The sequence below is a fragment of the Streptomyces himalayensis subsp. himalayensis genome (genome assembly GCF_013778455.1).
Classification (GTDB): domain Bacteria; phylum Actinomycetota; class Actinomycetes; order Streptomycetales; family Streptomycetaceae; genus Streptomyces; species Streptomyces himalayensis.
Genome location: NZ_JACEHE010000001.1, coordinates 1 through 461,373, shown reverse-complemented (window position 1 = coordinate 461,373; position 461,373 = coordinate 1). Strand labels below are relative to the sequence as shown.

Annotated in this window: 405 protein-coding genes, 3 tRNA genes, 10 pseudogenes and 1 riboswitch (1 of these 419 only partly in view); of the genes and pseudogenes, 190 read left to right on the top strand and 228 right to left on the bottom strand. The window is 70.2% G+C overall.

The features are described 5' to 3' along the window. From treS to glgB, 3 genes are all read left to right on the top strand, one after another. Positions 1-947, top strand: partial view of a maltose alpha-D-glucosyltransferase gene (gene treS / locus H1D24_RS02070; protein ID WP_181655575.1) — the 3' portion only. It extends 757 nt beyond the left edge of the window; only the last 947 of its 1,704 coding nucleotides appear in the window; its start codon lies beyond the left edge, outside the window; it ends in the stop codon at positions 945-947. A gap of 213 nt (positions 948-1,160) precedes the next feature. Continuing rightward, the gene (locus H1D24_RS02065) at positions 1,161-2,618 is read left to right on the top strand and encodes a maltokinase N-terminal cap-like domain-containing protein (protein ID WP_181655574.1); all 1,458 of its coding nucleotides are present in this window, start codon (positions 1,161-1,163) and stop codon (positions 2,616-2,618) included. A 1,087-nt stretch (positions 2,619-3,705) separates the two neighbouring features. Next, positions 3,706-6,252, top strand: a complete 2,547-nt coding sequence (gene glgB, locus H1D24_RS02060) for a 1,4-alpha-glucan branching enzyme (protein WP_181655889.1) — start codon at positions 3,706-3,708, stop codon at positions 6,250-6,252. 98 nt (positions 6,253-6,350) lie between these two features. On the opposite strand, the gene H1D24_RS02055 is transcribed toward glgB, so the two are convergent. From H1D24_RS02055 to H1D24_RS02040, 4 genes are all read right to left on the bottom strand, one after another. Then, the gene (locus H1D24_RS02055) at positions 6,351-8,651 is read right to left on the bottom strand and encodes a HelD family protein (protein ID WP_181655888.1); all 2,301 of its coding nucleotides are present in this window, start codon (positions 8,649-8,651) and stop codon (positions 6,351-6,353) included. A gap of 130 nt (positions 8,652-8,781) precedes the next feature. After that, on the bottom strand, positions 8,782-9,114 hold the full coding sequence (trxA, locus tag H1D24_RS02050) for a thioredoxin (RefSeq protein ID WP_220136230.1): 333 nt from the start codon (positions 9,112-9,114) through the stop codon (positions 8,782-8,784). Positions 9,115-9,118: 4 nt separating this feature from the next. Next, positions 9,119-9,538, bottom strand: coding sequence for a MerR family transcriptional regulator (locus H1D24_RS02045; protein ID WP_181655573.1), 420 nt, complete (start codon positions 9,536-9,538; stop codon positions 9,119-9,121). A 179-nt stretch (positions 9,539-9,717) separates the two neighbouring features. Continuing rightward, on the bottom strand, positions 9,718-11,097 hold the full coding sequence (locus tag H1D24_RS02040; RefSeq protein ID WP_181655572.1) for a cation:dicarboxylate symporter family transporter: 1,380 nt from the start codon (positions 11,095-11,097) through the stop codon (positions 9,718-9,720). 188 nt (positions 11,098-11,285) lie between these two features. Here H1D24_RS02040 and H1D24_RS02035 point away from each other — a divergent pair, with 188 nt between their 5' ends. Continuing rightward, on the top strand, positions 11,286-12,986 hold the full coding sequence (locus tag H1D24_RS02035) for a sensor histidine kinase (protein ID WP_181655571.1): 1,701 nt from the start codon (positions 11,286-11,288) through the stop codon (positions 12,984-12,986). Continuing rightward, positions 12,983-13,672, top strand: coding sequence for a response regulator (locus H1D24_RS02030; protein ID WP_181655570.1), 690 nt, complete (start codon positions 12,983-12,985; stop codon positions 13,670-13,672). The genes H1D24_RS02035 and H1D24_RS02030 overlap by 4 nt, the downstream gene beginning before the upstream one ends. Before the next feature lie 87 nt (positions 13,673-13,759). On the opposite strand, the gene H1D24_RS02025 is transcribed toward H1D24_RS02030, so the two are convergent. Continuing rightward, positions 13,760-14,785 carry a 6-phosphofructokinase gene (locus H1D24_RS02025; protein ID WP_181655569.1) on the bottom strand — a complete coding sequence of 342 codons (1,026 nt, stop codon included), beginning with the start codon at positions 14,783-14,785 and terminating at the stop codon, positions 13,760-13,762. A 371-nt stretch (positions 14,786-15,156) separates the two neighbouring features. Between H1D24_RS02025 and pta the strand changes: the two genes are divergently transcribed. The 3 genes from pta (at position 15,157) to pyk (ending at position 20,074) form a co-directional block, all read left to right on the top strand. Beyond that, a complete protein-coding gene (gene pta / locus H1D24_RS02020) occupies positions 15,157-17,235 on the top strand; it encodes a phosphate acetyltransferase (protein ID WP_181655568.1) in 2,079 nt (692 codons plus the stop codon). A gap of 65 nt (positions 17,236-17,300) precedes the next feature. Beyond that, on the top strand, positions 17,301-18,569 hold the full coding sequence (locus tag H1D24_RS02015; protein WP_181655567.1) for an acetate kinase: 1,269 nt from the start codon (positions 17,301-17,303) through the stop codon (positions 18,567-18,569). Between the two features lie 74 nt (positions 18,570-18,643). Further along, positions 18,644-20,074, top strand: a complete 1,431-nt coding sequence (gene pyk / locus H1D24_RS02010; protein WP_181655566.1) for a pyruvate kinase — start codon at positions 18,644-18,646, stop codon at positions 20,072-20,074. A gap of 225 nt (positions 20,075-20,299) precedes the next feature. Here the strand turns inward: pyk and H1D24_RS02005 are convergent, their stop codons facing one another. From H1D24_RS02005 to H1D24_RS01990, 4 genes are all read right to left on the bottom strand, one after another. After that, positions 20,300-21,583, bottom strand: a complete 1,284-nt coding sequence (locus tag H1D24_RS02005; protein WP_181655565.1) for a hypothetical protein — start codon at positions 21,581-21,583, stop codon at positions 20,300-20,302. Then, entirely contained in the window at positions 21,573-22,112 is a 540-nt protein-coding gene (locus H1D24_RS02000; protein ID WP_181655564.1) for a DUF6114 domain-containing protein, read from the bottom strand. Before H1D24_RS02000 ends, H1D24_RS02005 begins: the two co-directional genes overlap by 11 nt. 131 nt (positions 22,113-22,243) lie before the next feature. Continuing rightward, positions 22,244-22,888 (bottom strand): DUF6230 family protein, encoded by a 645-nt coding sequence (locus H1D24_RS01995; protein ID WP_181655563.1) that lies wholly within the window; start codon positions 22,886-22,888, stop codon positions 22,244-22,246. Positions 22,889-23,554: 666 nt separating this feature from the next. Beyond that, entirely contained in the window at positions 23,555-24,529 is a 975-nt protein-coding gene (locus H1D24_RS01990; protein WP_181655562.1) for a tetratricopeptide repeat protein, read from the bottom strand. A 251-nt stretch (positions 24,530-24,780) separates the two neighbouring features. On the opposite strand from H1D24_RS01990, the gene H1D24_RS01985 reads away from it, so the two are divergent. Then, positions 24,781-25,398, top strand: a complete 618-nt coding sequence (locus H1D24_RS01985; protein WP_181655561.1) for a TetR/AcrR family transcriptional regulator — start codon at positions 24,781-24,783, stop codon at positions 25,396-25,398. Between the two features lie 9 nt (positions 25,399-25,407). On the opposite strand, the gene icmA is transcribed toward H1D24_RS01985, so the two are convergent. The 6 genes from icmA to H1D24_RS01955 all read right to left on the bottom strand — a co-directional run bounded on the left by icmA (position 25,408) and on the right by H1D24_RS01955 (position 31,124). Next, positions 25,408-27,108, bottom strand: a complete 1,701-nt coding sequence (gene icmA, locus H1D24_RS01980; protein ID WP_181655560.1) for a coenzyme B12-dependent isobutyryl-CoA mutase large subunit — start codon at positions 27,106-27,108, stop codon at positions 25,408-25,410. A 358-nt stretch (positions 27,109-27,466) separates the two neighbouring features. Then, positions 27,467-27,805, bottom strand: coding sequence for a DUF3817 domain-containing protein (locus H1D24_RS01975; protein WP_181655559.1), 339 nt, complete (start codon positions 27,803-27,805; stop codon positions 27,467-27,469). A gap of 51 nt (positions 27,806-27,856) precedes the next feature. Then, a complete protein-coding gene (locus H1D24_RS01970) occupies positions 27,857-28,363 on the bottom strand; it encodes a MarR family winged helix-turn-helix transcriptional regulator (protein WP_181655558.1) in 507 nt (168 codons plus the stop codon). Between the two features lie 270 nt (positions 28,364-28,633). Next, a complete protein-coding gene (locus H1D24_RS01965) occupies positions 28,634-30,268 on the bottom strand; it encodes a transposase (protein WP_181655557.1) in 1,635 nt (544 codons plus the stop codon). Between the two features lie 221 nt (positions 30,269-30,489). Then, entirely contained in the window at positions 30,490-30,783 is a 294-nt protein-coding gene (locus tag H1D24_RS01960; RefSeq protein ID WP_181655556.1) for an MTH1187 family thiamine-binding protein, read from the bottom strand. Next, positions 30,780-31,124, bottom strand: coding sequence for a DUF3817 domain-containing protein (locus H1D24_RS01955; RefSeq protein ID WP_181655555.1), 345 nt, complete (start codon positions 31,122-31,124; stop codon positions 30,780-30,782). Before H1D24_RS01955 ends, H1D24_RS01960 begins: the two co-directional genes overlap by 4 nt. Positions 31,125-31,313: 189 nt before the next feature. Between H1D24_RS01955 and H1D24_RS01950 the strand changes: the two genes are divergently transcribed. The 4 genes from H1D24_RS01950 (at position 31,314) to H1D24_RS01935 (ending at position 33,977) form a co-directional block, all read left to right on the top strand. After that, the gene (locus H1D24_RS01950) at positions 31,314-31,952 is read left to right on the top strand and encodes an AIM24 family protein (RefSeq protein ID WP_181655554.1); all 639 of its coding nucleotides are present in this window, start codon (positions 31,314-31,316) and stop codon (positions 31,950-31,952) included. A gap of 1 nt (position 31,953) precedes the next feature. Beyond that, on the top strand, positions 31,954-32,604 hold the full coding sequence (locus H1D24_RS01945; protein WP_181655553.1) for an AIM24 family protein: 651 nt from the start codon (positions 31,954-31,956) through the stop codon (positions 32,602-32,604). Continuing rightward, a complete protein-coding gene (locus tag H1D24_RS01940) occupies positions 32,601-33,407 on the top strand; it encodes an AIM24 family protein (protein ID WP_181655552.1) in 807 nt (268 codons plus the stop codon). Before H1D24_RS01945 ends, H1D24_RS01940 begins: the two co-directional genes overlap by 4 nt. A 93-nt stretch (positions 33,408-33,500) precedes the next feature. Further along, positions 33,501-33,977: a MarR family winged helix-turn-helix transcriptional regulator gene (locus tag H1D24_RS01935; protein WP_181655551.1), complete on the top strand. Its 477-nt coding sequence runs from the start codon at positions 33,501-33,503 to the stop codon at positions 33,975-33,977. Between the two features lie 118 nt (positions 33,978-34,095). On the opposite strand, the gene H1D24_RS01930 is transcribed toward H1D24_RS01935, so the two are convergent. Together H1D24_RS01930 and H1D24_RS01925 are read right to left on the bottom strand one after the other, a co-directional pair. Then, positions 34,096-35,502 carry a sensor histidine kinase gene (locus H1D24_RS01930; protein ID WP_181655550.1) on the bottom strand — a complete coding sequence of 469 codons (1,407 nt, stop codon included), beginning with the start codon at positions 35,500-35,502 and terminating at the stop codon, positions 34,096-34,098. Further along, positions 35,499-36,164 (bottom strand): response regulator transcription factor, encoded by a 666-nt coding sequence (locus H1D24_RS01925; protein WP_181655549.1) that lies wholly within the window; start codon positions 36,162-36,164, stop codon positions 35,499-35,501. The genes H1D24_RS01930 and H1D24_RS01925 overlap by 4 nt, the downstream gene beginning before the upstream one ends. Positions 36,165-36,294: 130 nt before the next feature. Here H1D24_RS01925 and H1D24_RS01920 point away from each other — a divergent pair, with 130 nt between their 5' ends. Further along, on the top strand, positions 36,295-36,921 hold the full coding sequence (locus tag H1D24_RS01920) for a PepSY domain-containing protein (RefSeq protein WP_181655548.1): 627 nt from the start codon (positions 36,295-36,297) through the stop codon (positions 36,919-36,921). 202 nt (positions 36,922-37,123) lie between these two features. On the opposite strand, the gene meaB is transcribed toward H1D24_RS01920, so the two are convergent. Further along, entirely contained in the window at positions 37,124-38,080 is a 957-nt protein-coding gene (gene meaB / locus H1D24_RS01915; RefSeq protein WP_181655547.1) for a methylmalonyl Co-A mutase-associated GTPase MeaB, read from the bottom strand. A 52-nt stretch (positions 38,081-38,132) separates the two neighbouring features. Next, positions 38,133-39,335 (bottom strand): acetyl-CoA C-acetyltransferase, encoded by a 1,203-nt coding sequence (locus tag H1D24_RS01910; protein ID WP_181655546.1) that lies wholly within the window; start codon positions 39,333-39,335, stop codon positions 38,133-38,135. Positions 39,336-39,479: 144 nt separating this feature from the next. Here H1D24_RS01910 and mce point away from each other — a divergent pair, with 144 nt between their 5' ends. The 7 genes from mce to H1D24_RS01875 all read left to right on the top strand — a co-directional run bounded on the left by mce (position 39,480) and on the right by H1D24_RS01875 (position 49,534). Further along, a complete protein-coding gene (mce, locus tag H1D24_RS01905; protein WP_181655545.1) occupies positions 39,480-39,920 on the top strand; it encodes a methylmalonyl-CoA epimerase in 441 nt (146 codons plus the stop codon). Positions 39,921-40,195: 275 nt separating this feature from the next. Further along, the gene (gene scy, locus H1D24_RS01900) at positions 40,196-44,068 is read left to right on the top strand and encodes a polarized growth protein Scy (protein WP_181655544.1); all 3,873 of its coding nucleotides are present in this window, start codon (positions 40,196-40,198) and stop codon (positions 44,066-44,068) included. 184 nt (positions 44,069-44,252) lie between these two features. Next, positions 44,253-45,188, top strand: a complete 936-nt coding sequence (locus H1D24_RS01895) for a coiled-coil domain-containing protein (protein ID WP_181655543.1) — start codon at positions 44,253-44,255, stop codon at positions 45,186-45,188. Between the two features lie 353 nt (positions 45,189-45,541). Then, positions 45,542-46,534 carry an ABC transporter ATP-binding protein gene (locus H1D24_RS01890; protein ID WP_181655542.1) on the top strand — a complete coding sequence of 331 codons (993 nt, stop codon included), beginning with the start codon at positions 45,542-45,544 and terminating at the stop codon, positions 46,532-46,534. Positions 46,535-46,536: 2 nt separating this feature from the next. Continuing rightward, positions 46,537-47,307 carry an ABC transporter permease gene (locus tag H1D24_RS01885; protein WP_181655541.1) on the top strand — a complete coding sequence of 257 codons (771 nt, stop codon included), beginning with the start codon at positions 46,537-46,539 and terminating at the stop codon, positions 47,305-47,307. A gap of 125 nt (positions 47,308-47,432) precedes the next feature. After that, positions 47,433-48,653: an ABC transporter ATP-binding protein gene (locus H1D24_RS01880; RefSeq protein ID WP_181655540.1), complete on the top strand. Its 1,221-nt coding sequence runs from the start codon at positions 47,433-47,435 to the stop codon at positions 48,651-48,653. Further along, positions 48,650-49,534, top strand: a complete 885-nt coding sequence (locus H1D24_RS01875) for an ABC transporter permease (RefSeq protein ID WP_181655539.1) — start codon at positions 48,650-48,652, stop codon at positions 49,532-49,534. The genes H1D24_RS01880 and H1D24_RS01875 overlap by 4 nt, the downstream gene beginning before the upstream one ends. 80 nt (positions 49,535-49,614) lie before the next feature. On the opposite strand, the gene H1D24_RS01870 is transcribed toward H1D24_RS01875, so the two are convergent. Further along, the gene (locus tag H1D24_RS01870) at positions 49,615-49,956 is read right to left on the bottom strand and encodes an Rv1322 family protein (RefSeq protein WP_181655538.1); all 342 of its coding nucleotides are present in this window, start codon (positions 49,954-49,956) and stop codon (positions 49,615-49,617) included. A gap of 212 nt (positions 49,957-50,168) precedes the next feature. Between H1D24_RS01870 and H1D24_RS01865 the strand changes: the two genes are divergently transcribed. Further along, complete coding sequence (locus H1D24_RS01865) at positions 50,169-51,197, top strand: LLM class flavin-dependent oxidoreductase (RefSeq protein WP_181655537.1); 1,029 nt, start codon at positions 50,169-50,171, stop codon at positions 51,195-51,197. A 96-nt stretch (positions 51,198-51,293) separates the two neighbouring features. On the opposite strand, the gene H1D24_RS01860 is transcribed toward H1D24_RS01865, so the two are convergent. Next, the gene (locus H1D24_RS01860; RefSeq protein WP_181655536.1) at positions 51,294-51,686 is read right to left on the bottom strand and encodes an SCO5389 family protein; all 393 of its coding nucleotides are present in this window, start codon (positions 51,684-51,686) and stop codon (positions 51,294-51,296) included. Between the two features lie 265 nt (positions 51,687-51,951). On the opposite strand from H1D24_RS01860, the gene nucS reads away from it, so the two are divergent. Next, the gene (gene nucS, locus H1D24_RS01855) at positions 51,952-52,623 is read left to right on the top strand and encodes an endonuclease NucS (protein ID WP_181655535.1); all 672 of its coding nucleotides are present in this window, start codon (positions 51,952-51,954) and stop codon (positions 52,621-52,623) included. 116 nt (positions 52,624-52,739) lie between these two features. On the opposite strand, the gene H1D24_RS01850 is transcribed toward nucS, so the two are convergent. The 3 genes from H1D24_RS01850 to H1D24_RS01840 form a co-directional block, all read right to left on the bottom strand. Continuing rightward, on the bottom strand, positions 52,740-55,319 hold the full coding sequence (locus H1D24_RS01850) for an ATP-binding protein (RefSeq protein ID WP_181655534.1): 2,580 nt from the start codon (positions 55,317-55,319) through the stop codon (positions 52,740-52,742). Between the two features lie 288 nt (positions 55,320-55,607). Further along, positions 55,608-55,931 (bottom strand): STAS domain-containing protein, encoded by a 324-nt coding sequence (locus tag H1D24_RS01845; protein ID WP_181655533.1) that lies wholly within the window; start codon positions 55,929-55,931, stop codon positions 55,608-55,610. A 171-nt stretch (positions 55,932-56,102) separates the two neighbouring features. Further along, positions 56,103-56,951, bottom strand: coding sequence for a 3-hydroxyacyl-CoA dehydrogenase family protein (locus tag H1D24_RS01840; RefSeq protein WP_181655532.1), 849 nt, complete (start codon positions 56,949-56,951; stop codon positions 56,103-56,105). A gap of 376 nt (positions 56,952-57,327) precedes the next feature. On the opposite strand from H1D24_RS01840, the gene H1D24_RS01835 reads away from it, so the two are divergent. Next, positions 57,328-57,900 carry a cob(I)yrinic acid a,c-diamide adenosyltransferase gene (locus H1D24_RS01835; protein WP_181655531.1) on the top strand — a complete coding sequence of 191 codons (573 nt, stop codon included), beginning with the start codon at positions 57,328-57,330 and terminating at the stop codon, positions 57,898-57,900. Positions 57,901-58,265: 365 nt separating this feature from the next. Beyond that, positions 58,266-59,411 (top strand): annotated as a pseudogene (locus H1D24_RS01830) (glycoside hydrolase family 18 protein); the annotation flags it as partial. Positions 59,412-59,505: 94 nt separating this feature from the next. Here the strand turns inward: H1D24_RS01830 and H1D24_RS01825 are convergent. From H1D24_RS01825 to H1D24_RS01700, 26 genes are all read right to left on the bottom strand, one after another. Then, positions 59,506-59,997, bottom strand: coding sequence for a DUF2550 domain-containing protein (locus H1D24_RS01825; RefSeq protein WP_181655529.1), 492 nt, complete (start codon positions 59,995-59,997; stop codon positions 59,506-59,508). Between the two features lie 130 nt (positions 59,998-60,127). Further along, positions 60,128-60,502, bottom strand: coding sequence for a F0F1 ATP synthase subunit epsilon (locus H1D24_RS01820; RefSeq protein ID WP_181655528.1), 375 nt, complete (start codon positions 60,500-60,502; stop codon positions 60,128-60,130). A 349-nt stretch (positions 60,503-60,851) separates the two neighbouring features. Continuing rightward, entirely contained in the window at positions 60,852-62,288 is a 1,437-nt protein-coding gene (gene atpD, locus H1D24_RS01815) for a F0F1 ATP synthase subunit beta (RefSeq protein WP_181655527.1), read from the bottom strand. Beyond that, complete coding sequence (locus H1D24_RS01810) at positions 62,288-63,214, bottom strand: F0F1 ATP synthase subunit gamma (RefSeq protein WP_181655526.1); 927 nt, start codon at positions 63,212-63,214, stop codon at positions 62,288-62,290. Before H1D24_RS01810 ends, atpD begins: the two co-directional genes overlap by 1 nt. 20 nt (positions 63,215-63,234) lie before the next feature. Continuing rightward, positions 63,235-64,827, bottom strand: coding sequence for a F0F1 ATP synthase subunit alpha (gene atpA / locus H1D24_RS01805; protein WP_181655525.1), 1,593 nt, complete (start codon positions 64,825-64,827; stop codon positions 63,235-63,237). Between the two features lie 134 nt (positions 64,828-64,961). Then, on the bottom strand, positions 64,962-65,783 hold the full coding sequence (locus H1D24_RS01800) for a F0F1 ATP synthase subunit delta (protein ID WP_181655524.1): 822 nt from the start codon (positions 65,781-65,783) through the stop codon (positions 64,962-64,964). Further along, positions 65,780-66,325 (bottom strand): F0F1 ATP synthase subunit B, encoded by a 546-nt coding sequence (locus tag H1D24_RS01795; RefSeq protein ID WP_181655523.1) that lies wholly within the window; start codon positions 66,323-66,325, stop codon positions 65,780-65,782. The genes H1D24_RS01800 and H1D24_RS01795 overlap by 4 nt, the downstream gene beginning before the upstream one ends. A gap of 42 nt (positions 66,326-66,367) precedes the next feature. Beyond that, positions 66,368-66,604 carry an ATP synthase subunit C-like protein gene (locus tag H1D24_RS01790; protein ID WP_043683105.1) on the bottom strand — a complete coding sequence of 79 codons (237 nt, stop codon included), beginning with the start codon at positions 66,602-66,604 and terminating at the stop codon, positions 66,368-66,370. A gap of 78 nt (positions 66,605-66,682) precedes the next feature. Beyond that, entirely contained in the window at positions 66,683-67,504 is an 822-nt protein-coding gene (atpB, locus tag H1D24_RS01785) for a F0F1 ATP synthase subunit A (protein ID WP_181655522.1), read from the bottom strand. A gap of 225 nt (positions 67,505-67,729) precedes the next feature. Beyond that, complete coding sequence (locus tag H1D24_RS01780) at positions 67,730-68,167, bottom strand: Cg1360 family ATP-synthase-associated protein (RefSeq protein WP_181655521.1); 438 nt, start codon at positions 68,165-68,167, stop codon at positions 67,730-67,732. Positions 68,168-68,441: 274 nt separating this feature from the next. Continuing rightward, positions 68,442-69,884, bottom strand: coding sequence for an MraY family glycosyltransferase (locus H1D24_RS01775; RefSeq protein ID WP_181655520.1), 1,443 nt, complete (start codon positions 69,882-69,884; stop codon positions 68,442-68,444). 128 nt (positions 69,885-70,012) lie between these two features. Continuing rightward, a complete protein-coding gene (gene glyA / locus H1D24_RS01770; RefSeq protein WP_181655519.1) occupies positions 70,013-71,281 on the bottom strand; it encodes a serine hydroxymethyltransferase in 1,269 nt (422 codons plus the stop codon). A 227-nt stretch (positions 71,282-71,508) separates the two neighbouring features. Beyond that, the gene (locus tag H1D24_RS01765; RefSeq protein WP_181655518.1) at positions 71,509-72,162 is read right to left on the bottom strand and encodes an arsenate reductase/protein-tyrosine-phosphatase family protein; all 654 of its coding nucleotides are present in this window, start codon (positions 72,160-72,162) and stop codon (positions 71,509-71,511) included. Continuing rightward, positions 72,159-72,806, bottom strand: a complete 648-nt coding sequence (locus H1D24_RS01760) for an L-threonylcarbamoyladenylate synthase (RefSeq protein WP_181655517.1) — start codon at positions 72,804-72,806, stop codon at positions 72,159-72,161. The genes H1D24_RS01765 and H1D24_RS01760 overlap by 4 nt, the downstream gene beginning before the upstream one ends. Positions 72,807-72,871: 65 nt before the next feature. After that, positions 72,872-73,741 carry a peptide chain release factor N(5)-glutamine methyltransferase gene (gene prmC / locus H1D24_RS01755; RefSeq protein WP_181655516.1) on the bottom strand — a complete coding sequence of 290 codons (870 nt, stop codon included), beginning with the start codon at positions 73,739-73,741 and terminating at the stop codon, positions 72,872-72,874. A 126-nt stretch (positions 73,742-73,867) separates the two neighbouring features. Further along, positions 73,868-74,944 (bottom strand): peptide chain release factor 1, encoded by a 1,077-nt coding sequence (prfA, locus tag H1D24_RS01750; protein ID WP_181655515.1) that lies wholly within the window; start codon positions 74,942-74,944, stop codon positions 73,868-73,870. 142 nt (positions 74,945-75,086) lie between these two features. Next, positions 75,087-75,311 (bottom strand): 50S ribosomal protein L31, encoded by a 225-nt coding sequence (gene rpmE / locus H1D24_RS01745; protein WP_181655514.1) that lies wholly within the window; start codon positions 75,309-75,311, stop codon positions 75,087-75,089. Positions 75,312-75,482: 171 nt separating this feature from the next. Then, entirely contained in the window at positions 75,483-76,604 is a 1,122-nt protein-coding gene (locus H1D24_RS01740; protein WP_258563748.1) for an LCP family protein, read from the bottom strand. 181 nt (positions 76,605-76,785) lie between these two features. Further along, entirely contained in the window at positions 76,786-78,600 is a 1,815-nt protein-coding gene (locus H1D24_RS01735; RefSeq protein ID WP_181655885.1) for a trypsin-like serine protease, read from the bottom strand. A gap of 230 nt (positions 78,601-78,830) precedes the next feature. Then, a complete protein-coding gene (gene rho / locus H1D24_RS01730; protein WP_181655513.1) occupies positions 78,831-80,846 on the bottom strand; it encodes a transcription termination factor Rho in 2,016 nt (671 codons plus the stop codon). 424 nt (positions 80,847-81,270) lie between these two features. Next, positions 81,271-82,188: a homoserine kinase gene (thrB, locus tag H1D24_RS01725; protein WP_181655512.1), complete on the bottom strand. Its 918-nt coding sequence runs from the start codon at positions 82,186-82,188 to the stop codon at positions 81,271-81,273. Positions 82,189-82,491: 303 nt separating this feature from the next. Further along, the gene (gene thrC / locus H1D24_RS01720; protein WP_181655511.1) at positions 82,492-83,550 is read right to left on the bottom strand and encodes a threonine synthase; all 1,059 of its coding nucleotides are present in this window, start codon (positions 83,548-83,550) and stop codon (positions 82,492-82,494) included. Between the two features lie 6 nt (positions 83,551-83,556). Continuing rightward, the gene (locus tag H1D24_RS01715; RefSeq protein ID WP_181655510.1) at positions 83,557-84,849 is read right to left on the bottom strand and encodes a homoserine dehydrogenase; all 1,293 of its coding nucleotides are present in this window, start codon (positions 84,847-84,849) and stop codon (positions 83,557-83,559) included. A gap of 308 nt (positions 84,850-85,157) precedes the next feature. Continuing rightward, positions 85,158-86,549: a diaminopimelate decarboxylase gene (gene lysA, locus H1D24_RS01710; RefSeq protein WP_181655509.1), complete on the bottom strand. Its 1,392-nt coding sequence runs from the start codon at positions 86,547-86,549 to the stop codon at positions 85,158-85,160. A gap of 48 nt (positions 86,550-86,597) precedes the next feature. Beyond that, on the bottom strand, positions 86,598-87,827 hold the full coding sequence (gene nrtL, locus H1D24_RS01705) for an ArgS-related anticodon-binding protein NrtL (protein ID WP_181655508.1): 1,230 nt from the start codon (positions 87,825-87,827) through the stop codon (positions 86,598-86,600). 197 nt (positions 87,828-88,024) lie between these two features. Then, positions 88,025-88,495 carry a response regulator gene (locus H1D24_RS01700; protein ID WP_374064046.1) on the bottom strand — a complete coding sequence of 157 codons (471 nt, stop codon included), beginning with the start codon at positions 88,493-88,495 and terminating at the stop codon, positions 88,025-88,027. Positions 88,496-88,823: 328 nt separating this feature from the next. Here H1D24_RS01700 and H1D24_RS01695 point away from each other — a divergent pair. Then, positions 88,824-88,895 (top strand) — tRNA-Arg (locus H1D24_RS01695). A gap of 521 nt (positions 88,896-89,416) precedes the next feature. Next, the gene (locus tag H1D24_RS01690; RefSeq protein WP_181655507.1) at positions 89,417-90,499 is read left to right on the top strand and encodes a PspC domain-containing protein; all 1,083 of its coding nucleotides are present in this window, start codon (positions 89,417-89,419) and stop codon (positions 90,497-90,499) included. A gap of 170 nt (positions 90,500-90,669) precedes the next feature. Here H1D24_RS01690 and H1D24_RS42015 read toward each other — a convergent pair. From H1D24_RS42015 to H1D24_RS01680, 3 genes and pseudogenes are all read right to left on the bottom strand, one after another. Continuing rightward, a pseudogene (locus H1D24_RS42015) lies at positions 90,670-90,984 on the bottom strand (tyrosine-type recombinase/integrase); the annotation flags it as partial. Positions 90,985-91,040: 56 nt separating this feature from the next. Then, positions 91,041-91,214: pseudogene (locus tag H1D24_RS42010) on the bottom strand (bifunctional DNA primase/polymerase); the annotation flags it as partial. A 125-nt stretch (positions 91,215-91,339) separates the two neighbouring features. Continuing rightward, on the bottom strand, positions 91,340-92,773 hold the full coding sequence (locus H1D24_RS01680; RefSeq protein WP_181655506.1) for an ATP-binding protein: 1,434 nt from the start codon (positions 92,771-92,773) through the stop codon (positions 91,340-91,342). A 644-nt stretch (positions 92,774-93,417) separates the two neighbouring features. Here H1D24_RS01680 and H1D24_RS01675 point away from each other — a divergent pair. From H1D24_RS01675 to H1D24_RS01665, 3 genes are all read left to right on the top strand, one after another. After that, positions 93,418-93,681, top strand: coding sequence for a CopG family transcriptional regulator (locus H1D24_RS01675; protein ID WP_181655505.1), 264 nt, complete (start codon positions 93,418-93,420; stop codon positions 93,679-93,681). Then, positions 93,678-94,091: a type II toxin-antitoxin system VapC family toxin gene (locus H1D24_RS01670; protein ID WP_181655504.1), complete on the top strand. Its 414-nt coding sequence runs from the start codon at positions 93,678-93,680 to the stop codon at positions 94,089-94,091. Before H1D24_RS01675 ends, H1D24_RS01670 begins: the two co-directional genes overlap by 4 nt. Before the next feature lie 170 nt (positions 94,092-94,261). Beyond that, positions 94,262-94,879 carry a TOPRIM nucleotidyl transferase/hydrolase domain-containing protein gene (locus tag H1D24_RS01665; RefSeq protein ID WP_181655503.1) on the top strand — a complete coding sequence of 206 codons (618 nt, stop codon included), beginning with the start codon at positions 94,262-94,264 and terminating at the stop codon, positions 94,877-94,879. A gap of 53 nt (positions 94,880-94,932) precedes the next feature. Here H1D24_RS01665 and H1D24_RS01660 read toward each other — a convergent pair whose 3' ends face one another. Together H1D24_RS01660 and H1D24_RS41655 are read right to left on the bottom strand one after the other, a co-directional pair. Continuing rightward, on the bottom strand, positions 94,933-95,127 hold the full coding sequence (locus tag H1D24_RS01660) for a DUF397 domain-containing protein (RefSeq protein WP_181655502.1): 195 nt from the start codon (positions 95,125-95,127) through the stop codon (positions 94,933-94,935). Continuing rightward, positions 95,124-95,324, bottom strand: a pseudogene (locus tag H1D24_RS41655) (Scr1 family TA system antitoxin-like transcriptional regulator); the annotation flags it as partial. The pseudogene H1D24_RS41655 and the gene H1D24_RS01660, both read right to left, overlap by 4 nt. Before the next feature lie 589 nt (positions 95,325-95,913). Here H1D24_RS41655 and H1D24_RS01655 point away from each other — a divergent pair. Then, positions 95,914-96,327, top strand: coding sequence for a hypothetical protein (locus H1D24_RS01655; RefSeq protein ID WP_309484172.1), 414 nt, complete (start codon positions 95,914-95,916; stop codon positions 96,325-96,327). A gap of 248 nt (positions 96,328-96,575) precedes the next feature. Here H1D24_RS01655 and H1D24_RS01650 read toward each other — a convergent pair whose 3' ends face one another. Further along, a complete protein-coding gene (locus tag H1D24_RS01650; protein ID WP_181655500.1) occupies positions 96,576-97,733 on the bottom strand; it encodes an NAD-dependent formate dehydrogenase in 1,158 nt (385 codons plus the stop codon). A gap of 265 nt (positions 97,734-97,998) precedes the next feature. Here H1D24_RS01650 and H1D24_RS43915 point away from each other — a divergent pair, with 265 nt between their 5' ends. The 4 genes from H1D24_RS43915 (at position 97,999) to H1D24_RS01630 (ending at position 101,653) form a co-directional block, all read left to right on the top strand. Further along, positions 97,999-98,529: an FmdB family zinc ribbon protein gene (locus H1D24_RS43915; protein WP_374064044.1), complete on the top strand. Its 531-nt coding sequence runs from the start codon at positions 97,999-98,001 to the stop codon at positions 98,527-98,529. Positions 98,530-98,934: 405 nt separating this feature from the next. Continuing rightward, the gene (locus tag H1D24_RS01640) at positions 98,935-99,591 is read left to right on the top strand and encodes an AmiS/UreI family transporter (protein ID WP_181655498.1); all 657 of its coding nucleotides are present in this window, start codon (positions 98,935-98,937) and stop codon (positions 99,589-99,591) included. 155 nt (positions 99,592-99,746) lie between these two features. Continuing rightward, positions 99,747-100,994, top strand: a complete 1,248-nt coding sequence (fmdA, locus tag H1D24_RS01635; protein WP_181655497.1) for a formamidase — start codon at positions 99,747-99,749, stop codon at positions 100,992-100,994. A gap of 239 nt (positions 100,995-101,233) precedes the next feature. Then, positions 101,234-101,653, top strand: a complete 420-nt coding sequence (locus tag H1D24_RS01630) for a VOC family protein (protein WP_181655496.1) — start codon at positions 101,234-101,236, stop codon at positions 101,651-101,653. A gap of 135 nt (positions 101,654-101,788) precedes the next feature. Here H1D24_RS01630 and H1D24_RS01625 read toward each other — a convergent pair whose 3' ends face one another. The 5 genes from H1D24_RS01625 to H1D24_RS01605 form a co-directional block, all read right to left on the bottom strand. Continuing rightward, positions 101,789-102,520 carry an alpha/beta fold hydrolase gene (locus tag H1D24_RS01625; RefSeq protein WP_181655495.1) on the bottom strand — a complete coding sequence of 244 codons (732 nt, stop codon included), beginning with the start codon at positions 102,518-102,520 and terminating at the stop codon, positions 101,789-101,791. 91 nt (positions 102,521-102,611) lie between these two features. Then, complete coding sequence (locus H1D24_RS01620) at positions 102,612-104,291, bottom strand: (2,3-dihydroxybenzoyl)adenylate synthase (RefSeq protein WP_181655494.1); 1,680 nt, start codon at positions 104,289-104,291, stop codon at positions 102,612-102,614. Next, positions 104,278-106,557, bottom strand: coding sequence for an acetate--CoA ligase family protein (locus tag H1D24_RS01615; protein WP_309484171.1), 2,280 nt, complete (start codon positions 106,555-106,557; stop codon positions 104,278-104,280). Before H1D24_RS01615 ends, H1D24_RS01620 begins: the two co-directional genes overlap by 14 nt. Next, positions 106,554-108,182: an FAD-dependent monooxygenase gene (locus H1D24_RS01610; RefSeq protein WP_309484170.1), complete on the bottom strand. Its 1,629-nt coding sequence runs from the start codon at positions 108,180-108,182 to the stop codon at positions 106,554-106,556. Before H1D24_RS01610 ends, H1D24_RS01615 begins: the two co-directional genes overlap by 4 nt. A 113-nt stretch (positions 108,183-108,295) precedes the next feature. Continuing rightward, positions 108,296-109,678: an MFS transporter gene (locus H1D24_RS01605; protein ID WP_181655492.1), complete on the bottom strand. Its 1,383-nt coding sequence runs from the start codon at positions 109,676-109,678 to the stop codon at positions 108,296-108,298. Between the two features lie 170 nt (positions 109,679-109,848). Here H1D24_RS01605 and H1D24_RS43455 point away from each other — a divergent pair, with 170 nt between their 5' ends. Together H1D24_RS43455 and H1D24_RS01595 are read left to right on the top strand one after the other, a co-directional pair. Then, complete coding sequence (locus tag H1D24_RS43455) at positions 109,849-110,661, top strand: PaaX family transcriptional regulator (RefSeq protein ID WP_181655491.1); 813 nt, start codon at positions 109,849-109,851, stop codon at positions 110,659-110,661. Between the two features lie 184 nt (positions 110,662-110,845). Next, positions 110,846-112,342, top strand: a complete 1,497-nt coding sequence (locus H1D24_RS01595; RefSeq protein WP_181655882.1) for an alginate lyase family protein — start codon at positions 110,846-110,848, stop codon at positions 112,340-112,342. Positions 112,343-112,442: 100 nt separating this feature from the next. On the opposite strand, the gene H1D24_RS01590 is transcribed toward H1D24_RS01595, so the two are convergent. The 3 genes from H1D24_RS01590 to H1D24_RS01580 form a co-directional block, all read right to left on the bottom strand. Then, positions 112,443-113,639 (bottom strand): helix-turn-helix domain-containing protein, encoded by a 1,197-nt coding sequence (locus tag H1D24_RS01590; protein ID WP_309484169.1) that lies wholly within the window; start codon positions 113,637-113,639, stop codon positions 112,443-112,445. A 609-nt stretch (positions 113,640-114,248) separates the two neighbouring features. Further along, positions 114,249-115,292 (bottom strand): alpha/beta hydrolase, encoded by a 1,044-nt coding sequence (locus tag H1D24_RS01585; protein ID WP_181655489.1) that lies wholly within the window; start codon positions 115,290-115,292, stop codon positions 114,249-114,251. A gap of 409 nt (positions 115,293-115,701) precedes the next feature. Beyond that, a complete protein-coding gene (locus H1D24_RS01580; RefSeq protein ID WP_181655488.1) occupies positions 115,702-116,934 on the bottom strand; it encodes an FAD-dependent oxidoreductase in 1,233 nt (410 codons plus the stop codon). A 247-nt stretch (positions 116,935-117,181) separates the two neighbouring features. On the opposite strand from H1D24_RS01580, the gene H1D24_RS01575 reads away from it, so the two are divergent. The 9 genes from H1D24_RS01575 to H1D24_RS01535 all read left to right on the top strand — a co-directional run bounded on the left by H1D24_RS01575 (position 117,182) and on the right by H1D24_RS01535 (position 126,808). Then, positions 117,182-118,450: a cytochrome P450 family protein gene (locus H1D24_RS01575; protein ID WP_181655881.1), complete on the top strand. Its 1,269-nt coding sequence runs from the start codon at positions 117,182-117,184 to the stop codon at positions 118,448-118,450. 81 nt (positions 118,451-118,531) lie between these two features. Next, complete coding sequence (locus tag H1D24_RS01570; RefSeq protein ID WP_181655487.1) at positions 118,532-119,431, top strand: glycosyltransferase; 900 nt, start codon at positions 118,532-118,534, stop codon at positions 119,429-119,431. After that, the gene (locus tag H1D24_RS01565; RefSeq protein WP_181655486.1) at positions 119,428-120,414 is read left to right on the top strand and encodes a glycosyltransferase family 2 protein; all 987 of its coding nucleotides are present in this window, start codon (positions 119,428-119,430) and stop codon (positions 120,412-120,414) included. Before H1D24_RS01570 ends, H1D24_RS01565 begins: the two co-directional genes overlap by 4 nt. Before the next feature lie 89 nt (positions 120,415-120,503). After that, positions 120,504-120,680 (top strand): hypothetical protein, encoded by a 177-nt coding sequence (locus H1D24_RS01560; RefSeq protein WP_181655485.1) that lies wholly within the window; start codon positions 120,504-120,506, stop codon positions 120,678-120,680. A gap of 407 nt (positions 120,681-121,087) precedes the next feature. Next, positions 121,088-121,930: a helix-turn-helix domain-containing protein gene (locus H1D24_RS01555; RefSeq protein WP_181655484.1), complete on the top strand. Its 843-nt coding sequence runs from the start codon at positions 121,088-121,090 to the stop codon at positions 121,928-121,930. Between the two features lie 341 nt (positions 121,931-122,271). Further along, a complete protein-coding gene (locus H1D24_RS01550; protein ID WP_181655483.1) occupies positions 122,272-123,753 on the top strand; it encodes a S1 family peptidase in 1,482 nt (493 codons plus the stop codon). Between the two features lie 198 nt (positions 123,754-123,951). Beyond that, positions 123,952-124,698 carry a MerR family transcriptional regulator gene (locus tag H1D24_RS01545; protein ID WP_181655482.1) on the top strand — a complete coding sequence of 249 codons (747 nt, stop codon included), beginning with the start codon at positions 123,952-123,954 and terminating at the stop codon, positions 124,696-124,698. A gap of 432 nt (positions 124,699-125,130) precedes the next feature. Then, positions 125,131-126,177, top strand: coding sequence for a sensor histidine kinase (locus H1D24_RS01540; RefSeq protein WP_181655481.1), 1,047 nt, complete (start codon positions 125,131-125,133; stop codon positions 126,175-126,177). Further along, on the top strand, positions 126,140-126,808 hold the full coding sequence (locus H1D24_RS01535; protein ID WP_181655480.1) for a response regulator: 669 nt from the start codon (positions 126,140-126,142) through the stop codon (positions 126,806-126,808). Before H1D24_RS01540 ends, H1D24_RS01535 begins: the two co-directional genes overlap by 38 nt. A 124-nt stretch (positions 126,809-126,932) precedes the next feature. Here H1D24_RS01535 and H1D24_RS01530 read toward each other — a convergent pair whose 3' ends face one another. Beyond that, positions 126,933-128,015, bottom strand: a complete 1,083-nt coding sequence (locus H1D24_RS01530) for an IS630 family transposase (RefSeq protein ID WP_258563747.1) — start codon at positions 128,013-128,015, stop codon at positions 126,933-126,935. Between the two features lie 253 nt (positions 128,016-128,268). Here H1D24_RS01530 and H1D24_RS01525 point away from each other — a divergent pair, with 253 nt between their 5' ends. From H1D24_RS01525 to H1D24_RS01515, 3 genes are all read left to right on the top strand, one after another. Continuing rightward, the gene (locus H1D24_RS01525; protein WP_181655479.1) at positions 128,269-129,093 is read left to right on the top strand and encodes a UbiA family prenyltransferase; all 825 of its coding nucleotides are present in this window, start codon (positions 128,269-128,271) and stop codon (positions 129,091-129,093) included. 20 nt (positions 129,094-129,113) lie between these two features. Beyond that, positions 129,114-130,007 carry an AfsR/SARP family transcriptional regulator gene (locus tag H1D24_RS01520; protein WP_181655478.1) on the top strand — a complete coding sequence of 298 codons (894 nt, stop codon included), beginning with the start codon at positions 129,114-129,116 and terminating at the stop codon, positions 130,005-130,007. Positions 130,008-130,348: 341 nt separating this feature from the next. After that, positions 130,349-130,993 carry a 4'-phosphopantetheinyl transferase family protein gene (locus H1D24_RS01515; protein ID WP_181655477.1) on the top strand — a complete coding sequence of 215 codons (645 nt, stop codon included), beginning with the start codon at positions 130,349-130,351 and terminating at the stop codon, positions 130,991-130,993. Positions 130,994-131,067: 74 nt separating this feature from the next. Here H1D24_RS01515 and H1D24_RS01510 read toward each other — a convergent pair whose 3' ends face one another. The 4 genes from H1D24_RS01510 to H1D24_RS01495 form a co-directional block, all read right to left on the bottom strand. Further along, positions 131,068-132,303: a lactonase family protein gene (locus H1D24_RS01510; RefSeq protein ID WP_181655476.1), complete on the bottom strand. Its 1,236-nt coding sequence runs from the start codon at positions 132,301-132,303 to the stop codon at positions 131,068-131,070. Further along, the gene (locus H1D24_RS01505; RefSeq protein ID WP_181655475.1) at positions 132,300-133,649 is read right to left on the bottom strand and encodes a hypothetical protein; all 1,350 of its coding nucleotides are present in this window, start codon (positions 133,647-133,649) and stop codon (positions 132,300-132,302) included. Before H1D24_RS01505 ends, H1D24_RS01510 begins: the two co-directional genes overlap by 4 nt. Further along, complete coding sequence (locus H1D24_RS01500; RefSeq protein WP_181655474.1) at positions 133,646-135,847, bottom strand: MMPL family transporter; 2,202 nt, start codon at positions 135,845-135,847, stop codon at positions 133,646-133,648. The genes H1D24_RS01505 and H1D24_RS01500 overlap by 4 nt, the downstream gene beginning before the upstream one ends. Before the next feature lie 198 nt (positions 135,848-136,045). Further along, the gene (locus H1D24_RS01495) at positions 136,046-136,816 is read right to left on the bottom strand and encodes a DedA family protein (RefSeq protein WP_181655473.1); all 771 of its coding nucleotides are present in this window, start codon (positions 136,814-136,816) and stop codon (positions 136,046-136,048) included. A gap of 326 nt (positions 136,817-137,142) precedes the next feature. Here H1D24_RS01495 and H1D24_RS01490 point away from each other — a divergent pair, with 326 nt between their 5' ends. Further along, positions 137,143-137,775: a class I SAM-dependent methyltransferase gene (locus H1D24_RS01490; protein WP_220136226.1), complete on the top strand. Its 633-nt coding sequence runs from the start codon at positions 137,143-137,145 to the stop codon at positions 137,773-137,775. A gap of 41 nt (positions 137,776-137,816) precedes the next feature. Here H1D24_RS01490 and H1D24_RS01485 read toward each other — a convergent pair whose 3' ends face one another. Further along, the gene (locus tag H1D24_RS01485) at positions 137,817-138,458 is read right to left on the bottom strand and encodes a MerR family transcriptional regulator (RefSeq protein WP_181655472.1); all 642 of its coding nucleotides are present in this window, start codon (positions 138,456-138,458) and stop codon (positions 137,817-137,819) included. Positions 138,459-138,671: 213 nt separating this feature from the next. Here H1D24_RS01485 and H1D24_RS01480 point away from each other — a divergent pair, with 213 nt between their 5' ends. The 5 genes from H1D24_RS01480 (at position 138,672) to H1D24_RS01460 (ending at position 143,167) form a co-directional block, all read left to right on the top strand. Then, complete coding sequence (locus H1D24_RS01480; RefSeq protein ID WP_181655471.1) at positions 138,672-139,664, top strand: AfsA-related hotdog domain-containing protein; 993 nt, start codon at positions 138,672-138,674, stop codon at positions 139,662-139,664. Beyond that, positions 139,661-140,353, top strand: a complete 693-nt coding sequence (locus H1D24_RS01475; protein ID WP_309484168.1) for an HAD-IA family hydrolase — start codon at positions 139,661-139,663, stop codon at positions 140,351-140,353. Before H1D24_RS01480 ends, H1D24_RS01475 begins: the two co-directional genes overlap by 4 nt. Before the next feature lie 4 nt (positions 140,354-140,357). Next, the gene (gene fabG, locus H1D24_RS01470) at positions 140,358-141,062 is read left to right on the top strand and encodes a 3-oxoacyl-ACP reductase FabG (RefSeq protein WP_181655470.1); all 705 of its coding nucleotides are present in this window, start codon (positions 140,358-140,360) and stop codon (positions 141,060-141,062) included. 49 nt (positions 141,063-141,111) lie between these two features. Beyond that, on the top strand, positions 141,112-141,555 hold the full coding sequence (locus H1D24_RS01465) for an ester cyclase (protein WP_220136224.1): 444 nt from the start codon (positions 141,112-141,114) through the stop codon (positions 141,553-141,555). A 169-nt stretch (positions 141,556-141,724) separates the two neighbouring features. After that, complete coding sequence (locus H1D24_RS01460) at positions 141,725-143,167, top strand: MFS transporter (RefSeq protein WP_220136223.1); 1,443 nt, start codon at positions 141,725-141,727, stop codon at positions 143,165-143,167. On the opposite strand, the gene H1D24_RS01455 is transcribed toward H1D24_RS01460, so the two are convergent. From H1D24_RS01455 to H1D24_RS01435, 5 genes are all read right to left on the bottom strand, one after another. Beyond that, complete coding sequence (locus tag H1D24_RS01455; RefSeq protein WP_220136222.1) at positions 143,070-143,483, bottom strand: MaoC/PaaZ C-terminal domain-containing protein; 414 nt, start codon at positions 143,481-143,483, stop codon at positions 143,070-143,072. The two genes, H1D24_RS01460 and H1D24_RS01455, sit on opposite strands and share 98 nt — an antisense overlap. Next, positions 143,483-143,896 carry an FAS1-like dehydratase domain-containing protein gene (locus H1D24_RS01450; RefSeq protein WP_181655469.1) on the bottom strand — a complete coding sequence of 138 codons (414 nt, stop codon included), beginning with the start codon at positions 143,894-143,896 and terminating at the stop codon, positions 143,483-143,485. The genes H1D24_RS01455 and H1D24_RS01450 overlap by 1 nt, the downstream gene beginning before the upstream one ends. A gap of 108 nt (positions 143,897-144,004) precedes the next feature. Beyond that, on the bottom strand, positions 144,005-145,153 hold the full coding sequence (locus H1D24_RS01445; RefSeq protein ID WP_181655468.1) for a beta-ketoacyl synthase N-terminal-like domain-containing protein: 1,149 nt from the start codon (positions 145,151-145,153) through the stop codon (positions 144,005-144,007). Beyond that, complete coding sequence (locus tag H1D24_RS01440; protein ID WP_181655467.1) at positions 145,150-146,397, bottom strand: beta-ketoacyl-[acyl-carrier-protein] synthase family protein; 1,248 nt, start codon at positions 146,395-146,397, stop codon at positions 145,150-145,152. The genes H1D24_RS01445 and H1D24_RS01440 overlap by 4 nt, the downstream gene beginning before the upstream one ends. Then, positions 146,390-146,665 (bottom strand): acyl carrier protein, encoded by a 276-nt coding sequence (locus H1D24_RS01435; protein WP_181655466.1) that lies wholly within the window; start codon positions 146,663-146,665, stop codon positions 146,390-146,392. The genes H1D24_RS01440 and H1D24_RS01435 overlap by 8 nt, the downstream gene beginning before the upstream one ends. Positions 146,666-146,920: 255 nt before the next feature. On the opposite strand from H1D24_RS01435, the gene H1D24_RS01430 reads away from it, so the two are divergent. From H1D24_RS01430 to H1D24_RS01420, 3 genes are read left to right on the top strand one after another with little or no spacing between them, the layout of a single operon-like run. Next, positions 146,921-147,865, top strand: a complete 945-nt coding sequence (locus H1D24_RS01430; protein ID WP_258563745.1) for an ACP S-malonyltransferase — start codon at positions 146,921-146,923, stop codon at positions 147,863-147,865. Then, on the top strand, positions 147,862-149,526 hold the full coding sequence (locus H1D24_RS01425) for a phytoene desaturase family protein (RefSeq protein WP_181655464.1): 1,665 nt from the start codon (positions 147,862-147,864) through the stop codon (positions 149,524-149,526). Before H1D24_RS01430 ends, H1D24_RS01425 begins: the two co-directional genes overlap by 4 nt. Before the next feature lie 36 nt (positions 149,527-149,562). Next, the gene (locus H1D24_RS01420; protein WP_258563743.1) at positions 149,563-150,060 is read left to right on the top strand and encodes a TetR/AcrR family transcriptional regulator; all 498 of its coding nucleotides are present in this window, start codon (positions 149,563-149,565) and stop codon (positions 150,058-150,060) included. A gap of 146 nt (positions 150,061-150,206) precedes the next feature. Here the strand turns inward: H1D24_RS01420 and ku are convergent, their stop codons facing one another. Further along, complete coding sequence (gene ku, locus H1D24_RS01415; RefSeq protein WP_309484167.1) at positions 150,207-151,295, bottom strand: non-homologous end joining protein Ku; 1,089 nt, start codon at positions 151,293-151,295, stop codon at positions 150,207-150,209. A gap of 51 nt (positions 151,296-151,346) precedes the next feature. Between ku and ligD the strand changes: the two genes are divergently transcribed. Both ligD and H1D24_RS01405 read left to right on the top strand, forming a co-directional pair. Continuing rightward, positions 151,347-152,228, top strand: coding sequence for a non-homologous end-joining DNA ligase (gene ligD, locus H1D24_RS01410; RefSeq protein WP_181655462.1), 882 nt, complete (start codon positions 151,347-151,349; stop codon positions 152,226-152,228). Between the two features lie 35 nt (positions 152,229-152,263). Further along, on the top strand, positions 152,264-153,148 hold the full coding sequence (locus H1D24_RS01405) for an ATP-dependent DNA ligase (RefSeq protein ID WP_309484166.1): 885 nt from the start codon (positions 152,264-152,266) through the stop codon (positions 153,146-153,148). 199 nt (positions 153,149-153,347) lie between these two features. Here the strand turns inward: H1D24_RS01405 and H1D24_RS01400 are convergent, their stop codons facing one another. Continuing rightward, the gene (locus H1D24_RS01400; RefSeq protein WP_181655460.1) at positions 153,348-154,151 is read right to left on the bottom strand and encodes a nuclease-related domain-containing protein; all 804 of its coding nucleotides are present in this window, start codon (positions 154,149-154,151) and stop codon (positions 153,348-153,350) included. A 251-nt stretch (positions 154,152-154,402) separates the two neighbouring features. On the opposite strand from H1D24_RS01400, the gene H1D24_RS01395 reads away from it, so the two are divergent. The 3 genes from H1D24_RS01395 (at position 154,403) to H1D24_RS01385 (ending at position 157,820) form a co-directional block, all read left to right on the top strand. Further along, a complete protein-coding gene (locus tag H1D24_RS01395) occupies positions 154,403-154,762 on the top strand; it encodes an SH3 domain-containing protein (RefSeq protein WP_181655459.1) in 360 nt (119 codons plus the stop codon). Positions 154,763-154,914: 152 nt separating this feature from the next. Continuing rightward, positions 154,915-156,273, top strand: coding sequence for an FtsW/RodA/SpoVE family cell cycle protein (locus H1D24_RS01390; RefSeq protein WP_181655458.1), 1,359 nt, complete (start codon positions 154,915-154,917; stop codon positions 156,271-156,273). Further along, entirely contained in the window at positions 156,270-157,820 is a 1,551-nt protein-coding gene (locus tag H1D24_RS01385; RefSeq protein ID WP_181655457.1) for a penicillin-binding transpeptidase domain-containing protein, read from the top strand. The genes H1D24_RS01390 and H1D24_RS01385 overlap by 4 nt, the downstream gene beginning before the upstream one ends. A 206-nt stretch (positions 157,821-158,026) precedes the next feature. Here H1D24_RS01385 and H1D24_RS01380 read toward each other — a convergent pair whose 3' ends face one another. Next, positions 158,027-160,165: a sensor histidine kinase gene (locus H1D24_RS01380; RefSeq protein WP_181655456.1), complete on the bottom strand. Its 2,139-nt coding sequence runs from the start codon at positions 160,163-160,165 to the stop codon at positions 158,027-158,029. A 211-nt stretch (positions 160,166-160,376) separates the two neighbouring features. On the opposite strand from H1D24_RS01380, the gene H1D24_RS01375 reads away from it, so the two are divergent. After that, positions 160,377-160,880, top strand: coding sequence for a DUF3291 domain-containing protein (locus H1D24_RS01375; protein WP_181655455.1), 504 nt, complete (start codon positions 160,377-160,379; stop codon positions 160,878-160,880). Positions 160,881-160,952: 72 nt separating this feature from the next. Here the strand turns inward: H1D24_RS01375 and H1D24_RS01370 are convergent, their stop codons facing one another. Next, complete coding sequence (locus tag H1D24_RS01370) at positions 160,953-161,588, bottom strand: Uma2 family endonuclease (protein ID WP_181655454.1); 636 nt, start codon at positions 161,586-161,588, stop codon at positions 160,953-160,955. Between the two features lie 81 nt (positions 161,589-161,669). Then, positions 161,670-162,782 carry a ferritin-like domain-containing protein gene (locus H1D24_RS01365; protein ID WP_181655453.1) on the bottom strand — a complete coding sequence of 371 codons (1,113 nt, stop codon included), beginning with the start codon at positions 162,780-162,782 and terminating at the stop codon, positions 161,670-161,672. Between the two features lie 169 nt (positions 162,783-162,951). On the opposite strand from H1D24_RS01365, the gene H1D24_RS01360 reads away from it, so the two are divergent. The 4 genes from H1D24_RS01360 to H1D24_RS01345 all read left to right on the top strand — a co-directional run bounded on the left by H1D24_RS01360 (position 162,952) and on the right by H1D24_RS01345 (position 166,368). Continuing rightward, the gene (locus tag H1D24_RS01360) at positions 162,952-163,881 is read left to right on the top strand and encodes an AurF N-oxygenase family protein (protein ID WP_181655452.1); all 930 of its coding nucleotides are present in this window, start codon (positions 162,952-162,954) and stop codon (positions 163,879-163,881) included. A gap of 101 nt (positions 163,882-163,982) precedes the next feature. Continuing rightward, complete coding sequence (locus tag H1D24_RS01355) at positions 163,983-164,657, top strand: TetR/AcrR family transcriptional regulator (RefSeq protein ID WP_181655451.1); 675 nt, start codon at positions 163,983-163,985, stop codon at positions 164,655-164,657. Between the two features lie 10 nt (positions 164,658-164,667). Continuing rightward, positions 164,668-164,943 (top strand): DUF8847 domain-containing protein, encoded by a 276-nt coding sequence (locus tag H1D24_RS01350; protein WP_181655450.1) that lies wholly within the window; start codon positions 164,668-164,670, stop codon positions 164,941-164,943. A 246-nt stretch (positions 164,944-165,189) separates the two neighbouring features. Beyond that, complete coding sequence (locus tag H1D24_RS01345) at positions 165,190-166,368, top strand: C40 family peptidase (protein ID WP_181655449.1); 1,179 nt, start codon at positions 165,190-165,192, stop codon at positions 166,366-166,368. Positions 166,369-166,498: 130 nt separating this feature from the next. Here the strand turns inward: H1D24_RS01345 and H1D24_RS01340 are convergent, their stop codons facing one another. From H1D24_RS01340 to H1D24_RS01320, 5 genes are all read right to left on the bottom strand, one after another. Next, positions 166,499-167,752 carry a styrene monooxygenase/indole monooxygenase family protein gene (locus H1D24_RS01340; RefSeq protein WP_181655448.1) on the bottom strand — a complete coding sequence of 418 codons (1,254 nt, stop codon included), beginning with the start codon at positions 167,750-167,752 and terminating at the stop codon, positions 166,499-166,501. Positions 167,753-167,955: 203 nt separating this feature from the next. After that, positions 167,956-168,591, bottom strand: coding sequence for a GTP-binding protein (locus H1D24_RS01335; protein ID WP_181655447.1), 636 nt, complete (start codon positions 168,589-168,591; stop codon positions 167,956-167,958). After that, positions 168,572-168,979, bottom strand: coding sequence for a DUF742 domain-containing protein (locus tag H1D24_RS01330; RefSeq protein ID WP_181655446.1), 408 nt, complete (start codon positions 168,977-168,979; stop codon positions 168,572-168,574). Before H1D24_RS01330 ends, H1D24_RS01335 begins: the two co-directional genes overlap by 20 nt. After that, positions 168,976-169,461, bottom strand: coding sequence for a roadblock/LC7 domain-containing protein (locus H1D24_RS01325; RefSeq protein WP_258563788.1), 486 nt, complete (start codon positions 169,459-169,461; stop codon positions 168,976-168,978). The genes H1D24_RS01330 and H1D24_RS01325 overlap by 4 nt, the downstream gene beginning before the upstream one ends. A gap of 77 nt (positions 169,462-169,538) precedes the next feature. After that, positions 169,539-172,568: a sensor histidine kinase gene (locus tag H1D24_RS01320; RefSeq protein ID WP_309484189.1), complete on the bottom strand. Its 3,030-nt coding sequence runs from the start codon at positions 172,566-172,568 to the stop codon at positions 169,539-169,541. Positions 172,569-173,586: 1,018 nt separating this feature from the next. Between H1D24_RS01320 and H1D24_RS01315 the strand changes: the two genes are divergently transcribed. Then, positions 173,587-174,372 (top strand): protein phosphatase 2C domain-containing protein, encoded by a 786-nt coding sequence (locus tag H1D24_RS01315; RefSeq protein WP_181655444.1) that lies wholly within the window; start codon positions 173,587-173,589, stop codon positions 174,370-174,372. 142 nt (positions 174,373-174,514) lie between these two features. On the opposite strand, the gene H1D24_RS01310 is transcribed toward H1D24_RS01315, so the two are convergent. Beyond that, positions 174,515-175,018, bottom strand: coding sequence for a MarR family winged helix-turn-helix transcriptional regulator (locus H1D24_RS01310; RefSeq protein WP_374064117.1), 504 nt, complete (start codon positions 175,016-175,018; stop codon positions 174,515-174,517). A 307-nt stretch (positions 175,019-175,325) separates the two neighbouring features. On the opposite strand from H1D24_RS01310, the gene H1D24_RS01305 reads away from it, so the two are divergent. Then, complete coding sequence (locus H1D24_RS01305) at positions 175,326-176,186, top strand: lysozyme (protein WP_181655442.1); 861 nt, start codon at positions 175,326-175,328, stop codon at positions 176,184-176,186. A 171-nt stretch (positions 176,187-176,357) separates the two neighbouring features. Here the strand turns inward: H1D24_RS01305 and lon are convergent, their stop codons facing one another. Continuing rightward, on the bottom strand, positions 176,358-178,775 hold the full coding sequence (gene lon / locus H1D24_RS01300; protein ID WP_181655441.1) for an endopeptidase La: 2,418 nt from the start codon (positions 178,773-178,775) through the stop codon (positions 176,358-176,360). A 189-nt stretch (positions 178,776-178,964) separates the two neighbouring features. On the opposite strand from lon, the gene H1D24_RS01295 reads away from it, so the two are divergent. The 8 genes from H1D24_RS01295 to H1D24_RS01260 all read left to right on the top strand — a co-directional run bounded on the left by H1D24_RS01295 (position 178,965) and on the right by H1D24_RS01260 (position 189,017). Next, on the top strand, positions 178,965-179,561 hold the full coding sequence (locus tag H1D24_RS01295) for a GNAT family N-acetyltransferase (protein ID WP_309484164.1): 597 nt from the start codon (positions 178,965-178,967) through the stop codon (positions 179,559-179,561). A gap of 268 nt (positions 179,562-179,829) precedes the next feature. Continuing rightward, positions 179,830-180,579, top strand: coding sequence for an SAM-dependent methyltransferase (locus tag H1D24_RS01290; RefSeq protein ID WP_181655440.1), 750 nt, complete (start codon positions 179,830-179,832; stop codon positions 180,577-180,579). Further along, positions 180,576-181,760, top strand: coding sequence for a DUF3626 domain-containing protein (locus H1D24_RS01285; RefSeq protein ID WP_258563742.1), 1,185 nt, complete (start codon positions 180,576-180,578; stop codon positions 181,758-181,760). The genes H1D24_RS01290 and H1D24_RS01285 overlap by 4 nt, the downstream gene beginning before the upstream one ends. Positions 181,761-181,829: 69 nt before the next feature. After that, positions 181,830-182,522, top strand: coding sequence for a spermine/spermidine synthase domain-containing protein (locus H1D24_RS01280; RefSeq protein ID WP_181655439.1), 693 nt, complete (start codon positions 181,830-181,832; stop codon positions 182,520-182,522). Between the two features lie 114 nt (positions 182,523-182,636). Continuing rightward, positions 182,637-183,380 carry a response regulator transcription factor gene (locus H1D24_RS01275; RefSeq protein WP_181655438.1) on the top strand — a complete coding sequence of 248 codons (744 nt, stop codon included), beginning with the start codon at positions 182,637-182,639 and terminating at the stop codon, positions 183,378-183,380. Further along, positions 183,377-184,606 (top strand): HAMP domain-containing sensor histidine kinase, encoded by a 1,230-nt coding sequence (locus H1D24_RS01270; RefSeq protein WP_258563741.1) that lies wholly within the window; start codon positions 183,377-183,379, stop codon positions 184,604-184,606. Before H1D24_RS01275 ends, H1D24_RS01270 begins: the two co-directional genes overlap by 4 nt. A 258-nt stretch (positions 184,607-184,864) precedes the next feature. Then, positions 184,865-188,698, top strand: a complete 3,834-nt coding sequence (locus H1D24_RS01265) for a multifunctional oxoglutarate decarboxylase/oxoglutarate dehydrogenase thiamine pyrophosphate-binding subunit/dihydrolipoyllysine-residue succinyltransferase subunit (RefSeq protein WP_181655437.1) — start codon at positions 184,865-184,867, stop codon at positions 188,696-188,698. Positions 188,699-188,837: 139 nt separating this feature from the next. Next, a complete protein-coding gene (locus tag H1D24_RS01260; protein WP_028420339.1) occupies positions 188,838-189,017 on the top strand; it encodes a DUF6104 family protein in 180 nt (59 codons plus the stop codon). A 30-nt stretch (positions 189,018-189,047) separates the two neighbouring features. On the opposite strand, the gene H1D24_RS01255 is transcribed toward H1D24_RS01260, so the two are convergent. Next, complete coding sequence (locus H1D24_RS01255) at positions 189,048-189,893, bottom strand: hypothetical protein (RefSeq protein WP_181655436.1); 846 nt, start codon at positions 189,891-189,893, stop codon at positions 189,048-189,050. A 223-nt stretch (positions 189,894-190,116) separates the two neighbouring features. On the opposite strand from H1D24_RS01255, the gene H1D24_RS01250 reads away from it, so the two are divergent. Together H1D24_RS01250 and H1D24_RS01245 are read left to right on the top strand one after the other, a co-directional pair. After that, positions 190,117-191,085: a DUF4097 family beta strand repeat-containing protein gene (locus tag H1D24_RS01250; RefSeq protein WP_181655435.1), complete on the top strand. Its 969-nt coding sequence runs from the start codon at positions 190,117-190,119 to the stop codon at positions 191,083-191,085. A gap of 1 nt (position 191,086) precedes the next feature. After that, entirely contained in the window at positions 191,087-192,163 is a 1,077-nt protein-coding gene (locus tag H1D24_RS01245; protein ID WP_181655434.1) for a PadR family transcriptional regulator, read from the top strand. A gap of 171 nt (positions 192,164-192,334) precedes the next feature. Here H1D24_RS01245 and H1D24_RS01240 read toward each other — a convergent pair whose 3' ends face one another. The 4 genes from H1D24_RS01240 to H1D24_RS01225 all read right to left on the bottom strand — a co-directional run bounded on the left by H1D24_RS01240 (position 192,335) and on the right by H1D24_RS01225 (position 195,790). Beyond that, positions 192,335-192,904, bottom strand: coding sequence for a Clp protease N-terminal domain-containing protein (locus tag H1D24_RS01240; RefSeq protein ID WP_181655433.1), 570 nt, complete (start codon positions 192,902-192,904; stop codon positions 192,335-192,337). Next, the gene (locus tag H1D24_RS01235; RefSeq protein WP_003997975.1) at positions 192,904-193,113 is read right to left on the bottom strand and encodes a helix-turn-helix domain-containing protein; all 210 of its coding nucleotides are present in this window, start codon (positions 193,111-193,113) and stop codon (positions 192,904-192,906) included. The genes H1D24_RS01240 and H1D24_RS01235 overlap by 1 nt, the downstream gene beginning before the upstream one ends. Before the next feature lie 103 nt (positions 193,114-193,216). Further along, a complete protein-coding gene (locus H1D24_RS01230; RefSeq protein ID WP_181655432.1) occupies positions 193,217-194,179 on the bottom strand; it encodes a zinc-binding dehydrogenase in 963 nt (320 codons plus the stop codon). A gap of 387 nt (positions 194,180-194,566) precedes the next feature. Then, on the bottom strand, positions 194,567-195,790 hold the full coding sequence (locus tag H1D24_RS01225; protein ID WP_181655431.1) for an NAD(P)-dependent malic enzyme: 1,224 nt from the start codon (positions 195,788-195,790) through the stop codon (positions 194,567-194,569). A gap of 527 nt (positions 195,791-196,317) precedes the next feature. Between H1D24_RS01225 and H1D24_RS01220 the strand changes: the two genes are divergently transcribed. The 4 genes from H1D24_RS01220 (at position 196,318) to H1D24_RS01205 (ending at position 199,927) form a co-directional block, all read left to right on the top strand. After that, positions 196,318-197,286: an ABC transporter substrate-binding protein gene (locus tag H1D24_RS01220; protein ID WP_181655430.1), complete on the top strand. Its 969-nt coding sequence runs from the start codon at positions 196,318-196,320 to the stop codon at positions 197,284-197,286. A 39-nt stretch (positions 197,287-197,325) separates the two neighbouring features. Beyond that, on the top strand, positions 197,326-198,267 hold the full coding sequence (locus H1D24_RS01215) for an amino acid ABC transporter permease (protein WP_181655429.1): 942 nt from the start codon (positions 197,326-197,328) through the stop codon (positions 198,265-198,267). A gap of 17 nt (positions 198,268-198,284) precedes the next feature. Continuing rightward, on the top strand, positions 198,285-199,037 hold the full coding sequence (locus H1D24_RS01210; RefSeq protein ID WP_181655870.1) for an amino acid ABC transporter ATP-binding protein: 753 nt from the start codon (positions 198,285-198,287) through the stop codon (positions 199,035-199,037). 242 nt (positions 199,038-199,279) lie between these two features. Then, entirely contained in the window at positions 199,280-199,927 is a 648-nt protein-coding gene (locus tag H1D24_RS01205; protein ID WP_181655428.1) for a CGNR zinc finger domain-containing protein, read from the top strand. Here the strand turns inward: H1D24_RS01205 and sodX are convergent. Beyond that, on the bottom strand, positions 199,831-200,274 hold the full coding sequence (gene sodX / locus H1D24_RS01200; RefSeq protein ID WP_181655427.1) for a nickel-type superoxide dismutase maturation protease: 444 nt from the start codon (positions 200,272-200,274) through the stop codon (positions 199,831-199,833). The genes H1D24_RS01205 and sodX overlap by 97 nt on opposite strands. Before the next feature lie 178 nt (positions 200,275-200,452). Here sodX and sodN point away from each other — a divergent pair, with 178 nt between their 5' ends. Beyond that, positions 200,453-200,848 carry a superoxide dismutase, Ni gene (gene sodN, locus H1D24_RS01195; RefSeq protein ID WP_181655426.1) on the top strand — a complete coding sequence of 132 codons (396 nt, stop codon included), beginning with the start codon at positions 200,453-200,455 and terminating at the stop codon, positions 200,846-200,848. Positions 200,849-200,855: 7 nt separating this feature from the next. Here sodN and H1D24_RS43910 read toward each other — a convergent pair whose 3' ends face one another. After that, positions 200,856-201,134 carry a hypothetical protein gene (locus H1D24_RS43910; protein ID WP_258563740.1) on the bottom strand — a complete coding sequence of 93 codons (279 nt, stop codon included), beginning with the start codon at positions 201,132-201,134 and terminating at the stop codon, positions 200,856-200,858. 146 nt (positions 201,135-201,280) lie between these two features. On the opposite strand from H1D24_RS43910, the gene H1D24_RS01185 reads away from it, so the two are divergent. Beyond that, the gene (locus tag H1D24_RS01185; RefSeq protein ID WP_181655425.1) at positions 201,281-202,039 is read left to right on the top strand and encodes a VOC family protein; all 759 of its coding nucleotides are present in this window, start codon (positions 201,281-201,283) and stop codon (positions 202,037-202,039) included. Between the two features lie 28 nt (positions 202,040-202,067). Here H1D24_RS01185 and H1D24_RS01180 read toward each other — a convergent pair whose 3' ends face one another. Both H1D24_RS01180 and H1D24_RS01175 read right to left on the bottom strand, forming a co-directional pair. Continuing rightward, on the bottom strand, positions 202,068-202,409 hold the full coding sequence (locus H1D24_RS01180) for a DUF952 domain-containing protein (RefSeq protein WP_181655424.1): 342 nt from the start codon (positions 202,407-202,409) through the stop codon (positions 202,068-202,070). 273 nt (positions 202,410-202,682) lie between these two features. Then, the gene (locus H1D24_RS01175) at positions 202,683-202,892 is read right to left on the bottom strand and encodes a hypothetical protein (protein ID WP_181655423.1); all 210 of its coding nucleotides are present in this window, start codon (positions 202,890-202,892) and stop codon (positions 202,683-202,685) included. 610 nt (positions 202,893-203,502) lie between these two features. Here H1D24_RS01175 and H1D24_RS43905 point away from each other — a divergent pair. After that, positions 203,503-203,683 (top strand): annotated as a pseudogene (locus tag H1D24_RS43905) (hypothetical protein); the annotation flags it as partial. Here the strand turns inward: H1D24_RS43905 and H1D24_RS01170 are convergent. Together H1D24_RS01170 and H1D24_RS01165 are read right to left on the bottom strand one after the other, a co-directional pair. Further along, positions 203,654-204,295 carry a GNAT family N-acetyltransferase gene (locus H1D24_RS01170; RefSeq protein ID WP_181655422.1) on the bottom strand — a complete coding sequence of 214 codons (642 nt, stop codon included), beginning with the start codon at positions 204,293-204,295 and terminating at the stop codon, positions 203,654-203,656. The pseudogene H1D24_RS43905 and the gene H1D24_RS01170 sit on opposite strands and share 30 nt — an antisense overlap. 184 nt (positions 204,296-204,479) lie before the next feature. After that, positions 204,480-205,919 (bottom strand): annotated as a pseudogene (locus H1D24_RS01165) (family 2B encapsulin nanocompartment shell protein). A 190-nt stretch (positions 205,920-206,109) separates the two neighbouring features. On the opposite strand from H1D24_RS01165, the gene H1D24_RS01160 reads away from it, so the two are divergent. From H1D24_RS01160 to H1D24_RS01145, 4 genes are all read left to right on the top strand, one after another. After that, positions 206,110-206,700, top strand: a complete 591-nt coding sequence (locus tag H1D24_RS01160) for an N-acetylmuramoyl-L-alanine amidase (protein WP_181655421.1) — start codon at positions 206,110-206,112, stop codon at positions 206,698-206,700. Positions 206,701-206,806: 106 nt separating this feature from the next. Next, positions 206,807-207,748: a 1-aminocyclopropane-1-carboxylate deaminase/D-cysteine desulfhydrase gene (locus H1D24_RS01155; protein WP_181655420.1), complete on the top strand. Its 942-nt coding sequence runs from the start codon at positions 206,807-206,809 to the stop codon at positions 207,746-207,748. 541 nt (positions 207,749-208,289) lie between these two features. Then, entirely contained in the window at positions 208,290-208,703 is a 414-nt protein-coding gene (locus tag H1D24_RS01150; RefSeq protein WP_067277722.1) for an ATP-binding protein, read from the top strand. Then, the gene (locus H1D24_RS01145) at positions 208,700-209,863 is read left to right on the top strand and encodes an RNA polymerase sigma factor SigF (protein WP_181655419.1); all 1,164 of its coding nucleotides are present in this window, start codon (positions 208,700-208,702) and stop codon (positions 209,861-209,863) included. The genes H1D24_RS01150 and H1D24_RS01145 overlap by 4 nt, the downstream gene beginning before the upstream one ends. A gap of 122 nt (positions 209,864-209,985) precedes the next feature. Here H1D24_RS01145 and H1D24_RS01140 read toward each other — a convergent pair whose 3' ends face one another. Further along, positions 209,986-210,456, bottom strand: a complete 471-nt coding sequence (locus tag H1D24_RS01140) for a hypothetical protein (RefSeq protein ID WP_181655418.1) — start codon at positions 210,454-210,456, stop codon at positions 209,986-209,988. Positions 210,457-210,549: 93 nt separating this feature from the next. Here H1D24_RS01140 and H1D24_RS01135 point away from each other — a divergent pair, with 93 nt between their 5' ends. Both H1D24_RS01135 and H1D24_RS01130 read left to right on the top strand, forming a co-directional pair. Then, positions 210,550-211,518 carry a diacylglycerol/lipid kinase family protein gene (locus H1D24_RS01135; RefSeq protein ID WP_181655417.1) on the top strand — a complete coding sequence of 323 codons (969 nt, stop codon included), beginning with the start codon at positions 210,550-210,552 and terminating at the stop codon, positions 211,516-211,518. 316 nt (positions 211,519-211,834) lie between these two features. Beyond that, positions 211,835-212,092: a WhiB family transcriptional regulator gene (locus H1D24_RS01130; protein ID WP_040248489.1), complete on the top strand. Its 258-nt coding sequence runs from the start codon at positions 211,835-211,837 to the stop codon at positions 212,090-212,092. Positions 212,093-212,312: 220 nt separating this feature from the next. Here H1D24_RS01130 and H1D24_RS01125 read toward each other — a convergent pair whose 3' ends face one another. From H1D24_RS01125 to H1D24_RS01100, 6 genes are all read right to left on the bottom strand, one after another. Continuing rightward, positions 212,313-213,818, bottom strand: a complete 1,506-nt coding sequence (locus H1D24_RS01125) for a sensor histidine kinase (protein WP_181655869.1) — start codon at positions 213,816-213,818, stop codon at positions 212,313-212,315. Positions 213,819-214,233: 415 nt separating this feature from the next. Then, positions 214,234-215,304 (bottom strand): SIS domain-containing protein, encoded by a 1,071-nt coding sequence (locus H1D24_RS01120; protein WP_181655416.1) that lies wholly within the window; start codon positions 215,302-215,304, stop codon positions 214,234-214,236. A gap of 299 nt (positions 215,305-215,603) precedes the next feature. Further along, positions 215,604-217,073: a glycoside hydrolase family 3 protein gene (locus H1D24_RS01115; protein ID WP_181655415.1), complete on the bottom strand. Its 1,470-nt coding sequence runs from the start codon at positions 217,071-217,073 to the stop codon at positions 215,604-215,606. A 7-nt stretch (positions 217,074-217,080) separates the two neighbouring features. Further along, positions 217,081-217,959, bottom strand: coding sequence for a carbohydrate ABC transporter permease (locus H1D24_RS01110; RefSeq protein ID WP_181655414.1), 879 nt, complete (start codon positions 217,957-217,959; stop codon positions 217,081-217,083). After that, positions 217,956-218,984, bottom strand: coding sequence for a carbohydrate ABC transporter permease (locus H1D24_RS01105; protein ID WP_181655413.1), 1,029 nt, complete (start codon positions 218,982-218,984; stop codon positions 217,956-217,958). The genes H1D24_RS01110 and H1D24_RS01105 overlap by 4 nt, the downstream gene beginning before the upstream one ends. A gap of 125 nt (positions 218,985-219,109) precedes the next feature. Continuing rightward, complete coding sequence (locus H1D24_RS01100) at positions 219,110-220,411, bottom strand: sugar ABC transporter substrate-binding protein (RefSeq protein WP_181655412.1); 1,302 nt, start codon at positions 220,409-220,411, stop codon at positions 219,110-219,112. 325 nt (positions 220,412-220,736) lie between these two features. Between H1D24_RS01100 and H1D24_RS01095 the strand changes: the two genes are divergently transcribed. The 5 genes from H1D24_RS01095 to mctP all read left to right on the top strand — a co-directional run bounded on the left by H1D24_RS01095 (position 220,737) and on the right by mctP (position 226,188). Then, positions 220,737-221,525, top strand: coding sequence for a GntR family transcriptional regulator (locus tag H1D24_RS01095; RefSeq protein ID WP_181655411.1), 789 nt, complete (start codon positions 220,737-220,739; stop codon positions 221,523-221,525). Positions 221,526-221,770: 245 nt separating this feature from the next. Further along, positions 221,771-223,942: a carbon starvation CstA family protein gene (locus H1D24_RS01090; protein WP_181655410.1), complete on the top strand. Its 2,172-nt coding sequence runs from the start codon at positions 221,771-221,773 to the stop codon at positions 223,940-223,942. Then, entirely contained in the window at positions 223,939-224,136 is a 198-nt protein-coding gene (locus tag H1D24_RS01085) for a YbdD/YjiX family protein (protein WP_181655409.1), read from the top strand. Before H1D24_RS01090 ends, H1D24_RS01085 begins: the two co-directional genes overlap by 4 nt. A 160-nt stretch (positions 224,137-224,296) precedes the next feature. Beyond that, complete coding sequence (locus H1D24_RS01080) at positions 224,297-224,563, top strand: DUF3311 domain-containing protein (RefSeq protein ID WP_181655408.1); 267 nt, start codon at positions 224,297-224,299, stop codon at positions 224,561-224,563. Then, positions 224,560-226,188 (top strand): monocarboxylate uptake permease MctP, encoded by a 1,629-nt coding sequence (gene mctP, locus H1D24_RS01075; RefSeq protein ID WP_181655407.1) that lies wholly within the window; start codon positions 224,560-224,562, stop codon positions 226,186-226,188. The genes H1D24_RS01080 and mctP overlap by 4 nt, the downstream gene beginning before the upstream one ends. A gap of 73 nt (positions 226,189-226,261) precedes the next feature. On the opposite strand, the gene H1D24_RS01070 is transcribed toward mctP, so the two are convergent. Then, complete coding sequence (locus H1D24_RS01070; protein ID WP_181655406.1) at positions 226,262-226,867, bottom strand: Uma2 family endonuclease; 606 nt, start codon at positions 226,865-226,867, stop codon at positions 226,262-226,264. A gap of 114 nt (positions 226,868-226,981) precedes the next feature. Further along, positions 226,982-227,104: riboswitch (cobalamin riboswitch) on the top strand. A 132-nt stretch (positions 227,105-227,236) separates the two neighbouring features. Here H1D24_RS01070 and H1D24_RS01065 point away from each other — a divergent pair. Both H1D24_RS01065 and H1D24_RS01060 read left to right on the top strand, forming a co-directional pair. Continuing rightward, positions 227,237-229,618, top strand: a complete 2,382-nt coding sequence (locus H1D24_RS01065) for a ribonucleoside-diphosphate reductase subunit alpha (protein WP_181655405.1) — start codon at positions 227,237-227,239, stop codon at positions 229,616-229,618. Beyond that, a complete protein-coding gene (locus H1D24_RS01060) occupies positions 229,618-230,655 on the top strand; it encodes a ribonucleotide-diphosphate reductase subunit beta (RefSeq protein ID WP_181655404.1) in 1,038 nt (345 codons plus the stop codon). Before H1D24_RS01065 ends, H1D24_RS01060 begins: the two co-directional genes overlap by 1 nt. 93 nt (positions 230,656-230,748) lie before the next feature. Here the strand turns inward: H1D24_RS01060 and H1D24_RS01055 are convergent, their stop codons facing one another. Continuing rightward, a complete protein-coding gene (locus tag H1D24_RS01055) occupies positions 230,749-230,946 on the bottom strand; it encodes a hypothetical protein (protein ID WP_181655919.1) in 198 nt (65 codons plus the stop codon). A gap of 187 nt (positions 230,947-231,133) precedes the next feature. On the opposite strand from H1D24_RS01055, the gene H1D24_RS01050 reads away from it, so the two are divergent. Beyond that, positions 231,134-232,096: a helix-turn-helix domain-containing protein gene (locus H1D24_RS01050; protein ID WP_181655403.1), complete on the top strand. Its 963-nt coding sequence runs from the start codon at positions 231,134-231,136 to the stop codon at positions 232,094-232,096. Positions 232,097-232,158: 62 nt separating this feature from the next. Here the strand turns inward: H1D24_RS01050 and H1D24_RS01045 are convergent, their stop codons facing one another. From H1D24_RS01045 to H1D24_RS01005, 9 genes are all read right to left on the bottom strand, one after another. After that, positions 232,159-233,214 carry a terpene synthase family protein gene (locus H1D24_RS01045; protein ID WP_181655402.1) on the bottom strand — a complete coding sequence of 352 codons (1,056 nt, stop codon included), beginning with the start codon at positions 233,212-233,214 and terminating at the stop codon, positions 232,159-232,161. A 732-nt stretch (positions 233,215-233,946) separates the two neighbouring features. Then, the gene (gene def / locus H1D24_RS01040; protein ID WP_181655401.1) at positions 233,947-234,606 is read right to left on the bottom strand and encodes a peptide deformylase; all 660 of its coding nucleotides are present in this window, start codon (positions 234,604-234,606) and stop codon (positions 233,947-233,949) included. An 86-nt stretch (positions 234,607-234,692) separates the two neighbouring features. Then, positions 234,693-235,673, bottom strand: coding sequence for a tetratricopeptide repeat protein (locus H1D24_RS01035; protein WP_181655400.1), 981 nt, complete (start codon positions 235,671-235,673; stop codon positions 234,693-234,695). Positions 235,674-235,795: 122 nt separating this feature from the next. After that, on the bottom strand, positions 235,796-237,037 hold the full coding sequence (locus tag H1D24_RS01030; RefSeq protein ID WP_181655868.1) for an HD-GYP domain-containing protein: 1,242 nt from the start codon (positions 237,035-237,037) through the stop codon (positions 235,796-235,798). Between the two features lie 653 nt (positions 237,038-237,690). Further along, a complete protein-coding gene (locus H1D24_RS01025; RefSeq protein WP_181655399.1) occupies positions 237,691-239,061 on the bottom strand; it encodes an HD-GYP domain-containing protein in 1,371 nt (456 codons plus the stop codon). A gap of 237 nt (positions 239,062-239,298) precedes the next feature. Then, a complete protein-coding gene (gene rsrA, locus H1D24_RS01020) occupies positions 239,299-239,616 on the bottom strand; it encodes a mycothiol system anti-sigma-R factor (RefSeq protein WP_181655398.1) in 318 nt (105 codons plus the stop codon). Further along, positions 239,613-240,284 (bottom strand): sigma-70 family RNA polymerase sigma factor, encoded by a 672-nt coding sequence (locus H1D24_RS01015; RefSeq protein WP_309484188.1) that lies wholly within the window; start codon positions 240,282-240,284, stop codon positions 239,613-239,615. Before H1D24_RS01015 ends, rsrA begins: the two co-directional genes overlap by 4 nt. A gap of 279 nt (positions 240,285-240,563) precedes the next feature. Continuing rightward, complete coding sequence (locus tag H1D24_RS01010; RefSeq protein WP_181655396.1) at positions 240,564-241,199, bottom strand: alpha/beta hydrolase family protein; 636 nt, start codon at positions 241,197-241,199, stop codon at positions 240,564-240,566. An 86-nt stretch (positions 241,200-241,285) separates the two neighbouring features. Beyond that, positions 241,286-242,101 (bottom strand): SOS response-associated peptidase, encoded by an 816-nt coding sequence (locus H1D24_RS01005; protein WP_181655395.1) that lies wholly within the window; start codon positions 242,099-242,101, stop codon positions 241,286-241,288. An 82-nt stretch (positions 242,102-242,183) separates the two neighbouring features. Between H1D24_RS01005 and H1D24_RS01000 the strand changes: the two genes are divergently transcribed. From H1D24_RS01000 to H1D24_RS00985, 4 genes are all read left to right on the top strand, one after another. Further along, the gene (locus tag H1D24_RS01000; RefSeq protein WP_181655394.1) at positions 242,184-242,915 is read left to right on the top strand and encodes a M50 family metallopeptidase; all 732 of its coding nucleotides are present in this window, start codon (positions 242,184-242,186) and stop codon (positions 242,913-242,915) included. A 167-nt stretch (positions 242,916-243,082) separates the two neighbouring features. Then, positions 243,083-244,423 (top strand): 3-phosphoshikimate 1-carboxyvinyltransferase, encoded by a 1,341-nt coding sequence (aroA, locus tag H1D24_RS00995; protein WP_181655393.1) that lies wholly within the window; start codon positions 243,083-243,085, stop codon positions 244,421-244,423. Between the two features lie 18 nt (positions 244,424-244,441). Further along, entirely contained in the window at positions 244,442-245,467 is a 1,026-nt protein-coding gene (gene rsgA, locus H1D24_RS00990; protein WP_181655392.1) for a ribosome small subunit-dependent GTPase A, read from the top strand. Positions 245,468-245,631: 164 nt separating this feature from the next. Then, a complete protein-coding gene (locus tag H1D24_RS00985) occupies positions 245,632-245,955 on the top strand; it encodes a DMT family transporter (protein WP_181655867.1) in 324 nt (107 codons plus the stop codon). A 149-nt stretch (positions 245,956-246,104) separates the two neighbouring features. Here the strand turns inward: H1D24_RS00985 and H1D24_RS00980 are convergent, their stop codons facing one another. Next, positions 246,105-246,719: a TetR/AcrR family transcriptional regulator gene (locus H1D24_RS00980; protein WP_181655391.1), complete on the bottom strand. Its 615-nt coding sequence runs from the start codon at positions 246,717-246,719 to the stop codon at positions 246,105-246,107. Positions 246,720-246,877: 158 nt separating this feature from the next. On the opposite strand from H1D24_RS00980, the gene hisN reads away from it, so the two are divergent. Together hisN and H1D24_RS00970 are read left to right on the top strand one after the other, a co-directional pair. Beyond that, positions 246,878-247,678 carry a histidinol-phosphatase gene (gene hisN / locus H1D24_RS00975; protein WP_181655390.1) on the top strand — a complete coding sequence of 267 codons (801 nt, stop codon included), beginning with the start codon at positions 246,878-246,880 and terminating at the stop codon, positions 247,676-247,678. A gap of 198 nt (positions 247,679-247,876) precedes the next feature. Beyond that, the gene (locus H1D24_RS00970; RefSeq protein WP_181655389.1) at positions 247,877-248,284 is read left to right on the top strand and encodes a CBS domain-containing protein; all 408 of its coding nucleotides are present in this window, start codon (positions 247,877-247,879) and stop codon (positions 248,282-248,284) included. 89 nt (positions 248,285-248,373) lie between these two features. Here H1D24_RS00970 and katG read toward each other — a convergent pair whose 3' ends face one another. After that, complete coding sequence (gene katG, locus H1D24_RS00965) at positions 248,374-250,590, bottom strand: catalase/peroxidase HPI (protein WP_181655388.1); 2,217 nt, start codon at positions 250,588-250,590, stop codon at positions 248,374-248,376. A gap of 48 nt (positions 250,591-250,638) precedes the next feature. Then, a pseudogene (locus H1D24_RS00960) lies at positions 250,639-250,800 on the bottom strand (transcriptional repressor); the annotation flags it as partial. Positions 250,801-250,940: 140 nt separating this feature from the next. Between H1D24_RS00960 and H1D24_RS00955 the strand changes: the two are divergent. From H1D24_RS00955 to H1D24_RS00940, 4 genes are all read left to right on the top strand, one after another. Next, positions 250,941-251,357, top strand: a complete 417-nt coding sequence (locus H1D24_RS00955; protein ID WP_181655387.1) for a Fur family transcriptional regulator — start codon at positions 250,941-250,943, stop codon at positions 251,355-251,357. 159 nt (positions 251,358-251,516) lie between these two features. Then, a complete protein-coding gene (locus H1D24_RS00950; protein WP_181655386.1) occupies positions 251,517-252,320 on the top strand; it encodes an ABC transporter ATP-binding protein in 804 nt (267 codons plus the stop codon). After that, positions 252,317-253,204: an ABC transporter permease gene (locus H1D24_RS00945; protein ID WP_181655385.1), complete on the top strand. Its 888-nt coding sequence runs from the start codon at positions 252,317-252,319 to the stop codon at positions 253,202-253,204. Before H1D24_RS00950 ends, H1D24_RS00945 begins: the two co-directional genes overlap by 4 nt. Positions 253,205-253,242: 38 nt before the next feature. After that, entirely contained in the window at positions 253,243-254,379 is a 1,137-nt protein-coding gene (locus H1D24_RS00940; RefSeq protein WP_181655384.1) for an ABC transporter substrate-binding protein, read from the top strand. 83 nt (positions 254,380-254,462) lie between these two features. Here H1D24_RS00940 and H1D24_RS00935 read toward each other — a convergent pair. From H1D24_RS00935 to H1D24_RS00920, 4 genes are all read right to left on the bottom strand, one after another. Next, positions 254,463-254,536: transfer RNA gene (locus H1D24_RS00935), tRNA-Met, on the bottom strand. Between the two features lie 105 nt (positions 254,537-254,641). Then, positions 254,642-256,672: a tetratricopeptide repeat protein gene (locus tag H1D24_RS00930; protein ID WP_181655383.1), complete on the bottom strand. Its 2,031-nt coding sequence runs from the start codon at positions 256,670-256,672 to the stop codon at positions 254,642-254,644. A gap of 294 nt (positions 256,673-256,966) precedes the next feature. After that, positions 256,967-257,040: transfer RNA gene (locus H1D24_RS00925), tRNA-Met, on the bottom strand. A 45-nt stretch (positions 257,041-257,085) separates the two neighbouring features. Then, positions 257,086-260,058, bottom strand: a complete 2,973-nt coding sequence (locus H1D24_RS00920) for a UPF0182 family membrane protein (RefSeq protein WP_181655866.1) — start codon at positions 260,056-260,058, stop codon at positions 257,086-257,088. 134 nt (positions 260,059-260,192) lie between these two features. Here H1D24_RS00920 and H1D24_RS00915 point away from each other — a divergent pair, with 134 nt between their 5' ends. After that, entirely contained in the window at positions 260,193-260,750 is a 558-nt protein-coding gene (locus H1D24_RS00915; protein WP_181655382.1) for a PPA1309 family protein, read from the top strand. A 33-nt stretch (positions 260,751-260,783) separates the two neighbouring features. On the opposite strand, the gene H1D24_RS00910 is transcribed toward H1D24_RS00915, so the two are convergent. The 4 genes from H1D24_RS00910 to H1D24_RS00895 all read right to left on the bottom strand — a co-directional run bounded on the left by H1D24_RS00910 (position 260,784) and on the right by H1D24_RS00895 (position 264,146). Beyond that, positions 260,784-261,875: a YlbL family protein gene (locus tag H1D24_RS00910; protein ID WP_181655381.1), complete on the bottom strand. Its 1,092-nt coding sequence runs from the start codon at positions 261,873-261,875 to the stop codon at positions 260,784-260,786. Positions 261,876-261,990: 115 nt separating this feature from the next. Beyond that, positions 261,991-262,140 carry a hypothetical protein gene (locus H1D24_RS00905; protein ID WP_181655918.1) on the bottom strand — a complete coding sequence of 50 codons (150 nt, stop codon included), beginning with the start codon at positions 262,138-262,140 and terminating at the stop codon, positions 261,991-261,993. Between the two features lie 179 nt (positions 262,141-262,319). Further along, positions 262,320-262,778, bottom strand: a complete 459-nt coding sequence (locus H1D24_RS00900; RefSeq protein ID WP_181655380.1) for a molybdenum cofactor biosynthesis protein MoaE — start codon at positions 262,776-262,778, stop codon at positions 262,320-262,322. Positions 262,779-262,982: 204 nt separating this feature from the next. Continuing rightward, positions 262,983-264,146 carry an SDR family oxidoreductase gene (locus H1D24_RS00895; protein ID WP_181655379.1) on the bottom strand — a complete coding sequence of 388 codons (1,164 nt, stop codon included), beginning with the start codon at positions 264,144-264,146 and terminating at the stop codon, positions 262,983-262,985. 192 nt (positions 264,147-264,338) lie between these two features. On the opposite strand from H1D24_RS00895, the gene H1D24_RS00890 reads away from it, so the two are divergent. Both H1D24_RS00890 and H1D24_RS00885 read left to right on the top strand, forming a co-directional pair. Then, positions 264,339-265,817, top strand: coding sequence for a zinc-dependent metalloprotease (locus tag H1D24_RS00890; RefSeq protein WP_181655378.1), 1,479 nt, complete (start codon positions 264,339-264,341; stop codon positions 265,815-265,817). Continuing rightward, positions 265,814-266,338: an NUDIX hydrolase gene (locus H1D24_RS00885; RefSeq protein ID WP_181655377.1), complete on the top strand. Its 525-nt coding sequence runs from the start codon at positions 265,814-265,816 to the stop codon at positions 266,336-266,338. Before H1D24_RS00890 ends, H1D24_RS00885 begins: the two co-directional genes overlap by 4 nt. A 96-nt stretch (positions 266,339-266,434) precedes the next feature. Here the strand turns inward: H1D24_RS00885 and H1D24_RS00880 are convergent, their stop codons facing one another. The 4 genes from H1D24_RS00880 to H1D24_RS00865 all read right to left on the bottom strand — a co-directional run bounded on the left by H1D24_RS00880 (position 266,435) and on the right by H1D24_RS00865 (position 270,240). Beyond that, a complete protein-coding gene (locus H1D24_RS00880; protein WP_181655376.1) occupies positions 266,435-267,187 on the bottom strand; it encodes an AIM24 family protein in 753 nt (250 codons plus the stop codon). 11 nt (positions 267,188-267,198) lie between these two features. Continuing rightward, a complete protein-coding gene (locus tag H1D24_RS00875; RefSeq protein WP_181655375.1) occupies positions 267,199-267,876 on the bottom strand; it encodes an AIM24 family protein in 678 nt (225 codons plus the stop codon). An 8-nt stretch (positions 267,877-267,884) separates the two neighbouring features. Further along, positions 267,885-269,429 (bottom strand): TerD family protein, encoded by a 1,545-nt coding sequence (locus H1D24_RS00870; RefSeq protein ID WP_181655374.1) that lies wholly within the window; start codon positions 269,427-269,429, stop codon positions 267,885-267,887. A 214-nt stretch (positions 269,430-269,643) separates the two neighbouring features. Beyond that, positions 269,644-270,240 carry a M48 metallopeptidase family protein gene (locus H1D24_RS00865; RefSeq protein WP_181655373.1) on the bottom strand — a complete coding sequence of 199 codons (597 nt, stop codon included), beginning with the start codon at positions 270,238-270,240 and terminating at the stop codon, positions 269,644-269,646. A 257-nt stretch (positions 270,241-270,497) separates the two neighbouring features. Between H1D24_RS00865 and H1D24_RS00860 the strand changes: the two genes are divergently transcribed. Further along, positions 270,498-271,640 (top strand): TOMM precursor leader peptide-binding protein, encoded by a 1,143-nt coding sequence (locus H1D24_RS00860; RefSeq protein ID WP_181655372.1) that lies wholly within the window; start codon positions 270,498-270,500, stop codon positions 271,638-271,640. A gap of 41 nt (positions 271,641-271,681) precedes the next feature. Continuing rightward, positions 271,682-273,082, top strand: coding sequence for an ABC1 kinase family protein (locus H1D24_RS00855; protein WP_181655371.1), 1,401 nt, complete (start codon positions 271,682-271,684; stop codon positions 273,080-273,082). A 494-nt stretch (positions 273,083-273,576) separates the two neighbouring features. Here H1D24_RS00855 and H1D24_RS00850 read toward each other — a convergent pair whose 3' ends face one another. The 4 genes from H1D24_RS00850 to H1D24_RS00835 all read right to left on the bottom strand — a co-directional run bounded on the left by H1D24_RS00850 (position 273,577) and on the right by H1D24_RS00835 (position 277,196). After that, entirely contained in the window at positions 273,577-273,900 is a 324-nt protein-coding gene (locus H1D24_RS00850; RefSeq protein ID WP_181655370.1) for a putative WhiB-interacting protein, read from the bottom strand. Further along, on the bottom strand, positions 273,897-274,265 hold the full coding sequence (locus H1D24_RS00845; protein WP_181655369.1) for a WhiB family transcriptional regulator: 369 nt from the start codon (positions 274,263-274,265) through the stop codon (positions 273,897-273,899). Before H1D24_RS00845 ends, H1D24_RS00850 begins: the two co-directional genes overlap by 4 nt. Positions 274,266-274,439: 174 nt before the next feature. Further along, positions 274,440-274,763: a hypothetical protein gene (locus tag H1D24_RS00840; RefSeq protein WP_181655368.1), complete on the bottom strand. Its 324-nt coding sequence runs from the start codon at positions 274,761-274,763 to the stop codon at positions 274,440-274,442. Between the two features lie 171 nt (positions 274,764-274,934). Beyond that, positions 274,935-277,196: an ATP-dependent DNA helicase UvrD2 gene (locus H1D24_RS00835; RefSeq protein ID WP_181655865.1), complete on the bottom strand. Its 2,262-nt coding sequence runs from the start codon at positions 277,194-277,196 to the stop codon at positions 274,935-274,937. Between the two features lie 117 nt (positions 277,197-277,313). Here H1D24_RS00835 and H1D24_RS00830 point away from each other — a divergent pair, with 117 nt between their 5' ends. Continuing rightward, positions 277,314-277,571, top strand: a complete 258-nt coding sequence (locus H1D24_RS00830; protein ID WP_181655367.1) for a mycoredoxin — start codon at positions 277,314-277,316, stop codon at positions 277,569-277,571. Between the two features lie 68 nt (positions 277,572-277,639). On the opposite strand, the gene nudC is transcribed toward H1D24_RS00830, so the two are convergent. The 5 genes from nudC to H1D24_RS00805 form a co-directional block, all read right to left on the bottom strand. Then, positions 277,640-278,590, bottom strand: coding sequence for an NAD(+) diphosphatase (nudC, locus tag H1D24_RS00825; RefSeq protein WP_181655366.1), 951 nt, complete (start codon positions 278,588-278,590; stop codon positions 277,640-277,642). A 180-nt stretch (positions 278,591-278,770) separates the two neighbouring features. Further along, positions 278,771-280,183, bottom strand: a complete 1,413-nt coding sequence (locus H1D24_RS00820; protein WP_181655365.1) for a dipeptidase — start codon at positions 280,181-280,183, stop codon at positions 278,771-278,773. Positions 280,184-280,193: 10 nt separating this feature from the next. Next, entirely contained in the window at positions 280,194-284,117 is a 3,924-nt protein-coding gene (locus H1D24_RS00815; RefSeq protein WP_374064013.1) for a UvrD-helicase domain-containing protein, read from the bottom strand. Positions 284,118-284,311: 194 nt separating this feature from the next. Beyond that, positions 284,312-288,187 carry a UvrD-helicase domain-containing protein gene (locus H1D24_RS00810; protein ID WP_181655364.1) on the bottom strand — a complete coding sequence of 1,292 codons (3,876 nt, stop codon included), beginning with the start codon at positions 288,185-288,187 and terminating at the stop codon, positions 284,312-284,314. Between the two features lie 336 nt (positions 288,188-288,523). Then, a complete protein-coding gene (locus H1D24_RS00805) occupies positions 288,524-288,931 on the bottom strand; it encodes an MGMT family protein (protein ID WP_309484163.1) in 408 nt (135 codons plus the stop codon). 173 nt (positions 288,932-289,104) lie between these two features. Between H1D24_RS00805 and H1D24_RS00800 the strand changes: the two genes are divergently transcribed. The 3 genes from H1D24_RS00800 (at position 289,105) to H1D24_RS00790 (ending at position 295,378) form a co-directional block, all read left to right on the top strand. Continuing rightward, positions 289,105-292,014 carry a lysylphosphatidylglycerol synthase domain-containing protein gene (locus H1D24_RS00800; protein WP_309484162.1) on the top strand — a complete coding sequence of 970 codons (2,910 nt, stop codon included), beginning with the start codon at positions 289,105-289,107 and terminating at the stop codon, positions 292,012-292,014. Between the two features lie 88 nt (positions 292,015-292,102). Further along, positions 292,103-293,650: an alpha/beta hydrolase gene (locus H1D24_RS00795; RefSeq protein WP_181655361.1), complete on the top strand. Its 1,548-nt coding sequence runs from the start codon at positions 292,103-292,105 to the stop codon at positions 293,648-293,650. Positions 293,651-293,839: 189 nt separating this feature from the next. Then, a complete protein-coding gene (locus tag H1D24_RS00790) occupies positions 293,840-295,378 on the top strand; it encodes an alpha/beta hydrolase (RefSeq protein WP_181655360.1) in 1,539 nt (512 codons plus the stop codon). A 152-nt stretch (positions 295,379-295,530) separates the two neighbouring features. Here H1D24_RS00790 and moeZ read toward each other — a convergent pair whose 3' ends face one another. The 7 genes from moeZ to H1D24_RS00755 all read right to left on the bottom strand — a co-directional run bounded on the left by moeZ (position 295,531) and on the right by H1D24_RS00755 (position 305,759). Beyond that, a complete protein-coding gene (gene moeZ / locus H1D24_RS00785) occupies positions 295,531-296,709 on the bottom strand; it encodes an adenylyltransferase/sulfurtransferase MoeZ (RefSeq protein ID WP_181655359.1) in 1,179 nt (392 codons plus the stop codon). 62 nt (positions 296,710-296,771) lie between these two features. Continuing rightward, entirely contained in the window at positions 296,772-297,572 is an 801-nt protein-coding gene (locus H1D24_RS00780) for a spherulation-specific family 4 protein (protein WP_181655358.1), read from the bottom strand. Further along, on the bottom strand, positions 297,560-298,525 hold the full coding sequence (locus H1D24_RS00775) for an NAD-dependent epimerase/dehydratase family protein (RefSeq protein WP_181655357.1): 966 nt from the start codon (positions 298,523-298,525) through the stop codon (positions 297,560-297,562). Before H1D24_RS00775 ends, H1D24_RS00780 begins: the two co-directional genes overlap by 13 nt. Before the next feature lie 184 nt (positions 298,526-298,709). After that, entirely contained in the window at positions 298,710-300,128 is a 1,419-nt protein-coding gene (locus tag H1D24_RS00770; protein ID WP_309484161.1) for a hypothetical protein, read from the bottom strand. Positions 300,129-300,655: 527 nt separating this feature from the next. Continuing rightward, positions 300,656-302,536: a glycosyltransferase gene (locus H1D24_RS00765; RefSeq protein WP_374064007.1), complete on the bottom strand. Its 1,881-nt coding sequence runs from the start codon at positions 302,534-302,536 to the stop codon at positions 300,656-300,658. 281 nt (positions 302,537-302,817) lie between these two features. Next, the gene (locus H1D24_RS00760; RefSeq protein WP_445194914.1) at positions 302,818-304,299 is read right to left on the bottom strand and encodes a DUF3152 domain-containing protein; all 1,482 of its coding nucleotides are present in this window, start codon (positions 304,297-304,299) and stop codon (positions 302,818-302,820) included. 479 nt (positions 304,300-304,778) lie between these two features. Continuing rightward, positions 304,779-305,759 carry an alpha/beta fold hydrolase gene (locus tag H1D24_RS00755; RefSeq protein WP_181655354.1) on the bottom strand — a complete coding sequence of 327 codons (981 nt, stop codon included), beginning with the start codon at positions 305,757-305,759 and terminating at the stop codon, positions 304,779-304,781. A 343-nt stretch (positions 305,760-306,102) separates the two neighbouring features. Between H1D24_RS00755 and H1D24_RS00750 the strand changes: the two genes are divergently transcribed. The 4 genes from H1D24_RS00750 to H1D24_RS00735 all read left to right on the top strand — a co-directional run bounded on the left by H1D24_RS00750 (position 306,103) and on the right by H1D24_RS00735 (position 308,331). Further along, on the top strand, positions 306,103-306,324 hold the full coding sequence (locus tag H1D24_RS00750) for an Rv3202a family protein (RefSeq protein ID WP_181655353.1): 222 nt from the start codon (positions 306,103-306,105) through the stop codon (positions 306,322-306,324). 326 nt (positions 306,325-306,650) lie between these two features. Then, entirely contained in the window at positions 306,651-307,292 is a 642-nt protein-coding gene (locus H1D24_RS00745) for a TetR/AcrR family transcriptional regulator (RefSeq protein ID WP_181655352.1), read from the top strand. Positions 307,293-307,533: 241 nt separating this feature from the next. Then, positions 307,534-307,761, top strand: a complete 228-nt coding sequence (locus H1D24_RS00740; RefSeq protein ID WP_181655351.1) for a DUF3107 domain-containing protein — start codon at positions 307,534-307,536, stop codon at positions 307,759-307,761. A 306-nt stretch (positions 307,762-308,067) separates the two neighbouring features. Next, entirely contained in the window at positions 308,068-308,331 is a 264-nt protein-coding gene (locus H1D24_RS00735) for a hypothetical protein (protein ID WP_181655350.1), read from the top strand. Between the two features lie 180 nt (positions 308,332-308,511). Here H1D24_RS00735 and H1D24_RS00730 read toward each other — a convergent pair whose 3' ends face one another. Continuing rightward, on the bottom strand, positions 308,512-309,261 hold the full coding sequence (locus H1D24_RS00730) for a ferritin-like fold-containing protein (RefSeq protein WP_181655349.1): 750 nt from the start codon (positions 309,259-309,261) through the stop codon (positions 308,512-308,514). 501 nt (positions 309,262-309,762) lie between these two features. Here H1D24_RS00730 and H1D24_RS00725 point away from each other — a divergent pair. Further along, a complete protein-coding gene (locus H1D24_RS00725) occupies positions 309,763-311,928 on the top strand; it encodes a DEAD/DEAH box helicase (protein WP_374064003.1) in 2,166 nt (721 codons plus the stop codon). Between the two features lie 303 nt (positions 311,929-312,231). Beyond that, the gene (locus H1D24_RS00720) at positions 312,232-313,119 is read left to right on the top strand and encodes an alpha/beta fold hydrolase (protein ID WP_181655347.1); all 888 of its coding nucleotides are present in this window, start codon (positions 312,232-312,234) and stop codon (positions 313,117-313,119) included. 167 nt (positions 313,120-313,286) lie between these two features. Here the strand turns inward: H1D24_RS00720 and H1D24_RS00715 are convergent, their stop codons facing one another. After that, positions 313,287-314,201, bottom strand: coding sequence for an NYN domain-containing protein (locus tag H1D24_RS00715; protein ID WP_181655346.1), 915 nt, complete (start codon positions 314,199-314,201; stop codon positions 313,287-313,289). 265 nt (positions 314,202-314,466) lie between these two features. Here H1D24_RS00715 and H1D24_RS00710 point away from each other — a divergent pair, with 265 nt between their 5' ends. Then, positions 314,467-314,619, top strand: coding sequence for a DUF8834 family protein (locus H1D24_RS00710; protein ID WP_181655345.1), 153 nt, complete (start codon positions 314,467-314,469; stop codon positions 314,617-314,619). Positions 314,620-314,797: 178 nt separating this feature from the next. Here the strand turns inward: H1D24_RS00710 and H1D24_RS00705 are convergent, their stop codons facing one another. From H1D24_RS00705 to H1D24_RS00690, 4 genes are all read right to left on the bottom strand, one after another. Next, entirely contained in the window at positions 314,798-315,403 is a 606-nt protein-coding gene (locus tag H1D24_RS00705; RefSeq protein ID WP_181655344.1) for a MarC family protein, read from the bottom strand. A 200-nt stretch (positions 315,404-315,603) separates the two neighbouring features. After that, positions 315,604-316,464 (bottom strand): PHP domain-containing protein, encoded by an 861-nt coding sequence (locus H1D24_RS00700; protein ID WP_181655343.1) that lies wholly within the window; start codon positions 316,462-316,464, stop codon positions 315,604-315,606. A gap of 127 nt (positions 316,465-316,591) precedes the next feature. Further along, complete coding sequence (locus H1D24_RS00695) at positions 316,592-317,233, bottom strand: DUF6758 family protein (RefSeq protein WP_181655342.1); 642 nt, start codon at positions 317,231-317,233, stop codon at positions 316,592-316,594. Positions 317,234-317,342: 109 nt separating this feature from the next. Next, positions 317,343-317,927, bottom strand: a complete 585-nt coding sequence (locus H1D24_RS00690; protein ID WP_181655341.1) for a suppressor of fused domain protein — start codon at positions 317,925-317,927, stop codon at positions 317,343-317,345. A 513-nt stretch (positions 317,928-318,440) separates the two neighbouring features. On the opposite strand from H1D24_RS00690, the gene H1D24_RS00685 reads away from it, so the two are divergent. From H1D24_RS00685 to H1D24_RS00675, 3 genes are all read left to right on the top strand, one after another. Beyond that, complete coding sequence (locus H1D24_RS00685; RefSeq protein WP_181655340.1) at positions 318,441-319,598, top strand: magnesium and cobalt transport protein CorA; 1,158 nt, start codon at positions 318,441-318,443, stop codon at positions 319,596-319,598. Positions 319,599-319,930: 332 nt separating this feature from the next. Then, on the top strand, positions 319,931-320,437 hold the full coding sequence (locus tag H1D24_RS00680) for a hypothetical protein (RefSeq protein ID WP_181655339.1): 507 nt from the start codon (positions 319,931-319,933) through the stop codon (positions 320,435-320,437). A gap of 174 nt (positions 320,438-320,611) precedes the next feature. Next, entirely contained in the window at positions 320,612-321,262 is a 651-nt protein-coding gene (locus H1D24_RS00675; protein ID WP_181655338.1) for a DUF4230 domain-containing protein, read from the top strand. Between the two features lie 147 nt (positions 321,263-321,409). Here H1D24_RS00675 and H1D24_RS00670 read toward each other — a convergent pair whose 3' ends face one another. Continuing rightward, positions 321,410-322,162 (bottom strand): hypothetical protein, encoded by a 753-nt coding sequence (locus H1D24_RS00670; protein ID WP_181655337.1) that lies wholly within the window; start codon positions 322,160-322,162, stop codon positions 321,410-321,412. Positions 322,163-322,373: 211 nt separating this feature from the next. Here H1D24_RS00670 and H1D24_RS00665 point away from each other — a divergent pair, with 211 nt between their 5' ends. From H1D24_RS00665 to H1D24_RS00655, 3 genes are all read left to right on the top strand, one after another. Then, positions 322,374-323,696: a magnesium transporter MgtE N-terminal domain-containing protein gene (locus H1D24_RS00665; RefSeq protein ID WP_181655336.1), complete on the top strand. Its 1,323-nt coding sequence runs from the start codon at positions 322,374-322,376 to the stop codon at positions 323,694-323,696. After that, complete coding sequence (locus H1D24_RS00660) at positions 323,686-324,246, top strand: DUF1003 domain-containing protein (protein ID WP_181655335.1); 561 nt, start codon at positions 323,686-323,688, stop codon at positions 324,244-324,246. The genes H1D24_RS00665 and H1D24_RS00660 overlap by 11 nt, the downstream gene beginning before the upstream one ends. 66 nt (positions 324,247-324,312) lie before the next feature. Further along, complete coding sequence (locus H1D24_RS00655) at positions 324,313-325,446, top strand: Mrp/NBP35 family ATP-binding protein (RefSeq protein WP_181655334.1); 1,134 nt, start codon at positions 324,313-324,315, stop codon at positions 325,444-325,446. A 232-nt stretch (positions 325,447-325,678) separates the two neighbouring features. Here H1D24_RS00655 and H1D24_RS00650 read toward each other — a convergent pair whose 3' ends face one another. From H1D24_RS00650 to sigE, 5 genes are all read right to left on the bottom strand, one after another. Next, positions 325,679-326,335: a hypothetical protein gene (locus H1D24_RS00650; RefSeq protein WP_181655333.1), complete on the bottom strand. Its 657-nt coding sequence runs from the start codon at positions 326,333-326,335 to the stop codon at positions 325,679-325,681. A 221-nt stretch (positions 326,336-326,556) separates the two neighbouring features. After that, positions 326,557-327,003 (bottom strand): sec-independent translocase, encoded by a 447-nt coding sequence (locus tag H1D24_RS00645; RefSeq protein ID WP_181655332.1) that lies wholly within the window; start codon positions 327,001-327,003, stop codon positions 326,557-326,559. 243 nt (positions 327,004-327,246) lie between these two features. After that, positions 327,247-329,196: a trypsin-like peptidase domain-containing protein gene (locus H1D24_RS00640; protein WP_181655331.1), complete on the bottom strand. Its 1,950-nt coding sequence runs from the start codon at positions 329,194-329,196 to the stop codon at positions 327,247-327,249. 198 nt (positions 329,197-329,394) lie between these two features. Next, positions 329,395-330,342: an anti-sigma factor family protein gene (locus H1D24_RS00635; RefSeq protein WP_181655330.1), complete on the bottom strand. Its 948-nt coding sequence runs from the start codon at positions 330,340-330,342 to the stop codon at positions 329,395-329,397. Further along, positions 330,339-331,145, bottom strand: coding sequence for an RNA polymerase sigma factor SigE (sigE, locus tag H1D24_RS00630; RefSeq protein WP_181655329.1), 807 nt, complete (start codon positions 331,143-331,145; stop codon positions 330,339-330,341). The genes H1D24_RS00635 and sigE overlap by 4 nt, the downstream gene beginning before the upstream one ends. A 142-nt stretch (positions 331,146-331,287) precedes the next feature. Between sigE and H1D24_RS00625 the strand changes: the two genes are divergently transcribed. After that, a complete protein-coding gene (locus tag H1D24_RS00625; protein ID WP_181655863.1) occupies positions 331,288-331,986 on the top strand; it encodes an O-methyltransferase in 699 nt (232 codons plus the stop codon). A 93-nt stretch (positions 331,987-332,079) separates the two neighbouring features. Here the strand turns inward: H1D24_RS00625 and H1D24_RS00620 are convergent, their stop codons facing one another. Beyond that, on the bottom strand, positions 332,080-332,247 hold the full coding sequence (locus H1D24_RS00620; RefSeq protein WP_003966491.1) for a DUF3117 domain-containing protein: 168 nt from the start codon (positions 332,245-332,247) through the stop codon (positions 332,080-332,082). A 320-nt stretch (positions 332,248-332,567) separates the two neighbouring features. On the opposite strand from H1D24_RS00620, the gene chcB reads away from it, so the two are divergent. Beyond that, positions 332,568-333,371, top strand: coding sequence for a 2-cyclohexenylcarbonyl CoA isomerase (gene chcB / locus H1D24_RS00615; RefSeq protein ID WP_181655328.1), 804 nt, complete (start codon positions 332,568-332,570; stop codon positions 333,369-333,371). Between the two features lie 140 nt (positions 333,372-333,511). Here chcB and H1D24_RS00610 read toward each other — a convergent pair whose 3' ends face one another. Then, positions 333,512-334,090: a DNA-3-methyladenine glycosylase I gene (locus H1D24_RS00610; RefSeq protein ID WP_181655327.1), complete on the bottom strand. Its 579-nt coding sequence runs from the start codon at positions 334,088-334,090 to the stop codon at positions 333,512-333,514. Between the two features lie 227 nt (positions 334,091-334,317). Beyond that, positions 334,318-334,629: pseudogene (locus tag H1D24_RS43900) on the bottom strand (DivIVA domain-containing protein); the annotation flags it as partial. A 258-nt stretch (positions 334,630-334,887) separates the two neighbouring features. Between H1D24_RS43900 and folP the strand changes: the two are divergent. Beyond that, positions 334,888-335,748, top strand: coding sequence for a dihydropteroate synthase (gene folP / locus H1D24_RS00600; protein WP_181655325.1), 861 nt, complete (start codon positions 334,888-334,890; stop codon positions 335,746-335,748). Between the two features lie 2 nt (positions 335,749-335,750). On the opposite strand, the gene H1D24_RS00595 is transcribed toward folP, so the two are convergent. Further along, on the bottom strand, positions 335,751-336,503 hold the full coding sequence (locus tag H1D24_RS00595; RefSeq protein ID WP_181655324.1) for an LOG family protein: 753 nt from the start codon (positions 336,501-336,503) through the stop codon (positions 335,751-335,753). A gap of 260 nt (positions 336,504-336,763) precedes the next feature. Next, complete coding sequence (dapE, locus tag H1D24_RS00590; protein WP_181655323.1) at positions 336,764-337,843, bottom strand: succinyl-diaminopimelate desuccinylase; 1,080 nt, start codon at positions 337,841-337,843, stop codon at positions 336,764-336,766. A gap of 103 nt (positions 337,844-337,946) precedes the next feature. On the opposite strand from dapE, the gene H1D24_RS00585 reads away from it, so the two are divergent. Then, positions 337,947-338,957: a VldE C-terminal domain-containing protein gene (locus H1D24_RS00585; RefSeq protein WP_445194913.1), complete on the top strand. Its 1,011-nt coding sequence runs from the start codon at positions 337,947-337,949 to the stop codon at positions 338,955-338,957. Positions 338,958-339,272: 315 nt separating this feature from the next. Then, entirely contained in the window at positions 339,273-339,629 is a 357-nt protein-coding gene (locus tag H1D24_RS00580) for an ATP-binding protein (RefSeq protein WP_181655322.1), read from the top strand. Between the two features lie 88 nt (positions 339,630-339,717). On the opposite strand, the gene H1D24_RS00575 is transcribed toward H1D24_RS00580, so the two are convergent. Further along, positions 339,718-340,812, bottom strand: coding sequence for a bifunctional succinyldiaminopimelate transaminase/glutamate-prephenate aminotransferase (locus H1D24_RS00575; protein WP_181655321.1), 1,095 nt, complete (start codon positions 340,810-340,812; stop codon positions 339,718-339,720). Between the two features lie 174 nt (positions 340,813-340,986). Further along, positions 340,987-341,307: a ferredoxin gene (fdxA, locus tag H1D24_RS00570; RefSeq protein WP_018089397.1), complete on the bottom strand. Its 321-nt coding sequence runs from the start codon at positions 341,305-341,307 to the stop codon at positions 340,987-340,989. Between the two features lie 140 nt (positions 341,308-341,447). Between fdxA and H1D24_RS00565 the strand changes: the two genes are divergently transcribed. Then, a complete protein-coding gene (locus H1D24_RS00565; protein WP_181655861.1) occupies positions 341,448-342,470 on the top strand; it encodes a GNAT family N-acetyltransferase in 1,023 nt (340 codons plus the stop codon). Between the two features lie 63 nt (positions 342,471-342,533). Next, positions 342,534-343,367, top strand: a complete 834-nt coding sequence (locus H1D24_RS00560; protein WP_181655320.1) for a transglutaminase family protein — start codon at positions 342,534-342,536, stop codon at positions 343,365-343,367. Between the two features lie 43 nt (positions 343,368-343,410). Here H1D24_RS00560 and H1D24_RS00555 read toward each other — a convergent pair whose 3' ends face one another. The 4 genes from H1D24_RS00555 to H1D24_RS00540 all read right to left on the bottom strand — a co-directional run bounded on the left by H1D24_RS00555 (position 343,411) and on the right by H1D24_RS00540 (position 347,840). Next, positions 343,411-345,747, bottom strand: a complete 2,337-nt coding sequence (locus H1D24_RS00555; protein ID WP_181655319.1) for a hypothetical protein — start codon at positions 345,745-345,747, stop codon at positions 343,411-343,413. Positions 345,748-345,906: 159 nt separating this feature from the next. After that, a complete protein-coding gene (locus H1D24_RS41985) occupies positions 345,907-346,317 on the bottom strand; it encodes a DUF6113 family protein (protein ID WP_181655860.1) in 411 nt (136 codons plus the stop codon). A 281-nt stretch (positions 346,318-346,598) separates the two neighbouring features. Next, entirely contained in the window at positions 346,599-347,573 is a 975-nt protein-coding gene (mshB, locus tag H1D24_RS00545; RefSeq protein WP_181655318.1) for an N-acetyl-1-D-myo-inositol-2-amino-2-deoxy-alpha-D-glucopyranoside deacetylase, read from the bottom strand. A gap of 72 nt (positions 347,574-347,645) precedes the next feature. Next, the gene (locus H1D24_RS00540; protein ID WP_181655317.1) at positions 347,646-347,840 is read right to left on the bottom strand and encodes a hypothetical protein; all 195 of its coding nucleotides are present in this window, start codon (positions 347,838-347,840) and stop codon (positions 347,646-347,648) included. Between the two features lie 200 nt (positions 347,841-348,040). Between H1D24_RS00540 and H1D24_RS00535 the strand changes: the two genes are divergently transcribed. After that, complete coding sequence (locus tag H1D24_RS00535) at positions 348,041-350,176, top strand: S9 family peptidase (RefSeq protein WP_181655316.1); 2,136 nt, start codon at positions 348,041-348,043, stop codon at positions 350,174-350,176. A 209-nt stretch (positions 350,177-350,385) separates the two neighbouring features. Here the strand turns inward: H1D24_RS00535 and H1D24_RS00530 are convergent, their stop codons facing one another. From H1D24_RS00530 to H1D24_RS00510, 5 genes are read right to left on the bottom strand one after another with little or no spacing between them, the layout of a single operon-like run. Continuing rightward, positions 350,386-351,513 (bottom strand): ABC transporter ATP-binding protein, encoded by a 1,128-nt coding sequence (locus H1D24_RS00530; protein WP_181655315.1) that lies wholly within the window; start codon positions 351,511-351,513, stop codon positions 350,386-350,388. After that, a complete protein-coding gene (locus H1D24_RS00525) occupies positions 351,506-352,480 on the bottom strand; it encodes an ABC transporter ATP-binding protein (RefSeq protein WP_181655314.1) in 975 nt (324 codons plus the stop codon). The genes H1D24_RS00530 and H1D24_RS00525 overlap by 8 nt, the downstream gene beginning before the upstream one ends. 9 nt (positions 352,481-352,489) lie before the next feature. Continuing rightward, positions 352,490-353,518, bottom strand: a complete 1,029-nt coding sequence (locus tag H1D24_RS00520; RefSeq protein WP_181655313.1) for an ABC transporter permease — start codon at positions 353,516-353,518, stop codon at positions 352,490-352,492. After that, the gene (locus H1D24_RS00515; protein ID WP_181655312.1) at positions 353,511-354,434 is read right to left on the bottom strand and encodes an ABC transporter permease; all 924 of its coding nucleotides are present in this window, start codon (positions 354,432-354,434) and stop codon (positions 353,511-353,513) included. Before H1D24_RS00515 ends, H1D24_RS00520 begins: the two co-directional genes overlap by 8 nt. Before the next feature lie 30 nt (positions 354,435-354,464). Next, on the bottom strand, positions 354,465-356,099 hold the full coding sequence (locus tag H1D24_RS00510; RefSeq protein WP_181655311.1) for a peptide ABC transporter substrate-binding protein: 1,635 nt from the start codon (positions 356,097-356,099) through the stop codon (positions 354,465-354,467). Between the two features lie 451 nt (positions 356,100-356,550). Here H1D24_RS00510 and H1D24_RS00505 point away from each other — a divergent pair, with 451 nt between their 5' ends. From H1D24_RS00505 to H1D24_RS00485, 5 genes are all read left to right on the top strand, one after another. After that, positions 356,551-357,579, top strand: coding sequence for an ABC transporter permease (locus H1D24_RS00505; RefSeq protein ID WP_181655310.1), 1,029 nt, complete (start codon positions 356,551-356,553; stop codon positions 357,577-357,579). A gap of 82 nt (positions 357,580-357,661) precedes the next feature. Next, positions 357,662-359,443, top strand: a complete 1,782-nt coding sequence (locus H1D24_RS00500) for an ABC transporter substrate-binding protein (protein ID WP_181655309.1) — start codon at positions 357,662-357,664, stop codon at positions 359,441-359,443. A 178-nt stretch (positions 359,444-359,621) separates the two neighbouring features. After that, positions 359,622-360,602 (top strand): ABC transporter permease, encoded by a 981-nt coding sequence (locus tag H1D24_RS00495; protein WP_181655308.1) that lies wholly within the window; start codon positions 359,622-359,624, stop codon positions 360,600-360,602. A gap of 29 nt (positions 360,603-360,631) precedes the next feature. Then, positions 360,632-361,669: an ABC transporter ATP-binding protein gene (locus H1D24_RS00490; RefSeq protein ID WP_181655307.1), complete on the top strand. Its 1,038-nt coding sequence runs from the start codon at positions 360,632-360,634 to the stop codon at positions 361,667-361,669. A gap of 143 nt (positions 361,670-361,812) precedes the next feature. Next, a complete protein-coding gene (locus tag H1D24_RS00485; protein WP_374064115.1) occupies positions 361,813-362,838 on the top strand; it encodes an ABC transporter ATP-binding protein in 1,026 nt (341 codons plus the stop codon). Between the two features lie 183 nt (positions 362,839-363,021). On the opposite strand, the gene H1D24_RS00480 is transcribed toward H1D24_RS00485, so the two are convergent. The 6 genes from H1D24_RS00480 to H1D24_RS00455 form a co-directional block, all read right to left on the bottom strand. Further along, the gene (locus tag H1D24_RS00480; protein WP_181655305.1) at positions 363,022-363,696 is read right to left on the bottom strand and encodes a hypothetical protein; all 675 of its coding nucleotides are present in this window, start codon (positions 363,694-363,696) and stop codon (positions 363,022-363,024) included. Further along, the gene (locus H1D24_RS00475) at positions 363,689-364,282 is read right to left on the bottom strand and encodes a SigE family RNA polymerase sigma factor (RefSeq protein WP_181655304.1); all 594 of its coding nucleotides are present in this window, start codon (positions 364,280-364,282) and stop codon (positions 363,689-363,691) included. The genes H1D24_RS00480 and H1D24_RS00475 overlap by 8 nt, the downstream gene beginning before the upstream one ends. Before the next feature lie 184 nt (positions 364,283-364,466). Then, positions 364,467-365,393 carry a PDDEXK family nuclease gene (locus tag H1D24_RS00470; RefSeq protein ID WP_181655303.1) on the bottom strand — a complete coding sequence of 309 codons (927 nt, stop codon included), beginning with the start codon at positions 365,391-365,393 and terminating at the stop codon, positions 364,467-364,469. Between the two features lie 73 nt (positions 365,394-365,466). Further along, the gene (locus H1D24_RS00465) at positions 365,467-365,856 is read right to left on the bottom strand and encodes a VOC family protein (RefSeq protein ID WP_181655302.1); all 390 of its coding nucleotides are present in this window, start codon (positions 365,854-365,856) and stop codon (positions 365,467-365,469) included. Further along, positions 365,853-366,080: a DUF397 domain-containing protein gene (locus tag H1D24_RS00460; RefSeq protein WP_181655301.1), complete on the bottom strand. Its 228-nt coding sequence runs from the start codon at positions 366,078-366,080 to the stop codon at positions 365,853-365,855. The genes H1D24_RS00465 and H1D24_RS00460 overlap by 4 nt, the downstream gene beginning before the upstream one ends. 10 nt (positions 366,081-366,090) lie before the next feature. Continuing rightward, positions 366,091-366,975, bottom strand: a complete 885-nt coding sequence (locus H1D24_RS00455; protein ID WP_181655300.1) for a helix-turn-helix domain-containing protein — start codon at positions 366,973-366,975, stop codon at positions 366,091-366,093. A 254-nt stretch (positions 366,976-367,229) separates the two neighbouring features. Here H1D24_RS00455 and H1D24_RS41980 point away from each other — a divergent pair, with 254 nt between their 5' ends. From H1D24_RS41980 to H1D24_RS00435, 4 genes are all read left to right on the top strand, one after another. Continuing rightward, complete coding sequence (locus H1D24_RS41980) at positions 367,230-367,478, top strand: ATP-binding protein (RefSeq protein WP_309484159.1); 249 nt, start codon at positions 367,230-367,232, stop codon at positions 367,476-367,478. Between the two features lie 129 nt (positions 367,479-367,607). After that, complete coding sequence (locus H1D24_RS00445; protein WP_181655299.1) at positions 367,608-367,895, top strand: hypothetical protein; 288 nt, start codon at positions 367,608-367,610, stop codon at positions 367,893-367,895. Continuing rightward, complete coding sequence (locus H1D24_RS00440; protein ID WP_181655298.1) at positions 367,892-368,137, top strand: hypothetical protein; 246 nt, start codon at positions 367,892-367,894, stop codon at positions 368,135-368,137. Before H1D24_RS00445 ends, H1D24_RS00440 begins: the two co-directional genes overlap by 4 nt. 17 nt (positions 368,138-368,154) lie before the next feature. Continuing rightward, entirely contained in the window at positions 368,155-368,535 is a 381-nt protein-coding gene (locus H1D24_RS00435; protein WP_181655297.1) for a DUF6247 family protein, read from the top strand. 60 nt (positions 368,536-368,595) lie between these two features. On the opposite strand, the gene H1D24_RS00430 is transcribed toward H1D24_RS00435, so the two are convergent. From H1D24_RS00430 to H1D24_RS43895, 3 genes are read right to left on the bottom strand one after another with little or no spacing between them, the layout of a single operon-like run. After that, positions 368,596-368,931, bottom strand: coding sequence for a VOC family protein (locus tag H1D24_RS00430; protein ID WP_181655296.1), 336 nt, complete (start codon positions 368,929-368,931; stop codon positions 368,596-368,598). 9 nt (positions 368,932-368,940) lie between these two features. After that, on the bottom strand, positions 368,941-370,173 hold the full coding sequence (locus H1D24_RS00425) for an MFS transporter (protein ID WP_181655295.1): 1,233 nt from the start codon (positions 370,171-370,173) through the stop codon (positions 368,941-368,943). Positions 370,174-370,225: 52 nt separating this feature from the next. Then, the gene (locus H1D24_RS43895) at positions 370,226-370,393 is read right to left on the bottom strand and encodes a DUF397 domain-containing protein (RefSeq protein WP_181655294.1); all 168 of its coding nucleotides are present in this window, start codon (positions 370,391-370,393) and stop codon (positions 370,226-370,228) included. Between the two features lie 77 nt (positions 370,394-370,470). Here H1D24_RS43895 and H1D24_RS00415 point away from each other — a divergent pair, with 77 nt between their 5' ends. The 3 genes from H1D24_RS00415 (at position 370,471) to H1D24_RS00405 (ending at position 371,897) form a co-directional block, all read left to right on the top strand. Continuing rightward, a complete protein-coding gene (locus H1D24_RS00415; protein ID WP_309484158.1) occupies positions 370,471-370,833 on the top strand; it encodes an ATP-binding protein in 363 nt (120 codons plus the stop codon). Positions 370,834-370,895: 62 nt separating this feature from the next. After that, positions 370,896-371,243 carry a hypothetical protein gene (locus H1D24_RS00410; protein WP_181655293.1) on the top strand — a complete coding sequence of 116 codons (348 nt, stop codon included), beginning with the start codon at positions 370,896-370,898 and terminating at the stop codon, positions 371,241-371,243. Between the two features lie 327 nt (positions 371,244-371,570). Then, entirely contained in the window at positions 371,571-371,897 is a 327-nt protein-coding gene (locus H1D24_RS00405; RefSeq protein WP_220136211.1) for a nucleotidyl transferase AbiEii/AbiGii toxin family protein, read from the top strand. A 178-nt stretch (positions 371,898-372,075) separates the two neighbouring features. Here H1D24_RS00405 and H1D24_RS00400 read toward each other — a convergent pair whose 3' ends face one another. From H1D24_RS00400 to H1D24_RS00370, 7 genes are all read right to left on the bottom strand, one after another. After that, the gene (locus H1D24_RS00400) at positions 372,076-373,233 is read right to left on the bottom strand and encodes an ABC transporter ATP-binding protein (protein WP_181655292.1); all 1,158 of its coding nucleotides are present in this window, start codon (positions 373,231-373,233) and stop codon (positions 372,076-372,078) included. After that, complete coding sequence (locus H1D24_RS00395; protein WP_181655291.1) at positions 373,226-374,284, bottom strand: ABC transporter ATP-binding protein; 1,059 nt, start codon at positions 374,282-374,284, stop codon at positions 373,226-373,228. Before H1D24_RS00395 ends, H1D24_RS00400 begins: the two co-directional genes overlap by 8 nt. Positions 374,285-374,295: 11 nt before the next feature. Continuing rightward, positions 374,296-375,258 carry an ABC transporter permease gene (locus H1D24_RS00390; protein ID WP_181655290.1) on the bottom strand — a complete coding sequence of 321 codons (963 nt, stop codon included), beginning with the start codon at positions 375,256-375,258 and terminating at the stop codon, positions 374,296-374,298. After that, positions 375,251-376,180, bottom strand: a complete 930-nt coding sequence (locus tag H1D24_RS00385) for an ABC transporter permease (RefSeq protein WP_181655289.1) — start codon at positions 376,178-376,180, stop codon at positions 375,251-375,253. The genes H1D24_RS00390 and H1D24_RS00385 overlap by 8 nt, the downstream gene beginning before the upstream one ends. 130 nt (positions 376,181-376,310) lie before the next feature. Next, positions 376,311-377,924 (bottom strand): peptide ABC transporter substrate-binding protein, encoded by a 1,614-nt coding sequence (locus tag H1D24_RS00380; RefSeq protein ID WP_181655288.1) that lies wholly within the window; start codon positions 377,922-377,924, stop codon positions 376,311-376,313. A 943-nt stretch (positions 377,925-378,867) separates the two neighbouring features. Further along, entirely contained in the window at positions 378,868-380,775 is a 1,908-nt protein-coding gene (gene typA / locus H1D24_RS00375) for a translational GTPase TypA (protein WP_181655287.1), read from the bottom strand. Positions 380,776-380,932: 157 nt separating this feature from the next. Next, on the bottom strand, positions 380,933-383,350 hold the full coding sequence (locus tag H1D24_RS00370) for an ABC transporter family substrate-binding protein (protein ID WP_181655286.1): 2,418 nt from the start codon (positions 383,348-383,350) through the stop codon (positions 380,933-380,935). A 416-nt stretch (positions 383,351-383,766) separates the two neighbouring features. Here H1D24_RS00370 and H1D24_RS00365 point away from each other — a divergent pair, with 416 nt between their 5' ends. The 6 genes from H1D24_RS00365 (at position 383,767) to H1D24_RS00340 (ending at position 390,794) form a co-directional block, all read left to right on the top strand. Beyond that, positions 383,767-384,054: an Rv0250c family protein gene (locus tag H1D24_RS00365; RefSeq protein ID WP_181655285.1), complete on the top strand. Its 288-nt coding sequence runs from the start codon at positions 383,767-383,769 to the stop codon at positions 384,052-384,054. A 69-nt stretch (positions 384,055-384,123) separates the two neighbouring features. Continuing rightward, positions 384,124-384,945: a succinate dehydrogenase subunit SdhC gene (sdhC, locus tag H1D24_RS00360; protein ID WP_181655284.1), complete on the top strand. Its 822-nt coding sequence runs from the start codon at positions 384,124-384,126 to the stop codon at positions 384,943-384,945. Between the two features lie 15 nt (positions 384,946-384,960). Next, complete coding sequence (locus H1D24_RS00355; protein WP_181655283.1) at positions 384,961-386,898, top strand: fumarate reductase/succinate dehydrogenase flavoprotein subunit; 1,938 nt, start codon at positions 384,961-384,963, stop codon at positions 386,896-386,898. Then, positions 386,895-387,665 carry a succinate dehydrogenase/fumarate reductase iron-sulfur subunit gene (locus tag H1D24_RS00350; protein ID WP_181655282.1) on the top strand — a complete coding sequence of 257 codons (771 nt, stop codon included), beginning with the start codon at positions 386,895-386,897 and terminating at the stop codon, positions 387,663-387,665. The genes H1D24_RS00355 and H1D24_RS00350 overlap by 4 nt, the downstream gene beginning before the upstream one ends. A 205-nt stretch (positions 387,666-387,870) precedes the next feature. After that, positions 387,871-390,027 (top strand): TPM domain-containing protein, encoded by a 2,157-nt coding sequence (locus tag H1D24_RS00345; RefSeq protein WP_181655857.1) that lies wholly within the window; start codon positions 387,871-387,873, stop codon positions 390,025-390,027. Between the two features lie 53 nt (positions 390,028-390,080). After that, entirely contained in the window at positions 390,081-390,794 is a 714-nt protein-coding gene (locus H1D24_RS00340; RefSeq protein WP_181655281.1) for a PspA/IM30 family protein, read from the top strand. A 60-nt stretch (positions 390,795-390,854) separates the two neighbouring features. Here the strand turns inward: H1D24_RS00340 and H1D24_RS00335 are convergent, their stop codons facing one another. The 6 genes from H1D24_RS00335 to H1D24_RS00310 all read right to left on the bottom strand — a co-directional run bounded on the left by H1D24_RS00335 (position 390,855) and on the right by H1D24_RS00310 (position 397,683). Then, positions 390,855-393,536 carry a SpoIIE family protein phosphatase gene (locus H1D24_RS00335; RefSeq protein ID WP_374063978.1) on the bottom strand — a complete coding sequence of 894 codons (2,682 nt, stop codon included), beginning with the start codon at positions 393,534-393,536 and terminating at the stop codon, positions 390,855-390,857. Between the two features lie 237 nt (positions 393,537-393,773). Beyond that, the gene (locus tag H1D24_RS00330) at positions 393,774-394,238 is read right to left on the bottom strand and encodes an ATP-binding protein (protein ID WP_181655279.1); all 465 of its coding nucleotides are present in this window, start codon (positions 394,236-394,238) and stop codon (positions 393,774-393,776) included. A gap of 196 nt (positions 394,239-394,434) precedes the next feature. Then, the gene (locus H1D24_RS00325) at positions 394,435-394,848 is read right to left on the bottom strand and encodes a (deoxy)nucleoside triphosphate pyrophosphohydrolase (RefSeq protein ID WP_181655278.1); all 414 of its coding nucleotides are present in this window, start codon (positions 394,846-394,848) and stop codon (positions 394,435-394,437) included. A 98-nt stretch (positions 394,849-394,946) separates the two neighbouring features. Next, a complete protein-coding gene (locus H1D24_RS00320) occupies positions 394,947-395,153 on the bottom strand; it encodes an SPOR domain-containing protein (protein WP_181655277.1) in 207 nt (68 codons plus the stop codon). A 255-nt stretch (positions 395,154-395,408) separates the two neighbouring features. Further along, entirely contained in the window at positions 395,409-396,161 is a 753-nt protein-coding gene (locus H1D24_RS00315; protein WP_181655276.1) for a GntR family transcriptional regulator, read from the bottom strand. A gap of 172 nt (positions 396,162-396,333) precedes the next feature. After that, entirely contained in the window at positions 396,334-397,683 is a 1,350-nt protein-coding gene (locus H1D24_RS00310; protein ID WP_309484157.1) for a DUF4190 domain-containing protein, read from the bottom strand. A gap of 216 nt (positions 397,684-397,899) precedes the next feature. On the opposite strand from H1D24_RS00310, the gene H1D24_RS00305 reads away from it, so the two are divergent. From H1D24_RS00305 to H1D24_RS00280, 6 genes and pseudogenes are all read left to right on the top strand, one after another. Further along, complete coding sequence (locus tag H1D24_RS00305; protein WP_181655275.1) at positions 397,900-399,015, top strand: pyridoxal-phosphate dependent enzyme; 1,116 nt, start codon at positions 397,900-397,902, stop codon at positions 399,013-399,015. 95 nt (positions 399,016-399,110) lie between these two features. Beyond that, positions 399,111-401,723 carry a glycosyl hydrolase family 65 domain-containing protein gene (locus H1D24_RS00300; RefSeq protein ID WP_181655274.1) on the top strand — a complete coding sequence of 871 codons (2,613 nt, stop codon included), beginning with the start codon at positions 399,111-399,113 and terminating at the stop codon, positions 401,721-401,723. A gap of 188 nt (positions 401,724-401,911) precedes the next feature. Continuing rightward, positions 401,912-402,126: pseudogene (locus H1D24_RS00295) on the top strand (cytidylyltransferase domain-containing protein); the annotation flags it as partial. 336 nt (positions 402,127-402,462) lie between these two features. Continuing rightward, positions 402,463-403,431, top strand: a complete 969-nt coding sequence (locus H1D24_RS41975; protein WP_181655273.1) for a glycosyltransferase family 2 protein — start codon at positions 402,463-402,465, stop codon at positions 403,429-403,431. Then, positions 403,428-404,831, top strand: a complete 1,404-nt coding sequence (locus tag H1D24_RS00285; protein ID WP_181655272.1) for a polysialyltransferase family glycosyltransferase — start codon at positions 403,428-403,430, stop codon at positions 404,829-404,831. The genes H1D24_RS41975 and H1D24_RS00285 overlap by 4 nt, the downstream gene beginning before the upstream one ends. Next, positions 404,828-406,792, top strand: a complete 1,965-nt coding sequence (locus H1D24_RS00280) for an arabinofuranosyltransferase (protein ID WP_181655271.1) — start codon at positions 404,828-404,830, stop codon at positions 406,790-406,792. The genes H1D24_RS00285 and H1D24_RS00280 overlap by 4 nt, the downstream gene beginning before the upstream one ends. 263 nt (positions 406,793-407,055) lie before the next feature. Here H1D24_RS00280 and H1D24_RS00275 read toward each other — a convergent pair whose 3' ends face one another. Then, positions 407,056-407,400: a hypothetical protein gene (locus H1D24_RS00275; protein WP_220136210.1), complete on the bottom strand. Its 345-nt coding sequence runs from the start codon at positions 407,398-407,400 to the stop codon at positions 407,056-407,058. A gap of 210 nt (positions 407,401-407,610) precedes the next feature. After that, positions 407,611-408,699 carry a redox-regulated ATPase YchF gene (gene ychF, locus H1D24_RS00270; RefSeq protein ID WP_181655269.1) on the bottom strand — a complete coding sequence of 363 codons (1,089 nt, stop codon included), beginning with the start codon at positions 408,697-408,699 and terminating at the stop codon, positions 407,611-407,613. A 466-nt stretch (positions 408,700-409,165) separates the two neighbouring features. Here ychF and H1D24_RS00265 point away from each other — a divergent pair, with 466 nt between their 5' ends. Further along, positions 409,166-409,621, top strand: a complete 456-nt coding sequence (locus H1D24_RS00265) for a DUF6542 domain-containing protein (protein WP_374063976.1) — start codon at positions 409,166-409,168, stop codon at positions 409,619-409,621. Positions 409,622-409,849: 228 nt separating this feature from the next. Here H1D24_RS00265 and ppgK read toward each other — a convergent pair whose 3' ends face one another. Continuing rightward, positions 409,850-410,596 (bottom strand): polyphosphate--glucose phosphotransferase, encoded by a 747-nt coding sequence (gene ppgK, locus H1D24_RS00260; RefSeq protein WP_181655267.1) that lies wholly within the window; start codon positions 410,594-410,596, stop codon positions 409,850-409,852. A gap of 64 nt (positions 410,597-410,660) precedes the next feature. Further along, positions 410,661-411,665, bottom strand: a complete 1,005-nt coding sequence (locus H1D24_RS00255; protein WP_181655266.1) for a 4-hydroxy-3-methylbut-2-enyl diphosphate reductase — start codon at positions 411,663-411,665, stop codon at positions 410,661-410,663. Between the two features lie 192 nt (positions 411,666-411,857). Between H1D24_RS00255 and xseA the strand changes: the two genes are divergently transcribed. The 3 genes from xseA to H1D24_RS00240 all read left to right on the top strand — a co-directional run bounded on the left by xseA (position 411,858) and on the right by H1D24_RS00240 (position 414,390). Beyond that, positions 411,858-413,105, top strand: coding sequence for an exodeoxyribonuclease VII large subunit (xseA, locus tag H1D24_RS00250; RefSeq protein ID WP_181655265.1), 1,248 nt, complete (start codon positions 411,858-411,860; stop codon positions 413,103-413,105). Beyond that, on the top strand, positions 413,102-413,386 hold the full coding sequence (locus H1D24_RS00245) for an exodeoxyribonuclease VII small subunit (RefSeq protein WP_181655264.1): 285 nt from the start codon (positions 413,102-413,104) through the stop codon (positions 413,384-413,386). The genes xseA and H1D24_RS00245 overlap by 4 nt, the downstream gene beginning before the upstream one ends. A gap of 413 nt (positions 413,387-413,799) precedes the next feature. Beyond that, entirely contained in the window at positions 413,800-414,390 is a 591-nt protein-coding gene (locus H1D24_RS00240; RefSeq protein WP_181655263.1) for a malonic semialdehyde reductase, read from the top strand. 150 nt (positions 414,391-414,540) lie between these two features. Here H1D24_RS00240 and H1D24_RS00235 read toward each other — a convergent pair whose 3' ends face one another. Next, positions 414,541-415,059, bottom strand: a complete 519-nt coding sequence (locus tag H1D24_RS00235) for a DUF4245 domain-containing protein (protein ID WP_181655262.1) — start codon at positions 415,057-415,059, stop codon at positions 414,541-414,543. A gap of 246 nt (positions 415,060-415,305) precedes the next feature. Here H1D24_RS00235 and glpX point away from each other — a divergent pair, with 246 nt between their 5' ends. Then, positions 415,306-416,337 (top strand): class II fructose-bisphosphatase, encoded by a 1,032-nt coding sequence (glpX, locus tag H1D24_RS00230; RefSeq protein ID WP_181655261.1) that lies wholly within the window; start codon positions 415,306-415,308, stop codon positions 416,335-416,337. 143 nt (positions 416,338-416,480) lie between these two features. Here glpX and H1D24_RS00225 read toward each other — a convergent pair whose 3' ends face one another. Both H1D24_RS00225 and H1D24_RS00220 read right to left on the bottom strand, forming a co-directional pair. Beyond that, positions 416,481-416,858 (bottom strand): WhiB family transcriptional regulator, encoded by a 378-nt coding sequence (locus tag H1D24_RS00225; protein ID WP_181655260.1) that lies wholly within the window; start codon positions 416,856-416,858, stop codon positions 416,481-416,483. A gap of 182 nt (positions 416,859-417,040) precedes the next feature. Beyond that, complete coding sequence (locus H1D24_RS00220; protein WP_374063972.1) at positions 417,041-417,841, bottom strand: DUF1707 SHOCT-like domain-containing protein; 801 nt, start codon at positions 417,839-417,841, stop codon at positions 417,041-417,043. A gap of 200 nt (positions 417,842-418,041) precedes the next feature. Between H1D24_RS00220 and H1D24_RS00215 the strand changes: the two genes are divergently transcribed. The 3 genes from H1D24_RS00215 to H1D24_RS00205 all read left to right on the top strand — a co-directional run bounded on the left by H1D24_RS00215 (position 418,042) and on the right by H1D24_RS00205 (position 420,663). Next, positions 418,042-419,709: a fumarate hydratase gene (locus tag H1D24_RS00215; protein WP_181655259.1), complete on the top strand. Its 1,668-nt coding sequence runs from the start codon at positions 418,042-418,044 to the stop codon at positions 419,707-419,709. Between the two features lie 118 nt (positions 419,710-419,827). Next, complete coding sequence (locus tag H1D24_RS00210; RefSeq protein ID WP_181655258.1) at positions 419,828-420,307, top strand: DUF6247 family protein; 480 nt, start codon at positions 419,828-419,830, stop codon at positions 420,305-420,307. Continuing rightward, complete coding sequence (locus H1D24_RS00205) at positions 420,304-420,663, top strand: hypothetical protein (protein WP_181655257.1); 360 nt, start codon at positions 420,304-420,306, stop codon at positions 420,661-420,663. The genes H1D24_RS00210 and H1D24_RS00205 overlap by 4 nt, the downstream gene beginning before the upstream one ends. Before the next feature lie 162 nt (positions 420,664-420,825). Here the strand turns inward: H1D24_RS00205 and H1D24_RS00200 are convergent, their stop codons facing one another. Both H1D24_RS00200 and H1D24_RS00195 read right to left on the bottom strand, forming a co-directional pair. After that, positions 420,826-421,218: an ADP-ribosylglycohydrolase family protein gene (locus H1D24_RS00200; protein ID WP_181655256.1), complete on the bottom strand. Its 393-nt coding sequence runs from the start codon at positions 421,216-421,218 to the stop codon at positions 420,826-420,828. Positions 421,219-421,249: 31 nt separating this feature from the next. Further along, positions 421,250-422,184, bottom strand: a pseudogene (locus H1D24_RS00195) (IS982 family transposase). 70 nt (positions 422,185-422,254) lie between these two features. Between H1D24_RS00195 and H1D24_RS00190 the strand changes: the two are divergent. After that, a complete protein-coding gene (locus H1D24_RS00190; protein WP_181655255.1) occupies positions 422,255-422,644 on the top strand; it encodes a hypothetical protein in 390 nt (129 codons plus the stop codon). A gap of 150 nt (positions 422,645-422,794) precedes the next feature. Here the strand turns inward: H1D24_RS00190 and H1D24_RS00185 are convergent, their stop codons facing one another. Next, a complete protein-coding gene (locus H1D24_RS00185; RefSeq protein WP_181655254.1) occupies positions 422,795-423,265 on the bottom strand; it encodes an ATP-binding protein in 471 nt (156 codons plus the stop codon). Between the two features lie 245 nt (positions 423,266-423,510). On the opposite strand from H1D24_RS00185, the gene H1D24_RS00180 reads away from it, so the two are divergent. Together H1D24_RS00180 and H1D24_RS00175 are read left to right on the top strand one after the other, a co-directional pair. Beyond that, positions 423,511-424,362 (top strand): helix-turn-helix domain-containing protein, encoded by an 852-nt coding sequence (locus H1D24_RS00180; RefSeq protein WP_181655253.1) that lies wholly within the window; start codon positions 423,511-423,513, stop codon positions 424,360-424,362. A gap of 4 nt (positions 424,363-424,366) precedes the next feature. Next, the gene (locus tag H1D24_RS00175; protein WP_309484156.1) at positions 424,367-424,570 is read left to right on the top strand and encodes a DUF397 domain-containing protein; all 204 of its coding nucleotides are present in this window, start codon (positions 424,367-424,369) and stop codon (positions 424,568-424,570) included. Between the two features lie 99 nt (positions 424,571-424,669). Here the strand turns inward: H1D24_RS00175 and H1D24_RS00170 are convergent, their stop codons facing one another. After that, the gene (locus H1D24_RS00170) at positions 424,670-425,245 is read right to left on the bottom strand and encodes a hypothetical protein (RefSeq protein WP_181655252.1); all 576 of its coding nucleotides are present in this window, start codon (positions 425,243-425,245) and stop codon (positions 424,670-424,672) included. A 186-nt stretch (positions 425,246-425,431) separates the two neighbouring features. Between H1D24_RS00170 and H1D24_RS00165 the strand changes: the two genes are divergently transcribed. Then, a complete protein-coding gene (locus H1D24_RS00165; protein ID WP_309484155.1) occupies positions 425,432-425,782 on the top strand; it encodes a hypothetical protein in 351 nt (116 codons plus the stop codon). Between the two features lie 128 nt (positions 425,783-425,910). Here H1D24_RS00165 and H1D24_RS41970 read toward each other — a convergent pair whose 3' ends face one another. The 5 genes from H1D24_RS41970 to H1D24_RS00145 form a co-directional block, all read right to left on the bottom strand. Continuing rightward, entirely contained in the window at positions 425,911-426,042 is a 132-nt protein-coding gene (locus H1D24_RS41970) for a hypothetical protein (protein WP_258563735.1), read from the bottom strand. Positions 426,043-426,217: 175 nt separating this feature from the next. Continuing rightward, the gene (locus H1D24_RS00160) at positions 426,218-427,252 is read right to left on the bottom strand and encodes a terminase large subunit domain-containing protein (protein WP_309484154.1); all 1,035 of its coding nucleotides are present in this window, start codon (positions 427,250-427,252) and stop codon (positions 426,218-426,220) included. Positions 427,253-427,846: 594 nt separating this feature from the next. Further along, positions 427,847-428,122 carry a DUF6207 family protein gene (locus tag H1D24_RS00155; RefSeq protein WP_181655250.1) on the bottom strand — a complete coding sequence of 92 codons (276 nt, stop codon included), beginning with the start codon at positions 428,120-428,122 and terminating at the stop codon, positions 427,847-427,849. A 1,474-nt stretch (positions 428,123-429,596) separates the two neighbouring features. Next, positions 429,597-429,974, bottom strand: coding sequence for a hypothetical protein (locus tag H1D24_RS00150; RefSeq protein ID WP_181655249.1), 378 nt, complete (start codon positions 429,972-429,974; stop codon positions 429,597-429,599). A 110-nt stretch (positions 429,975-430,084) separates the two neighbouring features. Then, positions 430,085-430,831 carry a serine hydrolase gene (locus H1D24_RS00145; RefSeq protein WP_258563734.1) on the bottom strand — a complete coding sequence of 249 codons (747 nt, stop codon included), beginning with the start codon at positions 430,829-430,831 and terminating at the stop codon, positions 430,085-430,087. A gap of 178 nt (positions 430,832-431,009) precedes the next feature. Here H1D24_RS00145 and H1D24_RS00140 point away from each other — a divergent pair, with 178 nt between their 5' ends. The 4 genes from H1D24_RS00140 to H1D24_RS00125 all read left to right on the top strand — a co-directional run bounded on the left by H1D24_RS00140 (position 431,010) and on the right by H1D24_RS00125 (position 437,754). Beyond that, positions 431,010-432,419: a class II fumarate hydratase gene (locus H1D24_RS00140; RefSeq protein ID WP_181655248.1), complete on the top strand. Its 1,410-nt coding sequence runs from the start codon at positions 431,010-431,012 to the stop codon at positions 432,417-432,419. 140 nt (positions 432,420-432,559) lie between these two features. Next, positions 432,560-433,246 carry a cytidylyl-2-hydroxypropylphosphonate hydrolase gene (fomD, locus tag H1D24_RS00135; RefSeq protein WP_246460906.1) on the top strand — a complete coding sequence of 229 codons (687 nt, stop codon included), beginning with the start codon at positions 432,560-432,562 and terminating at the stop codon, positions 433,244-433,246. Between the two features lie 940 nt (positions 433,247-434,186). Beyond that, positions 434,187-436,130 carry a SpoIIE family protein phosphatase gene (locus H1D24_RS00130; protein ID WP_445194912.1) on the top strand — a complete coding sequence of 648 codons (1,944 nt, stop codon included), beginning with the start codon at positions 434,187-434,189 and terminating at the stop codon, positions 436,128-436,130. Between the two features lie 160 nt (positions 436,131-436,290). Then, complete coding sequence (locus tag H1D24_RS00125; protein ID WP_181655246.1) at positions 436,291-437,754, top strand: catalase; 1,464 nt, start codon at positions 436,291-436,293, stop codon at positions 437,752-437,754. A gap of 86 nt (positions 437,755-437,840) precedes the next feature. Here H1D24_RS00125 and H1D24_RS00120 read toward each other — a convergent pair whose 3' ends face one another. Next, positions 437,841-440,135, bottom strand: a complete 2,295-nt coding sequence (locus H1D24_RS00120; protein WP_181655245.1) for a transglycosylase domain-containing protein — start codon at positions 440,133-440,135, stop codon at positions 437,841-437,843. 288 nt (positions 440,136-440,423) lie between these two features. Then, positions 440,424-441,380, bottom strand: a complete 957-nt coding sequence (locus tag H1D24_RS00115) for a LysR substrate-binding domain-containing protein (RefSeq protein WP_181655244.1) — start codon at positions 441,378-441,380, stop codon at positions 440,424-440,426. Between the two features lie 217 nt (positions 441,381-441,597). On the opposite strand from H1D24_RS00115, the gene H1D24_RS00110 reads away from it, so the two are divergent. Together H1D24_RS00110 and H1D24_RS00105 are read left to right on the top strand one after the other, a co-directional pair. After that, entirely contained in the window at positions 441,598-442,152 is a 555-nt protein-coding gene (locus H1D24_RS00110) for a peroxiredoxin (RefSeq protein WP_181655243.1), read from the top strand. A gap of 16 nt (positions 442,153-442,168) precedes the next feature. Continuing rightward, positions 442,169-442,702 carry an alkyl hydroperoxide reductase gene (locus H1D24_RS00105; protein ID WP_181655242.1) on the top strand — a complete coding sequence of 178 codons (534 nt, stop codon included), beginning with the start codon at positions 442,169-442,171 and terminating at the stop codon, positions 442,700-442,702. A 110-nt stretch (positions 442,703-442,812) separates the two neighbouring features. Here the strand turns inward: H1D24_RS00105 and H1D24_RS00100 are convergent, their stop codons facing one another. The 6 genes from H1D24_RS00100 to H1D24_RS00075 form a co-directional block, all read right to left on the bottom strand. Next, on the bottom strand, positions 442,813-444,198 hold the full coding sequence (locus tag H1D24_RS00100; RefSeq protein ID WP_181655241.1) for an AI-2E family transporter: 1,386 nt from the start codon (positions 444,196-444,198) through the stop codon (positions 442,813-442,815). A gap of 136 nt (positions 444,199-444,334) precedes the next feature. After that, positions 444,335-445,033: an aggregation-promoting factor C-terminal-like domain-containing protein gene (locus H1D24_RS00095; protein WP_374063966.1), complete on the bottom strand. Its 699-nt coding sequence runs from the start codon at positions 445,031-445,033 to the stop codon at positions 444,335-444,337. 427 nt (positions 445,034-445,460) lie between these two features. After that, entirely contained in the window at positions 445,461-446,783 is a 1,323-nt protein-coding gene (phoH2, locus tag H1D24_RS00090) for an RNA 5'-3' helicase PhoH2 (protein ID WP_181655239.1), read from the bottom strand. Positions 446,784-447,087: 304 nt separating this feature from the next. Beyond that, positions 447,088-447,849, bottom strand: coding sequence for an isoprenyl transferase (locus H1D24_RS00085; RefSeq protein ID WP_181655238.1), 762 nt, complete (start codon positions 447,847-447,849; stop codon positions 447,088-447,090). Between the two features lie 326 nt (positions 447,850-448,175). Beyond that, positions 448,176-448,940 (bottom strand): class I SAM-dependent methyltransferase, encoded by a 765-nt coding sequence (locus tag H1D24_RS00080; protein ID WP_181655237.1) that lies wholly within the window; start codon positions 448,938-448,940, stop codon positions 448,176-448,178. Positions 448,941-449,038: 98 nt separating this feature from the next. Next, positions 449,039-449,773 (bottom strand): prepilin peptidase, encoded by a 735-nt coding sequence (locus H1D24_RS00075; RefSeq protein ID WP_181655236.1) that lies wholly within the window; start codon positions 449,771-449,773, stop codon positions 449,039-449,041. A 155-nt stretch (positions 449,774-449,928) separates the two neighbouring features. Here H1D24_RS00075 and H1D24_RS00070 point away from each other — a divergent pair, with 155 nt between their 5' ends. Then, entirely contained in the window at positions 449,929-450,318 is a 390-nt protein-coding gene (locus tag H1D24_RS00070; protein WP_181655235.1) for a DUF192 domain-containing protein, read from the top strand. Between the two features lie 54 nt (positions 450,319-450,372). Here H1D24_RS00070 and H1D24_RS00065 read toward each other — a convergent pair whose 3' ends face one another. Beyond that, positions 450,373-451,578 carry a peptidoglycan recognition protein family protein gene (locus tag H1D24_RS00065; protein WP_181655234.1) on the bottom strand — a complete coding sequence of 402 codons (1,206 nt, stop codon included), beginning with the start codon at positions 451,576-451,578 and terminating at the stop codon, positions 450,373-450,375. 339 nt (positions 451,579-451,917) lie between these two features. Here H1D24_RS00065 and H1D24_RS00060 point away from each other — a divergent pair, with 339 nt between their 5' ends. Next, entirely contained in the window at positions 451,918-453,351 is a 1,434-nt protein-coding gene (locus H1D24_RS00060) for an FAD-binding oxidoreductase (RefSeq protein ID WP_220136206.1), read from the top strand. Between the two features lie 134 nt (positions 453,352-453,485). On the opposite strand, the gene H1D24_RS00055 is transcribed toward H1D24_RS00060, so the two are convergent. The 3 genes from H1D24_RS00055 to H1D24_RS00045 are packed head-to-tail and all read right to left on the bottom strand — an operon-like array spanning position 453,486 to position 457,240. Then, positions 453,486-453,929: a hypothetical protein gene (locus H1D24_RS00055; protein ID WP_181655233.1), complete on the bottom strand. Its 444-nt coding sequence runs from the start codon at positions 453,927-453,929 to the stop codon at positions 453,486-453,488. Positions 453,930-453,940: 11 nt separating this feature from the next. Further along, complete coding sequence (locus H1D24_RS00050; RefSeq protein WP_181655232.1) at positions 453,941-454,672, bottom strand: hypothetical protein; 732 nt, start codon at positions 454,670-454,672, stop codon at positions 453,941-453,943. 18 nt (positions 454,673-454,690) lie between these two features. Continuing rightward, positions 454,691-457,240, bottom strand: coding sequence for a Tox-REase-5 domain-containing protein (locus H1D24_RS00045; protein WP_181655231.1), 2,550 nt, complete (start codon positions 457,238-457,240; stop codon positions 454,691-454,693). A gap of 368 nt (positions 457,241-457,608) precedes the next feature. On the opposite strand from H1D24_RS00045, the gene H1D24_RS00040 reads away from it, so the two are divergent. Then, a complete protein-coding gene (locus H1D24_RS00040; RefSeq protein WP_181655230.1) occupies positions 457,609-457,944 on the top strand; it encodes a hypothetical protein in 336 nt (111 codons plus the stop codon). Next, complete coding sequence (locus H1D24_RS00035) at positions 457,920-458,336, top strand: PIN domain-containing protein (RefSeq protein WP_181655229.1); 417 nt, start codon at positions 457,920-457,922, stop codon at positions 458,334-458,336. Before H1D24_RS00040 ends, H1D24_RS00035 begins: the two co-directional genes overlap by 25 nt. 121 nt (positions 458,337-458,457) lie before the next feature. Here H1D24_RS00035 and H1D24_RS00030 read toward each other — a convergent pair whose 3' ends face one another. The 3 genes from H1D24_RS00030 to H1D24_RS00020 all read right to left on the bottom strand — a co-directional run bounded on the left by H1D24_RS00030 (position 458,458) and on the right by H1D24_RS00020 (position 459,729). Further along, entirely contained in the window at positions 458,458-458,766 is a 309-nt protein-coding gene (locus H1D24_RS00030) for a helix-turn-helix domain-containing protein (protein WP_181655228.1), read from the bottom strand. Beyond that, on the bottom strand, positions 458,766-459,137 hold the full coding sequence (locus tag H1D24_RS00025) for a type II toxin-antitoxin system RelE/ParE family toxin (RefSeq protein WP_181655227.1): 372 nt from the start codon (positions 459,135-459,137) through the stop codon (positions 458,766-458,768). The genes H1D24_RS00030 and H1D24_RS00025 overlap by 1 nt, the downstream gene beginning before the upstream one ends. Positions 459,138-459,216: 79 nt before the next feature. Continuing rightward, entirely contained in the window at positions 459,217-459,729 is a 513-nt protein-coding gene (locus tag H1D24_RS00020; protein WP_309484152.1) for an ATP-binding protein, read from the bottom strand. Between the two features lie 360 nt (positions 459,730-460,089). Here H1D24_RS00020 and H1D24_RS00015 point away from each other — a divergent pair, with 360 nt between their 5' ends. From H1D24_RS00015 to H1D24_RS00005, 3 genes are all read left to right on the top strand, one after another. Then, complete coding sequence (locus tag H1D24_RS00015; protein ID WP_309484151.1) at positions 460,090-460,881, top strand: helix-turn-helix domain-containing protein; 792 nt, start codon at positions 460,090-460,092, stop codon at positions 460,879-460,881. 8 nt (positions 460,882-460,889) lie between these two features. Beyond that, the gene (locus H1D24_RS00010; RefSeq protein ID WP_181655225.1) at positions 460,890-461,081 is read left to right on the top strand and encodes a hypothetical protein; all 192 of its coding nucleotides are present in this window, start codon (positions 460,890-460,892) and stop codon (positions 461,079-461,081) included. Between the two features lie 127 nt (positions 461,082-461,208). Then, on the top strand, positions 461,209-461,373 hold a 165-nt coding region (locus H1D24_RS00005), incomplete at its 3' end, for an ATP-binding cassette domain-containing protein (RefSeq protein WP_181655224.1).

Genomic DNA, 461,373 nt, shown 5'->3' with positions numbered 1-461,373 from the left:
CGGACACGGTCCTGCTGGCCGAGGCCAACCAGTGGCCCGAGGACGTCGTCGACTATTTCGGCGACTACGCGACCGGCGGCGACGAGTGCCACATGGCGTTCCACTTCCCGGTGATGCCGCGCATCTTCATGGCGGTCCGCAGGGAGTCGCGCTACCCCGTATCGGAGATCCTGGCCAAGACGCCGGCGATCCCCACCAAGTGCCAGTGGGGCATCTTCCTGCGCAACCACGACGAGCTCACGCTCGAGATGGTCACGGACGAAGAGCGCGACTACATGTACGCGGAGTACGCCAAGGACCCGCGTATGCGCGCCAACATCGGCATCCGCCGCCGACTGGCGCCGCTGCTCGACAACGACCGCAACCAGATCGAGCTGTTCACGGCCCTGCTGCTGTCGCTGCCCGGCTCGCCGATCCTGTACTACGGCGACGAGATCGGCATGGGCGACAACATCTGGCTCGGCGACCGGGACGCGGTGCGCACACCGATGCAGTGGACACCCGACCGCAACGCGGGCTTCTCGTCCTGCGACCCCGGCCGGCTGTTCCTGCCGACGATCATGGACCCGGTCTACGGGTACCAGGTCACCAACGTCGAGGCGTCGATGTCGTCCCCGTCCTCGCTGCTGCACTGGACGCGCCGGATGATCGAGATCCGCAAGCAGAACATGGCGTTCGGGCTCGGCTCGTTCACCGAGCTGCCCTCGTCGAACCCCGCCGTGCTGGCCTTCCTGCGCGAGTACAAGGACGACCTCGTCCTCTGCGTGAACAACTTCTCGCGCTTCGCGCAGCCGACGGAGCTCGATCTGCAGGCGTTCGACGGACGGCATCCGGTGGAGCTGATCGGCGGGGTGCGGTTCCCGGCCATCGGTGAGCTGCCCTATCTGCTGACGCTCGCCGGTCACGGGTTTTACTGGTTCCGCCTGCGAAAGGACGGCTCTGCGTAGTTCCGGGCGGCGGGGCGGTTTCCACCGTCCCGCCCTGGGAACTGTGACCATCACCGAATCCGTACGGTGTCGCACCGGTCTGGTCGGTTGCTCCGGTCGAGTCCGTACGGACCATCCTCACCCGACACGTCCCGTACAGCCGCACAGCATGTGACGCATTCCGGGACACTTGACGCGCATTTCTGTGGGTGCCCGGGGAAAGGACGCGACGCCATGTCGGAAGCCGCCACCCGCAGGGGTACGACCTCCATCGCGCCTCCCGACCTGCTCGCGTCCCTCGATCCCCTGTTGCGGGAGTGGCTGCCGCGGCAGCGCTGGTTCGCCGGCAAAGGGAGGCCGGTCACCGGCTTCGCCCTGGTCTCCGCGACCGAGCTGCTGGAGCCGCCACTGGCATCCCCCGGTGTCATCCACCTCCTCGTCCAGGCGGAGCAGCACCATCAGCCCATACACATCGCCGGCACACCGGGACACAGCAGCGCGCCGCATGCCGACGACTGCTACCAGCTGCTGATCGGCGTCCGGAAGGCGCTGCCGCCGCATCTCGCACCCGCGCTGATCGGGCACGTGACGCACGGTCCGCTGGCCGGGCAGACCGTGTACGAGGGCCTGCACGATCCGGGCATCGCCGAGCTGCTGCTCGAGCGGCTGCGGCTGCCGGGGCGGCTCGGGGAGCTGCGGTTCGGGCGCGACACACGCGTGGACATCCCGTTCGGCCTGGTACCGCGTGCGCTGGGCGCGGAGCAGTCCAACACCTCACTGGTATACGGAGATACGTTCATCCTGAAACTTTTCCGTCGCGTGGTGCCGGGGGTGAACCCGGACCTGGAGCTGCCGCGGGCCCTGGCCCGGCAGGGCTGCGGGCGGGTACCCGCGCCGGTCGCCTGGTTCGAGTCGCACCAGCCCGGCGCGGCGGCCGAACCGCTCGTACTCGGCGTGCTGCAGCCCTACCTCAAGGGGTCCGCGGACGGCTGGGAGCTGGCTCTGCGCATGCTCGCCGAAGGCGCGGACTTCAGCGGCGAGGCGCGGGCGCTCGGCCGTGCGACCGCCGAGGTGCACCTCGCGCTCAGCCGCGCGCTGCCCACCGCGACGCTCGGCCACACCCAGGTGGAACAGATCGCCAAGGGGATGACCGAGCGCCTCGAAGCGGCGGCCCAGGCGGTGCCCGCCCTGCGCCCGTACGCCCCCGGGCTGCGCTCCGCCTTCGACGCGCTGGCGCAGCTGGGCGCCGAGGGCCGGACCTGGACCGCCCAGCGCGTCCACGGCGATCTGCACCTGGGGCAGTGTCTGCGCGCGCCCTCCGGCGGCTGGTCGATCATCGACTTCGAGGGCGAGCCGGCACGTCCGCTCGGCGAGCGGCGGATGCCGCAGCCGACGGTGCGGGACGTCGCCGGCATGCTCCGCTCCTTCGACTACGCCGCTCGTTCCCACCAGCCGTGGGCGCCCGACTGGGCCGACACCTGCCGGGCCGCGTACTGCAGGGGGTACGCGGAGGCGTCGGGCAGCGACCCGCGTACCGAGCCCGTGATACTGCGCGCCTACGAGACGGACAAGGCGGTGTACGAGGTCCTCTACGAGGCGCGGCACCGCCCCGACTGGCTGCCGGTTCCGCTGGCCGCGGTCCGCCGGCTCGCCGCCCCCGACCCAGCCCGTGACCCCGGCTCCGGCCTCTGACCCCCCACTCACCGACGGCCCCGATCGTCCACGATCGCCCGCGACCGACCCGATGCCTTCCGAGGAGGCCTCCCCCGTGACCCGCCCACCGTCCCGCAAGCCGTCCGACGAGTCCGACGCGCCGCCTGTGCCGCCCGCGCCGCGCTCAGCGGAACCGATCTCCGAGGCCGCGGGCGCCGGTTCCGGTGCCGCCGCGAAGGAGACGAAGAAGACTTCGGCGAAGCCGGCCGACCGCTCCTCGAAGAGCCCGTCGCAGAAGAGCACGTCGCAGAAGAGCACGTCCGGCAAGAGCTCTTCGGCGAGGGAGACCAAGGCGCAGCCGCGTCAGGCAGAGCCGGAAGCGGCAAGCCGGGGTAAGGCGGGTCCGGGCGAGGGGGCCTCGAAGAGGGCGGTGCCGGGAGCGGCGGCAACGAAGAAGGACGGTAAGAGCGAGACGGCAACGGGCAAGGCAGTGACAGGCAAGGCAGTGACGAGCAAGGCTGTTACGGGCAAGGCGGCTTCGGAGAAGACAGTGACTGGGAAGGCCGCGTCAGGCAAGGAACTCAAGGAACAGCAACGTCCCGAGACCGCTCTCAGCGAGGCGGCCCGGGAGTCAGCCGCCACTGGTTCGGCGGCCCGAGCGACAGCCGCATCCGGGGCGACAGCCCCCGCCGCGGCCGCTTCCGACGCGGCGGCCCTGGGGACGGCCGCCTCCGGGGCAGTGGCCCCAGGGACGGCCGCCTCGGGCGAAGCGGGCCGCGGGACAACCGCCTCCGCCGGGGCGATTCGGGCAACATCCGCCTCGCGCAAGGCGGCCCAGGAGAAGACCCCCACAGGCGCGGCCGGCGCCGGGAACCCCTCATCCGGCGAAGCGCCCCGGGAAACAGCAGTTCCTGGAGCGGCAGGCCGGGCCACGGCCGCCGCCAGCGGCGCAGCCCGCACGACACCCGCCTCGGGCAAGGCAGCAGCCCCAGGGAACCCCGCATCCGGCGAGGCTGCAGCCCGGGAGACAGCCACCGGCGCAGCGCCCCGGGCCACGGCCGCCGCCAGCGGCGCAGCCCACACGACACCCGCCTCGGGCACGGCGGCCCCGGAGACCGCCACCGGCATGGCGGCCCACCGGAACTCCGCATCCGGTGAGGCTGCCCGCGGAGTTGCCGCTTCCGCTTCTCACGAAGCGGCTTCAGGGGCCGGCTCCTCCGGCCAGGCAGGACGGGTGACCGGCGCCTCCAGCGCGGCGGCCGGGGCGACACCCCCCTCGGGCAACTCAGCCGAGGAGAGGGCCGTATCGGGCAGGGCGAACCCCGGGACACCCGCCTCCGGCGACCCGGCACAAGGCAACGCTGCCCCGGACGGCTCGGCCCGGGAAAACGCCGAATCCGGCAGGACCTCTGCCCAGAACGGCGCGTCCGGCAAGGGGGCCGGTTCCGGGAACAGGAACTCTCCTCCGGGCCGCCCCGGCGTGCGGCCTGCCGATCCCGTGCCGGCCGACGACCGGGAGCGGCTGCTGAACGGCACGCACCACGCCCCCCACTCGGTGCTCGGCGCCCACCCCGTGCGCGCCGGCGTCGTGTTCCGTGCGCTGCGGCCGTACGCGCAGTCGGTCTCCGTCGTCGCCAAGGGGCTGCGGGCGGAGCTGCACGACGACGGGGACGGCTTCTTCTCCGGTGTTCTGCCGCTGCGGGACGTTCCGGACTACAGGCTGCTCGTGGCGTACGAAGGCACAGAGGCCGAGACCCACGACCCGTACCGCTTCCTGCCCGCGCTCGGCGAGCTCGATCTGCATCTGATCGGTGAGGGCCGGCACGAGCAGCTGTGGAACGCGCTGGGTGCGCAGCCCATGGTGCACCAGGGCGTGACCGGCACCCGCTTCACGGTGTGGGCGCCGAACGCGCGCGGTGCCCGGGTGGTCGGAAACTTCAACTACTGGGACGGCACCGGTTTCCCGATGCGCTCGCTGGGCTCGTCCGGCGTATGGGAGCTGTTCGTGCCGTCGCTCGGCGAGGGGGAGCTGTACAAGTACGAGATCACCCGGCCTGACGGGTCGAAGACGATGCGCGCGGACCCGGTGGCCCGCCGCACAGAGGTGCCGCCCGCCAACGCCTCGGTGATCGACGAGTCGCACCACATCTGGCGGGACGACGAGTGGATGGCAAAGCGCGGCGCCCGGCCGGTGCACGAGTCGCCGTTCTCCGTGTACGAGGTGCATCTGCCGTCCTGGCGGCCGGGGCTCACCTACCGCCAGCTGGCCGAGCAACTCCCGGCGTACGTCAACGAACTGGGCTTCACGCACGTCGAGCTGATGCCCGTCGCCGAACACCCCTTCGGCGGCTCCTGGGGCTACCAGGTCACCGGGTTCTACGCCCCGACGGCCCGGATGGGCACCCCCGACGACTTCAAGTACCTGGTCGACGCGCTGCACCGGGCGGGCATCGGCGTGCTCATGGACTGGGTGCCGGCGCACTTCCCGCGCGACGACTGGGCGCTGGCCGAGTTCGACGGGCGTCCGCTGTACGAGCACGCTGACCCGTTGCGGGCCGCGCACCCCGACTGGGGCACGCTGGAGTTCGACTACGGCCGCAACGAGGTCCGCAACTTCCTGGTCGCGAACGCGGTGTACTGGTGCGAGGAGTTCCACATCGACGGGCTGCGGGTCGACGCCGTCGCCTCGATGCTCTACCTCGACTACTCGCGCGAGTACGGCCAGTGGACCCCGAACGAGTACGGCGGCCGGGAGAACCTGGACGCGGTGGCGTTCCTGCAGGAGATGAACGCGACGGTGTACCGGCGGGTGCCGGGAGTCGTCACCATCGCCGAGGAGTCCACGGCCTGGGACGGCGTCACCCGCGCCACGCACCACATCGGCCCCGGCGGCTTCGGCGGTCTCGGCTTCGGCCTGAAGTGGAACATGGGCTGGATGCACGACTCGCTGGGCTACATGTCCCATGAGCCCGTGCACCGCAAGTACCACCACAACGAGATGACGTTCTCGATGGTGTACGCCTACAGCGAGAACTACGTGCTGCCGATCTCGCACGACGAGGTGGTCCACGGCAAGGGCTCGCTGGTGTCGAAGATGCCGGGCGACTGGTGGCAGCAGCGCGCCAACCACCGCGCGTATCTGGGCTTCATGTGGGCCCACCCCGGCAAGCAACTCCTTTTCATGGGACAGGAGTTCGCGCAGGGCGCCGAGTGGTCGGAGAGCCGCGGCCCGGACTGGTGGCTGCTCGACCCGGCCTATGCGGCGGAGCCCGACCATCGCGGCGTACGGGACCTGGTGCGCGATCTCAACACCGTGTACGTGCGCGAGCCCGCCCTGTGGGAGCGGGACACCGACCCGGCCGGGTTCGCCTGGATCGAGGGCAACGCGGCGGAGGACAACGTGTTCGCGTTCCTGCGTCATGACGCGCAGGGCTCCCCGCTTCTTGTCGTCTCCAACTTCTCGCCCGTGGTGCGCCATGAGTACCGGGTGGGTGTTCCCGACGACGTTCCCGCGTGGCATGAGGTTCTCAACACGGATGCCGCGCGATATGGGGGCAGTGATGTGCGGAATCCGGATCCGGTCAAGCCGGAGCCGCAGGGGGCCCATGGGCGCCCTGCGAGCATCCGGCTGGCCCTGCCGCCGCTTGCCACGGTGTGGCTGCGGCCGGCCTGAGTTCGCCCCCTCCGCCCCTACCCGTCCCGTACCTGGGGGGCTTCGCCCCCCGGCCCACCCTTTTTCGGCCTGACGGCCTCGTCCTCAAACTCCCCCAGCTAACGCTGGGAGGTGCCCCCAGACGGGCTGAGTTCAAGCCCCTCTGGCAGCGGGGTGCTGTGAATGACCCCCAAGGCCTGGGTTGCCCTGGTCAGCGCCACGTACAGATCGCTCGTGCCGTAGCGCGACGGCTCGACGACCAGGACCGTGTCGAACTCCAGGCCCTTCGACTGGCGCGGGTCGAGCAGCACCACCGACCGGGTGAGGTCCGGTTCGGCTCCGGCCGTGATGCCGGGCAGGTGTGCGGCGAGTTCGCGGTGCAGGTCGCGGGGCGCGATGACCGCGAGGCGGCCCTCCGCGGGGGTCGTCTCGGCGACCGCCTTCGCGACCGTGCCTGCCAGATCGGCTCGCGTGGCGGCGCGCGCCCAGGGGCGGTTGCCCGTCGACCGCACCGAGCTCGGCGGTTCGAAGCCGGGGTGCTCGGCCCGGAGCACGGCGGCGGCCATGTCCATGATCTCCGAAGGCGTGCGGTAGTTCACGCCGAGCCGGTTGTGCTCCCAGCGGTCCTCGACGTAGGGCTCGAGGATCTTCTCCCACGAGCCGACGCCGGCCTCCTCCGCCGTCTGGGCAGGGTCGCCGACCAGCGTCATCGAGCGCGTCGGGCAGCGGCGCATCAGCAGCCGCCACGCCATGGGCGACAGCTCCTGCGCCTCGTCCACGATGATGTGGCCGAACGCCCAGGTGCGGTCGGCGGCGGCCCGCTCGGCGGCGCTGCGGTGGTCGGCCTCCTCGTGCCGCTCGGCCATCCGTTCGGCGTCGATGATGTCGTGCGCCGACAGCACCTCCGAGGCGTCGGGGTCACTGTCCTCCTTGTCCTCGAACTCGTACGTCCGCGAGGCGTACGAGACGTCCAGGACGCCCTGCGCGAAGGCGATCTGCTCGCGCCGCTCCCGATCCGCCGCGGCCTTCGCCACCCGGTCGTCCTCGCCGAGGAGTTCGGCGGCCTCGTCGAGGAGGGGCACGTCTGCGGGGGTCCACGCGCGCGTGGAACGCCGTCGGATCACCGCCGCGTCCTCGTCCGACAGATGCGTGGGGTCGGCCAGGAAGTCGGCGACGAGCTGCTGCGGGGTCAGCCGCGGCCACAGCTCGTCGATGGCCGCCCACACCTCGGGGTTCTCGGCGAGCTCGTCGCGGATCTGGGTGATGTCGCTCGCGTCGAGCAGGTTCGAGCCGTCGTACGGGTCGGTGCCGATGCGCTCGGCGACCATGTCGGTGAGCGTGTTGAGGATGTGGCCCTCGAAGTGCTCGCGGGCCACGTTGTGCGGCAGTCCGGTCTCGCGGGTGCGGTCGTGGGCCACCCGTACCAGGCCGTCGTCGAGCAGCAGGACGTCACGGTCGTGCTCGATGGCGCGCACCGGGTCGGGCAGTGCCTGCCGGTCCCGTACGACGGCGGCCAGGACGTCCACCATCTCCGCGCGGCCCTTGACCGCGGCCGCCTTCGGGGTGTCGGTGCCGGTGGCCCGTACGCCGGGATACAGCTCGCCCATCGTCGCGAGCAGCACGCCCGTCTCGCCGAGCGACGGCAGGACCTCGCCGATGTAGCCGAGGAACGCGGGGTTGGGGCCCACGATCAGCACGGCGCGCTTGGCGAGCAGTTCGCGGTGCTCGTAGAGGAGATACGCGGCCCTGTGCAGCGCCACCGCCGTCTTGCCGGTGCCGGGGCCGCCCTCGACGACGAGGACGCCGCGGTGCGGGGCGCGGATGATGCGGTCCTGTTCGGCCTGGATGGTCTGCACGATGTCGCCCATACGGCCGGTGCGCGCCGAGTTCAGGGCGGCGAGGAGCACCGCGTCACCGGTCGGGTCCTCGTGGCCGGTGCGCTCCTGGTCGTCGAGGTCGAGGATCTCGTCGTGCAGTTCGGTGACCGTCCGGCCCTTCGTGGTGATGTGCCGGCGGCGGCGCAGGCCCATCGGCGTATGGCCGGTGGCGAGATAAAAGGGCCGGGCGACCGGGGCGCGCCAGTCAATCAGAACCGGGGTGCGCTCGGCATTGTCCTCGCGGATTCCGACACGTCCGATGTGGTGGCTCGTTCCCTCGGTGAGATCGATGCGGCCGAAACAGAGCGAACCGTCCACCGCGTTGAGCGCGGCGAGCAGACCGGAGCGTTCGGCGACCAGCACATCCCGTTCGAGCCGCGCCTGCAGGCCGTTGCCGACCGGGGCCAGAGCGCCCGCCAGTTCGGCCTCGGTGCCGCCGCGCAGCGCGTCCACGCGCGCATAGAGGCCGTCGATGAATTCCTGCTCGCGCTGCAATTCCTCGTCTGTAAATCGCGCGTTTGACAATTCCGCTCCCGCCCGGATATACTGCCCTCAGTGAACTTCTCCGTGACTCAACTTCCGTGAAGTCACGAAGGATTGAATATACGTAAAGAAATGCCCCGACGCAATTGCGCCGGGGCATTTGTGTCGTTCGGCCATGGGCCGTCCGGGCTCAGAGGACGTCGGCCAGCTCCTCCAGAAGCCGCCTCTTCGGGCGCGCGCCCACCATCGACTTCACGGGCTCCCCGTCTCGGAAGAGCATGAGCGTCGGCGTCGACAGCACGCCGTACGCGATCGTCGTCCGAGGGTTCGCGTCCACGTCCAGCTGCACGATCTTCAGCCGGTCGCTCTCCTCGCGGGCGATGTCACTCAGCACCGGCGCGAGTTGCCGGCACGGGCCGCACCAGTCCGCCGTGAACTTGACCAGGACCGGTACGCCGGACCCGATCACCTCCGACTCGAAGTCCGCGTCGGTCACTTCGGCCACGCCTGTCGCCTTGATCATTCCGTCACCCTCCCAGCTCGCAGTGCGGCTCCGGACCGCCCGGAGCCTCCGCCTCGGCCGCCAGCTCGTCGCGCGCCCTCTCGGCCCGCTCGAGCTGCGCGCGGACCCTGTCCCGTACCGCCGCCAGTTCGCCGATCAACGCGTCCAGCTCGGCAAGCTTGCGGCGGTAGACGACGAGCGACGCCGGGCAGGAGTCGCCGGCCGGATGGCCTGCCCGCAGACACTCCACGAACGGCCTGGTCTCCTCCAGGTCGAACCCGAAGTCCTGCAGGGTCTTGATCTGCTGGAGCAGCCGCAGATCCCGCTCGTCGTACGTGCGGTACCCGTTGCCGCCTCGCCGCGCGGGCAGCAGCCCCCGTGACTCGTAGTAGCGCAGCGCCCGCGTGGTCGTCCCGGCCCGGGCTGCCAGTTCGCCGATTCGCATGCCGCGACCGTAGTCCTTGACGCCGACGTCAAGGCAACGGCCGCCATGCTCGACGTCGCGATGGGCGGCGCCTTCCCGGACGGGTCGCGAGACAGGAAAGCGCCGGGCGGGCTGGAGATTCCAGCCCGCCCGGCGCGTACTCAGCCCGTACGGCGACAGTTCAAAGCCCCTAGACGGAGCTACGCCTTGACCGGCTCCTGCGCCGCCTCGTTCCGCGGCGAGGGCACCTCGTCGCCGGACGCGTCGGCAGCCGACTCGTCCAGCAGCGTGCGCTCGTCGAACGGCAGCTCCCCCGCCAGCACCTGACCGACCCGATCCTTGTCGATCTCCTTGGTCCAGGTGCCGATCAGCACCGTGGCGACCGCGTTGCCCGCGAAGTTCGTCAGGGCGCGCGCCTCGCTCATGAAGCGGTCGATGCCGACGATCAGGCCGACGCCGTCCACCAGCGCGGGCTTGTGCGACTGCAGACCACCGGCCAGCGTGGCAAGCCCGGCCCCGCTGACACCCGCCGCGCCCTTCGAGGCGACGAGGAGGAAGAGCAGGAGCGGGATCTGCTCGCCGATCGACATCGGGGTGCCCAGGGCGTCGGCGATGTAGAGCGAGGCCATGGTCATGTAGATCATGGTGCCGTCGAGGTTGAAGGAGTAGCCGGTCGGGACGGTGATACCGACCACCGGCTTGCTGACGCCCATGTGCTCCATCTTCGCGATGAGCCGCGGGAGAGCGGACTCGGAGGACGAGGTGGACAGGATCAGCAGGAACTCACGGCCCAGGTACTTGAAGAACGTGAGGATGTTGAGGCCCGCGACGGCGCGCAGCAGCGCGGCGAGCACGATGAAGACGAAGAGGAAGCAGGTGACGTAGAAGCCCAGCATCAGCACGGCGAGGCTCTTGAGCGCGTCCAGTCCGGCCGACCCGGTGACAGCCGCGATCGCGCCGAAGGCACCGACCGGGGCTGCCCACATCACCATGGCGAGGATGCGGAAGACGAGCCGCTGGATGTGCTCGACACCGCGCAGGATCGGCTCGCCGACGGAACCCATCGCCTGCAGCGCGAAGCCGGCGAGCAGGGCGACGAGGAGGGTCTGCAGGACCTGGCCCTCGGTGAACGCGGAGACCATCGTGGTCGGAATGATCGAGAGCACGAACTCGACCGGCGGCAGGGCCTCGGCGGACACCTGCTCCTTCCCGGCCTCCTTGACCGCGTCGGTCACCGCCAGGCCCGTACCGGGGTCCAGGATGTTGCCGACGACCAGGCCGATGGCGAGGGCGACCAACGACATGACCAGGAAGTAGCCGAGCGCGTAACCGCCGACCTTGCCGACCTTGGCGGCCTTCCGCACCGAGCCGATGCCCAGCACGATCGTGCAGAAGATGATCGGCGAGATCATCATCTTGATCAGATTCACGAAGCCGGTGCCGATCGGCTTCAGCTCGACCGCGAAGTCGGGTGCGATCAGGCCCACGGCGATGCCGAGCGCCACCGCGATGATCACCGCGATGTAGAGATAGTGGGTGCGGTCCCGTCGGGTGGCGGGCTTCACCGGTGTTTCGGACACGGGTGCCTCCTTGACGACATTGTCGGCGTGCGTGGGTACGGCAATACATGCGGTACTCGGCGCGTTACGCGCAGTCCGTGCGGCTCACGTCCTGGCCTGATCGATGCGGTGACTATCTCCCAGGCTGTGAGAGCGGTCACCCTTACGTTCATTTAGTTCACGCACGGACCGGAGGCAGACTGACTGGCATGCGCTTCCCCCGCCCCCGCAGCCTGGCCGGCCAGCTCTTCGCGATGCAGGTCGTGCTCGTCGCCGTCGTGGTGGCCGGGTGCGCGCTGTTCACGTACATCAGCGACGGACGTCAGGCCGAGCAGGCCGCGCAACGCCAGGCGGGCGCGGCGGCGCGCGCGGTCGCGGTGGCGCCGTCCGTGCGGGAGGCGGTGGACGATCACGATCCGTCGAAGGTCCTCCAGCCTTACGCGACGGAGGTGCAGCGCAGCACCGGCGTCGACTTCGTCACGATCATGGACACGCACGGCATCCGCTGGACGCACCCCGACAAGGCCCAGATAGGACAGCACTTTCTCGGCCATATCGAGCCGGCGTTGCGCGGCAAGACCTTCTACGAGACCTACACGGGCACCCTGGGCCCGTCGGTGCGCGTGGTCACCCCGATTCACAAGGGCGAGCGGATCGTCGGGCTGGTCAGCGCGGGCATCACCGTCGACGAGATCAGCGCCCGGGTGCGCAGCCAGCTCACCGCGCTGTTCGGCGTCGCGGTGGGTGCTCTGGTGCTGGGCGGCATCGGCACGTATGTGGTCAACGCCCGGCTGCGGCGGCACACCCATGGCATGAACGCGACCGAACTCAGCCGTATGCACGCCTACCACGAGGCCGCTCTGCACGCCGTCCGCGAGGGGCTGCTGATGCTGGACGGGCAGCGGCGGATCGCGCTGATCAACGACGGCGGACGGGAGCTGCTCGGTGTGTCCGACGAGGACCACGTGATCGGCAGGAACGTCGCCGAGCTCGGCCTGCCCAGCCCGCTGACCGGCGCGCTGCTGGCCACCGAGCCGCGCGTGGACGAGGTGCATCTGACCGCGGACCGGGTCGTCGTCGTCAACACATCGCCGGTCTCCGGCGGGGAACGCCGCGGTACGGTCGTGACGCTCCGCGACCACACCGAGCTGCAGGCCGTGATGGGCGAGCTGGACTCCGAGCGGGGCTTCACTCAGGCCCTGCGCTCCCAGGCGCACGAGGCGGCGAACCGCCTGCACACCGTGGTTTCGCTGATCGAGCTGGGCCGGGCCGACGAGGCCGTCGAGTTCGCCACGGCCGAGCTGGAGCTGGCGCAGGCGCTCACCGACCAGGTCGTCGCCGCGGTCGGCGAGCCCGTGCTGGCGGCGCTCCTGCTCGGCAAGGCGGCCCAGGCGAACGAGCGGGGCGTCGAGTTGCTGGTGTCCGACGACAGCAGCATCGACGACGGCCTCCTCCCGGAGTCCCTGCCCGCCCGCGACCTGGTCACGATCCTCGGCAACCTCATCGACAACGCCGTCGACGCGGCCCAGGGCACCCTGCACGCGCGCGTGACCGTCACGGCGCGCGCGTGTGAAGCCGGCCTGATCCTGCGCGTATCGGACACCGGCCCAGGAGTGGATCCGGCCCACGCCGAAGCGGTGTTCCAACGCGGCTGGTCCACCAAGCCCGCGGGCCCGGGCGGCCGCGGCCTGGGCCTGGCGCTGGTCCGCCAGACGGTGCTACGAAACGGGGGCACGCTGACGGTGACGGAGTCGGCCGAGGGCGGCGCGGAATTCACGGCGAACCTGCCGCTGCCCACTGTTGCGGACAGCGGTTCAGCCGTTGTGCCCGCGATTCCCGCTCCCCTGGGTGAGACGGAAACCAGCTCAAGAGAAGCCGCAAACGGCGCGGCCCCCGGAGGAACAGAGTGAGCACTCCGCAGGAGGAGATCCGCGTACTGGTCGTCGAGGACGACCCCGTCGCGGCAGACGCCCACCGCCTCTACGTGGAGCGAGTCCCCGGCTTCACCGTGGCCGGAGTCGTCCACAGCGCTGCCGAGGCCCGCCGCGCCCTCGACCGCATGCACGTCGACCTGCTCCTGCTGGACCTCCACCTCCCGGACGGCCACGGTCTGCAGCTCGCCCGTACCCTGCGCGCGGCGGGCCATCACACCGACGTGATCGCGGTGACGTCGGCGCGGGATCTCGCGGTGGTGCGCGAGGGCGTCTCGCTGGGCGTCGTCCAGTACGTCCTGAAGCCGTTCACTTTCGCAACGCTGCGCGACCGGCTCGTACGCTACGCGGAGTTCCGTACGACGGCCGGCGAGGCCACCGGTCAGGACGAGGTGGACCGGGCGCTGGCGACCCTGCGGGCCCCCGGTCCTGCCGCCCTCCCCAAGGGCCTCAGCGGCCCGACACTGGAGCGGGTCTCCCGCACCCTGCGCGACTGCCCCGACGGTCTGACGGCCACGGCGGCGGCCGAGTCCGTGGGCATTTCCCGGATCACGGCACGCCGTTACCTGGAGCACCTGGTCACGACGGGGCAGGCGGCCAGGAGGCCGCTGTACGGTCAGGTCGGCCGACCGGAGTTCAACTACTGCTGGGTGAGCCAGGACTGACCTGGCATCAGGCACGACATCAGCTGTGTATGCGCGTTGTGCAGGGGGGCCCGGCGAGGACGCGTACAGAACAGGGGCGCCAGCCCCTTAGAAGACCGACTCCGCCTCATCCATCCGGTCCTTCGGCACCGTCTTCAGCTCGGTGACGGCCTCGGCGAGCGGCACCATGGCGATGTCCGTGCCGCGCAGCGCCGTCATATGGCCGAAGTCGCCGCTGTGCGCCGCCTCCACGGCGTGCCAGCCGAAGCGGGTGGCGAGGACCCTGTCGTACGCGGTGGGGACGCCGCCGCGCTGCACATGGCCGAGGATGACCGGCTTGGCCTCCTTGCCGAGGCGCCTCTCCAGCTCGAACGCGAGGGCGGTGCCGATGCCCTGGAAGCGCTCGTGGCCGTACTGGTCGATCGCGCCCTTGCCGTAGTCCATCGTGCCCCCGGCGGGGTGGGCGCCCTCGGCGACGCAGATCACGGCGAACCTCTTGCCGCGCGCGAAGCGTTCCTCGACCATCTTGACCAGGTCGGCGGGGTCGAAGGGCCGCTCGGGCAGGCAGATGCCGTGCGCGCCGCCCGCCATTCCGGACTCCAGCGCGATCCAGCCGGCGTGGCGGCCCATGACCTCGACGACCATGACGCGCTGGTGCGACTCGGCGGTGGTCTTGAGGCGGTCTATCGCCTCCGTGGCGACGCCGACCGCGGTGTCGAAGCCGAAGGTGCGGTCCGTGGAGGAGATGTCGTTGTCGATGGTCTTCGGCACGCCGACCACGGGGAGACCCGCGTCCGAGAGCATCCGGGCGGCGGTCAGCGTGCCTTCGCCGCCGATCGGGATGAGGGCGTCGATGCCGAACTCGCGGGCCATGTCGCGGGCGTTCTCGCAGGCCTCGCGGAGCCGGTCGCGCTCCAGGCGCGAGGAGCCGAGGATGGTGCCGCCGCGGGCCAGGATGCCGCTGACCGCGTTGAGGTCGAGAGTCCGGTAGCGCCCGTCGAGCAGGCCCGAGTAGCCGTCCTCGAAGCCGATGACCTCGTCTCCGTGGTGGGTGACGGCCCGGTGCACAATCGACCGGATCACTGCGTTCAGCCCCGGGCAGTCGCCGCCTGCGGTGAGAACTCCGATACGCATCGTGCTGTGTCTCCTGCTCGCCGGTGATACTTGTGAGCCATTTCGATTGTTCCACGCCCCCCGGCGCTCCGCGTCTTCCGCCGGTCGGCCCCCGTACCGGCCCCCGGACTCGGTCCGGAGGACCGTCTCCCGCCCCCATCAGGCCCTTCTCCCGGCGGGCGTCCTACCCACCCCCAAGGGTATTGTCAAGAGGGAACCGCCCACGACAGCGGGTATTTTCTGTCTGACTGGTCACGATCCGAGCGTCCCCCTCCGATGTGCACCACGAGTGCAGATGTGCACCACGAGTGCATACGAGTGCTTCCAGGGCGGCCACCAGCAGACAGCGACGAACACGACAAGTGACGACAGCGACGAAACGGAGAGCACACGTGACGCGCAGCGTGTACGTGACCGGGATCGACCGGGGCGACGGGCGCCAGGTCATCGAGCTGGGAGTCATGGAGCTCCTGACCCGCCAGGTCGACCGGGTCGGCGTCTTCCGGCCACTCGTCCACGACGGCCCGGACCGCCTCTTCGAACTGCTCCGCTCCCGCTACCGCCTGGCGCAGGATCCGGCGTCCGTCTACGGCCTCTCGTACGCGGAGGCCTCGGCGATCCAGGCCGAGCAGGGCACCGACGAGCTGGTCTCCCGGCTCGTCGACCGGTTCCACCGGGTCGCCCGGGACTTCGAGGTCGTCCTCGTCCTCGGCACCGACTTCGCCGACACCCAGCTCCCCGACGAGCTGGCCCTGAACGCCCGCCTGGCCAACGAGTTCGGCGCGTCCGTGCTGCCGGTCGTGGGCGGCAGGAAGCAGGCCGCGGAGTCGGTGCTCGCCGAGATCCGCAATGCCCACCGCGCGTACGAGGGCCTGGGCTGCGACGTCATCGCCATGATCGCCAACCGTGTGGCGCCGGAGGACCGCGAGGTCATCCAGCGGGGTGTGGACACGCGGCTGCCGGTGCCGTGCTACGTCCTGCCGGACGACGCCGCGCTGTCCGCCCCGACGGTCGCGCAGATCACCCACGCGCTGGGCGGCAAGGTGCTCCTGGGCGACGGCGCGGGCCTGTCCCGCGACGCGCTCGACTTCGTCTTCGGCGGCGCCATGCTGCCGAACTTCCTGAGCGCGCTGACGCCCGGCTGCATGGTCGTCACGCCCGGCGACCGCGCCGACCTCGTCGTGGGCGCGCTGGCCTCGCACAGCGCGGGAACGCCGCCGATCGCGGGCCTGCTGCTCACCCTGGGCGAGGAGCCCACACCGGAGGTCCTGGCCCTCGCCGACCGGCTGGCGCCCGGCACGCCGGTGATCTCGGTGACCGGAAACAGCTTCCCCACCGCGGCGGAACTGTTCTCGCTGGAAGGCAAGTTGAACGCCGCGACGCCCCGCAAGGCGGAGACGGCGCTCGGCCTCTTCGAGCGGTACGTGGACACGAGCGACCTGGTCAAGCGGGTCTCGGCGCCCAGCAGCAGCCGCGTCACGCCCATGATGTTCGAGCACAAGCTGCTGGAGCGGGCCCGCTCGGACCGGCGTCGCGTCGTACTGCCGGAGGGTACGGAGGAGCGTGTCCTGCACGCGGCCGAGGTGCTGCTGCGCCGCGGCGTCTGCGACCTGACGCTGCTCGGACCCGACGACATCATCCGCAAGAAGGCCGCCGACCTCGGCATCGACCTCTCCGGCGCGCAGATCCTCGACCCTCAGACCTCCGAGCTGCGCGAGCAGTTCGCCGCGGAGTACGCGGCGCTGCGCGCCCACAAGGGCGTCACCGTCGAGCTCGCGAGCGACGTCGTGGCGGACGTGAACTACTTCGGCACGCTGATGGTCCAGCAGGGCCTGGCCGACGGCATGGTGTCCGGTTCGGTGCACTCCACCGCGGCGACCATCCGCCCCGCCTTCGAGATCATCAAGACCAAGCCGGACGCCTCGATCGTGTCCTCGGTCTTCTTCATGTGCCTCGCCGACAAGGTCCTCGTCTACGGCGACTGCGCCGTGAACCCGGACCCGAACGCCGAGCAGCTCGCCGACATCGCCGTCCAGTCGGCCGCCACCGCCGCCCAGTTCGGTGTGGAGCCGCGGATCGCGATGCTGTCGTACTCGACCGGCACGTCGGGCTCGGGCGCGGACGTCGACAAGGTGCGCGAGGCCACCGAGCTGGTGCGCTCCCGCCGCCCCGACCTGATGATCGAGGGGCCCATCCAGTACGACGCGGCGGTCGAGCCTTCCGTGGCCGCCACCAAGCTGCCGGGTTCGGAGGTCGCGGGCCAGGCCAGCGTGCTGATCTTCCCGGACCTGAACACCGGCAACAACACCTACAAGGCCGTGCAGCGTTCGGCCGGCGCGATCGCCGTCGGCCCGGTGCTGCAGGGCCTGCGCAAGCCCGTGAACGACCTGTCCCGGGGGGCACTCGTCCAGGACATCGTGAACACGGTCGCCATCACGGCGATCCAGGCCCAGGGCCCCGGCAAGGCATGACCGGGAAAGGCCCGTCCCGGCACAGCGACAGCACGCCCTCCTCCGCACAAGAAAGCACCTCATCCGTGTCCGAGAACCGCGCGGCGACTCGCGTACTCGTCCTCAACTCCGGCTCCTCGTCGGTGAAGTACCAGCTCCTCGACATGAGCGACAGCTCACGGCTCGCCGTGGGCCTGGTCGAGCGGATCGGCGAGGAGACCTCGCGCCTGGTGCACACTCCCCCAGCTAACGCTGGGAGGGGCCCCCAGCTCACCGACGGCGGCGAGAAGCGCGAGCGCACCGCCCCGATCGCCGACCACGACGCGGCGCTCAAGGCGGTCGCCGAGGAGCTGGCGGCCGACGGGCTCGGTCTGGACTCCCCCGAGCTGGCCGTGATCGGTCACCGGGTGGTGCACGGCGGCAGGCACTTCACCGAGCCGACCGTGATCGACGACGCGGTGCTCGCCGAGATCGAGCGGCTGATCCCGGTGGCCCCGCTGCACAACCCGGCGAACCTCACCGGCATCCGCACCGCCCAGGCCCTGCGCCCGGACCTGCCGCAGGTCGCGGTCTTCGACACCGCCTTCCACACGACGATGCCGGAGTCCGCATCGCGCTATGCCATCGATGTGAAGACCGCCGACGAGCACCGCATCCGCCGCTACGGCTTCCACGGCACGTCGCACGCGTACGTCTCCCGCGAGACCGCGAAGCTCCTTGGCAAGGACCCGTCCGAGGTCAACGTGATCGTGCTGCACCTGGGCAACGGTGCGTCCGCGTCCGCGGTGCGCGGCGGGCGGTGCGTGGACACCTCCATGGGCCTGACGCCTTTGGAGGGGCTTGTGATGGGTACGCGCTCCGGTGACCTGGACCCGGCCGTCATCTTCCATCTGATGCGGGTCGGCGGAATGTCGGCCGACGAGATCGACGCACTGCTGAACAAGAAGAGCGGCCTGATCGGGCTGTGCGGCGACAATGACATGCGGGAGATCCGCCGCCGGGTCGACGAGGGCGACGAGCAGGCGCGGCTCGCCTTCGACATCTACATCCACCGGCTGAAGAAGTACATCGGCGCCTACTACGCGGTACTGGGCAGAGTGGACGCGGTGGCGTTCACCGCGGGTGTGGGCGAGAACGCGGCCCCCGTGCGGGAAGCCGCTGTCACGGGCCTGGAAGAGCTGGGCCTGGCGGTCGACAGTGAGCTGAACGCCACCAGGGCCGACGGGCCGCGGCTGATCTCGCCCGAGTACGCGCGCGTGGCGGTCGCCGTGGTGCCGACCGACGAGGAGCTGGAGATCGCACGCCAGAGCTACGCACTTGTCACACCCGCGAGGACTGAGAATGGCAACGCCTGAGCGCACATCCGCCCATTTGTATCTTCCGCCAGATGGAATATTCCGAAGCGAAACAAACCGATAGGATCGCCCCCATGCGCCGTTCGAAAATCGTCTGCACGCTGGGCCCCGCCGTCGACTCCCACGACAAACTCGTCGCGCTGATCGAAGCCGGCATGAACGTGGCCCGCTTCAACTTCAGCCACGGCTCGCACGCCGAGCACCAGGGGCGGTACGACCGCGTCCGCGCCGCCGCCAAGGAGACCGGCAAGGCCATCGGCGTCCTCGCCGACCTCCAAGGCCCCAAGATCCGCCTGGAGACCTTCGCCGAGGGCCCCGTCGAGCTGGTGCGCGGTGACGAGTTCACCATCACCACCGAGGACGTCCCGGGCGACAAGTCGATCTGCGGCACGACCTACAAGGGGCTGCCCGGCGACGTCTCCAAGGGCGACCCGATCCTGATCAACGACGGCAACGTCGAGCTCAAGGTCGTCGAGGTCGAGGGCGCCCGCGTCCGGACGGTCGTCATCGAGGGCGGCGTCATCTCCGACCACAAGGGCATCAACCTGCCCGGCGCCCACGTGAACGTCCCGGCGCTGTCCGAGAAGGACATCGACGACCTCCGCTTCGCGCTGCGCATGGGCTGCGACATGGTCGCGCTCTCCTTCGTCCGCGACGCCAACGACGTCAAGGACGTGCACCGGGTGATGGACGAGGAGGGCCGCCGGGTCCCCGTCATCGCCAAGGTGGAGAAGCCGCAGGCGGTCGAGAACATGGAAGACGTCGTGATGGCGTTCGACGCCGTGATGGTCGCCCGCGGCGACCTGGCCGTCGAGTACCCGCTCGAGAAGGTCCCCATGGTGCAGAAGCGCCTCATCGAGCTGTGCCGCCGCAACGCCAAGCCGGTGATCGTCGCGACCCAGATGATGGAGTCGATGATCACCAACTCCCGCCCCACGCGCGCCGAGGCGTCCGACGTCGCCAACGCGATCCTGGACGGCACGGACGCGGTCATGCTGTCGGCCGAGTCGTCGGTCGGCGCGTTCCCGATCGAGACCGTGAAGACGATGTCGAAGATCGTCGTAGCGGCCGAGCAGGAGCTGCTCTCGAAGGGCCTGCAGCCGCTGGTGCCCGGCAAGAAGCCGCGTACGCAGGGTGGTTCGGTGGCCCGCGCCGCGTGCGAGATCGCGGACTTCCTGGGCGGCAAGGCGCTGGTCGCCTTCACCAAGTCCGGTGACACCGCCCGCAGGCTGTGCCGCTACCGCGCCTCCCAGCCGATCATGGCCTTCACCACGGAGGAGTCCACCCGCAACCAGCTCGCGCTGAGCTGGGGCGTGGAGTCGTACGTCGTCCCGCACGTGGCCAACACGGACGCGATGGTCGACCTCGTCGACGCCGAGCTGCTCAAGCTCCAGCGCTACAACGAGGGCGACATCATGGTCATGACCGCCGGCTCGCCCCCCGGCGTCCCCGGCACCACCAACATGGTCCGGGTCCACCACCTGGGCAGCGGCACACGGACCTGATCCCGCACCGCACACCGCTGAGGGCGCCCCCTGTGGCAGGGGGCGCCCTCAGCTGTGTGCGGCTCCCGGACGGGTTCTGTTTATACGAGCTCGATTCGCCTCCGGAGCGCCATAGCCGGTGTCGAGCAGACGACCGTGCTCAGCCCTCCTTCGTCGGGCCTCCGCGCGGTCGCCTTCTCGACACCGTCGCGCTCCTTCGGCGCGACGGCTGCGGCCGGTGTCCGGTCAGTTCAGTTCGGTCGTGTACTGATGCAGTCCCGGTACGTGCAGGGTGCCGCCGAACTGGCCGGCCTGCACGACCTTCACCTTGGTGAAGTAGATCAGCGGGATGTTCAGCGGCGGCGGGTTCTCCGGGCTGAACGTGATCGGCACCAGGCCGAACAGGTTCCCAGAAATGCTCTCCGTGTACATGACCGTCTTGCCATCGCGGATCGTGGACGTCGAGCCCTTGGCCGCCTGCACGTGATAGGTCCTGCCGGCCCGGTCATCCTTGACCGTCTGGTGCAGGTCGCCGATGTCCGTGCCGTCGGAGATGACGTACTTCAGGACCTCCTTGACCGTGCCGTTGGCGGTCTTCACCTTGACGATGCCCTGGTAGTCGGCGCCCTTGAGCAGCAGCGAGCTGGCGTCCAGGTACCAGGGGTCGTCCGGCAGGGCCACGATCTTCTCGACGCCGCCCTCCTCGTCGGTGGCGGCCGGGCAGTCCTCCGCGTCCGTGGTGGGGCTGGGCGACGCGGTGGCCGCCTCCGTGACCTTCTCCGTGGTGTCCTCGGCCGCCTTGGACGCCGCGTCGGTCGTGTCCTTGACGGTGTCCTCGACCGTCCCGGTGACCTTGTCGACGGTGTCCTTGACGGTGTCGGACGCGTCGTCGCCGGACGTGTCCTGGCCCGCGGAGGCCGAAGGGGTCGGCGTGGGCGAGGCGCTCGCCGAGGGGTCGCTGCCGCCCTCGAAGACGTCCTTGATCGCGTCGCCGATGGAGTCCAGCAGATTGTCGCCGCTCGCGGACGCCGAGGGGGCCGGCGCAGCCGTGGACGTACCGCTGTCCGACGACTGGTCCGACGTGCTGGCGGAGGACGAGGACGCGGACGGCGCGGGCTCGGCCTCCTCGTCGGAACCTGAATCCGACGAAGAGGACCCCTCCTTGGACGCCGACGGCGTCGGCTCCGCCTTGTCATCGGACTCGGTGGCGCTCTCCGATGCGGAGGCGGAGGGCGACGGCGTGGCCGACGCGTCCTTGCCGTCCGCGGAGTCTTCCAGCGCCTCGACACAGCTCTGGTACTCGTCGACCGTCAGGTTCTTCGTCGACGGCTGGTCGTCAGCGCGGGCGAGCGTCGGCGTGAACCCCATGCCCATGAGGACAGCCGTCGGCATCGCCGCCATGGCTATCGCCTTGCCGGCCGGCATGTGGAACCTGGTGAACAGCGGCTTCTTGGGTGCCGCGTGGCGCGGCCCGGTTCTCACACGGGACTCGTCCACCTCAGTCCCGTGGGTCACCTCGTCAGCCGGCACTGTGCCTCCCGTTCGCCCCGGTGGCCGGGATCGTTCCTGACACGTCGTTCGACTTGCTCATGTCCAGGGCCGTGCTGTCCGGCACCCCGCCCTCCGGCGCGATCGTCGGCTCGACCCCCTGCCCGGAGGCGGGCGGCGCGCCCGGCGCCCAGGCGATGGCCATGGCACCGCCGATCAGCGCGAACAGGAACCCGATCACGAAGCCGCCGAGGTTGGACACCGGGATCGACACCAACGCCAGCAGAATCGCCGCGACACCCGCGAAGACCCGGACGTGCTTCTGGAACCACAGGCTTATGCCGAGCACGATCAGCAGCACACCGATGATCAGGGAGCCCGCACCCGCGGTGGTGGCCATCGCCAGCGTCACATGACCGAGCTGGAGGTTCGCGTACGGGAAGTAGGCGATGGGGAATCCACCGAACAGGATGAACAGGCCGGCCCAGAACGGTCGATCGCCACGCCAGGCGCGGAACCGCAGCCGCCAGTCGGTGAATCGGCCGCGCGTGGCCGGAGTGTCGGCGCTCATGGAAAACAGCTCCCTGGAACGGCGTTGCTGTGGGAAGTGAAGGCTGGATTAAGGGGTGTTGCCGCGCGTGAGGGCAGGCCCGAGCGGACGGGCGGGACAGCCGCAGACTCCCCCGCCCGCCACCGGAGTGCCTAGTAGCACTCCTTGACGCCCGTGGACAGCGACATCTTGAGACCGCTGAGCTTGAAGGTTCCGGCAGTGGTGGCCCACGCCGTCTGCTTCACGTCCTCCAGCACGACCTCGTCGGCCTGCTGGGCGAATCCGAAGGGGTTCGTCTTCTGCTGCTCGACTTCCCCCTTGGCTATGCCCGGGCCCTTGGTGGCGTCCTTGGCGGCGACACCGATGTCGATGTTCTTGAACGTCGCGTCGGCCTCGAGCTCGGCGACGTCGATGTACAGGTTCTGCGCCTTGACCGGCGTGCCGCCGTCACCGGCCGTCAGCTTCAGGCTGACGGAACCGAGCACCGGCACGTTCGGGGTGACCACGGACTGGCACATGCCAGTGATCGTCGCGGTCTTGAAGCCGGACACCGCAACCGGGTGCTTCACCTTCTCGCCCTTGAGCGTGTAGCCGTCCTCAAGGGCGCCGTACTGGGAGAAGCCCTCACCCACGAGCCGGTCGGTCGTCACCTTGAACGACTGGCCGGAGACGCTGAACGACGCTGCGAGCGCGCCCTGCGCCAGGCCGACACCTATGCACGCGGTGGCGGCCACGCTGGGCACCATCACCACCGCGAACCGCTTCCATCTGGTCCCGCCACGCACCTGGGACTCCATATTTCCTCCTTCTCGGACGTACATCTCCGGCCGTGCGCCAGGGCCCGACCTGGGATGGGAGAAGTGCTACGTCCTCGGGAAGGAGAGCGCCGCTTCGAGGCACTGTCGGCACCCGAATCACCGGCGATCACCCCCGAGCGACAACCACTGGTCGCGCCTGAACTCATCACGCACAACCTGCCGGACAGGCTCCGCCGGACGACGGAGACCCCCCTGTCCCGAGCCGGCGCCACTGCGCCGGCTGCTCGGTGGGGACCCAGAAAACCCTTTGCGCGACTGGCTGTCGGGCTGAAGGCAATGGACCGAGCGTGGCCGATCGTGGTGCATTCTCGGCGCCCGCACAAGGGGGTTCGTTACTCACTAGTAACGGAGGTATAACCGAACCAGTACCGGCGGGTATCGAATGGCGACAGAGGGTGCCACGTAAGGCGTTGACACTTCGGTGGATCATCGGGCAGAACCGGACAGAAACCGGGCCCCGACTTACTCGGAGTAACAGCGGCCGCGTTTACCAAGTTTTGGTAAAACGCGGCCACTCTGATCACACGTCAGCAAGTTCTTCGCTGGGACATCGCGGCCCCAGCGCTCAGTGGGGTCCCCACTGCTCTCGCGGTACCTCCCAGACCCTCAAGGCGCTGGGGGCGAAGCCGAGAGCTCGGGGGAAGGTCAGAACAACGCCCGCGCCAGCGCCCGCCGGGCCGTCGCCACGCGAGGATCGTCCGAACCGACGACCTCAAAGAGCTCGAGGAGCCGCAGCCGCACCGCGTCCCGGTCGTCACCCGCCGTGCGCTGCACCGTGTCGATGAGCCGGCCGAAGGCGTCCTCCACATGACCGCCGACCAGATCCAGGTCCGCCGCGGCGATCTGCGCCGTCACGTCGCCGGGCTTGTCGGCCGCGTCCTTGCGCACCTGCTGGGGATCCAGGTCCTGCACGCGCTTCAGCAGTTCGGCCTGGGCCAGGCCGAGCTTGGCCTCCGTGTTGCCCGGGTCGTCGGCGAGGACGTTCTTGTACGCCTGGACGGCACCGCCGAGGTCGCCCGCGTCCAGTGCCTGCACCGCGGCCTCGAGCAGTGCGTCGTACGGGCCCGCAGGCACCGGGGGCGCCGCCGCGGCCTCGCCGCCCTGCGCGTCCGCGTCGACCGTGAGACCGGTCAGACCGAAGCGCTCCTCGGAGACCTGGATCAGCTGGTCCAGGGTCCCCCGGATCTGCTCCTCGGGGGCCGCCCCCTGGAAGAGCGGCAGGGCCTGGCCGGCCACCACCGCGAAGACCGCCGGGATGCCCTGGATCCCGAACTGCTGCATAAGCATCTGGTTGGCGTCGACATCGACCTTGGCCAGCACGAAACGCCCGTTGTACTCCAGCGCCAGCCGCTCGAGGAGCGGACCGAGCTGCTTGCACGGCTGGCACCACTCGGCCCAGAAGTCGATGACGACCGGGACCTCGGTGGAGCGCTGCAGTACGTCGCGCTCGAAACCCGCCTCGTCGACATCGATGACGAGGCTCGCGGGGGACACGGCTCCGCCCCCGCCGTGCCGGACCGCTTCGGCGCGCGCCTGCTCCGCCTTCGCCTTGGCCTCCTGGGCCGCCTTCACCGCGGCGAGGTCGACGACGCCGCTCATGGACATGTTCCTAGGCTGCATGGCTACATCCTCCCCCTTTCGCGCGCGACTGTGAAAAGCGTTGGTGTTCTGCACTGCGCCGGGTCCCCACCTGGCGCGGGTGGTTGTCACTCTTTCGGTGCGAGATGCGCCGCGAGCGTCCTCGCGACGGATTTCGATACGAGTCGTAGCGTAACTGGGTGGCGAGGCGCCTGGGCGATGCCGCGGGGATCTCGTCCGGTGATCTGTCTCACTGCGCCGCGCGCACAGACGCGGCGGGTAGGGTCGCCCGCATGCCGAGCCGTACGCCCTCCGCTCCCCGCGCGGGCCGCCCGCGCAGCGCCGCGGCGGATGCCGCGATCCTGGAGGCGACGCGGGCCGCGCTGGTCGAACTGGGCTGGTCCAAGCTCACGTTGGGCGATGTCGCAAGCCGGGCGGGGGTTGCGAAGACGACGCTGTACCGGCGGTGGGCCGGCAAGAACGAGCTGGTCGTGGACGCGGTGGCGGTCCTCTTCGACGAGCTCGAACTGCCGGACCGCGGCAGCCTCGCCGCGGACATCGAGGGCGTGGTGCTCCAGTTCGCGGCCCTCCTGGACCGCCCCGAGGCGAAGACCGCGCTCATGGCGGTGGTGGCCGAGTCCACTCGCGACGAACCGCTGCGCGAACGCATCCGCACGTCGATCGTGGAGCGCCAGAAGCGCCTCGTACTGGAGGGCCGCAGCCGCGCCCAGGCACGCGGCGAACTCCCCCTCGAGCAGGACCCCGCAGCCGCCGCCCGCACGGCGGACCTCATCTTCGACGTGGTCGCGGGCGCGGTGGTCCACCGCACCCTGGTCAGCGCGGAGCCGGTGGACGAGGAATGGGCGACCAGGTTCACGCGCCTGCTGATCGGGGGGCTGGCGGGCGACTGACGACCGTCGTCAGAACCCAGGCGGCTCCGTGTACACGCCCCACTCGTCCCGAAGGGCGTCACAGATCTCCCCGAGCGTGGCCTCGGCCCGCACCGCCGCCAGCATGGGCTCAATCATGTTCTCCCCGCCTCGCGCGGCCGCGAGCATCGCTTCTAGCGAGGCCCGCACCCGCGCCTCGTCCCGCGCACCCTTGCGCCCCGCAAGAACCCGCACCTGCTCCCGCTCCACCTCGTGACTGACCCGCAGAATCTCCAGATCCCCGGTCACGGACCCCTCGTGGACGTTGACGCCGACGACCCTCTTGTCGCCCTTCTCCAGTGCCTGCTGGTACCGGAACGCGGACTCGGCGATCTCGCCGGTGAACCAGCCGTCCTCGATGCCGCGCAGGATGCCGGAGGTGACCGGACCGATGGGGTGCTGCCCATCGGGGTGGGCCAGCCGCCCCTTCTCCTTGATCTGCTCGAAGATCCGCTCGGCGTCCGCCTCGATACGGTCGGTGAGCTGCTCGACGTACCAGGAACCGCCCAGCGGGTCGGCCACGTTGGCGACGCCGGTCTCCTCCATGAGCACCTGCTGTGTGCGCAGCGCGATCTCCGCCGCCTGCTCGCTCGGCAGGGCGAGGGTCTCGTCGAGGGCGTTGGTGTGCAGGGAGTTGGTGCCGCCGAGGACCGCCGCGAGTGCCTCGACGGCCGTCCGCACGACGTTGTTGTACGGCTGCTGGGCGGTCAGCGAGACGCCCGCGGTCTGGGTGTGGAACCGCAGCCACTGCGCCTTCTCGGTCTTCGCCCCGTACACCTCCTTCAACCAGCGCGCCCAGATCCGGCGTGCCGCGCGGAACTTGGCGATCTCCTCGAAGAAGTCCACGTGCGCGTCGAAGAAGAAGGACAGGCCGGGCGCGAAGACGTCCACGTCCAGACCGCGGCTGAGCCCCAGCTCGACGTACCCGAAGCCGTCCGCAAGTGTGTACGCCAGCTCCTGCGCGGCCGTCGAGCCCGCCTCGCGGATGTGGTAGCCGGAGACGGAGAGCGGCTTGTACGCGGGGATGTTCCGCGCGCAGTACTCCATCAGGTCGCCGATCAGACGCAGATGCGGCTCCGGCTGGAAGAGCCACTCCTTCTGCGCGATGTACTCCTTGAAGATGTCCGTCTGGAGCGTGCCGTTGAGGACACCTGGGTCGACGCCCTGGCGCTCGGCGGCGACGAGGTACATGCAGAAGACGGGCACCGCGGGCCCGCTGATCGTCATCGACGTCGTCACATCGCCCAGCGGGATGTCCTTGAACAGGACCTCCATGTCGGCCGCCGAGTCGATCGCCACGCCGCAGTGGCCGACCTCGCCCAGGGAACGCGGATCGTCGGAGTCGCGGCCCATGAGGGTCGGCATGTCGAAGGCGACGGAGAGTCCGCCGCCGCCGTTCGCCAGGATCATCTTGTAGCGCTCGTTGGTCTGCTCGGCGTTGCCGAAGCCCGCGAACTGGCGGATCGTCCAGGTGCGGCCCCGGTAGCCGGTCGCATACAGGCCGCGAGTGAAGGGGTATTCACCGGGCCAGCCGATCCGCTCGAAGCCGTCGTACGTGTCCCCGGGCCGCGGCCCGTACACCGGCTCCACCGGGTCCCCGGAGAGCGTGGAGAAGTCGGCCTCGCGCTTGCGCGCGGCGTCGTAGCGGGCCTGCCAGCGGCGGCGGCCGTCCTCGATGGCGTCAGCGTCCATGCTACGAATTTACTAGGACGTCCTAGTAAATGTCGACGGCCCAGCCCCAGCCGATCCGACGGGGAACGCATCGGTGCAGGTCAGGCGCGCAAAGCCGCGAGATGTTCGGTGCGGACGTCAGCCGTCTGGCCCTGCACCACCAGGAAGAGTGCCCTCGCGCGACAGTCGCTGAGCCGGGCTGCTCAGCGCGACGGGGCGGCCACCGACCGCGACGATCGCCGCGGCGCGCCTCAGGTCGTACGCGTGGGTCTTCACCCGCCGCCGGGGCGGTCGCTCGACACCGCCACGCCCCGGTAGGGGCATATTGGTACAGCGGCGCCCCGGAGGCGAACCGAGCTCGAAAAAGGTGCCCGGCCGGTCAGGCCTTGGCGACCGCCGCGCCGTCCTCGGAGACCATCGCCTCCAGCTCGCGGGAGACCTTGCGCTCCACGAAGAAGGCGGCGGTCGGGATGGTGCCGGCGAGGAGCACCCACAGCTGCTTGGCGACCGGCCACTTGGCCTTGGACCCGAGGTCGAAGGCGAAGACGAGATAGACGACGTACAGCCAGCCGTGCGCGATGCCCACGACCTTGGTGAAGTCCGCGGCCCCGTCCATGTCCAGCACGTACTTGCCGATGGTGCCGAGGGTGAGGAGGACCAGCAGGACACCGGTGACGTAGGCCATGACGCGGTAGCGGGTCAGCACGCTTCGTTTCATGGACACGAGCGTAACCGGGCGCATGGGACGATCTTGCGGCGGCCTGCTCGTCTAGTCCTCGAAGTCGTGTGCCGCGACCCTGAGCGGCCGCAGCATGGCGAAGATCTCCGCGCACTCCTCCGCGTCGTACACGCCGAGGCCGAAGTCCATCTCCATCAGGTCGCGCGTGGCCGCTTCGACGACCTCACGGCCCTTGTCCGTGATGGAGGCGAGCGTGCCGCGGCCGTCGTTGGGGTTGGGCCGCTTGTCGACGAGACCGGACTTCACGAGGCGGTCCACGGTGTTGGTGACGGAGGTCGGGTGCACCATGAGGCGCTCGCCGATCTTCGACATCGGCAGCTCGCCGGACTTGGAGAAGGTGAGCAGCACCAGCGCCTCGTACCGCGCGAAGGTCAGGCCGTACGGCTTGACGACCGCGTCCACCTCGGCGAGCAGGATCTGGTGCGCGCGCATGATCGAGGTGATCGCGACCATGGACGGCACGGAACCCCACCGCTGCTTCCAGAGTTCGTCGGCGCGGGCGATGGGGTCAAAGGCAAGGCTGAGCGGCTTGGGCACGTACTTGACCTTACCGGCCGGTCATAACCCGGTCAGCCCTGTCTCGCGCTTCGGTAAGCACTGCGGCGGCGGCAGCCCCGCCGCACCGTTGCCGCCAGCCGCGCCGCTCGGCGCTGTCTCAGTTGCCCTTCATCGTCGATCTCAAGAGCCCCGACCAGAACGGTCAAACGGATCGAGAGCCGCCCGAACCCACCTGGGTCGCCCCTTCCGCAGCCCGGAGCGCACACCATTCAAGCGTTCATCGGTGTATTCGGCGGTGAACGACCGTTCCTAGACACTGAGTGGGACTGAGCCCTGTTGCCAGGACTGCTGCTCAGTGGCGCTGCCCCGAACGGTGTTGGGCAGGCTGGTTGCCCGCTTTCGCATCCCGCTCGGCGACGGCACTGTGGGTGCGCGGTCCGTTGCAGGCGGGCGGGGTTCCTCACGCCATCGGATGCCCGGTCGGGCCTGGACGGTCCGATGCCCGCACCCATCGCTCTGGTGGGTACGGGGCGGTGCCGTCCGTCGCCGGATCGGATGCCCTAGGGCGCGTCGCCCGATCGCGATGCTCGCGGCATCGTGCCGGGTCGTTTCACGGTGTGGGGTGGCCAGCGGTTTCTGCCAGTGCTGGGCACCCCACCTGCTGGTGTAGGCCGGGTCGACCGCGACGATGGCCACGTCCTGCTCGGCGGCCATGGACGCCAGCCGGGCCGTGAGCTTCGCGGTCGGGAAGCGGGAGATCAGGCGGCGGAACCGCTTGTTGCGGCCGTGCTTCTCCCTGGTCTTGTCCGCCGTGAAGTCGAGGTCCTCGACGGCGATCGCGGCCACACCGCAGCGACGGGCGTAGTGCAGCAGGCGGGTCAGCGCATGCCGGATCTGCGCGTCCCGGTGCGCGGCACCGCCCGACAGGTCGTAGAAGAAGCGCCGCGGCTCGCCGACCGGGTTGCCGTGGATGTCGAGGTGCCAGGCGGCCAGGTGGTCGTCGTTCATGTCGACCCCGACCGTGCCCCGGGCCAGGGCAGTCTGAAGGGGCAGGACGGGGACGGTGGCGCGCTGCCAGCTCGCGGTCACATACCAGCGTCCCCGTACTGGGTCGTGGTGGATGCGGTAGGCCACGGCGCGGTTGGCCGCGATCCGGTCGAGCCACTCCTCGCCCCGATGCTTGAACTGGACCACCGCGTCCAGCACGTACCGGCCGTGCGCCGCGTTCGCCAAGTTGGCGAGTTCTGCTGGGAGTTTGATGGAGAGCTGTCCGGTGCCGGTGATGCGGATGGTCTCGTTACCGAACCGCTTGCCGGACTCGCCGTCCGCGGCCAGGAATATCCGGGCCGCTTCCCACTGCGCCCGCCACGCCTCCCTGCTCAGCTCGGCGTCGTCCAGGTGGTGGCGGGTGTTGGCGAGTCGGCGGCCGCCGCGCACTACGCGCACCCGGCCCGCGTTCCAATCCGCCTCGACCGCCGCCAGCCGGTCTGTAAGTGCGTGGAGGCGGCGGGACTTGGCGTGCCATTCACCGCGCGACGCATAGCCGCGCAGCAGGCCCTCGCGCTTGCTGGCCTTGGCGCCCAGCGGCCGGGCCAGACGGGCCTCGATCTGCGCGATCTGCCCGCGCAGCCAGGCGATATATGCGGCCTGTCCGCGCCGGGCCAGCGCCCACTGGTCATGGGTTGCCTTGGTTATGCTGCCCGCCCAGCGCGATGACGACCAACTGGTCAGCTCCCGCTTGCGTACCGCCCACGATGCGGCGTCGTACTCCAGGCCCTGCCGACAGCGATCCGCGAGATCTCCTGCGGCCAGCGAGCCGAGGAAAGCGCCGACCTCACGCAGCACGGCCGCGTCCCTGTCCGTCACGCGCAGCCGGTCCCGGATGGCGACTCCCGTGGGCCCCGGCACCACAAACGACGCCGCCAACTCCCGCAAGCCGCCCACCCGTCTCCTCCACCCGCGGCCGAAGATCCCGTCACGGCACTCAACGAGCTGCTTACACAAAGGTCACCCGTTCGGCCCAGGAACGTCCGTTCCCTCACAGAAAAGGCCCCAGGACACGCACTGCGGCCGGAAAGACAGCCCCGATGCGCAGGCGATCGCTCAACCACGGGGCAGGAAGGCCCCCGCCTGGCACGGCCGGGGCTTCCGAGCAGCAGGAGCCGTCAGGCGGAAAGATGCCGCTCCACCGTCGCCACCTTGGAGGTGAGACCGTCCGTCACGCCGGGCCGGATGTCCGCCTTGAGGACGAGCGACACGCGCGGCGCACGCGCCTCGACCGCGGCGACGGCGCGTTTGACGACGTCCATGACCTCGTCCCACTCGCCCTCAATGGAGGTGAACATGGCGTCGGTGCGGTTCGGGAGCCCGGACTCGCGGACGACGCGCACGGCGTCGGCGACGTACTCCCCCACATCCTCGCCGACCCCGAGCGGGGTCACGGAGAAGGCGACGATCATGCGTTGACGATCCCTTCCTTGCGGGCGCGAGAGGCGATCACCGCGCTCTCGGCGGCCCGCTTCAGCTTGCGGTCGGCGAAGAAGCCACCGGTCGGCAGGACCGAGAGGACGAAGTACAGCGCGGCCGTGCCGAGACCCCACTTGGTGCGGTTCCAGGCGTCCAGCCAGAAGATCACGTAGAGGATGAACAGCACGCCGTGGATCATGCCCATCACCGGGACGGCGTTGAAGTCCGTGGTCCGCTTGAGCACCGAGCAGACGAGCAGCAGCAGAAACGAGACGGCCTCCGGTGCGGAGACCAGTCGGAGGCGGCGGAGTGCGGATGCGGTCTTGATGTCCACGGAGGTCACCTTCGGTGGGATGCGACGAGGGGCGTGAGCGCCCGGGCATGATGCCTTGACGTTGATCTTGTGAACGGAAGCACAAGCGGGCCCATTGTGGCATCCGGCAGGTACTAGGGGTCGCATCAGGGTGCGGATCGTCCGGTGGGCCCTGTCCGCGCCGGGCTTTATCCGGATACCGTCCCTCTCGTGGCAACGTTTCGACTCCAGGGCAGCAAGGTGCTCGCCGTCGACATGTCCGGCGACGCCGTCAAGGCGAAGAACGGCTCGATGGTCGCCTACGACGGCCAGATGGCGTTCAAGAAGATGACCGGAGGCGGCGAGGGCATCCGAGGCATGGTGACCCGTCGCCTGACGGGTGAGCAGATGACCGTGATGGAGGTGAAGGGCCACGGCACCTGCTGGTTCGCCGATCGCGCATCCGAGATCAATCTCGTCAGCCTGCAGGGCGACAAGCTCTACGTCGAGTCCAGCAACCTCCTGTGCACCGACGGCGGCCTGCGCACCGGCACCTCGTTCACCGGGCTGCGCGGCGCGTCCCAGGGCAACGGCCTTTTCACGACCACGGTCGAGGGCCACGGCCAGGCGGCGATCATGTCCGACGGCCCGGCGGTGGTGCTGCGTGTGAGCCCGCAGTACCCGCTCTCCGTCGACCCCGGCGCGTACATCGCGCACCAGGGGAACGTACGCCAGAGCTTCCAGTCGGGCGTGACCTTCCGCACCGTCATGGGTGAGGGAGGCGGCGAGGCCTTCCAGATCCGTTTCGAGGGCGACGGGCTCGTCTACGTACAGCCCAGTGAGCGCAACACGATCGCAGGGGACGTCTGACATGCCCTTTCGTGAGATCAACTCGAAGATGGTCGAGGCGACGGTCATGCCCGGCCAGCGGATGTTCAGCCAGCGCGGCGCGATGCTCGCCTACAAGGGCGACGTCTCCTTCACCCCGAACATCCAGGGCGGTCAGGGCGGCCTGATGTCGATGATCGGCCGGCGCGTCGCGAACGAGGCGACTCCGCTGATGACGGTCGAGGGCAGCGGCACCGTGCTGTTCGGTCATGGCGGCCACCACATCCAGGTGATCAATCTGACCGGCGACAGCCTGTACGTGGAGGCGGACCGGCTGCTCGCCTTCGACGGGACGCTCCAGCAGGGCACGATGTTCATGGGCTCCCAGGGCGGGGTCATGGGCATGGTGCGCGGCCAGGTGACGGGCCAGGGGCTCTTCACCACCACCCTCAAGGGCCACGGCGCGGTCGCCGTCATGGCGCACGGCGGCGTCATCGAGGTGCCGATCACACCCCAACGGCCGGTCCACGTGGACCCGCAGGCATACGTGGCCCACCATGGCGACGTGCGCAACAAGCTGTCCACGGCGCTCGGCTGGCGCGACATGGTGGGGCGCGGTTCCGGGGAGGCGTTCCAGCTGGAGCTCTCCGGCAGCGGCGCGGTGTACGTACAGGCCTCGGAGGAGAAGCTGTGAGCGCTTACGGGGCCCCGGGCCCGGTGATCCACGACCCCATGACGCTGCCGTCCGACGACAACGTCAACGCGTACACCTTCTGCGTGGAGCTCAAGGGCAGCCAGTGGTTCCTGCAGAAGGGCAAGATGATCGCCTACTACGGGTCGATCGACTTCAACGGCATCGGGCACGGCCGCCTGGACCGTCTCGTCCGTACGTCCTTCCACTCGCCGCTGCACGCGAGCGACTGGGTCGTCGCCGAGGGCCAGGGCAAGATGCTGCTCGCCGACCGGGCCTTCGACGTCAATTCGTACGACCTGGAAAACGGCAACCTGACCATTCGCTCAGGCAACCTCCTCGCTTTTCAGCCAACTCTCGCACTGAAGCAATCCATCGTGCCCGGCTTTCTGACACTGATCGGAACGGGCAAGTTCGTGGCCGCGTCCAACGGTCCCGTGGTGTTCATGGAGCCGCCCATCCGGGTCGACCCGCAGGCACTCGTCGGCTGGGCCGACTGCCCGTCGCCGTGTCACCACTACGACCACGGGTACATGACAGGCCTGATGGGCGGCCTACGTGCACTGACGGGGGTCGGTGGCGCCTCCGGCGAGGAGCACCAGTTCGAGTTCGTGGGGGCGGGCACGGTCCTGCTGCAGTCGACGGAAACCCTGATGGCGGATCAGGCGACGGGTGCCGTCCCGCACGAGGCAGGTGTGCCCGGCGGCCATGGGGTATCCGGTCACCAGGGACAGCACGGCCAGCAGCCAGGCGTACCGCGCCTTCCCGGACAGCTGGGCGATCTCCAGCGCCGCTTCGGCCTGTGAGCGGTACTCTGCGGAGTGTGACCTCGAACGCTTGCGCGCTGTCACACCCTCATAGTTCGTTCACTCTTCAACTTCCTTAGGTAGAATCGACTCATGGAGACCGAGACGGCCACGCGCTGGCTGACAGATGCCGAGCAGTGCACCTGGCGAACTCACCTGGAGGTCAACAGGCTGTTGACCTACCAGCTGGAGCGGGACCTGCAGCCGTTCGGCCTGACGATGAACGACTACGAGATCCTCGTCAATCTGTCGGAGTCCGAGGACCACCGCATGCGGATGAGCGACCTCGCCGCCGCGACCCTCCAGTCCAAGAGCCGCCTGTCGCACCAGATCACACGCATGGAGAACGCGCAGCTCGTGCGCCGCGAGAACTGCGAGTCCGACCGTCGCGGGCTGTACGCGGTGCTGACCGACCAGGGCATGGAGACCATGCGACGGGTGGCACCGCACCATGTCGCGTCGGTGCGCCGGCACTTCATCGATCTGCTGTCACCTGAGGCGCTCGAGGAGCTGCACAAGTCGCTGAGGCCGATTGCGGAACATTTGCGGGTGCAGCGGGGGAAGCCGTAGGCCCACGGCGTCGCCCTGGCCTGGGCAGCACGCGCGGATCCGTGCGTCGTGGGGTTGTGCCCGCCCTCCCCACTGCCTGAAGAGCGCGTGGGAGGTGCCCACGGTAGGGCGCGCTGCACTACTCGGCGGGTAGCCGGAGTTCGAAGAGTGCGCCTCCGCCAGGGGCGGCCCGAACCGTCAGCGCGCCGCCATGGCGTACCGCCACATCCCGGGCGATGGCCAGTCCCAGGCCCGCCCCGCCGTCGTCCCGGGACCGCGCGTCGTCAAGGCGTACGAATCGCTCGAAGATCCGCTCCCGCTCCGGCTCCGGCACCCCGTCCCCGTCGTCGGCGACCTCGACCACGGCCCAGCGGCCCCGCGCCCGCACGGTGACGCTGACCCCCGAGCGCGCGTGCCGCTGGGCGTTGTCGAGCAGATTTCCCAGCACGCGGGTCAGCTGGCCGCGCGACCCGGCCACCTCCACTGGCTCCAGGTCCGCCTCCGCACGAACACGGTCGGCCGTCCGCTGCGAGAGCTCCTCGCGTACCAGCGCAGCCAGGTCCAGCCGGGTCCCGCCGGGCCGCTCCCCGGCGTCCAGTCGGGCGAGCAGCAGCAGGTCGGCGGCGAGCTGCTGCAGGCGTACGGTGTCCGCGACCGCGCCGTCGACGTCCAGCAGCTCGGGGTGGGCGGCGCCGACTTCGAGCTGGGTCCGGAGTGAGGCGATGGGGCTGCGCAGTTCGTGCGAGGCGTCCGCGACGAACCGGCGCTGACGCTCCACTGAGGCCTCCAGCGCGGTGAGCGTCTCGTTGGTGGTCCGCGCCAGCCGTGCGATCTCGTCGTGCGTGTCCGGCTGCGGCACCCGCCGCGCAAGGTCCTCCGAGGCCGTGATGGCGGCCATCTCCCGGCGTATGTCCTCCACGGGCCGCAGGGCGCGCCGGGTCACCAGCCATGTCACGGCGGCCACGACGGCGAGCAGCAGCGGGAAGCCGATGAGCATGGCGGTCAACGCGGTGCGGACGGCGCTCTGCTCGGCGGAGAGGGGCGCGCCGGCGTACACGGTGAGGGTGCCCAGCCCGTCGACGTCCACCTGGACCGCGGCGAACCTGTAGTCCTCGGTCTCGCCGTCGACCGTCGCGGAGCCGTCGGTGAAGGTGGCCTCCTCGGAGATCTCACCGGCTTCGAGGGAGTCCTCGTCACCCTCTTCCTCGTCATCGTCCGAGGCCGCCACCGACTCCGGCCGCACGGCGCCGTGGCCCGTACCGCTGATGCGCTCCAGGTCCTCGCTGACGGCGCGCAGCCGCCCGTCCCGGTCGAAGACCTGCACGGGGTTGTCCCCCTCCAGGTCCAGCCGGTCGAACGGGGTGCGCCCGGCCAGATCGGCGGCGACCCTGCGCGCCGCCGACTCGGCCTCGCCGCCCGCCTGACCGGTCAGATTCGCGCGCAGCGAGAGCACGACGGCGGCCCCCGCGGCGACGAGGGCGGCGGCGACGACCAGCGTCGCACCGAGCGTGGCCCGCGCCCGTACGGACCCCAGGAGCCGCCTCACTGTGCGGCCTCCAGCCGGTATCCGGCGCCGCGCACGGTCCGGATGAGCCCGGCCCCCAGCTTGCGCCGCAGCGCGCTCACATACACCTCGACGATGTTCGGGTCGCCTTCGTACGCGAAGTCCCAGACGTGCTCGAGAATCTCGGCCTTGGACACGACCTCGCCCGCGCGCACCACCAGATGCTCCAGTACGGCGAACTCCTTTGCGGTGAGCGGAACTTCGTCGTCGCCGCGGAGCACGCGGCGGGCCGCCGTGTCGACCCGCAGCTCACCCAGCCGATGCACGGGCGAGCCGCCCGCCCGGCCGCGCCTGCGCAGCAGCGCCTTGATCCGGGCGACCAGCACGACGTACGAGAACGGCTTGGCGAGGTAGTCGTCGGCGCCGGTGTCGAGCCCCTCCGCTTCGTCGTACTCGCCGTCCTTCGCGGTCAGCATCAGGATCGGCACGTCGTGCCCGGCGGCGCGCAGGGCCGCGCACACGCGGTAGCCGTTCATGCCGGGCAGCATGATGTCGAGGACGACGAGGTCGTACGCGCCCTCGCCGGCCCTGTGCAGTCCCTCGAGCCCGTCGTGGACGACGTCCACGGCGTATCCCTCGGCGGTCAGGCCCTTGGCGAGCGACAGGGCCAGCCGCCGCTCGTCCTCAACGATCAGCAGCCTCATGGACACAGCCTCGCAAAGTGAACCTGAAGGCTCCTTCAGGTTCCTTCAGCGGGGCTTCAGCATCGCTCCGCCAGATTGGTCCTCGTCGCAACGAACGGCACGAAGCCGTACGACATCGGGAGGAACCATTATGAAGCGCACCATCGTCATCGCCGGCGCCGCCGCGGCCCTCATCGCGGGCGGCACGGTGACGGCCTTCGCCATCACGGGCGACGACGAGGCGCCGGCAGCTCGGTCGAGCGTGCAGATCAACGACGACGAGCGGGACGACGCCTCGGAGGATGCCGCGGACGACGGCACCGAGGCGAAGGCCGCGCGGGTGAGCGCCGTCGAGGCCATCGCCGCGGCGCTCGCGCACACGCCGGGTACAGCGGTCTCCGCCGACCTCGAGGACGAGGACAGGGCCCTGGTCTGGGACGTGGACGTGCTCACCAAGGGGAACGAGTGGCGCAGCGTCCAGGTCGACCCGGGTACCGCCAAGGTTCTCGGCTCGCATGTCGAGCACGAGGACGACGATGACGCTGCGCGGGTGCGGGCGGCGTTGAACGGGGCCTCGGTTTCTGCGGCGGAGGCCGCGGAGGCCCTTGCCGGGCGGGGGGTCGTCACATCCGTCGATGTGGACGACGACGGTACGGCGCGGGGGTGGGAGGTGGAGACGGTCGCCTCCGGCGGCGAGCGGGACTGGAATGTGGACCTGCGGTCCGGCGCGGTCACCGCGGACCGTCCGCAGGCGGACGACGACAGCGACGACGACTGACCGTCGCCGCCGAAGCTGCGCTGAGGCCGTACTCGACGCACCGTACGTCGTGGGTTGTGCCACGCGTGCCCACAACGGTCTACCCTGCGGCCGCCATCCGGCCGAAGGGGACGATGGGGTGCCCCCATGCCGCGAGAGGCCACCTTGTGGGGCACCCCCACAAAGAAGGGCGCCCAATAACCGCGAAGGGCGCCGTCAGGCCTTACGCCTCCGTAAGCCCCGCCACCAGCTCATCCGCAGCCGCGTACGGATCCAGCTCCCCCGCCACGATCCGCTCCGCCAGCGCGCTCAGGCGGCGGTCGCCGTGCAGGTCGCCGATGCGCTCCCGGAGTGCCGTGACCGCGATCGTCTCGACCTCCCCGGCGGCCCGGGCCAGCCGCCGCTCGGCCAGGACCCCCCGCTCCTCCATCCACGCCCGGTGCTTCTCGAGTGCCTCGACGACCTCTTCGATGCCCTCCCCGCGCGCCGCCACCGTCTTCACGATGGGCGGGCGCCAGTCACCGGGCGCTCGGGACTCCCCGAGCCCCAGCATGTGGTTCAGCTCGCGGGCGGTCGCGTCGGCCCCGTCCCGGTCGGCCTTGTTGACCACGTACACATCGCCGATCTCGAGGATGCCGGCCTTGGCGGCCTGGATCCCGTCGCCCATCCCGGGCGCGAGCAGCACCACCGACGTGTCCGCCTGCGAGGCGATCTCCACCTCCGACTGGCCGACCCCCACCGTCTCCACGAGGATCACGTCGCACCCGGCGGCGTCGAGCACCCGGATCGCCTGCGGTGCGGCCCACGCGAGCCCGCCCAGATGGCCGCGCGTGGCCATGGACCTGATGTAGACGCCGGGATCCGAGGCGTGCTCGGACATCCGCACCCGGTCGCCGAGCAGCGCGCCGCCGGAGAACGGGGACGACGGGTCGACGGCCAGCACGCCGACCCGCTTCCCGGCCTTGCGGTACGCGGTCACGAGCGCGGACGTGGAGGTGGACTTGCCGACGCCCGGCGACCCGGTGAGCCCCACGACGTATGCATGTCCCGTCAGCGGCGCCAGCGTCTCCATGACCTCCCTCAGCTGCGGGGACGCCCCCTCCACCAGGGAGATCAGCCGGGCCACGGCCCGCGGCCGCCCTTCCCTGGCCTGGGCCACCAGCGAGGCGACGTCCTGCATCACAGCTCCGTTCCGGGTCGTACCGACGAGACGAGACGTGTTCGAAGAGGGATCAGCTCTTGGGCACGCGCACGATCAGCGCGTCTCCCTGCCCGCCGCCACCGCACAGTGCGGCCGCACCCATGCCGCCGCCGCGCCGCTTCAGTTCGAGCGCGAGGTGGAGGACGAGACGGGCGCCGGACATCCCGATCGGGTGACCCAGGGCAATCGCGCCGCCGTTGACATTCACCTTTTCGGTAGACACCCCGAGGTCCTTCATTGACTGCACGGCGACGGCGGCGAAGGCCTCGTTGATCTCGATCAGGTCGAGGTCCTCGACCTCGAGGCCCTCCTTCTTCAGCGCGTGCTGAATGGCGTTCGAGGGCTGCGACTGCAGCGAGTTGTCAGGACCGGCCACGTTCCCGTGGGCGCCGATCTCGGCGATCCACTCCAGGCCCAGCTCCTCGGCCCTGGCCTTGCTCATCACCACGACCGCGGCCGCGCCGTCCGAGATCTGCGAGGCCGAGCCGGCCGTGATGGTGCCGTCCTTGGCGAACGCCGGGCGCAGCTTGGCCAGCGACTCGGCGGTCGTCTCGCCGCGGATCCCCTCGTCCTTGCTGAAGACGACGGGCTCGCCCTTGCGCTGCGGGATCTCCACGGGCGTGATCTCCGCCTCGAAGATGCCGTTCTTCTGGGCGGCGGCCGCACGCTGGTGCGACAGGGCGGAGAACTCGTCCTGCTCCGGGCGGGCGATACCCAGCCGGGTGTTGTGCTTCTCCGTGGACGCGCCCATGGCGATGCCCTCGAAGGAGTCGGTCAGACCGTCGTACGCCATCGCGTCGATCATCTCGACCGCGCCGTACTTGAAGCCCTCCCGGGACTTCGGCAGCAGATGCGGCGCGTTGGTCATGGACTCCTGGCCGCCCGCGACGATCACGTCGAACTCACCCGCACGAATGAGCTGGTCGGCGAGGGCGATGGCGTCGAGCCCGGAGAGACAGACCTTGTTGATCGTGAGCGCCGGGACGTTCATGGGGATGCCGGCCTTGACCGCGGCCTGGCGTGCCGGGATCTGCCCTGCCCCGGCCTGGAGCACCTGGCCCATGATCACGTACTGCACCTGGTCACCGCCGATGCCGGCCCGGTCCAGCGCGGCCTTGATGGCGAAGCCGCCCAGCTCCGCACCCGAGAAGGACTTCAGCGAGCCAAGGAGCCGCCCCATGGGCGTGCGCGCGCCCGCGACGATCACTGAGGTGGTGCCGTTCGTTCCAGACATGAGACAGATCCCCTTCCGGCAGCAGTGCCGAGGAGTGAACGAGGGTTTACTTGAATGTACTGACCAGTACCCACCCCGTCATCCGGCAGACGGTGTGATCGCGCGCACGTTGCGTAACCAACGCCTTAGCGCTGCACTGAATCCATGCTGACGCGAATCGACCACATCGGGATCGCCTGTTTCGACCTCGACAAGACTGTTGAGTTCTACCGTGCCACGTACGGCTTCGAGGTGTTCCACTCGGAGATCAACGAGGAGCAGGGCGTACGGGAGGCCATGCTCAAGATCAACGAGACCTCCGACGGCGGCGCCTCGTACCTCCAGCTCCTCGAGCCCACCCGCGAGGACTCCACGGTCGCCAAGTGGCTGGCCAAGAACGGCGAGGGCGTGCACCACATCGCCTTCGGCACCGCGGATGTCGACGCGGACGCCGCCGACATCAAGGACAAGGGCGTACGGGTCCTCTACGACGAGCCCCGCCGCGGCTCGATGGGCTCCCGCATCACGTTCCTGCACCCCAAGGACTGCCATGGAGTGCTCACCGAGCTGGTCACGTCCGCGGCCGCTGAGTCATCCGGGCACTGATCTCCGTACTGCATGTTCCGGGGGCGGCCCCCGGCCCCCCAACCAGAAAAAAGCAGCTCGGCCCGGCCAAGCGGATGAGCTGGGCCGGTAGGGTTGGAGCGGCTCCCCGCTCGCCGGGGGGTCGCGGGCCGGGGTCCAGGTTTCGGGGGGCGAGCGTCGGGGCAGCAGCCCATGCTCCGCCGTTGATCTGACACCATTCCCCGGGGGCCCCGTTCGGCGGGATGGACGGTGCTCGTTGGAGAGACTTGCGACCAGGGGACGGATGGGACCGCGCAGTGCGGGGCTACGAAAGCCAGGAGAGCGGGCGACGGCCTGAGGCCGATCATCTCTCTCGGTTCGAGGCCGAGATGGAGCGGCTGAAGACCGAGCGTGAGAAGGCCGTCCAGCACGCCGAGGATCTCGGCTACCAGGTGGAGGTGTTGCGCGCCAAGCTCCACGAGGCGCGCCGGAACCTGGCATCCCGTCCTGCCTACGACGCCGCCGACATCGGCTACCAGGCCGAGCAGCTCCTGCGTAACGCCCAGGTCCAGGCCGACCAGCTGCGTGCGGAGGCCGAGACCGCGCTGCGCGAGGCCCGCGCCCAGAACCAGCGCATCCTCCAGGAGCACGCCGAGCAGGCGGCCCGCCTCCAGGCGGAGCTGCACGCCGAGGCCGTGTCCCGCCGCCAGCAGCTCGACCAGGAGCTCGCCGAGCGCCGCGCGACCGTCGAGTCGCACGTCAACGAGAACGTGGCCTGGGCCGAGCAGCTGCGGGCCCGCACCGAGCAGCAGGCCCGCCGGCTGCTCGAGGAGTCGCGCGCCGAGGCCGAGCAGGCGCTCGCCGCCGCCCGCGCCGAGGCCCAGCGCCTCACCGAAGAGGCACGTCAGCGGCTGGGTAACGAGGCGGAATCCGCCCGTGCCGAAGCCGAAGCGATCCTGCGCCGCGCGCGTACCGACGCCGAGCGGCTGCTGAACGCGGCGTCGACGCAGGCCCAGGAGGCCACCGACCACGCGGAGCAGCTGCGCAGCTCCTCCGCGACCGAGTCCGAGGCGGCACGCCGCCAGGCGACGGAGCTGAGCCGCACCGCCGAGCAGCGCATGGCCGAGGCCGAGACCGCGCTGCGCGAGGCCCGCGGCGAGGCCGAGAAGGTCCTCGCGGAGGCGAAGGACGCCGCGGCCAAGGCCCTGACGAACGCCGAGTCGACGAACGAGCAGCGCACCCGCACCGCCAAGGAGCAGGTCGCCCGTCTGGTGAGCGAGGCCACGAAGGAGGCCGAGAGCACCAAGGCCGAGGCCGAGCAGGTCGTGGCGGACGCCAAGGCCGAGGCCGAGAAGCTGCTCGCCGAGGCCGCCGAGAAGGCCCGTTCGATCACGGCGGAGGAGACCGCGTCGCAGCTGTCCAAGGCCGCGCGTACGGCCGAGGACGTACTGAACAAGGCGTCCGAGGACGCCAAGGCGACCACGAAGGCCGCGACCGAGGAGGCCGAGCGGATCCGCCGCGAGGCGGAGGCCGAGTCGGACCGGCTGCGCGCCGAGGCGCACGACATCGCCGAGGAGCTCAAGGGCGCGGCGAAGGACGACACCAAGGAGTACCGCGCCAAGACGGTCGAGCTGCAGGAGGAGGCGCGCCGGCTGCGCGGCGAGGCCGAGCAGCTGCGCGCCGAGGCGGTCGCGGAGGGCGAGCGGATCCGCAGTGAGGCGCGGCGCGAGGCCATCCAGCAGATCGAGGAGGCCGCGAAGAGCGCCGAGGAGCTGCTGGCGAAGGCGAAGGCCGACGCCGACGAGCTGCGCAGCGCGGCGACGACCGACAGCGAGCGGGTGCGCACCGAGGCCATCGAGCGCGCCACCAGCTTGCGCCGGCAGGCCGAGGAGACCCTGGAGCGCACCCGTGCCGAGGCCGATCGGCACCGCGCGGAGGCCGCCGAGCAGGCCGAGGCCACCGCGGCCGAGGCGGAGCGGGCCGCGGGGGTTCTGCGCGAGGAGGCCGAGCGGGCCGTCGAGGCCCGGCGGGCCGAGGCGGCCGAGGAGCTGACCCGGCTGCACACGGAGGCCGAGGAGCGGCTCGCCGCAGCCGAACAGGCGCTCAGCGACGCGCGCGCGGATGCGGAGCGCATCCGCCGCGAGGCTGCCGAGGAGACGGACCGGCTGCGCACCGAGTCCGCCGAGCGCATCCGGACGCTCCAGGCGCAGGCCGAGACGGAGGCCGAGCGGCTCCGTAACGAGGCCGCCGCGGACGCCTCGCAATCCCGTGCCGAGGGCGAGGCCGTGGCGGTACGGCTGCGCAGCGAGGCCGCCGCCGAGGCGGAGCGGCTGAAGACGGAGGCCCAGGAGACGGCCGACCGCGTACGGGCGGAGGCCGCTGCCGCCGCAGAGCGCGTCGGCGCGGAGGCCGCCGAGGCGCTGGCCGCCGCTCAGGAGGAGGCCGCCCGGCGCCGCCGCGAGGCCGACGAGACCCTCGGCTCGGCCCGTCAGGAGGCCGACCAGGAGCGCGAGCGGGCCCGCGAGCAGAGCGAGGAGCTGCTGGCCTCCGCGCGCGCCCGTATCGAGGAGGCGCAGGCCGAGGCGGTCCGCCTCGTCGAAGAGGCCGACCGGCGGGCGACCGAGATGGTCGCGAACGCCGAGCAGACCGCCCAGCAGGTACGCGACTCCGTGGCCGGGCTGCACGAGCAGGCCCAGGAGGAGATCTCGGGCCTGCGCAGCGCCGCCGAGCACGCGGCGGAGCGCACACGTACGGAGGCGCAGGAGGAGGCGGACCGCGTCCGCGCCGACGCCTACGCCGAGCGGGAGCGCGCCGCCGAGGACGCCGCCCGGCTGCGGCGCGAGGCCGCGGACGAGACCGAGGCCGCCAAGTCCCTGGCCGAGCGCACCGTTTCGGAGGCGATCGCCGAGTCGGAGCGGCTGCGGTCCGAGGCCTCCGAGCACGCCCAGCGTCTTCGTACGGAGGCCTCCGAGACCATCGCGTCCGCCGAGCAGGACGCGGCGCGCGCCCGGGGCGAGGCCCGCGAGGACGCCAACCGCATCCGGTCCGACGCGGCGACGCAGGCGGACACGCTGATCGGCGAGGCCGTCAGCGAGGCGGAACGGCTGGCAACCGAGACGGCCGCGGAGGCCGAGCGGGTCCGCTCCGAGTCCGTCGCCAAGGCCGAGAAGCTCATGTCCGACGCGACCGGCGACGCCGAGCGGCTGCGTGCCGAAGCCGCCGAGACCGTGGCGTCCGCGCAGCAGCACGCCGAGCGGATGCGCAGCGAGGCGGCGCGCGTCAAGGCCGAGGCCGAGGCGGAGGCCGAGCGGGTCACGTCCGCCGCCCGGGACGAGGCCGAGCGGACCCTCGACGAGGCCCGCGGGGAAGCCAACAAGCGGCGCTCCGAGGCGGCCGAACAGGTCGACAAGCTCATCACGGAGGCCTCGGCGGAGGCCGAGAAGCTGACCGCGGAGGCGCAGCAGAACGCGCACAAGGCCACCGCGGACGCCGAGGCGCAGGCCGACACCATGGTCGGTGCCGCCCGCAACGAGGCCGAGCGGCTGGTCGCCGAGGCCACCATCGAGGGCAACACGCTGGTGGAGCAGGCCCGTACGGACGCGGACGAACTGCTCGTCGGGGCGCGCCGGGACGCGACCGCGATCCGGGAGCGCGCCGAGGAGCTGCGCGACCGCATCACCACGGAGATCGAGGAGCTGCACGAGCGCGCACGGCGTGAGTCCGCCGAGGCGATGAAGTCCGCCGGCGAGCGGTGCGACGCCCTGGTGAAGGCCGCCGAGGACCAGCTGGCCGAGGCCGAGGCCAAGGCCAAGGACCTGATGTCGGAGGCCAGTTCCGAGGCGAGCAAGGTACGGATCGCCGCGGTCAAGAAGGCCGAGGCGCTGCTCAAGGAGGCCGAGCAGAAGAAGGCCGAGCTGACGCGGGAGGCCGAGCGCATCAAGAGCGAGGCCGAGGCCGAGGCCGAGCGGATGGTCGAGGAGGGCAAGCGAGAGCTGGAGGTGCTGGTCCGCCGCCGCGAGGACATCAACGCCGAGATCTCCCGTGTCCAGGACGTCCTAGAGGCGTTGGAGTCCTTCGAGACCCCGTCGGCCGGCAGGGCCGGGGCGAACGGCGGCCCGGGCGCGGGTGGTGTCAAAGCGGGCGCTACGGTTGGGGCGCCACGATCGGGTGGTAAGCCGTCCGAGGGCTAGCCAGAACGGCACGTTCCATGCTTTGTAGGGAGCTTCGGTGCTCTTGCTGTGCAAGTGCTCCGGCCGTTAGCCACTCAAAAGGGGTGTCATTCTCCAGATCAAACGGGCATCTGCTCGATGACACGCCGTTTGGGCCCCTAGGATTCTCCCTATCACCTCACCGGTCTCATTCGACAGGAACCCCATGAGCGACACTTCCCCCTACGGCTTCGAGCTTGTGCGGCGTGGATACGACCGCGCTCAGGTGGACGAACGCATTTCCAAGCTCGTCTCCGACCGTGACAGTGCTCTGGCACGTATCACCGCCCTGGAGAAGCGCATCGAGGAACTCCACCTCGAGACGCAGAACGCCCAGGCGCAGGTGAACGACGCCGAGCCGTCGTACGCGGGTCTCGGCGCGCGCGTCGAGAAGATCCTGCGCCTCGCCGAGGAAGAGGCCAAGGATCTGCGCGAGGAGGCCAGGCGAGCGGCCGAGCAGCACCGCGAGCTCGCCGAGTCGGCGGCCCAGCAGGTGCGCAACGACGCAGAATCGTTCGCCGCGGACCGCAAGGCCAAGGCCGAGGACGAGGGCGTTCGGATCGTCGAGAAGGCCAAGGGCGAGGCGGCCACGCTGCGCGCCGAGGCGCAGAAGGACGCGCAGTCCAAGCGCGAGGAGGCGGACGCTCTCTTCGAGGAGACCCGTGCCAAGGCCGCGCAGGCGGCTGCCGACTTCGAGACGAACCTGGCGAAGCGTCGCGAGCAGTCCGAGCGCGACCTCGCGTCGCGTCAGGCGAAGGCGGAGAAGCGGCTCGCGGAGATCGAGCACCGTGCGGAGCAGCTGCGGCTCGAGGCCGAGAAGCTGCGGACGGACGCGGAGCGCCGTGCGCGGCAGACCGTGGAGACGGCGCAGCGCCAGGCCGAGGACATCGTCGCGGACGCGAACGCCAAGGCGGACCGGATCCGCTCGGAATCCGAGCGCGAGCTGGCGGCGCTCACGAACCGCCGCGACTCCATCAACGCGCAGCTGACGAACGTCCGCGAGATGCTCGCGACGCTGACGGGCGCGGCGGTGGCCGCGGCGGGCACGCCGACGGAGGACGAGCCGATCTCGCGGGGCGTCCCGGCCCAGCAGACCCGCTAGTTCCGCCGGCGCGGCTTCCGCTGACGCGGAGGTCCCGGATTTGGTACGTGCCCCGCACCGCAGTCAGCGGTGCGGGGCACGGTTGCGTTCGGTACGGTTTCGACGCGCCGTACGTCGTGGGTTGTGCCCACCCTCCCCCGAGCTCTCGGCTAAGACCGACCGGCAAATGGGGGGTGGGAGAAGGAGCGGGGCTGGGTGCGTGCAGCTGCAAGGCGGAGGAGGGAGGCAACGCGGAGCGTTGTTGACTGACGAGACCGCCGCAGATGTGCGTGCCCAGCCCCGCGACGCCGCCCCCCATTTGCCGGTCGGTCTAAAACAGGCGCCGCAAAGGCCAGCGCCATAGCGTTGTCGACATGATTGAGCTCGCCGGACTCACCAAGCGCTACGGCGAAAAGCTGGCCGTCAACAACCTCACCTTCACCGTGCGCCCAGGCATGGTCACCGGCTTTCTCGGACCGAACGGCGCCGGCAAGTCCACCACCATGCGCATGGTGCTCGGGCTCGACCGCCCCACCGCGGGCGACGTCCGCATCGACGGCATCCACTACGACCAGCTGAAGGACCCGCTGAAGTACATCGGCGCGCTGCTCGACGCGAATGCCGTGCACGGCGGCCGCAGCGCCTACAACCATCTGCTCTGTCTCGCGCAGAGCAACGGCATTCCCCGCAGCCGGGTGCGCGAGGTCCTCGACACCGTGGGCCTCACCGCCGTCGCGAGGAAGAAGGCCAAGGGGTTCTCGATGGGCATGGGCCAGCGCCTCGGCATCGCCGGCGCGCTGCTCGGCGACCCGCGGATCCTGATGTTCGACGAGCCGGTCAACGGCCTCGATCCCGAGGGCATCCACTGGATCCGCAACCTCATGAAGTCCCTGGCGGCCCAGGGCCGTACGGTCTTCGTCTCCTCGCACCTGATGAGCGAGATGGCGCTGACCGCGGACCACCTGGTCGTCATCGGTCAGGGCCGGCTCCTCGCGGACACCTCTATGGCCGACTTCATCCAACGGAATTCCCGCTCGTACGTACGACTCCGCTCGCCCCAGCGCGAGAGGCTGCTCGACGTGCTGAGCGGAGCCGGTATCAGCGCCATCGAGGTCGGCAACGGCGCGCTCGAGGTGGACGGCGGCAAACCCGAGCTGCTGGGTGAACTGGCCGCCCGGCACGGAATCGTCCTCCATGAGCTCAGCCCCCAGCAGGCCTCGCTCGAGGCGGCGTTCATGCGGCTCACCGCCGAGGCAGTGGAGTACCACGCGCATCCCGGGACGGGCGGTACGACGCCGTCACCACCGGAGCAGCAGCCCGGGCAGCCCGGATGGGGTGCCGGATGGCAGTCGCGGAAGGGGGGTTGACCATGGCCGGGATCCAGGTCCTGAGGTCGGAGTGGACCAAGATCCGGTCCGTGTCGTCCACGGTGTGGACACTCGGTCTCGCCGCCGTCGTCACGATCGCTCTGGGCGTGCTGATCAGCGCGCTGTCCAGGCGTGAGTTCGAGGGGCTGGGCGCCCGGGACCAGATCGCCTTCGATCCGACGTTCGTCAGCTTCGCCGGGATGAGCCTCGGTCAGCTGGCGATGATCGTCTTCGGCGTCCTCGTCGTCTCCAGCGAGTACAGCACCGGCATGATCCGTACGTCGCTCGCCGCCGTCCCCCAGCGCGGCACCTTCCTCTTCGGCAAGGTCGCCGTCGCCACGCTCCTGGCCTTCGTCGTCGGACTGGCCACCAGCTTCGTCGCCTTCTCCCTCGGGCAGGCGATGCTGGGCGAGCACGCGGCGTCGATCGGTGACCCGGGCGTCCTGCGGGCGGTCATCGGCGGCGGCCTCTACATGACGCTGATCGCGATGTTCTCGATGGGCGTCGCGGCGATGCTGCGGGGCCCGCTGCTGTCACTCGGCATTCTGATGCCGTTCTTCTTTCTGATCTCCAACATCCTGGGCAATGTCTCGGCGACGGAGAAAATCGGCCGGTATCTGCCGGACCAGGCGGGCAGCAAGATCATGCAGGTGGTCACGCCGTTCGGCGACGACACCCCCTACGGACCCTGGGGCGGGCTCGGGATCATGGTGCTGTGGGTGGGGGCGGCGCTGGCCGGCGGCTATGCGGTGATCAAGAAGAGGGACGCCTGACCGACTCCCCGTCCCCACCCGCCCTTTGCCGGTCACGTGGGTGGAACCGTCAGCGTCCCGTTATCCTCCTAACCCTTACGGGGGCGCGCGCCCCGATGTCGTGAACCTCTCGATGGGTGCGGAGAATGATCGAGGCAGTCGGCCTGACGAAGCGCTACGGCGACAAGACGGCCGTGCACAACCTTTCCTTCCAGGTGCGGCCAGGTGCCGTCACCGGCTTTCTCGGCCCCAACGGCTCGGGCAAGTCGACGACGATGCGGATGATCCTCGGTCTGGACGAGCCCACGTCGGGCCAGGTCACGATCGGCGGCTATCCGTACCGCAAACTCCCGAACGCCCCGCGTCAGGTCGGCGCGCTGCTCGACGCCAAGGCCGTGCACGGCGGCCGGAGCGCCCGCAACCATCTGCTGTGCCTGGCCCAGCTGTCGGGCATCCCGGACCGGCGGGTCGACGAGGTGCTGGGCGTCGTCGGTCTGCAGGACGTGGCGAAGAAGCGGTCGAAGGGCTTCTCGCTCGGTATGGGCCAGCGCCTCGGCATCGCGGCCGCACTGCTCGGCGACCCCCAGGTGCTGCTCTTCGACGAGCCCGTCAATGGTCTGGACCCCGAGGGCATCCTCTGGGTGCGCAATCTGATGAAGTCCCTGGCCGGCGAAGGCCGTACGGTGTTCGTCTCCTCGCATCTGATGAGCGAAATGGCGCTGACCGCCGACCACTTGATCGTGATCGGCCGTGGACAGCTGCTCGCCGACATGAGCGTCAAGGACTTCATCTCGCACAACTCCGCCGACTTCGCACGGGTGCGGACGCCCGACACCGAGCCGCAGCAGCGCGAGAAGCTGACGGCCGCGCTGACCGAGGCGGGCGGCCAGGTGCTGCCCGAGCAGGACGGCGCGCTGCGCGTGACCGGTCTGCCGCTGCCGCGCATCAGTGACCTGGCGCACGACGCGGACGTACGCCTGTGGGAACTCTCACCGCACCAGGCCTCGCTGGAGGAGGCGTACATGCGGATGACGCAGGGCGCCGTCGACTACCGCTCGACGATCGACCAGCGGGCCGGGCTGCAGCAGCAGCTGCCGCCGGGCGCGATGCCGCCGCCGCAGGCGATGCCCGTGCCGGGCCAGGGGCAGCCAGGCTGGTACGCACCGCCGCCGCCCCAGCAGGGCGGTCATCCCTTCGCCATGCCGCAGACACCGGCCGGTGCGCCGTACGCGTCCGGGCAGCCCGGTGGGCCGTACGCCGCCGGGCCGGCAGCCGGAACGAACCCGTACGCACAGCCGCCGGCACCCGCGGCCCCCGCCCCCGCCACCCCCGACACGACCCAGCGCGACAGCGAGGACCTCCGATGACGACGCCGCACCCGCAGCAGGCGAACCAGCAGGCGTACGCCCCCGCCCCGCCGGCACCGGGCGCCGCCCCGGCCGCCGACTGGCAGGGGGCACCGGGCGGTTCGTACACCTCGCCGATCCCCATCAAGGGCACGCATCTCGGCCATGCGATCAGCTCCGAGTGGACGAAGATCAAGTCTGTGCGCTCCACGATGTGGACGCTGGGTGTCTTCCTCTGCCTGGTCATCGGCATCGGACTGCTCGTCGCCTGGCAGACGAACGACATCGACTTCGTGGACGTGCCGTACACCCTCCCCGCCTTCTTCGGCCTGGTCCTCGGCCAGATCTGCCTGATCACGCTGGGTGTGCTGGCGATCTCCTCCGAGTACGGCACCGGCATGATCCGCACCACCTTCACGGCGTCGCCGCAGCGCCACCGGGTGCTGGCCGCGAAGATCCTGATCTACTTCGCGGTCGCCTTCGTCGTCTCCGCGGCGGCGATCGGGCTGGTGGGTCTGGTGACGGCGGCCATGCACGGCGGGCCTGAGGCGTCGCCCACGGATTCGGGCGGCACCGTCCTCAAGGGCGCCCTGTACGTGTCGCTGCTGGGCGTTCTGGCGCTCGCTGTCGGCTCGATGCTGCGCCACTCGGCGGGTGCGATCACCGCGATGCTGGGCCTCGTCCTGGTGCCCGCGATCCTGCCGGCGTTCCTCATGATCTCCCAGAGCACCCGCAAGATCGGCGAGAAGATGATGGACTACAACGCCCCCAACTCGCTGGCCAAGATCTTCCACCTCGACAGCGAGAGCGGTCACGGCAACGCGCAGCTGTGGCTGCTCGTCGGTGTCACGGCGGCCGCGCTCGTGGGCGCCTTCGCGCTGCTGGAGAAGCGCGACGTGTGACCGTGTGACCTGGGGCACCACACCTCCCAGGCCCTTAGACCGACCGGCACTGGGGGAGCCTCACGCCGGCCCTCAGCCCCTCAGAACCGGGGCGCGTTCCGGGACCGCTGCACCCGCGTGGTGCGGCGGTCCTTCGCGTTCCAGCAGGCCTTGTGCCAGTGGCGCCGGTCGTCCACGCCCGCGTAACCGGGCCAGGCCACGACATGCGGCATCCCCGAGGCGATCTCCTGGTCGCAGCCGGGGCAGCGGTACGTCTTCCCGGCCGCGCTCGCGCCGGCGACATGGCGCACGCACCACTCCTCGCCCTGCCAGCTCTCCGTGCTCTGGAAGCCGCCGTAGCGGCCGCTGCGGTCCTCGTCCACACCACCGCCGCCGGAGCCTCCACCCCTGCGGGACGACGCACGGTTTCGACGCGGGGACACGGGCACACCTCACGGGCTATACAGGGAACACGGGCCGTGTCCAGCCTACGCGTCACGCCCATGGGTAGGCGCATGCCACCAACTACCCCAAAGCCCCTCACATTCCACCGACAATCGGCCAATCTCCCTACGTGCCCGTGCCTTTGGCACGTGTCATACGTTGTTGCCGGTAAGGGGGATCGCCGCGTCGGCGCCAAGGAGGCATGAGTGCGATGCGCGTAGGAAGCTTTGTCCTGGCCGCCCAGTTCCCCGGCCAGGGCCAGGGAGAGGCGCTCCACCGAGCGGTGCGGACGGCAGAGGTGGCCGACGAGGCCGGCCTGGACTCGGTGTGGATCGCCGAGCACCACTTCGTGCCGTACGGGACGTGCCCCTCGGCGGTGACGCTCGCCGCCCTGCTGCTCGGCCGCACCCGCCGCATCCGCGTCGGCACGGCCGTGAGCGTGCTGCCCACGGCACATCCGGTGGCGCTCGGCGAACAGGCCGCGCTCCTGCATGTGACGTCGGGCGGCCGGTTCTCGCTGGGCGTGGGCCGCGGCGGACCCTGGGTCGACCTGGAGGTCTTCGGCGCGGGCCTGGAGGCGTACGAGAAGGGGTTCCCGGAGTCCCTCGATCTGCTGCTGCGCTGGCTGAGCGAGCCGCGCGTCGCAGGCACGGGCGAGCGGTTCTCCTTCCGTGAAGTCCCCGTCGTACCGCGGCCGGACGAGGCGATGACAGGATCTGCGCGGCCCGAGGTGCTCGTCGCCTGTACCTCCCCGGCGAGCGTGCGGCTCGCCGCCGAGCGCGGTCTGCCGATGCTCCTCGGCATGCACTGCGGCGACGAGGAAAAGGCCGAGATGGTCACCCTGTGGCGCTCGGCGGCACGCGACGCGGGCCGCACCCCGGAGGAGATCTCCGAAGCGGGCCATGTCTCGGCCGGGGTCGTCCAGATCGCGGACGGCCGGGCGGAGGCGGAGGAGGCGCTCCTGAAAGCGATGCCCGGATGGCTGCGGCAGGGCCTCGCCGCCCATGTCACGGTGGACGACCGCGTACGCAGCATGAGGGACCCCTTCGCGTACACGGAGCTGCTCTGCGGGCTGCACCCCGTGGGCACGCCACGGCAGTGCGCCGACGCCCTCGCGGCGAGCTCGGAGCGCACCGGCATCACGCGCTTCGCTCTGCTCGTGGAGGGCACGGGCGATCTGGCGGCGACAGAGGAGAACGTACGGAGGCTGGGGGCGGAGGTACTGCCCCAGGTGGCGTGACGCCGGAAGCCGGGGCGGGCACCCGGCCCGATGTGCGGGGAGCTGCCGCTCCGGTACCGCTTACACCTCCCGCGTACGGAGCGGCAGCAAGGAGCTTTAGCAGTCCCGCAGTTCGGGCGACTGGTTCAGCAACTGGGCCCGCACCGAAGTGAACCGGGCCAGCCTCTCGTCCACCTCGGGATCCAGTGGGAACACCGCCACACGGTGGCAGTTCTGGAACGCCAGGCGGACACCGAAGTGCCGCTGCAGTGCGCCGCGTATCGCGTCACTCGCGAGCGCACGCAGAAGCTGCCCACGTGCCTGCTCGTCCGGCGGAGGCGTCTGGTTGTCGGCGAACGCACCGCCGTCGACCTTCAGCTGGGCCACCAGGGAGCTGATCATGTCCCATGCGTAGGGCAGGGAGGTCCGGACGCAGTCGACGAAGGCGGCTTCGTCGACCTCGCCTCGCTCGGCCTGTTCAAGTAGGGCCGGTGAGACGTCGAGCGACATGGGTTCTCCTCTCGGACCCCCGGGAAGCGGGGGCTGACGGACAGGGCAGGAGTCCGCGATATCGAACACGCTGCGTGCCCGCCCCGCGACCTCCCGCTTCCACGGTAAACATCGGATCCTGACCGCACCAGGAGAATGCACGCACAACCGGCCATCGAAGAACAGGGTCAAAAGGGGCGACCGGGAGGGTCTTGACCGAGGGCCGCAGTGCACGAAAGGGACGAGAATCGCGTGGACCGCACCGCGTCGAGTAGCGTTGCCGACCATGCGTCTCGTCATTGCCCGCTGCTCCGTGGACTACGCGGGCCGGCTCACCGCCCATCTGCCGTCCGCTCCCCGCCTCATCCTGGTGAAGGCTGACGGCAGCGTCTCGATCCATGCGGACGACCGGGCCTACAAACCCCTCAACTGGATGTCGCCGCCCTGCACCCTGAAGGAGGGTTCCGGGGACGACGAGGGGACCTGGACCGTCGTGAACAAGGGCGGCGAGAAGCTCATCATCACGATGGAGGAGATACTCCACGACTCCTCGCACGAGCTGGGCGTGGACCCGGGGCTCATCAAGGACGGCGTGGAAGCACACCTCCAGGAGCTGCTCGCCGACCGGATAGAGACCCTCGGCGAGGGCTACACGCTCATCCGCCGCGAGTACCCGACGGCCATCGGCCCGGTCGACATCCTGTGCCGGGACGCCGACGGCGGCACGGTCGCGGTGGAGATCAAGCGGCGCGGCGAGATCGACGGTGTGGAACAGCTCACCCGTTATCTGGAGCTGCTCAACCGCGACCCGCATCTCGCGCCGGTCAAGGGCGTCTTCGCGGCGCAGGAGATCAAGCCGCAGGCGCGCGTGCTGGCCACCGACCGCGGCATCAGCTGCACCGTCCTCGACTACGACGCACTGCGCGGCATCGAGGACGACAAGCTGCGCCTGTTCTGACACACGGCGGTGTACGGCAAGGGGGCCGGGTCCGTTCGGGACCCGGCCCCCTTGCCGTACACCTGTCTACGTCGTTGTGCGTGGTCCGTACGACGGTGTTCGCCGCCGTACGCGCCTCAGATGACCGACGATGCGCTGCTCGTCCCCGACTCGCTCTCGGGCGGCGACGCCGGCTCACTGCTGACCACCGGGCTGCTCTCCGAGCTGCTCTCCTCGGGACTGCTCTCCACCGGGCTGCTCGGCGCGGGGCCACTGGCCGAGTCCGAGGTGTCCGGCGAGCTAGGGCCTGTGGTCGGAGGCTCGGACGACTCCGGAGGCGCAGAGGACTCGGGCGGCTCTGACGACTCGGGAGGCTGGGAGGACTCGGGCGGATCCGACGTCTCCGAAGGCGTCTTGCTCGGCGTCTTCGAGGGCGACTTCGACGGGGACTTGCTCGGCTCGTCCGGGTCCTTGGAGCCCGTCGGGTCGTCAGACGGCTCCGCACTCGAGGTCGGCGTCGGATCGTCCTCCGTGCCGACGATGCCGTCCTCGCCCGGGTCGACAGGACGCTTCGTCGAGTCGGTGTCGCCGCCGTCGTCCCCTTCCTCCGCCTCGTCGGCGCCGATGCCGCCGCCGTCCGAACCCTCGCTCACCGACGGGTTCACGCCGACCTTCTCGGAGGGCAGCTCTTCGTTGCCCGACGTGGCGCCGAGCGTCACCACGGTGCCGAGCACGGCGACGAGGAGAGCCCCCGCGCCCGCCGCCACCAGGTTGCGCCGGGCGCCGCTGAGAAGGGTGCGCCGGGCACCGGCGGGCTCGGCTCCGGCGCCGGGACGGGCGGAGTCGCGATGCGTGACGAGCGCGGTCTCTGCCGCCGGTTCGGCGAACGAGTACGCGGCCGGCACACCGCCGGGCGGCGACGCGGACTCCTCGTACCGCGCGTCGGGCACCTCTTCGCCCGCCGCCGTGCGCCCGCCGGGCGGCGTGGCGCCCGAGCGGTCGGCTACCAGCGCCAGGGCCCTGCGGCCCGCGACCGTGCCGCGCTTGTCGGCGAGCGCCCCGCGCAGCCCTATGGAGGCCTCCAGCTCGGCGCGGGCACGGTCCAGCCGGCCGCCGCAGAGCGCGAGAATCCCCAACTCGTGGTGGAAATAGGCCTGTTCGGCGACCTCTCCGGCGATCCTGGCCGCCTCGGAGCCGGACCGCAGCGCCCGCTCCCAGGCGCTCCAGTCGAGCCCGGCGGCGAACGCGGGCGCGGCGGCGCGGGCGAGCTGCACGGCCTCGCTCTGCTCCTCGGCGTCCGGGTCGGTGGCCGTCGTGAGAGGCACGAGCAGGCTCAGTGCCGCCAGTACGGCGTCAGCCTCGGCGCAGACCCGCTCCGGGGTGACCGAGGGGTGGCCGGCCCACCATGCGTAGTGCCGGGCGGCGGTGAGGACACGGTCGTCGGCGTCGGCGGTGTATCCGGCGCCCTCCAGCTGAGCGAGCACACCGGCCGCCAGCCGGTAGCGGGAACCGACCGGGGTGACGAGAGCGCACTCCACCAGCTCGGTGAGGGCCGCGTCGGCGTGGGTGTCGCCCACCAGTGCGGGCAGATGCGCCTGGTGCGGCACTTCGCCGCCGAGCGCGACGGCGAACCGCAGCGTGCCGCGGGCCGACTTGCTCAGCCGGGACGCGAGCAGCGCGGCGGGCGCGGCGCCTTCGGCGAGCGAGGGCAGCGGTACGTCGTGTCCGTCCTCGGCATCGAAGGGCGCGTCGACCGGCGCGTCGGCGTAGTAGCCGAACGCGTCGAAGGCGTTCGGGTCGGCGCGCAACACGTCGCGCTGGCGCAGCAGGGCCCCCGCCTGGACGAAGCGCAGCGGCAGGCCCTCGGACTCGAACCACAGGTCGCCGGCCCAGTTCGCCTCGTCCTCGGTGAGGACCCGGCCGACCGCGCGCTCCAGCAGTTGCAGGCCACCGCTGCGGCTCAGTCCGCCGAGGAACACCTCTTCGAGATGCGAGTGCGCCGAGGGTGAGGCGACATCGGGTGTGGCCGAGATGAGGAAGGCGCACTCGGGGGTCGCGTCGAGCAACTCGTCGAGCGCGCTGCCGCCGAATTCCAGGTCGTCCAGGACGACGACCGCGCCGATCTCCCGAACGTGTTCGAGGAGTTGGGCCTGCTCGGGCCGGTGGAGCGGCGCGCTGTAGACGGCCGCGAACAGGTCGCGCAGCAGGTCGCCCGCCGTGCGTCCGTAGCCGGAGAGCCGGACGACACCGTCCGGGGCGAGGTCCGCGCAGTCCTCGGCGACGGCCTCCAGCAGGGCCGTACGCCCCGATCCTGCGGGTCCGGTCAGCCGCACGGACCGGCCGCGCTCAAGGAGCCCGGTGAGCCGCTCGCGCTCCTCCTGGCGCTCGAGCAGCGGCAGTCTGGGCAGCGCGGGCCCGGGCGGCTCCGGCGGCAGGCTCGCGCGGCGCACCTCGGCGCGCTCGGCGGTCGTGAACTTCACGGGCCGCGGTGGCCGTTCTCCCGGCGGGCAGGGTTCGATCTCGCTGCCGTCGACGGGATTGACGGTGAGCAGGAAGTCGCCCGAGACGAGCTGCACGGTGCGGGCGAGCGCGGGTGCGTGCTGCCCGAAGTCGGGCGTCAGCGGATCGCGCGGCGGGCGCTTCGGCGCGGCACCTTCGCCGGTGCGGCCGTCCTGCCCGTGATCCTCGTCGGGTCCTTGGTTGTTCGTCGGGTCCATGGTCAAGCCCCCCAAAAGCGTCGTGTGCCGAGCCCCTCCCGGCCTTGTGCACACTGCGCTGTCGCTTCTGGTCCGGTGCCCGTCGGTGGGATCCGTGGTTCAGAACGGGCGACCGCACCCTAGACCTTCGCACAGTATGTACGAACAGCCGGGGTACTGCGCCGTCCGAGACGTCACAGTCTCGTGAGGATTGTGCGCGGCGCGCATGTCGCTGCATGTCACGTTCGCGCTGTTGGTGTCACCCGGTGAACTGGGGCATCACGGGCCGCCCTACCCCCATGGCCCCCGTCAGACGCGGGGCAGGGACTCGACCCCGATGCCGCCCTCGATGGCGAGGATGCGGTGCAGCCGGGTGGCCACGAGCAGCCGCTGCATCTGGGGCGGCACACCGCGGAGCACGAGCCGTCGCCCGCAGCGCCCGGCCCGCCGGTGCACGCCCATGATGACCCCGAGCCCGGTGGCATCCCAGGAATCCAGCTCTGACAGGTCCAGCACCAGATCGCCGACGCCGTCGTCGACTGCCGTGTGCAGGACCGTTCGGGCGTCCGCCGCGCTGCGGACGTCGAGGCGGCCCCCGACGACCAGCTCGGCGTGGTCGCCCCTGATGTGCATATGCGCTCCCCGGGAATCCTGAGTAGGTGATCTTGTGTGCGTTTGTCACTTGTCACTGCAACTGACTGCCGGTCGGGCAGAAGCGTTGCTGCTTGTAAGCGAACCGATACCGAATTCACTCGATGGGGCGACCCCGGAGGTGAGGGAACGTCAGCCCGTACGCGTGCGCCGTCAGTACCTGTAGAAGCCCTGCCCGCTCTTGCGGCCGATGTCACCGGCGTCAACCATCCGGCGCATCAGCTCCGGCGGAGCGAACTTCTCGTCCTGGGACTCGGTGTAGATGTTGCTCGTGGCGTGCAGCAGGATGTCGACGCCCGTCAGGTCGGCCGTCGCGAGCGGTCCCATGGCGTGGCCGAAGCCCAACTTGCAGGCAAGGTCGATGTCCTCCGCGGTCGCGACGCCCGATTCGTACAGCTTGGCCGCCTCGACGACGAGCGCCGAGATGAGGCGGGTGGTGACGAAGCCGGCGACGTCGCGGTTGACGACGATGCAGGTCTTGCCGACCGACTCGGCGAACTCCCGTGCGGTGGCGAGGGTTTCGTCGCTGGTCTTGTAGCCGCGGACGAGCTCGCAGAGCTGCATCATCGGCACCGGCGAGAAGAAGTGCGTGCCGACGACGCGCTCCGGGCGCTCGGTGACCGCCGCGATCTTGGTGATCGGGATGGCCGAGGTGTTCGAGGCCAGCACCGTGCGCTCACCCACGAGCTTGTCGAGGGTGCGGAAGATCTCGTGCTTGACCTCGAGCTTCTCGAAGACGGCCTCGACGACGATGTCGGCGTCCGCGGCCGCGTCCAGATCGGTGGTCGTGGTGATGCGGGCAAGCGCGGCCTCGGCGTCCTCGGCGGTCAGCCTGCCCTTGGCGACGAACTTGTCGTACGAGGCCTTGATGCCGTCCGTGCCACGGGTCAACGCCTCGTCGGTCACATCGCGCAGAACGACGTCCCAACCCGCCTGGGCTGAGACCTGGGCGATACCGGACCCCATGAGTCCGGCCCCGATGACGGCAAGCTTCCGTGCCACTGTGACGACTCCCCTGAACGGCTTACACACTGCTTATCTTCGACCCTTCGGCGGACATTAGCGCCCGTGGCGGCCCCTGTGGCGGTGAAGAGATGCGCGTCACGTCTCACATGACGGACATCACACCGGTACGGCTCATTCCTGGGCCCGTAGCGCACAGTTGAGGCCCTTCCGGCTCAGCAGCGCCTCTGTTTCGCCGAGCAGCAGGAGCACCTCGCGCGCCCACGCTTACCCCCGTCACGTCATGCCCTCCCCGGGGCAGACCCAGGCGGCAGCTGCCCCTGCCGCGGGTCGGGGCATGACCGTGGGCTCCACGGTGGTCACCGTGAGCATCGGCACATATGTCTGGAGGCCGGAGCGTCACTAGGCTGGCCACATGGTCAACCTGACACGCATCTACACGAGGACCGGCGACAAGGGCACGACGGCCCTCGGCGACATGAGCCGCACCGCCAAGACGGACCTGCGGATCGCGGCGTACGCGGACGCCAACGAGGCGAACGCCGTCATCGGCACGGCGATCGCCCTGGGCGGGCTCGAAGAGGAGATCGTCAAGGTCCTCGTCCGTGTACAGAACGACCTGTTCGACGTGGGCGCGGATCTGTCCACGCCGGTGGTGGAGGACCCCAAGTTCCCGCCGCTGCGGGTCGAGCAGTTCTACGTCGACCGTCTCGAGGCGGACTGTGACCGCTTCAACGAGCAGCTGGAGAAGCTGCGCAGCTTCATCCTCCCGGGGGGTACGCCGGGCGCGGCGCTGCTGCACCAGGCCTGCACGGTGGTCCGGCGGGCCGAGCGCTCCACGTGGGCGGCGCTGGAGGCACACGGCGAGACGATGAACCCGCTCACGGCGACCTACCTGAACCGGCTGTCGGATCTGCTGTTCATCCTGGCCCGGACGGCGAACAAGGAGGTCGGCGACGTGCTGTGGGTGCCGGGGGGCGAACGCTAGGGAGCCGGTCCGGGGCAGGGCGGGGAGCGTGCCGATCGGTCCAGGCGGCCGGGACGGGCGCCGCAAATGGTCCAGACCCTTGACCAATGGTCCAGACCTTTCTATTCTCGCCGCACTGCGGTGAGCGTGTCATTTCCGACAAGTCCTCGGTCCGCACGTGTCCCTGACCGTGCGCGCCGTCGATCACGCGCGCTCACGGGCGTCGCAGGCCTGGTTTCACCCTCCCCTTACGACCGGACCGCACCCCGAGGAGGCGCTGAATGCGCTTCAAGCACAGAGCCATGGCAGGCTTCGCAACCCTGCTGCTCCCGCTCGCCGCCCTCGCAGGACTGGCGAGCCCCACCGCGGCCGCCAACGACACGAAGGCCGAGGACACCGCCGCGATCGCAGGCCCCGCCGCCAAGGTCAAGCTTGGCTACTTCATCGAGTGGGGCGTCTACGGCCGCGACTACCACGTGAAGAACCTGGTCACCTCCGGCTCCGCCGGCAAGATCACGCACATCAACTACGCGTTCGGCAACGTCGTGGACGGCAAGTGCGCCATCGGCGACTCCTGGGCCGACTACGAGAAGCCCTACTCCGCCGAGCAGTCCGTGGACGGCGTCGCGGACTCCGAGGACCAGCCGCTCCGCGGCAACTTCAACCAGCTCCGCAAGCTCAAGGCCAAGTACCCGAACATCAAGGTGCTCTGGTCCTTCGGCGGCTGGACCTGGTCCGGCGGCTTCACCGAGGCAGCCAAGGACCCGGCCGCGTTCGCCGACTCCTGTTACGACCTGGTCGAGGACCCGCGCTGGGCCGATGTCTTCGACGGCATCGACATCGACTGGGAGTACCCGAACGCCTGCGGCCTGACCTGCGACACCAGTGGCGCGGCAGGGTACGGGAACGTGATGTCCGCGCTGCGTGCGAAGTTCGGCTCGAAGTACCTCGTCACGTCTGCCATCACCGCGGACGCCTCGGACGGCGGCAAGATCGACGCCGTCGACTACGGGGCCGCCTCACGGTACGTCAACTGGTACAACGTGATGACGTACGACTTCTTCGGCGCCTGGGCGGCGAACGGCCCGACGGCCCCGCACTCCCCGCTCACGTCGTACCCGGGCATCCCCGCCGAGGGCTTCAACTCGGCCGCAGCCATCGCCAAGTTGAAGGCCCAGGGCGTCCCGGCCTCCAAGCTGCTGCTCGGTATCGGCTTCTACGGCCGCGGCTGGACGGGCGTCACGCAGTCGGAGCCGGGCGGCACGGCGACCGGTCCCGCCGCGGGCACCTACGAGGCCGGCTTCGAGGACTACAAGGTCCTCAAGACCATCTGCCCGGCGACCGGCAGGGTCGGCGGCACGTCCTACGGGCACTGCGGCACGGACTGGTGGAGCTACGACACCCCGACCACCATCCGCTCCAAGATGGGCTGGGCCAAGGACCAGGGCCTCGGCGGCGCGTTCTTCTGGGAGTTCAGCGGCGACACCGCCAACGGCGAGCTGGTGGCCGCCATCAACAACGGCCTGAAGTAGTCACACAGCTCGGCGGACCGCCCACACAAACGAAGCCGGGGAGACAGGAACGCCCCCTGTCTCCCCGGCTTCTTCACGTGATTCGTTCCCGTGGTCAGGCCACGTTCACTCTCTGGCCCGGTGGCGCCGCCTCCAGCCATGCCAGGAAACCGGTGAGTGCGTCCTCGCTCATCGCCAGCTCGAGCCGCGTGCCGCGGTGCGTACAGGCCAGGACGATCGCGTCGGAGAGCAGCGCGAGCTCCTCCTCGCCCTCGGGGGCGCGGCGGCCGACCACCTCGATCGCCGAGCGCTCGAGGATACGGCGCGGGCGGGGAGCGTACGAGAAGATCCGGAACCACTCGACGCGGTCGCCGTTGTACCGGGCGATGCCGTATCCCCAGCCCTTGCCGGTGGGGGTCCCGCCGGCGGAGCCGGGGACGGTGTCGGCGCCGCCCGGGGCGCCTGTTTCCGGGGTGTTCCAGCGCAGGCTGCAGTCGAAGGTGCCACCGGAGCGCTGGATGAGCCGTCGGCGCAGCCCGAAGGCAAAGAGCCCCACCAACACCAGCGCCACGATCACGAGACCGCACACAACCAGAGCGAGGATCATCAGCACCGACCTCCTCGCCCCATCAGTAACGGCTCAACCAGATTGCACCCGCATTGCCTCAGCCGCGGCCCGGTCCGGAGTAGCTCTCCGGTCCCGGCCGCGGCTGAGTCACGTAACTCCGCGCGCCTGCTCAGCGCGCCGCCGCCGCACGAAGTCGGACCTCCGCGCGCCGCTCGGCGGAGGCGTTCGCCTCCGTCTGCGCACGCTCGAGCGCCCGCTCCGCGCGCTGGACGTCGATCTCGTCGGAGAGCTCGGCGATCTCGGCCAGCAGCGACAGCTTGTTGTCCGCGAACGAGATGAATCCGCCGTGCACCGCCGCCACGACGGTCCCGCCGTCGCTCGTACGGATCGTCACCGGGCCCGACTCCAGCACACCGAGCAGCGGCTGGTGACCGGGCATGACGCCGATGTCGCCGGACGTGGTGCGCGCGACGACCAGAGTGGCCTCGCCGGACCAGACCTGGCGGTCGGCAGCGACCAGCTCGACGTGCAGCTCAGCAGCCAAGGGTGGCTCCTCGGGTCACCACCCGGCGGTTCTGCCGGGTGTTGGGTCATAAGTCTAGTAGGGCTCCGGCCGTCAAGACGTCGGGGCCCGCCCCAGCCTCTCGGCCGGGGGTCCGGGGGTTGGCCCCCGGGCTATGCAGCGTAGGGCTCCGGCCGTCAAGACGTCGGGGCCCGCCCCAGCCTCTCGGCCGGGGGTCCGGGGTTGGCCCCCGGAGGGTGTAGCTGTGGGCGTGGCGAGGGGGACGGGACGCTGCCCGTCCCCCTCAGCGAGTCACACGACTCTGCCGAGTCACACCACTCTGCCGAGTCCTACGACTCGCTCGAGTGAGCGGACTCTCGAGTGAGCGGACTCAGGAGACGCCGAGCTCCTTCGCGTTCTTCTTGAGGTCCTCGATGCCACCGCACATGAAGAACGCCTGCTCCGGGAAGTGGTCGAACTCGCCGTCGCAGATCGCGTTGAACGCGGTGATCGACTCGTCGAGCGACACGTCCGAACCGTCGACGCCGGTGAACTGCTTGGCGACGTGCGTGTTCTGGGACAGGAAGCGCTCCACGCGACGGGCACGGTGGACAACGAGCTTGTCCTCCTCGCCCAGCTCGTCGATACCGAGGATCGCGATGATGTCCTGGAGGTCCTTGTACTTCTGCAGGATCGTCTTGACGCGCATGGCGGCGTCGTAGTGATCCTGCGCGATGTAGCGCGGGTCCAGGATGCGGGACGTGGAGTCCAGCGGGTCCACGGCCGGGTAGATGCCCTTCTCCGAGATCGGACGGGAGAGAACCGTCGTCGCGTCGAGGTGGGCGAAGGTGGTGGCCGGGGCCGGGTCGGTCAGGTCGTCCGCGGGGACGTAGATCGCCTGCATCGAGGTGATCGAGTGACCACGGGTCGAGGTGATGCGCTCCTGGAGGAGACCCATCTCGTCGGCCAGGTTCGGCTGGTAGCCCACCGCGGAGGGCATACGGCCGAGCAGGGTCGACACCTCGGAACCGGCCTGCGTGAAGCGGAAGATGTTGTCGATGAAGAACAGCACGTCCTGCTTCTGCACATCGCGGAAGTACTCCGCCATGGTCAGACCGGCGAGGGCCACGCGCAGACGGGTGCCCGGGGGCTCGTCCATCTGGCCGAAGACCAGCGCGGTTTTGTCGATGACGCCGGAGTCCGACATCTCCTCGATGAGGTCGTTGCCCTCACGGGTGCGCTCACCGACGCCCGCGAACACCGACACACCGTCGTGGTTGTTGGCGACGCGGTAGATCATCTCCTGGATCAGCACGGTCTTGCCGACACCGGCACCACCGAACAGACCGATCTTTCCACCCTTGACGTACGGGGTGAGCAGGTCGATGACCTTGACACCGGTCTCGAACATCTCGGTCTTGGACTCGAGCTGGTCGAAGGCCGGCGCCTTGCGGTGGATGGACCAGCGCTCGCCGTCGTAGGTCTCGTCGACGTTCAGGACCTCACCGATGGTGTTGAACACCTTGCCCTTGGTGAAGTCGCCGACCGGGACGCTGATGCCCGTGCCGGTGTCCACGACCGAGGCCTGGCGGACCAGACCGTCGGTGGGCTGCATCGAGATCGTGCGGACCAGGCCGTCACCGAGGTGCTGCGCGACCTCGAGCGTCAGGGTCTTCTTCTCGCCGGCGTTGGCCGGGTCGGCGACCTCGACGTGCAGCGCGTTGTAGATCTCCGGCATCGCGTCGACGGGGAACTCCACGTCGACGACCGGGCCGATGACCCGGGCGACGCGGCCCGTAGCCGTGGCCGTCTCAACAGTGGTCGTCATTACTTGTCACTCCCCGCGGTCGCGTCGGCCAGGGCTCCTGCGCCACCGACGATCTCGCTGATTTCCTGGGTGATTTCGGCCTGGCGGGCCGCGTTGGCAAGTCGGGAGAGCGTGTTGATGAGCTCACCCGCGTTGTCGGTGGCCGACTTCATCGCGCGCCGCGTGGCGGCGTGCTTGGAGGCGGCCGACTGCAGCAGCGCGTTGTAGATGCGGCTCTCGACGTACCGCGGCAGCAGGGCGTCGAGGACGTCCTCCGCCGACGGCTCGAACTCGAAGAGCGGGAGGATCTCGTGCTTGGCGGCGAGCTCCTCCTTGCCCTCCTCGAGGTTCTCGAGGCTGAGCGGCAGCAGGCGGTTGTCCACCGGCGTCTGCGTCAGCATCGAGACGAACTCGGTGAAGACGATGTGGAGCTCGTCCACGCCGCCGTCGGCCGTCTCCTGCTGGATCGCCTCGATCAGCGGGGCCGCGACCTTCTTGGCGTCCGCGTACGAGGGCTCGTCGGTGAAGCCGGTCCACGAGTCCGTGACCGGACGCTCACGGAACCCGTAGTAGGCGACACCCTTGCGGCCGACGATGTAGGTGTCGACCTCCTTGCCCTCGCCGCGCAGCCGCCCGGTGAGCTGCTCCGCCGCCTTGATGGCGTTGGAGTTGTAGCCGCCGGCCAGACCACGGTCGCTCGTGACGAGCAGGACCGCGGCACGCGTCGGCGTCTCGGCCTCGGTCGTCAGCGGGTGGTTGGTGTTCGACCCGGTCGCCACCGCCGTGACCGCGCGGGTGAGCTCGGTCGCGTACGGCGCGGAGGCCGCCACCTTGCGCTGCGCCTTGACGATGCGCGAGGCGGCGATCATCTCCATCGCCTTGGTGATCTTCTTGGTCGCGGTGACGGACCGGATGCGACGCTTGTAGACCCGGAGCTGCGCTCCCATGAGTCAGGTCCCTTCCGTCGTCACTTGGCGGCAGCGGCGGACGTGTCTTCGCCGAGCAGCTTGCCGTCCGAGGTCTCGAACTGCTTCTTGAACTCCGCGATCGCCTCGGCCACGGCCTGCAGGGTGTCGTCCGACATCTTGCCGCCCTCCTTGATGGAGGTCATGAGGCCCTGCTCCTTGCGGTGCAGGTAGTCGAGCATCTCGCGCTCGAAGCGGCGGATGTCCTCGACCGGCACGTCGTCCATCTTGCCGGTGGTGCCGGCCCAGACGGAGACGACCTGGTCCTCGGTGGCCATCGGCTGGTACTGCGCCTGCTTCAGCAGCTCGACCATGCGCTGACCACGGCCCAGCTGGGCCTTGGACGCGGCGTCCAGGTCGGAACCGAAGGCGGCGAACGCCTCCAGCTCACGGAACTGGGCGAGGTCCACGCGGAGACGGCCGGAGACCTGCTTCATAGCCTTGTGCTGGGCGGAGCCACCGACACGGGAGACCGAGATACCGACGTTCAGGGCCGGACGCTGACCGGCGTTGAACAGGTCGGACTCCAGGAAGCACTGGCCGTCGGTGATGGAGATGACGTTGGTCGGGATGAACGCCGACACGTCGTTCGCCTTGGTCTCGACGATCGGCAGACCGGTCATCGAGCCGGCGCCCATGTCGTCCGACAGCTTCGCGCAGCGCTCCAGCAGACGGGAGTGCAGGTAGAAGACGTCGCCCGGGTAGGCCTCACGGCCCGGCGGACGGCGCAGCAGGAGGGACACGGCGCGGTAGGCGTCGGCCTGCTTCGACAGGTCGTCGAAGATGATCAGGACGTGCTTGCCCTCGTACATCCACTGCTGGCCGATGGCCGAGCCGGTGTAGGGGGCGAGGTACTTGAAGCCGGCCGGGTCGGACGCCGGGGCCGCGACGATCGTCGTGTACTCGAGGGCACCGGCCTCCTCCAGCGCGCCGCGCACGGACGCGATGGTGGAGCCCTTCTGGCCGATGGCGACGTAGACGCAGCGGACCTGCTTCTTCGGGTCGCCCGAGCGCCAGTTGTCGCGCTGGTTGATGATCGTGTCGACGGCCAGGGCGGTCTTGCCGGTCTGGCGGTCGCCGATGATCAGCTGACGCTGGCCACGGCCGATCGGGGTCATTGCGTCGACGGCCTTGTAGCCGGTCTCCATCGGCTCGTGCACCGACTTGCGCTGCATGACCGTGGGGGCCTGCAGCTCGAGGGCGCGGCGGCCGGTGGTCTCGATCTCGCCGAGGCCGTCGATCGGGTTGCCGAGCGGGTCGACGACGCGGCCGAGGTAGCCCTCGCCGACGGCGACGGACAGGACCTCGCCGGTACGCGTGACCTGCTGACCCTCCTCGATGCCGCTGAACTCACCGAGGACGATGGCACCGATCTCGCGCTCCTCGAGGTTGAGGGCGAGGCCGAGGGTGCCGTCCTCGAACTTCAGCAGTTCGTTGGCCATGGCCGAGGGCAGGCCCTCGACCTTCGCGATGCCGTCGCCGGCAAGGGTGACCGTACCGACCTCCTCGCGCGAGGCCGCGTCCGGCTTGTACGACTGGACAAAGTTCTCCAGCGCGTCCCGGATCTCCTCCGGCCGGATCGTGAGCTCCGCCATCTGGGTTCCCTGCTCTCCTTGTTGGGCCCGAAGTTTCTTTGGGGGGCTCTGGGGGCTCCCCCCAGAAACTCTGCATTCTCTGCACGGCCCAACTCGGGCCGTAAAACACTGCTTGTTGAGTTGGTGGCGGCCGGTCAGCCGGCCATCCGGCGCTTCGCGTCTTCGAGACGGTCCGCGATGCTGCCGTTGATGATCTCGTCGCCCACCTGCACCTGGATCCCGCCGAGGACCTCCGGGTCCACGTCGAGGTTGAGATGCATCTGCCGGCCGTAGAGCTTCGCCAGGGCTGCGCCCAGACGCTGCTTCTGCCGGTCCGACAGCGGCACAGCCGAGGTGACGACGGCGACCAGGCGGTCCCGACGCGCCGCGGCGAGCTTGGAGAGGGACTCGAGTCCCGCTTCCAGGCTACGTCCCCGCGGCTTCGTCACAAGACGCTCGACCAACCGCTCGGTCACAGCCTCGGCACGGCCGCCCAGCAGGCTGCGCAGCAGCTCGCTCTTGGCGGTGGCGGTCGCGGCGCGATCCGTCAGCGCGGCGCGCAGCTCGGTGTTCGAGGAGACGATCCGGCCGAACCGGAACAGCTCGTCCTCGACGTTGTCGAGCGTGCCCGCCTTCTGCGCGGCGGTGAGGTCGGCGATGCTCGCCAGCTCCTCGAGCACGTCCACCAGGTCGCGCGACTGCGACCAGCGGGAGCGCACCATTCCGGACACCAGGTCGATGGTCTCGCCGCCGACCTGAGAACCCAGCAGGCGCCCCGCCAGCTCCGCCTTGGCGTCGCCGGGCTGCGCCGGGTCGGTGAGGACCCGACGCAGCGACACCTCGCGGTGGAGCAGCGCGGTGACCGCGGCCAGCTCGTCGGCCAGCCGGGCCGCGTCGACGGACGTGCTGTCCGTCAGCGCGTCGAGACGCTCACGTGCGGCGGCCAGGGCTTCGCGGCTCGCTCCGTGCGCAGTCATCGACTTGCCTCGGCCTTCTCCTCGAGCTCGTCGAGGAAGCGGTCGATGGTGCGGCTCTGCCGTGCGTGGTCGTCGAGGGACTCACCGACGAGCTTGCCGGCCAGGTCGGTGGCCAGTCGGCCGACGTCCTGGCGCAGCGTGAGCGCGGCGGCCTTGCGGTCGGCCTCGATCTGCGCGTGACCGGCGGCGATGATCTCCTCACGCTGCCGCTGACCCTCCGCGCGCATCTCGGCGATGAGCGTGGCGCCCTGCTCCTGTGCCTCCTGGCGCAGGCGCGCGGCCTCGTGCCGTGCCTCGGCGAGCTGAGCCTTGTACTGCTCGAGCACGCTCTGGGCCTCGGTCTGAGCGGCCTCGGCCTTCTCGATACCGCCCTCGATCGACTCGCGGCGCTCTTCCAGAACCTTGTTGATGTTCGGGAGGAGCTTCCAGGCGAGCAGACCGAAGACGATGACGAAGGCGATCAGGCCGATGACGAGCTCGGGAAGCGGCGGGACGAGGGGGTTCTGCGTCTCCTCAGCCGCGATATTGAGCAGTGGGCTCATCAGAGTGCCTTTCGTCTAGTGGTCTGGTCGTTGATCAGACGATCAGGTGCCGTAGACGAACGGCATGACCAGGCCGATGAGGGCGAGCGCCTCACAGAAGGCGAAGCCGAGAATCTGGTTCGCACGGATCAGACCGGCGGCCTCGGGCTGACGGGCCAGGGCCTGGGTGCCGTTACCGAAGATGATGCCGACGCCCACGCCGGGGCCGATCGCGGCGAGGCCGTAGCCGATGGAGCCGAGGGAGCCGGAGACGGCGGCGAGGGTCTCAGTGGCAGCCATGCTGATTCTTCCTTCTCTGTACGGACCGGCGGGGGTTGGCCACCGGACGATCTGGGGGGTTGTGCAGGGGCGGTTGGCTCAGTGGTGCTCGGCGAGCGCGCCCTGAATGAAGGTGCAGGTCAGGAGCACGAAGACGTACGCCTGCAGCGCCTGGATGAAGAGCTCGAAGGCCGTCATCACGATGACCATGATGAAAGACACACCGGCGTAGGCGATGCCGATGCCGTTCAGCAGGTACCAGCTGGCGATCGTGAAGAGCAGCAGCAGCGTGTGGCCCGCGAACATGTTCGCGAAGAGTCGGACGGCGTGCGTGAAGGGCCGGACGATCAGGTTCGAGAGGAACTCGATGAACATGGCCAGCGGGAGGACCGGGCCGAGCGACTTGTCGTAGCCGGTGAAGTTCTTGAAGGCGCCGACGAAGCCGTGCCGCTTGAAGGTCAGCGAGACCCACAGGACATAGACGATCAGGGCGAGAACCATCGGGTACGCGATGATCGACGTCACCGGGAACTGGGCGACCGGAATGATCGACCAGAGGTTCATCATCCAGATGAAGAAGAACAGCGAGACGACCAGCGGGACGTACTTCTCGCCTTCCTTCTTGCCGATGGTCTCGTAGACGACGCCGCGCCGGATGAAGTCGTAGCCGGCCTCGGCGACCATCTGAAGCTTGCCCGGGACAACCTTCGGCTTGCGGAACGCGGCCCAGAAGAAGCCGACGACGATGATCGAGCCGAGCAGCGCCAGCAGCATGGGCTTGTTGAAGTACAGGTTGCTGTCCGGGTTGCCCCACAGGGGCTCGAACAGGAACGAGTGCAGGCCGGGAGCCGGGAATCCACAACCGTCGAAGATGTGGCAGTCGGTCTCGAAGGCGAGCACCTGCGTCGGGTCAGCACTCACCGCGGGCTCCTTCAGCGTGGCGCATAGGTACGGCAACCTCGTTGTGTCGGCGCGGCGCGCAGCCGCGGTTCGGCACTGGACTGGTGTTACGGATGTGGGGGCGGCGGTCCGGCATCGAGCCTCGCGCTAGAGCAGGCGTCAGCTCAGATGCCCGCGCCCGCAGTGCCGCAGTTGGAACCGGACGATAGCAGGCTCTCAACCGCGTATTTATCCCGGCCCTACCCTTCACGACGACGGCCCCGTCTTTTCGGGCTTGCTGCCCGTCGAGGAGTCCGGTTCGACGTAGAGGATCTTGGACTTCATGTGCGCACGCGTCTGCGCCGCGATCCACACGAGGGTGGCCGCGAGGAGCGTGAAAGCGAAGGCCTTGGGGTGGAACAGGGTGGTGTTCTTGAACATCGCCAGGAAGACGAACAGCAGCAGGATCTGCGTCGCGTAGAGCAGGAGTCCCATCGCCTGGAACAGGTGCGGAAGCGATTTGGCAGTGCGCTGCAGAACGACCATCCCGATGCCCATGAACAGGATCACGACCAGCGTCGCGACGATCGCCCCGATGGCACCCTTCCCGCCGGCGACCACACCGCTGACGACGGCGGCAACAGCACCGACGGCAGCTGTGGGCACAACGGCCTGAAGAAGGATCCGGGCGTCATTGGACGGCATGGAGGCGACTCCGCTCGCGGGTGGGGGCAGGTGTCGTCATGGACGAGCTTAGGGGTCCCGGGCAAAGGGTGACTCTTGGGCCAATGGACCGTCGCACTACGGTCCTTCGGCTCTGTCCCCGGGTCTCGTGAACGGTATCACAATCTATTTGATGAGGTCTTTACCTTGGAAGTGTGCGGACCATCACACATGAGTGGGATCCCGCGCGTCTGTGCAGAAAGCCGAGTTGCTTGTCTGGTATTGAGCTGCTTTAGGGCGTGTACTGCGTCCCAGGTCAGCGCGACGTTTCCGCCTTGTGCCGGTCCAGGAAGCGGGAACGGGCGCCGATGGCCGTCGCTCCGTTGACCCCGTTGACCCCTGCGGCCACAGGCGTTCGCTGCTCCCCCGCGGCCCTGGCACCGGAGACTGCTTCGCCCTCAGCGGAATCCACGGCGACCCTCCCCGCTGTCACCGGCTGGCGGGCCGCTGTCTCGCCGGCTGCGGCTTCCGCTTCCGCGGCCGCTGCCAGGGCGTACGTGACAGAGGGCTCGGCGGCTGCCTGGGCCACGGCCGACCGGCGGTAGCGCGGAGGCACGAAGCGCTCAGCCCAGCGCGGGGCGCGCGGCGTGAAGCGGGGCAGCAGCAGGAGCACCAGGCCGACCGCGCTGAGTACCACTATGGTGAGCACGATCCACATGGACGCGGAGTTGACGGAGTAGGCCAGGGCGCCGAAGGCGATCAGTGCGGACCAGAAGTACATGATCAGGACGGCACGGCTGTGGGAGTGGCCGATCTCCAGGAGCCGGTGGTGCAGGTGGCCCCGGTCGGCCGCGAACGGCGACTGGCCGCGCCAAGTCCGTCGCACGATCGCCAGCACCAGGTCGGCGGCCGGGATCGCGATGATCGTCAGCGGCATCAGCAGCGGGATGTAGACCGGCACCGTCTGGTGCACGGCCGCCTTCTCGGATCCGGCGAACAGCGCCATCGCGTCCGGGTCCACCTGACCCGTGATGGAGATGGCGCCCGCGGCCAGCACGAGTCCGATGAGCATCGAGCCGGAGTCGCCCATGAAGATCCGGGCCGGATGCATGTTGTGCGGCAGGAAGCCGAGGCACATGCCCATGAGGATCGCGGCGAACAGCGTCGCGGGGGCGGCGGCCTCGAGGCCGTAGCCGTACCAGATGCGGTACGCGTACATGAAGAACGCCGCGGCCGCGATGCAGACCATGCCGGAGGCGAGGCCGTCGAGGCCGTCCACGAAGTTCACGGCGTTGATGGTGACGACGACCAGAGCGACGGTCAGCAGGGTGCCCTGCCACTGGGTCAGCGAGACGGAGCCGACGCCCGGGACGGGCAGCCACAGGATCGTCAGGCCCTGCATGACCATGACGCCCGCGGCGATCATCTGGCCGCCGAGCTTGATCAGCGCGTCGATCTCGAACTTGTCGTCGAGCACGCCGATGATCCAGATCAGCGCGGCGCCGGAGAGCAGCGCCCGTGGCTCGTTGGAGTTCTCGAAGACCGTGCTGAGGTTCGTCAGATGGCTGGCGACCAGCAGACCTGCGCAGAGCCCGAAGAACATCGCGATCCCGCCGAGCCGCGGCGTCGGTTCGCGGTGCACGTCACGGGCGCGGATCTCCGGCATCGCACCGGCCACGATGGCGAACTTTCGCACCGGGCCGGTCAGCAGGTAGGTCACCGCAGCCGTGATACAGAGCGTCAGCAGGTATTCACGCACAGGCTTCCCCACAGGTATCGCTGGCCATCACAGCCTCACACCCTAGCCTCGACGGCATATGGGGGAGGACCTTCGGGTAGCGAGAATGGTTGCATGAGTGACGGGGCACACGTGGCGCCTACCCGTCTTCAGCTCCGGTACGGCGGAAAAGCCTGCGTCAGTTCGCGCACCTCCTCGCGCGCCCGCCGGCTGTCGATCTCCTCCCGCAGCACCGCCGCGAGCAGCGCCCCTATCCGCACCATCTCCGCCTCGCCCATGCCCTGTGTGGTGACGGCGGCGGTGCCCAGGCGCAGCCCGCGGGCGTCGCCGTGGGGCAGCGCGCAGGTGTCCAGCACGATCCCGGCCGCAGCGAGGCGACCCCGCGCGGCGCGCCCCTCCAACCCGAGGGGGGCCGGATCCGCGCAGATGAGATGGGTGTCCGTACCGCCCGTGGTGACCGCGAGCCCCTCGGCCTCCAGCCCGTCGGCGAGCACGCGCGCGTTGGCGACGACCTGACGGGCGTACGCGGCGAACGCCGGGGTGGCCGCCTCGCCGAACGCGACGGCCTTCGCCGCAATGGTGTGCATCTGCGCGCCGCCCTGTGTGAAGGGGAACACGGCCCGGTCGATACGTTCCGCCAGCCCGGCTCCGCACAGGACCATGCCGCCGCGCGGGCCGCGCAGCACCTTGTGCGTGGTCGCGCAGACGACGTCCGCGTACGGCACGGGGCTGGGTGCGGCTCCCCCGGCCACGAGTCCCATGGGGTGGGCGGAATCGGCGATCAGAAAGGCCCCGACCTCGTCGGCGATGTCACGGAAGGCCGCGTAGTCGATGTGCCGCGGATACGAGATGGAGCCGCAGACGAGGGCCTTGGGCCGGTGCTTCCGGGCCAGCGCGTCCACCTGCTCGTAGTCGATGAGCCCCGATTCGGGATCGACGCCGTAGCCGACGAAGTCGAACCAGCGTCCGGAGAAGTTGGCGGGCGATCCGTGCGTGAGGTGTCCGCCGTACGGGAGGCCGAGGGCCAGTACGGTGTCGCCCGGCCGCAGCAGGGCCGCGTACGCGGCGAGCACCGCCGAGGAACCGGAGTGCGACTGGACGTTGGCGTGTTCGGCGCCGAAGAGCGCTGTCGCCCGCTCGATGGCGAGGCGCTCCGCGACGTCGACGAACTCGCAGCCGCCGTGGTGGCGGGCGCCGGGGTACCCCTCGGCGTACTTGTTGGCGAGCGGGGAGCCGAGCGCCGCGAGGACGGCGGGCGAGGTGAAGTTCTCGGCGGCGATGAGCTGGAGCGCCGAGCACTGGCGTGCCTGCTCCCCCAGGAGCACCTCGGCGAGCTCCGGGTCCTGACGCCGCAGCGCGTCGAAGTCGGGCCCCACGGGCCGCACGACGCCTGACACCCCTGATTCGGTCACCGACATGGCACGCTCCGGACCTGGACGGTGGGCTACGTCCAATGTAGGGCCGGGGACCTTGCCCCGCCCGCCCGTTCACCCGGGCGCGACGAGGGACGCGCCGCCACCGTTGCCGCCAACCACTGTGGGCAGGCGTTCCGCTGGGCTGGGGGCACCTCCCAGCGGTAGCTGGGGGAGGGTGGGCACAGCGGGGGGCGGCGTACGCCCACAGCGGGCGGAGGCGGCGGGCAGCGCTACATGCGGGCCGGCACGCCCGTCAGGGCGGTCACCACCGGCTCCAGCGCCTCATGGATCTCGTCCCCGATGGACCGGAAGAACGGCAACGGCGCCCCGTACGGGTCGTACACCTCGTCGGCCTCGACGCTCGGCGCCAGAAGCCACCCGCGTAGAGCCGCCGCAGCCCGCACCAGCGCCCGCGCACGCGCGACCACGCCCTCGTCCGGGTCGGGCAGCGTCGCGGGGTCTATGGCCTGCACGAGCCGCGTGAACTCCTTGAGCGTGAAGGTGCGCAGACCCGCCGAGTGCCCCATCGAGATGACCTGCGCCCGGTGGTCGCGGGTCGCGGTCAGCACGAGGTCGGCACGGATGACGTGGTCATCGAGGAGCTCGCGCCCCACGAACCCGCTGGCGTCCGCGCCGAACTCGGCGAGGACGGCCTCCGCGTTGGTCTCCATCGGGGCGCCCTCGTGGCCCCACGTGCCCGCGCTCTCCACGATCAGGCCGCCGATCAACCGGTCACCGAGCCGGTCCGCCAGGGCATGGCGGGTCAGCCGCTCGGTGATCGGCGAGCGGCACACGTTGCCGGTGCTGACGTGGAGGATGCGGAATGTGTCCCCGTCCCCGAAGACCCCCGTGCCTATGCCACGCCCCGCGTCAGGGGCTGTCAATTGGCCACCTCGAGGTCGGGTACGACCTTGCGGAGCTCGTCGGCGTCCAGCGCACCCGCACGCAGCAGCAACGGCACCTTGCCCGTCACGTCGACGATCGACGACGGCACGTTGCCGGGCGTCGGCCCGCCGTCCAGGTACACGGAGACGGAGTCGCCGAGCATCTCCTGCGCGGCGTCGCAGTCCTCGGGGGCGGGGTGACCGGTGAGGTTCGCCGACGACACGGCCATCGGGCCGACCTCCGTCAGCAGCTCGATGGCGACCGGGTGCAGCGGCATGCGCACGGCGACGGTGCCACGGGTGTCCCCCAGGTCCCACTGGAGCGACGGCTGGTGCTTGGCGACCAGCGTCAGCGCGCCCGGCCAGAAGGCGTCGACGAGCTCCCACGCCTGCTCGGAGAAGTCGGTGACGAGCCCGTGCAGCGTGTTCGGGGAGCCGATGAGAACGGGCGTGGGCATGTTGCGCCCGCGCCCCTTGGCCGCCAGCAGATCGGCGACCGCCTCGGAGCTGAACGCGTCGGCCCCGATGCCGTACACGGTGTCGGTGGGCAGCACGACCAGGTCGCCACGGCGGACGGCGGACGCGGCCTCACGCAGACCGGTGGTGCGGTCCGTAGCGTCGTTGGTGTCGTATCGCCGTGCCATTTAGCGAGCCTCCTCGTACACGAAGTACACGTACTGGATCTTGACCTGGATCAAAGCTGCGGCGCTCATGGCAGCGCCTTACGTGCGGTCGCAAAGCGCGGCCGGTTGTTGAGGTCGGGATGGTCGGCCGCGTCGGCCCAGCCCGCCTCCTCGTTGAAGATCCACGGCACCTGGCCACCCTGGGTGTCGGCGTGCTCGACGACGACGACGCCGCCGGGACGCAGCAGCCGGTGGGCGGTGCGCTCGAGACCGCGGATGGTGTCGAGCCCGTCCTCGCCGGAGAAGAGGGCGAGTTCGGGGTCGTGGTCACGGGCCTCGGGGGCGACGTACTCCCACTCCGTGAGCGGGATGTACGGCGGGTTGGAGATGACGAGGTCGACCTGGCCGTTGAGCTCGGGCAGCGCGGCGAGCGCGTCGCCCTGGTGGACGGTGACCCGGGAGCCCGCGGCGTTCTTACGGGTCCACACGAGGGCGTCATCGGAGAGCTCCACGGCGTGCACCCGGGACCGCGGCACCTCCTGCGCCATGGCGAGGGCGATCGCCCCGGAACCCGCGCACAGGTCCACGATCAGCGGCTCCACGACGTCCATCGCACGCACGGCGTCTATCGCCCAGCCGACGACGGACTCGGTCTCCGGCCGCGGCACGAAGACGCCGGGCCCCACCTGAAGCTCCAGATAGCGGAAGTACGCCCGCCCGGTGATGTGCTGGAGCGGCTCGCGGGCCTCCCGGCGCGCGATGGCCTCCCAGTAGCGGGCGTCGAAGTCCGCGTCCTTGACCGTGTGCAGCTCGCCCCGCTTCACGCCGTGCACAAAGGCGGCGAGCTCCTCCGCGTCGTTGCGCGGCGACGGCACGCCGGCGTCGGCCAGCCGCCGGGTGGCCTGGGCCACCTCCGCGAGCAGCACGCCGCGGGGGTTCGGGGGTCGCCCCCCCATGTGTTGCTGCACGCTGGTCCTCCGGGGCAGAGCGGTTGTCGAGTCTGGTCTACGAGTTGCGGTACGAGGGACGGCTTACGGGTTGCGTTGCACGGTCTGGGCTTACAGGGCCGGGCTGACGACGGTCTACGACGTGGCAGCGAGCTTCGCGGCCGAGTCCGCGTCGACGCAAGCCTGGATCACGGCGTCGAGTTCGCCGTCGAGCACCTGGTCCAAGTTGTACGCCTTGAAGCCGACGCGGTGGTCCGAGATGCGGTTCTCCGGGAAGTTGTACGTACGGATCTTCTCGGAGCGGTCGACGGTACGGACCTGGCTGCGACGGGCGTCCGCGGCCTCCTTCTCCGCCTCCTCCTGAGCCGCGGCGAGCAGCCTGGAGCGCAGGATACGCATGGCCTGCTCCTTGTTCTGCAGCTGACTCTTCTCGTTCTGGCAGGAGGCGACGACACCGGTCGGGATGTGGGTGATGCGGACCGCGGAGTCGGTCGTGTTCACGGACTGACCGCCAGGACCCGACGACCGGTAGACGTCGATGCGCAGGTCGTTCGGGTTGATCTCGACGTCGATCTCCTCCGCCTCGGGGGTCACGAGGACACCGGCCGCGGAGGTGTGGATACGGCCCTGCGACTCGGTCGCGGGCACGCGCTGCACGCGGTGCACCCCGCCCTCGTACTTGAGCCGGGCCCAGACGCCCTGGCCGGGCTCGGGCGTGGCGTTGCCCTTGGTCTTCACGGCGACCTGGACGTCCTTGTAGCCGCCGAGCTCGGACTCGGTGGCATCGATGATCTCGGTCTTCCAGCCGACGCGCTCGGCGTACCGCAGATACATGCGCAGCAGGTCACCGGCGAACAGCGCCGACTCGTCGCCGCCCGCGCCCGCCTTGATCTCGAGGATGACGTCCTTGTCGTCGCTGGGGTCGCGCGGGATCAGCAGCAGCCGCAGCTTCTCGGTGAGCTCCTCGCGCTGCTGCTCCAGGTCCTTGACCTCGGCGGCGAAGTCGGGGTCGTCGGCGACGAACTCGCGGGCGGTCTCGATGTCGTCGCCGGTCTGCTTCCAGGAGCGGTACGCGGCGACGATCGGGGTCAGCTCGGCGTAGCGCTTGTTGAGCTTGCGCGCGTTGGCCTGGTCGGCGTGGACCGACGGGTCGGCGAGCTGCTTCTCCAGATCGGCGTGTTCGCCGATGAGTTCCTCGACCGCCTCGAACATCTCCGGGCTCCTGATGTACGTACGAAAATGGGGTTGTCGCTGTCCCGGGAGAGACCCCGGACCAACCACCGAACGGACCGACCAAAAACGCCGGTCCCGGCGCGCCCCGAGAGGCGCGCCGAGGACCGGCGCAGGTGGCTCGCTACTTCTTGGAGCCGGCAGCCTTCTTGCCGAAGCGGGCCTCGAAGCGGGCCACACGGCCACCGGTGTCGAGGATCTTCTGCTTGCCCGTGTAGAACGGGTGGCACTCGGAGCAGACCTCGGCGCGGATGGTGCCGCTGCCGATCGTGCTACGGGTGGTGAACGACGCGCCACAGGTGCAGCTGACCTGCGTCTCGACGTACTCGGGGTGGATGTCGCGCTTCAAGGTGTCTCCTAGGTATCGGGAGGGCGCCGGGTCGCAGCCGCGGAATGCGGAAGCGTGAACCGGAGCCGACGTACCAGTCTGCCAGGACTGGCCGCATCCCCCAAAACCGGGGTGGGGCCGCATCTATTCCGGATCTGTTCCGAGGGCTTCCCGGGGCTTGTGTGCCGGCGCTCAGCCGCTGCTCACCACGGAGCCGGCCGAGCCCTTGTCGCCCGCGGAGTCCTTGACGGCGGAGGCCGGGATGGGCTTGTCCGCCTCGAGCGCGGCCCACACCTTCCGGTCCTGCTTCTCGAGCGGCAGGACGCGGTTGAGGTTCGCGGGGTCGTACTGGACGGGCAGCGTGATCATCTTCATGTCGCCGGCGCCGATGTTCTTCAGGCCGCTCGCGAACCCGGCGAGGCTCTTGACCGAGTCCAGGTCGGAGTCGGTGGTGACGGCGCTGGTGGCGGTGTCCGCGAGGTCGTAGAGCTTCTTCGGGCTGCTGAAGACACCGACCTCCTTGACCTGCCTGATCAGCGCCTTGATGAAGGCCTGCTGCAGCTGGATGCGGCCGAGGTCGCTGCCGTCGCCGACGCCGTGCCGGGTGCGGACGAGGCCGAGGGCCTGCTCACCGGTCAGGGTGTGCTTGCCGGCCTTCAGATGCAGATGGCTCTTGTCGTCGTCGATGGCCTGCTTGGTGGTGATGTCGACGCCGCCGAGCGTGTCGATGAGCTTCTTGAAGCCCGTGAAGTCGACCTCGATGTAGTGGTCCATACGGATGCCGGACATCGACTCGACGGTCTTGACGGCGCAGGCGGGGCCGCCGACCTGGTACGCCGTGTTGAACATCAGCTCCCGGCCGCCCGGGACCTTGTCACCCTTGCTGTCGGTGCAGGTGGGCCGGGTGACGAGGGTGTCGCGGGGTATGGAGACGACGCTCGCCTTCTTGTGGCCCTCGTAGACGTGCACGACCATCGCCGTGTCGGAGCGGGCGGTGCCCTCGTCCTTGCCGTACCGGGAGTTCTTGCCGGAGCGCGAGTCGGAGCCGAGGACGAGGATGTCCATCGAGCCGTTGTCGACGTTCTGCGGCCGCTCGGTGCCGAGCGCGGCGTTGATGTCGACGCCCTGGATGTTGCCGTTGAGCTTGACGTACACGTACCCGAGGCCGGTGCCGCCGAGGACCACCAGGCCCGCCGCCGCCCAGGCGGCGATGACGACAGCCCTGCTCCGCCCGGAGCGCGGCTTGCGCCGCCGCCCCTTCGCTCGGCGGCTTCGTGTCGGCTGCTGGGTGGCCGGCGTCATCTGGTCGGGCATGTGCTCCTCAGTCCTCGTTGGGTCGGATACCCCCCGCTTTCGGCGTCAGGCCCTGGCTCGTTCGGTTTGTCAGACGGGGAAACCGCATGCAGGGTTGCACAACGCACTGTGCCCACCGCGTACGGCGGTGGGCACAGTGCGTAGTCGGCGACGCCGGGTTGTCCGGCGTTCACCTGCGGTTTCAGCCGAAGATGTCGTACCGCTGGAAGCCGGTGCCGACGTTGATCCTTGTGGCGAAGATCTCGCTGGTGGCCTTGCCGGTGCCCGGGTAGAGGTACAGCGTTCCGCCGGGCGTACGGGCCAGGAAGTCGGCCTTGCCGTCGCCTGTCACGTCGCCCGGGGCGTCGAAGGCGTTGTAGCCGCTCCAGGTGCGCACCTTGATGCGGCTGGAGAACGCTCCGGTGCCGGCCTTGCCGGTGCCCTTGTACAGGTAGACGTACGAGTTGCTCTTGGAGCGCGCGATCAGGTCGGCCTTGCCGTCACCGGTGAAGTCGCCGTGGCCGCGCAGGGAGTTGTACTGGTTCCAGCCGGAGCCGACCTTGACGCGGGTCGAGAAGGTGCCGTTGCCCTTGCCCGGGTAGATCCACAGGTAGCCGCCGGAGTCGACCGACAGCAGGTCGGGCAGGGCGTCACCGGTGACGTCGCCGGGTGCCACGACGCGGGTGCGGGTCTTCCAGTTGTCGAAGATCCGGTTGGTGCCCCAGTTACCGGTGGACGGGATGTAGTGCGACCAGAACATGGCGCCGTCGGCGCTGCGCCGCATCACGAGGTCCTGGTACCCGTCCCGGTTGAGGTCGGTCTGCAGGACCAGGTTGACGCCGCTCCAGTTGCCCCAGGAGATGCGCGCGCCGAACGAGGTGCCCTTGGAGTCCTTCTCGAAGCCCTCGTCGTTGGAGTCCTGGCGCAGCCAGAGGTCGGCCCGGTGGTCACCGTTCAGGTTGGTGTCGTCGATGCGCGGGTAGGTGGCGCCGACATAGGTGCTCACCTTGCTGAACACGCTGTACGCGCCCTCGGCCACGCAGTCCTCGACGCCCCAGGACACCACACCGACGATGCGGTTGTTGACCACGAGCGGGCCGCCGGAGTCGCCGTTGCACGCCGATACGGTGCCCTCGTCGCTGCCGGTCGCGGGCTCGCCCGCGCACACCATGTGGCCCTTGACGAAGTGACTGCCGAAGGCGCCGGTGCAGGTGGTGTCGGACTGGACCGGCAGCGTGGCCGACTTCAGCGTCTCGGAGATGTCCTGGCTGGTGGAGCTGGTGCGGCCCCAGCCGTAGACCTTGGCCTGGGTGCCGGCGGCGTACGACGCGGTGTCACCCGACGTCGTGATCCGGATCGGCTTGGCCGTGATCGGGTTCGGCAGCGTCAGGACGGCGATGTCGTTGTCGATGGTCGTCGCGTTGTACGACGAGTGGTTCCACTGCCGCCATACGCCGGAGACGGTGCCGCCGTGCAGGTCGGTGTTGCCCGCGTCGTCCGTGGTCGGCAGCTGCGCCGTGTTGGTGACGATCGCGCCGTGGGCCTTCCAGTTGTAGCCCTTGACGCAGTGCGCGGCGGTGAGGATCTTCGTCGGCGCGACGACGGCGCCGCCGCAGAAGAAGCCGAGGTCGTCGCTCTCGTCGGCGGTGCCCTGGTCGTCGTAGTACCAGAGCTGGGCCATCCAGGGCGCCGTGGTGATGCTGGTGTCGGTGCCGCCGATGACCTTCGCGTCGACGGTTCCGGTGCTCGTACCCGAGCTGCTCGTGGTGCTCGAGCTGTACGACGACTGCGACGTCTTGCCGGCCGTGTCGTCACCGGCCACCGCGCCCGCGACCCGCTTCTCGAGCTCGCTGAGCGTCGGCGACGTCGTGGCGGGCTTGACGGTCGGCTGAGGCAGCGGCGTGGCCGCGTCGGCGGGCGACATCAGTACCGCGGCGGCGACAGCGGCGGCCAGCGCGGCGGCTGCTGTGGGTATCGCTATGCGTATGCGGCGTCTGTGCCGACCGCCCCCGGACATGCGGGTGTCCACTCAAGTCCCCCCTCAAAGGCATGAGTTCAGAGGCCGAAGCGCCCGAGACCGATGGCGGGCGGAGCGTGGAGATGCTTCGGCGAAGTGTGAGAGTGGCGTGATCGTACACCGGTTCCCACGCACAACAGAGGGCCGCCACCATCACATACGTAACGGTGGCGGCCCTTTTGCCCCTGCTTTAGCTGCGCGTCATCGGCCTAGCACGCGCGTTGCCGACGTCAGTCGTTGTTGCCCGGCGCCGGCGTCGTCTTCTGGATCTGCAGCAGGAACTCGGCGTTCGACTTCGTCTGCTTCATCTTGTCGAGCAGCAGCTCGATCGCCTGCTGCTGGTCGAGCGCGTGCAGCACCCGGCGCAGCTTCCAGACGATGTTGAGCTCCTCGCCGCTGAGCAGGATCTCTTCCTTACGGGTACCGGACGCGTCCACGTCCACCGCCGGGAAGATGCGCTTGTCGGCGAGCTTCCGGTCGAGCTTGAGCTCCATGTTGCCGGTGCCCTTGAACTCCTCGAAGATCACCTCGTCCATGCGCGAGCCGGTGTCGACCAGCGCGGTGGCCAGGATGGTCAGCGAGCCGCCGTCCTCGATGTTGCGCGCGGCACCGAAGAAGCGCTTCGGCGGGTACAGCGCGGTCGAGTCGACACCACCGGACAGGATGCGGCCGGAGGCCGGGGCGGCGAGGTTGTACGCACGGCCCAGACGCGTGATCGAGTCGAGCAGTACGACGACGTCGTGACCCAGCTCCACCAGGCGCTTCGCGCGCTCGATGGCGAGCTCGGCGACCGTGGTGTGGTCCTCGGCCGGGCGGTCGAAGGTCGAGGAGATGACCTCGCCCTTGACCGACCGCTGCATGTCGGTGACCTCTTCCGGACGCTCGTCGACGAGGACGACCATCAGGTGGCACTCGGGGTTGTTGTGCGTGATCGCGTTCGCGATCGCCTGCATGATCATGGTCTTGCCGGCCTTCGGCGGCGAGACGATCAGACCACGCTGGCCCTTGCCGATCGGCGCGACGAGGTCGACGATCCGGGTGGTCAGCACGCCCGGGTCGGTCTCCAGACGGAGCCGGTCCTGCGGGTACAGCGGCGTCAGCTTGTTGAACTCCGGCCGCCCGCGCCCGGATTCGGGCGCCATGCCGTTGACGGAGTCCAGGCGGACCAGCGCGTTGAACTTCTCACGGCGCTCGCCTTCCTTGGGCTGGCGCACGGCACCGGTGACGTGGTCACCCTTGCGCAGACCGTTCTTGCGGACCTGGGCGAGGGACACGTACACGTCGTTGGGACCCGGGAGGTAGCCCGACGTCCGGATGAACGCGTAGTTGTCGAGGATGTCCAGGATGCCCGCGACGGGGATCAGGACGTCGTCCTCGCCGATCTGCGGCTCCTGGACGTCGTCGCGGCCGCGACGGCCCCGGCGGTCGCGGTAGCGGCCGCGGCGGCCACGGCCGCGACCGTCGAAGTCGTCGTCGTCCTGCTGCTGCCGGTCCTGGCGGCCGCCGCCCGGCTGCTGGCGCTGCTGGCCACCGCCGCCCTGCTGCTCATCGCCCTTGCCCCGGCGGTCGCGGTCCCTGCCGCGCCCACGGTCACGGTCGCGGTCACGGCGGTCACGGCGGCCCTCCGCGCCGCCGTCCGCGGAACCGTCGCCCTGGCCGTCGCCCTTGGCGGTCTCGGTCTTGGGCTCGGTCTTCGGCTCGGCCACGGCAACGGCGGCCTGGGCCTCGGGGGCCCCGGCCTCGGCGGTGGCGCGACGCCGGCGGCGCTCCCCGGCGGGGGCGTCGTCGCTGGCGGGCTGGCCCGGGATCTCGATCTGCTGCTGGGCCACGGCCTTCGCGGCGGCCTTGTCGCCCTCGCCCTGTACGGCCTTCTCGGCCTTGTCACCGGCCGCGGACTCGTCGCCGGTACGGGCCTTGGAGGTGGCGCGGCGCTTCGGCTTGGTCTCGGTCGAGGCGGCAGCGCTCTTGGCGGGGGCGTCCGAAGCGGCCTGGGACCCACCCCCGGCCTGCGCCTCCTTGATGACCTCGATCAGCTGGCTCTTGCGCATACGCGCAGTGCCCCTGATGCCGAGGCCGGATGCGACCTGCTGCAGCTCGGCCAGCACCATGCCCTCAAGGCCGGTACCGCGGCGCCGCCGGGAGCCGGCACCGGAGGCAGGCGCAGCAGATGCGTCCGTGGCGGGCGCAGCAGCGGTTTCGACCGTGCTGTCGGCACTCACGCCCATCAGATCGGTGGTGTCGCTCACGAAGGGTCCTTCCCTGGAGCGGACGTCGGCCTGTCTGGCTCGGCGACCGGTTGTGCTGTCCGGCAGATGGTCCGTGCTTGGTGGACCGTACCGGGGCGGTTGTCCGCCTACGCGGCGGAGAGATATCTGGTGATTGGCGATGCCCGAAGCCGTCACGCGGCTCGGTCACGCCGGTTCCGGAGCGCCCCCAGCTGACTCCCCCGGCTGGCGCCGGAGGTGTCCCCAGGAGGTCCCCCGCTCTGCAGGCCGCTCAATGCACGGCACTCGGTGCCTGTGCATGAAACTGCTTGGGAGCCTCGCGGAGGAGTGTCTGTCCCGGACGGGGACACAAGGCACCTCGCCATGGTGGGGTCGGGTGCAGACTTGAGGTTAACACTACCGGATCCAACAATCATTCCCCCTCTCGCAATCCGGCAACCGTGTGTCAGGGCGCAAGCGGCAGCACACTCGCGCCGGCGGCGTCGAGGGCCAGCCGGTTGGCCGCCCAGCCCTCCCCCGCCAGTCGGGCGACCTTGTCGGCCGTCGCGCCGTCCGCCAGCGCCAGGACCGTGGGGCCGGCGCCGGAGATCACTGCGGGCACCCCGTCGGCCCGCAGCCGCTCCACCAGGGCGGCGCTCTCCGGCATGGCGGGGGCGCGGTACTCCTGGTGCAGCCGGTCCTCGGTGGCGGGCAGCAGCAGCTCGGGGCGCCTGGTCAGGGCCTCGACGAGCAGGGCCGCCCGGCCCGCGTTGGCCGCGGCGTCCACATGCGGGACGGTGCGCGGCAGCAGTCCGCGTGCGGTCTCGGTGAGCACCGGCTTTCCCGGTACGAAAACCACCGGAACGATGGAATCTGCGGGGTCCATTCTGATCGCGCGGGCCGCGCCGCCCTCCATCCAGGAGAGTGTGAACCCGCCGAGCAGGCACGCTGCGACGTTGTCGGGGTGCCCCTCGATCTCGGTGGCGAGCTCCAGCAGTGCGGCGTCGTCGAGCTTGGTGTCGCCGCCTATCGTCACGGCGCGCGCGGCGACGATGCCTGCGCAGATGGCGGCCGACGAGGAGCCGAGGCCGCGGCCGTGCGGGATGCGGTTGGCGCAGACGACCTCGAGGCCGCGCGGCTGTCCGCCCAGCAGGTCGAAGGCGGTACGCAGCGAGCGGACGAGCAGATGGCTCTCGTCGCGTGGGAGCGTCTCGCTGCCCTCACCTGCGATGTCGATGTTCAGGCCGGAATCGGCCACCCGGAGGACGACGTCGTCGAACAGCCCCAGCGACAGGCCGAAGGCGTCGAAGCCCGGACCGAGATTGGCGCTGGTGGCGGGGACGCGCACCCGGACGGCGGCGGCGCGGAACGCGGGACCGGCCATCGCTCGATGACTCTCCTTGAACTGCGGGGTTTGGCGAGATTTCGATGCACTGCAAGACGAACCGAACACCCGACGGCCGCGGAAGGCGGCGGCTCCGCGGCATGCGCGGCAGGGTGGGTTCGGTACAGCCTATCGAAGGAAGGTTCAGTGGCGACATAGGGCGCACAGGAGGCGCACGATGCGTGTCGAAAGCCCCCTGTGCACCCCCCGTGGGCAAATGCCCGGGTCGGAGGGGGTCCGGGTCCGGCCGCTGCCGGACCCGGCTGCGTCCCGCGGAGCCTGCCGCCCGGCTCCTGCAGGGTCCTACGCGAGGCCCAGGCGCTCCGCCGCAGCGGCCGCGTCGACCGGGACCGTGACCGGCTGCGGTGCGCCCGCGACGGCCCAGTCCGGGTCCTTGAGGCCGTTGCCGGTGACCGTGCAGACGATCGTCTGGCCCGGGTCGACCTTGCCCTGCTCGGCGGCCTTCAGCAGACCGGCGACGGACGCTGCCGACGCGGGCTCGACGAAGACGCCTTCCTGGGAGGCCAACAGCCGGTAGGCGCGCAGAATCTCACGGTCCGTCACCTCGTCGATGAGACCGCCCGATTCGTCCCGCGCGGCCAGCGCGAACTTCCAGGACGCGGGGTTGCCGATGCGAATCGCGGTCGCGATGGTCGACGGGTCCTTGACGACCTCGCCGCGCACGATCGGAGCGGAGCCGGAGGCCTGGAAACCCCACATTCGGGGGGTCTGCGAGGCGACCTTGTCCGCGGCGTATTCGGTGTAGCCCTTCCAGTACGCGGTGATGTTGCCCGCGTTGCCCACCGGCAGGACGTGTATGTCCGGCGCGTCGCCGAGCATGTCCACGATCTCGAACGCCGCGGTCTTCTGACCCTCGATACGCACCGGGTTGACCGAGTTGACCAGCGCCACCGGGTAGTTCTCGGACAGTCCGCGGGCCAGCGTCAGACAGTCGTCGAAGTTGCCGTCGACCTGCAGGATCTTCGCGCCGTGCACCAGCGCCTGGCCCATCTTGCCGAGCGCGATCTTGCCCTGCGGCACGAGGACGGCGCTGACCATGCCCGCGCGTACGGCATAGGCGGCGGCCGACGCCGACGTGTTGCCGGTGGAGGCGCAGATGACAGCCTGCGCGCCCTCCTCCTTGGCCTTGCTGATCGCCATGGTCATGCCGCGGTCCTTGAAGGACCCGGTCGGGTTCGCACCCTCGACCTTGAGGTGGACCTCGCAGCCCGTGCGCTCGGAGAGCACCTGCGCGGGCACGAGCGGCGTACCGCCCTCGCGGAGCGTCACGACCGGCGTGCTGTCGGAGACCGGCAGCCTGTCCCGGTACTCCTCGATGATTCCGCGCCACTGGTGGGTCATTGCTGGTTACTCTCCTTCAACCCGCATGATGCTGGCGACACCCCGCACGGTGTCGAGGTTGCGCAGCGCCTCGACGGTCCCGCTGAGGGAGGCGTCGGACGCACGGTGGGTGACGACGACGAGCGATGCCTCGCCGTCCTTGCCCTGCTGGCGCACCGTGTCGATGGATACGCCGTGCTCGGCGAAGACCGTCGCGACCTGGGCGAGTACGCCCGGCTTGTCGGCCACGTCGAGGCTGATGTGGTAGCGCGTGACGACGTCGCCCATGGGCGAGACCGGCAGCTGCGCGTACGCGGACTCGCCGGGCCCGGTCGACTCGGCGAGCTTGTTGCGGCAGACGGCGACGAGGTCGCCCAGCACCGCGGAGGCAGTCGGGGAACCACCGGCGCCAGGCCCGTAGAACATCAGCTGACCTGCGGCGTCGGCCTCGACGAAGACGGCGTTGTAGGCGCCGCGGACGGAGGCGAGGGGGTGGCTGAGCGGGATCATCGCGGGGTGCACGCGGGCGGTGACGGACTCGCCGTCGGCGGCCCGCTCGCAGATGGCGAGCAGCTTGATGGTGCAGCCCATCTGTTTCGCGGAGGCGAAGTCGGCGGCGGTGACCTCGGTCATGCCCTCGCGGTACACGTCGTCGAGGCGTACGCGCGAGTGGAAGGCGATGCCGGCGAGGATCGCGGCCTTCGCGGCGGCGTCGAAGCCCTCGACGTCGGCGGTCGGGTCGGCCTCCGCGTATCCGAGAGCCGTGGCCTCGTCGAGCGCCTCCTGATACCCGGCGCCGGTCGTGTCCATCTTGTCGAGGATGAAGTTGGTGGTGCCGTTGACGATGCCCATGACCCGGTTGATCTTGTCGCCGGCAAGGGACTCGCGCAGCGGCCGGATCAGGGGGATCGCGCCGGCGACTGCGGCTTCGTAGTAGAGGTCACGCCCGTGCTCCTCGGCCGCCGCGTGGAGAGCCGCCCCGTCCTGGGCGAGCAGCGCCTTGTTCGCGGAGACGACGGACGCGCCGTGCTCGAAGGCCGTGGTGATGAGGGAGCGTGCGGGCTCGATACCGCCGATGACCTCGACGACGACGTCGATGTCGCCCCGTTTGACGAGGGCGGTGGCGTCGGTCGTGATCAGGGACGGATCGATGCCCTCGCGGACCTTGGAGGGCCGGCGGACCGCCACGCCCGCCAGCTCCACGGGGGCCCCGACCCGCGCGGCGAGGTCCTCCGCGTGCGTCGTCATGATGCGTGCCACCTCTGAGCCGACAACCCCACAGCCCAGCAGCGCCACCTTCAGCGGACGCGTACGCATCATCCGACCTCGCTTCTCATACATCTACGGTTGGACCAGTCTCACCCAACGGACCGGATTTTCTGCCCCTCGTCCGGATCGTGAGACGTTTATTTCATTTTCCCGGGCCCGGAAATCAGGAGATCTTTCTCCGGCACTGGGCATGTCTGCGGCGTTCTGCCGCGCCCGGCGGGCGGCTGGCGGAAGGTATGCCGACCGGCGGGCGGCTGACGGGCGGCTGGCAGAAGGTGTTCCGACCGCTGGCCGCCCGGCGGGCAGCCGGGCGGAAGACAACGTTCCGACCGCTGGCCGCCCGGCGGTCACCCGGCCGCTCATCCGACGTCGAGCCGCAGCAGATCCTCCTCCGTCTCCCGGCGGACGATCACCCTGGCCTCGCCGTCGCGCACGGCGACGACGGGCGGGCGAAGTGCGTGGTTGTAGTTGCTCGCCATGGAACGGCAGTACGCACCGGTCGCCGGGACGGCGATCAGGTCGCCGGGCGCCAGGTCGGACGGCAGGAAGGCGTCGCGTACGACGATGTCACCGCTCTCGCAGTGCTTGCCGACGACGCGGACGAGCATGGGCTCGGCGTCAGAGGTCCTGGAGGCGAGGGAGACGCTGTACTCGGCGTCGTACAACGCGGTGCGGATGTTGTCCGACATGCCGCCGTCCACGGAGACGTACGTACGCAGCCCGTCGAGCGGCTTGATGGTGCCGACCTCGTAGAGCGTGAACGCGGTGGGTCCGACGATGGCGCGCCCGGGCTCGACTGAGATACGAGGAGTCCGGAGCCCGGCGGCCTCACACTCCCGGGTGACGATCTCACCGAGCGCCTTGGCGATCTCGTGCGGCTCGCGCGGGTCGTCGTCGGAGGTGTACGCGATGCCGAGGCCGCCGCCGAGGTCGATCTCGGGGAGCTCGACGCCGTGCTCGTCACGGATCTCCGCGAGAAGGGACACGACGCGCCGGGCGGCGACCTCGAACCCGGCCATGTCGAAGATCTGCGACCCGATGTGCGAGTGGATGCCGACGAGCTCGAGCCCGTCGAGCTTGAGGGCACGCCGCACGGCCTCGGCGGCCTGCCCGTCGGCGAGCGCGATACCGAACTTCTGGTCCTCGTGGGCGGTGGCGATGAACTCGTGCGTGTGCGCCTCGACCCCGACAGTCACCCGGATCAGCACGCGCTGCCGCTTGCCCAGCTGCTCGGCGATGTGCGCGACGCGCACGATCTCCTGGAAGGAGTCCAGGACGATGTGCCCGACACCGACGGAGACGGCCTTCTCGATCTCCGCGGCGGACTTGTTGTTGCCGTGGAAGGCGATGCGCTCGGCGGGCATCCCGGCGGAGAGGGCGGTGGCGAGCTCGCCGCCGGAGCAGACGTCGAGGTTGAGGCCCTCTTCGTGCAGCCAGCGCACGATGGCGCGGGAGAGGAACGCCTTGCCCGCGTAGAAGACGTCGGCACCCTCCCCGAAGGCGGTACGCCAGGCCTGGGCCCGCGCCCGGAAGTCGTCCTCGTCGATGAAGTACGCGGGCGTACCGAACTCCTCGGCGAGCCGCGTCACGTCGATGCCGCCGACGCTGACGGCGCCCTCGGGGGTCCGGGTGACGGTCCGGGACCACACCTTGGGGTCGAGGGCGTTGATGTCGGCGGGCGGCGCGGTGTAGTGCCCCTCGGGCAGAACGTCGGCGTGGCGGGGGCCGGCGGGGTGTGCGGAACGGCTCATGTCTGTTCTTGCGCTCTCTCGTACGTCACGTGGTCGTGTCCCACGTGGTCAGACGTGTTCGGGTGCATCGATGCCGAGCAGGGACAGGCCGCCGGCCAGCACCGTCCCGGCGGCTTCGGCGAGCGCGAGCCGGGCGCGGTGGGCGGCCGAGGGTTTCTCGTCACCGACCGGCAGCACGCGCGTGGCGTCGTGAAACCGGAAGAAGGCGTCGGCGGTGGCGACGAGGTGCCGCGCGAGCCGGTCGGGGGCGCGGTGCCGGGCGGCGGTGACGAGGACTATGGGGTGGTCGGCGAGGGCGGTGAGGAGGTCCTGGGCTTCCGAGGACTCGCCGACTTCCGGGGACTCGCCGACTTCCGGGGACTGGCGGACTTCCGGGGACTGGCGGACTTCCGGGGACTGGCGGACTTCCGGGGACTGGCGGACTTCCGGGGACTGGCGGACTTCTGCGGACTCGCCCAGGTGACCGGGCTCGGGATGGAAGCCGAGCTGGTCGGCACCGCGTACGAGGGCCCGGGCGCGGGAGTGCGCGTACTGGACCCGGAAGAAGGGGTTGCTCTCGCGCTGGACGAGGTGGTCGGGGGTGAGGCGGGGGCGGTCGTGGGGGGCGGGGTGGAGGAGGGCCCAGCGGGTGGGGTCGGCGCCGAGGGGGATGGTGGGCGGTGGGGGTGCGGGGACGGGGCGGAGATTTACGGTGCCGTCCGCTCCGGTGCCGTCCGCTCCGCCGGGCGCGTCTTCGGTTCGGCCGGTCGGGTCTTCGGTTCGGCCGGTCGGGTCTTCGGTTCGGCCGGGCGGGTCTTCGGTTCGGCCGGGCGGAATGTGGACGGTCTCGGTGTGTCCGCCGAGGGCGGCGACGATGCGGGAGACGGCATCGGCGACGACTTCGGCCCGCGGCTCGTGCGCCGGGATACGCAGTTCGATCCGCTCGCCGTCGAGGGCGAGGCTGTGCCCGTACCGGAGCCCTTGCGCAAGAACATCACGTACGAGCGCGGCGTCGGCCCCGTCGAGGGTGAAGTTGAGGAACCCGGGCCCGGTGATCGCGACGTCGGCGATGCCGGGCGCGCTGTGCAGCCGGGCCCGCAAAACCTCGGCGACGTGCCGGGGCGGCGCGCCGGCGTCACGGGCGAGCTGCAGGGCGACGTTGCTGGCGTAGTCCCCGCTACCGCCCGGCTTGGGCCGCTCGATCACGACCCGTGCGGGCACGACCACGCTTAGCTCCCCGTCATCCACAGCACAGCGCACGGCGCGCAGCACGGTACGGGAGAGCTCGACGGGGGTCACGGGGACAAGCGTATGGGAGGAGGGGGGTGGGTAGGCGAGTCGGTTTCGGGGGTTCCGGAATGTGGACCGGCAGTCAGAGATCCGAATCAGGAGGGACCCGAGTGAGGAGGGATCCCGAATGAGGAGGGATCAGGCGCCGGCGTGCCCTACACGGCCCAACACGCTAGGCGCCGACCTGCCCAACACGGCCCAACACGCTAGGCGCCGGTGCGCCCCGCACGCTCTGTCGCAACACCGGAACCGGCCCCGGCCTCGCCCTCCGCGTCAGGGTCCCCACCACCCCCGACCTCGGCCTCTCCACCATCCCCACGCCGCTCGCGCTCGATCAACTGCCGAACGGTCTGAACGAGTTCGGCGGGCTCGAAGGGCTTGGCGAGGAAGGCGTCCACGCCGATGTCGAGCCCGTTCTCGACCTCGTACTGCGTACAGGCGCTGACGATCACAAGGGGCAGATCCCGCGTACGAGGCTCGGAACGCAGCCGGGCGGCGGTGCGGAGCCCATCGAGGCGGGGCATGACGACGTCGAGCGTGACGACGTCGGGGCGGACCTGCTGAACGACGTCAAGGCACTCGGCACCATCTGCCGCGGTCACGACCTCGAAGCCCTCCAGCTCGAGGTTGACCCTGATCAGCTGCCGGATGACCTTGTTGTCATCGACAACAAGCACCCGACCGGACACGCCTGGCACACATCGAGGGTAGGTCCGCCCAGGCGGCCGCGTCCGGGTTTTCCCTACTTCCGCCCCTTGCGGGGTAAGGCCGTACGTGTGGCCGAGACAACGCTCCGTGACGCAACAGCGGGGTATGGCCTCTGCAGAGATGTGTGGCCGCACTGATTTCTGAGGTGCTGATGGGACAAAGGTGACTCCTGAGCCCGCCGCCCGCGCCAGGCCGTCAAGCCCGCGGCTTCGAAGAAACCCCGCCGAAATACCTGTTCATGAGGAGCCCCCAAGAGCTGGTAGGGTTCTACCCGTCGCCGCCACACGCGACCGACACGCCCCCGTAGCTCAGGGGATAGAGCAACGGCCTCCGGAGCCGTGTGCGCAGGTTCGAATCCTGCCGGGGGCACTCGCCAGTCAGCCAGCAAGAATCAAGCTCTGACCAGGGCGAATGCCGACATGACAGAGCGGGAGTCAGTCTTACTGACTCTCGCTCTCTCTCGTTGCCTCTCGGGGTTCACGACACACCTCCGACACACGGAAGGTTGCCTCCACGGCATCAGGCCGAGCGGTCCCCGGGCGAGGCCGTCATCTGCCGGCAGGGGTAGGCCCACCCGGCGACAGGTAAGGCTGGGGGCAGGATCGTTCCACGGCCTCGCCGCTTTCCGCCGTTCACTGATGCGCGCCAGCTCCCGTCTCTCCGCCAAGGATTTCGACCCCACGGAACACATACGGCCCTGGGGTGATCGAATCCGCGGAGCTGAGGTTGCCGGAGAAATTCGACGCTTCCACTGCCATGGCGCCTCACGTACCTTGGGGACATCGATGAAAATGATGTCCGGGGGGTCGAGCGGCTTCCGACGTAGCCCCTAGATCCCGCGGTATCACCGCTATAGAGGGCAATGCGCCACCGCAGCGAGGAATACCGAAATGACTTCCCGTCAAAGTCAACCCGGATGGTCGTCCAGATCGGGGCCGAAAAATCGCCCGCAGCAGTCTCACATACTAGAGAGCCGGCAGAATCGCGAGGACGTGCGCGGCTTTCGGAGAAGAAATGCTTTCTGGCGGGCCCGTCACGGCCGGATCATATCCGGCACACTTGCCGGAATTGCCCGTAGGCTTGCTGTTCCCGCTTGGGGATTGCGGGTGGCTTATGTATTCATCACCGTCTGGTTCATGACCCTTCGCTGGCAGCTGCTGTTCGTCTTTGTTGTCGTCTACGCGGCGCTGGCCGTAGCACTGCCGGAAGTTCCGAAGGCCAAGGAGTTCGAAGATCCTTCCCCGGCCGCTCGGCCGAATCTCGCGGCTGCGGGCAAACCACTAGGCAGGGCAGACGCAGACCTCAAGGCATTCGTGCACTTCCTGTGGGAGCCGATGCTCACACCTATGCCCCTACTGCGTCGCCAGTGCCATGGATTCGTTTGCAGTGAACTCCGTTTTGACTTCAGACCGAGGATGAAAAGCGATATCCACTACTCCACACGCATGCCGTTCGGCCGCCTGCTGGTCTATCCCGACTGGCTGGTCTTCCTTACCGACTGGCGCACACCGCCACAGCGCGTTCCTCCGGCCGTGGGGCAGGGGGCTGGCCTACCTTGGCTCTACTACTTGCGGGACTACTGGCGTTGGATCATAGGCATGTCAATCATCGGGGAACTGGTGGTGCGCTGTGTCAGACAGGAGCGCGACCGCTATCGCCAGGCCTTTACCTGTCCCAACTCGATCGTCCTCCCTCTCGGTCGAGTCACCGGTGTACGGACGAAACGGACAAAACGCTGGCTGACCCAGCAGGTGATCATCCTGCAGACGGGCGAGGGAGAAGTCATGCTCGCCCCGTCCATCCTCGGCCTGGGACTCTCCTACCCCCGAATGTTGCGCAGTTGGTTCGGAGCGAACTGGGATCCCAAGCTGCTCCACGTGCTGCAAGAAGCCGCCGCCTGGAATGCAGGCCGGAAGTCCGGTTCTCCGCAGGTTCGGCCGCAGGACCCGAGGAACGCATCCCACGAACGATGATTCCCACATTCCGGAACTTCCCCAGCAGCGAGAGGTGACGCGTACCGCCCTCCCGTCGGCGAAGAAGGGGAAGCTCCGGGCGGAAGGGGGGCCGCGCCAATCAATAGTGAGTAGTACGCGCTGGGGCCGGGCAATGCCCGGCCCCAGCGCGTAGGCGGCCATTTGAGCCGCTAGGCGATGTCGCCTTCTTCCTCCAGTGCCTTTGTAATCTTCGCGTTGGCAGCTTCCTCGTGGCCGTCAATACAGCCGTGATACCGGCGATGAATCACCTCCGGGGAGTTGCCGACTCGGCGGGCCACTTCAGCGATTGGCACCCCAGCGTTCAGCCACCGTGTGATACACGCATGCCGCAGGTCGTACGGGCGTCCGGCCAACGGCGAGTCGATGCGCTCCGGCGGGAGCGCGTACTCCCGCGCTTCCTCCCACACCCGCCAGTAGGTGGATGAGCCGACCACTCCCCCGCGCTCGTTGCCGAAGACGCGTCCTTGGGCTGGCCGTGGCGCTCGCAGAGCACGGCGAGCACGTCGGCGCCGTCGGTGACGCCGTGCTCGGCCCAAGCGGCCGGCGGGGTGTCGGCGGCATGCTTGGGCCGGTCCAGGTCGATGACGACCAGACCGGAGGGGCCGGTGGCGATGCCGACGTTGAAGGCGGCGACGGACCACGCGGCGGTGATGCGGTCCGGGTCGGTGGTGGCGCGCGGCTCCCAGTCGGAGATGGCCGTGGCGATCGGCCTCCTCGACCTACCGCTGCCCGAACCCGCGCCTGAGGGGTGGGCCTGGGTGGAGGCCTACCGGCACTGGGTATCCCGAGCCACGTACCCCATGCCTCATCGTCTCTCCGCTACTGCCAGACGCGGACCAGATCTTCAGGCCCCCAGTGGGCCGCAAGCGGCAGACTGCCGACGACACCGCTACGGGACACCGCGACCAGCGGGGTGTCCCGCCCGGCACCGGGCACCGCGAGTACGTCCCGAGCCAGGGCGTCGTATTCGCGCCGGCCGAACGGCTGGGACTCCAGCCACTTGATGGAGCCGACGAAGTGCACCGCGCCCGCGACGGGTTCACGGTCGGTGCCGACCAGGTCGATCTCGGGGTTGTTCTGCCGGTTCCACCAGCCGCCGACCGCTTCAGTCTCCGGCCATCGCTCGTCGGGCAACAGCCGCAGGAGCGACTCGCGGATGAGCGGCTCGACCGCGCGCCCCCGCCAGGTGTTCCAGGACCGCTCGATGCGCTCCAGGGCAAGATCGCCCCGGCCGCGCTCGATGAGCGGGATACCCCGCTGCAGGAAGGCCAGCCAGAAACGGAGATACGGATCGGCGATGCGGTAGCGCTTGTTCTTGGTGTCGGCCCTTGCGGACAGCGGCAGGTCGGCCGCCAGAACCCGCTTGGCCTGCAGGGTGTTCAGCAGCGGGGACAGCGTGCCCGATGGCAGGGCACCTGTTCCCCCGGCCTGTGCAGCGATGGTGGAGAAGGTCCGCTCGCCGCTGCCCACCGCCTCCAGCACCGCCCGCGAGTGTGACGCCTCGGGGAACTCCCCCAGCAGCGACAGCTCGCCCGCCACCAGGAGCGGAGACAGCGGATTCGCCACGGCCTCGCGCAGGAAGTCCGCCCGGCCCATCCCGGGCCGCCACGACTGGACGATTTCCGGAAAGCCTCCCGTGATCAGCAGCGCGTCCACCGCGTCCGCTGCATCCAGCCCGGTCATGGTCTGCACATCGCCCAGGTGCAGTGGCCGTACAGTCATCTTCGCCGCCCGCCCGAAGAACGGGCGGCCATACAACTGCAGCGCCTCCATCACCGACATGTCGCTGCCGACCAGGATGAGCAGGACTGGCTTGGCGGACAGGTGACGGTCCCAGACGGTCTGCAGAGCCCCCTCGAACTCCGCGTCCTGCTCAACCAGCCACGGCACCTCGTCGATCACCGCGATGCTCGGGGCGTCGTCCGGAACCGCGACGGCCAGTGAGCGCAGCGCCTGATTCCAATCCGCGGCCTGCAGCCCGGCCACCAGCTCCGCTCCCGGCAGGGCGGACTGGGCGAGCGCCCCAGTGAAGTCCGCCCGCTCGGCCACGGCGTTGCGGCCCCGGGTCGCCTGGAAGACCACGTACGGAACCCGGGACCGGTCACAGAACTCCTGGACCAGGCGAGACTTCCCCACCCGGCGCCGCCCGGTCATGATCACTGCCTGCCCACGGGTGGCACCCGCGCCCTCGATCACCAGGCCCAGCTGTCGAGCCAGCAGATCCAGGTCAGCCACCCTCCCCTTGAATTCCATAGGCAGCCCCTCACAGCAGAACACAGTTTCGATATTACGTAGACTGAATCTTACTTAGATGGTAGTTCGCTTCCTGTGCCCCGCATGAAACCGTTGAACCCGTCGGGGGTATGGACAGGCGCGTCACACGATTCGGGGCCTTGGGCAGATGCGCCGACATCGGTCCAACCAGAGGATCCCGCAGGTCACAGGCGGTTCCGGCACGGCCAGCCCTTGCTTGCGGCTCCTGGCGGGACCCGAATCTGCGGTCTGTCGCCGCTGGCCTACCGATTCAGCCGGACAACCGTCTCGATCACCAGCTGCCCGCTCCCGCCCAGCGGTCCTCCCTCTGCCCATGCTCCGAGCGCCCCGCCGGGGGCACTCCGAATCAAGGCTCTGGACTGCAGAAATGCGGATCAGCGCCTTTCTCGTGCATGCCAAAACTGCGACGGCCACCTGCCTGATCGACCGACGCCTGGATGTGTCCGCGATACCGGATTCCTCATGGCATCCACTACCTCTCGGACCAGGTGAATGCATCAGGACCAGGTCGCAATGGCGCCCTCGGAGATCCTGCCGTGCAAGCAAGCAAGCGAGTGAGAGGGCGGTCTCTCTGCGGAGCTGACCCCAGCACGGGTTGGAGGATGAAGGGTAGGATGAGTAGCATGAGTGAGCCTACCGGCAAGTACTCGATCACTATGCCGCGCGACATCGCTGAGGCCGCCAAGGCCCGCAGCGGCCCCTCGGGGTTGTCTGCCTACGTGGCCGCCGCAGTGGCCCGCCAGATCGAGCGCGACAACCTCAACGAACTCATCCAGGTCGCCGAGGCTGAGCACGGCCCCGTCACGGACGAGGAGATCCAGGCTCTGCGCGACCAGCTCCACCAGGCCCGGCAGCAGCAGACACAAGGTGGGGCGAACGCCGCGTGACCCGCTCCCCCGCCGCCCCGGGCGGCACCCTTGTCCTCGCCAGGGAAGGGCTGGCCAAGGCCGTCCTGCGCGATCGCACCGTCACCGGCTGGCTCGCCCTCGCTCGCGCCGACGACCTGCGGGTGATCGCCTCCGCGGCCACCCTCGTGGAAGTGGTCCACCCGCGAATCAACCGTCCGGCCCTGGAGTGGACCCTCTCCCGCCTTGTTGTCGAACCGGTCAGCGAGCCCATCGCCCGGCACGCATCTGCCCTCCTCGCAGACGCCGGGCTGCACGGCCACAAGTACGCCATCGACGCCATGGTCAGCGCGACCGCTCTCGCCTCACCGGGCCCTGTCACGATCCTCACCTCCGACCCTGAAGACCTCACCACCCTGTGCGGTGGACGCGCCACCGTCGTCAAGGTTTGACCCCCAACACTTTTTCGCGGCGCGAGTCAGGGCCGGCGGTTGGCGCCCGCACCCGGCGCGCCGCCCGTCCAGCAGACCGGCGGCGGCCGGCACGAACGCGCCCGTGCGCACCCGAGGCCGCGTTCGAATATTCCGTGCCGTGCCGGTCGGTGGACGTGCAGACTCGCTCCATGGTGAACATGGGGGCGTTCCGGGATGCGGTCAGCGGCTGGGCGGCCGGCGGTCCCGGCGGAGCGGCGAGTGATCTGGCTGTGCGACTGGGGCTGCGTACTGCCGTGCTGCTGGAAGGACTGAGCGATCTCGCGGCCTTCGAGGCGCTGGCCGCACGGCGTGGCCCGGACCTGGCCGCCGAAGGGGTGTGCGTCGTGCCGATGGGCGGCGCGATGAGCGTCGGTCGTTACGCCAGTCTTCTCGGGCCGCCAGGTCTTGGCCTGCGCCTGAGGGGACTGTGCGACGAGGGCGAGCAGCGCTTCTACGACCGCGGCTGGGAGTGGGCCGGCGCGGGCCATCGGGGTTTCTTCGTGTGCGTGGCGGACCTGGAGGACGAGCTCATCCGCGCGCTCGGCACGGCGCGGGTCGAGGAGATCATCCAGGCCGAGGGCGACCTGCGTGCCTGGCAGACCTTCCTGCGCCAGCCCGCACACCATGGTCGGCCCCGGCAGCAGCAGTTGCGGCGCTTCCTCGGCACGAAGAAGGGCCGCAAGATCCGCTATGGCCGTCTCCTGGTGGAAGCCCTCGACCACGAACAGGTACCGGCCCCGATCGACGACCTCTTCGCGAGCCTGTAACGACGCACAAAAGCGAGGGCTACGGCCTCTTGTCCGTAGTCCCTCGCTGCACGTCAGCGTCCGGCCGTGAAGTGCACGAACGCAGGCCACTCCGAACGGGGGAAAGCGAGTTGGGCGTGGGCGGGGGCCTTGGAGTCTCGGACGTGGACGGTACCGGGCGCGACGGAGACCTCGACGCACTCGCCGCCCTCGTTGCCGCTGTAGCTGCTCTTGAACCAGGCGAGTCGCGCGGGTTCCGCAGTACTCATAGCTCTCCCAGCATCCTTTTGATCATGGCGAGGGACTCCGGCATCGTAAGGGCCTGCGCCCTGATGCTGCCGTACTGTGCGGCCAGGATACGAACGTCTTCCGGGTCCGTAACCAGTCGGCTGGAGTTCTGTGCCTCGGTGTATCCGAGCTGGGGTTTTCCCTTGGGTGTCAGCAGGATGAAGGAACCGCGCACGGGCGCGTGCCAGGCGCGGGTTCCGGCTCAGCCTTACCGCCGAGGCCTCGGACACGCTCCGTATCGAAGTGGCGGACCCGCGAGGCGACCGCCGGCCCCTGGCCCGTCGTACCGCCAGTCTCACGGACGAGACGGGCCGCGGGCTGATCCTCGTCGATTCGCTCGCCGCCCAATGGGGAAGTGCGCCATGGCCGCCTTCCGGCAAGGTCGTGTGGGCGGAGATCGCCCTCCGGGGAGGGTGAGGACGACCGTGGTCGCGCTGCGGCTTACTTCCAAGCGTCGGGCGTCGGCATCGCACAACAGAGACACGCCGCTTGTGAGGCAATTCACTAATAGTTGACTGGACTGGTGCGCATCGCGCACTTTAGTTTCCTTAGAGAACATACGAGCCTTATAGGCGTTTTTCGGAGCGCGGCGGATCGGTCGCGGAACAGGAACGGGTCAACCAGTGACCTGACGGACAGCAGCCCGTTCCAGACACGTCAGGGCCCATGAGGAAGGTGCGGCGTACTTCCGAGCGTCGGCATCGCCAGAGGGCGACTCGAGCCCGGAAGGTGGAAAAGTGAGCGAAGACGCCGTTTGGGTCAGAGGCGTGACCGGTATCCAACTGCACCACGTCACCGATCTCCAGGACGCTCGACGGTTTCTGGGCAACGCCGTCATGGCACTGCGCGCCGCCCATGTGAGAACCGGCGACACCGCGTTCTCCGGTCTCGCCGAGCAGCTCAAAGCCATGGTCGCCGAAACGCGCGACCTCGAGGGCAAGGCCCGGGAGAGCATGCATCAGCTGCACTCCACGGATCCCGAGCGGTTCGTGCGCTGCCGCGAGGGCGAAGAGCCTTGGCCGGACGAGTTGCAGGCGGGCTTTATCCCGCGCCACACCTGCCGGGACGAGTGCCTCTACCACGACCATGAGGTGCTGGACGGCATCCTGCAGTGCACCTGCGGCCGGCCCCCGTGCCGCGCGTGCGCGATCGCGGGCGCCCCAGGCACGGACGCTCCCTGACACGTACGTCGGAAACACTCTGACACGTACGTCGGGGGCACGCCCTGACGCGTACGTCGGGTCACGCCCTGACACGTACGCCGGATCGCGCTCTGACACGTGCGCCGGATCCCATTGGTCGCATCATCCGGACCAAGGTCGGCGGGGTCGTTGCCGCCCGGGCGGCGACGGCCCCGTCGGCCGGCTCCTGTCCCTGTCCGTCGGGGCTCCCACCCCGCTCCGTCAGACCGTGCTCCCAACCCGCTCCGTCAGACCGTGTACGAGCGGGCCCCGGTCCCGGCCAGCCGGCCGCCCTCCACGATGAGGTACTCCTGACGGATCGGGCGGTTGTCGAACCAGCACTCCAGGATCTCCCGGACGCCTGCCGCGTACCTGGCCTGCGCGGAGAGCGTCGAACCGGCTACGTGTGGGGTCATGCCCTCGTGCGGCATGGTGCGCCACGGGTGGTCATCCTCCGGCGGCTCCGGGTACCAGACGTCACCGGCGTAGCCCGCCAGATCGCCTCGCTCCAGAGCGCGTACCACGGCGTCCCGGTCGACGATCAGCGCGCGGGCCGTGTTGACGATGTAGGAGCCGCGCTTCATGGTCGCCAGCATCTCGTCGTTGAAGAGGTTCACCGTCTTTGCGTGCAGCGGCGCGTGGATGGAGAGCACGTCGACGGCGGCCGCCAGGGAGTGGACATCCTCATGCCAGGTCAGCCCTAGCTCCTTCTCGAGGTCCTGTGGCAACCTGTGCACGTCGTTGTAGTGCAGCTTCACGTCGAACGGCTTGAGCCGGCGGAGCACCGCCAGGCCGATGCGTCCGGCACCGAATACGCCGACGTCCATGCCCTCCACGTCGTAGTTCCGCGAGACGCTGTCGGCGACGTTCCACCCTCTTCGGGTGGTGACCCACTCGTGGGCGGGGAGGTAGTTGTGGATAAGGGCGAGAATGTACATGACTGCGTGCTCGGACACGCTGATGCTGTTGCTGTAGGTGATCTCCGCAACGGTGATGTCGTGCTCGATAGCACTTGGCAGGTCCACGTGGTCCGAACCGATCCCGGCTGTGATCGACAGCTTCAGGCGCTCCGCGCGCCGGATCCGGTCAGGGGTGAGATAGGCGGGCCAGAACGGCTGCGAGATCACCACGTCTGCGTCGGGGAGTTCGCGCTCCAGCACGGAGTCGGGTCCCTCCTTGTCGGAGGTGACGACCAGCGTATGGCCCCGGCTCTCCAGGAACGGGCGCAGACCGAGTTCGCCGGAGACGCAGCCGACCAATTCGCCCGGCTTGAAGTCGAGGCCCTGGGGCGTAGGCGTCGTCTGCCCGCCGGGATAGCTGCTGATGACGGGAATCTCGTCACGGGCATACCTGGGCGGGTAGCCGTCGACGGGGTCCGGATAAAGTACCGTGAGGATCTTTGCCATGGCCGTCCTCCATCGCCGAAGGCCGGCACGCAGCCGACAGTCCGGTAGCCGTGCATGCGCTCCGGCCGGCCTTCCTGTCGAGAGCCAAGTGCCCGGCTCGTCGCGCATCAAACGCGCCCTGGACCGGCTGAATCACCGCGCCGGAGCGGGTGAATCACCGCCCGGACCGGCCGAATTACCGCGCCGGAGCGGCTGAATAACCGCGTCGGCAACGCCCCGACCGCGCGGGGGAATTGAACGCACACGGTAAGCCTGGAAACGATCAATGTGCCCGTCGTGCACCACCTCTGCGCGGCACGCGGTGCACCATTCGCGTCCGCGGCGCCCGGTGGTGTCCACGTCGCACCCCGCCCATTTCGTACGGCGGCCCAGGGCGGCGCCCGGAGCACTTTCAACTCGCCTTGACACGCCGTCGTCTGAGGCGTTGCCTGGAATGAGAGGTTCTGCGGTATTCGTCGGCTCGACCAGATCCGCGCCCATGGCCGTGGGCCGCGGCGCGGCGGGGCGGAGACCACTCATGGCGACGTACGAATATTCTTGCAAACACTGCGGATCATTCGACGTAAAACTGCCGATGGGCACTGCACCCAGCGAGCAGGTCTGCCCGCGGTGTGCGAATTCGGCACGGCGTGTGTATTCGTCACCCGCGATCGCCTTCACGTCACCTGCCGTCGCGGGCCTGCGAGAGCTGGAGGAAAAGTCTCGGGAGAATCCCGCGGTGGTCACGCGGGTGCCTCCCAAGGATGCTGCGCCGAGGCCGGTCCATCCGGCGGTTGCCCGGCTCCCCCGGCCCTGAGCGGGGAGGCTCCCCGGCCCTGAGTGGGAAGTTCCCTGGCCCTTTTCAGCAGGAAACTCCCTGCCCGGCCCCGGACATGAGAGGGAAGTCGCGCAGGGCCGAATCGGCCGGATCTCGGTCGATACACCGGCCGGATCGGTCGGATCTGTCGGCACACCGGCGGGATCGGTCTGTGCCGGTCGGTCCGCCCTTCTGCGAAGGGCGTCGCGAAGGGCGTCGCGAAGGGCGTCGCGAAGGGCGTCGCGAAGGGCGTCGGAAAGGACATCGGGCGGCCTCAAACAGTCGCCTCCGGGCATGGCGCGGAATCGCGGATAACAGCTTTATCGAGCACAACAGCTTTCGGTCGCAGTGACCGGCCGGCGGGCGTATCGCTCGCGAGAGCGGAATAACGGGAGGTGTATCCCCTTGGCCAACGTCGGACTTCTCTTCGTTGGCGCGGTGCTGTTCCTGAACGGGTTGATGCTGCTGGGGAAGGTGGACAGCCGGTCAGCTGCCATATTCAACCTGTTCGTGGGCGGGCTTCAGGTCCTGACGCCCATATATCTCATCATCGCCGCGAATCAGGATCCCAGAAGAATTCTGCTGGCGTCGGGCATTTTCCTCTTCGGCTTCACATATCTGTATGTGGGAATCGGACTGCTCATGGGGCTCGACACGACAGGCGTGGGGTATTACTCACTGTTCGTGTCCATCGTGGCTCTGGGTTATTCCTTCGTCAGTTTCCGCTTGTTCGACGATGCGCCCTTCGGAGTCATATGGCTCTACTGGTCGTTCCTCTGGTTCCTCTTCTTCCTGGCGCTGGGACTGAAACGGGAGGCCCTGACGCCCTACGTCGGCTGGGTGACCGCAATCGAAGGCTGGGTGACCGGCGTCATACCGGCATTCCTGCTGCTGTCCGGTTACTGGGTCGCGGAGAACTACTACGAGATCGCGATCGCGCTGGGCGCGTTCGCCGTGCTGACCTTCGGCTCGCTGTGGTTCGTACTCCGCCGGAGGGGGCCGGGCAAGCCCGCGGAGGCGCAGTACGGCGCCCCTGGCTACCCGGCCGGCAGCCCCGGCTAGCGGCGTCGATTCAGAGCGCGGGAGGTGGTTGACGAGACGCAAGGAGGCGGCATGAGGGGACACCCGGGGTACCCCGAGTGCCACCCGGGGTACCCCGAGTGCCATGCCGCACCGCACCCGCTCACCGGTACAGAACACCTGAGGAATGAGTTCACATGCCTGAAGTAATCTTCAGCGTCGACCAGTCCAAGTCGATGCGCGACCAGGATGTACCTGGACACAACAGGTGGCACCCAGACGTCCCGGTCGTCGCGATGGTCCGCCCCGGGGACGAGTTCCGAGTCGAATGCCGGGAATGGACCGACGCGCAGATCGGCAACAACGACTCCGCCAACGACGTGCGCGATGTCGAACTGGATGCCACACACATGCTCAGCGGGCCCATAGGCGTCGAAGGCGCGGAGCCGGGCGACCTGCTTGTCGTAGACATTCTCGACCTCGGACCGGTACCGCAACAGGTCGGAGACGCACCGGGCCAGGGCTGGGGATATACGGGCGTCTTCGCCAAGGCCAACGGTGGAGGCTTCCTGACGGACTACTTCCCGGACGCCTACAAGGCGATATGGGACTTCCACGGGCAGGTGGCGACGTCCAGGCACCTACCCGGTGTCCGCTTCACCGGCATCACCCACCCCGGTCTCTTCGGCACCGCGCCCTCAGCGGAACTGCTGGAGAGGTGGAACAGGCGCGAGCAGGCCCTGATCGACACCGACCCCGACCGGGTCCCGGCTCTCGGACTCGCGCCCACCGCCAATGCCGCTCTCGTCGGCAAGGCGACCGGATCGGAGGCCGAAGCCATCGCCCGGGATGGAGCTCGCACCGTTCCCGCACGGGAGAACGGCGGCAACCACGACATCAAGAACTTCACTCGGGGATCCCGCGTCTTCTACCCCGTGCACGTCAAGGACGCCAAGCTGTCGGGCGGTGATCTGCACTTCAGCCAGGGAGACGGTGAGATCACCTTCTGCGGCGCCATCGAGATGGGCGGCTACATCGACTTCCACGTCGATCTGATCAAGGGCGGCATGGAGAAGTACGGCGTCAGCACCAACCCCATGTTCATGCCGGGAAACGTCGAGCCGCGGTACTCGGAGTTCCTCACCTTCATCGGGGTCTCCGTGGACCACGACACCGACACCAACTACTACCTGGACGCGACGGTCGCCTATCGCCGCGCCTGCCTCAACGGCGTCGAGTACCTGAAGAGGTTCGGCTACACGGGAGAGCAGGCCTACCTGCTCCTCGGCGCGGCCCCCATCGAGGGACGCATCAGCGGGATCGTCGACATCCCCAACGCCTGCTGCTCCCTCTACCTGCCCACCAGTATCTTCGACTTCGACCTCCGCCCCACCACGGAGGGACCCAAGACCGCGGACCGCGGTCAGTGCGCGGTGACCACCTGAGTCCGACCGGTGACCACCTGAGTGCGACCGGTGACCACCTGAGTCCGACCGGTCCTTTGGTCACTCGTCCCATGTTCCGTGTCCCCACCGGGGCACTTCGGATCAAGCTCCTGTACTGAGCCGGCCCAGATATGCGCTCCGCGCACTGGGCCGGCCTCCTTCTGTCTGCAGGCCGTTGTCAGTGGGCCGCGCTAGTCTGCGCGCAGATCCGACCGCTTACCCCGTTTCAGGAGGTATTCATGGCCTCGCGACTCAACCCGTACCTGATCTTCGCCGGAGACGCCCGGCAGGCGCTGGAGTTCTACAAGGAGGTCTTCGGCGGCACCCTGGCGCTCACCGCCTACGGACAGTTCGGCCAGCCGGACGCCCCGGACGCCCCGGACGCCGACAAGATCATGCACGGCATGCTGGAGACCCCGAGCGGCTTCACCCTGATGGGCGCCGACACCCCCGAGGGCGAGCACACGCCGGGCAACAACTTCTCGGTGAGCCTCAGCGGCGACGACGACGCCGAGCTGAGCGGCTACTGGGAGAAGCTGTCCGCCGACGGCACCGTGTCCGTCCCGCTGGAGAAGCAGATGTGGGGCGACACCTTCGGGATGTGCATCGACCGCTTCGGCGTCTCCTGGATGGTCAACATCGTCCAGCCGCCCAGTTGACCGGACCCACCTGACCGGACCCACCCGCGGGTGGCCCCGGCCAGATCCCACATTCCCGGTCCCGCCTACCTGACGCCGACACGTCGGCGGGACCGTTCGAGCCTTGCCGGGGCAACCTACAGGAGGGCCCACGCCTTAACGCGACGCGCAGGCCCTGATGAAGGCGTCGGCCAGTTCGGTGGGGCGGGTGAAGCAGCCCTCGTGGCTTCCGGGGGCCTCGATGACCAGCGGGTTCTTCAGGCGCTGCGGGAAGCGTTCGGCCCAGGCCCATTCACCCGGCAGTGAGACGTCCTCCGTGGACAGGACGTAACTGGTGGGTATGCCGAGCGCCTGAAACGCGGCCGTGTCCGGCTTCTCGGTGAACGTGCCGAGCGGTTGCGGAACGAGCAGGGAGTGGACCGTCCGCTGGGCCTCCTCTCCTGCGTCCTGCATGAAGGCCTGCTGCCAGACCTCCAGCGGCAGCAGCACGGTGTCGTTGCCGGAGGCGGCGGCAAGCGCGTGGAACATCTCCCCGTAGTGCGGCGGGCACGCGTCGATCAGCGACTCGCCGTCCTCCGGGACGAACGCGCTCCAGAAGACCAGCCGCCGCAGCCGGGACGCGAGCCGGGGCGCGGCGCCGGTCAGCACGTAGCCGCCCCAGCTGTGGCCGACCAGGGTGACGTCGGTCAGGCCCGCGTGCTCGACGTACTCGACGAGCCCGTTCACGGTGTCGGTGAGGGTCACGCCGCGCGGGTCGTCGTCGGGGCCGAGGCCTACCAGGGTGGGGGTGTGCACCTGGTGCCCGGCGGCCCGGAGCGCGGTGGCGACCGGGCGCCAGGCCCATCCGCCGTGCCAGGCTCCCGTGACGAGCACGAAGGTCTCACTCATGTCGATCTCCTTTGATCGCGTGCCTTGTAGCGCCGCTTGACCTTGCGGGCGAGCTTGCGCCGTTCGGCGCGGCCCGGCACCAAGCGGTGTGTCAAGCGGTGTGTTCGGAGCCGAGTCGGCGCGAGATGTCGGCGCGCAGCGCCTTCTTGTCGATCTTTCCGACCTTGGTGGCGACCAGTTCGGGGACCACCACCAACCGGTCCGGGAACTTGAAGCGCGCGACGCCCACGCGCTCCATCACCTCGTGCACGTCGGCGAGGGTCACGGTGCAGCCGGGTTCCGGTACGACGTACAGGCAGACACGCTCGCCCAGTTGGGCGTCCGGCATCGCCACCGCGGCCGCGCGGGCGACCCCGGGCGTCTGGTACGCGAGGTTCTCGATCTCCTCGGCAGAGATGTTCTCGCCGCCGCGGATGATCATGTCCTTGTCGCGGCCCTCGACGACGAGGTTGCCGTCGGGCCGCAGCCGCACGATGTCGCCGGTGCGGTACCAGCCGTCCTCGGTGAACGCGCGGGCGTTCTGCTCCTCGGCGCGGTAGTAGCCGCGCGGGGTGTACGGACCGCGGGTGAGCAGCACGCCTGGTGTCCCGTCGGGTACCGGCTCGCCGAGTTCGTCGACGACGAGGAGTTCGTCGTCCTCGCACATGGGGCGCCCCTGCGTCGTACAGATGACGTCCTCGGGGTCGTCCAGGCGCGTGTAGTTGAGCAGCCCCTCCGCCATGCCGAACACCTGCTGGAGCGTGCAGCCGAGTTCCGGGCGCACGCGGCGGGCGACATGGTCGGCCAGTCGCGAGCCGCCGACCTGCAGGACGCGCAGCGAGCCGAGATCGGCGCCGGGGTGGTCCTGCCGGTGCTCCAGCCAGCGCTGGGCGATGGCCGGGACCACGGCGGTCGCGGTGACGCCTTCGCGTTCGATGAGGGCGAACGCCTTGTCGGGGCTCGGGGAGCCGAGGACGGTACGGCCGCCGCACAGGAGCGCGCCGAGCAGACCCGGGCAGGCGAGCGGGAAGTTGTGCCCGAGGGGCAGCGCGGCGAAATACACCGTGTCCGGGCCGAAGCCGCAGACCTCGGCGCTGCGGCGGGCGTTGTAGAGGTAGTCGTCGTGGGTACGGGCGATCAGCTTGGGCAGCCCGGTGGTGCCGCCGGAGAGCAGGAAGACCGCGATCGAGCGGCTGTCGGGCCGGTACGCGTCCACGGCGGCCCTCGCTGCCTCGGCCTCTGCCGCTCCCTCCTCTGGTGGCGCGCACAGCTCCCGCAGGTCGACGGCCCCTTCGCCGATCTTGTCGCCGAGGACGAGGAGATGGCGGACGGTAGGCGACTCGTCGGCGACGGCGGCCGCCATCCCCTGGTGGTCGAAGTCCTTCAGGACGTCCGGGACCGCGATCCCCACCGCTTCGGAGTGCCCGACGAGATGGGAGATCTCGTGCCGGCGGTGACCGGGCAGGGCCATCACCGGGATGACGCCGAGCCTCAGACATGCGTACGTCAGGACCACGAACTCGAGGGTGCTGGGGAGCTGCACCACGAGCCGGTCGTCGGGGCGCAGTCCCAGTTCGGCGAGGCGGAGCGCGGTGGAGTCGGCTCGCTCGGCGAGTTGACGGTGTGTCAGCGTGCGGTCGCCGTCGACGAGGGCGACCGCATCGGGCGTGGCGTCCGCGACCGCCAGCAGCGCGTCGCCGAGGGTCTGCCCGGTCCAGTAGCCCTTGTCGGTGTAGAGCTCGGCGTACGCGTCGGGCCAGGGCACAGCGCCGTTGCTGCTAGGCCTGGGCATGATCGGTCTCCTTGTCGGTCTCCTGGCCGGGCTCCTCGCCGGCGGGCGCGGTGACGGCGCCGGCGGGCGCGGTGACGGCGCCGGCGGGCGCGGTGACGGCGCCGGCGGGCGCGGTGATGGCACCGGTGTGCTCGATGCCGGCACCGGTGTGCTCGATACCAGCACCGGTGCCGTGCACGGTGGCCGCGCCGGTGTGCACGATGACGGCGTCCAGTGCGATCAGGCCGTCGGCGGTGAGACGCAGCGGGTTGATCTCGATCTCGGCCACGTCCGGCGGACTCGCCGCGAGGGCGTCGGCGAGCGCGGCGGCGACCCGTCCGAACTCGGCGCGGTCGAGCACCGGTCCGCCCCGCCAGCCGTCGAGCAGCGCACGGGCGGCGAGCTCGTCCGGCATGGCCGCGGCCTCGGCCGGGGACAGCGGTGCGAGCCGGATCGCCACGTCGGCGAGCGCCTCGGCTGCGGTTCCGCCGAGCCCGGCCAGTACGACGGGCCCGAAGACGGGGTCGTGGCGGGCGCCGAGCACCAGGTCGACGCCGGTCGGGGCCATGGCCTCGACGAGGTAGCGACGGCCGCCCGGGGCGGTGGAGCCCGTCCCGTCGATGGCGTCGATCGCGTCCAGGGCCGCGTCCAGTTCCGCAGGGGTGCGGATCCCGAGCCGGACCCCGCCGATCTCCGTCTTGTGGAGGATCGCCGCGTCGAGCACCTTCACGGCGACCGACTGCCCGCCGACTGCCAGCCGTTCGAATGCGCGGTGTGCTTCCTCGCGGGTGTCGCACGCGACGCGTTCGGGGGTACGGATGCCGAGGGTGCCCAGGAACGTTTTGGCACCGTCCTCGTCGAGAGGGCTCCCGGGCACGCCCGTGGTCCCGGGATCGGTGGCCACTCTCGCCACGGCCACCCGCGCCCGCTGCCGCGCGTCGGTGACCAGGGCCCGTACCGCGTTGGCGGCCGACGTCGGTCCCGTGAGCGCGGGGATTCCCGCCTTGTGCAGCCGCGCCCGCTGCTCGGCGACATCCTCATGCGGGCCGCCGACGACGACCACCGCGGGCGAGTCGGCGCCGAGGCCCGCGTCCTGCGCGGCGGACGCCACGTCGACGCTGTCGGGCTCGGTCAGCGCGTAGACGGCCAGCAGATCCACCGCGGGGTCGGCCGCCGTCACGCCGAGCACCCTGGCGAAGGTCTCGCCGGGCCGACCCGTGTCGACCGGGTTGCGCTGATACGTCAGCGGTGGCAGCAGCCCACCGAGCGCGTCCTGGGTGGCCTCGGTCAGCTCCGGCATCCGGATGCCGTCCGCCGCCGACCGGTCCGCGAGCAGCAGGCCAGGACCGGCCTGGGCGGTCACGATGCCGAGTCCCGGGTCGGCGTGCGCGGGCAGTCGTACACGTGACAGGGCGGTGATCGCGTCGACCAGTTCCCGCTCGTCGTCGACGACCACGGCCCCTGCCTGCCGCAGCGCGGCCCGTGCCGTACGCCATGAGGTGGCCAGCGCACCCGTGTGCGACCGCGCGAAGTCACCGACGTCCGACCGCCCGACGACCAGCGCCACCACCGGCTTGGCGGCGACGAGCCGTCGTACGGCGGCCACCAGACGCGGCCCGTCCGGCACCGTCTCCAGGTGCAGGGCCACCGCGGCCGTACCCGCGTCCGCGATCAGGTGTTCCAGCACGTCGGCGGCGGTCACATCGAGCCCCGCGCCGATGCCCACACCCAGGCTGATGCCGTTCCCGGCATCCGCAAGGTCGAAGGCGAGCGCGTGATTGACGCCGCCGCTGGCCGCGACCACCGCGATGTCCCCGGCGGGAAGGTGCGCCGCGGCCGGGACGAAACTGGCCGTCAGTCCACGCTGAGGGGCGAAGAACCCCGAGGTGTTGGGCCCTAGGAGCCGGATTCCGGTCCGGTCGGCGACCTGGCGCAGGGCGTCCGCGTACTGCTCGCCCTCCGGGCCCGCCTCGCCGAAGCCGCCCGCGCAGACCAGCGCGGCCCGGCAACCGGCGGCGGCCGCCTCGGCCAGGGCGTCGGCGCAGCCGGCGGCGGGTACGCACAGGATGGCCAGGTCAAGCCGCCCGTCGGTGTGCGCGGCGGCCTCGGTGACCGAGGCGTAGACACCCTCGGCCGGTTCCGGGCGGCGCGCGTTGACCAGGGCGCGGGAGCCGGGGAAGGCGGCCAGCGAACGGGCCATGGCGGCGCCGAGCTTGCCGCTCTGGCGCGATGCGCCGATCACGACGACGCCCGAGGGCGCGAACATCGGTGTCAGATTCGTGGTCACGCCCGCGCCTCCCCTTCGCCCAGCGCGCCGGCTTCTTTGAGAGAGCGGGAGTCGCTCGGCGAACCGGATTCGCCCAGCGAACCGACATCACCCAGCGAACCGACATCACTCAGCGAACCGACCAGATCGGCACGGCCCGACAGCAGCAGCGTCTCTGCGCGGTCGTCGTCCATGCCGTCCTCCACGATCAGCGCGGGTATCCCGTGCACCAGCCGGGCCTGCTCCGCGAGCAGGGACCGGGTGAGCGGTGTGCCGCCGTGCACGGCGGCCAGCGCCGACGCGCCCTGATCCGCGACGGTCGCGACGGCTTCGGCCAGTCGCCCGTACGCCGCAGGCAGCTCCGCCTCCCCGTCCGGCGCGGCGAGCCACACACAGCCCGAATCCGCGGCCCTGAGCTCCTCGATGTCCGCCGTGCTCAACCGCCGCCCGGCGAACTCCCGCTCGCCCAGCCGCAGCGGCGTCTCGAGCGGGTCGCGGTCCTCGTGCCCGGCGCGCCAGTCGCGCTCCACCTGCCCGATGAACTCCGGGTCGCGGCGGGCGATCCGCTCCTTGCCGATGCTGCGCGACATGAAGTGGAAGGCGAACTGCGTCGGCTCGAACGCGTCGTGGTAGCGGCCGAAGTGCTCCCACCACGACAGGCTCGGGCGGGCGGAGCCCTGGATCTTCTCCACCGAGGGCCGCCGTGCCGCCTCGTACGCCTCCAGCGCGGACGGCAGGTCGTCGCGGTGTTCCAGCAGGCTGCCGGCGAGCGCGACGGCGTCCTCCATGGCCATCTTCGTCCCGGAGCCGACCGAGAAGTGCGCGGTGTGCGCGGCGTCGCCGAGCAGGGCGACGTTGCCGCTGGTCCAGCGGCGGGTGCGCCAGGTACGGAAGTTGCCCCAGCGGGAGTTGTTGACCAGCAGCTCGTGTCCGTCGATCTGCTCGGCGAACAGCTTCTCCAGATACCGCCTGCTCTTCTCGTCGCTCGGGCCCGGCGGCTGCGCGGTGTCGAACTCGTCGAGACCGGCGGACCGCCACGACTCCTCGTCCGTCTCCACGATGAAGGTGCTGACGTCGTCGCTGATCGGATAGCCGTGCACGGCGAACGTTCCGTGCGGGCCGTGTTCGTGGACGAAGGTCAGGCCGTCGAAGAGGTAGCTGGTTCCGAACCAGATGAACTTGGCGGTGGCGACCTCGACCTCGGGCACCAGTACGTCGGCGAGGCGGCCCCGGAAGGCGGAGTTCGCCCCGTCGGCGGCGACGATGAGGTCGTAGTCGGCCAACTGCCCGGGGTCGGACGGCACCTCGGAGCTGAACCGCAGGTCGACCCCGACCTCCGCCGCGCGCCGGTGCAGCAGCTGGAGCAGCGTCTTACGGGTGATGGCCGCCATGCCGTTGCCACCGCAGCGGATCCGCCGGCCCTTCAGCCGGATCTCGATGTCGTCCCAGTGCCGGCCGTGGTCCGCGAGGCCGGTCCGCAGCACCGGATCGGCCTCGTGGATTCCGGCCAGCGTCGCGTCGGAGAACACCACACCGAAGCCGAAGGTGTCCTCTGCCCGGTTCCGCTCGAAGACGGTGACTTCGACCGACGGATCGGCCTGCTTGATGAGCGTCGCGAAGAACAGCCCGCCGGGGCCGCCTCCCACGCAAGCGATCCGAGAAACCATGATGTACTGCCTCCGCGTCGAGTACAGCTCCGGACGCGTTTCCAGCGACCGCCACCCGGAGCTCAATTGTGTGTCGTATTGACTTACGCTCGTCAATGATTTGTTGCGGAAAGATTCCGCTCCTGCCCCGGGAGTCCCCGCTCCACGAGTGCCCGCCCCGGGAGCAGCAGCACCAGCGCGGTGGCGAGGGCGGCGGGCACGGCGAAGGCGTAGAAGTTCCACGCCGTGCTGACTCCGGCATCCAGCAGGAAGCCGCCGAACAGCGGACCGGTGATCGCGCCGAGCCGCCCCAGTCCCAGCGTGCACCCGAGGGCGGTGGCCCGGACCTCCACGGGGAAGTGCTGGGCCACATAGCCCAGGACCATGATCTGCGCGCCGATGGTGCCGAAGCCCGCCACCGCGACCAAGGCGTACATCAGAGGCGCGGCCGTCGCGAAAGCGAGCAGCGTGATGGAGACGGCGGCGGCCAGGAAGACGGCCATCGTCACCGGCTTCATGCCGAACCGGTCGCCCAGCGGGGAGATGAGGAGTGAGCCGACGACCGCGCCGAGGTTCATCACCAGCAGGAACAGCAGGGAGCCGGAGAGCGGGTAGCCGGCCGCGCGCATGATCTGCGGGAGCCAGGTGTTCAGGCCGTACACCAGCAGCAGTCCGAAGAAGCTGACCGCCGCGAAGAGGAGCGCGGGCCCGAGGTACTCCCGGCCGGCCAGCTGCATGAGCCCGGCCCGCTTCCGCTGCCCGAGGGCTTCGCCGTCCGGAGCAGGTCTGTCGTCCGATGCGGCACCGGGCGCCGGCACCTCGATGCCGAGCTTCGCCGCCGTCCTGGCCGCCTCCTCGTGCCGCCCCTTCGCCGTCAGGAAGGCCAGCGACTCCGGTACGTAGCGGGCCAGCAGCGGTACGAGCAGCAGCGGGGCAGCCCCCATGGCGTACATGAACCGGAATCCGAGCGCGGGCATGAGGGTCATGGCGAGCACGGCCGCGATGATCCCGCCGACCGCGTAACCGGAGAACATCATCGCGTTGTTGAGGCTGCGCCGCTTGGGGTCCGCGTACTCGGCGGTCAGCGCGACAGCGGTCGGCATGACCCCGCCGAGACCGATCCCGCCCAGCAACCGGAAGATCCCGAACCAGGTCGCGTCCGGCGCCAGCGCACAGCCGATCATCGTGGCGGAGAACCAGGCGACTCCGGTCAGCAGCACCCTGCGCCGCCCGACCGTGTCGGTGACGGCGCCCGCGATCAGCGCGCCGATCAGCATGCCGATGAGCGCGTAGCTGCCGATGGCGCCTGCCATGGCGGGCGTCAGGTTCCAGCTGTCGTACTGCAGCAGCGCCGGGACGGTGGCGCCGTAGACGATCAGGTCGTATCCGTCGAAGACGATCACCGCGAAGCACAGGCCGGTGACCAGGAACTCGGGACGGCGCCGGCGTGCGGCGCGCTCGGGGCGAACAGCGGGTTGAACAGTCTCTGGCGTCATTGCCGACTCCTGCAGCCTCGGCCGGCCTGGATGGCCGGAACGTCGGCAGTATGTGTCGTCTGAAACGCGACCGTCAATGAGATGACACCCAATTTTTCCAGTGCTGGCATGGTCATCCGGCACATCCGTCTCTTCCTCGCGACGGTCGGTCGTATGACATAGTCGTGTTCGTGAAGCCTCGCTCGATCGTCTTCGACCTGTTCGGCGACTACGTCCGCTACCGCGGCGGCGCCGCCCGGCTGCGCACCCTCAGCACGCTCATGGGCTGCTTCGGCGTCGGCGAGAGCACCGTGCGCGTGGTGCTCGCCCGGCTGCGCAAGGAGGGCTGGTTCGACGCGCGGCGTGAAGGCCGCGAGACCCTCTACGCGCTCAACGCCCGCAGCCTCCAGCTGCTCGACGAGGGCCGGTCACGCATCTTCGAGCCGGTACGGACCGACTGGGACCGCCACTGGTACATGGTCATCTACTCGGTGCCCGAGACCGAGCGCGGCGTGCGCGACCGCATCCGCAAGGAACTGGCGTGGCTGGGCTTCGGCCCGCTCGCGCCCTCCACCTATGTGTCCCCGCACGACCGGCTCCAGCAGGTCCGGGAGAAGTTCGCCGACGAGCCCGCCGTACGCCTCGACACCCTGCGCTGCCAGTCCGCCGGGCTGCCCGTCGACCGCGAGATGGCGGCCCGCAGCTGGGATCTGGACGCGCTCAACGACGACTACCGCGAGCTGCTGCGCACCTACCGCGTCCGGATGCCGTCCTACCGGGCCGGGCATCTGACACCCGAGGAAGCGCTGACAGAACGCATGCGGCTCACGTACGACTACCGCAAGTTCCCCTTCCGGGACCCCGATCTGCCGACCGAGCTGCTCCCGGCGGGCTGGGTGGGGCGCGACGCCCACGAGATGTTCATCGAGGCCCACGAACTCCTCGGTCCTCCGGCGAACGCGTTCTACGACGAGGTGGCGGGGGCCCGGCCTGCGGCTCGCTGAGCCGAGGCGGCCCTCCTGCCGGTCGGTCTCGGTAGCCCAACTCGGCCCAACTCGGCCTGCACGACCCACTTTTCTGTTATCGGCCGGGCTCGCTCGCGTCTCCTGTGCGTACGCGTCCGTAGTCACCGACCGTTAAGGAACCAAGCAAGTGACAGCCGTGACAGCACAGATCAGTCGCCGAGGCATGCTGAAGATCGCCGGTGCGGCCGCGGGTGCCGCCGGGATCGGGGTGGCCGCCGTGACGGCGGCAGTACCGGCATCGGCGGCCGGCGGAACGTTCGCGCACCCCGGGCTGCTGCACACCCAGGCCGACCTCGACCGTATGGCGGCCAAGGTGAAGGCAGGCGCCCGGCCCTACACCGTCGGCTTCGCGCGGCTCACCGCCAACCGGCACGCGCAGAGCGGCTGGCAGGCCAACCCCCAGGCGACCGTCTACCGCGGCGTGGGCTCGCCCCAGAACTACGCCACGCTCTACAACGACATCCACGCCGCGTACCAGAACGCCCTGCGCTGGCACGTCACCGGCGACACCGCGTACGCCGACACCGCCCGCGACATCCTCAACGCCTGGTCGGCCAAGCTGACCTCGCTCGAGGGCAGCGCCGACCGGTTCCTGGCCGCAGGTCTCTACGGCTACCAGTTCGCCAACGCCGCCGAGCTCGTACGCGACCACGACGGCTTCGAACTGGCCCGCTTCCAGAAGATGATGCTCGACGTCTTCCACCCGCTGAGCGACGACTTCCTCACGAACCACAACGGCGCCGTCATCTCCAACTACTGGGCCAACTGGGACCTGACGGCCATCGCCTGCGTCCTCGCCACCGGCATCCTGTGCGACGACCGCGCCATAGTCGACCGCGCCGTCGACTACTTCAAGCACGGCGAGGGCATGGGCTCGATTCTGAACGCCATCCCGGTGGTCCATGACGACGGCCTCGCCGAGTGGGCCGAGGCCGGCCGCGACCAGGGCCACGCCCTGCTGGGCGTCGGCCTGATGGGCACCATCTGCGAGATGGCCTGGAACCAGGGCATCGACCTGTACGGCTACGACGACAGCCGCTTCCTCAAGGGCGCCCAGTACGTGGCGAAGTGGAGCATGGGCGGGGAGGTGCCCTTCACCCCGTTCACCCGGAAGAAGGGCGCGATCAACGGCTGGTCGGGAACGGAGACCACGTCCGGGGTGGCGGCCGCCGACCCGGCCATGGTCCGGCCGATCTGGGCCATGATCGCCAACCACTACACCAAGCGCCGCCGGCTCTCCGCGACGTACCTGACCCGTATCGCCGCGCAGGCGGCCCCCGAGGGCGGCGGCGGTGACTACGGGCCCAACAGCGGCGGCTACGACCAGCTCGGCTTCGGCACGCTGGCCTTCACCCGGCCCAAGGCGGCCGCGGGCGAGACGACCGCATCCCCCTCGGCGTCCTCCTCGGCCTCCCCCTCGCCATCGTCGTCAGCCTCCACCGCCGTGTCCGGCTCGGGAGCCGGTTCCGCCACACCGACCTCCGGCGCCACCCCGCTCGGCGGGCGTGGCGACCTGGCCTCCACCGGCTCCTCCGACCTCGTGGCCTGGACAGCCGCCACCGGCGTCACCGCGCTCGCAGGTGGGCTGCTCCTGCTCCGGCGCCGGGGGCAGGCGCGCCGTGCCGCTGCCCCGGGAACGACGGGCGCTGACGGGACGTGACCGGGGTCATCGACAGTGACGGCTGACGCCAGGCGTGAGCCGTCACTCCCTGGACCGTCACGCCCTGGACCCACGCCCTGGACCGTCACTCCCTGGACCGTCACGCCGGGGTCGTCGCCTGCCCCGCTCCGGTGTCTCCGGTACGTGCACCCGGAAGCGCGGGCGCGTTTCGCTGCAACTTCCTTACCGCCAGGGCCAGTTGCAGGCGCAGCCGACCCTGAGGAGAGTGCACCTCCCAGCCGAGGATGTGCTCGGCCTGCGCCAGGCGCTCCTGCAGTGTCGAGTGGTGCACCGTCAGTTCACCCGCGGCGGCCCGCAGGCTCGGTGAGGAGGCCACGGCGTGGAGCGTCGCGGCGGCCCAGGGCGCCTCCGCGACCGCGCGTTCCACGGCGAGTACGTCGGGGATCGGCGGAGTGTCCGGGCCCACCGCGGCCGCGAGCAGGGTGAGAGCACCCAGTTCCTCGGCGTACACCGTGCGCGGCCCGGGATCCTGTGCCGTGCCCTCGGCGGTGAACCGGAGCGCGGTCCGGGCGGCCGCCCACGACTGCGGCAGCTCGGCCGGCTCCACGGCCGGTCCCACACCGGCCCTCCGCACCTCGGGCAGGGGCTGTCCGGCGGGTACGACCTCCGCACCACCCCCGTGGAGGACGACCGCTCGTACGGACTGCCCCTGCCTGAGCCCCAGTCGAGCCGCGGCATGCGTGCGTGCGGACAGCGGCGCGGACGCGTCCAGCACCACCTCGACCAGAGCGGGGTCGTGAGCGGGTACGGCAAGGGGTGCCCATCCGCGCGTCCGGTCCATGACCGCCCGTACGGCGTGTGCGGCCCGCTCCAGGATCATGGCGTGCACGCCGTCGGCCGGGCCGGGCCGCTCCAGCCAGAGAGCGGCCGAGGCCTTCGGGGGCGTGGCGGTGGTGGCGGTGGCGGGAGCGGTGGCGGGAGTGGTGGGGATGGTGGCGGCAGTGTCAGCAGTGCCCGTCGCTGGGGAGTCGCCGGAGTCTCCGGATCCGGAGCCGCTGGAGCCGAGGGAGCCGACCGTGTCCAGCGGTACCCATGGCCAGGCAGGGTCGACGGGCCCGACGGAGGTGTCACGCCGCCCGTCCTGATCGACCCGGACCCGTACGCCACGCCGCTCGTCGACCAGCCGCGCGGGGCAACCGGACAGGACGGCAGCCCCGCGCACGAGGGCCTCAAGGCCGACCCGGCCCTCCATCAGGCGGTCGAAGTACGTGATGACCTGCAACGCGGCACCCGCGTCCGGGTCGAGCGCCGCGAGCCGGCCTGCCAGCTCTTTCACGCACACCATCCTGCGACCGCGAAACCGCCCTGCCAAGCGCCGGGGTTCGAAGACACCGGGCCGGTCCGGGACCCGGGTCGGCGTCCGACGCCGACCCGGCACCCGGCGCGGAGCTGGACCGGCCGGTCCGGCCGGTCCCGCCGGGCCATCGCATCCCGCCGACGGCCCGGCGGCTCTGCTCAGGCGGACTGGCAGTCAGCCGGCCCCAGCGGTCGATCGAACGGGGTCGTGAGCGGCATGGGTACGCCGACCAGCTCCAGCGGTCGACCACCCAGTCGTCAGGCCGCACGCGCACGCTGGCCAGCCCAAGCCGTCGACCACCGGGTCGTCGGGCCGCACGGGCAGGCCAGCCAACCCCAGCCGCCAGGCCGCACCGGACGGTTCGGGTCGCCGGCGGCATGCGTACGCCGACCCGCCCCAGCGGTCGACCACCCAGTCGTCAGGCCGCACGCGCACGCAGGCCGACCCCAGCCGTCGACCACCCAGTCGTCAGGCCGCACGCGCACGCAGGCCGACCCCAGCCGTCGACCACCCAGTCGTCAGGCCGCACGCGCACGCAGGCCGACCCCAGCCGCCAGGCCGCGCAGGGCGGCCTCGCGGCCCAGCCGGTCACGCGCCCAGCAGTCGCCGCAGCCAGCGCAGTCGGGTGGCCCGGCACTCCTGGGACAGCGGTGCCTGGGGGGCGAAGCCGTCGAAGCCGTGGAAGCCGCCCGGCCAGACGTGGAGTTCTGCGCGGGCGCCCGCCTGCCACAGGCGGCCCGCGTACGCGATGTCCTCGTCGCGGAACGTCTCCGCCGAGCCCACGTCGATGAAGGCCGGGGGCAGCCCGGACAGGTCGGTCGCGCGGGCGGGGGCGGCGTACTGCGAGACGTCCGGTCCGCCGCGCGCCTCGCCGAGCAGTGCGCCCCAGCCCGACTCGTTGGCCGTGCGGTCCCAGACACCGCGCCCGGCCATCTGGCGGGCGGACACCGAGTCGTTGCGGTCGTCCAGCATCGGGCACATCAGCATCTGCCCGATCAGCTCCGGCCCGCCGCGGTCCCGGGCCAGCAGGGCGACGGCCGCGGAGAGTCCCCCACCGGCGCTGCCGCCCGCGACCAGCATGCGTTCGGGGTCGATGCCGAGCTCCTTGGCGTTCTCGGCCGTCCACACCAGGCCCGCGTAGCAGTCCTCGACGCCTGCCGGATACGGGTTCTCCGGCGCGAGCCGGTACTCCACCGACACCACGACCAGGCCCAGCTCCTCGGCCCAGTCGAGCGCCTCGGTCACACCCAGCCGGTTGTCGCCGAGGATCATGCCGCCGCCGTGGATGTGGTACACGGCCGGGAGCGGTCCGCTCGCGCCCGTCGGCCTGCAGATCAGCAGCGAGATGTCCGGCGCCCCCTCGGGTCCGGGCACCGCCCGCTCCTCGATCTGGAAGGCTCCGTTCCTGGTCAGCTCCTCGTCCGGGACCTGGAACGCGGACGAGCCCTCCCGCATCGAGGGGATCATCTCGGGTGCGAAACCCGGCGGAATCTGCCCACCGAGCACTTCCAGCGCGGCCGCCAGCTCCGGGTCGAAGGGCGGCGGCGGGTACACCGGCTCGGTGTCTGCGGGTGATGCGTCCACCGGTGTTGCGGCTACCGGTGACGCGGAGGCCGTCGGCTCAGCGGTCATGGGAACTCCTCGCGTCACGGCCACGGCGGTGGCCAGGGCGTTCATGATGCACGGCGAGGGAACGGCCTGCGTACGCGCCGTTCGGCGGGAATCACCCGCCGAACGGCGGGGCAGTCCGCATCGCAGGTGCCACAGCGCCGCATCGCAGGTGCCACAGCGCCGCATCGCAGGTGCCACAGCCCCGCCTCGCAGGTGGCACAGCCCCGCATCGCAGGTGCCACAGCCCCGCCTCGCAGATTCCACAGCGCCGCATCGCAGGTGGCACAGCGCCGCATCGCTTGTGCCGCGTCACCGGTGCCGCACTGCCGGCGGTGCGCTCCTGGCGCCCTGCAGGCGGCACGAGGGGCCGCAACGCGGGCGGCGGCCAGAACCACGCCGCCAGGCCGCACAAGGCCCCGACCGCCACCGCTCACCGCACCGCCGCAGCCGGCGGCCTCTCCCGTACGGCACCGTAGGCGAGGAAGTACGCCGGCACCCTGTTCAGCCACCGCGAGGTGGTGAGTAGCTCGGTCAGCCGCTGGGCCCGCCTGGGGTTGCCGAAGGGCGGGCGGCCCGCGAGCAGCGGTTCGATGACCCGGGCGTGGGCGGTCCGCTGCAGGGCCTGCGTCGCGGCCGTGGTCGGCCAGCGGCGGCGCTGCACGGCCCGTACGTCATGCAGGCCGACCGTACCCGCGTGCAGCGGCTCGACGAGATACCGCGCGGCGGCCACGGCGTCCTCGACGGCGAGGTTGATGCCGATGCCGAAGACCGGTGACATCGCGTGTGCCGCGTCGCCGATGCACAGCAGCCCCGGCCGGTGCCAGCGCCTGAGGCGGTCGAGGCGTACGTCGAGGAGCTTCACGTCGTCCCAGGACCGCAGCGCGTGCACGCGGTCCGCGAGCCAGGGGACGGCGGCCGTGAACTCGGCCATGAACGTCTCGAGGCCGGCCGCGCGCCGCAGGCCGTCGGTTCCCTTGGGGATCAGCACGGCGCACTGCCAGTAGTCCCCGCGGTCGATCATGGCGGTGAGGAACCGGTCGCCGACGCCTCCCACGAGCCCGTGCGGGTCGTCGTCCCGCCGCGGCAGCCGGAGCCACCAGGCGTCCATCGGGCAGGTGAACTGCCGCAGGCCCAGTTCGGGCAGCGAGCGGGCCAGCGAGCCCCGGCCGTCGCAGGCGACCGTGAGGGCAGCGCGCACCTCGCCGGTACGGCCGTCGGACGTGCGATACCGCACCCCCGTGACCCGGCCGCCCTCCACCATGAAGTCCGTCGCCTCGGTGCTCATCCGTACGGAGAAGGACGGCTCGCGGCGGGCCTCGTCCACAAGAAGGTCGAGGAGGTCCCACTGCGGCACCATCGCGATGTAGTTGTACTTGCCCCGCAGCGCGCCGATGTTCCCGACGGTGACCAGGGACCGGTCCTGGCCGATCGGCAGCTGGACGGTGGTGACGCGCCGCTGCGGCAGCCGCGCGAACCGTTCGGCCAGGCCCAGGTCGTCCAGCAGGGCCAGCGTCGACGGGTGCACGGTGTCGCCGCGGAAGTCGCGCAGGAAGTCGCCGTGCTTCTCCAGGACGGTGACCTCCACGCCGGTCCGGGCCAGCAGCAGGCCGAGGACCATCCCGGCGGGCCCGCCGCCCACCACGCAGCACGCGGTCCGTTCCATCGCGCCCCTCCCTTCCCTTTGGGCGAGAATCGCAGAGGCGACCACATTGGGGCATATACCCCCAAGATCTGCCAGGATCCGCTGATCCGCCACGTGGTCGCGACTGTCGCGACGCGACTCCGGGAGGCCACATGAGCAGCATGACTCCGGGAGGCCACATGAGCAGCATGACTCCGGGAGGCCACATGAGCAGCATGACTCCGGGAGGCCACATGAGCAGTACGAGGAGGCCACGATGAGCAGCACGATGAGCCGGCAGCCGGTCCTTCTGCCCTATGCCGACCCGGCCTTCGTGGCCGACCCCTTCCCGCTGTACCGCCAGCTGCAGGAGGAGGGACCGGTGCGGCGCGCGGTCATCGCCGGCGGCCTGGAGGCCTGGCTCGTCACGCGCTACGAGGACGGCCTCGCCGCCCTGTCCGACCCGCGGCTGAGCAGCGATGCCCGCGACGCGTCCGACCCCCGGCTCCTGCAGCAGCTGCCCGCGTCGCAGCGCGAGTCCATGATGCGCACCATGCTCCGCGCCGACCCGCCCGACCACACCCGCCTGCGCCGCCTGGTCTCGAAGGCGTTCACGGCGCGCAGGGTGGCCGAGCTGCGACCCCGTATCCAGGACATCGCGGACCGGCTGCTCGACGCCGTCGTGCCGTCCGGCCGCGCCGACCTCGTCGCGGACTTCGCGCTGCCGCTCCCGGTCACCGTGATCAGCGAGCTGCTCGGTGTGCCGGTGACGGACCGGTACGACTTCCAGCGGTGGACCGACGACATGATCCTCAGGGGCGCCGAGCCGCCGGACCCGGCTGTCGTGGACGCGGCGTGGCAGAAGATGCGCGCGTATCTGACGAAGCTTCTGGAGGCCAAGCGAGCCGAGCCCGGGGACGATCTGCTCAGCGCGCTGATCACCGCCCGGGACGAGGAGCAGCGGCTCGACGAGGACGAGCTGATCGCCATGGCGTTCCTGCTGCTGGTGGCCGGATACATCACCACGGTCAACCTGATCAGCGGCGGCATCGCCGCACTGCTCGCCCACCCCGACCAGCTGCAGATGCTGCGGGAAGACCCGGGACTGCTGCCGGACGCCATCGAGGAGTTCCTCCGCTACGACGGGCCGGTCAACCCCGGCATCGCCCGCTTCGCGCGCGAGGACGTCGAGATCTCGGGCGTGACGATTCCGCGCGGCGCGACCGTGCTCATCGCCACCGCCATCGCCGACCGCGACCCGGCGCGCTTCCCCGACCCCGACCGTCTGGACATCACCCGGCAGGACAACGCGCACCTGGCCTTCGGACACGGCATCCACTACTGCCTGGGGGCGCCGCTGGCCCGGTTGGAGGGCCAGATCGCCATCGGCACCGCCCTGCGCAGGCTCCCCGGCCTCGCCCTGGCCGTACCGCCGGGCGAGCTGCGGTGGAAGCCCAGCGGCCTGCGCGGGCCCGAGCGTCTTCCCGTCACCTTCACGCCCGGGCCGGCCCCGGGCTCCACCCCGGACGGTCCGGAAGAACCCGCCGCTCCGGCCTGATGCATGGGCCCCGCGACGTGGGGAACTCTCTGACGGCACCGCGAGGACGGAACCGACGAGCCATCCGGAGGTGTCGCTGCCGTGACCGCCCGGTCCCGTACCACCGTCGTCGTGATCACCCGCAACCGGCGGGACCAGCTGCTGCACACCCTCGACCGGCTGGCCGGGCTGCCGGAGCGGCCGCCGGTGATCGTGACGGACAACGCGTCGACCGACGGCACCGCCGACGCCGTGGCCCGGCTCCACCCCGATGTGACCGTTCTGCGCCCGGAGCGGAACCTCGGCGCGCTGGGGCGCAACGTCGGTGTACGCCACGCCCGGACGCCGTACGTGGCGTTCAGCGACGACGACTCCTGGTGGGAGCCCGGTGCGCTGACGGCGGCCGAGCGGCTGCTGGACTCCCATCCCCGGCTCGGGCTGATCGCGGCCCGTGTCCGGGTGGGTCCCGAAGGCGAGTCCGACCCACTGAACGAGATGCTGGCCGGGTCCCCGCTGGGCCGTGCCGCCGATCTGCCGGGGACGCAGGTGCTGGGGTTCCTTGCGTGCGCGGCGGTCGCGCGGCGCGAAGCGTTCCTGGATGCGGGCGGCTACCACCCGGTGCTGTTCTTCGCCGGTGAGGAGACGTGCCTCGCATACGACCTGGCCGCGTGCGGGTGGGGGGTGTGCCACTGCCCCGACGTGGTGGCCGTGCACCGGCCGATCGGCGGGGTGCGGGCCGGGCGGCCGGCCGTTCAGCGCCGCAACGCCGTGCTCACCGCGTGGTTGCGCCGTCCCCTGCCCGTCGCCCTGCGCCACACGCGCCTGCTCGCCGCCGAGGCGCGGACGGATCCGGAGGCCCGGAAGGCGCTGCGGGAGATGTTCGCGCGGCTCCCGGCCGCGCTGCGCGCCCGCCGACCGCTGCCTGCCCCGGTGGAGGCCGCGGCCTGCCGCCTCGAAGGCCCCGGCCCGACAGCTCCCGGCCTGCAAGGAGCCGTACGGTGACCGATCCGCGCGTCACGACCGATCCCCGCGTCACGGCCGATCCCCGTGTCACGGCCGATCCCAGCGTCACGGCGGATCCTCATGTCACGGCCGATCCTCGCGTCACCGTCGTGGTGATCACCCACAACCGCCGCGACGAGCTCCTGCGGACCCTGGACGAGCTGGCGCGGCTGCCGGAGCGGCCGCCCGTGATCGTGACCGACAACGCGTCGACGGACGGCACCGCCGACGCCGTGGCCCGGCTCCACCCGGGGGTCACGCTCTTGACGCCGGGCCGGAACCTGGGAGCCGCGGGCCGCAATCCGGCGGTTCGGCGGGCCCGTACGCCCTACGTGGCCTTCTGCGACGACGACTCCTGGTGGGAGTCGGGCTCGCTCGCCCACGCCGCGGATCTGCTCGACCGGCACGAGCGCCTTGCCGCCGTCACGGCACGGATCGTCGTCGAGCCCGGGGGCAGGGAGGACCCGATCGTCGCCGAGCTGCGGGACTCTCCGATCGAGGGCCCGGCGTGGCTGCCCGGCCCCGCACTGGGGTCGTTCCTGGCGGCGGCGACCGTCCTGCGCAAGGACGCGTTCCTGTCCGCGGGCGGCTTCAGTGAACGGCTGTGGCTGGGCGGCGAGGAGGAACTCCTCGCCACGGATCTGGCGGCGCAGGGCTGGTGGCTGGCCTACGTGCCGGAGCTGACCGCCCATCACGCGCCCTCCCGTGCCAGGGACTCCACGCTGCGCCGCATCCACGGCCTCCGCAACACGCTGTGGTTCTGCTGGCTGCGCCGGCCAGCCCGCCCCGCACTGCGCAGGACCCTGTTCCTGGCCCGCACCGTCCCGCACGACCGGGCGTCGCTGCGCGCCTTCGCCGAGGCGCTCGCGGGACTGCCCTGGGTCCTGCGGGAGCGCCGCGTGGTACCGGCCGCGGTGGAGGCCCGTCTGAAACTGCTGGACCAGACCCAGCGCCGCTCCACGGCGCGGCGGTATGTGGGCTGACGCGGGGCGCCGCGACCGCACCTACGGCTCGTCTCGCCGCGGCGGGTGAAAGGTTGGAGCATGGGGGTGAACGAGCGAAGGAGGCCGTCATGAAGTCCGGAGCCTCGGAGTACGACCCCTGGCTGTACTCGCACACCCCGTCCCAGGCCGAGGGCGAGCGCGACGAACCGTCCGAGCGCGGTGCCATGGAGCAGCACCCGGACGTGCCCAGGACCGAGCCGTCCCAGGCGGAGGGCGAGCGAGGGAACGAAACCCCGGCCAAGTGACCGGCAAGCCGGGGGCACGGCCGCCCCGGCGGGCGCCGGGCCACCGCCCCGGCGGCGGTTGGCAGAGAGGACGCGGACGGCCGTGCCCGTCCGCGTCCTCTGCGCGGAGAGTTCCGGGGTTCCGGACGTCCGGGCCTTAGCGGACCGGACGTCCGGGGCTTCGCGGAGTTCCGTTCCGCGAACGTCCTCCGTTACTCAGCGTAAGCGTTACTCAATGTAAGCGCCGCCGGGGGCGGGGGCGCCGCAGACCCGTACCACGTCCTGACGGTGTGCCGGTAGCCCGATCGAGCGAAACCCCTACAAGCGGCGAAACCGCCGGTACCTCGCGGATCATCATCGGAAGTCAGCGGATCCACATGCGTGGCCGCCGTGCGCCGACCGACCCCCACGCCCCGCGGGAGGCACCGATGCAGCAGAGCGACGACGTACGCCGCCGCAACCTCAGCCGCCTGTTGATCAAACAGCGGTCCCTGCTCACGCCTCAGGACGTCGGGCTGCCACAGCAGGCAACGCGTCACCGCAGGGGCCTCGAGCAGGAGCAGGTGGCGTTCCTGTCGGGGACCACGCTCCGCTGGTACAGCGCGCTCGAGAACGGCGAGCTGAGCGAGGTCGACCCCGGGCTCCTGTCCGACGTCGCGACCGCCCTGCGCCTCAGCCCGGAGGAGCGCACCGATCTGTTCTGCCTGGCCGCGCGCGTGGTGCCCCCGAGCCTCAGCCACCGCAGGCCCGTACCCGACGCCTGCCATCTCGCCGCGCTCGAAGCCGCCGAACCCAACCCGGCGGTCCTGACCGACCACGCCTGGAACGTCCTTGCGGCCAACGAGGCCGTGGCCGACTGGTTCCAGGACCCGGGCACGATCGAGCCGGACGACCGCAACGCCCTGCTCTGGCTGTTCACCGGCACGGCCGCCGCGCGCATCGCGGACATCGCCGACGCCCGCCGTCTCGCCATCGCCCGGCTGCAGATCGTCTACACGATGTGCCGCGGTGAGGCCGCGCTGGACGCCCTCGTCTCGCGCGTCGTGCGGCATCCGGTCGCGGAACGGCTCTGGCGCGACGAACGGGCCAGCCTGGGCCCGGGTTTCTCGCTGCGCAGGGTCCGCCACCCCGAGCACGGGGAGAGCCCCGTCCTCATCACCTCCACGGATCTGCCGGGCGGTCTGCGGCTCATCGTCTGCCTGCCGCGGCGCCAACCGCGCCCGGCGACCCCCGCCCCGACCGTCCCCGCCCCCCTCGACGCCGGGATCTGATCAGCCGACGCCCGGATCCGACGCCGGGTCGGACGCCCGACTTCGACACCGGGACGACCCCCGCGTCCGACGCCCGGCCCGGCTCCCGCGTCCGACGCCCGACCCCCGGGGTCCGACGCCCGCCCGACCCCCCGGTCCGACGCCCGGGCCCGACGCCCGGGTCCGACGCCCGGACGTGTCCCCCGGCTCCGGTTCACCGCGGCCGCCGCACACGTCCCGGCGGCCGCGGTGAACCGGATCGGCGGCCGGCACGTACTGGAGGCGGGTCGTACTCACGTGGCCCCCGCGCGGTTGACGCCGTGTCGGACGACTGACGACGGACGACGACTTGGGGGCCGCGGATGAGGCACGTACGGCGGAGGGTCCACCGGATCGCGCGGGTGGCGGCCGCCTGCGGGCTGGTCTGCGGTGGCGTGATGGTGTCGACCGCCATGGCGGGCGAGAGCTCCGGGCGGACGACGGCCGCGCCGGGTGGCGCCTCCGAGGCCCGGCCGGGGCCCTCCGACGGCTCCCGGGCGTCGGACGCCCCAGGGCTGTCCGACGCCTCCGCGCTGGGCGCCCGTATGGTCTCGCGGCTCGGCACGTCCCGTACCGCGGGCAGTTGGATCGGTTCCGACGGGCGGCCGGTCGTGGCCGTGACCGACGCGGAGGCGGCGGCCGAGGTGCGGCGGGCGGGAGCGCGCGCCAAGGTCGTGCACCACAGCATGAACCGGCTTCGCTCGGCGACCGAGACGCTGAGCGCGACGCCCAGGGTGCCCGGCACCGCGTGGTCCGTCGACTACGCGTCCAACAAGGTCGTGGTGCACGCCGACAGGACCGTCTCGGCGGACGACTGGTCCCGTCTGTCCGGTGTCGCGGAGGGCATCGGCGGCTTCGTGGAAATGGAACGGACCGGCGGCGCCTTCACCACCAGGGTGAACGGTGCCGCGCCGATCTTCGCCGGGAACGGCCGCTGCTCCGCGGGCTTCAACGTGACGGACGGCCCGGACGACTTCATCCTCACGGCCGGGCACTGCGGCCCCGTGGGCACCACCTGGTTCCAGGACAGCCAGGGCAGCACGCAGGTCGGTACGACCGTCGCCGGCAGCTTTCCCGGCAGCGACTTCTCGCTCGTGCGGTACGAGAACGGCGGGAGCGGCACCAGCGGCGGGGCCGGTGTCGTGGACATCGGCGGAGGCCAGGGGGTACGTATCGTCGGCGCGGCCGATCCCGTCGTCGGCCAGCAGGTGTTCCGCAGCGGCAGCACGACGGGGCTGCACTCCGGGACGGTGACCGCGCTGAACGCGACCGTGAACTACCCCGAGGGCACGGTCACCGGTCTCATCGAGACCGACGTCTGCGCCGAGCCAGGGGACAGCGGCGGCCCGCTGATCGCACAGGGTCTCGCGCTCGGCGTGACGTCCGGAGGCAACGGCGACTGCAGCGCCGGGGGCACCACCTTCTTCCAGCCCGCCCTCAAGGCGCTGGACGCGCTCGGGGTGCGGCTGGCCGACCCCCGGACCGGTAGCCCAGGCGACGGCTCGGCGGCCGCCCGCGAGGACGGAGGGAACAGCGGTACGGGTTCCGAGGTGGCCGTCCCCGCACCCCCCACCCCGTCGTCGGAAGGCATCACAGGGGTGCCGCCTGCCGTGCCGGGCTCACCGGGGGCACAGGGAGCGGCAAGCGGAATGAGCACGCTGAGCCAGATCGTGAACTTCCGGACACTGGCACCCGGGTTGACGGTCATCGTGGTCAGCCTGCTCGGGCTGGTGGTCACTCACTGGACCCGCAGCCGCCAAGATCGCCGTCGCCTGCGCGCCTACTACTCCGGGAGCTGGGGCTGAGCCACCGCGGAGGTCCCGGCATACCTCCTCCGCGACGTCACGGCGGTTCCGCGGGAAACACGCCGGCTACGCCCTTCGACGCATCAGCGCCCGGGATACCCGGCAGCGCCTTGTGCGGCCGTTCTCACGCTGCGTAAAGTCCCGGCAGCCTCCGAAAGTCCCGGAATTCCCCTCAACTGGCCCGAAGGTGAGTGAGACGTGCAGCAGCTCTCCGAACTGAGCCGCCGGACCGGTGTCCCCGTCCGCACGCTGCGGTCCTATCTGCGGATGGAGTTCCTGCCGGCTCTGCCGGAGTACGACGAGTCGCATGTGCGCAGGGTCGCCCTGGTAAGGACACTGCTGGACGTCGGCGGGCTGTCGTACGCGGCGATCCGTCAGATCGTGCAGCTCATCGACACCTCGCGGCCGCCGCTGCACGAACTGCTCGGCGCCGTCCAGTACGCCCTGCCGGCGCGCGGTTCCGTCTCGCACGACCAGGAGTGGGAGCGGGCCAGGGACCGGGCGTCGCGGCTCGCCGAGCAGCGCGGCTGGCGGGTGAACCCGGAGAACCCGGCCTGGCACACGCTCACCCAGGTGCTGGTGGCATGCGAGTGGCTTGAACAACAGGATCTGCTGCGGCTGTTGGAGAGCTACGCGGAGGCCCTGGAGCGCGTCGTCGCGGTCGAGGTGCAACTGCTGCGCGACCAGCCCGACGCGGAGAGCGCCGCAACGAGCATGGTGTCGGGGACGGTTCTCGGAGATGTCGCGCTGTCCGCGCTGCGGCGACTTCTTCACGAACATTTCTCGGGCACCCATGAGGATTTCCCCGACGCCCGTGAACGCTTTTCCGTCACCCAGGGACACCGCTCCTCCCCGGCGCAGCCCGCACCGGTCCTGTCCACCGCGGAACCATCACGCGTTTGCGTGGACGGCGAGCGCCCCCACAACAGGCGCCCCGGCGGCTGACTTTCCGTCAACAGGCGGGAATGCCCCTCCGACGCAGGCGACCGGAGAGGGCTGGCGAGCAGCGGAGAACACGCGCACTTTCAGACAACACCGACCTGGCCTTCCACCGCCCTCACGAGAGCTTCACAGTGACACCTGTCACGCACCCGGAATGAACAAGTCGGCTGGAATACCTTTTAGTTGAAGCCGAGACCAAGCAGCGCCATGGGCAACGTGTCGCGGCTTGACACCCCGTTGGGCACAAGGCATGCTCAACCCGATCTCGGGAGCCCCTTCCTCTTGACAGCGCGGTCTGGATACGGAAGGAGCGGCTGAGGCACCGACGGGGGGTTAGGAAACGTGCACCAGGCATTGCCGCAGGAACCAGAGGGAATAGGTCTGGATTCTGAGGGCGCGCAGCTGGCTGCGGAATTTCTGGCGCTGGAAGCCGAAATGCTCGACGCATATCAGCGAATCCTCGCCGAGCGAAAGAACCCCTTGGGCGTGAATCCGACCGCCTGGGTCACCTGTCGCGAACAAGCCCGGCACATCATCGCGGAATGCGCACACACCCTGCGGCACGGAACCGAGGCCCCGCTCAATCCGCAGCTCACCAGGAAAACCCGCAGACTCGGCGGAGCACGGCTCTCCCAGGGAATCCCCCCGGTCTACTCGGTCCGCGCCGGATCCCTGTTCTTCCAGATCGCCATGGACCACCTGGGCCGCGTCTTCGCGGACCGTCCCGGCTCCGAGCAGTACCTGATGAAGGTGCTGCCGACGCTCCAGACGGCGATCACGCGGCGCCTGGAGGAAGGTTCCAGCGGCTATGACCTCTTTCTGCTCGACGTCGTGCGCGACGCGGCGCAGCAGGGCCGGCACGGAATGGCCCGGGAGATCCACGACCGCATCGGCAGCGCGGCCAGTCTCGCCCTGCGCCAGCTCGAACTCTTCGAACTCACCCAGAACGTCTCGTCGTCGACGGACGCCCGGCTCGGCAGCCTGAAGCAGGCGATCCTGGAGACCCTCTACACCACGCGCGACATCGTTACGGAGCTGCGGACCAGGGCGGACACCACCGGCTCCCTCCAGGTGGCGCTCTCCGCGTTCGTCACGGCCATGGCGATCGACGAGCCCGAGGTCGAGATCCACGTGGAGGACCCGGACGACCTGCTGCCGCGCACCGTCAGCGACGACCTCTTCATCATTCTCCGCGAGTGTCTGCGGAACGCCCTCGCCCACGCCTCCGCCTCCCGCGTCACCCTCGACGTCCGGGTCGGCCCCGGGTGCGTACGGGCATCCGTGCGGGACGACGGCGTCGGCTTCTCACCCGGGCACCGGCGGGGCAACGGCATCGCCTCACTGACCGAACGCACCCAGCTGCTGGGCGGCAGCCTCACCATCGACAGCGCACCCGGGAGGGGCACCGCCGTCGAGTTGACCGTCCCGATCGACGAGGAGGAGCATGCAGACGACGGACGAGGCCCGGCCGGGGACGGATGAGCCGATCCGCATCATCGCCGTGGACGATCACTCGCTGCTGCGCAGCGCCCTGTGCCAGCTGATCGACGCGGAAGAGGACCTGCGGGTCGTGGCCGACGTGGACACGTCCGAGGGCCTGGGCGACCTGGTGGAGCGGACCGGCGCCCATGTCGTGCTGCTGGACGTGGAGATGCCGGACCATCATGCGCCGAGCGTCGTGAGCGAGTTGGCCGAGCGTTTCCCGCAGCTGCACGTGCTGATGCTGACGATGTACAACGACCCTGCCCTCGTGACGGAGCTCCTGGCCCGCGGCGCCCGCGGCTATCTCCACAAGAGCATTCCGCGCGAGTCACTGCTGTCCGCGATCCGCAACACCACGGGACGCGATCCGCACGTCACCATCGCGGTGCCGCGCAGTGGAATTCCGGAGTCCGGCTTCGCCGAACCGCAGCAGACACTCTCACCCCGTGAGCGGGAGGTGCTCACACATGCCGCCGCGGCCCTGAGCAATCGCCAGATCGCCACTCGGCTGCGTATTACCGAAGGAACAGTGAAGCGGCATCTGCGGAACATATTCGAGAAACTCGGCGCGGTCTCCCGTATCGACGCGGTCAACAAGGCAGTCGACGCACAGCTGATCAGAAGACCGTAGGCGGCGGCCGCGCGGCCCGTGTTCGCAATATCGGGCCGGGACGGGGTCGTGTTGCGGTTGCATGCCACGCATACACCTTAGGGAGCATACGGCCTGCCCCTAGTGTCTCGTGATCCTGTTTGCGTCAGTTCGCGTTGTTGTTGACGAGTTTCTTCACGTTGGTCTGGACGAGCCGAACCTTGGCGAGAACCTCGTCGGCGGTCGCGGTCCAGGTGAAGGGTTTTGCCTTCTGGTTCCAGGAGTTGATGTAGTCGCGGATCTGCTTGACCAGGACGTTGACGCTGGAGAACGTCCCGCGACGGATCGACTGCCTCGTCAGGATGCCGAACCAGATCTCGATTTGGTTCAACCAGGAGGAGCCGACGGGAGTGAAGTGGAAGTGGATATGCGGGTTCTTCGACAGCCACGCCTTCACCTCCGGCGTGGTGTGCGTGGACAGGTTGTCCAAGACGACGTGAATCTCCTTGCCCGCGTGTGGTTTTACAGCCTTCTTCAAGAAGGCGAGGAAGGTCGCGCCGTTCCGGTTCGGCTTGCACTCGCCGATGACTTCCCCGGTGCCGACGTCGAGGGCGGCGAACAGGTTCGTCGTGCCATGCCGCACATAGTCGTGGGTGCGCTTCTCGGTGGCCGCGAACGCCAAGGGCAGCACCGGCTGGGTCCGGTCCAGCGCCTGCACCTGCGTCTTCTCATCGATCGACAGCACCACCGCGCCGCCTGGCGGGTCGAGGTAGAGACCGATCACGTCGGCGACCTTCTCCGCGAACCCCGGGTCCTTCGAAAGCTTGAAGGTGCCCGACCGGTGCGGCTTGAGATTCTCCTCCCGCCAGATCCGCGCAATGTAGTGCCAGGACACGGTGACGCCCTCGGTCCGCTTCAGGTACTTGGCCAACTCGCGTGTGGACCAGTGCGAAAGACCAGTGCCCTCCGGCGGCGTCATACGCGTCAGCGCAATCACCCGGGCCCGTACCCGTGCCGGCACTTGTTCCCGGGCCCCGCCAGGCCGGTCGCCTTCCAGCCCGGCCAGGCCGTGCTCGGCATAACGGCGCTTCCAGCGGTCTACCGTCGGCAGCGACACTCCAAGCAGCTCGGCAATGTCCTTGCGTCGACGCCCCTCACCCGACCACAGCACGATCCGGCCCCGCGTGGCTATATCCGCAGGCACGTCCCGACTGCTCACCAACTCCCGCAGCTCGGCGGCCTGTTCCATAGAGAGCTCCATACCAAGAGAACGAGACACACAAGATCAAGTAACGCTGACAGGATCACGAGACACTAGGTGAGTCTGTCACGCCGGAGATATGCGAATTAGATTCGACGGTATGCCGACTCTGACGCCTGCGAATCCTGCGAGAACCGCACCATCCGCACCGTCCGCGACACCCTCCAGACCCGCGAAGACCTCCGTAATCCGGGGGAACCTGCGCCTTCTGGCGCTGTGCGTTCAGGAATCGCGGTATGCCGTGCAGGTCGTTTTCCTGCTGCGCTTCCTGGTGGGCGGAACGGTCGGCGCGACGTCGTATCCTTCAATTCCGCCGACCCTTTTTCTCGGTGCCGCCGTATGGTTCTGCGCCGTCGCGTTCACCTATCTCTACAACGGTGTCACGGACATCCGGGAGGACCGCGCAAACGGCTCCGGGCGCCCCATCGCCCGCGGCGCCCTGCCCGTCCCGTTCGCGCGCCGTACCGCCTGGGTGCTGGCCGCGCTCGCCCTGGCCGGCGGTGCCGCCCTCGGGCCCGTGATGCTCATGGTCACGCTGTGCATGCTGCTGCTCGGTCATGCCTATTCCGCGCCCAGGTTCTCCCTCAAGAGCCGTACCCCCGACACGATCGTGGTGGTCGTCGCGAGCGGCGCCCTCACCTACGCCGGAGGGGCCCTCTGCGGTGATGCCGTCCTCACCTCCGAGCTGCTCGCCTTCTCCGCCGCCATGTGCCTGTGGATGGGCATGGTCGGCGCGGTCGCCAAGGACTTCTCGGACGCCGCCGGCGACGCCAGGCACGGCCGCCGCAACTGGACGGTGCTGTTCGGCCGCGCCGTCACCGCCTGCATCGTCTCGCTGAGCGCCGTCAGCATCGGCGCCGCGCTGCTCGCGAGCGCCGTCGTGCTCGCCGCGCCCGGGCTCCTGGCTCCCGCCGCCGTGGTCCTCTGCGGGGCGCTGGCGCTGTCCGCCGCGGCACTCACCGCTCGGCGCGACGACTCCCGGTCCCGTCGCAGGCTGCCGTACCGGATCTTCATGATCACGCAGTACACGGCGCACGCCGTCACCTTCGCTCAGCCGATCGCTTGAACAGAAACGGGGGACTCACGATGAGCGACACCCGGACGCAGTTCCGAATACCGGGCGCCACCGGCTCGTCGAGCCGGCAGCCGCACGCATCCGCCGCGCCCGCGGCACCGGCACCCGCCGCGCCCTCGACACCGTGGGCCGGCGCCGAGACCGTCGGCTTCCGGATCCTCGGCCCGCTCGAGGCCGTCGGCGCCGGCACGACGCACCGGCCGCGCGGACCCAAGGTGCGCAAACTGCTCGCCCTGCTGGCCGTGCGGGCGCACGACATCGTCGAAGTGGACACACTCGTCGACGAGTTGTGGGACGGCGATCCCCCGTCCACCGCCGTCAGCACCGTCCGTACGCACATCTACCACCTGCGCCAGGAGCTGGAGCGGGAGCTGGGCGCGGGCGCCGTCCGGGACGTCATCACCACGGAGGCCACCGGCTACTCGCTGCGCACCGCGCCCGGCCGGCTGGACCTGGAGAACTTCACCCGGCTGTACGGCCAGGGGCGCGCCGAACTGCGGGCCGGGCGCCATGAGGCGGCACTGGAGGTGCTGGACGCCGCGCTGGGTCTGTGGCGCGGCCGCACCCTCGCGGACGTCGCCCAGGGGCGGGTGCTGGCCGGGCACGCGGCCCGCATCGAGGAACTGCGGGTACGGACACAGGAGTTGCGCATCGAGGCCGCGATGGGCCTCGGCCGGCACCGTGAACTCGTGCCCGAGCTGCGCCGCCTGGTCGCCGTCGACCCGCTGAACGAATGGCTCCACGCGCGCCTCATCGACGCCCTGCACCGGAGCGGGCGCCGGGGCGACGCGCTGCGCGCCTTCCATGACGTACGGGCCGTGCTGGCCGAGGAGCTGGGCCTGGAGCCCTCCGAGGACCTGCGGCAGCTTCAGCACCACATCCTGGCGGGCGGGTCGGCGGCGTGAGCAGCACGTGGAGCGGCGCATCGGGCGCCAACTGGAGCAGCGCGTCGGGCTCCGCCTTGAGCAGCGCGTCGGGCTCCGCCAGGAGCAGCGCGTCGGGCTCCGCCAGGAGCAGCGCGTCGGGCTCCGCCTGGAGCAGCGCGTCGGGTTCCACCCGGAGCAGCGCTCCGAGCAGCGCATCGGGCAGCGCTTTGAGCAGGGGTTCGAGCGGGGCTTCGAGCAGCGCTGCGGCGGCCGTTCGGGGCGCTGCTCCGGCGGCCGTTCGGGGCGCTGCTCCGGGCTTCGGGCCGCAGCAGGGCCGGGAGCGGGCCCCGGCCGGAACCGTACGCATCCGGATCTGGACGGTGCCGATCGCGGCCGCGGCCTCCGCGGTGCCCTACGAGGAGGCGTACGCCGTCCTGGACTCAGTCGAGCGCGAGCGGCTGGCCCGCTTGCGGCGGGCCGGGGACCGGCTGCGCTATCTGGCGGTCCACCACGTGTACCGGGGCGTGCTCGGGCAGCGGCTCGGGGTCGCTCCGGCCGATGTGGGGTTTCGCCGGTACTGCGCGCGGTGCGGCGACGAGGGGCACGGCAAGCCGGTGCCCTTCGCCCCTGACGGGGCCTCGCTCTCGGCGAGCCTGTCGCACTCGGGGGCGTATGCGCTCATCGCCGTCTGCGACTCGTCGGCGGTGCCCGTCGGTGTGGATATCGAGCGTGTGCGGCCGCACATGGACTGGAGCCGTATCCCGTGCGTCGAGGGCGGCCGCAACACCCATGGGTTCGAACAGTGGACGCGGGCAGAGGCGCTGGTGAAGGCGGCGGGGACCGGGCTGAGCCGTCATCCGCCGCGGTACACCGGCCATGTCTTCGGCACCTGGCGCGCGGCGCGGGTGCCGGGCTCCGGGCACGAGTGGTTCGTGCGCAGCGTGCGGTCGCCCGAGGGGTACGCGGCGTCGGTCGCGAGCGGGAGTGCGGACGCGCGGGTGACGGTGGTGGGGTGGCGGCCGTAGCTCCGGAGCGAGCACAGAGGGGCGGTCCCGGAAAGCTGTTCCGGGACCGCCCCTCTTCCTCGTCCTGCCCGGCCCTACCGGAGGAGTACGCAGCTGGGGCTGGCCACGTGGAGCGGCGGGGCCGCGGGGGTCAGCCGGCCCGTGGCCGGATCGAGGCGGAAGGCGCTGACCGACTGGCCCGCCTGGTTCGCGGTGTACACGAACCGGTCCGAGGCGTCGAGCGCGACGTCGCGGGGCCATCGGGTTCCGGGGGCCTTCGCGGTGACCGGCTGCGACTCGAGCAGGGTCAGCGTACGGCCGGCGTTCTCCACGCGGAACGACTCGACGGTGTCGAGGCCGCGGTCGGCGGTGATCAGGAGTCCGCCGTCGCGCGTGAGATGGACGGCGGAGGGGGCGTTGCGCGGGTCGATGCCGGGCGGCGCGACGGAGGCGTGCGAGACGGGCCTCACGCGGCCCGTCACCGGGTCGTACGTCAGGACGGTGACCGTGTGACCGAGCTCGTTGGTGACGTACGCGAGGCGGCCGCTCGGGTGGAACACCAGATGGCGGGGCCCGATGCCCTCGCCGAGCCTGGTCCGGCTGCTCGGGGTCAGCCGTCCGGTGCGGGTGTCGAAGTCGTAGACGTGGATGTGGTCGTCGCCCTTGTCCGGGACGAGGACGCGGCGGCCCGCGGGGTCGAACGCGATCATGTGCGGGTGAGGGCCGCGCTGTTCGTCCGGGTGGGGGCCGTGCCCCCGGTGGCGCAGGACCTGGACAGCGTCGTCCAGCGAGCCGTCCGGGTGCACGGGCAGGACGGCGACGTGGCCCGAGTCGTAGTTCGTGGTGAGCAGGAAGCGGCCGCCGGGGTGCACCGCGAGGTGCACGGGCGCGGCGCCGTGGCTGGAGCGGGGTCGGCCGAGGGGGTGCAGCTCGTCGCCGTCGATCCGGTAGGCGTGGATCGCGCCGGTGGCTCCCTCGGGCAGCTGGCTGACGGCGTAGAGGCGGCGGCGGTCGGGCGAGAGGGTGAGGAAGGAGGGGTTCTCGATCCCCCTTCTCCACCCGCTGACTTCGAGCTCTCCCCCGTTCCCGACACGCGCGATCCCGATGCCGGCCAGCCCCGGCAGACCGTACTCACCGATCGTGAACCCCCCGATATAGGCGCGCCGCGCCCGCGGCCGCGGTGCATCACCGGCGACGGCGGTGGCCCCGGCCCATCCGGTCCCGGCGAGGGCGGCGGCGCCCGCGAGGGCGAGAACGCGGCGGCGGGTGGGGGCGGCGGGACCGGTGCTGGGGCCGAGGGCCCAGCGGGCCGTTGCGCTACGGGAGTTCATACGTCGGCTCCGAAGACGAGACCGGGGGCGAGGGCGACGGTGGCGGCTGCTGCCGCCAGGGCGAGCAGGATCTGCCAGACGGTGCGCAGGGTCCTGATGCGGTGGCTGCGGCGGGCCGTGGCGAGTAGCGCGGTCGCGGCCGCCCAGGCGGGAAGGGCCAGACGCAGGGTCACCTCGCCGGTGAACAGGAGTCCGGCGCGCGGGCTGATGCACTCCGAGGCCGAGCACACGGCGGGCTGCGCGGACGTGGACCATGCCGTGGCCGCGCTGAGGACGGCCAGGGGGACGACGGCGGCCAAGGCCGTCAGCCAGACGTACGGAGAGAGTCCGGTACGGCGCCGGGCGCGCCGCCGGGTCACGGCGAGCGCCGCTAGCGCGGGCACCCAGCCGACCGTGACGCCGAACAGCCCGGCGTGTGACGCCTCGGCGAGCGCGGCCCACGCCGTGTCCGCCCCGACGGGACGCCTGAGCAGCGCCAACACGCCCGTGGCGGTGGCGAGTCCGGCCGCCGTATGCGCCCAGGTCCGAGCGAAGGAAGGGGCACCCGCCCATGCGACGAACACACCGGCCAGCGAGACCAGCACCACGGGCGGACCCGCGGTCACCCCCCAGGACAGCGGGAAACCGGGCACCCCTCCACCGAGGGGCGCCGACCAGCCGCCCCAGTCCCCGAAAAGCGCGACAAACACCGCGGTGACTCCGGCGGCGACGACACCGGCGAGAGCGAGACGGCCGGGGTCGGGGGCGTCGGCGTGACGGCCGGGGTCGGGGGCATCGGGCCGGCCGTCGGGGTTTGGCGCATCGAGCCGGCGGCCGGGGTCCGGGGCACCGGGCCGGCGGCCGGGGTCCGGGGCACCGGGCCGGCCGCCGGGGTCCGAGACACCGGACCGACCGCCGGGATCCGAGACACCGGACCGACCGCCGGGATCCGAGACACCGGACCGACCGCCGGGATCCGAGACACCAGGCCGGCTGCCGGGGCCCGAGGCACCAGGCCGGCCGTCGCGGTCGGCCTCGCCGAGCCGGTCGGCCTCGCCGAGCCGGTCGGCTTCGGCGAGCCGGGCATGACCGTGGTGCGCCGCGCCCCGGATTGCCGTCGGCGGGGGGGTGACGGGTCCGGGGCGCGGCGCGTCCGGGGGGACGGCCGGGCGGGAGGGCTCGGCCGTCCCGGCCTTGCGGGCAGTGGGGCCCGCCCCGTCCGCGGCGGAATCCGGATCCTGGGCTGCCGGACGGCCGTCAGCGGAGGTCCGCAGCGGGCTCCGGGCCCCGGGTCCGGGCTCCGGAGTCCCCTCCGGGGAGCCGGAGCGCCCGCTGAGGGGCGCTCCGGCGGGGCGGGCCGTGGTCATCGGACGGCCTCGGCCCGGGGGGTGGCGGGCTCCGGGGCCGGCGGCGGAGGCGGCGTCTCGGAGGACTCGCGGAAGCCGTACCTCGCCCACCAGCGGGCCAGCGGCGCCGGCGCCCACCAGGCCCGCTCGCCGAGCAGCGCCATGGTCGCGGGCACGAGCAGCCCTCGTACGATCGTCGCGTCGACGAGCACCGCGATGACCAGACCGACACCGATCATCTTCATGAAGAGGATGGACGAGGTCATGAAGCCGCCGACCACGACCACCAGAAGAAGCGCGGCACTGGTGATGATCTTCGCGGTGCGCTGGACGCCGAGGGCCACCGACTCGACCGGGTCACCGCTCGCCTCCCACTCCTCGCGGACGCGCGAGAGCAGGAACACCTCGTAGTCCATGGCGAGGCCGAACGCGATCGCGACCACGAGCACGGGGAAGTTGGCGTCCACCGCACCGATCGGCTCGAAGCCGAGCAGCCCCGAGAGATGACCGTCCTGGAAGATCCACTTGATCGCGCCGAAGGCGGCGAGCAGGGACAGCAGGTTCAGCACCACCGACTTCAGCGGCAGCAGCAGCGAACCGAACGCCAGGAACAGCACCAGGAAGGAGACGACCGCCACGAACAGCGCCATCCACGGCAGCCGTTCGCCGATCATGCCGACGATGTCCACGCGGGACGCGGGCATGCCGGTGACCAGCGTCTCGGCTCCCTGGGGCGGCGACGTGGCGCGGACCTCGCCGACCATGTCCTCCGCCGCGCTCGACATGGGGTCGGGCGTGTAGCGGAGGGTGACGCGCGCGGCGTCGCCCGCGAAGCCCGTCGGCGTCGCCGACGCGATGCCGTCGACGTCTGCCAGCCGCTCGGCGTACGAGGCCACTTCGGCACGGTCGGCCGGACCGTCGAAGCGGACGACGGACGTCATGATCTGGCCGGGGTTGGTGTCGAAGTCGGACGCCAGGGTCTTGCTGACGACCTTGGCGTCGGCGTCCGAGGGCAGCACCCACTCGCCGGGCCGCGCCCAGTTGACGCCGAGCAGCGGCGCGCCGAGGCCGACCAGAACGGCGACGATCGCCAACGACGACACCAGCGGCTTGCGCATGACCGCGTGCGCGGTGCGGTACCAGCGGCCCTCGGTCTCGGGCCTGGCGGCGCGCCGCCTGCCGCGCGGCAGCGGGATCCGCCACTTGTCGATGCGGTGCCCGGTGTAGCGCAGCAGCGCGGGCAGCAGCGTCAGCGAGCCGACGACCGCGAAGGCGACGACCGCCACGGCCGCGTACCCCATGGACGACAGGAAGCGGGACGGGAAGAAGACCAGGCCCGCGAAGGAGATCGCCACGGCGAGCCCGGAGAACGCGACCGTACGGCCCGCCGTCGCCGTCGCGCGGTGCACCGCGGTGTCCACGTCCGCGCCCGCGTGGAGCTCCTCGCGGAAGCGGTTGACCAGGAACAGCGCGTAGTCGATGGCCAGTCCGAGGCCGAGGATCGTGATGACGTTGATGACCGTGCTGGAGATCTCGGTGACCATCGTCAGGACCCGCAGCACCACGAACGAGCCGAGGGCCACGAACGTGCCCACGGCGAGCGGCAGCAGCGCGGCGATCGCGCTGCGGAAGATCAGCACCAGGAGCACGAGCAGGACCGGCACCGAGAGCATCTCGGCGCGAGCGATGTCCGATCCGGTCAGGGAGTTGACCTGCTCCGTCATCGCGGCGACACCGCCGTAGCGCACGGTGACGCCGTCGGCCGCGAAGTCGTCCTTGATCTTCGCCAGCGCCTCGACCTGCTCCTGGTCGTTGTCGCTGGTGAACTGCACGGTGGCGTACGTCTGCTGGCGGTCCTTCGACACGTATGCGCTCTTGTCCTGCGGGCCGGGGTGCCAGTAGGAGTCGAGCCGTTCGATGCCGGCGCGCGGGACGCCGTCGAGGACGGTGCGGACCGCGTCGCCGAACTCGTCGACGGTGCGGCCCTTTTCCTTCGACTCGTACAGGACGATCAGGTCGTTGGACTCGCGCCCCAGCGGGCCGTCGAGGACCTTGTCGGCCCTGACGGATTCGCTGGCTGGGTCGTCGAAGCCCGCACCGCCGGTGAACGAGCCGAAGACCCCGGTGCCCCAGACGCCGGCGAACAGCGTGAACACGACCGCTGCGATGACGACCCATTTCCGGCGCCGCGCGGTGATTTTTCCGATAGCGGCAAACACTTATGTCTCCCTGGCTGATGTGGCTTGCTGTGCGTGCTGTGGCTTTCCGGCCGCGCGGGATTTCCCGCGGGCTCAACGGCTCTACGGCATTGCGGCGTTACGGCATTGCTGCCTCACGGCTTTACGGCAAGGCTTTCAGAGCGCGGAACGCGGCGATATCCGCGCTTGGAGGGATGCGCCATACCTCTTTCGGGACATTTACTCCGCCCCGGATTTCGCGGCCCGCGCCCGGACGCCCGCGCAAGCGGCGGCCCCGGATGTCGCAGTGGACGCGGCGGCCCCGGACGTGGCAGCGGACACGTCGGCACCAGACGCGGCAGCGGACAAGTCCGCTCCGGACGCGGCGGCGGACACAGCGACCGCGGACCTGGCGGTACGGCGCTGCGCCACCGCCGCGACACCCGCCACCGCGACGGACAGCGCGAGCCCGATCGCGACGGAGTACACCGGGTCGTCGCTGACGGCTCCGCCGAAGTAGCCGACGCCCACCGAGTACGCGGCCCAGACCGTCTCGGCGAGCGCGGCTCCGATCGCGAACCTGCCGGCGGGGTAGCGCGCCGCACCGGCCGCGAGGCCGCCAAGCAGCCGCCCGCTGGGCAGGAAACGGACCCCGACGACGAACGGGATGCCGCCGCGCTGCACCCGGGCGGCGGCCCACTCGAACAGCTCGCCCTGGCGTCCCCGCCCGGCGATCCGGCGCCGCACGCGGCCGCCTGCGGACCAGCCGAAGCGATGGATCATCACATCGCCGAGAAGGGCGCTGCCGGCCACCGACAGCAGCACCAGGGTGATCGACATCTCGCCGCGTGCGGCGAGCATGCCGCCGGTGACGAGCAGCACGGCGTTGGGCAGCAGCGGCGGCAGCGTCGTGATCGCGAGGATCGCGTACGCCCAGCAGGCCGTACCTGCGAGATGGGTCGACAGTCCCGAGGTGATGTCGACCCATGACATGAGCCTGGCTATGTCCACGGTCTTCTCCCGGTCCTTCAGGCGCCTTCCGTACCAGTGCCAGGCGGAAGGGCTCTCGGTCAGTCGGCCACTCGTCTGTCGAGGGGCTCTCGGTCAGTCGGCCCACTCGCCTGTCGAGGGGCTCAACGGTCGGTCCGTCCATGCCTCTTTGGAGACATCCGTCGGGTCGTTGGTGAGTCGTGATCCCAGGTCAGAGGCCCACTAGCGTCGCCAGGGCGACGGGCGTCCGGCCCCTGCACTCTCACAGTAACCTACGCTATCGATAGTTTCACTATCACTATGGAGGCAGCGCGCCGCCGCTGCAGGACCGACGACGCAGGTGGGCCATGACCGATGTGACGCTGTTCTTCCGTGAGTTCGCCCGGACCCGCCGGGACACGGGCGCCATCGCGCCCAGCAGCCCGCTGCTGGCGAGAGCGCTGACCCGCTATGTGATCCCCAGCCCGGGCCACTCACGGGCGGTGCTCGAGGTCGGCCCCGGCACCGGCGCCGTCACCCGCCACATCCGGGCCTCGCTGGGACCGCTGGACACCCTCGACCTCGTCGAGGCGAACCCCCGGTTCGCCGCGCTGCTGCACCGCGACTACGGCGACGACCCGCGCATACGGCTGCTGACGGGGCTGGTCCAGGAGCACGAACTCGGCGCCTACGACACGATCGTGTGCGGACTGCCGTTCGCGAACTTCGATGCCGCGACGGTCGAGGACATCTTCGGACGGCTGCTCGGCGCGCTGCGGCCGGGCGGCACGCTGTCGTTCTTCGCGTACGCCGGAGTGCCGCCGCTGCGCAGGGCGTTCACGACGGGCGCGGCGCGCGAGCAGACCCTCGCGGTGCAGGCCGTACTGGGCCGCGCACTGGAGCGGCACCGCTTCCGCAGCGAGACGGTGCTGGGCAATCTGCCGCCGGCCCGCGTGCACCATCTGGCGCCGGTGGCACCGCTGTTGGCGTACGCGGGGTGAGGGGTGCTCACCAAATGGGGCACCAAATGGGCGCCCGCGGGCTACGCCGAGTGCGGCCTCTTCTGAACACGGCCGGAGACGTCCTCCTGGGCGATCCGGCGCAGCGCGGACATCGCCGCGTCCCCCAGCACGGTGCCGAGGACGACACCTTCGACCTTGCCGTCGGTGCTGGGCACATCGGCGAGCGCGCCCAGCTCCGCGATCGCCAGCTTCCCCGCCGCATCCGCGTAGGTGTCGAGCAGCGCCAGCAGGTCATCCCGCTGGAGGTCGCGGTAGGTCACCACGATCTGGACCAGCGCCTTCCAGCCCGGGTTCTCCGGCTTGGCCGCCCAGCCGTGGCGGCGCACCAGTTCGCGCACCTCGTGCTCGGCGCGCTCCCAGTCCTCCTCGGTGCCGCGTTCGACCGCGGACTTGGTGACCGCGGACTGGGCGACGCCGAGCATTCCGTGGACCGTGCGGCGGGGCGAGTCGACCTCGGCGAGCACCTCCCGGGCGGCGGCGATGGACAGCCCGCCGACCTCCAGCATGGCGCGGATCAGCTTGAGCCTGCGGACGTGCGACTCCGCGTACCGCACCTGGTTCGGGCTGGTGCGCTCGCCCGGGGGCAACAGGCCCTCGCGCGTGTAGTACTTGATCGTAGGAACCGGAACTCCGGTACGCCGCGCCAGCTCTCCGATACGCATTCCAAGATGATACTGCGTTTCCCCTGGCGGGAGACCCGGCCATCCACCCCGCGGCAAATCGGACTCGGTGGCCCCGGAAATCCCGGCGGCTTTTATCGCGATTGAATCCCCGCACGATCGGGCTTCCATACACGACTGCGACGCTGATTCTGCACCGAAAACCCTCCTCTTCACCAGAAGCCTTCGAGGGGAAACCTGCCAAAGGAAACAGGTATGACCACACAAGTGGCTCCGGAGATTCCTTCGGCGCCTGCTGAACTCAAGTTCGGGCGCACCGTCGACCGCTCCCTGGTCCACCGGGCCGCGGTCTCGGAGGTCTTCGTCACCGACATCCAGCCGCTGGCCGCGAAGAAGGTCCGCACGGCGGTCCAACTCCCGCTCACCCACGGCTACTACAGCGACCATGTGCAGCGGCCTGCCGTCTATGACGCGCTGCTGCTGCTGGAGTCGGGCCGGCAGGCCGCGATCGCCGGGTCGCACGCGCACATCGGGCTGTCCCAGGGCACCACGATGATCGTCGACACCTTCCGGCTGGACCTGCACGGTCTGAAGGAGCTCATGATCGGCCCGGAGCCCGGGCGGCTGCGCATCGACACCGACTACATCGGCAACCCCACCCGCCGCGGCCGCTACCGCAAGGGGAAGGTCGCCCAGCGCTACTTCATCGAGGACACGCATGTCGGGGAGCACGAGATGGACGTGCTCTTCCTCAACGAGCACGAGAACGACGTGCTGCGGCATGCCCAGCGCGGCACCCCGGCCCCGCTGACCTCGGACTTCTCCGACCACGGCCCCGGCGCCGACGCCGGCCGGCAGGTCGCGCCCGAGCTGGTGGGACGCGGCAACCCCCTGAACGTCGTCCTGTCCCGCGCCGGCACCACGGACCGGTCGGTGACCGCCGATGTCACCCCGCGGTTCGACAACCGCGCGCTGTTCGACCACGTCTACGACCATCTGCCGGCGATGACGCTCGTCGAGGCGGCCCGGCAGCTGTCCCTGCTCGCGGTCGGCGAACCGGGCACCACGTACGCCCTCGGCTTCGAGGCCCGCTTCTCGCGGTTCGCGGAGCTCGACGAGGTCGTACGCGCCGAGGCGCCCCTGGTGCGGCCGGGAGGCGGCCGGGGCGAGATACCGGTGCGCTTTCTGCAGGGCGACGCGGAGATCGCGCAGGTGACCGTCACCGTGGTCTCGGGGAGCGAGCTGTGAGCCCGCGGACCGGCCACCGGCCGGCGATCTGGACCGACTTCGGCGGTGTGCTGACCCCGCCCATCTCGCACACGATGGGCACCTTCTGCGCGGCACAGGGCCTCGATCCGCAGGTGCTCCAGCAGGCCCTGGTGAAGGTCACGGCCCGCTATGGCACGACCGACATCATGGAGCCGATCGACACTCCCCTCGTCAGCGAGGAGGAGTGGCTCGGGCAGGTCTCCGACGTGCTCGCGGCCGACCACAAAGTCACCGGCGTCCGGCTGACGACGCTCGCGGACGCGTGGTTCGACGGCCGCGAGACCAACCACGCCTGGGTCGCGGCGCTGCGCGGGGCCCGGGAACGCGGCGCGTTCGTCGGGATGCTCTCCAACATGGTGCCGACGTGGGACGCGCACTGGCGCCGCATGGTCGATCCTGCGGAGCTGTTCGAGGACATCCTGCTCTCCTTCGAGGTGGGCCACCGCAAGCCCTCGCCCGGAATGTTCGCGCTCGCCGCGGAACGGGCCGGGGTGCCCGCGAGCAGCTGTGTGCTCGTCGACGACCTCGCACACAACTGCGAGGGCGCCGAGGCCGCCGGCTGGCGGGCCGTCCACTTCACCGACACCACCGCGGCGGCAGAGCAGCTCGATGCGCTCCTGTCGGCCGACCTCCACGTCACTGTCCCCGTCACCGTCCCAAGGAGCTGAGTCCGTGAGCCGATCCGTGCTCGTCACCGGCGGAAACCGGGGCATCGGCCTCGCGACCGCCCGCGCCCTCGCCGAACAGGGCGACAAGGTCGCCGTCACCTATCGCACCGGCGAGCCGCCCGAGGGGCTGTTCGGGGTGCAGTGCGATGTGACGGACCCCGAGTCCGTGCGCCGCGCGGTCGAGGAGGCCCGCATCCAGCACGGCCCCATCCAGGTGCTGGTCTCCAACGCGGGCATCACGCGTGACCAGTTGCTGGTCGGCATGGAGGACGACGACTTCCGAACCGTCATCGAGACGAACCTGCTGTCCGCGGTGACGGTCGCCCGGGAGGTCGTGCCCGACATGCTCAAGGCCCGCTGGGGACGGGTCGTCTTCATGTCCTCGATGAGCGCGATGGCGGGCGCCCCGGGCCAGACCAACTACGCCGCGTCCAAGGCCGGTCTCATCGGCTTCGGCCGCTCGCTGGCCCGTGAGGTGGGCAAGCGCAACGTCACGGTCAACATCGTCTCGCCGGGCCTGATCGAGACCGACATGGTCAAGGACGTCACGGACGCACGGCGCGAGCACGTGCTCAGCCAGACATCGCTCTTCCGGGCCGGCCGGCCGGAGGAGGTCGCGAGCGTCGTGAAGTTCCTGGTGAGCGAGGAGGCCTCGTACGTGACCGCCGGGATCATCCCGGTCACGGGCGGCCTCGGCGTGGGCCACTGACCGGCCCCTCACCGGCCCCCTTCCCACCCCTTCGTACGAAAGGAAACGCATGTCCAACGACACCGTGCTGGAGATCGCCCACCAGATGGGCAAGATCTTCAACGACCTCGACGAGAAGGTCGCCCTGGAGCTGGTGGCCCCCGACTTCGTCGACTACGAGGCCCCGCCCGGCACCCCCGGTGGCCCCCACGGCTACCTGGGCACCGCCCGCTGGATGAACTCCGTGTTCTCGGAGGCCGGCTGGGACCACATCGACTCGTTCGCGGACGGCGACAAGGCCGTGATCCGGGTGCGCTTCACCGGCATCCACACCGGGAACTTCCTCGGCTTCGAGGGCACCGGCAACAAGGTCGACGTCGAGCACATCCACATCTACCGCGTCGGTGACGACGGCCTCGTCCACGAGCACTGGGCGTGCCGCCAGGACCTGTTCCTGCTGGCGCAGATCGGTGCCGTCGAGCTGAAGCTGCCGCCCACGGGCACGCAGGCGTAACACGCGCTCCCTGGCAGGCCGCCGGACCCCGACCGGGTCCGGCGGCCATGTCCGTATGCCCGTTTGCAGGTCCGCATGTCCGTGTGCAGGCGGTCCGTGTGCAGGCATGTCCGTATGCAGGCATGTCCGTATGCAGGCATGTCCGTATGCAGGAAGGAAGCAAGGAACGATGCTGCATCCATCCGGGGAAGAGCCCCGGGACCGCCCCCGGCCGAAGGGCACCGCCTGGGCGCTGATCGCGACCTCGCTGCCCATGTTCATGGTGGCCGTGGACAACCTGGTGGTGACCAATGCGCTCACCGTCATCGCCGACGACCTGAACACCCGGCAGTCCGGCCTGCAATGGGTGGTCAACGGCTACATCCTGGCCTTCGCAGGGCTGCTGCTCGCCGGGGCCGCGCTGGGCGACCGGATCGGCCGGCGGCGCGTGTTCGTCTGGGGCATCGGCCTGTTCACGGTCGCCTCCGCGGCGTGCGCCCTCGCGGACTCGGCGGGCGCGCTGGTGGCCGCCCGGGTCGTGCAGGGCGCCGGGGCCGCGGCGGTGCTGCCCGTGTCACTGACCCTCGCCGTCGCCTCCGTGGACGCCGGGCGCCGGCCCCTCGCGGTCGGCGTGTGGGGCGGCGTCAACGGCCTCGGCATCGCGCTCGGCCCGATGGCCGGCGGCCTCGTCACCCAGGGCCTGGACTGGCACTGGATCTTCTGGATCAACGTGCCCGTCGGCATCGTCGCGCTGCCGCTCGCGCTGTGGGCGATCCGCGAGTCCAAGGGGGCGCCGCGGCCGCTCGACATACCGGGCATCGTGCTCGTGACCGGGGCGGTCGTCGCCGCGGTGTGGGGCATCGTGCAGGCGGCCGACGGCGGCTGGGCGGCGGCTCGGCCCCTGGCCGGACTGGCGGCCTCGGCGGCGCTGTTCGCGGCGTTCGCCGTCTGGCAGCGCCGCACCCCGACGCCGCTCGCCCCGCTTCATCTGTACCGCGTGCGTCCGTTCATGCTCAGCAACGCGCTGGCCCTGGCCATGTACTTCGGCGTGTTCGGGTCGATCTTCTTCCTCGCCCAGTTCATGCAGGGGCCGATGGGCTACTCGCCGTTCGAGGCCGGGCTGCGCACGCTGCCGTGGACGGCGGCGCCCATGGTGGTCGTACCGCTGGCCAGCGCGCTGACGGGCCGGGTCGGCGGCGGTCTGCTCCAGGCGACCGGCTGCCTGCTGCAGGCGGTCGCGCTGGTCTGGCTGGCGCTGATCTCCCGGCCCGGACTGGCCTACGGGGAGATGGTCGGGGCGATGGTCCTGGCCGGTGTCGGCATGGGCCTCGTCTTCGCGGCCAATCCGGCGACGGTGATCGGCTCGGTCGCCGGGCACGAGCACAATCTCGCGTCCGGCGTGAACAACACGGTCCGCGAGTTCGGCGGTGCGCTCGGCATCGCCGTGCTCACGGCCGTGTACAGCCACGGCGGCCTCCGCAGCGCGGTGCTGACGGGGGCCGCCGTGGTCTTCGCGGGTACGTTCGCGGGGCTCGCTATCGACCGGGCGCCAGCACGGCCCGGGTCCGTGCCAGCACCTTCTGCGTCCCGCAGCGCACCGTCAGATCGACCCGAACCGTCCCGTCTTCCCTGACCTCGCCCACGACACCGTCGACGGTCAGCTCCACGCCGTCGGCGGTGTCGGGCACCAGGACGGGGCGGGTGAAGCGGGTCCCGTACTCGATGACGGCGGCCCGCTCGCCCGCCCAGTCGGAGACGGCGGTCGAGGCCAGCCCCATGCTGAGCATCCCGTGCGCGATGACGCCGGGCAGCCCCACCTCGGCGGCCTGCCGGTCGGACCAGTGGATGGGGTTGTGGTCGCCGGACGCGGCCGCATAACGCACGAGATCGGCTCGGGTGATACGGAACGTGCGCGTCGGCATCGCCGCGCCGACGTCGAGCTGCGCCATCACTGTGTGTTCTCCTTCCGGGAGACGAGGGTGGATGTCGTCGTGCACACGAGGGCACCGCCGTCGGCCTCACGGATGTGCCCGCGCAGGGTCACGACGTCGTTGCCGTCGACGCTGTCGGCGGCCACGACCTCGACGGTCACGGTCAGCCGGTCGCCGACGCGTATCGGGCGGCGCGCCTCGAACCGCTGGTCCCGGTGCACGACCCGCGAGAAGTCGAACCCGAAATCGGGATCGTCGACCACCTGCTTCTCAGCATGCATGGACAGCACGATGGGAAAGGTGGGCGGCGCGACATCCCCGCCTCCGGCAGGCGCCCGAACGGCACCGGCGAATTCCCGAACTTTCTCGCGCCCGACTTCGTAAGGCGCGGTAGGCGGATAAGTACGGCCGGTGTAGGCCGGATTGAGCATGAGGACTCCTTCGGAAAGCGTTGCACCAATGCGGGCCCAAAAAAGGGCAGCGGCACCCGCGGGGAGACTCGCGGGCGCCGCTGCGACAGAGGGGCGGACGTCAGGACGTCACCGAGGCCGACGCACCACCAACGCCGCCGCATTCCCGTCCCGCCCGACGGACGTGACAAGCGCCGTCCGGGGGCCGACGGCCTCCTCGGCCTCCCAGAGGCCGAGAAGGGCGGCGAGCTGCATGGCCCCGCTCGCGCTGTACGTCTCACCGAGCACATCGGCGACCCGCACGGCCCGAGGCAGCCCGCCGCCCAGCGCGGCCCGCACGCCGCGCTCCTCGATCCGCTCCAGACCACGGTGGTGGACGGCGCCGAGGGAAACGTCGTCCACCTCCTCCGGGCGGACTCCACTGCGGTCCAGAGCGCGCGAAACGGCGTCGGCCAGCCCGTCGGCGTACTGCCGCGGGTCCGGCGTGAAACGCACCTCGCACGCGAGGATCTCGGCCAGCACTCCCCCGGCAGGCGCCTCCTTCTGCACGGTGAACACCGCGGCGCCCTCACCGAGCGCCGCGCCCTCGCGCAGTACGCCGGTACGGTGCCAGGCCCACGCCGCCGGGGCGCTCAGCTCCTCCGCACCGCCGACCAGCAGCCGCTCGGCACGGCCCAGCGAGAGCGCGAGCCGGGCGTGCCGGAAGGCCAGCAGCGAGGCGGTCTGCCCGCCGGCGACGGTCGCGTTCAGGCCGCGCAGCCCGTTGCGGATGGCGATCTGGCCGGAGGTGCTGTTCATGACGGTGTTCGGGAACCGGCCCGGGTTCACCAGATACGGCTTCTCGAGCGTCAGCGTGTCGTACAGCAGGGTGCTGTGCGTCGAAACGGAGCCGGTGTTGGTGGCCAGCACCACTCCGGTACGGCCGCCTTCGCGCTCCGTACCCTCCAGCCCTTCGAGCACCTCCTTGCAGGCCACCAGGCCGAAGGACGTGAGCCGGTCCAGGTACTTGGTGCCCTTGCGGCCCAGATGGTCCTGGACCCTGAAGCCCTGCACGGCGCGGACCGGGCGCGGCGGGTACGCGTCCGCGTCGTCGCCGACCGGATCGCCGTAGGACTCGCCGACCGGATCGCCGTAGGAGACGGCCGACTTGCTCCGCAGGGCTTCGGCGAGCGGGGCCAGGCCGTGGCCTGCGGAGGAGACGACGCCCGCCCCGGTGACGTACAGCGGTTCGACCGTGGCCGTGGTGGCGGCGGCCGGGGCGGCGGTAGCGGTCGTCACGAGACCCTCCCCAGGATGGTGATGACGTTGTTCCCGCCGAACGCGAAGCCATGGTTCTGCACGATGTCCAGGCGTGCCGCGCGGCCGGTGCCCGGCACGCAGTCGACGCCCTCGCCGAGTTCCGGGTCGGGCTCGGTGACATTGGCGGTGGGCGGCAGGAAGTCCTGCTCCAGCGCCTTGCAGCAGGCGATCGCGCCGAAGCCGGATGCCGCGCCCATGGTGTGGCCGAGCATCGACTTGATGGAGCTGATCGGCGGGATCCGGTCGCCGAAGACCTCGCGGGCGGCGGCGACCTCGGTGGAGTCGTTGGTGGGTGTGCCGGTGCCGTGCGCGCAGATGTAGTCGATCTGCGACGGGTCGACGCCGGCCGCCTCGTGCGCGGCCCGGATGCACGCGGCGATGCTGGCGGCATCGGGGTGCACCATGTGGGCGGCGTCGCAGTTGGCCGCGTATCCGAGGATCTCGGCATAGATACGGGCGCCGCGCTCCCGTGCGCTGTCGTAGGTCTCCAGGACCAGCACCGCGCCGCCCTCTCCGGTGACGATGCCGGAGCGGTCGGCTGCGAAGGGCCGCGGCACGTCCTCGGCCATGGCACCGAGCGCGTAGAAACCGGCGTGCGTGAGCCGGTTCACGGCGTCGGCGCCACCCGCCAGCATCACGTCGGCCTCGCCGCTGCGCACCAGGTCGTAGGCGTAGCCGAGTGCGTAGTTGGAGGCGGAGCAGGCGGTTGGGATGGTCTGCGTCTCGCCGGTGAGGCGCAGTTCCGCGCTGACCGCGTTGGCGATACGTGACGCCGGGGTCTGTCCGGCGAGCTCGCCGTCGAGCGACTCGAGGCCGCCTGCCACCCACTGCTCGGCCAGGGCCTGGACGACCGCGGACTCACCGCTGGTGGTGCCCATGATCGCGCCGGCCTGCGCGGTCTCGAGGCGGCCTTCGTCGATGCCGGCGTCCGCGACGGCGAGCCGGGCGGCCGCTGCCGCCAGCAGACCGCTGCGGCCCCACTGCCCGGGGTCCAGCCGCTTGAGGTGGTCGGTGGGCTCGAAGTCCAGGACCTCGCCTGCCTTGCGGCGCGGGAAGCCGCTCGCGTCGAAGCTCTCGATCGGCGCGGTGCCGCTCGCGCCCGCCCGTACGGCGGACGCGAACACGTCGGCTCCGATGCCGACGGGCGACACCGCCCCCAGGCCGGTGATGACGACGCGGCGGCCGGCCGCCGCGTCGTTCACGGACTGCACGGGCTCAGCCATGCGCACTCTCCCCGGCGTGCTGCACGACGGCGTCGACCAGCAGACGCAGGTTCACCAGCTCGCCGAGCTCGGTCTTCGGAATGGTCACGCCCAATTCCTTCTCTATTCGGGAGACGACCGTGATGAGCGAGAGCGAGTCGCTGTCGTAGTCGTCGATGAAATGCCCGTTGTCGGTCAGCTCACCGTCCTCCAGCTCGAGTTCCTCGACGACGATCCGGCCCACCTGCTCGTGGTAGTCGGCCGCCGTTGCCACGGTCTGCTGAGTCATGCGTTTTCCTCTCATCGCCTTCTGGCCGGACGAAAGGAACGTAGGGGGCCGGGAGTTGGCCCGACAAGGGACGACCCACCAAAGAGACAGCGCATTCCCCGAAAGTGACAGAAGACCCCGATGCTGCCGCGCAACGAAAATCGATCGGCCTTTTATCTGCCCTCTACGGAGTTTCCAAACACCCCTGCCAGCATCGCTGTTGCTCGAATTCACGGGAGACAGAAGAGGTCGATGGCCGATATGAGCGGACCGCGATTGGCATTGGTATTCCCCGGGCAGGGCGCGCAGCAGCCCGGAATGGGGCGGCCCTGGGCCGGGCGTCCCGGCTGGTTCCTGGCCGAGCGTGCGAGCGAGGTGTCCGGGCGCGACGTGGTGGAGCTGCTGCTGCGCGCCGATGAGGAGTATCTGCGTCGCACCGACAACGCCCAGCTGGCGACGTTCGTACTCGAGATGGTGATCCTGACCGAGCTGCGCCAGGCGCTGCCGGCCGCGGGCCGTCCCGCCGTGTGCGCGGGTCACAGCCTCGGCGAGTACGCGGCCCTGGTGGCCGCCGGGGTCATCGGGTTCGACGACGGCGTACGGCTGGTCGCGGCGCGCGGCGAGGCGATGCGGAAGGCGTGCGCGGCCGAGCCGGGCACCATGGCGGTCGTGCTCGGGCTGTCCGCCGGGGAGCTGGAGCGGGCCGCGGCCGGAGTACGCGAGGAGGGCGGCCGGGTCTGGGTGGCGAACCTCAACTCGCCCCAGCAGACCGTTGTTTCGGGCGATTCGGAGTCCGTGGCGCGTTGCTCGGCCGCGGCCGAGGAGCTGGGCGCGACCCGTGTCGTGTCCATCCCTGTGGGCGGCGCCTTCCACACCCCGCTGATGGCTCCCGCGGCCGCGTCCTTCGCGAAGACTCTGAAGAAGGCCGAGTTCCTGCACGGCTTCGCGCCGGTCGTGGCGAACGTCGACGCCCGCGCCCACCGGGGCTCGGACGACTGGGCGACGCTGCTCGAGCGCCAGCTGACCGGCCCGGTGCGCTGGACGGACTCGGTGCGCACGATGGCCGAGACGCTGCACTGCGACATGTTCGTGGAGATCGGTCCTGGCCGGACGCTCACCGGCCTCGCCCGCAAGATCGCCCCTCAGGTCACCCGGCTGACGGTGAGCGAGCCGGGCCAGCTGCCCGCGGTGCCGGCCACCCTCACGCGGAGCGTGGCATGAGCGGGGCGAACGGCCGTCAGAACGACGAGTGGGACGCGGTCGTCATCGGCTCGGGCATCGGCGGCCTGGTCTGCGCCGCGTATCTCGCGGTGGGCGGCAAGCGGGTGCTGGTCGTGGAGCAGGCGGGCATCGCGGGCGGCAACAGCCATGTGTTCCGCAGGCGCCGCGCCTACGAGTTCGACGTCGGAGTCCACTATCTCGGCGACTGCGGCCCCGGCGGGCTGCTCCCCGCCATCCTGGACGGCCTCGGCCTCGCCGGACGGCTGACGTACCGGGAGATGGACCGGGACGGCTTCGACCGGATCGTGATCCCCGGCGCCACGCTCGACATGCCGGCGGACTGGGCGGCGTACCGCAAGCGTCTGCAGGAGGCGTGCCCCGAGGACGCCGCCGGGATCGACACGTTCCTCGACGTCGTGGCCGGGCTCGGCGCCGAGCGGCGCGACGCGATCATCGCCGCCGAGGACGTGCCGATGCCCGAACTCCCGCGCCACGCCCCGCAGTCGGTGGCCTGGGGCCGCCGCACTCTGAAGGAGCTGTTCGACCACTGCGGACTCTCCGCCCGTGCCCGGACGCTGCTCGCCGCCCAGTCGCCCAACTACGGCATGGCCCCGGACGAGGCGACGGTCGCCCTGCACGCCACGGTGACCGACCACTACGTCCGGGGCGCCTACTACCCGGAGGGCGGCGGCCAGATGCTCGCGGCCGGCCTGCTCGAGGTGGTACGCGCGTACGGGGGTGCCCTGCGGACATACAGCAGGGTGACCCGGATCCTGGTCGACGGCGGCCGTACACAGGGCGTCGAGTTCTCCGACGGCAGCCGGGCCACGGCGCCCGTCGTGGTCTCCAACGCCGACTACCGGCGCACCATGCTCGGCCTGGTCGGCGCGGAGAAGCTGCCGCGGCGCCTGGCCGCCAAGACCCGGGACGCGCGCATGGCGCTGCCCTGGGCGGCGGTGTACGTCGCCCTGGACCGGGACATCGGGCACCACGCCAACCTGTGGTGGTACCGGGGCGACGACATCGAGCGGTTCTACGACGGACTGCGCGCCGGCACCACGAGGGGCGGCGGCGACTTCCTCTTCGCGTCCTTCGCCTCCGGCAAGGACCCGGTCACCCGCCGCATCTGCCCGCCCGGCCACTCCAACTTCCAGCTGATGACGCTCTGCCCGCCCGGATTCGAGAGCTGGGGGGTGAGTACGGGTCCCGCCGACGGTGAGAAGTACCGCCGCGACGCTTCGTACCAGCAGGAGAAGGCGCGGCTGACCGAGGCCGTGCTCGATACGGCCGAGGAGGCGCTCGGCCCGTTCCGGGACCACATCACGCATCTGGAGACGGCGACCCCGCTCACCCACGAGCGGTACACGCTGTCCAGCGGCGGCACGCCCTTCGGCATGGCGCACTGGGGCGCCGCCGGGGCCCGGCCCGACACGGCGACGTTCGTCGAGGGCCTGTACATCGCCGGTGCCGACACCCGTTACGGCAACGGCATCACGGGCTCGGCGGTCAGCGGCATCGCCTGCGCGGGCCGGATCCTCGACCGGCGCCTGATGCACGAGGTGCACACCGGGGCGGTCCTCGGCGATCCGTCACTGCTGCCGGAACGCCACACGGACTGGGATCCGCTGGCCGTGTCGCGCGGAGACGACCTCCGGCTCTGATCCGGAAGAGGAGACACGCATGGGAGCAGGACCGGTATGCGGCTGAGTGCGGCCGAGCGGCGGGAGAGCGTGGTGCTGGCAGCCGTGGCGGAGTTTGCGCGGGGCGGTTTCCACGGCACGTCGACGGAGGCGATCGCCCGCCGGGTCGGCGTCTCGCAGCCGTATCTGTTCCGGCTGTTCCCCACCAAGCACGCCCTGTTCGAAGCGGCCGCCGAGCGATCGTTCCGCCGGATGGCTGAGGCGTTCGCGCATGCCGCCGAAGGTCTGAGCGGTGCGGAGGCGCTGACGGCGATGGCGGACGCGCGCGCACGGTTGCTGCACGACCCGGACATCCCGCTGATGCAGCTCCAGGCCATCGCCGCGGCGGCGTCCACGGACCGTCCCGCCTTCACGGAGCGGGTCCGCCGCGACTGGCTGGACCTCTGGGACCTGGTACGCGCCCGCACCGGCGCCACGCCCGAAGAGCTCACGGCGTTCTTCGCCTGCGGCGTGCTGACCGACACGAGGGTGGCCCTCGGGGTCGCGCCGCCATGAGGGCGCCGGCGCACCGCCGTGCGGGGTGCGCCCCAACCGGGGCACAGGCCATACGCGACGCACCCGCCGTCGTGCGTTGTGCCCACCCGTTCGGCGCGGCCCCGACGCACCCACCGGCAGGTGGCGCCCCCCACCGGCCGGAGGCATCACGCAGACGTGCGCCGACGTGAAGCCGTCTTCTTGGCCGACGCCCCGGCGCCTGCTCCGGCCTTGGCCTTGGTTCCCGACTTCGAGGCGGCGGCGCTCTTCTTCGTCGCCGACGAACTCGACGCCGTCGTCTTCGAGGTGCTCGCCTTCTTCGCCGCCGTCTTCTTCCCCGCCGCGGCCTTCTTCGTGGCCGTCGACTTCTTGCCGCCGACCTCCTTGGGGGCGGCAGGCACGGATCGCCGCGCCCTGCGGGCGGGCAGCGGCTTCACCTCGGCCTCGCCCTCTCCGCCGCCTCCGGCGGCCTCCTCACCACGCGCGGCCTGGGCGGCGCGGACGGAGTTCTCCAGGGCCGCCATGAGGTCGATGACCTTGCCCGCCCGCTCCTCCGCCACGGGCACATGCTCGAGCGGGGCGCCGGAGATCTTGGAGGCGATGAGCTCCTCGACGGCCTCGCGGTAGTCGTCGTGCAGCGTGTCCAGGTCGACCTCGCCCAGCGTGTCCATGAGCGCGTCGGCGAGGTCCAGCTCCGCGTCGCGCACCGTCACATGCGTGGTGGGTGCGGCGTCGTCGGCGGCGCGGATCTCGTCCGGCCACAGCAGCCCGTGCATGGCGATCGCGTCGCCGACGACGCGCAGCATGCCGAGCCGCTCCCGGCCTCTGAGCGCGAACTTGGCGATGGCGACTCTCTGGCTGCGCTTGAGCGCCTCGCGCAGCAGCGTGTACGGCTTGGCCGCGGGCACGCCGTTCGCGACGAGGTAGTACGCCGCGTCCATCTGGAGGGGGTCGATGCGCTCGGCCGGGATGAAGGCGACGATCTCGATCGTCTTGGCCGTCGGGATCGGCAGCGAGGCGAGGTCCTCCTCGGTGATCGGGATGATCGTCCCATCCGCATCCTCGTACCCCTTGCCGATCTCGCCCTGGGTCACCTCCTTGTCCTCCAGTTCGCACACCTTGCGGTAGCGGATCCGTCCGCCGTCCTCGGTGTGGATCTGGCGGAAGGCGACGGAGTGGCTCTCGGTGGCGTTCACGAGCTTGATCGGAATGCTGACCAGCCCGAAGGAGATGGCTCCGTTCCAAATCGATCGCACGTTAAGCACCCTTTGAGTCGGTTTCATTGCATTTCATGCGATTCTCATCGTATGACGCCCATCACGGAGGTGGAGGGGCGGCGCCTGGCGCTCAGCAACCTGGACAAGGTCCTGTATCCGTCGAGCGGCTTCACCAAGGGCGAGCTGCTGCACTACTACGCGACCACGGCCCACGCCATGCTCGGCCATCTCGTCAACCGGCCGCTGTCGTTCCTGCGGTTCCCCGACGGACCCGACGGCCAGCAGTTCTTCGCCAAGAACGTGCCACCGGGTACGCCCGACTGGGTCAGGACCGCCGATGTGCCCCACACGGACGGCACCGCGCGGCAGATCGTGGTCCAGGACCTGGCCACGCTGATGTGGGCGGCGAACCTCGTCACCGAGTTCCACACCCCGCAGTGGCAGTGCGACGCGCCGGGCGTCGCCGACCGTCTCGTGCTCGATCTCGACCCAGGGGAGCCCGCGACCGTCGTGGAGTGCTGCCGGGTCGCGCTCTGGCTGCGCGAGCGCCTGGCCGCCGACGGGATCGAGGCGTACGCGAAGACGTCCGGGGCCAAGGGGCTGCATCTGCTCGCGCACCTGGAGCCGACGCCGTCCGAGCAGGTCACGGCGTACGCGAAGCAGCTCGCCGTACAGGCCGAGCGGGAGTTTCCGGAGCTGGTCACGCACCGCATGAAGCGGAGTCTGCGGCCCGGCAAGGTCTTCGTCGACTTCAGCCAGAACGCGGCCGCGAAGACCACCGCGACGCCGTACACCCTGCGGGCCCGGGCCGAACCGACCGTGTCCGCGCCCGTCACCTGGGACGAGGTCGCGGACTGCACGGATCCCGCGCAGCTCGTGTACCTGGCCACGGACATCGCCCCGCGCCTGGAGCGGTACGGGGATCTGCTGGACCCGCTGCTCGACCTCGACCACGCGAGGCCGCTGCCGTGACGCCCCGCACGACGCCCAGGTCGCGTTCGGCCGCCGTGACCCCGCCGGTTCGGGTGGCACTTGCCGAGTCGGTCACGGCGCTGCCGGAGGGCGCGGGGTGGGCGTACGAACCGAAGTTCGACGGCCACCGACTCGTCGTCTTCCGCACCGGTGGCGGGGTGACCCTCCAGGCACGCTCCGGGCGCATCGTCACCAGCGCGTTCCCTGATCTGGTGGAGGCGGCGGAGCGGCTGCCGGCGGGCACGGTGCTGGACGGGGAAGTGGTGGTCTGGTCGGAGGGCTGCGTCGACTTCGCGGCGGTCCAGCGGCGGGCGGCCGCCACACGCGCGCGTGCCGCCGTGCTGGCGCGCACGCAGCCCGCCTCGTACGCGGCCTTCGACCTCCTGGCCGAGGGCGCCGACGACCTGCGCCCGGCACCGTACGCACGGCGGCGCGAGCGGCTCGTACGGATACTGGAGCCGCTGGGGCCGCCCCTGCAGCCCGTACCGGTGACGACGGACCGGGCGACGGCGCTCACCTGGTACGAGTCGCTGGTGGACTGCGGCGTGGAGGGGCTGGTGATCAAGCGGCTCGACCAGGGCTACCGGGGCGGCACGCGCGCGTGGCTGAAACTGCGGCACAGCGATACGCGCGATGCGGTGGTCGTCGGGTTCACCGGGCCCCGGACGCGCCCGGGGGCACTGGTCCTGGCACTGCCCGGGGACGGGGTGCCGGTCGTCTCGTCGCCGCTGTCGGCGGGGGTGAGGAACGCTGCGGCGGCCGCCCTGCCGGAGCCGGTGGGCGAGGGCACGGCGGCGGCGACGGGGATCGGCGATGTGACGTACCGGGCGCTGCCGGCGGAGCCGCAGGTGACGGTGGAGGTGCGGCAGGAGACGACGCGGCATGCGGTGGCGGTGGTGGCGGTGGAACGGTTCCGCTGACGGCGCGGGGCCGCGGGTGGGCTCGTCCTCAAGCGCCGGACGGGCTGACATTTCAGCCCGTCCGGCGCCTGAGGACGAGGCGGCGGAGCCGCCGACAGCGGGGTCCGGGGCGGCAGCCCCGGCGGGGTCCAGGGGCCGGCCCCTGCCACGCGGCGGAGCCGCAAATCGATACAGCGGGAAGGGGCGGGGTGGGGGGAACTCACACACGAACCCACGTGTGCCGGTCCCGAGCCACCGCATGCAGCGCCTCCACATCCGCAGGCTTCAGAACCCCACCCGTGCGCCCCAGCCCGGCCAAATCCGTGTCCTGCAGAACACGAACCTCCCGCGGCACCCCCGCGATCTCGATATCCGCCGGCCCGGCCACCGCCAGAACGGCCCGCACCTCGGCGGCGAGCGCGAACGAGGCGCGACTCGCATCGCTGCGCGCCAGCCGCAGCAGCGGCCGCGGCTCCCCCCGCCCCACCACGACCACGGGATCGGCGACCCGCAGCCGCTGCTTGCGCGCGTACACCGTGTGCAGCGCGAAGATTCCGCCGGGCCCGATCACCAGGTGGTGGATGCGGTCCCCGCCGGGCAGCGGAATCGAGTGGAGGGTGCGCCAGCCCGCACCCTCGAGGCCGTCCAGCACCTCCCCCACGGCCTCTTCCGCGGCAAGCGCCCGGCGCCGCGGATCGGGGCGCAGCCGCCGCGCGGGCGCGGGATCGCGGTCGAGGGATATCAGCAGGGCCTCGCCGGGGCGGTTCGGGGCGAGGTCGTCGTCCGGGTGGAGGGTGAGGCGGGCGAGGTCGGCGGACGTCGGCAGGGGCGGCGGACCGACGCTGACCGGGCCGGTCAGAAAGGGGCCGAGTACGCCGAGCACGTCGTCCCTCCGGTCCTCGCTCAGCAGGGTGACCCGGGCCGCCTCACGGTCGTACCAGGCGATGTTCCTGCCGTCCGGGAGAAGGACGTGGAGCCGCTCCCGGCCGTGCGCCCGGATCGGTACGACGCGCAGTCCGCTCATGGCCATCACCCCATGACCATGGGAACAGGCGGGGCGCTCCAGGGGCAAGAAGCCGGAGCAGGGGCCGGAGTGCGGTGCGTGCCCGACTCGCCCCCGCCGAGCGGCGCCGACGATCTGCCGGACGACGGCCGGGACCCCGATGGCGCAGCGTGACCTGCGCGGATGAAGGGCCGCTCCTACTGTGGCGATTGATCGGCGATGACGGGCGACCGATGATCTCTGCCCCGATTCCCCCTACCCCTGGAGGCCCCATGTCCCCGCGGTCCACCGCCGCCCGGCTCGCCGTAGTCGCCGCCGCAGCAGCACTCTCAGCCCTCGCCGTCGGCACGCCCGCCCACGCCGCAAACGGCGACAACGACGCGGACGAGGCATACGGGACGTACCAGGGCCGGGTCACCGCCCGCACCGGGCTCCTGCTCCGCGACTCCCCGACCCGAGGCGGCCGCGTCCTGCGCAGCGAGCCCTACGGGGCGATCGTCTCGATCTTCTGCAAGACGGCGGGCGACCGGGTCGACGGCAACAACCGCTGGTACCTCCTCACCGACGGGACCTGGGCGTGGGGCTCGGCCCGCTACATCGACAACATCGGGAAGGCTCCACGCTGGTGCTGAGACGGCACACCGCACACGACACCCGCCGGAAGAACCGGCACACGGCAGCCTCCCGCCAGGGAACCAGAAGCCTCCCGCCAATGAACCACCGGAACAGCCCGATTATCACGACATAACGGGACATCAGGCGCACCGCTTGCTACGTTCCCGCCATGACCGGACCGACAGCGGACACCGCCGCCCCCACCGCGGTTCCCGCTGTCCGCCTCCCCCGGCGCCGCGGCACCGAACTCGCCCTGCTCGGCCTCGCCGTCCTGCTGCCCGTGTACGGCTACTGCGCCGTCGGGCTCGCCAAGAGCGGTTCCGTCCCCCCCGGCGCCGTCGGTTACGGCGCCGGGCTCGGTGCGCTCGCGCTCCTCGCCCATCTCGCGGTCCGCTTCCGGGCCCCGTACGCCGATCCGCTGCTGCTGCCGATCGCCGTCCTGCTCAACGGCATCGGCCTGGTCCTGATCTACCGCCTCGACCTGGAGACCCCGGCCGACCGGGCCGCCCCGACCCAACTGGTCTGGTCGACGCTGGGCGTGGGCCTGTTCATCGGGGTCGTGGTCGTTCTGCGTGACCACAGGGTGCTGCAGCGCTATGCGTATCTGTCGGTGGCCGGCGCGCTGGTCCTGCTGATGGCGCCGATCTTCTTCCCCGCGGTGAACGGAGCGAAGATCTGGATCCGGCTCGGCGGGTTCTCCATCCAGCCGGGCGAGTTCGCGAAGGTCCTGCTCGCCGTGTTCTTCGCCAGCTATCTGGCCGCCAACCGCAACGCCCTCGCGTACACGGGCCGCCGTATCTGGAAGCTGCAGCTGCCCACCGGGCGAGTGCTCGGACCGATCGTCGCGATCTGGCTGTTCAGCGTCGGAGTGCTCGTCCTGGAGCGGGACTTGGGCACCTCGCTGCTGTTCTTCGGGCTCTTCGTGATCCTGCTGTACGTCGCCACGGGCCGCACCGGCTGGGTCGCGGTGGGTCTGCTGCTCGCGGCGCTCGGCGCGTTCGCCGTGGGCAGTCTCGAACCGCATGTGCACAGCCGGATCGAGGACTGGCTGCATCCCTTCGCCTCCATCGACGCCGGCCAGGGCCCCGGCCAGCTCGCGCAGTCGCTGTTCGCGTTCTCCGCGGGCGGGATGCTCGGCACCGGTCTCGGGCTCGGCCACTCGATCCTGATCGGTTTCGCCGCGAAGTCGGACTTCATCCTGGCCACGGCGGGCGAGGAGCTGGGGCTCACCGGCCTGTCCGCGATCATCCTGCTCTACGGGCTGCTGGTGGAGCGCGGCTTCCGGGCAGGGCTCGCCCTGCGCGAGCCCTTCGGCCGGCTGCTGTCCATGGGCCTCGCCTCGATCGTGGCGCTCCAGGTGTTCGTGATCGCGGGCGGTGTGACGGGGCTGATCCCGCTCACCGGTATGGCCATGCCGTTCCTGGCACAGGGCGGCTCGTCGCTCGTCACCAACTGGATCATCGTGGCGCTGCTCATCCGTATCAGCGACTCGGCACGCAGTCAGTACGACGGGACGGCACCGCCGTGACGAGCTGCATCCGCCGTGCGGCGATCGTGTGTGCCCTGCTGCTGGTCGCGCTGCTGGTGAACGCCACCCGCATCCAGGTCTTCCAAGCCGGGTCCTACGACGACAATCCCGCCAACCGCCGCCAGGCGATCGCCCGTTACTCCCAGGCGCGCGGCGACATCCTCGTCGGCGGGGCACCCGTCACGTCGTCCGAGGACACCGGCGAGCAGCTCCGCTTCGAACGCCGGTACCGAGACGGCCCGTTGTACGCACCGGTGACCGGCTTCGCCTCGCAGGCGTACGGCACGTCGCTCCTTGAGAACACCGAGGACGAGATCCTCGCCGGCACCGATCCGCTGCTCGGACCGGTCCCGGGGTGGAACGACCTCACGCGCGACCGCAGTCCGGGCGGCCGGGTCGTCACGACGATCAACGCGGCGGCCCAGCAGGCCGCGTTCCAGGGGCTCGGCACCAGGAAGGGCGCGGTCGCAGCGATCGAGCCGGCCACCGGGCGGATCCTGGCGCTGGTGTCGACGCCGTCGTACGACCCGGGCCGGCTCTCGGGCAATGACGCCTCGGTCAAGGAGGCCTGGACGCAGCTGAACGCCGACCCGGAGAAGCCGCTGCTGAACCGGGCCATCCACCAGACCTATCCGCCCGGCTCGACGTTCAAGGTGGTCACCGCGGCGGCGGCACTGGAGGAGGGCGCGGTGGGGGATGTGGACAGGCCGACCGACTCCCCCGATCCGTACAGGCTGCCGGGCAGCGAGGCGCAGCTGAGCAACGAGGTGAACGGCTGCGAGGACGCGTCGGTGCGGTACGCCTTCGAGTGGTCGTGCAACACGGTCTTCGCCAAGCTCGGGGTGGAGACCGGGCTCGACGCCATGGCGGGAATGGCGCAGCGGCTGGGCTTCAACGAAGGCCGGCTGACGATCCCACTCCCGGTCTCGGCGAGCAACTTCGACACGAGGATGGACGACGCGCAGCTGGCCCTGTCCTCCGTCGGCCAGTTCGACACGCGGGCGACGCCGCTGCAGATGGCGATGGTGGCGGCGGCGGTCGCGAACGGCGGCTCCGTCAAGTCGCCCCGCCTGGTGGACAGGACGACCACCGACGGCGGCGCCACGGTGCGGACGGCGGGTGTGCGGACCCTGCGTCAGGCGATGTCGCAGTCCACCGCGATGCGGCTGCGCGAGCTCATGACGGGCGCGGTCGAGGAGGGCACGGGCAAGAACGCGGCGATCCCGGGCGCAACGGTCGGCGGTAAGACAGGCACCGCCCAGCACGGCGTCGGCAACACCGGGACCCCGTACGCCTGGTTCATCTCCTGGGCGCAGGCCGACGGTGCCCTGGAGCCCGCCGTGGCGGTCGCCGTCGTCGTCGAGGACGCGGCGGCCGACAGGGCGGACATCAGCGGCGGCGGAAGCGCGGCACCGATCGCGAAGGCGGTGATGAAGGCGGCCCTGAACCTTCCGGCGGCGCCGCGCTCGGACCCCCGTCGCGACGCATCGGCAAAGCCCTCGCCGGCCAGCCCACCAGGCAACCGCTGGCCGGCCCGCCGCCAATGAGGGCTGAGGCCGCGAACGCTGGTTCCTCGCTCGCCCCTGGACCCGATCCTCAAGCGCCGGACGGGCTGGATTTCCAGCCCGTCCGGCGCTTGAGGACGAGCCCGTCAGGGCGATCGGGGGGTCTGGGGGCGAAGCCCCCAGTTCGGGAAGGGGCGGGGTGGGGAAAAGTCAGCTGGACCGACCAGCGCCGTGCAGACGCCAGGCGCTTACCCCGGCGCCGGCGCCGAAGCGGCCGGCTGCTGGTCCGGGCGCTGGACGATAGCGGCAGGCAACGCGACGTACGCCGTCGTGCCCGGCCCCTGGGAGCGGCGGAGCTCGACCTGGGCGCCGAGGCGGGCGGCGAGTCGGCCGACGACGTAGTGGCCGAGGGTGCCGCCTGCCCGGGCGGCGGAGCCCGCGGGCGTGATCAGGAACGACTCGCGGCCGGACAGCCGCGCGTTCGCGCGGGCCAGCTGCTCGTCGCTCATGCCGATGCCGTGGTCGACGATCGCCAGGCAGTACTCGCCCGTGTCCCGCCAGCCGTAGATCTCCACGGGCTGCGCGGGCGGGCTGAACACCAGGGCGTTCTCGACGAGTTCGGCAAGCAGGTGGGAGACCTCGGCGACGGCGTGGCCGCGGACGCGGGACTGCTCCAGGTCCGGGACCTGCACCCGCTGGTACTGCTCGACCTCGGCGACCGCCGACTGCACCACCTCCGTCATGGTGACCGTGCCCGGCCAGGACCGGGGCGGGGTCTCCGCGCCGGCCAGTACGAGCAGCGACTCGGCGTTGCGGCGCATACGGGTGGCGAGATGGTCGAGCTCGAAGAGCTCGGCGAGCGCGTCGGGGTCCAGTTCCTGGCTCTCCAGGGTGGTGATCAGGCCGAGCTGGCGGCCGAGCAGCGCCTGGTTGCGGCGGCCGAGGCTGGCCAGCGACTCGGTGGTGTTGCGGCGCAGCACGGCCTGCTCGCCCGCCAGACCCACCGCCGTGCGCTCGACGTTGCGCAGGGCGGCCGCGAGCCGGGTGATCTCGCGTGCGCTCCCGGGCGCCTCGTCGCCGCCCTCCTTCGGCTCAGGGGCGACCGGCTCATCGAGATCGCCGGTGTCGTCGGGGCCGGCCTCCTGGATCCGCCGCACGGCCGCGGGCAGCCGGCTGCGGGCGACCGCGTCGGCCTGGTCGGCGAGGGCGCTCAGGGGACGGGTGATGGAGCGGGCAGCCAGGACGGCGAGGGCGGTGGCCACGGCGAGGATCAGCGCGCCGAGCGCGAGGAACCCACCGAGCTGCTGTGTGGCGGTGGACCCGGCGTCGGCGGCGTGGGCGCGTACGTCCTCGCCGACCTTCCGCTGTACGCCGTGCAGATCGTCGACGAGGGTCGTCATCGTGCTCCACCACACGGACGGGTCGACGGAAAGCGTCGAGCCGTCGGCGCCGCCTTCGGCCCGCTTCTCGTAGGCCGTCGCGCGGCGCGCGGCCGCCGTGTCGAACGCGGCATCGAGCTCGGATTCCTGGGCGGGCGTGGCGAGTCCGGCGTACTGGTCCAGGGCCGCGAGGCGGGTCGCGCGAATCTCGGTGAAGGCGAGGTATTCGCCGGCACGGAAGCGTCCGGCGGCGAAGACGCCGTTGAGGGAACCGCGTTCGAGGGCGACGGCCTCGGTGGCGCGGGCCAGCGCCTGGAGCGCCTGGATGCCGTCGGTGATGCGGTGGTCGCCCGCGGGCATGCGCGTGGACTGGGCGCCGATGAGCGCGGTGACCGCCTCGGTGTAGAAGGCGAGGGTGCGGGTGCGGTCTGCGGAACCGGCGTCGACCTCGTCACGCGTGATGCCGAGGCTGTCCAGCGGCGTCAGGGCGTCCTCGAGGGCGGTGGTGGCCGCGCTGGGGCGATCACCGCTCTGCTCGTGGAGCACCGCTTCCACTTCGGTGAGGACGTCGTCGGTACGCGCGCGCTGCACGTCGACGTCGTCGCGGTACTTCCCGGCCCCGCCCAAAAGACCGTTGGTGAGGCCGCGTTCGCGCTGCAGCTCGCGCACCAGGTCCTGGGCCCGCACCAGCAGACCGACCTGGTCGACGGTGTCACGGGCGGCGGACCAGTCGGCCGCCCGGTCGGCGACGCCGAGCCCCGTGAGGGAGAGCAGCAGACAGGTCGGCACGGCGAGTACGACGGCGACGCGGCCGCGGATGCTGCGCCAGCCCGGGAGCTGACGGAGCCGACGGCCGGGGCCCGCGCCGGAGCCGGAACGGGCGCCGGATGGACTGCCGACGCCCGGGCCTTTTTCCGCGCCGGCGAGGGAGGGTGCGAGTCGGAGGAGCCGGGCGGTGGTCGTCCGCCCGGCGGGCATCTGCCTGTGGTGGGATGTGTTCCCCGTCATGCCGCGCGACGCTAGGGCCTGCCCGGCGAGGGTGCGGTTTCCCGGCCGTAAGACGTCCGTGCACAAGTGCTCACCCGTGACCGGGAGTTGAGGTGAGAAGACGCTCGACCGAGGTGTGGTCATCCGAACGGCGGCCGTGGAGCGACTGCGGGACGGTCACCCTCTTGAAAACCGCTCGCGGAATCCTCCGCTCGGTGCTTGGCTGAGGGCTATGGCCCTGACGTTCGCGTACGAACTCGCCCAGGTGAACATCGCCAGGCTCAAGGCACCTCTGGATTCCCCCCAGTTGAAGGACTTCGTCGACGCTCTCGACCCGGTCAACGCGGTGGCCGAGGCCTCGGACGGTTTCGTCTGGCGGCTGCAGAGCGATTCGGGCAACGCCACGGACATCCCCTTCTTCGGCGACGAGTGGCTGATCGTCAACATGACCGTGTGGCGGGACACGAACGCCCTGACCGCCTTCATGTACCAGGGACAGCACCGCGAACTGATGAGCCGCCGCCGAGAGTTCTTCGAGCGGCTCCAGGAGGCGGTCACCGCGCTGTGGTGGGTCCCGGCAGGTCACCGCCCGACGGTCGCGGAAGCCGAGGAACGCCTGCTGCATCTGCGGGAGCACGGCCCTACGGCGTACTCCTTCACTCTGCGGACGTCTTTCCCACCGCAAGGGGCAGCGGCGATTCCGCCGAAGGAGATGAAGGAGACAACGGCGAGCTGAGCCGTCGCGAGGGCGGCAAGGTCGACGAGCGGTGCCCTGCGGCCTAGGGGCCGTGTATGCCGGGGTGGCTGTTCAGACCTGCGGCTCCTGGGGCTCAGGACGTGTGCCCGGCGGTCGGCGGTTGATAGCGGTGAGGTCGATGTCGATGGGGAACGGGACGGCCAGCCTGAGCTTGTCGTGATGGATGCCCGTGGGCACGTACGCCCTGGCGGCGGGATCAAGCTCGTAGACGTAGACCACGGGAAGCCCGCCGTTCTCCTCGACTCGCCAGAAGTGTGGGATGCCTGCGGCGGCGTACTTGCGCGGCTTGGTCTCGCGGTCACGCGCCACCGAGTCCTCGGACACGACTTCGACGGCGAGGATGACATCCTCGGGAAGGAGCCGTGTGTCCTTGGGCCCGGTGTCAGCCTCGGCGCGGACCACCAGGACGTCCGGCTCCGGACGGTTGTGGCGGTCGAGTGTGACGGTGAACTCCCGGAAGACATCGAACTCGTCCGGCACCTGGTCGAGCAGAGCGCTGTCCAGCATCCGAATCGTGCGCATGTGGAACGAGGTCTGCGGACTCACGAAGACAAGACTCCCGTCGATCAACTCCGTGTGCGGAGGAAGGTTGGGAAGCTCGTCGAGGTCGTCCGCCGCCCAGCCACCCTGCGGCGGACGGACCCACTCGTAGTCCTCGTCCACTCCGTAGTCGCGTGCGGCGCTCATGATCGCTCCCATGTGCCGGAGTCTGCCTGGCACAGCCAGCGTACCCACGGGAATGCGCCGATTCGCCCGTCGATCGAGTGATCAACCGCTGATGCGTTGACCCTCCTCGATCGCCTCTGTGACCTCCGTGACCCGCTCCCGCTCCTCCGCCGCGAAGCGCTCCGCGTCCAGTTTCTCCGCGATCTCCTCGTCCTGCGCCATCAGCAGATCGAGGTTCGAGTCGCCCATCTCGAACACGCCCATGTCGACGTAGGCCTCCTGCAGGCGCTTGCCCCACAGACCGATGTCCTTGACGCACGGGACGATGCGGCTGAAGAGCAGCTTGCGGAAGAGATGCAGGAACTCCGACTGCTCGCTGTAGCTCTCCGCCTCCGCCTTGGGGATGCCGAAGTTCTCCAGGACCTCCACCCCGCGCAGCCGGTCGCGCATCAGGTAGCAGCCCTCGATGACGAACTCCTCGCGTTCGCGCAGTTCGGCGTCGGTGAGCTGCTTGTAGTAGTCGCGCAGCGCCATCCGCCCGAAGGCCACGTGCCGGGCCTCGTCCTGCATGACGTAGGCGAGGATCTGCTTGGGCAGCGGCTTGTCGGTGGTGTCGCGGATCATGCCGAACGCGGCCAGCGCGAGTCCCTCGATCAGCACCTGCATGCCGAGGTACGGCATGTCCCAGCGGGAGTCGCGCAGCGTGTCGCCGAGCAGCGCCTGCAGGTTGTCGTTGATCGGGTAGAGCATGCCGATCTTCTCGTGCAGGAACCGGCCGTAGATCTCGGCGTGCCGGGCCTCGTCCATGGTCTGCGTCGCGGAGTAGAACTTCGCGTCCATGTCGGGGGCGGACTCGACGATGCGGGCGGCGCAGACCATGGCGCCCTGCTCGCCGTGCAGGAACTGGCTGAAGTTCCACGACGCGTAGTGCCGGCGCAGCTCGCCCTTGTCCTTGTCGGTCATCTTCGCCCAGTGGGAGGTCCCGTAGAGGGTCATCGCCTCGTCGGGGGTGCCCAGCGGGTCGTGCGGGTCGACCTCCAGGTCCCAGTCGATCCGCTTCTGGCCGTCCCACTGCTTGTCCTTGCCCTTCTGGTAGAGGGCGAGCAGCCGGTCGCGTCCGTCGTCGTACTCCCAGCTGAGGCGGGCGGAACCGGTGGACGGGATCTCCCAGTGCGGCTTGCCGGGATCGCTGGTGTAGAGCGGATGCGTCGACATAGACAGCAGGCTCACACCTCGCTGTGACCCGGTCAACAAGTAGACGCCCAGTCAACAAGTCGTGCACAAGGGATTGACGACGTTGCTGACAGCCAGTCTCATAAGACGCGACCGCCGGTAACAGCCGCGCCCCAGCGCGGAAAACCCTTACGACGAGGTGAGGACAGCCATGACGACGGCGACGGAGGCCGATGCGCTGCGCGACGCGCTCGGCATGCTCAAGGACCGGGAGCAGGTGGCGAAGCGGCTGCTCGAGTCGTCCGCCAAGCACTCCTTCGACCCGGACAAGGAGCTCGACTGGGACGCGCCCTTCGAGGAGGGCAAGTGGTTCTGGCCGCCGGAGCTGGTGTCGCTGTACGACACTCCGCTGTGGAAGCGGATGAGCGAGGAGCAGCGGATCCTGCTCTCCCAGCACGAGGCCGCGGCGCTCGCCTCGCTCGGCATCTGGTTCGAGATCATCCTGATGCAGCTGCTCGTACGGCACATCTACGACAAGGCGGCGACGAGCGCGCACGTGCGGTACGCCCTCACCGAGATCGAGGACGAGTGCCGGCACTCGAAGATGTTCGCGCGCCTGATCAGCCGCGGCGGCACCCCCCACTACCCGGTGAGCCGCGTGCACAACAACCTCGGCCGGGTGTTCAAGACCATCTCGACCACCCCCGGTTCCTTCACGGCCACCCTGCTCGGCGAGGAGATCCTCGACTGGATGCAGCGGCTGACCTTCCCCGACGAGCGCATCCAGCCGCTGATCCGCGGGGTCACGCGCATCCACGTCGTGGAGGAGGCGCGCCATGTGCGTTACGCACGCGAAGAGTTGCGCCGCCAGATGATGACGGCGCGGGGATGGTCGAAGGAGTTCACCCGGCTCACCTCGGGTGAGTTCGCACGCGTCTTCTCGGTCGCCTTCATCAACCCCGAGGTGTACACCAACGTCGGCCTCGACAAGCGCCAGGCCGTGGCCCAGGTCAGGGCCAGCGGGCACCGGCGCGAGGTGATGCAGACCGGAGCCAGGCGACTCACGGACTTCCTGGACGACATCGGGGTGCTGCGGGGCGTAGGGCGGCAGCTGTGGAAGTCCTCGGGGCTGCTGGCCTGAGCCCCGGCCACGACACGGGGCGCGGGACGCGCGCTGTGGCGGTCGTCGGGGCTGCTGGGCTGACCGTTGGCCGGCCACCGGCGGACGTTAGGCTTCCCGCCATGACCTCGCCAGCCGGCACCCGTGCGTATCGACGGCTCAGCGTGGAGGAGCGGCGCAGCCAGCTTATCGACGCCGCGCTGTCCCTCTTCGCGCACCGCGCGCCCGAGGACGTCTCGCTCGACGACGTCGCGGAGGCGGCCGGGGTGTCGCGCCCGCTCGTCTACCGCTACTTCCCCGGCGGCAAACAGCAGTTGTACGAGGCGGCGCTGCGGTCGGCCGCGGACGCCCTCGAGCAGTGTTTCGACGAGCCTCCGGAGGGACCGCTGGCGGAGCGGCTGTGCCGCGCGCTGGACCGCTATCTCGCCTTCGTCAACGAGCACGACGCCGGGTTCAGCGCCCTGCTGCAGGGCGGCAGCGTCGTGGAGACCTCGCGTACGACCGCCATCGTCGACGGCGTGCGCAGGGCCGCCGCCGAACAGGTCCTGTCCCACCTCGGGGCGGCCGAGCCGGGCCCGCGGCTGCGGATGACCGTACGGGTGTGGATCACCGCCGTCGAGGCGGCCTCGCTGATCTGGCTGGACGAAAACAAGCAGCCGCCGCTGGAGGAGCTTCGAGACTGGCTCGTCGAACACTTCATCGCGGTGCTCACGGTGACCGCGGGGCGGGACCCGGGGACCGCCGAGGTGCTGCGGTACGTGGTGGCGCGGGAGGCCGCGGACGGCCCGGGTTTGTGACACTGGTGCCGTGAAGAGCGAGAACACCCCCTTCGTGGGCGGGCCGCTGGACGGCCGCGTCCTGCCGGTGCTGCTCGGGATCACCGGCCATCCCCCGAAGGTGTACCGGGTGCCGGTGCCGGACGCCGCCGGCGGCCCGCCGACCGTGCTCGTCTACCGCCGGGTCCCGGTGGCCCCCGCCGGCCGCGCACTGTCGCTGCACCGCGGGTGGCGGTACGAGTTCGACCCGGAGGGGAAGGCCGGCCGGGGGCTTCGGTGGCCCTGGACGAAGTCCGGTCGGGACTGAGGGGCGGCTGAAGGGCCGGTTGCTGCGGGACCTGTTGGAGCAACGAGGTTCAACGGAGGTGAACCGCCCGGCCCGCCCCAGCACGTTTTCGTCCTGCGGGAAAGCACGCTCACGGGGCCCCTCTGGACGAGGACCGAAGGGGTGACCGATTTGATCCGTATTGCTCAGTTGTAGGGTATTTCCTTCTTCGCCTGGTTGCATGCTCACCGTGGGTGGACGTCCCACCCGGCAAGCGGAGGTGATGACGTGTCAGGCGAACTTCTGCGGCTGGTCTGCACCGGGGCGACGACGGCGGCGCTGGTGCTCGGGAGCAGCGGCGCGGGGACCGGTTTCGCCGGTCCCGCCGCCGCTTCTTCGGCGGTCACCTCACCCGGGCCCGGCGAGCGTTCCGTCTCCCAGCTGCTGAAAGGCCTTCAGCGTCTCTACCACGACGCCGAGAAGGCCACGGAGACGTACAACGCGACCGAGGAGAAACTGAAACGGCAGCGTGCCGAGTTCACCAGGCTGAGCACCCAGCTGGCCAGGGCACGTCTCGACCTCTACGACAGCCGCGAGGCCGCAGGACGGCTGGCCCGGCAGCAGTACCAGGGCAGCAGCGACATCTCCCCGTACGTACAGCTGCTCCTCGCCCGCGATCCGCAGCACGCGCTCGACCAGGGACATGTGATCCAGAGGGTGGCGAAGGAACGTGCCGCCACCGTGGACCGGCTGGTCAGCGGCGAGAAACAGGCCGACGCACTGGCGACCCGGGCGCGCGGCGCGCTGGACCGGCAACTCACGCTCGCCGAGCAGCAGAAGAAGGACCGCGACTCGGTACGGAAGCGGCTCAAGGCGGTCGAGAAGCTGATCGCCTCGCTGAAGGCCGAGCAGCTCGCCCGGTTGCGGCGGGCCGAGGAGGCCGAGGCGGCCAGGGCTCAGCAGCAGTTCCTCGCGGCCGGGGCGCTGAGTGGTTCGCGGACGCCGTCCAAGGGCGGGGACGCGGCGCTGCGGTACGCCGTACGGCAGATCGGGAAGCCGTATCAGTGGGGGGCGGAGGGGCCCTCGTCGTTCGACTGCTCGGGGCTGACCTCGCAGGCGTGGGCCCACGCGGGGCGGACCATCCCGCGGACCAGCCAGGAGCAGTGGGCCCAGTTGCCGCGGGTGCCCCTGCGGAGCCTCCGGCCCGGGGACCTCGTGATCTACTTCCGCGAGGCCACCCATGTGGCGATCTACCTCGGCAACGGCCTGGTCGTCCAGGCCCCGCGCCCCGGCGCGAAGGTGAAGGTCTCCCCGATCGCGGCGAACCCCGTACTGGGGGCCGTCCGGCCGGACCCGGGTGGGAAGGCGCTGGCCCGGACGTCGTACGTGCAGCCGGCGCTGCCGCGGGGGGCTACGGCGGGGGCGGACACCGGGTATGGGGCGGCGGGGGCGCCGGGGCGGGGGTGAGGCCCGCGCTCCGGCGGGCCTCCGACGCGGTGACGTCCTCCGCCCTCGCGTACGGCCTCAGCGCACCTGCCAGTGGGCCAGCCCGGTACCCGGGAAGGCACACCCCGGGTACTGGAAGAACCCGCGCAGGCTAGGCCCGCGCCACCTCCGCGAGGTACGCCTCCGTCTTCGCCGGCTCGTAGAAGAAGTTCTCGAAGTCCGCCGGGTCGTTGAACCCGTTGGCGAACCGATCAGCCACCGGCTGAAGCTGACCGGCGGCACCGAGAAGGTTCAGCACATGCTCCGGCGGCACGCCCAGCATGGCGTTCGTCCACTTCGTCACGTGCTGCGCAGTCTCCCAGTACCGGTCGAACGCCCCCTGCATCCACTCCTCGTCGAACGGCTTGTCCCCGTGCTCGAGGATCGAGGCGAGATACGACGCCGCACACTTGGACGCGGAGTTGGAGCCCTGACCCGTGATCGGGTCGTTGGCAACGACGACGTCGGCCACACCCAGGACCGCCCCGCCGCCCGGCAGGCGGCCGATGGGGTTGCGCACGGTCGGCACGTACCGCCCGGACAGCGTGCCGCCCGCATCCGTCAGCTCGACCTTGGTGGCCCGCGCGTACTCCCAGGGCGTGAACTTCTCCATGAGCTCCAGCGTCAGCGACAGGTGCTCGGACGGGTCCTTGACGCCCTGGAAGACGTCCAGCGGGCCGCCGGGGATGCCCTCCCAGAAGAGGATGTCGGCGCGGCCGGACGTGGTGAGGGTCGGCATGACGAAGAGCTCGCCGACACCCGGCACCAGGTTGCAGCGGACCGCGTCGAACTCCGGGTGCTCCGGGCGCGGGCCGAGCCCGTGGACGTAGGCGACGGCGAGGGCGCGCTGCGGCTCGGCGTACGGGGAGCGCGAGGCGTCCCGGCCGAACATGGACACGACCTCGCCCTTGCCCGCCGAGACGAGCACGAGGTCGTACGTGCGGGAGAAGTAGTCCAGGTCGGACACGGCCGCGCCGTGGATGACGAGCTGGCCGCCGCGCTGCGCGAACGTCTCCATCCAGCCGGCCATCTTCACGCGCTGGTCGACGGACTGGGCGTACCCGTCGAGCTTGCCGACCCAGTCGATGGCGCGCTGCGACGGGCCCGGGTCGAAGGAGCCGGGGGCGGCGACGGAGACGCCGAGGCCCTCGATCTTCGGGGCCTGCGGCTCCCAGAAGTTCAGCTGCAGGTCGCGCTCGTGCTGGAGCGCGGTGTGGAACATGCACTGCGTGGACATGACCCGGCCGGACCGGATCTCGTCCGCCGTACGGTTGGACATCAGGGTGACCTCGTACCCGTGCGACTGGAGTCCGAGGGCGATCTGGAGCCCGGACTGGCCGGCTCCGACGACGAGTATCTTCCGCATGGCGGGGGTTCTTCTTCCTACTGGTGTGAACTGGCCGGTTCGTAGCGGCGTGAACTGGCCGGACCTGCCGGGGACAGGGTGGGAGTCAGGGTCCTGCAGGTGGTGGTCCTGCGGGAGGCTGCTGGTGGTGGTCCTGCGGGTGGCTGCTGGTGGTGGTCCTGCGAGTGATGGCGCTCCCGGCGGCTCGGCTCGGGGGCCGAGGTTCATTCGGGTGTGACGTCCAGCGCGTGGCCGACCAGCGCCAGCAGCGTCTCGACCACGGATATCCGCTGTCTCGCGTCCATGATCAGAACCGGTATGTGCGGCGGCACCGTCAGGGCCTCTCGTACGTCCTCGGGCTCGAACTTCTCGGTGCCGTCGAAGTGGTTGACGGCCACGATGTACGGCAGTCCGCAGCTCTCGAAGTAGTCGAGGGCCGGGAAGCAGTCCGGCAGGCGCCGGGTGTCGGCGAGGACCACCGCGCCGATCGCCCCGCGCACCAGGTCGTCCCACATGAACCAGAAGCGCTGCTGGCCCGGCGTACCGAAGAGGTAGAGCACGAGGTCGTCGTCGAGCGTGATGCGGCCGAAGTCCATGGCGACCGTGGTCGTGGTCTTCTCCGGGGTCGCGACCAGGTCGTCGGTCCCCTCGCTGGCCTGCGTCATCAGCGCCTCCGTCTGGAGGGGCTGGATCTCCGAGACGGCGGTGACCAGCGTGGTCTTGCCGACGCCGAAGCCACCCGCGACCACGATCTTCGTGGCGATGGGGGCGCGCGTCCGGTCGGTCTGCCAGGCCTGCAGTCGCTCCTCGGGGTCCTCCAGTCTTGCGGAGGGGAGCAGTTCAGAGACGGCGGAGTCCACCCAGCACCCTTTCCAGCAGCGCGCGGTTCGGCTGTCCCGGACCGTGGCCGGTTCCGTACACGCGGATCTTTCCCTGGTCCGCGAGGTCGCTCAGGAGTACGCGGACCACGCCGAGCGGCATCTTCAGCAGCGCGGCTATCTCGGCCACCGTGCGCATCCGGCGGCAGAGCTCGACGATGGCCCGCATCTCCGGCATGACGCGCGTGGACAACGAGCCGTTGGTCAGCTCAAGGCGCTCCTCGGGCGCCTCGAGCGCGGCCACGAACGTCTCGACGAGCAGCACGTGCCCGAAGCGTGTGCGGCCACCGGTGAGCGAGTACGGGCGTACTCGGGCCGGTTTGCGGTCGCCGCCCCTGGTCGGCAGCTTCGACGGTTTCGACGTGGTCACTTGGCGCTCTCCATCGGCTTGCTCCCTATCGGCTCGCTCTGCATCGACCGGCGCAGCTCACTGCGGAGTTCGGGGGTGAGCACATGCCCGGCACGGCCGACGAAGAGCGCCATGTGGTACGCGACGACGCTCATGTCGCAGTCCGGGTTGGCGTGTACGCCGAGCAGGGACCCGTCGCTGATGGACATGACGAAGAGGCTGCCCTCGTCCATCGCGACCATGGTCTGCTTGACGTTGCCGAAGCCCATGACCTTGGCCGCGCCGATGGTGAGGCTGCCGACCCCGGACACGATGGCGGCGAGGTCCGCGCCGGCCCCCCGGGGTCCCTCCGGCCTGGCGACCGGCTGCTCGGCATGGCGTCCGGGATCGGAGGAGAGCAGCAGCAGCCCGTCGGAGGACACGACGGCGACGGACAGCAGGCCGGGCACCTCCTCGACGAGGTTGGTGAGCAGCCAGTGCAGATTGCGTGCCTCGCGGCTCAGCCCCTGCCGGCTCGGGGCTCCGTCCGTACGGTCACTGGTGGGCGTGTTGGGAGTACTGGGCGTATGCGTGGGCGCAGTCAACTGCTTGCCTCCTCGACTGTCTCCCCCTTGGCTTCGTCGGTACGTGCGATGGATCCCGGCTGCGCCACCTCGGGCGCCGGATGCGCCGCCTGGGGCGCCTCGGCCGTCGGCCCGGGCGACCAGGCCGCGCGCTCGGGCGACCGGGCCGCCCGCTCCAGCGACTCGGCCGCCGGTTCCGGCTGCCAGACCGCCCGCTCCCGCGGCTCGGCCATCGGCTCCGGCAACTCGGCCGCCGACTCCGACGACCAGGCCGTCTGCTCCCGCAACTCGGTCAGCCGTTCCCGGGAGTCAGCCGTCCACGCGGGCGCGTCCGACGTCCGCTCCCTCGACTCGGCCGTCGGCGCTGGTGACTCGGCCATCGGCTCCGGCTGCCAGACCGTCCGTTCCGGCGACTCAGCTGTCCCTGTCGGTGCCTCCGGCGAACGGCCCCTCGCCTTCGGCGACTGGGCCCCCTCGCCGGCGATCTCGGCCTCGACGTCGCGCCTGCCGGCCCGCGATCCCTGCTGGAAGCCGCCGAGCCGGCGGCGCAGCGCTTCGGCGTCCACGGAGCCCGTGCGTGGCTTGGGCACGGACGGGGCCTGCGCGACCCTGGGCGTCCGCTTGGGCAACCCCTTGTCGGTGACCCGGTCCCAGGTGGGCGGCTGGAGGCCGGCCCGCGGCCCGTCCTCGGGCGACACGTGGGCGGCCCCCGGCTGGTCCGCGGGCGGCTGGCCGCCGTCACCCGGCTCCTCGCCTTCGTCGGCGGCCCGCTCGTGCGTGTCAGGGTCGTCGACGGCACGCTCGTAGGCGTCGTCGGCGCCGGCGGCCCGTCCGTATGCGTCGGCGTCGTCACCTTCGCCGCGGCCCCGCTCTGCCGTTTCCCCGGCCTCGCGCAACGACTGCTCCGCGGCGGAGATGAGCGGATCCCGCCCCGCGCGCCCCAGCAGCACGTTCGAGTTGGCCTCGGCCTCCGAGCCGGGCAGCGCCACGGAGGGCGCGCCCCCGACCACGGGGGCGGCAGCGGGCGTCGAGATCCCGGGCGCGGCGGCGAGCAGGGGCTTGGGCAGCACGACGACCGCCGTGATGCCTCCGTGCTTCTGCTCCCGCAGCTGCACCCGCAGCCCGTGCCGCGCGGCCAGCCGTGCCACCACGTAGAGGCCGAGCCCGAGCTCGTCCTCGCTCTCCTGGTCGTGGCCGCCATCCGGGTCGAACGTGGACAGCCGGGCGTTGACCTCCTGCAGCCGTTCACCGGTCATGCCGATGCCCTCGTCCTGGACGGAGAGCATCACCTCGCCGTTCTCCAGGAGCCAGCCGGAGACCTCGACGGAGGCGTCGGGCGGCGAGAACGACGTGGCGTTCTCGAGCAGTTCGGCGATGAGGTGGCTGAGATCGTCCGCGGCGAAGCCGGCCACATGGGCGTGCGGCGGAAGAGAGGAGATGCGGACGCGCTCGTACCGCTCGATCTCGCTGACCGCGGCGCGCACGACGTCGACGAGCGGCACAGGCCCCATGTTGTGGTGACCGTGCTCGGCGCCCGCGAGGACCAGCAGGTTCTCGCTGTGGCGGCGCATGACGGTCGCCAGGTGGTCCAGCTTGAAGAGCGTGGAGAGCCGCTCGGGGTCCTGCTCCCGCTCCTCCAGCCGCTCGATGATCCCGAGCTGCCGTTCTACGAGCCCGAGCGTGCGCAGCGACAGATTGACGAAGGTCGAGTGGACGCTGTGCCGCATCCGCTCCAGGCCCGCCTTGGCGTCGGCGAGCTGGGCGCGCAGGGCCTCACGCTCGTCGGCCATGGTCGCGCGCTGGCCGACGAGGTGCTTGCGGTCGGCCTCGAACGTGGCGAGGCGCTCGTGGAGGCCTACCGCGTGTGTGTGCAGCGCGTTGACGGAGCGTACGACCTGCGCGAACTCGTCGTTCCGGCCCGTGAACCGGATCGGTTGCTCCGCGGCCGGGTCACCCGCGACGCGGGCCGAGCCGATACGTAGGACGGCGAGCGGGCGGGTGAGCGTACGGGCCATGGCCATGGAGACGCCGACCGCGACCAGCAGGCAGACGCCGACCAGCGCGATACGGATCTCCAGCGCGGTCACGTCGTCGTCACGGAGCTGAGCCAGGTCCTTGGTGCGCTGGGCGTTCAGGGACGCCTCGACGCCGCGCATGAGGTCGATACGGGCGGAGATGGCCGCGTCGAGTTTCCTGCTGCTGTAGCGGAGGTCCCCGGCGGACAGCTTCGGCTGGTCGGTGAGACGGGCCAGGTATTTCTCCGCGGCGGTGACATCGGGTCCGGTGACCGTGGAGTCGTACGAGGTGCGGTCGGCGGCCGGGGCGGAGTCCTGAAAGTCGGCGAGGGCGGCCTGCTCCCGGACGCGGGCCTGCTGGGCTGCCGCGCTGAGCTCGCCCCGGGCCTTGGTGGCGGCGGCCGGCTCGCGGGTGACGGTGGTGGGCAGTCCGGTGGCCGGGTCGATCGTGGTGGTGGTCGTGGCCGTGCGGGGCACGGCGTAGGCGGCGAGCAGCAGACCGCGGGCGGCTGCCGCCTGCTCCACGGCGTTGTCCAGATAGACCAGGGCGTGCGATCCGGCGCCCGCGCGAGGCGGCAGCTGATCGGCGAGGTCCTCGGCGAGCGCGTGCAGTTCGGCGATGACCTCGGAGTACGCCACATGGGCTTCGAGCGCGGTGCTCGTGCCGGTGAGCGCCGCTCTCCGTACGGCCGCGATGTCCTTGATGTCGCGGAGCAGCGCGGCGGGGGCGTCGGTGCGCAGTTCGTCGGCCTGCCGGTCGACGCGGGCACTGCGCTGCTCGGAGAGGCCCTTGCCCTTCGGGCGGCCGCCGGCGATGTAGGAGATGACCTCGTCGCGCTCGTCGGCCAGGGAGTGGGCGAGGGTGAGCGCCTGCTGGGTGCGTTCGGCGTCCGTCACGAGTCGCTGCGAGTCCTGCAGCTGCCCGGAGGCCGCGATGACGGCGGGCGCGCCCGCTCCGGCGATCGCGGCGGCGACGACGGCGACGGCGACGATGAGGCGGTTACGCACGCGGGCGGGGCGGCGGCGGTCCACCGCAGCCGTGACGGGCGCGCCGGAGGCGCTGGGCGTTCCCGCGGGCCCGGACCCACCACGGCTCGGCCCGCCGGGGGAGCCGGCGGCGCCGCCCCCCGGGGCCTGCGCGGCGGAGACGCCCGACGCTGCTGCCACGGCCTCCGTGTTCACCGCGTTCACCGCGCCAGGTGCACCGAGAGGGGTACCGGGCGTGCGGGCGGCCCCGGGCGTACCGGCGGCAGCACCGGCAGCGCCAGGGGCACCGGCAGCGCCTGGTGTACCGACGGCAGTGCCGCTCGCGACCGCATCACCGGTAGCGGTCGCAGAGCCGGGCGCGACGGCGGCACCACCGAACGCGTCGGCACCGGCCCCCGCTGCGCCGGGCCCGCCCGCGGCGTACGACGTGCGAAGGGCATCAGCCGTGATGCCGGCGCCAGTTGTGTCTGTGGTTTCCGGCGCTGCCGGCGCCGGGTCGGCGGAGCCACGCGCAGCGCCAAGCGCACCGGGCGTCCCCGCCACGGCCGGCGTCGCCGCCACGGCCGGCGTACCCGCGCCCGGGGCGCCCTCCACCGTGCCCGGCCCGGTCGCCGCGCCGGGCACGGAGGCCCCGGAGGCACCCCCGTCGAACGCCGTCTGCCCGCCCTTGCGTCGCCGAGGCCGCATCTTCTGCACCGGTGCTCGCATTCCTGACTCGTCCAACCCTGGGCCCGGGTGACGGTCCGTCAACGCGAGCGCCTCCTCGTACGGCTCCAGACCATCCCAGCGCCGATGAGCAGCGACCGCCCATCGCCTTGCCCGCCACCCGAAGGAGTGAACATCGGCGGGGAGTTGGTGGGCAAGTTCCGACGGCACGCGCACAACCCGTGCACGCAGCCAGGGGTGGACGTCTTCTCCGGCCTTTGGCAGGATGCCCCGCCACAGCCAAGGCGGAGTGGACCATTCCGGCCGAAATCAGGCGGCTGAGCTGGTAGAACGCGGCATGTTCCGGACGTTCACCGGGAGTTGTGGATCCTGTGAAGGCCTCGTGCAGACTGGCCGGATGCGTATCGAACTCGCAACGGCCCCAGGTACCCCTGCCCGACCCAATGAGGACTATGCATCGGTGGCGGTTCCGGCCTCAGGGCAGGGTGGTTCGCTCGTCCTGCTCGACGGCGTGACACCCCCGCCGGATGGGACGGGCTGCGTGCACTCCGTTCCCTGGTTCACGGCGCGACTCGGCGGTGCACTTAGCGAACTGTCCGTTTCGCGAAGAGATTTTGCGCTGCAGGAGATACTTTCCGAGGCAATCCGGCGCACCGCCGGAGCCCACCGGGAAACCTGTGACCTTTCTCACCCGCGGACGCCGCAGGCGACCGTTGTGGTGGCGCGCTGGGACGCCGAGCAGTTCGAGTACCTGGTGCTCTCCGACTCCGCCCTGCTCATCGAAGGCCGGGACGGCACGGTCCGCGCCGTCCTGGACGACCGCCTGTCGCGGCTGCCGCGCTCCTCGCTCGCCTCGGCCGCGGTCGCCGACGCGACGGTACGCAACAAGGAGGGCGGCTTCTTCACCGCGGCCGCCGACCCTTCCGTATCCGCACATGCGGTGACCGGAGCGCTGCCGCGGTCGCGGGTACGAGCGGTGGCCGCGCTCACGGACGGGGCCACGCGCTGGGTGGAGAAGTTCCGGGAGGGCGACTGGAACGACTGCTTCGCGTTCGTCCGCAAGGAGGGCCCTCAGGCGCTCATCGACCGGGTCCGCGCCCTGGAGACGGCGGACACGGAGCGGCGGTTCCTGGGCCGCGGCAAGAGACACGACGACGCGGCGGTGGTGTACGCCGAGCTGTGAGCCCCGTGGGGCGGGGGTCCGCGGACGCCAGGTGCGCCCGTATGGATGATCGCTAGTGCCCCGGCAGGCACGTTTGCCCGTCAAGGAGCGGCGTCCGGTGCGTGCCGGGCGTCGCGACGGAGCGAACGTTGCCTGTTGGACACTAGCCCTCGGCGCCCGCGTTCAGCTGGTGGAGGAGGCGGGCCAGCTCCGCCACCTCCTTGCGGTCCCAGTTCGCGAGCTGGCGGACGTAGCGGGCGCGGCGGGCGTCCCGGACCGTGCGGAAGCGGACGCGGCCCTCGTCGGTGAGGTGCACGAGCCAGGCGCGCCCGTCGGCGGGGTCGGGCTCGCGGGCGACGAGCCCGAGTTCCTCGAGCGCGCGCAGCTGCCGGCTCATGGTGGCCTTTCCGACGCCGATGTACGCGGCGAGTTCAGTGGCCCGCTGCTGCCCGCATTCCTCAAGCCGTACGAGGAGGCCGTACGCGGCGGGTTCGAGCTCCGGGTGGACCTCGCGGGCCATCTCGCCGGACGATGCCCGGGCGCGGCGCAGAAAGAGCGTCAACTCGCGTTCCAGCGAGAGGAATTCGCGGTCCACGCCTTTTTCCGGCGCTTCGGATTCGGTCGCGCGTGCCGCGTCCTTTCCGGCGTCGTTCCCGTCCTCGTGCACGTCAGCACCCATGCCCCGGTTTCCCCGACTCTGAAAGTTTCCGTCTGTGCGCGGCCATTGCCGCAGCTCGGCCAGTATTTCGCAGGATTAGACCAACGGCAGACGCCAGGCCCTCTTCCCTCGCCGATGTCTACGTGCGTAGAGTCCCTTCCCGTCACGCAATCTGGCATGTGCACGCCATCGCCGAGTCGACGAGGCCTTGGGCGAGGACGGGCGGGGCTCTGTCGCCCTGACGGCGTGCAGGCACAGCGGCACCTTCCCCCACCTTTGAGCTCCACCGAGCTCACCGAGGCCTTCGGAGGCACGTATGCCCGTGCACAGATCCACGCACCGCCCCCACCCCTCGCGCCGCCCGGGCCTCTCGGCGGCCGGAATCCTGCTCGCGGCACTCTCCTTGCTGCTCACGCTGCCGTTCGCGGCGCAGGCGGCCGGCACCGGTGGCACCGCCGCCGCGGACGTCCCGGCGCGGGGCTCGGCCTACATGGGCATGGGCGTCGTCGAGCACGACGGCCAGGGCGGGCTGCCCCCGGACACCCGCGCCGTCCAGACGGAGGGCGTCGATGTCAGCAGCCACCAGGGCAACGTCGCCTGGTCGACACTCTGGAGCAGCGGTGTGAAGTGGGCCTACGTCAAGGCCACGGAAGGCACGTACTACAAGAACACCTACTTCACGCAGCAGTACAACGGCTCGTACAACGTCGGGATGATCCGCGGTTCGTACCACTTCGCGACCCCCGACACGACGAGCGGCGCCACCCAGGCCAACTACTTCGTGGACAACGGCGGCGGCTGGTCCAGGGACGGCAAGACGCTCCCGGGCGCGCTGGACATCGAGTGGAACCCTTACGGGGCGGACTGCTACGGCAAGACGCAGAGCGGCATGGTCAGCTGGATCAAGAGCTTCCTGGACCAGTACAAGGCGCGCACGGGGCGGGACGCGGTGATCTACACCTCCACGAGCTGGTGGACGCTGTGCACGGGCAACTACAGCGGTTTCGCGTCGACCAACCCGCTGTGGATCGCCCGCTACAACACGACGGTCGGCACACTGCCTGCCGGGTGGAGCTACTACACGATGTGGCAGTACACGTCGACGGGCCCGACGGTCGGCGACCACAACAAGTTCAACGGGGCCCTTGACCGGGTGCAGGCACTGGCCAACGGCTGATCTGTACGTACGCGGGCTGATCGCTGCGTAAGCCGAGTGCGTACGCGCGTGCCCGGGACCCACGGGGGGTCCCGGGCCTTTGCCTTCCGGTCACGTCCGTCACTCCGCGACCGAAACCTTGTTCATCCGGACTTGCCGGACTGCCGGGTCACGCGGCGACCGGAAACTCCGTCAGGCCGCGAGCGGCACCTCCGCCGGCGAGCCGTTCGTCGCCGGCGACAGCACCAGCTCCAGCACCTGGCGGACGTCCGTGACCGCGTGGACCTCGAGCTTCTCCAGGACCTCGGCCGGTACGTCGTCCAGGTCGGGCTCGTTCCGCTTCGGGATGACGACCGTCGTGATCCCGGCCCGGTGGGCGGCCAGCAGCTTCTGCTTTACGCCGCCGATGGGCAGGACCCGTCCGGTCAGCGACACCTCGCCGGTCATCGCCACGTCCGTACGGACCAGGCGGCCGCTGAGCAGCGACGCGAGGGCCGTCGTCATGGTGATGCCCGCGCTCGGGCCGTCCTTCGGCACCGCGCCCGCCGGGAAGTGGATGTGCACGCCCCGGTCCTTCAGATCGCCGACCGGCAGTTCCAGTTCGGCGCCGTGCGAGCGGAGGAAGGAGAGCGCGATCTGCGCGGACTCCTTCATGACGTCACCGAGCTGGCCGGTGAGGGTCAGTCCGGCCGCGCCCGTCTCCGGGTCGGCGAGGGACGCCTCGACGTAGAGCACGTCGCCGCCCGCACCCGTGACCGCAAGCCCGGTGGCGACACCGGGGACGGCCGTGCGCCGCTCGGCCGGGTCCTGCGCGGACTCGGGCACGTGGTGAGGCCGCCCGATCAGCCCGCGGAGGTCGTCCTCCGTGACCGTGAACGGCAGCTCACGCTCCCCGAGTTCGTGCTGGGCCGCGACCTTCCGCAGCAGCCGGGCGATGGAGCGCTCGAGGTTCCGGACGCCCGCCTCGCGCGTGTACTCACCGGCGAGCTTGCGCAGCGCGCCCTCATCGATGGTGACCTCGTCCTCGCTGAGCCCGCCCCGCTCCAGCTGGCGCGGCAGCAGGTGGTCACGGGCGATGACGACCTTCTCGTCCTCGGTGTAGCCGTCGAGCCGGACGAGCTCCATACGGTCGAGCAGCGCCTCCGGGATTGCCTCCAGGACGTTGGCGGTGGCGAGGAAGACGACGTCGCTCAGGTCGAGCTCCACCTCCAGGTAGTGGTCCCGGAAGGTGTGGTTCTGCGCCGGGTCCAGGACTTCGAGCAGGGCGGCCGCGGGATCGCCCCGGAAGTCGGAGCCGACCTTGTCGATCTCATCGAGCAGGACGACCGGGTTCACGGACCCGGCCTCCTTGATGGCGCGGACGATACGGCCGGGCAGGGCGCCCACGTACGTACGCCGGTGACCGCGGATCTCGGCCTCGTCGCGTACGCCGCCGAGCGCGACCCGCACGAACTTCCGCCCCATCGCGTGGGCGACGCTTTCACCGAGGCTGGTCTTTCCGACACCGGGCGGGCCGACGAGCGCGAGAACGGCACCCCCGCGCCGCCCGCCGACCACGCCCAGGCCCCGGTCGGCGCGCCGCTTTCGCACCGCCAGGTATTCGGTGATCCGCTCCTTGACGTCCTCCAGGCCCGCGTGCTCGGCGTCGAGCACGGCCTTGGCGCCCTGGATGTCGTACTGGTCCTCGGTCCGCTCGTGCCACGGGAGTTCCAGGACGGTGTCGAGCCAGGTGCGGATCCAGGAGCCCTCGGGCGACTGGTCGCTCGACCGCTCGAGCTTGTCGACCTCCTTGAGCGCGGCCTCGCGGACCTTCTCGGGGAGGTCGGCGGCCTCGACGCGGGAACGGTAGTCGTCCGATTCGTCATCCCCCTCCCCGCCGTTGAGCTCGCGCAGCTCCTTGCGTACGGCCTCGAGCTGGCGTCGCAGCAGGAACTCGCGCTGCTGCTTGTCGACGCCCTCCTGGACGTCCTTGGCGATGGACTCGGCCACGTCCTGCTCGGCGAGGTGCTCGCGCAGCTGCTCGGTGGCGAGCTTCAGGCGCGCGACCGGGTCGGTGGTCTCCAGGAGCTCCACCTTCTGGGCGGTGGTCAGGAACGGCGAGTAGCCGGAGTTGTCCGCGGGCGCCGACACGTCGTCGATCTGCGTCACGCGGTCCACGATCTGCCACGCGCCACGCTTGTTCAGCCAGCTCGTGGCGAGCGCCTTGTACTCCTTCACGAGCTCGGAGACCGCGCCGGGCAGCGGGTCCGGCACGGTCTCGTCGACCTGCAGGCCCTCGACCCACAGCGCCGCACCCGGCCCGGTCGTCCCGGCGCCGATCTGCACGCGTCCGCGACCGCGGATCAGCGCACCCGGATCACCGCCGGAGAGCCGCCCGACCTGCTCGACGGTGCCGAGCACACCGGTCGCGGCGTACGTCCCGTCGATGCGTGGAACAAGCAGCACCTTCGGCTTGCTGTCACCACTGGACCGCGCGGCCGCCTGAGCGGCCTCCACCGCGGCTCGTACGTCGGCATCGGTGAGGTCCAGAGGAACCACCATCCCGGGCAGCACGACCTCGTCGTCGAGCGGCAGAACGGGCAGGGTGAGCGGTGTGGACGTCGAAGCCATGATCTCCCCTTCGGCAGTCAAGTTGAGCTGTACAGGCTCAATGCACGTGAGCCCGGAGATGTTCCCGGCACACTGTTCGCTGTGAGCGATCAACGAGGCCGCCCTGGTCACGGGCGTATGTAAGGTGCGGACTGATTTGCGCTCGTTACGCGATGACGGGTGCCGTCGCTACGCGCACGGGGAGGAACGATGGACATCGTCCAGGCATGGGTCGACGGGTGGGTCGTCTCACGGGGAGCGGCGGAGCCGGTGGAACAGCCATGGGGCTGGACGATCGACGTCGGACTGCGGCACCAGGCGACCCGCCACGTCCTGCCGGCCGCAGACGAGCCCACCGTCCGCAAACTCACCGAGGAGGTGGGCGCCCCGGGCGTCTGGCTGAAGCTCTTCGAGGCACCGGAGACGGTCGCGCCCTGGCTCGCGCCCGGCTGGACCGTCGACGCCCCGGCCTTCCTCATGACCGGCCGCCTGCGCCCGGCCACCGCACCGGTCCCGGACGGCTACCGGCTGCGGACCTGGAACCGCGGCGGCGTCAGCCAGGTCCTCGTCGTGACGGACGACGGCGGTTTCGCGGCCCGCGGCCAGATCGCCCCGACCGGCCAGACGGCGGTCCTCGACCGCATCGAGACGGACCCGACCCACCGCCGCCGGGGACTCGGCCGCCTGGTGATGCGTACGCTCACGAACATCGCGGTGGTCCAGGGCGCCACGACCGGGGTTCTGGGGGCGACGGTGGAGGGACGGTGCTGTACGAGTCACTGGGGTGGCGGGTGCACGCGCCGCTGACGGGAGTCTTCTTCAGCCCTGCCGGCTGAGGTCAACACGGACCGCCGTAGCCACGACACCGTTCTTGCAACTCCAAGAGCCCCACACAACAGACGCCGGCTTCCGGGTTGCCGGTGACAGGAGGGCAGGCTCCTCATGACGTCGCCATCGCGGCACGACGCTGAACGCGCCGCCACGACCGTGCGCGGGCATCGCCTCTCCTACCTCGACTTCGGCGGTCCAGTTAATTCCCGAGACATGCAGGGCCGGTCACCGTCACGATGCCCGGATGGACCGGCAGACGATCAGCGCACTCGCCCACGGCGACCATCCGATAGCGGCACCCCTGAGCGATGCCTCCGTGGCACGGCTTCTGGAACGGGCGCTCCCGCGCGCGGCCGGGCGTCTGCTCGACCTCGGCTGCGGCTCAGGCGAGTGGCTGCTGCGGGCCCTTGACGGGCGGCCCGGGCTGCGGGCAGACGGTGTCGATCTCGCCGCCGCGTCCCTGGAGAGCGCCCGGGCGGCCGCCGAGCGGGACGGCATCGGTGACCGGCTCACCCTCCACCGCCAGGACGCGACGGAGTTCACCGCCTCCCACGCGTACGACCTGGTCCTCAGCGTCGGCGCCGCCCACGCCTTCGGCGGACTGGTGCCCACCCTCCGGGCCGCCCGCGGACATCTCGCCCCGGGCGGCAGCGTCCTCGTCGGGGACGGCTTCTGGGAGCGGGAGCCGGACCGGGCGACGCTCGACGCCGGTTTCGCCGCCGACGAGTTCGCCGACCTCGCCACAACCGTCGACCGAGTCGTGGCGGACGGCTGGCTCCCGGTGTACGGGCACGTCAGCACCCTCGAGGAGTGGGACGACTACGAGTGGTCCTGGACCGGGACCCTTACCCGCTGGGCCCTGGACCACCCCGACGACCCCGGTCACGACGACGCTCTGAAGGCCGCGAACACCCACCGCGAGGCATGGTTGCGCGGCTACCGCGGCACCCTCGGCTTCGTGACGCTCGTGCTGCGCAGGGCCGCGGACGCATGAGGCCGCTGGCGACGGCTCAGGCGGCGGCCCTGCACCACGTACGGGTCGCGGCCCGCGCACGCCACGCGAACGCGGTGGCGCGGATCGCCGCCGCCACCGGTATGGCAGCAACCATCCCCTCCGCCATGCCCTCCGTCATGGAAGCAACCACCGCCTCAGCCGCCGCAGTCCACACCGACTCACGCATCACCTCCGCCACCGTGGGCACCGCCACCCACCTCGAGCACCACGTCGAGGAACTCACCTCCCTCGTACGTGACCACGCGCGCGTGACGCTCAATTTCCACCCCGACCGGCTGCTCGCAGACGGCCGCACCGTGGCCGAGTCGCTCTGTTCGGACGGGCGTTACCGCAGCCAGTACGAGACGGGCCTGTCCAACGGCAGCCGCACCGCGTATCCCGGCGGGGACCGGGACGGATGGGAGGAGCGGCTGTTCGGCGGGGCGTATCACGCGCCGGGCGTCACCGCCGGCGACCGGCCCAGGTACGGCGGGCTCAACCTGATGAAGCACCCCGATGGTGCGTGCCCGCGCTACGGCTCCTGCCATGTGCGACTCCGCTCCGCCGTGCACAGCCGCGCCACCTACTGCTTCGGCGACAGCCACGTCGGCCCGGACGACATCGGCACCATCGACGCCTTCGCACCGGTACTCGCCGGGCTGTGCGAGACGGCACGGGACACCGGCCGGATCCTGGGTGTCACCGGCGCCGACCCGGTGGCGGTCCTGCACGAACTGCCGGGCCCTGACCGCCCCGTACGGAACGGTCGGGCGCTGGACGAGTACATCGAGGTGCAGGTCCACGGCCCCGTCGACCTGCACCTCGATGCGGAAGCCCTGGTTCTGGATCCTTCCTTCCGCGGTACACGGACCGGGGCGCTGCTGTTGGAGGCCGCGGCGCACCACAGGATCGCGGTCGAGTGGCACGAGGGCTTCCGTCTGCGGGCGGAGGACCTGGACGACGAGTTCCGCGGACCGGTCATGCGCCCGCTCGCCCTCCGCGTCTGCACCGAGTTCGCAGGTCCGGACGGACTGCTGGACGCACAGGTCCTGGGACGCGCCGCGGCCTCCGTCGTCACCACGCCGCGGAAATGGGCGGAGTGGGGCACACAGGACGAAGTGCTGCAGTACGTCAAGCAGCTGTGGCACTGCCTGGTGTGGTTCGGCGAGCCCGACCGGTGACCCACACCGCCGGGTGGACGGGTCGCAAAGAAGTGGCCGTCCAGGGGCGGCCCGACCAGGATGGGAACCATGCCCACGTCGTACAACACCTCTGTCACGGAAGGCCCCGTGGTCCTGGACCGACGGTCCGGACCCCACGGCGAGGTGGTCCTCCGTCGCCACGGTGACCTGCTGCAGATCATCGCCAACGGCTGCTTTCTCATGGACACATCGGACGGCCGCTCCGAGCGCCGCCTCGTGGACGCGGCGCTGAACGCGTTGCACGGCCGCCCCGCGCCGACCGTCCTCATCGGCGGCCTCGGCGTCGGCTTCTCGCTCGCCCATGCGGCACAGAACCCGCGCTGGAAGCGCATCGTGGTCGTCGAGCGGGAGCAGGCGGTCATCGACTGGCACCGCGCGGGCCCTCTGTCGCAGGTCTCCGCCGAGGCACTGGCCGATCCCCGTACGGAGATCGTGCATGCCGACCTCGTCACATTCGTACACGAGTCGGAAGAGACGTACGACGCACTGTGCCTGGACATCGACAACGGCCCCGGCTGGACCGTGACCGAGGACAACGAGGGCCTCTACTCCCCTGCCGGGCTGGCGGCATGCCGCGAGCGGCTCACGCCGGGCGGCGTGCTTGCGGTGTGGTCCGCCCAGCCGTCGTCACTTTTCGAAGAATCCTTGCGGAATGCCCAGTTCCAAGGGGTCCGTACCGAAGAGGTCCCTGTTGCCCGGGGCGTTCCGGACGTAGTCCATCTTGCAACCAGGGCTGAATAGCCGAGGCACGGTCACTGCCCGTACGCTGCTGACCGACGTGCAGATCATTCACGCGTCAACCGCAGTAATGGGATCACCCCACGGATTCCGGAAAGCACAGTCAGGGGCGGGGCGATGGAGCAGACGACACAGACCTCCCACAACGGCACCGCGGCGGCCACGCCGGGTGCCCAGCGCCGGGTGCTGGTGGTCGAGGACGACCCGACGATCGTCGAAGCCATCTCCGCGCGGCTGCGAGCCGAGGGATTCCTCGTGCAAACAGCGGGCGACGGACCGGCCGCCGTCGACACGGCCGAGGCATGGCAGCCCGATCTGCTGATTCTCGACGTCATGCTGCCCGGCTTCGACGGCCTCGAGGTGTGCCGCCGGGTGCAGGCACAGCGGCCGGTCCCGGTGCTGATGCTGACCGCTCGTGACGACGAGACCGACATGCTGGTCGGGCTCGGCGTCGGCGCGGACGACTACATGACCAAGCCGTTCTCGATGCGCGAGCTGGCCGCCCGGGTGCACGTCCTGCTGCGCCGCGTGGAGCGGGCCGCGCTCGCCGCGACCACCCCGCGCAGCGGCATACTGCGCCTCGGCGAGCTGGAGATCGACCACGCCCAGCGCAGGGTGCGGGTGCGCAGCGAGGACGTCCATCTGACGCCCACCGAGTTCGACCTTCTGGTGTGCCTCGCGAACACACCGCGTGCCGTGCTCTCCCGCGAGCAGCTGCTGGCGGAGGTGTGGGACTGGGCGGACGCCTCCGGCACCCGGACCGTCGACAGCCACATCAAGGCGCTGCGGCGCAAGATCGGCGCCGAGCGGATCCGCACGGTCCACGGCGTCGGGTACGCACTGGAGACGCCCACGCCATGAGCGCGTCGGCGGGGCTGCCGGGGGCGGGCCGGGGCGCGGGCAGGGACCCGGACCGGCCCGGAGAATCCTCGCGCCCGTACGAGGAGCCCTCGCACCCGCACGCGGAGCCCTGGCGCCGGCCGGCTCGACCAGCGCGCCGTGGCGCAGACCCCGGGGGCTCGCTGCGGCCGTTCTCGATCAAGACGAAGCTCGGCACCCTGGTCGTCGTCTCGGTCTTCATCACCACCGGCCTGCTGATGGTCGCGCTGCGCACGAAGACGGAGTTCCGCTTCATCACGGTCTTCTCGGTGATAGCGACCCTGCTGATCACCCAGTTCGTGGCGCACTCCCTCACCGCCCCGCTCGACGAGATGAACACCGTGGCCCGGGCCATCTCGCACGGCGACTACACACGGCGCGTGAGCGGCGCCGACCGGCGTGACGAGCTCGGCGACCTGGCCTCGACGATCAACCGCATGGCCGACGACCTGGAGGCCCAGGACCAGCAGCGCAAGGAGCTCGTCGCCAACGTCTCGCACGAACTGCGCACCCCCATCGCGGCCCTGCGCGCGGTCCTGGAGAACGTCGTCGACGGCGTATCGGCCGCCGACCCCGAGACGATGCGCACGGCCCTGAAGCAGACCGAGCGCCTGGGCCGCCTCGTCGAGACGCTGCTGGACCTGTCGCGGCTGGACAACGGCGTCGTACCGCTGAAGGCGCGCCGCTTCGAGGTGTGGCCTTACCTGTCGGGTGTGCTGAAGGAGGCCAACATGATCGCCTCGCAGCGCGCGGGCATCGCCTCCGGCTCCGGCAGCCATTCCCGTACGGACGTCCATCTGCACCTGGACGTGTCGCCGCCCGAGCTGACGGCGCACGCGGACCCGGAGCGGATCCACCAGGTCGTGGCCAACCTGATCGACAACGCGGTCAAGCACAGCCCGCCGCACGGCCGGGTGACACTGCGGGCGCGGCGCGGCCCGTATCCGGAGTCGCTGGACCTGGAGGTGCTGGACGAGGGTCCGGGCATCCCGCGGTCGGAGTGGCACCGGGTCTTCGAGCGGTTCAACCGCGGCAGGTACTCCCACGCGGCCTCGAAGGGGCCGGGCAGCGACGGCGGTACGGGCCTGGGCCTGGCGATCGCCCGCTGGGCCGTGGACCTGCACGGGGGCTCGATCGGCGTGGCCGAATCCACGCGCGGCTGCCGGATCCAGGTCACACTTCCGGGTCTGCCCCATCCGCAAAGTTGACGTAAAGTTCGAGTAGGCGGGGTCCCGAGGGGGCTCGACCGTGTGTCGGCGTACCCGCATAGGGGCACGTCCGTACGTCGGCGTACCCGCACACAGCGAAACCACGCTTGTTTCCCGCCATTTCAAGCGCCGAAACACGGTTTTCGATGTGACTTACACGACGGATCACCGGCCCGGCCTGCACCTCTCGGCGATGGAGGCGTAGCCTTTATTCCCGCTGTCCATCACCTTGTGAAGCGGAAGAGGGCGGTTGCCGCCGTGTCGCCACAGTCCCCCAGTAACTCGAGCATCTCCACCGAGACCGACCAAGCCGGGAAGAACCCAGCTGCCGCGTTCGGTGCCAACGAGTGGCTCGTCGACGAGATCTATCAGCAGTACCTCCAGGACCCGAATTCGGTAGACCGCGCCTGGTGGGACTTCTTCGCCGACTACAAGCCGGGTGGCGGCGCCGCCACCACGGCGAAGCCGGACGGTGCTGCTGTCGCGGGGGCCCCGGGCATCACCGCCGAGGCCCCTGCCGCGCCGAGCGCTCCCGCAGCCGCTCCGGCGCCCGCGGCCCCGGCAGCTCCGAGCGCCGCCGCACCGGCCGCCGCTCCCGCGGCGCCCAAGCCCGCTGCCGCTCCGGCCCCGGCCCCGGCCCCCGCGGCGAAGCCCGCCGCCGCTCCCGCTGCCAAGCCGGCGGCGGCGAAGCCCGCCGCCAAGGCCGCGCCCGCCGAGGCGCCCGCAGCTGCCGAGTACGTGACGCTGCGCGGCCCCTCCGCCGCCGTCGCGAAGAACATGAACGCGTCACTGGAGCTGCCGACGGCCACGTCCGTCCGCGCGGTCCCGGTGAAGCTGCTCTTCGACAACCGCATCGTCATCAACAACCACCTCAAGCGCGCCCGGGGCGGGAAGATCTCCTTCACCCACCTCATCGGGTACGCCATGGTGCAGGCCATCAAGGCCATGCCGTCGATGAACTGGCACTACGCGGAGAAGGACGGCAAGCCGACCCTCGTCAAGCCGCCGCACGTCAACTTCGGCCTCGCCATCGACCTGGTGAAGCCCAACGGCGACCGCCAGCTGGTCGTCGCGGGCATCAAGAAGGCCGAGACGCTGAACTTCTTCGAGTTCTGGCAGGCCTACGAGGACATCGTCCGCCGCGCCCGTGACGGCAAGCTGACGATGGACGACTTCACCGGCGTCACGGTCTCCCTGACCAACCCGGGCGGCCTCGGCACCGTGCACTCGGTCCCGCGTCTGATGCCGGGCCAGTCGGTGATCATGGGCGTCGGCTCGATGGACTACCCGGCCGAGTTCCAGGGCACGTCCCAGGACACGCTCAACAAGCTGGGCATCTCCAAGGTCATGACCCTGACCTCGACGTACGACCACCGCGTCATCCAGGGTGCGGCCTCCGGCGAGTTCCTGCGGATCGTCGCCAACTTCCTCCTCGGTGAGAACGGCTTCTACGACGAGATCTTCGAGGCGCTGCGCATCCCCTACGAGCCGGTCCGCTGGTTCAAGGACATCGACGCATCCCACGACGACGACGTCACGAAGGCCGCCCGCGTCTTCGAGCTGATCCACTCCTACCGGGTCCGCGGCCACCTCATGGCCGACACCGACCCGCTGGAGTACCGCCAGCGCAAGCACCCCGACCTGGACATCACCGAGCACGGGCTCACCCTGTGGGACCTGGAGCGCGAGTTCGCCGTCGGAGGCTTCGCCGGCAAGGCGATGATGACGCTGCGCGACGTCCTCGGCGTCCTGCGCGACTCGTACTGCCGCACCACCGGCATCGAGTACATGCACATCCAGGACCCCAAGCAGCGCAAGTGGATCCAGGACCGCGTGGAGCGCGGCCACACCAAGCCGGAGCGCGAGGAGCAGCTGCGCATCCTGCGACGGCTGAACGCCGCCGAGGCGTTCGAGACCTTCCTGCAGACGAAGTACGTCGGCCAGAAGCGCTTCTCGCTCGAGGGCGGCGAGTCGGTCATCCCGCTGCTCGACGCGGTCATCGACAGCGCTGCGGAGTCGCGTCTCGACGAGGTCGTCATCGGCATGGCCCACCGCGGCCGCCTGAACGTCCTGGCGAACATCGTCGGCAAGTCGTACGCGCAGATCTTCCGCGAGTTCGAGGGCAACCTCGACCCGAAGTCGATGCACGGCTCCGGCGACGTGAAGTACCACCTGGGCGCCGAGGGCACCTTCACCGGCCTGGACGGCGAGCAGATCAAGGTCTCGCTGACCGCCAACCCCTCGCACCTCGAGGCGGTCGACCCTGTCGTCGAGGGTGTCGCGCGCGCCAAGCAGGACATCATCGGCAAGGGCGGCTCGGACTTCACGGTCCTGCCGGTCGCCCTGCACGGTGACGCGGCCTTCGCGGGCCAGGGCGTCGTGGCCGAGACCCTGAACATGTCGCAGCTGCGCGGCTACCGCACCGGCGGCACGGTCCACATCGTCATCAACAACCAGGTCGGCTTCACGGCCGCGCCGGAGTCCTCGCGCTCGTCGATGTACTCCACCGACGTGGCCCGCATGATCGAGGCGCCGATCTTCCACGTGAACGGCGACGACCCGGAGGCCGTGGTCCGCGTGGCCCGTCTGGCCTTCGAGTTCCGCCAGGCGTTCAACAAGGACGTCGTCATCGACCTCATCTGCTACCGCCGCCGCGGTCACAACGAGGCCGACAACCCGTCCTTCACGCAGCCGCTGATGTACGACCTGATCGACAAGAAGCGCTCGGTGCGCAAGCTCTACACCGAGTCCCTCATCGGTCGCGGCGACATCACGCTGGAAGAGGCCGAGCAGGCGCTGCAGGACTACCAGGGCCAGCTGGAGAAGGTCTTCACGGAGGTCCGCGAGGCCACCTCGCAGCCCGCCGAGGCCCAGGTCCCGGACGCGAGGGCCGAGTTCCCGGTGGCCGTGACCACCGCGATCTCCCAGGAGATCGTGAAGCGGATCGCCGAGTCCCAGGTCAACATCCCCGAGCGGATCACCGTCCACCCGCGTCTGATGCCGCAGCTGCAGCGTCGCGCGACCATGGTCGAGGACGGCACGATCGACTGGGCGATGGGCGAGACCCTGGCGTTCGGCTCGCTGCTGCTCGAGGGCACCCCGGTCCGGCTGTCCGGCCAGGACTCCCGCCGCGGCACGTTCGGCCAGCGCCACGCGGTGCTGGTGGACCGCGAGACGGGCGAGGACTACACCCCGCTGCTGTACCTCTCGGACGACCAGGCGCGCTTCAACGTCTACGACTCGCTCCTGTCCGAGTACGCGGCGATGGGCTTCGAGTACGGCTACTCGCTGGCCCGCCCCGAGGCGCTCGTCCTCTGGGAGGCGCAGTTCGGTGACTTCGTCAACGGCGCGCAGACGGTCGTGGACGAGTTCATCTCGTCGGCCGAGCAGAAGTGGGGCCAGACGTCCGGCGTCACCCTGCTCCTGCCCCACGGCTACGAGGGCCAGGGCCCGGACCACTCCTCGGCCCGCCCGGAGCGCTTCCTGCAGCTCTGCGCCCAGAACAACATGACGGTCGCGATGCCGACCCTCCCGTCGAACTACTTCCACCTCCTGCGGTGGCAGGTGCACAACCCGCACCACAAGCCGCTGGTCGTCTTCACGCCGAAGTCGATGCTGCGCCTCAAGGCGGCGGCCTCGAAGACGGAGGAGTTCACCACGGGCGGCTTCCGTCCCGTCATCGCCGACGCGACGGTCGACCCGACCGCGGTCCGCAAGGTCGTCTTCTGCGCCGGCAAGGTCTACTACGACCTGGAGGCGGCGCGCGCCAAGCGCGGCGCCACGGACACGGCGATCATCCGCCTCGAGCGCCTGTACCCGCTGCCGGGTGCCGAGCTCCAGGCCGAGATCGCCAAGTACCCGAACGCCGAGAAGTACCTGTGGGCCCAGGAGGAGCCGGCCAACCAGGGTGCCTGGCCGTTCATCGCGCTCAACCTGATCGACCACCTGGACCTGGCGGTCGGCGAGGACATCCCGGCCCGCGAGCGCCTGCGCCGCATCTCGCGCCCGCACGGGTCGTCGCCGGCAGTGGGCTCCGCCAAGCGGCACCAGGCCGAGCAGGAGCAGCTGGTGCAGGAGGTCTTCGAGGCCTGAGCCTCGGAGCCTTCTCATAGGTGACCGACCGGAGGGCCCGGCCCCGAGTTCCTGGACTCGGTGCCGGGCCCTCCGGCGTCTGGACACAGGCGCACCCCATACCCTGTGAGAGAGAACCCATCCGCATCAGGAGCACGACTTGTACTTCACCGACCGCGGCATCGAGGAACTGGAGAAGCGGCGCGGCGAGGAGGAGATCACCTTCGAGTGGCTCGCCGAGCAGCTGCGTACGTTCGTCGATCTGAACCCCGACTTCGAGGTCCCGGTCGAGCGGCTGGCCACGTGGCTGGCGCGGCTGGACGACGAGGACGACGAGTAGCTTCCGCTTGCTGCGGGCGTCGGCAGGTGCTCAGTCCCGCGCGGCCATCCGGTCGTACGCGAGTCCGAGCGCCCCGTTGATGAGGAGCAGCGACCCCGCGACGACCCACCCCGCGCTGCGGTGGCGTACGCCCCAGAGGGCGAGTGGCAGGCCCGTCGCCAGCTGGGCCGCGGAGAGTGCGCGGGCATTCGGGCCGCGGAGCCAGGGGCCCAGGCGGGTGCCGGCCACCACGTCGAACTCGTCGCGGACGGCGTCGCGCCACCCTGGCCATTCGATGTGCTGGACGTCCGGCCGGCTGCGGGCGACCTCTCTCAGGCGGTGGGCAGGCTCGCCGGGGACGAGTCCGGCGGGAAGCGTCAGCCCCGCGCGCGTGAGGACCGTGATCAGGCCGAGCATGCGGGCGCGCGCGTCGGCGTCCGTGTCCGTCCTGGTCAGTTCGACCAGGGACTGCACGTCCAGCACCGGGTCCAGGCCGAGCCGGGCCGCGAAGGTGCGCATCGCCTCGTCCTGGCCGAGCGGCGTGCCGTTCGCCAGCCATTCGTAGCCGACCGTGCGGCGGAATCCCGAGGCGAGGGTGTAGCCGCTGCGGTCGTCGTCCCACCACAGGGCGAGTGCCGGCCAGGGCGCCCCTACGGCGAGCGCTGCGGCCCAGCCGCCGAGTACCCGGTCGACCGGCTCCCCGCCGTGAAGCCATGGTGTGCCCTCCGGAACGAGCACGCTCCACTCCGGCCCCGCATGGGCGAGCAGCATCCGCTCCCGCAGCAGCTGCGCTCCCGGCGCCACCGCGTCGGGTACGGCCCGGCACAGCAGCAGCGCCCCGGCGGCGCCGGCGTGCGCGAGTTCGCTGTCGGAGGCGGCGGAGGTGTCGTGCGACATACCCCCACGCTAGGGCACATAACGACCAATCGGCGTACAGGAACGTGCCGGGCCCAGGCCGCGGAAGAGTGGGTTCGCCAGAACGGGTGTCTTGTGTCTTGACTTCCCGTAGCCGCGATATATCGTGTGTGTGAGAAGACGCGATATGGCGCGTCGTCCCCTACGTCAGCCCACGGCGCCTCGGCCGCGGGGCGGCGTCGCTCCGCCCGAGGAGGCCGGTCCCATGCCCGAGTGGTCCGTCGCAGAGCCCAAGAAGCTCACGTTCAACGCCCCGGTGACGGCACTGCACGTGCGCATCGTCAACGGCACGGTGAACGTGGTGGGCACCGACGAAGCCGTACTGAACCGCGAGGGGGGCACACGGCTCGAGGTGTCCGAGATAGAGGGCCCTCCCCTGGTCGTCACCCAGGCCGACGGCACGCTCACCGTGGCGTACGAGGACCTGCCGTGGAAGGGCTTCCTCAAGTGGCTCGACCGCAAGGGCTGGCGGCGCAGCGCGGTGGTGTCGCTGGCCGTTCCGACGGGGACGCGCGTCGAGGTGGGCGTCGTCGGAGCCGGAGCGGTCGTCTCCGGAATCGAAGGGTGCACGGAGGTCAAGGGCGTCACCGGTGACACCACACTGCTCGGGCTCGCGGGGAGCACCCGGGCGGACACCGTCTCGGGCAGCGTCGAAGCCCAGGCCGTCAGGGGCGATCTCCGCTTCAACTCCGTGTCCGGCGACCTGACGGTCGTCGAGGGCGCGGGTTCGTGCGTACGAGCCGACTCTGTGAGCGGTTCCATGATCGTGGACCTCGACCCCACCGACCAGCCCACGGATGTCAGCCTCACGAGCGTGTCCGGCGAGATCGCGATCCGCCTGCCGCATCCGGCGGACGCGGAGGTGGAGGCGAACACGGCGAGCGGGACGGTGTCGAACGCCTTCGAGGACCTGCGGGTCAGCGGCCAGTGGGGCGCCAAGAGGATCACCGGCCGGCTGGGCGCGGGCAACGGAAAGCTGAAGGCGACGACGGTGTCGGGCTCGATCGCGTTGCTGCGCAGGCCACCTGCCGAGGACGAACCGGCCGAGGGGCCCCTGGACGCCCCACCCTCTGACGCCCCGTCCCCTGAGGGGCCGTCCCCGACCGTTGACGGCCCGTCCGGCGGCTTCGCCGACAGCTCCACCGACGTCCCGACCGACAAGAAGGTGCTCTGACATGCCTCCCGTCTTCGCCCACGGGCGACTGCGCCTGTATCTGCTGAAGCTGCTGGACGAGGCACCTCGGCACGGCTATGAGGTGATCCGCCTCCTGGAGGAGCGCTTCCAGGGTCTGTACGCGCCTTCGGCGGGCACGGTGTACCCGCGCCTGGCGAAGCTGGAGGCCGAAGGCCTGGTCACGCACACCACGGAGGGCGGCCGGAAGGTCTACGCGATTACGGACGCGGGACGGGACGAACTGGCCGACCGCAGCGGCGAGCTGGCCGATCTGGAGCTGGAGATCCGCGAATCGGTGGCGGAGCTCGCCGCCGAGATCCGCGCCGATGTGAGCGGGGCGGCGGGCGACTTGCGACGCGACATACGGGCGGCGGCGCAGGAGGCCCGCAGCAAGTCACGTGCCGGCGCAGGTGGCAAGGGGTTCCCGGAGGCGTCGGACTTCTTCGACGGGGCCTGGGGCGACACGGAGGCGTGGCGCCAGGCCAAGGAGGAGTTCAAGCGCGCCAAGCAGGAGTGGAAGGAGCAGGCTCGGCGCGCGAAGGACGAGAGTCGCCGGGCCCGCGAGGAGGCTCAGCGGGCACGCCGCCAGGCCAAGGAGGCCCAGGAGAAGGCGCACGCCCAGGCGACGGAGGAGTTCCAGCGCGTCGCCCAGCGCATCCAGGACCAGGTGCAGGACCACTTCGCGCGGGGTGACTGGCCGACAGGGGTGCGGGAGAGTCTCGCCGAACTGGCCAAGGAGTTCGGCGACTTCGGCAAGTACGTCGGGAAGGAGTCCGGCAAGGGCTTCGGCGCCGCGGGCCGCGCAGGCGCCTCGGAGTCACGGCCGGGAGTTCCGGAGCCCGACTTCCTGGGCGAGCAGGAGGGCTTCCCCGCCGACTTCGAGCCGGGCTGGGCCCATGAGGCCTCGACCGGCAATCCGGCACGCGACCTGGACCGCATCCTGGACCGCTTCCGCGACGACATCCGCGACGCGGCCCGGGACCACGGCGTGACGGAGGAGCAACTCCGCGAGGCCCGCCGTCACTTGTCGACGGCGGCGGCACATATCGGAGCGGTGCTGCGGACGCCGCGGATGTGACATGACGGCCGGCCACTCCTCGGGGGAGTTGCCGGCCGCCTCACCTCATGCCGCCGCAGGCCCGGCGGGCAGCAGCCGGTATCCGGGCCGACATCGGCCCACGCCTCAGCCGGTATCCGGGCCGACATCGGCCGCCCGCACGCCGGTATCCGGGCCGACTTCGGTCCGGCCTCAGCCCGCCTTCGCCTCTCCCCCTCCGCCCAGCACCCGCTCCACCGCCCCGTAGGTCACCCCATGTTCGGCGAGCACCTCGGCGGCGATGCCGGGACGGGCGGTCAGGGCGAGCAGGATGTGTTCGTCACCGATGGAGCGGTCGCCGCGGCCGAGCGCGATGCGCAGGGACTTCTCCAGCGTGCTCTTGGCCTCCGGGCCGAAGGGGCGGCGGCCCGTCCGCCGGCCCCGGCCCCTCCGGCTCGTGTCGTCGTCCAGCGCACCCACCCCGTGGACTTCCTCCACCCGGGACACGATCTCGGTCACGTCGATGCCCAGCCCTGCAAGCGCGTCCGTGTCGGCCTGCGACAACCCGCCGCGCCGTCGCGCCTCGGCCAGCGAACGCTCGACGGACTCCCGGCGACCGGTGACACCCAACGAGGCGAGCGCGAACGACGCACGGCTCCCCTCGCGGTCGAGCAGGGCGAGCAACATGTGCTCCTCGCCGACGGAGCCCGCATCCAGCCGCTCGGCATGCTCAACCGCGCCGGTCACCACAGCGCGGGCATGCTTCGTAAACCGCTCGAACATCAGCGCCTCCCGTACTTCTTGTGCACGGCCTGCCTGCTTACGCCGAGCTCCGCGGCGATCTCCTGCCACGACCAGCCCTGATTGCGCGCGCTGCGCACCTGAACCGCTTCGAGCTGCTCCAGCAGCCGCCGCAACGCGGCGACGGCCCGCAGCCCGACGCGCGGATCGCGATCACCTGCACGCTCGGCGAGATCCGTTGCTTCGGTCATGCCGTCAACTTACGTTGACAAGCCCTTCCTGTCAACCATCATTGACAGGAAGGGCTGAGCACCGGGCTGAGCACCGCCCCAAGAAACGAGAGAAACCAGCCGCTCACACAGTGAGGACGATCTTCCCGAACTGCCCGCCGGACTCCATCCGCTCGAAGCCCTCCCTCGCCCGGTCCAGCGGCAGCACCTCGTCGATCACGGGCCGCACCCCCGTCGCCGCGCAGAACGCGAGCAGATCCTCCAGCTCGTCCTTGGTGCCCATCGTGGAGCCGACGACCTTGAGTTCCAGGAAGAAGATGCGGGTGAGTTCCGCGTGCGAGGGGCGGTCGCCGCTCGTTGCGCCGGAGATGACCAGTGTGCCGCCCGGCCGCAGCGACTTGACGGAGTGCGACCAGGTGGCCGCTCCCACCGTCTCGATGACGGCGTCCACCCGCTCCGGCAGCCGCGCACCCGACTCGACCGCCTCCACGGCCCCCAGCTCCAGGGCGCGCTTGCGCTTGGCCTCGTCCCGGCTGGTGGCGAAGACCCGCAGCCCCGCAGCCTTGCCGAGCACGATCGCCGCCGTGGCGACCCCGCCGCCGGCGCCCTGCACGAGGACCGAGTCCCCGGGGCGTACACCGGCGTTGGTGAAGAGCATCCGGTACGCGGTGAGCCATGCGGTCGGCAGACAGGCGGCCTCCTCGAAGGAGAGCTCCTTCGGCTTCGGAAGCACGTTCCACGTGGGCACCGTGACCTGTTCGGCGAAGGTGCCCTGGTACTTCTCGGTGAGGATGGTCCGGGGCTCCTTCGGCCCGACTCCGTGGCCCGTCTGGCCGATGACGGAGTGCAGGACGACCTCGTTCCCGTCCTCGTCGATCCCGGCGGCATCGCAGCCGAGGATCATCGGCAGCTTGTCCTCACTCAGACCCACCCCGCGCAGCGACCACAGGTCGTGGTGGTTGAGGGAGGCGGCCTTGACGTTCACGGTGGTCCAGCCGGGCCGGGCCTCGGGAGCGGGGCGCTCCCCCAACTCAAGGCCGGTGAGAGGCTGGTCACGGTCAATACGGGCGGCGTAGGCAGCGAACATGACCTTGACGATAGGGGGGAGCAGGGCGGGGCGAAACGGCATGCGGGTGTGACACACCGCGCACCGAGCGCCTGCGGCGGGCCTCTGGCATCTGCACAGGCCGTTTTGACGCACCGTGCGTCGTGGGTTGTGCCCACCCTCCCCCAAGCTCTCGGCTTCTCCCCCAGCTAACGCTGGGAGGTGCCCCCCAGAGCAGGGGGGACCCCCATCGCCCCAGGCGGACGCATGCCCACAACGGTCATCCCCCCACGCCCGAAGGCGCGGACGGGCAGCCGGAATGCCCAACCGCACGGGTGGGTGGACGGGAAAACAAACCGGCCCCGCCCGGGGAAGGCCGAAGGCCGACCCGGGCGGAGCCGCAATTCACGCTCAGCGCAGAGCACTCGCCTAGCGGCGAGCAACACCTTCAGCCCGAGCTGCCGCGGCCACCGCCGCAGTCACCGCCGGAGCAACCCGCTCATCGAACGGCGACGGAATCACGTAGTCCGCCGCGAGGTCGTCCCCGACGACCCCCGCCAGCGCCTCCGCGGCCGCGATCTTCATGCCCTCGGTGATCCGGGAGGCCCGCACCTGCAGGGCGCCCGCGAAGATGCCCGGGAACGCGAGCACGTTGTTGATCTGATTCGGGAAGTCGGACCGTCCGGTCGCGACCACGGCCGCGTACTTGTGGGCGATGTCCGGGTGCACCTCTGGGTTCGGGTTCGCCATGGCGAACACGAATGCGCCCTCGGCCATCGACGCCACCGCCGGCTCCGGCACCGTACCGCCGGAGACGCCGATGAAGACGTCGGCGCCGGACAGGGCGGCCTCGAGGGAACCGCTGATCCCCGCCTTGTTGGTGATCTCGGCGAGCTCCCGCTTGACCGGCGTGAGGTCGTCGCGGTCGGCGCTGACGATGCCCTTGCGGTCGGCGACCGCGACATCCCCGATACCGGCCTCCAGCAGCATCTTCGCGATGGCGACGCCCGCCGCCCCCGCACCCGAGATCACCGCACGCAGATCACCCAGCGTCCGGCCGGTCAGCTTCGCCGCGTTCCGCAGGGCTGCGAGCGTGACGACGGCCGTGCCGTGCTGGTCGTCATGGAAGACCGGAATGTCGAGCCGCTCCTGGAGCCTGTGCTCGATCTCGAAGCAGCGCGGCGCCGAGATGTCCTCCAGATTGACGCCGCCGAACGAGGGGGCGAGCCGCACCACGGTGTCGACGATCTCGTCCGTGTCCGTCGTCGCCAGAGCGATCGGCACCGCGTCCACGCCGCCGAACTGCTTGAAAAGGATCGCCTTGCCCTCCATCACCGGAAGGGAGGCCTCCGGGCCGATGTCTCCGAGCCCGAGCACGGCCGTCCCGTCCGTCACGACGGCGACGACGTTCGACTTCCACGTGTAGTCGTGGACGAGGTCCGGCTGCTCGGCGATGGCGCTGCACACCTTGGCGACGCCGGGCGTGTACGCGAGGGACAGGTCGTCCTTGTCACGGACCGGCACCGTGGCCTGCACGGCCATCTTGCCGCCGCGGTGCAGCGCGAACGCCGGGTCGAACGAATCGAGGGGCTCACCCTCGCCCTCCTGACCCGTACTGCTGTCGCTGCGAGGATTGACGATCTCCGCTGCCACTTTGTTTTACCCCTTAAGGCTTCATTGGTTGAGGGTGTCCACTCCTGATTGAGGGGTGGGCGGGCACCACGTACGCCCCGATTTGACCGATACGTACGGGGTACATACGCGACGGGCGCGCCGCACACGCGCCCTGGGCCCCGGATGAGGGGTGTAAAGAACCTTCTTACCCGACGGACCCCACCGCCGACGAGTCCATATCGTTGCGGTGACATGACTCATAGCCGGTTTTCTGGACAAGTCGGTGACAGCTCCGTGTACGGCACAGGCGCGTCGTCGGGAATCGCTCACATGCTGAGATGTGCCGAAGATCCTCCGGCCGGAGGGAGGCAATCCCGTAGAAGGTCCGGCCGTGATGTGCCGACCTGACGGGATTCGGGGGTCACCCGTTATCCGATTTTGACATGGCCGACGTCCTGAAGGGGCTAGTCCGAATGGCAAGATGCCGTAATCACACGTGGTCGCGACACTCGATGGTGTGTGCCCGTCGACCGATCGGCATCGCCCTCACCCGGAGGAAACCAACCATGACCGCAAGCTTCACCCGCCGTACGACCGCCGCGAGCTCCGCGAAGTCCCGGATCGCCGCGGTCGGCGCAGTCGCGGTCGCCGGTGCGCTGCTGCTCACAGGCTGTGGTGACCAGACCAAGGACGACGGCCCGAGCACCAACGAGACGACCAGCGCCCCGCTGGCCGACAAGCTCCCCAAGGAGATCCGGGACAAGGGCGAAATCAAGGTCGGCTCGGACATCGCGTACGCGCCGGTCGAGTTCAAGGACGACTCCGGCAAGACGGTCGGCATCGACCCGGACATCGCTGCCGCGATGGGCAAGCAGCTCGGCGTGACGTTCAAGTTCGAGAACGGCACCTTCGACACCCTCATCGGCGGCCTCGCCTCGAAGCGCTACGACATCGCCATGTCGGCCATGACCGACACCAAGGACCGCCAGGAGGGCGTCGACGCCGACACCGGCAAGAAGGTCGGCGCCGGCGTCGACTTCGTCGACTACTTCACCGCGGGTGTCTCGCTCTACACCAACAAGGGCGACGACCAGGGAATCAAGACCTGGGACGACCTGTGCGGCAAGACGATGGCCGTGCAGCGCAACACCTTCTCCCACGACCTCGCCAAGGACCAGGCGAAGAAGTGTGAGAAGGACGGCGAGAAGACCCTGAAGATCGAGGACTTCGCCACCAACCCCGAGGCCGAGACCCGCATGCGCTCCAAGGGCGCCGACGTCGTCTCCGCCGACTTCCCGATCGCCGCGTACTCCGTGAAGAACGCCGGCGGCGGCAAGTACTTCGAGATCGTCGGCGACCAGGTCGAGGCGGGCCCGTACGGCATCGCCGTCGCCAAGGACAACACCGAGCTGCGCGACGCGCTGCAGGCCGCACTCAACGCGATCATCGAGAACGGCGAGTACAAGAAGATCATCGAGAAGTGGGGCGTCGAGGACGGCGCGGTCACCGAGGCCAAGATCAACGGTGGCTCCTGACCCCCGGTCCGGTCCACTCGGCTCTGAAAGGCTCCACCCGTGACTGTTGACGTCAACAAGACGGACGGTCCCGCCGACGCGACACCCCCTGCCGGGCCGGAGGCCATCAAGGCCATTCCGGTCCGGCACTTCGGGCGCTACGTGTCCGCGGCCATCGCACTCGCCCTCTTCGGCTCGATCGTCTACGCCTTCGCGCAAGGCAAGATCAACTGGGGCGCGATCCCCGACTACTTCTTCGACGACCGCATCATCGACGGCGTCGTGAACACCCTCCTGCTCACCGTGCTGTCCATGGTGATCGGCATCGCGGGCGGCATCCTGCTCGCCGTGATGCGTCTGTCGAAGAACCCGGTGACCTCGTCGATCGCGTGGTTCTACATCTGGTTCTTCCGCGGCACGCCGGTCCTGGTCCAGCTCTTCGTCTGGTTCAACCTCGGCCTGGTCTTCGAGTACATCAACCTCGGCCCTGTCTACAAGGACTACTGGTCCTCGTTCATGACGCCGCTGTTGACGGCGCTGCTCGGCCTGGGACTCAACGAGGCCGCGTACATGGCCGAGATCTGCCGCGCCGGTCTGCTCTCCGTGGACGAGGGCCAGACAGAGGCCTCGCACGCGCTGGGCATGAGCCACCCCAAGACGCTGCGCCGGATCGTGATCCCGCAGGCGATGCGCGTGATCGTGCCGCCGACGGGCAACGAGGTCATCAACATGCTGAAGACGACCTCGCTCGTCTCGGCGGTGCAGTTCCTCGACCTGTTCAAGGCGGCCCAGGACATCGGTCAGAACGCGGGCTCCACGGTGGAGATGTACTTCCTCGCCGCCGCCTGGTACCTGATCATGACGTCGCTCCTGAGCGTCGGGCAGTACTACATCGAGCGGTACTACGCCCGCGGTTCGAGCCGTACCCTGCCCCCGACGCCGCTCCAGCGCCTCAAGGCCGCCGTCCTGCCCGCGCGCCGCCCGAAGGGAGTCACGGCATGAAGCAGTCCTCCCACGCCATGGTGAAGGCCGAGGGCGTCCACAAGTCCTTCGGTCACGTCGAGGTCCTCAAGGGCATCGACCTCGAGGTGAAGACCGGCGAGGTGTTCTGCCTCATCGGCCCGTCCGGCTCCGGCAAGTCGACGTTCCTGAGGTGCATCAACCACCTGGAGAAGATCAACGCCGGCCGGCTCTACGTCGACGGCGACCTGGTCGGCTACCGCCAGCAGGGCGACAAGCTCTACGAGCTGCGCGACCGCGAGGTCGCCATGAAGCGCCGGAACATCGGCATGGTCTTCCAGCGCTTCAACCTGTTCCCGCACATGACGGCCGTGGAGAACGTCATGGAGGCGCCGGTCCAGGTCAAGGGCACGAGCAAGGCTCAGGCCAAGGAGCAGGCGATGCAGCTCCTGGACCGCGTCGGCCTCGCCGACAAGGCCGGAAACTACCCGTCGCAGCTCTCCGGCGGCCAGCAGCAGCGCGTGGCCATCGCCCGCGCGCTGGCCATGGACCCGAAGCTGATGCTCTTCGACGAGCCCACGTCGGCGCTCGACCCGGAGCTCGTCGGCGACGTCCTCGACGTCATGCGCGACCTCGCCGAGTCCGGCATGACGATGGTCGTCGTCACGCACGAGATGGGCTTCGCGCGCGAGGTCGGCGACAGCCTCGTCTTCATGGACGGCGGCGTGGTCGTCGAGTCCGGCAACCCGCGCGACGTCCTGACGAACCCGCAGCACGAGCGGACGCAGTCGTTCCTGTCCAAGGTGCTGTAACGGTACGTACGACAAGGGGCGGTACGGGATCCTCGTACCGCCCCTTTCGCGTATCGGGGGCTACGGCAGCGACTCACGCAGAAGAGGCGGTACGAATTTTCGTACCGCCTCAACTGGGGTTGCCGCGTCGGCACCGGCCGTGGTCTCCGTCATCCGAGCCCCTCCCCGGCGTAATACCCTCGAATCGTGCGCAGCCGTTACTCGTGCCCGCCTGAAGACAGACCGCGCCCGTAAGGACTCAAGTGGAACTCGCCTATTACTCGGACTACGCCGTGCGCCTGGTCAACAGCGAGGAGCCCGGTCGCAACAAGGACTCGCTGACCTCTGTGGAGGCCGTCCGGGCCCTCTTCGGCGTCAATGCGTCCGCGGCCCGGCGCGCCACGGACGCCGATGTGACGCGCTTCCGCTCCGTACGGGCCCGGCTGCGGGCGGTCTTCGAGGCGGCGGACAGCGGCGACGAGACGCTGGCCGTCGACCTGCTGAACTCGCTGCTGCTCGAGTTCCCGGTCAGCCCGCAGATCTCGGGGCACACTGCGTCTGATGAAAGGAGGGGCCGGGACGACGACGGCCGCCCCCTGTGGCACATGCACCTCGCGGACCATCCGTCCAACGCGACCGCCGGCTATGCGGCGATCGCCGCGATGGGGCTCGCCTTCCACCTCACGTCGTACGGCGTCGACCGCCTCGGCCTGTGCGAGGCAGCGCCGTGCCGCAACGCCTATCTCGACACGTCCACGAACCGCTCACGGCGGTACTGCTCGGACCGCTGCGCGACCCGGGCCAATGTGGCGGCCTACCGCGCCCGCAAGCGCTTGGAGGCGGACCGGTCCGAGAGCACCGGCCGCAGTGCGGAGAAAGCCCACGAGATCAGCGCGGGGACGGACCGCTGACCCTCGCCCTCGTCCCGGCTGCGCGGCCGGAAGCGCGCCCGCACCGTCGCGAGGACGAGCTCGTCGGGCACGGCCCCATAGACCGTGCTGTCCCCGCCCGGCGAGTACGGGTTGTCGCCGAGCACCCACCAGCCGTCGTCGCTGCGCTCGACCACGCGCTTGACGACCAGCAGGTCCTGCTGGAACGGGTGCCGCAGGATCACCACGGCGCCCGGCCGGACCCGGGCGCCGTACCGGACCAGCATCCAGTCCCCCGGGTTGAGTGTGGGCACCATCGACGGCCCGTCCACCTCGATCAGTTGGAACGGCACGCGTGCCTCCCGCCCCTCCGCTGCCGTCTCAGGCATCAGAAAACCTCCGGTTCCGCTCGGCCTACGTTCCGGTTGCGTTCCGGTTCCATCCTTCACCAGTCCCAGTCTGGCCCCGGACTTTTGTCCTAAGCCCATGGGGGCACTCGCGAAAACCCGTCTTCCACGGAGTAATGTCCCACCTGAGAAGACGATCACCTTAGGAAGGACAGCATCCATGCTTTCCCGCCTGTTTGCCCCCAAGCTGAAGGCCAGTGCGCACTGCGACCTGCCCTGCGGTGTGTACGACCCGGCCCAGGCCCGCATCGAGGCGGAGTCGGTCAAGGCCGTCCAGGAGAAGATGGCGGCCAACGACGACCCGCATTTCCAGGCCCGCGCCACCGTCATCAAGGAGCAGCGCGCCGAGCTCGCCAAGCACCACGTCTCGGTGCTGTGGAGCGACTACTTCAAGCCCCCGCACTTCGAGAAGTACCCGGAGCTGCACCAGCTGGTCAACGACGCCCTGAAGGCCCTCTCGGCCGCCAAGGCGTCGACGGACCCGGCCACCGGGCAGAAGGCGCTCGACTACATCGCCCAGATCGACAAGATCTTCTGGGAGACCAAGAAGGCCTGATCTTCGATCATGCTGCTTGACCTGCGATTTCTTTGGTCGCCTGGTCTTTCTGCCCGCACCCGGTCCGCAGGCCGCCGAGCATGGCGTCCATGACGGTCCGGGTGCGGTCTTCTTCGCCCGGCCACAGGGCGGCGTAGATCCGCAACGTGATGACTGCGGACGCGGACGCGTGTTCGGGGGCAGCTTGACCTGCTTGACGCTCGCTCAGCAACTCGCCTGTGGACAAGCCTGATCCGGGCAGCGTGACGATCGCCGCGCGGATATCCGGCGGCATCACGCCCGCCATGGCGCTGCCGGTCCTGGCTGCCCGCCGAGCCGACCGCCTGACCGCCCTGAGCGCCGAACTGGATCCGCATGGACGGCACCCGGCACCGCGGCGGAGCCGGGTACTGTCGGCGTTCACGCCGCCGCGCCGGAACACGTTGAGGAACCATGCCGAACAGCCAAGTGATCCGCTGGACCTATGCCTTCATCGACCGGCCCGCTGAGCGGTTCGGCCCGGCCTGTGCGTTCTGGACCGCCGTCACCGGCACGCGTCTGTCCGAATTCCGCGGTGAGCGCGACGAGTTCGTGACTCTCCTGGCGGACGGCGCCGACGCGTGCCTGAAGGCGCAGGGGGTCGATGAGGGGCCCGGCGGTGCGCATCTCGATCTGGTCGTCGAGGACGTCGCGGGCCTGGTGAAGGACGCGGTGCGCCTCGGTGCCTCGGTGGTCGCCGAGCACGAGGGCTGGGCGGTGCTGCGGTCTCCCGGCGGTCAGTTGTTCTGCGCGGTTCTGTTCCACGGCGAGCGCGTGCGGCCGCCCGTGGTCGCCGGTCCCGACGGGTCGTACAGCCGTCTCGACCAGGTGTGCATCGACCTGGCGCCGAGCGCGTACGACGCCGAGGTGGCGTTCTGGGCCGCTCTCACCGGATGGGAGTCGCGCCCGGGCTCCCTGCCGGAGTTCCACGTGGTCAGACCGGGCCCGGAACTGCCCGTCCGCATCCTGCTGCAGCGACTCGGCTCCGACCGGCCGGCCTCCGCGCATCTCGACCTCGCCTGCTCCGACATCGAGGCGACCCGCGCCTGGCACGAGGAGAACGGTGCCACGCTCGTGGGCCAGGGCACGCACTGGACCGTGATGCGGGATCCGGCCGGCGGGATCTACTGCCTGACGGGGCGTGCCCCGGAGACCGGCGGCCTGCCCGGATAGGGTCCCGGCCTACGCGCGGTCCGCGGCCTCACGCGTCCTGCGCGTCGGCCGTCCACGGCTCGACCCTGACGACGGCGTCCACCGGGACAGGGCCGTAGATGTGCGGAAACTCCTCGGCGCCGGGCTCTGGGGCCTCGTAGCGCACGGGTGCCGTGAGGCGGTCGCTGTCGATGACCAGGAGGACGAGTTCGTCGGGGCCGGTGTACGCCCCGTACAGGAAGGAAGCCACACTCGGGAGCTGGTGGCGCAGCGAGCAGTGGATGAAGCCCTCTTCGCCGAGCGTGCGGCCGCGCGTGGAGATTTCGTACGCGCCGGTCCGCTGGGCGGCGTCCCACAGGGCGCGTTCGGTGAGGTGCACGAGTTCGGGCATGGCAGCACGCTAGAGCAGCCGGGCTGCCCGGGCCAGCAGATATCGCGTCTCCAGGATGGCCGTCTCCAGGAGCGCCTGGCAGGTGGCCGCCGGGATGGTCAGCGCCCTGCTCGCCGCCGTCGCGTCCCGCCGCGGGGGCGCGCGGGGCTGGGGCTAACCCTGTCGGCCGTCCGGGGGACTGTCCTTGCGGACGGCCTGGCAGGTGGCCGCCGGGATGGTCAGCGCCCTGCTCGCCGCCGTCGCGTCCCGCCGCGGGGGCGCGCGGGGCTGGGGCTATCCCTGTCGGCCGTCCGGGGGACTGTCCTTCCGGACGTCCTGGTCGCCGCGCGGGCCGACACGGCCACCCCGCATGCCGCCGCCCGCGGCTCCGGCCTGGTCGTCCAGGCCCTCCATGTCGGGCCGGCCCCGGTCCTCTGTACGGCCCGCCGCGTCCGTACTACGGCCTTCCGCTGCCGCCCTGCCCGCTGCCGGGCGCGCGCCCACGGCCGTAATGCTGCCCGTGGCTGGGGGCCAGGCCGTTCGCGGGTGCTCCCGGTACGACCGCCGGGCCCCTGCGCCGTGGGCCGCATCCACTGGCTCCTCGTAGGCCGAGCAGTCGGGATTGCGGCACGGTCCCGGACCCCACACGGGGACGAACGCGCCCAGAATCTTGCGCCTGTGAATGACCGTGCCGACGGGCTGTCCGCAGACGGGGCAGACGTACTCCTCGCTCCGCGGGCGGCGGCCGGACCGGCGCCCTTCGATGCCCATGCCTCCACCATAGGGCGGTCCGCGCGGCCCGGCCCCCGGGAAGCAGTCACAGCTTTCTGCTGCACGTCCGTACGAGTGCGCCGTTGTCGAAAACCCGCACCGAGTCGAGGCCGAACTCGTCCACGGCGAGCCCGCAAGGGTCGCGCCCCCGCACAGCAAGATGCCGAACCCGCTGTCCTCCCGATTCAGCTCATGGATCTTGCCCACCACGTCGTCCGCCACGATCTGCACGCTCGGATGCGGCGACCGGGTGAGGGTGGGTGAGGCGACGTACTCGCGCATGTGCCCGTACGGGCTGGTGATCTTGGCGTCCAGAGCGAGGCCGTAGCCGGCCCGGCCCTGAATGACGGTGTCGAAGCAACCCGGCGACCGTCGGCGAAGACCGCGGAGGGCGGCACTCGTGGACGCCGCCGTGGAGGTACTGGCGCGCGAGGGTGCGCGGGCTCACCTTCCTCGCAGTGAGCAGCGAGCCGGGAGTGCCCACGGGCACCGCCTCAGCTCACCGCAGGCGTCGTCCCCGGCTCGCGCCACATCGGCCACATCTGCGGGCCGTCCGGCAGGTCGACCTGGCGCCCGGTGAAGGCGAAGCCCAGCCGCTCGTACAGGCGGCGGCTGCGCGCGCTGCTCGCCTCCAGATAGGCGGGGAGCCCCTCGCGGTCGCAGCGGTCGAGCACGGACTCGATGAGCGCCGTGCCGAGCCCTTCACCCTGGCGCTCGGGCGTCACGGCTATCAGCAGCAAGTACTCGTGGGCCCGTCCGGTCGGGTGGACGGCTCCGGTCAGCCTGCCGACCAGCTCGACCCGTTCGTTGTCCGGGTCGACGGCCTCCCGCATCTGCGCGGGACCGTCATCCTCGGCCTCGTGATCCCCGGATACGCCACCCTCGTGATCCCCGGGTTCGCCGGCGGGCACGGAGAGCCACAGCGCGGCGGCCTGGCCGTCCTCCGTGAGGTCCACGCGCCCCTCGCTCAGCACGAGGTCGAGAAAGGCTCCCATCAGCTTGTGGTGGGTGCGGCGGCGGTGGTCCGCGTCGGGAAAGACCCATCTGCTGACCGGGTCGTCCTGGAACGCCTCGTCCAACAGCCGGGTGACGGCCTCACGGTCGCTTTCGACGGCCCTCCGGATCGCCACGCCCATGCCCCTGCCCGCCCTTCGTCTCGTCCCCACGCGAGTCACTCCGGCCCATCGGAGCAACCCTCAACCCGCCTCTGCACAACGGCGGTTGCAGCCTAGGCGATGACGTTCGTACGCATGGACGGGACCCGCACACCGGCCGGATCACACTCCGGAGCCCGTACACAGGGCCTGCCGACGCGGGACGTCACCGCCAGCGGCCGATCTCCACGTTCTCCAGGACCCCCAGGGCGTCGGGCACCAGCACGGCCGCCGAGTAGTACGTCGTGACCAGGTAGGAGATGATCGCCTGCTCGCTGATGCCCATGAACCGCACGGAGAGGCTGGGCTCGATCTCGTCCGGGATGCCCGGCTGGTGCAGGCCGATGACGCCCTGCTCGGCCTCTCCCGTACGCATGCAGATGATCGAGGTGGTCCTGGCCTCGGTCACCGGGATCTTGTTGCAGGGGAAGATCGGCACACCGCGCCAGGTGGGGATCCGGTTGCCGCCGATGTCGATGCTCTCGGGCACCAGGCCGCGCTTGTTGCACTCGCGGCCGAACGCCGCGATCGCGCGCGGGTGGGCGAGGAACAGCTTGGATCCGCGCCTGCGGCTGAGCAGTTCGTCCATGTCGTCCGGGCTGGGCACGCCGTCGTGCGGCTGCAGCCGCTGGTCGTACTCGCAGTTGTGCAGCAGCCCGAACTCCCGGTGGTTGACGAGCTCGTGCTCCTGGCGCTCCTTCAGCGCCTCGACGGTGAGCCGCAACTGCTGTTCCGTCTGGTTCATCGGCTGGTTGTAGAGGTCGGCCACGCGCGTGTGGATGCGCAGAACGGTCTGGGCGACGCTCAGTTCGTACTCCCGAGGCGCCGGCTCGTAGTCGACATACGTGCCGGGCAGCACCGCCTCGCCCACATGTCCGGCGGAGAGGTCGATGGGCGCCTCTCCATGGGGGCACCTCCCAGGTTCTTAAGGCACTGGGGGATTGTTGGTGCGCTGCCGCGGCAGCGAGCGGAGCCGCCGCAGGTGCTCGCGCAACGACTCGGTGCGCTCGGCGACCTGCTCGAGGTCCTGGTGCGACAGGGTGAGCACGGTGCAGGCCGTCACCGCGCGGGCGGTGTACTCCCACATCGCGTCGGCGTCGATGAGCGCCTGCTCCCCGAAGTACGCCCCGTCGGCGAGGACTCCGAGGACGGCGTCATCGCCCTAGGGGCCGGTGCCGATCTTCTCGATCCTGCCGTGTGCCAGCAGGAACACTTCGTCGGCCTGGCTGCCGAACGACGCGAGCACCTCTCCCGGGGCGAACTCCCGCTGCCGGCAGCGCCGGGCGAGCTCGGCGAGGCCCTCCTGGTCCTCGTACGCCCGCAGGACGGGCAGTTCGCCGAGCTCGGCGGGGATGACCTGCACGCTGTCACCGGTCTTCACGAACGTCACCCGGCCGTCGCCGACGGAATAGCTCAGGCGGCGGTTCACGCGGTACGTACCGCCCTGCACATTCACCCACGGCAGCATGCGCAGCAGCCAGCGTGAGCTGATCTCCTGCATCTGAGGCGCGGACTTGGTGGTGGTGGCCAGGTTCCGCGCGGCCGCCGCGCCGAGACTCTGCTGCGACCTGCTCTGCTCCCCGCGGACCTCTTCGCCTACCGACATGACTGTGCCCTCCCGATGGTGCGCCGACCTGCACTGCCTGCACACACGAGACTTTCATCACGCAGCGTATCGATACCAATACACAAAAGAGCGGGAATGGATCATCGTGAACGCGGGCACATCACCCGCACACGCAGGGCCCCTCAGCGCCTCAGGGGCCGGGAGGTACCCCCACCGCAAAGGAGGCGGCATGGCCCCACCCATGCCCGCGAGCACGTTTCTGGACGCCCTCAGAGACGAGGGCCTGACCGTCGTCGAGGTCGGCGACTGGCGTGACCACAACCGCAACCACAAGGGCCCCTGGGGACCGGTGCACGGCGTGATGATCCACCACACCGTCACCTCGGGCAGCGAGCGCACCGTCCGCATCTGCCGCGAGGGCTACGCCGGTCTGCCGGGTCCGCTGTGCCACGGCGTCATCACCAAGGACGGCCGGATCCACCTCGTCGGCTACGGACGTGCCAACCACGCGGGACTGGGCGACGACGACGTACTGCGCGCCGTCATCGCCGAGAAGACCCTCCCGTCGGACAACGAGGCGAACACCGACGGCAACCGGCACTTCTACGGTTTCGAGTGCGAGAACCTCGGCGACGGCGAGGACCCGTGGCCCGAGGCGCAGCTGGAAGCCATCGAGAAGGCGGCGGCCGCGATCTGCCGCCACCACGGCTGGACGGAGCGCTCGGTCATCGGCCACCTCGAATGGCAGCCGGGCAAGTCGGATCCGCGCGGCTTCACGATGAACGCGATGCGGGAGCGCATCCGCGACCGCCTGAAGTGACCCCTACGGGCGAGCGGCCGCCGGCGGGCACAGCGCCTCGGGCGGCCGCGCGACGGACGCCCGGGCCCCGACGCGCTCTTCGCGGCGACCGACCGACAATGGACCGGTGACCAGCCCTGACAGCGCCGCAGCACTCGGCCCCGCAACAGGCAGCCCGGCCGCAGTCGGCCCCGCCGCCCTGCGGCCGCGGCTGCCGTCTCCGTTGCAGACGGTCGAGGACGAGCGATTCGCGCGCCGCGGGCTGCGGCTGCTGCTCAAGCGGGACGATCTGATCCACCCGGACCTGATCGGCAACAAGTGGCGCAAGCTGGAGCCGAACCTCCGGGCGGCCGCGGGCCGGACGATCGTGACATTCGGCGGCGCGTACTCCCATCACCTCCGTGCCACCGCCGCCGCGGGCCGGCTGCTGGGTCTGCCCACGATCGGCGTGGTACGGGGGCACGAACTGGCCGGCCAGCCCCTCAACCCGTCGCTGTCCCGGTGCGCGGCCGACGGCATGCGTCTGCGTTTCATCGACAGATCGACGTACCGGCGCAAGAGTGAACCGGACGTCCTGGCCACGATCCTGCGTGACGTCGGGGTCGCCTATGTCGTCCCCGAGGGAGGAAGCAACTCCCGCGCCGTGCAGAGCTGCACAGCGCTCGGCCAGGAGCTGCGCGGCCACGCAGACGTCGTCGTCGTCGCCTGCGGCACCGGCGGCACCATAGCCGGACTGGCAGCCGGACTCGGCCCCGGACAGCGCGCACTGGGCATACCCGTACTCAAGGGCGGCTTCCTGACCGACGAGATACGGGCGCTGCAGGAACAGGCCTTCGGCGGCCGGCGCGGCGACTGGTCCCTCGACGACCGTTTCCACTTCGGCGGTTACGCCCGCACCACCCCGGAACTCGAAGCGTTCGCCAGGGACTTCGAGGACCGGCACGGTCTGCCCGTCGAACGTCTCTATGTCGCCAAGATGCTGTACGGACTTGTCACCCTCGCCGAAGAGGGGGCCTTCGCGCGGGGAACCACGGTGGCCGCCGTCATCACGGGACGCCCGTTCCCCTGAGTCCCCCGGACGTTCACCGAGCAGCCGCAAACAGAGCGCGAACAGTGCGTAACCGAACGGCAACGCTACGAAAACAGCCGGCTGCGCCCGCAGATCGCGATCGGAACTGCTGGTCAGGCACGGCCCTCCGCTTCCCCACAGCTTTCCTCACGGGCGTCGTAACCTTGCCAGCATGAACGAGCGCCTGCACGTCGCAGAGCTGCCGCGCCCCGAGCCGTCAGCGCTGCCCCTGCGTACCCTCGAGCCTGGTGAAAGCCGGCGCTGGTGCTTTGCGGACGGGGTGCTCGTCTGAAGTGGATCAGGACGGTTCGACCGTCCAGGGCCTGGGTACGTCAAACCGGCGCGCGCTCTTCCCAATTGGGCCCGCAGACCCCTAGCCACTGTGCGTACTCATGGGCTTACTATGAGTGACAGCAGGGGAGGAGGTCCTCGGGACAGGGAACTTGGAGGCGCGATAGCGTCACCGCTGAACCATGTATCGCGTTACTCCGGGGGGCCGCCCTCGGCCCCCGGAAAGCTCGGAATCACCTTGGAGGTGAGGGTGTCCCAGATCGCAGGCGAGCCCGCGACCCAGGACTTCGTGGAAGTCCGGCTGCCGGCTGCGGGTGCCTACCTGTCGGTGCTGCGGACGGCCACGGCCGGCCTCGCGGCGCGCTTGGACTTCACCCTGGACGAGATCGAGGACCTCCGCATCGCGGTCGACGAGGCCTGCGCGATCCTGCTGCAGCAGGCCGTTCCCGGCTCCGTGCTCAGCTGCGTCTTCCGGCTCGTGGACGACTCGCTCGAGGTGACGGTCTCGGCTCCCACCACCGACGGCAGGGCACCCGAGCGCGACACCTTCGCCTGGACGGTGCTGTCGGCCCTGGCCGGGAAGGTCGATTCCTCGGTCGCCGACGACAAGACCGTTGCGATCAGCCTCTACAAACAGCGCGGCGCGGGACCCGGGCCGGCGTGAGGGACGGGGACGGACCGGTGCGGGACGAAGAGCGCGGGATCCGGGGACTTCCGGGCGAGAACACCGGCAGCCGGGGCAGGAAGCCCCCCGAGGGGCGTGCGGTTCCGGCGGAGCCGACGCGCGCTCCGGGGGCCGGCATCCCCGAGCAGCAGGCGCGGCCGCATCCCGAGGACGACTCCTTCGCCGACGGCACACCGACCGACGACTCCTCGGCGGTGGACGCCGCGGCGGATGCGTCGCAGCGGGCAGAGGCCGTCGGCGAGGACGAGCGCGAGGCGCTCTCCGGCCGGGACGGCGAGACGGGGGTACCTCCCGGCGGCCGCTGGGGGAGGGCGGGATACATGAGCGAGCACGTGCACGAGGCCGAGCAGGGAGCGCAGCGCGCACCGCACATCCAGCACGATCCGCAGGACCGCAGCGGTGCGCGGGTGATGTTCGTAGAGCTGCGCAAGCTCCCGGAGGGATCGCCCGAGTACGCGGAACTGCGCAACCAGCTGGTCCGCATGCACCTGCCGCTCGTCGAGCACCTCGCCCGCCGCTTCCGCAACCGCGGCGAACCGCTGGACGACCTCACCCAGGTCGCCACGATCGGCCTCATCAAGTCCGTGGACCGCTTCGACCCGGAGCGCGGCGTGGAGTTCTCCACGTATGCGACCCCCACGGTCGTCGGCGAGATCAAGCGGCACTTCCGCGACAAGGGATGGGCGGTACGGGTCCCGCGGCGGCTGCAGGAGCTGCGGCTGTCGCTGACCACGGCCACCGCCGAGCTCTCCCAGCTGCACGGCCGCTCCCCCACGGTGCACGAGCTCGCCGAGAAACTGGCGATCTCCGAGGAGGAGGTCCTGGAGGGCCTGGAGTCCGCCAATGCGTACTCCACGCTGTCGCTGGACGTCCCGGACACGGACGACGAGTCCCCCGCCGTCGCGGACACGCTGGGCGCGGAGGACGAGGCGCTGGAGGGCGTCGAGTACCGCGAGTCGCTCAAGCCGCTCCTGGAGGACCTGCCGCCCCGCGAGAAGCGGATCCTGCTGCTGCGCTTCTTCGGCAACATGACCCAGTCGCAGATCGCGCAGGAGGTCGGCATCTCCCAGATGCACGTGTCGCGACTGCTGGCCCGCACGCTGGCTCAGCTGCGGGAGAAGCTGCTCGTGGAGGAGTAGCTCTCGTCGAGGAGTAGCTCTCATTGAGGAGTAGCTGCTCGTGAAGGATCAAGCGAGGAGGCCGCCGGTGGTAGGGCGGGTCCGCGGGGACCGTTCCCGGAACGCCCCGACCGACGTTTCGCCTACTTCTTCGGCCCCGGCGGCTGCGTCGGCTCCTCGCCGCCGCCGGGCCCCCGGATGCCGAGCGCCCGGGTGGTCGCCGGGTTCACCAGCAGGACCAAGGCGGTCACCGCCACGACGCCCAGGGCGATCCCGGCGGGGATCGCCAGGCTGTCGGCCTGCAGCAGCGTCCATGCCACCGGCAGCGCCATGATCTGCGTGATGATCGCCGGCCCCCGGCTCCAACTGCGCTGCTGCAGCAGGCCGCGCGCCGCGAGCAGGGGCAGCAGCGCAAGGACGATGAGCGTGACCCCGCCGGTCGCAGCTTGCGAGACGCTGTCCGCGTCACCCGTGAACCCCCTGAAGAGCAGATACACACCCGCGGCGACGAGCGCCACACCCTCCAGCGCGGCAAGGACCGCCGCGGCGGTCAGCCGTCCGGGGCGGGGCCCTGCCTCGGTGACGTCGGGAATGGGAGTCTGTCCTGAGCTCACCCCAGCAGACTAGCCTCGGCCGCAGACGGCCGGGACCTCGGTACCCGGACACCGGTCTGGGTTTAGTACCACCCGGTAGGTACTCTCTTTCGCATGCGTGCACTCCTCGTGGTCAATCCGGCGGCAACCACCACCAGTGCACGGACACGTGATGTGCTGATCCACGCACTCGCGAGCGAGATGAAGCTCGAGGCGGTCACCACGGAGTACCGCGGGCACGCCCGGGACGTCGGCCGGCAGGCCGCGGAGAGCACGGACGTCGACCTGGTCGTCGCGCTCGGCGGGGACGGCACAGTCAACGAGGTCGTCAACGGCCTGCTGCACCACGGCCCTGATCCGGACCGCCTCCCCCGCCTCGCCGTCGTCCCCGGCGGATCCACCAACGTCTTCGCGCGCGCCCTGGGCCTGCCGAACGACGCCGTGGAGGCCACCGGCGCCCTGCTCGACGCGCTGCGCGAGGGCAGTGAGCGCACGGTCGGTCTGGGCCTCGCGGCGGGCACGCCCGGCACGGCGGACGAGGCCGTCCCCGGTCGCTGGTTCACGTTCTGTGCGGGGCTCGGGTTCGACGCGAGCGTGATCGGCAGGGTCGAGCAGCAGCGAGAGCGCGGCAGGCGTTCCACGCACGCCCTTTACCTGCGCCAGGTGGTACGCCAGTTCCTCGACGAGCCGCACCGCCGGCACGGCGTGATCACTCTGGAACGGCCGGGTGAGGATCCGGTGGCCGATCTCGTGCTGTCGATAGTCTGCAACACCTCTCCGTGGACATTCCTGGGCAACCGCCCGGTCTACGCATCCCCCAGAGCTTCGTTCGACACCGGACTGGACGTGCTCGGACTGAGCAAGCTGTCAACCGGCGCGGTCGCCCGGTATGCCACGCAATTGCTCACTTCGTCCCCCGAGCGCGGCCCCAAGGGCAAGCACGCGGTCTCGCTGCACGACCTGACGGACTTCACCTTGCATTCGAAGGTGCCGCTGCCCCTTCAGATGGACGGCGACCACCTGGGACTGCGGACGAGCGTGACGTTCACAGGCGTACGCCGTGCACTGCGTGTGATTGTGTGAGCGGAAGGGCCTAAAGTCCTTTCACTCGAACGTTTAGGCACCGATCCACCCCATGGAAGTACGGCTGTGACCTAGTCGACACCGAGGAATCAAAAAAAACTTCTCGCAGGGGGTTGTATCCGCCGCCGAGGTTTGCGAATCTCTACATGGCGCTCGAGACGGCCGCAACACAGGCCCCAGTAGAGAGCCCGAACCCCTCCTCAATCCACAGGACCACGCCGGGAACCTGGCGGTAGGCCCTTCACTTGTTGAGGGATTCGTGAAAGCGTTCACATTCACAAGCAACTTTGACGTAATACCAAGAGAGGTAGCAGCCATGGACTGGCGTCACAACGCCGTTTGCCGCGAGGAAGACCCCGAGCTGTTCTTCCCCATCGGCAACACCGGTCCTGCGCTGCTGCAGATCGAGGAAGCCAAGGCCGTCTGCCGTCGCTGCCCTGTTGTTGAGCAGTGTCTGCAGTGGGCGCTCGAGTCCGGCCAGGACTCCGGTGTCTGGGGTGGCCTCAGCGAGGACGAGCGTCGCGCTATGAAGCGCCGCGCCGCCCGCAACCGGGCGCGCCAGGCCAGCGCCTGACGCCCACGCCCCATACGAGCCTCGGCCCGGCGGCGCGTACAGCGAGTACGCAACTCCCGCCCCCGAGCCGCAGCGCGCAGTATCTTTTGCTCCCCCAGGCCCAGCCCGGGTGGTGCCCCGAAGCAGCGTGAAGTGAGCCCCGGACCGATTCGGTCCGGGGCTCACTTCTGTGTTGACCCGCCTGCCGTTGCCGGCGTGGGCTGCTCCCGGCCCGAGCCGGCTACTTCTCGGCGTGGGCTGCTCGGTTCGGCGCCGCACGGCTGCTTCTCGCGCGGACCGGGATGTCCAGGATCACCTGAGTGCCGCCCTCGGGGGCCGGGACCATGTCGAAGGTCCCGCCCAGCTCGCCCTCGACCAGGGTGCGGACGATCTGCAGACCCAGGTTTCCGGACCGCTGCGGATCGAAGCCCTCGGGCAGGCCGACTCCGTTGTCCTGGACGGTGATGAGCAGCCGGGACTCGCGTGTGGTGCCGCCGCGTACCGCCGTGACCTCGACCGTGCCCAGGTCGCCCGGGCGGAAGCCGTGCTCCAGGGCGTTCTGCAGGATCTCCGTGAGGACCATGGACAGCGGAGTTGCGACCTCGGCGTCGAGGATCCCGAAGCGGCCGGTGCGGCGGCCGGTGACCTTGCCGGGTGAGATCTCCGCGACCATCGCCAGCACACGGTCGGCGATCTCGTCGAACTCCACGCGCTCGTCCAGGTTCTGGGACAGCGTCTCGTGGACGATGGCGATGGAGCCGACGCGGCGTACGGCCTCTTCGAGGGCCTCGCGGCCCTTGTCGGAGTCGATACGGCGAGCCTGCAGGCGCAGCAGGGCGGCGACGGTCTGAAGGTTGTTCTTCACCCGGTGGTGGATCTCCCGGATGGTCGCGTCCTTGGTGATCAACTCGCGTTCGCGGCGGCGCAGTTCGGTGACGTCGCGCAGCAGGACGAGCGAACCGATGCGGGTGCCCTTGGGCTTGAGCGGGATCGCCCGGACCTGGATGACGCCGTCGTCGCCCTCGATCTCGAACTCGCGGGGCGCCCAGCCGCTGGCGACCTTCGACAGGGCCTCGTCCACGGGCCCGCGGGACGGGGCGAGTTCGGCGGTGGTCATGCCGAGGTGGTGGCCGACGAGGTCGACGGCGAGGCCGAGGCGGTGGTACGCGGAGAGGGCGTTCGGCGATGCGTACTGGACGATGCCGTCCGCGTCGAGCCGGATGAGTCCGTCGCCGACGCGCGGCGAGGCGTCCATGTCGACCTGCTGGTCGGGGAACGGGAAGGACCCGGCGGCGATCATCTGGGCCAGGTCGGATGCGCTCTGGAGGTACGTGAGTTCGAGGCGAGAGGGGGTGCGAACGGTGAGCAGATTGGTGTTGCGGGCGATGACGCCGAGGACGCGGCCCTCACGGCGTACGGGGATCGACTCGACTCGTACCGGCACCTCCTCGCGCCACTCCGGGTCGCCCTCGCGCACGATGCGGCCCTCGTCGAGCGCGACGTCCAGCAGAGGGCGGCGGCCGCGCGGGACGAGGTGGCCGACCATGTCGTCCTGGTAGGAGGTGGGGCCGGTGTTGGGCCGCATCTGGGCGACGGACACATAGCGCGTGCCGTCCCGGGTGGGCACCCACAGGACGAGGTCGGCGAAGGAGAGGTCGGAGAGCAGCTGCCACTCCGAGACCAGCAGATGCAGCCACTCGAGATCCGTGTCGGAGAGGGCTGTGTGCTGGCGTACGAGCTCGTTCATGGAGGGCACGTCTGCGAGCGTACCTGGCGGATCGGGTGCCCTGGACACACGCCCGGCGCAGCTCACAGCACCTGGAGACAGCACCTGGAAACACCCGCGGGCCGCGGCGCTGGAAGGGACCCTCAACCCTCCCGGCACCGCAGCCCGGAGCAATACCGGCCGGCGGGTGTGCGGTCCCGGACGGCCGAGGGATGAGGAGCCGGAGCAGTCAGGGCAGAGAGCCCGGTTCCTCGGTCCGCCTTCCTGTGCGGGGAGGGCGGAGGTTCAATCCGAATTCTGGACTAGACCACAATCGGATGTCCATGCGTTGGGGAATGTCAGTTGCTGTTGTTTTCCCGAACATGCGGCGCAGGCCGCTCCGACACTCCCACAGACTTCACGGATGCGGGAGCCGGCCGGTTCACGCGGACCTGTTTCAGCGGGTCTCGGTCACCTTCGCCAGGGCGCGCGGCGCGTCCGGGTCCTGACCGCGGGCGATCGTCACCTCGTAGGCGAGCAGCTGGAGGGGGATGATCTCCAGGATCGGCTGGACCTCCTCGGCGACGCCCTCGGTCGGCAGGACGAACCCCGCCGACGCCTGCTCGACCTGGGCCTTCGGGCCGATCACGACGAGGTCGGCGCCGCGTCCGCGCAGCCGGTCGAGGACGGGCTGGAGGGCCTCGCCGCCCTTGCCGTCGGTCACCACCGCGATGACCGGGGAGATGTTGTCGACCATGGCGAGGGGGCCGTGGAGGAGGTCGGCTCCGGAGTACGACAGGGCCGGGATGTAGCTCGTCTCCATCAGCTTGAGCGCGGCTTCCTTCGCCGTCGGATAGCCGTAGCCGCGGGATGTGATCACCATGCGCTCGGCGAAACGGTAGCGGGAGGCGAGCGCCTTGACCTCGTCGTGGCGCGCCAGCAGCTTGTCGGCGAGGTCGGGCAGCGGCTTGGCCGCCGAGCCGTCGCCGCCGTGCAGGCCTTCCACGAAGAGGTAGAGGGCGAGGAGGGAGGCCGTGTAGGTCTTGGTCGCGGGGAGCGCCTTCTCCGGGCCGGCCATGATGTCGATGTGGTACTCGGAGACGGCCGCCAGCGGCGAGTCCGGGTTGTTGGTGACCGCGAGTGTGATGGCACCGGCATCGCGGGCGGCCTTCGTGGAGGCCACGAGGTCCGGGGAGCCGCCGGACTGGCTGACGGTGATGACCAGGACATCGGTCAGGTCCGGGCGTGCGCCGTACGCGGTCGTCGTGGACATGGAGGTCAGGCCGCAGGGGATGCCGAGCCGGATCTCCAGCAGGTACTTGGCGTACAGCGCGGCGTTGTCCGAGGTGCCGCGGGCGGTGAGCAGGACGAAGCGGGGCTTCTTCGCTGCGACCTGTTCGGCGACCGCGCGGATCTTCGGGGCGCCGGACTCGAGGATGCGGCGCAGCACGGCGGGCTGCTCGGCCATCTCGCGGGACATGATCCGGCCCGGCTGCTCGCTCTGCGGGCCGGGGGTGGTGGCGGTCATGCGGGGCCTCCGGTCGGTGGTGCGTGGCCTTTGTCCATGGATTGGTCTATACCACTCCATGGTACCAGGGGTGGGCGGGGGGCGCCCGCGCTGGCCTGCCGCCCTGCCCAGCCGGGGCCCCAGCGGGGGCAGCGTCCGTCAGCCTGGCTGCGCCCGCCGGCAGCTGTGCACAGGCGGTACGCGACGCACCGTACGTCGTGGGTTGTGCCCACCCGTTCCGCCCCAGCGGAACGACTGCCCACAACGGGACCATCCGCCCCGGCACAGCGGAACCGGCCACCGGCTGCAGATGCGTACGCTCACACTCCCGCGATGACCTCCGCCGCCGCCCGCCCGCACACCCGGGCCGCTCCATGCGTGGCGATGTGGAGGGCGCCCCGCGGTGGGGACTGGGGGACGCCCATTTCGACCACGATGGTGTCGGGGCGGGCGGCCAGCAGGGTGTCGAGGGTGGACGACATCCACGGATGCCGGTGCTCGTCGCGGACGACGGCGACGATGCGGCGGTCGCCCGCGGCGCTGAGTACCCCTTCGGCGGCGCCCGGAGCGGACCAGTTGCCCGTCTCCGTACCGGGCACGAGCCGTGCCAGTTCGGCGGCCAGGCCCCACGGCGTCTCGTCACCGACCGCGATGTTCGCGGCGGGGGTGAGCGCGGCGACATAGGGGGCCGAGGTGACCGGGGTGTACGCGCCGGACCGGGTCAGTGTGAGCGCGCGGCGGGCCGCGATCAGCCCGATGTCCCCGGCGGCGCGGGAGCCCGCCTCCGTCCACCGCGCCAGCTCGCGCACACGCGCGGCCGCGTCGGCGAGGCGTTCCTCTGGCAGCTCCCCCGCACGTACCGCATCGACGAGTGCGTCGCGCAGCCGCAGCACTGTGTCGTCGTCCGCGAGGCCGCCGCCCACGCAGATGGCGTCGGCGCCGGCGGCGATGGCGAGGACGCTGCCGCGCTCGATGCCGTAGGCCGCGGCGATGGCCTGCATCTCGATGCCGTCGGTGACGATGAGCCCGTCGTAGCCGAGCTCCTCGCGCAGCAGGCCGGTGAGGATGCGGCGGGAGAGGGTCGCGGGACACTCGGGATCCAGGGCCGGTACGAGGATGTGGGCGCTCATCACCGCGCGCGTGCCCGCAGCGATCGCGGCCCGGAACGGGGCGAGTTCGCGGGCGTGCAGGGTTTCGAGGTCGGCGTCGATGCGGGGCACCGCGTGGTGCGAGTCGACCGCGGTGTCGCCGTGCCCCGGGAAGTGCTTGGTGCAGGCGGCGACCCCGGCGGACTGCAGCCCCTCGACGTACGCGGCGGTGTGCCGGGCCGTGAGGGCCGCGTCGGCGCCGAAGGAACGTACGCCGATGACGGGGTTGGCGGGGTTGGAGTTGATGTCGGCGGACGGCGCCCAGTTGAGGTTGACGCCGCAGGCGGCGAGGCGGCGGCCGAGCTCGGCGGCCACGTCACGGGTCAGATGGACGTCGTCCACCGCGCCGAGGGCGTGGTTGCCGGGGAACGAGGAGCCGGTGCGCACCTCGAGCCGGGTGACGTCGCCGCCCTCCTCGTCTATGGCGACGAGGAGGTCGTCCCGCTCGGCGCGCAGCTGGGCGGTGAGCGCGGCGAGCTGCTCGGGCGAGGCGATGTTGCGGCCGAACAGGCCGACCGAGGCCAGGCCTTCGCCGAGCCTGCGCAGCAGCCAGTCGGGGGCGCTGGTGCCGGTGAAGCCGGGCTGGAGGACGGTGAGCGCGTCGCGGGTCAAGGTGTCCGTGCCGCGGGCGAGTGTCGTCATGGCGGAGTTATCCCTTTACTGCGCCGGAGGTCAGGCCCGCGGCCATCTTCTTCTGGACGATCATGAAGAAGACGACGACCGGGATGGCGATGAGCGTGGAGGCGGCCATCAGCGCGCCGTAGTCGGTGCCGCGCGAGGTGGTGAAGTTCATCAGCCACACGTTCAGCGTGTACTTGTCGTTGTCCTGGAGCACGACGTACGCCAGCAGGTACTCGTTCCACGCGTTGATGAGCGCGAAGATCGAGGCGGCCGCGAGACCGGGGGCGAGCAGCGGGAAGATCACGCGCCAGAAGGCGCCCATCCGGCTGCAGCCGTCCACCATCGCGGACTCCTCCAGCTCCTTGGGGATGTTGATCACGAAGCCGCGGATCATCCAGGTCGCGAAGGGCAGCGTGGAGACCAGGTAGACGACGATGACGCCCCAGTACTCGTTGAGTCCTCCGAGCTCGTTGAGCTGGAGGTAGAGGGGGATGAGGAGCGCGGTGGGCGGCAGCAGCTGCACCGCCAGCAGCACGATCATGAAGGCCTTGCGGCCCACGAACCGGAAGCGGCCGATAGCGAAGGCGGCGATCGTCGACATGACCATCGCGCCGACCACCGCGGTGACACAGATGATCAGACTCGACTGGATCGCCGTGCCGAAGTTCGGCATGTCGATCGCTCGTCGGAAGTTGTCGAACGTGATCGAGCTGGGCCAGAGCGTCTGGTCGTAGCTGCGGATCTCGTGGTTCGGCCGCAGAGCGCTGATCACCAGCCAGTAGACCGGGAAGGCCATCACCACGAAGGCGACGAGGCCGACGAGGTTGTAGACGTGCCGGCTCCGCTTCCTGCGGTCGGGGCGGTATGTGGTGTTCCGGCTCGGGCGGGTGGGGGCGGTGGCGCTCACTCGACCTCTCCGATCTTGAGGAGCTGGCGCAGGTAGTACACGGCCACGCCGGACAGCAGCAGGACCGTGATGAGTCCGATGGCAGCGCCCTGGCTCAAGGAGTTGGACTCGAACGCCTTCTCATAGGAGTAGAGGCCGAGCAGGTTGTACTCCGGCTCCGGCTTGTTGGCGCGCATCAGGAAGATCTGGCCGAAGCAGTTGAAGTCCCAGATCACCGAGAGCGTGGTGACCATCTGGAAGACGGGCTTGATGACCGGCCAGGTGACGAAGCGGAAGACGCCGGCGGCACCGGCCCCGTCGAGGGCCGCCGCCTCCTCCAGTTCCTTGGGGACCTGGGTGAGCGCGGCGTACAGCGTGATGGCGACGAACGGGATCGCTCCCCAGACGACGACCGCGCCGATCATCAGGAAGCCCTGCTTGGGGTCGAGCCACCAGTTGTGGCCGCGGAAGTCGAGGCCCAGGTACTTGGTCAGCACCATGTTGACCACGCCGTAGTCGGAGTCCGCGAACCAGCGGAAGATCGAGGTGGCCACGAGCAGCGGCAGGGACCAGGCCGCGACGAGGGCGCCGGTGAGGGCGAGCCGTACCCAGTTCGTCATGCGCTGCATGGCCTGGGCGAGGAAGAGCCCGATCCCCATGGTGGCCACGACGCAGGCCACCATGAACAGCAGGGTGCGCCAGACGACGTCCCAGAACTCGCCGTCCCCGAGGATGTTGGTGAACTGCTCGAAGCCCACCCAGGGTGCGGGGTCCCCGGTCCACAGTTCGCGTCGGCCGACGTCCTGGAAGGACATGATCACGGTCTTGATCAGTGGCCAGACGAACACGGCGGCGATCGCGACGAAGGCGGGGGCTATCAGCAGATAGGGAAGGAAGGCTCCGGCCTTTCGCTTCCTTCGTGTACCGGCGCCTACCGGGCTCGGCGTCGCGGCGTCGGGGCCGGGCGCCCCGGCCGCGGGCCGTTCCTCGGGCTGCCGAAGGCCGGGAACCGGGGGCTCGGCTGCTTTCATGTCGGCGGCACTCACTGTGCTGGCCTTCCGTTCGAACCGATAACCGGGGTGCCGGGGGCGGCGGGATCCGTGGTGGATCCGCCGCCCCCGACAGGGCGATCAGGAGGTCACGAGGCCGGGGAGGAGGCCTCGCCCAGAGGTCAGGAGGCCTCGTTGATCAGCTCGTCGATCTCCGCGTCCGCTGCCTTGGTGGCGTCCTCGACCGACGTGCCCTTGAGGATGTCGAGCAGCATCAGCTCGAGCGTCTCCTTCTTCTCGACCGCGGCCCAGCCCGGCGCGATGGGCGTGAACCAGGCGTCCGGCACGGCGTTGGCGATCGGCGCCGTCTCCGGCTTGGACTTCAGCGGCTCCAGCTGCTTGGTGTTGTTCGGCAGGATGTTCTTGGCCGCGAGGGCCTCCTCCGACTTCTCGTTGGTGAAGAGGGAGATCCATTCCTCCGCAAGGTCCTGGTTCTCGGACTTGGAGATGGTGGCCAGGTCGGAGCCGCCGATGAAGGACGGAAGCGCCTTGCCGTTCGGGCCGGGCATGCCCGCGGTGGCGATCTTGTCCTTCAGCTTGGGATTGCCGTTCGCGTTGCCGTCGATGACGCTGCCGGCCTCCCAGCCGTTGCCGTAGAGCAGCGCCGCCTTCTCGTTGGCCATGACGTTGGCGTGGTCCTGCTCGTCCTTCGTCTGGTCACCGTTGTTGTACTTCTTGACCAGGTCGATGAAGTGCTGGATGCCCTGCTGGGCCTCCGGCGAGGAGAGTGTGGCCTTCCACTTCTTGGCGGACTCGTCGTACTCGGCGATCTTGCCGCCGTACGCGGCGACGTACGACATCGCGGCGTACCAGTAACGGCCCGGCAGGTAGAGGGAGGAGAACGCCTTGTCCTTCTTGCCGTACTTCGACTGGACCTTGTCGAGCGCCTCGGTCAGGTCGGTCTCGGTCTCGGGGAGGGTGTCCTTGCCGGTCGCGGCCTTGAACATGTCCTTGTTGTAGATGGCCACGCGCGCACCGGCGTAGTACGGCACGCAGTAGAGCTTGCCCTCGTAGGAACAGGTGTCCTTGAGGCCGCCGATCCAGGTGTCGGAGTTCTCGTACTTCTCGGGGTCGATCTCGCCGAGAGCGCCGTTGAGGATGTACGTCATGGTCTCGGTGTTGCCGAGCTCGACCACGTCCGGGAACTTGTCGCCGGCCAGGGCCGCGTCGAGCTTCTTGGTCTTGTCCGCCCACTGCTGGTACTGGACGTTGACCTTGACGCCCGGGTACGTCTTGTTGAACGCGCTGTTGGCCTGCTTGACCAGCTCGGGCCAGGTGCTCTGGGCGTCCGTCATGAGCCAGACGGTCAGCTCGCCCTTGCGGTCCTTCGGGTCCTCAGCGGTGTCACTGCCGGAACCGCCACAGGCCGCGACTGAGGCCATCATCGTCGCTGCGCCAATCGCAGCTATCAGCTTGCGCTTCACGCCACCCTCCTCAGGGCTGCAAGAGTCTCCCCCCATCACCGCCCGGGACTGCGCCGTACAAGAAAGGGCCGTACGAGAAAGGTGCGCAGGAACGACTGCCCGTGGGGCTGGGACTGGTCTTTAATGGTGTAGACCAGTAGGTGGAGCTTGGCCTAGACCTTTTAGAGGTGTCAAGGGTGTATAAGGAGGGCTCTCGGCTCCGTTATCGGACCGACACCCGAGGGAGCGCGGCTGCTGCGGGCCAGGCCGTGCCACGATTGAGCCGCAACAGACGGAGGCGCCGGTGACGGCGACAAAAGCAGCACAGGAGCCGGGAAGGCGGACGATGGGCAGCCAGGCGGGCGGTACGGGGACCGAGGTGGGCACGTCCGCGTCGGCGGTGACGGCGAACGCGGGCAGGACCGCGCGCGTGCCGAAGTACTACCGCCTCAAGAAGCACTTGCTCGACATGACCGAGACGATGCCGCCCGGCACTCCGGTACCGCCCGAGCGCACCCTCGCCACCGAGTTCGACACCTCGCGCACGACCGTCCGCCAGGCTCTTCAGGAGCTGGTCGTCGAGGGACGGCTCGAACGTATCCAGGGCAAGGGCACGTTCGTCGCCAAGCCGAAGGTCTCACAGGCCCTCCAACTCACCTCGTACACCGAGGACATGCGGGCCCAGGGCCTCGAACCCACCTCGCAGCTCCTCGACATCGGCTACATCACCGCCGATGACACCCTCGCCGGGCTGCTCGGCATAAGCCCGGGCGGGCGGGTGCTGCGCATCGAGCGGCTGCGGCTGGCGAGCGGCGAGCCGATGGCGATCGAGACGACCCATCTGTCCGCCAAGCGCTTTCCTGCCCTCCGGCGGAGCCTCGTCAAGTACACCTCGCTCTACACGGCGCTCGCCGAGGTGTACGACGTGCGTCTCGCGGAGGCCGAGGAGACCATCGAGACCTCGCTGGCGACCCCGCGCGAGGCCGGCCTGCTCGGCACCGACGTGGGGCTGCCGATGCTGATGCTGTCGCGCCACTCCCTGGACGGCGAGGGGAAGCCGGTGGAGTGGGTGCGGTCGGTGTACCGGGGGGACCGGTACAAGTTCGTGGCGCGACTCAAGCGGCCTGCGGACTAGGACTGCGCAGGCCGCCGCGTCGGCTGGGGGTCCGGGGCCCGCGGCGAAGCCGCTGATATCGCAGCCCCCGGGACAACACAGCGTGGCGCGACTCAAGCGGCCCGTCGAGTAAAGGGGCGCGCCCGTGGAGTAAGCAGTACGTCTCAGGCCCGCGGAGTAAGCGAGCACGTCCCGCGGTGTAGCGCAGCTCACATTCCTGCTCTACGGTCCTCCCCGTTGTGTCGTATGGACGGGAGGACGACCCGGTGCGTACCGCAGCCCCTTCAACGAGTCCCCGCACAAGCCCGCGAACCATCATCATCTGGACGCTCGTGGCGCTGGTGGGCGCCTCGGGCTGGACCGTGCTCGCGCTCTCCCGGGGCGAGGAGGTGTCGGCCGCCTGGATGGTGGCCGCGGCCCTCGGCTCGTACGCCATCGCGTACCGCTTCTACTCGAAGTTCATCGCGAACCGCGTGCTGAAGGTCGACAAGACCCGCGCCACGCCCGCGGAGCGGCTGGACAACGGCATCGACTTCCATCCGACCGACCGCCGTGTGCTGCTCGGCCACCACTTCGCGGCGATCGCCGGCGCCGGACCGCTCGTCGGTCCCGTACTGGCCGCGCAGATGGGCTATCTGCCCGGCACGATCTGGATCATCGTCGGGGTGATCTTCGCGGGTGCCGTGCAGGACATGGTGGTGCTGTTCTTCTCGACGCGGCGGGACGGGCGCTCGCTCGGGCAGATGGCGCGCGAGGAGATCGGGCCGTTCGGCGGCGCGGCGGCGCTCCTCGCCGCCTTCGCCATCATGATCATCTTGCTCGGGGTACTGGCGCTGGTCGTCGTCAACGCCCTCGCCCAGTCCCCGTGGGGCACCTTCTCCATCGCGATGACGATTCCGATCGCGCTTCTGATGGGCTTCTATCTGCGACTGATCCGGCCGGGGCGGGTCACCGAGGTCTCCCTGATCGGTGTGGCGCTGCTGCTGTTCGCGATCGTCGCCGGCCGCTGGGTCGCCGAGTCCTCGCTCGCCGACACCTTCACGCTCGAGCCGTCGACGCTGGTGATCTGGATGGTGGCGTACGGCTTCGTCGCCTCGGTCCTGCCCGTGTGGATGCTGCTCGCACCCCGCGACTACCTCTCCACCTTCATGAAGATCGGCACGATCGGGCTGCTCGCGCTGGGTGTCGTCATCGCGCTGCCGACGCTCAAGATGGACGCGGTCACGGACTTCGCGTCGCGCGGCGACGGGCCGGTGTTCGCGGGCTCCCTGTTCCCGTTCGTCTTCATCACCATCGCATGCGGGGCGCTGTCCGGTTTCCACGCCCTCATCTCGTCCGGTACGACGCCGAAGATGATCCAGAAGGAGACGCAGGTCCGGATGATCGGCTACGGCTCCATGCTGATGGAGTCGTCCGTTGCGGTCATGGCGCTGATCGCGGCCAGCATCATCGACCCGGGCCTGTACTTCGCAATGAACGCGCCGGCGGGCGTCATCGGGGACAGCGTGCAGTCCGCGTCGCAGGCAGTCGCGAACTTCGGCTACTCCATCTCCCCGAAGGAGCTGGCGGACGCCGCGAAGAACGTCGAGGAGGCGACGCTGCTGTCGCGGACCGGCGGAGCGCCCACGCTCGCCGTCGGTGTCTCCGAGATCTTCTCGCAGGTCACCGGGGGCGGCCTGCGGGCGTTCTGGTACCACTTCGCGATCATGTTCGAGGCGCTGTTCATCCTGACCGCGCTGGACGCGGGCACGCGCGTGGGCCGGTTCATGCTTCAGGACATGCTGGGCAACGTCTACAAGCCGTTCCGGAACGTCAGTTGGAAGCCGGGACTCGTGCTGACAAGTGCCGCCGTGGTCGGGCTGTGGGGCTACTTCCTCTGGGTCGGCGTGCACGAGCCGCTCGGCGGGATCAACCAGCTGTTCCCGATCTTCGGCATCGCCAACCAGCTGCTCGCGGCCGTGGCACTCGCCGTCTGCACGACCCTGCTGGTCAAGTCCGGACGCCTCAAGTGGGCGTGGATCACCGGTATTCCGCTCGCCTGGGACGCGACGGTCACGCTGACCGCGAGCTGGCAGAAGGTGTTCTCCAGCGACCCGCGCGTGGGCTTCTTCCAGCAGCGCGCGAACTACCAGGACGGCATCGACGCGGGCAAGGTCCTGCCGCCCGCCAAGAACATGGACGACATGCACACCATCGTCACCAACTCGACGGTGGACGGCGTCCTGTCGGCGGTCCTGGCCGTCCTCATCGTCGTCGTGATCGTGGACGCGGCACGGATCTGCGTCAGGCACCTGCGCAACCCGGAGGCGAGCCGGCTGAGCGAGACGCCGTACGTCGAATCGAAGCTGGTCGCCCCGGCCGGGCTGATCCCGACCCAGGAGGAGAAGGCCGAGCTGGCCGCCGCGAGCCGCGACGGGGAGGTGACACAGGCATCGTGACCGTACTGCTGAGAGGGCTGCGCTGGGTGCGGTGGTACGTGCGCGAGCTGACCGGTGAGTCCGCGTACGAGCGGTATGTCGCCCACGTCAGAAGGGACCATCCCACCGCATCCGTGCCGTCCCGGCGGGATTTCGAGCGGATGCTAACGAACCGGCAGGAGTCGGACCCCCGGCACGGGTTCCGCTGCTGCTGACTGCTCGGGAGCCCGGCTCCCTGCTCCGGAGGGCACCTCCGAACACTGGCGTCCGCTATCCGGACAGGGGTTCCATAACGCGGAACCGTCCCATAGATTTCCCCCGCATTGACAAGTGATCAGCGATCGTCGGGGTCAGCGAGGGGACGGGAGCCGCCGTATGCCACAAGAACCTGAAGAGAGAGGACCGGTCGTCACACCGGTGAGGGTGGTGATAGCCCTCTGCCTGTTCGCGCCGTTCGTCGCGATGCTCTGGGTGGGCTCCTACGCCAAGATCGAGCCGACCCTCATCGGCGTCCCGTTCTTCTACTGGTACCAGATGGCCTGGGTCGTCATCTCCACCGTGCTGACCATGGTCGCGTACCGGCTGTGGCAGAAGGACCAGGCCGGCCGTAAGGCCTCCCGCGAGGGGGGTGCGTCCCAGTGAACGACGGCGTGAACGGCGTGGCACTCGCCGTCTTCATCCTCTTCTTCGTGGCCGTCACGGTCATGGGCTTCCTGGCCTCGCGCTGGCGCAGGGCCGCGAACGAGAACAGCCTCGACGAGTGGGGCCTCGGCGGCCGGTCGTTCGGCACCTGGGTCACCTGGTTCCTGCTCGGCGGCGACCTCTACACGGCGTACACCTTCGTGGCGGTCCCGGCGGCGATCTACGCGGCGGGCGCGGCCGGCTTCTTCGCCGTGCCGTACACGATCCTCATCTACCCGCTGATGTTCGTGTTCCTGCCGCGTCTGTGGTCGGTTTCGCACAAGCACGGGTACGTCACCACCTCGGACTTCGTCCGCGGACGCTTCGGCTCCAAGGGCCTGTCGCTGGCCGTCGCGGTCACCGGCATCCTCGCCACGATGCCGTACATCGCGCTCCAGCTGGTCGGCATCCAGGCGGTTCTCGACGTGATGGGCGTGGGCGGCGGTGAGAACACGCACTGGTTCATCAAGGACCTGCCGCTGCTGATCGCCTTCGGTGTGCTGGCCGCGTACACCTACTCGTCCGGTCTGCGGGCGCCGGCGCTGATCGCCTTCGTGAAGGACGCGCTGATCTACATCGTCATCGCGGTCGCGATCATCTACATCCCGATCAAGCTGGGCGGCTTCGACGACATCTTCGCCAAGGCGGGCGACGCCTTCGCGCAGATCAACCCGGCGACCGAGAAGCCGCGCGGCGCGTTGGCCCCGGCCGATCCCTCGCAGTGGACCTACGCCACGCTGGCGCTGGGCTCGGCGCTCGCCCTGTTCATGTACCCGCACTCGGTGACGGCCGTGCTGTCCAGCCGCAGCCGTGACGTCATCCGCCGCAACTCCACGATCCTGCCGCTGTACTCGCTGATGCTAGGTCTGCTGGGTCTGCTGGGCTTCATGGCGATCGCGGCCGGAATCAAGGTGCAGAACGGTCAGCTGGCGATCCCGCAGCTCTTCGAGGACATGTTCCCCGACTGGTTCACGGGCGTGGCCTTCGCCGCCATCGGCATCGGCGCGCTCGTCCCGGCCGCGATCATGTCGATCGCCGCGGCCAACCTCTTCACGCGGAACATCTACAAGGACTTCCTGAAGCCCGACGCCACGCCCGAACAGGAGACCAAGGTCTCCAAGATGGTGTCGCTGCTGGTCAAGGTGGGCGCGCTGGTCTTCGTCCTCGGCATGGACAAGACGGTCGCGATCAACTTCCAGCTCCTCGGCGGCATCTGGATCCTGCAGACCTTCCCTGCCCTGGTGTTCGGCCTGTTCACGCGCTGGTTCCACCGCTGGGCTCTGCTCGCGGGCTGGGCGGTCGGCATGGTGTACGGGACGGTGGCCGCGTACGGCGTGGCGTCCCCGACCCAGAAGCACTTCGGCGGTTCGTCCGCGGAGATCCCCGGCATCGGCGAGATCGGCTACATCGGCTTGACGGCCTTCGTGCTGAACCTGGTGGTGACGGTGGTCCTCACCTTCGTGCTGCGCGCGGTGAAGGCGCCGGACGGGGTCGACGAAACGTCTCCGGAGGACTACACGGTGGACGCGGGCGACAAGGGTGTCCAGGTCGAGCTGCCGCCGGCGACGGCGGGGGCCGCGCACTGAGCCCTTGCGCATGACTCGCACGTGATGCGGGCCGCCGCTCCCTAGCCGGGGAGTGGCGGCCCGTCGCCGTGGGTCAGCGCACCCAGTCCTTGAGCTGTTCGGTCTCCAGGACGATGTTGTCCAGCGGCGCAGGCAGAGCGACGGTCTTGCCGAACGGCACCGTGTGGGCGTTCTCGTACCGGACGCCGTCCGGCTCGCTGAAGACCGTGACCTCGCAACTGTCCCGGTCGATCAGGAGGTAGACGGGGATGCGGGTCTGGGCGTAGGCGCGCGGCTTCTCCACCCGGTCACGCTGGTCGGTGTCCGCGTCGTACGAGGTGACCTCGACGGCCATCAGCACGGGCGAGGGATCGGCCCACTCGCCCTGGCCGACGAAGGCGTCACTGGGCGCGAGCGAGGCGTCCGGGCGAGCGCGGCCAAGCCGGTACTCCTGCACCTTCAGCCCCTGCTCGGGATGGAGCCACAAGTCAGGCCGGTGCTGGATGCAGATGCGCGACAGCCACTGAATGATCCGTCCGTGGTCCCCGTCGGGCACAGCCCTGCTCCTGACCCTGCCGTCGATGAGTTCGATGCGCATCCGCTGGGACTTGGCGGCGAGTATGCGCGTGCCCTCGTCGAATTCATCGGGGTGGATGTGGAACTTGTCAGTGATCTCAAGGTGTTCGGCCGACAGTGTCATGGGGACCTCCTTCCTGACGTCCTTCGACGATAGCGGAGCGCACCGACAGCCGCTGCCTGTTCACGCGCGACTCACTACATGTGGGGGTACACCCGATGGTCCACCCCCACATGTATGCTCATGCTCGCTGTCGCCGCAGGGGAATCCGGTGCAAGTCCGGAACTGTCCCGCAACGGTGTACTGGTGCGCGTTCGTGTACCCGTAAGTCCGAGGACCTGCCGACGGCGCGCCCGGTCCGTCCGTTCCGGGTGCCGACGACGTCCGGGCCTCGCGGAGTGGGCCGGTGGAAGCGGCCCGCGCTGCCCTGCGTGTGTGCCCGTGCGCCCGCTTCCCTCCCCGAGGCCCCGAGCCAGCGAGGGAGAGCTCCACGTGACCATCGCGCCAGCCGATCCGGTTTCAGTCCGCCAGGCAGAGGCCGAGCCCGCGTCGGGAGGACCCGGTGCCGCACTGCTGCGCACCCTGACCGACCTCACCGCCGATCTCCCCGACGCCGACCCCGGCCGGGTCGCCGCCGCCGCGCTGCGCGGCCGGTCCGCAGCCGCGGACGAGACCGAGCTGCGCGAACTGGCCACCGAGGCCTCCGCCGGGCTGATCTCGGAGGACCCGGCGTACTCGAAGCTGGCGGCGCGGCTGCTGACGATCAGCATCGCCGAGGAGGCCGCGTCGCAGGGCGTCAGGTCCTTCTCCGAGTCGCTCGCGGTCGGGCATCGGGAGGGTCTGATCGCGCACCGCACGGCGCAGTTCGGGCGCCTGCACGCGGCCCGGCTTGACGCGCTGGTGGACGCCTCGATCGCCGAGGGCACCGACGACCGCTTCGGCTACTTCGGGCTGCGCACGCTGCACAGCCGCTATCTGCTGCGGCACCCGATCACCCGGCGCGTCATCGAGACGCCGCAGCACTTCATGCTGCGGGTCGCCGCCGGGGTCGCGGAGGACGACACTCCGCGGTCGGTGGACGAAGTGGCAGCCCTGTACCGCCTGATGAGCCGCCTCGACTACCTGCCCTCATCGCCCACGCTCTTCAACTCCGGTACGCGGCACCCGCAGATGTCCTCCTGCTATCTGCTGGACTCGCCGCTGGACGAGCTCGACTCGATCTACGAGCGGTACCAGCAGGTGGCCCGCCTCTCGAAGCACGCGGGCGGCATCGGCCTCTCGTACTCCCGTATCCGCTCCCGCGGTTCGCTGATCCGCGGCACGAACGGGCACTCCAACGGCATCGTGCCGTTCCTGAAGACCCTCGACGCCTCGGTCGCCGCGGTGAACCAGGGCGGCCGGCGCAAGGGCGCGGCCGCGGTCTATCTGGAGACCTGGCACTCCGACATCGAGGAGTTCCTGGAGCTGCGCGACAACACCGGTGAGGACGCCCGGCGCACCCACAACCTCAACCTCGCGCACTGGATCCCGGACGAGTTCATGCGCCGGGTCGACGCCGACGGGCAGTGGTCCCTGTTCTCCCCCGCCGACGTACCCGAGCTGGTCGACCTGTGGGGCGACGAGTTCGACGCGGCGTACCGCAAGGCGGAGGCGGACGGCCTGGCGAAGAAGACCATCCCGGCCCGCGACCTGTACGGCCGCATGATGCGCACCCTCGCGCAGACCGGCAACGGCTGGATGACGTTCAAGGACGCCGCCAACCGCACCGCCAACCAGACGGCGGAGCCGGGCCACACGGTCCACTCCTCCAACCTGTGCACCGAGATCCTCGAGGTCACGAACGACGGCGAGACTGCCGTCTGCAACCTGGGTTCCGTCAACCTGGGCGCGTTCGTGGTCGACGGCGACATCGACTGGGACCGGCTGGACGCGACGGTCCGTACGGCCGTGACGTTCCTCGACCGCGTCGTCGACATCAACTACTACCCGACCGAGCAGGCCGGCCGCTCCAACGCCAAGTGGCGCCCCGTGGGACTGGGCGCGATGGGCCTGCAGGACGTGTTCTTCAAGTTGCGGCTGCCGTTCGACTCGGACGAGGCGAAGGCGCTGTCCACGCGGATCGCCGAGCGGATCATGCTCGCAGCGTACGAGGCGTCGGCCGACCTCGCCGAGCGCAACGGTCCGCTGCCCGCCTGGGAGAAGACCCGCACGGCCCGTGGCGTCCTGCACCCCGACCATTACGGCGTGCAGCTGACCTGGCCGGAGCGGTGGGCGGCGCTGCGAGAGCGCATCGCCGAGACGGGCATGCGCAACTCCCTGCTCCTCGCGATCGCGCCGACCGCCACGATCGCCTCGATCGCGGGCGTCTACGAGTGCATCGAGCCGCAGGTCTCCAACCTCTTCAAGCGCGAGACGCTCAGCGGTGAGTTCCTGCAGGTCAACTCGTATCTGGTGAACGACCTCAAGCGGCTCGGCGTGTGGGACGCCCGCACCCGCGAGGCCCTGCGCGACTCGGGCGGCTCGGTGCAGGACTTCACCTGGATCCCCGAGGACGTACGCGCCCTGTACCGCACGGCGTGGGAGATCCCGCAGCGCGGCCTGATCGACATGGCGGCCGCCCGGACCCCGTTCCTGGACCAGTCTCAGTCCCTGAACCTCTTCTTGGAGACGCCGACCATCGGCAAGCTCTCCTCGATGTACGCGTACGCCTGGAAGTCGGGCCTGAAGACGACGTACTACCTGCGCTCACGCCCGGCGACGCGCATCGCCCGCGCGGCCCAGGCGCAGACCCCCGTCCCCGTACAGCAGACAACCCCGGAAGACGCCGTCGCCTGCTCCCTTGAGAACCCCGAGTCCTGCGAGGCCTGCCAGTAATGCCGACCCCGACCACCCCGACCACCTCGACCACCGAGAAGAACCTCCTCGACCCGGGCTTCGAGCTGACTCTCCGTCCGATGCGCTACCCGGACTTCTACGAGCGCTACCGGGACGCCATCAAGAACACCTGGACCGTGGAGGAGGTCGACCTCCACTCGGACGTCGCGGACCTCGCGAAGCTCACGCCGGGCGAGCAGCACCTGATCGGCCGCCTGGTCGCGTTCTTCGCGACGGGCGACTCGATCGTGGCGAACAACCTGGTGCTGACGCTCTACAAGCACATCAATTCCCCCGAGGCCCGCCTGTACCTCAGCAGGCAGCTCTTCGAGGAAGCGGTCCACGTCCAGTTCTACTTGACGCTCCTCGACACATACCTGCCCGACCCGGAGGACCGCGCCGCCGCCTTCGCGGCCGTCGAGAACATCCCCTCCATCCGCGAGAAGGCCGGGTTCTGCTTCAAGTGGATGGACTCGGTCGAGAAGATGGACCGCCTGGAGTCGAAGGCGGACCGCCGCCGCTTCCTGCTGAACCTGATCTGCTTCGCGGCATGCATCGAGGGGCTGTTCTTCTACGGCGCCTTCGCGTACGTGTACTGGTTCCGCTCCCGCGGCCTGCTGCACGGCCTGGCCACCGGAACCAACTGGGTCTTTCGAGATGAAACGATGCACATGAGCTTCGCCTTCGACGTCGTGGACACCGTGCGCAAGGAGGAGCCGGACCTCTTCGACGACGAACTGCAGCAGCAGGTCATCGACATGCTGAAGGAGGCCGTTGAGGCGGAGCTACAGTTCGCCCGCGATCTGTGCGGTGACGGCCTGCCGGGCATGAACACGGAATCGATGCGGCAGTATCTGGAGTGCGTTGCGGACCAGCGGCTGCAGCGGCTCGGCTTCGCTCCTGTGTACGGGTCCGAGAACCCCTTCTCCTTCATGGAACTCCAGGGCGTCCAGGAGCTGACGAACTTCTTCGAGCGCCGCCCGTCGGCGTACCAGGTGGCGGTGGAGGGCTCGGTCTCGTTCGACGACGACTTCTAGACCGCTTCGGGCCGCGTGGCGCCTTTCGGGCCGCATGCCCCTAATGCAGGTGCCGCCCGGCAGGCCGCATGCCCCTCCAGGCCGCGTGGCCTTTCAGGCCGCGCGCCCGAAGTCGTGCCGGCGGGTCCGCTCCCCACGGGGGAGGAGCGGACCGCCGGCAGCGTCGTCTGCGGCCTCCGCGGCACGCAACTGCCGGTCGATGCGGCGCTCGTGGGCGTGACCAACGAGCGCCGGTGCGGCGAGGAGGAGGAAGAGGGACAGGACGGTCAGGTAGTCCAGGAATGCGTTCATGTCGCTACTGTCGCGCGCGCCGGGTGACGGCGTCAGTGGCAGAACAGCCACCAACCCTCGAATTACTGCCACGGGTGCGGCACACTGGCAGACATGCTGCTGTGTCTTCCCGGGGGACAACCCCCGGACCCCCCGGCCGGAAAAGCAGCTCGGACCGGCCAACCTGAGCGTCCAGGCGAGGTGAGTCGTGCTGAAGAACGTGGCCGCAGTGCTGCTCGACGGTGTGCACCCCTTTGAGCTCGGTGTGGTGTGCGAGGTGTTCGGCCTCGACCGCAGCGACGAAGGGCTGCCGGTGTACGACTTCGCGGTGGCCTCCGCGGAAGGCCCGGTGCTGAGTACGCACGCCGGGTTCTCCGTGCTGACGCAGCACGGCATCGACCGGCTCGAGGAGGCCGACCTCATCGCCGTACCCGCCGGCGAGTCGTATGTGAACCGCACCTACCCCGAGGAGCTGCTCGCCGCCCTGCGCCGCGCCACGGAGCGCGGCGCGCGTGTCCTGTCCGTCTGTTCCGGCGTCTTCGTGCTCGGCGCGGCGGGCCTGCTGGACGGCCGCCGCTGTGCCGTCCACTGGCGGCACGCCGCCGAACTGGCCGTGCGTCACCCACGGACCCGTGTCGAACCCGATGTGCTCTACGTCGACGAGGGCACCGTGATCACCTCGGCGGGCACCGCCGCCGGCATCGACGCGTGCCTGCACATCATCCGCGAGGAGCACGGCGTGGAGGTCGCCAACGCCATCGCCCGGCGCATGGTGGTCCCGCCGCACCGCGACGGCGGCCAGGCCCAGTATGTCGAGCGGCCGCTGCCCCACAGTCCGTGCGACACCGTCGGCGGCGTACTGGCGTGGATGGAGGAGCACCTCGACGAGGAGATCACCGTGGAGGGGCTGGCGGCGCGGGCGCATATGTCGCAGCGGACGTTCGCCCGCCGCTTCCAGCAGGAGACCGGCACCACGCCATACCGGTGGCTGCTGCGGCAACGCGTCCTCCTCGCCCAGGAGTTGCTGGAGCGTTCGGACGAGACGGTGGACGCGATCGCCGGGCGTGCCGGTTTCGGCAATGCGGCGGCGATGCGTCATCAGTTCCTGCGGGCGCTGGGGACGACCCCGAACGCGTACCGGCGCACGTTCAGGGGCCCGAAGGCCGCCTGAACGTGCGCCCGCCCACCACCTCTGCGGCTCTCCGGACAGCTTTGCGCTGGTCCCGGAAGGGCCTACAGGTCGTAGCGCCCGGACGCCGAACAGAAGTCGACGCAGCCACGCATCAGCTGGCGTAGATCGGCGGCGTAACGGTAGATCGACGTACGCTCCTCGACGGGCACCATGAGCATGTCGAGGAATTGGGGCATCTCCGCCTCGTTTCGGAGGAAGGAGTCGGTGTAGCCGCGTATTCGTTCATGAATCTGCCGGAGAGCTTTCTCGCGTGTGAGATTCTGCTGTCGCTCCAGAACGATCACCAGGTTGTGCTGATCGCCTGCGGCCTCTTCTTTCGCGAGGGACTGCACATCCTGGGTGATGTTGATGACCCGCGTGGCGCTGTGACGCATCGCCTCGAGGGGAGGGCTCTCCAGGAACTCGGGCTGCACCTCGTAGCCGCCGACCCTCTCAGCGGCATCCATCTCCAGCAGCCCCCCTCCCGTCACATCGCGAAGCGTGAGGTATTCCTCGACATCCAGGGTGCGGCTTTCGCGACGATGCTCGGAGCGTGTGCGGTAGGAAGCGAACCAGTCCACCCAGTTCTTCCTTGTACGCCTGATGAACTGAGGCGACATCCCCTCGCACCAGCGCCTCCATATATCGGTGAAAGCGTTGATGTGGGGATCGGTCGACACGGAGGCCAGAGGTTGGGGTGAGGGGCTGGCGACCGCGGTCAGCGACGCGAAGAACCGTTCCGCGCGGCCCGGCTCCTGAACGAAAGCCGGGTCGTCGGGAAGGTCGCTCCAAATCGCCCACCAGGAAACCCAGTCGCTGACCAGTTCCAGACCCTCGCGAGGGGCGTCGGGGTAGTTCAGGCAGGCGAACAGAGACATGCCATAACGGTCATGGCGCCGTAGTGCCGCTTCTCCGGAAACCAACCCCATCCGCTGGACCCACTCACGATTATGGGCGGCCACGCGGTCGCCTTCGTGACTGATCCTGTACGGGAAAGGCAGATCGAACGGCCAGAACCGGAGCTCTTCCTGGAACGCCCTCGGCCCCGGCAAGGTCACCGCAGAGAATTCAACGGAGCCATCCAGCCGGGAAACCGGGGTAATTGCCTCGCTTTTCATGGCGTGTTCCTTATCTGCCCGCCACAAACGGGCGTAACAGCTGTGCCCGCCCCGCCGGCACCCGGCGCAACGGCGCTCGGTTCGGCCCCCTGGGCGGTACCGTCCGTCAGCCCGTCGGCGAGGCGGAGTGCGTTCTGTGCCCTGTACAGCTCGCCGCGCATCCGCTTCCGGGCCGCCCCCCTGCCATGGGCCACGTCGCGGTCGTGTCGTCGGTGGTCCATCCAGGCCCTGGTGCTCTCCTGGAGCCCCGGCCGGTACGGATCTATTTGCCGCGGAAACTCCGACTCGATCACCGGGAGAGAAAGTGCCGGTGAAACCGGAGTGTGTGTCCGTAACGTGCTGTGCGAGAAGGCGTGCATGAGCAAACTCCTCTCAGCCACCAGTGACGCGGCACCCTCCCCCTCGGAGCGCGCGTCAACGCGTACCCCCGCGTCACATTCCATTGAGCACTACAACTGACCATTCAGGGAACGGATTTGCTTCATTCACCACCCCACGGTGACAAGAACATCACACAGCACGTCCGACTCCTGTTCGCTTGAGATAGATATCGATCACTCTGGGCCGGAACGTGACCGCATACGAGAGGCTCGGACGGCACCCGGGGCGCGGCCATGACCGGACACGCCCGCATACGCGATCGGCGCCTGCCGGGAGATCCCGGACAGGCGCCGATCAGGATCCCGGGCGCATCAACAGCACCTGGAATCCCATGAGTTGGGGCGGAGTGGGTCAGTCGTTCGGGACGACCGGGTAGCGCGGCGTGCCTTCCGCCATCTGCCGCAGAGCATCCTTGCGGTCCCGCTTGGAGAGCCGGTCGATGTACAGGTACCCGTACAGATGATCCGTCTCGTGCTGCAGGCAGCGCGCGAAGTAGCCGGTGCCGCGCACCTTGATGGGGTTGCCCTTCTCGTCCTGGCCCGTCACCACCGCGTAGTCGGGGCGGGCCAGCGAAGCGTAGGCCGTCGGGACGGAGAGGCAGCCCTCGTTGGAGTCGTCGAGGCGGCGCTGGTCGGCCGGCAGCTCCTGGAGGACGGGGTTGCAGACGACGCCCACATGGCGCACGCCCTCGTCGTCCCCGCAGTCATAGACGAAGACCTTCAGATCGACGCCGATCTGGTTGGCGGCGAGACCCACACCCTCGGCGGTGCGCTGGCTCGCGAACATGTCGTCGACGAGCTGCGCGAGCTTGTCGTCGAACTCGGTGACGTCCTTGCACTCCTTGTGCAGCACCGGGTTGCCGACGACCGTGATCGGCCGGGACGTCCCGCGCTCGCGGTAGGCCGTCTCACGGGCCTCGCAGTCCTCGGTGTCGATGACGAAACCCTCGTCGTCCACGGGGAGAACCGCCGAGCTCCCTGCCCGCTCCTGCTCAGTGTCCTGCTGCGCCATCTCCGCCGTACGCCTTCCATGGAAACCTTCGAATGTGGTGCTGGTACAGCCTACGGGGAGGAATCAGCGGCGAGGAATCAGAGGAATCAGCAGACTTCTTCGAGATCCCGCCAGTCCCGGGAGTCTGGGCTGTCGGCCACCCAGCCGTCCAGCAGCCCGCGCACCAGGGAGGCGGGCGCGGCTATGCCGCACTCCCGTTCGGGCACCCACAGCTGTCCGTCGGTGCGGTGGCCCAGCGGCCCGGGGTGGCCCGGCTCGCTGTGGTCGTGCGGGTCGAGGTGGTCGCCGTCGCCCTCGTCGCTCGGCATCCGGCTCTCCGAGCACATGCGGCACAGCAGCCGTACGGACGAGGACCAGTCCTCGGCGGCGAAGCCCGCGTCGGCCGCGAGCCGCTCCAGGGCGTCCCGGTCGTCCTCGGTGTCGGCCTCCAGGAGCACGACCCAGGTGGGCACGGGCGACGGGGCCCACAGCTCGATCTCGTCGAAGACGGGGTACGAGTGGCCGGTGGACGTGGTGCGCTCGCCGTGCGGGACGCCGTCGTGCAGCACGACCTCGCCCCAGCGGCGGCCCGAGGACGGCAGCGGGACGGAGAGCACCTCGATCCGCGCCGGGTCGAGCCTGCGGCCCCAAACGACCTCCGCCTCGCCCTCCGGCGAGAGCCGCACGGCCGCGCTGCCCAGCTCCATGCCGGTGGGCTGGCCGCCCGCCGCCGCACCTCCGGGGACCCGCAGCCCGTACGCCTGCCATGCCCGCCGCGCCAGCGGCCAGTCCTGCAGGGCGGTCGCCGCGATGCCGACGTTCCACCAGTCGGGGGCTCCCGTGTCCCGGTCCAGCAGGGCCACCGCGCGCAGCCCCGCGGCGCGCGCCTGTTCCCAGTCGTGCCGGAACTTGTGGAGAAGGGCGAGGTTGAACCAGGACTCGGACAGCCACGGCTCCAGGTCCGCCGCGCGTGTCAGCAGCGCGCCCGCGTCCTCGTACCGGCCGTCCCCGATGAGCGTGAACGCCCGGTCGGTGGCCTGCCGCCATGAGGCGGAGGGCCGATGCCGTCCCTTGCCGAAGATCCTCACGATTCCCGCCTGCAAGTGTGGAGAAGACAGTGCAGCCTCGGTCCTGCCCCTGTTCTTCGCATCCAACCACGTACGGTCGGACGGCCGCTCATTACCCATCGGTTACCCGGCCCAGGGCATGGTCAGACGGCCCTCTGCCACAGGACCGAGGTCCCCCGCGACAGCACCCGGGTGAGCGATTCCACCACCTCCGGCGCGTAGTCGTGGCCGGTGGCCAGCCGCAGCCGCTCCAGCGCGGTGAGCGGCCCTCCGGGCCCCTCTTCGCGCACCAGTTCGTCGTACGCGTTGGCTGCCCGCACGATGCGGGCCGGCAGGGGCTGATCGCGGTACGGATCGGCCTGCCGCTCCACGACGACGGCGACCTCGGCGGGTACCCCTGTCTGGCGCACCACGGCACCGCCGAGCAGGGCGATGCGTCGCTGCTCCTCGGCGGGCAGGGCCGCGGTGGCCCCGGCCGCGACGGGGTCGACGAGGGACAGCTGCCCGATGTCGTGCATCAGGGCCGCGTACTCGAGGACGGTGAGGTCCGGTTCCGACAGGCCCAGCTCGCGGCCGACCGCCCGGCTGAGCGCGGCGACGCGGCGGGCATGGCCCGGCGGGGTGTATCCGGCGATCTCGGTGGCCCGGGCGAGGGATGCGATGGTCTGCCGATAGGTGGTACGCACTGCGGCGTAGCGGCGGTAGGCGAGTTGGGTGAGCAGCAGCGGCAGCGAGAAGACGGGCAGCGCCCACAGCCCGGCGACCGTGACCGCCAGCGACATCACCGCTCCCGTCGCGCAGACAGCGGAGCCGATGCCGAGCATGGCGCGCAGTTCGTCCCGCAGCAGGGGCCCGAACGGCCAGCCGGTGCGGGCGTGCGCCATGGCCGCGGCGAGCACGGCGTCGCAGAGCGCACTGAGCGCGAGGACGCCGACGACCCACAGCGCGTGGTACGGCCCGCTGCCCACCCACTCCTGCAGTTTCCCCGCGTTGTACAGCGGCTGGCAGCAGACGGCGGCGAATGCCACCGTCAGCACGCGCCGCGCCATGTGGTCGAGCGAGGGCCCGCGGCCCGCCGCCACATGCGGTACGCAGCCGACGAGCCCGGCCGCGACGGCGACGGTGACCACCTGGTGGACGCCGTGGTGCGTGGGCTGCCCCGCGTTGTCACCGAGCAGCGCGTACGCCAGCGCCGCGGCGGTCGCGAGCGGCGCGGGCTCCCGGTCGACGGCCGCCCCACCACCACTCCACCGCGCCAGCTCCCCGACGACGATGAGCACGCCGAACGCCAGAGCGGTCCCGCGCTCCTCGAGCCCGCACCAGAGGGTCCAGGCGAGGGCGCCGAGGGTGAGCAGGGCGGCGAAAGTGTGGACGAGGACGGGGATACGGGCCGCGAAACGGCGGCCGTCGCCCGACGTGGAGCGGTGGGAGCCTCGAGCCGAGGGGCGACGCGAGGCCTCCCCCGGCACGAAGCGGCGGGCCGGCTCCGGCGCGAAGCTCCGCGAAGCCCCCGGCACAAAGCGAGGCGGCACAGCGGTCGCGTCACGGCGCGAAGCCCCCCGCGCCAAGCCAGGCGGCACGTCCGACGCCTCACCGCGCGAAGCCCCCCGCACCAAGCCAGGCCGCTCATCCGACGCCCCACCACGCGAAGCCCCCCGCACCAAGCCAGGCCGCTCATCCGACGCCCCACCGCGCGAAGCCCCCCGCACCAAGCCAGGCCGCTCATCCGACGCCCCACCACGCGAACCCCCCCGCACCAAGCCAGGCCGCTCATCCGACGCCCCACCACGCGACCCCCCCCGCACCAAGCCAGGCCGCTCATCCGACGCCCCACCACGCGAAGCCCCCCGCACCAAGCCAGGCGGCACGTCCGACGCCCCACCGCGCGATGACTCCGGCGAAGAGCGACGCAAGATCCGTGCCGCCAAGCGGCGCAGAGCCCCCGGCGCGGAGCGGCGCGGGATGCCCGCCGCGGAGCGGCGCGAGGCCCGGGTCGCTGAGCGGCGTGGGGCCCCCGGGTCCGGGCCCCCGTGCCCGGTCACGACGCCTTGTCCGCGCGGACAGGTGCCGGTCGAGCGGCGGGCACCGCCCCGTGGGGGCCGGGCTCGTCCGCCGTGACCGCCGGGTGCCAGCCGTGGCGCTCGAGGGCGCGCACCAGGGCCCGTACCATCTGCGGGTCGAACTGGGCCCCGGCGCACCGTTTCAGTTCCTCCACCGCGACCGCCACCGGCCGTGCCCTCCGGTACGACCGTGTCGACGTCATCGCGTCGAAGGCGTCGGCGACGGCCACCACCCGCGCGCACTCGGGGATCTGGTGGCCCACGAGCCCGTACGGGTAACCGCTGCCGTCCAGCCGCTCGTGGTGGTGGAGGATCGCGGTCCGCGCCTCCCCCAGGAACCCGATGCCGCGCACCATCTCGTGGCCGTACTCCGGATGCAGTTCGATGATGCGCCGCTCCTGCGGGGTCAGCGGACCGTCCTTCCTCAACAGCCGTGTCGGTACGCCGAGTTTGCCCACGTCGTGCAGGATGCCGGCGAACCGCAGCACCTCCACCCGCTCGTCGTCCATGCCCAGTTCCCGCGCGATCATCATCGACGCCTGTCCGACGCGCTCGCTGTGCCCGCGCGTGTACTCGTCCTTGATGTCGACCGCCTGCACGAGTGCACGGATGGTGGCCCGATGGGCGTTGCGCTCGTGGTGGTACTGCGCGAAGACCCAGCAGGAGACGTACATCGGCAGCAGCACGAGCAGCGCGGCGAGCGGGCCGTACGGGCTGCGCCACAGCACGGCCATCATCAGCCCGGCGAGCCCGTGCACCCCGACGGGCGCGAGCGAGCGCAGGAGCAGCCCCCGCCCCGCGGCGGACACCGCCGCCACTCCCCTCCGCCGGAAGGGCACGGGAGGCACTCCCCTCGCCGCCGCAAGGATGCCGCTGTCCAGGTACGACAGGACGCAGCAGAAGGCGAGCACGGCGGCCCCGACGGGGACGAGGACGTACGGGAAGTCGGCGGCGGTCACGGCGCCGAGCCCGCCCAGCGGCGCCTGCACCGTGGCGGCCGCCCAGGCACTCAGGGCGAGTTGGGCGGCGCGCCAGACCCGGCGTACCCCCTGGGGCCGCTGTTCGACGGGGGCGAGGAGCCCGCCGGGCACGGCGACCAGCGCGGCGGCCGCGGGCGGCAGCAGGAACGCTCCGGCAAGCAGCACCGGGAAGAAGGTGCCCATGCCCTCGGGAGCCCGGCGCCCGGCGATCCGGAACCGCGGCGCCTGCTCGCACCCGGCGTAGAGCAGGGCGAGCAGCGCCACCGCGAGCCAGGGGGTACGCGGTGTCAGAGCGGGAACCGCACAGGCGACGGCGGCCACGGTGACGCAGGCGATGAAGACGCGGGCGCACGGTGGAACCGACCGCATGGCGCTCCCCTCGCGTGGCCCGGGCCGTACGGCCGGGCAAAGCCCGTCAAGGCTCCGGAGAATAGAGCGGCGCGAGCGGCACGGGGGCGGCAATGGGTGATTCCCATGGCGCCGCGGCCACGGATTAGCACATTCGGGTGACGACATTGCATACAGAGCGCCGCCAAGCCTGCGTACAGAACGCCACCAGGCCGCGGCGCAATGCCGCGGCCTGGTGGGTATGCGTGCGGGGAGGTCTCAGCCCTCTTGGGCGCCCGCCGGCAGGTCCGAGATCGTCACGTCGTGATCGGGAACGGCCTGGCCGGACCGGATCAGCTCGATGCGTCCCATGACCTTCGCCCGCAGCCCGGCGGGCACGTCGTCATGGCCGCAGCAGCGCTTGACCAGCTTCTTCACGGCCTGCTCGAGCCCGTACTTCTCCAGGCACGGCGAGCACTCCTCGAAGTGGTGCTCGAACTTGCTGCAGTCGGTGTCCGGCATCTCATGGTCCAGGTACTCATAGAGATGGTCGAGTACCTCACTGCAGTCAGTCTCGTGCGGCTTTCCGCAGCTCATGAGCCCGACCCTTTCGCTTCGTCCGACTCTCCGGCGCCGGCCGGGACGAGCCCGCGGTCGCGGGCGTAGTCCTCCAGCATGCCCCGCAGCTGGCGGCGGCCGCGGTGAAGCCGCGACATCACAGTACCGATGGGTGTACCCATGATGTCCGCGATCTCCTTGTACGCAAAGCCCTCAACGTCCGCCAGATACACGGCGATACGGAACTCTTCGGGGATCGCCTGCAGCGCCGCCTTCACGTCCGAGTCGGGCAGGTGATCGAGCGCCTGCGACTCGGCGGAGCGCAGCCCCGTCGACATGTGCGACTCGGCGCGCGCCAGCTGCCAGTCCTCGATCTCCTCGGCGGCACTGCGCTGCGGCTCGCGCTGCTTCTTGCGGTAGCTGTTGATGAACGTGTTCGTGAGGATGCGGTACAGCCACGCCTTGAGGTTCGTGCCCTCGCGGAACTGGTGGAACGAGCCGTACGCCTTGGCATACGTCTCCTGCACCAGGTCCTCGGCATCTGCGGGGTTGCGCGTCATGCGCAGCGCGGCCGAGTACATCTGGTCGAGGAACTCCAGGGCATCCCGCTCGAAGCGCGCGTTACGCTCGGCAGCCGTCTCCGCGCCCTCGGGCTGATCCGCCTGGCCGTTGTCGGTCCCTGCGTCGGTCCCAGCGACCGGACCCACCTCCTCCAGCGATGTGGCGGAGCCGCGTCCGACCCCACTCGAATCGGAGGATAGACGACGATCCGGTCCGCCCGCCGCCCGAATGGGGGCGTTCTTGACCGCGGTCAGCACCGTCCAGTCCAGGTCAGCGGCGCTGCTGCGGTTCGGGCAGATGGTCGAACCCATGCGGCGGACTTCCTCTCCTACGAACTACGAACGGTCCGGTACCGGCTGTCGGTACCGTCTGTCCGCCACAACAGTGGTTCGGGGCTCGAACATTCCCGGCAGGCAACAATGGCGTCATTCGAGTGACACAAGCCACTCGGCGACACCGTCGGTGATGATCTCCAGGGCCTCGTCCTGGCCGAGCGCTGCCTTCTTCGGCACGGCGAACCCGTGATCGCCGTGCGGCACCTCGACGAGCTCGTAGTCCCCCTTCGGGAACTCCTCCGGCCTCCCGAAGGGATCGTTGCCGCCCTGGACGACGAGTGTGGGCACGCCGGAGCCGAGCAGCTCCTCGGCGCGGGACTTCTCCGGCTTGCCGGGCGGGTGCAGCGGAAAGCTGAGGGCGAGCACGGCGTGGGCGCCCAGCTCGACGGCCGTACGGCAGGCGACGCGGGCCCCGGCGCTGCGGCCGCCGGAGACGACGGGCAGCCCGGGCTTCTCAAGCGCCGGCCACACCCCCCGCCATCCGACGTCCAACGTCTTCGGCGCGGGCGCCACCTTCTTCCCGGCCACCCGCCAGGGCTGCTCGACGAGCGCGACGGTCACCCCGCGCGCAGGCAGCACCCCGGCGAGCGCCTGGAGATCCCGCGCCTCGGTCCCCCCACCGGCCCCATGCCCGAGAGCAAGCACGATCCGCGCCTTCGGCTCAGCGGGATACCAGGCGATGCGGGCCGCCCCAGCATCGGTCTCGACGTTCTCAGTACGCGTCACAGCCCCATACTGCCGCGCTACCGCTGCGGGCACTGCTGTGGGCTGTGCCCGCGACGAAGGGCGCGCTGGCCCATGAGGGTGAGCCCTCAGAACAGGGTGCCCACCTCGGGGGCATCCAGCTCCTTCAACAGCTCGGGCCCGTTGTTCCGCACATCACTGACCGCCGTGGAAACGGGATACGCCCGCATCAGCCCCTCGGGAGGCGGGGCAAGCAGGCCCCGCAGATCCTCAGGATCCGTGCGAGACGGATCCAGCCACGCATCCCACCGATCAGCCGGAAGCATCAACGGCATCCGAGGATGGATCTGGGCCAACGACCCCGGCCCCTCCGCCGGGGCGACCGCGAGCGGCCCGGTCTCCGCCTCCGTCGTGATCACGGCACACGTCACCCACCACGCCCGCTGATGATCGTCCGGCAGCGTCCGGTCGCGCCAGAACTCGTACAGCCCAGCCATCGCGAAGACGGACCCGTCCGCGGGCGTCACGAAATACGGCTGCTTCCGCGGCCGCTTCTTCTTGCCCTGGACCTCGAGATCGCGCTCGGCGGACCCGGTCACCCACTCGTAATAGCCGTCGGCGGGGATGATGCAGCGCCGGGAGGAGAAGGCGCGCCGGTACGACGGCTTCTCGTGCACCGTCTCCGCACGCGCGTTGATCATCCGCGCCCTGCCCTCGGGTGATTTGGCCCACGACGGTACGAGTCCCCAGGTGAGCGTCCGCAGCTGGCGAACCGGTCGTGGGCTGTCGGCGTCCTTCAGAGGACGGTCGAGTACCGCGTAGACGTCCTTGGTGGGAGCCACGTTGTAGTCGGGCTCCAGCGTCTCCTTGGCGTCCCACTTCTCGATCTCAAAGATTCCTGCGAGATCCTCGGGCCTACGACTCGATGCATACCGTCCGCACATACGTGCCACACTGCCAGCCCGACCCGTCTCCCACCACCACCCTTCCAGGGTGCTTCGCGCCCGAGAGGAGCCCGCCCCAGACATGGAGAGCGCAACGACCACCGCGAGTGCATCACTCGCCTCCCTCTGGGACCGCGTCTTCGGCACCCAGCCGGACCCCGACCAGTGGGTGGTGCTCGCCACCGCGGCCGTCGCGCTCGCCGTGGTCGTGCCGTACCGCCCGTGGCGGCTCGCCCGCAACGCGATCACCATCGCCCACGAGGGCGGTCACGGCCTGGTCGCTCTCCTCACCGGCCGCCGCCTGGACGGCATACGTCTGCACTCCGACACCAGCGGCCTCACTGTCAGCCGCGGCAGGCCCACCGGGCTGGGCATGATCCTCACCGCGGCCTCCGGGTACACCGCTCCCCCGCTGCTCGGCCTCGGTGGCGCTGCACTGCTTGCCGCGGACCACATCACGGCCCTGCTGTGGCTCGCCACCGCCCTGCTCGTCGCGATGCTGGTGATGATCCGCAACGCGTACGGCGCCCTGACGCTGATCGTCACCGGCGGTGCGTTCCTGCTCGTCTCCTGGCTCACGGGTCCGCAGGTGCAGGCGGCCTTCGCGTACGTCGTGGTGTGGTTCCTGCTCCTCGGCGGCGTACGGCCCGCCTTCGAACTGCAGGCGAAGCGGCGGAGGGGCAGTGCCGGCGACTCGGACGCGGACCAGTTGTCGCGGCTCACGCACGTTCCGGCGGGGATGTGGCTCTTCCTCTTCCATGCCGTGTCGCTCTGCGCGCTCATCGGCGGCGGCCGGTGGCTGCTCGACGTATGAGCCGGTCAGGGGACCCGGTATGAGCCGGTCAGAGCAACCCGTTGGGCCGAGCGGACCGATGTTCGACGAGAATGCGCACCCAGCCGCATATCAGCGCACTGTTTCGCATGGGTTTCGCCACATTTGATCAAGATCTCCGGACATGGCCAACCACTAAAGTGAGGGGCATGACCGAGAACCCAGCGCACATCGACCTCTGGCCCGCCCCGCACGCGAGCGCGGCCGTCGACGCGACGGTCCACGTGCCCGGATCCAAGTCGGTCACGAACCGGGCCCTCGTCCTGGCCTCCCTGGCCGCCGAGCCCGGCTGGCTGCGGCGTCCGCTGCGCTCCCGCGACACGCTGCTGATGGCGGGCGGTCTGCGCGCCATGGGTGTCGGCATCGAGGAGACGGTGTCCTCCAGCTCCACCGTCGCCGGCGGCCCCGCCGCGTCGGGCGAGGCCTGGCGCGTCATCCCCTCGGGGCTCCAGGGGCCGGCCACGGTCGACGTCGGCAACGCCGGCACCGTGATGCGCTTCCTGCCGCCGGTCGCGGCGCTCGCGGACGGTCCCGTGCGGTTCGACGGCGACCCCCGCTCGTACGAGCGTCCGCTGAACGGCGTGATCGACGCCCTCCGCGTCCTCGGTGCGCGGATCGACGACGACGGCCGCGGTGCCCTGCCGATGACCGTCTTCGGCGGCGGAGCGCTGGACGGCGGTCCGGTCGAGGTCGACGCCTCCTCGTCGTCGCAGTTCGTGAGCGCCCTGCTGCTCTCCGCCCCGCGCTTCAACCAGGGCGTCGAGGTCCGCCACATCGGCTCGGCCCTGCCCTCGATGCCGCACATCCGGATGACCGTCGACATGCTCCGCAACGCCGGAGCCCAGGTGGACACGCCGGAGTCTGGCGGCGAACCGAACGTCTGGCGGGTCACTCCGGGCGCCGTGCTCGGTGTGGATCTCACAATCGAGCCGGACCTGTCGAACGCCCAGCCGTTCCTGGCCGCGGCCCTGGTCACCGGCGGCCGTGTCGTCATCCCGGACTGGCCCGAGCGCACCACCCAGCCCGGCGACCGGCTGCGCCAGCTCTTCACCGAGATGGGCGGCTCCTGCGAGCTGACCGATCAGGGCCTGGTGTTCACCGGCTCCGGCTCGATCCACGGCATCGACGCCGACCTGAGCGAGGTCGGCGAGCTCACCCCCGGCATCGCGGCCGTGGCGGCCCTCGCCGACTCCCCGTCGACCCTGCGCGGCGTCGCCCATCTGCGTCTGCACGAGACGGACCGGCTCGCGGCCCTCACCAAGGAGATCAACGAGCTGGGCGGCGACGTCACCGAGACCGCGGACGGGCTCCACATCCGCCCGCGCCCGCTGCACGGCGGCGTCTTCCATACGTACGACGACCACCGCATGGCCACCGCGGGCGCCGTCATCGGCCTCGCCGTGGAAGGCGTGGAGATCGAGAACGTCGCGACGACGGCGAAGACCCTGCCGGACTTTCCCGACATGTGGGCCGGAATGCTCGGGAACTGACGGGCGGGATTCCGAGCCATGCGCCGCTACGGCAAGCACACCGACGAGGACGACGTCCGGGTCCGCCCCAACCGCAAGGGCAACCGGCCCCGTACGAGCATCCGCCCGAAGCACGAGGACGCCGCGGAGGGCATGGTCCTCACCGTCGACCGGGGGCGGCTGACCTGCCTCGTCGAGGACCGCGTCGTCCTCGCGATGAAGGCCCGCGAGCTCGGCCGCAAGGCCGCCGTCGTAGGCGACCGGGTCCACCTGGTCGGCGATCTGTCCGGCCAGAAGGACACCCTCGCCCGCATCGTGCGGATCTCCGAGCGCACCTCGGTCCTGCGGCGCACGGCCGACGACGACGATCCGTACGAGCGCGTGGTCGTCGCCAACGCCGACCAGCTCGCCATCGTCACCGCACTCGCCGACCCCGAGCCGCGGCCGCGCCTGATCGACCGCTGTCTGGTCGCGGCGTACGACGGGGGGCTCGAACCGCTGCTCGTCCTCACCAAGTCCGACCTCGCCCCGCCGGACAAGCTGCTCGAGATGTACGGCGCCTTCGGTGTCCGGTATGTCGTCACCAGCCGTGGCGAGCTGGAGGACGGCAGCGCCGCGGAGCGCGTGCACGAGCATCTCGACGGAAAGATCACCGCGTTCGTCGGCCACTCCGGTGTGGGCAAGACGACGCTGGTCAACGCGCTGGTCTCGGAGGACCGCCGACGGACCACCGGGCTCGTCAACGCGGTGACGGGCCGCGGCCGGCACACCACCACATCAGCCCTGGCCCTGCCCCTGCTCGGCGCCGGGGACGGCGCGGGCGACGGCTGGGTGATAGACACTCCGGGCGTACGGTCCTTCGGCCTCGCCCATGTCGACCCGTCCCGGGTCATCCACGCCTTCCCGGACCTGGAGCCCGGCACGGAGGGCTGCCCGCGCGCCTGCAGCCACGACGAGCAGGACTGCGCGCTCGACGAATGGGTGGCCGAGGGCCATGCTGATCCGGCACGGCTGTACTCGCTGCGCCGGCTGCTGGCGACCCGGGAGCGCCGCGAAGGCGACTGAACGTCACGACCGACGTCCCGAGTTCGCCGGCCGACCTCCCGGTGTTTGCGCCGGGACCGCAACGGTAAGTGCATAATCGCACCAAGCTGGATCCAAGCCAGACGAAGCGGTCACGGAACGGTCATCTGACGCGATCACCTGACGCGGGAGGCGGATACATGGCGTTGGCATGGCTGCTGGTCATCGTGGCCGGTCTGTTGGAGACGGGCTTCGCGGTCTGCCTCAAGCTCTCGCACGGCTTCACCAGACTCTGGCCCACGATCGCCTTCGCCTGCTTCGCGCTCGGCAGCTTCGGACTGCTGACGCTCGCCCTGCGACGCCTCGACATCGGTCCGGCGTACGCGGTGTGGACGGGGATCGGCGCGTCGGGCACCGCGATCTACGGCATGGTCTTCCTCGGCGACCTGGTCTCGACGATGAAGATCGTCTCGATCACGTTGGTCATCGTCGGCGTGATCGGGCTCCAGCTCTCGGGGTCGGCTCACTGACACTGGTGGCGGTCGTACTGACACTGCGGGTGGTCGTACTGACACTGCGGGTGGTCGTACTGACTGCATGCGGTCGCGCTGACACTTTGGGTGGTCGTACTGACCGCGGGCGGTCGCGCTGACACTGTGGGCGATCGCCCGCAGAAAGATCACAACCGCAGCGCACCGCTGCCCAACGCCTCCCGCACCAGCTGCCCGACCGCGCCCTCCCCCACAGGGGCAACCACGCACGACAAAGCCAGCCGCACGGCAACCTCGCACGCCCCCGCCACCTCCACCGCCTCGTACCTCGAGGTACCCGCCGGGGCCAGGTAGGCCATAGCCCGGTCCCGGACAAGCCCGACCACGTCGGAGGGCGACGGCAACGGCCCGTCCGCCCGCCGCTGCGCCGGCACAGCGGACGACGACGGCACGGCGGAAAGCGTCAGCGACGGCAGCCGCTCACTCCAGCACCCGGTCAGCACAGCCCGCACCAGCACGTTCCCGCGCGCCGCCACGACGGTCCACTCGGCAGCGGCAGCGAGCCGTTCCCGCGGTTCGACATGGCTCACCAGGGCGCGGTCGACACCCGACAGATACGCGTCGGCCTCACGGCGCACCAGCGCGCGGGCGAGCCCGTCCTTGCTTCCGAACTCGTTGTACAGAGTCTGCCGCGAGACCCCGGCCACGGCCGCGACGTCGACCATCCGCACCCCGGACCACGGACGTCGCGCCAGCGCCATGTAGGCCGCGTCCAACAAGGATTCCCGCGCTGCAGGCATCATCGCCTCCCCGGCCGAGCGGCTCCCGTGTCAGGGTTGACGCGCCCACGAGCACTGTCAAGGGTTCGTACGTGACTGCCCGTAATGGACGGGAACCGGTGCAGTCCTTGCTCCCAGAGGCCATGTGGCCGCATCCGCGAGGAGATCGATACTGTTCGCCCATGCCCGACTATCACGATGACCTGCGTCTCGCCCACGTCCTCGCGGACGCCGCCGACGCGGCGACGATGGACCGGTTCAAGGCCCTCGACCTCAAGGTGGAGACCAAACCGGACATGACGCCGGTGAGCGAGGCCGACAAGGCGGCCGAGGAGCTCATCCGCGGCCACCTCGGGCGGGCGCGCCCGCGCGACGCGATCCTCGGCGAGGAGTACGGCATCGAGGGCACGGGCCCGCGCCGCTGGGTGATCGACCCGATCGACGGCACCAAGAACTACGTACGCGGTGTGCCGGTCTGGGCGACGCTCATCTCGCTGATGGAGGCGGGCGAGGGCGGCTTCCAGCCGGTGGTCGGCGTGGTGTCGGCGCCTGCGCTGGGCCGCCGCTGGTGGGCGGCGAAGGGGCACGGCGCGTTCACGGGGCGCAGCCTGACGTCCGCGAGCCGACTGCACGTCTCGCGCGTGTCGCGGCTGGCCGACGCATCTTTCGCGTACTCGAGCCTGAGCGGCTGGGAGGAGCAGGGTCGGCTAGACGGCTTCCTGGATCTCACGCGGGCGGTGTGGCGCACCCGCGGCTACGGCGACTTCTGGCCGTACATGATGGTCGCCGAGGGCTCTGTCGACATCTGCGCGGAGCCGGAGCTGTCCCTGTGGGACATGGCGGCCAACGCGATCATCGTGACGGAGGCAGGCGGCACGTTCACCGGCCTTGACGGGCGTCCTGGCCCGCACAGCGGGAACGCGGCCGCGTCGAACGGCCCGCTCCACGAGGAGCTGCTGGGCTATCTGAACCAGCGGTACTGACGTCACCAGCGGTACTGACGTCGGCGGGTACGGCGCGTAACCAGGCGCGCCAGGTGCCCGTACGCGCCCCTTGATGAGTTCCCGCTTCGCTGCAACCCTGGGAGTCCCCCCACTTGTGAACTTGTGAACGGTTCAACAGGTGCTCTGCTCGGGGCACCGGGGGCTCGGAAGCGGAACCGCAGGAGGTGGCTCCATCCCATGCTCGTCCGTGACGCCATGAGCACGTTGGTCCTCATCATCGGCCCCGACCACACCCTCCGCCAGGCAGCCCAGCTGATGTCGGCACGCCGTGTCGGCGCGGCCGTCGTCCTCGACCCCGACACGAGCGGGCTCGGCATACTGACCGAGCGCGACATCCTGAACTCAGTCGGTCTCGGCCAGGACCCGGACCGCGAGAAGGCCGGCACCCACACCACCAACAACGTCGTCTTCGCGGCCCCGACATGGACTCTCGAGGATGCCGCGGACGCCATGACGCACGGCGGCTTCCGGCATCTGGTCGTGCTCGACGACCGCGGCCACGAGCCGGTCGGCATCGTCTCGGTACGCGACATCATCCGCTGCTGGGCACCGAGCCGGCGGCATACGACGTCGCTGGCGGGCTGATCGCGACGGCGCCCGTACGGATCACATCCGCACGGGCGCCGGAGAGGGCCGGACCCCGGGAAGGGTCCGGCCCTCAGTGGTTCGACAGGTCAGACGAGGTCGAACCGGTCGAGGTTCATGACCTTGTCCCACGCCCCGACGAAGTCCTTCACGAACTTCTCCTTCGCGTCGTCGCTCGCGTAGACCTCCGCGAGCGCGCGCAGCTCGGAGTTCGAGCCGAAGACCAGGTCGGCACGGGTGCCGGTCCACTTGACCTCGCCCGTGTCGGCGTCACGGCCCTCGAACGTGGTCTGGTCCGCGGACGTCGACTTCCACTCCGTGCCCAGGTCGAGCAGGTTGACGAAGAAGTCGTTGGTCAGCTTGCCCGGGGTCTCGGTGAAGACGCCGTGCTTCGACCCGTTGCTGTTCGCGCCCAGGACGCGGAGGCCACCGACGAGGACCGTCAGCTCGGGGGCGCTCAGGGTGAGCAGGTTCGCCCTGTCGAGCAGCAGGTACTCGGCCGGGAGGCGGTTGCCCTTGCCGAGGTGGTTGCGGAAACCGTCGGCGGTGGGCTCCAGCGCGGCGAAGGACTCCGCGTCGGTGTGCTCCTCGGTCGCGTCGACGCGGCCCGGGGTGAAGGGCACCTCGACGTCGAAGCCGGCGTCCTTGGCGGCCTTCTCCACGGCGGCGACACCGCCGAGCACGATCAGGTCGGCCAGGGAGACCTTCTTGGCACCGGAGTCGAACTCCGACTTGATCCCCTCGAGGACACGCAGCACCTGTGCCAGCTGGTCGGGCTCGTTGACCTCCCAGCCGCTCTGCGGCTCCAGGCGGATGCGGGCGCCATTGGCGCCGCCGCGCTTGTCACTGCCGCGGAACGTCGAGGCCGACGCCCACGCGGTGGACACCAGCTGCGAGACGGTCAGCCCCGAGTCGAGGAGCTTGGCCTTGAGGGCCGCGATGTCCTCGGCGTCGATGGCCTCGCCCTCGGCCTCCGGCAGCGGGTCCTGCCACAGCAGGGTCTCCTCCGGGACCTCCGGGCCGAGGTACAGCGACTTCGGGCCCATGTCGCGGTGGGTCAGCTTGTACCAGGCCCGGGCGAAGGCGTCCGCGAACTCGTCGGGGTTCTCGTAGAAGCGACGGGAGATCGGCTCGTAGATCGGGTCGAAGCGCAGCGCCAGGTCCGTGGTGAGCATCTGCGGGCGGTGCTTCTTCGACGAGTCGTGCGCGTCGGGGACGATCTCCGGGGCGTCCTTCGCCACCCACTGGTGGGCGCCGGCCGGGCTCTGGGTGAGCTCGTACTCGTACTCGAAGAGGTTCTTGAAGAACCCGTTGCTCCACTGGGTCGGCGTGGCGGTCCAGGTGACCTCCAGGCCGGACGTGATGGCGTCCGCGCCCTTGCCGGTGCCGAAGGAGTTCTTCCAGCCGAGGCCCTGCTCCTCCATCGTGGCGGCCTCGGGGTCGTTGCCGACGTGGTCCGCCGGGCCCGCGCCGTGGGTCTTGCCGAAGGTGTGACCGCCCGCGATCAGGGCGACCGTCTCCTCGTCGTTCATCGCCATCCGGCGGAACGTCTCACGGATGTCGCGGGCCGCGGCGATCGGGTCCGGGTTGCCGTTCGGGCCCTCCGGGTTGACGTAGATGAGGCCCATCTGGACGGCGCCGAGCGGGTTCTCCAGCTCGCGGTCGCCGGTGTAGCGCTGGTCGTCGAGCCAGGTGGTCTCGGGGCCCCAGTAGACGTCCTCGTCGGCCTCCCAGACGTCGGCGCGGCCGCCGCCGAAGCCGAAGGTCTCGAAGCCCATCTGCTCCAGCGCGACGTTACCCGTGAGGATCATGAGGTCGGCCCAGGAGATGGACTGGCCGTACTTCTTCTTGACCGGCCACAGCAGGCGGCGGGCCTTGTCGAGGTTGCCGTTGTCCGGCCAGCTGTTCAGCGGCGCGAAGCGCTGCTGACCACGGCCGCCACCGCCGCGACCGTCGCTGATGCGGTAGGTGCCGGCGCTGTGCCAGGCCATCCGGATCATCAGCGGGCCGTAGTTGCCGAAGTCGGCGGGCCACCAGTCCTGCGAGGTGGTCAGCACCTCGGCGATGTCCTGTTTCACGGCCGCCAGGTCAAGGGCCTGGAACGCCTCGGCGTAGTCGAACTCCTCGCCGAGCGGGTTCGCGACGACCGGGTCCTTGGCCAGGATCTTCAGGTTGAGCCGTTCCGGCCACCACTGGCGGTTACCGCCGCCCTGAGTCGGGTGCGGGGCGCGCCCGTGCGCGACCGGGCAGCGACCTGCCTCCTCCGGCTTGTCGTCAGTGACGATCGCGTCGTGGTTCTGAGTCATGGGAATCCTTCCGGACTAGGCGGATCACGGTGATCAGGAACTGCGGGGGGAGATGTGGCCTACGCGATCGCGCACCCCGGAGGCGGTCGCGTCGACGCCGAGGTGTTCACCGTCCCGGACGGTCTCGTGCAGCGGGACGCGGGCGGCCTTCACCCGGGGACCGGCACCGCGCGGCTCCGCGGCGGTGGTCGGAATGCGGGGTTCGGTCATGGTGCCCACGTCACTTCTGCCTGTTCCTGTCGCTTGGCCAAAGCCGAGCTCGATCCTACGATAGACAATGTCTAAGTCAAGTAATCTTCCAAAGTCACACCCGTTCGGAATCTGGTCCCCCTGCTGTTAGGCTGGTTTTCATGAGTGACCTGTTGGAACGACTGCGCGGACGCGGATGGCGAATGACCGCGCAGCGGCGTGTCGTGGCCGAGGTCCTCGACGGCGAACACGTCCACCTGACGGCCGACGAGGTGCATGCCCGGGCCGTTGCCAAGCTGCCCGAGATCTCCCGGGCGACGGTGTACAACACGCTGGGCGAGCTCGTATCACTCGGCGAAGTGATCGAGGTCAGCACGGACAAGCGCGCGAAGCGGTACGACCCGAACGCGCACCGACCGCATCAGCACCTGGTCTGCGGCCAGTGCGGCGCCATCCGCGACGTCCACCCGAGCGGCAACCCGCTCGCCGACCTCCCCGACACCGAGCGCTTCGGCTTCACGATCTCGGACGTCGAGGTCACGTACCGAGGCGTCTGCCCGAACTGCGCGGGCGCCTGACACACACTCCTGGAAGCCCCGGCACCGAAAGGCGCCGGGGCTTCTTGCGCTGCCACCCGCAGCACCCCAACCCACATCGGCGCACCCTCTTCCAGATCCTGACGGTCCGTCATATCGTCGACGGCGCTCACACATCCCCACTCCGCAAGGAGAAGACCCGTGGGAGAGCCGCACCCGAACCCCACAGCCACCCAGGCCCCCAAACTCAGGGCCACCGCCCTCACCCGCACCTTCGGCCGGAGCCCGAGAGCGGTCCACGCTCTCGGGCCCGTGGACCTCGACATCGCCCCCGGCGAGTTCGCCTGCATCGTCGGCCCCTCCGGCTGCGGAAAGTCAACCCTCCTCCGCATAGCCGCGGGCCTCCTCCGCCCCACCACGGGCGAGCTGCAGATCCGCACCGCATCCCCCCGTCCCGCCGCGATGATCTTCCAGGACTACGGCATCTACGACTGGAAGACGGTCCTGGCCAACGTCCGCTTCGGCCTCGACATCCAGCGCGTCCCGCGCCGCGAGGCGAACGCCCGTGCACACGACTGGCTGGTCCGCATGGGCCTCGCCGACTTCGTGGGCGCCTATCCCGCCACACTCTCCGGCGGTATGCGACAGCGCGTGGCGATCGCCCGTGCGCTCGCCGTCGAGCCCGAGATCCTCCTGATGGACGAGCCGTTCGCCGCGCTGGACGCCCAGCTGCGCACGATCCTCCAGGACGAGCTCCTCGACCTCACGGGGACCACCAGGACCACCACCCTCTTCATCACCCACAGCCTGGAAGAGGCGATCGTCCTCGGCGACCGGGTCCTCGTCATGTCGGCCCGTCCGGGCCGGATCATCGCCGAGCGCCGCCCGCCCTTCGGCCGCCCGCGCTCCGGCGACGTCCGCTCGGCCCCGGAGTTCACCGCGCTCAAGAGCGAGCTGTGGGAGTTGCTGCGCGGCGAGGTCCGCAGGGAGGCGGTGCCGGCATGAGCATTCACCCCGCACCCGCACACGTACGCAAGGAACGCGCCGGCGACGAGGCGGTACTGGTCCGCCGCCCCGGCCCGCAGGAGCTGAACCCCGTACGCACCCACCGCAGGCGCCGCGCCCTGGAACTCTCCCTGGCGGTCGCCGTGCCCCTCGTCCTGGTCCTGCTGTGGCAGCTGGCCGCGGTACAGGCCTGGATCGACGACCGCGTCTACCCGGCGCCCAGCACGATCCTCGCGGACGGCTGGGAGCGGGCCGCGGACGGCGATCTCTGGCCGGACGTATGGGCCACGCTCAAGCGCGTGCTCGCCGGATACGCGATCGGCACGCTGGCCGGTTACGCGCTCGGCCTGCTCATGGGCTCGCTCTCCCTCGTACGGGCCGCCCTGGAACCCCTCCTCGACGCCCTGTACGTCGTCCCCAAGCTGGCCCTGCTGCCGATCTTCCTGAACATGTTCGGCCTGGGTGAGGGCCCGCAGGTCGCGCTGGTCGCGGCCACGGTCTTCTTCTTCGTCTGGATCTCGACGATGGCGGCCGTGCTCGCCGTCCCGGAGGGACACCGCGACGCCGGGCAGGTCTTCGGCGCCTCGCCGTGGCAGATGTTCCGCCACGTACTCCTGCCCGCGTCACTTCCCGCGGTGCTGGTCGGCGCCCGGATCGCTGCGGGTGTCGCGGTTCTCGTGATCGTCGCGTCGGAGCAGATCGCCGCGACGAACGGCCTGGGCCATCTGATCTTCGATTCACGTGCGCTCTTCCAGAACGACGTGATGTTCGTCGGCATCGTCTGTGTCGCCGTGCTGGGCGTCGTCTTCTCCGAGGTCGTACGACTCGTCGGCCGGCTGCTCACTCCGTGGGCCCCGCGCGACCGGGGGCGGGGCCAGTCATGACACGTCGGACGCTTTCGAAACTGCCGTACGGAGGGTTGATGCACACCCGTACTGTCGCGACCGCCCTGCTCGTCGCCGGGGCCCTGCTCGCCTCGGCGGGCTGTGCGAAGAACGACGGCTCGAGCACCGGGGCTGCCACAAAGCCCCGCGCCGTCAAGGCGGTGTCCGGCTGCGGCGAGGGCAGCTGGACGGACCCTGCCGACCTGTCCGCGGACCGGGAGCCCGCCCGCTGCGACAAGGGCGCGCCCGCCCCGCAGCCGCTCGCGAAGAAACGCAAACTGACGATCGCCACCGGCACCCTGAGCGCCGAGTACGTGGCACCGCTGACCGTGGCCCTGGAGAAGGGCGAGTTCGCGAAGGAGAACCTGGACGTCGAGCTCAAGGTGCTGCCGACCCCGGACGCCCTGCCACTCCTTGCGAAGGGCGACATCGACGCACAGTGGGCGGCGCCCGAGGCCGCGGTGATGAACGGCATCAACGGCGGGTTCGACATCAAGTGGGTGGCCGGGAACTTCTCGCCGGACCCGGAATCGAAGAGCGGCCTCTGGGTGCGGCTCAAGGAGAACGAGAGCGCGGAGCACGTCCCGATGGCGGGCCGCAAGCTCGGCACCATGATCGGCAAGGGCTCGGTCATCGCGTACCCGATGAACAAGGCGCTGAAGAAGCACGGCGGCGGCCTCGACAAGATCCAGTTCCAGCAGCTGGGCTCGGCCGACGTCCTGACAGCCCTCCAGAACGGCGGCGTCGACTCGGCCTGGCTGCTCGACCCGGTGTGGCGCAAGGTCGACGGCGACGACCGCTACGCGTTCCTGGGCGGCCAGCCGCCCGGCGAGCCGCTCGGCGGCATGCTGTTCGGGCCGGAACTGCTGAACGAGGACGTGAACGCGGGCGTGGCCCTGCTGCGCGCCTACATCCGCACGGTGAACACCTACTTCGCCGGCGACTACAAATCGGACAAGTCCTTCGTCGCCGAGCTGGCGAAGCTCCTGAAGACGGACGAGGCCGTCCTGGAGTCCACCCCGTCGCTGCGCATGGACTGGGAGATCCGCTCGGGCACGACGGACCGGCTCCAGGCCGCGTACACCGCGGCGGGCGTCTCCGAGGGTGATCCGGTGCCGGAGGAGAAGGCGGTGAACCGCGCCCTGTACGAGGAGGCGGTCGGCCACAAACCGTAGGCGCAAACCGTAGGCGGCCACTCACTGCACGGCCACGAAAGCCGGAAGGCCCGGATCCTGTGGATCCGGGCCTTCCGTTTCAGTAGCGGGGACAGGATTTGAACCTGCGACCTCTGGGTTATGAGCCCAGCGAGCTACCGAGCTGCTCCACCCCGCGTCGGTGAACCCCACATTACGCGAGCCCGACGCGCGAGAGCAAATCGCTTTCACGGCGGGCGGGGGGCGGTGGCCGACGGAGCCGTGTCCGGTGCCCTGAGCAGACCTAAGCAGAGAGCTCCTGCCGAAGTGCGTCCCGCAACCGCGCAGCCCTCTCCGCGACCTCCCCCGGCCCCAGCGCGACCGCCCGGTCGCACCACTGCTGCCCCTCCACCAGTTCACCCCGACGCGCGTAGAGCAGCGCGAGCCGGAGCGCCGCACGCCCGTGCCCGGCGTCGGCCGCCCGTGTCCACCACAGCGCGGCCTCCGGCTCGCTGCCCTCGCGGGCGAGCAGCAGCCCGAGGTTGAATGCGCCGTTCCGGCTGCCGGCCTCGGCCGCCTCCCGGTACCAGCGCGCCGCCTCGACCACGTCGCCGCGAGCGGCGGCAAGCATGCCGACCCGGACCTGGGCGCGCCGGTGCCCCTGCTCGGCGGCCCGCTCGTACCACTCCTCGCACTCGGTCTTCTCCGTCGCGGGCTCACCGAGTTCGTGGGCCTTCGCCGGCGGGCGCCGTGCGTCCAGGAGGCTCGCGAGCCGGTACGCCGCCTCCGCGCTGCCGCCGCCCGCCGCGCACCGCAGATGCCGCTCGGCGGCCCGCTCGTCGCCTTCCCGCAGACGGCCGATGCCGGCCTGGAGGGCGGCCTCGGTGTGCCCGGCCGCGGCGGCCCGCTCGTACCACTGCTGCGCGCCCGCCTCCTGGCCGCGGCCCGCACAGAGGATGCCGAGATTGAACGCGGCGTCCACGCTGCCCGCCTCGGCGGCCTTGGAGAACCACGGTTCGGCGCCGGCCGCGTCGCCCCCCTGCAGCAGCAGTACGGCGAGCGCGTTGGCGGCCTCACGGTGGCCGGCGTAGGCGGCGCGCCGGTACCACTGCTCGGCCTGTGCGGTGCGGCCCTGGCCGGCGCAGAGCAGGCCGAGGTTGTAGGCGCCGTTGACGTCGCCCGCGTCCATGGCCGCCCGGTACCAGCGCTCGGCGGTCTGGGGCTCGCCGCGCTCGGCGTGCAGGGCGCCCAGCGCGTTGGCGGCGTTGCCGTCGCCTTCGTGGGCGGCCTTGAGCCACCACACCGCGGCGTTCTCCTCGTCCCCGGCGTCGCGCAGCAGAAAGCCGAGCGCGCACGCGGCACGCGCTTCGCCGTCCTTGGCGGACGTCAGATACCAGCGCCCTGCCTCCTTCAGCTCCCCCCGCTTCTCGAGGATCGCGCCGAGCTGGAGCGCTGCGCGCCGGTGCCCACGGGCTGCCGCCTGCCGGTACCACTGCTCGGCCTCCCGGGCGAGCGTCAGCGCGGGCGGACCGTCCCCGTCCGGCCTGACGCCATCACCCTCCGGCCTGACGCTGCCCCTATCCACCTTGACGCCGTTCCCTGACGACCTGACGCCGCCCCTTTCCGGCCTGCCGTTCCCTTCCGGCAGGCCTCCGTCCCCGTCCGGCGCGGCGTCGGACGCAGTTGCCTGCGACTTGTCGGCCGTGCGTCGCCGCTGCGCCGGGACCGTGCCCGCGTGCCCGTGGACCGTGCCCACGCGGGCGCCGTCGCCGTGCTCCTGTGCCGCGCGCCGGTCGAGCGTCCGGGCCAGCCGGTATGCGGCCTCGCGGTGGCCACGGTCGGCGGCGGCCCGCATCCAGGTTTCCGCCTCCGAGTCGCTGCGGTGCTCGAGGAGATCTGCGAGGGCGTACGCGCCGAGGGCATGGCCCTGTTCGGCGGACTGACGCAGCCAGTACTCCGCCGCCGGCTCGTCGCCGCGCTCGCGGTGGTAACGGCCGAGCGCGTGTGCGGCTGCCGCGGAGCCCGCGACGGCGGCGATACGCCACCATCCGGCCGCCTCGTCGGCGTAGCCGCGCTGGTGCAGAAGGACGCCCAGGTTGTTGGCGGCCGCACGGTCACCGGCCGCGGTGGCCGCGCGCAGCTGGGGCTCGGCCCCGTCGAGGTCGCCGCGGCGCAGCAGCATGGCCCCGAGGACGCTCATCGCCTCGACGTCGCCGCTCGCGGCGGCGAGCCGCCTGCGTGCCTCTTCCGCGGCCGCACCGGTCTCGTCCCGGTCGGCCGCATGCACAAACCGCCCCGTCTCGTACAGAGTTGCCTTGTCCCCCATAACGTCCATCGTCGCACCACCTGCAACCTGGGTACACCTGGTATACCGCAGCCATTGAGGTCACTTCAGCGTTTTGTCGACATGCCCACAGAGAGACAAGTGAAACACAGAATCCCCAACTCCCACCGCCTGGAGCAGTCTTCGTACAAGCGTCAGTCGTCAACAGCTCTCACGGGTGAACTCACGGACGGAACCGGGGCGGCAAGCGACGGAACCGGGGCGGCGAGCGAGGGAACCAAGTCGGCGAACGCAGACATGCCGAAGGCCCGGATCCTGAATGGATCCGGGCCTTCGATACTTCAGTAGCGGGGACAGGATTTGAACCTGCGACCTCTGGGTTATGAGCCCAGCGAGCTACCGAGCTGCTCCACCCCGCGCCGTGTTCTGGAACAGTATCACGACGCGAGACGGAGCCGCCCTGGTCAGGTCGTGCTGTCGCTGCTCTGGCCGCCGCCGGCCGCCTCGTTACTGCTGCTGTCCTGGCTGCTGCTCTGGTCGCCCGAGGTCTCACCGGACTTGTCGCCCGACGTGTCCCCCGGCTTGTCAGCGGTCCTGGACTGAGCATCCTCCGCCCGCTTCAGCGCGTCCTCGAGGTCCTTCTGCGCCTGGCCGTACGCCTCCCAGTCGCCCTTCTTGAGGGCTTCCTGTCCGGCCTCGAAGGCCTTCTGCGCATCGTCGAGCGCCTCCTGCACCGTCGGGTTCTCCGATGTCGGCGGCTCGGCCGGCTGTTCCTCGGCTGGTGGCTGCGTGGCTCCCTCGGCCCCGAAGACCTTGTTGAGCGCCTGGTCGAGCGTGTCCTCGAAGGCGGTCTTGCCTCCGTACGACACCGCGACCTTCTTCAGCAGCGGATACTCGGCGTTGCTGCCCTGCACATAGATCGGTTCGACGTACAGGAATCCGTTGCCCATGGGCACCGCGAGCAGATTGCCGAAGATCATGTTCGACTTCGACGTCTCCGCGTTCCGCGTGAACTCCTGGACCGCGGGGATCGAGCTCAACTTGCTCTGCCACTGCACCGGTCCGTCGACCTCGGACTCGCCGGTGATCCTGAGCAGCCGCAATGTGCCGTACTGGTCGCTGTTCGCATCGGCGTCCACCGCCATGTACGCGGCCAGGTTCGGCCGTCCGCTCGGGGTGAAGGTGGTCGTCAGCGAGAACCTCTGCTGGTCGTCGCCGGGCATCTTCAGCGACAGGTAGTACGGCGGTACGGCGACGCGGTCGCCGCTCGTCGGGTCGTTCGGTACCTGCCACACGTCACTCGCGTTGTAGAACTGGTCGGCGTTGGTGACGTGGTAGACGCCCAGCTGCTCGCGCTGCACCTTGAACAGGTCCTGCGGGTACCGCAGATGCTGCTTCAGCTCGGCCGGGATGTCGGCCTTCGCCTTCACCGTGCCCGGGAACGCGTTCTTCCACGTCTTCAGGACCGGGTCCTTCTCGTCCCACGTGTAGAGGGTGACTGTGCCGTCGTAGGCGTCGACGGTCGCCTTCACCGAGTTGCGGATGTAGTTGACCTGGTTCTGCTGGGCGACCAGCGTGCGCTGGCTGTCGTCGTCCGTGAGCGCGTCCGTGGTGGTGGTGCCGAGCGTCGTGCGCGATGCGTACGGATAGCCGTTCGTGGTGGTGTACGCGTCGACGACCCACACGACCCGCTTGCCGATGACGGTCGGGTAGGCGTCACCGTCGATGGTCAGCCAGGGCGCGACCGCCTCGACGCGCTCCTTGGGCGTGCGGTTGTAGAGGATCTCCGATCCCTCGCCGATGGCACCGGAGTAAAGCATCTGCGGCTCGCTGAAGGCGGCCGCGTAAGCGGCGCGGTTCAGCGGGTTCGACAGGTCAATGCCGCCCTTGCCCTGGTACTGGTACGTCTTCTGGCCGCCCGCCTCCTCGTAGTCGAGCTCCTTCTGGGGCCCGCCCACGATCGAGTACTGGGTGGTCTTCTCGCCGAAGTAGATCCGCTGCTCGTAGCCCTTGTTGAAGGTGCCGGAGGTGGGCAGGCCCTGCTCGGTGAAGGCCGGGGAGCCGTCGGAACCCTGCTGGATCTCGGTGCCCTTGGCCGCGATGGCGCCGTACCCGTGCGTGTAGATGAAGTGCTGGTTGATCCAGTTCTTCTTGTCGACGCGGTCGAGGTTCAGCTCACGCAGACCGATGATCGTGTCCTGGCCGTTGTACCGGTCGATGTCCAGCGTGGTCGGGAACTGGTAGTACTTCCGCTCCTGTTCCAGCTGCTGGAACGTCGGCGAGACCACGTTCGGGTCGTTCAGCCGGTAGCTAGCGACCGAATCGGCCTGATCGCGCTGCTCCTTGGCGTTGCCGTTGTCGCCCGTGCCCGAGATCCCGTCGATCTTCACGCCGTCGATGCCGTACGCCTTGCGCGTTGCCTCGATGTTCTTCTCGATGTACGGGATCTCCTTGGCCTGCTCGTTCGGCTTGACCTGGAACTGCTGCACGATCGCCGGGTACAGCCCGCCGATGAGGATCGCGGAGAGCACCAGCAGACCGAAGCCGATCAACGGAAGCTGCCAGGTGCGCCGCCACAGCGTGGCGAAGAACAGCAGCGCGCAGATCACGGCGATGCAGAACAGGATCGTCTTGGCCGGCAGGTACGCGTTGGCGTCGACGTACCTGAGGCCCGTCCAGTTGTCCGTGGCCTTGAAGTCGCTGGACTTCACCGCCAGGCTGTACCGGTCGAGCCAGTAGGCCACGGCCTTCAGCGCGACGAAGAGGCCGAGCAGCACCGACAGATGGCCGGTGGCGGCGGCCGTTGCGCGCGCGCCCGGGCTGGTGATGCGCAGCCCGCCGTACAGATAGTGGGTGAGGGCGGCGGCGATCAGCGACAGCACCGCGGCGGCGAAGCCGAAGCCCAGCAGGAAGCGGTACCAGGGCAGGTCGAACGCGTAGAACGACACATCGAGGTTGAACTGCGGGTCCTTCTGGCCGAAGGGCACGCCGTTGACCCACATCAGCCAGATACGCCACTGCCCGGCCGCGGAGGCGCCCGCGATCAGCCCGACCAGCGCGGCGACCGAGAGCAGGACCCACTTCTTGTACGGGGCGATGCCCATGCGGTAGCGGTCGAGGTTCTGCTGCTCCATCGACATGGCGCTCAGCGGCGGCCGCAGCCGGTGTGCCAGCCATACGTTGACGCCGACGGCCAGGGCCATCAGCAGCCCGAAGACGAAGAACAGCCCGATCTTGGTCCACAGGGTGGTCGTGAAGACGGACGAGTATTTCACCGACCGGTACCAGAGCCAGTCCGTCCAGAACCCTGCGAACATGACGAACGCCATGGCCAAGGCGGCCAGCACGCCCAGTGTCATCAGCAGAGTCCGGACACGCCGGGACGGTCGGCCTACTCTCATCCGCGGCCCTGTCGGGCCTCCGCCGCGGTCCGGCATCTGGAAAGCCAAGGTGCGCACCTCGAAGTCGCTGTCGGTCTCTCGGCCCCGCGATCGCCGGGCCACACCTATGCAACTTACTGATGCTTTACTCAGTTCCCGGTTCCGGGGTGGAACGAGGCAGGATTGTGACCATGTCCAACACCGCCTCCTCAGGCACCCCCATGGCGGCCGGTCCGCTCACCCGTGCCGTTCTCGAGATCGACGAGTACGTCGCAGGGCTCGGCTGGGACCAGCCGGCCCGGCTGTTCGCGCTCGTCGACACCGCTCAGCTGCGCTCCCAGGAGCCGGGGCTCGCGGAGCGCCTCGGCCTCACCGATGACGCGTCCACCGGCGCCTTCACCCCCATCGAGCAGGACGAACTTCCGGCGGACAGTCCGTTGGACGAGTTCCTCGGCACGATCGCATGGCCCGACGCCGTGGTGGGCTGTGCGCTCTCCGTGGAGCGGCTGATGCTTCCGTCGTCCGCGGAGGCCTCCGTACCGGACAGCCTGGACGGGGCACAGCTCGCGAAGTGGGTCGCCGAGCATCCGGAGCGCCAGGAGGTGCGGATGACCGTCGCGGTGCTGCGCGACGGGGAGCGCGAGTCGGCGCTGCGGCTGCGCGAGAAGGACTCGTCGACCGAGGTGCTCACGGGCTCCGACCTGGTGCCGGGCCTCGCCGACGCGCTGGTCGCGACCTTCGAGGAGTAGGCGAGGAGCAGTCCTCGTTCCGGCTCCCGTGCGCTACCCCTTGGTGGTGCACCGGGGCAGGTCGGCCGTCTTGCCCTCCCGGATGTCCTCGAGTGAGTTCAGCGCATCGTCGATGGTGTTGACCTTGACGAGCGTGAGCCCCTCGGGGACCTCCTTGGCGGCCGCCGCGCAGTTGTCCTTGGGGGTCAGGAAGTACTGCGCGCCCTTGTCGCGGGCGCCGACCGTCTTCATTTCGATCCCGCCGATCGGGCCTACCTTGCCGCTGTCGTCGATGGTGCCGGTGCCTGCGACGAACTTGCCGCCGGTGAGACTGTCCGGCGTGAGCTTGTCGACGATGCCGAGGGCGAACATCAGACCGGCGCTCGGGCCGCCCACATCGGCGAGCTTGATGTCGATGGTGAACGGAAACGTGTGATCGGTTCCGGCCTGGATGCCGACGATCGCGCGGTCACCGTCGTCCGCCTTCTTTGTGGTGATCGTGATCTTCTGGGTGCGGGTCGCCTCCTTGCCCTCCTTCTCGGCAGCGGCCTGCTCCTTGGCGGGGACGACGGTGAAGACGACGTTCTCGCCGGGCTTGTGCTTGGTGACGAGGTCCGCGACGTCCTGCGGCTCCTTGACACTCGTGCCGTCCACGGCCTTGATGACGTCGCCCGCGTGGAGCTTGCCGACGGCCGGACTGTTCTTGAGCACCGACTCGACGATCACCCACGACCTCACGGGGACATCCAGCTCCTTCAGGGCGGCGACCTTGGCGCTCTCCTGGGACTGGCTGAACTCCTCGGCGTTCTCCTGGGTCGACTGCTCCTCGGTCTTGCCGTCCGGGTAGAGGGTCTCGTGCGGAACCATCTTGCTGTCGTGTGCCAGCCAGCCGTAGACGGCCTGGACCAGGTTCATGTTGTAGTCGGCGCTGGTGACCCTGACCGTCGTCATGTTGAGGTGGCCGGTCGTCGGGTAGGTCTTGTGGCCGGAAATCTGCAGCACCGGCTCGCCGTCGTGATCGCCGAGCGTGTTCACCGTGGGGCCCGGCGTCATCTCCGAGTAGGGCACTTGGATGAGCACGCCTGCGCAGAGCAGCGCGATCAGCATCAGAGTGGAGGCGAGCATCGTCGCAGTGCGGCGTGGCATGGAACGACAGTACGGGACGGGTCTGTCAGTGCACTGCCCGGGCCGTCCGTACGTGGCCCGGGGACGGGTCTGTCAGTGCACTGCCCGGGCCGTCCGTACGTGGCCCGGGGACGGGTCAGGCCGCGTCGGTGCCGTGGGACCTCTCCATCGCCTCGCGGAAGCGCTCATAGCCGGCGAGCTCCGGGCCGTCCCCCGCTCCGCGGTGCCTGGTGGCCCAGCTGCCCCACACGCCCGCGCCGATCGCGGCCACAAGCGGAATCAGCAACCACGCGAGCGCCGCCATGCCGTCCTCCCAACCCCACAAGCGACCGCAACTGACTGATCAGCAGATTAACCATCCGCACCGTCAACGCTCACGGCAGGGGTGCGGTTACGCAACTGGAATGTTTTTCGGCAAGTAGGCACGTCGGCCTGGCGCCTGGCACCCAACCGTCGACGACGGCGCTACGCGCCCACCCATTCCTCTGTCCCGTCCGAGAACTTCTGATGCTTCCAGATCGGAACTTCGTGCTTCAGATCGTCGATCAACTTGCGGCACGCCTCGAAGGCCTCCGCCCGGTGCGGGCAGGACACGGCGACGACCACCGCGATGTCGCCCACCCGCAGGTCGCCGACGCGATGGACGGCGGCGAGCGCACGTACCGGGTACTCGGCGACGACCTTCTCCGCGATGCGGCGCATCTCCGCCTCGGCGGTCGGATGGGAGGAGTATCCGAGCGCGTCCACGTCGGAGCCGCCGTCGTGGTTGCGGACCGTCCCGACGAACAGCGCGGTGCCACCCGCGGCATCGTCACCGGCGGCCCGGAAGACCTCGTCGACAGAAAGCGGACTGTCACGAAGCGCAAGAAGCCGGATGGGATCCTGCCCGGCCTGCTCACCGGGGTGGTCATAGGTGGGTGCCATAGCCCCATGGTGCCGCACAACACCCACAGCCGGGCAGACGCCCCGCACGCGCTGTGGACAGTCTTCCCGCTCCGCTGTGTGCAGGCGTTCCACAGGGCTGGAGGCACCTCCCCGCCGTTGCCGGGGGCGGTGGACGCAGCCCACGACGGCGGGCACCGCGCGCGAGAGGCCCCCTGGACAGGGCAGGGCGCAGCCCGGCGCCCCTCAGCCGCGCCGCCGAGCCTTCCGAGCCCGCCGAACCACAGCCGCCGCCCCCAGCAGAGCCACCGTCGCCCCGGCCGCCCCCGCCGCGGTCGCGTCCTTGCGCCCAAGCCGCCGCCCGGCCACGGTGTGCCGCCCGGCGACCTCCCCGAGCAGCTCGGCGAGGACCTCCTCGTTGGTCCACTGCGGCCGCCACCCGGCGTCGTGGAGCCGGCTGACGCTGACGACCCACGGGTACATCGTGTACGCGAGGTCGCCCGCCGGCGACGGCGTCAGCCCGATGCGGTGCAGCCGGGCGGCGGCCCCGAGGGCGACCGCGGAGGGCAGCTCCATGCGGCGGGTCCCGCTGAGCTCCTCGACCTCCTCCTGTTCCAGCCATCCGTCACAGCCGACGGCCAGCTCGCCGTCGACCTTCTCCAGCACCGCGTACTCCAGGGCGCTGCACAGGTCCTCGACGTGGCAGAACTGCCACGCGGGGTGGGAGCCGGCGACGACGAGGAGCCGGGGTGACTCGAAGTAGCGGGTGAGCGCGGTGTCAGTACCGCCGACCAGGACGGCGGGTCTGACCACGGTGACGTTGAGCCCGGGATGTGCCCGCGGCGCTCGTCGCGCGAGCCGCTCGATCTCGAGCAGGTCGCCGACGCCCGTGCCCTCGGCGGTGGCGCGCAGCTCCGCGTCCTCGGAGAGCGGCAGCTCGTTGTCGGGCAGCGCCCCGTAGACCATGGCGGAGGTGCACAGCACCACACGGTGGACGCCCGCTGCGGCCGCGGCGGTCAGCACGGTCTGGGCGCCCCGCACGTTGTACGCGGTACGGGCGGCCGGGTCCGTCCCCAGGTCCAGGTCGACGGCCAGGTGCACCACGACGTCCGCTCCGCGCAGCCGCTCGGCGATCGCCGGGTCCCGTACGTCGAGGATGTGCCACTGGGCGGACGCGCACTCTCCGCGGCGTTCGTCGATGGCCACGACCTGCTTGATCTCGTCGCTGGCGGCGAGACGCTCGGTCAGCAGCGCCCCGACGCCGGACGCGGCGCCGGTGACCGCCACGACGGGCCCGCGCGAGGCAGTCGACTCACCGGCCCGAAGCGCCGTCGTTGAGGGGTGGCGGCCGGGCGACGGGTGGGTTGATGGGTTTCGCGGTGCGCGAACCTGCGGATCTGGGGAACTCACCAGGCGTCTCCAGCGGTTGTCTTCAGTACGTTCGTGAATAACGCGCACGTACCAGGTGGCATCCATCCTGCCGCAGGCCCCCCGTCGGCGAAGCACTGAGGCCCGATCCCGTCATGGTGTCTACGCTGGGTGGTGAAGTTCGGGCAGCCGCCGCCGGTGTCGTACCGGCGGCCCAACAAGCCGAGGAATCCCGTGAGTGACACCCCATTCGGATTCGGCCTTCCGCCGGAGGAGCCGGAGAACGGCGACGAGGGCAAGAAGAAGGACCAGCAGGGCGGTGGTGGTCAGGGACCTGCCAACCCCTTCGGTTTCGGAGGGCTGCCGGGAGCTGGCGGTCCGGGCGGCGCGGACAATCCGTTCGCCGCGATGTTCGGGTCGCTGAACCCCTCCGACCTGGGCGCCGCCTTCCAGCAGCTTGGCCAGATGCTCTCCTACGAGGGCGGCCCGGTGAACTGGGACATGGCCAAGCAGATCGCCCGCCAGACCGTCTCCCAGGGCACGCCCGACGGCACGAAGGACGCGAGCGTCGGCCCCGCCGATCGCGCGGCCGTCGAGGAGGCCGTGCGCCTGGCCGACCTGTGGCTGGACGGCGTGACGTCACTGCCGTCAGGGGCGGGATCCGCGCTGGCCTGGAGCCGCGCCGAGTGGGTCGAGGCGACCCTTCCGGTGTGGAAGGACCTCGTGGACCCGGTCGCCGAGCGCGTCGGCGCGGCCATGGGCGATGTACTGCCCGAGGAGATGCAGGCCATGGCGGGCCCGCTGCTCGGCATGATGCGCTCCATGGGCGGCGCCATGTTCGGTACGCAGATCGGGCAGGCCGTGGGCGTGCTCGCGGGCGAGGTCGTCGGTTCGACCGACATCGGCCTGCCGCTCGGCCCGGCCGGAAAGGCCGCGCTGCTGCCGGCGAACATCGAGGCGTTCGGCAAGGACCTGGGCATTCCCAAGGACGAGGTCCGGCTCTATCTGGCGCTGCGTGAGGCGGCCCACCAGCGGCTCTTCGCGCATGTGCCCTGGCTGCGCTCGCACCTGTTCGGTGCCGTCGAGGGGTACGCGCGCGGGATCAAGGTCGACACGGCGAAGCTGGAGGACGTCGTCGGCCAGCTCGACCCGCAGAACCCGGAGCAGCTGCAGGACGCCCTCCAGCAGGGCATGTTCCAGCCGGAGGACACCCCGGAGCAGAAGGCCGCGCTGGCCCGTCTGGAGACGGCGCTGGCGCTCGTCGAGGGCTGGGTGGACGCCGTGGTGCACGAGGCGGCCAAGCCGCGTCTGTCGTCGGCGAACGCGCTGCGCGAGACGCTGCGCAGGCGCCGCGCGACGGGCGGTCCCGCCGAGCAGACGTTCGCGACGCTGATCGGGCTCGAGCTGCGTCCGCGCCGGCTGCGCGACGCGTCGCGCCTGTGGGCCTCGCTGACGGACGCGCGCGGGGTCGACGGCCGGGACGGCCTGTGGGCCCACCCGGACATGCTCCCGACCGCCTCCGACCTGGACGATCCGGACGGCTTCGTGCACCGCGAGCATCTGGACTTCTCCGAGCTGGACAAGATGCTCGGCGAGGCGGCGGGCGGCACCTCCGAAGCGCCGAACCTCCGGAAGGACGAGTCCGAAGGCGTCAAGAAGGACGAGCCCGAGGGCACCGGCAGCGACGACAGCGAGGGCGACGACGGCAAGTGAGCCTTCACGACGACGCCGTCCTCGTACTGGAGAGCTACGAGAGCCACGAGGACCAGGCAGAGCTGCGCCAGGCGTATCTCGACCATCTGAAGACGTATCCGGACGGGATGTGGAAGGCCTGCTCAGCCGGGCACATCACCGGGAGTGCCCTGGTGATCGACCCCCAGCACGAGCGCGTGCTGCTCACCCTCCACGGGAAGATCCGCAAGTGGCTGCAGATGGGCGGCCACTGCGAGCCCGGCGACGCGACGCTCGCTGATGCGGCGCTGCGCGAGGCCACCGAGGAGTCGGGCATCGCCGGGCTGAGCCTGCTCGGCGGGGGTCCGGTGCGCCTGGACCGGCATCTGACGCCCTGTGCCTGGCATCTGGATGTGCAGTACGCGGCGCTCGCCCCGGCGGGGGCGGTCGAGTCGATCAGCGACGAGTCGCTGGACCTGCGCTGGTTCGGATACGACGAGGTGGCGGACGTCGCCGACGAGTCCGTTGTGCACCTGGTGAAGGCCACCCGCGCAAGGCTCTGAGCCTTCGCAGCCGGCTCTTGCAGCCGGTTCGCCACGAGGCTGGTGAAGGGGCGGTCCCGCCGAGCGGGGCCGCCCCTTTCGCGGCCGTCCGCGCGGTCAGCTGCGGTTGCCGCCCAGGGAGTTGCCCCGCAGCCCGCCGCCGCCCATGCCGAACTGGCCGAGGAGGCCGGAGCTCCGCAGATGCTGCGGAGGCAGCAGCTCGCTCGGCTGGACGAGCACGTGGCCATGGCCCTGGAACTGCATCTCCCAGCCCTCACCGGTCGAGCCCCTGCGGCGCCAGACGGCGGAGGTCGAGGTCGGCGCCTGCATCTGCGTGTGCAGCGAGGTGGACCAGGCGATCACCGCGTCGGCGTCCGCGCAGACATTGCGGTCCGGGGTGACCTCCAGGACGAGCGGCTCGCCGGAGGTCAGCAGGGCGACCTTGCCCGCTCCGGTCAGCTCCAGGTTGTACGCGCCCGCCGAGGCGACGCCGACGGCGCTGTCCACGGCGACGATGCCGACGCCGAGCGTTCCGTCGAAGGCGAGGACGGAGGAGCTGTCGACCGTGATGCCCTGGCCGACCTCCATGACATGGATGTGCTGCGCGAAGTTGGCAAGGTAGACGTTCCCGTTGCCTTTGCAGCGCATCAGTTCAAGTCGCTCGTTGGTCATCCGCTCGACGTTGCGCCAGCTCCTGCTGCGGTACTGGCTGTCGAACTCGATCTGGCCCTCGAAGGCGACCATCGCGCCCTGCCGGGCGAGGATGGCTCCGGTTCCCCGGTTCACGTCGACCTTGAGCAGCTGAGGGTTCTGCAGCGTGTACCGGTCGGTGGACTCCACCGGGACGTGCGCGAAGAGTGTGCTGTGCATGGGTGCTCCTCTCAGCCCCGGATCTTGAATCGGTCGCCGGTGTCCTCGCTGGGCTGGACGACCACGAACCCCTGGCCCTTGAAGCCGACCTGCAGTGCCTCGCCGCTGCCCCGGCCGATGAGGGCGCCCGCCTTGATCGTGCGGCGTGCCTTCATGTCGAGATTGGTGGTCCACGCGACGAGTGCGTCGGGGTCGACGTACGTCTCGCGCTCGGCGCAGTCGAGTACGGTCGGGATGCCCCGGCTGACGAGGGCGACCCAGCCGGTGCCACGGATGACGAGGTTCGTCAGGCCGGAGCCGGAGAGCTTGGCGAGGCCCTTGACCGGCTCGATGGCGAGCTGGAGGGTGGCGTCGCAGGCAAGGAGCGTCGCGCCGTTGACCGACAGCGCCTCGTCCGCGAGGTGGACCACGAGGACGTCGGCTCCGTAGTCCGCGAGATAGAGATCGCCGTCGCCGCGGCAGAGCATGAGCCTGCCGCCCTCTCCGGTGACCATCTCCTCGGCGGAGCGGCGCAGCGTGGCGGGGGGCGCCTCGAACTGCACATAGCCGTCGTACGCGATCATCGATCCGGACTTGGCGATCAGGTCCTGGCCCGTGACCATCGTGACCTTCAGCGTCTTGGCGCTGTGCACGGCCATGCGTACGCCGGTGGATACGGCGCGGTGGGCGGTGAGCATGTTCGTATCCATGGCCTGCCTCACACCTCGAAGGGCTGGACGACGACGAAGTTGCCAGGGGCGCCCCGGAACTGGAGGTTGATCGCCTCGGACTGGCTGCTGGCGTAGCCGGAGCGCCGCAGCCGCAGCGCGGTGGTGGTGACGGCCTGTGCGCCCGCCGACCACGCGATCACGGCGTTGCCGTCGACGTACGTCGCGGGGCCGACCGGGAGGACGACCGGGATGCCGCGCGTCTTGACGACGACTGATCCGGTGCCGGAGAAGAGCATCGAGAAGAAGCCGCCGCCGGGCAGTCCGGCGCCCTCGATCCGGCGGATCTCGGTGTCCAGCGACTCGTCGAAGGCGAGGACTCCGTGCGCGCTGGTGTAGAGCTGGTCGCCCTCGAGACGGATCACGAAGAGCCGGCTGGCCTCGTCCGCGAGGAACACCTCGCCGTCGCCGGAACAGCGCATGAGGGACATGCCCTGGCCGGTGAGCTGACCCGTGAGCTTGCCCAGCAGGCCGGAGCCCTTGTAGGCGAAGTCGATGTCGCCTTGGTAGGCGACCATGCTGCCCTGCTTGGCGAGGATGGGCTGGCCCTTCGTGAGGGTGGCCCTGACCTGCTGCGGGTTCTGCTCGGTCCACCGGTCTCCGACGGCGACCTCGGCGTATTTGGTCAGGACGACGCGCAGTCCGGCCTCGGCGGGGACCGGGCCCGGTGCCTGGACACCGCCGAAGGGCTGGCCCGGCACTCCGGGTGGGCCGGCGGGCGGCCCCGGCGGCTGGGTCGCGAAGGGGGCGGGGGCGGGGGCGGGCGGGGTCATCGGGCCGGCGGCCGTCGGCGCGGTGTACATCTGCGGGTTCCCAGGCGCGGATGCCGGTGCGGGTGCCGGGGCCTGAGGGGGGACGTTGGGCGCGCCGAACGCCGGGGCGGGCGGCGGTGCCTGAGGCGTCTGGGGGGTGGCGGGGACGCCGAACGAGGGGGCCGGGGCGGTCTGCGCGGGCGGGGCGAACCCGGGGGCACCAGCCTCCTGGGGCTGCTGCACCGCCGGCTCCTCTTCCGCGACCTCACCGCCGAAGTTCTTCAGCAGTGCATCGAGTCCGCCGTCGAAGCCCTGCCCGACGGCGGCGAACCGCCATACGTCCTTCAGGTAGAAGTCGCCCAGCATCACGGCGCGTTCGGTGGAGAACTCCGCGCCGCTGAAGGCGTAGCGCGCAACCTCCTCACCTCCCGCGACGATCCGGATGCAACCCGGCGCGATCTGCGACATCTGCCCGGCGCCGTCGATGGTCGCGGTGAAGGACAGCTTGTGGATGTGCGCCGGTATCCGGTCGAGCGTGACGCGGAAGGACTCCGTGTCGCCGGCCTGCGCACCGAGCAGCTGAATCGCGTCCTCGGGCGTCTTCGGCTGGTTGAAGAAGACGAAATAGCGGTCGTCCGAGAGCTGCTCGTTGGCGTCGAGACCGAAGCAGCTGATGTCGAACGTCAGCCCGGGGCCAGAGATCTGCACACCCACGTACAGATCGGTCCCCGCGGTGAGATCACTGATCTTGGCCTTGTGGCCGCGTTGGAATTCCCTGGCCATGCGTAAGCCCGTCCCCCATCCCAGAGTTGATTACGTCGCGCCAGGCTAACCGCAAGTGCTGACAACCGACGCAGTCGATACAGAGCCGGTACAGAATCAACGCTTCGGACAGGGTGACGTGAGCTCAGTCCCGCTCGCGCGGCATGCGGAACGGCGGACGAGGCCTTTCATGGCGGGCCGTGTACGTGCGCGGCCGCCACCTCGCGCCCCGCTGTCATTCGCGGCGAGCGGCCGGCACATGCGGCAGCCGGTCAGCCGCGACGACGCCTTCGAGATAGCCCCGAGCCCGCTCCGTGCGCGGATACGCCTCGAGAAGCCGCCAGAACCCCGGCCCGTGGCCGGGGACCAGAAGGTGGGCCAGCTCGTGGACGAGGACGTAGTCCACGACGTACTCGGGCATGCCCTGCAACCGGTGCGAAAGACGGATGCTGCCCTCTGACGGGGTGCAGGAGCCCCAGCGTGTGTTCTGATTGGTCACCCATCGGACCGATGTGGGCCGCGCCCGGCCGCCGAAATACTGCTCCGACAGCCGCTCGGCGCGCTCCGTCAGCTCGGCATCCCCCAGAACCCGCTTGCTCTCCTGGGCAGCGAGTTTGTCGAGCATGACCCTGACCCAGCGCTGCTCCTCCGCCTCGGACATACGGGCGGGGATCAGCACGACGGTGCGGTCGCCCTCGCGGTATGCGGAGACGGTTCTGCGTCGGCGAGCGCTCCTGCGGACCTCGACCGCGCTCGCCCGCGAGCCGCCTGACGGCGGGCTGGTCGTGCTGCGCTGTGGGGTTCCGGCGCGGTGCAACGGGTCGGCGGACACGCCCCGACGTTACCCGCTGGACGTAGGGGAAGTCCTGCCTCCCGGAGGGTTCGCCACCGATCCACTCCCCGAACACTTGATTAATACGACTAATCCCCACTGCCTGTGGACAACTCAGCGCATCCTTCTGCCCGACCGCTGCATGCTGGCCATCGACACCGACCGGCGGACACCGATGCTTCGCCGGCCTGAAACACGCATTGCCGAGACCTGAGCCGATCTCTCGGCGAAATCCAAGTTGGCAACGGGGGACAGCCATGCATCCGATCCTGAAACCCGCGCTGCGGCGCGGCTGGCGCGACCGCAACACCGTGCAGTTCGGTGTGGCGCCCGCACACGCGGTCGTGCTCGGCCCGGTGGACACGGCCACCGGCAGCTTCCTGACCCTGCTGGACGGGACCCGCGGACTGGAGCTCCTGCGCGACGAAGGCCGGCGCATAGGGCTGCCCGACGGACATGTGGACAGGCTCGTTGAGCGCCTGTCCGCAGCAGGGCTCCTGGACGATGCGACAGGCGGCGGCCCTGCCGCCGAAGCCCTGCGCAAGCACGAAAGCACCCTTCAGCGCCTGCAGCCCGACCTTGCGTCACTCTCGGTCGTCACGTCAGAACCGGGCGGCGCCATGACGAAGTTGGCCGCACGCCGCGCCATGCGCGTGCAGATCCAGGGCGCCGGCCGGGTGGGAGCGGTCATGGCGTCCGTCCTGGCGGCAGCCGGTGTGGGCCACATCGACGTACAGGACATCGGATGCGTCGAACCGTGTGACGTGGCACCCGGTGGCCTGCCCGCCGAATCCGTCGGCGACCGCAGGACGGAAGCCGCTCGTCAGGCCGTACGACGAGCGGCCCCCGACCGCGTACCCCGCCGCACCAGGTCAGTGCAGACGACAGCAGGAGAGCCGGGGCTGTCCCTCGTGATCCTCGCCCCGCGAGACGGCCTGGCCGCCCACGTCCCCGACCCGGCCACCGCGGAACCCCTCATCGCCTCCGGGACACCTCACCTCTACGCGGGCGTGGTGGAAGGCACCGGCGTGGTCGGCCCCTTGGTCCTGCCCGGCATGACGGCCTGTGCGGGCTGTCAGTCGCTGGGACGCGCGGACCGCGATCCCACGTGGCCGCGTCTGGTGGCTCAGTGGCGCTCAGGGCATCAGCGTCATGTCGCCGCCTGCGATGCCGCTCTGGCGATGGCGGTCGCAGGACTGGCGGCGGCACACGCCCTGGCCTTTCTGGACGGGGGATCACCGGCGAGCACGGGAGCCCGCTGGGAAGCGTCACTACCAGGACTCGACTGGCATCCGCGACCCGTGTGGCCGCACCCGGCATGCCCCTGCGGAGCCATCGAGCAAGGTAAGAGTGAACAGACCTCGGATGACGGGGAGCGGCACGAGACAATGGCCGGGTGACCGCCGCACAGGGTACGGCTGTCTGGGAATTGGAGGGGCGCATGTCTGATCTTCCCCGGAAGGCGGTCACCCGTACCGCCAAGCTCGCCGCGCTACCGCTCGGATTCGCCGGGCGCGCCACGTGGGGGCTGGGCAAGCGCATCGGCGGCAAGTCTGCGGAGATCGTGGGGCGCGAGCTGCAACAGCGCACCGCGGAACAGCTGTTCAAGGTGCTCGGGGAGCTGAAGGGCGGCGCCATGAAGTTCGGGCAGGCCCTGTCCGTCTTCGAGTCCGCGCTGCCGGAGGAGATCGCCGGGCCCTACCGTGCCGCGCTGACCAAGCTGCAGGAGGCGGCTCCGCCCATGCCGACCCGCACCGTGCACTCCGTACTGGAGGAGCGGCTCGGCGAGGCGTGGCGCGAACATTTCCTGCAGTTCGAGGACAAGCCCGCCGCGGCCGCGTCGATCGGTCAGGTGCACCGGGCCGTGTGGCACGACGGGCGCGAGGTTGCCGTCAAAGTGCAGTACCCGGGCGCCGGAGAGGCGCTGCTGTCCGATTTGAACCAACTCAGCCGGTTTGCACGGTTGCTGGGGCCCCTGATCCCGGGGATGGACATCAAGCCTCTCATCGCGGAACTACGCGACCGGGTGTCCGAGGAGCTCGACTACGGACTGGAGGCACAGGCCCAGCAGGTCCATGCCGAAGTGTTCGCGGACGACCCGGATGTGCTGGTGCCCGCCGTGGTGCACCAGTGCGATCAGGTGCTGGTGACCGAGTGGATCGATGGGGTACCGCTGTCGGAGGTGATCGCCGACGGCCTCCCCGAGCAGCGTGACCGAGCAGGGCAGCTGCTGGCCCGCTTTCTCTTCTCGGGGCCGGCCCGCACCGGCCTGCTGCACGCGGACCCGCACCCGGGCAACTTCCGGCTGCTGCCCGGCGACAACGACGACTGGCGGCTCGGGGTACTGGACTTCGGCACCGTGGACCGGCTGCCCGGGGGACTCCCGTCCACGATCGGTGACTCGCTGCGCATGGCGCTCGTCGGCCAGGCCGAGTCGGTCTACGCAAAGCTGCGCGAGGAAGGCTTCGTCAACGAGGAGGCAGAGCTCGACCCGGAGGCGGTGCTCGACTATCTACTGCCGATCATCGAGCCGGCACAGGTCGAGGAGTTCGAGTTCACCCGAAGCTGGATGCGCAGCCAGGCGGCGCGCATCGCCGATCCCCGCTCGCCCGCCTACCAGTTGGGCAAGCGGCTTAACCTGCCGCCGTCGTATCTGCTGATACACCGGGTGACGCTGAGCACCATCGGTGTGCTGTGCCAGCTGGGCGCCAGGGTCCGGCTGCGGGAAGAGCTCGAGGCCTGGCTGCCGGGCTTCGTCGAGAGCGAGCCCCGGACGGGCGACTTCGACACCCTGGACGAGTTCGACGATCTCACCGAGGAGGAGCCGGCGGCTGAGGCGTGACAGCGAGCCGCAGCAGCGAGATCAGGGCTGCCGAGCCGTCTCCCACCGCCGTGTGTACGGCCATTGCGCGCTCGTAGCGGCGGAGGGAGGGGCCCCGGGAGGTTCAGCAAGAGTCATCCAGGTGTCACCACCAAGCGGAGTCCAGCCGTCCCTCAATCGCCCTCAGATGGGTGCGCGCACACGCATCACAGAAGTAACTGCGCGTGCCGTTCTCCACGGAGCAGGTCCAGGTGAGCGGTGCGACCTCAGCCCGTGTGCCGCAGCGGGCGCACATGATGCCCTCGTCGTCCGGCAGCTGGGCAGGGCCCTGGGTCCGCGCGGGAGGCTGGGGCGCCGCGGCGGGGCCGCCGATGTCACTGTCCCCGGGAAGACACGACACGTCGTGACGATACCGCCGAATCAGGGGGGATCGTCGGGTAACGCACCGCGGGGGCCGGTCCGTTGGACCGGCCCCCGCGGGGAGCGCATGTACGCCTGCTGTGCGGCTGCGGCCGTTACTGCATCACGGCCAGGGCCAGGGCGCGGCGGGCGCGGAGCGACGCGCGCTCGGCGCGGCGCTGCATCCGCCGGGCGACAGCCAGGCGCACGGCCTGGCGTTCCGCCTCGGCCTCACGCAGTCGGTCGTGCATATGCGCACGAGCCAGGGCTTCTGGGATGAGTTGCATCTCTCGGGTCCTGTTCTGGCGCGAGTCGGTCGCGCCGGTGGTGGTGAAGTCTGGGGTCGCGGAGCCGACGGGCTCGCTGGTGGACGTCGTCATCGGGGCCTGCTTCTGGGGGTCGTGCGTGTGAGGGCGGTCGATCGTTCCGGTGGCGTTCATGCGACGACCGGGTTCTTGCGCGGGCGGCCACGCGGCCGCTTGCGGGCAACCACGACGCCCTGGACGAAGAGTTCGCCGCCCCAGACGCCCCACGGCTCACGCCGCTCCTTGGCGCCGGCGAGGCAGGCCTCGATCAGCGGGCAGGTGCGGCAGAGGGACTTGGCGTACTCGACATCGGCCGGCGACTCGGCGAAGAAGACCTCCGGGTCGTAGGAGCGGCAGGGGACGGGTACGCCGAGGTTCTCGATGGCGTCGTCGAGCGCGGAGAGCGCAGTGAGCGGGGTCAAGGTGGAGTCCTCCGTGAGGCCGGGCGGGGGGATCGTTTCGGAAGGCGGTACGGACGGGGCGTGCGCTTCGAGTTGCACGGTTCGTCTTCCTCGTCTGGTCGTTCCGGCCTGTTGGCCGGGTGGCGGCTGGTTGTACCGGGTCTTTCTTGTCCCGAGGCCCCTTCGCTCCGTCGTCCCCGTTGGGGGAAAACAGAAGGGCCGCGGATCCCGGATGGGGTTCCGCGGCCCTGAAGGCGCCGGCCTGATGGCGTATCAGGCTGGATCACTCCAGGGTTCGAGCCCACGGAAGGCCCACATCGTGTGGTGCTGCGTCTGCTTGCGGGATCCGGCACCGGCCGCCGCAAAGGCATAGGCCGAGGCCTGTGCCACTGCTGCTACTGCTTCCGGTGCCTGGGTCGGTCGCTCATTGCGCTCCCGGATCTCAAGACCCGAGGGAGACACGGAGGACGCCGGACGCACGGCGGGAATGCCGGACAGACCGGTGCCCAGGTTGGAGAGGCCGAGCAGGCAGGAAGCGACGACCGAGCGATCGGTCATTTTCACGGTGCTGACGGAGCTGGTGTTGATGCTGATCACTGGAATCGCCTCCTCTCGGCGTCTCAGGGGACCGGTCAGGACCGGTCCGACGGCTTTTAAGTACAGCACGGAACCGGGGCTTCGAGAAGCCACCGTTTCCGTGCTTAAGAACCTATGGGGATTGCTGGGGCATGCGCAAACTATTTTTCCGACGAGTTTGCGTCAGTCGGCCTACTGGTGGCCCTCAGGGGTCTCACCTGCGCAGATGGCCAACACGTCGGCTCCGAACCGGTTGAGTTTGCGTACTCCGACCCCAGGGATACGAGCCAGTTCGGCCTCCTCGTCGGGTGCGGCCTCGGCGATCGCCATGAGTGTCTTGTCGGTGAAGACGCAGAACGCGGGCTGCCCCAGCTGCCGGGCCTCGTTGGCGCGCCAGTCGCGGAGTCGTTCGTAGAGGCCTTCATCCATGTCCGACGGGCAGTCCTCACAGCGCATCAGTTTCATTTCGCCGGCGTCGGTGAGGGTGCGGCCGCAGACACGGCAGCGGGCAGGTGTCCTGGGCTGGCGACGGGGCCTTGCGGCGGTGGTGCCGGTGCCCCTGGAGCCGTACTCGATGCCGCCCGCGGCGACCGGCGCCCCGGCACCGCGGGTCGCGGCTGTGGAGGAGCCGGGTCGCAAACCGTCGAGGAAGCGGCTGGGGCGGCGGCTCGGGCGGCCGCCGGGCGAGCGGGACAGCGCCCAGGAGACGAACACGTGCTGTCGGGCCCGGGTGACGCCCACGTAGAGGAGGCGCCGCTCTTCCTCTATCTGTTCGTCCGTTTTGGCATAGGTGATCGGCATCATGCCTTCCGCGACACCGACGAGGAACACGGCGTCCCATTCGAGGCCTTTCGCCGCGTGCAGGGAGGCGAGGGTGACGCCCTCGACCGTGGGGGCGTGCTGGGCGGCTGCGCGCTCGTCGAGTTCGGCGACGAGGTCGCCGAGGGTGGCTGACGGCTGGGCTCGGGCGAAGTCCTCGGCGAGACGGACGAGAGCGGCGAGTGACTCCCAGCGTTCACGGACGGCACCGGAGCCGGCCGGGGGTTGTGTGGTCCAGCCCTTGGTGGAGAGGACCGCCCGCACCTGGGACGGCAGGTCGACGGCGTCGTCGAGGAGGGTGTCGTTGGCGCCGAAGCGGGCTGCTCCGCGCAGGGCGGCGCCTGCTTCGCGTACTTCGGTGCGTTCGAAGAACCGTTCGGCGCCGCGCAGCTGGTAGGGCACGCCTGCGTCCGCGAGCGCCTGCTCGTATGTCTCGGACTGGCTGTTCGTACGGAAGAGGACTGCGATCTCGCTGGCGAGGACGCCGGAGGCGATGAGATCGCGGATGCGGTGGGCGGCGCCTTCGGCTTCGGCGGGCTCGTCCGGGTACTCGGCGTAGACGGGTTCGGGGCCGGGATTCCGCTGGGAGACCAGTTCGAGGCGGTGTTCGGCGGCGCGGCCGCGGGCGTGGGAGAGCAGGCCGTTGGCGAGGTGAACGATCTGGGGCGAGGAGCGGTAGTCGCGGACGAGTTTGACGACGGTGGCGCCGGGGTGCCGGGTCCGGAAGTTGAGCAGGTGGTCGGGGGTGGCGCCGGTGAAGGAGTAGATGGTCTGGCTTGCGTCGCCGACGACGCACAGGCTGTCGCGGTCGCCGAGCCAGAGTTCCAGGAGGCGCTGCTGGAGCGGGCTGACGTCCTGGTACTCGTCGACGACGAAGTGCTGGTACTGGTTGCGGACGTGGTCTGCGATGTCGTGGCGGTCCTGGAGGATCGCGACGGTCAACAGCAGTACGTCCTCGAAGTCGATGAGGGAGCGCTCGCGCTTGAGGTCCTCGTAGGTGGCGTAGAGCTGTGAGATCTCGGCCGGGTCGCGGGGGACGTCACGGCCGGCCTTGGCGGCCGCCGCGAGGTAGTCCGACGGGACGGTCTGGGTGACCTTGGACCATTCGATCTCGGCGGTGACGTCGCGCAACTCGTTCCGGTCGAGGCGGATGCGGCAGGCGGCTGCGGCGTCGGCGACGAGCTGTATTTTGCGTTCCACGAGCCGGGGCAGCTGCCCGCCGACGGCTTTCGGCCAGAAGTACTGGAGCTGGCGCAGGGCGGCGGAGTGGAAGGTGCGTGCCTGGACTCCGGCGGCGCCGAGCTGGCGGAGGCGGCCGCGCATCTCGCCTGCGGCGCGGTTGGTGAAGGTGACGGCGAGAACGCTGGACGGCTGCAGGATTCCGGCGCGGACCCCGTACGCGATGCGGTGGGTGATCGCCCGTGTTTTGCCCGTGCCTGCTCCGGCCAGTACGCACACCGGTCCGTGCAGGGCGGTCGCGACCTCGCGCTGCTCGGGGTCGAGCCCGTCGAGCACGGCGTCGGCGCTGTCCGGAACCTGCGGGAAGAGGGTGGAGTGCGTTGCTGGTGTCACCCCGCCATGCTGCCAGGTCGCCGGAGACCGGTGAGCAGGTTGTCCACAGGCGGGCGGTCGCAGTCGTACTAATGCGGGAGAGGTGTGGCCCTTACGTGGCGGGAATGGTTGCCCGTGTCACGTACGTTCCTCTCACTGCAAGCAGGCCTACGAGCAACACGACAAGGGAGCGCGAGAGACATGCAGGGTTCCGTGACGATGTACAGCACGACGTGGTGCGGTTACTGCCGTCGGCTGAAGAGCCAGCTTGACCGCGAGGGCATCGCGTACGCGGAGATCAACATCGAGCAGGACCCGCAGTCCGCGGCGTTCGTCGAGAAGGCGAACGGCGGGAACCAGACGGTTCCCACCGTATCGATCGTTCCCCTCTCGGGCGGCGAGCCGGTGGTCATGACGAACCCGAGCCTCGCGCAGGTGAAGCAGGCCCTCGGCGTCTGAGGCCGTGCCGGGGGCCGGCCGGGGCGGCGATGGCTGCACCGGCCCTACAGCGCCGGCGTCGACGTCGGCTAGGCGACAGGGCCGGGCCGTGTCGGCAGGGGCTTGCCGTACCAGAGCTCGATCAGGCGGGCCGCTATCGAGATCCCGTAGGGGGGCAGGACCTCCCCGGACTCGAAGGCGGCCCGCAGGTCTTCCCGGGAGAACCAGCGCGCCTCGTGGATCTCCTCGCCGTCGACGTCGATCTCGGACGAGGTGGCGCGGGCCATGAAGCCCAGCATGAGGCTGGAGGGGAAGGGCCAGGGCTGGCTTGCGACGTATTCGACGTCGCCGACTGTGACGCCTGCCTCTTCGAGTACCTCGCGGCGTACCGACTGCTCTATCGACTCGCCGGGTTCGACGAAGCCGGCGAGGGTCGAGAAGCGGCCTTCCGGCCAGTGGACCTGGCGGCCGAGCAGTGCGCGGTCCTCGTCGTCGGTCACGAGCATGATCACGGCGGGGTCGGTGCGCGGGTAGTGTTCGGCGCCGCATGCGGGGCAGCGGCGGATGTGGCCGGCGGCTGCGATGACGGTGCGTTCGCCGCAGCGGGAGCAGAAGCGGTGGAGGCGCTGCCAGTTCTCCAGGGCGACGGCGTGCACCATGAGGCCGGTGTCGCGGGGGGACAGCAGGAGGCCCGCTTCGCGGAGGCCCGCGGGGCGTGCGGACTGGTCCATGCGGCCGGGCAGGGAGTCCTTCTGCAGGGCGAAGTAGCTGACGCCGTCGTCGTCGGTGCCCAGGAAGTAGCGGTGGGCTTCGGTGAGGGGGGCTTCGAAGGACGGCGTGGTGACGAGTTCCGTGGTGCCGTCCGGGGTCTCGTCGATGAGCACCTGACCGCCGGAGACGACGAAGACGCGGGTCGTCGGGTGGCTCCACGCCGCGGCCAGCCATGCCTCGTCGAGGCGGTGGTGCGCTGCGCGGTCGATGCCGCTCGATGCGGTGAGCGCGAGCGGGCGGTTGCCGGTGCGGTCAGTCCAGGTGGTCACAGGTGCTTCCAACTCCCCCGATGGATTGGGTGGTGCTGCGCGGCGGTTGAGCAGGAGGTTCGGCGGGCCGGGGTGCGGCAGGCCGTGGGCGTGCGGACGTGTGTTCCCAGTGTGCCTGGCGTCGGCTGCTGGGCCCCCGGCAGGTGGTGCGGGCGCCTGTCCCGGTGGTTCGCGGGAGCGTCAGCCGGCATCGCGCCAGTTCTCCGCGAGGTCCGCCCACAGGTACGCGGTGGTCTCGACGCCTTTGAGGAGGAGGTCGAGCTCGACTTTCTCGTTGGGCGCGTGCCAGCCGTCTGAGGGCACCGAGATGCCGAGGAAGAGGACGGGTGCGGCGAGTACGTCCTGCAGGTCCGCCGCCGGTCCGGAGCCGCCCTCGCGGGTGAAGAGGATCTCCTGCCCGAACGCGCGCCCCATGGCGCGTACGAGGGACTGGAGAGCCGGGTGGTCGAGCGGCGTGAGGCACGGGCGCGTGGCGCCGCCGAAGGTGATCTCGTGCCGGATGCCGGCGGGGAGCTGTTCGGCGACCCAGGCGCGTACGGCCTTTTCGATGTGGCCCGGGTCCTGGCCCGCGACCAGCCGGAAGGAGAGCTTCAGCATCGCGGAGGACGGGATGATCGTCTTGCCGCCGGGGCCCTGGTAGCCGCCGCCGATGCCGTTGACCTCGGCGGTGGGGCGGGCCCAGATGCGCTCCAGGGTGGTGTGTCCGGCCTCGCCGTGGGTGGCGTACGACTTGGCCGTGCGCAGCCACTGTTCTTCGTCGAAGGGCAGCTCGGCGAAGAGTTCGCGCTCGCGGGGCGTGAGCTCCTTGATGCCGTCGTAGAAGCCGGGGATCGCCACGCGCGCGTGGTCGTCGTGGAGGGCCGCGACGAGGCGAGCGGCGGCGGTGGCAGGGTTCGGTACGGCGCCGCCGAAGGAGCCCGAGTGGATGTCCTGGTCGGGGCCGTGGAGCTGGATCTCGCAGTCGGCGAGGCCGCGCATGCCCGTGCAGACGGTGGGTGTGGTCTCGGACCACATGCCGGTGTCGGAGACGATCACCGCGTCCGCGGCGAGGCGGTCGGCGTGCTCCTCCACGAGGGCACGGAAGTGCGGCGAGCCGGACTCCTCCTCGCCCTCGATGAGCAGCTTGAGGTGGACGGCCGGGGTGGCGCGGCCCGTCGCGGCGAGGTGGGCGCGTACGCCGAGTGTGTGGAAGAACACCTGGCCCTTGTCGTCGGCCGCCCCGCGCGCGTGGAGGCGGTTTCCGCAGACGACCGGTTCGAAGGGGTCGGTGTCCCAGCCGTCCTCGCGGGCGGCGGGCTGCACGTCGTGGTGGCCGTAGACCAGCACGGTGGGCGCCCCGGCGTCGTCCGATGGCCATTCGGCGTAGACGGCGGGTGCGCCTGCGGTCTCCCAGACCTCGGCGACCGGGAATCCGGTCTCCTTGAGCTTCGCGGCGAGCCAGTCGGCGCTGCGCCGTACGTCGCCCGCGTGGTCCGGCTGGGCCGAGACGGACGGGATGCGCAGCCACTCGGCGAGATCGTCGAGGAAGGCCTCACGGTGGTGCCGGATGTACGTACGGACGGCGCTGACGGCACTGTCAACGGGCTTGCTCATGCTCACGACCTTATCGGCCCACGTGGGCGGGCTCGTCCGGCGGTTCCTCGGGGGACGCTTCCCGGGGTTCCTCGGGGGACGCTTCCCGGGGTTCGTCGAAGGCCGCGTTCCGGGGTTCGCCGGGGGCTTGTCCGAGCGGTGCCGCGGGCTCCCCGTCACGGGGCTCCGCGGAGGTGCGCCCGGGCGCTTCCTCGGACGCCGGATCCCGGTCCCCCGGCTCCAGCTCCGGCTCCGGCTGCGCGAGCAGGAGGCGTTCCAGCTCGGCGCGGCCGGGAAGACGGTGGGGGCGAACGGTCTCCCCGCTGCGCACATGGACGAACGCGGCCCGTACGGACTCGAGCGGGACGCCGTGCTGCTCGGCCCAGGCCAGGCGGTAGACCGCGAGCTGGAGCGGGTCGCCGACGGCAGAGGCCACCGGGCTCGTACGGCCGGTCTTCCAGTCGATGATCTCGTACGTGGTGTCGTCGCCGTCGCCGTCCTTGTAGACGGCGTCGATGCGACCGCGGATGACGCGGCCGGCGATCACCAGCTGCACGGGCACTTCGACGCGGTACGGGGTGCGGTGCGCGTACGGGGTGCGCTCGAAGGCCTCCTTGAGTGCCTCGAGGTCGCGTTCGTCGGCGATCTCCGCCTCGCTGCCGGGCAGCTCCTGCGGATCGAGCGGATCGAGCATCGGCAGGTGCAGCGCGTCGAAGCGGGTTTCCAGCCAGGCGTGGAAGCGCGTGCCGCGGCGCGCGGCGCGGCCGGGCGGGTGGGGCATGGGGCGGGCCAGTTCCCGTGCGAAGCCGTCCGGGTCGGCGGCGAGGCGCAGCAGCTGGGAGGCGGTGAGCGAGGGCGGCACGGGGACGTCCCTGACGCCTTCCCGGGCCCGTAGGAGTTCACCCGTGAGGGCGTCCAGATCGCGGTCCCAGGAGGCGATGGTGCGGGTCTCCTCGGGGGTGAGGACCTCCGGGGTGAAGACCTCGGTGAGGACCTCCGGGGTGAGCACCGTGGCGTCGCCGTCTGTGGCGGCGGGGTGCGGGCGGATGTCCGGCGGCGGCGACTGGTGCGGCACGCGCACGTGGGCGGTGGCTTGGCTGGGGACGGTGGGACGCTCGGGCGTCCAGGAATCCCAGTCGGCTGTGTCGTCCTCGGGGAAGACCTCCTTGGGGAAGACCTCCTCAGGGACGTCCCGCTCCGGGAAGTCCCTCTCCGGGACATCCCCCTCCGGGACATCCCCCTCCGGGACATCCCCGTCCGGGAAGTCTCCGTCCTCGTACGGCGGCTCGTCGTCCTCTGGCGGAGGGGGCCACTCCGGGTCGTCGTACGCGGAGGCGGCGTCGTACGCGGTCGGGGCGCTGTACGCCGCCGGGTGCGCCTCAGCGTGGGCGCGGGCGGCCTCCGTGGTGCCCGCGCCCCCTGTGGGAGCGTCTGCGCCCCCCGCCTGCCGCTCCAGATGCGCGAGCACTGTGGCGGCAGCCGCGCGGCGGCGGGCTGTTGCCGCCTCGTCCAGCGGGAGCGGCCAGGCGTGGTCGCCGGACGTCTGCCGCAGGGCCGGGTTCTCCTCGTCCTCGTCCGGTGCTTCGGCCCATGCCTCGATCTCGCCGTGGCCTGCCGCGCAGTGGTCGTGCAGGGCCTGGAGGAAGTCCGACGGTCCGCGTGGCCTCTTCTGGGAGGGCCCCCACCAGTGGCCGGAGGCGAGCAGGAGGGAGCGGGGGCGGGTGAACGTGACGTACCCGAGGCGGAGTTCCTCGGTGCGCTGGTGGTCCTTCATCGCCTCGTGGAAGGCCTTCATGCCCTTCGCGTCCCACGCCTCGATGTCGGGCAGCGTGGCCGCGTCGCCGCGCAGGGCGTGGGGCAGGACCTTGCCCTGGGCGGTCCACTTCTCGCGGCCCTGGGTGCTGGGGAAGGTACCCGTGACCAGGCCCGGAACGGCGACGACGTCCCATTCCAGGCCCTTGGACTTGTGGGCGGTCAGGACCTTGACCGTGTTCTCGCCGCCGGGAAGGGCGTTGTCGAGCCCCTTCTCGTACTGGGCGGCGGTACGGAGGAAGCCGAGGAACGCGAGCAGGCTCGCCTCGCCCTCGTTGGCGGCGAAGGACGCGGCTGTGTCGAGGAAGTTCGACAGCGTTTCCCGGCGTCGGGCGGCCAGCGCGTGGGGTGAAGCGGAGAGTTCGACCTCAAGGCCGGTGACGGCCAGGACGCGGTGCAGTACGTCCATCAGCGGGTCGGACAGGGAGCGGCGCAGGTCGCGCAGTTCGGCGGCGAGGCGCGCGAACCGTACGCGTGCATCCGCCGAGAAGGGCAGCCCGTCGTCGTCCCCTGCCGCGCCCTCCGCGTCGAACGGGGTCTCCAGGAACGTGTCCAGTGCGTCGGCGAGCGATATGACCTCGGCCGGATCGACGCCCTCGACGGCTTCGGCGAGCCGCCGGTCGGGGTCGTCCTCGTCCCCCACGCGTGCGTGCGCGACGAGGAGGCGGGCGCGGCGGCCCAGGAGCGCGAGGTCGCGAGGGCCGATGCGCCAGCGGGGGCCGGTCAGCAGCCGTACGAGGGAGGCGTTGGCGCCCGGGTCCTGGAGGACCTCGCAGACGGCGACGAGATCGGCGACCTCCGGCAGGTGCAGCAGTCCGGACAGGCCCACGACCTCGACGGGGATGTCGCGGGCGACGAGGGCTCCTTGGATCTCGGCGAAGTCGGCCGCCGTGCGGCACAGCACGGCGATCTCGCCGGGCGCCTTGCCCGTGCGGACGAGGTGGGCGATCGAGTCCGCGAGCCAGTCGATCTCCTCGGCGTGGGTGCGCAGCAGGGCGCAGCGCACGACGCCGTCCCGCTCGGCGCCGGGGGCGGGCCGCAGGGCCTCCACGCCCGCGTGCATCGCGCGCAGGGGCTCGGCGAGGCCGTTGGCGAGGTCGAGGAGGCGGCCGCCACTGCGGCGGTTCTCGCTCAGCGCGAACCGCGTGGCGGGCCGGCCGTCGGCCCCCGGGAAGTGCTGGGGGAAGTCGTCGAGGTTGGCGACGGAGGCGCCGCGCCAGCCGTAGATCGCCTGGCAGGGGTCACCGACGGCGGTCACGGGGTGGCCGGTGCCGCCGCCGAACAGGCCCGCCAGCAGGATCCGCTGGGCGACCGACGTGTCCTGGTACTCGTCGAGCAGCACGACGCGGAACTCGTCGCGCAGGATCGCGCCGACCTCGGGCCGTGTGCTGGCCAGTGTCGCGGAGAGGGCGATCTGGTCGCCGAAGTCGAGGAGGTCGCGGTCGCGTTTGGCAGCCCGGTAGCGCGTGACGAGTTCGGCCAGTTCGCGGCGGGCCTCGGCGGCCTCGGGCACCTTGCGGAGGTACTCGTTGGTGAGCTTCGCGCGCCCCAGGGTGTGCAGCAGCTCGGCGTCGTACGCCCGTAGCTCCTCTGGGCGTACGAGATGCTCGGCGAGCTCGGCGTCGAGCGCCAGCAGATCGCTGACGAGGTCCGGGAAGGAGCGGGTCAGCGCCGGATAGGGGCCTGGCGCCTCTCGCAGCACGCGCGCGGCGAGCTGGAAGCGGGTGGCGTCGGCAAGCAGCCGGGCCGTGGGCTCGACGCCGATGCGCAGTCCGTGGTCGGTGAGCAGGCGGCCCGCGAAGGCGTGGTACGTGGAGATGACGGGCTCGCCCGGCGGGTTGTCGGGGTCGATGACGTCGGGATCGGTGACCCCGGCCTTGATCAGTGCTTTCCGTACGCGCTCGGCGAGCTCGCCGGCGGCCTTGTTGGTGAAGGTCAGGCCGAGGACCTGTTCGGGGGCGACCTGGCCGGTGCCGACGAGCCACACCACGCGTGCCGCCATCACGGTCGTCTTGCCGGACCCGGCTCCGGCCACGATCACCTGCGGAGCGGGCGGTGCGGTGATGCACGCCGTCTGCTCCGGGGTGAACGGAATCCCGAGGAGCTCCTTGAGCTGCTTGGGGTCAGTGATACGGGCCGACACCTCAGAGAGGCTAGCCGCGCCCGCTGACAGCCCGGACCGCTTCTGCCGCCCTGGCCGGAAGAAGCGCAGGTCAGCGCGTGTGGTGCGGTATGTCACTCCGGTTGCGCGACCACCGCCTCATCCCTCGTACGAACGCGCGACCACCGCCTCATCCCTGGTACGAACGCTGCGTCACCCGGGTGCGACCCGCTGCGTCACTCGACCACGTGCCGTCCCTCGGGGCGTGCGCTGCACGAGGCGCGGAATGCGCAGTGCGTGCAGTGCTGGCCGGCGGCGGGAGTGAAGCGTTCGTCGAGGACCTTGCCCGCGGCGGTGGCCAGCAGGTCGCCGACCCAGTCGCCGGAAAGCGGCTTCTGATCCTGGACCTTGGGGAAGTCCTCGCCGCCGTTCTTCCTGGTGGCGCCTTGACGCAACTGGACGAGTTCGGCGCCGCCCGGTTCGGGTCGTTCGCCGTCGAAGAACTCATCGACGGCGCCTTCGCGGACGGCCAGCTGGTAGACGGCGAGCTGGGGGTGGCGGGCCACGTCGGCGGTGCTCACCGGTTGTTTGCCGGTCTTGAAGTCGACGACGTACGCGCGGCCTTCCGCGTCCTGTTCGACGCGGTCCATGGAGCCCCGGATGCGTACTTCGTAGGAGCCCGCCCCGAGGGTCACGTCGAAGTCGTGTTCGCTTGCGACCGGGGTCCGGCCCCCGCGGTCCGTCACATGCCACTGGAGGAAGCGTTCGAGCGCCACGCGCGCGTGCTCCTTCTCCTGCGCGGACTTCCAGGGCGCGTCGAAGGCGAGCGCGTCCCACACAGAGTCGAGGCGCTCCATGAGGACGGCGAGGTCGGCCGGCGTACGGCCGGAGGCGACCTCGTCGGCCAGGACGTGCACGACGTTGCCGAAGCCCTGGGCGGCGGTCGCAGGTGCGTCGGCCTTCACCTCACGGCCGAGGAACCACTGCAGGGCGCAGGTGTTGGCGAGCTGGTCGAGGGCGCTTCCGGAGAGTACGACGGGCTGGTCGCGGTCCCGCAGCGGCACCTTGCTCTGCGTGGGCTCGTACATGCCCCACCAGCGGTACGGATGCGCCGACGGTACGAGCGGCCTGCCGTCCTCGTCGGTGAGTGCGGCGAGGCGGGCCAGCCGCCGGGCGGCCGCCTCGCGGAGTGCCTCGGAAACGCGCGGGTCGACCGTGGTGGCGCGCAGTTCGGCGACCAGGGCAGCGACGGACAGCGGGCGGCGGGGGCGGCCCGTGACGTCCTTGGGTTCGACGCCGAGTTCGGTGAGGAAGCGCGAGGGCTGGTCGCCGTCGTCCGCGGGCGCCTTCACGGCGGTCACGACGAGGCGTTCCCGCGCGCGCGTGGCGGCCACGTAGAAGAGCCGGCGCTCCTCGGCGAGGAGCGCGCCGGGAGTGAGCGGCTCGGCGAGGCCGTCGCGTCCGATGCGGTCGGCCTCCAGGAGGGAGCCGCGGCGGCGCAGGTCGGGCCACAGGCCCTCCTGCACGCCCGCGACGACGACGAGCCTCCACTGAAGGCCTTTGGAGCGGTGGGCGGTCATCAGGCGTACGGCGTCGGGCCGTACCGCCCTGCCGGCGAGCGTGTCCGCGGCGATGTCCTGCGCCTCGATCTCCTCGAGGAAGTTGAGGGCGCCGCGGCCGCCGGTGCGCTCTTCGGCACGAGCGGCCGTCGCGAACAGCGCGCACACCGCGTCGAGGTCGCGGTCCGCGTTGCGCCCCGCGGCGCCGCCGCGGCGTGCGGTCCGCTCGAGCCGCCGTGGCCACGGGGTGCCGTCCCACAGCTCCCACAGGGCCTCTTCCGCGGTGCCTCCGCCCGCGAGGAGCTCACGCGCCTTGCGCAGCAGAGCGCCCAGGCGCTGGGCCCCGCGCGCGTACGACGGGTCGTGCGCGGCGAGGCGCTCGGGCTCGGCGAGGGCGCGCGCGAGCAGCACGTCGGAGGGCGGCGGCACATGGTTGCCGCCGGCCCGCTCCTCCTCGCGCAGGGCGCGGCCCAGGCGGCGCAGATCGGCGGCGTCCATGCCGGCGAGGGGTGAGGTGAGGAGGGTGAGCGCGGTCTCGGTGTCGAGAGGGCCGGACGCGCTGGGCGCGTCAGCCGCGACTGGCGCGGGCGACTGCCCGGGGGCGGCGGGCGCGGCCGACTCCCCGGGCTCCCCGGGCGCGGCCGACTCCCCCGGCTCCCCCGGCGCAGCTGACTCCCCGGGCTCCCCGGGCGCGGCTGACTCCCCGGGCTCCCCGGGCGCGGCTGACTCCCCGGGCTCCCCGGGCGCGGCCGACTCCCCCGGCTCCCCGGGCGCGGCCGACTCCCCCGGCTCCCCGGGCGCGGCCGACTCCCCCGGCTCCCCGGGCGCGGCCGACCGCTCGGCAGCGGGCGGCTCCTTCGGCGCGTCCGAAGCGGAGGGCTCTTGGGACGCGTCGGCAACGGGCGGATCCTCGGGCGTGCCGAGCTCCTTGGACGCACCCTGCTCGCCCTGCGCCAGCGCCGCCGTCGCCACCGCCCTGAGGGCGGTGAGCAGCGGGGTGACCGCCGGTTCGTGGCGCAGCGGGAGGTCGTCGCCGTCGATGTCGAGCGGTACGCCTGCCGTGGTCAGGGCGCGGCGTACCGAGGGGATGGTGCGGGATCCGGCGCGCACCAGGACGGCCATCTCGCTCCAGGGCACGCCGTCCTCGAGGTGGGCGCGGCGCAGGATGTCCGCGATGTTGTCGAGCTCCGTGCCGGGCGTCGGATACGTGTAGACCTCGACGCAGCCGCCGTCCCGCACCGCGGTCAGCTCACGGTGCGCCCGCACCTTGTCCGCGGGCAGGCGTGTCAGCGGCATGCGCTGGGCCAGCAGCCGGGTGGCCGCGAGCAGTGCGGAACCCGAGCGGCGGGAGGTGCGCAGCACCTCCACGGGCGCCGGTGTGCCGTCCGCGCGGCGGAAGGTCTCCGGGAACTCCAGGATGCCGTTCACATCGGCGCCCCGGAACGCGTAGATCGACTGGTCCGGATCGCCGAACGCGACGAGCGTGCGGCCAGCCCCGCGCGCGCCAGCCTCGCGCGTTCCGGCGCCCCGCGCGCCAGCCCCACGCGCACCGTCGCCCCGTGCTCCAGAGCCTCGTCCGACCCCAGCGCCCTGTTCGACGCCAGACCCCCGTGCGACGCCAGAATCTCGCACATCGGCCCCCGGCACATCGGTCCCCCGCGCGCGGGAGCCCCCACGCAGTGGCGTCCCTCCTCCGTTCCCGGCCAGCGCCCCCAGCAGCCGTACCTGCGCGGCATCGGTGTCCTGGTACTCGTCCACGAAGACCGCGTCATAGCGCGCGGACAGCTCCTCCGCGACGTCGGGCCGCTGGGCGAGGAGCACCGCGCGGTGCACCAGTTCCGCGTAGTCGAGGACTCCCTGCATGTCGAGTACGTCGAGGTACTCGGCGAGGAACAAGGCCGCGGCCTCCCAGTCAGGGCGGCCGATACGCGCGGCGAAGGCCGCCAGCGAGTCCGGCCCCAGGCCGAGCTCACGGCTGCGGGCCAGCACGGCGCGCACCTCGTCGGCGAAGCCCCGCGTCGTCAGGCAGGCGCGCAGCTCGTCCGGCCACCGGACATGGGCCAGCCCCTCCTGTGCGAGTGCGGCCTGGCCGGCCAGGAGTTCGCGCACCGTCACGTCCTGCTCGGGTCCGGAGAGCAGCCGCAACGGCTCCACGAACATGTCGGCGTCCTGATGGGCCCGTACGAGTGCGTAGCAGAATGAATGGAAGGTGGTGGCCTGCGGGGCGCTTGCGGCTCCGATGCGCAGCGCCATACGGTCGCGCAGCTCCACGGCCGCCTTGCGGCTGAAGGTCAGGACCAGGATGCGCTCCGGGTCGGTGCCTTTCGCGATCCGCGCGGCGACGGCCTCCACCAGGGTGGTGGTCTTGCCCGTGCCCGGTCCCGCCAGGACGAGCAGGGGACCGCCCGGATGGTCAACCACCGCGCGCTGTCGTGCGTCCAGACGAGGGGGATCCACCGGAGCCGGCGGGGTACGCACCAGTCGGTACGCGCCACGGGTCCCCTGTCGTACCTGGGGGTGCGACAGGCGCCGGGTGGAAGAAGAGGAGCTCACGTGGTTCGCCGGTCCTGGTGGATGTGCTGGTTGTGGGGCAGCAGCCGCACGGGCGGAGCGGTGGCTGCGTCGAGGGCGGTGAGCGCGAAGCGCTCTCGGCCGAGGGCGGGGGAAGGTCCCGGTGCCCGCGGCCCAATTATCGCGGTCTCCGAAGGCGGCCCGGTTCCCCCGTACGGGCCACAGGTCCTCCGCGACGCCCCGGAATGCCGGAAGCTTTCTGGTGTGAACCCGCCTGTGTACCCCGGTTCCCTTTCCGGGGGAGCACTGCGAGCCGTCCTGGGTCCCTCCTTCCCAGGGGCCTCGGTCCCAAGTGCCTCGGTCCCAAGTGCCTCGGTCCTAGGTGCCTCCTTCCTGGGTGCCTCCTTCCTGGGTGGCTTCTTCGCCGTCCCATCTCGCGTGCCTCATGTCGATACGCGGCAGATGTCCGTCCGCCGAGCGGCCAGCCTCGCGCAGCGGGGTGCCCTCCGCGCGATAGTGCCCCAGCGCCTCGAGCTCGTGGCCGGGCAGCAGGGCTCCGTCCGCACGCACCACGCGCCACCACGGGACAGCGCCTCCGTAGAGCGCCATCACACGGCCAACCTGGCGGGGACCTCCCTCCGCCAGCCACTCGGCCACATCGCCGTACGTCATCACGCGGCCCGGCGGGATCAGCTCCGCGACCTCCAGCACCCGCTCCGCGTACTCCGGCAGCTCCCCCGCCGGGGGCTCCGGCAGGTCCCCCGCCGGGGGGCTCTCCTCGCTCATCCGACCCATCCTGCCGCACGCCACCGACACCGTGACCGAGTCCTGACGGAGTGTGCACGCACAAGGAACGAGCGGCAGAGCGGAGGGCTTCGGCGGGGCCTTTCTCCCCCGCAATGCACCCTGATGCCCACGACTGTCGGCGGGGCATGCCACCATCGTGCGGGCGGTGTCTGGTGATACGAGATCAGGAAGAGACGACGGAGCAGCAGGGCGTGCACCCCGATGAGACGGCGGGCACCTCTGCGGCTGCCTCGCGCCCGGAGACCGGCCGGGACGCTGATCAGGACACCGGACGCGGCTCTGACCAGGGCACTGGCCCGGACACCGCGGACGCCGCCGAGCCGAGCCCGAACACCAGCATGAAGAAGGTTCACGGCCGGGAGAAAACCCAGGAGACCTCGGACAAGGCCGACGCCCGGCACCAGACCACCACAGGCGCCCGGCACCAGACCACCGACCCCCGTGCCGAAGAGGTCGAGGGCGACGAACCGCTGCTCCCCGCGCGCGTGCACCGTCCCTCCGACCTGATGCGGCTGCTTGTCGGCATCCTCGGCATCGTCGTGGTGCTGGCGATCGCGGGGTTCGCGCACGGCACCACGTCGGGGCTCGAGCAGGACATCAACAAGGGCACGGGCCAGGCGCCCGACCTGCTGATCAAGATCGCGGGTCTGGTGTCCAGCATCGCGATCCTCCTCGTGCCGGTCGCCTTCGCAATCGAGCGGTTGATCAAGCGGGACGGTCTACGCATCGCGGACGGCGTCCTGGCGGCGGTCCTCGCCCACGGCGTGACACTCGCCACCGACCTGTGGGTCGCGAGAGCCGCCCCCGACTCCATCCAGGACGCGCTGACCCAGCCGTCGCCGGGCGACATGTACGCCCTCACGGACCCGGTCCACGGCTATCTCGCCCCCGTCATCGCGTACATGACGGCCGTCGGCATGTCGCGCAGGCCGCGCTGGCGGGCGGTGCTGTGGGTGGTGGTGCTGCTCGACGCCTTCTCGATGCTCGTCACCGGCTACACGACGGCGTTCTCGATCATCCTGACGGTGCTGATCGGCTGGACCGTGGCGTACGGAACGCTGTACGCGGTCGGTTCCCCGAACGTCCAGCCGACCGGCCAGACCCTGCTCGCGGGCCTGCGGCACGTCGGATTCCACCCGGTCAGCGCGGCCCGCGTCGAGCCCCCGGACGCCGCCTCGGAGAACGGCGACCGCGGTCGGCACTACTTCGTCACGCTGGAGGACGGCCCGCCCCTGGACGTCACGGTGGTCGACCGTGAGCAGCAGGCGCAGGGCTTCTTCTACCGCGTATGGCGCAGGCTGACGCTGCGCGGCATCACGACGCGCAGAAGCCTGCAGTCGCTGCGCCAGGCACTGGAGCAGGAGGCGCTCCTCGCGTACGCGGCGATCGCGGCCGGCGCCAACGCCCCCCGGCTGATCGCGACGTCCGAGCTCGGCCCGGACGCGGTGATCCTCGTCTACGAGCACCTGGGCGGCCGCACCCTGGACGCGGTGCCGGACGAGGAGATCACCGACGAGCTGCTGCACGACACCTGGCGCCAGGTGCAGGCGCTGCAGTCGCGGCGTATCGCGCACCGGAGACTCGCGGGGGACGCGATCCTGGTGGACCGTTCCGGCAAGGTGATGCTCACCGATCTGCGCGGCGGAGAGATCGCGGCCGGCGATCTGTTGCTGCGCATGGACATCGCGCAGTTGCTGACCACCCTCGGGCTGCGGGTGGGCGCCGAACGGGCGGTCGCCTCGGCGGTCGCCGTGCTGGGTCCTGACGCGGTCGCGGACTGTCTGCCGCTGCTGCAGCCGATCGCTCTGACCCGCAACCAGCGCGCGACGCTGCGCAGGCTGGCCCGCGAGCGCTCGCACCGCGAACGCGAGGCGGTCCTGGCAGCGGCCGCGACGGGCAGGGCGGCGTCCCCGGAGGAGGCGGGGGCCGCGGCGGACCGGTCTGTACTGGACAAACGGTCCGGCAAAGAGGGTGCCCGAGCCGAGAAGCACGCGGTCCGCGCGGCGAAACGCGCGGAGAAGCGGGCGATCGACGAAGCCCTGGAGGAGGCACGCGAGGAGGATCTGCTCACCCAGATCCGCCACCAGGTGCTGCTCATCAGGCCGCAGGCGCCCGTCGAACCGGCCCGGCTGGAGCGGATCAGGCCGCGCACCCTGGTCAGCTTCATGGCCGGGGCGATCGCTGCGTACTTCCTGCTGTCGCAGCTGACCGAGATCAAGTTCGGCACGTTCGCCGAGGCCGAGTGGGGCTGGGTGGCCGCGGCAGTGCTGTTCTCGGCGCTCAGCTACTTCGCGGCGGCGATGAGCCTGCTGGGCTTCGTGCCGGAGCGAGTCCCGTTCCTGAGGGCCGTGGCGGCGCAGGTCGCCGGGTCGTTCGTGAAGATCGTGGCGCCCGCGGCCGTGGGCGGTGTCGCCCTGAACACGCGTTTCCTGCAGCGCGCCGGGGTCCGGCCGGGGCTCGCGGTGTCGAGCGTCGGCGCGTCCCAGCTGGTCGGACTTGGATCGCACATCCTGCTGCTGCTCGCCTTCGGCTATCTGACGGGTACGGAGAAGACGCCTTCGCTGTCGCCGTCCCGCACGGTCATCGCCGGCCTGCTGACGGTCGCGGTGCTGCTGCTGGTCATGACGTCGATCCCGTTCCTGCGGAAGTTCGTGGTCACGCGCGTGCGGTCGCTGTTCGCCGGTGTCGTGCCGCGCATGCTCGACGTACTGCAGAGGCCGCAGAAGCTGATCACCGGAATCGGCGGCGCCCTGCTGCTGACCGCGTGCTTCGTGATGTGCCTGGACGCCTCGATCCGGGCCTTCGGCGACGAGACGACGTCGCTGAGCCTCGCCAGTGTCGCCGTCGTCTTCCTCGCCGGCAACGCGCTGGGATCGGCGGCTCCCACACCCGGAGGCGTGGGTGCGGTCGAGGCGACGCTGACGGTGGGTCTGCTCGCCATGGGCCTGCCCCAGGCGGTCGCGTTCCCGGCGGTGCTGCTGTACCGCCTGCTGACGCTGTGGCTGCCGGTGCTTCCGGGCTGGCTGTTCTTCAACCATCTGACGCGCAAGGGTGCGCTCTGAGCCACACCGCTCACGGGCTCCCCCGCAACTCACCCGCACGGCCCGCGCCCCGCGCGCGGGAGGTTCGGTGCCGCCGCAGGATGAAGGCATGCCGAACCCAGCCCGTCTGCGTACTGCCGCCCTGCTCGCCACCGCCGCCCTGCTCTCCGTCACGGTCGCGGGCTGCACCGACGACAGTCCGAAGGACGAGGACCTGACGGCTCAGCAGCTGAAGTGGGCGCCCTGCCCGGTCCCGTCGCCGCTGGAGGGCAGCAGTGAGTCCCCCTCACCGCTGCCGGGCGGCGACGAATGGGAGTGCGCCACCATGAAGGCGCCCCTCGACTGGAGCGACCCCAAGGGCGACACGATCGGCATCGCGCTCATCCGCGCCCAGGCCAGCGGCCCCAAGGACAAGCGGATCGGCTCCCTCGTCTTCAACTTCGGCGGCCCGGGAGGATCGGGCGTGACCGCGCTGCCCGCCTTCGGCGAGCAGTACACCAAGCTGCGCACCCGCTACGACCTGGTGAGCTTCGATCCGCGCGGCGTCGGCCGCAGCGCCCCCGTGGTGTGCGAGAACGACGAGCAGCTCGACGAGTTCTTCGAGCAGGACGGCACCCCCGACGGCGCCGCGGAGCAGACGGCGCTTCTCGACAACACCAAGTCGTTCAACGCCACCTGCGAGAAGAACTCCGGCAAGATCCTTCCCCATGTCCGTACCACGGACACGGCCCGCGACATGGACCTGATGCGCCAGGTCCTGGGCGACGACAAGCTGCACTACTTCGGCATCTCGTATGGCACGGAACTGGGCGGTGTCTACGCACATCTGTTCCCGAAGAGCGTGGGCCGTGCCGTGTTCGACGCCGTCGTCGACCCCACCGTGACGCCCGAGGAGAGCTCCCTCGGCCAGGCCGGCGGGTTTCAGCTCGCGCTCGACAACTACGCGAAGGACTGCACGTCCAAGGTCGAGGAATGCCCGGTCGGCGACACCGTGCAGGACGTGAAGGACCGCATCGCGAAGCTGCTGAAGGACCTGGAGGCGAAGCCGATCCCCGGCATCTTCCCGCGGGACCTGACCCAGACCTTCGCCACGAACGGCATCCTGCAGGCGCTGTACTCGAAGGACTTCTGGGAGTACCTCACCGAGGGGCTGCAGCAGGCGTACGAGGGCAACGGCCAGATCCTGATGTTCCTGTCGGACTCGCTGACCGGACGCAACGAGGACGGCGAGTACAGCAATCTCGTACCGGCCAACGTCGCCATCAACTGCTCCGACGACAAACCGCGCTACACCATGGCGGACGTGGAGGCGAACCTCCCGGAGTTCCGCAAGGAGTCCCCGATGTTCGGCGACTATCTCGCATGGGGCCTGCTCGGCTGCACCGACTGGGCCGTCCCCGGAGCTGCCGACCACCCCGATGTGAGCGCGGCCGGGGCGGCGCCCATCCTGGTCATCGGCAACACCGGCGACCCGGCCACGCCGTACGAGGGCGCGCGCAGGATGGCCCAGGCACTCGGCAAGGGCGTGGGCGTGGAACTGACGTACAAGGGCCAGGGGCACGGCGCCTACGACAGCGGCAACACGTGCGTGACGGGTGCCGTGAACAACTATCTGCTGGACGGCACGGTGCCGAAGGCGGGCACGGTCTGCGCGTGACGCCGGTGCGCGGTGCGCCTGTACGGCACGGTGGGCACTGTCCGCTCGTGAGCCGCTGCCCCCGTGGCTGCCGTCAGCCCGCCGCTGCCGCACAGCCACGGGCCGGTCGGCCCCGCCTGCCGTTGTCGGTGGCGCTGCCTACTATGGCCTGACAGTCGTTCGTGGGGCTTCGAGGGGGAAGGACGCGCCATGCCGCGCTTCGTACGGTCAGCAGCTCTGGCCGCCGCAGTACTGCTGGCGGCCGGCTGCAGCGGCTCGGGCGGCACATCGGAGGACTCGAAGCCGTCGGCGACCGCCCCTTCGTCCCGGGGCGCCGAGGGGTCGGACCTGCCGGTGTCCCTCACCTCCCAGAAGCTCACCTGGGGCCGCTGCAAGGCGACCTCGGACGCTCCCGCCCCGGGCAGCCACTGGCAGTGCGCGACCCTGAAGGTGCCGCTGGACTACGCGAAACCGGACGGCGAGACGATCGACATCGCGCTCATCCGCGCCAGGTCCACGGGCGAGGGTGAGCGCATAGGTTCGCTGCTGTTCAACTTCGGCGGTCCGGGCGGTTCGGGCGTCTCGATGCTCCCGTCCTTCGCCGACCAGTACGCGACGCTGCGCGAGCGGTACGACCTGGTGAGCTTCGATCCGCGCGGGGTCGCCGCCAGCGAGGGTGTGCGCTGCCGCAGCGACAAGGAGATCCAGGCGGCCGAGTCGGTCGACCTGACGCCGGACACGGCGACGGAGGAGAAGAGGTACTTCAAGGACGCGGCCGACTTCGGCGACGGCTGCGAACGCGACGCGGGAAAGCTGCTGGCTCACGTCTCCACGGAGGAGGCCGCCCGCGACATGGACCTGATGCGCCAGGTCCTCGGTGACGACAAGCTGCACTACATGGGCATCTCGTACGGCACCGAACTGGGCGGTGTGTACGCACACCTGTTCCCGGAGAGGACGGGCCGCCTGGTGCTCGACGCCGTGGTGGACCCCAGCGTCGGCGCGGTGGGCCATGCCGAGAACCAGACCCGGGGCTTCCAGCGGGCCCTGGACAACTACCTGAAGTCCACCGGCCAGGACCCGAAGCAGGGCACACAGAAGATCGTGGATCTTCTCGAGCGGATAGACGCGAAGCCCCTGCCGACGTCGAGCGACCGTGAGCTCAACCAGACCCTCGCGACCACAGGTATCACGGTGACCCTGTACAGCCGGCAGTACTGGCCCGCGCTGACCAGCGCCCTCGAGTCGGCGGAGGCGGGCGACGGCACGGAACTGCTGGCGCTGGCCGACGCCTACAACGAGCGGGACCCGTCGGGGCACTACAGCACGCAGAGCCATTCACAGCGTGCGATCTCCTGCCTGGACACCAAGGATCGTCCGACGCCCGAGGAGGCCGAGAAGCGGCTGGCCGAATTCCGGAAGATATCGCCGGTCTTCGGGGAGTTCCTGGGCTGGGACACGGCGGGCTGGTGCCACGACTGGCCCGTGCCGGGTCTGTACGACAACCCGGAGGTGAGCGCACCGGGCGCCGCGCCGATCCTGGTCGTCGGCAACACGGGTGACCCCGCCACGCCGTACGAGGGCGCCCGCAAGATGGCCGACGAGCTGGGCGAGGGCGTCGGCGTGGAGCTCACCTGGAAGGGCGAGGGCCACGGCGCGTACGGAAGCGGAAGCGACTGCGTCGACGAGTCGGTGAACGACTACCTGCTGGACGGCACGGTGCCGAAGGACGGCAAGGTCTGCTCCTGAGACCCGCGTCCCAGCGTCGTGTGCCTCGGCCCACGGAGGGCCCCGCTTGGCATGGGGCCTCGCTTGGCACACGGAAGGGGCCCCGCTCGTGTGTCGCGAGCAGGGCCCCTTCCGGAGAGCGAGGCGTGCCAGGCCTGGTGGCCCGACGCGGCCTAGTAGACCGGCTTCTCGGGCTCGATCTGGTTGACCCAGCCGATCACGCCGCCGCCGACGTGCACCGCGTCCGCGAAGCCCGCGGACTTCAGCACGGCGAGGACTTCCGCGCTGCGGACACCCGTCTTGCAGTGCAGGACGATCTTCTTGTCCTGCGGGAGGTCCTGCAGGGCGTTGCCCATCAGGAACTCGTTCTTCGGGATCAGACGGGCGCCGGGGATCGAGACGATCTCGTACTCGTTCGGCTCGCGGACATCGATGATGTCGATGTTCTCGCCGTCGTCGATCCACTCCTTGAGCTGCTTGGGAGTGATCGTCGAACCGGCGGCCGCCTCCTGGGCCTCCTCGGACACGACGCCGCAGAAGGCCTCGTAGTCGATGAGCTCGGTGACGGTCGGGTTCTCACCGCAGACCGCGCAGTTCGGGTCCTTGCGGACCTTGACCTGGCGGTACTGCATCTCCAGGGCGTCGTAGATCATCAGGCGGCCGACGAGCGGCTCGCCGATGCCCGCGAGGAGCTTGATGGCCTCGTTGACCTGGATGGAGCCGATGGACGCGCAGAGCACACCCAGCACGCCGCCCTCGGCGCAGGAGGGGACCATGCCCGGCGGCGGGGGCTCCGGGTAGAGGCAGCGGTAGCAGGGGCCGTGCTCGGACCAGAAGACGGAGGCCTGGCCGTCGAAGCGGTAGATGGAACCCCAGACGTACGGCTTGTTCAGCAGCACGCATGCGTCGTTGACCAGGTAGCGGGTCGCGAAGTTGTCCGTGCCGTCGACGATCAGGTCGTACTGGCTGAAGATGTCCATCACGTTCTCGGCCTCGAGCCGCTCTTCGTGAAGGATCACGTTCACGTACGGGTTGATGCCCTTGACGGAGTCACGCGCGGACTCCGCCTTGGAGCGGCCGATGTCCGCCTGGCTGTGGATGATCTGGCGCTGCAGGTTCGACTCGTCGACCTCGTCGAACTCCACGATGCCGAGCGTGCCGACGCCGGCCGCGGCCAGGTACATCAGAGCCGGCGATCCGAGGCCGCCGGCGCCCACACACAGCACCTTGGCGTTCTTCAGCCGCTTCTGCCCGTCCATCCCGACATCAGGGATGATCAGGTGGCGGGAGTACCTGCGGACCTCGTCTACGGTGAGCTCAGCAGCTGGCTCGACCAGGGGTGGCAGCGACACGGGGACTCCGTTGGTCGGTATTACGGAAGGTTGTTCTCCGTGTAACACTGCCACGCCCCTCTTCATTCCGAGACAGGTGGTCCGAGCAGCGAGACGATTTCGTCCCAGTAGCCGGGCATGCCCGCCCAGGGATCGGCTGAGCCCGCGCGGGGGGTGCGATCGGTGAAGTAGATGGTCGACGCACCCTGCCAGCGTGCGATCCGCAGCGCCTCGTCGAGGTGGCCGCGGGGCACGCCGTGCACCAGGTGGCAGAAGCGTTCGGGCGGATGGTCGGCGGTCCACTCGGCCACCTGCGACCAGCGGTAGTCGCTCCACGGCCCGGCGAAGGTCACCAGCTGGTCGGCGACTTCGGCGTAGCCCGGGTAGGGGTGGGTGCCGTGGCCGAACACGATGTGGGGTTCTTCGAGGAATGCGCGTAGCGCGGCGACCGTCCGCCGTATCTCCGGCAGCGCGGCGCGCTCGGTCGGACAGTGGTCGATGAGGAAGCCGTCGACCTGGTACCAGTCGAGATAGCGGTGCGCGTCGGAGACGAGCTCACCGAAGGCGCGGGCGCCGTATCGCGCGTCCAGGTGACCGAGCACACGCCCCGCGCCCGCCGGCCGGCGCCCGCCCTGCGCGGCATCGCGTGCCTGCGCCCGTGCGGTGTTCCGCACCCGGCCCACGGCCTCCAGGCAGTGGGGGTCGGGCCAGACGCCCGGCCCGCCCGCGACATTCAGCACAACCCAGTGCAGCGGGGTGCCGGGGCGGGCGAGTTCGGCCCACTCCACGGGGGCGACGAGGGGGTGGGCGTAGCCGGGGATGCCGAACCCGAGACGTACGTCGGTGCTCGCGGTTCCCGTGGCGGTACTGGTCAGATACGGCATGCTGCCTCCATCCAGATGTCGGCGAGGGATTCTTCGAGGTTGATCCGGGGCCGCCAGCCGAGACGGTCGCGTGCGGTGCGCACATCGGCCTGCTGCCAGCTGCCGCAGCCGTCCGGATAGGGGAAGGCTGTGGCAGGCGGGGCCGGGTGGTCGGGGTCGGGGCGGGGGTGCCCGAGGACCGGACGCACCGGACCGGGTGGTGTGTCGAGTTCGTGCAGCGCACCGCCGTAACCGGCCACCCGGGCGAGGACGGCGGCCGCGTCCCGCAGCCGCACGGCGCGCCCCGAGCCGATGTTGACGACGCCCTGGGCGGCGGACAGGGAGGCGGCGTGCACGGCGCGTGCCACATCACGTACGTCGACGAAGTCGCGTTGTACGCCGAGTCCGCCGAGTTTGAGCTCGCCGTCGCCGGACTGCATGGCGCGGCGCATGGCCTCGGCGAGCCGGCCGAGCGGGGATCCGGCGGGCGTACCCGGCCCGGCGGGCGAGAACACGCGCAGCACCACCGCGTCGAGCCCCGACCCGAGGACCAGCTCGGTCGCGGCGAGCTTGCTGACGCCGTACGGGCCGCCCGGGCGAGGCACGGCGTCCTCGGCGGTGGACGATCCGGGCTGGCTCGGCCCGTACTCGGCGCCGCAGCCGATCTGTACGAGCCGCGCAGCGCAGCCGCTGCGGCGCATGGCCTCGCAGACGGTGGCGACGGCGACGGTGTTGTGCCGGGTCAGCTCCCGCGCGCCGCCTCGGGTGGCGCCCGCGCAGTTGATGACGACCCCGGGGTGCACGGCGTCCAGGAAGCGGGTGAGCGCGCCGGGGCTGCCGCTGGCGAGGTCGAACCGCACATCCGCGTCATCGCCGCGGCCGAGCGTGGTGAGCTGGACGGCCGGGTCGGCCACCAGCCGGTCGGCGACGAACCGTCCGAGGTATCCGTTGGCTCCGATCAGCAAGACCCTCATCGGGCGGCTCCTGGGACGGACTCTCCAGGGAGGGTGGTGGTCATCTGGGCTTCTCCTTCGGGGTCTTGCCTTGGGTCGAGGGGTCCCGCGGTGCGGACACCGCGGGCGGAGGGTGAGGCAGGTGGTGCAGACGGGTGTGGCGCCGGGTCCGGGCCGCGGGTGCGGGAAGCCGCGCGCGGGCGGCTCACGACGCGTCCTCGGGCGTCGCATGGGCGGACGCGGCCGCCAGCCCCCGAACCGCGTGGATCAGCAGCACCAGAGCCGCGACCCCGCAGACGGCGGCCGGGACGAGTCCCGGCCCTCCGGCGTCGACGGCGGCCTCGACGGGCACGGCCAGGACGGAGCAACCGGGCACGCGTCCCGCGAACGCCGAGGCCAGGGCCAGCATCTCCAGGCCGCCCGCAGCGCCGAGCACGACCGCGGGAACGTGGCCGGCCCCGTGCGCGGCGAGGAGCCGGGCGAGCAGCAGCAGTGCACCGAGGGCACCGGCTCCCGCGTATGCGGCGTCCTCGCCGAGAACCGCCCCGGACAGCCCGAGCAGCGCACCCAGCGCGGTCAGGAACAGCGCGAAGATGCCGAGCAGCAGGGGCCGTACGGCCGCGCCGAACTCGTCCAGGCCACGGCTGACGGCCACTTTGCTCCGGGCCTTGGCCGCGAAGAGGTACGCGCCCCAGGTGGCGGGCACCACGGCGAGCGCGAGGCCGAGGGCAGGCGCCGTGGCAAGTGGCAAGGGCTCGTCGGGCCCGCCCGCGAGGGCGGCTGTCAGCAAGCCGTCGCCGCACACCGCGTACGCGATGAGCCAGCACGTCCACGCGCGCGTGGCGGTCCCCGTACGTCCCGGCGAGCGCAGTGGTCCGTGGCGGAGTGCGAGACACAGGGCGGCCGTGACGGCGATGGCGCCACCGATGCCGACCGCCAGCCGGAGTTGCCCCCCGAGGAAGTGCATCCCGGCGACCACGAGGACGCACACGGCGCCGGGCAGCAGTGCCATCGCGGCCCATCCGGCGCGTGCCTCGGGCGCGCCGGGCGCCGTGGGTGACTCGGCGGGCTCGCCGGCGCGCGGCACGCGCGCGTACATCTCCTCTGCGAGCGAGAAAACGTCCCTGTGCCGGAATCGTGCGGCCGTCCGGTCGGTCACGCCATGGGCCTCGAGCCCGGCGGCGATCTCCAGTGGGTCGATGGCCTGCTCGCACAGCTCGCGGTGCGGGTGCATCAGCCCCTTGACGGGGTCGACGGCCCGGCGCCGGGCGCCGTCGGGCCGCCGTTCGCTCCGGTCCTGACGCCCGTCGCGCGGCGCGTCACGTCCCTCGGTACGGCCTGCGGTGCGAGAGGGACCGCCACGACGACCGCCGTCGCCGTCGCCGGCCCCGTCACGGAGGGCCCGGTCAGTGGTGCTCCAGCTGTGGCTGCCGTCATCCGAGGGAGCATCTCCAGAACCCGAGGACACCGGACCGCGCGCCTCGGCCGAACCGCGTCGGATCAGCTCGCCGCCATCCACTGCAGCCCTGGAACGGCCCGCTGCCGTCGCCACGGACTCGCCCTCCGCCGCAGACATGGCGTCGCCCTTCGCCGGGGACACCGCGTCACCCTTCGCCGGAGACACGGGTTCGCCTTCCGCCAGCGACGGCCAACCGCCCTCCTCCGAAGTGATCGTGTGGCCCTCCGCCTCGGTTTCGGACCCTCCCCGCGCCAGGGAGTCGCGCACCGAGCCGAGTCCAGAGCCCAACCGAGCCCACGGGTCCAACAGCGCCCAGGCGTTCGATTCGCCCCAGACATCCGGCCCTCCCCCGGCCTGCGCCTCACTCTCCGGCACCGCCCCCGGCTCAGGCCCCGACTCCGACTCCGGCTCAGGCCCCACCCCGGGCTCCGACCTCGCCCCTGGCTCCCGCTCCCGCTCCGGCTCCGGCTCCGGCTCCGGCTCCGGCTCCGGCTCCGGCTCCGGCTCCGGCTCCGGCGAAAGCAGAGCCTCCGACCGGGTGTCCCAGGCCCTCAACCCCCCAGGCTTACGAGTCGCGTCGAAAATCTCGGTCACCGCGTCTGACGCATCGCCGGACGCAGCATCCGAACCCGAGGCCCCCGCCACGCCCGCCGCGCCCACCTCAGCCAGCGCCTCCTCCGTGCCCTGCATGCTCACAGCGCCCCCTCCCCCGAAAGGAAGGCGGCCCGGGCGCCGGCGGGGAACCCGGCCGGGGCTCCGCCCGCCACCCTGGTCGGCGTCACCCAACGCGGCGCGGTCCGCCCGGACACCGGCCCTCCGGCCGGCCCGCCCCCGGGCTGATCCGCGATGTCGGCCAACCCCGTCCAGCTGCCCGGCACATGAGCCTCGGGCGGCAAGCCGAAGGGCAGTGGTTCTCCGGTGTCGTCCACGGCCTCACGGCGTACGGGGCAGTGCGAGACGACTTCCAGGTAGAGGGAGCCGAACGCCGCGATGTTCTGCTCGACGGTGAACAGTTCGAGCGCCCGCGCACGCGCCGCCGCACCGAGCCGCGCGCGCCGCTCGGGATCGCGCAGCAGCGCGAGGCAGGCCTCCGCGAGCGCGCGCGGATTGCGCGGAGGTACGACGAGCCCGGTGCCGCCGATGACCTCCACCACGGCGCCGACGTCCGTGGACACGGTGGCACGCCCGCAGAACATCGCTTCGACGAGGCCGATGGGGAAGCCCTCCACGATGCTCGACAGCACGACGACGCTCCCGGCCGCGTACGCCTCCGCCACGTCCGGCACCTCGGGCGCGCCCAACTCCTCGAACGACACCGGGTTGTCGCCGACCGCGTGCACGCCCTCCGCCTCGTCGGGGAACAGTTGCGCGGCCAATGCACGGCAGTTGGCCAGATACGTCGCTGCCTCCGCGCCGTCGGCGGGTGCACCGACGATCCTCAGCCGCGCCTTGGGCTCCTCCTTGCGGATCTCCGCGAAGGCGTGCAGCAGCGAGACCAGGTCCTTGCCGGGCTCGATACGGCCGACCCAGACGAGCGTTCCGGGGTCGGCGCACTCGGTGCTCTCGCCGACCTCCGCGAAGTGGGACGCCTCCATGCCGGGGTAGACGGTGCGCAGCTTGGCCCGGTCGGCGCCGCACCGCTCCTGCCAGCGCCGGGCGTGTGTGTTGCCGGGCGTGATCAGCGTGGCCTTCCGGTAGACCTCGGCGGCGAGCCGGCCGTGGAACGCGGCGAGCAGCGCGCGCACCGGTGCGCGCCTGCGCTCCTCCTGGGCCGCGAGGTAGTGCGCCCGCAACTGCACGCCGTACTCGGTGACGAGCAGCGGCACCCCGGAGAATTCCTTGGCCAGCAGTCCGGCCAGTGCGGCCGCGCCGCCGGACGTGGCGTGGCACAGATCGACCGAGCCGAGCCCGTCGTCCTCGTACCAGTCGAGGGAGAGGGGGCGCAGGGCCTGCTCCAGATGGGCGGTGACGGCGAGCAGGTCGGGCACTCGGGCAAGCTGCGCGGCGCGCGGTGCGCCGGGCGCGCGGCAGGCGTGCTCGAGCGCCTGCACCGCTGTCTCGGAGCGGAGGGCGGCGGTCAGTCCGCCCTCGTCGCAGGCGAGTTCGGCGAGCCCGTACAGCGCGTTGCAGAAACGGTCCTCCTCGGTGCCGACACATCTGTCGTCGCCGCTGGATACCTCCGTGGAGCCCTGCAGCGAACGCGGCGCCGAAGCCCCCGAGACGCCGTCCGCCGACACCTCGGCCCCGCCGTGACCGCGCGCCCCGCGTGCGCCCCCCGCGCTGCGCACGCCACCCGCGACTCCACCCGCGCCGCCGGCCGCGCCCCCACACAGCGCCGCCGCCAACTCGCCGTAGCACTCGGCGAACCGTCGTCGCGCGCGCCGCCCGTACCTCACGCCTCCGCCGTCCGCGGACCACAGCGGTGCCGTCCGCACCCGGTTGACCTGCGGCGGCAGCGCGATCCAGCCCTCGTCCTCCTGCTGCCGGCTGCGGCTGAACGCGTAGACGTCGAATTCGTGCTGCCCGAGCCCGCGCACGAGCCGGTCGCACCAGAGCCTGGCATCACCGCTCATATACGGATAGCCACCCTCCGTAAGTAGTCCGATGCGCACGAGTGCACCCCCGATCTGCCATAGGTGGCCGCCATGTCGGCCGGGCGGCCCGCAGCAGGACGAACGTATGCGGACATGCCGGTGGCGCGATGGACGGTTGTCCATCGCGCCACCAAAAGGGGTGAACGGACGTAACTTTCCCGTGCGGGGCGCGTTTTGTCGCGCTAGGACATCATTTGATTACGCTGCGTCAAAGCCACACCCAAGCCGCGTAACGGCTGCGGCAATGCAGCGTCGGATGTTCAATTCCCCGGATACGGCCAGGGGTTGGCCTTGCAGGTGATTCCGCCGTACGTCAGGAACTTCGTCTGCTGCTGCATGACCGGTGCGAGCGCGCCGTTCCTGCTGCAGGTCACGTGATTGAAGCCGAGGCGGTGGCCGACCTCGTGGTTGATGAGCATCTGCCGGTACGCGTAGATGCGGTCGCCGTAGGTCCTCGCGCCCTGCGCCCAGCGGTAGGCGTTGATCATGACGCGTTCCGTGGCGGCCGAATCGCAGGAGACGTTGTCCTCGGTCGTGTCGAGCCCGGACTTGGCGCACCAGACTCCCGTCGTGCCCGGGCTCGCCAGTGTGATGACGAAATCGACCTTGCCCGATGAGACCCGCTCGAAGGTACGGCCGCCGTTGTGGGCCCAACTCCGGTCGTCGTTCAGGGTCTTCTGCACGGCCTGCGCGAAGAGCGCGCCGTCCAGTCCGAGTCCCCGCTCGACATCCACGCGGTAGCGGAACAACTGTCCTGTGCCGGGCGCCTTGTCGAATCCCGCGACCACCGCGAACTTCCCCGACCCCTTCGTCTGCGGGTCGAGTGCGTACTTCTTGCTCATCTTCTGGGCGTACGTCGCCGGGACTGCGATCGCCGTCCTGGAGGGTGTGGCCCGGCCGTCGGAACGCGAGGCCTGGGCGTCGGTGCCCCGTTCGGCGTCCGCGGCCTGCGTCTGCGTGTCGGCGGTGTCGTGGCCGGCGGTCACTTGTCCGACGACGACCACGGCGAGAACGGTGGTGACGGCGGCGGCCGCGACACCGGCCAGCGCGCGGCCCTTGCCGCCCCCGTTGTCCTTGGCGCGGTTCGGTCCGGCGAGGCCGTCGGGGTCCTCGGGTCCGCCAGGTGCGAATGTTGTCGGCTCGTCGACATCGTCGGCCGCACGCCAGTCGGTGACGGGTGCGTTCGGGCCGGCGGGCGCCGTGGGGCTCGCCGCCGGGTTGGCCATGGGGGCGCTGCGCGGGGCGAACACGTCGTCGTCAGCGAACGCGTCGACGTACTCCTTGCGCGGCCCGGGGATCCGCCGACCCGCAGGCGCGACCGGAGCGGCGTACGAAGCGCCCATCCGCGGCCCACCACCACGGGCGCCCCAACCACCACCGGGCTCCGAATCCGGCCCCTCGGGGTGCCCCCCTCGCACGTGCGGCACGTCATGGGCGGGGGCGCCGTCGGGTATACGCGGGACACCATGAGCCGGCGTGCCGTCCCACATCCGGGGAACCCCGTTGGGCGGCGTCCCCTCAGGAATCCGCGGCACCCCGCGCGCGGGAGTGCCATCCGTGCCCCGGGGGACCCCATGGGCCGGCGTGCCATCAGGCAGCCGCGGGACACCACGAGCAGGGGTCCCGTCCCACACCCGTGGAACCTCACCCGCCGGAGTGCCGTCCGGCGCCCGGGGAACCCCATGGGCCGGAGTCCCATCAGGCAGCCGCGGAACCCCACGCGCCGGAGTCCCGTCCCACATCCGCGGAACCCCGCGCGCGGGAGTGCCGTCGGGCATGTGTGGAACACCACGCCCGAGGGTGCCCTGCAGTCTCGGAAACCCCTGCGCAGGCGTACCGTCGTGCTCCCTCGGAAACCCGTGCGCAGGCGTGCCGTCGGGCACCCGCGGGACGCCACGAGCCTGCGTCCCGTCCCACATCCGCGGGGCGCCGTCCGTCGGAGTCTGAGTCCCCTCCGGTGGAGGCGTCGGCGCCTGCCCCGGTACCTGTGTCCGCTGCGGGCCCGGCCGGGCCTGCCCCTGATCCGCAGGCCGCCCTGGTCCCGGCCGATGTGCAGAGCCGGGATCCGCGGGAGCCGTGCGGATGCCCGGCCACGCCTCCGGCTGCGCGGCTACGCCTGCCCGTACGTCTGCTGCCTGCCTCTCGGCGGTGGCGCCGGTGTCTGCCGGGCTACGGCGGTTGTCCACCGGGCCCCGGCGGCTATGACGTCCCACGCGCCGTCTCAGCTCCCCGCGTCCACGTCGGTCCGCGCGCCCGTTTCGGCGAGCAGTTCCCGGAAGGCCTTCGCGACCGCCTCCGGATACTCCATCATCGCCACGTGCCCGGCGTCAGGCAGGGTCAGCAGCCGGGAGTCGCGGAAAGCGCGCGCCGCGCGCTGCGCCATGCGGTACGCGACCAGCTGATCACGGCTGCCGTAGATGAGCTGGGTCGGGGCGAGCACCCGCTCGGCCTGGCGCCACAGCCCGTGCTGGCCGCCCAGCGTGTACGCGTTCACGATGCCGCGCGCCGAACGTGCCATGGCGTCCCAGAAGTAGGGGAGCTGGAGCCGTCGTTCCATCTCCTCGACCGCGGCCCGGAACCCCTCCGCCGAGACCCGCCCGGGATCGCCGTAACAGAGCTGCATGACACCGCGGACCCGCTGCTCTGCCGTCCAGCCCCGCGTCATCCGGGTGAACAGCATGCTGACCCCGGGCAGCGCGAGCAGGGCCGTCGGCACCGCACCGCGCTGCACCCTGAGCTCCGGCAGTGCGGGCGAGATCAGTGTCAGCGTCCGCACCAGATCGGGCCGGACCGCGGCGACGCGTGTGGCGACCGCCCCGCCCAGCGAGTTCCCGAAGAGATGGACGGGCCCGCGCGCCTGCGCGTCGAGATAGCGGATGACGGCCCGGGCGTGCCCGGTGACCGAGTAGTCGCCGTCGTCCGGCGGCGGGGAGTCCCCGAAGCCGGGCAGATCGACCGCCTCGCCGTCCACGACGTCCTCGAGCAGCAGCATCAGCTCCGACCAGTTCTGCGAGGAGCCGCCGAGCCCGTGGATATAGAGCGCCGGCGGCAGCCCTTCGCGGGCCGGCGGCCGCGAGCGGACGTTCAGCGTGAGTCCCGAAAGGGTCACCGAGCGGAGCCGCTCGCCGGCCGCGACCCTGACAGCGCCCACCCTGGGCGTGACAGTGGCGGCAAGGGCATGCGGCAGCTCGGTCGAAGACATGCGGCAATGTTACGAGACGATCACGCGCCTGTTTGTGTGTTCGCCGTCACAGATCGCGTAGCGCTGGAATCGGGTGTTTCCTACGCTCTTAGAGAGAGCACTCGAACGTTCACATGCACGCACGGTTCATCGGTCTGGACCGTGCAGAGACTCGGACCGCACGAGAAGACAACTCGACACCCACGAGAACACTCGGACCGAATGCACCGACTGCACCGACTGCACCGACTGCACCGACTGCACCGACTGCACCGACTGCACCGACTGCACCGTGCCACCGATGCACCGATGCACCGATGCACTCGGACAACGAGCGCGCTCACACCGCTCGGGAAGAGGACACATGACCGTCGACCCCACCGACCCCGAGACGTTCGAGGACGCCGCGGAAGCCGCACCCACCACCGACGTCGAGGCTCCGGAGGCGGACGCCGCCGAGCAGCACGCCGACCTCGCGCCGGACCGCGACGACTCACTGCAGGACTCGGACCCGGACAAGGCCAACGAGGCGGACCGGGTCGAACAGGCGCGTGTGGTCGCCCTCGACGAGGACGACTACCGATGACCGAGACCGACGACCGGGACCGGCGACCCGGGACCGGCGACCGGCGACCGGCGACCGGCGACCGGCGACCGGCGACCGGACCAATGACCCGGGACCGATGCCCCGTACCGGTGCCTGACGTGCCTGACCACCGATGAAGGGCCGACGATGACGGGCCACCCGTGGCCGACCACCAGGGGATCTTGCCCCCGTCCGGCCGTTTATGTTCCGTTCCGACCCTGTCCGGTCCGTGAAATTCTGCACTCGCACCGCGCACACCACGGTTACCGAAAAGTACGATGGCGGACGCGGGCGCACACCGCACATGGACGATCTTGGGAGGCGGCGTGACAGCCATCGAGCAGACAGAGGCGGCACGCCCGCGAGGTACGCGCCTGCCGCGCCGTGCCCGACGGAACCAGCTGCTGGGCGCGGCACAGGAGGTATTCGTCGCGCAGGGCTATCACGCGGCGGCGATGGACGACATCGCCGAGCGCGCGGGAGTCAGCAAGCCCGTCCTCTACCAGCACTTCCCCGGCAAGCTCGACCTGTACCTGGCCCTGCTGGACCAGCACTGCGAGTCTCTGCTGCAGTCGGTGCGCACGGCGCTGGCGTCGACGACCGACAACAAGCAGCGCGTGGCGGCCACGATGGACGCCTACTTCGCCTACGTCGAGGACGAGGGCGGCGCCTTCCGGCTCGTCTTCGAGTCCGACCTGACGAACGAGACCGCGGTCCGCGAGCGCGTGGACAGGGTCACCCTGCAGTGCGCGGAGGCGATCTGCGACGTCATCGCGGAGGACACCGGTCTGTCCAGGGGCGAGTCCATGCTGCTGGCGTCCGGCCTGGGCGGCCTGGCGCAGGTCGTGGCGCGGTACTGGCTGCACAGCGACCGCAGCGTGTCGCGCGACCAGGCGGTGCAGCTGCTGACGTCACTGGCGTGGCGCGGCATCGCGGGTTTCCCACTGCACGGCACCGACCAGCACTGACGTCGGCCGAGCCTGCCGCACGACCCGTCCATGCCTGCCGTACGGGCCATCCATGCCATGCCGTACAGGCCATACGAGCCACAGAGAGGACCCTCCGCCGCGCCGACCGCGCGGTTTGTTCCCGTCCGCTGTTCGCTACCGGCGTGCATGCCCGACGGCTGAGCGTCCCCTCACCGGGCTAATGTGTGCTGGTACCGCGCGGACGGCCGCGCACATCACTGACCGTCGGAGGGACAAAGCCGTGGAGGTCAAGATCGGCGTGCAGTACGCGCCCCGCGAGATCGTTCTGGAGAGCGGTCAGAGCGCCGAGGAGGTCGAGAAGGCGGTGTCCGAGGCGCTCTCCGGGAAGGCGCCGCTGCTGAGCCTCGTGGACGACCACGGCCGCAAGGTCCTGGTGCCGGCCGACCGTCTCGCGTACGTGGAGATCGGCGAGCCGACCGCCCGCAAGGTGGGCTTCAGCGCCCTCTAGGCGCGAAGAGGCCCGAACAGGCGCGACAAGGCGCGAGCGAGATCAGTCAGGGGTGCGGCCCGGCAGACCAACTGCCGGGCCGCACCCCTGTGTTGCGTCAGTTGCATGCACTGCGGACGGAGTTCGGCTTCACCCGTGCGTGCGGCACGACGTGCCCTGCGGGGCCGCCCTGCAGGCGTGACGGCCATGCGAGGGCATCTTCACAGTTGCGCCACATGTTCCCCTCAGCGGAGGATTGCGTTCCGGACGCCCCGGGTAGGACGGGCTACGACCGGCAGGACATGGCGGCGCGGGAGGGAACCACAGATGGTCTGGGAAGCGCTCGGCTCCGCATTCATCGGTCTTGCACTCGCCTTGCTGGCGACACGGCTTCTGCCGCACCGCCTCCCCGCCCGCACTCTCGTCCTGCCGACGGGCGTCGTCGGCGCATTGTTCGGTGCTTTCGTGACGCACAGCGCCCTCGGCGCGGGCCACACGGCGCTCACCCTCCTCGGCGCGCTGGCCGTCGCGGCGGCTCTGCTCTCGCTGTTGATCCGCCCGGCGGGACTGCGCCGATCAGCCACCGCCTAGAGGGCACCCCAGGTAACGCCTCGACGGTCCCCAGGTCGCGAAGGTCCCCAGGTAACCGCAGCGCAGGGCCACAGCCCGGGGATGGATCCGCCCGCTGCGGGCAGTCGCTTCTCCCCCGGCCAACGCCGGGAGGCGCCTCAAGGGCGTGCAACGACTGCCCGCCGCAGGTCGTCGTTCGTACTAGGCCGCCAGCCCCAGCGCGGCCATCCGCTTCGTGTGCGCCTCGGTGATCCGCGAGAACATCCGCCCGACCTCCGCGAGGTCGAACCCGTCCGCGACACCGCCCACGAGCATCGTCGACAGCGCGTCGCGCTCCGCGACCACCCGCTGCGACTGCGACAGAGCCTCGCCCATCAGCCGCCGCGCCCACAGCGCGAGCCGCCCGCCCACGCGCGGGTCCGCGTCGATGGCGGCGCGCACCTTCTCCACGGCGAACGTCGCATGCCCGGTGTCGTCCAGGACACCCAGCACCAGAGCGCGCGTGTCGGAGTCCAGACGCGCGGCCACCTCGCGGTAGAAGTCGCTCGCGATCGAGTCGCCGACGTAGGCCTTGACCAGGCCCTCCAGCCAGTCCGACGGCGCCGTCTGCTTGTGGAAGCCCTCGTACGCGGCCACGAACGGCTCCATCGCGCCGGTCGGCTCCTCGCCGATGGACGCGAGCCGGTCCCTGAGCTGCTCGAAGTGGTGGAACTCGGCCGACGCCATCTTCGCCAGCTCCGCCTTGTCGGCGAGCGTGGGCGCCAGCTTGGCGTCCTCCGCGAGCCGCTCGAACGCCGCCAGCTCTCCGTACGCCAGGGCGCCGAGCAGGTCGACGACCGCGGCACGGTACTGGGGGTCGGCGGAGGCCTGCGCCCAGTCCTGGGCGGCGATTCCGGTCGGCTCAGCGGGTGCGTCGGCGGCTTTGTCAGGGGCGTTGTCAGGCGTGGTCATGGAGCGCACAATAGTCCGCTTGCGGTCGCACGGAAGTCCCTGGTCAATCACTGTGACGACGACTACGTGACCAATTCGGCCATCGAGTGTGCGCCTTTCCGGGGTATGGTGGTAATGCGCCCGCCGGGTTCATCGCCGCATCTTGACGGTAAACCGACGGGCCGCACGAATGAGGATGCCCGGTCGGTGGCCCGATCGGCTCCGACCCGACAGCCCTCCAAGCCGTACGCGACAGTGCGTACGGCTTCCCATGGAGGGGCCCTCAGCGGTTCGAGCGCTAGAGCGTCGGCAGTGGTCCCGCGCCGTCCGCCCCGCGACACAAAGGCGGCCGGCGTCATGACGGCACGGTCACGACCCCCGCGTTCGCCTCGCACCGCACCACACAGAAGAGGCAACACCCTGACTACGCAGCGTACGACTTTCCGAGAGCTCGGAATCCTTCCCGAGACCGCCGAGGCCCTCGAGGCCGTCGGCATCATCCACCCCTTCCCCATCCAGGAGATGACGCTCCCCGTCGCGCTCTCCGGCACCGACGTCATCGGCCAGGCCAAGACCGGTACCGGCAAGACGCTGGGCTTCGGTCTCCCCCTCCTCGAGCGCGTCACCGTTCCGGCGGACGTCGAGGCCGGCCGGGCGAAGCCCGAGCAGCTGACCGACGCCCCGCAGGCGCTCGTCGTCGTCCCCACCCGCGAGCTGTGCACACAGGTCACCAACGACCTGCTCACCGCGGGCAAGGTCCGCAACGTCCGCGTCCTCGCGATCTACGGCGGCCGAGCCTACGAGCCGCAGGTGGAGGCCCTGAAGAAGGGCGTCGACGTCGTCGTCGGCACCCCGGGACGACTCCTCGACCTCGCCGGCCAGAAGAAGCTCAACCTGGGGCACGTCAAGTCCCTGGTCCTCGACGAGGCAGACGAGATGCTCGACCTGGGCTTCCTGCCCGACGTCGAGAAGATCATCAACATGCTGCCGGCCCGCCGCCAGACGATGCTCTTCTCCGCGACCATGCCGGGCGCCGTCATCGGCCTCGCCCGCCGCTACATGTCGCAGCCCACGCACATCCGCGCCACCGCGCCGGACGACGAGGGCGCGACGGTCGCCAACATCTCGCAGCACGTGTACCGCGCGCACTCCATGGACAAGCCGGAGATGGTCGCGCGCATACTGCAGGCCGAGGGCCGCGGGCTCGTGATGGTCTTCTGCCGTACGAAGCGGACGGCCGCGGACATCGCCGAGCAGCTGCAGCGCCGCGGGTTCGCCTCCGGCGCCGTGCACGGCGACCTCGGCCAGGGCGCACGCGAGCAGGCCCTGCGGGCCTTCCGCAACGGCAAGGTCGATGTCCTCGTCTGCACCGACGTCGCCGCCCGCGGCATCGACGTCGAGGGCGTCACGCACGTCATCAACTACCAGTCACCGGAAGAAGAGAAAACGTACCTGCACCGCGTCGGCCGCACGGGCCGCGCGGGCAACACCGGTACGGCGATCACGCTGGTCGACTGGGACGACATCCCGCGCTGGCAGCTGATCAACAAGGCGCTGGACCTGCCCTTCAACGACCCGCCGGAGACGTACTCGACCTCGCCGCACCTCTTCGAGGAGCTGCGGATCCCCGAGGGGACGAAGGGTGTCCTCCCCCGCTCCGAGCGCACCCGTGAGGGACTGGCAGCCGAGGAGATCGAGGATCTCGGCGAGACGGGTGGCCGCGGGCCGCGTGGCCGCGGTGGTCGCGCTGGGCGTTCGCAGTCCGCGGAGGCCGAGCAGGAGCGCCCGGCGCGTACTCCGCGGAGGCGCCGCCGTACGCGCGGTGGAGCGCCGCTGGACGCGGCCGCTGCCACGACGGCTGACGCCACGGCGGCTTCGGAGGTCGCTGAGCCGTCGCTCTCGGCTTCCGCTTCAGCGACCGAGTCGGCTGAGGCGCGTACGCCGCGTCGTCGTCGCCGTACCCGCGGCGGAGTGACGGGCGAGGCGTCGGCTTCGGCGTCCGCGGTTGCCGTCGCCGATGCGCCGGTCACGCCGGTGCCCGAGCAGACGGCATCGGCTGCGGACGCGACAGCTTCGGCTGCGGACGCGACAGCTTCGGCTGAGCCTGCCGCGGTCGCGCCCGCGTCGGAGACGACCACCGAGGCGCCTCGTCGCCGCCGTACCCGCAGGTCCGCGGGCTCGGCAGCCGCGACGGCCACCGAGGCCGCCCCGGCGACGGCGGCCGAGACGGTTGCGGCCGTCGAGGCCGGAATCCCCGCCCAGACGGCGCCCGAGGCCGAGGCGAAGCCCCGCCGCCGCACCCGCAAGGCTGCGGACACTGCGGTGACCACGGCGGAAGGCACCGCGACCGCCGCCGAGGAGACCGAGGCCAAGCCCAAGCGCCGCACCCGCAAGGTCGCGGACGCTGCGGTGACCACGGCGGAAGGCACCGCGACCGCCGCCGAGGAGACCGAGGCCAAGCCCAAGCGCCGCACCCGCAAGGCTGCGGAAGCCGCGGTGACCACGGCCGAAGGCACCACGGACACCGACGCGACCGAGCCCACGCCCCGCCGCCGCACCCGCAAGAGCGTCGCCGCCGACGCCACGCCCGCCGCCGACGCCACGGTGCCCGAGGCCGAGGCGAAGCCTCGCCGCCGCACCCGCAAGGCTGCCCCGAAGGCCGCCGTTGCGGAGGGCGCGGAAGCCTGACCCACCATGCGTGATGGCCCGGTCCCCTTCGTGGGGCCGGGCCATCACGCTTCGGTGCGCCATGCGCCTGTGCCTGCGGGGCGGCCCGGGCGCGGTTCTTCTTCCCCTACCCCGCCCCTTCCCGAAACCGGGGGCTTCGCCCCCAGACCCCCGGATCGCCCTTCGGGCTCGTCCTCAAACGCCGGACGGGCTGGATGCACTCGTCCTCAAACGCCGGACGGGCTGAAATGCTCGCCCTCCAACGCCGGACGGGCTGTGCGCTCGGTCACCTGACGAGTCCGGACGACCCGCTAGCCTCGTCGCATGAGCAGGCCGCCCACCTTCGCCCCGCCGCCCGGCGCCCGGGCCCGTCGTCTCGTCACCGAGCGAGGCGACTTCGCAGTCATCGACGCACCGCCGGCAACGGGTCGGCCTCACAAGGGGACCGCCCTCCTTCTCCCCGGTTACACCGGCAGCAAGGAGGACTTCATCGCCCTCCACCCCCTGCTCGCCGCCGCCGGCTACCGCACCGTCGCCGTCGACGGCCGCGGACAGTACGAGTCGGACGGTCCACTCGACGACCAAGCACCGTACGCACAGGCCGAGTTGGCGCGTGACGTCCTCGCCCAGGCCGCCGCGCTGGGCACACGCGTGCACCTCCTCGGCCACTCGCTCGGCGGCCAGATCGCCCGCGCGGCCGTCCTCCTGGACCACGCGCCCTTCGTCTCGCTCACCCTCATGGCCTCAGGCCCCGCCCAGATCTCGTCCTCCCAGCAGCAACGCGTGAAGCTGCTGCAGGACGCCCTGTCGCTGATGGACATGGCAGAGGTGTGGGAGGCCATGCAGGCCATCGAGACGCCCGAGGACACGGACGTGGACGGCGACCCGGACGACCCGGACCCCGATCCGGGGCTCGACGGCGCATGGCACCTGCGCCACCGCTGGCTGCGCAACAGCCCCGCCCAGCTCATCGCCACGGGCCGCCAGCTGTGCAGCGAACCCGACCGCGTCACCGAGCTCGGCGCCGTACCGCTGCCCAAACACGTGCTCTCCGGCGAGCGCGACGACACCTGGCCGGTGCCGCTCCTGGACGACATGGCCCTACGTCTCGCCGCGCACCGCACCGTCGTACGCGGGGCCGAGCACTCCCCCAACACCGACCGCCCGCAGGAGACGGCGGCGGCCATCGCCGCGTTCTGGGACGCGTGCTGAGCGCTGCCGGAAGCACTTCGCGCCGCGCGGGCGTTCGCCGCAGCACGGGGCCCCCGACCACGCGGACGTTCGCTTCAGAACAGGGCCTGCAGCGCAGGCATCGACTCAGAAGCGGGACCGGACCACACAAGCGCCACCTCAGAAGCACGGGACCCGCACCGCGTGCCTCAGTACTGCGCCTGCAGGTGCTCCCAGAAGCCGTCCCGCAGCGACCGCCGCAGGTCCGACTGGCCGCGCAGCGAGTACTGCAGCAGCCCCTCCGCCTCCACCAGCAGGTCCTGGTCGAACGAACCAGGCAGATACGGATGCCCGGGCAGCAGCTCCGCCAGGCTCTCCCGCCCCCGCGCCGACAGCCACTTCGCCGCGATCCGGGCGCCGACGAACCGCACCTCCTCGCGTGTCGGCCGCGGCACCGACGGCGTCTCATACGAAGGAACGGTTCGCCGTGTGATGTACGGCTTGAAGAACTCGAGGTCGAAGGTGCGCTGACTGTCGACCTCCCAGAGCAGCGGCTCCGCCTGGTTGCGGCCCTCCGGCGCCTCGACGCCCCAGAGGTGGACACGTGCCCCGTAACCCTGCGCCGCCTCGACCGCGGGCACGAGGTCCTCGTCACCTCCTATGAGCGCCGCGTCGCTGATCGCCCGATGGCGTGCCAGTGACTCCAGATCGCTTCTGATCAGGGAGTCGACGCCCTTCTGCTGGTTGTTGGAGTTCAGGTTGCCGAGCCGTACCTTGACGTCCGGTAGCTCCGCGATCGACTGCTGTTCCGCGGTGTGGATACGACGGCGGGCGCCGTCGTACCAGTACACCCGCAGCAGCCGGCTGTCCGCGAAGATCGAGCGGGCCTTGTCGATCAGTGCGTCGATGAGCCCTTCGGCGTCGAGGTCGAAGGCCCTGCGGTCCTCCGTGCCGGCGGCGAGGCGGCCCGCGGCCGCGTAGAGATAGCCGGCGTCGACGAAGATCGCGTGGGTCGACGGTGTTTTCGCCACCTCGGCGAGCATGCGCTCGAGCAGCTCGTTGGTGCGGTCGATGCGGGCGCCAAGCGCCGCAGGTCCGTCGCGTCCCACGGGTTCGTCGTTCATATGCGCCTCATTGTCCGCCTGGTCACGGAGAGAGCACAAGCGGTCCACGTACGGGCCGTACTTAGGCTCTCGAAAAATTTCCTTAGCGTAGGGAATGTTGGCCCCATGCAACGTGTTGTGACTATTCGGAACGCGATGCACTGTAGCCACGCAATCCACTCTTAACGGTCGGGCAACTGCCCAGCCTCAGCCCGGGGCCAGACTTGTGTCCCGGATCACAGCAGTTCTCCTTCAGGAGGATCACCAGACGAAGGGAGAAGCCTTGATGCGCTTCGAGATCATGCGCCTTGACGACGTCGACGGCACCGCCGTGGACAGCACCGTCGTAGACGCCGCCTCCGTCAAGCGGATCGTGCAGCAGGCCGCCGCCATCGGGCAGCGCCTGTACATCCGACCGGCCGAAGCCTCGGCCTCATAACGCCGTACCGGCTCGCGACGCATCCGTAAGGCGCCGCGACAGCTCGTAACCCGTCGTATCGACGCCGCCGATGACGCCGCATCGACGACGCTGCACAGCACTTCAGGGCCCCCGTACACATGGGTACGGGGGCCCTGCGCGTACGGCCACAGGCTCGGACGCGGACGCAGGGCGCAGCTCAGGCGCCCTGGATCACCTGCGTGACGCCGTTGATGATCTGCTGCACGGCGATGGCGGAGAGCATCATGCCCGCAAGCCGCGTCACCAGCACCACACCACCGTCCTTGATCACGCGGATGATCAGCAGCGAGTAGCGCATCACCACCCACAGCACCAGATGGATCGCCACGATCGCCGCCCACACCGAGAGCTGCGTACCGAGGCTGTCGGCCTTCTGCACCGCCAGGATCACCGAGACGATGGCGCCGGGACCGGCCAGCAGCGGCATGCCGAGCGGTACGAGTGCGACGTTGACGTCCTTGGTCTGCTTCGGCTCGTCGGTCTTGCCGGTGAGCAGGTCGAGTGCGATCAGCAGGAGCAGGAGACCGCCCGCGATCATCAGCGCGGGCACGGAGACGTGCAGATAGTCCAGGATCTGGTGACCGAGCAGGCCGAACACCGCGATCACCCCGAAGGCCACGCACACGGCCTGGAACGCCATCTTCCGCTGCGCCTTGGCGGGACGGCCCGAGGTCAGCGCGAGGAAGATCGGGGTGACCCCCGGGGGATCCATGATCACAAAGAGGGTGAGGAAGAGGGAGCCGAAGACGGCGAGATCGAACACGGAAAGCCTTGGGGGTGTCGGGTCGGGCGTACGAAAGGCGCTGGGGGCCGACGGACGGACTTACCGCCGCCGAGCCGTACCAGGTGGAGCTTGAGGCGCGGCGCTGGCGCCGCGGAATCAGGCGGTGTGTGGTGTGGTACGCGGAGTGCGCGCAGATGTGCGCGTGCGGGCCGCGCAGCATGCGGTGCGGGCCGCGGGGACTACAGGCGTCCGCCGGTGCCCGGGACGGGAAACGCCCCGGTGGCCCGTCGCGTGATCTCCCCGAAGATCTCGGGGTCGGTGGTGAACTCGCCGAGCACGCACGTCTTGCGGCTGCCGTGGTAGTCGCTGGACCCGGTGGTCAGCAGCCCCAGCTCGGCGGCGAGCCCCCGCAGGCGCCCGCGGGTCGCCTCGTCGTGGTCCATGTGGTCGACCTCGATGCCGTCGAGTCCGGCGGCGGCGAGCTCCGCGATCGCGGTCTCGGGGACGACCTCCCCGCGCTTGACGGCGAGCGGGTGCGCGAAGACGGCCACGCCGCCCGCGGCCTTGATCAGCCGGACGGCGTCGAAGGGGTCGAGCTCGTGCTTCTCGACGTACGCGCGTCCGCCGTTGGCGATCCAGTCGGGCGTGAACGCGTCCGAGACGCTGGAGACGACGCCGAGCTCGACGAGCGCCTCCGCGATGTGCGGGCGCCCCACCGAGCCGTCGCCCGCGATACGCGCGACCTGCTCCCAGGTGGCCGGGACTCCCAGCTCCTGGAGCTTGGCGATCATGCCCTTCGCCCGCGGCACCCGGTCGTCACGCACCAGCTCGCGCTCGCGCAACAGCTCGGGCTCCTCGGCGTCGAACAGGTACGCCAGCATGTGCAGGGGCACGCCGTTCAGGCGGCAGGAGAGTTCGGCGCCTGTGACGAGCGTCAGGCCGGCGGGCACGGCGGCGATCGCCTCGGCGTGCCCGCGGGTGGTGTCGTGGTCGGTCAGCGCGACGACGTCCAGGCCGGCGGCCGCCGCGTTGCGGACGAGGTCGGCCGGGGTGTCCGTGCCGTCCGAGGCGGTGGAGTGGGTGTGCAGATCGATGCGCACGACACCCCTCCTTGCGCCTGAACCGGCGCCGCTCTCGCGGACGTGGTTGCTCGCCGCGGTGGTTGCTCACTTGATGGCTGCGGTCAGAGCCGCCGGCCTCCACCGTACGCGAAGGCGCTCAAGTGTCTCACGGCGACAGAATCCGCGGTGTCAGGGCCCCGCACGGCAGCAGGTCCATCTCCGCTCCCGCCTCGCGCAGATCCGTCAGCACCAGCTCGTCGTACATCAGCAGGCCCGACTGCTCCGGCCACACGACCGCCCACAGCCAGAGCCCGCGGGCCTCGCCCGCGAAGACGGCGCGGTCGTCGGGCGTACCGGCCACAAGCCAGAGCGGGGTCGGCCTGCCGGCGGCGAGGACCTTGGCCTGGGGCGGTTTCTCGACGTCCAGGTAGGGGCCGGGGTCCGGGCCCTCGATGCCCGCGTACCGCGCGCCGAGCCCGACGCCGAGCTCCTCGGCGACCAGCACCAACTCGCCCATACCGCCGAGCGGTCCGGGCCCGGAACAGGCCACCGCGGTCGCGCGCCCGCCGGTGCGGTCGTCACCAGCGGACGCCACCCCCGTGAAGAGCCAGCCGACCGGCAGCGGCCACGGCATCCACACCGGGACCTGCGCACGGTGCACCACGACGCTGAGGGCCTCGACGCTGGGCGGGATCACGGGCTGCAGCGGGTGCACGGTCCCATGCACATCACACTGCCAGGAGTCGGCAAAGAGTCCGGGAGCCCTGACCCGGCCACCACACTTCGGGCAACTGGGTTCGCCCCTCATAGGGCTCAACGGTCCTCCCCGGCCGTCGCCGCGTCAAGGACGATCACCCGTCCGGAGTGCGCGACCGCCGACCGATTCAGATTCAGGTCACATGATCAAGGGTCGGTTCTCAGTCGAGGGGGACGGTCCTGCGCAGCGGATCACGCAGGTCCGTCCCGCTGCCGAGCCACCGCTCCTGGAGCGCCCCCGCGCCGTGCACCCGCTTCCACGCGGCCTCGTTCGGCGTCATCGGGAGCAGCGGCAGAAAACGTACGGGATCCAGGGGCGCGTCCAGGTCCAGGTCCTCGACGAGGCCGCCGGACTCCGCCACCAGCACGGAGGTGAACGGAGCACCGGGCCACAGCGGTTCGCCCACGTCGAGCGAGGCGCCCGGGGCCACGATCACCCCTTCGACCTGGGGCGATGCGGCCAGTACAGCGAGCGGGCGCAGCACCTTGTCGGTGTCGGCGAGGCCCGCCCGTACGGAGAGGAGGAGCTCCGCGCGCGGGCCCTTGACCGGGTCCGCCAGGGGAGAGGTGGGGTCGGCCATGGGGACCGCGGACATCCCGAGCGTGGCGTATCTCACGATGTCTCCCTCGGTGAACCTCAGGACCTCGATGCGGTCCGTTCCGAGGAACGTCACCGCAGCACGGGCGTCCGGTTCGCCCAGCGCAGTGCGCAAACGAGCCTCGACCAGAGCAAGAACATCAGCCATGCGGCGAGCATAGAACTCGTCAGTGACGGGCAAACTTGCGACTTGACACTTCAGTTCGCTGATAAGCTGAGCCGCCGGTCGGGAAGCACACAGACGGGGCCCCTCGCAGCAGCAGCTGGAGTCGCTCCCGCGCCCCGACCGCGTGGGACATCCCCTACGGGGGACCGGCCGGAGGAGGTGGGGCTGCAATGGACCGAAGTCGACCGTGCAGTACCACCCGCTCTTCCGGCCGCTGAGTCACACAGCTTCGCGAGCTGTCTGCTTCGCAAGCTGTCCCACCCTGCGCGCGCATTTCCGGCGCTCGACGGAAGAGCACTTCGTTTCCGCCTGATCTGTCTGATCTGTATCAGTACCGCTGATCTCAGTACTGCTGATCTGAGTCAGCGGCGAAGCTGCCACCGCGACGATGCGGTGCTCCCCGCTTTGTGGACGAGCCAAACATCGAAGTCCGGACGTCCTCATTCCGGGTAGTTCCACCCGTCGCCGGCGGCTCTGTTGCGAAGGAGCCTGCCCATGTCGATGATCCGTGACCTGCGAGCCGCGGTCCGCCCCTCACCGCGCAAGGAGCGGTGGGGCTCCCCCCTGCTCGAGCGAAGCCGAGAGCTTGGGGGAAGCCACAGCGCGTACGACACGACCCGTGACGCCTCGACGCCCTCCGCGGTCGTCGACTGCGCCGTCTACCGCGACGGCCACCGCGTCACCTGTGACGACACCGTGACGCCCCACGAGGCGATGCTCCAGGTCCGCCGCGACGGCGGTTTCGCCTGGATCGGGCTGCACGAGCCCACGGAGGCCGAATTCGCCGGTATCGCGGCCGAGTTCGGACTGCACCCGCTGGCCGTCGAGGACGCGGTCCACGCCCACCAGCGGCCCAAGCTGGAGCGCTACGACGACACGCTGTTCGCCGTCTTCAAGACCATCCACTACGTCGAGCACGCCGAACTCACCGCGACCAGCGAGATCGTGGAGACCGGTGAGGTCATGTGCTTCACCGGCCGGGACTTCTTCATCACCGTGCGGCACGGCGGCCAGGGGTCGCTGCGCGCGCTGCGCCACCGGCTGCAGGACGAGCCCGAGCTGCTCGCCAAAGGACCATCGGCCGTGCTGCACGCCATCGCCGACCATGTCGTCGACGGCTATCTCGCGGTCGCCGACGCCATGCAGGACGACATCGACGAGGTCGAGACCGAGGTGTTCACGCCGGGCCGCAAGGGCGGAGTGTCGCGCGGTGTCGACGCCGGACGGATCTACCAGCTCAAGCGTGAGGTCCTGGAGTTCAAGCGGGCGGTTGCGCCGCTCGCCCGGCCCATGCAGCTGCTGAGCGAGCGGCCGATGCGGCTGATCGACCCGGACATCCAGAAGTACTTCCGGGACGTGGCGGACCACCTCGCGCGCGTGCAGGAGCAGGTCGTCGGCTTCGACGAGCTGCTCAACTCGATCCTGCAGGCCAACCTCGCGCAGGCGTCGGTCGCGCAGAACGAGGACATGCGCAAGATCACGTCCTGGGCGGCGATCATCGCCGTGCCGACCATGGTCTGCGGTGTGTACGGCATGAACTTCGAGTACATGCCGGAGCTGCACTGGAAGTTCGGGTACCCGCTGGTGCTCGGGGTGACGGTGGGCATCTGTCTGACCATCCACCGCACGTTGAAGAGGAACGGCTGGCTGTGAGCGGGCCGACTCGAGGCGGCCGGCTGTCGACGGACGTGGTTGTCCCCCGGCGCCCGGGCCTCACTAAGCGGTGCCGGGGAAGTGCGGGTGCGTTCCCGCGCCCGCCGCGGCAGCGGCTTGTGTCAACAGCCGGTGCGTGCTCTCGGCGTGCCGGACGAAGGCCCTCGATGGGGGCCCCTCCCAGGCCCTTAAGGCAATGGGGAAGGAGCTACTTGGGCCTTTGGCCGGTGCGGCGAGTGGGGGCACCTCCCACGCCCTTAAGGCAGTGGGGGAGCGTGCCGGGCGGCGTGGGGGCGGGCCCGCACTTCCCCGGGGCCGCTTAGGCTGGTCCCATGACGGAACCCCTGCTCGACCAGGCCCTCGTCGAGGAGGCCACCAAGAAGTCCGGGCTGATCTGGGTGCAGGGCAGCGGCCCGGCCCGGGCGCTGTGGCACGCGTGGCACGAGGGCGCCGCCCATGTGGTCGGCGATGGTCCCGGCGAGCAGCCGCTCCCGGGTCTCGCCGACGGGGGCACCGCGACCGTCACCGTGCGCAGCAAGGACAAGGGCGGCCGCATCGTCGAGTGGGCCGCGAAGATCACGGAACTCCCGGCGGGCTCGCCCGAGTGGGAGGCGGCCGTCGCCGAGCTCAAGGGCAAGCGGCTGAACGCACCGGACGGCGAGGCGATGCCTGAGCGCTGGGCGCGCGAGTGCCGCGTACTGCGCCTGGAGCCGCTGGGGACGACGGCGGACCTGCCCGACGGCTCGCTGGCCGCTGCGCCCCTGCCCAGCGGGGCGACGACCCGCCACCCGATCCCGGCGGCGCTGCCCCGCCTTCTCCTCCGCCGGAAGCGCCGGTAGCCCGCGCGCGTCGCCGAAGCCGGAGGCCGGTCCCCGCGGCGATGTCCAGCCGACCAGGCGCCATCGGGACTCCCGGTCCCGGGCCCCACCGGCGACATCCAGCCGACCAGCGCGTCCGGTGCCTGATCGCGCGTGCTGCGGGCACTCATGGAGGGGGAAGGGAGTACCGCCGCCATGACGTCTGGCAAACGTGTGACCTGGTGGGCCCGTGTGGCCGGCGCTGCCGTGCTGGTCTTCGCCGCGCTGTTCACCGTGAGCCGTTTCGATCTGCTGCCGGGACCCGGCGACTTATTCGCGGAGGACACCCACGACCGCTCCGGCCCCGCGCTCCTCAAGTCCCTTCAGGACATCAGCCGTTACGACGCGGCATCGGGCAACTTCCAGGTGGTCGTGGACCTGGAGAAGGACGCCCGGCTCCTGCCCGACGCGATCCGCGGGACACGGACCCTGTACGTCGGCGCGGGCACCGTGGACGCCTATGTCGACCTCGGGAAGATCGGGAAGGACGACGTCGTCGTCAACGACGACCGCACGGTGGCCTCCCTCAAGCTGCCGCACGCCCGGCTGGGCAAACCCGCGCTGGACGCGGACCGCTCGTACGCCGTGTCCAAGCAGCGGGGCCTGCTGGACCGCCTCGGTGACCTCTTCTCCGACAACCCCAACGGTGAGCGGGCCGTGCAGCGGCTCGCGGTGCGGCACATCGCGGACGCGGCCGAGGAGAGCGGACTGACGGCGCGCGCGGAGAAGAACACCACCAGCATGCTCGACGGCCTGCTGCGCTCCCTCGGGTTCGAGGAGGTGAAGGTCACCTATGGCGATGCGTGAGCGACGTGGACGATGTGATCCTCAGCACACGGGCGCACTCGTCGCGTACGCAGTGGCAGGGCACCGCATCGGGCGCCGTTTTCACGCACTTGCCGCACCGACGGGACGTACGCCTTCGGGCCGCGGCCGGCATGAGGGCCACCGCCGCTACGATCGGGGCAGCTGCTTCCCGTAGTCCACCATCTGCTTGTCCGTGGGCTCCTGGAGCTTGAACTCCTTGCCCCACTCGGAGAGTTCGAGCGTGCCGGCGTTCCCCGCGCGCTCGAGAAGGAGGGGGTAGGGCTTGCCCTCGAGGGACACCGCGAGCGTGCCGCCCGCGCCCTTGTCCCCGGTGATCTCGATGGTGCGGGCCCCGTCCGCGGTCCCGTGATCCCCCTTGGCCAGCGTGCCGTGCAGCGACAGCAGGCCGTCGAGCAGGACGTCCTTGTCCGTGAAGCCGCTGAGCTGCTTGTACGAGGGGTCGCCCTGCGGCACCTTCACGTACATGCCGTCGAGTTTGTCGGCGGCACCGGCCGACTCGGCGTCGTCCGCCCCTTCGTCCTGGGTCCAGAACTGCGCGTCGGCCTTCAGATAGAGGTGCGCGCCGACCCGTAGCAGCCAGAACGTGCTGCCCTTCGTGGTGACCGATCCGCTGCCGCCCTCGTCCTTGAGGCGCATGTCGAGCTTGTACGTGCGGCCGCTCACCACCACTTTTCCGGAGAGCCGGAGCGAGGCCGCGGCCTCGGCGGCCTTGCGGGTCTTGGCCTGGATCTGCGTCGCGGACAGCTTTCCGACACCGTTCGTGCCCGCGTCCGGGTCCTCGCTGCCGCAGCCCGTCAGCGCACCCCCCATGGCGACCAGCCCCGCGCACATCGTGCCGACAAGACCCCATCGCCTGAAGGGCGAGGGCGATACCCCCATGGCCCTGCGGATGCGACCCAGGCGAAATGCAGACACAGGTGGGGCTGCCTCTCATGCGATTGTCCACGACGGCGTACGGCAGCGTACCTGTGCCTCCTCGCCGTATCGGAGTCAGTCCGTCCGGACCGCCCACCAGGGCGCATTCGACCTGGACGGGCTAGCCTGAAGCCCATAACAGGGGACGAATCGGTGCGAAAAGGAGGCGCGTGGCATGGCAGCGAGCGCCCCCAGAATCTTCGTCTCGCATCTCGCCGGTGTCTCCGTCTTCGACCCGAACGGCGATCAGGTGGGGCGTGTGCGCGATCTCGTCGCCATGCTCCGGGTCGGGCGCCGGCCGCCGCGGCTCCTCGGGCTCGTCGTGGAACTCTCCAGCCGCCGCCGGATCTTCCTCCCCATGACGCGGGTGACCGGCATCGAGTCGGGACAGGTCATCACCACCGGGGTCCTCAACGTACGGCGCTTCGAGCAGCGGCCGACCGAGCGGCTCGTCCTCGGCGAGATGCTCGACCGCCGGGTACGCCTCGTCGAGACGGGCGAGGAGGTGACCGTCCTCGACGTGGCGATCCACTCGCTGCCGGCCCGGCGCGACTGGGAGATCGACCGTGTGTTCGTACGGAAGGAGCCGGAGAAGCGCGGAGGACTCTCCTGGTCGAGCGCCGGCAGGCGGGCGGGCGGCGCGTTCCGGCGGCACAAGGGCGAGACGCTCACTGTCGAGTGGTCGGCCGTCACGGGCTTCTCACTCGAGGAGACGGGCCAGGGCGCCGAGAGCCTGCTGGCCACCTTCGAACAGCTGCACCCCGCCGACCTGGCGAACGTGCTGCACCACCTGTCCGCCAAGCGCCGCGCCGAGGTCGCGGCAGCCCTGAACGACGACCGGCTCGCCGACGTACTCGAGGAGCTGCCCGAGGACGACCAGATCGAGATCCTCGGGAAGCTCCAGGAGGAGCGCGCCGCCGACGTCCTGGAGGCCATGGACCCGGACGACGCGGCCGATCTGCTCTCCGAGCTGCCGGAGGACGACCAGGAGCGGCTGCTGAACCTGATGAAGCCGGACGACGCCGCCGACATGCGCCGACTGCTGGCGTACGAGGAACGCACGGCGGGCGGGATGATGACGACCGAGCCGATCGTGCTGCGGCCCGACGCGACGGTCGCCGACGCCCTCGCGCGCGTCCGCAACCCGGACCTGTCGCCCGCGCTCGCCGCCCAGGTCTATGTGTGCCGCCCGCCGGACGAGACTCCGACCGGCAAGTTCCTGGGCACCGTCCACTTCCAGCGGCTGCTGCGCGACCCGCCGTTCACGCTGGTGGGCGCGCTGCTCGACGAGGATCCACAGGCGCTCTCCCCCGACACCGCGCTGCCCGAGGTGGCAGGGTTCTTCGCGACGTACGACATGGTGGCTGCGCCCGTCGTGGACGACAGCGGATCGCTCCTCGGCGCGGTCACGGTGGACGACGTGCTCGACCACATGCTGCCGGAGGACTGGCGGGAGACGGAGTTCCACATGGCCGGGGAGGTCGGCGGTGGCGCCTGACCGCGTTTCCGAGAGCCGCACCGAGGCGCCCCGGCAGCCCAGGTTCCGCCTCGACCAGCCGCTGCCCCAGCGCCGCAGGGTGCTGCCCGAGTACGACCCGGAGGCCTTCGGGCGGATGTCGGAGCGCATCGCCCGGTTCCTCGGCACCTGGCGGTTCATCTCCTGGATGACCGTCACCATCATCGTGTGGGTCACCTGGAACGTCCTCGGCCCGGCGGGGCTGCGCTTCGACGAGTTCCCGTTCATCTTCCTGACGCTGATGCTCTCGCTGCAGGCCTCCTACGCCGCCCCGCTCATCCTGCTCGCACAGAACCGCCAGGCCGACCGCGACCGCGTCCAGTACGAACAGGACCGCAAGCAGAACGAGCGCTCCATCTCGGACACCGAGTACCTCACGCGCGAGATCGCCGCGCTGCGCATGGGCCTGGGAGAGGTGGCTACGCGCGACTGGATCCGCTCCGAAATCCAGGACCTGATCAGGGACCTCGAGGAACAGCAGGTCCTCATCCGTCCTGACGGCGGGCGCCAACGTGATCTCGGCGACGCCTGACAAGTGACCTAAGCGACCGCTGAGGGCCTTTCCGGCGGCGGGGCCCGGCGCCGTACCATCGTGCGTATGGCTACGGAAGACGCGGTGCGTGCAGCACTGGCGACGGTGAACGACCCCGAGATCGGACGACCCATCACCGAACTGGGGATGGTCAAGTCTGTGGAGATCGGTGAGGACGGTGCCGTCGCGGTCGCCGTCTACCTCACGGTCTCCGGCTGCCCGATGCGCGACACGATCACGAAGCGCGTGACGGACGCGGTCTCGGCGGTCGAGGGCGTCACGCGCGTCGACGTGTCGCTGGACGTGATGAGCGACGAGCAGCGCCGCGAGCTCGCCTCGTCGCTGCGCGGCGGTCAGGCCGAGCGCGAGGTGCCGTTCGCCAAGCCGGGTTCGCTGACGCGCGTGTACGCGGTGGCGTCCGGCAAGGGCGGCGTCGGCAAGTCCTCGGTGACGGTGAACCTGGCGGCCGCGATGGCGGCGGACGGGCTGAAGGTCGGAGTCGTGGACGCGGACATCTACGGCCACTCCGTGCCCCGGATGCTGGGCGTCGACGGACGTCCGACCCAGGTCGAGAACATGATCATGCCGCCGTCCGCGAACGGCGTGAAGGTCATCTCGATCGGCATGTTCACGCCGGGCAACGCGCCCGTCGTGTGGCGCGGTCCGATGCTGCACCGCGCGCTGCAGCAGTTCCTCGCGGACGTCTTCTGGGGCGACCTGGACGTCCTGCTCCTCGACCTGCCGCCGGGCACGGGCGACATCGCGATCTCGGTCGCGCAGCTCGTCCCGAACGCCGAGATCCTCGTCGTCACCACGCCCCAGCAGGCGGCGGCCGAGGTCGCCGAGCGGGCCGGCGCCATCGCCGTCCAGACGCACCAGAAGATCGTCGGCGTCGTCGAGAACATGTCGGGCCTGCCGTGCCCGCACTGCGACGAGATGGTCGACGTGTTCGGCACGGGCGGCGGCCAGCGGGTCGCCGACGGCCTGACGAAGACCACCGGTGCGAACGTCCCGGTCCTCGGCTCCATCCCGATCGACGTACGCCTGCGCGAGGGCGGCGACGAGGGCAAGCCGGTCGTCCTGACGGACCCGGACTCCCCGGCGGGCACGGCCCTCCGCACGATCGCCGGCAAACTGGGCGGCCGCCAGCGAGGCCTGTCGGGCATGTCCCTGGGCATCACGCCGAGGAACAAGTTCTAGCCGCTGTAAGCGTTGTGGGCAGGCGTTCCTCCCCCAGCTAACGCTGGGAGGTGCCCCCAGGCGATGGGGGTACCTCCCATGCCCTTGAGGCAATGGGGGAGGGTGGGCACAACCCACGACGGCGGGCGCGCTGAGACATGACCCCTGCCCCGGGTAGGGGGCACGCCAGCTGAAACGGAAGGGGGCGCCGTCACGCGACGGCGCCCCGTTCCGTTTCAGCCAGCCGCAAAGGCTACGCGTACGTCGCGATGTCCTTGATCATCGAGAACCCCACCCCATACGCACTCATCCCCCGCCCATACGCCCCCACATGCACCCCTTCCGGCGTGGACCCGGCGAGCACCCACCCGAACTCGGACTCGCGGTAGTGGAACGGCGTCGGCACCCCGTCGACCGGCAGCGACAGCGTCGACCACGCGGCCCCCGTGAGGTCGTCCGCGAGCGCCCATGCGGTCTCCGTCTGCTGTTCCAGCCAGTCGTCGCGCAGCGTGTGATCCATCTGGGCCGGCCAGGTGACCGACAACAGACCGACCCCGGCGAGCCAGGCCGCGGAGGACACCGAGGTCGCCTCGAGCAGCCCGGTCCCGTCAGCGCTGCGCCGTACGGGGTTCGCCGCGATGGTCACCACGACCGTGAAGCGCTCCTTGCCCTCCGCGGCATCGCCGCGCACGGTGGGCTCGTCGCCATGGGCGATCGAACCGTGTTCCACGGAACCATCGGCGGCGGTGCCGACCCCCAGCAGCCGACGCGGACCCGTGAAGGCCTCGTCCAGGCCGTACCAGGGGAAGGGCGCCAGCAGGAAATCTTCGACCGTCTCCCGGTCGGCGAGGGCCTGTTGTCCACCCTCCACGGTCGGCGGCTGCGCGCCTACCCGACTTGTCGTCTCCATCTGGCCGGACGCCTCCTCGCTCTCGTCGGACCGGGGCGGCCCGCCCCCCACGGGCGACCTCACGTCCAGTCCGTACAACAACAAGGCAGGATAGCCACACCGGTTCCGGGAGTTCGGTATGCCGGAAATACGTGGGTCGTACCGGTGGAAATGTTTATAGACCGAATGGCGTACCGGACAAACCGGGCGCGTAGCGCACGGGCCGCGCCGCGCGCACCGGCTCAGGTCGCGTCGGCGTCGAAGGGCGGGCGCTCGTCCCGTTCGAGGCTCTGGCGCTTCTTGGTCATGTCGACGCTGCCGCCGGCGGCCCCCGACGAACCGGACGAGGCGGTGCCGGAGTCGCTGTCGCGACCGTGCACGGCGTCCGCGACCTCGGCCATCTCCTTCTTGAGGTCGAAGCCGTTACGGATCTCCTTCAGCCCCAGGTCGTCGTTGTCCAGCTGCTTGCGGATGAACGTCTTGGGGTTGAGGTCCTCGAACTCGAAGTCCTTGAACTCCGGGCCCAGTTCCTCCCGGATGTCCTGCTTGGCGCTCTCCGAGAACTCACGGATCTTACGGACGGTCCGCGAGACGTCCTGGATCATTTTGGGGAGCTTGTCCGGGCCGAAGACCAGCACGGCAAGGACGACGAGCGTCACCAGCTCGAGTGGTCCTATGTCATTGAACACCTTCAGCTCCTTGCGATGTCCTCGGCCCGCGGCAGGTCGTGCGTGGTCCGGACCGGCTCCACGGTACCCGCCGATCCCGTCGATCCGGTACTGTCCCGGGCGCCCCGGATTGATATGCACGGCCGATTCGCGGGGAATTCACAGCCGGCTCGCAGGCACCGCCCGGACGGCCGCCGTCAGCCGGTGTCTGCTCGAACGACCGCCGGACAGCCCTCGGGCAGCCGTCGGTCGTCCGGGCGGCCCTCAGTCGCCCTCCGACGAGCCGAGCACCAGTGTGACCTTCTTCTCGTTTCCGTCGCGCTTCAGGGTCAGCTCCAGGCGGTCGCCGGGGCGATGGGCACGGATCTTCACGATGAGCTCCTCGCCCGAGTGAACGCGCTGGCCGTCGACCTCGGTGATGACGTCGCCCGCCGTGATCCCGGCCTTGTCTCCGGGGCCGCCCTCATTGACCGGCGAGCCGCCGTCGTTGCCCTTCGCGGCGACGCGGGCGCCGTCGCCCGAGTAATCCATGTCGAGCGTGACGCCGATCACAGGGTGCGTCGCCTTGCCGGTGTTGATGAGCTCCTCGGCGACCCGCTTGCCCTGGTTGATGGGGATGGCGAAGCCCAGCCCGATCGATCCGGCCTGGCCGCCGTCCAGACCCGATCCGCTGTCGGCGGACCGGATGGCGCTGTTGATGCCGATGACGCGGGCCTTGGAGTCGACCAGAGGTCCGCCCGAATTGCCGGGGTTGATGGGTGCGTCCGTCTGCAGGGCGTCGACGTACGAGATGTCGCTGCCGTCGCCCTTCTCGCCGCCCGCCGTGATGGGCCGCTCCTTGGCGCTGATGATGCCGGACGTCACGGTGTTGGCCAGGTCGAAGGGGGCTCCGATGGCCACGACCGGATCGCCGACCCGGACGTTGTCGGAGTTCCCGAGCGGCAGCGGCTTGAGGCCGCTCACGCCGGAGACCTTGACGACGGCGAGGTCGTAGCCGCTGTCGCGTCCCACGACCTCCGCCTGGGCGGTCTGGCCCCCGCTGAATGTCACCGATATGTCTCCGCCGGTGCCCGCGGGCTCCACGACGTGGTTGTTGGTGAGGATGTGGCCCTTGCCGTCGAGGACGAACCCGGTACCGGTGCCCTGCTCCTCGGCGCCGCTCACATGGAGCGTCACGACGCTGGGCAGCGCGCTGGCCGCGATTCCGGCGACGCTGCCCGGGGCACGGTCCGATGACTCCGCGTCGGCCTGCGGGAGTTGGACCTCGCTCACTCCGCCATTGCGCTCCAGGTAGGCACCGATCGCGCCGCCCACACCGCCCGATACGAGAGCGATGAGCGCGGACCCGATGACCAGTACCCTCCTGGCCCGCTTCCGCCGCTGCTCCGGGGACACCTGCACGGATCCGTTCTGCTGCAGCGGCGCGGCCCGCCAGGGGTCGTACTGCTGCCAGGGCCCACCCGAAACCCTTGTGGGCTGGGGCTGGGGGCCCTGAGGGATTTGGGGCGGGGGCTGGGACTCCTGGGGCTGACCGTGAGGGATGTGGGGTTGCGCTTGTTGGGGGACGGGGCCTTGGGGCGGCGCTTGCTGCGGGACAGGGGCCTGCGGCGGCAGCTGCTGGGATCCAGATGCCTGCGGCGGCACGGGGCCTTGCGGCGCCACCTGCGGTGCGACCGAACCCTGCGGCGGCACGGAGGCCTGGGCAAGGTGGTGCTGCGGGTGGTGCGGGGGCTGCGGGCTGGGTCCCCGCGCGGGCACGGCCGACGGCAGACCGCCGTACGGAGGTGTGGGAGTGCCGTACGGAGGTGTGGCAGTGTCGTGCGCGGCGGTACCGAGCGCCTGGGCGTCATGGCCCGAGGTGCCGTACGCCGCGGTGCCCTGCGCCGGGTCCCGATCGTCCACCGCACTAGCGGAATCGGCGCCCACGGCCTCGGGCGCGTCCCCGCTGCCCGGGCCCGCTGGCACGTCCACGACCGCCGCCTCGGTGCGGTCCCCGCCCAGCGCCGGCTGCGATTCGTGGCTCATCCCCTGCGGGGACGACTCACCGCCCAGCGCCCGCGGCTCGGCACCCCCGCCGGAGCCCTCCGAAACATACCCGCCACCCTGCCCCTGTCGGACGTCACCGCCCGCCGCCTGCGGCTCGGCGCCGGCGCCCGGCACATGTGGCCGGGGGTGGCTCCACCACTTCGGCTTCGTGGGCTTCCCCTCGTCCATGCTCTCCCCACACCCCGGCCCGCGGCGGTCCGCGGGGCAGCGCCGCGGTGATCACCGCGGACCGAAATCGTCAACTCCGCGCCCGTCGATGTCCCTGCCGGCGCGGCCCACCCCGCGATTCAACCAGGTTCAGGCGCCCCGGCGCAGAGCAAGGTTCAGCCGGACTCAGAGCGAGGGGTGCCCTGGCGCAGAGCAGGGTCAGCCGAGGGGTGACGTAGGCGTACCGGTCGACGAGGGTGCCGGCACCGGCGTCGCGGCAAGCTCCCACACCGGACTCGTGGGGCCCATGAGCGCCGCGGGTGCGTCAGCCGTCACCATGAGGGCGGGCGGCACCGGACGTATGAGCGGGGACATGACGGCGCCACCGGCCATGAGCGGCGCCATGAGCGGGTACAGCGTCTGCCCTGTGCCGAGCCCCGTACCGAAAGCCGGTGAGGGCGGCCCGGGCAGCAGCGGGGCACCGATCCCCGTGGAGTCCACAGGACCCGAGAGGGCACCGCCCAGCCGCTGTCCCTGCCCCAGCAGGGGACCGTTGTTGCGGCGACGCAGGGAATCGGGAGCACCGACGACGCCCGCACTCTGCGTACGGACAGGTGTCACATTGGGGCCGGGGCCCGAGCCGCCACGGGGGTCGGCGGTCCCCGCCGGCTCGCCCGCGGACACCCCGCCCAGCGCGATCGCGGCCAGCGACACCGCACCGGCGGCGGCGAACGCGAATCGCCGTCCGCGCGACGCGGAGCGGCTGTCGTGACGGCCTACGTCATGGATGCGGAAGCCACGGTCCTCACCGGGGAGCACTCCGGCGTGGCCGGCCGAGGGGACGTACCGGAAGGACGCCCCTTGCCTTACTCCGAAGACTCCGTTCCCCCCGAGACCTCCCCCGCCGAAGGGATCTCCTTCGCTGTCATCACCTCCGGGCAGCCCTTGAAGGCGTGCGAGGAAGGTTTCGGAGGGCGGCGGAGGGGCGGCTTCCGCGAAGACGTTCTTCAGCCGTCGCTGGGCGTCGGCCTCGGCCTTGCATTTCGGACAGGTGGCGAGATGTGCGAGCACACGCTCGCGTGCATCATGGCCGAGCTCGCCGTCGACGAGGGCGGCGAGCCGGTCTCCGAGATGCTGCTCTGCGGGTGTCGGACGTGATCCACTCACGCGGTCGCGCCCCCTCCCCCCAGAGCGGGGACTGCGGTCGCGGCGACGGAGCGACGCTCCGCACGCGCCTCGGGCGACCGGTGCTTGAGGGCCTTGCGCAGCTGCGAGCGGCCACGGTGGATCCGGCTGCGGACGGTACCGAGCTTGACGCCCAGAGTCGCGGCGATCTCCTCGTACGACAGTCCTTCGATGTCGCACAGCACGACGGCGGCGCGGAACTCGGGCGCCAGGGTGTCCAGGGCCTGCTGGACATCGGCGTCGAAGTGCGTGTCGTGGAAGGCCTGCTGCGGAGTGGGCTCGCGGCTGGGCAGCCGCTCCGCCGCGTCCTCACCGAGGGCGTCGAACCGGATGCGCTGCTTGCGGCGGACCATGTCCAGGAACAGGTTCGTCGTGATGCGGTGCAGCCAGCCCTCGAAGGTGCCCGGCGTGTATGTCGACAGGGAGCGGAAGACGCGGACGAAGACCTCCTGGGTGAGGTCCTCGGCGTCGTGCTGGTTCCCGGTCAGACGGTACGCCAGCCGGTAGACCCGCCCGCTGTGGGTGCTGACGATCTCCTCCCAGGTGGGCGGGGTCCACGCCTGGGAATCCGCATCGGCGGCGAAGGTCGCGGTCTGAGCGGATTCAGCGGTGGACGCACCTCCCATGCCCTTGAAGGGCTGGGTGCGGAATCGGTCAGCGGTGTCAATCACGGATTTCGGCTCACCCGCCGACCTGAGAAAGCGCCGAAACGCTCCTCTCCGATCCACAGGCGCAGCCGCACCTCCCCTGTCGGCTCTGGTGGTGTCCAGTGGAGCCCCTACCATAGCCACCTCGCCCGTTAGCTCCGTATAAGCGCTTTTCCGTGAATTTGGTGTGCGCTTCTGGTCTTGCGTCTGGACTTGCTTGCCGTCCTGATCCATCCGCTTGCCCCCCGTCCCCTTCCCACCCCTCTAAACGCCCGGTCCCATCTGCGGGTTCCCGGGGCCAACGGCTACAGTCACGGCCAGGCAACTACGGGGACAGGAGAGGGCCATTACCGGCTACCGGCAGACGAGCTGGGCGTTCGCCGACGCCTATGTCGCCGAGGATGAAGCACTGCTCTGGGCCCGCGACCGGGCCCGGGACGCAGGGCTGCGCTCGGTGTCGCCCAGCACGGGCGCCGCGCTGCGGATGCTCGCCGCCACCGTGGGCGCCAAGGCCGTGGCCGAAATCGGCACCGGGACCGGGGTGTCCGGAATCCATCTGCTGCACGGGATGCGCTCCGACGGAGTTCTGACCACGGTGGACCCCGAGCCGGAGCGCCAGCAGTTCGCGCGCCAGGCCTTCCGCGCCGCCGGTTTCGCCGGCAACCGGGCCCGGTTCATCCCCGGCCGCGCCCTCGACGTACTGCCGCGGCTCGCGGACAGCGGCTATGACCTGGTCTTCTGCGACGGCGACCGCATGGAGTACCTCGACTATCTCGCTGAATCGTTGCGGCTCCTGCGCCCCGGCGGTCTCGTCTGTTTCGAGGGCGTTTTCTCCGACGGCCGGACGATCGGCCCGGGCCCGCAGCCGGCCGAGGTGCTGCGCCAGCGTGAGTTGCTGCGCGCGGTGCGGGAGAGCCAGGACCTGGTGTCTTCGCTGCTGCCGGTGGGCGACGGGCTGCTCTGCGCCGTCAAGAAATAGCGGTCAAGAAATGGGAAAGACCCCCTGATACAGCTCCGCCCCGGCACGACATACGATGCCGGGGCAGCTGCAAAAAGGTATGGGCGTTCTACGTCAGCCGACGACCTTCTTGAGGGCGTCGCCGAGCGCGTCGGCCTCGTCCGGGGTCAGCTCGACGACAAGCCGTCCGCCGCCTTCGAGCGGAACGCGCATGACGATGCCCCGCCCCTCCTTGGTCACCTCGAGCGGGCCATCACCCGTCCGCGGCTTCATGGCCGCCATGCTCGTTCCCCTTCCTGAAACCGCTCATCGTCAGCCGTCGGCCCACGAAGGGCACGCCTCACCGGCCTCGAACACATTGCTTCCAGGCCATTATCCCGCATCTCACGACCCGATGACCAACATCGGTAGGCATCGCTTGGGCAACGCACTTTCGCAAAACCACTCAATTCGGCGATGTGGTTGCGATACTGCTCCGAATCGCGCGTTCGGCCGGAGCGGAATTCTTTGACGCAGGTCACATGCCCACGCCGGATGATCTCCGACATGCTGTCCTGGGGCGCCGAGAACGACGCCCGAGCCGCTACAAGGAGGGGCCCGCCATGGCCGACACCGTGCTCTACGAAGTGCACGACGGACTCGCGACGATCACGCTGAACCGCCCGGAGGCGATGAACGCGCTGAACGCCGAGACCAAGGTCGCCCTGCGGGACGCGGCCGAGTCGGCCGCCCGGGACGAGGCGGTCCGCGCCGTGCTGCTCACGGCCGCCGGGGACCGGGCGTTCTGCGTCGGCCAGGACCTCAAGGAGCACATCGGCCTGCTGGCCGCGGACCGCGAGGCGGGCACGGGCGCCACCATGAACACGGTTCGCGAGCACTACAACCCCATCGTCAGGGCCCTCACCGGTATGCCGAAGCCCGTGGTGGCGGGCATCAACGGAGTCGCCGCCGGCGCCGGCTTCGGCTTCGCCCTGGCCGCCGACTACCGCGTCGTCGCGGACACGGCGAGCTTCAACACCTCCTTCGCCGGGGTCGCGCTGACCGCCGACTCGGGCATCTCCTGGACGCTGCCCCGGGTCGTCGGACCGGGCCGCGCCGCAGACCTGCTGCTCTTCCCCCGCACCATCAAGGCGCAGGAGGCGTACGAGCTGGGCATCGCGAGCCGTCTCGTACCGGCGGCCGACCTGGCCGCCGAGGCCCAGAAGGTGGCCCGGGCGCTGGCCGAGGGCCCGACGTTGGCGTATGCGGCGCTCAAGGAGTCGGTCGCGTACGGGGCGTCCCACTCGCTCGACGAGACGCTGGAGAAGGAGGACGAGCTCCAGACCCGGGCGGGCGGTTCCGAGGACCACGCGATCGCCGTGCAGGCCTTCGTGGAGAAGGCGAAGCCGACGTATCTCGGTCGCTAGGCAGGTGGGTGGCTGAGGCCCTGCGGGGCTTTCCCCGGTCCCGCCCCTTCCCGAAACTGGGGGCTCGGCCCCCAGACCCCTTCGTCGCCCTAACGGGCTCGTCCTCAATCGCTCGTCCTCAATCGCCGGACGGGCTGAAATCAACGGCGTGCGACGCAGTCCGCCAGGTGGTCGTCGACCAGGCCGCAGGCCTGCATCAGCGCATAGGCCGTAGTCGGGCCGACGAAGCGCAGGCCGCGCTTCTTGAGGGCCTTGGACAGCGCCGTCGACTCGTCCGTGACCGCGGGGACGTCCGCGAGGGAGCGCGGGATCGGGCGGGACGCCGGATCCGGTGCGAACGACCAGATCAGGGCGTCCAGCTCTCCAGGGGACCAGTCGGCGAGCACGCGCGCGTTGGCGAGCGTCGCGTCGATCTTGGCGCCGTTGCGGATGATGCCCGGGTCGGCGAGCAGGCGCTCGCGGTCGGCGTCCGTGAAGGCCGCCACCGACGCGATCTTGAATTCCGCGAAGGCGGCGCGGAAACCCTCACGGCGGCGCAGAATGGTGATCCACGACAGCCCCGACTGGAACGCCTCCAGGGACAGCCGCTCGTACAGCGCGTCGTCGCCGTGGATCGGGCGGCCCCACTCCTCGTCGTGGTACGCCACATACTCCTCGGCGGACAGGGACCAGGGGCAGCGCAGCACTCCGTCGGGGCCTGCCAGCGCGGCGCCGGTCATCGGTCGTCCTCCGGCGTCGGACGGCCGGGACGGCCGGGGGTGTCCTCGGGGGCCTTGGCGCCGTACGGATCAGGCCCGGATCCGTACAGCTCGGACAGGCCGGGGCCGCCGGAGCCTGCGCGACCGCCGGGGCGCGCGAATCCGCCGGAAGGCTCTGCGAACCCGCCAGGACCAGCGAATCCGCCGGAGGGCTCAGCGAACCCGCCGGAGGGCTCAGCGAACCCGCCGGCGGAACGTGTGCGGGCGTCGGCCAGCACCGTCTCGAGCTCCTCGATCCTCGCGTCACGCTCGGCCAGCTCGGCGCCGAGGCGGCCCAGCGCGTCGTCCACGTCCGCCATGCGGTAGCCGCGGACGGTCACCGGGAAGCGCAGCGACTCCACGTCGGCGCGGCCCACCGGGCGGTCCGGGGGCAGCGGGTCCGCGAGCCGCTCGGGTGGCGCCTCCGGCAGCGCGGCGCTGTCGCCGCCGCCCACGACGGCCAGCGTCACCGCCGCGACCACCACGACGAGCGCGATGACCAAGAACAAGAACAAGACCATCTCTCCGGGCCCCCACGCTCCGATGCCGACTGCTGAAAACTGCTCGTACTGCCCATAACCGCTCGTACGACATATCCGTACGAAAAGCCCGCTCGGAATGTTCCGTACGGAACGTCCCGAACGGAATGCCCGCGCGCAGACACCGCCGGCACGAAGCCAAGGCCTCGAAACCGTCAGAGTCCGATCGTGCCATGCGACGCTGACAGTTAAGGTCGCAGGCGGCCGAACAGGAAAATCCGATCAGGAGGGTCACAGGGGATGCTCAGGCTGGGCAGGCGCGAGTTCGAGGCGCACGAGCCGGTGATCATGGCGATCGTGAACCGGACCCCGGACTCCTTCTACGACCAGGGCGCCACGTTCCGGGACGAGCCCGCGCTGGCCCGCGTCGAGCAGGCGGTGTCAGAGGGCGCTGCCATCATCGACATCGGTGGGGTCAAGGCCGGTCCCGGGGAGGAGGTGACGGCCGAGGAGGAGGCGCGCCGCACGGTCGGCTTCGTGGCCGAGGTGCGCAGGCGCTTCCCCGACGTCATCATCAGCGTCGACACCTGGCGGCACGAGGTCGGCGAGGCGGTCTGCGGGGCGGGCGCGGATCTGCTGAACGACGCGTGGGGCGGAGTCGACCCGAAGCTGGCCGAGGTCGCGGCGCGGCACGGCGTGGGCCTGGTGTGCACGCACGCCGGGGGCGTGCAGCCGCGGACGCGCCCGCACCGGACCGGGTACGACGACGTGATGGCCGACATCCTGCAGGTCACCCTGGGTCTGGCCGAGCGGGCTGTGGCTCTCGGGGTGCCTCGCGAGTCGGTACTGATCGATCCGGGGCACGACTTCGGCAAGAACACCCGGCACAGCCTCGAGGCCACGCGCCGGCTCGGCGAGATGGTGGAGACGGGCTGGCCTGTGCTCGTCTCGCTGTCCAACAAGGACTTCGTCGGCGAGACCCTCGACAAGCCGGTCAAGGAGCGGGTCCTGGGCACCCTGGCGACGACGGCCGTCTCGGCGTGGCTGGGCGCCCAGGTCTATCGCGTACACGAGGTGGCGGAGACGAAGCAGGTGCTGGACATGGTGGCGTCCATCGCGGGCCACCGGCCCCCGGCGGTCGCCCGCCGAGGGCTCGCCTGAGCTCAGCGGCCCACTTCCTTCGTCACCAGCCCCACCGCCTCCTCCACGTCGTCCGTGACGTGGAACAGCAGCAGATCCCGCTGGGACGCCTTGCCCTGTGTGATCACCGTCTTGTTCAGCCAGTCGACGAGGCCGCCCCAGTAGTACGAGCCGAACAGGACGATCGGGAAGCGGGTCACCTTGCGGGTCTGGACGAGGGTGAGCGCCTCGAACAGTTCGTCGAGGGTGCCGAACCCGCCGGGCAGGACCACGAACCCCTGCGCGTACTTCACGAACATCGTCTTGCGGACGAAGAAGTAGCGGAAGTTGACGCCGATGTCGACGTGCGGGTTCAGGCCCTCCTCGTAGGGGAGCTCGATGCCGAGGCCGACGGAGATGCCGCCCGCCTCCCGCGCTCCCTTGTTGGCGGCCTCCATCGCGCCGGGCCCGCCGCCTGTGATCACCGCGAAACCCGCCTCGGCGAGGCCCTTGCCGAGGCGTACACCGGCCTCGTACTCGGGTTCGCCCGGTCGTGTGCGCGCAGAACCGAAGACGCTGATCGCGCTGGGAAGCTCGGCGAGGGCGCCGAAGCCTTCCACGAACTCGGACTGTATGCGCATGACCCGCCAGGGATCGGTGTGCACCCAGTCGGAATCGCCGACGGTGTCCAGCAGCCGCTGGTCGGTCGTGCCGGGCTTGACCTGCTGGCGCCGCCGCACCACCGGCCCGAGGCGCTGCTCCTCCGGTGGCGGACCCTGCCCTTCCGGATTCCCCATGTACGTCCCCTTCCGCTGACGGTCTTGCCGCACCAGCGTAGGTCTACGGGCGTTACGAACGCCGTAACACGGCATGTCCGACGAACTGCGGAGCGACACCAGGGACGGCCCACAGGGACGGACCTCGGGGACGGACCACGGGGACTGACCACGGTCGACCCCGGGCACGGACCAGGGTCGGCCCCCGCCACAGACCCCGGTCGGAGCCCCGAGGGACACATGACAGGCCACGAGATGGCCCGCGGACCGGCGAGGACCGCTCAGGCCGTCAGCCAGGCGCGCAGGCGCTCCTCGCCCGCGAGGATCTTCGCGGTCTCGACGCGCTCGTCGCGCTTGTGCGCCAGGTGCGGGTTGCCGGGACCGTAGTTGACGGCGGGGACGCCGAGGGCGCTGAAGCGGGAGACGTCGGTCCAGCCGTACTTGGGCTGCGGGGTCCCGCCGACGGCCTTGATGAAGGCCGCGGCGGCCGGGTGCGAGAGGCCGGGCAGCGCGCCGCCGCTGTGGTCGTCGACGACGAACTCCTCGACACCGCAGTCCGCGAAGACCTCGCGCACATGCGCAAGGGCCTCCGCCTCACTGCGGTCCGGCGCGTACCGGAAGTTGACGGCGACGACGCACTCGTCGGGAATGACGTTGCCGGCCACGCCGCCCTCGATACGGACGGCGTTGAGGCCCTCGCGGTACTCGAGCCCGTCGATCACGGGGTAGCGCGGCTCGTACGCGGCCAGGCGGGCGAGGATCGGGGCGGCCGCGTGGATGGCGTTGGACCCCATCCAGCTGCGCGCCGAGTGCGCCCGCTCGCCCTTGGTCTTCAGCAGGACGCGCAGCGTGCCCTGGCAGCCGCCCTCGACCTGCCCGTCGGAGGGCTCGAGGAGGATCGCGAAGTCACCCTCGAGCCAGTCGGGGTGGGCGTCGGCCACATGACCCAGGCCGTTCAGATGGGCTTCGACCTCCTCGTTGTCGTAGAAGATGAACGTCAGATCCCGATTGGGCTCGGGCACGGTGGCCGCGATGCGCAGCTGCACCGCCACGCCCGCCTTCATGTCGCAGGTTCCGCAGCCCCACAGCACGCCGTCCTCGTCGAGCCGGGACGGCACGTTGTCCGCGATCGGCACGGTGTCGATATGCCCGGCGAGGATCACCCGCTCCGAGCGCCCCAGATGCGTACGCGCCACCACGTTGTTGCCGTACCGGTCCACCGTGAGATGCGGCAGCGCGCGCAGCGCCGCCTCCACGGCGTCGGCGAGCGGCTTCTCCTGGCCGCTCTCGGACGGGAAGTCGACGAGCTGAGCGGTGAGCTTCGCGGCATCCAGCGTGAGGTCAAGCGGGGAGCTGTCCATGCTGTGACCCTAACGCCCTGGGCGGAACCGGCCTGTCGGCGCCCTCGTGACTCTCCGGTACCGGCCCGTCGGCCCCCTTGTGACTCTCCAGTACCTTGTACGCGTGTCACAGCCACCCACCCTCGTACGGCGCGGCCGCCTCCTCCGTATCGGCATGGCTGTCGCGACCCTTCTCGCGCTCACGGCCTATCTGATCGTGCAGTACCTCTACGGAGACCGGGGCGCTCCGCGCTGCGAGGTCGTGGCAGGCGACGGCGACGGGGCGTCGTACGAGCTCACTCCCGAGCAGGCGGTGAACGCCGCGACGATCTCGGCGGTCGGCACCTCGCGCGGCATGCCGGAGCGGGCGGTGACGATCGCGCTGGCCACCGCGCTCCAGGAGTCCGCGCTGCGCAACATCAGCCACGGCGACCGGGATTCACTCGGCCTGTTCCAGCAGAGGCCCTCGCAGGGCTGGGGGACGCCGAAAGAGATCATGGACCCGGCCTACTCGGCGGGAGAGTTCTACGAGCACCTGGCCAAGGTCCCTGGATATTCGCGGCTCCCGCTGACGGTCGCCGCGCAGCGCGTGCAGCGCAGCGGCTATCCACAGGCGTACGCGAAGCACGAGCCGGACGCCACGCTGCTGGCGGCCGCGCTGACCGGCCGCGCTGCCGCGTCCCTGACCTGCACGACGCGTCCGGCTACCGAGGCCGCCGACCCGTCGCGGGTGCGCACGGCCCTCGTACGCGACTTCGGTACGGACGTGCTGCAGGACAGCGCCGCGACGGTGTCGGACGAAGCCGCGGCCTCGCCGTCTGCGTCACCGTCGGCCCGCGAGAGCGGCACCGTGGTCGTACCGGTCGCCTCGACCGCGTCGACCGCGGGCGGGGCCGCCCAGCGGCGCGGCTGGGAGCTCGCGCACTGGGCCGTGGCCAACGCGTCCGCACTGGGCATCGACCAGGTCTCGTATGCGGGCCGGGTGTGGACCGCCGAGGACTCCGAGGACGGGTGGCGCACGGAGGACTCGGCCGGCGGCAGCGCGGTCGGCGACACCTCCGACGGTGCCGGTCAGCGCTCCGCGGGCAGCGGCGGGAAGCCCGTCGATGAGGTTCGCATCGCGTGCGGCCAGTAGTTCGGGCCCTCACCCGTGAGGGGCGCTCTGGCCACGTCCCGCAGATGCTTTGGCCTGCGATCGCACCGACGACCGACACCCTTGAGAACACAGTGGAGTAAGGAATCAGCAGCGGGTTCGGATAGTAATGATCTGCCCGCTTTCATCCCGAGCTGATAATGCGACGCATTACCAACTCTTTACGTTGGGCTACCGCAACCTTCGCGGCCTTCGAGCGGTAGTCACTGCGTCCGAGCGCCGGGGGCGATCAAGCGGATCGGCCCGCCGAACCGGCCGGGACTCCTCGACGTTTCTCTTCCGTTCTTAAGGAGCACCATGTCCCTCCCTCTGACCCGTCGGATCGCCCGCGCCGCGCTGCTCGTCGCCGCGGGAGCGGCGCCCGTGGTCGGTGCGGCCGGCTCCGCCAGCGCCGCTCAGCTTCCCGTCGACGCGCCCAAGCTGGGTGGGCTGACCGCGCTCGACGGCGGCACCGTCGAATCCGCGGTGCCTGGTGCCAAGTCCACCGTTGCGCCTGTTGTGGGGCACACGCACGGTGTGCTCGGGCACACCGTGGGGTCCGCGAAGGGGCTGCCCGCGGCGGACCTCCCGGAAGCGGACCTGCCGACGGCGGACCTTCCGGCAGCGGAGCTGCCTGGGGCCGAGCTGCCGACGGCCGGGCTGCCGCTGGGCTGAGCGCCGCCTCGGCTGTTACGCGAAGGGGTCCAGGAAGCTTCACGCTTCCTGGACCCCTTCGCGTACCCGCATGCCCACAAGAGTCAGGTCAGCCCAGGCGCCGTACCGCCTCTTCCACGCGCTCGTCCGTTGCCGTGAAGGCGACTCGTACGAAGTGGTCGCCCGCTAGGCCGTAGAAGTCGCCCGGGGCGACCAGGATGCCGAGGTCGGCGAGGTGGGCGACGGTGTTCCAGCAGGACTCGTCGCGGGTGGCCCACAGGTAGAGGCTGGCCTCACTGTGCTCGATGCGGAAGCCGTGCCTCAGCAGGGCGTCGCGCAGAGCGGCACGGCGCGCGGCGTACCGTTCGCGCTGCTCGTGGACGTGGCGCTCGTCTCCGAGCGCCGCAACCACGGCGGACTGGGTGGGCGCGGACGTCATCATCCCGCCGTGCTTGCGGATCTGCAGCAGGTCGCCGAGCACGGCCGGGTCGCCGGCCAGGAACGCGGCCCGGTAGCCCGCCAGGTTCGAGCGCTTCGACAGCGAGTGGACGGAGACGATCCCCTCGTACGAGCCGCCGCACACGTCCGGATGCAGCACGGACAGCGGGTCCGCCTCCCACCCCAGCTCGATGTAGCACTCGTCGCTGAAGACGAGGATGCCGTGCTCGCGCGCCCAGGCGACGATGCGGGTCAGCTCGTCCTTGGCCAGCACCCGGCCGGTCGGGTTCGAGGGCGAGTTGAGCCAGAGCAGCTTCAGGCCGTTGGGGTCCAGCTGGGTCGGGTCGTCGTAGGCGACGTGGTCCGCGCGGGCCAGGCGGGCGCCGACCTCGTACGTCGGGTAGGCGAGCCGTGGGTACGCGACCTTGTCTCCGGGGCCGAGGCCGAGCTGCGTCGGCAGCCAGGCAACGAGCTCCTTGGAGCCGACGACCGGCAGGACGTGGTGGTGCGTGATGCCCTGCGCGCCCAGGCGACGCTCGCACCATCCGGTAAGGGCGTCCCGCAGCTCGGGCGTGCCCCACACGGTGGGATAGCCCGGGGAGTCGGCGGCCGCGATCAGCGCTTTCTGGATGAGCTCAGGGACCGGGTCGACCGGGGTGCCGACGGACAGGTCGACGATGCCACCGGGGTGCGCGGCGGCTGTCGCCTTGTACGGCTCGAGCTTGTCCCAGGGGAAGGCGGGAAGCCTGTCGGAGACTGCGGACACGGGGATCGGGCTCACTTTCTCGTACGTTCGTACGTTCCGTACCTGCCTTCCGTATGTGCGCTGTGTGCGCTGCGCATACGGGCAAACGCCTCGGTCCCGCACGGCGGGCGACCGTACGGGACCGAGGCGACGCTCCTTCGGCGACGGCTGGGATCGATCCTCCCAGCGGGCCGCTTACTGGTTCTGCGGCGGCAGCGCGGCGATGAACGGGTGGTCGCGCTCGATCAGGCCGAGCTTGCTGGCGCCGCCGGGCGAGCCGAGCTCGTCGAAGAACTCGACGTTCGCCTTGTAGTAGTCCTTCCACTCTTCCGGAGTGTCGTCCTCGTAGAAGATCGCCTCGACCGGGCAGACCGGCTCACAGGCACCACAGTCGACGCATTCGTCCGGGTGGATGTACAAGGACCGGGAGCCCTCGTAGATGCAGTCGACCGGGCACTCCTCGATGCACGCCTTGTCCTTCACGTCGACACAAGGCTGCGCGATGACGTAGGTCACGCTGTCGTTCCTCCTCGATAGGGCGCTGGCGGGCCGCTTCAGGCTCCGCCGCCTGGCGCGCGGGAGCGCGGCGTCGTCGATGCCCGCATCTAGTATCTCCGTTCCTGGGCACGATCCGAACAGGAGGGGTGGACACAGCTGTGGAATTCATGGCGGGCGGTCGGCTCGAGGTCCGTATTTCCGCCTCTGACGTGGGCAAACGCGTATCGGTACGGCGCTTGGAGGAACACGCTGCCGAGGGTGAGAAGTTCACCGACACGGTCGGCGTTCTCACATCCTGGGACGAGGGTGTGCTGGTGATCACACGGCGGACCGGGGAGAGCGTCCGTATCCCGGAATCCTCCCTGGTCGCAGCGAAGGTGGTGCCGTCCGCTCCGGCGCGTCGACGGGGTCCTGCGGCGTCGTACGAGGAGCTGGCGCGGGTCACCGCGCGGGCCTGGCCACCGGTGGAGAGCGAGCGGCTCGGCGGGTGGGAGCTGCGGGCGGCCGGAGGATTCACGCGGCGCGCGAACTCCGTCCTGCCGGCCGGCGATCCGGGCATGCCGCTCGACGAGGCGCTCGCGTACGTCCAGGACTGGTACGGGAAGCGGGGGCTGCCCGCGTACATCCAGACGGCCACCGGGGCGGAGGGCACGCAGGAGGTGCTCTGCGCCGAGCTGGAGCGGCGTGGGTGGGTCCGTGAGGTGACCGCGCTGCTGCGGATCGCGCCGCTGGCGCCGATCGCGGACGCGGGCACGGATGACGCGGTGGCGCGGGTGCGGCTGGCGCGCTCGCTCGACGAGGCCGGGGAGGGGTGGCTCCGGCGTTACCAGCGGACTGGTGTGCCGGGGCCCCATGTGCGGGCGGTACTGGCCGGCGGCCCGTCTGTGTGGTTTGCGTACGTACCCGGTGCAGCCGGGGAGGTACCCGCAGCGATCGGTCGCTGTGTGGTGGACGGCCGTTGGGCGGGGTTCATGGCGGTCGAGGTGGATCCGGCGCACCGGCGCCAAGGTCTGGCGACCGCAGTGATGGCGGCCCTTGCCCGCCGGGCCCTGGACGAGGGGGCATCTGCCGCGTGGCTGCAGGTGGAGGACGACAACGAGGGTGCGCGGGCGCTGTACGACGATCTGGGGTTCTCTACGCACCACTCGTACCACCACTATCGGGCGCCCGACGCGGGGTGACGGCGGCGCCCGCGGAAGACCGGCCCCCGTATCGAACGCGCTCTGAGAGGGCACGAGGCACATATGCGCGCAGAGCACGTCAGTGAAGGGCGGCGGCGGTTCGCCGAGGAGGTGCGGGCCGAGCGGCCGGATCTGTCGCTGCTGTGTCTGCTGGTGGCCGCGGAGGCCGACCCGACGCTGGACGAGGCGGGCATGGACGCGGCTCAGATCGAGCTCGACCGGCTGGCCGGACTGCTGCCGTTCCGGCCCGGCGGCCCGCGCTCCTGGGCCGCCGCCCTCGCCGAGCTGCTCGGCCGCCGCTGCGACTTCCGCGGCACGCCGGGCGACTACCAGCGCCTGGAGTCCTCACTCCTGCACGAGGTCCTGCGCCGCCGCCGTGGCCTGCCGATCCTGCTGTCGGTGGTCTGGCTGGAGGTCGCCCGGCGGGCGGGCGCACCGGTGTATGGGGTGGCGCTGCCGGGCCACTTCGTCGTGGGGTTCGGTCCACCCGAAGACCAAGTGCTTGCGGATCCGTTCGACGGCGGCCGAGTGCTGACGGGCCCCGACGCCGAACTGCTGGTGGTGGGCGCCACCGGCGCGCCACTCGACCCGTCGATGCTGACGCCCGCCGACCCGCTCGATGTGATCCTGCGCATCCTGAACAACATCCGCGCCTGGGCCGCCGCCCGCCCCGAGCGCTCGGACGTGGCGCTGTGGGCGGTCGAGCTGTCCCTGCTCCTGCCGTCCCACCCGGCCCGCCTACGCCATGAACACGCCCAGCTCCTCGTCCAGCGCGGCGATTTCCTCACGGGCGCCAAGGAACTCGACGCGTACGCGGACGTGGTGGCCGCGGTCGACGAACCGGCAGCCGACCGCATCCGCGGCCAGGCCCGGGCGGCCCGGGCGATGCTCAACTGACGTCAGCGCACCGGGCGAGGGGCCGCCCCGGCCCGAGGGCCGATTACTGAGGATTCGTCGGGATCGTCACCACGCGTGCCGCGGCCGTCTTGCCGCGCAGCGCCTGACCGAGCGCGGATGCCACGTCCTGCGGGCTGACCGCCTTCTTGCTGCCGTTGCCCTTGGTGATCGTGACGCCGTCGAAGGCGCTGCCGTACAGGCTCTTGAGCACCTGGAGGTCGTAGTGCTCGACCAGCTCGCCGTCGACCGCCCGCACGCTCAGGAACTTGTAGATCGAACGCTCCGGGCTGAAACGCACCAAGTGCGCCGCATCGGTCTGCACCGTCACGAGTCCGGACATCGCGGGCTTCGCGAACGCCTTCATCATGCGGTCGACCTCGGCGTTGGTGATGGTCGGCTGGCGCGTGGTGGTGGGGAGCTGCACCGGGTTGGTCTGCCCGGTCTCCACCTGGGCGTGGTACGCCTCCTCGACCGCCGTCGCCGCCTTGGCGGTCTCTATGCCCTTACCGGCCTTGCCGTAGACGGCGACGGCCTTGCCCGACTGGAACTTGATCGTGCCCTCGGTCACGGAGCCGGAGCTGCCCGCGACGCGCTCCAGCGCGGCATGCAGCTTCTCCCCGTCGACGGGCATCACCGGGTCGACGACACGCTCGCCGCCGAACAGCGAGCCGATCACCGACACGGGGTTGTAGTCACTGCCCGCGGCGGCGCTGACCGTGGCCTGGCTGTCGAGCCGCAGACCCGCCTGATCCGGCTTGAGTGCGACCTTCTCGCCGTCGACCGACAGCTGGAGCGCCTTGGTCGTACGGTCGCCCAGGGCGTCGTCGAGCTTCTGGACGGCCTCGTCGCGGGTGCCGCCGCCGATGTCGACGCCGAGCACCGTGGTGCCCTTGGGCACGTCGGAGCGGTTCATCAGCAGCCCGGCGCCGTACGCGACACCGGCCACACCGACGACGGCGACGGCCATGAGCACCAGCTTGCTGCGTCCCTTCTTCCTGGGAGGCGCAGCGGCCTGCCCGGTCGGCTCGGGCGGCCTCGGGGCGGTGTGCGGCACCGGCCCGTCGGGGTGCCCGCCCGGCGCGAACGGGGAGGTCGACGCCGGGGGCACGACGGGGATGCCGCTGGTGACGGTGTGCCCGGAGACGTGGTCCGGGATCCCCGGCACTCCGGTACCGGGTCCTCCCGGACCGCCCGGACCCGGTACGGGCGCGGGCCGCTGGGGAGTGAGTATCGCGGTGTCGTCGCTCATGCGCGGGCTCGGCGGTGCGGGGTCCCCCGGCGGTACGAACAGGGGGCCTTCGCCGGTCGCGGGGCCACCGGTGGGGCCGGCGGGGCCGCGGCCGTTGCCGCCGTCGGAGAAGTACGGAAGGCCGCTGCGCTGCTGGTCGGGCCCCAGCGGTCCGGGGGTCGTGCCGACCGACGTGCCGTACGAACCGCCTCCGTTTGCTCCGGCACCCGGGCCGGAAGCCCTGGACGGACCCGCCGCACCGGGGCCACCGGGACCGCCGGGACCACCCGGACGGGCCGGGCCCGCCGCACCGGAAGCGCCAGGCGTCGAGGGCCCGGAGCCGAACGGTCCGGAACGTCCCGGTCCGGCACCGAGTCCCGCGCTCGCCGCACCGGAGGCACCGGCGCCCGAGGACCCGGGTCCGCGGGCCGCACCACCCGCGGCGGCCGCACCGGCGCCAAGTCCGGCCCCGGCCCCAAGCCCCGCACCGGCCCCAGGCCTCGTGCCTGCCCCGGTCCCAGGCCTCGTACCCGCCCCGGTCCCAAGCCCCGCACCGGCCCCAAGCCCCGTGCCCGCACCGGCCCCTGGACCCTGCAGGCCGTAGCCGTCGGGCGTCGTACGGGAGTTGGCCGAGCCGCCGCCAGTGCCGCCGCCCGTGCCGCCGCCACGGCCCCCGGCCGGTTTGCGCGGCGCGAACCAGTCGCTGGTCTTCTCCTCTGCCGGCGCGGAAGGCACAGCGGAGGTGGACGAACCGGACGGCGCCGACGCCCCGGACGGGGCTGACCCGGCAGCCGACCCGGACGGGTTGCCGCCCGGCCCGGACGCGCCCGCGCCGCTGCGCGGACGCCCCGCACCCTCGGTGCCTTCCGTGCGGCCCGACGGGCCGTTCCCGCTCGTCGCCGCCGCGTCCGCGTCGGAGACCGGTGTCCGCATGACGACGGGCGGAATGGGCCGCGAACCCGGGATGTTGATTCTGATCCGCGTGGTCAGCGTCGTCTCGGTCTTGCGCTCCTCGGGCCGCGCAGGGGCGTCGGCGCCGTCCTCGGGAGCGGCGCCCTGGACGGGAATCCCGTACGGCGGCGTGCCCGACGGATATGCGGCTCCGCCGCGCCCCTGGGGCCCGGAGGACGAAGTGTCAGTTTCACGACTCAAGGCAGGTTCTCCCGGTTGGCTCCGCCGCCCGTCTCGATGGTGCTCTGGGGGGAGGCTCGGCGGCGGCACCACCATACTGGCCGCTGTCGGCCGGTAACCCGCGACCGCGGAGGAAAGAAGCGCGGCCCGGGCCCCCTCCTGATACGACGAAGTGGTACGTCACTTGGCAAGTCGGGCAGGTGGGCCGTCAGGTTGCCGGGGTTGGCCAAGGGTGGCGCACATCACAGCGACGGCGATGCCGCCGAGCAGGAAGAGATAGGAGCCGGATCCCGCGGCGAAGACGAAATCCCCTTCGGGACGGGTCGCGGTGAGCAGGATGACGGCAACCAGCCACCCGGCGGCGGACGCCAGGGCCCCGCCCCTGGTGCCGGTCGCGCGCGCCCCGCCGAGGAACAGCCCCGCCGCACCGGCCAGCGCGAGCAGCAACCCGCCCGGGAACCAGGCCCCTTGGACGAGCGCCCCGGCAGCACCGACCAGTGCGCCGAGCACCAACAGCCCTGCGTAGGCCCCCACACGCCCCGGCTGGGGTGGCTGGGCGAGATAGCTCCCGTCGGCGCCACCGGAACCCACCGAACCGGCCGCCGCGGAACCGGACTTGCCCGCAGCAGACCTGTTCGCTGCGGACCTGCCCGCCCCGGACTCACCCGCAGCAGACTTGCCCACTCCCGGCTTCCCAGCCCCCGACTCACCGGCAGGAGACTTGCCCACTCCCGGCTTCCCAGCCCCCGACTGGCCCGAACCGGACTTGCCCACTCCCGGCTTCCCAGCCCCGGACTCGCCCGAACCGGACTTGCTCACCCCCGGCCTGCCCGCCCGGGACCTGCCCTCTCCCGGCTTTCCCGTCGCGCCCATCAGGCAGCACCCTTTCCCGCCTCAGTCACGCCGGCGAACAGATCCGTCTCCGGCGACCCTCCGGAGACGCCGAAGCCCCGCTCGCCCCGCTCGCCCCGCTCGCCCCGCACCAACTCGTAGTACTCCACCGCGGACAGCGGCTGTGCGAGCCGGTTCGACAGGGCGAACCACGGCTCGACGACCTCGATCTGCGTGGCATGGGCGCGCATCGCCGCCGCCTTGGCCGCGGCGAAGCCGCCGCCGTCGATCACCGTGGTGATCACGTCGTCGTCCACCACGCCCGGCACGTCGTCGACCGAGGCGGAGGCCGGGAACGGCAGCTCGGCGAGCGCGTCCTTCAGACGGGCGAAGCCTTCCTCGACCACGGAACGCGGGGCCCGGTTCCAGTAGATCTTCGCGATGGTGTGCGGCTCGCCGAGGTCCCGGCGGTAGGCAGGCTCGGCGGCGAGGTCCGCGGCGCGCATCGCGACGCGGTGGGCCTGGATGTGGTCGGGGTGGCCGTACCCGCCGTCGGGGTCGTACGTGATGAGCACCTGCGGGCGGACATCGCGGATGATCTCGACCAGCGCGGCCGCGGCCTCGTCGACGTCGGCCTGCCAGAAGGAGTGCGGCCGCCGGTTCTGCGGGGCGCCCATCATTCCCGAGTCGCGGTACCGCCCGGCGCCGCCGAGGAAGCGGTGATCGGTGACGCCCAGCTCGGACATCGCGGCGGCGAGCTCGCGCACCCGGTACTCGCCGAGGCGATCGTCGCGGTCGGGCGCCAGAAGTGCCAGCTCCGGCGGGATGACCTCGCCCTCCTCGCCGAGTGTGCAGGTCACGAGCGTGACATGGGCGCCCTCGGCCGCGTACTTGGCCATGGTCGCGCCATTGTTGATCGACTCGTCGTCGGGGTGCGCATGCACGAGCAGCAGACGCCGTGGGGGTCCCCCCTGCTCGAGCGAAGCCGAGTGCTTGGGGGAGGGCAGGTCCGTCATGCGCCCAAGACTACGAGGGCGGTGTGACGGAACGATCGAGGGCGCCGCAACGGAAAGAGGCAGGCGGATGGCTCAGAACTTTATGGAGCCGATCATCCCGGCCACATTGGTGGTCAGCTCGCTGATCGTGGGAGCTATCGAGGAACTCGCCAGGTAGAAGCCCAGGAGCACGCACACGATCGCATGCCCGGCCTTGAGGCCTGACTTCTTCACCAGAATGAAGACGATGATCGCCAGCAGCACCACCGCCGAAATCGAGAGTGCCACGGCGGTCCACCTCCCAAGAACTCGTCCCGCGCCTTGATCACCGCGGCCGTGTGTACGGTCAGCACGATCACCGGCATGGGGAAGATCCGGTGGCCCCCGTCCGGCGCTATGGATCATAACTATGCATTCGCGGTCATGGATCGGAGCACGGCAGCACGAGGGGGCGCATGGACCAGGCCCTGTCGGCCTAGGCTCGGAGGATGACCACCGAGCCTGTCTCATTTCCGCGTCAGCATGCCCGTACGCAGCGCTTCTCGCTCGGAGCGCCGCGCGCCTTCACGGTGGCGCCCGACGGGTCCCACGTCGCGTTTCTGCGCTCCCGTTCCGGTACCGATCGGGCGAACCTTCTCTGGGTCCTGGATGTCGCGGACGGCGGGGAGCGTGTCGCCGCCGACCCGGCGGTGCTGCTGGGCGGCGCGACGGAGCGCCTCTCGGCCGAGGAGCGGGCGCGCCGCGAGCGCAGCCGCGAGGGCGCGGCGGGCATCGTGGGCTATGCGACCGACACGGCCGTCGAGTTGGCGGCGTTCGCGCTCTCGGGCCGGCTGTTCACGGCGGAGCTGCGCGCCGGCACGGCCCGCGAACTGCGCGTCCCCGGACCGGTGATCGACCCGCGCCCGTCTCCGGACGGACGGCACGTCGCGTACGTCGTCCGGGGCGCCCTGCGCGTCGTGGGTGCCGAGGGCGACGACGACCGGGCCCTGGCGGAACCGGAGTCCGGCACCGTGACGTACGGCCTGGCGGAGTTCATCGCGGCCGAGGAGATGGCGCGTTCGCGCGGCTTCTGGTGGTCGCCGGACTCGGACCGGCTGCTGGTCGCGCGGGTCGACGACGCCCCCGTACGGCGCTGGTGGATCGCGGACCCGGCGCAACCGGACCGTGAGCCGGCGCGCGTGGCGTATCCGGCGGCCGGCACGGACAACGCGGAGGTGCGCCTCTTCGTCCTGGGCCTGGACGGCTCGCGCACCGAGGTCGTGTGGGACCGCGCCCGCCACCCGTATCTGGCGCGGGTGCACTGGTCGGAGTCCGGGGCGCCGCTGCTGCTGGTGCAGGCGCGCGACCAGCTCAGCCAGGTGTATCTGGCGGTGAACCCGGACGACGGGTCGACGCGCATGGTGCACGCGGACGGCGCCGCAGGGGACACGGGCTGGCTGGAGCTGTTCGCCGGTGTGCCGTGCTGGTCGCCGAGCGGGCAGCTGGTGCGGATCGCCGACGAGGGTGGGGCGCGGGTGCTGGCGGTGGGCGAGCGCCCGTTGACGGGGCCGCAGCTGCACGTCCGCGCAGTGCTCGACGTGTCTGGTGACGATGTGCTGGTCTCGGCGTCGGCGGGGGACGCGACGGCCAGCCCCGAGACCGGCGAGGTTCATGTGTACCGCGTCAACGAGCTCGGCGTGGAGCGCGTCTCGCAGGAGCCCGGCGTGCACTCGGCGGTGCGCTCGGGCGGGGTGACGGTTCTCGTCTCGGCGACGCTCGACGCCCCGGGCGCGCAGGTGCAGGTTCTGCGCGAGGGCAAGCGCGTGGCGACCGTCGCGTCGTACGCGGAGCGTCCGGTACTCACCCCGCGCGTGACGCTCGCGCAAGGGGGCACGCGCCGGATCCCGTGCGCCGTCCTGCTCCCCACCGGTTACGCGGAGGGCCAGGGCCCGCTGCCCGTGCTGCTCGACCCGTACGGCGGCCCGCACGCCCAGCGCGTCGTGGCGGCGCACAACGCGCACCTGACCTCGCAGTGGTTCGCCGACCAGGGCTTCGCAGTGGTGATCGCGGACGGGCGGGGCACACCCGGCCGCTCCCCGGCCTGGGAGAAGGCGATCCGGGGCGACTTCACGGTCACGCTCGACGACCAGATCGACGCCCTGTCGGGGCTGGCCGAGTCGTATCCGCTGGATCTGACGCGGGTGGCGATCCGCGGCTGGTCGTATGGCGGCTATCTGGCGGCGCTCGCGGTGCTGCGGCGGCCGGATGTCTTCCATGCGGGCATCGCGGGCGCTCCGGTCACGGACTGGCGGCTGTACGACACGCACTACACGGAGCGCTATCTCGGCGACCCGGGCCGCACCCCGGAAACGTATGCGACGAGTTCGCTGGTGACCGACGACGGATTGTCCGATCCTGCCGATGCGCATCGCCCGCTGATGATCATCCACGGTATGGCCGACGACAACGTGGTGGCGGCCCACACTCTGCGTCTGTCCTCCGCCCTGCTGGCGGCGGGCCGGCCGCACGAGGTGCTGCCGCTGTCCGGTGTGACGCACATGACCCCACAGGAGCAGGTGGCGGAGAACCTGCTGCTGCTCCAGGTGGACTTCCTCAAGCGGTCCCTGGGCCTGGCGGCGGGCTGACCGGCGGCGGAGCCCGAAGCTTTGCAGTCCGGGACCGGTCACCGGTCCCGGACATGCAACCGGCCGGGGCGACATGGCGCGCCCCGGCCGGTCTACGGCACCCGCACGGCCGTACGTTGTTCAGCCTGACGCGTCCGTATATCGGAGCTGCGACGGGCAAGTTGCCTACGTGTTAACGAAATTGATGGGCATTTATCGTGTTATGTCGCTTACTTCGCCGGGACGACGTGTTTCTCCTCGGCGAAGTGGCAGGCCGAGTCATGGGCGGCGGGCCCGGGCGTCGTCCGGAATTCCTCGGGCACTGCCAGCAGGGGCACCTCCACCTCGCACCTCTTCTGTGCCTTCCAGCAGCGCGTACGGAAGCGGCAGCCGGACGGGATGTTGGCCGGTGACGGCACGTCCCCGGTGAGGACGATCCGCTCGCGGTGCTCGCGCGCCTCCGGGTCCGGCACGGGGACAGCGGAGAGCAGGGCCTGCGTGTAGGGGTGCGTGGGGTGCTCGTAGATCTCCTCGTCCGTGCCGATCTCGACGATCCGGCCCAGGTACATCACCCCGACCCGGTCCGAGATGTGCCGCACGATGGACAGGTCGTGGGCGATGAAGACGTAGGACAGGTCGAACTCGTCCTGCAGCTTCTCCATCAGGTTGATGACCTGCGCCTGTACCGACACGTCGAGGGCGGAGACCGGCTCGTCGGCGACGATGATCTCGGGGCGCAGGGCGAGCCCGCGGGCGATGCCGATGCGCTGCCGCTGGCCGCCGGAGAACTGGTGCGGATAGCGGTTGATGAACTCCGGGTTGAGGCCCACCACGTCGAGGAGCTCCTGAACGCGCTGTCGGCGTGAGCCCTTCGGGGCGGCCTCGGGATGGATCTCGAAGGGCTCCCCGATGATGTCGCCCACGGTCATGCGGGGGTTGAGGGACGTGTAGGGGTCCTGGAAGACCATCTGGATGTTGCGGCGGACGGCTCTCAGGGCGCGACCGGACAGCGCGCCGATGTCCTCGCCCCGGTACGTGATCCGCCCGGCCGTCGGCCTCTCCAGCTGGACGAGGAGCTTCGCGACCGTCGACTTGCCGCACCCGGACTCGCCGACGATGCCGAGGGTCTCACCGTGCCCCAGGTCGAAGTCGACGCCGTCGACTGCCTTGACGGAGCCGATCTGCTTCTTGAGGACGATGCCCTGGGTGAGCGGGAAGTGTTTGACGAGGCCGCGGACCTGGAGGATGGGTTCGCCGACGGCGGGCGGCGCCACGTGCCCGGCTGCCCCGAAAGGCTCCGCTGCCCCGAATGGCTCCGCTGCTCCGAAACGCTCAGCTGCTCCAAAAGGCTCAGCCATGGAGTGTCTCCCTCCAGTAGAAGCACGCGCTCCGGCGTTCCTCGGACACCTCGAAGAGGTCGGGTACGTCGGTGCGGCACACGTCCTGGGCCATCGGGCAGCGCGGGTGGAAGGCGCAGCCGGGCGGGATGTTCATCAGGTTCGGCGGCAGTCCCTTGATGGCGTAGAGGTCCTGGCCCTTGCGGTCGAGGCGCGGGATCGACTCGAGCAGGCCCTTCGTATAGGGGTGAGCGGGTGCCTTGTAGATGTCGTGGACGGGTGCCGACTCCACGATGCGGCCCGCGTACATGACGGCGATCCGGTCGGCGACGTCCGCGACCACGCCCAGGTCGTGGGTGATCAGGACGAGACCCATGTGGTACTCGCGCTGCAGGTCGGCCAGCAGGTCCATGACCTGCGCCTGGACCGTGACGTCGAGGGCGGTCGTCGGCTCGTCGGCGATGATCAGGGCGGGCTCCAGCGCGAGCGCCATGGCAATCATGATGCGCTGGCGCATGCCGCCGGAGAACTGGTGCGGATACTGCCCCACGCGCTCCTTCGCGGCCGGGATCCGCACCCGCTCCATGAGCTCGACGGCCTTCGCTCGCGCGTCCTTCCGTGACAGGCCCTGGTGGACGCGGAACATCTCGCCGAGCTGGTCGCCGACGCTCAGCACGGGGTTCAGCGAGGACAGCGCGTCCTGGAAGATCATCGCCATTCCGGCGCCGCGGACCTTCCGCCGCTCGTCCTCCTTGAGCAACAGCTGGTCCCGGCCCTGGAAGAGGACCTCGCCGCCGGTGATCCGGGCGGGCGGGATGTCCAGGATGCCCATGACGGCCTGCGCGGTCACCGACTTCCCGGAGCCGGACTCGCCGAGGACCGCCAGCGTCTCGCCCTCGTCCACGTGGAGATCGACCCCGTTGACGGCCTTGGCGACGCCGTCCCGGGTCGTGAACTCCACGTGCAGGTCGCGCACTTCCAGCAGCATGACGGCCACTCATCTCAGCTTTGGATCGAGGGCGTCGCGCACGGCGTCGCCGAGCATGATGAACGCGAGCACCGTGATCGCCAGCGCGCCGGCCGGCCAGAGCAGCATGTGCGGTGCGTTGCGGATGTACGGCGATGCCGCGGAGATGTCGATGCCCCAGCTCACGGTGGGCGGCTTCAGCCCGACCCCGAGGTACGAGAGGGTCGCCTCGAGCGCGATGAACGTACCGAGCGCGATGGTCGCCACGACGATGACCGGGGCGATCGCGTTGGGCGTGATGTGCCGCAGCAGGATCCGCGTACTGGACGCGCCGAGGGCCCGCGCGGCCTGGACGTAGTCGTGCTGCTTGGCGGTGATGACGGCTCCGCGGGCGATACGGGAGATCTGCGGCCAGCCGAGCAGCACCATGAACCCGACGACGGGCCACACGGTCGAACTGGTCACCACGGACAGCAGCACCAGACCGCCGAGGACAACGGGGATGGCGAAGAAGATGTCCGTCACGCGGGAGAGGATCGCGTCCCAGGCGCCGCCGAAGAATCCGGCCAGCCCGCCGAGGACCGAGCCGAGGAGGGCGACACCGAGGGTGGCGCAGACGCCGACGGTGACCGAGGTGCGGGCGCCGTACACGGTCCTCGTGTAGACGTCGCAGCCCTGGCCGTCGAAGCCGAAGGGGTGTCCGGGCTGTGAGCCCTCCTGGGCCTTGGCGAGGTCGCAGCTGAGCGGGTTGCCCGAGGCGATCAGCGAGGGCCAGAGCGCGATGAGGACCAGGAAGGCGATGACCAGGCCGGAGATGACGAAGACGGGGTTGCGGCGCAGGTCGTGCCAGGCGTCGGACCAGAGGGAGCGCGGTTTGCCGGACGGGCCGCCGCCGGTTAGGCCCGGACCGCCGGGTGCGCCGGGTGCCCTCTCAAGCGTCGTCGCCTCGCTCGCCGCGAGGTCCATCGCGCCCCCCGCCCCGGTCGCGGCGATACGCCCGTCTTCCGGGGGACGGCCTCCGGACCCCCGCAGCGCCTCCGGCCGCTCGGTCTCAGGCATAACGGATCCTCGGGTCGAGTACGGCGTAGAGGAGGTCGACGAGCAGGTTGGCCACCAGGAAGACCAGCACGAGCACGGTCACGAAGCCGACGACGGTCTGGGTGTTCTGCCGCAGGATGCCCTGGTAGAGCTGGTAGCCGACGCCGTGGATGTTGAAGATCCGCTCCGTGACGATCGCGCCGCCCATCAGCGCGCCGATGTCCGTGCCGATGAAGGTGACCACGGGGATCAGGGAGTTGCGCAGCAGATGCCGGGTGATCACGCGTTGCCTGGGCAGGCCCTTGGCGATGGCGGTGCGGACATAGTCGGCGCGGCGGTTCTCGGCGATGGAGGTCCGCGTCAGCCGGGTGACGTACGCCAGTGAGACCGACGCCAGGACGAGGCCGGGGACCAGGAGTTCGTCGAACGGGGCGTCAGGGGACACGGACGGCTTGATGAGGCCCCATTCGACGCCGAGCAGCAGCTGGAGCAGCAGACCGGTGACGAAGGTCGGGATCGAGATGACGACCAGCGTCACAAGGAGCACGGTGGTGTCGACGGGCCGGCCGCGGCGCAGTCCCGTGAGCACGCCGAGCGTGATGCCGATGACGATCTCGAAGACGATCGCGACGATCGTGAGCCGGATCGTCACGGGGAAGGCGGACCCCATCAGCTCGGTGACCGGCTGGCCGTTGAACGCAGTCCCGAAATCACCGGTGAAGACGTTCCCCATATACGTCAGGTATTGCTGCCACACGGGCTTGTCGAGGCCGAACTCCTTCTTGAGCTGGGCGGCCGTCGCCGGGTCGCACTGCCGCTCCCCGCACAGCCCCGCGACGGGATCGCCCATCACGTTCACCATCAGGAAGATCAGCAGGGTGGCGCCGAGAAAGACCGGGATCATCTGCAGCAGACGCCGGATCACATAGCGTCCCATGGCGGGCTCCGAGGGTGGCTCCTTGGGTGGTCAGCCGACCTTGATTTCTTCGTACACCGGAACGCTGAACTGGTTCAGCACCACATTGGAGATCCTCTCCGAATATCCGGCGCTGCCGTTCTGGTACCAGAGGGGAATGGCGGCCATGTTGTCCCGGACCACCTCCTCGGCCTGCTGGAAGATGCCGACGGCCTTCGGCGCCTCCGTCTCGGCGTTGGCCCTGTCCACCAGGTCGTCGAATTCCTTGTTCGACCATTTTCCGTCGTTGGACGAGGCACCCGTGTAGTAGAGCGGCTGCAGAAAGTTCTGGATCAACGGATAGTCCATCTGCCAGCCCGCCCGGAAAGGACCCGTCAGCTTGGACTGGGTGATCTGGTTGCGGAAGTCGGCGAACGTGCCGACCGGATTCCCGGCGCAGGCCCTGTCATTGCCGAGCGCGTTGTTGATGGAATTGCAGACCGCGTCCACCCACTCCTTGTGCGAGCCGGTGTCCGCGTTGTACGAGATCCTGACCTGTCCGCCGGGAAGGCCGCCGCCCTCCTGGACCAGCCTCTTCGCCTCGTCCGGGCGGTACTCGCAGGCCTCGCCGCACAGCCCCTCCTTGAAGCCGCCCTCCTCACCGAGGACCGGCGACGTCCAGTCGGTGGCGGGGGTCCGGGTCTTCTGGAAGATCGTGTCGGTGATCTGGTTCCGGTCGATGGCCATGGACAGGCCCTTGCGGACCTTCTCCGTCCCCGGCTTCGACCATGCCTCTTCGTAGAAGGGGAAGGCGATGGTCTGGATGATGCCGGCCGGGGTGTTGATGTACCGGTCACCGAGGTCGGCCTGGACATTTCTGAGCTGCGAGGCCGGAACGTCGTCGACGAGGTCGAGATTGCCGGCCATGAGGTCGGTGTAGGCGGTGTTGTTGTCGGTGTAGACCTTGAGGTCCACTCCCCCGTTCTGCGCCTTGTCGTCGCCCGGATATCCGTCCCATCTGCGCAGGGACATCTGCGAGCCCCTGGTGTACGAGTCGACGGTGTAGGGGCCGTTGCCCACCGGCTTCTTCAGCCAGGCGTCGTGGTCGTCGAAGAACGCCCGGGGAAGCGGGGCGAAGGCCACGTAGCCGAGGGTGTCGGGGAACGTCGAGAACCGCTGGTTGAGCCGGACGGTGAAGGTGTGGTCGTCTACGACCTTCAGCCCGGACAGTGTCTCGGCGGTCTGGTCTCCGGATGTCGGGTGGACCTGGTCGAATCCGTCGATATAGCCGAAGAAATAGGCGTTCCGCTGGTTGTTCTTCAGGCCTGCGCCGTAGTTCCAGGCGTCCACGAAGGACTTCGCGGTGACCTTCTCGCCGCTGCTGAACGTCCAGCCGTCCTTGACGGTGATCGTGAAGTTCTGCGAGTCGGAGGTCTCGATCTTCTCGGCGAGCATGTTCTCGGCCTCGCCGGTCTTCGCGTCGTACCGCTTCAGGCCGCGGAAGATCATGTCCAGGACCTTGCCGCCCTGCACCTCGTTCGTGTTCGCCGGCTCGAGCGGGTTCTGCGGGTCGCCCCAGGAGGAGCTCAGGATTCCGGAGCCGTCGCTGCCTCCGGTGCCGCCGTCGCCCCCGCCTCCGCATGCCGTCGCCGCGAGTGCGACCGCCACCGCGCTCACGATCCACCGGGCGTGCGTGGCTCCACGCATGGAGTTCCTCCTCGGAGTGCTCGGTGCCGTCCTCGGTCCCCTGCCAGGTCCCGCGTTCGGTCCCTTGCTCGGTCCCGCGGCCGGTCCCGCTGCTCTGTCTCAAGCCTCGGTTACGTACTGCCCAATATCGCCTCATACGTCATGAACGACACATTCACCCCGCCCGAAGCAGGCCAGGGCCATCCGGATGTACGTATTGCGAGACGCAGGCGCCCGGTTATCGAACCGATTGAGGCATTCAACCTGATACATCCGGATCGTGCTCTCGGTTCTGCCATGGCAACCACAAGCCCGGCCCGCCGTTTGGTCGAGCGCGGGTCAAACGGCAAAAGACCACCTCAAGGACTTCCGGGATTCATTGACCCTTCACGAATCGCGTTGCGAGAGTCCGCTTACCCCGTGGCCTCGCCTGCGGATTTCTCGACCCTTCGGGCCAGGAGCCAGGAGCACCATGACCATCCCCATCCCTGCCGTCTCCGCCCCCCTCGAGGTGGTGCCGGACGACAGCGTCACCATGGCGGAACCGTCCGCGCCCCCGGGCGGCGAGGGCCGCTCGCCGGGGCGACTCGCCTGGCGCCGTTTCAAACGGGACCGGACAGGTGTGGTCTCGGCCTACGTGGTGCTGTTCTTCTTCGTGGTGGCGATCTGCGCGCCGCTGATCGCGAAGGTGTACGGAAAGAATCCGTACACCACCTACGGACAGAACGACCCGAGCCTGCTCAACGACTTCGGCTTTCCGGTCAAGCCCAACGGCGGCATCAGCAGCCACTTCTGGTTCGGCATCGAGCCCCAGCTCGGCCGGGACGTCTTCACCTTCCTGATCTACGGCATCCGCAACTCGCTGCTCATCGCGACGGCGACCACCCTGCTGGTGACCGTCCTCGGCATCGTCGTCGGCATCACCGTCGGCTACCTCGGCGGAAGGACCGACTACCTGATCGGCCGCGTGATCGACATCCTGCTGGCCTTTCCGTCGACCCTCTTCTTCATCGCCTTCTGGCCGGTCCTCATTTCGATCATGGTCTCTCCTGAGGAGAACACGCCCGTCTGGCTGACCGTCGTCAGCCTCATCTCCGTCATGACGGCCTTCGGCTGGGCCCCCATCGCGCGTCTGCTGCGCGGCGAGGTACTCGCCCTGCGTGAACGGGAGTTCGTGGAGGCGTCCAAGGTGACCGGCGCCTCACCCGCCCGGATCATCTTCAAGGAGCTGCTCCCCAACCTGTGGACCCCGATCCTCATCCAGGCGACTCTCGCACTCCCGATGTTCGTCACCACCGAGGCGGCCCTCGCCTTCCTGGGAGTGGGCCTGTCCGACCCCACCCCGGACTGGGGCGTGATGATCCAGAACGGCGCCAAGTACTACGAGTCAGACATCACGTTCATGCTCTTCCCGGGCCTGTCGATGGTGATCTTCGTGATCGCCTTCAACCTCCTAGGCGACTCCGTACGCGACGCGCTGGATCCGAAGACCAAGCGCTGAACCGCGGCCCCCTTCCCCACCGGCCCGGGCGACGGGGCCCGCCGGACCATCCGCCTCTCTCATCGATTCAGGACAGGAAGCCATGTCCCTTTCCCGTAGAAACTTCGTCATCGCCACATCGGTCGCCGTCGGCGGCTCCATGGCGCTCTCCGCGTGCAGCAGCGGCGGTGGCGGGACCGGCGGCGGCACCGCGCACGCCGGCGCCACCACGTACACGGGCGCCTCGGTCACCGTGGGGACCAAGGACGACTCGACCGGACCCGCCCCCGAGGTGAACGGCGCGCGCAAGGGCGGCACGATCCGCGGCATTGCCCCGGACGACTTCTCCCACCTCGACCCGCAGCGCATCTACTTCTCGTGGAACTCCACGGTCGCCAACCTGTACGTCCGCTGCCTCACCGGCTACAAGATCGCGCCGGACGGGTCCATGAAGCTGGTCGGCGACCTCGCCACCGATGCGGGCACCATGTCCGACGGCGGCAAGACCTGGACCTTCACGCTGAAGAACGGCCTCAAGTGGGAGGACGGCAGCGAGCTGACCGTCGAGGACGTCCGGCACGGCATCGAGCGCGGCTTCGCAAGCTTCACAACCGAGGGCGCCACCTACCTCCAGACCGATCTGACCGGCACGACGGACTTCCGTGCCCAGTACAAGGGTCCCTTCAGCGGCAAGCACCTCGACTCGATCGACACCGACACCGCCAAGAAGACCATCACCTTCAAGCTGAAGCTGGCCCGCCCGGACCTCAACTTCACGCTGGCGATGCAGTCCTACGGCGCCGTGCCCGTCAAGCACGACACCAAGGAGAGGTACGACAAGGACCCGGTCTCCGCCGGCCCGTACCGGATCTCGCAGCACTCCGTCGACAAGTCGATGACGCTCGTGCGCAACAAGCACTGGGACCCGGCCACCGACCCCATCCGCAACGCCTACCCGGACTCCTTCGCCTTCGAGTTCGGCCCCCAGGCACTCGCGCAGACGGACCGCCTCATCGCCGACTCCGGCGACGACCAGTACGCCGTCATGGCGTACTACGGGATACCGGCCGAGCGCATGCAGAAGGTGCTCACGGACCCCGAACTGAAGAAGCGCACCATCAACGGCCTGCTGAGCGGCCTCTACTACTACGCCATCAACACCAAGCGCGTCACCGACCTCAAGGTGCGCCAGGCCCTCATATACGCCTGGCCTCTGGAGCAGATCCGCAAGATCTACGGTGGTCCGTCCGCCGGTGACTACGCGTCCTCCATCCTGAGCCCCGACATACTCGGCTACGAGCACGCCGACGTCTACGGCAAGCTGAAGAAGCCGCAAGGCGACCCGGAGACGGCGAAGAAGCTGCTGAAGGAGGCGGGCCAGCTCGGCCGGAAGATCGTCTACGCCTACCCCATCAGCGACACCTACAACAAGACCAAGGTCGTCATCGAGAACGCCCTCAAGGCGGCGGGCTTCGACCCGGTCATCAAGCCGATCGACTCCACCTCGTACTACGACCAGGCCCAGCAGGTCGACAACAAGTTCGACGTGATGTGGTTCGGCTGGGCTCCGGACTGGCCGACCGGCTACACGGTCATCCAGCCGCTGTTCGACGGCGGCACCATCGGCAACGGCTCCAACAACGTCTCCCAGCTCAACGTCAAGTGGGTCAACGAGGCGATCAAGAAGAACGCTGTGATCGCCGACCCGAAGAAGGCGGGCAAGGCGTGGGCCGCGCTGGACAACAAGATCATGAAAGAGGAAGCGCCGATCATCCCGGAGACCTACCAGCGCCGCTTCTACCTCCACGGCTCGAAGGTGGGCGGCGCGCTCTTCGACCCGCTCTTCTCCGCCTTCATCATGTACAAGCTCTACGCCAAGGCCTGACGCCCCTGGCGGGGCGCTTCTGTAGCGCCCCACCCCCCTGCCCCAAGCACTTCGACCACCCTCCGGTCCCGGCTTCTCCCCCACTCACGACTGTGCTCGAGTGGGGAGCCCCATGACCGGGGGACCCCACCGTGCAGGGGCCCGTCGTCCGCCGGCATCTGCCAGGGAAACCATCGCCATGTTCCGCTTCCTCGTCCGCCGGATCCTCGGCGCCGTGGTGATCCTGCTGATCATCAGCGCGATCACCTTCCTCCTCTTCTATGTCGCACCGCGCGACCCCGCCCGGCTCGCCTGCGGCAAGACCTGCACGCCGCAGACCCTGGCGCTGGTGCGGCGCAACCTGGGGATCGCCGACCCGCTGCCCGTCCAGTACTGGCACTGGCTCCAGGCCCTGTTCACGGGCCGCGACTACGCCTCGTTCGGCCGCTGTCCGGCGCCGTGCCTCGGCTACTCGTTCCACTACCACGAGCCGGTCCTGGGCCTGATCCTCAACCGCTTCCCGACCACGCTCTCGCTCGCCCTCGGCAGTGCGGTCGTGTTCGTCCTCTTCGGTGTGGGCGCCGGCATGCTCGCCGCGGTCAAGCAGGGCAGAACAGTGGACAAGGTCGCCTCGTCCGCGTCGCTGATCGGTTCGTCCCTGCAGATCTACATCGTCGGCCTGGTCGCCATGTACTACCTGGTCGACCAGTGGCACATCCTCAGCCGTCCCCAGGACATACCCCTGACGCAGGACCCGATGGGCTGGTTCAAGGGGCTGTTGCTGCCGTGGTTCATCCTCGCGCTGATCTTCACCGCGAACTACACCCGTATGACCCGCTCCCAGCTGGTCGAGGCGCTCAGTGAGGACTACGTGCGCACGGCGCGCGCCAAGGGCCTCTCCCGCCGGGCGGTGTTCTTCCGGTTCGCCTGGCGCGGTGCGATGGGCCCGCTCCTCACCATCTTCGGCCTCGACCTCGGCGGTCTCTTCGGCGGCGCGATCATCACGGAGGCGACGTTCGGCCTCCACGGCATCGGCGCGCTGTCCGTGGACGCGGTCAACAACAACGATCTGCCGATGCTGCTCGGGGTCACGCTGGTGGCTGCCGGCGCCATCGTCGTCCTCAACATCGTCGTCGACGCCCTGTACGCCTTCATCGACCCGCGCGTCCGCCTCGCCTAGGGAGAGCAGAGAGACCCATGAGCGATCCCATGAGCAGCACTCCTGGTGGCCCCTTCCTCTCCGTACGCGATCTGCGCGTCCACTTCTCGACCGAGGACGGCATCGTCAAGGCCGTCGACGGCCTCTCCTTCGACCTCGGGCACGGCAGGACGCTCGGCATCGTCGGTGAGTCCGGCTCCGGCAAGTCCGTCACCAACATGGCCCTCCTGGGGCTGCACGACTCCCGGAACACCACGATCGACGGCGAAGCTCTCCTCGACGGCCAGGACCTCCTCACCGCGCCCCAGCGGGAGCTGGAGCGGCTGCGCGGCAACAAGATGTCCATGATCTTCCAGGACGCACTGGCATCCCTGTCGCCGTACCACACGGTCGGGAGGCAGATCGGCGAGACGTACCGCAAGCACACCGGAGCCTCCCGGAAGGAGGCCCGGGACCGTGCGGTCGAGATGCTGGCCAAGGTGGGCATTCCGCAGCCGGAGCTGCGCGTCGACGACTATCCGCACCAGTTCTCGGGCGGTATGCGCCAGCGCGTGATGATCGCGATGGCACTGGTGTGCGATCCGGCGCTGCTGATCGCCGATGAGCCGACGACCGCACTGGACGTGACGGTCCAGGCGCAGATCATGGACCTGCTGAAGGACCTCCAGCAGGAGACCGGCACGTCGATCATCTTCATCACCCACGACCTGGGCGTCATCGCCGACATCGCGGACGACGTGCTGGTGATGTACGGCGGGCGGTGCGTGGAGCGCGGTACGAAGCAGGAGGTGCTGAGGGCGCCCCAGCACCCGTACACCTGGGGCCTGCTGGGCTCGATGCCGAGCCTCGACCATCCGGTGGACGTACCGCTGTCGCCCATCCCTGGCGCGCCGCCGAGCCTGCTCAATCCGCCGACGGGCTGCCGCTTCCATCCCCGGTGCGCCTTCATCGAACAGGTCGGGGACGGGCTGTGCGCGGATGCGCAGCCTCCGCTGGAGGTGATGGACGGGCGCGGGGCCGCGTGCCATCTGGGCCCTGCCCAGCGGGTGGAGTTCTTCGCCGACTTCGCCGGAATCCAGCCCAACTGACGTACGAGTGAGGGATCAGCACCATGAGCAGCACGACACCCCCGGCTCCGGCGGCATCCCCGGCTCCCGCGGGGGCCCACTCAGCCGCACCCGCCGGGACTCCGCTCCTGGAGGTCTCCGGGCTCACCAAGCACTTCCCGGTCATGGGCGGCTTTCCGATCCGGCGGAGGATCGGCGCCGTGCAGGCCGTGGACGGGCTGGACTTCTCGGTCGCGGCCGGTGAGAGCCTCGGCCTGGTCGGCGAGTCCGGCTGCGGGAAGTCGACGACGGGCCGGCTGATCACCCGGCTCCTGGAACCGACCGGCGGCAGGATCACGTACCGCGGCCAGGACATCACCCACGCCTCGCGGCGGCAGCTCGCCCCGGTCCGCTCGGAGATCCAGATGATCTTCCAGGACCCGTACGCCTCGCTCAACCCGCGGCAGACCGTCGGCCGGATCGTCTCCGGCCCGATGGAGATCAACGGCATCGGACCACCGGGCGGCCGCGAGCGGCGCGTCCGCGAACTCCTCGAGACCGTCGGCCTGAACCCGGAGCACTACAACCGTTTCCCGCACGAGTTCTCGGGCGGTCAGCGGCAGCGGATCGGCGTGGCGCGGGCGCTGGCGTTGGAGCCGAAGCTGATCGTGGCGGACGAGCCGGTCTCGGCGCTGGACGTCTCGATCCAGGCCCAGGTGGTGAACCTCCTGCAGGAGGTACAGAGGAACCTCGGCATCGCCTTCGTCTTCATCGCCCACGACCTGGCCGTCGTCCGCCACTTCTCGCAACGCGTCGCCGTCATGTACCTGGGCCGGATCGTGGAGGTCGCCGACCGCGACCAGCTGTACGGCAACCCGCGCCACCCGTACACCCGCGCGCTGCTGTCGGCTGTCCCGGAGGTGGCGGCGGACGACGCGGCGCCGCCCCGCGAACGCATCCGGCTCGCCGGGGACGTGCCGTCGCCACTGAACCCGCCGTCGGGCTGCCGCTTCCGTACGCGCTGCTGGAAGGCGACGGAGAGGTGCGGGAGCGAGAGTCCGCCGCTGGTGCGGGCGGAGGGGAGCGGTGAAGGTCACCTGTCCGCCTGCCACTATCCGGAGGATGTGGCCGCCCTTACCGAATCCAAAGGTTCAAGGGGTACCAAGGGCGTGACGGGTTCCGTGGATCTGGAGATCTCGAAGGAGCCCTGAGACCCCAGGCGACGGCCCGGCCCACCCACCCCTCATCGCCGAGCCGCCGCCCACGGGACCGGAACGTCGGCCCATTGACCCGAGCCACAGGACGAGACCGGTTTCCCGGGGAGCCGGAGGCCCGTGCCGCCCAAGCGGGGGGACGGGCCTCCGTCGTACGCCCTTCACTGCCGGCGGCCGGGCTCAGCCCGTCTGCGGCCAGCCTTCCTGCACCTCCACCACGGAGGTCCACCGCTCGCCGTGCTCGATCGTGACGCGCATGCCCCGCCCGTCGGTGTCAATGTCGGCGTAGTAGCTGTCCTCACCCCGTCCGTGCTGCTTCAGGCCGCAGGCGGAGAGCGACTCACGCAGATCGGTGAGATCGGCGGCGGCGTCGGCGGCGTTGTCGTACTCCGCGTAGCGCTGGCGGGCCAGGGCTTCGTCGTCTCCGTTGAAGGACGTGGTGTACCGCTGCTGGTTGCCGTGCCCCTCGGAGTAGGCGAGGGAATCGGGGCAGCCGTCGAAGAACAGATACGGGAGGGGTGCGTCGATGTTCCCCTGCTCGTCCCGGCGCCAGTGCCACTTCTCGTCCAACGGCACCTGCTCCCCGGTCAGCAGCCGCACGACACCGTCCTTCTTGTACGGGGTGTCGCCCGCGTCGGCCGAAGGCGATGCCGTGGGCGTGCCCGCCGGCCGTACGTCCGCCGGCCCGCCGCCCGGCAGTACCGCCCACGAAGCGGCGCCGACGACCACCGCCGTCACGGCCGCCGCGACGGCCACCCGGCGCCGGGTACGACGCCGCGTGGCCCGCGCCCGCACCTCCGCCCCGCTCGGCATCCGCAGCACGGTCTCGTCCAGCAGTTCCTCGACCTCAACCATGGCTGGCAACCCCCTCGGAGGTGAAAGCAGAACCTGCGGAACCGGCAGAACCGGCGTGATCAGCGGAACCGGTGGGATCCGCCGGACCATCGGCACCGGCAGGATCGGAGAGGCGCTCACCCAGGACCTTGCGGGCGCGGCTGAGCCGCGTGCGTACGGCGCCGTTGGATGCGCCGGCCTCCCGGGCGACCTGCTCGACGGGCAGGTCGAGGAGATGATGGAGGACCACCGCCTGCCGCTGTTCCGGGGTCAGTTCGCGCAGCGCCTGCACCAACCCCACCCGGTCCGCGGACAGTTCGGGCACGTCGGCTCCCGGGCCGTGCCGGAAGTGCGCGCGCAGGCGCCCGCGGGTGCGCCGCCAGGTGCTGATCGCCAGCCGCATCGCGACCGTGCGCACCCACGGCAGGGGGTCTCCTTCCCGCGTCAGCCGCGCCCAGCGCTGCCACGCGCGTACGTACGCCTCCTGCACCGCGTCCTCGGCCTCCGCCAGATCGCCGGTCATCGCATAGACCGTGGCGACCAGGCGCTTGGCCGTGGCGGCGTAGAACGCGTCGAACTCCGCAGAGTCATCCGACTGCGTCGCCATCGTCCCCCGTCCGTCCCTCGTACGACTGCTTCGAACTTCTTGCTCTGCCTGGAACACGCCCGGGACGGCAGGCATGTTACGCACAACTTCCCTCCCAGCCCTGAACCCTCGAATTCGGGCAGAGCAACCGTTCGTTAGACCACATTTATCCGCATTTATCGCGTCCGGAATACCCAAACACCACTCACGACAGGAGTGCGAGAGCTCGGCGGACCTCTGTGATCACGTATTCCGGGCGTACGTAGACGTCCTCGGCCGTGAAGCGGAGGAGCTTGCGGATCTGGGGGCAGCGAGCCAGCTCGTTGAACCGCGTTGCGTCTCGCTGGTGTGCGGTTCGCGTGCCGTGGTAGGCGTAGCCCTCTACCTCTACGAGGAGGCCGTGCGCCGGGAAGTAGAAGTCGGAGTAGCGTCGGCCGGCGTTCGGTGGGAGCCACTCGACCTGCACTTCCGGGAACAAGCCCACTTCGTGTATGCGCAGCCGGGCCACGGTCTCGGCGGGGGAACCCGAGCGGGCGTCTGCGAGTTCGAGCCAGGTGCGCGCCTGGGCGACTCGCCGTCGTCGTATGGTCAGGGCGGCCGCGACGTCCTCGCGTTGGACCAGTGGCGGGCGCCAGACGCCGTCTACGCGGCGGCGAGAGAGCGCGGAGTCGGCTGCCACCACCGCCTCGTCACGCGGGCGTGTGCACAGGAGGTCGGCGGTGGTTCGGGCGGGTGAGGTGACCCTCAGGCTGCGGCGGACCGTGACCTCGTGCTGCTTCAGCGGGGAGTGGTGTACCGTCACGCCTGCGCGTCTGCGGCCACCGTCCCCCGGGTCGGTGAACTCCACGAACTCCACGGCGTACGCAGGTAGTTCGATGCGGTGCAGGGCGGCCGCCGACCGGTGGCTGACGACGAGGTCCGGGCGCGCCAGCTGTACCGCCCACAGCCGCGTCCACAGGTCGACCGCTGCGCCCGGCAGGGCCCACGCCCCGGAGTGGATCCGGGTCCAGCGCTCCTCACGCAGGCGCTCCGTCAGCGTCGTCCGCGGCCACCCCGCTTCCAGCGCCCAGGCGGAGAGCAGTACTCCGCCTCGGGCGAGACTCGTGAGGCCCCCTCTGGCCAGTTCCCCCATGCGCCCATGATCCTGACTCTTGGCGGATGGCGCGGGTGCCTGTGGATAACTCCCGGGCGCGGCCCGCCCCCTCTCAGTGGCGCACCAGGCAGAACGGGTGGCCCGCCGGGTCCGCGTACACCCGCCAGCTGCGGGTGCCGCCCCCGTCGTCGAGGAGGGCGGCGCCCAGGGCGAGGGTCTCGGTGTGGGCCCGGTCGAGGTCGGCGACTTCGATGTCCAGGTGGAGCTGCTGCGGGGCGGAGGGGTCCGGCCACCGCGGCGGCCGGTGGTCGCCGATGCGCTGGAAGGCCAGCACCAGGCCGCCGGAGGCGGCGTGCAGGGTGGACCAGTCGTCGTCCAGCGACCAGCGGGGGTCGGGCCGGTCGACCTCACCGCCGAGGAGCCCGCGGTAGAAGCGGGCGAGGGCGCGGGGGTCGGGGCAGTCCAGTACGACGCATTGCAGGGCGCCGACGCCGACGGTCATGCGCCACGCCCTCGTGAAGCGGTGCCGATACCTGTGGTGGCCCCGGTGCCTGCCTTGATTCCTCGCAGCAGGGCGCGCAGGGCGGCGGGGGTGGTGGCGATGACCGTGGCGGGGGTGTCGCTCTCGCGGAGGTGGGGGGTTCCGGTGGGGGTGAGGGCGAGTTCGACGCAGTTCGCGGCCCCTCCTTCGCTGAAGCTGGACTTCTGCCACCTGAGCTCGGACATATACGCCTTCCTAGAGCAAGGGGTACAGCAGCCGCTGAATCAACCCCAGCGAATCCTTGGCGGTGCGCGCCTCCGGCGCCGTGGCCGCGTCGATGGGAGGGAGGGCCACATTCGCCAACTTAGCGAACCAGTCCGAATACTTGGCGGCGGTGTCCGCTCCGTCCAGATAGAGCGACTGCTCGATGTGGGAGACGATGACCGTACCCAGCTCCGCCACCTGCGGCTCGATCATCACGAACCCCGTACCGAAACCGACTGGGCCGTCGAACGGCAGAATCTGGATGGTGATGTGCGGGAGACGTGACATCTCGATCAGGTGCAGCAGCTGGCCGCGCATCACATTCCGGTCGCCGAGCGATGCACTGAGGGCGGCCTCATGGATGATCGCGTGCAACCGCGGTGCACGCTCCCCGGTCAGAACCCGCTGTCGCTGCACCCTGAACTCGACCTGGGCCTCCTGCTCAGCCTGCGAAGCCGACCTGTATCCGCCCCGATGGATGGCCTCGACGTAGGGGCGAGTCTGGAGCAGGCCAGGCACGAACAGCGGCTCGTAGGTCCGCAGGACACAGGCCATGTCCTCCAGTTCGGCCAGGTCAAGGTGAGGGGCACCGAGCACGTGTCGGTACTCGCTCCACCAGCCCTTGCCTGTCCGTTGCCCCAGGTCAATCAAGGCTTCGACATAGGTTGAGTCTTCGCTACCCACAGCGGCAGCGAGTCGACGAAGCCGGTCCGCAGACAACCCGGTTCGCCCCGACTCGACAGTGCTGATGTGCGAGGCGTTCATCCCCATAACCTCCGCCGCAAGCGCAGCCGTGAACCCCGCGCGTTCACGGATAGCACGAACCTCGGCACCGTATCGCCGCTGCCGATACGTCGGGTTGCCCCTGAGCCCCATACGTCCTCCTCGTCACATCCCCCTGCAGTATCCATCAACCACCAACACCACCAAGAAGGTTGAGGATTGGCAACCGCTGGCGCTACCTTACGTATGGCGCCAGTCACAGTAGGCACACACCCTGGAGGCTGCCACATGGGCATGTCCGAACCCCCCTGGTCCTATGGCCTGTTCATCCCCCACGACCCCCGAGCCGTAGGCGTCGTCCGCGCCACTCTCCGGCGCGTTCTCGCGCCGCGGGACTCAACTGCATCGTGGACACGGTCGAGTTGCTGGCCTCCGAGGTCGTGACGAACGCATACCGATACTCCTCCAGCGACGCGTACGTCAGCATGGAGCGCACCGCGGACGACTTCCGGGTCACAGTCTGGGACCACGGCTTCGGCACCCCAGAGCCCCGGGCCACCGCCGACGGCGACGAGTGCGGCCGCGGACTCGGCATCGTCGAGGCGTGCGCCGACGAGTGGGGTGTACAGGACTACCCGCGCGGCAAAGCGGTGTAGTTCAGCGTGGTCCCAAAGCGAGAAGCGTGAGTTATCCACAGACACAGAACCGGCGCCAGTCCCGCCGCTACTCTGGCGAACAGAGGCCGCACGGACACACACGGACACATCGGACCGAGGAGCCAGACCATGAGCGCAACCGAGCCGTGGACCATCGCAAGAATCGCCGAGGCCATCCCGGCGCCCGCCACGCGCATGCGGTTCCTCTCCGAGGTGAACCTGGCACCCGTCGACGACCTCCCGGCGGTCGTGGCCAAGTGGCAGAAGGTGGCCGAGGAGCTCGCCGCCGGGTATGAGCGCGCGGTGCAGGTGCGTGACCATATCGAGCGACACGGCCAGCTTCCCCCCGAGTACGTCCGCGTCTCCCCCGCCGAACTCCGCGAGTCGGCCGGGCTCGACGCGAAAGGTGCCGCGTGATCTACGATCTTCACTGGGGCCCGGAGCTCTACAAGGTCTACGCTTCGTTACCGCTCTCGGCACGCCGGGAATTCGCCGCCGCACTGATCGACGTGCAGTCGGTTCCCATGGCGCACACGCAGCCCTATGGGCACGACGACGGCACGATCCGCACACTGGAGACCGGCAGTGTTCTCGCGGTCCTCCTCATCAGCCACACCACCTTGACCGTGGTGCCGGTTCAGATTTCATGCCTCGAGTGAACCGGAGAGGCTGGCGCATGCGCACCGCCGCACACTCCGCCTCCGGCGATCCCGTCGTTCTTCAGCCGGTGGCCACTCCGGAAGACTTGCGGATCGCACTCGCGGAGCTTGCTCCGGACGCCCTGCCCACCTTCGACACGGAGCGCGCCGCCACCTTGGAGCAGGCTCGGGAGCAGCTCACTGCCGCGCCCATGCGCCGCTTTGTCGGGCAGTGGGCCGTGTACGTCGCGCTGGAGCGGCACCCGGAGCGCGCGGCCCGCCTGCGCGCCCTGGAAGCGCGCGCCGCCACCACCGAGAGCCTCGACGAGGCCCGCGCCATCGCAGCCGAGATCGGCGGCATTCTCGACGCCGCGTGCGCCGAGGCCGGGATTGTCCGAGACGAGGCACGACGTGGGTGACACTGACGCATGGCGTTGGGGCGTACGCCCCTGACGCCGTGTCCGTCATGTCCGTCCCTCCTATCGCCCGGGGTGCGGCTCTGACTCTGGCGCGGCCACCAGTTCGACCTCGAATCCGTCGATGTTCTCCAGGTACGCGGCGTAGTGCCGAGGGCCGCCCGTATAGGGGTGCCGCTCGGGGAAGAGCAGTGACCAGCCGTGCCGGGGCGCTTCGGCGACCAGCGCGTCGAGTTCCGGTCGGCTCTCCACGTGAATGGCGAGGTGGTTCAGCCCAGGCCGCAGCCGGTCGTGCCGGTCTCCGCGCAAGGCTGGGGACTGCTCGATCACTAGATACGTCTCACCCATGCGCCAGCTGCGGCCCGCTGACCACTCCTGGTACGGCACGTAGCCGAGCATGGGCGTGACTCATGCGTCGGCCTTCTCGACACGGACGGCACGGGCGCGCACCACGAACGGCCGGGAGACAACGGTGATGGCAACGGACACTGCGGCGACGGCCGTGATCGCGGCGCCGGGGCCGACGTGCTGGGCGACGCCGCCGGCGATCGCGGCGCCGAGGCCCTGCCAGGTCATCCGGCCGGCGGACTCGACGCCCTGGACCTGACCGCGGACCGGGTCGGGTGTCAGCTCGAGAAGCTGCTCCTGCAGGGGCAGGGTGGCGGCGAACCCGGCACTGGCAGCGAACACCGCGGCTGCCGCGACCAGGACCGGCGGGTGGATCACGAACAGAAGGTAAGGGGCAGCGAGCAGCAGCCGCAGGACGAACGCGCAGCGGCGTCGCTGGTCGGCGCTGAGCAGCCGGCCGACGCTCAGGTCCCCGAGGAACATGCCCGCCGATCCGGCGGCGAGGAGGGTCCCGGCGTGGCCCGGGTCGTAGGAGATGAACAGAGCCTCGCAGCCGACGATCAGACCATTGGGGACCCACAGGTTCAGCAGCAACGCCCGCTGGCCGGAGTGGGAGAAGAGTGCGATGTTCGTCGTCCAGGTCTGGCGCAGTCCGGGGCGACGGGTGAGACGGATGGAGTGTTCCCGGACGGTGGTCGCCACCACGGCCAGCCCGACTCCGGTCAGGGCTGCGGCGACGATGAAGACCCCCTGCGGGCTCAGGTACCGCAGCAGCAGGGCGCCGATGGCGTAGCCGAGGATCGCCATGCCACCCGAGGTGATGTTCATCAGCGAACGCGCCAGCACATAGGCAGAGGTCGGCACAACCTCGGCGAGCAACCCCATCCGCGTGCCGGTCCCCAGGGACTGGAAGAACCCCAGCACCAGCAGCAGCCCGAACCGGGCAGCCAGCGGCAGCCCCGGAATCGCCTGCGCAGCAACACCCACCAGCGAGACCAACTCGAGCGCGACGAGGGTCCGGCGAGGACGGCTCCCGTCCGCGACCGACATCAGCGTCAGTGCACCGAGTACCGTCGCGAACGTGGCGCCGTACATGCTCACGGCCGTCAGGAACGGGGAGCCGGTCTGGTGGTTGACCAGTGTGCCGAGTGCGAAGCCCGACAGGGTGCTCGCGGCGACCGTCAACATGAAGCTGGCGTACAGGCCGACGAACTCGCTGTTGCGGAGCAGGTCTCGATAACTGGTGATGGCAGGCGCAGTGGGCGCGGACGTGTCAGACGTGTCAGAAGGCATGAAAAAAGCCTCCGGGCGCCTGCACTGGGCACGCCGAAGGCCAACGCGCTCATCATAGCAGTCCGACCGGACCCGCTGACATCACCAACCCCATCCAGTGCTGTTGCCTGCCGGGATGTCGCTCTCGCGGAGGTGGGGGGTGCGGGTCGACAGCGACCTCGACGCAGGTATCGGATCCGGGTTCGCTGAAAGTCGACTTCTGCCACGCGAGTTCGGGCATGCCCGACCTGACGCCGATGCGAGGGCATACAGCCGCTCGGGCGACAGACTGGTGCGCCCGGCTTCGACGCTGCTGATGTGCACGACCCCCGCGCCGTCGGCGTCGTCCGTGCCACCCTCCGCAGCATCCTCAACGCCGCCCGCCTCGGCTGCGTGGCAGACACCGTCGAACTGCTCGCCTCCGAGCTGGTCACGAACGCCTACCGCCATTCCCGTACCGACGCGTACGTCTCGATGGACTGGGACCCGGACCCCGCCCGTTTCCAGGTCACCGTCTGGGACCACGCCCCCGGCATCGCCGCCCGGGCCGAGGTGCCTCCCGATGCCGAGTCCGGGCGCGGTCTCGGCATCGTCGACGCCTGTGCGGACGAGTGGGGCGTACGGGAATACCCGCAGGGCAAGGCGGTGTGGTTCAGCATCGCCCCGAAGGGAGAGGCGTGAGTTATCCACAGGTGCACGATCAGGGCCGTCCGCTCGGCTCCCGGATGTGCCACGATGGCCGCATGGCAGCGATCGAACGGCCAGCGGGCACACGCTACGCGCGGCCATACGCCACACCCGACCGGCTCGACCTTCTCACCGGCCCGGTCTCAGGCATCGTGCGCCTTCCACGCCACCTGGACTGGTCAGGGAACGCTGAGTACGACCTCGACAGCCCAGGTCGCATCGTCGATCTCTACCGCACGGTCATCATCGAGGCGGTCACCTCTGAAGACCTGCACACCTTTCTGGACGCGCGCACGCTTCGGCAGCTGTGGGCACTGCTGTGGCTCCCCGATGCCGTACGGCAGGCATGGGAGTCCCGGTTCCCGGACCTGGCCCAGATCCGGCGCCTCTCGGCCGCAGCCTAGATATGGAGCCCCGGCACCTCAGAATCGCCAGGATCGCCCTGGCGGCGGGTACTCCATACGGTCTGGCGCTGGCGGGTGGATACGCAGTACGCGCACACGGCATGGGCACGCGCCCTAGCGGCGACATCGACCTCTTCACCGGGTGGGAGCACCGTGACTCCTTCTCCTCGCTCGTCGAGTCGGTGAGCACCGCACTGACCGGATCGGGTTTCAAAGTGGACGTGCTGGTCCAGGCTGACACCTTCGCGCGCCTGCTGGTCACCGCTCCGGAGGGCGGAGAGCCGGACAAACTCGAACTTTCCGCGGACTGGAGGTCCCCACGAGCCAGTGCTGCTCGACATCGGCCCCGTCCTGCACGCAGACGACGCCGTGGCGAACAAGATGTGCGCCCTGTACGGGCGTGCACTGCCCAGGGACTTCCTGGACATCGCCGCAGCCATCACCAGCGGACGCTACTCACGCGACGATCTCCTGCGCCTCGCCGCAGAAGCCGATCCCGGCTTCGCCGCCGCCCCCTTCGCAGACGCGCTCAGCGCCCTCACCCAGATCACGGATGTCGCATTCGCGGAGTACGGGACCCCGCCGGAAGAGATTCAACGCATGCGGCGCCTGTTCGCCGACTGGCGCGACGATCTTCAACGGCGGACGAGCTGAGGACGAGGCCGGACCCGCCCGGACCGACACGCCTGCCGATGCCGCGTCAGAACGCAGGCTCGGCATTGTTGAGCCAGGCGCCAGGACGCTGAGTCCGCCATCAGGGCAACCCCACACGGACGGGGGCGCCCGGCACCGACTTCGGTCCCGGGCGCCCCCGTCCACGTGCCAGCGGGAGTCACGCCGCGTGCACCACGTCCTTCTCCTCCGCGAAGTGGCACGCCGACTCGTGCGCGGCCGGGGCGTCCTGGCCGGCGAACCGCTCGGGGACCGCGAGCAGCGGTACCTCGGTGGCGCACTTGTCCTGGGCCTTCCAGCAGCGCGTACGGAAGCGGCAGCCGGACGGCGGGTTGGCGGGCGAGGGCACGTCCCCGGTGAGGATGATCCGCTCGCGACCCTCGCGGGCCTCCGGGTCGGGCACCGGGACCGCCGACAGCAGCGCCTGCGTGTAGGGGTGCGTCGGGTGGTCGTAGATCTGCTCGTCCGTGCCGATCTCGGCCATCTTGCCGAGGTACATCACGCCGACCCGGTCCGAGATGTGCCGGACGATCGACAGGTCGTGCGCGATGAAGATGTAGGACAGGTTGAACTCGTCCTGCAGCTTCTCCATCAGGTTGATGACCTGCGCCTGGACGGACACGTCCAGGGCGGAGACCGGCTCGTCGCAGATGATGATCTCGGGGTTGAGCGCGAGGCCGCGGGCGATGCCGATGCGCTGGCGCTGACCGCCCGAGAACTGGTGCGGATAACGGTTGATGTACTCGGGGTTGAGGCCGACGACGTCCAGGAGCTCCTGGACCTTCCGCCGCCGGTCGCCCTTCGGCGCCACGTCGGGGTGGATGTCGAAGGGCTCGCCGATGATGTCGCCCACCGTCATACGGGGGTTGAGCGAGGTGTACGGGTCCTGGAACACCATCTGGATGTTCCGGCGTACGGCCTTCAGCGCACGCCCGGACAGCTTGGTGATGTCCTGGCCCTTGTAGAAGACCTCGCCGGCGGTCGCCTTCTCCAGGGTCATCAGAAGCTTTGCGACGGTGGACTTGCCACAGCCGGACTCGCCCACGATGCCCAGGGTCTCGCCCTGGTACAGGTCGAAGGAGACCCCGTCCACGGCCTTGACCGCGCCGATCTGCCGCTTGAAGAGGATGCCCTGGGTCAGCGGGAAGTGCTTGACCAGGTTGCGCACCTGAAGGATCGGCTCACCGCGCTCGACGGGGGCTTCGATGGCCGCGACCGCCTCGGCGTCGGAGTGGGCGTCGACCACCTCCACGTCGGTGACGTTCGGAGTCGCGTCCAGGGCGTCCTGCGGCTCACCCGCCTTGCTGAGCTCAGCCATGGATCGTCTCCTTCCAGAAGTGGCACGCGCTGCCGCGGCCGGCCAGCTCACTGCCGTCCCGCTCGGTGACGGGAAGCAGTGCCGGCACCTCGGTACGGCAGATGTCCTGCGCCTTCGGGCAGCGCGGGTTGAAGGCGCAGCCGGACGGGATACGGGTCAGGTTGGGCGGCAGACCCTTGATCGCGTACAGCTCCTGGCCCTTCTGGTCCAGGCGCGGGATCGAGTCCAGCAGACCGCGGGTGTACGGGTGCGCGGGCCGCTTGTAGAGCTCGTGCACGGGGGCGGTCTCGACGATCCGGCCCGCGTACATGACCGCGATCTTGTCCGCGACGTCGGCGACCACGCCGAGGTCGTGGGTGATCAGGATCAGACCCATGTTGTACTCGCGCTGGAGCTCCGCGAGCAGGTCCATGACCTGTGCCTGGACCGTCACGTCGAGGGCTGTGGTGGGCTCGTCGGCGATGATCAGCTCGGGCTCGAGGGCCAGCGCCATGGCGATCATGATGCGCTGGCGCATACCACCGGAGAACTGGTGCGGGTAGTCGCCCACGCGCTCCTTGGCGGCCGGGATCCGCACCCTGTCCATCAGTTCGATGGCCTTGAGCTTGGCGTCCTTCTTGGAGAGGCCCTGGTGGACGCGGAACATCTCGCCGAGCTGGTAGCCCACGGAGAGGACCGGGTTGAGGGAGGAGAGCGCGTCCTGGAAGATCATCGCGATCTTCCGGCCGCGGATCTTCCGCCGCTCCTCGCCGGACATCCTGAGCATGTCCTCGCCACGGAAGAAGATCTCGCCCTTGGGGATGCGGCCTGGCGGCATGTCGAGGATGCCCATGATCGCCTGGGCGGTCACGGACTTCCCGGAACCGGACTCGCCGAGCACGGCGAGCGTCTCGCCCGCGTTGACGGTGTAGTTGACACCGTTGACGGCCTTGGCGATGCCGTCCCGGGTGTGGAACTCCACGTGCAGATCGCGGACTTCGAGCAGCGGGCCGTCGAAGTCGTCCCCGGCGCGCGGCGCGGGAACGTCCGCAGGTTTGTCGATGATGGTCACGTACGCCTCCCTCAGCGCAGCTTGGGGTCGAGGGCGTTGCGTACAGCATCGCCGAACATGAGGAACGACAGGACCGTGATCGAGACCATCACCGACGGGATGATCAGCACGTACGGCGCGTTGCGCAGTTGTTCACGGCCCGCGGAGACGTCCACGCCCCAGGAAACCGTCGGCTCGGCGAGGCCGACACCGAGGAAGGACAGCGTGGCCTCGGCCGCGATGTAGCCGCCCAGCGCGATGGTCGCCACGACGATGATCGGAGCGAGGGCGTTGGGCAGGATGTGCTTCAGCATGATGCGTGTCGTGGAGGCGCCGAGCGCCTTGGCCGCGACGACGTAGTCGGCCTGCTTGACGGTGATCACGGAACCGCGGGCGACGCGGGCGATCGTGGTCCATCCCAGGAAGGCCATCGCCAGCATCACGACCCAGACCGTGCGCACCTCGAAGGTGGTGAGGACGACCAGCGCGCCGAGCAGGTACGGAATGGCCATGAAGACGTCGGTGACCCGGGACAGCATGCTGTCGAGCCAGCCCCCGAAGTATCCGGCGGTCATGCCGACCGCAGTGCCGAGGACGGCCACCAGCACGGTCACGCCTACGCCGACGAGGATCGAGGCGCGAGCACCGTACACGATGCGGGCATAGATGGAGCGTCCCTGGCCGTCGTATCCGAGCCAGTCCGGGGCGAAGAAGTTGCCCCAATTCGGGTGCTGGAGGTAGTGCTTGGCCAGGTCGGCGTCGCGCGGGGATGCGCTGGTGAACAGGCCGGGCGCGGCCGCCATGACGACTAGCAGCAGGATCAGCACGGCCGACACGAGGAAGAGCGGGTTACGGCGCAGATCGTGCCAGGCGTCGGACCACAGGCTGCGGGCCTTCGCCGGCGTGGGGCCGGACTCCGCGGCCACAGCGGCGGTTCCTTGGGCCAGGTCGTTCGCCACGGTCTTCTCGGCCTTCTCAGCGGTCTTCTCAGGCATACCGGATCCTCGGGTCCAGGACCGCGTAAAGCAGGTCGACGAGCAGGCTGGCGACGAGGTAGACGATCACGATCAGCGAGGCGATGCCCACGACCGTCGCGCCTTCCCGGCGGAACAGGGCCTCGTAGATGGCGTCACCGACGCCCTGCACGTTGAAGATGCCCTCCGTGACGATGGCGCCGGTCATCAGGTTGCCGATGTCGGTGCCGAGGAAGGTGACCACCGGGATCATGGAGTTGCGCATGAGATGGACGCCGACGATCCGGCTGCGCGGCAGCCCCTTGGCCACGGCGGTGCGCATGTAGTCCGCCCGGAGGTTCTCCGCCATCGACGTACGGGTCAGGCGGGCCACGTACGCAAGGGACAGGGATGCGAGCACGATCGCGGGCAGCAGGAGGTCGCCGAAGTTCTCGGAGTCCTGCACGGTCGGGGTCGTGACGCCCAACTGGAAGGCGAAGAGGTACTGCATCAGGTAACCCAGCACGAAGGAGGGCATGGAGATCAGCACCAGGGTCAGGGTCAGCAGACCGCGGTCCCGGACGGAGTCAGGGCGCAGACCGGCGATGACACCCAGGCTGATGCCGACGATCACCAGGAAGACGAACGCGAAGAGCGTGAGCCGGATGGTGACCGGGAACGCCTCAGCGATGATGTCCGCGACGGGACGCTGGCTCCCGATCGTGGTACCGAAGTCGCCCTGGAGCAGTCCGCCCAGGTAGTTCAGATACTGCTGCCAGATCGGCAGGTCGAGGCCGAGGTCGTGCCTGATGCTCTCGACCACAGCCGGGTCGAACGCCTGGTCTCCCATGAGCGCCCGGACGGGGTCGCCGGGCAGGGCGTACATCATGAGAAAGATCAGCAATGTTGACCCGATGAACACCGGGATCATCTGGAGCAGTCGTCGTGCGACATAACGCCCCATGGGTGCCTCCGTGTGGGTAACTGCAGTCGCGGGGCCGTCGCATGAGAGACGGCCCCGCTGCCTTCCGCCGTCGCCGATGGGATCGGCGACGGCGGACTACGGCCGAGTGGGAATTGGCCCGCAGGCTCGCTTACTTGGTGGTGACCTCGGTCAGCTCGAGGTCGCCGTGGAAGTCCACGTTGACATTGTCCACGCCCTTACCGTGGCCACCGTTGATGCGGTAGTACCACAGCGGGATGGCCGGCATCTCGTCGACGAGCTTCTTCTCGACTTCCTGGTAGGCCTTGACGGCCTCGTCCAGGGACTCTGCCTTGTCGCCCTCCGCCATCAGCGCGTCGATCTCCTTGTTGGAGAAACGGCCGTTGTTGGACTCAGCGTTGGTGTGGTAGAGCTCCTTGATGAAGTTGACGTTGACCGGGTAGTCGGCGACCCAGCCGCCGCGGTACATCGACTTCACCTCGTCGTTGTCGCGCGCCTCGAGGTCGGTGGCGAAGTCCGGCTTCGCGTCGCCGACACAGTCGACACCGGTGGCGTTGCGGATCGACTCGCAGACCGCGGTCACCCACTCCTTGTGGCCGCCGTCGGTGTTGTACTGGATCCAGACCTTGTTGCCCGGGACGCCGCCGCCCTCTTCGATGAGCGCCTTGGCCTTCTTCGGGTCGTACGTGAAGACGTCCGTGTCCAGGTCCTGGTTGCCCTTGACCTGCGGCGGCGTGAAGCTCGTCGCGGGCGTACGGGTGTTGTTCAGGACGGTCTTGGTGATCGTGTCACGGTCGATCGCCATGGACAGACCCTGGATGACCTTCGGGTCGACGTCCTTGAACGTCTTGGAGTAGAAGGCCGGGACCAGCGACTGGATGGCCGCGTACGGCTCCTCGATGGCGCCGTCACCGAGGTCCTGCTTGTACTTCGGCAGGTCCGTCGGGCCGACCTGGCGGATGATGTCCAGGTTGCCGGAGACGACATCCTGGTACGCCGCCTCGAGGGTGGCGTAGTTCTTGAACTGAATGCCCTTGTTCGCGGCCTTGTTGGGGCCCTTGTAGTCGTCCCAGGCCTGGACCTGAATCAGCTTCTTGTGGGTCCACTTCTCGAACTTGTACGGACCGTTACCGACCGGCTTCTGGCCGAACGCCTTCGGGTCGTCGTAGAAGACCTTCGGAAGCGGGGCGAACGTGGTGTAGCCGAGCTTGTAGTTGAAGTACGGAACGCGTTCCTTCAGGTCGATGGTGAAGGTGGTGTCGTCCACGACCTTCAGACCGGACATCTTGTCGGCCTTCGGGTCGCCCTTCTCCGGGTGGACGTCGTCGTAGCCGGCGATGTCAGCGAACCAGAACGAGTTCTGCTGGTTGTTCTTGATGTTCGCGTACCAGTTCCAGGCGTCGACGTACGACTGCGCCGTGACGTCCTCGCCGTTGTGGAACTTCCAGCCGCTCTTGAGCTTGACCGTCCACGTCTTCGAGTCCTCGGTGGTGACCGACTCGGCGTTCGTGTAGACGATCTCGCCCTTGGCGTCGAAGTCCAGAAGCTGAGTGAACAGGGACTGGATGACGTACGAGCCGTTGGTCTCGTTGGTGTCCGCCGGGATCAGCGGCTTCTGCGGCTCGCCGACATCGATCGAGACGTAGCCCGCGAGCGCGCCCTTGTCCTTCGGCTCGTCCTCGCCGCTACCGCCACCACAGGCCGTTGCTGCCAGCGCGACGACGATTGCCCCCGCGACCCACTTGGCGCTCTTGGCACCGCGCATGGGTTCTCCTCCTCATGAGTCCACTTGTTCACGTCAACAGGGTGCACATGAAACGACGCCGCCACCCCTGACGGCGAAGAGATCCGGTGCCCCAGTGTGCTCGTGAGTCGGCGCTCCCCACAGCGCGTGACCCATTGACCCGAGCTCTACGCGCCTAACTATTAGCCATGGGCTACGACCCGGCCACACCCTTTTGGTCTCGGTTCGATCACACCTGACGCCTACTTAGTCCAAAATCCGGACAAACCGATCCGAGATAGATGGCCGCGAAACGGACGCGTTACATATCTATCGGGCAGCAGCGTCCGTATTCCGGACGGTCGGCCAAGGAAAACCGGTTGCGAACATGGCGATGATCTGCCATACCCTTCCCGACGCCCTCCGCCGCAACCCTCGCCGCCCACAACAGGAAGGGTAGCTGCCAGTCCCCGCGCGTAGATACGGGGCTGACGGGCTTCCTTGGCGGCGTGGATGGGACCCAATCCGCAACCTGGGGCATTCCGGTACGACAGGCTTCAGGCGCCACCTGTTCGGGGGCGTCCGGACTCTGTGGTACCGGCCAGATGTTTCGGACGAATGCCGATGCTGTGTCCGACGGCGTCGGGACATGTGCTCGGCGTGCGCAGGTCGGCGCGGCCGCCCACCGCGGGCCAGAACCAGCCACCGACCGGCAGCCGCATACGCGCCGAAGGGGACGTGCCGTGATGTGCGCCCGCTGGGGGCATCCCAGGCCCTCAAGGCACTGGGGAGTACATCCCGACGGGCCCCGACCCACCGCCGACAGGAGGCGGCGTAACGGCATGGGACATGCACGCGCACGCCGCCCAAGCCCGGGACAAGCTCAGGCGTCCGCGCCGCTGCGCGGCAAGCGCGGCGTCAGACGCCGAGCGCCCCGCGCAGCCTCAGGCTGCGCGGGGCGCCCCTTACGGCACAGCGCCCAGCGTCAGGCGTGCTTCGCGCGCGAGGCCGCGCGGGCGCGGTCGCGGGCGTCCAGGTTCACCTTGCGGATGCGGACGGCCTCCGGGGTGACCTCGACGCACTCGTCGTCGCGGCAGAACTCCAGCGACTGCTCCAGCGACAGCTTGCGCGGCGGGACGATCGACTCGGCGACATCGGCCGTCGACGACCGCATGTTCGTGAGCTTCTTCTCCTTGGTGATGTTCACGTCCATATCGTCGGAGCGCGAGTTCTCACCGACGATCATGCCCTCGTAGACCTCGGTGCCCGGCTCGACGAAGAGCACGCCGCGCTCCTGGAGGTTCGTCATCGCGAACGCGGTGACGGCACCGGAGCGGTCGGCGACAAGCGAGCCGTTGTTGCGGGTCTGCAGCGTGCCGAACCACGGCTCGTGGCCCTCGTGGATGGAGTGCGCGATGCCCGTACCGCGGGTGCTGGTCAGGAACTCCGTGCGGAAGCCGATGAGGCCGCGGGACGGGACGACGAACTCCATGCGGACCCAGCCGGAGCCGTGGTTGGACATGTTGTCCATCCGGCCCTTGCGGACGCCCATGAGCTGCGTGACCGCACCCATGTGCTCCTCCGGCACGTCGATCGTCATACGCTCGACCGGCTCGTAGACCTTGCCGTCGACGTCCTTGGTGACGACCTGCGGCTTGCCGATGGTCAGCTCGAAGCCCTCGCGGCGCATCTGCTCGACGAGGATCGCCAGCGCCAGCTCGCCACGGCCCTGGACCTCCCAGGCGTCGGGGCGCTCGGTGTCCAGGACGCGCAGCGAGACGTTACCGATCAGCTCGCGGTCGAGGCGGTCCTTGACCTGACGGGCGGTGACCTTGCGGTCCTTGACCGCGGCCTTGTTGTCCGCGCCCTTTCCGGTGCCACCGCGGCCGACCAGCGGCGAGGTGTTCGTACCGATCGTCATGGAGATCGCCGGCTCGTCGACCGTGATCAGCGGCAGCGCGACCGGGTTCTCCGGGTCGGCCAGCGTCTCGCCGATCATGATGTCGGCGATACCGGCAACCGCGCAGATGTCGCCCGGGCCGGCCTTCTCGGCCGGCTTGCGGGTGAGCGCCTCGGTCATCAGCAGCTCGGAGATACGGACGTTCTGGACGGTGCCGTCGCGCTTGATCCAGGCCACGGTCTGGCCCTTCTTCAGCTCGCCCTGCGCGACGCGCAGCAGCGCGATACGGCCGAGGAAGTTGTCGGCGTCGAGGTTGGTGACGTGGGCCTGGAGCGGGGCCTCCTCGTCGTACGACGGGGCCGGGATGGTGTCCAGGATCGTCGAGAAGAACGGCTCCAGGCTGTCGCTGTCGGCCGGGACGGTGCCGTCCTCCGGCTTGGTCAGCGAGGCCACGCCGTCACGGGCGCAGGCGTAGACGATCGGGAACTCGATCTGGTCCTCGTCCGCGTCCAGGTCCAGGAACAGGTCGTACGTCTCGTTGACGACCTCGTCGATACGGGAGTCCGGGCGGTCCGTCTTGTTGATGCAGAGGATCACCGGGAGCCGGGCGGCGAGCGCCTTGCGCAGTACGAAACGGGTCTGCGGCAGCGGGCCCTCGGAGGCGTCGACGAGGAGGACCACGCCGTCGACCATCGACAGGCCGCGCTCGACCTCGCCGCCGAAGTCGGCGTGGCCGGGGGTGTCGATGATGTTGATCGTGATGACCTCGCCGCCGTCCTTCGGGTGATATTTCACCGCGGTGTTCTTGGCGAGGATCGTGATGCCCTTCTCACGCTCCAGGTCGTTCGAGTCCATCATCCGATCGTCGAGGTTCTCGGCGGCGTGGGCTGCGAAGGCGCCGGCCTGCTTGAGCATGCCGTCGACGAGGGTGGTCTTGCCGTGGTCGACGTGGGCGACGATGGCTACGTTGCGGATGTCGTGGCGCGTGGCCATAGTGGGGCGCTTCTCCCGGAGTGAGTGGACGGCTGCCGCGTACTTCTTCGGTACGCGGGCCCTGCCGGGCTGGACACGCCACGGCCTCACCCCATCGTACGGTGCGCTCCGGGGTGGGGCTTGCGGGGGCCTTTGGGTGCCCCCTTTGGGGGCCCTGTCAGCGGCTCGGGCTTCCCTTGGGCGCGCCCTGGTGGACCCCCGACTTCAGGTAGCCCATGTCCTCGTAGACCGGGGTCTCGAAGCCGAAAGCGCCTGCGTTGGCGAGGTTCGGACGGGCGGCCACCAGTTGGGGGCGCTGGTAGAGGGGGATGGAGCTGGCCACGGCCCAGATGCGGGCGTCGGCCTGCTTGACGAGCGCGGCCGCCTCCTGCTCGTCCAGCTCGGCGATCGCCTGGTCGAAGAGCTGGTCGATGTGGTCGGTGCCGACCCGCGTGTAGTTCTGCTCGATGCTCAGCGAGCCGTCCGCGGCGGCCACCGGCTTGGCGAAGATCGGCCGGTTGTCGGTGGCGGGGAAGGCGGTCGCGGGCCACGAGTACAGCGCCAGGTCGTACTGGCCGGACGCGATGTGGTCTTTGAAGTAGCTGTCGTCGGAGACCTTGGACGTCTCCGTGCGGATCCCGATGCGCTCCAGCATCCGCGTGATCCGGTCGCCCACGGCCCGCAGCTGTTCCGATCCGGGGCCCGAGGGCAGCACGAAGCGGAGTGTGAGCGGCTTGCCGTCCTTGGCCAGCTGGCCTGCGGCGGCACCGTCGGCCGCGGCACCGGCCGGGGACGCCGTGTTCTGCGGGGTGCCGCTCGTCTTGGGGGCGGCCGTTCCCTTCGGTGCGTACGCGCCGGGGACGCCGCCCCGCCTGGCCTGCTGCCGGCCGTCCTGCCCCCGCGGATCCTGCAGCTTCTCCCTGTCGGCCTCACCGGGCATGACCAGGGCATCCGCCTGGCGGACGAGCGCGGCGCGCTGGAGAGCGACGGCCGGAGCGGGCGCGAGCACGGAGCTGCCGCTGTTGCCGGGCTTGTCGTCCTCCTGTCCGACGATGTACGTACCGTCGTCGTCCTCGGCGGCTTCCTCCGCTGCGCCGGCCTCGTCGTACGTCCCGGAGTCCACCGAGTCGCCGGAGCCGGAGGAACTGCCGGAGCCGCCGGATGATCCTCCCGGGGCCCCGTCCGCGGACTTCCCGGAGTCCCGGGCCTCGCTGCCCGCGGCGTTTCCGTCCTTCGTCGTGCCGCCCGGCACCCATCCGGCGTCCGCGAGCAGCGCCTGCGCCGCCTCCGTGTCCTGGCCGCCGAGGGCACCGCTGTTGTCGGCGTACGCCGCCTGGCCGGCCAGTGCGAGATGGTTGCCGACCGGCTCGGCGGGCAGCCCGAGCGGTGTCAGCACGAGCCGGGCGAGCTCCTCGCGGTCGAGGGCGCGGGCCACGGCGCGGCGTACGCGTTCGTCGGCGAGCGGGCCCTGGGAGCCGTTGAGCGCGAGCTGCGTGTAGGAGGGCTCCAGGGACTTGCGGAGGACGTAGTCGCGCAGGCTCGCCTGCTCCTTGGTGTACTGCTCGGCCGCCTCGCTCCGCTTCTCGCGGGCGAGCTTCTCGGCCTGGGCCGCCTGTGCGTCCGAGCCGTTCGCGACGGCCCAGGAGCGCAGCGCCTGGGCGGGACTGGTCTCGGCGACGGGCCCGTGCGCGGGTGCCCCGTCGGCTCCCTTGTCGCGGGTGGCGAGTGCGATGCGCTGGGCGTCGGCCGGCTCGACGTCGGCCAGGTCGAGTCTGCCCTCGGCGAGCGCGGCGGCCCGCTCGTCGCGCGGCACGGCGCGCAGCACGATCGTGGAGAGCTTGGCCGGGTTCCCCCACCAGCGCGGATTGCGTTCCAGCGTCACATCGCCCGCGGCACGGTCGATCTTCGTGAGGGTGAACGGCCCGGCGGTGGCCTTCAGCCTGGACCGCGCACCGTCGTTGAAGGTGTCCGGGGTGCCCATGACGTCCTTCGGGTACAGCGGCGAGAACAGCGAGCGCCAGTCCGCGTACGGCTTGGCGAAGGTGACCCGTACCTCCAGGTCGCTGGCGCCTCGCTCGATCCTCTCGATCCGGTCGTAGCCGGCGTTGCGCGCGGTCCAGTACGCGGTGTCCTTGCCGGACAGGGCGCGCCACTGTGCGGTGAAGTCGGCGGCGCCGATCTCGCGGCCGTCGCTCCACACCGCCTGCTGGTTGATCTTGTAGAGCACCACCTGCTTGGGCTCGCGCTCGACGATCTCGGCGGACTCCAGGAAGGCGGGGTTGCGCTGCGGCCGGCCCAGCTCGTCGAGCCGGAACAGGGACGGCAGGACGGCGCCGGCGATGCGCGACGTGGTCGCGTCGGCGTCGGCCTGGAAGGCGTTGAGCGTCTCGGGCAGGGCGTCGACGGCCCAGTTGAGGGTGCCGCCGTCGCTGATCAGCTCGCGCCCCGCCGACGCGATGTCCTGGCCGGCGACCGGACGGCCGGCCTTTTCGCTACCGCTGCTGCAGCCGACCAGGGCGGGCACGGTGAGCACTCCTGCCGCGAGGAACGCGACGCATCGCATGACAGGGCGCAGCCTGACGCCGTCGAGAGACATCACTGGTACCTCCGGGGCTCGCGCGGCCTGCGCGCCGCCGGTCCGGTCCGGGCCGGATCGGACCGGGACTGCTCAGGGTGTACGGAATGCTGTGCTTGTACGGAATGCTGTGCGGAGTATGGTGCTGATCACACGTATCGCCCCACTGAAGAGGATCGTGTGGGTTTGTCGGTAGCGACACGACACAGAGAGGCCCCAAGGTCACCCGCGCGGCGGAAGTGGCAGGCGATTCCGCTGCGGCTGCTGCACATCGCGACGTCCTCTGTGACTAATGGGCCGATCGGGGGCGCGTAAGGGGCGCATGCGTGGCACGCGGACCAGGAATCCGGGCAGATCCCTTCACAGGCGAGATGTGACGCGCGACACTCGCAGGCGCGTGAGCGTTGCCACCGCAACCGCGGAAGTGAGGGCAAGTCATGTCCCTGCAGGACGATCTGACCGCCGTACAACGCTGCATCGACGACCTCGTCCGGTCCGTCGGCCGGCTCGAGCAGCACGTCGGACGCAGCCTGGAGATCCGCCGGGTACGCACGGACGCCGACCACCTGCGCGAGAGCGTCGCGCTGCTGCGCGAGGCGGCCCCCGCCCTCCGGACACAGAAGAAGCCCGAGCTCGTGGGCATCCCGGACACGCCGTACGACAGCGCGCTGTGGACGGACTCGGACGACGAGGGCCTGGGCGCCCGCGACCGGCGCGCTCCCTGACCGGCGTCGCGACCGTCAGCGCGAACGGCCCACTGAGTCGTTCACAGTCCACAAAGGAGTGGAACTTCGTTGGCAACCGGCACAGAACCACAAATGAACACAGGCGGGGTACGGCAAGGCAGCCGCGCCGCCATCGCCGCCCCGCATCTGCGGACCGACCGCTGGTGGCTGGCGCCTGCCGCCACCGCGGCCGGGTTGCTGGCCTTCGTCGTCTACTCGACGTGGCGGGCCTTCGCTAACGCGGACTACTACGCGGCGCCCTACGTATCGCCGTTCTACTCGCCCTGCCTGGCCGAGAACTGCGAGCCGATGCGCGCGGGCCCGAACTGGGAGATCTTCGGCAGCTGGTGGGGCCTGTCCCCCGCCCTGCTCATCCTGATCTTCCCGCTGGGCTTCCGGCTGACCTGCTACTACTACCGCAAGGCGTACTACCGGGGCTTCTGGGCGTCCCCACCTGCCTGCGCGGTCGCCGAGCCGCACAAGAAGTACACCGGTGAGACCCGCTTCCCGCTGATCCTGCAGAACATCCACCGCTACTTCTTCTACGCGGCGCTCCCGGTCGCCGGGATCCTGACGTACGACACGGTCCTCGCCTTCCGCGACGAGAACTACGAGTGGGGCCACATGGGCCTGGGCACCCTCGTCTTCCTGGTCAACATCGTGCTGATCTGGGCGTACACGCTCTCCTGCCACTCCTGCCGGCACATCGTCGGCGGCAAGCTGAAGCACTTCTCCAAGCACCCCGTGCGCTACCGGCTGTGGCAGTGGGTGGGCAAACTCAACGCCCGGCACATGCTGCTCGCGTGGACCTCGCTGGTGAGCGTCGCGCTCGCCGACTTCTACGTGTTTCTGCTCGCCAGCGGCGCCTTCGACGATCCGAGGCTGTTCTGAAATGGAAGGTGCCTGATGTCACAGGTGGAGCGGCAGCAGTGGGACGTCGTGGTGGTGGGCGCCGGCGGCGCGGGGCTGCGCGCCGCGATCGAGGCGCGTGAGCAGGGTGCGCGTACGGCCGTGATCTGCAAGTCGCTGTTCGGCAAGGCGCACACGGTGATGGCCGAGGGCGGCATCGCGGCGGCCATGGGCAACGTCAACGAGCGCGACAACTGGCAGGTCCACTTCCGCGACACGATGCGCGGCGGCAAGTTCCTCAACCAGTGGCGGATGGCCGAGCTGCACGCCCAGGAGGCCCCGGACCGGGTCTGGGAGCTGGAGACGTGGGGCGCGCTCTTCGACCGTACGAAGGACGGGCGGATCTCTCAGCGCAACTTCGGCGGGCACGAGTATCCGCGGCTCGCGCACGTCGGCGACCGCACGGGCCTGGAGCTGATCCGCACGCTCCAGCAGAAGATCGTGTCGCTGCAGCAGGAGGACAAGCGCGAGTTCGGCGACTACGAGGCGCGGCTGAAGGTCTTCCAGGAGTGCACGGTGACGCGCGTACTCAAGGACGCTGACGGCCGCGTCTCGGGCGTCTTCTGCTACGACCGCGAGACCGGCCGCTTCTTCGTCCTGGAGGCGCCCTCGGTGGTCGTGGCCACCGGTGGCATCGGCAAGTCCTTCAAGGTCACGTCGAACTCGTGGGAGTACACGGGCGACGGGCACGCGTTGGCGCTGCTGGCAGGGGCGCCGCTGCTGAACATGGAGTTCGTGCAGTTCCACCCGACCGGCATGGTCTGGCCTCCGTCGGTGAAGGGCATCCTCGTCACCGAGTCGGTGCGCGGTGACGGCGGAGTGCTGCGGAACTCCGACGGCAAGCGGTTCATGTTCGACTACATCCCCGACGTCTTCAAGGACAAGTACGCCGAGTCGGAGGACGAGGCCGACCGCTGGTACGACGACCCGGACAACAACCGGCGCCCGCCCGAGCTGCTGCCGCGCGACGAGGTTGCGCGGGCGATCAACGCGGAGGTGAAGGCCGGGCGCGGCACCCCGCACGGCGGCGTCTACCTGGACGTGTCGACGCGTATGCCCGCCGAGGTGATCAAGCGCCGGCTGCCGTCCATGTACCACCAGTTCAAGGAGCTCGCGGACGTCGACATCACGGCCGAGGCAATGGAGGTCGGCCCGACCTGCCACTACGTGATGGGCGGCATCGCGGTCGACTCGGACACGGCGGCGGCCCGCGGGGTGCCAGGCCTGTACGCGGCCGGGGAGGTCGCGGGCGGCATGCACGGCTCCAACCGCCTCGGCGGCAATTCCCTCTCCGACCTGCTGGTCTTCGGGCGGCGGGCGGGGCTGTACGCGGCGCAGTACGCGTCCGGGCTCACCGGGGAGCGCCGCCCGTCCGTGGACGCCGAGCAGGTGGACGCGGCGGCGGCCGAGGCGCTGCGCCCGTTCTCGGCGGAGGGCCCGACGCCCGGTGAGCCGCCCGAGAACCCGTACACCCTCCACCAGGAGCTCCAGCAGACGATGAACGACCTGGTCGGCATCATCCGCCGCGAGGCGGAGATGGAGCAGGCGCTGAGGAAGCTCGCGGAGCTGCGGGTACGGGCGCGGCGGGCCGGGGTCGAGGGGCACCGACAGTTCAACCCCGGCTGGCACCTGGCCCTCGACCTGCGCAACATGCTGCTGGTCAGCGAGTGCATCGCACGGGCCGCGCTGGAGCGTACGGAGAGCCGCGGCGGCCACACGCGCGAGGACCATCCGACGATGGACCGCGAGTGGCGGCACATCAATCTGCTCTGCCGGCTCGCCGACCCGACGGGCGGTCTCGCGGCTACCGACCCCGTTCGCGGCCAGATCTCCCTGGCCCGTGAGACGACGGAGCCCATCCGACCCGACCTGCTCGCCCTGTTCGACAAGGAGGAGCTGGTCAAGTACCTCGCCGAAGAGGAGCTGTACGAATGAGTTCGTACGAGGCGCGATTCAAGGTATGGCGGGGGGACGCCGAGGGCGGCGGGCTCGAGGACTTCAAGGTCGAGGTGAACGACGGCGAGGTGGTGCTCGACATCATCCACCGCCTCCAGGCGACCCAGGCCCCCGATCTCGCGGTCCGCTGGAACTGCAAGGCGGGCAAGTGCGGTTCGTGCAGCGCCGAGATCAACGGGCGTCCGCGGCTGATGTGCATGACCCGCATGTCCGTGTTCTCCCGCGAGGAGACGATCACGGTGACGCCGCTGCGGGCATTTCCGGTGGTACGGGATCTCGTGACGGACGTCGGCTTCAACTACGAGAAGGCGCGGGAGATCCCCTCGTTCGTGCCTCCCGCGGGGCTGGGTCCTGGCGAGTACCGGATGCAGCAGGAGGACGTCGACCGCTCGCAGGAGTTCCGCAAGTGCATCGAGTGCTTCCTGTGCCAGGACACCTGCCACGTGGTGCGCGACCACGAGGAGAACAAGGCGGCGTTCGCCGGCCCCCGCTTCCTGATGCGGGTTGCCGAACTGGACATGCATCCGCTGGACGAGGCCGAGAAGACCGGCGTCGACCGCAAACGCACGGCCCAGGACGAGCACGGTCTCGGCTACTGCAACATCACCAAGTGCTGCACGGAAGTCTGCCCCGAGGGCATCAAGATCACAGACAACGCCCTGATCCCGCTGAAGGAGCGGGCGGTCGACCGGAAGTACGACCCGCTGGTGTGGCTGGGGTCGAAGATCGGGCGGCGTTCACCGTAAGGAACTCGGGCGGCGATCACCGTAAGGCCATGCGAACGGGGACGGTCTCGGTCGCCCTCGCCCGGCGCCCGCAGCATGGCGCCGGGATGCCGGTTTCCACCGGGCCCGCCCCAGCCTGGGGCGGGCCCGGTCGCGATAGGCCAGAAGCGGTCATACCCTCACAAACGTGACGCTTCCCCGGACCCGAGGTCCGTCGCCCAGCGGCATACGCCCCCCGCACTCCCGGCGCCTCGCGTATGCCCTGCTCTGCGCGCTGGCGGCACTGTGCTGGCTCGTCGCGCCCGCCACGGGCGCCCGTGGCGACGACCCGATCACGCTGTCGCGGACCGGCCAGATCACCGACAAGGTCGACGCGCTCGGCGACCGCAAGAACGACGTCGCGGCGGCGCTGGACGATCTCGACAGCGAGCACGGCGTCCAGCTCTTCGTCGCCTACGTACGTGACTTCTCCGGCCGTACCGCGCAGAGCTGGGCCGACGCGACGGCCCAACGCAACGGCCTCGGCCTGAACGACGTACTGCTGGCCGTCGCCACGCACGACCGGCAGTACGCGTACTCCGTGGACCAGGACATGCGTCTGACCGACGCCGAGCTGCGAGACGTCGCGGGGACCGCCATCGAACCGGCGCTGCGGCAGAACGACTGGGCGGGCGCCGCCATCGGCGCGGCGAACGGCATCGGCGCGGTCCTCGCGGGCCGGCCCGTGCCCACTCCGGCGATCACCCCGGGCGAGACCGACCCCGGCGGCGCCGACGGCGAAGCCCTCATCGGCGACCTCATGCTGCCGATCGCGGCGCTCGGAGCCGCGGCCGCCCTCGCCGCGTACACGTACACCCGGCGCAGGAGGCGCGTCCAGACCCGCACCACCCCCGGTGGGGGCTGGGGCGGGCGCGGCGAGCAGGCCGTGCCCCTGCCCGAGCTCGACCAGCGGGCGAGGCAGCTGCTCGTCGAGACGGACGACGCGGTCCGCACCAGCACCGAGGAACTCGGCTTCGCCACCGCCCAGTTCGGTGAGGAGGCGGCCGCGCCGTTCGGTGAGGCGCTCGCGTACGCGAAGTCGGAGCTCACGGCGGCCTTCCGGCTGCGGCAGCAGCTCGACGACGCGATCCCGGAGGACGATGCGACGAAGCGCCACATGCTGGACGAGATCATCGCGCGCTGCACCGAGGCGAACCGCCGGCTCGACGCGGAGGCCGAGGGCTTCGACCGGCTGCGCGCCCTGGAGCAGAACGCGCCCCAGGCGCTGGAGCACGCCGAGGCGAGGCTGCGGGACATCACCGGCCGCACCGATACCGCCCAGGCCACGCTCACCGCGCTCGGCACCCGGTACGCGTCCACCGCCGTCCTGCCCGTCACGGGCCACGTCGAGCAGGCCAAGGACCGGCTCGCGTTCGCCGCGACCCACATCGGCCAGGCCCGCGAGGCCGTCGGAGCCGGCGCGGGCGGCACGGCCGCGGTGCATCTGCGGGCCGCCGAAGGCGCCGTCGACCAGGCGGGCACGTTCGTGGACGCCGTCGACCGGCTGGCGAAGGAGCTCGCGGAGGCGGTCGGCAAGCTGCCGGGCGCGCTGACCGAGACCGAGACCGACCTCGCGGAGGCGCGGGGCATGCTCGTCGGCACCCCCGAGGGCATCTCCACCGCCGACCTGCACGGACGTATCGCCCGCGCGGAGTCGGTCGTCGGCGAGGTGCGGACGCAGGTCGCCAAGGGCTCGTACGACCCCATCGACGCGCTGCGCCGGGTGGAGGAGGCCGACGCGGCCCTCGACGACGCCCTCGCGGGAGCGCGCGCCCGCGAGGTGAGCAACCAGAAGGCCCGCGCCCTGCTCGACCAGGCCCTGCTCACCGCGCGCAGCGCCGTGGGCGCCGCGTCGGACTTCATCACCACGCACCGGGCCGCGGTGGGCAGCGAGGCCAGGACGCGCCTCGCCGAGGCACAGCGGCACCTCGCGCTGGCGCAGGCCTCCGCGGCTGCCGACGACACGGGCGGCGCCGGACCGGCACCCGGGGCTTCCGCCGATCCCACGGCGGCGCTCGCCGAGGCCCAGCGGGCGGATGCGCTGGCCCGCGACGCGCAGCAGCTGGCCGAGCGGGATGTGCGGATGTACGGCAATCCGTATGGGTACGGCGGTCCGATGGGCGGCGGGCGCGGCGGCGGCATGGGCGGTGCGGTGCTCGGCGGGATCCTGCTCGGGGGCATCCTCGGCGGCACGGGCCGTGGGACGAGTGGCGGTGGCGGCTTTGGCGGGGGACGCGGTGGCGGCTTCGGCGGGGGGTTGGGCGGAGGTTTCGGCGGGGGTGCCCCCGGCAGCTTCGGCGGCGGAGGGACACGCGGGCGGAGGGGTGGGGGCGGCAGGTTCTGAGCGAGGCAATCCAGGCAACGCAACTCGGGGAAGCGAGAAGGAGAGGTGGTCCCATGACCAAGCAGACGATCCTCGGCCGCGTCGCACAGCTGGCGAAGGCGAACATCAATGCCCTGCTGGACCAGGCGGAGGACCCGCAGAAGATGCTCGACCAGCTGATCCGCGACTACAGCAACAACATCGGCGAGGCCGAGCAGGCGGTCGCGACCACCATCGGCAATCTGCGACTGCTGGAGCAGGACCACCAGGAGGACGTGGAGGCCGCCACCGAGTGGGGCAGGAAGGCGCAGGCCGCCAGTAAGAAGGCCGACGAGCTGCGGGCCTCCGGTTCCGGCGCCGAGGGAGACAAGTTCGACAGCCTCGCCAAGGTGGCCCTGCAGCGGCAACTGCAGGCGGAGCGCGAGGCGAAGGACGCCGAACCGACGATCGCCACGCAACGGGAGGTCGTCGACAAGCTGAAGTCCGGTCTCGACCAGATGAAGGTCAAGCTGACGGAACTCCAGTCCCGGCGCGACCAGTTGGTGGCCCGTTCCAAGACCGCCCAGGCACAGAACCAGATGCTGGACGCCGCCAAGAACATCAATGTGCTCGATCCGACGACCGAGTTGAGCCGCTTCGAGGAGAAGGTACGCCGCGAGGAGGCGAGGGCACTCGGCAAGCAGGAACTCGCCGACTCCTCGCTGGACGCGCAGTTCGAGCAGCTCGACAGCATGGGCGACGTGGCGGAGATCGAGGCCCGCCTGGCCGCGCTCAAAGCGCACGCCTGAGCCGCGGCCTGAACGGCGGCGTGAACCGCGGCCTGAACCGCGGCCCGAACCAGGTCGGCCTCAGAAGAGGCTGAGCAGAGCCTCCGTAGGATCCCCCGGCCCCGAGTCCCCGTCGGGCAGCGGCAGTTCGAACCACACCGTCTTGCCTCGGTGCGTCCGCCGTGAGCCCCACGACGCGCTCAGCAGCCCGACGAGCTGCAGTCCGCGGCCGCCCTCGTCCGTGACGCGCGCTCTGCGGCGGCGCGGCTGGACGAGTCCGGCGTCCCACACCTCGCACACGAGCGTACGGTCGAGCAGCAGCCGGAGTCTGATCTCGCCCTCGCCGTAGCGCAGGGCGTTGGTCACCAGCTCACTGACCAGCAGTTCCGTGGTGTCGATCAGGGGCTCGAGGTCCCAGGACAGCAGCTGGGCGCGGGCGTACTCGCGGGCCCGGCCGACGCTGCGCGGTTCGCGCGGCAGCGTCCAGTCGCCGACGGCGTCCGCGGGCAGGCCCTGGACGCGGGCCATGAGCAGCGCGATGTCGTCCTCGCCGTGGTGGGTGTCGAGGGCGCCCAGGACGTGGTCGCAGACGTCCTCGAGAGCCGGACCGGGATCGGCGAGGGCGCCGAGCAGGGCCTGCAGGCCCTCGTCGAGCGGATGGTCGCGGGACTCGACGAGCCCGTCGGTGTAGAGGGCGAGCATGGCGCCTTCGGGAAGCTCGACCTCGACCTCCTCGAACGGTTCGCCGCCGACGCCGAGCGGCATGCCCGGCGGTACGTCGAGCATGAGGGCCGGCTCGCCGGGCTCGACGAGGGCCGGCGGGAGATGGCCGGCGTTGGCGAAGGTGCAGCGGCGCGTTACGGAGTCGTAGACCGCGTACACGCAGGTGGCGAGGTAGACCTCGGAGAGGTCGGCGTGCTGGGACTGGCGTGCCGCGCGTGTGGCCTGCCGGACGCCACCGGGGGTGCCCAGTCCGCGGGCGATCTCGTCCAGCGCGGAGAGCACCTCCGCCGGTTCCAGGTCGAGCAGCGCCAAGGTGCGTACGGCCGTGCGGAGTTCGCCCATCGCCACGGCGGCGCGCAGACCGCGGCCCATGACGTCGCCGACGACGAGCGCCGTGCGGTGGCCGGGCAGTTCGATGACGTCGAACCAGTCGCCGCCGACCTCGGTGGCGGCGTTGCCCGGCAGATAGCGGCAGGCGATGTCGAGCCCGGCCGCCTCGGGGGCGCCTGGCGGGAGGAGCGAGCGCTGCAGGATCAGGGCGCGCTGGTGCTCGCGGCGGTAGAGACGGGCGTTGTCGATACAGACGGCGGCGCGCGCGGCGAGTTCGACGGCGAGGGCCCGGTCCCGTTCGCCGAACGGCTCGCTGCCCTTCGTACGGGAGAACTGGGCGAGGCCGACGACGGTGTCGTGGGCGACCATCGGCACGGCGAGCGTGGACTGTATGAGGTTCCCGTCCTCGGCGGGGACGAGCTGGGGGCGGGCCGTGCGCAGGGCTTCGGCGTGGGCCGAGTTGAAGGGGTAGTGGTGTACGGCTCCCGCGGCGACGGGCGCGGGTCCCGCCATGTACGGCGTGTCGGCGACGGCGCTCGCGAAGGCGACGCGGCGCAGTGCGGCGCTGCCGGTCGCGGACTCCCGCCGCGACGTCGTGCCCCAGACCCCGGTCGGCGTCTCGTCGCCTTCGAGAAGACCTTGGTAGAGGTCGACCGAGGCAAGGTCGCAGAAGCCCGGGACGGTGACGTCGAGGAGTTCGCGGGCGGTGGTCTCCAGATCGAGGGAGTTGCCGATGCGGGCGCCGGCCTCGTTCAGCAGGGCGAGGTTACGGCGGGCGTGGGCGGCCTCGCGTGCGGCGGCGCGGCGGGCGGTGACGTCGGTGCCGAGCCAGGCGATCCCGATCGGCCGGCCCGTTCCGCTGTGCACGCGGTAGAGGTTGATGGACCAGTGGCGCCGCTCCAGCGAGCCGGGGACGGTGCCGGTGATCAGCATCTCGGTGACGGCCTCGCCGGTCTCCAGGACGCGGCGCAGGGTGGCGGTCACGCGGTCGGCCTCGGGGCGCGGCAGATAGTCGTGGACGCCTCGTCCGCGGTGGTGGTCGACGTCGCCGCCGAAGACCGTGGCGAAGCGCTTGTTGACCCGCCGGACCCGCAGATCCGTGTCGAGCAGCAGGAAGCCGAACGGAGATTGGCCGAAAATCGCCTGCGAGGCGGCGAGATCCGTCTCGATGCGGCGCAGCGTCCGGACGTCGACGACGATGCAGACGGCGGCCTGTTCGCCGGACTCCGTCTCGGTGGGCATCACATAGATCTCGGCGATCCCGTCAGCACCGTAGGCACGGCCCTTACGGGTGGTGCTGTCGCCACCGGCGGCGGCGCCCGGACCGGTCGCCCTGCCCGAACCGGCATCGCTGTCCACACCGCCGACCTGGCCTGCATCGCTGTCGCCGCGCCGCTGGGCCGGCAGACGGAACGGGACGGCGCCCGTCCACTCGCGGCCGTCGAGTATCTCCGCCATCTTGCGGCGACCGCTTTCCCGCAGGTCGTCCGGCACGAACGCCTCGATGGGGTCCTTGCCCACGGCATCCCTGGCAGACAGGCCGAAGAGCTGCTCGGCGCGTCGGCTCCACTGGTCGATCAGGCCATCGGGGCCGATCGAGAACGAGGCGACCTTGATGTAGTCGTAGATCGAACCGGGTGGACTGCTCTGCCATGTCGCGTCGCCCGACGGGTCCTCGGACGCCGTGGCCTTCGCTGGTTTCTCGCTCACGCGAACCGTCCCCTCCAGCTCACCGCGTCCGGCACCGGTCACCGGAGGCGGCTGCCCGCAGTATCCAGCACTACGGAGCCACACGACACGGCGTTCACGATCACAGCACGGTCTCGACGATTTTTGGTCCGTAACGTCCGTACGGGTTTGAACCTGTTCGATCCGCCCGACCAGCCCAGAACGCCCTGACCAGCTCTACTGTCTCCTCACCGTCTTCTCACCGGCTTGACCGGTGCACTAACCCGGCAGCGGCAGTTCGAACCACACCGTCTTGCCGCGTTCGCCCCGCCGCGTGCCCCAGCGGCGCGCCGTGCGCGCCACCAGCTGGAGTCCGCGGCCCCCCTCGTCGTCGGGTGCTGCGGGGCGCGTGTGCGGCGGATCCGGAAGCGGGTCGGAGACCTCGACGAGCAGGGCACCAATGGACGCGAGCCGCACCAGTCGCACGCCTATGGGACCGGAGGCGTAGCGCAGGGAATTGGTCACCAGCTCGCTGACGAGCAGGGCGGCGATGTCACCGAGGGCGTCGAGTCCCCAGTCGGCCAGCCGTTTGCGGACGAGGGCCCGGGCGGTGCGTACGGCGCCGGGCTGCGCAGGGAAGGTCCACTCGGCGCAGTCGCCGTCGGAGTCGCCGCTCACGCCGACCACTTCCAAGACGAACTGGGGCGACGAGGGATTGCCGTCCGGTTCCGTGGGGCCGTTCATAGGGGTTCACCCACCCCATACCCGGTACCTCTGGCGCATTACCACGTACTGGGCATCCCCGCCGAGATGCCCCGGCAAGCGTGCGCCGCGTCTTCTGTACGGCGTCCATACGGCGGTGGTTTCCGGCGATTCGGCGCGGCACGGCGACGGGGCGATCGGCCGGGATTCCGGTGGGACTCTCCCGCAGGGAGCCGCGTCAGGCGCCCGGAGATCGCTGGGCCGCGCGGCGCCGCGTCGTCTCCTTGACCGCGGGGACGTCCGCGTCCAGCCAGGGCACGTCCCAGATCTCGTCGGGGCCGAGCCAGCGAAGGTCGTCGTGGTCCTGGAGGGCTTCCGGCTCCCCGGAGACCAGGCGCGCGGTCCACACCTGCAGCGCGTACCCCGGCTTCAGCGGCCACTCGCCGGGCACGCGCGCCACCGCCTCCGTCTCGACACCCAGCTCCTCGCGCAGTTCGCGCACGAGCGCCTGCTCGGGAAGCTCGCCGGGCTCGACCTTGCCGCCCGGCAGTTCCCAGCGGCCGGCGAGTTCGGGGGGCGCACTTCGGCGCGCGGCCAGCAGGCGTCCCCGGTCGTACAGGGCGGCGCCGACCACCACGATCCGTTCGCTCATGCGCCGGAGCCTACGGGAGCCGGCAGTGCGCGTTCATGTGGGCTGCCTGCACGGCAGGAACGACAGGTCGCGGTCAGCGCATACCGTTCCGGTCGCGATCAGCGCATACCGTTCTGGTCGCGGTCCGACACGCCGTTCTGGCCGATCCGCTCGACCCAGTAGAGCTGCTTGTGCCCGCGGCCGTCGAGACTGTCGGCGATCTTCTGGGCCTCCGCCCTGGTCGCGTACCTGCCCACGCGATAGCGGTTGCCGTTGTCGTCCTGGCGTATGACGAGCCATGGGAGTGTCGCCATGCTGTCGTTCATCGCGCCCCTCCTCCTCTTCTCGCCACCGCCGCCTGCCCTGCCCCGCTCTCTAAGGAAACCGCAATCCGCATATGCCTGAGCCTACGCCCGACCTTCACGCAGCGGATACGGGTTTTCACAAAGAGGTACGCAACCAGCCACAGTTGAAGGGCATCGGAGCAGGTGGCAAAACGTCAGAAGGGGCGCATCCCGCAGGATGCGCCCCCTCTCACGCCCCCTCTCAGTCGGGCGGAACGGCCCGGACCGAGGCCCCTCTCACTTCACCGGCAGGTGATACGCGATGCGGTACCGGTCGGCCGGCACGACGATGTCCGCCGTTTCGACCGGTCGCCCCGATGCGAAGTACGTCCGCTGGATGACGATCACGACATGGCCGGGGACCCCGCCGAGCGCCTGGAGCTCCTCCGCCAGCCCCGGGCGCGCGCCGACCTCCTCCGTCACGTTGTCCACGACCAGGTCGATCGCCGCCATGCGCTCGGCCACTCCCATGCCGCCGAGTGGGCCCTCTTCGGGGAGCATGACCGGCGTGCGCCCCGTGAGGGCGAGGGGCTCCCAGGACGTGGAGAGCATCATCGCCTCGCCCGCGTCCCGGAAGACGTACTTCGTGCACATCACGCGGTCGCCGGATGCGACCGCGAGGCGCTCGGCGATCGCGGCGCTCGCCTCCGCCTGTGCGCTTTGGGACTCCCAGGTGCCGCGCGCCGCAGCGTCGGCCTGCTCCTGACGGAAGGGGCTGGCGCCGCTCGGCGGCCGGAATCCGGAGCGGGCGATACGGCGCGGCACGGGCCGCTCGCGCACATAGGTGCCGGATCCCGAGCGGCCCTCGACGAGCCCTTCGGCCATCAGCACCTTGCGGGCCTCCAGCGCGACGGTGTCCGAGACGCCGTACTCCTCGCGGATCCGGGCCTGGGACGGCAGCCGGGTGTGCGGCGGCAGCGAGCCGTTGACGATCTTCTTTCTCAGATCGCCCGCGACGCGCAGATAGGCCGGCTGCTCACCGAAGGTCACGTGCCACTCCCCTCAGATTGACAGACAGCAACAGCCTGGCAACCGTCGGTTGTTGGCCGCAACCAAGGGCCAAAGAATCACTCACTGTGATGGCCTGCGTTTTACGCAGGAGCTTTCCGGGCCGTCTCCGGAGCGCAGCGATCAGGGCGAGACTTCCGTGTCGCGTGCCCGCTCACACCTCGGCGCCGGTTTCCGTGCCGCTCCCGCCCGGCGCCTCATCGCTCAGCGTCGTTTCGAGCCCCAGAGCCTTGCGCACCGCAATCGCCTTCTCGTGGCCGAGGAGCTTGTCCCCGGCCACGTAATGCACGTAGAAGGTGTCCGCGTCGGTGGCGCGCGCGGCCAGGGCCCAGTGCTTCCGGGCCGCCTCGATGTCGCGCAGGAGCGCGGCGACCTGGTTGTCCGCCGTGGCCGGCCAGTCGTGCGAGCGCAGCCCGCGCGCCTCGTCGGCGAGCGCCGACGACACCCGGCCCGCCCATCGCTTGTGGCCGGGCAGATCGTCGTCGACGTACTCCTCCTCGGGTGCCGAGGCGTACGCGGCGTTCAGGACGTTGGCCGCCTGCAGATAGGCGATCTGGTCGTCGTCGAGGGTCGTCTCGTCGCGGCGCAGCGAGCCCTTCAGGGTGCCACCCTCGTCCGTGCTGCCGAAGAAGCAGGTGATCTCGCGGTCGCCGATCCCCCAGCTCTCGCGGGTGGGCGTGAAGTAGTAGACGTCGACGTCGTCCGGCATCGCCCAGGTGTCCATCACGTAGGAGTCCTGGAGCGCGTAGCACTTCTCGTCGGCGACCTCGGTGATCCGGCTGTCGCCGGGGTACGTTCCACCGGTCATCCGGAAGGTCGCGAACACCTCGCCGTCGTGCCCGCCCGAGCACGGCACCTCGTCCACGTCGTACGCCGTGCCTTCGAGCGAGTCGCCGAGCGAGTCGAAGCACCGGCCCTTGTCGAGCGAGAACGTGCCGCCGTTCTCGCTCGACTCCCGGGCGGCGTCGCGGAATCCGTCGGCGAAGTCGCTCACGGCGCCTGTGACGAGGGAGAGGACCAGCAGCACCACGCCGAGCCCGGACATGGCCGTCCCGGCGACGGCCATGCCCTTGCCGCGCTCGCCCCGCTTTTTGATCTGCGCCAGCGCGACCAGGCCGAGGACCAGACCGACGGCGGGCAAGAAGCAGAGGATGCCGAGCACGAGGGCCGCGATGGCGAGCCCGTTGACGGGCGGCTGGGCGGGCGGCTGGGCGGGCGGTGGGACGGGCGCGAAGTACGGCGGCTGCGGCCAGGGCTGGTACGGGGGAAGGGGCTGGGCCGCCAGGGGAGGCTGGGCGCCGGCGGGGGGCTGGGCGCCCATGGGTGGGGTGGCGGGGTACTCGCCGTACGGGTTCTCGCCGTACGGGGGCCCGCCGTACGGCGGCTCGCCGTACCGGTTCTCGCCGTGCCGGTTCTCGCCGTTGGGGCTCTGCCCCGGAGGGGCGTAAGGGTTCTCTGGCGGCTGCTGGGGGCCGCCGGGGCGGGGCGGCGGCGGTATGTCCACGAGTTGCTTGCTCCTCTGCCAGAACACGGAGCACGTGCGTGCAGAACGTGCGTGCGTACGACTTGGCGCATCGTAGGGGCAGCGGGCCACCGGCGGTGGAGCGCGGTCGCCGTGATGGAACCCGGCTCCTGGGCGGCCGGGTGGTTGCGGACCGATTGGCAGGGGCGCGGCGGCCATGACACAACGTCACCAAACAGCACAATCTAGCCTGATTCCATGACGCCACTGCCGGACTCCTTCTGCCCGACCGACGGCACGCGCGTGCCCGCGGGGTCGCTCGCCTGGTGTTGCCCGCTCTGCCGCGGCCCTCTCGACCTGGACTTCTCGCCCACGCCCGCGCCGCTGAAATCGCTGACCGGGCGCGTGAATTCGCTGTGGCGGTACGCCGAGGTGCTGCCGCTGGCCACGCCCTCGGTCTCCCTCGGCGAGGGCCGGACGCCGCTTGTGGCCCTGAAGGACGGTATTTCGGCGAAACTCGACTATCTGATGCCGACCCTGTCGTTCAAGGACCGCGGCGCCGTCATGCTCGCCGAACTGGCGCTCAGGCTGCGGCCGTCGCGCGTCATCGCCGACAGCAGCGGCAACGCGGGCACGGCGGTCGCGGCGTACTGCGCCCGCGCCGCGCTGCCCTGCACGGTGTACGTCCCGTTCGGTACGTCATCGAAGAAGCTGGAGCAGATCGGAGCGCACGGCGCGCGCGTGGAGGTCGTCCGCGGCCGACGTGAGGCGACGGCGGCGGTGGCGCGCGAGGTGGCCGACGACCCGGACGCGTTCTATGCGAGCCACGCCTACAACCCGTACTTCCTGCACGGCACCAAGACCTATGTCCACGAGCTGTGGGAGGACCTCGGCGGGCGGCTGCCCCAGGTGCTGGTGGTGCCCGCAGGCAACGGCACGCTGCTGCTGGGCGCCGCCCTCGCCGTCGCCGAGCTGTACGGCGCCGGGTTGCTCGACCGGCGTCCCGCGCTGTGGGCGGTGCAGGCCGCGGCGGTCGCCCCGCTCGCCGCGGCCTGGCGTGCGGACGCCGACGATCTCGTGGAGGAGACCCCGGCCGCCGACACCCTCGCCGAAGGCATCGCGATTCCGCGCCCGCCGCGGGCGCGGCAGATCCTGCGTGCCGTAAGGGACTCGGGCGGTACGTTCCTGACGGTCACGGAGGACCAGATCCGGCACGCACAGCTCGATCTGGCGTCGCGGGGGCTCTATGTGGAGTCGACGTCCGCCGTGTGCTGGGCGGCGGTACGGGAGGGGGCGCTCGGGGACCGTACGGCGGTGGTGCCGCTGTGCGGGGCGGGCCTGAAGTCGGGGCTCGCGGCCTCGTCCGGGGCGTGAGGGGCGGGTTTCCCACCGGAGCCGGTTCCCCCATCCGAGGGACACCCGCGTGCCGTGCGCCGGGCGGCGGCACGGCACCGGCGCATCGTCGGGGGGTGAACGTCTCGCGTACCCACCCGCTCATCGCCTCGTTCGCCACGGCCGCCCTGATCCTGCCGCCACCCGCCGCGCACGCCGAGGGCCCGCGCCCCGTCGGCGTCTGCGAGCCCTCGTCCGGCTGGGCGCCCACGGCGCACCGGATCGATCCGGACGACTCGTACCACGCGTACGTGGGCAACGGATATCTCGGCGCCCGTGTACCGCCCGCCGGCGCCGGATACGCGGCGACGGGCGAGAAGACCGGATGGCCGCTGTACACACCGCGCTACGACGGCGCGTTCGTCACCGGACTGTACGGCCGCGGTCCGGCGAACACCGAGGGCCGGCAGGCGATCGCCGCCCTGCCCACCTGGACGGGCCTGGACGTCACCGCGGGCGATGAGACGTACGGCCCCGGCAGCCGTGTCTCGAACTACCGGCAGACGCTGTTCCTGCGCTGCGGTTTCGTCCGCACGGCGGTCACCTGGACCGCGGCCGACGGCCGCCGCACGGACCTGATGTACGACGTACTGACGGACCGGACCGCCGCACACGCCGCAGCCGTACGGCTGCGGCTCACGCCCCACTGGGACGGGGAGGCGACGGTCACCGACCGGATCGACGGGCGCGGCGCCCGGCGGATCGCCCAGACGGGCGGCGGCGCGGCCGGGGAGCGCACCATGGACGTCGCCTTCCGCACGGACGGCACGGACGTGGACGGCGCCGTGGCCTCGACGCTGCGAGCGCCGGGAGAGTTCCGCCGGGCCGGTGGCGCACGGGAGTTGAGCGCCGCGCAGTCCGCCACCTTCGCCGTCCGCAGCGGAAGGACGTACGACGTCTCGAAGTACGTCGGGGTGGACACCGCGCTCACCTCCCGCTCCCCGCGCGCGGCCGCGCAGAGGACCTCGCAACTGGCCGCCCGGCGCGGCTGGCCCGCCCTGTTCGCCGCCCACACCGCCGCATGGCGCCGCCTGTGGTCGTCGTCCATCGAGGTGCCGGGGCGGCCGGACATCCAGCTCTGGGTGCGTTCCGCGCAGTACGGGCTGCTGTCGGGCACGCGCCGCGGTGCCCGCGACAGCATCGCGCCCACCGGCCTGACCAGCGACAACTACGCGGGCATGGTGTTCTGGGACGCCGAGACGTGGATGTTCCCCGCGCTGCTGGCCACGCACCCCGAACTCGCCCGGACCGTCCTGGAGTACCGGTACAGGACGCGCCCTGCCGCCGCTCAGAATGCCGCCCGCACCTCCGTCAAGGGCCTGTTCTACCCGTGGACCAGCGCGAGCCGCGGCGCGCTGTACTCGGAGTGCCAGAGCTGGGACCCGCCGCACTGCCTCACCCAGAACCACCTCCAGGGCGACATCGCGCTGGCCGCCTGGCAGTACTACCTGGCCACGGGCGACCGCACATGGCTGCGCGCACGGGGCTGGCCGCTGCTGCGCGGCCTCGCCGAGTACTGGGCGTCCCGCGTGACGGCGAACAGCGACGGCAGCTACTCGATCAAGAACGTGGCGGGCCCCGACGAGTACAGCAACGGCGTCGACGACGCCGTCTACACCAACGCCGTGGCCGCCACCGCCCTGCGCAACGCCACGCGCGCGTCCGCCCTCGTCGGCGCCACCGCCCCGCCTGCCTGGGCGAGGATCGCCGACGGCATGCGGATCCCGTACGACGCGGGCCGCAAGGTCTTCCTGCAGTACGACGGCTATGCGGGGTCGCAGATCAAGCAGGCGGACACGGTGCTGCTGATGTACCCGCTGGAGTGGCCCATGCCGGACGGCGCCGCGGCCGCCACGCTCGACTATTACACCGAGCGGACCGACCCGGACGGCCCCGCGATGACGGACTCCGTCCACGCGATCGACGCTGCCGCCATCGGTGAGCCGGGCTGCGCGGCGTACACCTTCCTGCAGCGCGCCTACCGGCCCTTCGCGCGCGGTCCGTTCGCGCTCTTCTCGGAGGCGCGCGGCGACAAGGCGGGTGCGGGCGACCCGCTCGCGGGCTCGCCGGCGCAGGACTTCCTCACCGGCAAGGGCTGTTTCCTGCAGGTCTTCACGCACGGCCTGACGGGCCTGCGCCTCCGCGAGAACACGGTCCGTCTGGACCCGACGCTGCCGCCCCAACTCGAGGACGGTGTACGGCTGTCGGGGCTGCGCTGGCAGGGGCGTACGTACGACATCGCCATCGGACCTGAGGAGACGACGGTACGGCTGGTGTCCGGCGAGCCGTTCACCGTCGAGTCGCCGCAGGGGCGCGTGACGGTGAGCGAGGGCTTCCCCGCCCGTCTCAAGACCCGCCGCCCTGACCTGGAGCCGACGGCGAACACGGCCCGCTGCCGCCCGGCGACGGCGACCTCCGAGGAACCCGGCCTGTACGCGGCGGCGGCCGTCGACGGCAACGCCGCGACGTACTGGCGCCCCGAGGACCCCGACGCCTCCCTGACCGTCGAACTCGCCCGCACGGCACCGCTCTCCGAGGTCCGGGTGACGGGCACGCGCGCGTACACGACGCAGACGTCGATGGACGGGGCGCACTGGCAGGCGCCAGAGCCGGGGGTCGCCGCCCGGTACCTACGCGTCACGCTGACGGGGACCAAGCCCGGCGAGGTACGGGAGCTGAGCGTGCGCTGACGGGCCTCCGCGTACCGGCCTGCTGTCCGGAACGCCATGTCCGAGGAGTGCTTTCAGTCGCACGGCCACGGAACCCAGGTGCATGAACATCGGATGAATGTGGATGAACTTCGCATTAACCCCGACAACCTGGGTGGAACCACTCGCGTTGGGCCCGTGAACGCACTGGCCGTCCCCCAAGGAGTGCCATGTCATCCGTCCTGGCCGCGATCCCCGCCCGCGGCGGGCTACAGGGCGTTCCCGGCAAGAACCTTGCCCCGTGGGCGGAGTTCCGCTCGTGGTCCGGGCCGTACTCGAGTGCCTGGCTGCGCGGCTCGTCACCGGCACACCCGGCTCTGCGGACGACGGCAGCATCGCCCATGCGGCCCGCCAGGCGGGTGCCCAGGCGGACGACCGCCCCGCCGATGCCGAACCCCGAGCAGCGGGCCACTGACGTGCCCTCACCCCGGTCGCGGCTCCTCCCTTGGAAGGAACCCCTTGTGACGAACCCCCCACCCAGCCCTCGCATGCCCGGAAGCCGCTCTGCAGACCCGGGTCAGTCCGCCTGCATCACCTGCGAGACCGACATCAACCACAACAGCGCCTCAGAAGAAGCGTCTCAGTCAGAAGAAGCGTTTCCTCAGGTCGACGTGACCCCCGAGGGCGGCTGCGTCGCGGCCGAGAAGGTCCACGACTGCGAGTCCGGCCGGACGAAGAAGCTCCGCCACGTCCCCGAACGGCTCGCAGAAACGGTACTGCTGTGAAGCTGACCTCCGTCATCGCCTGCTACAACGTCGCGCCGTACCTGCCCGACTGCATCGCGACCCTGAAGCGGAACGCAGGTACGGACATCGAATTCGTCTTCGTCGACGACAACTCGACGGACGACACCCCCAGGCTGCTGGAGGAAGCGGTGCACGCGCTTCCCAACAGCACCCTCATCCGGCACTCGGAGAACCGTGGCGTGTCCGCCACTCGCAACTCGGGCACCGCGCGGGCCGGCGGTGAGTACATCACGTACCTGGACGGAGACGACTGGCTCGCCCCCGGGTACTACCCGAGGCTCGCCGCGGTCGCGGCCGACCTCGGCACCGACTTCATCAAGGTCGACCACATCAGGGTCACAGGGACACGGCGCACCCTGTGCCGGGCCCCCGAGCACCGCCGACGTCAGGTCCTGCACCCTCTCGACGGTGTCGCCATCGAGCAGCGCGAGACCATGATCGACTATCCGAACACCTGGTCCGGCGCATACAGCCGCCGACTCGTCGACGCCGGACTCCTCATGTTCGACCCGGCGCTGCGGACGTGCGAAGACCGGCACTGGACCTGGCGGCTTCACATGAACGCCACGTCGTACGCAGTGGTCGGACTTGACGGACTGCGCTACCGCAGAGACGTGCGTACGTCCCTGACCCGAGCGGTCGACGACCGGCAGCTGGACTTCCTGCCCGCCTTCGAGAACGTGATCAACGAGGTGGCGTCGCATCCGATGAGCGACCACCTGCTGCCCAAGGCCATCCGTTCGTTCCTCGGCATCGTGCACCACCACATCGAGCAGGTCTCCGGCTACCAGCGATCCACGGCCCGTCGCTTCTGCCGTCGCTACCGGCAGTTCGCGGACACACTTCCGCAGGACCTTTTCGCGGACGTCATCCACCGCATGGACGAGCGGCGGCGCAATCGTCTGCTTTCGATGTACCGGCCCAAGGGAGGGCGGCGGCCGTGACGGTCCAGATCACCGAAGTGTCCACCGTCTACGGTCTTGCCACGGTGTGCGCGGCCCTTGATGCCGGCCTCCTGGCCTCATCCGGTCCCGTGCGCCGCGTCCTGGTGACCTCGACGAACACCGCCGTGCCCGAGGCCACCCCCAGCTGGGAGGAGCGTCTCGGGTTCGCCGTCCTGCGCAAGCGGTTCGACGAGGTGATCTCCTGGAACGACGCCATTCACCCCAACCACCCATGGGACTGGTCTCCCCGCCCCTGCGACATCCCGCTCCTGCAGCGGGTCCTGAGCAGCAGCTGGGGGATCGGTCCCGAGGAGCCGGTCTCACTGGTCGTCGAGTCCATCCAGACCTCACCCGGCCAGGCGCTGGCCAGGGTGTTCAGCGACAGCCCCATCCATGTCTATGCCGACGGCCTGATGGCATACGGCCCTCTGCGCAGCCGCATCCCGCACCAGGTTCTGCAGCGGATCGAGGATCTCGTACACCCCGACCTCGTGCCGGGCCTGCGCCCGCTGGTCCTGGACGAGGCTGCCTTCGGCCACCGCATGCCGGCCCATCGGGCCATCCCGCACGACGCGCTGCGGTCGGTGTTCGCCGAGCTGGCACGCACTCGGGAAGCGGCGGACGTCGTCGCGCCACTGCGTGGGGGTGAAGCACCCGCGGTCATTCTCGGCCAGTATCTGTCCGCAGCCGGAATCATCAGCGCCCAGGAGGAGGACCGTCTCCATCTCAGGATGCTGCGTCAGGCCGTGGAGGCAGGGCACCGGCATGTGGTGTTCAAGGCACATCCGAGTGCCCCGGGGACACAGACAGAGGCGCTGTGCAAGTCCGCGGCGGACCTCGGGGTCGAGTTCCGCTCCACGACGGCGCCCGTACCGGCCGAAGTGCTCTTCCAGGAAGTCCGGCCCAGCGCGGTCATCGGCTGCTTCTCCACGGGGCTGTTCACCGCACGGACCCTCTATGGAATCCCGGCCTTCCGAGTCGGGACCGAATCCGTGCTGAGCGGTCTCAGGCCCTACTCGAACAGCAACCGCATCCCTCTTGCGATCGCGTACGCCGGGCTGTCCTCACCCTCCCTCCCCCCGCACAACAAGGAGCGGGGAGGTGCCCCCGTCGGCGGTGACGACCCCGGGCCCCTGGTCAGGACCCTGACGTACTGCATGCACCCTCAGGCGTATCCCCAACTCCGTCGCGACGCAGAGCAGTTCCTCGCCCAGCACAAGGGCAGTGCCGTGGTCCGGAGGAACGTCGGCCTGGGCCGGCTGACCCGTCTTCGGCTTCCCGGCGGGCTGCCCATCGGTCCGCTCGGCGATCGACTGCTCACCTCACACCGCTTGAGCCCCGCGCTGCGCCGGGCTTGGCGCTCGTACCGGAATCTCCGCCGGAGGGTCCCCGTCTCATGACCACTCTGCAAAAGCTCCGTCCACCGGTGTCGACCGCTCAGCGGCCGCCCGCGGAGCGCCCCACCGCCCCCCGGACGTTCCAGCTCACCTTCACTCGGTTTGTCATCGAGGCGGTTGCCGGGGCCGCCATCGCGGTCGTCGTCAGCCTGCTGCTTCAGGTCGCAGTGCTGCGGCTGTCCATCCCCGAGCCGTCACTGCTGCCGACCGTTCTCGCATCGCTCTGCTCGGCGACACTGGTGGCGGTCGTGACGGTCCTGGCTACCAGCCTCCGGGCCTCGGCCGCACTTCCCTGGGCCGGGTACGCGGCCGTGTCAGCCCTCCCCACGCTTCTCCTGGCCATTCCGTTGCACGGGACGCGGTGGTTTCTGGGAGGACTGGCCTCCGACAACCAGTTCCGCATCGCGTACGTGACGCGGTTCGCCTCGTCGCCCCACCTGGCCGACTTCGCTTACCAAGGCGTCCCGCCGCTGTACCCACCCGGTTGGTTCTGGGCCGCCGGGCGCACCGCGGCTCTCCTCGGGATCGACGGGTGGGCCGTCTTCAAACCGCTGAGCATTCTCTCCACCGCCTTGGCCGCGGCCGTGGCGCTCTCCCTGTGGAGGCTGCTGGTCACCGCCCGGCTCGCCATGCTCCTCGCCGGCGCAACCAGCGCCTGCGCATTCGTCGAACCGTCGCTCGGCGTCCGGGAACCCTACGCCTGGCTGGTGGGGGCCGCGCTGCCGCCCTTGACAGTGATCGCGTACCGGGTGCTGGGCGACGACCGGACTCGATGGCGGGCGCTCGCGTCCCTTGGGGCCTCACTCGGGCTCGCCGTCCTGTGCTACACCATGCTGGCCGCGTTCTGGGCCTTCTGCCTGCTTGTTCTTGTCGGAATCCGCTTCGCGCGGCACCCTGGGTGCGGCGCAACCCTTCTCCTCCGCACGGCCGTTGTCGCAGGTGTGGCCGCGCCGGCGGGCTGTGTCGTGCTGCTCCCCTACTGGCTCGCGTCCCTGCCCCTCGGATCACCGTCGACCACGGCTCTGAAGTTCATCCCGTACCAGCAGATCACCTATCTGCTGCCGATGACCTCGCTGGACCCGCCGGGTGTTCTGTGTCTCACGGGAACTGCCTGGCTGCTCCTGCGCGCCCGTAAGCACGCGGTTGCCGGTGGGCTGCTCGTTCTCGTGTGCTGCTGCTACGCGTGGTCGGTGCTGTCCCAGCTGGCCATCGCCGCGGGAACCACCCTGCTGTCGTTCCGCGTTCACCCGGTACTGCTCGCCGCGCTCTACTGCGCGGGGATCCTTGCCGTAGGGGAACTGCTGGTCGTCGTACGCCGAAGGCCGCAGGTGTCGTGGCGGGCGTCTCTTCCCGTCTTCGCCGGCCTGGCAGCCCTCCTCGCCGTCTCCACCCTCCAACACGCGCATGCCGCTCTGACCAGGGAAGTCGATCTGGCATACCGGCAGAGCTACCCGCTCAGTGACGGCTCACGTCCCGCCCGGACCGCCCGTGTCCCAGATCCTGGCAGGACGGACGAGTGGCTGGCACCGCTTGACGAAGCCATCGAAAAGGCCACCGGGAAGCAACCCCAGGAACTCGTCGTACTGACCGATGTCCACCGTCTCACGTCCGTGCGTCCCTACTGGTCGTACCTCACCAGCACTCCGGGTTACTCCAACCCTCTGGGCCGCCATGAGGAGCGGAATGAAGAAGTGAAGCGCTGGCTGAGGGCCTGTAACGCACAGTCGTTCACCCTGGCCATGGCATCAGGCGCGTTCCGCCCGCCGGATGTCTTCGTCCTCACGCGTGTGCCGGGGGGATTCGACCTCACGCTGACCCATCACCATTTCCCCCGGGTCCCGACCACGAGCTCCGAACGCATCACGATCCCGACTCACCTCTTCGATGAGTCCTCATTCACACGCCAGGACGTGGGACCGTACACCGTTCTCACCGCACGGCATTCAGCGGCACCGACAGATTGAAGGATGCGGTAGCGCGGGGTTGACCCCTCCCGCGCACGGATCATCCAAGGGTTCTCCCAGAACACCGCTGTACGCGCCCAGCTCTCGGGCCTGCCTCCAGCCCGCAGACGTGCCGACCGGCTTCCGGTTTACGGGCGTTGGCAGCGGACGGGTGTTCGCGGGCACCCTGCGGACTGTGTGCGGACTGCCCGACCGCACCTCGCGCCGCTACAACACCGGAGTCCGGCCAGTCCACCGGAGCGGGAGTTCATCGGACGACGCGGCTACGCCAGGTCCTCGAAGGAGTCCTCGCCCGAGCGCCAGACCATCCAGTCCGCGAAGTCCTGGGTCCGGTACTCCGCGATCTCCGGGCCGACGAGCTCGTCCCATTCCGGGTGCAGGACGACGGTGCCGGACGGCAGCCGGATCCGCAGGCCGATGCCTGTGGCCTCGGCAGTGTCGATGACCTCCTCACCGGCCAGGGCGCGCAGGGCGTCGGCGTATCCGAGCCGGCCGTCGCGGTAGACCTCGCCGTCGGGAGCCTCGACGCTCGGCGTCACGAGGTACCTGAGGATCTGCTCGTCCGGCGAACCGAAGTGCAGCTCCAGGTAGTCCAGAACGAAATGCACAGCGTCCAACCGACACCCAACGAGCCTCGACAGCAGCTCGTTCGGCACGTACTCCGCCATTACCTTGCTCCCCTACACCCGTCGACCCAGGATCCGCATAGCGGCGTCCGGGTGCCACAAGCCCCCTGGTCGGCGGTTCCGCGGACTCCTTGCGGACCGAAAGGCCGCCCGACCCGCTCCGCCGCAGGTCAGACGGCCCTCGAACCCGCTTTAGACGTTGAAGCGGAACTCCACCACGTCCCCGTCCCGCATCACATAGTCCTTGCCCTCCATGCGGGCCTTGCCGGCCGCGCGGGCGTCGTGGACCGAGCCGCACTCGACCAGGTCCTCAAAGGAGATGACCTCGGCCTTGATGAAGCCCTTCTGGAAGTCGGTGTGGATGACGCCGGCCGCCTCGGGGGCCGTGGCGCCCCTCTTGATCGTCCAGGCGCGGGACTCCTTGGGGCCCGCCGTGAGGTACGTCTGCAGGCCCAGGGTGTTGAAGCCGACGCGGGCAAGCGTGGCGAGGCCTGGCTCGTCCTGGCCGACGGATTGGAGGAGCTCGAGGGCCTCGTCCTCGTCGAGCTCGGCGAGGTCCGCCTCCAGCTTGGCGTTGAGGAAGATCGCCTCGGCTGGCGCGACAAGGGCGCGCTGCTCCTGCTTGAAGGCCTCGTCGGTCAGCTCCTCCTCGTCCACGTTGAAGACGTAGAGGAAGGGCTTGACGGTGAGCAGGTGCAGGTCGTGGAGGACGTCCTCGTTGGCCTCGCCCTGCCTGATGCCGGCCGCGAACAGGGTCCGGCCGCCCTCCAGGATCTCCTTCGCCTCCTCGACCGCCTTGACCTTCGGCTGGATGTCCTTCTTGATCCGCGACTCCTTCTGGAGGCGCGGCAGGACCTTCTCGATGGTCTGCAGGTCGGCGAGGATCAGCTCGGTGTTGATCGTCTCGATGTCGTCCTTCGGCGAGACCTTGCCGTCGACGTGGACGACGTTCTCGTCCTTGAAGGCGCGGATGACCTGGCAGATCGCGTCGGATTCGCGGATGTTCGCGAGGAACTTGTTGCCCAGGCCCTCGCCCTCGCTCGCACCGCGCACGATGCCGGCGATGTCGACGAAGTCGACCGTGGCGGGCAGGGTCCGCTGTGAGGAGAAGATTTCGGCCAGCTTGGTGAGGCGGGTGTCCGGGACACCGACCACGCCGACGTTGGGCTCGATCGTGGCGAACGGGTAGTTGGCCGCCAGCACGTCGTTCTTGGTCAGGGCGTTGAACAGGGTCGACTTGCCGACATTCGGCAGACCGACGATTCCGATCGTGAGCGACACGTTGCGACTTCCCGTACGTGAGGGCTGGGTGGACGGCGAGCCCGAGCAGCGGGCCGATCCACCAGTCTACGGCGTGCGGTGAGCCCGGGCTTTCGCCGTCCTGGAGTCCCGGGTTCCACGCTCGGACTCCCGCGGCCGTACCGGAGCCCCGCTTCCGTACACGGACCCGGTCACCTTCCGTACACGGAATCGGTCACCGTGCGCGTCCGAGTCCGTCGTCGTCGGTCTGGGTTGGTGCGAGTGCGGCGAACGGATGGCCAAGGTCGGCCAAAACGCGTGTCTCAGGACGTATTCCGCCTATTACCCGACCTAGGTTGGACCGGTGGAGCAACACAGGATGCGTCCCCCTCAGCCCCGGCCGCGACGCACCGCGCCTCTTCCCCCGCAAAGCGGACGTGGTCGGCCTGCCACGGTCCAGCGGGCGGCGCCCCGTCCACGCCAGCCCGCGGCATCCTACGTACGCACGGTGCGCAGGCTGGTGCAGGCCGCCCGCCGGATGCCGAATCCGCGCCTCACCGGGATCGGCATCGGGCTGTTCTGCACCGCCTCCATGTTCGTGCTCGCCTGTGTGGACCAGGTGGTGCTCGGCGGCTCGCTCATCGTGTACGGCGTGCTGTTCCTGCCGGTGAGCGCGCTGACCGCGCTCTGGGTACGGCCGGCCGACCTGGTCACCGCGCCGATCGTGGTGCCGATCGCCTTCGTCGTCGGGCTGCTGCCGATCATGGAGGGCTCTGGCGGCTTGGGCCAGCGGATCATGGGGCTGGTCACGGCGCTGGCGATGCACGCCGGCTGGTTGTACGGCGGCACGCTGATCGCCGGGGTCATCACGACCGTACGAAAGGTCAGGCTGATGGCGCGGCGGCGTGCACAGCTGCGGCGTCGGCCACCACGACCGCCCCGGCCGCGGCGCCGTACGGCCTGAGGAGCCCTATGGCGTGAGGCGCCCTTCGGCCTGAGCACGGCCGTCAGGCCGTACCGCACCTCAGGCCGTTTTCAGCACCTCATCCGTACGGCGCCTCAGGCCGAAGTGCACCTCAGGCCGAAGTGCACCTCAGGCCATACGCGCCTCAGGCCGTACGGCGCGACGGCCTGACGGCCGTACCGCCCGACGCGCCGCGGGCGCCGGGATCCGCTCCCCCGCGCCGCGCGTCTACGCCCGCTCCGCCGCCCGCATCGCCGCGCCCACGATGCCCGCGTTGTTCTGCAGTTCCGCGGGGACCATCTCGGCCTTGATGCCCTTGATCAGCGGCAGGAACTTCTGTGCCTTGCGGCTGACCCCGCCGCCGATGATGAACAGCTCGGGCGAGAAGAGCATCTCGACATGCGCCAGATACTTCTGCACGCGGCGCGCCCACTGCTCCCAGCTCAGGCCCTCGTCGTCCTTGACCTTCGTCGAGGCGTGCTTCTCGGCGTCGTGGCCGTGCAGCTCCAGGTGGCCCAGCTCGGTGTTCGGCACGAGCGCGCCGTCGATGAACACGGCGCTGCCGATGCCGGTACCGAAGGTCAGCAGGATGACCGTCCCCTTGCGATCACGCCCCGCACCGAAGTGCATCTCGGCCACGCCCGCCGCGTCCGCGTCGTTCAGCACCGTCACCGGGAGGCCGCCGAGCCGCTCGCTCAGCAGGGCGCGCGCGTCGACGTCGATCCAGCTCTTGTCGACATTGGCCGCCGTACGGACGGTGGACCCACCGGTGACCACCCCGGGGAACGTGATGCCGACCGGGCCGCTCCACTCGAAGTGGTCGACGACCTCCTTGACGCAATCGGCGACCCCGTCCGGCGTGGCCGGATGCGGGGTCAGCACCTTGAAACGGTCGTCCGCCAGGTCTCCGCGGTCCAGGTCCACGGGAGCGCCCTTGATCCCTGAGCCGCCGATGTCCACGCCGAAGATCTGCATGAGCACTACGTTACGGCGCCCTGCTGACACTCACTTCCGGGCGACGTGACGGTCACCTCGACGGTTACTTCTTCTCGGTGCGCTCCGCGATCAGCGCCGCCGCCTCGGCGCGCAGATCGCGGCGGAGCTCCTTGGGCAGCGAGAAGGTGATCGACTCCTCGGCGGCCTTGACGATCTCCACGTCCTCGAAACCGCGGGCGGCGAGGTACTCCAGTACGCCCTCCACGAGCACCTCGGGGACGGAGGCGCCGGACGTGACACCGACCGTCGTCACGCCCTCCAGCCAGGCCTCGTCGATCTCCTCGGCGAAGTCGACGAGATACGCCTCGCGCGCGCCCGCGAGCTTGGCGACCTCGACCAGCCGCTTGGAGTTGGAGGAGTTGCGGGAGCCGACGACGATGACGAGGTCGGCCTCGGCGCCCATCTGCTTCACGGCCAGCTGCCGGTTCTGCGTGGCGTAGCAGATGTCGTCGCTGGGCGGGGAGATGAGCTGCGGGAACTTCTCCTTGAGCGCGTCGACGGTCTCCATGGTCTCGTCGACGGAGAGCGTGGTCTGGGAGAGCCAGACGACCTTCGACGGGTCGCGGACCTCGACCTTCGCGACGTCCTCGGGGCCGTCGACCAGCGTGATGTGGTCCGGGGCCTCACCGGACGTGCCGATGACCTCCTCGTGGCCCTCGTGGCCGATCAGGAGGATGTCGTAGTCATCGTTGGCGAAGCGGACGGCTTCCTTGTGCACCTTGGTGACCAGCGGGCAGGTCGCGTCGATGGTGGCGAGCTTGCCTGCCGCGGCCTCCTCGTGGACGACCGGCGCGACACCGTGCGCCGAGAACATCACGATCGACCCCTCGGGGACCTCCGCCGTCTGCTCGACGAAGATCGCGCCCTTCCGTTCCAGGGTCTGCACGACGTACTTGTTGTGGACGATCTCGTGGCGGACGTAGATGGGGGCCCCGTACTGCTCCAGGGCCTTCTCGACGGCGATGACGGCGCGGTCCACGCCCGCGCAGTAGCCACGGGGGGCGGCGAGCAGGACCTTGCGGGAAGGCGAAGCAGTCATGCCCACCATCGTAAGGCCGCACCTGGCGGACCGAAGATCCACTCCAGGTTTGCTCACGCGCTTGCTCACGCGCGCGTGGGGCTCGGTGTTCGCTACGCGCGCGTGGGGGTCGCTCGTAAAGGAGCCGCCCGCTCGTTAAGAAGCCGCCCGCTCGTAAAGGAGCCCCCGGGGATTGTCGGTGTCGGCGGCTAGGCTCGCCGCATGGCTGTGAACACGTCTGCCGAAGCACCGCTGCCCGTCGGTGAGGTGTCGCGGCTCATCGGGGGCTGGATCGACCGGCTCGGGGCCGTATGGGTCGAGGGCCAGATCACCCAGCTCTCGCGGCGCCCGGGTGCGGGCGTCGTCTTCATGACGCTGCGCGACCCGTCGTACGACATCTCGGTCGGCGTCACCTGCTATCGCCAGGTGTTCGACGCGGTGGCGGACGTCGTGTCCGAGGGCGCCCGCGTCGTGGTGCTCGCGAAACCGGAGTGGTACGCGCCGCGTGGGCAGCTGTCGCTACGAGCGGCGGAGATACGGCCGGTGGGCGTGGGCGAGCTGCTCGCGCGCCTCGAGCACCTGAAGAAGTCGCTGGCGGGCGAGGGCCTGTTCGCCGCAGAGCGCAAGAAGCCGCTGCCGTTCCTGCCGCAGCTCATCGGCCTGGTCTGCGGCCGCGCATCGGCGGCCGAGCGGGACGTACTGGAGAACGCCCGGCACCGCTGGCCGGCGGTCCGCTTCGAGGTGCGCAACGTCGCCGTGCAGGGTGTGCACGCGGTTCCGCAGGTCGTGCAGGCCGTGAAGGACCTGGACGCGCTCGACGAGGTCGACGTGATCATCGTGGCGCGCGGCGGCGGCAGCGTGGAGGACCTGCTCCCGTTCTCGGACGAGCAGCTGGTACGGGCGGTGGCGTCCTGTCGTACGCCGGTGGTGTCGGCGATCGGGCACGAGCCGGACAACCCCCTCCTCGACTTCGTGGCGGACCTGCGCGCCTCCACACCGACCGATGCGGCCAAGAAGGTCGTGCCGGACGTAGGCGAGGAGCTCGAGCGGGTGCAGTCGCTGAGGAACCGGGCCCGGCGCTGCGCCGAGGCCTTCGTCGACCGCGAGGAGCGTGGCCTCGCACACGCCCTGACCAGGCCCTGTATGCAGGATCCGCACCGCATGGTCGAGGAGCGCGAGCAGCACATCGAGGCGTTGCTTGCGCGCAGCCGCCGCACGCTGGCCCACTGCCTGGACCGCGCGGACTCGGAGCTCACGCATACGCACGCGCGCGTGGTGGCGCTCTCCCCCGCGGCGACGCTGCAGCGCGGGTACGCGGTCCTGCAGAAGGCGGACGGCCACGTGGTCCGGGCGCCGGACGAGGTGGCGGTGGACGAGGAGCTCCGGGCCCGGGTCGCGGAAGGCGAGTTCATGGTGCGAGCAGCGGGGCCGGCAGGGCGGGACGAGTCGACGCATAGGGTGGGCGCATGACCAGCAGGACGGACGAGGCCGGGGCGAACGAGGCGGCGGGCACCCTCGGATACGAGCAGGCGCGGGACGAGCTGATCGAGGTCGTACGCCGCCTCGAGGCGGGCGGCACCACGCTCGAGGAGTCACTGGCCCTGTGGGAGCGGGGCGAGGAGCTGGCCAAGGTGTGCCGACGCTGGCTGGAGGGGGCGCGGGCCCGGCTGGACGCCGCGCTCGCCGACGAGGAAGCGGAAGCCGGCGACGGTACGGGGAACGGCGCCGCGGCGGGCGGCGCCGACGACTGACGACCGGCGGCAGGCGGCTGGCGGCTGGCGGCTAGTGGTGGCCGACTGGCGCCCGGCGGCTGCCCGCAGCCGGTGGCCGACTGGCGGCAGGCGGCAGGCGGCAGGCGGCAGGCGGCTGACCGCAGCCAGTGGCCAGTGGTCCGGGCCCATCGGCCATGGGGAACGGGCATCTCGTCCGTAGGGAGCAGGCACATCGGCCGTGGAGGAGACCGGCATGCGCCCGGCATCGTGGAACTGTCAGCCCCCACAAGGGTGCGGCCGCCGCAAGCGTTACAGGTTTGTGAAACCGGTCACCCGAGCTCGCGCTTTGGTTGAACTTTAAACGTAATCTGCGTACGGTCGTTCCTGCCAGCTTGATCCATGGATCGCCCTGATCCGCCGGATCGACCGCGTATCTCGAGAAGGTTCATTTCATGTCCCTCGTTCTTGACCCCGCCGCCCAGGACCTGCTCTTCCGTGAGGCCCGCACCGCGAACACCTTCACCGACGAGCCGGTGACGGACGAGCAGGTGCAGGCGATCTACGACCTGGTCAAGTACGGTCCGACCGCCTTCAACCAGTCCCCGCTGCGCGTCACCCTGGTCCGCTCCCCCGAGGCCCGTGAGCGCCTCGTGAAGCACATGGCCGAGGGCAACCAGCCGAAGACGGCCACCGCCCCGCTCGTCGCGATCCTCTCCGCGGACAACGAGTTCCACGAGGAGCTGCCGGAGCTCTTCCCGCACTTCCCGCAGGCCAAGGACGTCTTCTTCTCGGAGCGTCCGGCCCGCGAGCAGGCCGCGGGCCTGAACGCCGCGCTGCAGGCCGCGTACTTCATCGTCGGCGTCCGCGCCGCCGGGCTGGCCGCCGGCCCGATGACCGGCTTCGACTTCGAGGGTGTCCAGAAGGAGTTCCTGGACGGCGACCACACTCCGCTGATCATCGTCAACATCGGCAAGCCCGGTGAGGACGCATGGTTCCCGCGTTCTCCGCGGCTGGAGTTCGACCAGGTCATCACCACGGTCTGACGTCCCTGGACGGAACCAGGAACCAGGACGGCCCCCGGCGCATCGCCGGGGGCCTTTCCCTTTCCTCAACGTACTTCTCGAGGCACCCGCCGTCGTGGTGTTGCGCCCGCGGGTTCCGCCCCAAACTGCCCACAACGGTCAGCGCACCACTCACGACGTCCTCAGTGCGCCCGCCATCTTCGTCAGCTGGCCGAACGAACCCGTGCCCGTGATCACCGTCGTGTAGCCGTCGCCCTCGAGTACGAGCGCGTCGTACTTCGGGCCCTCGTAGCGGTGCCACGTCTGATCGCCGATCTGCTCGGCGACCTTCGTCTTCTCTGCGCCCTGGCTCTTCTGCTCGATGAAGTCGGCCGGCTTGTCGGTGGACTGCTCGACGGCGACGTACTGGCCGTCGGCCGTGTGGAAGCCTAGATGCCATGCGTCGTGGTCGGCGCCCTGGAACCGCACCGACGTCGGCTTCCACTCCTTGGGCAGGCCCTCCGGCGCCGCCACCGGGTACGCCGCCGCGCGGCGCGCCGTCAGCAGATCGACGCGGTAGTCGACACGCTTCAGGGGTGTTTGAGTGCCGTCGTGCGGGATGAAGAGGTATATGAAGAACGCGACCAGAATGATCACGCCCAACGACAGCACCATGTCCCGCACGGTCTGCTTGCCTTTCGTACCTGCCACGCCCCCATCGTCGCAGGTCCCCGTCCACGCCCCGGCACCCCCCTGCCCCGAACGCGACAACTGTGACGAGCGCTATGCCTGGCCGCTCCCTATCCGCTCATACGTAGGGCCCACTGCTCATTTTGTCAGCCTGCCGATAGAGTCGGGACTCATCACCCTCAGCCGGCCGCCCGCCCGTCTCCCACCACCGCCCTTCCAAAGAGCCCTTCGGGCGCTGCCCTGTTCGTATCAGAAAGGTGCGTCTCGATGACCGAGAATCATCTGCCTTCCGAACTCGAGGTCTCACCCGAGGCCCCCGACCGCAACCTCGCCATGGAGCTCGTCCGGGTCACCGAGGCCGCAGCGATGGCCGCGGGCCGCTGGGTGGGCCGCGGGGACAAGAACGGCGCCGACGGCGCTGCGGTACGGGCCATGCGCACCCTCGTCTCCACCGTCTCGATGAACGGCGTCGTCGTCATCGGCGAGGGCGAGAAGGACGAGGCGCCCATGCTCTTCAACGGAGAGCGCATCGGCGACAGCACCGGGGCCGAGTGCGACATCGCGGTCGACCCGATCGACGGCACCACACTGTGCGCCAAAGGCATGCCGAACGCCATCGCGGTGCTGGCAGCCGCCGACCGCGGCACCATGTTCGACCCGTCCGCCGTCTTCTATATGGACAAGCTGGTCACCGGTCCCGAAGCCGCGGACTTCGTCGACATCAACGCTCCCGTCTCCGTCAACATCCGCCGGGTCGCCAAGGCCAAGGGGTGCTCTGCCGGGGACGTGACCGTCGTCATCCTCGACCGGCCCCGCCACGAGGGGATCATCAAGGAGATCCGGGAGACCGGCGCCCGCATCAAGCTGATCTCCGACGGCGATGTCGCGGGCTCCATCCTGGCCGTCCGCGAGGACAGCGGCATCGACCTGCTGATGGGCATCGGCGGTACGCCGGAGGGCATCATCTCGGCGTGCGCGATCAAGTGCCTGGGCGGCACGATCCAGGGCAAGCTGTGGCCCAAGGACGACGAGGAGCGGCAGCGCGCCCTCGACGCCGGCCATGACCTCGACCGCGTCCTGTCCACCAACGACCTGGTCTCCGGCGAGAACGTGTTCTTCGTCGCCACCGGCATCACCGACGGTGAGCTGCTGCGCGGAGTGCGGTACCGCGCGGAGACAGCGTCGACGTCGTCGCTGGTCATGCGGTCCAAGTCCGGCACCATCCGGCAGATCGACTCGGTACACCGCCTGTCGAAGCTGCGCGCCTACAGCGCCATCGACTTCGACCGCGCGCAGTAACCGAACCGACCGCCTGGACCGACTGTTCCAAGCAGTTGACTGCCTGGTCCAAGCAGTTGACTGCCTGGTCCGCACCCACGCGATATGAGGCGCCCTCTGTGCGGGAGGGCGCCCCATTTCACGTACGGACCACGGGCTACCGGCTACCCGGCCGCGGCCATCGGGTCGGCGGCCCGGGCCGCCTTCTTCAGCTCCAGCTCGCGCCTGCGGCGGCGGGCCAGGACCACGCGGCGCTCGGCGGCGGTCAGGCCGCCCCACACGCCGTACGGCTCGGGCTGCAGCAGCGCGTGCTCGCGGCACTCGACCATGACGGGACAGCGGGCGCAGACGCGCTTGGCGGCCTCTTCGCGAGACAGCCGGGCGGCGGTGGGTTCCTTGGACGGGGCGAAGAACAGTCCGGCCTCATCGCGGCGGCACACGGCCTCGGTGTGCCATGGATTGTCCTGATCGCGGTCTCGCACTGGGACCCGCCGGGGCGGAACGGCAGCTACCTGCAGGGACTGATGCGGCGGTTGCAGCACGGTCTACTCCTGACGACGGCTTCGCGAGCGAGCGGCGATGGAGCATGGTCTACCCGCTGTGCGCGCGCCTATGCACTAAGTTCCGATGCACGAAAGTTCGCCGCACAAAGCCGTGCCGACTCGCCGCCCTCCGGAGCCCCGGGAACCGCGAACCGGCTCAGTGCCCCAACCGCTGAACCGGCTCAGTGCCCCAAGTGCTTGCGCAGATGGCGGTCGATACGGTCCTGCAGGTCGCGTACGAGCTTGCCCCGCTTGGGCCTCGCCTCGATGTTGCCGAGGACGGCCATGCCGTCGACGAAGACCACGGGGGCGTCGCGCTCGGCCGAGTCGAGCGTGTCCACCTCGAAGTTACCCAGCACCCCGCCGCCGTTCCCGCGCAGCGAGATGTTCTCCGGGACGCGGATCTCCACGTTGCCGAAGACCGAGATCGCCTTGATCACGACCTGCTGGTACTCGAAGATCGCCTCGCTGAGGTCGATCTCGACGCTGCCGAAGATCGCGTACGCATGGGTCCTGCGGCCCACGCGCCAACGGCCCTTGCGGACGGAGCTGCTGAAGACCGCGACCAGGTTCTCGTCGGCGACAGACGGCACCGCGCCCGCGGTAGGCCGGGACGGTGCCGGGTCGTACGCCGCGGAGGCGAAGTCGGTGCCGGAGCCGGCGGCATCGCGGCCCGCCGGAAGGTCCCGGACCAGCGGTTCGAGTTCGCCGAGGGTTTTCGCGCGATAGACGCCGTCGATCCGCTCGGCGTGCTCGTCGGCCGTGAGCCTGCCCTCAGCGAGGGCCTCACGGAGGATGTCCGCGATCCGGTCGCGGTCCGCGTCGGAGGCGCGGAGCGCCACGGGCTCGCGCAGGTCCGCGTCGGAGGCGCGGAGCGCCACGGGCTCGCGCATCGACTCCTGAACAGGACCCGGATCGGGCTCCGCCACCGGGGCCCTGCCGTCGCCTTGAGCCTTCGCTGAGTCTTGCTTCTCGAGGTCCACGACAGCAGCGTACCCAAACGCGATAGATCGCGACTACCCCACAGTCCGGCCGGGAACGGCCCGGCGCGGTCGGCCGGAAGCAATCGAACTGAGCCTTACCTCACAACCTCGCCCGACTCGCCAAGTTCTACGCTGGTGGACGCTGTGAGCGCTGCCGATGAGGGCCAGTCGCCGCGTCTGTCGAGTGAGGAATGGGCGAAATGCCGGAGTTCGCATATACCGATCTGCTGCCGACGGGAGAGGACACCACGCCGTACCGGCTGGTGACCTCCGAGGGTGTCTCCACCTTCGAGGCCGACGGGCGGACGTTCCTCAAGGTCGAGCCCGAGGCGCTGCGCAAGCTCGCCGAGGAGGCCATCCACGACATCCAGCACTACCTGCGTCCGGCCCACCTCGCGCAGCTGCGGCGCATCATCGACGACCCCGAGGCGTCGTCGAACGACAAGTTCGTGGCGCTGGACCTGCTCAAGAACGCGAACATCGCGGCCGCGGGCGTCCTCCCGATGTGCCAGGACACCGGCACCGCGATCGTCATGGGCAAGCGCGGCCAGAACGTCCTCACGGAGGGCGGTGACGAGGAGGCCCTGAGCCGCGGTATCTACGACGCGTATCTGAACCTCAACCTGCGCTACTCGCAGATGGCCCCGCTCACCATGTGGGAGGAGAAGAACACCGGCTCGAACCTCCCGGCGCAGATCGAGCTGTACGCGACGGACGGCGGCGCGTACAAGTTCCTCTTCATGGCGAAGGGTGGCGGCTCGGCCAACAAGTCGTTCCTCTACCAGGAGACCAAGGCCGTCCTGAACGAGGCCTCCATGATGAAGTTCCTGGAGGAGAAGATCCGCTCGCTCGGCACGGCCGCCTGCCCGCCGTACCACCTGGCGATCGTCGTCGGTGGTACGAGCGCCGAGTACGCCCTGAAGACCGCGAAGTACGCGTCCGCGCACTACCTCGACGAGATTCCGGCGGAGGGCTCCGAGCTGGGCCACGGCTTCCGCGACAAGGACCTCGAGCAGAAGGTCTTCGAGCTGACGCAGAAGATCGGCATCGGCGCGCAGTTCGGCGGCAAGTACTTCTGCCACGACGTCCGGGTCGTCCGTCTCCCCCGCCACGGCGCGTCCTGCCCGGTCGCCATCGCCGTCTCCTGCTCGGCCGACCGCCAGGCCGTCGCGAAGATCACCGCCGAGGGCGTCTTCCTGGAGCAGCTGGAGACGGACCCGGCGCGCTTCCTGCCGGAGACCACGGACGAGCATCTCGAGTCGGACGGCGACGTCGTGAAGATCGACCTCAACCAGCCGATGGAGTCGATCCTCGCCGAGCTGACCAAGTACCCGGTCAAGACGCGCCTGTCCCTCTCCGGCCCGCTGGTCGTGGCCCGCGACATCGCCCACGCCAAGATCAAGGAGCGCCTTGACGCGGGCAAGGAGATGCCGCAGTACCTGAAGGACCACCCGGTCTACTACGCGGGTCCGGCGAAGACCCCCGAGGGCTACGCGTCCGGCTCCTTCGGCCCGACGACGGCCGGCCGCATGGACTCGTACGTCGAGCAGTTCCAGGCCGCCGGCGGCTCCAAGGTCATGCTCGCCAAGGGCAACCGCAGCAAGCAGGTCACGGACGCGTGCGACGCTCACGGCGGCTTCTACCTCGGCTCCATCGGCGGCCCCGCCGCCCGCCTCGCCCAGGACTGCATCAAGAAGGTCGACGTCGTCGAGTACGAGGAGCTCGGCATGGAGGCGGTCTGGAAGATCGAGGTGGAGGACTTCCCCGCCTTCATCGTCGTAGACGACAAGGGGAACGACTTCTTCCAGGACCCGGCGCCGGCTCCTACGTTCACGAGCATTCCGGTGCGGGGGCCGGGGCTGGCGTAACGCCCGTCGTTTGAAGGGCGGCCCCCACCCGCGGCACCGCGGGTGGGGGCCGCCTCGGTCGGCTCCACCCGGGGCGTCAGCGCTCGACTTCAGAATATGTTCTGAGTACTCTGAGTCCATGACCCTGAGCCAGCCCGAAGCCGTGACTTTCTCGGACCTCTCCCGCAACCCGAAGGCCGTCGCCGAGCGTGCGACCCGGCTCGGGCGGCTGCGTGTCACGCACCGGGACGCGCGCGACTTCTACCTGACCGTCGCCGAACGCGAGGAGCAGCGCGACCAGACCCTGTCCATGGCCTCGCACGTCCTGCTTGCCCTGATGCGGAACGACGCGAGCACCCGCGCACTGCTCGCGGCCATACCCGAGGTCTTTCCCTGGGCGAGACATCTGCGGCCGGACGAAGTCCACGCGTTCACCGTGGAGTTGGTGGAGGCCCTGTCGGACGCGGCCGAACTCGACCTCGACCGCAACGCGACCGAGGTCATCGCCGGATGGCGCGCCACCGCCCGTATCAAGGCCGATCCGGCGCAGTACCGCGAGGCAAGGGAGGCCACCGAAGGCGATTACGGGCCCGTCGAGGTCGTCGAGGTCATCGAATGAGCCCGAAGCGCGGGGACCGGGTGACCGTTCCGCCACCGGAGAACCAATGGGACGTACGCTTCGGCACGAGTGAGGCGGTCAAGGGCTGGGAGGAACTCTGCCGCCTCGCCCTCGCCAATACCCGACGGTGTCTCGACATCCTGCGCATCAGCCCCGATATCCCGGACAACCCGGATCGCCAGCACCGGTTGCGCGGCGACCTCGCCACACATCGCCACAACGGCCGCGATCTGGACCAGTGGGAGTACGAGGTCACCAGCGGCGGTCGCGTCCGATATCTCGTGGACGGCAACAAACGGACGGTCTGGGTGGTGTACGCCTCTCCTAGCCACCCCAAGGACACCGACCGCCGCTAGGTTCCCGATGACCGAGCCCCTGCCGATGGCCTGAGCATGGCCAGTGTGCTGGCGACCGTTCCAGACACCAAATGCGGCGCGCCGAACGGGCGCCACCACCATCCGTAGAGACGTCCGGTTCGATCTTGCCCATCAATCGGCTGATTGATGGGCAAGCGAGGGTCAGCCTTCAAGGTGGTACGCGAGGTCGATCAGATCAGGCAGTCGCAGCACCCGTCCGTCGAAACCTGGCAAGAGGACATGCAGCGACTCGGTCCAGCGGGCAGGGATCGCATCCAGTCCGTAGTAGGCGCCCGCGAGGCCTCCGGTGACCGCCGCGACGGTGTCAGTGTCACCGCCGAGGTCTATGGCCGTGCGTGCCAGGACGGCCATCTGTGTGTCATCCGTGGCCTCGCCCGGATCCCAGCCGCCGCCTCCGCTCATCTCGCCGCCAGCGCCAGGCGTGGGGAACCGCGCGGAAAACGCTCCTCGAGGGCCGAACTCGAAGGGACCTCCCAGCGCGTCACCCACCGCTGAGCCGACGACCGCACCGGCGCTCCGCTGAATCCGCTTCACTCATGCAGGCTAGATGATCTATTCCGAGGGGTCAGTGATCGTAGGCGATCAGTGAGCGTAGGACGGTTTGTCCGGTGGCGTCGTTGTGCCAGATCGCGGCGGTCAGCGCGAGGATGCGTTGCATGATGCGGCTATGACACCTCCGGGTGTGCGCCCTCGGTGCCGTTCGAGGTCAAGCTGTCCCTTGAAGGTCTCGTTGATCGATTCGATGGGCCTGTCGCAGCGGCTTGAACAGGGCTGCGCCAGGCCGTTCCCGTTCACCTTTACGGGCAGGCCGCAGCAACTGGACTCCATGCTCGGACAGTTCGCGTTCGAAACCACGGCCGAAGTAGTTCTTGTCGCCGATGAGAGTCTGTCGGGGCGCTCTCGCAGAAGCTCGCATTCGCCTGCCAAGAGGTCAAGGAGGGTCTCGCGTTCGTCGGCCTTGGCCCCGGTCAGGGCGAAGGCGATGGGCAGGCCCTGAAGAGTGATGGGCAGGCCCTGAAGAGTGCAGGCCAGGTGCAGGCGCAGGCCCCAGAAGAAGCGGCTGTGGCTGGCGCAGTAGCCGTATTCGGCCCAGCCTGCCAGGTCGGAGCGTTTGACGGTCTCGCGGGAGCGGCCGCATTCCATCGGGGTGGAGTCCACGACCCATACGTCGTCGCTCCACACCGAGGTGGTGGTGGCCAGGATCCGGTTGATGCTTCGCATCAGACCGGCGGCCTTGCGCAGCCGCTTGTTGTAGCCGGGCTGCTGGGGCAGGTAGGGGAAGAGGTGGCGCAGGTGGGCACGGGCATGGCGGAGCCATTTGGCCTCGGAGGTGAAGCCGAGTATGGCCTGCATCGTGGCGAGGGTGACCAGTTCGGCATCGCTCAGGCGGGGCGTAATGCCGACCGGCGGGCGCCACGGCGCCAGCTCGGGATGCTCCTTCAGCATGTCGTCGGTCGTCGCATAGAGTGCTGTCGCGAGGGTGTCCACATCGTTCGTCACAAAACGATCTTGGACACCCTCGTTCTCGTCTCCGCAGGCACCCCTTGGACCACACCACCAGGAGGAACCAGTGTCACACCCGCAACTGCTCACCCCCGAGGAGAAGCTCGCCGACGCGAAGAAGCAGCTCAGCCTCCCGCGTATCGTCGTGATCTGCGGCTCCACCCGCTTCATGACCGAGATGACCGAGGCCGATCTGCGGGAGACCAAAGCCGGAAAGATTGTCGTCAAACCGGGCTGTGACATGAAGTCGCCGCACGAACTTTGGTCCGATCCTGTCGAGGCCGAGGCGCTGAAGGTTCGACTCGACGACCTGCACCGGGCGAAGATCCGGCTCGCTGATGAGGTGCTCGTAGTCGGCGACTACATCGGAGACAGCACCCGAGCCGAAATCGCCTACGCCCGGTCGCTGGGCAAGCCCGTGCGGTTCACGCACCCCGAAGTCGACCCTGACGCCTGACCGCCCGCTGCCACCTCGACAACCAGGGCCGGCAGCCCGCCGCCTGACCGTCTCGCGGTGGCTTCGGCCGCCGCCCACCCCACACCCCCTGCAGGCATCCCTTGGAATTGATCATCTAGTCGTGCCGCACGGGCGGCGACACCCGCTGATTCAGCGCGGGGCAGTAGGGCCGAGTTCGAACCACAGCAGCTTTCCGTCCCGCCCGAAGATGTCGTTGCCGAGGGGCCAGCTACCCCAGGCCTGCGCGTAATGGCATACGAGAAACAGCCCGCGCCCGCTCTCGGCCTCCCCTGGTACGACCGCTGGGCGAAACGGACCGTGCCCGCGATCGAAGGGGGGCGGGATGTGCGGATCGGTGTCCCACACGCTCAGCCGCAGCCGCCCGCCGTCGAGCGAGCGCAGCCGTAGAGCGGCGGGCCCCTTGGAGTGCCGGTAGGCGTTGGTGACCAGTTCGGACGTCAACAGCTCCGCTGGTTCGGCCAATTCAGTCATAGCGTGCTCGGCGAGCACCGCCCGCAGGGTTCGGCGGGCGATACGTGCGGCCCGGGGGTCGTACGGCAGGTGGAGAGCGTACGACCAGAACGGCGACCCTTCTGACTGGGGCGGGGATACGGTGAGCATGAACGCCTCCTGCGGTTAGGGGACTTGGTTCGCTCAACGCGTCCGGCCATGCGGTGGCAGTGCCGCGCGGGCGGGCACCGCGGTGCACTTCCGGCTTACGGGTCGGGCCAGTTGAGCCAGCTGATGCCACGACCGTAGAGCTTAAGGTGATAGATCTGCCACCTTGAAGGTGATAACTCGTAGGGAATCACCTGTGTGAGGGACGGACACGGACCGAGCCGCTCATCAACGCGAGAGGAAGGGCAGTGCCGCCCACCAACACCCCCACCCTTCGCCAGCGCCGACTCGGGGCCGAGTTGCGCAAGCTCCGGGAACACGCCGGGCTCTCCTCGACCGAGGCGGCCCAGCAACTGGGCGTGCAGCAGGCGCGGGTGAGCATGATCGAGGCAGGCCGCTACCCCGTGAGCGCGGACCGCGTACGCGCCATCGCCCTCACGTACGCCTGCCCAGACGAGTCACTCGTGGACGCCCTGGCTGCTATGACCGGTCGGCGGGTGCGGGGATGGTGGGACGAGTACCGCGACCACCTGCCGCCCGACCTCATCGACCTCGCCGAAATGGAGCACCACGCCACGGCGTTGAGGGTCGCTCTGACCATCCACATCCCGGCGCTGCTCCAGACCCCAGACCACACCCGCGCCATGCTGCGCGAGGCGGTACCCGCCTTCCGCCCGCACGAGATCGAGCACCGACTCTCACACCGCATCAAGCGGCAGACGGTCCTGCATCGCGACAACCCGTCGCCTTACACGGCGCTGCTCCACGAGGCCGCCCTGCACATCCAGTACGGCGGCCCGGACACCGCCCGCGCCCAGCTCACCCATCTGCTCGAACTGAGCGAAGAGGACCACATCACCATCCGCGTGATCCCCTACAGCTGCTCGGGATTCCCCGGCAACGGCCAGTCGATCAACTACGTGCACGGCACGGACCCGCACCTCGACACCGTGCAGCTGGACACCCACCACGGCTGCGACTTCCTTGACGCCCAGGCCCAGTTGACCAAGTACCGCACTATCCTCGACCGCATGGAGGCCGTCGCGCTCAAGCCAGAGGCCTCACGCGAACTCATCGCCGACATCATCCGGAGCCTGTGAAGCAGTGGCCGACATACCCCCGTTCGCCTGGCAGAAGTCGACGTTCAGCCCGGACGGTTCCGATTGCGTGTACGTGGCCGCCACTCCGGACGGAACGATCCTGCTCCGCGAGAGCGACGAGCCGGAGGTGATGCTGTCCACCGGACCACGCCAACTTCGGGCTTTCATAGCCAACTTGCGGACCGCAGATCGCATGAAGCCCGCATGAACGCTGGTGGGGCTCATTTCATGCCGCCCTATCAGGCCAGTTTGACGAGTTGGGCATCACCGACCTCGGTGGCCCTCGACGGCGGGCCTCGACGCTTCTTCACAGCTTTCCCCCGACCAGGACCGTGCGATGGCCCCCCAGTGCCTGTGCGAAGCGGTTGAGAAAGCGGGGGCTGAACTCGGGCCAGTCCCAGAACTCAAAACCCAGGTACCCGAAGGCGTAGTAATCGTCTTCCCAAGTCCACGCGGCCAGATCACTGGAACAATTGCAGTGCTGGCAGCTGACGGTGGACCTGCCCGTGTCGTACCAGGTCTCGATAGCCTTCTCGAACGGGTCCCAGGCACCCTCGATCACGTCCCAGTGGTCGGTGTACAGGTCTGTGGATGCCGCGCAGCGAGGGCAGATGGCGTACATGGCGTCGCCCTGGCCGCCGTGGAACACGGTTCGTCCGCTCTCGATGTTGAGTCCGTCGCTGGGTTCCCAGTCCTCTTGGCTGACGGCCTTGGCCCAGAGTGGGCCCGGCGGGTGGCCCAGCGGGGCGCCGAGAACGCAATTGGTGCGCTCAGCGAGGACTACCCCTTCCGCAACCAGCCAGTCGCGGCCGCGGGCTGCTAGTACCGAAGCATCTACAGCAGTGGCGTCCAGGTCGACGATGGTTTGGAAGTGGCTTCCCATGGGGGCACTGTAGAAGGCTCCACCGACAGCGCTTGGTCCCGTGGCCAGGCTGACCTGGCATTGCTGACACCGCGGTTCCCCGCTCGACCTGCTACCGCTGTGGTGGGCCCGCGATTCGCGGTGGTGGCTTCCGCGCCGAGTCGATCGAGCCAGCTATGAATGTGGCGACAGCATCTTGGGGGCACTGTGTGGGATGGGCCGTTCTACCGGGTCAAGCGGGACGAGTACGAGATCTGTTTCGTGCCGGGAGCAGGCGAAGACCTGGATGAGGTGTGCAACGTCGACATGTGGGTGACCTTCGCCAGTGGCAACCGATGGTCTGGGACAGTGCTCACTCTCGATGAGGTGCGGCACCTGATGGACCGCTGGAAGAACACGGGCGAATGTCTGGACGGAGGCTACTTCTACTGCTACGGGCTCATCGTCCGGGAGGCCGGCATCCCCGCCATGGTCCGGATCGTCGATGACCTAGTAGCCACCGGCGACTACCAAGGAGCTCTTCGCCCACTCGGACGGGAGGATGACCAGGACGACTGACTCCTGGCCCTCCGCCGACCGGCACCTCGTCGGTACCTTGCTGAACTGCTGGGCCGGCTCCTGCGAGTTCAACGCGACGGACTGGGCGATGCCCCGCCTTCACCGGTAGCGCACCGCCCACCACTGCCTCACGCGCTGGGCGCCACCGCCCGCGAGACGCCCACCAGGAGCGACTCGACCTCCGCCCCCCAGCGCGAGCTGATCACCAGGTCACGCGCGGGATCGACCCACAGCAGGTGGCCGGTTTCAGGCAGGCTCATCGTCGGTCGCCTCCTTCGGCGCGGTGAGTAGGTGCCGCCACTCGTGGGCAGTGGAGTGCACGGCGTAGCGCAGGGCGTCTGCCGAGTGGTCGTCGACTTTCAGCGGCGCGTCCTCGCCCCGCTCGGTCGCTTTCGGGTCCCATGAGTAGCCGGGGAGCTCGCCGAGCAGGCCCTCTCACGATTCGTGTACGAGCAGGCGGCCGGCCGCGAGGGCGGCGGCCACGGATCGGATGCCGTCGGTCACGTCGTTGTTGGCGCGGGCGAGGCCGGGGTGTCCGTCGTGCCATAGCTGGGTGCTGAATGAGGCGGCGCTCGGGTCAACGAACGTCCACTCGGGGGAGATCTCCAACCCTTGCAGCCATGCGCGAATGGCGGCGCTGTACTGGGCGTCGGTCATCTGCCGGTGTGTGGCGCGGCTGTCGTGGCGCCACTCCGCTACGGCGTACAGGCGGTCGTCGACGCCGAGGCCGAGCAGTACGGCCGATGTGGCGTTCGTGGTGCCGTAGTCGACGCCGACCCAATGGCGGCGCATCTCGGGTAGCTCGTCGACGACGTGCCGGGACTCATCCCACATGTCGTAGATGGCGCCCTCGGCGACTACCCACGCCCCGTCGATCATGCGGCGGCGCCATAGGCCGACGTACTCGGCGGCGAGGTCGGCGACGTACTCGGGGGAGAGGGACGGGTTATCGGCGAGCTTGAAATGCCACGCCCTGAGATTCAGCTCGTGGGCGCGGTCGAGGTATCCGGTTTTGAGCCAGTGCCGCGGCGAGTCCGGGTTCGTGGTCGCGTACAGGCGTGCGCCCGGAATGCTCAACCGGGCGAGTAGCTGCGTCCAGAAACCCTCGGGCAAGAGGGTTGCCTCGTCGACGTAGGCGAGTTGCGCGGTGAGGCCACGCAACCGGCCCTCGGCGCGGGTGTCGGCGGCGCCGATCAGGTGCACGGTGCGGCCGAGGATCGTCGCCGTCGTCGCCCCGCGGGTGTGGTGGATATGCCGGGCGAGGGGGCCGAACAGGGCGACGTCTTGCAGGGGCTCGAACACGTTGCGCTCGATCGTCTGCAAGCTGCGCCCACAGATGATGATCAGGCCGCTGGGTCCGGCGGTCGCGACGGCGATGACGAACGCGAGCAGGCTCGCGATGGTCTTCCCGCTACGAACGCTGCCGTGCCAGAGGTTGATACGGCGGGTGGCCTGCCCGATGCTGCGCAACTGCTTACGGGACAGGGCAACCGGTCGAGGTCGAGCACCGGCTCACCCCCCGTCGGCGCCCCCGTCGTCGTCCTCGTCGGCGGCGGCGCGCGTCAGTGCCTCGCCGAGCGCACCCAACGCGGGAGTCAGGCCGTTCGAGCATCAGGAGGTGCACCTCACGCAGCGAGCGGAGCACCATGTCGTTCGCTGTGACGGCAGCTACCGCATTGCTGATCTTGGTCTGCTCGGTGGCCGCGTGCGTTTGCTCGGCAGCGGCGTGGGTCTGCTCTGCCGATGCTTTCGTCTGCTTGGCCAGGTAGAACACGGACCACGCGGACACACCCAGCGCCAGCGCGGCCACTAAGGAACTCACCGCTTCAGCCGATACCCCACCCATGACACTCCCGCCCTCCGCACAGCAGTGGCGGGACAGTATCGCAGCAGGCCTCGTCGCGGCGTGGAATCTCGTTGATCGCCCGGACGCGGGCTAAGCGCTGTCACTTGGCGTGGGAGGAGTGCCGCGGTAAGGGAAGTTAGCGCCGAGTGTGCGGTTCGCGGAGAAGTTCGGCCGATGGGGTTGGCGAGAAGACTTGGGCATGCCGAAGACGGCCCCGATTAGATCACGGAACGGCAACGGTGTGCAATGTGCGGCCGGATACGTGGGCGGCGGCCGGTGCGCGTGCGGCGCGGCGCGGGTGGGCGCGTGATGTCGGCGTACAGGCGCGCGCGGGCGCCGTCCTCGGCGAGCTGCCCGCGTTCCCCTCCGGTCGATGCCCACAGGCGGGCGATGCGGGCGGCGGCGCGGGCCGTGGCGCGGTCGGACGCGGTGACGTCCACGCGGACGATTCCGGGTCCGGCCCATGGTGCGGTGTCGGTCATGCCGTCAGACACGCGTGATCCTCTGCCGCGGTTCGGGATACGGCGGGGGATCACACGAGCGGGTGTCACGCGCGGGCGCGCGGCCGGGTCGGCGTCCGGTCGGACGGGGCAGCGCTCTTCTTTGTGGTCGAGGGTCGTTGGCGGTCGCAGTTATTGACAGGGGTGCCCATGTTGCACCTCCGTCACAGATCTTGAGCCAGACCTCTGAAGTCGCGGGCAAACGTCAACATGGGCGCGTGGAGATCGCCGAGCTTGTTCTCAAGTACGTAGAGGCCCTGGTGTGGCCACTCGTTACGCTTGCCATGGTTTGGTGCCTACGTGTCCAATTACGGGCGGCATTTACCCGGATGACGCGTGTGGAGACTCCGGCAGGCGCAATCGAGTTTGCTGCCGAGGCGCGGGACGTGCTGAATCAAGCGGAGGGCGTCGCTGATGCCGATCAACTGTTGAGGCCTCCGTTTCAGGGAGCGCAGCAACCCCGACAGGAACCGACGCCTTCGCGTACTGAGCCGGAGGATTACCTGCTGCAGGAACCGGTGCCTGCTCCTGAATCGGAGAACCAGTCGCAGCCTGGTTGGGCGAACGTATCGTGGTCTCCGCCTCCCAGGTCGGGTGGGTGGTCTCCGCCTCCGCCTCCTAGGTCGGAAGATCAGCCTCCGACCCCGCCTCCTAGGTCGGAAGATCAGCCTCCGGCGCCGCCTCCTGTAGTGAACGGGTGGCTTTCACCAGACGAGCCGGAGTTTCCGTTCGAGGAGTCTCCCGCCCCTGAGTCGGAGGAGCCGGAGTACCGGGAGCCTCAGTCCGAGGAGTCTCCCGCCCCTGAGTCGGAGGAGTGGGAGTCTCCGTCCCCGGGGTGGTATGGGTCCCCGACGGCGTCTGCGTCCAGGGGGTATGGGTACCCGGCGTCTGCGTCGGGGGGATATGGGTTCCCGCAACCCATTCAGTCGCCGCGTAACGCGCCCGCGAGACAATCGGCGCAGCCAGGCTCCGGCCTGCCTCCGCTTCCTCCATCATTCCGACCGCCCGTGCTGGAGGCGCAGAGCGATGCTGGTGGTCAAGGTCAAAGGGAAACCCCGCCCTGGCGTAGAGAGCTTCGGAATGCCAGGGACATAGTCGACGCTTCACCTGCTGGAGCCGTTGTCACGGCATGGAATGCGCTCTACGCCTTGTGTCTGGACACGTTGACTGCTTTTCATATCATCACCCCCCCTGAACTGCGGTCGGCGGAGGTGGGGCCTGCCTTGACAACTGTGGGACTGTCTCCGAGCAGCAAAGTTGTTTTCGAACGATTGCGTCAGCTGCGTAACCGTGCTGTACATGGGGCCGGGGAGGTCACACCTGGTGCTGCACGCGACTTCGTTGACAGCTGTCTGACTATCGCGCGTGAGGTCGATTCACTGACGAATCCCTGAGAGCTGTGCCGTCTCACGGTGCGCCCCGCCGTGTCGGACGGGCAGGGCGCGCGGTCGGCGGTGGATGTGGGCGGCTACGGCACGGGTTCGGCGTGGCGCTGCGCCACGGTGAGCCATGTGGCGCGGCCCTGGTTGGCGGCGGCGTGGATGATCTGCGCCAGTGTCTCGGGAAGGCGACCGGTGCGCGGGTCGGCAAGGACGTTCAGGTCTTTGATGAGCTGCGGGTCGAGGTCGCGGACAAGACGCGTAGGAATTGGCGCACCGGTTGCGCCGCTGGTCAGGGCGGGTGGCGCAATCTGCGGCACGGGGGTCGGCGCTGCTGGCGCTTCGGTGGCGCGGAGGTCGCGCGCCACGGTGTCTTTGCCGATGCTGAGGCGGCGCGCAATGGCGCGGTTGGACAGGCCAGCGGCGGCGAGCTGGCGCACGCGGGTGCGCCGCTCGGCGCGCGACATGGCGTCGGTAGGGTTGGTGGTGGCCTTGGTCGGGGTTTGCTCCCGTCGTGGTTAGTCGGGCCCGTCCGGCGGTGGAGTCGCCGCGTGCGGGCCCGCTGTCGTTGTGTGGGCTACGCGAACAACGCGCCCTGTTCGGCGTCGCGCTCGATGGCGAACAGGGCGCCGTCGGCCTGCTCGCCGATCCACTCGCCCCGCCACGTGCCGTCGGTGGCTTCGGCCTCGGTGGCGAGCTGGGCGGCGAGGCGTGCCTCGCGGTCGGCGTCGGCGTTGGCCTGGCGTGGGCGGCGGGCGTGGCGCCGGTGCCAGCCCTCGCCGGGCGGGCCGCCCGGCGACTCCGTGCCCTCACGGGTGCTCTGCGCGTCGACTCGTGTCGGCTTGCCCCACAGCTCGCCCTCCCACTGGCTGGTCTGGTCGAGCAGATGCCGCCACGTGATCGCGCGCCCATGGGCGTCGGCGAACTGTGGCAGGTCGACCGACGTGGACACAGGTTCGTCCAGGCGCAGCAGCCCGTCGTCGAAGGCGACGCCAGCCACCAGGGACAGGGCGCTCTTGGTCACGCTGTAGGCCATCTCCTCGCGTGCCGGGTCGCCCCACGAGGCGATGACCACGCCACGCCGCACGACGACACCGCTCGCGCCCTGACCAGCCAGAAGCGGCCCCACCACCTCGCGGTGCGAGGTGTCCGACACCTGGGCCGCGAGATAGGACGCCATGTCGTCCACACCGGGCACCGGCCGCTCGGACTGCTCACGGACGGCCCGCGCCAGGGCCTCCCTGTCCACTCCCTGCCAGGGGTCGCCGAGCTGGGCCCCGCCGTCCAGGAAATCCCTGTCGCGCTGCGACGTCACTGCACCCATCCCGAACCTCCGTCAAACCGTCCATCAGCCGCATGCGACCGACAGGCTCCCTACCCGCGTGATCGGGAAGGCCTAACGGAGTCCTACCCGCGCCTGAGAGCAAAGCCCTGAGAGGGGAAGATCCCGAAAGGGGAATACCCCCCACCGACCCGACGCTCTCCTCCCTGGAGGTACGACGATGACGACGACCGAAGACGACGGCGGCCAGCGCTACCGCATCGAGCACGACTCCATGGGCGAAGTGCGCGTCCCCGCGCACGCCAAGTGGCGGGCGCAGACGCAGCGGGCCGTGGAGAACTTCCCCATCTCCGGGCAGCGTCTCGAGCGCGCGCACATCGAGGCGCTGGCGCGTATCAAGGCAGCCGCGGCCAAGGTGAACGCCGAACTCGGGGTGCTCGACAAGGACATCGCGGACGCCATCGTGGACGCGGCGCAGGACGTCGCCGAGGGGCGGTGGGACGAGCACTTCCCCGTCGATGTGTTTCAGACGGGCTCTGGCACCTCCTCCAACATGAACACCAACGAGGTGCTGGCCACGCTCGCCACCGAGCAGCTCGGGCGTCCCGTCCACCCGAACGACCACGTGAACGCGTCACAGTCCTCGAACGACGTCTTCCCGTCCTCCATCCATATCGCCGCCACCGCCGCCGTGACGCACGATCTGATCCCGGCTCTCGAGCATCTGGCAGCCTCCCTTGAGCGGAAGTCGGACGAGTTCGCCGATGTCGTGAAGTCCGGGCGTACGCATCTCATGGACGCCACGCCCGTGACCCTCGGCCAGGAGTTCGGCGGGTACGCGGCGCAGGTGCGGTACGGCGTGGAGCGGCTGCGGGCCTCGCTGCCGCGGCTGGCCGAACTGCCGCTCGGGGGCACCGCCGTGGGCACCGGTATCAACACGCCTCCCGGTTTCTCGGCCGCCGTGATCGCCGAGGTGGCGCGGGCCACCGGGCTGCCGCTCACCGAGGCGCGCAACCACTTCGAGGCGCAGGGTGCGCGTGACGGCATCGTGGAGACGAGCGGCCAGCTCCGGACCATCGCGGTCGGGCTGACGAAGATCGCCAACGACCTGCGGTGGATGTCGAGCGGTCCGCGCACCGGGCTCGCCGAGATCGCCCTGCCCGACCTCCAGCCCGGTTCGTCGATCATGCCGGGCAAGGTCAACCCGGTCGTCCCGGAGGCGGTCCTGATGGTCGCCGCGCAGGTCACCGGCAATGACACGACGGTCACGGTGGCCGGTGCCGCCGGGAACTTCGAGCTCAACGTCATGCTCCCCGTCATCGCCAAGAACGTGCTCGAATCCATCCGGCTCCTCGCGAACGCCTCGCGGCTCCTCGCCGACCGGACCGTCGACGGCATCACCGCGAACCGCGAGCGGGCCCGTGAGTACGCCGAGTCCTCGCCGTCCGTCGTGACCCCGCTGAACAAGTACATCGGATACGAAGAGGCGGCGAAGGTGGCGAAGCGGGCGCTGGCCGAGCGGAAGACGATTCGCGAGGTCGTCCTGGAGTCCGGGTACGTCGAGCGGGGCGACCTGTCGCTCGAGCAGCTGGACGAGGCGCTGGACGTCCTGCGGATGACACACCCGTAAGGGCCCGCACCGCGGTTTTTCATTGCGGTCATGTTGCGCCATGGCGCATTCGTGTTTCGCCATGGCGCATCCGTGTTGCCACTCCTGCATCCGTGACGGGCACCGCAGCGTCGTATGCCCTGGGCACCTAATATCTGCGCATGACAGACAGGGCGAGCGGACTCATGGACGGAAGCGGCACGGCGCACTGGGCTCCCGGCGACCACATCCTGTGGCGTTACCGGGAGAACGCCGGCGACCGCTTCCACATCTGCCGTCCCGTGACCGTCGTCCAGGACACCGCCGAGTTGCTCGCCGTATGGATGGCGCCCGGCACGGAGTGTGTGAAGCCGGTCCTCGCGGACGGCACGCCTGTGCATGTGGAGCCGCTGGACACGCGGTACACGAAGCCGCGCACGGTGCGGCGCGACCGCTGGTTCGGCACGGGCGTGCTGAAGCTGGCGCGGCCCGATGAGGCCTGGTCCGTATGGCTGTTCTGGGAGCCGGGCTGGCGGTTCAAGAACTGGTACGTGAACCTGGAGGAGCCGCGTGTGCGTTGGGCCGGCGGTATCGACTCCGAGGACCACTTCCTGGACATCTGCGTGTACCCGGACCGCACGTGGCAGTGGCGCGACGAGGACGAGTTCGCGCAGGCGCAGCAGGCCGGTCTGATGGACGCCGCTCAGGCCGAGTCCGTACGCCGGGCCGGGCGGGATGCCGTCGACGTGATCCGCTCGTGGGGCGCGCCGTTCTCGGACGGCTGGCAGCACTGGCGGCCGGACCCGGAATGGTCGATACCGCTTCTTCCGGACGACTGGGATCGCACGCCCGCTCGAGTGCCGTCATGAGACCCTTGATGCGCCCCCGTAGGGCAAACGTAGGATCGTCCTCCGCAAGTACACGGCAGCACAGCAGCAACTCCTTTCACATGGACAAGGCCTGACACGACGTCATCGAGGGGCGGCGGGACGTGAGCGAGGGTAGCGAGGCTTACGAACGGTACGGTGGCGCGACGCCGTACCGGGCGGACGGTATGGCCGGGGGGTACCGGGCCCATCGCAGGGGCCGGTCCGGAGCCTGTCCGACGCCTCGTCGGCAGGGCACCGAGAATCAGTTCTTGGCACACGTATTCCGGGTATCGGCCTCTCTGCGGAACGAACTGCGCCAGGGCGTGCGCGACGCGGATTCCGGGATCGCCGGGGAGGACACGTTCGCGTGCGTTCCGGCGATGCCTGATGCTCCCCCAGGCTCCCGGCTCCTCCCCCACTCCCGGCTCGACCGGCGCGGGGGAACCCCCACGAGCAGGAGTGGCCCCGATCCCGAACAGCACCTGTTTCTCAACTGCCAGCGCTCCTGAGACCCATGGCGCGCACGGCGCGCAGCCCCGGACGGACGGATTCGACACGCGTGACGGAGCACCCCACCTCCCACGAGCGCGGGCAGCCCACCGCTGCCCGGCCTCCCGCCCCCGCAGACCCGCGCGGGGCGCTGCTGCGTACCCCGGAGAACCCGGAAGTCCCTGACGCAGCGGGCATGGTCGCCTTACCTGCGCAGGGCCGGCCCGGCGACCCCTCGGCCCCGTACGGCACGACCGTGCCGGGCGGCGGCAACCCCCACGACGCGGGCGCTGCCGGGCCCGGAAACGCATCCGGCGCCGCGGACGCCTCTGGCACGCCCTCCGGAGCCTGGCCCGCCGGAGCTGCCGGGCCCTCCGGACCTGCCGATCCTCCCGGAGCTGCCCGGTCCGCCGGGCCTGCCGGGCCCCCTGGATCCGGTCCCGTGGGTCCTGTGGGCAGCGCCGGCACCGAGCACTCCCAGCCCTCGACCGCCGAACCCGACCCTCATCGCCCACGCCCCGCACCTCAGGGCGCACCACTTCAGCGAGGCGCCGACAGTACGCACTGGGCCGACGCGAGAGAGATCGCCGAGGCCGGGCTCCACCCGGGCGAGGCGGGAGCACGCTCCCTGACCGGGGTGCCCTCGCTCGGCCCTGCCGCGATGCAGCGCGACGGCGACCGGCTGCGGTTCGTCGGGGCCGCGACCCGGCGTATCGCGCGGGGCATGGACCTCGACGAGATCGTGATGGGGCTGTGCCGGGCCACCGTGCCGACGTTCTCCGACGCGATCCTGGTGTATCTGCGCGACCCGCTGCCGGTCGGCGACGAGCGGCCCTCCGGGCCCGTCGTCCTGCGGCTGCGGCGCACCGACCGGCTGCGGCGGATCGAGGACGGAACCGAGGACGCGGACACCGACGGCGGCCTGCCGCCGGGGCTGTTTCCGGGGCTGCAGCTGCAGCCCGATGTCACGGGGACCACGGAGCTGTGCGAGGTGCGGCCGGGCGGTCCGCTCGCCGAGGTGCTGCGCGGCGTACGTCCCGTGTTCGCGGACGCCACCGCCGCGCTGGGCGCGCTGCCCGAACTGCTCGGAGGGGAGCGGCAGGTGCCGGGCGCGCAGCACACGATCCTGGCACCGCTGCGCGGCCGTCGGCGTGTCATCGGTGCCGCGGTGTTCCTGCGCCGTCCGGACCGGCCGGCGTTCGAGACCGAGGATCTGCTGGTCGCCGCGCAGCTCGCCACGCACAGCGCGCTCGGTATCGACAAGGCGGTCCTGTACGACCGCGAGGCGTACATCGCCGACGAGCTGCAGCGCACGATGCTGCCCGAGTCGCTGCCCCAGCCGCACGGTGTGCGGCTCGCGTCCCGCTATCTGCCGGCCGCCGAGACGGCCCGGGTCGGCGGCGACTGGTACGACGCGATCCCGCTGCCCGGCAACCGCGTCGCCCTCGTCGTCGGCGACGTCATGGGGCACTCCATGACCTCGGCGGCGATCATGGGCCAGCTGCGGACGACCGCGCAGACGCTGGCCGGACTGGACCTGCCGCCGCAGGAGGTGCTGCACCACCTCGACGAGCAGGCACAGCGGCTCGGCAGCGACCGCATGGCGACCTGCCTGTACGCCGTCTACGACCCGGTCACGCACCGCATCACCATCGCCAACGCGGGCCATCCGCCGCCGGTTCTGCTGCACTTGAGCGGGCGCGCCGAGGTGCTGCGGGTGCCGGCGGGCGCGCCGATCGGTGTGGGCGGCGTCGACTTCGAGGCCGTCGAACTGGACGCGCCCGCCGGGACCACGCTCCTGCTGTACACGGACGGTCTCGTGGAGTCCCGGCTGCGCGACGTGTGGACCGGCATAGAGCAGCTGCGCGAGCGGCTGTCCGCGACCGCGCAGCTGACCGGCCCGGACCGCCCGCCGCCGCTGGAGGCGCTGTGCGACGAGGTGCTCGACATGCTCGGCCCGGGTGACCGGGACGACGACATCGCGCTGCTCGCGGCGCGCTTCAACGGGATCGCGCCGAGCGACGTCGCGTACTGGAATCTGGACCCGGAGGACGCGGCACCCCGCCGCGCCCGCGGTCTGGCCCGCAAGGCACTGGCCCGCTGGGACCTGGAGGAACTGACGGACTCGGTGGAACTGCTGGTCAGCGAGGTGGTCACGAACGCCGTTCGCTATACGTCACGGCCGGTCACGCTGCGTCTGCTGCGCACCGACGTGCTGCGCTGCGAGGTCGGCGACGACGTGCCCGAGCTGCCGCGGCTGCGCCAGGCGCGGGCGACGGACGAGGGCGGGCGCGGGCTCTTCCTGGTCAACAAGCTGGCCCGCCGCTGGGGCGCGACCCGGCTGAGCACCGGGAAGGTGGTCTGGTTCGAGCTGCCGACGCCCGCGTCGGGCTGAGGCCGTCCCGGGGAAGCCCCAGCGTCGGCTGACCCGGGACGTTCGTACGAGTTCCACCTTGGACAAGGTCCATATGTTGCCGACGTCGCGTTGGCGGAGTTGACTGCTGTGGTGGGCGAAGCGACCTGACCTATCCCGAATGCACGACGGGAGGACGCTCGTGACCGAAGCAGTACACAAGGTCCCGTACACCACGACGAACGCCGGAATACCGGTGGAGAGCGACGAGCATTCGCTCACGGTCGGCGATACCGGCCCCGTCCTTCTCCAGGATCACTACCTCATCGAGAAGATGGCCCAGTTCAACCGCGAACGGGTCCCCGAGCGGGTGGTGCACGCCAAGGGTGCCGGCGCGTACGGAATCTTCGAAGTCACCAACGACGTCAGCCAGTTCACCAAGGCCGACCTCTTCCAGCCGGGGAAGCGGACGGAGATGCTGGCGCGTTTCTCGACGGTCGCAGGGGAGCAGGGCTCCCCCGACACCTGGCGCGACCCACGCGGCTTCGCGCTCAAGTTCTACACGGAGCACGGGAACTACGACCTGGTCGGCAACAACACGCCGGTCTTCTTCGTACGCGACCCGATGAAATTCCAGGACTTCATCCGCTCCCAGAAGCGCCGTCCCGACAGCGGCCTGCGCGACAACAACATGCAGTGGGACTTCTGGACCCTGTCTCCCGAGTCCGCGCACATGGTGACGTGGCTGATGGGCGACCGTGGCGTCCCGAAGACGTACCGCAACATGAACGGCTACAGCTCCCACACCTATATGTGGGTCAACGGCGGCGGCGAGAAGTTCTGGGTCAAGTACCACATCAAGACGGACCAGGGCATCGACTTCCTCACCCAGTCCGAGGCCGACGAACTCGCGGGCACGGACGGCGACATCCACCGCCGTGACCTGTTCGACTCGATCGCCTCCGGCAACGCCCCGTCGTGGACGATGCACGTGCAGGTCATGCCGTTCGAGGACGCGCCGGACTACCGTTTCAACCCGTTCGACCTGACCAAGGTGTGGCCGCACGGCGACTACCCGCTGATCGAGGTCGGCCGGATGACGCTGAACAAGAATCCGGAAGATTTCTTCGTCCACATCGAACAGGCCGCCTTCGAGCCCTCGAACCTGGTGCCGGGCATCGGCCCGTCCCCGGACAAGATGCTGCTCGGCCGGCTCTTCTCGTACCCGGACACGCACCGCTACCGGATCGGCCCCAACTACGCGCAGCTGCCGCCGAACCGCCCGCGGTCGGCCGTCCACTCGTACGCGAAGGACGGCCCGATGCGGTACGAGCCGGCGAACGTCGGCGCCGTGTACGCGCCCAACTCGTACGGCGGCCCGGCGGCTGCCACGGAGACCTTCGGCGAGCCCGCGGGCTGGCAGGCGGCGGGCGAGATGGTCCGCGAGGCGTACGCGCTGCACCGCGAGGACGACGACTGGGGCCAGCCGGGCACGCTGGTCCGGGAGGTCCTGGACGACGCGGCCCGCGAACGCCTGGTGTCCAACGTCAGCGGCCACCTCAGCGCGGGCGTCTCCCGCCCCGTCCTGGACCGCGCCCTCCAGTACTGGCGCAACATCGACAAGGAACTGGGCGACCGCATCGCCAAACGAGTCAACGGCGGCTGACTCCCTCACGCGTCGGGCACCGCACCCCGACGCGAAGGCGCCCGGAACCTTCAGTTCCGGGCGCCTTCGGCTTGCGCCGCAGCCTGTCAGCCGGAGTCCCCGTCACCCCGACTGTCATCGGGATTCTCCGGGATCCCGAACGTCGGCGTGGTCGCCGGCGCCGTCGGCTGTCGAGTCGTGGCCCCGTCCGTCGGCTCGACGGTCGGCTCCTCCGTGGGCACCGCACTCGTCGGCGCCTCGGTCGACGGCTCCGCACTGGTCTCCGGCGCCGAGGGCGTGTCCGACGGCGTCTCCTCGACGGTCGGCGTGGGCTCGACGGTCGGCGTCACGGCCGCACCCATGTCCGTGTCGAGGTCGAACTCGCTCGTCGAACCCATCGCGCCGAAGGTGTACGCCGCCCATATCTCGGCCGGGAAGCCGCCACCGTTGACACGGCCGCCGCCCGCCGCGCCCTTCAGCGTGACCTGCTTGCTCTCGTTCGCGGTGCCCACGGCGCCCTCGCCGAACAGTCCGACCGAGGTGACCAGCTTCGGCGTGTAACCGGTGAACCAGGCCGACTTGTTGTTGTCGGACGTACCCGTCTTGCCCGCCACCTGCTGGCCGCCCCGGTTCGGGGCCTCACGCACCGAGAGCCGGGCCGTACCGTCGTCCACCACGCCGGTGAGCACGGAGGTCACGGAGTCGGCGGCCTCGCGGCTGATCACCTGCTCGCCGATCGGGTCCGGGAAGTCGACCTCGCGGTCCTTGTGCTCGGCGGACTTCACGATCGCCGGGGTGACCTTCTTGCCGTGGTTGTCGAGGGTCGCATAGACGCCGGCCATCTCCAGCGGGCTCGCGCCCATGGAGCCGAGGGTCTGGGCGGGCACGGACTGCAGGCCGTCGACGTCCATGCCGAGCTCGCCCGCGGTCTTCATGACCTCGTCCATGCCGACGTCGACGCCCATCTGAGCGAAGACGGAGTTGATGGACTTGTTCATCGCCGTCTGCACGGAGACGTCGCCGTAGTTGACGTCGTCCTCGTTCGGCGGCGCGAATCCGACCTTTCGGCCGTCGTCCACGACGGGGCGCTCGCTCGTGCCGTCGTAGACCGTGGACGCCGTGATCGGCCGGCCGTCCTGCGTCTCGGAGCCGTTCTCCAGCGCGGACGCGAGGATCAGCGGCTTGAAGGTCGAGGCGACCTGGTAGTCACGACGGGTGGCGTTGTTGAGGTAGTGCTTGGTGTAGTCCTGGCCGCCGTAGAGCGCGAGGACCTTGCCCGTCTTCGGGTCGACGGACGCGGCACCGGCCTGGACGTTCGCGTCGACCTTGCGCTTCTCGGGGTCCAGCCGGCTGGTGAGCTTCGCCTTGACGGCCTTCTCCAGCAGCTTCTGCTTCTTCTCGTCGATGTTGAGCGTGACGGTCCAGCCGCCGGCGTCGACCACCGCCTTGGCCTCGTCCATGTCGGCGGCGGTGCCCTGGGAGACGAGCTGCCTCTCCAGCGCCTCGTCGGCCGCCTTCACCAGATAGCCGGTCTGGCCCTCCAGACCGGGCGCCGCCTTGGGGTCGTCCGGGACGGGGAACTTCAGGTCCTGAGCCTGGGAGGCGTCCAGCCACCCCTCCTCGACCATGTTGTTCAGGACGTACTTCCAGCGCGCCTTGACGAGCTTCCGGCCCTCGTCCGACGCGTCCGCCCAGTCGTACTGGCTCGGGGCCTGCAGCAGCGCGGCGAGATACGCGCCCTGCGCCACGTTCAGCTCGCTCGCGTCGACGCCGTAGTACGCCTGGGCCGCGGCCTGGATGCCGTAGGCGCCGCGCCCGTAGTAGCTGGTGTTGATGTAACCGGCGAGGATGTCGCCCTTGGAGTACTGCTGGTCGACCTTGAGCGAGATGACCAGCTCCTTCAGCTTGCGCGTGACGGTCTGGTCCTGGCTCAGGTAGTAGTTCTTCACGTACTGCTGGGTGATCGTCGAACCACCCTGCTTGCCCTTGCCGGACAGGGTGTTGATGAGACCGCGGGCGGTGCCCTTGAAGTCGACGCCGGCGTCCCTGTAGAAGGACTTGTTCTCGGCAGCGACGAAGGTCCGCTGGACCTCCTTGGGGACATCGGCCAGTTCCACGATCTCGCGGTTGACCGCACCGGTGCGTACGAGCACCGAGCCATCGCTGTACTTGTAGATGTTGCTCTGCTTCTGAGCGTCCGCGTTGCCCTTGGGCACATCCACGACCATGTACAGGACGACGAAGGCGCCCATGCCCAGCAGGCAGAGTCCGAAGAACGTGCCGAGGATCTTCTTCCAGGTGAAGAGGCGGCGTATCACCCCACGTTCGGCGCCGGAGGAGCGCACGTGCGCCGCCCGGCGCGCACCGCGCTGCCGCGCTCGTCGCTCTTCCGCTCGTCCCATGCGTCCGTTCAGCTCCGCTTCGTTCTCGTCTGCGTATGCCTCACAGGCGCATCAGCGACCTCACAGGCATACCGGCCAAGTCAGCTCAGAAAGCTAACACCGCACCCTGGGGCAAAGGTCTCCCGATCCGGTCTTTTCCGGACGTGAGAATGAGCACCTGTCCCCATGGAACCGACGAGCCGAGCGCCCGGAAGGTTGCGCGCGAACGGCTCACAACCGGCCCACAGCATCACGAATGCCGCTCAGCCGCACGGCTGCGGACAGCCGTCCCGGCGTCGTCGGCGCAGGTCAGAGCACCCGCACGGGCAGCGGCCGCAACGCCTCCCGCAGGGCACCGGCAAGCTCCTCGTACTCCGCGCACCGCGCAGCCCCCGTCCGCATCACCAGGGCGATACGCCGACTCGGCGCGGGCTCCGCGAAGTAACCGGCGAGCAGCTGATTGCTGCGACTGGTCTCCACCTTCACGGCCGTCCGCGGCAGCAGCGTCACACCGACACCGCCCGCGACGAGCTGCACAAGCGTCGAGAGGCCGGCCGCGGTCGTCGTCACCGGAGCGTCGTCGCGGCCCACCTCCCGGCAGATGTCGAGGGCCTGGTCCCGCAGACAGTGCCCCTCGTCAAGCAGCAGCAGCTTCAGCTCCCGCAGGGCCTCCCGCGGAATCCCCTCGCGCCCGCCGAGCCAGTGGTCGAGCGGAGTGACGAGCACGAAGTCCTCGTCGAACAACGGCAGTTCGGTGACGCCGGGGACGCCGAGGGGCACCGCGAGGAGCAGCAGATCGAGCCGCCCAGCGGCCAGCCCGTCCAGCAGGGACGCGGTCTGCTCCTCATGCACCTGGAGATCGAGGTCCGGGTACGTGTCGTGGAGCAGCCGCAGCACGGTCGGCAGCAGATACGGGGCCACGGTAGGGATCACACCGAGCCTCAGTTCGCCCGTGAAGGGCGCACGGACCGCCTCGGCCTCCTCGAGGAGCGCCCCGACCTCGGCCAGCACGGCCTTCGCCCGCGCGGCGAGCCGCTCCCCCGCGGGTGACAGGAGCACCTTGCGCGTGGTCCGCTCCAGCAGCTGTACGTCGAGCACCTCCTCCAGCGCCGAGACGGCGCCGGACAGCGCGGGCTGGCTCATGCCGATCGCGGCAGCCGCGTCCCGGAAGTGCAGATGCTCGGCCACGGCGGCGAAGGCGCGCAGCTGCGCGAAGGTGGGCTGGCGTGCCCGTCCGCCGCCCGGCGCCGCACTCCGCTTACTCACCTGTCGCTCACCACCCTGCAGGGACCGTCACCGCACACCGCTTGCCGCCCCGTATCGCTTGCCGCCATCGATTACCTACCGCTACTGATAGCCACCATCAATCAACCTGACCGAGTCTAGCTATTTCACTAATCAATGCAGCGTGTGCCACCCTCGTGATCAGTCCAACCCATGGAAATCCCGCAAGCGGGGTTCCCTTTTGCTGCAAGGAGAGCGCGTGCTCACTGTCGGTGACCAGTTTCCCACGTACGACCTGACTGCTTGTGTGTCGCTGGAGAGCGGCAAGGAGTTCGAGCAGATCAACCACAAGTCCTACGAGGGCAACTGGCGCGTGGTGTTTTTCTGGCCGAAGGACTTCACCTTCGTGTGCCCCACCGAGATCGCGGCCTTCGGCAAGCTGAACGACGAGTTCGCCGACCGCGACGCCCAGATCCTCGGTGTCTCCGGCGACTCCGAGTTCGTCCACCACGCCTGGCGCAAGGACCACGCCGACCTGCGTGACCTGCCCTTCCCGATGCTGGCCGACTCCAAGCACGAGCTGATGCGCGACTGCGGCGTCGAGGGCGAGGACGGCTTCGCGCAGCGCGCGGTCTTCATCGTCGACCCGAACAACGAGATTCAGTTCACCATGGTGACTGCGGGCTCCGTCGGCCGTAACCCCAAGGAGGTCCTGCGGGTCCTCGACGCGCTGCAGACCGACGAGCTGTGCCCGTGCAACTGGAAGCAGGGCGAGGACACCCTCGACCCGGTCAAGCTCCTCTCCGGCGAGTGAACGAGGTCTGACTGACATGGCTCTCGACGAACTGAAGTCCGCCGTACCGGACTACGCCAAGGACCTGCGCCTGAACCTTGGTTCGGTGATCGGCAACTCCGAACTGCCGCAGCAGCAGCTGTGGGGCACGGTGCTCGCGTGCGCGATCGCATCCCGGTCCCCCCGCGTCCTGCGTGAGCTGGAGCCCGAGGCGAAGGCGAACCTCTCGCCCGAGGCGTACGCCGCGGCGAAGTCGGCCGCCGCCGTCATGGCGATGAACAACGTCTTCTACCGGACGCGCCACCTGCTCTCCGACCCGGAGTACGGGACGCTGCGCGCCGGTCTGCGGATGAACGTCATCGGCAACCCCGGCGTGGACAAGACCGACTTCGAGCTGTGGTCCCTCGCGGTGTCCGCGATCAACGGCTGCGGGCAGTGCCTCGACTCCCACGAGCAGGTGCTCCGCAAGGCGGGCGTCGACCGCGAGACGGTCCAGGAGGCCTTCAAGATCGCGGCAGTGATCCAGGCGGTCGGTACGACGCTGGATGCGGAGGCGGTGCTGGCCGAGTAGGCCCGCTTCCCGTCTGGGGGCTGTGCCCCCAGACCCCCTGTCGCCCTAACGGGCTCGTCCTCAAGCGCCGGACGGGCTGAAGTCAGCCCGTCCGGCGAAGCCGCCGACCCCTAAGGCGCCCCGCCAGAAGAAGGCGGACGCTCCGTCGGCGCAACGCCCGCGGCAGTGGACCCATGGGGCCGCGGCGACTGCCGAAGCCCGGCGACTCCCCGGTCGTACGCCCGCAGATACCCGACGACGGTATTGGTCACCGCGACAAGCGGCACCGCCACCACCGCTCCCCCGATCCCCGCCACCATCCCACCCGCGGCGACCGACAGCACGACCGCGAGCGGATGCACGCGAACCGCGCGTCCCAGGATGAACGGCTGCAGGATGTGGCCCTCGATCTGCTGGACCGCCAGCACCACCACCAGCGTCATGAGTGCCGTGAAGACCCCCTGCGTCACCAGCGCGACCACCACCGCCAGCGCGCCCGACACCACGGCACCCACCAGCGGGATGAACGCGAACAGGAAGATGAAGACGGCCAGCGGCACGGCCATCGGCACATCGAGGAAGTAGATGCCGAGCCCGATGAAGATGGCGTCGATCAGTGCCACTACCACCGTGCCGCGCACATACGCCGTCAGCGTCCGCCAGGCCCGCGGCCCCGCACCCGCGACACCCGGGCGGGCGTTCGCGGGGACCAGCTTGAGCGTCCACTCCCAGACGCGCCGCCCGTCGTAGAGCAGGAACAGCGTCGAGAACATCGCGAGCAGGATCCCGGTCAGCGCCTCGACGACGACCGTGACGCCTTCCAGTCCCGCGGACGTGATCGCTTCCGTATTCGAGCTGATCGCCTCACGCAGATTCTTGGCGATCTCGTTGATCTGCGTCTCCGTCACATGGAACGGGCTGTTGAGCAGCCAGTTCCTGAGCTCTTCGATGCCGTCCTGGACCTGGTCGGAGAGGTTGTCGATGTTCTCGATGACCTGCCAGGTCACGAACCAGCCGACGAGGCCCATCACGACGAACCCGAGGACCGCGGTGAGTGCGGTGGCCGGCCCGCGGGGCACGCCGTACCTGCGCAGCCGCGCCACGGTGGGCTGCAGCAGTGCGGTGATGAGCAGAGCGGCCACGAACGCCAGCACTACCAGTTGCACGGCGCTGATGACCCGCATCAGCACCCAGAGAGTGCCCGCGAGGACGAGCATCCGCCAGCCGGCCTCGGCCGCGACGCGCACACCCCAGGGCACGGCGGCGGCGGGATCGGGCCGGGTGATGACACCGGGAGCGACGGGCGTCCCTGCCGGGACATCGGCCGGGCCGGAGCCCTGACCGGACGTGGGCGGCATCTCATGGCCGGCAGCCGGATCGGAGAGGTCGCCGCCGACCGGCGGGAGCCCGTCGTCCGCGTCCTCCTTCTCGGCTTGAGCGCGGCGCTCGGCCAGCCGCTCTCCCATACGGCTCACTCCGGCGCCGAGCCGGTCGAGCCACCCTGGCACTCGCGACATATCCGTCCTCTTCCCCCCGTATGTCCCCACCACTCCCCCCGGAGTGGTCCGGTCCGACCGTACATGGCCGAAGCCCCCCACCGTAGGACGGTGAGGGGCTTCGTAAGGTTGAGCGGCTCAGGAGCGGCCGGGATGCTCAGTACCAGTTGTTGGCCTGCCAGAACGACCAGGCGCCGCAGGGGCTGCCGTAGCGCTCGTTCATGTAGTTCAGGCCCCACTTGATCTGGGTGGCAGGGTTGGTCTGCCAGTCGGCGCCGGCGGACGACATCTTGGAGCCGGGCAGCGCCTGGAAGAGACCGTAGGCGCCCGATGAGGGGTTGACGGCCTTGTAGTTCCAGTCGGACTCGTGGTCCACGATGTTGCTGAAGCACGTCCACTGGTCGCCGGCGACCATCTGCCGTGCCATCGCCTGTATCTCGGCGATGGTGTACGAGCTCTGGGTGGCGAAGTCGGAGGCGTCACGGGCCGCGCTGCGGCTGGCCGCTTCCTCGGCCTCCTTGCGCTCCTTGGCCTCCTGTTCGGCCTTCTCCGCGGCCTTCTGCTTGGCGATCGCGTCCTCGGCGGCCCGCTTGCGCGCCGATTCCTCGGCGGACTTCTTCGCGGCGGCGTCGGCGGCGATGGCCTGTGCGTCGGCCTGCTGCGTCAGCGACGCGGTCTGCACCTGCGCCTGCTGGCCCGCGGGGATGTCTGCGAGGAGGGTCGCGTCGCCTGCCGTTGCCTCGAAGTCGTTCGAGGGCTGCTGGGTGCTGCCCGAGGCAACTCCCACGACGGCGCCAACAGTGGTGACCGCAGTGGCGGACGCCACCGCGAATCCCCGGACCGAGATCCGGCTCACACGGTTTCCTTCCAGCATCGCCCGCTTGTGGGTGACCCTCGCGGACGCAATCGTGCCCCTGGCACTGGCCTCCCAACGACGGGTCACGGGAGGCACGGGCCCGGTGGGCAACTCCCCTGCGGGGAGCGCCGCGTGGTGCTCGGGCGGCATACGACGGTCTCTATGTAGTTCTGTTACGCCGTACTGCTGGCGGGACACAAGTGTCGTATGCGGGGCCTGACAGGACCCACACACTGCCGTAGCCGGACACTGCAAGGCAATTCTGAGGTACGTGTGAAAGCTCACACGTCGTTTGACCCAGGAGTTTTCCGGAAAAGTGAACACGCCAAGACGCCGCCCGGCTAGGCTCTACGCCTTTGCCGGACGGCGCCAACTCCCGCGTAACCGCAACTCATTGGGCGATCAGGGGCGGGCTGGTACGGATGGGTCAGATCTGCCCGTCCTCCAGCATTTCGGTCACAAGTGCCGCAATCTGCGAGCGCTCGGACCGGGTGAGCGTGACATGCGCGAAGAGCGGATGCCCCTTCAGTTTCTCGACGACGGCGACGACTCCGTCGTACCGGCCGACCCGCAGATTGTCGCGCTGGGCGACGTCATGGGTCAGTACGACACGGGAGTTCGCCCCGATCCGGGACAGAACGGTCAGCAGGACGTTCCGTTCCAGCGACTGCGCCTCGTCGACGATCACGAAGGCGTCGTGCAGGGAGCGGCCGCGGATGTGGGTGAGCGGCAGCACCTCCAGCATCCCGCGCGCCGTCACCTCCTCGATGACCTCCCGGCTCGTCACCGCGGACAGGGTGTCGAAGACCGCCTGCGCCCAGGGGCTCATTTTCTCGGCCTCGGAGCCCGGCAGATAGCCGAGCTCCTGCCCGCCCACCGCGTACAGCGGCCGGAAGACCATCACCTTCTGGTGCTGCCTGCGCTCCAGCACGGCCTCGAGCCCCGCGCACAGCGCCAGCGCCGACTTGCCGGTGCCGGCCCGGCCGCCCATCGACACGATCCCGACGTCCGGGTCGAGCAGCAGATCCAGCGCGATGCGCTGCTCGGCGCTGCGGCCCTTGATGCCGAACGCCTCCCGATCGCCGCGTACGAGACGGACGTTGCCCTCCGAGGTGACCCGGCCCAGCGCCTTGCCCCGCTCCGAGTGGATCACCAGACCGGTGTGCACCGGAATCTCGGCCGCCTCCGGGACATACAGGGTCTCCTCCTCGAAGAGGAGGTCCACCTGCTCTCCCGAAAGGGTGAGTTCGGACATTCCCGTCCAGCCGGAGTCCGTGATGGCGAGCTCCGCGCGGTACTCCTCGGCGAGCAGGCCCACCGACGACGCCTTGATGCGCAGCGGCAGGTCCTTCGACACGACCGTGACGTCGTACCCCTCGGCCTGGAGGTTGCGGGCCACCGCGAGGATCCGGGAGTCGTTGTCCCCCAGCCGGTATCCCGCCGGGAGCACGGCGGGGTCGGAGTGGTTCAGCTCGACCCGGACGGTCCCGCCCAGGTCCCCGATCGGTATCGGGGCGTCGAGGCGCCCGTACTTCACCCGGAAGTCGTCGAGCAGGCGCAGGGCCTGCCGAGCGAAGTAACCGAGCTCAGGATGGTGCCTCTTGGCCTCGAGTTCCGTGACCACCACGACGGGCAGCACGACCTCGTGCTCGTCGAAGCGGGACAGGGCGTTCGGGTCGGCCAGCAGGACGCTGGTGTCGAGAACGTAGGTGCGCCGGTCTGGCTTGGGGCGCTTTGTGCTGGTCACCACGGAAGGACGTACCCCCTCGGATGAGGTCGGGGAGCGACGAAAGGGATCGGGACCGGTCCCGGCCGCGATGCGCGGGCCGAGCGCCGGCCCTCCAGCTTCCGACGGAGATGATGCTCCCCGCGCGGTCGTCCTGGTGCAAAGGGCCTCCCGGGCGGACGGCCCCGTGCCGTCCGCTGAGATACGACGCCCACTTGCACGGGCGTCGACCTGGAAGGCTTATTCCCTCGAACACGCGCAGCCATGCCATGGCATATGACGGCGCGTTGGTGAACTCTGCGTTACTCGTGCCCCGGGGGTCAGCCGGCTATCCGCCGTAACGCCGGTGCCGTGCCGCGTAGTCACGCAGGGCGCGGAGGAAGTCGACCTTGCGGAAGGCCGGCCAGAAGACCTCACAGAAGTAGTACTCGGAGTGGGCCGACTGCCACAGCATGAAGCCCGACAGGCGCTGCTCGCCGCTGGTGCGGATGACGAGGTCCGGGTCGGGCTGGCCGCGCGTGTAGAGGTGCTCGGAGATGACGTCGATGTCGACGAGCTCCGCGAGCTCCTCGAAGGTGGTGCCCTTCTGGGCGTGGTCCAGAAGGAGGGAGCGGACGGCGTCGGCGATCTCCTGGCGACCGCCGTAGCCGACGGCGATGTTGACGAGTATCCCCGTGTTGTCCTGGGTGGCCTGCTCGGCCTCCTTCAGTACGGACTGGGTGCGGGCCGGCAGCAGATCGAGCGTGCCGACGTGGTGGACGCGCCAGCGGCCGTCGGCGGCGAGGTCGCGTACCGCGTCCTCGATGATGCCGAGCAGCGGGACGAGCTCTTCCTCGGGGCGGGCGAGGTTGTCGGTGGATAGCATCCAGAGAGTGACGACCTTGACGTCCGTCTCGGCACACCATCCGAGGAACTCGGCGATCTTGTCGGCCCCGGCGCGGTGTCCCTGCGCGGTCGTGCCACCGGAGGCCTTCGCCCAGCGCCGGTTGCCGTCCAGGATGACCCCGATGTGCTTCGGGACCTGGTCGTGGTCCAGACGGCCTTCCACCCGGCGTGCGTAAAGTCCGTACACCAGGTCGCGCAAGTTCACGTGCGGTCAGTCCCTCCGTGTGGCCGTGCAGCTGACGACAGTCCCCGAGGGCGCCACCCTACCGCCGGAAGATGTCGACTCGGGCACAGGGTTCGTGACAGCCGCGCGGCTTCAGCCGGCAGGCTTCAATCGGCAGGCTTCGACCGGCAGGCTTCAGCCGGCAAAGAAAAACGGGCCGGTCCGTGGGGGGGAGACGGACCGGCCCGAGGGGGGGTTTCCACCATAACCCTTCGTGAGTGATGCTGCGTGCATTGGCGCGCCACAACTACTCTCCGAAGTCGTCCAGCGACGTTTTGCGCCCGCTCCCACGGGTTTCGGGCGACGGCTCAAGCGGGCGCCGGCTTGCGCGCCTCGATCAGGAAGCGGGCGCTGTGGGCCGTGAACGGCCCTTCCGCCTCGATCTGCTCGTGCAGCTCACGCAGCTGCGGCCGGTACTGCTCGACGGTGAACCCGGGCACCATCCAGACGACCTTGCGCAGGAAGTGGACGACCGCCCCGATGTCGTGGAACTCCATCCGCAGCCGCTCCGACCGCAGGTCGACGACCTCAAGACCCGCCGACTCGGCCCCGGCCCGCGCGGCGTCGGGATGCCGTCCGTTACGCACCTCCTCCGGCTGCGGCCCGAGGAAGTACTCCACGACCTCGAAGGCGCTCGCCGGGCCGACCTGCTGCGAGAAGAACGCGCCGCCGGGCATGAGCACCCGCGCGATCTCGTCCCAGTACGTGTGCACCGGGTGCCGGCTCACCACCAGGTCGAACGCCTCGTCCGCGAACGGCAGCGGCGCGTCCTCCGGCGCGGCCACGACGACCGCGCCGCGCGGGCGCAGCAGTGCGGTGGCCTTGGCGATGTTGGGCGGCCAGCCCTCCGTGGCGGCGGTCAGCGGCGGGAGCTTCGCGGCGGAGGCGAGGACCTCCCCTCCGCCGGTCTGGATGTCCAGCGCGGCCGAGGCCCGCGCCATCCGCTCCCCCATCGCCCGCGCGTACCCCCACGAGGGCCGCTCCTCGGTGGCCCGGCCCTCGAACCACGAGAAGTCCCACCCGTCGACGGGGGCGGCCTCGGCTTCCGCGACGAGCTTCTCGAACCTGTCCATGGGGTGATCGTCCCAGCGGGGCGCGGTGGCCCGCGACCGAATTACGCGGCGCCCGAGGGCGCGATACGTGGCCGGCCCGGCCCGACGGCGTGTCTGTCTCAGCCCGCCGCGAGCCCTCCCAGCACCAGGCCCACGAACGCCCCGCCGATCATGAATGGCCCGAGGGGGATCGCCGACTTGCGGCCCGCCCTGCGCAGTGCCATCAGCGACAGCCCGTAGACGGCACCGAACAGCAGGCCGGCGAAGGCGCCCGTGAGTAGGATCCTCCACCCGTACCAGCCGAGGGCCGCGCCGAGGCCGACGGCCAGTTTGACGTCGCCGAAGCCCATGCCGCCGGGGTTGATCAGGAAGAGTACGAAGTACGCGCCGCCGAGCACGACCGCACCGAGCAGCGCCGTGGGCCAGGAGCCCGCGCTGCCCGGCAGCAGGGCGGCGAGTCCGAGCAGCAGGGCGGCCGCGGCGGCGAGCGGCAGGGTGAGTACGTCGGGCAGCCGGTGCACGGCGTAGTCGGTGAGCGCGAGCAGCACGGCCACGGGTGCGGTGAGCAGCCAGACCGCCAGTTCGGGACGGGGTCCTGTGGCCGCGGCGAGCAGCGCGCACGCCAGCGCGGTGACGGCGGCGACGACTGCCGTGCGCGGCCCGTACGCCGTGCCGTCCGCGCACCGCGCGCGCCCCACCCAGCCGCCGAACGGCCCCGTGAGGGGGTGCCCGGCGGGGCAGTCGCCGCGCCACGGCTCCTCGGGTTCGACGGCGAGCCGGTAGGCGGCGCGGGGCAGCAGGACCCCGGTTGCGGCGCCCCAGGCGGCAGCCGCGGCGATCAGCAGCGGGTACACGCGGGTGACCCTATTGGCCGACGCGCCGAGGGGCATGGGCCCGTGGGCCCATGACAGGACCCAGTGCGGTGCGGATACGGTCGGGATGCCGCCGAAGGGCAGGCAACGGCAGTCGAAGGAAGACCCACAGGCAACGGACGGACAGGGGGCGGGCGATGGGACGCTGGCGCGACGGTCGGGCGAAGCTGGTCGTACACGGAGCCGGCGATGGCGCCGAAGGGCCCGCCGTCACGGTCCCGTTGGAGCTGGCGACCTCGTACCGCGCCCGCACGCGCGGCCTCCTCGGGCGCGACGGAATCGACGGCGCGATCCTGCTGTCCCCGGCGAGCAGCGTGCACACCTTCCGCATGCGGTTCGCGATCGACGTCGCCTGCCTGGACCGCAACCTGAACGTCCTGACCGTCCAGACCCTGAAGCCGGGCCGTCTCACCCTTCCGCGCCTGAGGGCCCGGCACGTCCTGGAGTCGGGGGCGGGGACGATGGCCGGGTGGGGTCTGCGGCCGGGTGCGCGGGTGACGGTGGAGCACAGCACCCAGGTGCCCTGATCACCTGGGTGCCTCCGTCATCGCCTGAGTGCCCGTCTCAGAGGTTCCGGACGCTCAGGAGCGGCCCGCGGCCGCCTCACGGAGCAGCGCCAGCTCCCCGTACATGACCTCGCCGGGGCACTCCGTCGCCATCCAGTCGCGGTGACCGCTGATCGACGGGACGTCCTTCTGCGTGCCGTTGATGGGGTTCGTGTAGGTGAGCCGGGCCCCCGGGTCGAGGCCGTGGAAACGGCACAGCACGCGGACCAGCCGGGTGAGGGAGGCGCGGGCCGCGTCCGTCGGGCCCTGCTCCATCAAGTTGCCGAGGAGGGCGATGCCGAGGTTGCCGGAGTTGTAGCCGGCGGCGTGGAAGGCGGTGACGAGCTTGCCCTCACCGTCATGGGCGGGGATGCCGTCGTCACCGGAGTAGCGGCCCTCGTAGACGCGGCCTTCCTCGTCGATGAGGAAGTGGTAGCCGATGTCGCCCCAGTCGTTGGTGATCGCGTGCAGCTCGTAGATGGCGCGGACGGTGGCGGCGGGGTCGGGGTCGTTGTTGACGGTGGCGGTGTGGTGGACCGTGATGGTCTGGAAGGGGTAGTACGCGGTCGGCGTGTTCTCCGTGCCGTCCGGCTTGAACCGCTTGGACTCGTCGGCGCCCCAGGCCGGCCGCGACAGATAGGCGACACCGCGTACGCGGGTGGTGTCCGACGGGACGTCGACCTTGCGCTCGGGTCCGTTGCTGGTGTCGAGAGCGACCGAACGCAGCCCGGTGGCGCCCTCGGGCGCCTTCACCTCGTACCCGGACGCACTGCCGGCGGGGACGAGCAGCGCGCCGCCGTTCGCGTCCGAACAGCCGCTGCCGCTCAGGGACTTCCAGTCCCCGCCGGCGCCGTCGGCGTCGTGCAGACGGATGCCGCCGCCGTCCACCGAGTTCGTGCCCTCCCAGCGGATGCCGACATAGGCGATGGGAAAGGCGGCCTCGACGGGTGCTTCGCCGGTGGCCGCCTTGGAGCGGGTCTTGGGGAACGTCTCCACGGTCGTGCCGTCCTGCGGGGCACCGCTCGCGCCGCTGGAGTCGGAATCGGTGGAGTCGGTGGTGGCGGCCATGACGGCGGGGGTGACCACTGCCCCGGCGGCGACGGCACTTGCGGCGCCGATCAAACCGCGGCGCGTGAGGCGGGACTTGGCGCGGTGGGATGCGGGCGTGGGGTCCGCCTCGGCGGAGGGCTGGGAAGGCGTGGAGGGCCCGGATGAAGCGGGGTGGGAGGGGGGAACAGCCATGGGGGGTTCCTTACGTGTTCCTTGAGTTCGGTCCTGCCGACTGACCGGCGCAGGGCACACGTGTCCCCCACCCAGCCACATGCTTGAAGACTCAAGGAAGCCTAACGTGAAGCGCATCAGCCCCGAAAGACACATCCGCACCATCTGTCACAGTCCGGCGGGCCGACCCGAATTCTAGCCATCTGCCCGCACCTGCAAGGGAGTTACGGGAAAACCAAGCAGGTAATACGCCCGCCTGGAACAGACACGGGGGCACATCAGCAGCGAGCCCGGATGGCGGCTCGCCCCGCTCGGCCTGATCCTGAAGGGGAACGCCGGACGGCGCGGGAGGTGGCCGACATGAGCCGAGGCACAGGCACGGACGGCCTCGGGGACAGGCCGGCGGGCGAACACGTGGACGAGTTCGCCTCGAGACTGCGCGGGCAGCTCGTACGGCCCGGGGAGCCCGGCTACGACGAGGCGCGCGAGATCTGGAACGGCCTGATCGACAGGCGCCCGGCGCTCGTGGCGCGGTGCGACGGCGACGAGGACGTGGTCGCGGCGGTGCACTTCGCCCGCGACAACGGGCTGCCGCTCGCGGTGCGCGGGGGCGGGCACGGCGTGGCCGGGCATGCGGTCTGCGACGGCGGGCTGGTCATCGATCTGTCGGGGATGACCGCGGTCGATGTCGCCCCGGAGCGGCGGACGGCGCGGGCGCAGGGAGGCTGCACGCTGGCGGACGTCGACCGCGCGACCCAGCGCCATGGCCTGGCCGCTCCCCTGGGGGTGGTGTCGGCGACGGGGATCGCCGGTCTCACGCTCTCCGGGGGCATGGGCTGGCTTCGGCGTATGTACGGGCTGAGCTGCGACAACCTCGTGTCCGCGACGGTCGTCACCGCCGACGGGCGCCTGCTCACCGCCAGTGAGGGCGAGAACGACGACCTGTTCTGGGCGATCCGCGGAGGCGGCGGCAACTTCGGCGTCGTGACCTCGTTCGAGTACCGCCTGTATCCCGTGGGCCCGGAGATCTTCTTCTGCAACGTGTACTACCCAGCGGACCGTGCCGCAGAGGTGCTGCGGTCCTGTGAGCAGTACGTGTCCAAGGCGCCCGACGGGGTCGGTCCGCTCGGGGTGCTCGGTCGGGTTCCGGCGATCGAGGAGTTCCCGGCGGAGGCGCACGGAGAGCCCTTCGTGGCGGTCCTCGCCCTCTTTCCCGGTGACCCGGCGGAGGGCGAGCAGGCGTTGCGGCCGCTCCGGGAGATCGCCGAGCCGATCTGCGATCTCAGCGGCGCCCTCACCTATGTGGAGGCGCAGACCGTCCTGGACGAGGACTACCCGGACGGCGGGCGCTACTACTGGAAGTCCCTGAACGTGCCGGAACTCAGCGACACGCTGATCGAACGGCTGGTCGAACACGCGGCCGCGGCGCCGTCGCCGGCCTCGACCGTCGACGTCTGGTACCAGGGCGGCGCCATGGCACAGCCGGCCGATGAGGACACTGCCTTCGCCAACCGGGGCGTCCCGTACCTGATCGGGATCGAGGGGAACTGGGAGGCCGAGGCCGACTCGGCCGCGAACGTGGCGTGGGTGCGCGACACCTTCGCCGGTCTGCGCCCGCTCTCGGCCGGAGGCATCTACCTGAACTTCCCCGGCTTCCTCGAGGAGGGCGAGCAGCTCCTGCGCGAGGGCTACGGCCCCAACTACGAGCGGCTGGCAGCGGTGAAGGCGGTGTACGACCCCGGAAACCTGTTCCGTCTCAACGCGAATATCGCGCCGAAGAAACCGGCAGCCTGAGACCAGGACGCGGCGGGCGAGCACGCGGCGGGGCGAGCACGCGCCGACCACGCCCGGTCCGGCCGGTCTCGGCCGCGCAGGACGCAGGGTCGAGCACGCGCAGACCACGCCCGGTCCGGCCGGTCTCGGCCCTGCTACCCGGGGAACCCCTCGTCGGTGAACCCCTCGGCGGAGCCGGTCACCCCAGTGAACAGCACGACCGGCTGTTCCTTGTCCTCATGGCCGATGCCCGCCGCAACGATGCGGTCGCCGACGCGCCAGTACAGCAGGTCGCCGAAGTATCCGCTCTCGACGAGCTCTCCGAAGAAGGGCGGCAGTTCGTCGTCGTCCGGATCCATGGAGGAGTAGTCCTCCATGGACATGGACTCGTGCGGGCCCCATCGGGCATCGAGCGCTGCCGCCAACTCCCCGAGCTCCTCCTCGAACTCCTCACTCGTCCGCATGAGCTCGTCCCAGTCGTCGTTCGGGGGAGCGAAGTCACGGCTCTCGTGCAGGGTGACGAGGTGGTAGTCGTCGTCGCTGTTCAAGGGGCGGGCGAGGAGTTCGTCGATCCGGGAGACGTACTGCTGCACACTCATCGAGGGCCCACTCACAGCTTGGCTCTGAGGGCCGGAGCGGCCATGGGTTCCAGGGCGCCGCTCTCGGCAAGGGCTTTGTGGGCGGCCAGCACCGTCTGAGTGGACGGTGTCTCGCCGGGGCTCTCCGCGAGGTCCAGGACGACTCCACCGTGCTCGGTGGGAAGCCGGCGGGGCGCGTGGAAGTCGTCCGGGATGCGCGCGGCGCGGTTCTCGGACAGGTACACCGCCCACCCCGAGCGCGGGTGGGAGGCCCGGGGACCGTAAGCCGACCTGAGCTCGTTGAACAACGGCCGGTCGTAGGTCAGCCCGTGGTCCGGGTCCCATGCGGCCGCCAACAGCGCCAGGACTTCGGCGTACTTGCCCGCCAGCGGAACGGCCGATGAGCCGGATGCGGGGAAGAGCTGCAGCACCGCCGTGAACGGGGAGTACTCGTCCGAGCCTCCCGCGATCACCTTGCCCCTTACGTGTGCGCCATCCGGCCGGATGGCTACGACGTTGGCGGTGTAGCCGAGGATCTCCAGGTCGTCCTGCGTGTTGGCCGCCTCGAGCGCCGCCGCGAATTCCTCGGCGTTCGCCGGGACGAGCCCACCCGGGCCGGCGTCCTCGTCCCAGCGCCACTCGGCCAGGGCACCCTCCGACAGCCTGGTCAGCCCGGTCAGGAGCTCCAGCCAGCGCTGAGCCAGCTGCAGAGGTGTCTCGGGCCTGGGCCCCCAGGACACCTTCACGACCACTTCGCCCGACATACGCGCGCTCCTCTGTTCCTACTTCTCCACCGGGGTGTACTTGACCACCACGTCCACGTCGGCGTCGTCAAAGGCCTTCTGTGCCGCGTCGGCCGCCCGCTTGTTGGAGAAGTTCCATTCGACCGGCTTCCCGTTCGCTGCCCGCAGCTGGCGCCGCGCCTGCTCGATGAACTTGTCCGCCTGGGCCTTCTGAAGGTTTCCGTCGCTGTCGACCTTCTTGCCGTACCCGAACTTCGCCTCGACGTAAGTCTGCCGCGACGAGTCCCAGCGGTCGAAGTCGACGTCCCTGCCGGTCCTCGGGTCCTTGACAGCGTATTCCTTGCCGCGCTTCACCCCGGAGACCTGCTCCTGGTAGCGCATCCAGCGTTCCATGCTCGGCCAGTACGCCACCGAGTTCTTGGCCTTCCACTGGCCGTCGCCGGCGTCCTTGGAGCCCTTCCGCGGGTTCTTCAGGTCCTTGTGCCAGGACGGCTTCTTCCACTTGGCGACCTTCTTGCGGCTCTCTTCCTTCTTCGCCTCCTTCTCGGCCTTCGCGGCCTCGTCGGCCTGCTTGCGGGCCTCCTCCGCCTGCTTCTTGGCCTCCTCGTCGCAGCCGGTCTCGGCCAGGAGGACATACGGGGAGCGGATACCGCCGGCGGCGAGGACCGTGGTGCCCGTACCGGAGGACCCGGTCAGGCCGGGGGCATCGCCGTACGGGATGGTCCGGCGGGGCCCCGAGGTGAGGGTGCAGCCGGAATTCCTGGCCTTCTCCTCGGCCTCGTCCGCTGCCTCGTCGGCCTCCTTCGCGGCCTTCTCGGCGGCGTCGGCGTCGCCGGCCTTGGCCGCTTTACGGGCGTCCGCCGCCGCGTCGGCGGCGTTCTCGCCCAGCTTGCCGAGTTTGCCCAGCTTGCCGAGCTTCTGGACTACCTTGGCCTCGCCGTAGCCGGGGATGAAGAGCGAGCCGATGTTCCAGACAACGTTGGTGACGGCGCGGGTCTTCTCGCCGTTGTTCCACTGGTCGCGGACCTCGTCGCCCACGAACATGTCGTCCAGGACCGTGACCCCGGTGTTCAGCGACGCGCCGCCCCAGTCGGTGAGGGCGTCGAAGTAGTCGCCGTTCTCCCACTTCTCGCCCGCGTCCTTGGAGTCGGCCGACCACTGGTCGCCGAGCGAGCTGCCGTAGTCCTTCAGTCCCTCCCAGGCCTCGCCCGGGTTAGTGACCGTGTCCCAGATGCCTGTGACGTCGCCCCAGATGCCGTCGACGAACAGACCTTCGCCGACCTGTTTGATCTGGTCGCCCGCGCATCCGAAGAAGGCGCCGAAGCCGGAGAAGCAGCCCTCGTCGCCGCCCTCGTCACCGCCGTCCTCGGCGGCCTGTTCGTCCTCCTCCCATCCGGGCTCGTCCTCCGCGGCGGCGTTCTTCTCCTCGTCGGTCTCCTCGGTGTACGAGGCGGAGTCCTCGCCGGAGGCGCCGCCGGAGCGGCCGTCGGGGCCCTGGGAGGCGGTACCAGCGGATCCGTTGTCGCCGGTGCCGCCGTCGCCCTGGCCGGCCGAGCCGGTGCCGGAGCTGGAGCCGGTGCCGCCAGAACCGGTACCAGCGGATCCGTTGTCGCCGGTGCCGCCGTCAGCGGTTCCACCGTCCTCGTTGCCTTGGCCGGCGTTGTCCTGGCCGTCCTGGTTTTGGCCGGCGTCCGTGCCACCGTCGGCCCCTGCGTTGGCTCCCCCATCGGCCCCGGCGTCGGTTCCACCGTCGGCCCCCGCGTTCGTACCGCCGTCGGCCCCCGCGTCCGTACCGCCGTCGGCCCCCGCGTTGGCTCCCCCGTCGGCCCCCGCGTTCGTACCGCCGTCCGCCCCCGAGTCCGTGCCGCCGTCGGCTCCCCCGTCACCGCCCGTCTCGTCCTGGCCGTCCCCCGCCTGGACCTCCTCGCTGCCGTCCCCCGTGTCCGCAGGGCACGCCGTACCGGTCACCCGGCACACCGCCGACTGAAGCCCGGTGGCGATCTGCGTCCCCAGACCACTGACCAGCAGCGCGACGATGATCGCCGCGACCACGGCCACCAGACCCGCGTACTCCACCGCGGTCTGGCCGCCGTCCCGACGCCAGCGGATCATCCGTGCCAACGAGAACGGACGACGCTCCGCCCGCTCCCGATCCGCCAGACGGAACCACTCCCGGCTCCCCCGGCGAGTCAGGAACACGACAATCAGGACGGGCAAGAAGAGCTGGGTGAAGCCCCGGCCCGAGCCGTCGCCGATATTGCCGATCGCGGCGGCGATCAGCCATGCCTGCAGGGCGAGCAAGCCCCGCCACACCCACACGCCGCCGGTCCAGGACCGGCGCGCCAGCACCCACCCGATCGTGCCCGGCGCCGCCGCGAACACCACGTGCCCCAGCAGCCAGCCGTCGACGGCGTCCAGCGACGCGGCGGTCAGCAGGAGCCCGACCCCGCCCAGCACCGTGAACGCGAACAGGGTGTGGACGAGGACAAGCGCGACCGACAGTGGTCCGGGCAGATCCTGGCGCCGTCCGCTCCCCGTCGACGAGGACCCGCCACCGCCGATCGCCGGAACGCCCCCAAACGCAGACATGCCACTCCTCAACTCGCCGTCGGGAGAATGAGTTCAGGGGCAGAGGCAGTCAGATCCCCCTCATCAATACGAGCCCAGAGCGTAAAGTTCCGCCGCCTCAACCCACATGGGCCCACGGGCCCAAAGGAGGGCCCCAATTCACGTCGGCCACAGCAGCGTTGAGGGACCCATGAAGTACAGAGTTCACCGGCAGCCCCGGCACCGGGGTCGCTCTCGGCTTGAGGTCGCTACAGCACCTGATCCACATTGACCTGTTCGAGTGACGGCGCGTGACGATCACTGCCTTCACCAGCACAAACGCACCGTGTGCGCGGACTGGATGAAAGCCAGCACAAACGGATTGCGAATCATTTTGCTACTCTCCAGACATGGACTCCCCGGAGCGGTACGGCAAGGACGAGGGCCCGGCCCAGAAGGTGAGCGTGTCCATGCCCGCGGGCCGCATCGCGGCGGTCAAGGCGCGCGTGGGAGCACGCGGCTTCTCGGCGTACGTCAGCGCGGCGGTGGAACGGCAGATACAGCGCGATCTGCTGGAGGAACTGCTCCAGGCGAAGGAGGCGGAGATCGGCCCGCCCTCCCCCGGAATCCAGGAGTGGGCCGAGGAGATCTTCCGTGAGGCCGAGACCATGGCGGCTGACGAACGCGCCGCGGAAGAGCGCGAGGGGGACGGGGATCCGGAGTGGCGCGGACACAAAGCCAGTTGAGCCACGGCGTACTGCTCCTCGACAGCGAGGGGCTGAGCAAGTTCATGGCCAACGACCCATACGTCACGGGACTGATCCGTACAGCCCAGGCCAAGGACACCCTCGTCGCCGTCAGCAACCTGACGTTGATCGAAGCCTGGCACTCCAAGGTCCGCATGGACCGTCTCCGGTGGCATGTGTCGCGGCTCGAGGTTCTCCCCGTCACGGACCCTGTCACGTGGCGCGCCATCGACCTGCTCCGGAACGCGAACCTGCACGGCCACAAGTACGCCGTCGACTCCGTTGTGGCCGCAACGGCCTTGGGCTACTCCGGACCGCGCATCATCGTCACGTCCGACGTGGACGACATGAACAAGCTCTGCGGGGACCGGGTCCGCGCCGTGGGGGTGTGAAACGGCGACGCAGCCAGTCGACGACCGACGGTGAGCGCTCAGCCGCGTGGCACGAGACCGGTCCGCGAATCCGTCGCCGCAGCCTCACATACTCCTCGCCTCCCCAGACGCCCCTGCCCGTTCAGGCGGCGTGGCCCTCGAAGCGGAACTCCGGGGTGGCGTGAGGATCGATTCGGGCGCCCGACTCAAGGGCGGCAGCGAGCCGCTCGATCAGTTCCAGAGTGGGATCGACACCGCTCTCTTCGATCGACTCGATGTCCTCTTCGGACATGTCGGCTCGACGAGCCAGCTCGGCCATGCTCCAGCCAAGCGCCGAGCGGCGCTCGTAGACAGCCTGAGCAAAGTCCATCCGCCGGCCTGTGGCACGGTACGCCGGATCCTCCCGGTGCTCAGCCGGGACCTTCCAGCTGGTGTGGTATCCGCCGCTCATCAGGCCTCCTCATCCCTACTGTAGACGTCGTGCTCGCCCGCTGGGGGGTGCTCGGCCTCGCATAGCTTCCGCGCCCTCTGGGCTCGCAAGACTTCGTCGGTCTCCCGCATCTTCGTCTTTCGGAAGACGGTAAGCAGAACTGCTCTGCGGCCAGGAGCCAACCAGTACGTGACACGCATGGCGCCGATGCGCAGCTCCCTGAGCCCGTCCCCGAGATGACTGGCCAGCGGGAAGGGCAACGTCGGACCGTCCACGGCCAGTCTGTCGGCGAACCGCTCGACGGCCCTGTAGTCGGGCTTGGCGAGCGGTTCCAGCCAGGCATGCACCTCCGGCTCCAGCTCGATGGTGTACAGGTCGGGCGGTTCCGACATTGCTGCTCCGTTCCGGTAGCGGATCCGAATCTTTACTCAAGCGGTCAGACGGCTGTGACCTCGCCTTTTCGTGTGGACGTCACTCGATCGGGGCCGTCGGTACCGCGTCCGCGTAGGCGCGGGCGCCGTCGCTCGGCAGAACCGCCCACATCCGCGTACCGCCCGTCGGTTCGCGGGCCTCGCCGAAGCCCCAGTCGCCGCCGCACGCCCGTACCACGCAGGCCAGCACCCGCAGGTCCGCCCGGCGCCGCGCCTCGCAGGCCGCCGCGAGACGGGGGTGCGTGTGCCGCGGGTGCCCGTCGTAGAGGATCACCCTCAGCGCTCCCTCCCTGTAGCGCAGCGACACGTACACCTCGGCAGTGGGCGTGAACCGGCAGGCGCACGCCGCCAGTTCGCCCACCACCTGCACCGCCGCGTCCGTCACGTCCTGCAGGCCGTGGGTCCGCAGGATCGTGCGGGCCGCCGCCCTTGCGACCGCCGGGCTCGCCGGGGCGGCGGGCAGCGTGAGGCTGTACGCCAGGGCTTCGGGGGTGGGGGGTGGCGTCGGCTGTACGGGGGTTGGGCTCGGGCAGGACGAGATGGTTACGGACACGGCGACTCCCTCAGGGTGCGGTGATCGTTGAGCGGTGGTGCCCTTACGGCGACTGACGTTTTCCGCACGACGGGTGGCCTGTCTCCCTGGCGCGGGCCCGCCCCTCCCAGGGCAGGAGGCTGCGGGCAGGCTCGCGCGATGCGCTTCCGATTACGTCGTGCGTAAGCGTCGCGTTACTCACTGTAGGGCATTGCCGGAGTACGTGTACTACCTTTCCTGCGGGTGGGGTTCGGTCGCGGTGGACCGGCCGCCGAGTGCGGAGGCAGACTGACCCCGTTGCCGGGTCGGACTGGAGGGCGGATGGCGCCGAGAAGTACCCCAACTGAGCGTCAGCGGCGCCTCGGTACGGAGTTGCGCAAGATGCGCATGGCTGCAGGGATGACCACGGAGTACGCAGCCGGACTGTTGGGCGTGCCACGGACGAACGTGCCCAACATGGAGTCGGGCCGCTCGGGCATCAGCCCCGAACGTGTACGCACCCTCGCGAGCAACTACGGCTGTGTGGACCAAGCGCTCGTCGAGGCGCTCGCTGCCATGGCCGCCGAGCGGGACAAGGGGTGGTGGGAGTCCTATCGGGGCCAACTTCCCGTCAGCTTCCTGGACATCTCCGAGATGGAGTGGCACGCGCGGCGCCTGTGGATCGCCGTGAGCGTGCATCTGCCTGGGCTGCTCCAGACCGAGGACCACGCTCGTGCGGTGTTCGAGGCCGTGATCCCGCCCTTGCCGGCGGCCGATGTGGACGTACGAGTGGCGCATCGGATGGACCGACAGCAGGTGCTCGACCGGCCGGAGCCGCCAGGCCTCGACGTCATCGTCCACGAGGCCGCGCTGCGGATGGAGTTCGGGGGTTCGGAGGTGGCGCGGCGGCAGTTGGAGCATCTGCTGCGCATGTCCGAGCGGGAGGCCGTGACCGTACGAGTCATCCCGTTCAAGGCGGGCGGCTTCCCGGGGGCGGGCCAGTCGGTCGTGTACGTCGAAGCGGTCGTGCCCCAACTGGACACCGTCGAACTCGACAGCACACACGGTCCCGAGTTCATCGACTCGGAGATGCAGCTCCGCAAATACCGGGCCCAACTGGACGCGGCGCAGTCCGTGGCGCTCGCCGCGGAGCCCTCACGCGACTTCATCCGCACCCTCGCCGACGACCTCTAGGAGACCCCGTGCCGGACATCACTTGGGAAGCCCCCTTCTGCGGAGAAGGCGCCAACTGCTTCCGCATAGGCACCGACCCCGCAGGCAACGCCTACATCACCGTCGCCGGACAAGAAGACCACTACGTCACCGACACCCGTGAAGCCCTCCGTACGCTCATCCGGGACATCAAGGCGGGCAAGGCCGATCACCTGCTGTAAAGCGCCCGCGCTTGAGGCCGCAACAGCAGGGAGGGGCAATGAGGCATTGCCCCTCCGCCGCCCGGTTCCAGGGTGCTGAAACCATCCTGAAACCGCGCTGAATGCGCCCTGCCGCAACCTCTGCGGCATGACTTCAACGACATCGCACTCACTCGCCATCGCGGCCAAGGGGCTGCGCAAGGCCTACGGGGACAAGACGGTCCTCGACGGCATCGACCTGGCGGTACCGGCCGGCACGGTCTTCTCGCTGCTCGGCCCGAACGGGGCCGGCAAGACCACCGCCGTCAAGATC

Coding starts and splice junctions, on each gene's coding strand:
- H1D24_RS02065 (WP_181655574.1), top strand. CDS start 1,161: ATGTCGGAAGCCGCCACCCGCAGGGGTACGACCTCCATCGCGCCTCCC.
- glgB (WP_181655889.1), top strand. CDS start 3,706: ATGGCGGCCCACCGGAACTCCGCATCCGGTGAGGCTGCCCGCGGAGTT.
- trxA (WP_220136230.1), bottom strand. CDS start 9,114: ATGATCAAGGCGACAGGCGTGGCCGAAGTGACCGACGCGGACTTCGAG.
- H1D24_RS02045 (WP_181655573.1), bottom strand. CDS start 9,538: ATGCGAATCGGCGAACTGGCAGCCCGGGCCGGGACGACCACGCGGGCG.
- H1D24_RS02035 (WP_181655571.1), top strand. CDS start 11,286: ATGCGCTTCCCCCGCCCCCGCAGCCTGGCCGGCCAGCTCTTCGCGATG.
- H1D24_RS02025 (WP_181655569.1), bottom strand. CDS start 14,785: ATGCGTATCGGAGTTCTCACCGCAGGCGGCGACTGCCCGGGGCTGAAC.
- pyk (WP_181655566.1), top strand. CDS start 18,644: ATGCGCCGTTCGAAAATCGTCTGCACGCTGGGCCCCGCCGTCGACTCC.
- H1D24_RS02000 (WP_181655564.1), bottom strand. CDS start 22,112: ATGAGCGCCGACACTCCGGCCACGCGCGGCCGATTCACCGACTGGCGG.
- H1D24_RS01995 (WP_181655563.1), bottom strand. CDS start 22,888: ATGGAGTCCCAGGTGCGTGGCGGGACCAGATGGAAGCGGTTCGCGGTG.
- H1D24_RS01990 (WP_181655562.1), bottom strand. CDS start 24,529: ATGCAGCCTAGGAACATGTCCATGAGCGGCGTCGTCGACCTCGCCGCG.
- H1D24_RS01985 (WP_181655561.1), top strand. CDS start 24,781: ATGCCGAGCCGTACGCCCTCCGCTCCCCGCGCGGGCCGCCCGCGCAGC.
- icmA (WP_181655560.1), bottom strand. CDS start 27,108: ATGGACGCTGACGCCATCGAGGACGGCCGCCGCCGCTGGCAGGCCCGC.
- H1D24_RS01975 (WP_181655559.1), bottom strand. CDS start 27,805: ATGAAACGAAGCGTGCTGACCCGCTACCGCGTCATGGCCTACGTCACC.
- H1D24_RS01960 (WP_181655556.1), bottom strand. CDS start 30,783: ATGATCGTCGCCTTCTCCGTGACCCCGCTCGGGGTCGGCGAGGATGTG.
- H1D24_RS01945 (WP_181655553.1), top strand. CDS start 31,954: ATGCCCTTTCGTGAGATCAACTCGAAGATGGTCGAGGCGACGGTCATG.
- H1D24_RS01935 (WP_181655551.1), top strand. CDS start 33,501: ATGGAGACCGAGACGGCCACGCGCTGGCTGACAGATGCCGAGCAGTGC.
- H1D24_RS01925 (WP_181655549.1), bottom strand. CDS start 36,164: ATGAGGCTGCTGATCGTTGAGGACGAGCGGCGGCTGGCCCTGTCGCTC.
- H1D24_RS01920 (WP_181655548.1), top strand. CDS start 36,295: ATGAAGCGCACCATCGTCATCGCCGGCGCCGCCGCGGCCCTCATCGCG.
- meaB (WP_181655547.1), bottom strand. CDS start 38,080: ATGCAGGACGTCGCCTCGCTGGTGGCCCAGGCCAGGGAAGGGCGGCCG.
- H1D24_RS01910 (WP_181655546.1), bottom strand. CDS start 39,335: ATGTCTGGAACGAACGGCACCACCTCAGTGATCGTCGCGGGCGCGCGC.
- mce (WP_181655545.1), top strand. CDS start 39,480: ATGCTGACGCGAATCGACCACATCGGGATCGCCTGTTTCGACCTCGAC.
- H1D24_RS01895 (WP_181655543.1), top strand. CDS start 44,253: ATGAGCGACACTTCCCCCTACGGCTTCGAGCTTGTGCGGCGTGGATAC.
- H1D24_RS01890 (WP_181655542.1), top strand. CDS start 45,542: ATGATTGAGCTCGCCGGACTCACCAAGCGCTACGGCGAAAAGCTGGCC.
- H1D24_RS01885 (WP_181655541.1), top strand. CDS start 46,537: ATGGCCGGGATCCAGGTCCTGAGGTCGGAGTGGACCAAGATCCGGTCC.
- H1D24_RS01880 (WP_181655540.1), top strand. CDS start 47,433: ATGATCGAGGCAGTCGGCCTGACGAAGCGCTACGGCGACAAGACGGCC.
- H1D24_RS01875 (WP_181655539.1), top strand. CDS start 48,650: ATGACGACGCCGCACCCGCAGCAGGCGAACCAGCAGGCGTACGCCCCC.
- H1D24_RS01865 (WP_181655537.1), top strand. CDS start 50,169: ATGCGCGTAGGAAGCTTTGTCCTGGCCGCCCAGTTCCCCGGCCAGGGC.
- H1D24_RS01860 (WP_181655536.1), bottom strand. CDS start 51,686: ATGTCGCTCGACGTCTCACCGGCCCTACTTGAACAGGCCGAGCGAGGC.
- nucS (WP_181655535.1), top strand. CDS start 51,952: ATGCGTCTCGTCATTGCCCGCTGCTCCGTGGACTACGCGGGCCGGCTC.
- H1D24_RS01850 (WP_181655534.1), bottom strand. CDS start 55,319: ATGGACCCGACGAACAACCAAGGACCCGACGAGGATCACGGGCAGGAC.
- H1D24_RS01845 (WP_181655533.1), bottom strand. CDS start 55,931: ATGCACATCAGGGGCGACCACGCCGAGCTGGTCGTCGGGGGCCGCCTC.
- H1D24_RS01835 (WP_181655531.1), top strand. CDS start 57,328: ATGGTCAACCTGACACGCATCTACACGAGGACCGGCGACAAGGGCACG.
- H1D24_RS01825 (WP_181655529.1), bottom strand. CDS start 59,997: ATGATCCTCGCTCTGGTTGTGTGCGGTCTCGTGATCGTGGCGCTGGTG.
- atpD (WP_181655527.1), bottom strand. CDS start 62,288: ATGACGACCACTGTTGAGACGGCCACGGCTACGGGCCGCGTCGCCCGG.
- H1D24_RS01810 (WP_181655526.1), bottom strand. CDS start 63,214: ATGGGAGCGCAGCTCCGGGTCTACAAGCGTCGCATCCGGTCCGTCACC.
- atpA (WP_181655525.1), bottom strand. CDS start 64,827: ATGGCGGAGCTCACGATCCGGCCGGAGGAGATCCGGGACGCGCTGGAG.
- H1D24_RS01800 (WP_181655524.1), bottom strand. CDS start 65,783: ATGACTGCGCACGGAGCGAGCCGCGAAGCCCTGGCCGCCGCACGTGAG.
- H1D24_RS01795 (WP_181655523.1), bottom strand. CDS start 66,325: ATGAGCCCACTGCTCAATATCGCGGCTGAGGAGACGCAGAACCCCCTC.
- H1D24_RS01790 (WP_043683105.1), bottom strand. CDS start 66,604: ATGGCTGCCACTGAGACCCTCGCCGCCGTCTCCGGCTCCCTCGGCTCC.
- H1D24_RS01780 (WP_181655521.1), bottom strand. CDS start 68,167: ATGCCGTCCAATGACGCCCGGATCCTTCTTCAGGCCGTTGTGCCCACA.
- glyA (WP_181655519.1), bottom strand. CDS start 71,281: ATGTCGGTGACCGAATCAGGGGTGTCAGGCGTCGTGCGGCCCGTGGGG.
- H1D24_RS01760 (WP_181655517.1), bottom strand. CDS start 72,806: ATGGCACGGCGATACGACACCAACGACGCTACGGACCGCACCACCGGT.
- prmC (WP_181655516.1), bottom strand. CDS start 73,741: ATGGGGGGGCGACCCCCGAACCCCCGCGGCGTGCTGCTCGCGGAGGTG.
- prfA (WP_181655515.1), bottom strand. CDS start 74,944: ATGTTCGAGGCGGTCGAGGAACTCATCGGCGAACACGCCGATCTGGAG.
- H1D24_RS01740 (WP_258563748.1), bottom strand. CDS start 76,604: ATGCCCGACCAGATGACGCCGGCCACCCAGCAGCCGACACGAAGCCGC.
- H1D24_RS01735 (WP_181655885.1), bottom strand. CDS start 78,600: ATGTCCGGGGGCGGTCGGCACAGACGCCGCATACGCATAGCGATACCC.
- thrB (WP_181655512.1), bottom strand. CDS start 82,188: ATGGCCGGTCCCGCGTTCCGCGCCGCCGCCGTCCGGGTGCGCGTCCCC.
- thrC (WP_181655511.1), bottom strand. CDS start 83,550: ATGACCCACCAGTGGCGCGGAATCATCGAGGAGTACCGGGACAGGCTG.
- H1D24_RS01715 (WP_181655510.1), bottom strand. CDS start 84,849: ATGATGCGTACGCGTCCGCTGAAGGTGGCGCTGCTGGGCTGTGGGGTT.
- lysA (WP_181655509.1), bottom strand. CDS start 86,549: ATGAGCCGTTCCGCACACCCCGCCGGCCCCCGCCACGCCGACGTTCTG.
- H1D24_RS01690 (WP_181655507.1), top strand. CDS start 89,417: ATGACTTCCCGTCAAAGTCAACCCGGATGGTCGTCCAGATCGGGGCCG.
- H1D24_RS01680 (WP_181655506.1), bottom strand. CDS start 92,773: ATGGAATTCAAGGGGAGGGTGGCTGACCTGGATCTGCTGGCTCGACAG.
- H1D24_RS01675 (WP_181655505.1), top strand. CDS start 93,418: ATGAGTGAGCCTACCGGCAAGTACTCGATCACTATGCCGCGCGACATC.
- H1D24_RS01665 (WP_181655503.1), top strand. CDS start 94,262: ATGGTGAACATGGGGGCGTTCCGGGATGCGGTCAGCGGCTGGGCGGCC.
- H1D24_RS01660 (WP_181655502.1), bottom strand. CDS start 95,127: ATGAGTACTGCGGAACCCGCGCGACTCGCCTGGTTCAAGAGCAGCTAC.
- H1D24_RS01650 (WP_181655500.1), bottom strand. CDS start 97,733: ATGGCAAAGATCCTCACGGTACTTTATCCGGACCCCGTCGACGGCTAC.
- H1D24_RS43915 (WP_374064044.1), top strand. CDS start 97,999: ATGTGCCCGTCGTGCACCACCTCTGCGCGGCACGCGGTGCACCATTCG.
- fmdA (WP_181655497.1), top strand. CDS start 99,747: ATGCCTGAAGTAATCTTCAGCGTCGACCAGTCCAAGTCGATGCGCGAC.
- H1D24_RS01630 (WP_181655496.1), top strand. CDS start 101,234: ATGGCCTCGCGACTCAACCCGTACCTGATCTTCGCCGGAGACGCCCGG.
- H1D24_RS01625 (WP_181655495.1), bottom strand. CDS start 102,520: ATGAGTGAGACCTTCGTGCTCGTCACGGGAGCCTGGCACGGCGGATGG.
- H1D24_RS01620 (WP_181655494.1), bottom strand. CDS start 104,291: ATGCCCAGGCCTAGCAGCAACGGCGCTGTGCCCTGGCCCGACGCGTAC.
- H1D24_RS01605 (WP_181655492.1), bottom strand. CDS start 109,678: ATGACGCCAGAGACTGTTCAACCCGCTGTTCGCCCCGAGCGCGCCGCA.
- H1D24_RS01595 (WP_181655882.1), top strand. CDS start 110,846: ATGCTGAAGATCGCCGGTGCGGCCGCGGGTGCCGCCGGGATCGGGGTG.
- H1D24_RS01585 (WP_181655489.1), bottom strand. CDS start 115,292: ATGACCGCTGAGCCGACGGCCTCCGCGTCACCGGTAGCCGCAACACCG.
- H1D24_RS01580 (WP_181655488.1), bottom strand. CDS start 116,934: ATGGAACGGACCGCGTGCTGCGTGGTGGGCGGCGGGCCCGCCGGGATG.
- H1D24_RS01575 (WP_181655881.1), top strand. CDS start 117,182: ATGAGCCGGCAGCCGGTCCTTCTGCCCTATGCCGACCCGGCCTTCGTG.
- H1D24_RS01560 (WP_181655485.1), top strand. CDS start 120,504: ATGAAGTCCGGAGCCTCGGAGTACGACCCCTGGCTGTACTCGCACACC.
- H1D24_RS01555 (WP_181655484.1), top strand. CDS start 121,088: ATGCAGCAGAGCGACGACGTACGCCGCCGCAACCTCAGCCGCCTGTTG.
- H1D24_RS01550 (WP_181655483.1), top strand. CDS start 122,272: ATGAGGCACGTACGGCGGAGGGTCCACCGGATCGCGCGGGTGGCGGCC.
- H1D24_RS01540 (WP_181655481.1), top strand. CDS start 125,131: ATGCTCGACGCATATCAGCGAATCCTCGCCGAGCGAAAGAACCCCTTG.
- H1D24_RS01535 (WP_181655480.1), top strand. CDS start 126,140: ATGCAGACGACGGACGAGGCCCGGCCGGGGACGGATGAGCCGATCCGC.
- H1D24_RS01530 (WP_258563747.1), bottom strand. CDS start 128,015: ATGGAACAGGCCGCCGAGCTGCGGGAGTTGGTGAGCAGTCGGGACGTG.
- H1D24_RS01520 (WP_181655478.1), top strand. CDS start 129,114: ATGAGCGACACCCGGACGCAGTTCCGAATACCGGGCGCCACCGGCTCG.
- H1D24_RS01510 (WP_181655476.1), bottom strand. CDS start 132,303: ATGAACTCCCGTAGCGCAACGGCCCGCTGGGCCCTCGGCCCCAGCACC.
- H1D24_RS01505 (WP_181655475.1), bottom strand. CDS start 133,649: ATGACCACGGCCCGCCCCGCCGGAGCGCCCCTCAGCGGGCGCTCCGGC.
- H1D24_RS01490 (WP_220136226.1), top strand. CDS start 137,143: ATGACCGATGTGACGCTGTTCTTCCGTGAGTTCGCCCGGACCCGCCGG.
- H1D24_RS01485 (WP_181655472.1), bottom strand. CDS start 138,458: ATGCGTATCGGAGAGCTGGCGCGGCGTACCGGAGTTCCGGTTCCTACG.
- H1D24_RS01480 (WP_181655471.1), top strand. CDS start 138,672: ATGACCACACAAGTGGCTCCGGAGATTCCTTCGGCGCCTGCTGAACTC.
- H1D24_RS01465 (WP_220136224.1), top strand. CDS start 141,112: ATGTCCAACGACACCGTGCTGGAGATCGCCCACCAGATGGGCAAGATC.
- H1D24_RS01460 (WP_220136223.1), top strand. CDS start 141,725: ATGCTGCATCCATCCGGGGAAGAGCCCCGGGACCGCCCCCGGCCGAAG.
- H1D24_RS01455 (WP_220136222.1), bottom strand. CDS start 143,483: ATGGCGCAGCTCGACGTCGGCGCGGCGATGCCGACGCGCACGTTCCGT.
- H1D24_RS01450 (WP_181655469.1), bottom strand. CDS start 143,896: ATGCTCAATCCGGCCTACACCGGCCGTACTTATCCGCCTACCGCGCCT.
- H1D24_RS01440 (WP_181655467.1), bottom strand. CDS start 146,397: ATGGCTGAGCCCGTGCAGTCCGTGAACGACGCGGCGGCCGGCCGCCGC.
- H1D24_RS01435 (WP_181655466.1), bottom strand. CDS start 146,665: ATGACTCAGCAGACCGTGGCAACGGCGGCCGACTACCACGAGCAGGTG.
- H1D24_RS01425 (WP_181655464.1), top strand. CDS start 147,862: ATGAGCGGGGCGAACGGCCGTCAGAACGACGAGTGGGACGCGGTCGTC.
- H1D24_RS01420 (WP_258563743.1), top strand. CDS start 149,563: ATGCGGCTGAGTGCGGCCGAGCGGCGGGAGAGCGTGGTGCTGGCAGCC.
- ligD (WP_181655462.1), top strand. CDS start 151,347: ATGACGCCCATCACGGAGGTGGAGGGGCGGCGCCTGGCGCTCAGCAAC.
- H1D24_RS01400 (WP_181655460.1), bottom strand. CDS start 154,151: ATGAGCGGACTGCGCGTCGTACCGATCCGGGCGCACGGCCGGGAGCGG.
- H1D24_RS01395 (WP_181655459.1), top strand. CDS start 154,403: ATGTCCCCGCGGTCCACCGCCGCCCGGCTCGCCGTAGTCGCCGCCGCA.
- H1D24_RS01390 (WP_181655458.1), top strand. CDS start 154,915: ATGACCGGACCGACAGCGGACACCGCCGCCCCCACCGCGGTTCCCGCT.
- H1D24_RS01380 (WP_181655456.1), bottom strand. CDS start 160,165: ATGACGGGGAACACATCCCACCACAGGCAGATGCCCGCCGGGCGGACG.
- H1D24_RS01375 (WP_181655455.1), top strand. CDS start 160,377: ATGGCCCTGACGTTCGCGTACGAACTCGCCCAGGTGAACATCGCCAGG.
- H1D24_RS01370 (WP_181655454.1), bottom strand. CDS start 161,588: ATGAGCGCCGCACGCGACTACGGAGTGGACGAGGACTACGAGTGGGTC.
- H1D24_RS01365 (WP_181655453.1), bottom strand. CDS start 162,782: ATGTCGACGCATCCGCTCTACACCAGCGATCCCGGCAAGCCGCACTGG.
- H1D24_RS01360 (WP_181655452.1), top strand. CDS start 162,952: ATGACGACGGCGACGGAGGCCGATGCGCTGCGCGACGCGCTCGGCATG.
- H1D24_RS01355 (WP_181655451.1), top strand. CDS start 163,983: ATGACCTCGCCAGCCGGCACCCGTGCGTATCGACGGCTCAGCGTGGAG.
- H1D24_RS01340 (WP_181655448.1), bottom strand. CDS start 167,752: ATGCGGAAGATACTCGTCGTCGGAGCCGGCCAGTCCGGGCTCCAGATC.
- H1D24_RS01315 (WP_181655444.1), top strand. CDS start 173,587: ATGCGTATCGAACTCGCAACGGCCCCAGGTACCCCTGCCCGACCCAAT.
- H1D24_RS01305 (WP_181655442.1), top strand. CDS start 175,326: ATGCCCGTGCACAGATCCACGCACCGCCCCCACCCCTCGCGCCGCCCG.
- lon (WP_181655441.1), bottom strand. CDS start 178,775: ATGGCTTCGACGTCCACACCGCTCACCCTGCCCGTTCTGCCGCTCGAC.
- H1D24_RS01295 (WP_309484164.1), top strand. CDS start 178,965: ATGGACATCGTCCAGGCATGGGTCGACGGGTGGGTCGTCTCACGGGGA.
- H1D24_RS01290 (WP_181655440.1), top strand. CDS start 179,830: ATGGACCGGCAGACGATCAGCGCACTCGCCCACGGCGACCATCCGATA.
- H1D24_RS01285 (WP_258563742.1), top strand. CDS start 180,576: ATGAGGCCGCTGGCGACGGCTCAGGCGGCGGCCCTGCACCACGTACGG.
- H1D24_RS01280 (WP_181655439.1), top strand. CDS start 181,830: ATGCCCACGTCGTACAACACCTCTGTCACGGAAGGCCCCGTGGTCCTG.
- H1D24_RS01275 (WP_181655438.1), top strand. CDS start 182,637: ATGGAGCAGACGACACAGACCTCCCACAACGGCACCGCGGCGGCCACG.
- H1D24_RS01270 (WP_258563741.1), top strand. CDS start 183,377: ATGAGCGCGTCGGCGGGGCTGCCGGGGGCGGGCCGGGGCGCGGGCAGG.
- H1D24_RS01255 (WP_181655436.1), bottom strand. CDS start 189,893: ATGTCGCACGACACCTCCGCCGCCTCCGACAGCGAACTCGCGCACGCC.
- H1D24_RS01250 (WP_181655435.1), top strand. CDS start 190,117: ATGCCCGAGTGGTCCGTCGCAGAGCCCAAGAAGCTCACGTTCAACGCC.
- H1D24_RS01245 (WP_181655434.1), top strand. CDS start 191,087: ATGCCTCCCGTCTTCGCCCACGGGCGACTGCGCCTGTATCTGCTGAAG.
- H1D24_RS01240 (WP_181655433.1), bottom strand. CDS start 192,904: ATGTTCGAGCGGTTTACGAAGCATGCCCGCGCTGTGGTGACCGGCGCG.
- H1D24_RS01235 (WP_003997975.1), bottom strand. CDS start 193,113: ATGACCGAAGCAACGGATCTCGCCGAGCGTGCAGGTGATCGCGATCCG.
- H1D24_RS01230 (WP_181655432.1), bottom strand. CDS start 194,179: ATGTTCGCTGCCTACGCCGCCCGTATTGACCGTGACCAGCCTCTCACC.
- H1D24_RS01220 (WP_181655430.1), top strand. CDS start 196,318: ATGACCGCAAGCTTCACCCGCCGTACGACCGCCGCGAGCTCCGCGAAG.
- H1D24_RS01210 (WP_181655870.1), top strand. CDS start 198,285: ATGGTGAAGGCCGAGGGCGTCCACAAGTCCTTCGGTCACGTCGAGGTC.
- sodX (WP_181655427.1), bottom strand. CDS start 200,274: ATGCCTGAGACGGCAGCGGAGGGGCGGGAGGCACGCGTGCCGTTCCAA.
- sodN (WP_181655426.1), top strand. CDS start 200,453: ATGCTTTCCCGCCTGTTTGCCCCCAAGCTGAAGGCCAGTGCGCACTGC.
- H1D24_RS43910 (WP_258563740.1), bottom strand. CDS start 201,134: ATGGCGGGCGTGATGCCGCCGGATATCCGCGCGGCGATCGTCACGCTG.
- H1D24_RS01185 (WP_181655425.1), top strand. CDS start 201,281: ATGCCGAACAGCCAAGTGATCCGCTGGACCTATGCCTTCATCGACCGG.
- H1D24_RS01180 (WP_181655424.1), bottom strand. CDS start 202,409: ATGCCCGAACTCGTGCACCTCACCGAACGCGCCCTGTGGGACGCCGCC.
- H1D24_RS01170 (WP_181655422.1), bottom strand. CDS start 204,295: ATGGGCGTGGCGATCCGGAGGGCCGTCGAAAGCGACCGTGAGGCCGTC.
- H1D24_RS01160 (WP_181655421.1), top strand. CDS start 206,110: ATGGCCCCACCCATGCCCGCGAGCACGTTTCTGGACGCCCTCAGAGAC.
- H1D24_RS01135 (WP_181655417.1), top strand. CDS start 210,550: ATGCGTGCACTCCTCGTGGTCAATCCGGCGGCAACCACCACCAGTGCA.
- H1D24_RS01130 (WP_040248489.1), top strand. CDS start 211,835: ATGGACTGGCGTCACAACGCCGTTTGCCGCGAGGAAGACCCCGAGCTG.
- H1D24_RS01125 (WP_181655869.1), bottom strand. CDS start 213,818: ATGAACGAGCTCGTACGCCAGCACACAGCCCTCTCCGACACGGATCTC.
- H1D24_RS01120 (WP_181655416.1), bottom strand. CDS start 215,304: ATGACCGCCACCACCCCCGGCCCGCAGAGCGAGCAGCCGGGCCGGATC.
- H1D24_RS01115 (WP_181655415.1), bottom strand. CDS start 217,073: ATGACGACACTCGCCCGCGGCACGGACACCTTGACCCGCGACGCGCTC.
- H1D24_RS01095 (WP_181655411.1), top strand. CDS start 220,737: ATGGGCAGCCAGGCGGGCGGTACGGGGACCGAGGTGGGCACGTCCGCG.
- H1D24_RS01080 (WP_181655408.1), top strand. CDS start 224,297: ATGCCACAAGAACCTGAAGAGAGAGGACCGGTCGTCACACCGGTGAGG.
- H1D24_RS01070 (WP_181655406.1), bottom strand. CDS start 226,867: ATGACACTGTCGGCCGAACACCTTGAGATCACTGACAAGTTCCACATC.
- H1D24_RS01060 (WP_181655404.1), top strand. CDS start 229,618: ATGCCGACCCCGACCACCCCGACCACCTCGACCACCGAGAAGAACCTC.
- H1D24_RS01055 (WP_181655919.1), bottom strand. CDS start 230,946: ATGAACGCATTCCTGGACTACCTGACCGTCCTGTCCCTCTTCCTCCTC.
- H1D24_RS01045 (WP_181655402.1), bottom strand. CDS start 233,214: ATGAAAAGCGAGGCAATTACCCCGGTTTCCCGGCTGGATGGCTCCGTT.
- def (WP_181655401.1), bottom strand. CDS start 234,606: ATGGCGCAGCAGGACACTGAGCAGGAGCGGGCAGGGAGCTCGGCGGTT.
- H1D24_RS01025 (WP_181655399.1), bottom strand. CDS start 239,061: ATGCGGTCGGTTCCACCGTGCGCCCGCGTCTTCATCGCCTGCGTCACC.
- rsrA (WP_181655398.1), bottom strand. CDS start 239,616: ATGAGCTGCGGAAAGCCGCACGAGACTGACTGCAGTGAGGTACTCGAC.
- H1D24_RS01005 (WP_181655395.1), bottom strand. CDS start 242,101: ATGTGCGGACGGTATGCATCGAGTCGTAGGCCCGAGGATCTCGCAGGA.
- H1D24_RS01000 (WP_181655394.1), top strand. CDS start 242,184: ATGGAGAGCGCAACGACCACCGCGAGTGCATCACTCGCCTCCCTCTGG.
- aroA (WP_181655393.1), top strand. CDS start 243,083: ATGACCGAGAACCCAGCGCACATCGACCTCTGGCCCGCCCCGCACGCG.
- rsgA (WP_181655392.1), top strand. CDS start 244,442: ATGCGCCGCTACGGCAAGCACACCGACGAGGACGACGTCCGGGTCCGC.
- H1D24_RS00980 (WP_181655391.1), bottom strand. CDS start 246,719: ATGATGCCTGCAGCGCGGGAATCCTTGTTGGACGCGGCCTACATGGCG.
- hisN (WP_181655390.1), top strand. CDS start 246,878: ATGCCCGACTATCACGATGACCTGCGTCTCGCCCACGTCCTCGCGGAC.
- H1D24_RS00970 (WP_181655389.1), top strand. CDS start 247,877: ATGCTCGTCCGTGACGCCATGAGCACGTTGGTCCTCATCATCGGCCCC.
- katG (WP_181655388.1), bottom strand. CDS start 250,590: ATGACTCAGAACCACGACGCGATCGTCACTGACGACAAGCCGGAGGAG.
- H1D24_RS00955 (WP_181655387.1), top strand. CDS start 250,941: ATGAGTGACCTGTTGGAACGACTGCGCGGACGCGGATGGCGAATGACC.
- H1D24_RS00945 (WP_181655385.1), top strand. CDS start 252,317: ATGAGCATTCACCCCGCACCCGCACACGTACGCAAGGAACGCGCCGGC.
- H1D24_RS00940 (WP_181655384.1), top strand. CDS start 253,243: ATGCACACCCGTACTGTCGCGACCGCCCTGCTCGTCGCCGGGGCCCTG.
- H1D24_RS00930 (WP_181655383.1), bottom strand. CDS start 256,672: ATGGACGTTATGGGGGACAAGGCAACTCTGTACGAGACGGGGCGGTTT.
- H1D24_RS00920 (WP_181655866.1), bottom strand. CDS start 260,058: ATGCCGGACCGCGGCGGAGGCCCGACAGGGCCGCGGATGAGAGTAGGC.
- H1D24_RS00915 (WP_181655382.1), top strand. CDS start 260,193: ATGTCCAACACCGCCTCCTCAGGCACCCCCATGGCGGCCGGTCCGCTC.
- H1D24_RS00910 (WP_181655381.1), bottom strand. CDS start 261,875: ATGCCACGCCGCACTGCGACGATGCTCGCCTCCACTCTGATGCTGATC.
- H1D24_RS00900 (WP_181655380.1), bottom strand. CDS start 262,778: ATGGCACCCACCTATGACCACCCCGGTGAGCAGGCCGGGCAGGATCCC.
- H1D24_RS00880 (WP_181655376.1), bottom strand. CDS start 267,187: ATGCACAGCACACTCTTCGCGCACGTCCCGGTGGAGTCCACCGACCGG.
- H1D24_RS00875 (WP_181655375.1), bottom strand. CDS start 267,876: ATGGATACGAACATGCTCACCGCCCACCGCGCCGTATCCACCGGCGTA.
- H1D24_RS00870 (WP_181655374.1), bottom strand. CDS start 269,429: ATGGCCAGGGAATTCCAACGCGGCCACAAGGCCAAGATCAGTGATCTC.
- H1D24_RS00860 (WP_181655372.1), top strand. CDS start 270,498: ATGCATCCGATCCTGAAACCCGCGCTGCGGCGCGGCTGGCGCGACCGC.
- H1D24_RS00855 (WP_181655371.1), top strand. CDS start 271,682: ATGTCTGATCTTCCCCGGAAGGCGGTCACCCGTACCGCCAAGCTCGCC.
- H1D24_RS00850 (WP_181655370.1), bottom strand. CDS start 273,900: ATGAACGCCACCGGAACGATCGACCGCCCTCACACGCACGACCCCCAG.
- H1D24_RS00830 (WP_181655367.1), top strand. CDS start 277,314: ATGCAGGGTTCCGTGACGATGTACAGCACGACGTGGTGCGGTTACTGC.
- H1D24_RS00820 (WP_181655365.1), bottom strand. CDS start 280,183: ATGAGCAAGCCCGTTGACAGTGCCGTCAGCGCCGTCCGTACGTACATC.
- H1D24_RS00805 (WP_309484163.1), bottom strand. CDS start 288,931: ATGAGCGAGGAGAGCCCCCCGGCGGGGGACCTGCCGGAGCCCCCGGCG.
- H1D24_RS00795 (WP_181655361.1), top strand. CDS start 292,103: ATGCCGAACCCAGCCCGTCTGCGTACTGCCGCCCTGCTCGCCACCGCC.
- H1D24_RS00790 (WP_181655360.1), top strand. CDS start 293,840: ATGCCGCGCTTCGTACGGTCAGCAGCTCTGGCCGCCGCAGTACTGCTG.
- H1D24_RS00780 (WP_181655358.1), bottom strand. CDS start 297,572: ATGCCGTATCTGACCAGTACCGCCACGGGAACCGCGAGCACCGACGTA.
- H1D24_RS00775 (WP_181655357.1), bottom strand. CDS start 298,525: ATGAGGGTCTTGCTGATCGGAGCCAACGGATACCTCGGACGGTTCGTC.
- H1D24_RS00765 (WP_374064007.1), bottom strand. CDS start 302,536: ATGAGCGGTGATGCCAGGCTCTGGTGCGACCGGCTCGTGCGCGGGCTC.
- H1D24_RS00760 (WP_445194914.1), bottom strand. CDS start 304,299: ATGTGGGACGGGACTCCGGCGCGTGGGGTTCCGCGGCTGCCTGATGGG.
- H1D24_RS00755 (WP_181655354.1), bottom strand. CDS start 305,759: ATGTCTTCGACCGAGCTGCCGCATGCCCTTGCCGCCACTGTCACGCCC.
- H1D24_RS00750 (WP_181655353.1), top strand. CDS start 306,103: ATGACCGTCGACCCCACCGACCCCGAGACGTTCGAGGACGCCGCGGAA.
- H1D24_RS00735 (WP_181655350.1), top strand. CDS start 308,068: ATGGTCTGGGAAGCGCTCGGCTCCGCATTCATCGGTCTTGCACTCGCC.
- H1D24_RS00730 (WP_181655349.1), bottom strand. CDS start 309,261: ATGACCACGCCTGACAACGCCCCTGACAAAGCCGCCGACGCACCCGCT.
- H1D24_RS00725 (WP_374064003.1), top strand. CDS start 309,763: ATGACGCTCCCCGTCGCGCTCTCCGGCACCGACGTCATCGGCCAGGCC.
- H1D24_RS00720 (WP_181655347.1), top strand. CDS start 312,232: ATGAGCAGGCCGCCCACCTTCGCCCCGCCGCCCGGCGCCCGGGCCCGT.
- H1D24_RS00715 (WP_181655346.1), bottom strand. CDS start 314,201: ATGAACGACGAACCCGTGGGACGCGACGGACCTGCGGCGCTTGGCGCC.
- H1D24_RS00710 (WP_181655345.1), top strand. CDS start 314,467: ATGCGCTTCGAGATCATGCGCCTTGACGACGTCGACGGCACCGCCGTG.
- H1D24_RS00695 (WP_181655342.1), bottom strand. CDS start 317,233: ATGAGGGGCGAACCCAGTTGCCCGAAGTGTGGTGGCCGGGTCAGGGCT.
- H1D24_RS00690 (WP_181655341.1), bottom strand. CDS start 317,927: ATGGCTGATGTTCTTGCTCTGGTCGAGGCTCGTTTGCGCACTGCGCTG.
- H1D24_RS00685 (WP_181655340.1), top strand. CDS start 318,441: ATGTCGATGATCCGTGACCTGCGAGCCGCGGTCCGCCCCTCACCGCGC.
- H1D24_RS00680 (WP_181655339.1), top strand. CDS start 319,931: ATGACGGAACCCCTGCTCGACCAGGCCCTCGTCGAGGAGGCCACCAAG.
- H1D24_RS00675 (WP_181655338.1), top strand. CDS start 320,612: ATGACGTCTGGCAAACGTGTGACCTGGTGGGCCCGTGTGGCCGGCGCT.
- H1D24_RS00670 (WP_181655337.1), bottom strand. CDS start 322,162: ATGGGGGTATCGCCCTCGCCCTTCAGGCGATGGGGTCTTGTCGGCACG.
- H1D24_RS00665 (WP_181655336.1), top strand. CDS start 322,374: ATGGCAGCGAGCGCCCCCAGAATCTTCGTCTCGCATCTCGCCGGTGTC.
- H1D24_RS00655 (WP_181655334.1), top strand. CDS start 324,313: ATGGCTACGGAAGACGCGGTGCGTGCAGCACTGGCGACGGTGAACGAC.
- H1D24_RS00650 (WP_181655333.1), bottom strand. CDS start 326,335: ATGGAGACGACAAGTCGGGTAGGCGCGCAGCCGCCGACCGTGGAGGGT.
- H1D24_RS00640 (WP_181655331.1), bottom strand. CDS start 329,196: ATGGACGAGGGGAAGCCCACGAAGCCGAAGTGGTGGAGCCACCCCCGG.
- sigE (WP_181655329.1), bottom strand. CDS start 331,145: ATGGTAGGGGCTCCACTGGACACCACCAGAGCCGACAGGGGAGGTGCG.
- H1D24_RS00620 (WP_003966491.1), bottom strand. CDS start 332,247: ATGGCGGCCATGAAGCCGCGGACGGGTGATGGCCCGCTCGAGGTGACC.
- chcB (WP_181655328.1), top strand. CDS start 332,568: ATGGCCGACACCGTGCTCTACGAAGTGCACGACGGACTCGCGACGATC.
- H1D24_RS00610 (WP_181655327.1), bottom strand. CDS start 334,090: ATGACCGGCGCCGCGCTGGCAGGCCCCGACGGAGTGCTGCGCTGCCCC.
- folP (WP_181655325.1), top strand. CDS start 334,888: ATGCTCAGGCTGGGCAGGCGCGAGTTCGAGGCGCACGAGCCGGTGATC.
- H1D24_RS00595 (WP_181655324.1), bottom strand. CDS start 336,503: ATGGGGAATCCGGAAGGGCAGGGTCCGCCACCGGAGGAGCAGCGCCTC.
- dapE (WP_181655323.1), bottom strand. CDS start 337,843: ATGGACAGCTCCCCGCTTGACCTCACGCTGGATGCCGCGAAGCTCACC.
- H1D24_RS00580 (WP_181655322.1), top strand. CDS start 339,273: ATGTCCCTCCCTCTGACCCGTCGGATCGCCCGCGCCGCGCTGCTCGTC.
- H1D24_RS00560 (WP_181655320.1), top strand. CDS start 342,534: ATGCGCGCAGAGCACGTCAGTGAAGGGCGGCGGCGGTTCGCCGAGGAG.
- mshB (WP_181655318.1), bottom strand. CDS start 347,573: ATGACGGACCTGCCCTCCCCCAAGCACTCGGCTTCGCTCGAGCAGGGG.
- H1D24_RS00535 (WP_181655316.1), top strand. CDS start 348,041: ATGACCACCGAGCCTGTCTCATTTCCGCGTCAGCATGCCCGTACGCAG.
- H1D24_RS00530 (WP_181655315.1), bottom strand. CDS start 351,513: ATGGCTGAGCCTTTTGGAGCAGCTGAGCGTTTCGGAGCAGCGGAGCCA.
- H1D24_RS00525 (WP_181655314.1), bottom strand. CDS start 352,480: ATGCTGCTGGAAGTGCGCGACCTGCACGTGGAGTTCACGACCCGGGAC.
- H1D24_RS00520 (WP_181655313.1), bottom strand. CDS start 353,518: ATGCCTGAGACCGAGCGGCCGGAGGCGCTGCGGGGGTCCGGAGGCCGT.
- H1D24_RS00515 (WP_181655312.1), bottom strand. CDS start 354,434: ATGGGACGCTATGTGATCCGGCGTCTGCTGCAGATGATCCCGGTCTTT.
- H1D24_RS00510 (WP_181655311.1), bottom strand. CDS start 356,099: ATGCGTGGAGCCACGCACGCCCGGTGGATCGTGAGCGCGGTGGCGGTC.
- H1D24_RS00505 (WP_181655310.1), top strand. CDS start 356,551: ATGACCATCCCCATCCCTGCCGTCTCCGCCCCCCTCGAGGTGGTGCCG.
- H1D24_RS00500 (WP_181655309.1), top strand. CDS start 357,662: ATGTCCCTTTCCCGTAGAAACTTCGTCATCGCCACATCGGTCGCCGTC.
- H1D24_RS00495 (WP_181655308.1), top strand. CDS start 359,622: ATGTTCCGCTTCCTCGTCCGCCGGATCCTCGGCGCCGTGGTGATCCTG.
- H1D24_RS00490 (WP_181655307.1), top strand. CDS start 360,632: ATGAGCAGCACTCCTGGTGGCCCCTTCCTCTCCGTACGCGATCTGCGC.
- H1D24_RS00485 (WP_374064115.1), top strand. CDS start 361,813: ATGGGCGGCTTTCCGATCCGGCGGAGGATCGGCGCCGTGCAGGCCGTG.
- H1D24_RS00480 (WP_181655305.1), bottom strand. CDS start 363,696: ATGGTTGAGGTCGAGGAACTGCTGGACGAGACCGTGCTGCGGATGCCG.
- H1D24_RS00475 (WP_181655304.1), bottom strand. CDS start 364,282: ATGGCGACGCAGTCGGATGACTCTGCGGAGTTCGACGCGTTCTACGCC.
- H1D24_RS00470 (WP_181655303.1), bottom strand. CDS start 365,393: ATGGGGGAACTGGCCAGAGGGGGCCTCACGAGTCTCGCCCGAGGCGGA.
- H1D24_RS00465 (WP_181655302.1), bottom strand. CDS start 365,856: ATGACCGTCGGCGTCGGCGCCCTGCAATGCGTCGTACTGGACTGCCCC.
- H1D24_RS00460 (WP_181655301.1), bottom strand. CDS start 366,080: ATGTCCGAGCTCAGGTGGCAGAAGTCCAGCTTCAGCGAAGGAGGGGCC.
- H1D24_RS00455 (WP_181655300.1), bottom strand. CDS start 366,975: ATGGGGCTCAGGGGCAACCCGACGTATCGGCAGCGGCGATACGGTGCC.
- H1D24_RS00445 (WP_181655299.1), top strand. CDS start 367,608: ATGAGCGCAACCGAGCCGTGGACCATCGCAAGAATCGCCGAGGCCATC.
- H1D24_RS00435 (WP_181655297.1), top strand. CDS start 368,155: ATGCGCACCGCCGCACACTCCGCCTCCGGCGATCCCGTCGTTCTTCAG.
- H1D24_RS00430 (WP_181655296.1), bottom strand. CDS start 368,931: ATGCTCGGCTACGTGCCGTACCAGGAGTGGTCAGCGGGCCGCAGCTGG.
- H1D24_RS00425 (WP_181655295.1), bottom strand. CDS start 370,173: ATGCCTTCTGACACGTCTGACACGTCCGCGCCCACTGCGCCTGCCATC.
- H1D24_RS43895 (WP_181655294.1), bottom strand. CDS start 370,393: ATGCCCGAACTCGCGTGGCAGAAGTCGACTTTCAGCGAACCCGGATCC.
- H1D24_RS00410 (WP_181655293.1), top strand. CDS start 370,896: ATGGCAGCGATCGAACGGCCAGCGGGCACACGCTACGCGCGGCCATAC.
- H1D24_RS00400 (WP_181655292.1), bottom strand. CDS start 373,233: ATGGCTGAGCTCAGCAAGGCGGGTGAGCCGCAGGACGCCCTGGACGCG.
- H1D24_RS00390 (WP_181655290.1), bottom strand. CDS start 375,258: ATGCCTGAGAAGACCGCTGAGAAGGCCGAGAAGACCGTGGCGAACGAC.
- H1D24_RS00385 (WP_181655289.1), bottom strand. CDS start 376,180: ATGGGGCGTTATGTCGCACGACGACTGCTCCAGATGATCCCGGTGTTC.
- H1D24_RS00380 (WP_181655288.1), bottom strand. CDS start 377,924: ATGCGCGGTGCCAAGAGCGCCAAGTGGGTCGCGGGGGCAATCGTCGTC.
- typA (WP_181655287.1), bottom strand. CDS start 380,775: ATGGCCACGCGCCACGACATCCGCAACGTAGCCATCGTCGCCCACGTC.
- H1D24_RS00370 (WP_181655286.1), bottom strand. CDS start 383,350: ATGTCTCTCGACGGCGTCAGGCTGCGCCCTGTCATGCGATGCGTCGCG.
- H1D24_RS00365 (WP_181655285.1), top strand. CDS start 383,767: ATGTCCCTGCAGGACGATCTGACCGCCGTACAACGCTGCATCGACGAC.
- H1D24_RS00355 (WP_181655283.1), top strand. CDS start 384,961: ATGTCACAGGTGGAGCGGCAGCAGTGGGACGTCGTGGTGGTGGGCGCC.
- H1D24_RS00350 (WP_181655282.1), top strand. CDS start 386,895: ATGAGTTCGTACGAGGCGCGATTCAAGGTATGGCGGGGGGACGCCGAG.
- H1D24_RS00340 (WP_181655281.1), top strand. CDS start 390,081: ATGACCAAGCAGACGATCCTCGGCCGCGTCGCACAGCTGGCGAAGGCG.
- H1D24_RS00330 (WP_181655279.1), bottom strand. CDS start 394,238: ATGAACGGCCCCACGGAACCGGACGGCAATCCCTCGTCGCCCCAGTTC.
- H1D24_RS00325 (WP_181655278.1), bottom strand. CDS start 394,848: ATGAGCGAACGGATCGTGGTGGTCGGCGCCGCCCTGTACGACCGGGGA.
- H1D24_RS00320 (WP_181655277.1), bottom strand. CDS start 395,153: ATGAACGACAGCATGGCGACACTCCCATGGCTCGTCATACGCCAGGAC.
- H1D24_RS00305 (WP_181655275.1), top strand. CDS start 397,900: ATGACGCCACTGCCGGACTCCTTCTGCCCGACCGACGGCACGCGCGTG.
- H1D24_RS00280 (WP_181655271.1), top strand. CDS start 404,828: ATGACCACTCTGCAAAAGCTCCGTCCACCGGTGTCGACCGCTCAGCGG.
- ppgK (WP_181655267.1), bottom strand. CDS start 410,596: ATGCAGATCTTCGGCGTGGACATCGGCGGCTCAGGGATCAAGGGCGCT.
- H1D24_RS00255 (WP_181655266.1), bottom strand. CDS start 411,665: ATGGTGGGCATGACTGCTTCGCCTTCCCGCAAGGTCCTGCTCGCCGCC.
- xseA (WP_181655265.1), top strand. CDS start 411,858: ATGGCTGTGAACACGTCTGCCGAAGCACCGCTGCCCGTCGGTGAGGTG.
- H1D24_RS00245 (WP_181655264.1), top strand. CDS start 413,102: ATGACCAGCAGGACGGACGAGGCCGGGGCGAACGAGGCGGCGGGCACC.
- H1D24_RS00240 (WP_181655263.1), top strand. CDS start 413,800: ATGTCCCTCGTTCTTGACCCCGCCGCCCAGGACCTGCTCTTCCGTGAG.
- glpX (WP_181655261.1), top strand. CDS start 415,306: ATGACCGAGAATCATCTGCCTTCCGAACTCGAGGTCTCACCCGAGGCC.
- H1D24_RS00215 (WP_181655259.1), top strand. CDS start 418,042: ATGCCGGAGTTCGCATATACCGATCTGCTGCCGACGGGAGAGGACACC.
- H1D24_RS00210 (WP_181655258.1), top strand. CDS start 419,828: ATGACCCTGAGCCAGCCCGAAGCCGTGACTTTCTCGGACCTCTCCCGC.
- H1D24_RS00205 (WP_181655257.1), top strand. CDS start 420,304: ATGAGCCCGAAGCGCGGGGACCGGGTGACCGTTCCGCCACCGGAGAAC.
- H1D24_RS00185 (WP_181655254.1), bottom strand. CDS start 423,265: ATGCTCACCGTATCCCCGCCCCAGTCAGAAGGGTCGCCGTTCTGGTCG.
- H1D24_RS00170 (WP_181655252.1), bottom strand. CDS start 425,245: ATGGGAAGCCACTTCCAAACCATCGTCGACCTGGACGCCACTGCTGTA.
- H1D24_RS41970 (WP_258563735.1), bottom strand. CDS start 426,042: ATGAGCCTGCCTGAAACCGGCCACCTGCTGTGGGTCGATCCCGCGCGT.
- H1D24_RS00150 (WP_181655249.1), bottom strand. CDS start 429,974: ATGTCGCGCGCCGAGCGGCGCACCCGCGTGCGCCAGCTCGCCGCCGCT.
- H1D24_RS00145 (WP_258563734.1), bottom strand. CDS start 430,831: ATGGGTGCAGTGACGTCGCAGCGCGACAGGGATTTCCTGGACGGCGGG.
- H1D24_RS00140 (WP_181655248.1), top strand. CDS start 431,010: ATGACGACGACCGAAGACGACGGCGGCCAGCGCTACCGCATCGAGCAC.
- fomD (WP_246460906.1), top strand. CDS start 432,560: ATGACAGACAGGGCGAGCGGACTCATGGACGGAAGCGGCACGGCGCAC.
- H1D24_RS00120 (WP_181655245.1), bottom strand. CDS start 440,135: ATGGGACGAGCGGAAGAGCGACGAGCGCGGCAGCGCGGTGCGCGCCGG.
- H1D24_RS00105 (WP_181655242.1), top strand. CDS start 442,169: ATGGCTCTCGACGAACTGAAGTCCGCCGTACCGGACTACGCCAAGGAC.
- H1D24_RS00100 (WP_181655241.1), bottom strand. CDS start 444,198: ATGTCGCGAGTGCCAGGGTGGCTCGACCGGCTCGGCGCCGGAGTGAGC.
- H1D24_RS00080 (WP_181655237.1), bottom strand. CDS start 448,940: ATGGACAGGTTCGAGAAGCTCGTCGCGGAAGCCGAGGCCGCCCCCGTC.
- H1D24_RS00070 (WP_181655235.1), top strand. CDS start 449,929: ATGGGACGCTGGCGCGACGGTCGGGCGAAGCTGGTCGTACACGGAGCC.
- H1D24_RS00065 (WP_181655234.1), bottom strand. CDS start 451,578: ATGGCTGTTCCCCCCTCCCACCCCGCTTCATCCGGGCCCTCCACGCCT.
- H1D24_RS00060 (WP_220136206.1), top strand. CDS start 451,918: ATGAGCCGAGGCACAGGCACGGACGGCCTCGGGGACAGGCCGGCGGGC.
- H1D24_RS00055 (WP_181655233.1), bottom strand. CDS start 453,929: ATGAGTGTGCAGCAGTACGTCTCCCGGATCGACGAACTCCTCGCCCGC.
- H1D24_RS00050 (WP_181655232.1), bottom strand. CDS start 454,672: ATGTCGGGCGAAGTGGTCGTGAAGGTGTCCTGGGGGCCCAGGCCCGAG.
- H1D24_RS00045 (WP_181655231.1), bottom strand. CDS start 457,240: ATGTCTGCGTTTGGGGGCGTTCCGGCGATCGGCGGTGGCGGGTCCTCG.
- H1D24_RS00040 (WP_181655230.1), top strand. CDS start 457,609: ATGGACTCCCCGGAGCGGTACGGCAAGGACGAGGGCCCGGCCCAGAAG.
- H1D24_RS00030 (WP_181655228.1), bottom strand. CDS start 458,766: ATGAGCGGCGGATACCACACCAGCTGGAAGGTCCCGGCTGAGCACCGG.
- H1D24_RS00025 (WP_181655227.1), bottom strand. CDS start 459,137: ATGTCGGAACCGCCCGACCTGTACACCATCGAGCTGGAGCCGGAGGTG.
- H1D24_RS00015 (WP_309484151.1), top strand. CDS start 460,090: ATGCGCATGGCTGCAGGGATGACCACGGAGTACGCAGCCGGACTGTTG.